This is a genomic window from Psychrobacter sp. KH172YL61 (genome assembly GCF_007182895.1).
In the GTDB taxonomy this organism is placed as follows: Bacteria; Pseudomonadota; Gammaproteobacteria; order Pseudomonadales; family Moraxellaceae; genus Psychrobacter; species Psychrobacter pacificensis.
On sequence record NZ_AP019516.1, the window covers coordinates 2479879 to 2941251 of the forward strand.

A 461373-nucleotide genomic window follows, 5' to 3' on the forward strand; every position below is an offset into this window, starting at 1 on the left:
CGTATCAGAAAGCTCAACCGCTGCACCTGTAACTGTTTTTAAATCCACGTTAATCCCCTTGCTTAGGCTTTGACTGACGGACGTACGATAACATCGCCACCGGTGGCACCTGGGATAGCACCCTTGATGACAAGTAACCCTTTTTCGGCATCAACCGAAATCACTTCTAGGCCTTGAACAGTAACACGCTTGTTACCCATCTGACCCGCCATCTTTTTGCCTTTGAATACTCTACCTGGTGACTGGTTTTGACCAGTTGAACCATGTGCACGATGAGACACTGAGTTACCATGAGTAGCATCTTGCATACTAAAGTTGTGACGTTTGATTGGACCTTGGAAGCCTTTACCTTTGCTTTGTCCTGTCACATCAACCATCTGACCTTGTTCAAACAAGTCAGCTAGAATCTCACCGCCAACCTCACGACCTTCAAGATCGCTATCGTTGACACGAAATTCCCAAACACCACGACCAGCTTTAACGCCAGCTTTCGCGAAGTGACCTTTTGTGCAGCAGTTACGCGGCTGTCACGACGGGTACCTGTGGTGACTTGGATGGCTTGGTAACCATCTACATCAGTATTTTTTACTTGAGTAATGCGGTTTGCATCGACCTCAACCACTGTTACAGGAATAGATGCGCCTGTTTCAGTGAAGACACGGGTCATGCCGCATTTTTTACCGACTAAACCGATCGCCATTTTAGACCTCTTTATATCTTATATTAATGGGTTGGGTGTGTAATGTGCATTAACCCAAAGCAATTTGGACGTCAACACCCGCCGCTAAATCTAATTTCATTAGCGCATCCACAGTTTTGTCAGTAGGCTGAACGATATCAACCATACGCTTGTGAGTACGGATTTCGTACTGGTCACGCGCGTCTTTGTTAACGTGTGGTGAGGTTAGAACGTTGAAGCGCTCAATGCGAGTCGGCAACGGTACAGGACCACAAACTTGCGCACCGGTGCGCTTTGCAGTATCAACAATCTCTTGTGCAGATTGATCAATCAGACGATGATCAAAAGACTTAAGACGGATACGGATTCTCTGGTTAGCCATGCCAGCAAGCTCCTAATATGTGCTTTCGTCATTCTTGGTTTGCAAGACTATGATCAAAAGCAGTTTGGTTAAATATTCACTTAAAGCGGCCTTCTGTTCTTAACCAGAATGAGTTCTTTATCCGAACTTATAGCGTGCCAAAAGCAAAATAGTTTAAAGCCCCGCCAACTCTCCTATAATGGATGTCAGCAAAGGCATAATGAAATAGTGCCAGAAACGATGCTCCAGCTGTCATAGCGCCAGCTTTTTTAGTCAGCTGCGCATATATAATTCAGTGGTGTGTATTATACAGAGTATTTTAGGTATTGCAAGGGCAATATCTGACGTAATTAAAGACCTCAATTTTCAGAAAACTGTTTTGTTGGTCAAGATACTTGTAACAAGTCTCTGGCAGTAGGCTCAGTAATCTCAGTCCAAAACAATATCATACTGCTCTTGGGTATATAGATTTTCTACGTCAAATGTAATCACTCGACCCAGTAGATACTCTAAATCTGCTACTGTATCTGACTCTGATGTCAGCAATAAATCAATGACGGCAGCATGAGCCACTACTGTGAATTTCTTAGGAGAATTATAAGTACGGGCGCAGCGCATGATCTCACGGAAAATCTCAAAGCAAACGGTCTCTGCGGTTTTAACGAACCCACGACCTTGGCAAGTTGAGCACGGCTCACAAAGCTGCTGACCCAAGGATTCACGCGTGCGCTTGCGCGTCATCTCCACTAAGCCAAGTTCACTAACCTGCGTAATTTTGGTTTTGGCATAGTCTTGGGTTAGCTGCGCCTGTAAGCTCTCTAGTACATCATCCTTATGCTGCTGCTCTAGCATATCGATAAAATCTAGAATAATAATGCCGCCTAGATTACGCAGGCGCAGCTGACGTGCGATGGCATGTGTGGCTTCTAGATTAGTCTTATAAACGGTGTCTTCTAATGAGCGACCGCCTACAAAAGAGCCTGTATTAACATCAATCGTCGTCATTGCTTCTGTTTGGTCAATAATCAGATAGCCACCAGACTTCAAGTCAACACGACGTTTCAATGCGTCACGTAAATCATCTTCAACCCGATGCACGTCAAACAGTGACTGCTCTGCCGTATAATGCACGATTTTATCGTAAATGAACGGTACAAACTCTTGGCAAAGTATCTGACTTGTTCATAAACTTGCGTATTATCGATGATGACTTTTTCGGTATCAGCATGTACCAAGTCACGAATAGAGCGCAGTGGTAGCGATAGTTCTTGATAAATCAGCTCTGAGCTTTGGTGATGATTGATCTCTTGGCGACGAGCACAGATGGTACGCCACAGCTGCAACAGGTAATAAATATCCTCTTCTAGCTTGTTTACAGGAACACGCTCGGCGGCAGTACGAGCGATGAGTCCACCTTTTAGATTGACCGTTTGCATTAAGCTACTAAGCTCAGTTTTCAGACGCGTGCGCTCTTCTTCACCATCAATACGCTGTGATATACCGATATGATCGCTTGATGGTAGATAAACCAGATAGCGAGATGGCAACGATATATTGGTCGTTAAGCGAGCACCCTTACTGCCTAATTGGTCTTTGGTGACTTGTACCAAGATACGCTGGCTTTCGTGTAATCGATGCTGAATCAAGGTCTTAGAAACAGGCACGACCTCCGTACTTTGAGCACTGACAACAGGTGGCGTGACTGCTAAGCCATCCGTGGATGTTTCTAAGATGGCGCTATTGTCACTATTATCTTTTTTGTCATTTGTAGCGGCTTTGCTTTTGTCTTCTGCAACTGGGCGAGGCTCACGCTGCATATCATTGACATGTAAAAACGCTGTCCGCGATTGACCGATATCAACGAAGGCTGCCTGCATGCCTGGAAGGACACGTACGACTGTGCCCAGATAAATATTGCCGACCAAACCCAGTTTGTGATGTCGCTCAATATAAATCTCACCCAAGATGCCATTATCTAAAACCGCAACACGGGATTCCATTGGACTAATATTAATCAGCAGCTCTTCGGACATAGTTTTTTCTCTTATCTCTCAGCTTTCTTATCAGACGGTCATCGTCTATTAGATTGACAGTGTAACAAATGCGCCTTGCTCTTGCCCATTGCCCTACCGTGTCATTATGTGCATATATAATTATAACGGGTCAACGATATCCTCACTGCCTTCTGTCATGTCTTTGATTAAGGCCAGCGTTTGCGCCAGTGGCAATCCAACGACATTGGTGTAACTGCCGTTAATACGGCTGACCCAAGCAGCACCTAAACCTTGAATACCATAGCCACCCGCTTTATCAGCAGGCTCTCCACTGTCCCAATAATTGCTCATCATCTCTGTAGTCAATGGTATAAAGGTTACTGCTGTACGCTCAGTAATTTGCTGCTGGTCGATAATTTGAAATGCCTGAGTGCGCTTTGATGCATTGTGTTCTGTTCCTTTAGGTAGCCGCTGTATTTTGGTGGCTTGTACGGCAGTCCATACTTCATGGATATTATCTGACATCTGCTGCCACATGCTATAAGCATGCTCACGATCGGTCGGTTTGACCAGTACTGTCTTGCCATCTGGTAACACTCCGATGGTATCAGAGGTCAAAATGATAATTAATTCGTTGGTACCGTTCTCATCGATTTCTAATGTGCCGTTTAGTTGCTCTATGGCAGCCATGGCTTTGGTAGCGACCATACGCTCAATATAGTCTTTGGGTAATTCATCATCTTGCGGCGTTTCGTCAATATCTACACTCAATACTCTAAAATCTAACTGTGCTCTTGCTAGTAGCTCTCGACGGCGCGGCGAACCAGACGCTAAAATGATATCCATCGCTCTTCTCTTTATTTACAGATTTATGAGGTATGTATTTTTTAGATATTTTGCATATAAGTTAATAAATACCATTAACGCGCAAACTTGCGTAGAGCCAGTAAGACAAGTGGCCAGCTGATGATACTCATCATAAGCGACAAAGCAGATTTTGCGATAAAGGTATTTTGGATAAACATCTGCAGCATCCATAAATTTAGCTGAAAAACAATTAATCCTAAACTGGCTATCAACCATGCGCTGATGGTATTTAGTTGTCTAACATAGATACTAGTAATTTTGATCACTAGTGCCACCACGACAGCGGCAAAGGCTTGCTGTCCTAGATGGGTGTCCATCAGCAAATCTGTAATAAGCCCAATAGTAAATGCGGTAAAGATACCCACATAGCGCGGCTGGAACAGTAGCCAATATATCAGCACCATAATCATAATCATGGGCCGTAATGTTGCCATACTTGGGCTTAACGGATAGACATTGAGCGATGAAGCAATGATAAAGCTTAGAACAATGACCACAATCAACAGTGCCGTTGAATTCTCAGAATCAGGATACGACATGAGTATTTACCTTCGATTGTGTAGCGACCGCTGTTATAGGATGCATTGGGTAATAATGAGATAGTACGATAGGCAAAATTTTGATAAAAAAGGCAGCTGGCATTATTGGTTAAAACGTTATGACATCAGAATTCATTGACTACTGCTCTTACTCTTAGTGAGTATCTTGTCTTGTAATATCAAGACATAAGCGTTGTCAATAAAGTTTGCAGAAGGCGTGACCTCAATGATTCTAAAGTTATCCGCTTGCCCATCTTTGATGTGAGCAATACGGCCAACACGATAGCCCGCTGGAATTCGCCCACCCAAACCAGATGATACCAACTCATCACCCACGCGCACGTCTGAAGTCTTAAAAACATAGTTTAGGCTCAGTGCAGATGGGATACCTTGGCCTGTCACAATAGCCCGCTGACCAGTACGTTTGACAGTGACAGCCACTGACTGCTGGTCATCTGTAATCAATAACAAACGGCTCGTATTAGGATAGACGTTAATGATCTGTCCTAAAATACCATCTTCATCGATAACCGTTTGTCCGACTTGTACACCATCTTGCTTGCCTTTATTGAGCACAACAATCTGTCTGAGTAAGTTGGTATCTGTACCAATGACTTGAGCTAAGTTGAGATCAAACTGCTCAGGCTTCGTGGTGGATAAAATCCCCCTGCAAGCGTGCGTTTTGCGCCAAGATATAATCTTGTTGCTGCAGTTTGGCATGTGCATGAATGAGTTGCGATTTTAGCTGCATGTTTTCGCGGCGCAGCGCTTCTTTTGACTGCAAACTACCACTCGCCCAATGCTTGGCATAGCTCGGTAATAAAGACATCTCATAAATAGGCTGCATGGCAGCATGACTGGTACTACGTACTGGATTGAACCATTCCGAATTTTTGCTATCAAACCACATCAGAATTAAGGCTGCTATCAATACAATGGCAGTCTTACGAAGTGATAACGCTTGGCGCGCAAAGATACTTGTAGTCATAAGTCGTCTGATTTAAGAATTCTAAAATGAGCAATAGCACTTATTTAGAGCATAAATGTTTATCGGTGATATTGGGTTCTAGCATGGATTAATGCAATTAAAGGCAGCGCAGTCGGCTACCTTTAATGTTATTTACTTATCATCGCATCGGCTACATCAATGATTGATGCATAAACCATGAGGCATTATAGGTATCCTAACAAGGAAATCATGCTCATGAGCAAAAGCTGTTTAGACAAAAATCATATTCAAGCTTTTGTTATTGATGAAATCAAGGGCGATACCACCACCACGGCTAACGCAGGTTAATGGGTCTTCTGCTACCGTCACTGGTAAGCCCGTCTCTTGTGAGATAAGCTTATCTAAATCGCGTAGCAATGCGCCACCACCCGTCAATACGATACCGCGCTCTGCGATGTCTGATGACAACTCTGGCGGTGTCTGCTCAAGAGCGACTTTGACTGCACTGACAATACCGCTTAGTGGGTCAGTCAATGCTTTTTGTACTTCTTCTGAATTGACGATAAAGGTTTTTGGTACGCCTTCTGCCATACTACGACCACGAACCTCTACTTCTAGCTGGCTATTTTCATTCAATGCAGAGCCAACTTCTTTTTTGATGCGCTCAGCGGTCGTCTCACCGATCACACAACCATGCGTACGGCGCACATGTGTAATAATCGCCTCATCAAACATATCGCCACCGATACGGATAGACTCAGCATAGACGCAGCCAGATAGCGCGATAACAGCAATCTCAGTGGTGCCACCACCGATATCGACGACCATAGAACCACTGGCTTCATGAACAGGCATGCCAGCACCGATAGCCGCAGCCATTGGCTCCTCTAGCAATAATACTTTGCTCGCGCCTGCTGATGATACTGCCTCACGAATCGCCTTACGCTCAACCAAGGTGGACTTACATGGTACACAAACCACCACGTTAGGCTGTGCCATAAAACGCTTGGCTTTTACCTTAGTGATGAAGTGTTTTAGCATTTTTGCGTCACTTCAAAATCAGCAATCACACCGTCTTTTAGCGGGCGAATCGCTGTGATATTGGCAGGCGTACGACCCAGCATTTGCTTGGCATCGATACCCACAGCAGCGACGGTCGGGTTTTGAGTACGATTGCTTCGTAATGCGACCACCGTAGGCTCGTCAAGTACGACGCCTTTATTAGGAATAAAAATAAGGGTGTTCGCAGTACCGAGGTCGATAGCGATATTATTTGATAAAAATCCAAACAGGTTCATGACTAATATATCCAGCGTCTTACGAATGAGGCGAATGAGATTGACTGAGGTGTTACTCGTCAGTGTTGAGCAGGTCGTCGTTAGACATTAACGGGAGCGAAAGTAAATCATCGCAACCAGTCAAACCTAAGCAATAATGATGAAATGAAAAACTGAGCTAAATTATACCGATTTAGCTCCAAAAAAAACATAGGTATTTGCATCAGTAAGCAAGGATTTTTGTCTGAGACGCTAAAAGTTGTTACAAAGTTTGAAATAGTAGTGACTATCATTCAACTCAATGAAACTGCTTTTAATGTGATAACTAACAAGGTTCTACAGGCACATAATTGTTTTGCTTAGTAGTAGGTGCATACTGTAACGTATTTTAGAACCTAATTGGGAAGCAATTGAAAATCAATCATGAATTATGCGGTCAGTTTTGCAAGTATTTGCGTATTGCTATGCCGGCACTCTGCCCTGATTGATACGGATGTTGATTGATATTGTGCATCAATCAAGCCTCATACTCTGTAAACTTGGGTCAGATGCTTTATAATAAGCCAACTTTATAGCCAATTACATTTGAGCGCTTATATATTTGCCTTATCCCTACTCTAACAAAAACTGTCCTTAACTGGAGAAACTATGTCTCAGCAATCAGCAACGTCTGACAACACTGTCAGCCGTGAAGAAATCCTAGAAGTTGCCAACCTTGCACGCTTGGGTGTCGATGAAAGCACGGCCGATAGCTATGCCGCCGATATCAGTAAAGTATTAAAATTGATGCATACCTTATCTAACGTTGATACAACAGACATCAAACCACTAGCCAATATCCATGAGGCTTGCCAAGAGTTACGTGCTGACGTAGCCAAACACGATATCAATCGCGAGCGCAATCAGTCAGTCGCGCCTGCCGTTGAAGATGGCTTATACCTTGTACCTCAGGTGATTGAATAATAGTGGCTGAATAATACAACCACGCATTTGCCATTATCCTATTTTATTTTATGCTATTCACATTTTGACGGAAGACACCTTATGTCTGAACTTCATTTATTAAGTACCGAGCAGCTAATTACTGGCTTGCAAGACAAACAATTTAGCAGCGCAGAATTAACCGAGCATTACATCAAGCGTATCGATGCGCTAGATGGCAAAATCAATAGTTTTATCACGCATACTTCTGAGACAGCACGTGCACAAGCAAAAGCCGCTGACGAGATGCGTGCACAAGGCGATCAGCGTCCACTACTTGGCGTACCGATGGCGCACAAAGATATCTTTTGTACCCAAGGCGTATTAACGACTTGTGGCTCTAAGATGCTGCATAACTTTGTCTCACCATATGACGCGACTATCGTCTCTAACATCGACAAAGCTGGCATGATTAGCTTAGGTAAGCTCAATATGGATGAGTTTGCGATGGGCTCAGACAACAGTAGCTCATACTACGGCACCGTACACAATCCTTGGAACCTAGAGCGCGTCCCTGGTGGCTCATCAGGTGGTAGTGCCGCTGCCGTTGCCGCAGGTTTTGTCCCTGTTGCTACCGGTAGTGACACGGGTGGCTCTATTCGTCAGCCAGCTTCATTCTGTGGCCTAACCGGTATCAAACCGACTTATGGCCGTGTGTCACGCTTTGGTATGATTGCCTATGCCTCAAGCTTGGATCAAGCTGGTAGCATGGGACGCAGCGCTAAAGATTGTGCTTATTTGCTACAGCCAATGATTGGGCACGATCCGCGCGATGCCACTTCTATCAAATACGACATACCTAACTACGTACAAGACATCAATGATGCAGAGGCTGCGGCTGGTGATAAGCCATTTGACGGTTTGCGTATTGGTGTGGCTAAAGAATATTTCAGTACAGGGCTTAATAGCGAAGTCGAACAAGCAGCACGTGCCGCTTTAAAGAAATACGAAGAGCTGGGCGCAACGATTGTAGAAGTAAACATCACTGACCCTGAGATCACGCTCGCCACCTATTATATGCTAGCACCTGCCGAAGCGTCTTCGAACCTATCACGCTTCGATGGCGTACGTTTTGGCTATCGCTGTGAAAACCCAACGGATCTGATCGATCTATACACGCGCTCACGTTCTGAAGGCTTTGGCCCTGAAGTACAGCGCCGTATTTTGACGGGGACTTATGCGCTATCTGCTGGCTACTTCGATGCTTACTATACTAAAGCACAAAAATCCGCCGCTTAATTGTCAAAGACTTTGATGATGCTTTTGCCAATTGTGACGTCATCGCCAGTCCCACCGCGCCGACCGCAGCTTATAAGCTGGCAGAAGACCTCGACCCTGCGACCATGTACTTAGGTGATGTCTATACCATCGCGGTCAACCTAGCGGGTCTACCTGCGCTCAGTCAGCCAGTAGGTTTGACGACAGAAGGCCTACCTATTGGCTTGCAATTAATCGGTAAGCACTGGCAAGAGAGTCAATTGCTTACGACTGCGCATTTGTTCCAGCAGCATACCGACCATCATCTACAACACTCTACCATCGCAAAGGGAGACGGTATAATGAGTACAGCTACTACTGATAACAGTGCCGTCCGCGAGCACGCCGTGCGTAAAGAGCTACTTGTCGATGGCTATGAAGTGGTCATCGGTATCGAGATTCACTGCCAGTTGAATACAGAAAGTAAAATATTCTCAAGTGCGCCAACTGACTTCGGTCATGAGCCAAACAGCCAAGCAAGTATCGTTGACTTAGGCTTACCTGGTGTATTGCCAGTATTAAATGCTGGCGTGGTCGATCGCGCGCTAAAATTTGGTATCGGTGTCAATGCTGAGCTGGGTCTGTTTAATACATTTGATCGTAAAAACTACTTCTACCCTGACTTGCCTAAAGGCTATCAAATCACTCAGATGGCCAATCCTATCGTAGGTGAAGGATACATCGATGTTGTGGTCAACGAAGGCGAGAAAAACGAATATCCAAAACGTATGGGTATTACCCGCGCCCATCTAGAAGAAGATGCGGGTAAATCTGTCCATGATGCCGTCGATGGTATGACGGGTGTGGATTTGAACCGTGCGGGCACGCCACTAATCGAAATCGTCTCTGAGCCAGACATGCGCTCTGCTCACGAAGCGCTTGCCTACATCAAAGCCATCCATCAGCTAGTCACTTGGCTAGGTATTTCAGACGCAGTAATGGCTGAAGGCTCATTCCGCTGTGACTGCAACGTCTCTGTACGCAAGCCAGGCGCTGAGCTTGGTACACGTACTGAGCTTAAAAACCTAAACTCGTTCCGCTTTATCGAACGTGCTATCAATCGTGAAATCGAGCGTCAAATCGACATCCTAGAAGATGGCGGCAAAGTCGTACAAGCAACCATGCTATATGATCCAGAGCGTGACGAAACGCGTACCATGCGTACCAAAGAAGACGCCAACGACTATCGCTACTTCCCTGATCCTGACTTGCTACCTGTCCGAATTGAGCAGCATACCGTTGACGCGATCAAAGCAGCCATGCCAGAGCTACCCGTCGCTCGCCGTGCACGCTTTGAAGAAGCGCTTGGTCTGTCAGAATATGATGCTCGTATCTTGACTGGTAGTCGTCAGATTGCTGATTACTTTGAAGCTGTGGTCGCAGAAGTTGGGCAAGCAGATGCCAAAATGGCTGGCAACTGGGTCATGGGCGACTTACTCGGCGCACTGAACAAAGACGATAAAGACATCACCCACTCCCCCTATCAGCGCCAAGCAGTTGGCTGGTATGCTTAAGCGTATCAAAGATGACACGCTATCTGGCAAATTGGCTAAGAAAGTCTTTAGTGCGCTATACGAGCGCGAAGGCGGCGACGGCGATGACGCCGCAGACAAAATCATCAAAGACAAAGGCCTCAAGCAAGAGACTGACACGGGCGCTATCAAAGCCATGGTCGAAGACGTCATTGCAAAAAAATGAAGCGATGGTCGAAGAATATCGCGGCGGTAAAGAAAAAAGCCTTTAACGGTTTGGTCGGTCAAGTCATGAAAGCCAGTCGCGGTAGTGCGAACCCGCAGCAAGTGAACCAAATTCTAAAAGAATTGTTAGGTTAACACGAGCAGCGTAGCAATTAGACTGACTATGCTAGGCAGAATGGTATTGTAGATTTTGACTAATATAAATAGCCCTTGCAATATACATAATTTTGCGTAAAATAGTCAGTCATTCGGGGCGTAGCGCAGTCTGGTAGCGCACCACACTGGGGGTGTGGTGGTCGCAGGTTCAAATCCTGCCGTTCCGACCAAACACAATATTAGGGCATACCGTCATAGACCGTATGCCCTTTATTTTGGGCGTTTTTTGGGTTTTCACTGTCTTATAGGTGTATGGCGTTCCATATAGAATGTTGGTATTATTGTTGGTATTGAGCAGTACCAACATGGACAATACCAACAAAGGATAAACCCATGCCCCTAACCCATACCAGTATCAACAAGCTATCACCTAGCCCCACCTCGATTGATACAAAACGACCTGATAAACACAGTGACGGTAACGGGCTGCAATTATGGGTTCGTTATACGGGTGTGAAGTCATGGATCAGCGCGTACCGCTGGCAAGGTAAGCAACAAACCCTCACTATTGGTACTTACCCAGTCATGAGCCTACAAGATGCACGCAAGCGCAATATTGAGATCAAAAGACTCATAGCTGATGGTATCAACCCAAAAGACGATAAGAAAAAGACACAAGCCGACAATGACGGATCAAGGGCGTTCGATACCATAGCCCAGCGTTGGCATGATGACCGCAAAGCACACATAGCCCCTACCACCTATAGCCGTGATTACTCACAGTACCAGCGCGATATTAAGCCCGTCATTGGTCACATGAACATAGAGGACATAACCGCGCCTGATGTTTTGGCTATCGGTAAAGCTATCGAAGCGAGGGGCGCTAGTGACATGGCAAGGCGTGCAATGCGTCAAACAGGGCAGATATTCAAACAAGCCATACGTGAGGGCTTAACCAACCTCAACCCAGCCACCGACCTAACCGAAGCATTAAAACCGCATAAGGTGAAGCACCACAGCCGTGTGACCAGCCAGCAATTACCAAAGCTACTACAAGATATTAACGCCTACGAGGGTGACCTACTGGTGAAGCTAGGCTTGTGGTTTATGTGCTATACGTTTGTACGTACTCAAGAATTGCGTCTTATGGAGTGGTCAGAAATAGACTACCAAGCCAAAATATGGCGCATACCAGCCGACAAGATGAAAATGGATAGACCACACCTAGTACCACTAGCACCGCAAGTCATGACGATACTGGAGCAGATCAAGGCGCTAGGTTTTTCGGATCAGTACGTTTTCTTTAATCCATCAACCCGTAAGCCATACAGTACAAACGCTTTTATCACTGCCCTATGGCGCATGGGTTATAAAGGACGTATGACGGGGCACGGCTTCCGTGGACTTGCCAGCACTACCCTACATGAACAGGAATACATGCACGAAGCAATAGAGCTACAGCTAGCACATGAAAAAGAAAACAAGATCAGCAAGGCATACAACGGAGCACAGCACCTACCGTACAGAATAGACATGATGAACCAGTGGGCAAACTTCATTGATGATGCCTATGCTGGCAAACTAGATAATGTGATCCGTGCAGACTTTAAAGGACAGAAACAAAAGCTAGGCTAAATAACCGTTGTTAGTATCACTATATGATACTATAATGACCGTAGAGCTAAGGACATAACATGCAGCGCAAGCACCTAAAAACACTTAATATCATCTTTACTAAGCCTATATCAGCAAATATAAAGTGGGCAGACATTGAAGCCTTATTTATAGCATTAGGTGCAGAGGTCAACGAACGGGCAGGATCAAGAATAGCTGTAGTGTTAGATGGTGAGGTACAAGTTTATCACCGACCACACCCCCAACCGACAACAGATAAGGGCGCAGTCGCTAGCGTTCGTAAATGGCTAGATAGTTTAGGGTATAGCCCTATTGATGAAGCCAAAGACACCGCCCCGTAACTAATAATGAGGAATAATCATGCAAAACATTATGATGATTAATGACCATAAAGCACTTATTCAATATGACCCTGAACTAGGGTTATTCCGTGGAGAATTTGTAGGGCTAAATGGTGGGGCAGACTTTTATGGTGACAGCATTGCCGATTTAGAAAATGAGGGTAAGCAGTCATTGCAAACCTTTTTGGACGTTTGCCAAGAACAAGGCATTGAGCCTTACAAATCCTTTTCAGGTAAGTTTGTAACCCGTGTGCCAAGTGAGCTACACGAGCAAGTAACAACTATTGCCACCAGCCACGGTATGAGCCTTAACCAATGGGTCACTAATACACTTGCCAATGCCATCAAAACCGAAGGCATGGCATAACGACTATGCAAGGCTAGGACTAATTACCCGAACGACAGCTATTTACACACCCTTATGCTGTCACTGCCTTGCACCTACTTTAATTTAAGGGGTGTAGGGGTGTGAAATATGGACACAAGCACGGCTATCAGCGTTTACGAGCATTTTTTATATATTGATGAAAGTCTTCAGCTTTCAGTTAATGACTATCCCGATATAGCTACAATATGGCGTAGCGCAGACGATCAAACTGAGTTTACATACTATGACTTTGTGTTTAGAGACCATCTAAATATTAGAACAATTTTAGCTGAAAGCAATATTACTAATCTTGATGCTCACTATATATTAAAAAAGTTTATTGAAACGTTGATTAATTCTAAAAGTGAACGATCAAAAAGTAGGCTCTCAAAACCTTTCACTTACGATGATTATTTATTTCTTGCAGATGAAGAAGAAGATATAGACGGTCATTCTTCATACTTAATTGATATTATTATTAATATTATCGAAGAACCTCAATATTTATTTGAGTTCATAGCTGAGTTTGGCACTTTTAATATTACTCCAAAGTATGCGCCATACCCCTATAAGCATATAGAAAATCATGGAAAGATACCTTATGTACTCGCCGCATATATAAGCCATTTACCATTTAAGATATGGTCGCATAAAATTGATTACGACATTAGACCTCTTGCAAAAGTAGCAGAGGGAATTAAAATAAGAAGAACATTCATCGTTGTCTAAGAACCATGCCAAACATAGATAAGCTACTCAAACAAAGTGACGCTGGTTTTAAACGCTACACTGGCATTCATAAAGCCACCTTTTATGACATGCTTGAGGCCATGCAAGAGCATGAAGCATCTAAGACCAAATCAGGCAGACCAAGTGTGCTCAGTCTTAAGGAGCAGATACTACTAGCCCTGACTTATTGGCGTGAATACCGCACGCTTTATCATATCAGTATGGACTTTGGTATTCATGAGTCTTCTGCTAGCCGTATCATTCGTAAAGTAGAAGACACACTGATTGACTCTGGCAAGTTTGAATTGCCTAAAAAGCTGCCTAGTCGTGTCGATGAGGACATCAATTGGAGCGTCGTCATTGTCGATGCCACCGAAACCCCAATTGAGCGTCCAAAAAAACCAAAGAGACTACTACAGCGGTAAGAAAAAACAACACACCTTAAAAGCGCAGGTTATCGTTCATTGGCAAACCGGTTTGATACTTGATGTGCAAACCTGTAAAGGGTCAATCCACGATTTTAAGCTGTATAAAGATACTTGTCCTGATTGGTTACCTGAGAACACTAACTATCTAGCAGACAGTGGTTATCAAGGGTTAGCAAAGCTACATAACCAAACTTTCACACCATTTAAGAAACCTCGTGGTGGTCAGTTATTGGAGATATGCAAACAGGCCAATCACTATCTGGCAAAGTTCCGTATTGTGGTTGAGCACAAAATAGGCTTAATCAAGTTGTTTAAAATCGTGGCTCATAAATATCGCAACCGTCGTCAGCGCTATGATCTTAGAATGAAGCTGTTTGCTGGTATCATTAATTCCGAGCTTAAATTATGACTTTTGCAAGAGGTCTAATAAGTAGAAACGAAAATATAACTATATTTCATATTGATAACAGTAAGCAGGTTTTTTCATCTATTGACAGATTTCAAGGATATGACAAAAGCAGTACTTCCCCTGTAGAAAACATTGTTATTACTTTCAATGTGCTTCTGGGTCTTTCTAATGTTGAGAAACCTCAGCCTTATAAAATTTTAATAAATATAACTTCTAAAATTGCTGCTAAACATAAAGCCAAATCGAATAATTCCACAAGGTTGTTATATCGATTATTTAAAGGACAAATCATAACTATTCAAATTGAGCATATAGATTCTATAGTTGCTAAAAACATGCTACTTACAGTAGATAGTTGGATATCCGAGATTGAGCTCAATAAGAAAAATAAATTTATAGTGCTGCTACAAAGTAAATCACACTGGTTTCCAATATTTACAAGCATAGCGATGTTTCTTATATCGGCTTACACTTGCTATTATCTAATTGAAGTAATCAATTTAGATTTCACTGTTAATGTGAACAACCTGAAATACTTGGTATCAACCATTGGTATTATTGGTATGTTCTATTTTTCAGGAGGAATTCTGGGGAAATTTTTAGAAAATTCGATTGATAGAATAGATGAATTAAGTTATATACATTTAAACAATGGTGATAAAAAATTCTAGCTAAAGCTAAGTCTAAACTAAATTGGAACTACGCTAAATCTATAGCTTGGTTTGCAATACTTACTCTTCAAGCTATTTTCGCATCTACTATTGCGACTTGGATTTTATCTTAGAATCACTCTTAACAAGATTTTTCCCTAAATCCTTATATTACGATATTATCTTATAGGTTGGTTAGCTCGCAGATTAGGTTAACCAGAGAAACCCAACTGTCTCATATTCATCAAAACCATCTCGTTGGGTCTCATCCTTCGACACCAACCTACAATCTAAATACGAAATCACCTACAATCCGTAGGTTGGCGTGGAGCTTGCGACCCCCAACATCATAACTTAAGATAAATCATCAACCCTAACTTGCAGACCGATATTCAATATCGAAGACACTACTAGCAAGGATTGCACTAAATTTTAATCATTTTTCGTTTCTGTTTTTAAATAGTAATGTCCATTAATCATTATTAGTACATTGCCCAATACCATGACAGCATGACTGCCTACCCACAGCCAATATCCTAGAGCATATCTTGTAGTCATACTGCTATGTCCCGCCTCAGTAACAACTACCTCATCAAACATTAAGAATGACACTGCAATTAAAGTAGATAATAAGCTCAATAAAAAAGATGTTTTACGATACTTAATAAGTAACCATGCCAGAATTAATAACGGATTAGCAAACCAAGTAAGTGTTTCATTACCCCCAATGAACATCCCAAATATGCCAAAAATAAAAGCCATCATTGAATGCATGCAACCTTCGGCGGTACAGTATGCTTCTTGAGTTAACGCCAAAAGCATAAGACCAATAGATACACCTAGAGTGATTTTTATCAAAGTTAGAACTTTCATTAAATATTCCGTTAAACACCCTAAGAAAAATCAGACCACACTTAAGCTATAACTTACGATAATAGAAAATATAATAAAATCGCTTTGATTAAATAAACTCTCTCTCAACATTCATCACCCGCGCATCTACCGTCCGTTCTATCTTTTCCTCAATCTGACTACATTGCGACTCCACCTCACGTTTAGACAGCCCAACGATCACAAACGTCCATTCGCTGGCGTTATGCTGATCACGCGCGCCGCTCTCACAGACCGCAACGCTTGGCGTATTGCCAAAACGCGCGTGCAGGCCGCCCATACGTTGGCGCTTTTCTTTGAGTGAGCTACAGCCAGGTAGCGCAAAAGTCAGCGTTAAGATAGCGATATGCATTTTATTCTCCCTTGTGACAGTGGTTTACGCTTTATAATAGTAGCAAATAAGCAAGGCAAGTTATGCTATCTTTACCTCTATCCATATCGATATCGCAGCCAATATGCATATTCCTCCAATGACTTCTATCAGCTACGTACAGCAGCAACGCATCACTCGATTATGCGTGCGCTGCGGCTTACTCCTTATGCAGTATGGCGCTGAGTCTGCCGTGGTAGTGGACTTATCGAAGCGTTTGGGGTTTGCATTGGGAATGAGTAGCGTCGAGTGTTCGCTAAATTTCAATGCGATCACTTTGACGACTATCTGTAATGAGCGCTGTATCACCACCACCCGAGACACCATCAACCAAAGCATCAATGTCAATTTATTGGTGCAAATCCAGCAAATCGTCAATAAAACCGAAGCCACTATCAATAATAATGATTTGATTGACCGCACAACCCTTGCGTTTGATGAGTTGGATAAAACCGTGTATCCGACATGGCTAGTCAGTATATTTGTCGGCGCTTCTTGTGCGGCGTTTGCTTATTTGAATGGCGGCAGCTGGTCGATTACGGCGGTGACCTTCATCGCGGGTATGGTAGCGATGTTTACCCGTATTTATCTATCCAAGCACCACTTTAACCCTTTTATCACCGTCATTGCTACCGCTTTTATCGCCTCCTTGATCGGGGCGACGACCTATTACTTTGATATTGGCAATAACGCCGATATCGCCGTTGCCTCTAGCGTGCTGCTGCTGATTCCAAGCTTTCCGCTGATCAACTCCTTATCCGATATCTTAAAGGGCTATGTCAATATCGGCGTTGGGCGGGCGGTGTTTACTTATATGCTCACTTTGTCCGCCTGTGTGGGCATCGTGATGGCGCTGGTGTTACTACGCATACAGCACTGGGGGTTTTAGATGTGGTTTATTGAGACCGTTGTGCTGTCTTGCATCATTACCCTTGGCTGGACGCTGATGTTTAGCGTGCCCAAACGCTATATTTTGCCGTGTTTGCTGATGACCGCTCTGGGATTCGGACTTAAAACAGCGCTTGTCTATCAGCATATACATCTGGTGGTGGCCAGCTTTTTGGCGCGATGCTCGCCAGCTTTTTGGGGGTGTATTTTTCTAAAAATACACCCTACCTAAAGCGTTAATCTCCCCAAGTGTCATCTGTATGATGCCAGGTATCGCCGCTTATAAGGCAATGGTCAGTATGGTGCAGATTGGTTACTTTGGCTTTTCAGACGAGTTATTTAGCCAAATGATGGTGTATTTATTCGAAGCCTTGTTTGTGACCTCAGGATTGGTACTGGGCTTGTCCATTCCTGGGCTGTTATTTTATAGACGGCGTGCCATAGTCTAGGCAGGTTTAAGTGGGTTTAAATGAGATTATTATGTGTTAGGCTATTTTTGTTTAAATACTTTTATAAACTGATGCTAGCTGGCACACCCTTATGATAAAAAACTTGTAAGATGGATTATCCATACCCATTACAATAGAGTTCAAAACTGTACCGAAACTTAATGAAGAGACATAACAATGACAAAGCATTATGATTATATTTCCATTGGCGGCGGTAGCGGCGGTATTGCCTCCATTAACCGTGCAGCAAGCTATGGCAAAAGTGCGCGATTATCGAAGCGGAGCAATTAGGCGGCACTTGCGTCAATTGGGGCTGCGTACCCAAAAAGGTGATGTGGTACGGCGCGCAAGTCGCTGAGGCGATTGAGAAGTACGCGCCAGACTACGGATTCGAGGTTGAGTTAAAGAATTTCGATTTTCAAAAACTCATTCAAAGCCGTCAGCAGTACATCGAGAATATTCATCGCGCTTATGACAATAACTTAGCCAAAAATGGCGTGGAAGTGATTAAAGGCTTTGCTAAATTCATCGATACCAATACGGTTGAGGGTCAATGGCGAGCAAATCACTGCTGACCATATTTTGATTGCGACGGGCGGTCATCCTATCAAGCCTAATATCAAAGGCGCAGAGCACGGCATCGATTCTGATGGTTTTTTTAAATTGACTCATTTGCCCAAACGCGTCGCTATCGCAGGCGCAGGCTATATTGCTGTTGAAATCGCAGGCGTGCTGAACAGCTTAGGCGCTGAGGTGCATCTATACGTGCGTCAGCATTCGCCGCTACGCTCGTTTGATCACACTATCGTTGAGACCTTGCTCATAGAGATGGAGCAAGACGGTATTCATCTGCATACCAACACCACCCTTACCGAAGTCAATAAAAACGAAGATGGCTGTTTAGAGCTATGTACTAAAGATGGCACGCTTGATACGGTCGATTGCTTGATTTGGGCAATTGGGCGCGCGCCGTCTACTGACAACATCAACCTACAAGTAACAGGCGTAGAAACCACCGAGTTTGGCAAAATCAAAGTCGATAAATTCCAAAATACCAATGTCGATGGTATTTACGCGGTCGGTGATATTATCGAAAACAGCATTGATCTGACACCAGTTGCCATCGCCGCTGGTAGGCGTCTGTCTGAGCGCTTGTTTAACAACAAGACCGATGAGCATTTGATTTATGATTTGATACCAACGGTTATATTTACTCATCCCGCTATCGGTACTATTGGTTTATCTGAGATTGACGCGGGTGAAGCTACATGGCAAAGACAACATTAAGTGCTACACCTCGACCTTTACCTCGATGTATAGCGCGGTGACGCAGCATCGCCAAAAATGCGTGATGAAGCTGGTGTGCTTAGGTGAGGAAGAAAAAATCATCGGCTTACATGGCATCGGTTACGGTGTCGATGAGATGCTGCAAGGGTTTGCCGTAGCAGTGAAGATGGGCGCGACCAAAGCAGACTTTGATAATACCGTTGCTATTCATCCAACCGGTGCAGAAGAGTTTGTGACGATGCGTTAGACAGACTGAATCAGAAGAAAGGCTATTTTTAACAAATGGCCTTTTTTATTGTCTATTTTGCTTTAGTGTAAAACCACATACAGACAGCACAATCCCGATACTGCTATGATGCGTTTAATAATGACCGTTGCGAGATGACTGTGTGGCAGATTTACCTTTTTATATTACCCGTGGGCTTAGGCATCATGACCTTGGCAGGAAGTTTGCTATTTTTATTCGCTTTTCTCATGTCTGATGATAATGCCACGCGCGTGCCCGCTTTTAACTGGTTCAAGCGCTTAATTATCGTGGCATTTATCTTGCTCAGCATTGGGCTGTTTATGACTTTTGGTCACTTTTGGGGCGCATAAAGTCCGCTATTATGCGTTAACGATTTTCTCAAGCTCCAATAGCACTAAGTCATCGCGCTTAGGCTCGCCATTATTGCCATCATTTGGGAACGGTATTTTATTACCATTTAACTGATAGCCACGGCGCTGATAGTAAGCCAAAAGCTCAGGGCGGTGGCTCAAGATTGACATGGTTAAGCGTGCAGGCTGTTTATCAGTGCCATTTTCAGTTGATAACAGATGTCGTGTGGCAAACGTCTCTGCCGCTTGTAATATCTCATTGCCAACGCCCTGCCCTTGCAGTTCAGGATGCACGGCAAACATACCGATATAGGCTTTTTTGTTTGAGTTGGCATCAGTTTTTATATCGACAGCGATACAACCAAGTATTTCACCTGTCTCTTTTGCATCACGCTCACCTGTCGTGGTTTTTGGATAGACAAACAGATAGTGTGCGGGATTATTAATCGTACTCGCCAGCTCCTCTGGCGTGATACGGATACCGCCGACTAAGTCAGCCTCATTGGTCCAGCCCGCTGTCTCTCGATAGCAGCAGTTCAATAACCGCTCAAGTGCGTCAATATCACTCGCGTCAGCCTGACGTAAAAATACGGCATCTTTGCTCAAATTACTTTTATTCATATTATAGTGTTCCTTTTTTATTTATAAAAAAACTGGCCTAGTTTCCTAAGCCAGCTTAAATACTAATACTTATCTGTCTATAGTACTAGCGCGATAATGCATGCGCCTGATCAACCATATCAAACCCTGCGTTAAGCTGTGCGCGCGTTGGTGCATGACCTCGGCGTAATAGTTCAGAGAAAGCAACCAGCTCTTTATCACGTCCAAGCGTACTTGCCGCACTCGCACGTGTATCCGCGCCTTCGTCATCAAAATAATATTCGATATAGTCGAGCGTATCTGGTGTTCCAAATAGGATATTGTGATCGGGCGTTGGCGCATGACCGCTATAGCGTAGGCTTTTGCCATATTGCATGGTCCAAAAGAAGGGAATGCGCGCCTCTAGCGAATCGACATTGTCATCGTTTAGGATTGCAGCGGCTGTGACCATGCCATGCTGCAACGCCACGCGCCAATGTTCGATACGCATACGACCCATTTGGTTAGTAGGTTTAGCAATATCACCGAGCGCATAGATACCATCGCGCAGTTGTAGATGAGCGTCAACTTGCACACCATCTGGATCATTGACCTCATGCAATATCTCTGTACGTGGTGACACACCTGTACCTAAGACTACAATATCAGCATCAATATGCTCGCCATTCGCCAACGTCACACCGCCTACATTTGAGAAAGCCTGATTATTGCTATCTCCATCCTTGTCCACTTGACGCTCAATCTTAGTGATTTCACTGACGGTTGCATCGAACACAAAGTTAATACCCTTCTCTTCATGTAGCTTAATTAAGGCGTTACTCACCGTTTCTGAGACGATATTGCTCATCACACGGCTGCCTTGTCCAATCACGGTAATAGAAGCAGTCGTGCCTGCTTGTGCCAATGCCGAAGCGGTCTCCATACCGATAAAACCTGTACCAATAATTACCACGCGCTGGTCATGACTAGCCGCTTTGATCAATTTGGCATCTGCCATGCTACGCAAGGTATAGACGCCGTCTATATCTGCTCCTTTGATAGGCGGAGTGATCGGCAACGCCCCCTGTTGCCACCACTAAGAAGTCCGCTGTTTGCCGCGTGCTGTCGCCGTTTTCATTTTTTATGACAATGGTCGCCTCATTGGGCAATACTTCGCTGACCGTTTGATTCAGGTGCAGATCAATATCGTTGCTACTCGCCCAATCTGATTCGCCCAATAATAGCTTATCTTCATCCATGCTCCCTGCCAAAAATGCTTTCGATAATAATGGACGGTTATAAGGAGCTTTGTCATCTTTGCTAATCATGGTGATTTTGCCGCCATAGCCACCTTGGCGCAACTGATGCGCGGTCATAAACCCAGCACCGCCGCCACCTACGATAATGGTGTGAGTGTCCGTCAATTTGTCGTTTTCTATCGGCTTGTTTATCGTGGCTGAGGTATCAACCATCACATTGTCACCGTCATTGATAAGCTCATACTGCTTCAAACCTTCTGTCGCTATCGGCTCTAGAAGCGACCCATCGCGGCTATCAAAACTTGCATGGTGCCAAGGACAAACCACTCGATGACCACACCGTAACCCATCGCCCAAATCTGCACCAGCATGCGGGCATTTACCATCGAATGCATGGAACTCATCATCATCACGAGTGATTAAAATGATACTATCGTCGTCTTGCTTGTACGATTTCATACCGCCATTTGGAATATCCGATTTTGTTATCGTGACTGTGTTGATCATCGCCTTGGTCATAATGCTTCCTTAACAGTTATAATGATTTCCTGATGATAGCGTGTTGAAAATAGCCCTAACCATTCAGAGCGACTCAACCTACCTTATTATTTTTGATGTTTTATGCATTGATAGTAGCAAGCGCGCAGCATATACGATGTTTTTTTGTATGCTTGCTGCGTTGCAAAACGTAATTGCGCCGTTTTTATCAGCGTCTTTGCTATCTCCATTTATTATAAATAAACACAATAAAAGACTATTTTATGACTCCTCAAAACACCTCTAACGATATTGAAAACAACTCTGCTCCTCAGTCCGTCTTAGATAGCGACTCAGATAGTGACTCAGATAGCGATACAAATAATCAGGCTGCCGACAGTTTTGATCTCAGTGTTATTGATATTGGCGCTGTCACTGACACCGCAAACTTGCCGCAGCCAAAGCCTCAACCGATAAAGCGAGCCACTTATAAAGCGGATGCTACCGACTTTGTGGTCAACGAAATACTCCCGCTGGAGTTGACAGGTGATGGTGAGCATCTATGGCTGCATATTAAAAAACTAGGCATGAACACCGCGTATCTGGCAAAACTGTTGTCAGAGTGGGCAGACATACCGCTACGTGATGTCGGTTACTCAGGACTGAAGGATCGTCATGCGGTGACGACCCAGTGGTTTAGCCTGCGTATACCCAAAAAGCAGTTGCCGCCTACAGAGTTTGCGCCGATAGATATTGGCGAGCATGAATCTGTCGTTATTCTGGCTCAGCACTGGCATAATAAAAAACTCAATCGCGGTACCCACCGTGCCAATCAATTTATCATTACCTTGCGTGATATTAAGTTTACGAATGATGATGAAAACACTGAATCAACTGAGCAATCGTTATCTACTCAGCAGACGGCTAAGCAACGCGTCGAGGAGCATTTAGCACGCATCGATGAAACAGGTGTGCCTAACTACTTTGGCCCACAGCGTTTTGGTCGTCAGGGTAATAATGTTAGAGAAGCGTTGGCGCTATTTGCCCGTCCAGCGCGCGAGCCAAAGCCGCAACCCAAAAAGAGCAAACGCAAACGTGCGCCGCGCGAGCAAAATACGATGGAGCTATCGGCAGCCCGTAGCTTGATATTCAATGAGATATTGGCAGCGCGAGTTCGTAATGGCAGCTGGGACGCTGGCCTAGCAGGGGAAGTATTTAATCTGGATGGTTCGGGGTCGATATTTACCAGTGAGGAGATAGACGATACGTTACGCGCTCGTATGAGTAGCGGCGATATTCATCCAACTGCCGTATTGTGGGGTACAGGTAACGATAAAGTCAGTGGCAGTGCAGCCGCGTTAGAAAACGAAGTTGTACAACACAGCCCATTACTCATGCAGCTAGCAACGGGATTGGAGCAGCGTGATATCAAAGCACAAAGACGCCCGTTAAGACTGCCTATTGAGCAATTAAGCTGGGAGTGGCGGGATGAGCAGATATTGGTATTGAGCTTTACGTTGACCACTGGTAGCTTTGCCACTAGCGTGCTAGCAAGTTTGGTGCAGCAGATGGATTCATGATTGAGTTATTGATAGCGCAGAGGGGCAGCTAGCGGTTTTTGTAGAGTGAATGGATACTACCATTTTTTTCAGCAAACATATGGTTGGCACTGACGACTTGATTGCGTCCACGGTGCTTGGCTTCATAAAGAGCCTTATCTGCTGCGCTAATCAAACGTTGGCAGATGTCGCTAGGCAGTTTTTGCATGAATGCCATTTGGCTCTCAGCGCGCTGAGTGGCAATCGGCTTGATAAGAGGTGATGCATTTGATTGAGACTGGGCTTTTTTTGCCAAAATAGATTTATAGTTTTTGGCAATGCAAGCTCTTTCTTGATGGGTCAAGGTATACAGCCCAAAACTCGCTGTCACGCTAAAATCAAACACATCACCGACATTGATGATATGCTCAGCAATACTAAGCCGTAATTGCTCCGCAATCACCATTGCACTATCGTGCGACGTATCTGGTAGCACAACCAGAAACTCCTCACCACCGTAACGGCTAATGATGGTTTCATCTGATAACGACTGCAATAGCGTCTGCGATATTTCGATCAACACTTGATCCCCCACATCGTGGCCATAGTTATCGTTGATGCGTTTAAACCAATCCAAATCAAAGAGCATCACGCTCAAATCCTGATTGTCTTGTACCGTTGACAACGCATACTTCATTTTCTTCAGGCCGTAGCGACGGTTTTTTAGCTTCGTGAGCTCATCTTGATTGGCATACTGCAAGGTTTCTTGCCTACTATCATCTAAAACCAATAGCAAAGCACGAAATATATAAACGATAAAAATCGCTTTCGGGAGTGCTAAATATAAATGGGTTGAGCGCCAAAAAAAAGCTGATGAACGCTGTATCTCAGTGATACTATCCCAACTTAATACATTATTTTCAAACGCTGAAGCAGCAACGGCATTTTCAACCGCCATAATCTCGTTGTAAGTCAAATAATTATGAATTTCTAGTAACGGGTGGATAACGGTCAACTGACGCAGATTGGGTAAAGTGATACCAAAATAAGGCGAGGTAATGGCCAATAACATAAGTATGATTTGTAGCCAAAACATGCGCCAAGCATAGCGGCGTTTGATGAGCATCATGCCAAGCATCGCACCGCCAACTAGCGATACTCCAGCAAACAAGCTGCTATAACCTATCACCACGATGACGGTAGCAATATAGAACGTATAAGTCAGCACTAATGCGATTTGCCATCTGTCTAAAATATCCCGCCTACTTCCAGAGTGCGGCAAATATTTGACCATACATAAGAAAAATAAACCCATTACGCTGATTCCCAGCCATAGCGGGTACAGATAGTGCATATTGACATAGGCATGGAGCGCATCTTGTAGCCACCAAACAAACAGACACCACAGCCAATGCAAGGATACTTCCATGACAATAAATAACGCCATCAATGACGTTCTATCAGCCGCTTGCCACTCAAAAATCATTTGAGAGAGCTTTTTGTATCCAAGATGAGAGACCGACACAGCCATAGATGGGCTACCGCAGAAAATATAAATGCACTGACTTTACAGGCATTGTGATCGAGTTAATCGAGTTAAAGGGCGTCATACCTTTTATAAACTTTTCTAGATATCCCTTTAAGTGTTACAAGTTCTGTCTGTATTATCAATCTGTTTTGTACATTTATTTATCAATCAGCAGTTTTTGAATATACAGTTTTGAGCGTCATGATATTCACATAAAAGACTCAGTCATCTTGGCGACGAAACACAAAAGTGACTAACCGCTAAAATGTCCATAAAACATGATAAAACCATCAGACTAAGCAGGCGTGTTAAACAACTCCCAAATACCGCGTTGGTCTTCATTTAAGATAGGCACATCCCCTAAGCAGCGCCACGGCATATTGCTACCATGAAAGTCACTGCCAATCGAGGTGACAAGATTGTGCTCGGCAATACTACGATCAACCATTCTGCGCGTGCTGATTGGTTCACTTGTGGCTGGTAGCTCACAAGCGTCACCGCCAAGCTGAGCAAACTCCCCAATCAGCTTGCGCACTCGTGTGGCCGATAGATGATAACGCGTGGGATGCGCGAGCACCGCTCGACCACCACAAGCATGAATCAGCTCGATACCATGCTGCATCGTCAACGCCTCGATCGCCACATAGGCAGGCTTATTATCTGCCAAATATTTATCAAAGGCTTTTTGGACCGTTTTGACCTCGCCCCGCTCAAACAACACTTGCCCAATATGTGCGCGTCCAACGGCTTGCGGATTACCCCCTGCCTTATCCAGAATGGCTTGCCACAATTCATCAAAATCTATGCTTAGCAGCTCACTGAGCTTTTCGGTGATGCGCTGACCACGTGTGGCCCGACTGTCTTGTAGTTGCTGCAGAGTGGCATGCATCTTTTCGCGATCAGTAAAGTCCAGTCCCAGCACATGAATGATCTTATTAGTAGATTTGTTTTTGCCATAGCCGCCGCTCAACGTATGCTCACAGCTGACTTCCACCCCATTGATCAGCTGTATATCATAAGCATTAGCGGCTTCTCTTGCCTCATCAATGCCCACTAGCGTGTCGTGATCAGTCAATGCCAGTACATTGATGCCCGCTGCGTGCGCGCGCTTTACTACTTCAGTTGGTGCGTAAGTACCATCCGAACAGGTACTGTGACAATGTAAGTCATATTTCATAAGATAAACCTTAATATTTTAAAAAATAAGCGTATAAACAATTTAGTAGTAGATAGTCACTATTCATATTGGTTGCTATTGATTGCTATTATTAATGATAATGTCTGAGCCAACTCTCTGGATTTAGCGACTATTGCTGCTGTATTTGATGGTTATATTTGGTTAGCGCTATGGTCATTGCTCGCAATAAGACCGTATTACTCTGTAGGTGACGTATATCGCAGGATTATCGTGTTGATTGCTTTTTTTTGCGGCGGTAGACGTGTAAACTACCTCATACGTTTTTGTTGGACACAACCTTTGCTATGAAAGCATTATTAGACTTTATCCCTTTGATTGCCTTTTTTATCGCGGCGCGTTATAACGGTATTTTGGCAGCGGCAGGGGCTTTGCTCGTCGCTACTATCATTGTTTATGCCATTCACTTTATTCGCCAAAAAGGCAAGTTTGATAAGCAACAATGGGTCGTCTTACTATTAACCATTTTGTTTTGCGGTGGCACATTGCTGCTGCGTGATGATATCTATCTGCGCTGGAAATCGCCCATTATCAATGGTATTTTTGCGTTGACCTTGTTTGTCAGTGCCGCTATCAATAAGCCATTAATGCAGCTAGCAATGAAAGAAGTATTTACTTTAACACTTAGTGGTTGGAAAAAACTGACCGTTGCTTGGGCACTTTTCTTCGCCCTCATGGCTGTACTCCATTATATTACAGCATTCACCATGTCAGATGAAGCGTGGATTAACTTCAAGACTTATGGCTGGATTCCGATTATGCTGGTATTCGTCGTGGCTCAGTTTGCTGTACTCAAAAAGCATCTCAACCCTGCGCTGACGGACAAAACCACTAAATAACAGTTATGCGCTGATTGCAGCTACTGTCTTATAATTGATAAAACTGCTTTTAGAGCTCAAAGTAATCAGCCGTTAGCGTTATACGATGTATTTCAAATCAATCATTACGTTTTATTATCAACTAAGGAAGTTCCATGTCTTTATTTGTCATTATTGGTCATGATGTGGCTAATAGCAGCGCACAGCGTCTGATTACTCGCGCTGAACATATTGAGCGATTACAGGCGCTAAGTCGTGAAGATCGTCTGGTGATTGCAGGCCCAACGCCGATCGAACATGGCAAGAGCGATATGTCAGGCAGCTTAATCATTGCTGAGTTTGACTCTATCGAGGCGGCACAAGCGTGGGCAAACGATGAGCCTTATTTACGTGATGGCGTTTATAGCCACGTGGATATCAAGCCATTTATCCAAGCATTGCCTGCGCCCACTGATAAAGTAGCTGCATCGTGAGTCAGAAAGTCCTTTATTTGAATACTCGATTCTATAAAAGTAGCTTGGCTAGCCTGCTACTGATGGCAGCAGTATCAGTGCAAGCCGCGCCAACGGCACCAACGCAGAGGCAGCGAATCCTACAGTAGCCTCTATAAATCAACCTGCTGTAGGCGATGCAGCAACAAGTTCAGCACTAGATATCAATGATACTCTGGCAGCACAGTTGCAACCGTCTACTAAAGCACTGTCCGAGGCCAATCAAGAACTACTCAGCCGTAATGCACAATTGCAACGCCAAGTGAACGACTTGCAGACCCAAGCAAACGTCTTAGTCTATGAGAGCAAAGGTCAGCTGTTTTTGTATGGTGCATTTACCGTTTTGATCAGTTTATTGGTGGGTATTTTTATCTCGTGGCTGGTGTTCGTTCGCCGTGATCGCTGGTAAGCGATGCGCTCTTTATAGATTTAGCCTTTGACCTGCTCTATTCTACGACGTCTCATTGTATTTTGATGAACTTGATTCTGTCATCAACAACATTTTTATTATAGTAAATCATCCTACTAAGAAGTTTCCATGTCTATCGCTCATCACACAAACGCTGAACCATTAAACATTATCACACCTGCCAAGGTTGAGTGGCAAATGGATGATACTGGAAATATGGTGCCAGTGTCTGGTGAGTTCGGCGATGTGTATTTTTCGCATGCGGATGGTCTGGCAGAGACACGTCATGTATTTTTAGCGCACAATCAGCTGCCTGATCGCTTGGTACGTCTCGCACCAAAGCAGTGCTTTACGATTGCTGAATTGGGTTTTGGTACTGGGCTTAACTTCTTAGCGACTTGGCAGTTATGGCGACAGCTGCGCGATACCTACCCACAACTGGCAGATGCCCGCCTACATTTCATTACCACTGAAAAATTCCCGATACCGCTTGCAGATCTGACGCACATACTTGCCCTATGGGGTGAGCGTGCACCCGAGCTTGGTCCATTGATTGAGCCACTTTTGGCGGCATACCCGCCCTCTTATCGCAGGCTGTCACCGTTTGGACTTTTCTTATGATAATCTGACGGTCGATATATGGCTTGGGGATGCAGCCCAGAGCCTTAGCAAACTGGCAATAGAGCGCTCTCAGCAGTCTGCGCCTCAGCCTCATATCGATGCGTGGTTTTTGGATGGCTTTGCGCCTTCTTGCAACAGTACCTTGTGGGCTGACAGTATCTTTACACAGATGCAGCGCCTATCGCGTCCGCATACCACCGCCGCTACTTATAGCTGCGCAGGCATCGTAAAGCGCGGGCTCAAGGAACATGGCTTTGCCATCAAAAAGGTAAAAGGTTTTGGTCGAAAGCGAGAAATGCTCACCGCCATCATGACCGATACAAACCATATTGACGTTACTAGTGATAATAAAAGTTGTGATAACGAAAGCCACGATGCGGAGCAGATAACAACAGATAGCACCTTTAATCACACTGCCATCATTGGTGCAGGCGTTTCAGGGTTGCTAACGGCTTGGTCGCTTGCCAATCGCGGCATTGCGGTCACTTTATTAGACAAAACGGCGCCTCTGGCTGGCGCTTCAGGCAACCCTCGAGCATTGCTTGCCCCAAAAATGACGCCAATTCACCACGTTGATGAACATTTGCATACCATCGGTTATCTTTATAGCAGCAGGCTATATCGAGACCTTAATCAGAAAGCCACACAGCTCAATACAGCGCCAGTACTGGAGCCGACTGGAGCGCTTGATTTACTGGTGAAAGCCAATATTGGCACCGAGCAAATCGCAGATTATCCTGATGAGATGGCAACCACCCTACCCCATGAGCAAGCACAGAATATTAGTGGAATAAAAGAGCAAGACTTATCAGAGAACTTATACTTACCACAGTCTGGTTTGGTCAATCCGCAAGCATTGAAAACTATTATATTGACACATCCGCTCATTCGCTTTCAGCAATTAGAAGTGAGTGAGATTAACGAAACTGAACAGCAAGTGTGTATTGAAGGCAGTGATCAAAATCAGGAGACTGTCTCTATTCTTGCTGATCATGTCGTTATTTGCGCCGCCTTTGAGAGTCATCAATTAGATAAGCGTATTTTTGATTGCCGTAAAATTCGTGGTCAGCTGTCTTGGTTTCATCCTAGCCTAGAGCAACTGATAAATTTGCCAAAAATCCCGCTTAAATATAGTGGTTACTGTGCGCTGTTCAATGCACAGACTGGCGATGATAACCTAAACACTGTCACCGCTGGCAAGCCATATCTATTACTAGGGGCAAGTTTTATCCGCAATGATATAGGTACTGACATTCGAGATGAAGAACATCAGATTAGCCGGGACAAGCTCGTTGCTGCCATTCCTGAGATGGAATCTATCATGCCAGCCGATACTAGCCTGTGGCAAGGGCGCGCTGGCATTCGCACTCAGACACCTGATTATCATCCAATCGTTGGGCAACTAACCAACAGTCAGCGAATTTGGACGATGAGTGCAATGGGTGCAAAAGGTTATGCGTTGGCACCCATCTGCGCTGAAGCGTTAGCGGGTATGCTGCTAGGGTCATTTGCGCCACTATCTAATGCAATGCTCGCACGTCTATCGCCCAATCGTACCCGTTTGCAAACACCGCTCACTTAATATCATTTAGGATGATATTCATGTACATCAAAACAACGCTTTCGACGATTCATATTATCTTGTGATATCTTTATTTAATGTTCATTCCGACAATGAGATAAGCATCATGAGCTATCACCAAACCACCATTACTCTACCTGCCTACGCGCGTGGCATCCATGTCATCACGCCTATCATCGAGGAAGCCATTGCTCAGCTCATACCGTCCAGCGCCAAAGCAGGGCTGGTTCATTTGTTTTTGCAACACACGTCAGCCAGTCTCGCCATTAATGAAAATGCTGACCCAGACGTAAGATTGGACACAGAGGATTGGCTCAATAAAATCGCCCCAGCCGATCAGCCAGAGTACCGCCATACCTTAGAAGGTTCGGATGATCTACCAGCGCATCTTAAAAGCATGATGCTTGGGGTAAGTTTGACCATTCCTCTGATAGATGGTGTCTTGGGTCTAGGTATGTGGCAAGGGGTTTACTTATGTGAGCATAGAGACGTGACTGGATATAGCGGACAGCGCAAGCTGGTTATTACGGTCAATACGTAATAATATAGATTCAACCTGCCACATTGATATAGCGCGCTATTAACGGATAAACCTGATTATGACCACTTTTGTCTTAAAATTACTAAGCTCAACAAACGCTAAGGTTCACTGTCTCAAAGCTTCTGCTCTTTTTTTGAGTTTATTTCTGCTGACTGCCTGTCAAGAAACGCCAGAACCTGAAGCACCTACCGAAACACCATCTGAAACGTCAACGCAGACAACGCCTGTCACCACAAATATCAATGTCAATGAAGCGGCGGATGACAGTATAGAGAATGCTCAGAACCCATCACAGACTGAAGCTAATTCAGAGCGCGATGTGAGCTTGACTGAGTTAGAGCAAGACCTTGGAGGCACTGTCGCTGCACCAAGTAATACTGCTACATCGCCCAATCCAGAACAGGCCATTAAAGGCGCACAAATCACTGATGTCCGTTACAAAAGTGAAGCAGGCGACACCTTATCGGTCGTTTTTGAAACGTCAGCTTCAGGGTTGCTCAATGCCATCGTCACTCGCCCCAACCAGCCAAAAATGACGCTCAGCGCGCCAGAAGGACAAGGTAACAATCCCACTTATCGCTCAGTCGATGGTAGCATCCAACTGGTGAGTCATGCAGGTGGCGGCACCATTGATCTTATCCAAAACAATACCGTCACTAGCTTTGATGCAGTCAGTGCTGAAGCAGAAGTCGTCACTGAATAAGTGCTAATTGCATCCTTTTGAAAGTCTTATCTTAAATAATTAAAAAGCGGCAAACGTTACTATCGTTGCCGCTTTTTTATCTCTATTACTGGTCTCTACTCACTCGTATTTACTTAACTTTCTGGTAGATGATTTTATTTATCCAAACCCAGTCGATTGCCCAAAAGTCCGACCAACCAGCTTATCGCCGTCCAAATTCCCCAGCCAACAAATACAATCACGATGAGTCCCAACATGTCAGGGATATGCAAGTATAGCCAAGCTACTATTGGATTTCGCCAAAATGCACCAAAGCGGCCTTGCTGCTTGTCTTCTAATGACTGATGTAAAAAGGCCGATCCATATGCATGGTTTCAGTGATGCCATACTCCTGATGTAAATGCTCGTGTACGATACCCAATGTCTTGCGGCTAGGGCGAATAAAAATATCTAGCAATGTCCCAATGCCGGGCACAATACCGACCACCATATCAATCAGCGCCAGTCTGACCGCAGGTGTCATTTTATCGGCAGGAACACCCAGCTGACGACCCAGTATAAAAGCATAGCTGGTCAGTATCAGTCCTGCGACATCCCCCTGCGAGAGGAATGGTAGAGAGCGCCGCATCCGCACCTATGCCTTGCTTGGTAAAAGGCACGCGGACAAGAGAATCCATTGTATTAGCAAACTTTGCCAGTTTACGCTCGGTGGCAATGACTTGCTCGCGTGTCAGTCCCTGCTCAGCAAGTTTTGCCTGATAATCGACGACTGAGCCATTTGTATTAGAGGATTTCTTTGCTTTAAATCTCGACAACTTCTTAAATTTATCCATTTAGAGTCGTCCATATACAAGCAATTGCAACGAGGGCAAAAACATAGCGTCCCACCCAGATATTGGCTAAGAATGCCTGAAAGCAAGCCTGCGCATTGCGACTGGCACAAACGCTGTTTTGTTTGGCAAACATCATCGCCACCAATGCTAATCCGAATACGGGTGTCACGCCTAGCGTTGTTGGGGCAAAGTAATGCCACATAGCCGCGCCCATCATCAGCAAAAATAGCATTTGCAGGATTGAGATAATAATCACATCATAGCGGCCAAATAATATCGCCGTTGATTTGACCCCAATCTTGAGATCATCCTCGCGGTCAGCCATTGCGTACTGCGTGTCATAGGCCACCGTCCAGCACATATAAGCAAAGAATAATAGCCAGCACCAAATATCGGGAGCGCCCTGCACCGCCACATAAGACATCGGTATGGCCCACCCAAACGCCGCCGCCAAAAATACTTGTGGCAGATGGGTATAGCGTTTCATAAAGGGGTAAATAAACGCCAATACAACAGCACCCAGCGACCAATAAAAAACGGCAACGGGTAAGAAAAACAGCAAAATGCCGCTGAGTAATACCAGTACCAAAAATGCAGCAATGGCTTCTTTGCCAGATAGACGTCCATCTGCTAATGGACGACCTTTGGTGCGAGTCACATGACCATCTACTTTACGATCCGCAAAATCATTAATCGCACAACCAGCGGCGCGCATAAATATCGCACCGAGGGCAAATATTACAAATATCTTGAGCGTTGGCAGACCTGCTGTAACTCCTTGCTGCTGGGCTTGGCCCATGGCAGCTAACAGTACGCCCCATAATGTCGGCCATAGTAGCAGCTCAATACCCACTGGTTTATCAAAACGCGTGAGCTGGATATAGGCTTGTAGTTTGTCTTTGAATGTCATGGCTTCTTATTATCGTCAATAAAGAGTGTTATATGCTTTTTTTGCTAGGGCGTGTCGCTATTTTAAAAATGGTGATAAACATTTGAATTAGGGACACGCCCTAATCGTTAGATTTGTTTCCATAAGTTATTCGCCTCAATTAGAGAAAATTCAGGATACTGTTTACGTAACGCTTTAATCGCAGGGATTTTATCTTTATGTGCTGCTTGTTCGCAAAAATGCCAATTGCTCTTGTGGACTGCTCAATTCCTTTAAACGTGCTTCAAGCCGAAGAATCTGAGTGCGCAGCATGATATTGACCAACAATAACAATAAGCCTGCACCCATGACCCAAATGATTAGCGTTGACATTTCCTGCTCCTGAATACATGTATTCTAAATACTCAAGCTAATGAATGACGTATGTTTATGCTGATACACTTATTTATCACAAACAGTGGCTATGAAATAATCCTCGAAAAACCGATGTCAGGCAAAATACCCATCAAAGCGCACGGCTTCATTATGCCAGCTTTCACTAACCGGCTCATCGGCAAATAATGGCGCAAATTGTGGCCGCTTGACGATCACGCGACCTTGTCCTTGCGCGCTTCGACTCACAATTGCCTTAGCACTATTTAGCAGTTGGCGCTCTTCCTCTAGCGTTGGTGGACGCGCCAATTGATGCAGCGCTTGCATGTGCTTGCCGACTTTGGCACCTTTACCTGTCTTACTGTCTTGGTAGCTATCCTCTGGAAACATGGGATCTAAATACACCACATCGACTGCATTGCCGTCATTCGATATATCGTCAGCTTTTAGGCTCGCAAAATAACTCAGTGCATCAGTATTGATAATATGTAGACGGCTCATGAGCTTTTGCCAATTAGGCTGCGCGCTCATACGCTCTTGTTCTACAAGTAACAGCAACGCCATTAGCGGCTGCTGCTCAAGCATAATGACGTGTGCGCCAGTACTGGCCAATATCAAACTATCATGGCCAAAGCCGGCCGTGGCATCGATAACATGGCTATCTGCGGTAATCTTTGCTGCTTGCAGTAATAGCTCCGACTTACGACCAGCACTCACCACGCGGCGTTGCAATTTATCCCACTCTGGTGACACGCTCAGTCCATCACTAAGCCACGATAGCTTATCTTTTCATCAAGCAGCAAAATAAGTTGAGAGGATGTTTGGCTCAGTTGCTGGCGACGTTTTTGTGTTAATTTCTCCGTGGAGAGCTTAGTCTTTAGGACGATTGGTAATTTGTGCTCAGCTATCAATGCCTGTAAGCGCTCAATCTGTGCTTGTTGACTGTCATTCACATAGAACAATTGGCACTGTACAAGGTCACCTGACTTATTATCTGTGTGATGCAGCGCTGTCATAACCATCATCCTTTTTACTTATAACTGCTTACTTTTTACCCATAGCATTACAAGCCATCGTACAAATCTAGCCCGCCATTTGGTAACCAAAGCCCCAAGCCGCAACCAACACGATAACACCCGTGATAATGCGTAACCAAGCAAAAATAGTAAAGTCACGGCGACTCACCCATGCTACAAGCAAGCGAATACAGAGTAGCGCCACGACAAACGACACGATGGTTCCAACACCTAATACCAACCAGTCTTCACGATTGCTCAGTACATCGCCGTGTTTGAGCAGATCTAATAATGCCGCGCCTACAATGACAGGAATACCCAAAAGAAAGAAAACTCAGCGGAGGCTTTACGCGAGACTCCAAGCCATAGCGACCCAATGATCGTCGATCCTGAGCGTGACGTGCCTGGTATCAGAGCCAGACACTGAAATAGGCCAATCATCAGCGCCGTTTTTATACTGACATCTTCTGCCTCTTTTGCAATGATGGTTTTAGGGCGCTTTTCCACATAGAATATGAGCAGACCACCGATGATGAGCATAATGGCAACGACAATAGGATTAAACAAATAAGCTTTGATTTCATCAGCAAAGGTAAAGCCAACAATCATCACAGGAATGGTCGCGACAATGAGACTGAGTCCCAGTTGCCTAGGATTGGTCATGCCTTCTGCTTTACCTGTTATGAGACCCATCAATGCTTGCCACAGTCTGCCCCAATAGTCATATATCACTGCCAAGATAGCACCAAGCTGTACCACGACCACAAACAAATCAACTTTTTCTTTGGTCCAAAATCCCATCACATCGGCTGATAAAATCAAATACCCCGTGCTGGAGATGGGCAAAAACTCTGTGATACCTTCCACGATACCCATGATGACAGCTTGAACGAATAACAGTATATCCACAATGACTTTCCTAAAAACAGGCCGATTGGCTGTCCTATGTTGACGTTGGTTTTATATTGATTAATGCTTAAAAAATACTCAAAAGCTACGCTTTGCCTTGCTCTTTAAGTGTTTTCCAAGCTTGGTTACGTAGATATTTTGGTAGTGCTTGCGCTGCCTCCGTACCACCATCGTTTGCAAACTGAGCAACACCAAGCTGCCCGATGATAACAGCGTCTGGCCAGACGTCTTCATGGCACACTTGCTGATCATGCAATGCTAATAGCATCGCGCCATTCCCCGCGATAGGGAGATTCAGTGCTGTTTGGCTATCATAATCTAATAGCTGCTCAGTGCTATCACTGCCATAAGCCCGTACTGGCTGCATGATGCTATAAACTAACTCGTCGTCAACTACCAACTCATACTGTCCGAAATAGACTTGCTGCATACGAGCATCAAGGGCGCTGTATAGGTGTGTCAGCCCGTACTGCTGATACGCAGATTGTGCAATCGCTTGTAGGCTAGAGACACCAACACAAGGCAAGTCATGCGCGACAGACAACGCTTGCACCACTGCCGTGTTGATACGAATACCGCTAAACGCACCCGGCCCGCGATTAAATATTAAAGCCTGTATATCAGCAAGACGTAGCTGCGCCTCAGATAGTGCAGCATCAATCATCGGTAAGATCTGCTGAGTTTGCTGACGCTTGCCTGTTTCGGTATGGTTCGACAGTACCTGTCCGCTCGAATCTAAAATCGCGATCGAACACTGATCGAACACGGTATCCATTGCTAAAAACATCACAACCTCGGCTTTTACTTTTGGCGTTCTAAATGGGTTTGTCAGATTTTAATAATTTTTAATAGCCATTTATTATTTATGTACTATCAAAATTTAGACAGAATGAAACAGCGCCTATCATAGCATTTAGGCTAAATGAATTTTATCAATTTCTACGCTTTTCCACACTTTATTCATCTGTACTTATTCATAGCTAACCATAAAAAACCCTAAAGCTTAGGTAGCTTTAGGGCATATATAAAATACTTTCAGTATGCATCACGATGGCTTAGAAGCGCGTTTTAAACTTCTTTGGCGCTTGGTTTTGCATTTCTTGCATTTGCTTTTGCATCTCTTCGGTGCTTGGCATATTGTTCGGATCCAGTCCCATTTGCTTGGCCATTTGTTCTGGATTCACGTTTTTAGTGCCTTGCTGACCGCCGCCAAACAATGGGCCACCACCGCCTGCGCTACCACCACCCATGAGGCCTTGCATAGACTTCATCATTTTACTGATGCCTTCAGGCTTTGAGATCATTTTCATCATTTTTGCCATTTGCTTGTGCTGCTTGAGCAAACGGTTAACATCTTGAATCTCACGGCCTGAGCCTGCAGCGATACGGCGCTTACGACTTGGATTAATCTTATCAGGGTTTTTGCGCTCAAACGGCGTCATTGAATTAATCAACGCCTCCATCTCACGTACTTTTTCTTCTGGCTTGGCATCTTCGACGGCTTTTTGCATATCTGAGCCGCTCATACCTGGCATCTTATCTAAGAAGCCCGCCATACCGCCCATACTTTTCATCTGCTGGAACTGGGTTAATAGATCCTCAAGGTCGAAATCACCGCCTTTTTGCATCTTTTTCGCCATTTTCTCGGCTTTATCACGGTCGATTTTTTGCTCAACCTCTTCGACCAAACTCAGTACGTCGCCCATACCAAGGATACGCTGGGCAATACGCTCAGGGTGGAATAGCTCTAACTCGCCTAGTTTCTCACCGCGGCCCAAGAACTTAATTGGCTTGCCGGTGATAGCACGTACAGACAGCGCCGCACCGCCTCGTGCATCGCCGTCAGTCTTAGTTAAGATAACACCCGTCAATGGCAACGCATCATTAAAAGCTTTTGCGGTATTGGCGGCATCTTGACCCGTCATTGCATCGACGACGAATAGTGTCTCAGATGGGTTAACCGCCGCCGTTAGCGCCTTAATCTCATCCATCATGGTATCGTCGATATGTAGACGACCTGCCGTATCAATGATAAGGATATCTTGATACTGGATTTTGGCCTCTTCAATCGCACGCTTTGCGATATCGATTGGATTTTCATCCGTGCTTGAGTTGACAAACTTGGCATTTACCTTACCGGCAACTTGCTCAAGCTGTTTGATCGCCGCTGGACGGTAAACGTCGGCCGATACCAGCATGACTTTTTTTCTTTTGACGCTCTTGTAGATATTTGGCCAATTTACCAGCTGTGGTCGTTTTACCCGCACCTTGCAAACCTGCTAGCAAATAAACCACAGGCGGTTTGCCTGTCATCTCTAACTGCTGATTGGCACTGCCCATCATTTCGGTCAGCTCGTCGTGTACGATTTTGACAAAGGCTTGACCTGGCGCTAGCTCTTTTAGCACTTCAGCACCAAGCGCTTGCTCTTTGACGCGTTTGACGAAATCACGAGTGACAGGCAGTGCTACGTCAGCTTCTAACAATGCCATACGTACTTCACGCAGGGTGTCTTTGATATTGTCTTCAGTCAGTTGTCCAGATCCTACGATATTACGTAGGCTGGACGATAAGCGTTCTGTTAAGGTATCAAACATAAATAACTCTCAATTAAAATGGTTTTCAATTAAATAATACGCAATTAAAATAACTTTCAATAAAATGGTGGCGAATCAAACGATTCAAATGGTTCATCAATACTATTAGGATGGACTATCAAATACTGGGACATTCTCTTATAAAAAATCATATTATCAATACTATAGCATCAACACGGCTCAAAACTTATAGTCGTTTTGCAAAACTTGGCTCTGATATTTATAAGTGACTTACGATATATTTTGCGGATTGCTGCTTTGTCAATCATATTTATAAGCAATAAGTAAGATGATGCTCAACTGGCACCCATTTTATGATAAATTGGACGATTATTCTAATCATTCTGATAATACCACTTTAGCGACACATTGAGCGGCAGTTTATGCTCAGTATAAGATGAGGCTTTTTATCTGTGCACCTTGCATTCTTACTTGCTAGCATGGCTTATGTCTTAGTCAGCCTCCATATTGGTTGGGCGCTGATTCAGGACAAACCTATTCATAAAGGCGTCAGTTTGGGGCTTTTATTGGTAGGGATGGCCGCACATGCGACCTTACTTTATCCATATGTAGTGACGCTTTATGGTCTGAATTTCAATTTGTTCAATATCATTAGCCTGACCAGTTTATTCTTCTTATTCTTTTACCTGCTGTTTTGTTTGTACCGCCCTATTCTGAGCCTTGGTATTTTGGCTGCGCCTACTGCACTAATAGGTATGACCGTCGGCTATATTGGCCGCGCACCCTATCAACCGCTTACTGACGTCAGTGTCGGTCTTGAAGCTCATATCCTATTATCGTTAGCGGCCTACTGTGTGCTGTTGATGGCGGCAGTACAAGCGCTATTTTTGCGTCTACAAATTCGCGAGCTCAAGCATCATACCATTCACCGATTTTGGGTCAATAAATTACCCTCATTACAAAGTATGGAGAGTCTATTATTCGATATGCTCTTGGTAGGCTTTGTGCTGCTTAGTATCGCACTGGGGATTGGGTTTATCTATGTCGAAGATTTGATGGCACAGCATATCGTGCACAAAACAGTATTTAGTCTGCTCTCGTGGTTATTATTTGGTACGTTGCTGCTTGGCAATTGGCGCGCAGGATGGCGAGGCAAACGTGCGGCGAATATCACTATTTATGCCTTTATTCTGTTAGCGATTGGCTTTGTGGGTAGTAAGTTTGTTTTGGAAATGCTGATATAAAATATCACATTATAAAAAAGGCGATCAGTAACTGTTGCTACTGACCGCCTTTCTTACTCAATTTTCTACTGATTTTTTAGTTAAAAACTACGGTCTTGTTGCCTGCCACAATCACACGGTTTTGCACATGCCAATTGACAGCACGTGCCAATACATTACGCTCGATATCGCGCCCAATCGCCCGCAACTCTGTTACCCCTTGGCGATGGGTCACACGGTGTACGTCTTGCTCAATAATAGGCCCTTGATCCAGCTCAGCAGTCACATAGTGCGCTGTTGCGCCAATCAGCTTGACGCCTTTATCATAAGCCTGACGATAAGGATCTGCACCCATAAACGCAGGCAAGAACGAATGATGGATATTAATCACTTGCATCGGCCAACGCTTCACGAAATCAGCTGACAATATCTGCATATAACGCGCCAACACTAGTAAGTCATTACCCGCCATCAGCTTATGGATTTGCTCCTCCGCTTCTACCTTATTTTCTTTGGTCACGGGCACATGGTGAAAGGTAATGCCGAAGTTTTCTACCGCTTGGCGCAGGTCAGGATGGTTACTCACCACGCAAGTAATCTCGCAATCCAGCAAGCCACGCTGGTGACGCCATAATAAGTCCAATAATGCATGATCAAACTTTGAGACCAAAATACCCACTTTGGTCTTCGTGGCATTGTTATGCAGACGCCAGTCCATGTTATGGCGTTTAGCCACAGTATGTGCAAAGCTGGCTTCAAAGTTCTCAATGATATCGCTCAAGCCTGCCAACGCAAATTCCAAACGCATGAAGTACTGCCCGCCCTCATGCGCGGTGGAGTACTGATCTAGGGTAATGATATTCGCGCCATAGCGATGAATAAATTCAGAGACTGCCTGTACGATACCCGCCTGATCTTTGCATTTGATGAGCAATGTCGCTGTATCGATGGTGCTAGGTATCTGTTTACTCTGAGAAGCGATGTTTGTTGTACGTGATGATGAAGCCGTTTTGGTATTGTCTGACATAATACGCCCAATATAAAAAATGATGACTGATCGCTGAAGTGACTGACAGCGGAGTAAACCGGTTATTTTAATCTTTTTTGCGATGCTTTGCTGAGCGAGTTGGTTGTTTTTGGTTATTTAGCTATTTGAAGATGCAATGCAAAAACCCCTGACATGTGGTCAAGGGTTTTGAAATATCAACTTTCAATGTTTACCAATATTATTCAACCTTTATAGTTCTAGTAAAACCTGCTCCGTTGCTAACGATTCCTAACGTGGCCCCTAATTCAAAGGCTTGATTGAAGTCTACAATATAACTGTTATAACCTTGCGATTGTGTATTTGGTCCGACACCATTAATCGATACTGCATAGCTTGGCTGATATGGTGATAGTCTAACTGTTGTATTACCACGTGGATAAGCATTAGTAGAGTTAGCATCAACACTAACACTCATATTATTTACACAAGTAGCTCCACCCGTACCGAATGGGCTTGCATTATCTATCCAAGGCGTGACTAAACTGGTTTCGCTTATTGACGAATCATTTACCTCACTAAGCAGTTGATAGTTAATACTCTGTGTATTTTCACTACCATTAACGAAGGTTGATGCATCAAAGCGTACTTTTACCCAGTTAGAATAACGTAGTGGATAACGGATTTCGAAATCAGCACGCCCTTCGTCATCAGTAATAAACGTATAACCATCCTCTGAAACAGTACCACCAATAATTGCAACTGGATTAATTGGATCTAGCTGTTTATTACCAATAATAATATTACCATTAGCATCAACATTTTTGTCAATATCTTCGTCTTGATCTAACGTATAGTTATAGTTTAGATCTTCTGTGTTGATCCATTCAGACTGCAAGAAAATAGGCGATTTTTCAGAGAACACTTTAGGCTCAGGTGTCGTAGTAATATCCTGACCATTCTCATCCTTTTCTTTAATATCAGCCGCTTGATAGGTCACTGTGCTGTCTAACAAACAGACTCTACCTTGAGCATACTGTGTAGCATAAGACTTAATTGACACTTTTTGATTCGGGACAGCGCGTCCTGAGCCATCCATAACCGATATCGAGCCACGAACTGTGTAGTAGATGTCGTCAGAAGATATTTTATTAGCAAACGTCAATGTCGTATAAACAGCATCTTTTGACACGGTAATAGTAGTGGACTTGCTACCAATATTGTTAGGGTCATTCAATAGTCGAGCGTTGAGAGTCACACCATTGATCGGTGAGCTAGCATTTGCCAAATACACTACACGTGCTTGACCTTTACTATCAGTGATAGCAGTTGCAGCAGACAATCGTCCTGCTGAAGAATCAGAAGCACGGCTAAAGACGACTGTCTGGCCTTCGACTGGTACATCATTTTTATCTTTGACAGTTGCTACAAGCTCGGTACTGCTACCTGGCGTAATCACTGATCTTACCGCCTGGAACAGTATCTTAGCTGGTGTAGTGGCTCTAAAACGCGTATCCACGGTTGTTTGATACTTGAGCTGACCGTTATTCATCTCACCAAGTACCGTCGCCTGCAATACTGCTGTGCCAGCAAGTGCAGAGTTCAGTACGACTGGAACTGTAATAATATTACCTTGAATATTGGCAGCCGTTATCGCTTGGGTCGAGATGACATCATTGTTCGCAAACGTTCCAATCGTTGTTTGTACTTCTAAGAGCTTACCAATAAGTGCATTCGCCTCAGCTACAGAGTTAGTGCGAATCTGTATATTAATATTCTGAGCCATATTAACATCGTAAACATCTTCAATATCGATGAAGCTAATACCCGCTTGCGACACCTTAACCAAATCAATGCTACTGGTACTACGCTGCGTGGTCAGCTCTCGCTCACCCACTGCTCTCACAAAAACACGTAAGTTACCATTGCTATCAAAGCTCAAATCACTTTCGTTAACTGTAAAGCTAGCTTTACCCTCTGAATCGGTGGTCGCGGTTGCATCACTAGCGATAAGGTTGCCGTCAGTATCAATAAGCTCTACTTTAGCATTTGCAATCGCAAGTCCCGTCCCATCAGTTAAAGTAGAAGACAGGGAGGTTGTACTATTATCTTTGAGATTTTTTTCAGATGCTGTAAGGGTGAGTGTTGTGCCAATTGCAGATAAGCTCAGAGACTTTTGTTCACGCACCTGCATATTGACAGTACCATCTATATCATATTGCGGCGTGACGATTTTGGCATTAATCACTACACTATGATTAAGGCGAGCATTGATACTATTAGCTGCTAACAATACACCCACATCAACCCGACCACTACTATCGCTTACAACTGTGCTCGATGTGGTCAATGCTGCTCCGCTTGACTCTAGGTTTTCGATGCTTAACTGTACTGGCACACCTGTGAGAATCCCACCGTTATTATCTGTTACGATGAATGAAGCTTGGGTCTGGTCGCCACCTGTAGTCAATGTTGGCTTATCAGATGACGCGATTAGCTGGTAGCTCTCAATTGTAGACGTATCCACTGCTACAATGTAGTTTTGCTCCAATTTAACATTTTCAGCTGTAGTAGTAGTCGCAGTTAATCGAATACCTGACTCTAGCGTCGCTTGGTTAACATTGGCACCATTTTCAAGAGTCAAATCAAAAGTCGCTACACCATCGCTGTTAGTGACGGCTGTGCCTTGGCTGACTGTCACGCCTGTACCAATAGGGTCGTTGACATTTAGAGTGACGGAACGACCTGCAATACTCTTGTCGTCTTTAGCAACGCGTACGAATACTTTGAAGGTATCCCCTTTGGTGTCAACAACTTTATTTGCGCCAACAGTGAGACTTTCAGTTGTACCTGTTGGTATATTGGTACGGACAGTACTCGTCTGCGTCACAATATTCCCACTACTATCAGCTGCAGATAATGCCACAATAAAACTTGTACCTAATGCAGTCTTTTGGTCTTCGGTTAAGTTGTTTGGTACTGCTAGAGTAAATACAGCCTTACCTGAATCATCAGTAGTCTGACTGCCACCTGTAGCCAGTGTAACGCCCTTACTTGCAATAGAGGCTGGCAGTGCGAGGAATACTTTTGTCCGCTAATCACATTGCCTTTGTTATCTTTTGCTATCACTTCAACCTGTGTTTCACCACCATTTAGGTTTAAAGCACTTACTGAATTACCCAGTAAAGAGATGGCTGCTGTCATAGACTGAACTTTGACATTGACTTGTTGTTGCTTGCCAGTCAATGTCTCTGTCAAAGTGGCGGTCAATACTTGCTTGCTAAGCGCTTCTTTTGCTCATCATTCAAGTTATTTGGAACTACAACATTGAAGCTAACCAAACCATTAGCATTTGTACTAGCAGTGATATTTGATGACCCAAGCTGACCATTTACTGTGAGCAGGCTTGCTAATTGTGGATTATCAAATACCAACTTCACTGTCTGATTAGCGACTTGCTCGCCAGATGACTGATTATTTAGCTGTGCTTGGATAATGGCAGTACTACCCACATTGTTTAGGATATATCCTGCTTGATTATCAATATTATTGGTGGCGTTCAAGATATTTAAACTAACGCTAGGCGTAGTGATTTTTACTTTCTGTATTTCTGAATTATAAGAAACGTTGTTTTCAGCATACGTTAGCTGATAGTTGATACCAGTGTTCTTTAAATCCGCTCGCTGTACAGCTGTTAAACCTTTAGGTACGTTAACAGCAAAAATCGCCTCACCATTAAAATCTGTAGTCGCTGTAGTTTGAGTGACTGTAACACCGTACTCTAGTGCTTTTGCACCTAGCTGGATAGTGACTGTTTTGTCTCTGACCGGCTGAGCAGTATTCTCTTTAGAGGTCAATCTCACACCAATATTACCGCTACCGCCCAACTCACTAATTTCTGGCGTTGTGATAGAAGCGAACTGTATACTGGTTGCTGGCTGCTCAACGTTTACTTTCTGAATAATTTTGGACTGAGTACCATCTTCATCAGTCAGTACTGCAGTGTAGGCAATACCTGTTTTAATTAATTGATCACGCTGTGCTTGGGTTAGGTTTTGACTAATACGAACGGTAAACTCTGCCACGCCATTGCTATTTGTGGTTTGTTCGTTACCTTGAATGGTAATACCTGTCGTAAAGCCTTCGTTAATAACAAGCTTGACTGTGCGTCCTACAGCAGCGCTGCCATCTTTACGCTTACCTAGAATTTGCAACTTAAACTGCTCATCTAGTATATTCGCAATTGCAGGTACGCTTTGCGCAGTCAATGTAATATCGCTTTGTCCGATATCTGCCCCTATACGGATACTTTCACTGCTGGCGGTACTTGGTACTCCCGACGCTTCTGTTATATTTGCAGACAATACAAAACTACCTGCCTTTTCAAGCTGGGCTTTTTTGTGACACAGTCAAGTTATTAGGCACCCGTACCGTATAGCTAACTTCACCTTTAGCATTGGTTGTCTGTTCTGAGTTGTTCTCTAGAGTTAGTAGACCTGCATCAGCTAGGATTTTTGGTAAACTTGCTATTACTTTTTGCCCTTCAACTACACCACCGCGGCTATCATTGACACGGAAGCTGATCACTGCACTGCCACCTGAACTCGATAGCTCTTTTTTGCTGCTTTCGTTAAAGTTAATTTTGTATTTCGCAGTTGGAACAATAACTACGCTAGAAGAGCTTACTGTTGCTGTCGAACGGTTTGGTTCTGTGAGCACGACAGTGTAGCTAATACCCTTTTCTGCAAGCTCTTGACGTTCATCGGCACTCAACGCCGATGATATGGTTAATGCTACTGTCGCTTGACCATTGGCATCTAATACTAACTGTTCATTTGCTAGGCTGACACCTTCAAAGGCATCATTTAGCTTGATTGTTGCCTTTGCACCATTAATTTGAGTCGACACATTTGTATTTTTAGGTGAGGGCAGTGATAGTAAGCTGCTGTGTATCACCATAAGCGCTAAGCTGCGTTGAATTTCCTGAAACTTTTAAATCATAGTCTGAAACAGGTAATGCAACAGGGAGCTTGCCAGATATGAGCTTAGTGGCCCCACTATTTTCTTTGATATTGATAGCATATACGATACCTTGAAGCAGTTTATTACGAGTCGCTGCAGGCAAATTGCTATCGATCTTAAGATTAAAAGTAGCAACACCTTTGGCATCAGTCATTTGGCTAGCAGTATCGACAGAGACACCCTCTATCTGAGCGAGTCCGAGACCAACCTCAACATCAGGAGCCAGCGCTCCTTTTTCATTTTTCAGCTGCACACTGATTACTGCTGTGTCGCCATAAGGGTTCAGCTTATTATTAGAGACAGAGCTGGTATCAAGACTTTGAGTAACACTCAGTTTACTTTCAGTGACCTGAGTACCATCTCCACTTCCCTCTCTACTAACAGAAACTTTTAACTCCTGCGGTGCAACAGCTGTGCCATCGGCTTTATTAGCAGTAGCTATTAATGTAAAGCCGTTTGCAATTAACATCTCTTTATCTAAGACTGCCTGCGGATTCAGCTTTAGTGTATATACAGCATTACCATTGCTATCAGTCACTTGAGTACTTTGACCTTCAATAGTGATACCATTAGTTTCAGAATTCACTACTTTCAATGTAACTGCTTTGCCGATCATTGCACCACCTGAGCCCACCTCAGCAGCTTTTACTGTTACATTAAAAATAGCCTGCTCATCAGATAGCTCGATGATAGTAGGCGATGTGCTAAGCTTCTGTAAAAAGAAATCAGGTTCAACTTCTGGTGTCTGCTCACCGCCACTATCACTACCATTATTTTCGTCAGGCTGCTCAGGGCCCAAATCAGGCTCTGGCGCAACCGTATCCGTGCCCCCACCACCACAACCCGCCAAGGCCAATGATAAGGTTAGCGCTGTCAGTTGAAACAATTTAGAAGTAGGTAGCAAATGATATGACATGTTTTTGACTCCGCATGAGCAGTAATTTATTCGAGCAAAAAGGCAGAAAACCATTACACAGAATTAAATAAGATTGGTAATGATACTTAGATTTACAGTGATACCGATGTATTAACAGATTGTATTAAATATATAACAGCAACTTTACTGACTTTTGTTATAACTTACAACTAAAAATTAATCTTTACTATTAAACAATCAACAACATAGCACGCTCATTTCAGGGTATAATATCTCTCCTTTAAACCAACAACTATCATAAAAATATTTGAGTATTCGTCTGTTTTATGGTATAAATGTCGGCTTTAAAATTTTCTGAATTGGTCAGCCTGTTATTTGCCTTTAGATAACAGTAAAACCAGCTCAACCTTCATATAGTTTTGTTTGGTGCAAAGCTGCCGCTTGCTGTGTCCATGCCGCATAAACGTGCAACTTGCCCAGACTGGTATGAGAAAAACTCATGCCTCATAGATTAGGAGTTCGCCATGTCTCGAGTTTGCCAAGTGACTGGAAAGCGCCCTATGGTGGGTAATAATGTTTCGCATGCAAACAACAAAACCCGTCGTCGCTTTCTACCAAACCTTCACAACCATCGTTTTTGGGTAGAGTCTGAAAACCGCTTTGTACGTCTACGTGTGTCTACTAAAGGTATGCGCATCATTGACAAACTTGGTATCGATAAAGTGTTAGCGGATCTACGCGCACAAGGTCAAAAAGTTTAAGTTAAAAATAGCAGCTGAGTGATGACTCTCATTATTTAGCTGCTGTTTTGCTACATTAGCTGTGGCAACTTGCTCTTTGAGACACGTACCTATCGTTTGAAGACCCCTCATTTACAGGAAAGCTATCATGAGAGATAAAATTAAATTAGTATCAACAGCTGGTACTGGGTATTACTACACCACTACTAAAAACAAGCGCACTATGCCTGGCAAAATGGAAATCAAAAAGTTTGATCCAAAAGTACGCCAGCACGTGATCTTTAAAGAAGCTAAAATCAAATAATCTTCATTTTATCAATGGTATTATTTGAACAAAAAAGGGTTTATCAATGGATAAACCCTTTTTTTATGTTTGTATATTTAGCTATCTTCAGCTCACTAATAACTAGATCAACTGTAGTGCGTTGGTTCTTTATCATATACATGCGCATGCCACTTACTCATTTGCTTTTGCATAATGACCTGAATCGCAGCATGAATCATGTGTTGACCAATCACTTGAGTGTCACTACCAAGTAGCTCTTTTAGCTTGTCAGAAAAGTCGATAGTCATCAGCGGCGCTTCATCTTGCTCGGCATCACGCAACAACAATCTACCATCATCTGCTTCCACTAACTCTAAGGTGGTTTCTTTGGCAAACCCTGCAAACTGATCGCTACTTTCGTTGTCTACTTCTATATCATTATCGATATCATATGGCATTAATATGTTCCTTATTATCCCGTTTAGTACTGGTAGAGAAACTAGTGATTGCAAAGCCGTTATTTATTGAAAACAAACGCATTCGGCAAATCTATCATCTTACAGTAACGCGGGTAAATCTGTCTTACTCATACAATGGACGCTTTAACACTAGAATTCAAGGGCTATCACATCAGTCTTCACTATAAAAAACTTGGATGCCTTGCAATAAGGACACATTAGCGCCAATAGCGCAGTTTCGCTAACGTAAATAAGAAAGCAACGAACATCCCAAGGTAATAGACCAGTTTTAGCTCAAGGGTGGGATCGCGGTATTTAAAAGGCAGAGCAACAGTCGCCGTTGCAGTCGGAAGTATCAATAGCATCAGCAGCCAGTTCTCAATCACATTGAGCCAACCCTGTAAATCCGTCCCGTTACGCAGTGAAGCGAGCCCCATCAAAAGACAAGCTATGATTAAGCTGGTAAATAAGCCATTTGGTAAATCTTTTGGATAGATAATTTTGGCAATACTGGCCGGTACAATTCGCATATAAAATTCCAGCCATGCACATAGAACATGGCTTAATGATTAAAAAGTATAAAATAGCACGTCACAATGCAAGCATAAAAAAGCACTATATTTATAGCAAAACCCTTTAACTATAAGTGCCCATCAGCCATAACATCGATACACAAGAAGTCAAATAGCCCAAACTAATGGCATTCCAGCTCTCGATATGCAGTCCTTTAACCTTGTTGACTATACGAGAACCTACCCAAAAAAACAGCGGAATACCTAACATGAACGCAGGCACAATGACCGCAGCATGGCGCAACACTGTTCCGACATCATCACCCACCATCAAACGAAAGCCATAACCTGCCAAGCTCAGTACCAGCGCAAATATAGCCATGCCAATGGTAATACCTTTGGGCACCAAGCTACGTTGTGTCTCACTTTTCGGTGTCTGATCAGTATGTTTCATCGTCTCAGAAGGTTTCCAATGAGTTGGTAGAATGTTTGTTGTCCATGATTCACCTTTACATGACTGGCCACTGCGCACAATTGCAAATGATATGGCCTACTTCAATACTGTTTTTTGGTCGCCAACACCGTTTATCGATCATGTCACAATATGCAGATTAGCTATTATTGGCTAAAGCCAACTCTGCGCGCATCTCATCAATAGCCGCTTTATAGTCTTTTTTGGTTGAATATCGCAGACCCAGCGACAAACATGTCAGCCCTGCTTCAGCAATCGCACGAATGTTGCTGGCTTTGACACCGCCATCTACTTCTAATCTGATATCTCGACCACTGGTGATGATACGCTGACGTACCTGACGTATTTTGTCTAATGTGTTATCGATAAACGACTGACCGCCAAAACCAGGGTTAACACTCATCAATAAAATTTGATCCACTTTATCCATCACACAATCTAGATGGTGTAACGATGTGGCAGGATTGAGTACCAAACCGCACTCTGCCCCACCATCTTTGATAAGCTGAAGAGAGCGATCAACGTGATGACTGGCTTCTGGATGAAAGGTGATGATACTTGCCCCCGCTTCCAAAAACTGCTCAATCATACTATCGACAGGTGATACCATCAAATGGACATCAATTGGCGCCTCCACACCATAGTCACGCAGCGCCTTACAAATCATGCTACCAAACGTCAAATTGGGTACGTAATGGTTGTCCATGACATCAAAATGAATCACATCAGCACCCGACTCTATTACCTTCTCCACTTCTTCGCCCAACCGCGCAAAGTCAGCTGAGAGTATCGATGGGGCAATAAGATAAGGTCTAGCAGGACTGTTCATAATTGGGCTACCTAATTCATGTTTATATAAGATATGGATAGATTAAAAGAAAATTCTAATTGGCTCACATATGCTGCGAGCCTTTGACATATTGATACTAAATACTTAGTTGTTTAGCGCTGCTTGTATTGGGTCTTACAATAAGCACGACCAACTTCGAAAGAGCGCTTTGCCTCATGCTTGGTAGCACGATTACTCACGCGCTTGCGGCATAAACGAAAAGATGATGGCTTTAGCTCTTGGCGCATGAGCTTGATAACCGCAGTCTCATCGAGACCATAGCTATGCTCTATCGCACCGAATGGCGTTCTGTCTTCCCATGCCATCTCTATCACGCGAGATATTTGCGTCTCATCAAGTACTCTCTCACCTGCATCGTTGACGGTTTTTGCGATATACTCTTTTGCTTTCGCTTCGGATACGTGGTCACTATCGACATCATGTTGCTTTTTTTGCCAAAGCAGCGTCCATATCCGCTTGCATCGTTGCCCTTGTAGAGCGTGCATCTACTGATTTATCTTTCACGTTGGAAGCTGTCAAAACTTGATAACCTGCCATAAAAATCACCTTTTGAGCAGGAATGAGATAGCGAAAAACATATCACGGTCATCTGAATGACCTCTTAGCTCATTTGAGCCATATGCCAATGATGTTCGATATGATCATTAATCACCGTTTGGATAAAATAATAGCTGTGGTCATGCCCCGCTTGATAGCGTAATGTTAAGGGCTGTTCGGCTTTTGCACAAGCGTCTTGTAGTTTAGAAGTCTGTAGCTGACCTTCTGCTAAGAAATTATCAGCCGCGCCTTGATCAACCAAAATGCTCGCATACTGCTGACCCACTTTTTCGATCATCTGCGCCGCATCGGCTTGTACCCATAGAGACTTATCATCACCGAAGTACTCTGTATAGGCAGCTTGTCCCCAAGCAGACTCACTGGCGGCACACACTGGCGATAACGCCGATACGCTGACAAACTTACTTGGGAACTTAAATCCTAGCAATAACGCGCCGTGCCCACCCATCGAGTGCCCTGTAATACCGATGCTATCGATAGGAAACTCTGAGCGTAATAAGTCATATAGCTCATCAACGATGTAACTTTGCATATTGAAGTTGTCTGACCACGGTGCTTGAGTGGCATCAACATAATAGCTTGCACCTTGACCAACAAAATAGCGCTCATCATTTGGTACATCGCTGTCTTCACTACTTCTAGGCGAAGTATCAGGTGCGATAAGTATCATACCAAGCTCGCTACATTTTTGTTGAAAATGACCTTTATGCGTCACATTGTCCGCGTTACACGTCAGACCCGATAGATATAATATCGCAGGACAACGTCGTCCAGCCAAGGCCTCATCAGGTAGATAAATACTAAACGTCATAGAGGTTTTGGTAGACGTCGATTCGTGACTATAATAATGCTGCTCACCATTAAAACAGCGATTTACACTTTTTTGGGTAAGCTGTTTATGGTTAGACAAACTATGACTATAAGAATTCTGCATGAGTGATATCCTTTTTATTCAAAAAACCAACGATGGCGTTTAATAAGTACTCGTTATTTGATACTAGCATTTGCCAGTTACTAGATCATTTCTCATATTTATTCGGCAGCTGCATCTACTTCGCCTACCGATAGATTAGCAGTAGTTTCAGGTAAAGCATTGACGGTCGTAGAAGCAGTATTATTCGTAAGACTTGCAACTGAAGGTCGCGCTTTATCAAACAGCACTTGCTCAAATGCAGGTAAGGCGGTTTCCATCAAACTGCCGATTACCATCTGCGGCTCTGATGGCTCAAACCCCATTGCGCTCTCACGCTCATTGACACGTATACGAGCATCCTTAAAAGCCGACTCAAAACTGGTATTTCCTCTCAAGCTTTCAGCAAAAATGCTTGACCAAAATACGTCATCTCAGCCGTATTGGTACAACCAAAAGATGCTTTGTCAGCGGCTGATGCCGTTATCACCACTGTAGTCGGAGACGCTAGTTCATCGATGAATGAACCCGAATAACAAGAAGATACCACAATCACACGCCAGCGAATACCCGAGGCATCCAGTGCTTCACGAAGCCATGCAGCATCTAGATTGTCCATCGCGATTGGCGGATTCGCTAACTGAACGATATCCTCGTTACCATGTGAAGATAGCGTCAAAAACAACACATCTTCGTCAGCATTCATCTGCTGACCGATTTTTTCAAGCCGCGTAGGATGCTGGTTTTGGTCGCAATTGGCTCGTCCATCCAACTATACGTATTATTAATCAAAGACAACGAGTGCCCGCTGGTCCCAAAACGCACATCAAACAGCTCACGCACTTTATTGATCTCAGAACGAAAGACGTTTTGACCAGAGAACCCTGCCACACCCATAAAGTACCAGTCGGTTTTGCCATCGATACTTGGGTCTATACTATTTAATGCTTGCTGTAATAAACGGGGCTGCTCATATAGTGCCGCCTCTTCCAACACAGGCTCTACTGGAATTTGCTTAAATATAGGCTGATCAGCGACATTGCGCTGCCAGATCGTCAACAATGCCACCGCCCCAACCAATATGATGATTCGCTCCCACCATGGTATACGCAGGCGACGAGAAAAAATCCATAGCAAAGAAAGCGTCTGCCATAAAAACAATACCAAAAATAGTATGGGTAAAAACGAGTAACTCCACTCAGGTAACCAGCCATAGCTACCAAAAAACTGTACCAAGCTCTGCAATAATGCAGATAAGGTATCAGCAACCAACCAAAGAACGACGGGCACAAAAACCAGTGTCTGATTGCTGGCTCGCCGTGCCAAAATAATACCGCTTAATAAAATAATCATCGGCCAGATCAAATAACTGACCAGCCCCTGCTCATTGAATATACTACCACTTTCAGCCGCCAACCACGAAAATAGGACGTTACTACCAAGTGCCAATAAGGCAAATACAGCAAACTGCATAAAGGTGGGCTTTACCCAAGAAAACGCCCGAGTTGAACCCACCAACATCCACAAAGTTGCGATAATATTGGCAGCGAAATTAAGCGAAAAACGCTGGAGCGATACGGTTTTTAACGACGTAAGTGACAAAGACTTAGACCTCTAGCCAGTCGAGAAAAATAAAATGACCCAATGATAACTATCATGATGTCGTCGCCGCTTGATGTAATCGACTTACGATTTTTTCACGGCTGTAGACATCTATTTATATTGAATTCACGATGGAATGTTTATCGAAGATGACTAGCATTAACCAATAGTTTAGCTCGCTAATCTATCGCGATTGTAACGGATTGTCGGTCAAGAGGATAAGGATGATTTGTAAAATTCATTCAAATATGACCATAAACCTCAATAAAAAAGGAGGCCTTGCAGACAAGACCTCCTTTTACATCAATTACCAGACATTATCTCATCAATAGCTCATTAACGCGCTTTAGATAAGCGGCTGGATCCTCTAACTGCCCGCCATCTGCTAACAACGCTTGATCAAAAATGACTTGCGCCAAATCATCAAACTGCTCGCTGCTCTCAAGCTTCTTAATGAGTGGATGATCAGGATTGACCTCTAGCGTTGGCTTACTTGCTGGTACATCCTGACCCATTTGCTGTAGCATCTGAATCATTTGCGGTGATAGCTCACCTTCACCAACGACTAAGCAAGCAGGGCTATCAACCAAACGTGTTGAAACCTTAACATCTTTAGCACGCTCGCCTAACGCAGTTTTAAGCTTATCAACGACAGGCTTTAGGGTTTCTTCGGCTTTCTCGGCTTCGGCTTTTTCTGCTTCATCCTGCAAATCGCCTAGATCTACGGCACCTTTGGCAATGTTTTGCAGCGGTGTGTCATCGAATGAGGTTAAGAAGTTCATTGCCCATTCGTCAACACGGCTGGTCATCAAAATAACTTCGATGCCTTTTTTCTTAAACAGCTCAAGTTGCGGACTGTTTTTTGCTGCAGCTAGATTATCAGCCGTTAAATAATAGATGGCTTTTTGCCCATCTTTCATACGGCCTTTATAGTCTTCAAAGCTGGTCTCAAGGCCATCTTGGGTGCTGGTGGCATAACGCAATAGCTTAGCAATACGTTCTTTATTACCGGCGTCTTCACCCAAGCCCTCTTTGATGACATCGCCGAACTCTGCATAGAACTGGGCAAATTTTTCTTGCTTGTCACTGTCTTCGCTATTGGCAAGGCTGGCCAGCAAAGTCAAGATACGGCGGGCGTTACCATCACGAATAGATTTTACATCGCGCGACTCTTGTAATAGCTCACGGCTCACGTTCAGTGGCAAGTCTGCTGAATCGATCACCCCTTTCACAAAACGCAAATACATCGGTAATAGCTGCTCAGCATCATCCATAATAAAGACGCGCTTCACATAAAGCTTTAGACCGTGCTGCTGCTCGCGAGTGTATAGATCCATCGGGGCTTTTTTAGGGATATATAAAAGCTGCGTGTACTGTACGCGGCCCTCGACACGGTTGTGCGTCCACGTAAGCGGCGCGTCCATGTCATAAGTGATGTTTTTGTAAAAATCAACATACTCATCATCGTCGATTTCAGAGCTTGAGCGTGTCCATAGCGCACTGGCTTTATTGATGGTTTCCCACTCATCCGTCAGTACCATCTCGCCACCAGTAGGCGTGTCATCATTTTCGTCATCGACGACATCTTCTTGCCAGATCTCTTTACGCATCTGAATGGGCAGACTGATATGGTCAGAGTATTTATTGACCAAGCGCTTGATCTTGCTGCGGTCTAGGTAGTTATCTTCGCCCTCGCTATATTCTTCTTTTAGGTGCAAAGTGATCGCGGTACCGCGCGTGTCTTTGGTAATAGGCTCAACCGTAAAGCTACCAGTACCATCTGATACCCAGCGCACGCCTTTATCAGCAGGCTCACCCGCTTTACGTGATTCAACACTGATGGTGTCAGCCACGATAAAACCTGAGTAAAAACCAACACCGAATTGACCAATTAATTGTCCGTCTTGTTTTTGTGATTCAGACAATTTGTCTAAAAACGCTTTGGTGCCTGATTTGGCGATGGTACCTAAGTTTTCGATGGCATCGGTTTCATTCATCCCAATACCGTTATCAGTAAAGGTAATAGTTTTGGCGTCTTCATCGACGGCGATACGGATTTTTAATTCGCCATCGTCTTCATAAAGGCTATCATCATTGGTGGCTTCAAAGCGCAGCTTATCGCAAGCATCCGACGCGTTAGAGACGAGCTCACGGACAAAAATATCAGCGTTAGAATATAGTGAATGCGTGACCAAGTGCAGTAGCTGGGCGACTTCTGCTTCAAACGTATGTTTTTTTAATTCTGGATTCAGACCTTCAGCTTGAGTTGCTTCACTCATAAAAACTCCTTTAAATTCTATGAAAGACCTATTATCAGATAACGATATACTCACTAAGACCGCTCTCATAATGTTAGAGACCCTGCCGTATGTGATACCGTTAAACTGTCTATACTAATAGGGTCATTGAGAAAAAATTCAAGCTCAAAAGCCCTATTCAATAAAAAACACCGCGCTTGTTTATCAAGGCGGCGTTCTGGTATCAGTCATTTTTTAGCGCAAGAACAAAAGCTAACCACTATTCTGAATAAGCCTCTATTAATAACTCCCAAATAGTCGTCAGTTTTTTGGAAAATTGAGTATATGCTTTCATAGTCACCTCTATGTCGATTGATATCGTCTGGTTGGTAATATCGTCTTATTAGCTACTATTAAAACCATTTCTCCAATATTTGTATAATTAATTGATTACAACATATCGTTTCGTTTTCCAAAATTACTAGACAGTTGATTCTTTCTCTTTTAACGTGGCATCGGGCGGATGGTCAGTATTTGCTCGCTACGACCAAAGGGACCATGCACATCGTGGAGCACAGCACTGGTCAGCCCGATACCATCAGCGCCATACTGCTGTACCGCCTCGATACCGAGCCAGCGACCTTTAGGGACACGGTGCATATGGATTTGCAGGTCTGTATTGGGAAACATCCACTCTAGTTTTGACAGACCTAAACCCAGTCTTGGTACCACGCCATTGGCCGTATCGACCATGCCCAGCAGATGCACCATATCATCAGTGGGTACGCCCTCTACCATCTCGACATCGTTGGTTATCCAAACCATGCCGCGACCTTCTCGGCGATCTGGAGCGGCCACCAAGCGCACACTTTCGATAAAGCCGCCCGGCCAGCCTTTCATGTCTTCCCAAACGGGCAACTCTTCAGGTTTGTATTTTGCTGGTTGATCTTCAAGTCCAGCAATCTCACTAGTATCTTGCGTAATCAGTCGCCATGCTCTTGCAATAATGGCATCTCGACCACGGCTACTCATAACCGCTTCAATCAATTCAATGGTTTTACCTGGTCGGATGCAGCGAGTAGTAATGGTAAAGTCATCGAGCGGTATCAGGCCTAAAATATCAAGACTGACACGAGCAATACGGGTATTGGCTTGCGGCGCAAAGTTATTAATCTCAGCTGTCAGAAGACCTGTCGCTGGTGCCATATGCTGCTCATGCTCATTCCAAGCGCCTTGTGCATGCTTGGTTGGCTGGTAATGCGCCAGACTAACTCCGTCTTCTGGCTGTTCGCGTTTAATAAATTTGTAATAAGCAGTCATAACTATTCTCTATTTCCTATATTTGGCATTTTCACCTATATTTTTTTATTTATGCTTGTATTTTCTATTTATGGGTAAGCTCTTGTTTTCTTAGTATGAGAATACCGCGAGCTTTTTGTATGAAGAACAGTAAGCAAATCATTATGACTGCGAGAACAGCGTAAAGAACGCTTTTTTCTGCCATAAACTTCATGATATTCATAAACAGTACAAAGACCACTGCCACCATGACAAGCATATTGAGTTTCAGTTGCTTATTCACTTCAGCGAGCGTGGCTTCTGCCAATACAAATCTGGCTTTTGGTTCTTTCATGCGAGCTTATCCATATAAATGATGATTCATACAAATACGAGGGCGTGTCCTAATTACTTACCAACTTGGGTGACAGGAATCCGCAAGGCTTTCGGCAGACTAAACGTTACGTTTTCTTCAATACCAGATAGCTCACTAGGCAGATCGCCCCCCAGTCCTGCAACTGTTGTAACACTTCTTGGATCAGCACTTCAGGCGCGGATGCGCCAGCGGTCACGCCGATACTCTGCACACCATCCAACCAACGCTTATCCATCTCACTAGCGTTATCAATTAAATATGCACGGCAATTCATACGCTCAGCAAGCTCGCGCAGACGATTAGAGTTTGAAGAGTTTGGCGAGCCGACGACTAAAACGACTTCGCAGCGACTGGCCAAATCTTTTACCGCATCTTGGCGGTTTTGGGTGGCATAACAGATGTCGTCTTTACGGGGACCTTGAATACTAGGGAACTTTTCACGCAGTGCATCGATAACACGAGCCGTATCATCCATCGACAGGGTTGTTTGAGTCACAAAAGCCAAGCGTTCGGCATTTTCCACAGTGAGAGCAGCAACATCAGCTTCGTCTTCCACTAAATGGATTTGCCCACCGTTTTTTGCATTGAATCGACCCATCGTGCCTTCTACTTCTGGATGTCCGGCATGTCCTATCAACACGGCATCCATACCGTCTTGTGCAAATTTTGCCACTTCAATGTGTACTTTAGTGACCAAAGGGCAAGTGGCATCAAATACGGTAATATCACGGCGACCAGCTTCATCTTCGACTGCTTTAGAGACGCCGTGAGCAGAGAAAATCACCACAGACCCATCCGGTACTTCGTGAAGCTCTTCGACGAATACCGCGCCCCGATTGGCCAAATCCGACACCACAAATTTATTATGTACAACTTCATGACGGACATAGATGGGTGGCTCAAAACGTATTAGTGCTTCATTAACAATCGCAATCGCACGGTCCACACCAGCACAAAACCCACGGGGATTGGCAAGATAAATTTGCATAAAAAGGCCTATCGTCGGATAATTTATATCTAAAGCTTATGTATAAAAGCTTTGATTCAAAAGTTGGGGCAAAATCAATGCTCTACTTTAGCATAATTTGATTTTATTGCCCTCAAAAATAGCAGCGCACTCATTGCAATATGTCAGGTGCAAACATCAACATGCTAGCTACATATTGCAAAACCCACTTTATCTCATATAAAAGCAGTTTATAATGACGCAACTACGATGATTTCTATCGCCATACATGATGGCGTTTTTTCTTTTCCAGTCTCTACCACTGACTGAATCGTCTTTTAGTCTGTTACTAAGACGCATTTTACTAGCACATATTCCATTAGGATAAATTGTATGACAGGTTCATTATTTATTGTTACTGCCGCCTCAGGTACGGGCAAGACCTCACTGGTTAAGCAATTACTTGCTACGACCAACGACTTAACGGTCAGTATCTCACATACGACTCGCACCCCGCGCCCAGGCGAGATTGATGGTCAGCACTATCATTTCACAGATACTGATAGTTTTACCAATGGTATCAATGCGGGTCTATTTTTAGAGCATGCAGAAGTATTTGGTAACTATTATGGCACGTCAGAGAAAAGCGTACGCACCCAACTAGCAGCGGGGATTGACGTTATCTTGGAGATTGACTGGCAAGGGGCGACGCAAATCAGAGAAATCTTTGCCGATGCCATTATGATTTTTATTCTACCACCCAGCATTGCTACATTGCGCCAACGTCTCTCAACCCGTGCGCAGGATTCTGTAGAAGTGATAGAGCGCCGTCTAGCTGGCGCGGTCACCGAAATGGCACAATACGTAAATGCTGACTATGTCGTGATCAATGATAATTTTGATGTAGCCTTAGCTGAGCTAGAAAGCGATTATCGTGGCGGATAGACAAACCCTTAGCCGTCAGCAGCAGCGTTATCATCGCACGATTAGCAACTTGCTAAATAAGCAAGTAGAAGAGTAAACTAGGCTACAATGCTCGTCAGGTGCTTATCTAACAAGTAGATATAAAAAGCAACTACGCGACTTGGCAAAAAATGCTATAATATTTAGCTATCCCCTTTTATGTATTTGATATTATTTTTTATTGAGGTGGCGGGCAAGGTCCGTGGCTAATAAAAACAACCGAGGTAGCTATTTATGGCACGAGTAACGATTGAAGATTGTTTGGATAATGTTGATAATCGCTTTGAGCTAATTTTGGCCGCAAGCAAACGCGCCCGTCAATTGGCCAAAGGTATTGCCGAGCCGTTGGTTGATGTCGATAATGACAAGCCTACAGTATTGGCGTTACGTGAAATTGCCGCTGGAAAAATCACCCGCGACATTCTAAATCAACCAGAGCATAACTTTGCAACGAGCTCATTAGATTTAGCATTGTCAGGCGATCATAGCTTCTAAAAAGCTATTTTTGATAAGGTTTGTTTTGCCAAGTCTTTGAAGCTGATAATGGCTTTATAAGATAAACATAACTTTATTGATAACAAAAACCACAGCATAGGCTGTGGTTTTTTGGTTGTAACTGTATTGTATTTGCTGTTTTGATAGCCATTTATCTATCAAAATAGCCCACTGAGTCAAATTTTTTCATCGCCTACTCGCTTATCAGTTGACATTGAATGCGATTTGCGATTAATTAGAGAATGGCCTATCCCTACTTAAGTTTCGTATGGTTGGTCAATATTCAGTCACCATTCACTGCTTACTTCAATCCATAATCAAGTCAGTCATGGACAATAGGATCGTCATTTATGAGTCAAACCCTACCCAAACTCAGTCATCATCTCGTCGATGACGCTCAATATAACTTGCTGCGTTCAGTCGGTTATCTCACTGCTGCTGAGCGCCGTGACATTGTTGATGCCTGTGAGTTCGGTGATATTGCGCACATTAAAGACAAGCGTAAATCAGGGGGAACCTTATATCACTCACCCTATCGCAGTGGCTGAGATACTGGCGGGCTTTCGCTTAGATCGAGATACCATTATTGCAGCGATTTTGCATGATACGGTCGAAGACACCGACGTGAGTGACGAGCAGCTCGAGCAGCGTTACGGCAAGATAGTGGCTAGGCTGGTCGATGGTGTGACAAAACTAAAATCCTCCCTCTCACAATAAGCAGCAAAACAAAGCCGCGACCTTTCACAAAATTTTAACAGCCACACTCGCAGATCCACGGGTACTTATTATTAAGCTTGCGGACCGCCTGCATAATATGTCCACGCTTGATGCCGTGCGCCCTGAAAAACAACGTACGACAGCACAAGAAACGTTAGATTTTTATGTGCCATTTGCACGCTTGATGGGTCTTAATGATATCGCCGATTATATTGAGGTGCTGTGTTATCGTAACCTTGATTCTGATATGTACAACAAGATATCTGATAAGCTGCTACAGCATGGACTTGGGCGTAATTTCCAAAGAGAAGCCATTCATCGTTATCTGAGTATCGTGCTTAATAATTTGGGGCTCAACGGACTGGTCAAAGTGTTAGACAATCGTGTGGTCATTTACCGTCAGTTTTTCCGCAATCGCGGAGAAATTAACACGCTGCTACGTCACTATGCATTTGAGATTGTCCTCGATAATATCGAAGCTTGTGACAAGTTGGCGTATTATCTTATTAAAAAGTATCAAATTGATGATACGCACATTGCTGATAATATTCGCAGGCCGTTACCAGGTGGCAATCAATCACTCACGCTCATTTATGAGCGCGACAACGATGTCGTAAAAGTGACTATTTTGACCAAGCAAATGCAAAGTGCTGCAAGGCTCGGCGTTATCGGTGCAGAGCACGCCTCTGAAGTCAGTCAATCAGTTATCCAAGCGTCACTGCGTAACATGAAAGACTTGGTCGATGAAGACAACTTAAATGAGAATAGTCCTAACTTTTCAGCAGCGGTCTCGACTATTAATGAGCTGATGGATTATTTGCATTCGAGTAAGATTATTTGTTATAGCCCGCAAGGTCGTGCCTATGAGCTACCACAAGGGGCAACAGCATTAGACTTTGCTTACGCAGTCGGGCCTATGGTTGGTAACGTCGCTGTCGGTGCCAATATCGATGATAAAGCAGCAAAACTCGGTACCGTGGTAAAAAACGGACAGTCCGTTGAAATTGAGATAAACAGTCACTCAGAACCAAAAGCAGAATGGTTAGGATTTGTGGTGACCAACAAAGCGCGTGAAGAGATATTACGTTGGTTCAAAGACTTATCTACCGCTGACAAGCAGCATCATGGTCGTCAAGCGTTAGATCGTGCCCTTAAAACCTATCAAAAAACGCTCGATGACCTAACAGAGGGATGATTGGAAAGATCTGACTGAATGGCGCGGTGTGACTGAAAAAACGCCCTATTCGAACAAATAAGCTCCGGTACACTACTGCCACAGCTTGTAGTCACTCGTTTGTTTAACGATGAAGTCAGTGACGTACAAGCCAAAGCGCACAACGAAGACATGACACAGCCACAGCAGCTGATCGCCAATGCCTCTGGGGTTGAGCTCGATTTTGCTAACTGCTGTCATCCAATCTATGGTGACCCTATCGTTGGGCACTTATCTCGGCACGGCTTGGTCGTTCATCGACACAAATGCTTTTCGCTTGACGACATTCGTAAAGACAATCCCTATCAGGTGATTCAACTGCGTTGGCGCAGTGATAACGCTGTAAAACAAGGTGAAACAGACGAGCATGATATAAAAAATAGTGGCAAAATACGTTTTCCTGCTTACTTAAAGCTGTCTATTGCGCTTAGCGATGAGCAAATCAGTAAAGTGATTTATCATCTGCGCCAGCTGCATATGGGGGTTGAAACCGTTGACGTGCGTAATAGTGATACTATCATCCATATCATCGTACGCAGTCGCAATCACTTGGCTCAAGGCATTCGTGAGCTGCGTTCATTACTCGGCTTCCCCTAACATCATACGGCTATATCAATTATAATAACCCTGCCTGTCTAGCAAACTCTTTGTCTAGTCAGATTTGAACGCATCGCGCTGAGGTTTTGACAATCTCTAAAACAATAATAGGCACTGTTGCTTGTCAGTGAGCAACAGACCAACCAATAAAATACGAAAAGGACATAATATGACTCGTCAAACAATCCAAACAGATAAAGCTCCCGCAGCTGTAGGCACTTACTCACAAGCCGTAAAAGTTGGCAACACCGTTTATATTTCAGGTCAGCTTGGTTTTGACCCTGAAACCATGGAATTAAGAGAAGGTTTTAAAGCACAGGCTGAGCAAGTGTTCGAAAACATTAAAGCGATCTGTGAAGCGGCTGGTGGTAGCATCAACGACGTGGTTAAATTTAATGTATCTTTGACTGATTTAAGTGACTTTGCGGTTTTAAACGAAGTATTTGTGGCGAACCTAAGCGAGCCATATCCTGCTCGTGCTGCCGTACAAGTCGCAGCCCTACCTAAAGGTGGCGTGGTCGAAATCGAATCTATCTTATATATTGACTAAACTGATAGTAATTTTTTAGATACTCCTATAACAGTCAATCTATCATAAGCTTAGCATCATGCTAAGCTTATTGGTCTCTACCTCTTTTTCTTCATTTCACATCAATATTAATCTGATAAGACTGCGAAGCCGTTTATGTTGGTACAAGTTGCGCTGCCCGTACCCCCTTTATCGGGTGTTTGACTATAGCTTACCGGCGGATATGCTTGCTTCGCCAGACCGTCTGATGCCGTCAATTGGAAGTCGCGTTGAGGTTTCATTTGGCCGCCAAACCTTAATTGGTATCGTGATTGCTCATGTTTCTGAAGATGAAAGCAGTGTACCCGTCAATAAAATCAAACCGATTAATAAATGTTTGGACGCTGACCCTATTTTGGATCCCAGCATGCTCAAGCTGGCTTATTGGCTGGCGCGTTACTATCATTATCCACTTGGTGATGTCTTAGCCGTCATCCTGCCAAGCCTTGTCCGCCAAGGTAAGCCACTAGATCTGCTAATTACTCATTGGCGAATATTGCCGCATATCACTGATGAAGATTTTCGTGCCAATGCAAAAAAGCAAAAGCAGCAGTTTGACATGCTAAAGCTACATGGTGAGCGCGGTGCTAGTGAAGATGTTTTGCTATTAGAAGGGGATGCAGCGAGCATTTTTAAAAACGCTCGAAGACAAAGGTCTAATCGAGCGCTATATCCAAACCAAGCAATCCCCCTTCTCCCGTGAAATTGGCAAAATGCCGCTTGTTCTCAATGATGAGCAGAAACTTGCCGTTGATGCCATCGTTGCTGCGCATAAATCTGAAATCTATACTGGCTTTTTATTAAATGGTATTACTGGTAGCGGCAAAACTGAAGTCTACTTACAAGCGATGCAGGCGGTACTAGAAGCAGGCAAGCAAGTGCTGATCTTGGTGCCAGAAATTGGTCTCACACCGCAAACACGTGCACGCTTTGCTAGTAGATTTGCCGCTCATATTGTTTTGCTGCATTCCGGCTTGACTGATACCCATCGTTTGCAAGGCTGGCAAGACTGCCGCACCGGTCATGCACAAATTATCATCGGTACGCGCTCAGCAGTGCTCTATCCATTTGCAGCATTGGGATTGATAGTCGTTGATGAGGCGCATGATGGCTCGTACAAACAGCAGGATACTCTACGTTATCATGCGGCTGATGTCGCACTCTATCGCGGCCTACAGCACAACATACCAGTCATATTAGGTACGGCAACGCCTTCTCTTGAGCATCTGAAACTGGTCGAAGACGGCAAGCTGATAGAGTATCAACTACTGACTCGTCCCGGCAATGCCAAGCCTGCAACCATGCAACTGATTGATGCGCGCCTGCAAAGCACTCACCAGCAAGCGCAACATGATGGTGCTCGCTATGACACGGGGCTGACAGACTCAATGATTGGGGCAATTAAGCAAACGTTAGAAGCCGGCGATCAAGTCCTGGTATTTTTGAATCGTCGTGGCTATGCGCCTGTTTTATTGTGTGAGGCTTGCGGTTGGCAGGCAGATTGTCCCCGCTGTGATGCTCATTTGACCGTTCACTATAACAGTCTGGCGCAGCGCAGCGGCTATTCAGGTAGCTCTTATTTAAAATGCCACCATTGCGATTGGCAGGCTTATATTCCTACAGTATGCCCTGATTGTGGCAGTCAAAACCTAGATGCCAAAGGTATGGGTACGACAAGGCTCAGCGAAAACCTGCATGCAATCTTTGCCAATCCCCAAACCAGCAAAGTGATTTATCCAATTATCCAAATCGATCGTGATACCACAAGACGAAAAGACAGCTGGGAAAATATCTATCAGCAAATCAATCAAGGCGATCCTGCGATATTAGTTGGTACACAAATGGTGGCTAAAGGTCATCACTTTCCTAATGTCACGCTGGTCTGCTTACCCAATGCCGATCGCGGATTTTTATCAGCAGACTTTCGCTCACCTGAGCATACAGCGCAGCTCATGATACAAGTAGCTGGCCGTGCGGGTCGAGGTGACAAAGTGGGTCGCGTCTTGATCCAGACCCTACAGCCTGACAATGAATTACTGTTAAAACTGGTCAAAGATGGTTATTTATCGTTTGCCCGCGAGCTACTGCAAGAGCGTAAAATGATGGGCTTACCGCCTCACAGTCATGCCGCACTGATACGCTGTGAGGGCAAGACGCTGGCAGCTACCACACAAGCGCTCAAGGATGCTATTGCTCACTTACCCAGTGCGCACCATCTTGCGGTTCTTGGTCCTATTGATGCCCCAATGAGTAAAAAGAACAGCCGCTATCATGCGCAGCTACTACTCTTAGCCAAAGATCGTGCGCACTTACATCATGTATTGAACCAATGGTGGCAGCCCGTACTTGCCTTACCAAGTGCTAAATACCTCAAGCTTACCTTAGACATTGACCCCGTTGGTTGGTAAAACCGACACTTATCATTCGTCGGTGTTCTATATAGTGTTGTAATTTTTGTGATTTGTGCCTCCTAATGATTTTTACTTTGTCGTTACAGCTTCTCAGGCGTGGCTATGTTAGATTTATAACCACTATCAGGTGGTATGTATCCAAAAACCTCCTGCTACCTGAACCACAATGGATATTGTTTACTAAACCTCGCTATTAGCTGACTTGAGTGTTGTTATGAATCAAAATAATCTTAGCACTGACGAGCACGATCATAATCACCATAGCCATGAGTACAGTCATGACCATGACGACCAGTTAGAATCGTCATCATCGCAAGACACCAAAGGTTATCAGCGCACCTTGCTGTTTAGCTTTATTATTATCACTGGTTATATGTTTATAGAGGCTATTGGCGGCTGGCTTACTGGTAGCTTGGCGCTATTGTCCGACGCAGGTCACATGCTGAGCGATGCGGTTGCTTTAGGCGCGACCTTGATGGCATTCAAAATTGGTGAAAAAGCAGCCACGCATCAAAAAACATTTGGCTATAAGCGTTTTGAGATACTGGTCGCGACCCTGAATGGCGCTACGCTCGTTTTTATCGCCTTGATGATTTTTTTATGAAGCGATCAAACGCTTTAACTCTCCACCAGAAATCGCAACCCAAGGTATGCTGATTGTGGCGACGGTCGGTATGCTGGTCAATATCTTAGTTGCATGGCTCATGCACCGCGGCAGTCAAGGTGGAGAGTCACACGGGCACAATCATGGTAGTAACGATGCCGCATTAACAAAAACACCCGATAATAAAGAACCTGTCAATCTCAATATGCAAAGTGCTTATTTGCACGTGCTGAGCGATCTGCTGGGCTCTGTTGCTGCTATTATCGCTGCGCTGTTGATGATGGGGTTTGGCTGGGTATGGGCAGATGCTGTGGCATCCGTGATTGTCGCCATTCTTATATTAGTCAGTGGATACCGTGTCGTACGTGATTCTGTGCATATATTAATGGAAGGCACCCCTGCCAACATATCGCTAGTCAACGTTGAGCAAAAATTACTCGCACACCCTCAAGTACAAAAAGTCCATGACCTACACGTTTGGAGTATTACCAGTGGCCTACACGCCCTATCTTGCCATGTCGTAGTCGATGGAGACATGAGTATTCATGAGTCGAGTAGCCTCATTGCCAATCTTGAACAAAGCCTATCAGCGCTCGGTATTCATCATGCGACTATTCAAGTTGAAAGTTTGTCACATCCACAAAACGGCTCACATAGTGAGGCTCTTGTTTGCGATATTTCGGGACAAGCACCTGCTGGCAACAGTCATATTGGTCATAATCATTAAGAGCAAATACCAGTATAGAAACTTGGCCAATTATTGGTTATGTTTTATCAAATGATATAAATAAAGCAATATGTGCCAAATAATCCAAGCAGCCATCAACACCCAAAGGCTGATACCAACCACGAGTAACATCATTCTGACCCATATATCGAGGGCAGCCATTGCAGATATTTGGCAAATAAGTAGGCCCCATATTTGACATCATCAGCAACCAAAACGCAAGTGCGAGTATGACACTGGTACAAATGACGATAAAGGCTATTTGCCAATCATCTTCAATGAGGCTCGCCACTTAGGACAAGCTGTCAGTTCTGATGAGTAGTTACTCATAAAGGTCATTCTCAATAATCTGATTGGCTATAAATCATTGTTGTCTTACATAGTATTAAAAGTGAAAACCTATGAGCCAATAAAAGAAGAAGGTTTCACCTAAGTTTGCCTAAAACTTGTTTCTACGATTGTAATAGCATGTTAAAACTGATGAAAAACCCTATCTCTCGACCATATTTTTGATATAAATTCTGTATACTTAAGACTGACTACCCCTTTTCACGATCTATTGATGATATAACATTATGTCTAGACGTTCAGCACCCTTTGTCGCCCCAGACTATATCGATGATCCTACGTCAAAAGACGGCAAAAAACACGCCAAAGTTTTGCTATCGACGCTGCAAGAGGACATTGCAAACTTTCGTCATGAGCAGTTTCCGCCTGATATTTTGCGCCAGATTCGCGATATGCCTATCTATGAAGGCAACTTAGCAGAGGTACAGGCTTATCAGCAACGTTGGCAAAATCTACTTGAGCGCGCCAAGGATTTTTTATCCAGCGGCCAATATGCCACCTGATTATCTGCCACTGCCTGCCAGTCTTGAGATACCGCAGTTTATCTACCATGTTCAGCGCCTACATTTAACCAAAACGCGAGCCAAGGAATCTAAAAGCTTTGGCTCAGTTGGGGCACTAACTGATAAATGTGGTGACTATACTGATGATGAAGTCGCTCGCATGACAGCGGTACTGGATAATGATGACGACGCGCGTTTGGTCGCTCATCGTGAGTTTATCGATCTGCGCGCTTATGTGTTTTGCCGCGATAGCAAAGGGTGAGATGCTAGAGCCTGAACGGGTACGTTTTTATCGTACTGGCCTTATTGTCCATGCTTTGCCTGATTTTAAGATTGTCGACAGCAGGCAAACACCGCGCAAGCGCCGCAATGACGCTTATAACAATCCGCTTGCAGATAATGGTGTTTGGAAGATTTATCGCAAAAAATAATGTATGTTGATGCTATATTTTTTCGCGAGTCTAATTTTAGTTATACCCGTTTTAAATTGCTTATTTTGTCCTAATTTCTGAGGGATTCCAGATGTTCGCTGCCGCCGCCGGCTCACCAAATTTAATGTTACAGGCCACTATCTTTTTTGGGAGCAGCGCTGCTCTTTGTTCCCCCTTGGTAAACGCTTCGGTATTGCAACGGTCCTAGGCTACCTCATCACAGGGCTTATATTGGGTCCAAGCGGTTTGGATGTGGCGGGTGATGCTGAAAGTCTACTGCACTTTTCAGAGTTTGGCGTGGTCATGCTGCTATTTATCATCGGGCTTGAGCTGCAGCCATCGCGGCTTTGGGCGCTGCGCCGCTCTATATTCGTTCTTGGCGGTCTACAGGTTGGGCTGACTGGTACACTATTGATGGGGCTATTGCACCATTTTTTCGCCTTACAGCTAGATACTGCTTTTATCGTTGGCTTTGGTTTAGCACTCTCCTCGACCGCTTTTGTGCTACAGATATTGACAGAAAAACAGCAACTTTCGAGCACACATGGCCGCGAAGCTTTTACTATCTTACTATTCCAAGATATCGCGGTTATTCCTTTATTAGCAGTCATTCCGTTCCTATCAGGGGTTCGTGAGCAAAGCTACGATTTACTGTACTTTGGGAAAGTATTCGCAGTCTTTGCTGGTCTCATTTTTGCCAGTCGTTATGTGGTTCGACCATTCTTTAAGTTTGTGGCCTCAAGCGGTGCTTCAGAATTACTGACAGCAGTCGCGTTATTTATTGTTATGGGCGTGTCTATTTTGATGGGTCAAATTGGTCTATCAATGGCACTAGGTGCATTTTTGACAGGCGTGTTGTTAGCTGACTCTGAGTATCGTCACGAGTTAGAGGCCAGTATCGAACCGTTTAAAGGATTGCTATTGGGTCTATTTTTCATGTCGGTCGGTATGCTCACTGACGTCAAACTCATTTTGGCCAAGCCGATATTTATCATTGGCTGTGCCCTCGCTTTAATGTTTATCAAATTTGCAGTGATTGCAGCCATTGCCAAAGTATCTGGCAACCGCTGGCCAACCAGTATCAGATTGGGTGTGACCTTGGCACAAGGCGGTGAGTTTGCCTTTGTTCTGTTCAGTGTCGCCACCGCCCAAAGTGTCTTACGTCCTGATCTTGCCAATACGCTAAACCTTGTCGTTACGATCTCAATGGCACTGACACCATTAGCCTTTTTGTTGTTAGAAAAATAGGCGAACCATTATTTGCCAAACGCAAACCAAGTCGAGAATACGACACCATTCCCGATCATGAGCATCAGGTAATTATCGCAGGCTTTGGCCGAGTCGGTCAGATCATTGGTCGTGTGCTTCGTATGCATAACATTGAATTCACAGCCATTGAACGTTCTGCCAACCGAGTAGATTTCGTGCGTAAATTTGGTAACCAAGTCTATTACGGCGATCCAAAAAACCCTGAGATTCTACGAGCTGCCGGTATTCAAAAGGCGCGTGTCTTTATTTTGGCCATTGATGACCTAGAGCGCTCCATCACTACCGCTCAGTATTTACGCAAAAACTATCCTGAGCTGATTGTATTAGCCAGGGCGCGGGATCGTCAGCATTACTACCGCTTACGCGAAGTTGGTGTGCGTCACATTTGGCGTGAGACTTACTTGTCATCTTTAGACATGTCGCGTGAATCGCTACAGCTACTCGGTATCTCTCCGGAAAAGCTCGAGAGACAGTAAAAACATTCCGTGATTATGATGATGACTTAATTGAGCGTCAGCAAGCCATTTACGATGATGAAGCCAGCATGATTGAGTCTGCACAATCAGCGATGGCAGAGCTTGAAAGCCTATTTGATGAAGATATCGGCAAAGCGCGCAAGATGGATTTGACCGATTTCTACGAAGCCTTAAAGAGCCAAGCGACGCCAGTTGACGAACCACACGATACCGCAACAGACTCTAAACACTAGCAAAAACTAGATAGGTATAGCCCCTAGTCAGATAGACAGTTTTTAGGGGCTTGTTTTTTATTTAGTGAGCTTGTGCAATCCCAGTTATCACTGTCTGGTATATGATAAAAAACCAATGTCTGCTCGTTCAGATAGCGGATTGGAAATGTCACGTTCTGGATCGTAGCAATCACCGCGCAATCCGTCTCTAGCACACCAGCCGCTTGACTATCGACATGCATACGTACCTGCTGCTGCTCGGTACTGAGTGGCAAATCTACAGGACATCGCCCAGTCTGCTGATAAATCAATGCCACTCGGTTTTGGGCGTTTTTGGCAATGTCATAAGCATCAAACAACACTTCATTTTCTTTTGGTTTGGCGATAATAGGTAAAAACTGCACCTTAATGACCAATAATGCAAAGGCGAAAAAACCAAACCCCAATGCTAAGCCAAATAAACTGACGCCGCCTTCTTTTTTCAAATGCGCTTGTTGTGCCGCCTCATCTCGCGGATAATCGTTAATCGCATCCGCGATCTCACGTCGCGCCATCCGGTAATAATATGCATCTGTCCAGCGTGCCACCATAGCAGACCAAAACAACCAAATAATCGCAGCAATACCGATCCGCGTCGCCATTTGATAAACGTCTGGCACATAAGACATCGCCACAAACTCAAAGGCAACAAGCACAATGGCGACATTAAGCTGAATAAATGACCATCCTGCCACGCTATACACAATGGCATCCATATAGCGTTTACGGTATAACAGCCAAGGAAACGTCATAAAAAATGCAGCCCAATGCCATTTTGGCGACAGATAGCCTTGCTGATCAAACTCCTCAAAGCGCTTGAGATAATAGCGCTGGGTACGATCACCGATAAACCATTGATCCAGTTGCTTGCGTTTAGCAGGTGTTAATGACTCTTGATAAAACGGTGGCGGTGAATCCGTCTCAATAAATAGCATGGCAATACGCTCTACTGACTCTAAAAAACATCCTTAACAATGACACTATGATAACGCTAAAACCCATATCTAGGATAGAGAAACGACAGAACTGAGCAGCAAACGCGCTAAAATAAGATTGTACGTTCACAGTTGTATGGATTTGACTTATAATGAGTCAACATCACCCACTTAATTAAGCCTTACAAATCCTATGAGTCAACATTCTGATATCAATGACACCATCAACAGCCTTGACACTACTGATGAGCAAACCTCTAATAATACTAGTGCGCCTATCGATACGGATACAAACGCTAGACATGAGATAGAACCTGGCTCTGACAAACATATCCGCATCGTTAATACTTTTATGAAGCGGCGTACGCACATGAACAAAAACGCCGAGCTAGCACTTACCGCGCCAGAGTTTTCTGAGTATCTGGTCAATAACAGTTTCGGCGATGGCGATCTTTCAGGTATTGATGATTTGCGAGCATTGTTCGCTGATAGTCCAAATGGTTCTGACGCACCGCTGACCTTGGAGATTGGTTTTGGTTTGGGTGATTCATTTATCGAGATGGCAGCCGCAGAGCCCGCGCGCAATTTTGTTGGTGTCGAAGTGCATGAACCAGGTATTGGTAAATGCGCTTATATGGCAGGAACGCAGAACTTGAGCAATGTCAAAATCATCAATGGCGATGCTATTCAATTGCTGAAGCAACTACCAGAAAATCATATTGACCGTATCCAGCTTTACTTCCCTGATCCATGGCAAAGAAGCGTCATTACAAACGCCGTTTTGTCAGTCCTGAGCGTATGGCTATCGTTACGCGCAGTCTAAAACAAGGCGGCTGGTTTCATACAGCCACGGATTGGGAGCACTATGCATTTTGGATGGTTGAAGTTTTGGATGGGTTTGCTGGATTGACCAACAAAGCAGGCGCAGGCAACTTTACTGACCGTCCTGACTTTCGTCCAATGACCAAATTTGAGCGCCGCGGTCTTGAGCGTGGTCACGGGGTCTGGGATTTGATCTATATCAAAGACTAACAAATACAATCTTGCTATCGATAATTTTGACAAAGCGGCTATTCTATTTAGCCGCTTTTTTATGCCCGTTTATAAGCTTGCTATCACAGCAATAAACGTGCTTGGCGGGTCGTTGGTTGCTTTTATCTCGTCATACTCTTGACTTCAAAGCCCTATAGTATGGTAATACGTGGAAGAATCACAAATTGTAATTATGTGAAACATAGCGCTTAGAGCACAGGTTGTCGACGAAAAATCATCTTCAACGCTTGATACTGGAAGCTTGCAATATATAACCTATACACGCAAGCATAGATACCATAAGGGCTTCAAGAGTTCTCCCCATAAGCTGTGGATAACCCTGTGTATAAGTGGCCACTTGACAACCATGTGCCTAGGTAACTTAAAGGTTAAGATAAAATCGTTCATTTTTTGTACAATTTAAAAATCATTTAAAAACAATAACTTATATTAAATATAAAGCCATAAAAAATTATTTTAAATATTTTTAAAAATAATTTAGCCGTTTATAATGTTTCACAACCAATAAAAATGAGTACATTATTTGCTGTGGACAACTCATAATTCTATTGACAAACATAGCTGTTATCAGGTTCAAAAACACATTTGAACAGATTGCTATCTTCGTGAATCCTCACTCTTATATCGTACGACATTCAGTGTCGTTTAGCGTCGTCCAAGACTCAATATCGCGCTTGGATTTTGTTATAATTACTCTATCGAATCAATAGCACTACAGAGATTCAGATAGCTATTAGTCGTTAATATCCGACTCAAAAGCTATTGTAACTGTGATTGATTATGAACTTATTTTTACTTCTCTCGTTATTTAATTTTACTGTATAGTAGAGCGATATCTCGATATTACTACTGATAGCAGTCATATGACAACCTGTGTATTTAAGCCAGTTGTCAGAGCGCGAATAGCTATATGATTTATCTTATTAGCGCTGCTCAGTATGCACCAGTTATCACTCTTAGACGTATAAATCTTTTATCTATAGCGCCAAATCAATTATCAAAAAGGAATCCAGTATGGACGACAATAAAGCCAAAGCCCTCAAAGCGGCATTAGGTCAAATTGAAAAGCAATTTGGTAAAAATACCATCATGCATCTGGGTGATGATTCAGCCATTCTTGATGCCGATGTGGTCTCAACAGGTTCTCTTGGTCTAGATATCGCACTTGGTATTGGTGGATTGCCGAAGGGTCGTATCATCGAGATCTACGGCCCTGAGAGCTCAGGTAAAACCACAATGACCTTGCAAGCAATCGCGGAGTGTCAAAAACAAGGCGGCACCTGTGCATTTATCGATGCTGAGCATGCGCTTGACCCTGTGTATGCACGCAAGCTAGGCGTCAATACCGACGACTTATTACTGTCACAGCCTGATAACGGTGAGCAAGCGCTTGAAATTACTGACATGCTCGTGCGTTCAGGCGCAATCGATATGATCGTTGTTGACTCGGTTGCTGCCTTGACTCCGCGTGCAGAAATTGAAGGCGAGATGGGCGACTCACATATGGGCCTACAAGCGCGTCTGATGAGCCAAGCGCTACGTAAGATTACTGGTAATGCTAAACGCTCTAATTGTATGGTTGTGTTTATTAACCAAATCCGTATGAAAATTGGTGTTATGTTTGGTAGCCCAGAGACTACAACTGGTGGTAATGCCCTTAAATTCTACGCCTCTGTACGTATGGACATTCGCCGCATTGGTGCGGTCAAAAATGGCGATGACATCATCGGTAACCAAACTCGTGTTAAAGTCATCAAGAACAAAATGGCACCGCCGTTCCGCCAAGCTGAGTTTGAGATTACTTATGGCGAAGGTACCAACCACTTGGCCGAAGTGATTGACTTGGGTGTCGAGATTGGTGCCGTTGGCAAGGCAGGTTCTTGGTACAGCTATGGCGATGAAAAAATCGGTCAAGGTAAAGCCAACTCTGTGCTTTTCTTAAAGAAAACCCTGCTATCGCCAAAGAGATCGAAGATAAAATTCGTGATGAAAAGCTTGGTAAGAAAAAAGATAGCAAAGCGCCTGAAACTGACGATGTAGAACTGGCACCTGACTCTGTACAATAATGGTTCACTAGTAACCATTATCAGTAGCTGCTATAAATAATCATGACTTATTATGAAAATTAAAACATTGGCTGAAATCTTAGCTGAGTCGGAAACCGGCTCAGCTAGTTCTGTTGATAGCAAACGAAAAAAACCTACTAAACGCTCCCTATCAAAACACATCTAACAAATCAGGTAAATCTAGCAAGCTTTCTAAAGTCCCAGATCAAGTTCATTCAAGCACTAGTGAGCCTACTGTTGACACATCATATTTTGAAGAATCTTCTGCTAAGATAAAAAAAACTCTAAATCCAAAAAACGTAAAAAACGCTTTCATCCAGCTGCTAACTTCACCGCTGAGCCAAGCGATACACCTGCTTATCAGCCACCTGAAGCACAAACCATCAAAGAGATGCTGGCCGAGGTCAAGAACAGCGTACATAGTGGTGATGCAGAGAATGACATAGCTGAAAACGACAACTATGCCCCCTCGTTTGAGCAATCAGAATGCGGAAGTGAACGTCCATCATTTGATGATAGTGCAGTAGAAAACCAAAACGATAATATACCAGCCGCGCTTAAAGCTTACCTGCGTACCCCAGAGCAAAAACAAGCAGAGATTGATGCTATCAAAGCTGAGAGCCGGCTACGTTGGCTTGCCTTCTATTACTTGTCACGACGCGAATACGGCAAAGCTGAGCTCAAGCAAAAGCTAATCGACAAAGAACAAGACCCAGAAAAAATAGATGCCCTACTTGATGAGTTTGAGGAAAAAGGCTATCAAAGTGACTACCGCACCACTCTTATGCTGATACGTGAGAATATCCGTAAAGGTCGGGGACGCGGGCGTATCAAGCAAGAGTTCTATCGCAAAAAAATCGCGATGCCAGGTAACATCGATGAATTGATTGATATGGCAAATAGTGAGTCTGAAGAGTTTCGCGAGTTCGTTGATCCTGATGACAGCTTAGTTGAGGGGGTTGATTGGCTAAAACTGGCTGTGGTAGCCCGTACCAAAAAATACGGTGATGACCTACCTACTGAGCAAAAAGAAAAAAGCTAAGCAGTTGCGATTTTTGCAGTACCGAGGGTTTAATACAGATATCTGCTTTGCAGCACTCAACTACACCGTAGAGACGTTAGATGAGCGCTTTTGAAATCTTCATAGCACTGCCAAACGATCTCTGAACATCAATACCATTGTCATTGTAATGAACACAAAGAAGAGCACGTTATTAAACGCGCTCTCATGATATAAATCTAGGCGGTATTCAAACTATTTGTTATTTTAATGTTCCAAGACGACTAGATAACTGATTGATAATTTGATCAATCTCTTCATTAGCTTCTACTTCATTATCTAGATTGCCGTTAGGCGTTAGCTGGTTCATTACCTCAGGTAGTAATTCAGCCAAACCTTGACGTACTTCTGTTTCGTTTGCACCCGTACGCGCTGCTACTTGCTGAATCTCACGCTCATCAAACAGCTGATTTATCTCACTTGGGTCTAGATTGTCATTGATTTCATTGGTACTCATCCAAGAGCGTACCTGGTCGCCATGACCCATACCAGTAATTTTCGATAGTGCACCGCCGATACCGCCATTACGCTTGATCCAGCTCAGCACCATTGGCATAAGGACAGCGATAAGCATCCCCTTACCACCAAAGCCACTGCTGTTACGCTGACCCCCTAGTACACTGCCTAAAATATCGCCCAGTCCACCAGCGCCTGAGCTGACGCTACCACGCTGATTACCACCAGCCAGACCACCAATGATATCATCTAAACCAAAACCATTATCTGGCTTACGATCGTATTGCTGCGGATTGTAGCCACCTGCTTGACTACCGCTGCCCAATACGCTGCCTAGTATATCGCCCAAGCCACCTGTACGACGTGGATTGATACGTTGATTCACTGGATGGCGTTGAGCATCCTCTGGATTCATTGCACTACGGGCCACTTGGCTCACTAAATTCCCTAATAAACTCATGATCTCTTCCTCTTATCGTCATATTATTTATGATACAAGCCGACTGCCTACCGTTGTCCATACTGGTTTTTCATGGCATAAACTGGAAGTACAATGCAGTTGGTTCATATACTTTATTTATGAGTTTCAATATAACAAAACTCTTTGGAGACCAAGATAGGTATTTTGTTATGACATGTAGGCATTCGTAAGCCTATAACAGATGAGTAAGACTAAATAGAAACGTGAAGATCAATCAGTATATTTTACCCTGTTTAATCCTTATTAATATTGGCTAAAACACTAAGCGTTCGCCATTCCTCTGGGCTTACTTGATCACAAAATATGGTGATAGATAGAGGGCGCTGATAAGGCTCTACTATGTTGAACTCAAGATTTATCGCCCATTGATAGTAATGTGTAGAGAGTAGCTGTGCTTGCCACAGCTCATCGCCTCGACTTGTCTGAATCAACAACTGCCACTGTTTATCCATACGTTGATCAAGTGGCGGCTGACTCAGATGTCGTAGTGTCAAACGTGTCAGAAATAAATAGCCAACAATGGCTAGCGAGACAGTCAAAATCAGCAAATATTGCCACCATGCCAAAGCCGCAAGCCACGCTAAGACAATCATGATCGCACTTAAACCCACATAGAGCAGCCGGCGTAGCCGACTGGTAGAATGAATAGCTGTATCAATGCGCAGCGCCGTTGCTAGGGTCATATGGGCGCGCCATGAGAAATCATCAGTATTGTGCCTATCAAATACAGAGCCTCTAAACCAAGTCTTTGGTGTGTCGCCATGTTTTTATTTTATTAACGAGTGCCCATATATCATCCTCTGCTGGACGATTTTGATTGGTAAAATAATCCAATAGATCCGGGTCCTCATGGGTGAGCATTTGGGCAAAGGTCTCTTGCTCAGCAGAATCTGCTGTCAGATACAGCTCTTTGACATAAGGATCGATATAAAAATCTAACTCTTTCAAGCCGCGACGAGCTTGATAAATAATACGGCGCTGCTCATTGGTCGGTTCTGGCTGAGTGATACTGGTCATAAAGATACTCTCTTTCATTTCAATAGTTTTTGATGTGGTATTCAATCATAGTGGAAAATTAGATTGTAGATATTGTATTTATCACGGTGTGGCTTTATCGAGTATTTGTATTAATAATACAATGCTCATGATGGTACGCTGATAATTGACTCCATAGTGCCACTGCTTGCTGCATCATGCTTACATTATGCGTGCGAATGATGCTGGCACCTTGTTGTAGCGCAAATATCCCAGCAGCAGTCCCTACTGCGTCTCGTTCTATGGCTTGAGTGGTCTGTACTGTTTTGACACCACTATTGGTCAATACCTCTCCTAAAAAGCGCTTACGTGAAATACCAAACATCATTGGCAAACCCAATGCCTGTAAGCTGTCTAACTGACTTAATAAAGCACAATGATGCTCATAGTTTTTGGCAAAACCAAAACCTGGATCAATAATAATATTTTCCTGCTTAACCCCAAGGCGCGTTACCTCTTTGATACGTGTGGTCAGTTCTGTGCTCACTTCATCAATCACATTATCATACTGTGCCAGATTGTTCATCGTCGTTGGCTCACCGCGCATATGCATCAGCATGACAGGAATATCAAGGCTAGCGGCCAGTTCTGCAGCGTCAGTACGTTTTAACGCCCTGACATCGTTCCAAATATCAGCACCAGCATCAAACGCTGCCTGCATGACCTCTGGGTTGCTGGTATCAATAGATAACCAAATATCATCTCCACAATGCTGGCGTATAGCTTGTACCACTGGCACAACCCGTTGTAGCTCTTCAGTAGTCGATACAGTATCTGCATTGGGGCGAGTAGATTCACCGCCAATATCAATAATAGTAGCACCGTTATCCATCATCTGCTGACAATGAGCAACGGCATTCTCTACCGCATTAAACCGCCCACCATCCGAGAATGAATCTGGCGTTACATTCAAGATACCCATGATATGCGGCTCAGACAAATTCAAGGTTTTATTACGGCTCGATATTTTATAGTTGGGTAAAGGCTGAAATAATGACATGAGCGATCCATCATAAATAAGTTGTATAAAATAGCTCGAGAGTTCGTTATCTGTGCTTATGATACCAGTAAATCTTATGACGTCCTAAGCCCTTAAAAGAATGATGACAATAAAAAGGCCCTTTATGATAAAGGGCCTTTTATTAAACTTCAATCAGAACTGCCTTACATCGCCGGTAATGGTGGCGGTGTAGAAGTAGTCGTCTTAATGTCATTTTTGACAAGTTGACTTCGTTATGTTGATAGACTCTTGGTGGACGCGGTTCTTCACCTGCTAGAATATCTTGCAGCTGGTCACGGTCGATGGTTTCCCAATTCATGAGCGCTTCAACCATTGCATGCATTTTATCTTGATTGGCTTCAATCAATTCGCGAGCGATATCGTACTGCTCTTCTAGCATACGGCGCACTTCTTCATCAACCTTTTGCTGCGTGGCTTCTGAAATCGTACGACCACCACCGCCAAAGTATCCTTGCGAGCTGTCATCATCTTCATACACCATGATACCTAGTGCATCAGACATACCATACTTAGTGACCATCGCTCGTGCCATTTTGGTTGCACGTTCAAAATCATTTGAAGCACCTGTTGACATCTGATTAATAAAGACTTCTTCAGCAATACGACCACCGAACAAAATCGCAATGTCGTTTAACATCTTAGATTTATACATGCTGGTTTGATCGTGCTCAGGCAGCTGCCAAGTAACACCAAGCGCAAAACCACGAGGCATGATAGTGACCTTATGCACCGGATCTGTACCTGGCAGTAGTTCAGCTACTAGCGCATGACCCGCTTCGTGATACGCGGTCGCACGGCGCTCTTCTTCGCGTATCACCATAGATTTGCGCTCAGGACCCATGTATAGCTTGTCTTTTGCATCTTCAAAATCATTCATGTCGACACTGGTCTTGTTACGACGCGCGGCAAACAAGGCTGCTTCGTTTACAAGGTTAGCAAGCTGTGCACCACTGAACCCTGGCGTACCACGAGCAAGAGAACCTGCATCGACACTGATGGTGTTCGGCAACTTTCTTAAGTGTACTTTTAAGATTTGCTCACGGCCTTTGATATCTGGCAAGCCCACTTGAACCTGACGGTCAAAACGACCTGGACGCAACAATGCTTTATCAAGCACGTCAGCACGGTTGGTTGCAGCAATAACGATAACACCTTCATTGCCTTCAAAACCATCCATCTCAACCAATAATTGGTTCAATGTCTGCTCACGCTCGTCGTTACCGCCGCCCATGCCAGAGCCACGATGACGACCGACTGCATCAATCTCATCAATAAAGATAATACAAGGGGCGCTCTTTTCGCCTGCTCAAACATGTCGCGTACACGTGATGCACCAACACCAACAAACATCTCAACAAAATCAGAACCTGAAATTGAGAAGAATGGCACTTTAGCTTCACCAGCAATGGCTCTTGCTAGCAATGTCTTACCCGTACCCGGTGGACCTACCATCAAGATACCACGAGGAATCGTGGCACCAAGTTTGGTAAATTTATCCGGATCACGTAAAAAGTCAACCACTTCAACGACTTCTTCTTTGGCTTCTTCACAACCAGCCACATCTTCGAAGTTCACCTTGATTTGGTCTTCCGTCAGCATTTTGGCTTTTGACTTACCAAAGCTCATTGGGCCGCCGCCTTTACCGCCTGCACCGCCCTGCATATTACGCATAAAGAATAAAAACAGACCAATAATCAGTAAAATTGGGAAACTGGCTATCAGTAGTTGCATCAATACGCTTTGGCGCTTTGGTGCGGTCCCTTGGACTTCGACTTGGTTCTCACGTAGCATTGGCATCAACTGGTCATCTGACACAGCCGGTCTAATGGTCTCAAAAGATGAGCCATTTTTCTTTTCGCCGGTGATCTGTTCGCCGTCAATTTCGACACTGGCTACTTGGTTTTCTGACACAGCGGTCACAAACTCAGAGTAGTTAAGGTTATCTGGCTCAGATGATTGATCAAAGCCGCTAAACACCAGCACTAAAACGCCGATTACCACCAGCCACAATAAGGTATTTTTTACCATGTCGCTCACTAGTTATTCCCATCCCTTACTTATTGGTGTGTTTACTAAACACGTGACGTCTATAAACGTATTGCTCATTTTTAACGAGTATCCCGATAATAAAAAGCTGCTAAATTAAATTTATATGATTTACAGGTAGCATAAAATTGCTTTTATAAATAATCAGTATGAGATAAACATAGATATACGATCATTGAGCTTGTAAAACGCTTATTATCAGACGACTTTGTCTAAAACGTATGCTAAAAACAAAGGTAATATACCATGATATATGGCGCTAACCTGCATAATTCAAGCAGGTTTCACGATTATTCAGTTAATGAATGTAGCGCTTTTTATACGACCATAATGATAGTTTATGGTGACTGATTAACTCGCTTACAATAGTAGCAACTCATTGATGTTAAAACTATTTAATCGCCACCCAAAACATCTCTTTTGAGCGCGGACGTGACGCACTTGGTTTTATACTACGAATCTTACTAAAATCCTGCTGCATCTGCTTGCGTAATTCTTGTGTGCCTTCGCCCTGAAACACTTTCATAATAAGTGCGCCACCTTTTGGTAAGGTTGATAAAGCAAAGTCCACTGCCAGCTCGCATAAGTACATCATACGCGGCTGATCGATAGCGCTATTCCCCGCCGTATTGGGTGCCATATCAGACAATACCACGTCGACTTGCTTATCGCCTACTTCTGCCATAATGGCGTCAAACACTTCAGCTTCACGAAAATCACCTTGAATAAAGGTAACATTAGGCAAAGCATCCATCGCCAGAATATCAGAGGCAATCAAGATACCGTCGTCACCAACCAACTGTCCCGCTACTTGAGACCAACTGCCAGGCGCACTACCCAAATCTACCACCGTCATGCCTTTTTTAATCAGGTTGGTTTTTTCGTTAATCTCTAATAATTTATAAGCGGCACGGGCACGGTAGCCATCTTTTGAGCCTTTTGTACATAATGATCGTCAATGTGCTCTTTCATCCAAGCACTGCTGCTCTTTGATAGTTTTTTGTTTTCGATACGCGTGGCCAAAATACCTGCTCCTATTGCTTTACTAAATCTAGCTGCTTTAATTGCGCTATCGCTTACAAACTGATACTAATCCGTTGCGGATTATTCTAAATACGGTGTTAATCAGATTTTTATTCATGGTTGGTCGCAAACTGACCAAATTCTATTGGTTAAATGACTGTTTTATAAGGCAGTAGCGTTTATAATGTACCAAACATTCAGTTTAACATTTTCGTCACGTAAAATCGTGCAAAATCCTGCTGATCTCATGCAAGATGGTCACAGATTATCTATAATGATCCATAACTGTTTTGACAGTACCATTTTTATTTTTACCAACACCTAGGAATTCTATGCAACTCGATAACGCTACCATCAAACGTCTAAAAGGCATCGGTCACGAGCTAAAGCCTATCGTTATGATCGGCAACAAAGGTATTACCCCAACCATTACCGAAGAGATTGATCGCGCGCTAACAGATCATGAGCTTATCAAAGTAAAACTGCCTGCTGGCACCAAAGAAGAGCGCGACATCGTTGGCGCTGAACTTGCTAAAGCAGCTAATGCGTCTTTGGTCCATTCTATTGGACGTATGGCATTATTGCTACGCCAAAATCCAAATGCCAACCCTAAACTGTCTAACCTAGCACGTCACGCGCAGTAATATGTCATGACAAGCTTTGCTTGAATAACAGTAGGCCGCATCAGCTTAAATAATGACGGTAACTATAAAAGCCGCGATGCATCTTGCTCGCGGCTTTTGTCTTGTCTGCTGGTTTTGGATCTGCTTAGTGTAACGTATCAGCCTAGGGCATATCCCTATTTAAAAATGGTGATAAACGTTTGAATTCGAGGTGCGCCCTAGTTATTCGGTTTAATCTTTTACCATTAATTTTTAAAAGTATTATAGAGTTTGATAAATAATGAACCAATTTTTTAATCTTGTTATAGCCGCCGAGACGCTAGAAAAGACGCACAGCAACTGGACGTGACGGTAGAAGCATTACAGCGTATTTGTGTCAAGGTGAACGCTAAGATCGTTCGACAGCCAATATTACAATTACAGTTAACCTATCAAATTACTTTACCCAGTCAAATATTAGCCAATCAATTGGTTTGGCCAACTTGGCAGCAAGCCCGAGTAGGATTTGCTGATTATCTGTGGGAAGAGACTTGCCTTGAATGCTTTATCATGGGTGACACTCTAAGTGATGAGGCTGCTACTGAGACTCAAGACGCTGAATCTTACATTGAGATTAATGCCAACCCTGATGGCCGCTATGCACTCTATGAGTTTAAAAGCTATCGTCAACCTGCCACATTGCCACCAGCACCTTTATACGAGACTGATGGACACACACGTGCCTCTATTGAGTGGACGGATAATATAAATACACAGGACATAATACAGAAATCGTTGTTTGACAAATCACCAGCAGCGTATTCCATTCATCGCTACGAGCGAGGCTTTAACGTTCCTCTGGTCGAACTTCCTAATCAAAAATACGCCATTGCAAATACGATTATTGAGCAGATACATCCTTGTGTTATTTTACAGCTCGGTAAGACCGCTTTATATTTTGCCTCTCAGCACGCCTCCCCGCCTGATTTTCATAATCAAGACTATTGGCCAAAATTTGCACTTTGATTTACTTTTATGATCTGCACTCACTTAGATACAGTTATTATTAGATATCATTATTTAAAGCACAAAAAAAACCCAGCAATGTCATAAAGAGCATTACTGAGTTTGGAGAAAACTTTTAATTCGTTTAACTGATACTTATTTGTCAGCCATCGCAAGGTAGATACCACGGTCTGATGCATCATCAACATACTGCGAATCACGCCATGTGGTATAGCTGTAAGTACCGCTATATGGGCTGATGCTATTTTGACGGAAATCAGATACCCAGTCATTGCCATCAAAAATCTGGATATGACCATGTGGACGGCTTGAGGTGCGGTTATAGACAACGACGTCACCAACTTGAGGTTCCATATCGTTACTAATTTTGGTAAAGCCTGCTTGGGCTAGTGTGCCACGAGAGGCATATTGATAAGCTGAAGGATTAGGCGTAAATTTGTAACCTGCTGACTGTAGCGCTTTACGTACATAGCGAGCACAGTAGCCAGAACTTCTAGATAGTGCAACTCGTGAGGCATTTGCCGCTGCGATAGCAGGAGCAGAGTTGCGATCAGGAACACGACTTGCTTGCTGTTGATGCTGCTCATATGACAAACGGCTAGTGAGTGACGCAAGCTGATATTCTTTTGCTTAGCATGAGCGCTTAGATTGTCAATGGCTTGACTGATCTCATCGTTGCTATATACATGAGCACCACTGTTAGTGCTATAGATGTTGCGACTAGAACCATAGTTCGCAGAAGTAGAGATATTTGTGATGGTATGACTCAAGGTATTATTTGGTTGAAAGGTTATTTCGGCAGCACCACTCGTCTGTGCGATACCCATTCCCAATACTGACAAAATTAATAAAGCTTGTTTCATAAATTTACTACCTATTGTTAATACAAGTCTGCTCGTCATCCGTGACGAAACATCAATTAATTTAGAGGATATAATCATTAAAAAACATGATAAAATCCTTATCACAACAGCTCGTTCTTTTATAGTGACTAACACCAGTATCACCACCCGTTTAGTCAACTACCTCATAAAATTTTGCTATATATCGCTTTTAGCATGTCTATTCTACATATCGAGTTTGTCACCTAATAGATGAGTCATCACGATGTCAAAAAAACAGCCTAATCGGCTTGCCCAGCTTATAGATCATCAAGCCTTTGCTGGTAGCGCGCTACCTCAACCTCTGCTAATAACATGCGGCTATATATAGAAGCGACCAATGAGGTAAAAGAGCTGCTGGTAGACTGTCTACCTGAGGAAATCCTCAATACTTGTTGGGTCGTAGGTTTAACCTCTGAGCAGTTAATACTCAGTGTGGGTTCGACGACAGCTGCTAATCATATTCGTTATTTACAGAATGCGTATTTGCAAGTATTAACAGAGCAGTCAATTACATTTAAACAACTCAAGCAAATTCGCGTTGTAGTAGCTAAAACATTTGCTGATAATTATTCATCTAGACAATCATCAGCGTTATTAGCAGCCTTGCCCAAACCTAGTAAAGCCAATGAAAATCAGGCTCTTAGCCAAAACACAAAACGGACTATATCACAGGCTGCAGAGCATGTCACCACTGATGAAAATCTAAAAAAGCCCTCCTACGCTTAGCAAATCATTAAAAATACAGATATTACAATGTAAAGTTATGTAAATAAAACCATAAAGTGAGATTGATAACGCTGCTTTTTGTAATGTCTTAAACAAAAAATCATCTACAGCTTTTACGCACTCTGCCTTAGAATAAAATTCACAAAATGCTATAAACTTTATATTTAAAATATTGCATATTATATAAATGTAATTATAGCGTTGCTATGTAATATTGCGTAAATGTTTCGATACTTCGTGTATATTCCTGTATTTATCCTTCAACTGCTAAACCATTTAGCGGTGAATATTCGATCGGGCATGTTACATTGTCATCAAAAGTTACAATTTCAAAGTTATTTTTATCAGAGAGTATTTCACGCACTAACAAATTATTTAATGCATGACCAGATTTGTAGGCATTGAAACGACCGACGATAGGATAACCAATCAGATATAAATCCCCGAGCGCATCTAAAATTTTATGGCGAACAAATTCATCATTAAAGCGTAGGCCTTCTTCGTTAAGAATATTGGCATCATCGATGACGATGGCATTTTCCATACTGCCGCCCAAGGCCAGATTATTCTGACGCAATTGTTCTATGTCACGCAAAAAGCCAAAAGTACGTGCTTCGCTTAGCTGCTCAATAAAGTTTTGGGTAGAGAATTGCAGTTGAGCATGTTGAAAATTTCTGTCGATGGCAGGGTGATCAAAGTCAATCTCAAAATTCAATTCAAATCCATCGTAAGGGCGTAGCTCTGCCCATTTATCATCTACTTTGACGCGTACTGGTCGTACAATCTTAATGAACTTCTTTAAAGCATCTTGTTCACAGAATCCTGCATCAAGTAGCAAAGCAACAAAAGGAGCGGCACTACCATCCATAATCGGTATTTCTGAAGCAGAAACACGAATCAATAGATTATCTACCCCAAGCCCAGCGATCGCACTTAGCAAATGCTCAACCGTACCTACACGCGTACCACCAAATACTAAGTTTGATGACATCATGGTGTCTTGCACCAAAAAAGCACTTGCTGGAATAGGCTCGCTGCCTACAATATCAGAGCGCTCGAAAACAATACCAGTATCAACCGGCTGTGGGTGAAACTCCAAGTCAACAGGCTGACCACTATGGAGACCAGTACCTGTAACGGCTATCGCTGTCTTTATGGTTCTTTGGTTCATGGCTGTCTTCTCACATATTTTGTTACAATTGACATAGTGTACCACTACCTTCCCCATATCCGCTACAAATAAAAAGGGTTAATTTCCTTATCTCTTTGATTGATAACACTTATCGTCATTATCTCATCATATATTTTCACAGTTTTATGCCCTGTTGAAGGCTTCGAAACACTAGATTCTGGATATATTTTTCGATCAGAAACATTTTGCGATACTCCTGATTGTGTTACTCTCCTTTTATAGGCCAGTCTTTTCTATGTAGACACAAAAAAGCCAGCGTTTGAGCGCTGGCTTTTTTTAATTTAATACTAAAAACTATTTGTTCTGTTGACGCTTCAGATAGTCTTGGATGCTATTGGTTTTAGTTTTTGTCTGCTCTTGAGGCGCGCTTGGACGTGCAGTATTAACGTTATCTTGATGCAGTTGAGCTTGTGATTTCTTCTGACTATTTAATGCACTGGTATGTACATTAGGATCAACAGGTTGTGTACTATTGACAGAAGGAATCGGCTGCTCCACTACTTCTGGCTCTTGCCCTGCGTTTTCATCTAAGGTCAGACCTGTTGCAATAACCGTTACATGCAAGTCATCACCCATTTTTTCATCGATTACAGAGCCGTAGAAAATATGAGCATCGTCGATATCCGTAATCTCTTCAACGATAATGCTGATTTTGCTCATCTCGTCCAGTGATAATGACTCAGAAGAAATCACGTTGACCAATAGACCTTTCGCATTTTCTAGACGTAAATCATCAAGTAGTGGTGATCTGATGGCTTTTTCGGTGGCTTGACGTGCACGATCATCGCCACTTGCACGGCCAATACCCATCATTGCATGACCTTTAGCCGTCATTGCCGTACGGATATCGTTAAAGTCAATATTGATCATACCTTCGCTAGCGATAGTCTCTGCAATACCTTGAACCGCATGTAGCAAAACATCGTCCGCTTTTTTGAAAGCGTCTTGCATAGAGATGTTACCGTATACGCTCATAAGCTTGTCGTTTGGAATCGTGATAATCGAGTCCACGAAATTAGTCAACTGCTCGATACCTGCTTTCGCAGCTTTAATACGTTTGCCACCTTCAAATTTAAATGGTGTGGTCACAACCGCAACCGTCAACACCTCCATTTCTTTGGCAATACGTGCAACCACGGGTGCTGCACCTGTACCTGTACCACCACCCATACCAGCAGTGATAAATACCATATCTGAGTTTTCAAGCAATGCACGGATAGCTTCTTCTTCGCTTTCTGCTGCTTCACGACCAACTTCTGGATTTGCACCTGCACCTAGACCACGGTTCGTTTTTGCACCAAGTTGTAGTTTGTGCGGTGCAGTCAGACGATCTAGCGCTTGCTTATCTGTATTAGCACAGACGAACGTTACACCTCTAATCCCTTGTTGTACCATATGTTCAACCGCATTACCGCCGCCGCCGCCAACACCGAATACAGTGAAGCTCGCTTGGCCGTTATTTTGAAGCTGGTTATCATCTGGCATGGTGTATTTTGACATAAAAAAGATTCTCCAGTTGCAGATAGCGTGTAGGTCGATACGTAGTAACGCACTCATATGGCGCGCTATCGACATACTATATATAAATGTATTTAAATAAAACAGGGCTATGGATCAAATAGTTCAGCGCGGACCATAATAGGTCATCATCGCTTAAGGTATTACTGTTACTGCTTAGCGTATTACTTTCAATATGACTTCAATTTTTACTTACTTTATTTAAGAGCATCCTACAAAAGCGCTTATGCTCTACATGTTTGGTAAGTATGTCTATAGTATTTTTTCAACACATCAGCAAAACGTTTGCCTGCGCTTTGAAAGACCCCTGTGACTCGATTTTTTTGAATCGTATCAGGTTCGCTTTTTTCACTGCGGCGAAACTGCTCACTTTGACTATATAATAGTGTGCCAAAAGCTGTTTGGTAAGCCCGGTCATTGACCTGACTATTAAGCTGTTTAAATGACTCATCGTTATCAAAATGATTGTAAGCACTAATAGCAGGATGCGTATTGGTCAATACCACTGGCATTTTGAGCAGCCGTTTAGCAAACGGTATCATTCCTTTAATCGTACTACCGCCGCCTGTCAGCACGATACCTTTGTCAATATAGCCTATTAAACCTGCTTCATGCAGTTGACGAGCGACTTCAGTGAATATCTGCACATAACGCGCTTCAATGATACGTGCTAAATTATAGATACCGATGTTGATTTCATCGCTCGATCCTTGCGGTTTAAAACAAAAAGAATGAGCTTGGGTCGACACTATTGGCATCAGCCGTACCATGAGACTTTTTCAGTTTCTCAGCTTCAATCATCGATATACCAAAATCAGCTGAAATATCCATTGTTACTTCATGGCTGCCAGTAGCAATACAATGCGTAAAAATCAATTTATTTTCTTTGTAAACACAAATACTGGTCGTACTGGCACCGATATCTACCAAGCAAACCCCTTGCTGACGCTCTTCGGTCATTAAACTGTATTCAGCACTGGTCACTGCATCAAATACGATATGGTCAATACCGACATCGCAGCTTTGTAGTAGTTTTTGAATATTTTGGCGGCTAGCGACAGGCATCATCATCATGTGATACATCACAGTGATATTATGTGCCATCATCTCAATTACATCGTCGACCATGAAGTCTTGATCATCAACATAGATACCTTGCTGGCAGCAATGCATGAGATAGTAATCGGATGGCAGATCGCGCGACTTGGCATTAGACAAGGCCTGTACCATATCTTTGGCACGTACGAACTCGTCCTCAACCCTCACCTCTCCAGCACTGTTTTTACTAGATAGCTCAGGTGTTGCGAGCGTCAACCACACGCTATGCACGCGGCAATTGGCAGTATCCTCTGCTTCTTGGATGGCTTGCTTGATAGCACCTTGTAGGCGTTCACGATGCTTAATTTGGCCTTGATAAAAATCGCTATTTTTAACTTGCCCTACGCCTAAGATACGAATGTCTTTTGCAGAGACAACATTGCCAATTACGACATACACTGCCGTGGCACTTAGATGGACAACAACCAAATTTTCGTTATATTTCATGGTAGCAGACAAATTATTACTAAATAGGAGCGCAAATAATGCCATCCTATTGAATCATTAAAAAAAGCGCTGTTAATACGCTATGATGTTGTACATATATTATTCATTTTGGGCAAACAGTTTCGACTCAAGTAACCACTCATCAGTATTACTTCAATTATTTGGGCTCATCAACTGGCGGCGCTGACATATCCCAGGCAATCGTAAAACCATTCTTGTAGCGTAAGTCTACAGATTGCATCTCATCTCGGCGTCCGCTTAACTGATTACCAAGTAACTGGCTTAGATTCAGTAATTTTTGTGCGGTGTTCTCATTATCGACGATGACGCGCAAGCCATTATCAAAACGAATGAGCCAAGTCATTCTTGGTGACAAAATAATGTCTTCAACCTGCATATCAAGTGGCGCATACCAATCATTGACTTGCTGCATTTGCTGCATAATGACTGGCGCTTGAGCCATTTCACCTTGCAGAGTAGCAAAGCGCTCTTGCGTCAAGTCGCTACTATCAGCAGGAACGAACACAGATCCTTTGGCATCAACCAAGCGCTCTGTCCCAAAATTAGCGACTGCTTGCTTAGGTAGTGCAGTAACTACAATGCCGCGTTGCCAGTCTCGAGAGATACTCACTTGATCAACCCATGCAAGGCTTGTCGTAATATCTCTTAATGCTTGCAAATCAGAAGTAAAAACTGCTGACCTTTTGCTGATCCATCACTGTCTGCAATGAGTTGTATTGAGCGGTAGAGAGCCCTTGATTGCTGATATGAATCTCAGCAGGCGGTGCATCACGTAACGCTTTACCACCCATTATCAATATTAGTACCAATAATCCTAATACCAATATCATAAAAAGATATCGGGCCGAGGTTGGTAATTGGAGTTTGGATGCTGGGCGACCGGCTTTATCACTCATCAAGTCAGTTACCTCGTTGACAGTTTGAGCCATAACGACCTTTGTCCCTATATTTGCATAAAACTGATCATGCTAATTATCGATGTAAATCTGCAAGTTTTTGCAGAAGCTTATTAAAGCAATATATTATCAAAGACTGTCAATAAAAAGACTGATAGTCAGCGATTATTCTTATTTAAACGTAACATTTTTCTTAGGTTATGAATAACTTATAGGTTATCCCTACAAAAACGTAAATATTACTAAAACAAAGCTATTCTTACAATATTAACGTATTTTATAGGCAAACAATAGCGTAACGCTCGCTAGTAGCCTTGAATTTACACAAGTTTACATGAAGCTATGTTATAGCAGCTCTAGTGATACATTGACGGCTTTTTTGACTAAAATCGCCATGCTACAAAAGTGATAAAGCTGAGAAATTATAAACCTCTATATAATTTATCATTGCCCATGCTTTAACATAGCTCATTTATTCAATATGGTTGTCATCAGACTCATTGCTAAAAAATCGTGATAAATATGATGAGCGCCACATCAAAAAATTAGACTGTCTGCGATAATATGTGCCAGCACAATGTGTCAAAATCCATGCCTCTAGCTTTGGCTGCCATTGGTACCAAACTATGACTGGTCATACCGGGCACGGTATTGATCTCAAGCAACCAAAAATTCCCTGCTTCATCCTGCATGGCGTCAATACGTCCCCAACCTTTTGCATCTACAGCACGGAATGCCGCCAGACTTAATTCTTGCAGATGCTTCTCATCAGCAGCGCTCAATCCGCAAGGAATATAGTAGCTGGTATCGTTACGATTATACTTGGCTTCAAAGTCATAGAAATTGGTGATATCAGCAGGCTCAAGTCGAATGACAGGATAAGCTTCGTCATCGATAATCACAATCGTAAACTCACGACCTGTGATCCAGCGCTCAGCCATCACGGCATCACCACACTGTACTGCTGTGGCATAGGCAGCAGGTAACTCATCGAGATGATTGACCTTGGTCATGCCAATACTTGAGCCTTCGTGAACGGGTTTAATGATAAGCGGCAGTCCTAGCATATTGACCACTTGCTGCCAGTCGGTATCAGCCGTCAATAATGAAAACGGTGCTGTGGATAAGCCGCAACCTTGCCAGAGCTGTTTGGTACGCACTTTGTCCATACCTAATGCTGATGCCAAAACGCCAGATCCCGTTTGCGGTATATCAAACCACTGTAATACACCTTGCAGTAGACCGTCTTCGCCGCCACGACCGTGCAAGACATTAAACACGCGATCGTAATCACGTAATTCTGTGATGTCTTGATGCTTAGGATCAAAATGAGTGGCGTCGACACCTTGGTTTTGCAGTGCCTGCAATACAGCCGCACCGCTATCCAAAGACACGCTGCGCTCATTGCTGCTACCACCATAGATCACAGCGACTTTACCAAACTGAGCGGCATCTTTACATGACCAGTCATCGTACTGATAGATTTTTTATTCTCTTCCTCATTTGGCGAAATGCTCGCGTCGCTTTGTCCTGCTTGTGCAGCCGCCGCCAATGCTGGTTCTGGAGTGGTGATGGCTGATCTATCTTCGGTATCATCGATAGCGAGGTTCTGAGTACTCATGTTTTCTTTATTATTAGTCGTCATGAAGATAGTTCCTAAATTTTAGCTTACTTGATGTAAAGATTATTGGCAGCCAAATCAATAGCGATATGCCCCACATTACCCGCGCCTTGCGTGATAAGCATGTCATTGGCTTTTAATAAACGCTGCATCACAGGGCAAGATTGTCTTTATCAATAATCGTCGGTTCAACTTCACCACGCAGACGGATACTGCGTGCCAACGATTTGGTATCAGCCCCTGCAATCGGGCTCTCCCCTGCTGAATATACATCCAATAGTAGCAGCTCATCAACACTTGATAGTACGTCGACAAAATCGTCATAACAATCACGGGTACGGCTATAACGATGCGGTTGAAATAACATCACTAAACGGCGATCAGGAAAGCTTTGGCGAGCCGCTTTGATCGTAGCGTCAACTTCTTTGGATGATGACCGTAATCATCAATCAATAGGACATTGCCATCATCGATATCGACTGAGGCATGCTGCTCAAATCGGCGGCCTACCCCTTCAAACTTCTGTAGGGCACGCTCAATCGCGGCATCATCAACACCTTCATCCGTGGCCATGGTGATAGCAGCCAGTGCATTATAGACATTATGTGTACCAGGTATGTTTAATGTCAGACGCAATGGCTCACGGTCACGGCGCAATACGGTAAAGTGCGTCTTGGTACCTTCTGCCACCAGATCGACAGCTTGTACGTCATTAAAAGGCTCAAGGCCAAAGGTCAATACTGGGCGACCAATGTCATCAATCATCGCATACAGTTCAGGGTCATCACCGCATACCACGGCCAACCCGTAAAACGGCATGTTTTGCAAAAACTGAATATAAGCAGCTTTTAACTTATCGAAGCTGTTCTCATAGGTTTCCATGTGATCTTGATCGATATTGGTCACAATTGCTGCCATTGGTCGCAGTGATAAAAAGACGCATCGGACTCATCCGCTTCTGCTACCAAGAAACGGCTGTTGCCTAGTGCTGCATTTTTACCTGAGGCATTTAGCTTACCACCAATCACATAGGTAGGATCTAGCTGTCCTTCTGCCATCATGGTGGTGAGCAAACTGGTCGTCGTCGCGCTTACCATGACGATAGCGCATCAACTCGCCAAGCATATCGGCGCGGCGTACGACTGAGAGCTTCAAGCGCAGCTTTTACCTCAGGATTGCTACGATCAATCGCTGATGACACGACGATCACGTCAGCGTTGGCAATATTTTTGGAATCATGACCAATCGATATTTTGATGCCAATCTGCTGTAGACGCTTCGTCACCAAGCTTTCTGCAATGTCAGAACCACTGACTTGATAACCTTGATTGTTCATTACCTCAGCGATGCCGCACATGCCTGAGCCACCAATACCAATAAAATGCAAATGCTGAATACGGCGCATTTCTGGTATTTCAATCAAACGCTTAGGAAGGGCTTTGGCAGAGGTAGACATAAAATTTTCTCTTTATTAAGGGATAATAAAAATTGAAGGACAGTAAAATATGCTCAGTAAAAAATAACGAGTGGCAAAAGCCGAAACTATAAGGCTTGCCAAATAATATCAGCCACTTGTTTACTCGCACTACGATTGGCAAGCGCATGACCTTTTTTGGCCATTTCAAGGCATTTCTCTCGATTGAGTACGCTAAGCTCATCGCTTAAACGTTTGGCCGTTAGCTCTGACTGTGGCAATAAAACCGCAGCAGCATGTGAGGTCAATGTGCGCGCATTGGCGGTTTGATGGTCATCAACCGCATGTGGTAGCGGCACAAAAATAGCAGCAATACCGACATTTTGGATTTCAGTCACTGTCAATGCACCAGCGCGGCAAACGATAATATCTGCCCAGTTGTAGGCCGCCGCCATATCATCGATAAAGGGCTGCACTGTGAACTGATGCTTGCTTAAATCTTGCTCACTATAAGCCGCCTGAGTGGCTGCTTCGTTATTGCGTCCGCATTGATGGAGGACTTCAAACGGTTGGTCTAGCAAAGCCAGTGCTTTTGGCACGGTCTCATTCAATACCTGAGCACCAAGCGAACCACCCACGACCAGTAGTTTAAGCGGTGAGCTATCATTGATATCATAACGCACCTTTGGCTCTGCGACACCAGTGATGGCGTTACGCACAGGATTGCCAACTGTTTCAAGCTTGGCATCTTGTTCACTATTGGCAAAAGTGTTCTCGAATGCTTGTAATACTTTGGTAGACAGCTTAGACAGATAACGATTGCTCATGCCAGCGATGGCATTTTGTTCATGGATAACCAGCGGTGTATTGGTCAGACGTGCAGCAAGTCCACCAGGCGCACTCACATAGCCACCAAAACCAACGACCACGTCAATCTGATTGCTGCGAATCACTTTCACCGCAGCCATCGTCGCTGACAATAACGTTACTGGCAGCTTGACTAAACGACCCACGCCCTTACCGCGCAGCCCCTGCATATTGATGGCATGAAAAGGATAACCCGTCGGTTCAACCAAAACATTTTCCATACCATTTGGCGTTCCAAGCCAATGAATAACCGCACCGCGACCGGTCAGCTCGTCGCTCACTGCAAGCGCGGGAAAAACATGTCCGCCCGTCCCAGCTGCCATCATCAATATGTGCGGTGTTTTCATGGAGATCTGCCTATCTTTACTTTACTGATATGAAGGATTTGTCCTACTACTATGATGCCATTTACTAAAAAAATGACACGGTAAAAGCCCGCATAGTATAGAGGAAATCATTGTCTTATATACAGTACTTTATGCAGTAGAAATAACAAAAAACCAAGCCATGAGCTGGCATGACTTGGCGTCATTTACTACTGACATACGACCATACAAGGCAATGATAAACGAGGTATTAAGACGTACTTTCTTTAATGGACATCTGTCTTAGACTGTCTAAAACTATACCGTAAATTTATTTTCGATTGCCATGATAAAGTCGGTCGCGATATCGGTACCGCACTGATCATCAATCTCACGTACGCACGTTGGGCTGGTGACATTAATCTCAGTAATACGCCCACCGATCAAGTCCAAACCCACGAACATCAGACCTTTTTCTTTGACAATCGGCGCCACAACTTCTGCCACTTGACGCTCAATATCGGTTAATGGCATCGCCACACCGCGACCACCTGCGGCAAGATTGCCACGGGTCTCGCCTTTGCTTGGGATACGCGCCAAGCTATAGTCGACCACAACGCCATCTACAATAAGTACGCGTTTATCACCTGCTTTAATCTCTGGCAAATAACGCTGCGCCATGATTGGTAAAGTCTCAAGCTCAGTCAGCACCTCAATCGTCACGCCAATATTTGGACTATCAGCAGTCAGACGGAAGATACCTGTACCGCCCATACCATCTAGCGGCTTAACGATGACATCTTGATGCTCAGCGATAAACTTGCGAATGTGAGCCTGTTTGCTGGTCACAATCGTTGGGCTCATATACTCACTAAACCACGTCGCAAATAATTTCTCATTACAATCACGGATGGCTTGCGGATCATTGACCACGAGCACGCCTGCTGCTTTGGCATGATCAAGCATATAAGTGGCATAAATAAAGCGCATATCAAACGGTGGGTCTTTGCGCATCAAAATCACGTCATAGTCAGCAACTGAGCCTGTCGTTTTATCACCTAGTGTATAAAAATCTGCAGGATCACGCTTCACCGTAAGCGGCTGAGTATCGACCATTAATTGTCCACGATCCAACCACAAGTCATGAATCTGACAGTAGCCAAGCTGATGACCACGGTCTTGAGCGGCCCACATCATAGCGAGACTGGTGTCTTTTTTATAATTGACCCGCTCGATAGGATCCATAATGACGAGTATTTTTAGCGATTTTTCTTGGTTTTGTTGGCTCATTGTTTGACTCATGGTAGGGCTCACTTACGTTATATTATTAGTATAAAACAGTCTCAGTGCCTAACTATACACCGTACTGCTCACGGTAATGTTGCATTTTGGCTAACTGGGTCGCGTCTTTATGTTGGCCGTTTTGTGCACCATGGTCATCTGCCAAATAGCTGATCAAATCATCGATATCGACCAATGCCCGTACTGGTACTGCTAGTGTTGCTGCAAGCTCTTGAATAGCAGAGTGCTCAGCTTGGCCTTTTTCTTTGCGATCAAGCGCGACGATAATACCCGCAACGCTTGCTCCTGCTTGCTCTAAAATCTCGACCACTTCACGCATCGCTGTGCCTGCTGTGATAACATCGTCAAGCACCCAAACAGCCTTGCCACTTACGTCAGCACCGACCAAATTGCCCCCCTTCACCGTGGGTTTTGGCTTCTTTACGATTGTAACCCCATTTTGCATTGATGCCATGATGTAGCCATAACGCTTGGGCGGTCGCTGCGACAAAAGGAATACCTTTATAAGCCGCACCAAAGATGACTAGCTCTTGCTCATTACCGTCATTATTTGCCGCAATTATCTGTTCAGCTAAGGCATCTGCATAACCACGTGCTAGCAGTGATAACATCTCACCCGTTGCAAGCAGACCTGCATTAAAAAAATATGGACTGATACGACCAGACTTGAGGACAAACTCGCCGAATTTAAGTACTTGGTTATCTAAAGCCAGTTGAATAAATTGATGAGATGAAAACGTTGGGTCTTGCAGGCGCGATACGTGAGACATGATGACATTCCTATGGGCAAAAGAGGGGCGAAAAAATTTGCATTATTGTACGCATTATTGATCAGCTTGACCAACCGTTGATCTCGTAATCCTGCATATTGGCATAGCGAGTCAACAAACCACTACGCGACGAGATATTAAAATAACTCTGTCCATCTGCCCGCACTTGTATCTCCCAGCCTAAATGATACGCAGCAACAATGATGTGACCAGCAAATATCCGGATCTGACGATATGCGTGGCGCTGCGTAGGCTCACAGACAATCTGACTGAGCAAATAACTACGTACGTGCTGGCAAATTTGCGCGGCACTATAGCTATGATTGATACTTTTACGAGTACTACATTGCTTTAGCGCATGGACAGCAGCGCTACAGGCCATAATATCTGTCGCCAAACTGCCCTCGCCTGTCTCAAATTGCTGCGGTTGCAAAATCACTTGCCAATCATCGGCATACAGGCTACTCAGCAGTTCATCAGGATTATAGCGTTTGATCAATGCGCGCAGAGAGGCTAAAGACTCGTTAACTTTGTCATTGTTATTTGGCTCAGCCATCTCGTCGCTATCAGCAGAGCCAAACCCATAACGATTGAGTTTTGGATAGGTACGAATCGCCTGCTGGATATCTGACATATCTAATAATGTCATCTTTGATAATGGCGATAATAAGGGCTGATCACTGTGATTTTGATAAAAGCTATCAGGCAATTCGACAAGCTGTGCCGCCTTGAGTAACGATAGATGCTCCGCCAAGGCTTCTGACGCAATCAGCGACCATTTTGATAAGCTATCTGCATTAGGCTGATAGAACCGCGTCGAATTACCATAAAGCCGGCGCAGCTGACCATCTAGGAGACGAGCAGGCTCAGGAATATCACTCAATGGTCTGGCGGGATCAAGGGGGGATCGTTTGGGATCAAAGTTCGGATGTACGATCGCAGGTTGCTGTGAATCAGCTAGCATAAAAGACTGCCCAGCATCGCCTTTTGTGAGCTTGCTACCTTCTGCTGCCAGACTGGCATGAGACAAATGGTCATCAGAAGTAAACGGCTGAGTCATGAAATCTCCATAAACTATCACATATAAAACGAACAAAAACGTTCAAACCGAACAATGATCTTAACGCTAAAAACTACGCTTGATGGTCTAAAATATCACGATAGCCTGTCTGCCAATCAGCGTACTCAAGCCAAGCTAAAGGAATGTTGCTATGTAAACGCTTTCCTGTCACTGATGTCTTTTTTTCATCGATAGTAGGCGCGGCTTCGCCGATTTGTTCACTCAACCAAACACCAAGCTCAAAAGTGGTCACAGGTCTGTAGTCTGTCGCAAGATAGAGTGGCTTTGGTGCGGCTGTCGTCAACACATTGGCAATGATAGTGACCAAGTCGCGATCCATAATACGATTGCTCCAATGCTCGGCGGCTACTGGCTCTTTTTGTGGCTCGCGCGCTTTACGCACGCGCATAAGGCGCTCACGTCCATAAATGCCGCTAGGTCGAATGATGATGGCTTTATCACCAAAGCTTTGCTGCAGTGCTTGTTCGGCTTGCAATATAACCTTTGATGCGTCACGCTCAGGCGTCATAGGTTCAGTATGCTCATCGATCCATTCGCCATTGTCTTGACCGTAAACACCAGTAGAAGAAATAAACACGACGCGCTGCAGGTTCGCCAGATTAGCAGAAAGCGTTGCCAAATGCTGGCTGATCGCTAAGTAACTGTCATGATAACCGCTGGTCGAATACTCATCAGGGGTGACGATAATCGCAATATAGGTAAATGATTGCAGCTGCTCGCTCGTCAGAGTCAGCGCATCAGCCTGCAAAAAATGGGCGCTATCCACTAATGCATAATGATGACGCTCACTACGAGCCAGCCCTGTCACCGAAAAGCCGTCTTGTGCCAGCTTATTGGTAACAGGCAAGCCGATATCACCTTGCCCGATAATAAGTATATTTGGTGTACTCATAAAGCATCTTTCCTTTTATACCACTTATACAACGATTACAGCGCTAAAAGATAACTCTACTTAAAAATACCGTCTGTATGACAGCTGTATATCCTCATTCGCATCGACGCGCTCTTGCCAGTCGTAGCTGGCATTGATACGTAGTGCTTGTTTTTTATCAATATCGTATTGTAAACCGAGGCTTGAGATCGGTTGCCAATAATGACCACGAACGTTGGACTCATCGCTGCTGCCATGATACCAATATGGCAATTGCAATTCAGCTTGCGCGCGTAACTGATTGTTAATCTGATAACGACAGCCGGCATTAACGCCTGCCCCTACCCGAAAGCCTTTATTGATAGCGCGCCCTGCTTGCGCGGTCCCGGCCAAAAACGTATAGCATAGTTGCGGCGGCATCTGACCCGTACCACTGCTTGGCGTACCAAATGCCCACGACCAGCCCGTCTCATAACCCACACTACCCACCAGATGATCTCGCCCGCCCTCTTGTGAGCCATCATTCACTCGCGTCGCCTCAATGCTTGTACCCCACGTTTTGCCTTTTTTGCCAGCATTGATAGGGATTAAAAGAGCGTCCACGAATCAAAGTCGCATTTTGCAAGACCACGCTGTCTGGTTGATTGGGCTTATCATCATCTGTGTCATATAGACGTAAGGTCGCAGCTACCCCTTCTAAATTAAAAAACTGTGAATACCCTGACGCGTGGTCAAGCGTATCATGAAACCCTGCTCTAAACCCAATATCGATATAGTCATTGTCACCGCGCTGACCGATAGCTATCACTCCCAACTGTAGTGGATGCCTATCTATTGGATTATTATCCGATACCTCGATTTGACGTTTGCGTAACCGTTGTCCATCATCTGATAGGCTTGATACAGGATTGATCTGTGCCGATTTTATCTCATTTAAGGTTTGTTTGGCGCTGTTATAATAGCCCAACTGCGCGCGTTGTTGCTTAACGTCATTAAGCTGAGCTTGACGCAACGTATTGTCGGCCGGTGTATAAGTGGCATTTGCCAAAAGATTTTGACTGTTTAATAACTGAATGACATCAGAGGGCACGACCACATAAGCCAGTTGCTTCAATAAATTCTGCTGCGGACGAATAACGTCAATCAGGCGCAGAATCTCAGAAGCACAATTATCCGTGGTAAAGTAATATGGCATTTTTAGCGACTTGGTCTCCCAAACATGGCGCATAACCTGCTGTACTTCACTAGATGTCAGATTCAACTGATACGTCCACGTATCACGCTCGTCATCTTGTAGATACTTTGCGAGCTTTTTGGGGATAAGGATCAATCTCGATGGCGCTGTCATAACTGCCAATCATGGATTTGGTCGCATAGATTGGAAAGCTATCGTTTGGATCACCATCCACCGTATAATTGAGCGCATACGCCTGACTGATTTGATTGGGATCTGCTACGCTCGATTTTTGAATCAATGCGCAATAACGTATGACCAAAGGCAGAGAGTGGGTTGTCCAAATACTCCTCAGCAAACACAATAGATAACTGCTCAGGCGCCAATGTCGACATCCAGTCATCCAGCTCTGGACACTCAGCCGATAGACTCGCATCATCGATAGACAGCGTCTCTTTTAGCCATGCCACTCGTGCTGGGAAACGGCACAGAACGGAATTATTATTGGCTTGAGTTTTTATATGAATGTTTGCTTGGTTATTACCAGTTGTCTGCGATGTGAATTCTTTTGCCAGTGCGACTAGTGTCGCGTCTAATTCTGCGGCTGAATCCTGCTGACCGTTATCACTCAAAAAAAAGCGTGGATCATCGACCAGACTCTCCGTTTTCTTTTTAGATAAAATGCTGCTTTGATTATCGTAAAAATACAATAAGCGTCGCCATGTTGTATGCTGTGCTAGATTATCAGTTTTTGCCTGTCGACGCCATGTTGCCAGTAATTGTTCTGTCGCCATATCTGACCCAGACGCAGTATTATTTTTGAGTATTGTTTCCAGTATTACTGAGAGTAGATGTCTCAATGCGAACAGCATCTTCAGCGTCACTAGGTGACGTACTATCTGATAATTCAGATGAGAGCGCTCCTTCGGTGACCAATAAAGGCGTCGGTAAAAATGCCTGCGTGTTTGCAGAAAACAATAGCGCCGCTATCGCCAATGGCAGTCGCGCTCGCTGACCAATGGTTATTAGAGTATAAGTTCCAGACGAAGACATCGGTTTTATAGACATGAGGCGGGCTCTCACACGTTATTATTTATACGCTATTCGCGCTGTGAAGGTTTATTCTGCTAGAGACTCAAATGATATAAGCAAGCTGCGACCATCTAACTACTTTGATAAACTTTCTATCACAACATCACCAATACTGTTATAAAAGAGAGCTTTATGCCCGATTCATCATTATCTACATTGCCAATGACAATCACAGATGGTTTGCTGTCAGCCGCTACTTGGCTGGCCTCACCAAACTATAATATCAGGCCAGAAGGTCTAAGTATTGATGCCATCATTATTCATAATATTAGCCTACCACCCAATGAGTTTGGTGCGTGCGACTCTAGCGGCACGCATTATGTAAAAGCATTATTCACTAATCAATTAGATTGGGATGCGCACCCTTATTTTCAGACAATCAAAGGTGCAGAAGTGTCAGCGCACCTGTTTATTGAGCGTGACGGGGCTATCACTCAGTTTGTCAATTTTAACGAACGCGCTTGGCACGCTGGACGCTCTAGCTACTTAGGCCGACCTGAATGTAATGATTATAGCATTGGCATTGAGCTTGAAGGGTCAGATTTTGTGTCCTTCACTTCCGCTCAATATGAGAAGCTCGCAGCGGTAATCGCGGCTATTTATGAAGCGTACCCGAAAACGCAGCGACATTTGACAGGGCACAGTGATATTGCGCCAGGGCGTAAGACGGATCCTGGTGATTATTTTGAATGGGCAAGGTTGCGGGAGCTAGTTGCAGGGTTATTACGAAATAACTCTTTATCACTGCAAAAATGATTTCCACATCCAATCCATTTATCTCCGTGATGAAAGTGCTATAATTCGTCAGTTTTTTTGCAACAGCAAATCAGCACACTAGCTCTTACACAACCCTGTACACAACTTAGCAAGATAGGTTCTCATGGCAAAAAGTCGGTTATTTCGTTCAACCATGGTGGTCAGCAGTATGACCATGTTATCGCGTATTTTAGGTTTGGTACGCGATGTCGTATTGCTAGGGGTTTTTGGGGCTGGCGGTTTGATGGACGCCTTTTGGTCGCCTTCAAAATCCCAAACTTTTTGCGACGACTGTTTGCTGAAGGGGCGTTTAGCCAAGCATTCGTTCCTGTGCTGTCCGAGTACAAGGAAAAGTACAGCTTACAGCAAGTACAGATTTTAGTCAGTCGCACCTCGGGCGCACTCTTGCTGGTATTGTCGATGCTGACAGTTGTTGTTATCTTAATCGCGCCTTGGGTAGTGACGTTGTTTGCCCCCGGGTTTGCCGATCAACCTGACAAATTTGCCATTACCGCTGAATTACTCCGCCTTACCTTCCCTTATTTGCTGTTTATTTCTATGACGGCTTTTGCCAGTGGTATTTTGCAAAGTTATGGCCGTTTTGCTGCGCCCGCCTTTGCCCCAGTCCTATTGAATTTATGTATGATTGGTGGTGCGCTGATTTTGGCGCCGATGTTTGATACGCCTATTATGGCGCTTGGCTATGCCGTGGCGATCGCAGGACTATTGCAATTCTTAATACAACTGCCTCAGCTATGGCAACAAAAACTACTGGTCGCGCCCAAGATTGACTTTCAGCACGAGGGCGTTCGCCGCATTCTAAAATTAATGCTGCCGGCTATCTTTGGTGTGTCTGTCACTCAGATTAACTTATTGCTGAACACCGTTTTTGCCTCATTGATGATTGGTGGTTCGGTGTCTTGGCTCTACGCGGCTGAGCGTATGAGCGAGCTACCACTAGGGCTAATTGGTGTGGCGATTGGTACGGTCATATTACCAAGTCTGTCAAAAAGTGAAGCGCAAAAAGACGATGTTAGTTTCAAAAAGACCATCGACTGGGCCGCGCGCCTTATCATTTTGGTCGGTGTGCCTGCCTCGGCTGCGCTCTTTGTACTCGCAGATGTGCTGATGCAAGCCCTGTTCTTACGTGGTGAGTTCACCCTTCGTGATGCCCAGATGAGTGCACTGGCATTGCGTAGTATGGCAGGTGGTATCTTAGGATTCATGCTGATCAAGATCTTTGCCCCTGCATTTTTTGCGCGTCAAGACACCAGAACACCTGTCAAAATCGGCATCATTTCTGTTATTGCCAACATGGTATTTAGTGTCATTTTTATCGGGATATTTTATTTCTTAGAAATGCCATTACATGGTGGCCTAGCCTTGGCAACGACGGGCGCAGCGTTCGTAAACGCAGGCTTGCTCTATTACTTCTTACACAAGCGCGATATTTTCCGTTTTGGCCCCCATTGGAACAAACTATTCACACAGTTTGCCATTTCAACTGGCTCCATGATCGGCGTACTTTATCTCATGTTACCCTACTTTCCTACTGATGAAGCCCAGTGGCAACGCATCATCGCACTCATGATTATGTGTGTCGCCGGAGCGCTCGTTTATGGCGTGGTATTGCTAGCGACAGGTGTCCGTCCTCGCCAGCTCAAACACGGTTAAGCCAACGTAGATATAGGCATGAGCTTGGCTTACGAAACCAAAACAAGCCTATCATCAGAATTGACAATGCTTGCCACCAATCGTTGTCATAATGACCTATTAATGAATAACTGACATTTGAGGTTCGATATGACAACGAAACAGCCACTCTTCCAGCGCTTACCGCTTCTCCTTGCAACAGGTGTACTCGGTACTGGACTACTGCTGAGCGGTTGCAGCAACAATGAGTCTGCAGTCACTGAAACTGCTACCAACAATGAAGAAGTTGCAGCTGTCGTTGATACTTCAGATACAGACACAGCTGAGCAAAAGACACAGCAGATAGCACAAGTGAAACGACTCAGGTCACAGATGATACTGAGAATACAACGACCGTTGATAATGACAATATCAATCCAGTCACTGCTCCGATTAACCAAAAAAGCCTAGTGACCAATCCGACCGAAGCGGGTACGCCAGAGGATACGGTCAAAAAAGCACTAAATACCTTGTATTATGGTGATGTGAAGGATGCGGCAGGCTACTATCAAGTAGATATGGCAAACTTTGAGCAAGAGCTTGCCAACACTCAATCGGCGTTTCAACAAACGGTCGATGGCGTGACGATTACTGATACAACGTACAATGATGACAAAACGCGTGCCACCATCACTGGCGAGTTGATGCTCAAAGGACAAAGCGACCCTGCACCATTGACCTATCAACTACAGAAAATAGATGGTCAATGGAAAATTTTGGGTTAAGGCATTTTGCTCTAATCATCTGCAATGTTGTCCGATGCCACGGCTTTACCAAGCATCACAACATCAGCGATAAACCCGTCCATATCACAAACTTCTGGCATATACCCCCACTGCTCAAAGCCAAGTTTACGGAACAGTCCCAAACTTGGCTGATTGTGGGCAAAGATAAGGGCAACGATATTTCTGATTCCTAAACTGGGCGCTTGCGTCAACATCCAGCGTGTCAACAGACTGCCCAACCCTTTACTCTGATAATCTTGGTTCAGATAGATGCTGATTTCAGTGCTGATATGATAAGCGGTACGCGCATATAAATCACTGAAACTGCCCCATGCAACAATTGGTAGTTTTGTACTCTGTCTATCGGCATCACCTTCTAGTAATGCTTTGACTACATAAATAGGTCTCGTTGGACTGTCTAAATGCTCATCGAACCAAGCTGTACGTTCTTCGAGCGTTACTAATGCCAAATTTGCCGTTGCTTGTTTGCCAGGAATACTTTGGTTATAAATCGCCAAGACTTCTGCCAAGTCTTCTTTACTGGCACGTTGTACCATAAACTGCTGGGTCAGCTGATGTGTCAACGGGGCAGTTGCTATGACATCTAAGGCAACATCGGACATAGAGTCTCCATATTAATTGGCATTATTATTGGTATTCATGATGATAGTAAAAAATCGTCATACTGATAATAGACGTATGTACAAACCATGAAATTCATAGAGCGTCATTCATACTTGCATTATCCGTAGACTATAGGATGTTAGTGTGGCTATTTTACTTTATAATGGCTAATTTTCGACACATCAATTTTGACCATAGATGTGTTTTTTCGTTTTTTATCTGGTCTCATCATAGCTGAAAACTTATGAAAACCTATTTTCTTGAGCAACTGATTGCATCATCAAATGCCGCGTCTACTACTAATGACCCAGTAGAGTTAGCGCCTTGTGTGCTCACTATTGGCAATTTTGATGGCGTACACCTTGGTCATCAGGCAATGCTGGCACAAGTTCGTGATATTGCGCATACCCAAAACTTGGACGCTGCGGTCATGATATTTGAGCCACAACCACGTGAGTTTTTTGAGCCAGCTAAAGCCCCTGCGCGTTTGACCAATCTAGCAGAAAAGCAGGCACTCCTAGCACAACATGGGGTTAAAACCTTAGTGGTGGCAGGTTTTGATGAGGACTTTCGCTCATTATCAGCACAAGCCTTTGCCGATATATTAGCCAAGCGCTTAAATGTAAAAGCGCTGGTACTAGGTGACGACTTCCGCTTCGGTCATGATCGTACTGGCGATAGTCAGTTTTTGCGCGATTATGGTTTGGATGTGACTAACCTACATACCATCACTGATAGCAATATTGACAACGACCACTTGAATGATGTCAATAATGAGGCTGCACGTATTAGCTCTACTCGCATCCGTGACTTGCTATTGGCAGGTGATATTCATGCTGCCAATATACTGCTGGACCGCGACTACGCCATTACGGGGTCGGTCGTCCGTGGCGATCAAATTGGTCGCACTATGGACTTTCCTACTGCCAATATTGATTTGCAGCGAATAAAACCCGCTTTGCACGGTATTTTTGCCGTTGATGTCGTCAGCTTAGATGAGAATGGAGAGGTCATACCTGATGGTTTAATAAAGCTGGCTACTGATAATAATATAGGCGTCGCAGGTTTGCGTCCACATAGTTTGTTCGGTACCGCTAACATTGGCAAAAGACCCTCTGTTGATAAAGGTGATGACTGGCGATTGGAAGTACACTTTCCCAAACTAAAAGCAGATTTGTACGGGTTGAATCTAGAAGTGCGCTTCTTGCACTTTTTGCATGGTGAGCGTCGCTACGATGGTTTGGACGCCTTGAAAGCGGGTATTCATCAAGATGTCACTGACCTACTAGAATGGCGTGATAATCAAGTTTAGCAGTCAGACGTATCTTACATTTTATCAAGTCCAAACTTTTTTGCTGTTGCGATTCCGGTATGTCCTTGACGATAGTATGCGATGACTTGAAGCTTAAAGTCTAGATCGTAACGCATAAAATACCCCATAAGTTGTGTCCAACTTATGGGGGTCAGTTCAATATATTAGGTTTTTTATATCAGCTTTTAGGCATCAGGATGCATTCGTACATTTAACTCATCAATCGTCTCTACCCATGCTGCATCGTTTTGCCATTCTTCTTGCAAGAACATACGCTGGCTATCGGTCCAGAAATTAGCTTCTATCAATTTCTCTTCACTTGATAACTGGTTGTCTGCGATAAACTTATCAATTGCTTCATCAGAGCTATCTAGACCTAACTGAGCAAATAGCTCATTCATATTATATTCTGGCTCACCCAACATACTTTTCTCCTTAAATGGTGTAGTGGTAATTGTGCTTATTATTCAAATTAACCCATTTATTGTAGCAAGCTTTGTGCTAATAGCTGTTAATCAACGTTTATCTAACGTTATCAATTGTATAGGCAGCAAACAGATATTGCCATTTCAAGAGATGCGATAGATTACTTTTTATTTCATCATATCTTTTGGATAAAGAAACTTATAGACATAAAAAAGCCCTCCTATATTAAGATTAAGAGGGCTTTTTTTCACTCAATACTTAAGTTAAGACAGCTATATAACTGCTTAGCTTATTAGCTTATGGTAGTAGGTGTGCTACTGCATCACGCTCTTCGCTCAGCTCTTGCTCAGTGGCGGCCATTTTCTCTTTTGAGAATTCTGATGACACATCAACGCCGTCTACGATAGACCAGTCGCCGTTTTTGCATGTGCATGGGAATGAGTAGATAAGGCCTTCAGCGATACCATATTCCCCATTTGAATAAACACCCATAGAGACCCAGTCGTTCTCGTCAGTACCGAGTGCCCACGTGCGCATATGGGCGATAGCAGCGTTGGCAGCAGAAGCTGCAGATGAGGCGCCGCGAGCTTTAATGATGGCCGCGCCGCGCTGCTGTACTTCTGGGATATACGTGTTTTCGTACCAATCACGATCAACCAACTCTAGCGCTGGTTTGCCATTGACAGTCGCAGCCGTTAGGTCTGGATACTGGGTCGATGAGTGGTTGCCCCAGATGGTCATGTTTTTGATGTCATTGACAGTGCTGTCAGTTTTTTCGGCTAGCTGTGCCATCGCACGGTTATGATCTAGGCGAGTCATGGCGGTAAAGTTACGTGGATCTAGGTCTGGTGCGTTACGCTGAGCGATTAGCGCGTTGGTGTTGGCAGGGTTACCGACGACCAATACTTTTACATCACGGCTAGCGACTTCGTTTAATGCTTTGCCTTGTGCTGAGAAAATCGCAGCGTTGGCTTCTAGTAAGTCCTTACGCTCCATACCTGGACCACGTGGACGGGCACCGACGAGTAACGCGTAGTCAGCATCTTTGAATGCCACATTTGCATCATCAGTTTGGACAATACCAGCAAGCAATGGGAATGCGCAGTCTTCTAGTTCCATGACCACACCCTTTAGGGCATCAAGCGCTGGTGTGATTTCAAGCAATTGCAAAATAACTGGCTGATCTTTACCTAGCATCTCGCCAGATGCAATACGAAATAGCATCGCGTAGCTGATATTACCAGCGGCACCAGTGACGGCAACACGTAAAGGCTGTTTCATTGACATTGAATACTCCCCTAATTGATGATTAGATCATTCATGATTGTAATAGATGATTATCTTTTTAGATATCGACTTGTTTGCTGCACAAAGGCAGCGCTAAACCGAGAGCTAGTGTAGCACTTCGTTTGGCAAATCGTCTAGAGACAATCAGAGGCTTGCCGCGGATTCTCACGGATTATATTGTTACATTTTATACGAAAAGAATATCTATAAGCTCAGAGCCTATAAATAAAGGGGCTGTATAATTTTTAGATACGGCCCATAGTATGTTTTATCGCTATGAGACGAGTAAATAAGAGCATAAAAATGACAATGTAATACGGGCAAGTTTACTCAGATTTTATTAAAAACAGTACCGAAAAGGATGTAGAAAAGAACGGTAGACTATCTAAAAAATAGTTAAATAAAAGCTATCTACCACCTGAAATGATGAATTGGCTGCCGCAGTTATCTACAACATTGTGACAAGTGCCAAAACTGCTACCCTCATAGCACACATGGATATCCGTCAGTATCGATTGACGACGACTGCCTTCTTGGCAAATGAGATCGACACTATTTGATGACATACCACTATTTAGGCGCGTCATTTGACTAATAAATCGAGATTTAGAGACTGTATAACTGTTGCCCGTATTCAGCTCGTTAGGAAGCTTTAGTTCACCAGCGTAGTTAGTGATTTGTCGGAAGTAGCGACTGGCACTCAGTGGGCTACAAGCACCATAGCGCTGCCACGTTTGGCTACGTACTGTCGTATCAGGCATGATGCGATTGACAACCTTTAGTTGTAGTGGTGTCAAACGTGGCTCGCTACCACGACCACAGCGTTCGCCGTAGCCCATGTCTAAGCCTGAAACTGTTAACGAATAGCCTTCTAGACATTGACGCATGCGGGCTCTTGTCGGCTGCATGCTACATAGCGCGGGGGTCATCTCGACCATCAATACGCGCTGGCCAGCTTTGACCGTGCTCGCCGCATATGCTGGCGTAAGTATAAGACCTTGTATGATTAACAAAGCACCAAAACTCGTCGTTTTATTAACTTTACCCATATGATGCCTATTTATCAAACTTCCACTTATCAAACTTCCACGGAACTGCACCAAGAAACTGGATGTCTTAAATTTTGAGCTTGTTTCTGCTTTCGTATTAGATGACCGGGGCACCTGAATCAGTAACGGTTGCCGAGTTTTCGATAATACAGGCAGTTTGAAGTATTTTTTGATCATAGGGCTGGGAGCAATTAGCAATGATAAAACATGGGCTATCACTTAAATCATTGTGCCAACAGCATTAAACACATAGCGATCTAAGAACAAGACTGAAGAACATAAACGTCAATTAAAGCAATGGTAACAAAATGTCTTTTTTAATCTATAGCAAAAACGTAAACGTTGTCGTGCTCGTCAACAATTGCAAAATTAAGTTCAGTATTTATTGTATAAAGTACTAAGACTTGCTGCCATTTAGCCCATAAAAAATAGACCATTAACTATAAAAGCTAGTGGTCTATTAAATACGAATTCACTGATTAAAAAGCAGCAGGTATTGTACCCATACGTTGACTGATTGGCTGGCTACGACCCAGCAGACTGCTATAGATAGTAGCGTTTTCCATCACGTGTTTGACATAGTTACGCGTTTCAGGAAAGGCAATCGATTCGACATATTGATCTGCGGCGATTGCGCCATAGGTTGGTTGCCAGCGTTTGGCATTATTAGGACCCGCGTTATAGCCTGCGGTTGCCAATACTGGCTGATAGTTCAGTTTACTTAAGATATCACCCATATACCATGTACCATAACGGATATTGGTATCACCACTATTGGCACGGCTCGCACTATAAGTCTCACCTAAGTTACGCGCGATATATTTTGCCGTATCAGGCATGACTTGCATCAATCCGCTGGCGCCTACATTTGAGCGTGCAGAAGACACAAAACGGCTCTCTTGACGCATGATGCCATAAGCCCACGCTGGATCAATGCCTGCTGATTGACTATAACGCACCACTGACTCTTGGTGCGGCATAGGGGTGCGAAAGTGCCAAGCTATTGACTCTATCGGTATTATCGACGGCATAAATCGCCCGATCAAGCCAGCCCATGTCATACGCTTGACGCGCCGCCGCGATAATGAGATTGTCATCACGATTATCACGAGCCTGCTTCACCGCCCAGTTCCACTCGCGGTTGGCATAGGCGCGATTGGCATCAGAATTATATAGCGCGAAAGCGCGAGCAAAGTTAGCGTCTTGCATCACGCGCGCGCGGTCAGCGGTACTGACATTAGGCAAATTGCTACCACCTAAGCGGCTGGCATCAAAGCGCTGACCGATCCTGTCTTTTGCCATCAAGCCATAGTAGTCATTATTTTTCGCTAGGTTTTGATACATTTTTTTGGCGGTATTGCGCTTACTGCTATTGCTTGATTGCTCATAAGCACGAGCCAGCCAGTATTGCCACTGTTCATCCTTTTGAATTTCACCATCCATTTTTGAAATAGCTTCAACCACATCATCCCAGCGGCCAAAGCGGATTGCCGCCATGGCATAGTCTTCAGCTTCTTCAAAGTTAAAGTCATCATCTAAACTATGGCGGAACCAGTCTACTGCTTCAGCATTAAAACCGTCATCGGTATTGTGGTTCATGCGCTTAACGCCAAGCGTACGATAGGCGTAACGACGCGTTTCGTCATTCAATAACTTTATAGCGCGCTGATTGTCTTGCTTGATATCAAAGTCTAATTGCAGGGCCGCTTCTCGATAGGATTTATCTGCGACACGGCCAATAGCATATAGGTATAGGTATTGATTGGTTTGACTGGCGGGCTCGCGGCCAAAGCGGCTAAAAAACGACGAGGGATTGAGCTGAATTTCACTAAGCGCCGAATAGGCAATCGGTGTCCCTAAGCGCGATGATAATGCCATGATGTCGCCTGTCTTACCGACACGCAGCATCCGCTTGAGACGAGCAGCGCGATCCTGATTGCTAATGAGCGCGTTGTTATTCATCTCCATCGCTAGCTGCTCACACAAGGCAGGCTGCTTTTTGGTGGTTAGCCAAACATCAGATTTGGCTGCCATGGCGCGCATGGTATCACCGCCATTATTGAACCCAAGGGCGATAGCGCAGCGCTCACTGGCATCAGCATTGGTAATCAGATTTGCCACTTGTCTGACAGAGGCGTAGTCATTCGACCCCGCTTTGCTCTCCGCAAAATCAGCCACCAACTTCTCAGCCATGACCGTATCTGGATACTGACGCACAAACTGTGATACGGCCGCTGAACTTTGTGAATTGAGATCTAAATTCATCCGCCAATAGGTTGGATACATGGCAAATAGACCGCCGCTCATGATTTGCTCATAATTATAGAGCGCACCCACATCGCCGCGATCCGCTGCGATAGCCGCTGCCATAAATGAGTCAATACTACGGTCTTGCTGATAATTGCTCTCTTGTTGGTAGCTTTCCTCATCGCCCCACGTCAACTCTGCACAAGCTACTTGTGACATACCAAGCGCGCTTATAGCGGTTGCCACACTCAATGCGCTTATCCACAACGAGCCTACTGTGAGTCGTTTCGACGTCTGCTTTTGACTGGTAAATTCTTCATCCTTGATGCTATGAGCAACACGCAACTTTGTCATACTGACTCTCTTTATGATGTCTCTACAAATATTTGAATAACGGTTCGCTAAGTACCGCCAAGGGTATCGCAATCATCATACTATACTCATTGTGCTTTCAACTATCTCCTTTACCTTTTGTTAATAAATAGGAGAGCACGGTGTAACATAGAAATGATAACGAGCCTCAGTTTTTATAAATGGTAATATTAATCACAGTAAATAATTGATACTGCTATGAATTATTTATCATATTGACAACCCATCGCCTATGCTAATTTTTCACATTAGTACAGGGTTGTGATAAAATACGCCACCTGTTAATCGGCTACTTCGTTATATTTTTGGTCAATCATGGACTTCCCCTTATGAGTGTTACTGTATTCAATCCCCGCATCGATGACGATGCTGCTGCTGAGACGACTGTCACCGCACGTGCTGTCACTGCACTCAAGGAGCAAAGTTCAGCCCAAGCGCCCGTCGAAAAAGCCGCAACCAAGAAGGTATTCATCACCACCCAAGGCTGTCAGATGAATGTCTATGATTCAGACAAAATGCTCGATGTGCTCGGTGACTCGCACGGCATGCAAGTGACGCACAACATTGATGAAGCCGACGTGCTGTTGATGAATACCTGCTCTATCCGCGAAAAAGCGCAAGAAAAGGTGTTTTCAGAGCTTGGGCGCTGGCGCAAACTCAAAGAAAAACGTCCTGATCTCGTGATTGGCGTTGGCGGCTGCGTGGCCTCACAAGAAGGCGACAATATCCAAAAACGCGCACCTTATGTGGATATGGTGTTTGGCCCGCAAACCTTGCACCGTCTGCCTGAGCTGTATGACCAATCACATGAGCAGCGTGATATCGCGCCTAAAAACCGTATCGGTACGATTGACGTATCCTTCCCCAGTATTGAAAAGTTTGACTTTTGCCTGAGCCAAGAGTAGAAGGCTACAAAGCCTTTGTCTCAATCATGGAAGGCTGCTCAAAATATTGCTCATTCTGCGTCGTTCCTTATACACGCGGTGAAGAATTGTCGCGTCCACTTGACGATGTGCTGGCCGAGATTGATAGCCTTGCCGCGCAAGGTATCCGCGAAATCAACCTACTTGGTCAAAACGTCAACGGCTATCGCGGCGAAAAAGACGATGGCAGTATTTGCCGTTTCGCTGAGCTGCTGCATTATGTCTCGCACGTCGATGGTGTGGAACGTATTCGTTATACCACCAGCCATCCGCTTGAGTTTACCGATGATATCATTGACGCTTATGCACAATTGCCAGAGCTGGTATCGCATCTGCATCTACCTGTACAAAGTGGCTCAAACGCGATTTTGGCGGCGATGAAACGCAACCATACCATCGATGTGTATATCGATCAGATCAATAAGCTCAAAGCCATCCGCCCAGACATTCACTTGTCGAGCGACTTTATCATTGGCTTTCCTGGTGAGACTGATGAGGATTTCCAAGACACGCTAAACTTAGCAAAAGAATTGAACTTCGATCACTCGTACAGCTTTATCTACTCCAAGCGTCCGGGCACGCCAGCTGCTGAGTTACCAGATGATGTCAGCTTCACCACCAAAAAAGCGCGTTTGGCTGAGTTCCAAAAAGTGATCGTTGACTCGACATTGGCCAAAACGCATGAGATGGTCGGTACAACGACTCGCGTCTTGGTTGAACAAGTCGCGAATCGCCATCCAGATTGCCTAATCGGTACAGCGGACAACACCCGTACGGTGATGTTCCCTTACGATCCTGAGCGCAGTGATGAGCTGCTTGGTAAAATTGTCAGCGTACGTGTCACCGATTTTGTCAGCCCGCATATGGTGAAAGGCGAGCTAATCGAAGTATTAGCATAGTGGTTAAGGTAACAATGGTTAAATTATAAGTTTGAATAAGAATAAAAAAGCCGTTCACTATAATAGCGAACGGCTTTTTTGCGGGTGAATGTTAACCATCACTATTCTGATAACCAATCTGTCTTCCGTAGCTGCTGCTTGGTCTCACGGCGACGTTTCTTGCGGACAATATCGATATCTTCTTTTCATGAATACCGCCTTTTCTTAACAGGGGGATCAAGCGCCAAATAATTACGCGGTTTCACTGCGCCTAGCGAGTGCTGTGCACCTGATTCAGTCTGCTTGTCTAACTGTCTCTCAATTTGTTTAGCCTTTTTTAACGTTTGTTTTAAGCTCATATAGTTACCTATTCTTTAATCCTTTTTAGATACCAACGCCGAAAATCATCTTAGCGAGGAAAACGAGCGCAAATTGTATATCCAGTACATTAAGCAAGTTTGACGACGCTAAGAGGATTTGCAGGTTTGGTATTAGCCCTTAATACACATGACCTGCTTCAGCGTATGCACCACTTCAACCAAGTCTTTTTGATTGGCCATCACTTCATCAATGTCTTTATATGCGCCAGGGATTTCATCGATAACGCCTTTGTCTTTACGACATTCAACACCATCGGTTTGCGCTTTTAGATCATCAATGGTGAACGCGCGTATCGCTTTACCACGGCTCATCTGTCGCCCTGCCCCATGTGAGCAAGAACAAAACGACTCTGTCGCACCCAGACCACGGACGATAAAGGATTTTGTACCCATCGAGCCGGGGATAATGCCAAGCTCACCGGCATAAGCACTGATTGCGCCTTTACGCGTCACGTAAACCTGCTCGCCGAAATGCACCTCTTCATTGACATAGTTGTGATGGCAATTGATGGCTTCTTTGGTCAGGGCAAATCGTGGCAATCCTGCTTGCGGCGATTGCAGCGCCTTAATCACCAAACGCATCATCTCGCGGCGATTCTCTAGCGCGTAATCCTGCGCCCAACCAACTGCCCTCAACATAATCGGCAAAGCTGTCAGACCCTTCGGCAAAGTAAGACAAATCACGATCAGGCACATGACCAAAGCGTGATTGACGCTCTTTTGGCCAGATTGATAAAATAGCGCCCGATACAATTACCAATACCGCGACTACCAGAATGCAGCATCACCCAGACATCTTGGTTTTCATCCAAGCACAGCTCGATGAAATGATTGCCACCGCCAAGTGTGCCCAGCTGTTTGGCCCACGTACGCTCAAAACCTTTAAGCATTTTGAGTAAGCCTGGGTGCTTATCGGTAATCGGTTTTAGGCGTTTGCCGAGCGGATCAAGCGTGGAGCTTTTTGCTTGGATTTGCTTGTGCATATTAAAACCCACCGGCACTTGCTGCTCGACCACCAAGCGCAGCGCTTTAAGCTATCAGGCAGATCACTTGCGGTTAGGGATAAGCGCACGGCGTTCATACCGCAGCCGATATCTACGCCGACCGCCGCAGGAATGATGGCAGACTTGGTCGGAATCACGCTGCCAACGGTCGCGCCTTTGCCAACGTGTACATCAGGCATAACCGCAATGTGCGAATGTACAAACTCTAGCTGAGCCAAGTTGCGTAGCTGCTGCATCGCGCCTTGCTCGATATCAGAGGTGTAAATCTTGACAGGCACGCCATGTTTGCCACTTTTATTTAACGTTAATTGAATGCTCATTATTTAATTTTCCGTTTTTTTATTCTTAAAGCCATGCATTTTTTCAATTCGCTTATTTATATTTTTTAGACATTACTTATCTTTCTCAATTAAACATAATGGTTTAATAAGAAAAAAATTATTATCTAAGAAATTATAGGCAATAAAAATCCGTATTTTTATTAATTAAAAATCAATAAAAATTCATGGCTGCTTTATTATGGACGTTTTAAAGAAGAATCTTTCATACCAAAAATAAGGGCGTAAATATTATGCGCGCAGGTAGACAATTGCTAAGTGTTAGCGTGAATGATTTTTGGTAATAAAGATACAGCAGAATGTTGGATAAACAGATAACAGCAAGCACAAAACTACTTAGCACTATCGCATCGCTATTTTAACAAAGTAGATTTAGAGGAAGGATGGAGCGAGTACATATATAGTCGAACCACTATTAAAGTGTTACAGCGTTAGACTCGTTTAGCCTGCTACTGTAGTACTTGCACTCGTCTGCCTTGTACCACTTTTAATATTGATTGACTATAGGAGGCTATTCATTGATATGAATAGATAGAATATCACTCAATAGCTATATAGTCAGTTCAAAATAAAATTGTTATGGCTAGGACAAACATCATAAAACAATTTGGATAAGTCGTTTTCCATCCAGCCTTGGCGTAGAAACTTCACTTGAGCCCATTTCTTTTCGATAGGGTTTAGGTCTGGGCTGTACGGCGGCAACCAAAGAATACGATGCCCGTGCCTGTTTAGTAGCTTTTGAATGCGTTTGCTTTTATGAAATTTGGCGTTATCCATCACAATCACGCATTTTGTTTTAAGACTTGGGATTAGTTTGTGTTTGCACCAGTGATAGAAGACAATGCTGTTGATGTTTGTCTCAAAGTAATCAAGCGCAAACAGCATCTTTTCATACAGAGCACCAATAACGTTGGTTCGCCTTTTACCTTGCCAGTTGTAGCTATCGATACAAGGCTTACCAATCGGTGCATAACCATGAGAGCGAATGGTTTCAGACTCAAAGCCACTTTCATCCATATAAACGATGGGATAGCCTTGCTGCGTAAAGCTATTAAGCTTTCCCTGATACACCGCTCTTTTTATTGGGCAAGCTTTTGGATGCTCTAATGTCTTTTTTTTTGACTGATGCCTAGGCGCTTTAGGGCATGATAAATGCCTGTTTTACTACAGTTTAGACGACGGGCTCGCTCATACTGGTAATCATCAGGATGTTCTTTAACATCATTAAGTAGCACGTCATCTGGTATTTTATAGGGTTTGGTTTGCCTGGTTGTTTTGCTATGAACACGCCGCTTCCAGTTTTGTATCGTGGTTGGGCTGAGGTTATAGAATTCAGCTGCCTCGGCAAAGGTCATACCCTCGTCTAAGCTTTTTAGCACTTGTTTGCGAAAATCTAGTGAGTAAGTCATGGTCTTTATAATAACAATTGGGTTTGATAATTAGTTTATAACATTTTTAAGTGGGATTGACTATATATAAATTTAGCCAAACCTTTTCGAAGTCTTCATTGTTGTCATGCTTTTCATACATTCAATCTTTAAAAACGTCTTAACAGTTATATAGGACACGATGATTCCTCCATAGGTTGTGGCTAATGTCAGGGCGACAATAGCAAGTTTATTAAAAGCATTTATAGCAAGACTATAAATCAGTGAGATAATAATAACGATTTAAAAAATATTGTCAACTATTAATTTTTGAATAACAAAAACGCAATACTATAGCGATTCATTTAATAAAGTGATTATTTCAAATAATAACTAATAACTTTTTATAGCATAAAACTATTAATTACTTCAGCAAACAAAGCCGCTGCAATGATGATAAAGATAATGCCGCAACCACGATTAAGCCATGCTAAACGATTACCAACATCGAGCCAACTTGCCAGCTTTTTTCCGCCTAGCGTATAGACAATCTGCCAAATGGTTTCGCTCATGAATAGCCCAATGGTCAATAAGATATATTGCGGCCATAGTGGCACACTAAAATTAATAAACTTAGGAAAGAACGCTGCGAAAAATAATATCGCTTTTGGATTAGATAAAGATACCCAAACCCCTGTACGGAATAAAGTGAGATTGCTCGGACTTGTCTTGACCGCAGCACTCGACAGCGAGCGCGGCTGCGGTGTAATAGCTTGACCTTCAAAAGCCCCATAGTCGGCCTCAACCTCAGCACTTAACTCCTTGGCATCGCTCATCAAGCTACCATCACCCGCATCACGCCATGAGCTGATGCCCAAATATACCAAGTATGCCGCGCCCACGGCTTTGATAATTGTGAGCAGCCATGGCGACTGGCGACTGATCACATCCAGCCCAAGCAAAGTCGATAGCAGCAAGATAAATAGCCCAAGGCTCAAACCTGCCAGCGTCCATAATGTGCGCTTCACACCATAGTTCATGCCATACTGGAATGCCAACAACATGTTGGGACCTGGTGTTGCGGAAATCAAAAACGTACTTGCGAAAAATACTGCAAACAGATGCCAAGACATCAGCTAACCCCTACTTTGTTATATATAAATGCTTCTTATACGAACAGCCACATCGCCAAAAGAAATACCGCCATTCAGGCGGTATTATTGATACTTCTCACATTATATACATATGTTTGCCACTTTTATAGCGTATCGACACCTCTATAAGCTACTTGGCAGTACAACTGTCTAATAGTTTTTGCAAAAAGCCGTCACAACGTTCGATTTCGATCAGTTCTACATATTCATCCGCTTTGTGTGCCTGCTCAATACTACCAGGGCCACAGATGATCGTAGGGATGCCTGCATTGGTAAACTGACCACCTTCCGTTGCGTAAGCGACTTTATGACGCTCATCATCCCCCTGTCAGAGCTGCTATTAATGATTGTAGCTCAGCGCTGTTATTATCCGTCATGGCAGGAACACTCTCTTCCTGCATCAGCTCGATACCCGTCTCAGGCGCACGCGCTTGCATTTGCGCATTTAACTCAGCAACTTTTGCTTGAATAGGCGCTAGTATATCGTCTTGGGTCATGTGCGGCAGGTTGCGATAGTCAAAAGTGAACTCACACAGATTGGGCACGATATTGGTGGCTGTACCGCCGTGTATAGTCCCTACTGACAATGTCGAATAAGGCACAGTAAACAATGCATCATTGTCATCACGAGTGCTCAGTTCTTCAGCAAGCGTGTCGACATAGCCCACCAATTTGCTTGCATAGCTGATCGCATTGACCCCTTGTCCAATCAATGAAGAATGCGCCGATTTACCATGGACACGGCAACGATACACCGCAATACCTTTATGCGCAACCACCATCGCCATATTGGTTGGCTCACCGACGATGCAATAATCAGGGGTGATACCGCGCGCTTTTAAATCCGCCAAAATCAATGGCGCACCCAAACAGCCCACCTCTTCATCGAACGACAGCGCGAGGTGCAATGGGCGACGCAGCTGACCGCTATTAGATAGCTGTACAGCTTGTGGCAATATTGTCAGCGCACACGCGATAAAACCCTTCATATCGCACGCACCGCGTCCGTATAGCTTGTCACCACGTATCGTCGCGGTGAACGGCTCTGATGTCCAGTCTTGACCATCGACAGGCACGACATCAGTATGACCTGAGAGCACCAAACCGTTATTAATTTGGTCAGCGTTTTCGCCAGCGGGTACGGTCACAAACAAGTTGGCCTTGGTCTTTGCCTCGTTAAAGGTCAAATCTACCGTCAGACCAAGCTGCTCACAATACGCTCTCACATCATGAATCAATGCTAGATTGGAGTGTCGACTGACCGTATCGAAAGCGATAAGCCTAGACAGCCAATCAAGGCTATTACTCGGATGCGTAGCAGGGTTTAACTGTTGGTCATTGCTAGCATTGTCATTAGTATCTTGGATCATAAAATATCCCTATTATGATTTTTAAGAATTATGTCTTAAAAGTCATTTCTTAAAAGCCATTTCTTAAAAACTATGAGGTATCAGATTTGTCTTATGATGGATTATTCTGATTCATCACGTCAAGCACGGGTGGCATCGGTTTTGGCAACTTGCCTTCTGCTTGTAGCTCTTTGGTGGTTTTGGCATTGATAGATAGTCCAGCAATCAGGGCGATGTCTTTTACAGGCTTGCGCTTACGCGTCGCAAAACTCACAGGCACCATACGAGCAAACTCGTAGATATAAAGATAAGACTCCTCTCCCCCCTCAAAATCCTCTTCTTCTTCTAACCGAATGCCACCAATTTTAGCCAAATCTGAGAGCATCTCATTCTCTTCGCTACTCAAATTACAATCAGTAATACCAAAACCCGTCATAAAGCCGTTTGACCACTGTTTCAATGCCATCACGCGCTCGTATAAATCATGTTCATCATCAGGGATCAGCGGCATATAAGCGTAGGCATCATCTTTATCTTTTAACTGAAACACCGTGTCTTCTGCTTCTTCTGTCAGCAACGTCAATGCCGCCTCTGGTAGCGGTGCAAAGCTCAGCTCTTCAAACACCTTTGCCCATGTGGCCTCATCAGGCGCGTTACACGCCGTCATCAGCCCTGTCATCAGGCCGTGCACCTCACTGATAGACACGTCCGTCCAATCATCAAACGCAGTCAGCCAAGTATTCCAGCCAGAGATATTATCATTCATAATAGAGGTCCTAGTAGTTGATTACTGTTCAAAAATAAAAATAGTCACGACAAAATGTCTGGGACTTAGATTAACACACCAAGTGCAACGCTAATTAATATTATAGAACGCCTGCATAGGCGTTTTAAACCCTAATCGTTTTCTTGGTCTGTTGTTTAGTTTGTTCTCAATGTCCTGTATTTCATTATCAGAGACTTGTCTAAAGTCACAACCCTTAGGCAAGTACTCTCTGATAAGGCCATTGGTATTCTCGTTGGTTCCTCGCTGCCATGACGCATAAGCATCGGCAAAGAAGAAAGGGCTAAAGAGCTTTTGTTTCACCTTCTTATGCTGAGCAAACTCTTTACCATTGTCAGAGGTAATGGTCTTAACCTGCAACCTCACTGGCGCTAAGAGTTCTATCATTGCCTCTGATACTTGCTGTGCTGTTTTATGACCCACACGCTTCATCTTCAGCAGCCCCGTTTTACGTTCAACGAGCGTGACAATCGCTTGCTTGTGATGCTGACCGATAACGGTATCCGCTTCCCAATCTCCAATACGTGAGCGTTCTTCAACAATACAAGGGCGCTCATGAATCGAGACTCTGTCATTGATACGGCCTCGAGTCTCAGCGGTTAGACGCTGCCGGTATGGTTTTCCTTTACGTCTGAGACACTGCCACAATGTACCGCCCTGCCTCTTATCACGCCAAATATAGCGATAAATGCTCATATGACTGATACCAGCATGAACGCCAGATATTTGCTCAGGACTCCAGTTCTCTTTAAGCTTGTCTGTCACCCATGCCCAGAGGTCAGTCACAATAGTTGTGGCGTTGTTAGCCCGTCTGTCACAAGCCTTGTTATTAGCATGCTTTGCTCGGTAACCTCGTAGGCTTTTATTACGCCTAAGCTCTCTTGATATGGTACTGGGACTTCTGTTTAACACCCTCGCTATAAAATTAATACTATGTTTTGCCCCTTTAAGGGCATAAATCTGGTATCGTTCACCTAGGCTTAGATGTGTATAGCTCATGGTTGCAATCTCACTTTGGTCGGTGGATAAAAACTTTGATGCTAGCGCATCTAGGTCTTTTTTCACCCTTGCATTTGGTATTGCACTTCATGTGTTAATCTAAGGGACAAATCATCGATAGATAAAAGTAAAAAGACAAAGCCTCGTACTTGTAATTACTTTGTTGATATAGATATTATGCGGTCACCTATGGCATTATTAAATGCAGCGAACAAAATTCATTCACGCTTACTTGTTAAGGATAAAAACTGACTATGTATGATCAACTTAGAATATTAGAAAAATGGTACTCGACATCAAAAACAGTATCAGCTTGTCAGTGCTGAACTTAGCAGCCTAAAACAACACCCTGTTAGCGATGCAAAAGAAGTCTCTGCTCTAAAAAACAAGCTTGATGCCAGCCACAGCGAGCGTGATGGCGCAAAAAAACAATTAAATGACCTCGACAAGCGCTATCAAAGCCTTGCTGAAGCGCACCATATGATTGGTGAAGAACAAGACAAACTACAAAAACAAATCAGCCAATTACAACAACAAAATAGCGAGTTGCAAAGAAGAATCAGTTGGCAGCAGAGCGTACGCAAGTCGTCTTGCAACGCTTAACCCGCATCGATCAAGCAGAAAGCTAACGCATTCCTGTAATAGATAGCAAAATATGCTACTTATTAAACCGCCCAACGCTATTTGTAAAACCTGATATCACTCATTCCACTGACCAGACATTGTAGGATGTATCATGACCGACAACCAAAGCAACGCTATAGAAAAACAGCCAAAAAATAACCCATCACAAAATACTCAAGTACCGAATAAAGACGTAGCCGTACAAAAATCCACTCAATCGGGGCGAGCACATCCAGCACATCGTCTCAAGCCAATGGCAAAGCGGCTGAGCCCCAGATCAAAAAAGTCGATATCGCGATTGCTGGCGTGACTTATCCAATTTTTGTCCCGTTCATGAGCAAGAAGAGCTACTATCGGCGGTCTCTTATATCAATAACTATGCGCTTGATCTAAAGCGAGATGCACCAAGCCTCAGTCAAGAAAGCATACTGGTGCTGTGCTGCTTGAATTTATACGAAAAAATCCATGCCAACCAAAGAAGTGATGAAGACCGCTTGCAAAAGATAAGCAATCACAGGCATTGCTAAATAAAATCATGAAAGACGCCCACTCTATTTTGTAATAGTGCGGTGTTGTCTCAGCAGACAGATCGTTCAAAACATGCATGATCTAATAGTGTGCGATATGATGAAAAAGCATCAAATCTATTAGCGCTTAGCCTACTAAAGCTAAGCGCTTTTTTATGGTCAATCGTTTTTATCTACCTGCTTACGCATAAGGTTTGTAAGTCTTGCCTGCGTGAAAGTCTGCCTGATGCTCATAATTGCAAAAGAATAATTCTTGGGCTGATTCAGTATTACCATCCCTGGTTGTCGCTAAGCTAGGCTTAGTTTCAAGGACACCGCGATATTCCGCCAAACTGTTACCACAAAAATTGCACTGACGCGGTGTGGTGACATCACCCTCTTTGGCATCATGCTTTTGGGTGGACGTGGGTACATAAACTTGTAAAAAGCCCACATGGAAGCCCAGATAATAAGAATGACAATAATAACGGCAAACACGGCAGCGCTCCTTCAACGACAAATAAACGTAATGAATAACAAGAGTGATGACACTTACCATGATCCAAGACGCTCGAATGCCTAAATTTTACCGTCAATAATGGTAATGGCACAATGCCTTTACGGTTAATTGTCGATGATGCTGGTTGTCATTCATAGCACTGACGAATAGCCAAGTGCTATAGCAACAAAAAACTGGCCACAGTGAGCCAGTTTTTGTATCAAAACCTAAGATTAAAGGCTAGCAGTTATAGCTGTAGCTCGCTGATATCAGCCACAGACAAGAACAAGGCGCGTACCTGCTTGAGCAAGGCTAAGCGGTTATTTTTGAGCGCTGCATCGTCGCTGTTGACCATCACATTATCAAAGAACTGCGTCAACGGCTCATCTAAGCTCGCCAGCGTTTGCAATACTTGCGTATAGTCCGCTTGCTCAAGCAATGGCTGTACCACTGTCTGTGCTTGCTGCACATTTGCATATAAATTTTGCTCAGCAGTCTCAGATAGTAGCGCTTCATCGACCGTATCAGCAACATCGACTTCTGACTTGGCCAATATATTGGCAACACGTTTGTTTGAATCCGCGAGCATTGACGCTTGTGACAGCTCGCTAAATGCTTGTACGGCGCGAATACGCTGATCAAAAATCAAGCGGCATATGCGGGTTAATCGCTTGTACGGCCTGAATCGTATCGACGCTGACACCCTGCTCGGTATACATCGCACGATAGCGCGAGTTTAAGAACGCCATCACTTGGGTAAAGGTGTCACCCATTTTGGCAATCTTGGTACCTTCAGCATCGCTATAGCCTTTAATCGCTTGCTCAACGAGCGCTACCAGATTAATAGGTAACTGCTTTTCAATCAAAATGCGCAAAATACCAATGGCAGAACGACGTAGGCTAAACGGGTCTTTTGAACCCGTCGGTGCTTGGTCAATCGCAAAGATACCAACGAGCGTATCTAGGCGATCAGCCAACGCTAAGCAAATACCAACTGGTGTTTGCGGTAATACATCACCACTGAACTTGGGCAGGTATTGCTCTTCCAAGCTTGCTGCAACTGCCTCAGGTTCCTCATTCAAACGTGCATAATACGTGCCCGCGATACCTTGCAATTCAGGATACTCACCGACAAGCGAGCTGGCCAAATCTGCTTTGGATAAAATACCCGCACGTACAGTGTCATCGACGTTGATATCGTGGCCTTGCTGCTGCATTAGGGTAGCAATAAACGCGGCAAGCTTAGCAATACGCTCAGACTTCTCCCAAATCGTACCCAATTTGTCTTGGAATACACGAGTTTTTAGGCTCTCTGTGAGTGCAAATAACGGCTGCTTTTGATCTTGTAAGAAGAAAAACTCGGCATCAGCCAAACGTGGACGCACCACTTTTTCATTACCTTCAATAATCTGATTGGGGTCTTTAGACTCAATATTGGTGATAAAGATAAAGTACGGCTGCAATTTGCCCGTTTTATCCGTCAAGCAAAAATACTTTTGATCCGCTTGCATGGTCGAGATAAGCGCTTCTTGTGGCACTTGTAAAAAGCGTGCTTCAAAGCTTGCTCGTAGCGCAATGGGGAAATCAACCAATGCGGTAACTTCGTCCAACAAATCCTGCGGTACGATAGCATCAGAATTAACTTCATCTGCCAATGCTTTGACTTGGTTTTTGATCAGCATTTGGCGCTTATCAAAATCTGCCACGACTTTTAAACCATCTAACAGTTGCTCATAGTCATTGGCATGAGCAATATCATGGTAGTCAGGGCTGTGGAAACGGTGCCCACGAGTTTGCGAGCCTGTCTCATGCCCTTGGATAGTGGCATCGATAACAGTGTCATCCTGCATCAATACTACCCACTGGACGGGACGAACAAACTCGTTGCGACTGGCACCTGAGCGCATACGTTTGGCAATCGGTAGGCTATCTAACGCTGTTTGAAAAATAGCTGGCAGTAGCTCGGTAGTCGCTTGACCACTGATCGTTTGCTCAAAGCCGACATAGTCACCTTTATCGGTGTTAATGGTCGTAAGCTCGCTCGCTTCGATACCTAAGCCTTTAGCAAAACCTATCGCCGCGCGGGTTGGATTGCCATCGCTATCAAATGCCGCTTTGATAGCTGGTCCGCGTTTTTGCTCAGTGCGGTCAGGCTGCTTATCGCTAATGCCTTCAATTTGAATCGCCAAACGGCGCGGTGTGGCAAAGGCTTTGATGCTATCAAAGGTGATCTCAGCTGCAGATAATTGCTCAGTGACACTAGTTTGCAGCGCATCACGCAATGGTTTTAGGCTTTTTGGAGGTAGCTCTTCACACCCCAGTTCAAATAGAATAGTACTCATGGGATGCTCCTATTGCTTGTTCGTCGGTTGATTGTTGTCAGTGGTTTCTTTTGCTAAGCTGTCTGTTGATGAGCCTTCTGTTGCCGCGTCTTCTTTTGGCAAATACTTCTCAAGAGCTTCGGCACGGTGCGCCTCATCAGCCAATGGGAAGCCTAACTTGGCACGAGCTTCGACATAACCAAACGCAACCTTACGCGCAAGCGTACGTACACGCAGAATAAAGCGTTGACGCTCAGTGACCGAAATCGCACCGCGGGCATCAAGCAAGTTAAACGCATGAGAGGCTTTTAATACCATCTCATAGGCTGGCAATGGCAGGCCTGCTTCAACCAACTTTATCTGCTTGCTGCTCATAAAAATCAAACATCTCACCCATCATTGGCACATCAGCGTGCTCAAAGTTGTAGGTCGATTGCTCAACTTCGTTTTGATGGAACACATCGCCATAGGTGACGCGGCCAAACTCGCCATCTGCCCAGACTAAGTCATAGACGCTATCAACGCCCTGCACATACATCGCCAAGCGCTCAAGACCGTAAGTGATCTCGCCAGTGACTGGGAAGCACTCAATACCGCCGACTTGCTGGAAATAGGTAAACTGGGTCACTTCCATACCGTTAAGCCAAATCTCCCAGCCAAGTCCCCACGCGCCAAGCGTTGGTGATTCCCAGTTGTCTTCCACAAAACGTACATCATGCACCAATGGATCGATACCAATAGCGCGTAGCGAGTCCAGATATAGCTCTTGAATGTTAGGTGGGTTCGGCTTTAGTACGACTTGGAACTGATAGTAGTGTTGTAAACGGTTTGGATTGTCACCGTAGCGACCATCAGTCGGGCGACGCGATGGCTGTACATACGCAGCGTTCCAACGCTCAGGACCTAACGAGCGCAAAAACGTGGCGGTATGAAACGTGCCCGCGCCGACTTCCATATCGTAAGGTTGCAATACCACGCAGCCTTTGTCAGCCCAATAATTCTGTAAGGTTAGGATTAAGTCCTGAAAAGTCATCGGTTGAGGAGTTTGGTCTTGTGTCATCGGGGTTGTCGCTTCGGATGTCATAGTTTGGGTTTTCATAGTAAGTCACTGTGAAATGGGTATGATTAAATAAATCTCTGATAGTACTCATCACCTATTTGGCAACGACGCTATTTGCCTGCTCACCTTACTAAAAATTGACTATTTTATCCATATTTACGTTAACTAAATTTGCGTTGTCGATAAAAACACGCGACTATATCCCTGATTTACGACCGAACTAACATAAAAGAAGCCTGACCGGCGACTGATCTTGAAAACAAAAAATACCCAAATGCGTGAGCATTCGGGCAGGAGGAAAATTGTATCTTGGGCATCCTGATGATTCAGGCTTTTTATTTTTGGAGACTACTTGTTGGACAACTGCTTGTGGTACAGATTTATTTCTTTTAACGGGTATTAATGCCTAAATATCAAGCTTGGTTACTGATAGGAATCGCTATTGGCTTTTGGCATGACTATCCATAATACGATATAGATCAAAATACCCGGTACAGCAGCGCTTAGCGACGAGACAATTACAAATAGTAATCTGACCCACGTAGGTGACCAGCCGACATATTCTGCAATACCGCCCATCACGCCCGCTATCATGCGATTATTTTGTGAGCGATGTAATTTTGCTAACTTAGCCAAACTAAATACCTCTCTGTTATCTATTTTTATAATGTATTTTTTATTTTTTCTTGCTTTTTTTAGTCTCAAGGCTACCTTGCCTTGCCAACTTATAAATAAGTATATCAATTCTTGAGAATTTATCTGTTGAAGGTATAGACGTACTTTGTGAGTTTATGATACGTAAGCTTGCCCTAACCTGTCATATCACCACGCAAGCCCCTGATTTTTAAATAATTATTTCAAAATGTTTCAGAATTTACTTTGTTGCTAAAACCTTGCTTTAGCTATTTACACAGTTCATTATTTTTTAAATGAATCAAAGAGATAAGTGGTGTTTTGATAGCAACTTGATAGTGGTAATAAATGCTCAAATCTTCAATTGTCAAAAATCATCACTCGCTTTTTATTTTTAGATTCACACAAAAACCGCTGATGAAAAACATAATAATCTGCGTAAGAGTCAAATATAAGTCAGATTTACAATAACCTACCTGTAAATCCTCCAAAACCTTTATACCATGCTCATAAGTAACTCAGGTTTTAGAGAATTTATCCTTAAATCTGAAACAAATATAAGCCCAAAACAGAATAAGGATGGCTATGTACGACAACGGATTGATGATTGGACACTTTGAGCCCCTTACATTTGGGGCAAATGCGCAGCATATTAGAAGCAGCAGGACAAGCAAAGACCCTGCATATCGTCATTATGACGCATCCATCACCGCATCCAGATTTTACGATCACCTTACAAGACAAAGCGCGTTGGCTACAGATGGCCTGTGCGGATTTGCCATTTATTCATATTCATACTACTGATGAGATCGAGTTACCGCTTCATGAGCATCTTTATGATAGTAATGATAGTAGCGAAAATGTCAGGATCGATGTGGCGACTAGTAATGTCAAATTGCAGCGCTTGATAAAGGCATTAGCACTCCCTGCAGAGACAGCATTGTTTATGGCGGAGAACCACCCACTGACGCAGAGTGATTTACAAGAGCAACTTATCTTACAAGTGGTCACTACTACGCTACAGCCTGAGTTCGACTCGTACGCCATTGCTCGCGAACCAGTCGCCCATTGGTCAGCAATCCATCCAGAGGCACGCGCTAACTATACAAAAACCGTTGCGATTGTCGGCGGCGAAAGCTCTGGCAAGACAACACTGGTGCATAAGCTGGCTAATTACTATGGTGCCAGCTTTGCGCTGGAGATGGGCCGTCTGTATGTGGGCACAGATTTGGGCGGTAGCGAAGTTGGGCTGCAGTACAGCGATTACGGCCCTATTTGTCTGGATCATGCGCAAGCGATACGCGATGCTAAAGCCAATGCAACAGCTCCGGTTACGATCGTTGATACGGATTTTGTCACCACACAAGCGTTTTGTGAAGAGTACGAAGGTCGCACGCATCCTTTTGTCGCTGCTTGCGTTGATGAGTTTCGCTTAGACCACACCATCATGCTCGATAATAATACGCCATGGGTTGATGACGGCATGCGCTCTTTAGGTACGCCTGAAGCACGTGGACGGTTCGAGCAGCGCTTGCTAGATATTTTTGCGCGTCACGATATCGCGCCGCATATGATTGACCAGCCCGATTACGATGCTCGTTATCAGCAAGCACTGCAATTTATCGATCAGCATATCTATGGCAAAACATTATAAGAGGCATCAAAGAGTGCCCTATTTATCATCATTTATTCAGCTAGCGCGTTGCAGTTAACATTATGTTGTCGTTAGCACTATATTGAAATCAGTATCAATTTTAGAGGAAAAATTTATGCGTATTCAGCTACTGGATAACATCACCGGAGAATGGTCAATGCAATGGATCATCGTTTGGTTTATTTGCGGGGTCATTGCTCTGTCCGCAGGTTTTTGGCTCACAACCGACCATACCACGCTTGATTGGTTTTACTTGGCTGTCTCGTTTATTGGTCTGATTTGTGTGGTGTCACTATCTTTTCGAAAAAACGTCATGGGCAATGGCTTTGGTATGGGCGCAACCGCAGGAGAAGTCATTGTACAGGCCACATCTGGCGCCGTAGGTCTGATGCTCGCGCCTCTATTTAACTTTTTTACCCATGTCTATGGCATTTTTTATTGGTCAAAACACACCGACCCTGATGGCGACATGATCCCAAAATCAGCGAGCAAAGCGGTGTGGTTGATCACTGCCGCATTTATCATCATCGGTCTTGCCCTTTTCCCAACCGTCAATGATCTACTGGCGAGCTACGGTTATGCGGTCGTCGAGGATGATAATAGTCTGTTTTTGGGATTTATCTCTTTCTTTTGGATCAACGTCATTGCCTTTGTGCTGTCTATTACCGCTCAGGCAGCCATGATTCTGCGTTATTCCTTTAACTGGTGGTTATGGATCATCGTCAACTTTGTCTGGCTGATCGTCAATCTCATGTCTGGCAACTATATTTTTGCGATTCAAACCATGGTGTATCAGGTAAACGCCTTTGTCGGTCTCTATGAGTGGCATCGCAGCGAACGAGGTTAATAGCAACATCTGTAGAAAAAAGCGTTTGAGATATTGAGATAAGTCTTACCAATATCGCATTGGCAATACGAGCGAAATTGACTGTGCCGTCTAACAGATAACATGGTGGACACGCGCAATTAGTGCTACAACTGGTACTAATTGCACATGTTAATATTTAAATTGATAGCGCATGTCGGCGTCTTATTTCATTTACTAACAAGGAGGTTAGTATGTCTCGTCAACCCAAAATGTCCAAACGCACGCTTGAGCAGTGGCTCAGTGAGTATGCGGTCAGTCACCAAAACCTGATTAATAAGAAAATCCATTGGCTATGTGTGCCGACGATTTTTGTGAGTTTGTTGGGGATGGGAATGTCGCTGTCTGTATGGTTTACTCTCGTACTGAGCGCATTAGTCTTATTATTTTATATACGCTTATCGACCCCGCTATTTTTGGCAATGGGGCTGTTTATTCTGATTTGTCTGTCGGTTATGGCGGCTATGCCATGGGGATTCAAAGCGTGGGCGGCAGTATTTGTTGTTGCTTGGATTGGTCAGTTTATTGGTCATAAAATCGAAGGCAAAAAACCCTCGTTTTTTGAAGATTTACAGTTTTTATTAATCGGTCCAGCATGGGTCGCCAACAGTTTGATGCAACGTAAATAATCATTAAATTGTCGCATCAGTTCTGCAAATATCCAATGTAGCTTTGCTGTCTTTACCCTTTATTCATAAAAAAACGCCACCCGATGCTTGGGTGGCGTTTTTTACGTGCTCTGTAGTTTATTTAGCAAACTTCCTAAGCAAGGCCATAGGTTGTCTATTCTCAAACAACAACATTAAGCACCAAACACTTTCATACGCTCATCAAGTGGCTTGAATTCTTTGTCGCCTGCTGGCTGCTCAATCTTACCAAATACCAGCTGTGCTTTTAGCTCCCAATCTGCATCAACATTCCAAGTGCTCGCGACTTTCTGATCGATCACTGGATTGTAATGCTGCAAGTTTGCACCGACATCAATGCTTGCTAGTGCCGTCCAGATGACGTATTGATGCATTGCGTTGGTTTGAGTTGACCAAATTGGGAAATTTTCAGCGTATAAAGGCGCTGCTTCTTGCATGCCTCTTACCACTGCTTGGTCTTCAAAGAATAGTACGGTGCCAGCACCCGATCTAAAGCCAGCAATTTTATCTTTGGTAGATTTAAACGCTTCTTCGTCACCGACGATAGCGCGTAAGGTCTCTTCAGTCATATCCCATAGTTTGTGATGATCATCGCCGAATAACACAACGACACGCGTTGATTGCGAGTTAAATGATGATGGTGTATGCAAGACAGCATGCTCAACTACTTTTACGACTTCATCGTTAGATACTGGCAGCTGGTCGCTGAGTGCGTATATAGAACGGCGCTTTTCTGCTAATTGTTGTAAGTCTTTTAGTTCTGACATCGTACTTCTCCATATTGTTGTAGGAATGATTTGCTCTGGGTTGATAGACCTTGTCGATCTTGTGATCAACAAGTCGTTATAAAACAGTTTATTTATGTGGGCTATTATCGGAACAATTTACCTAAAACCCCATGTATTTTTTGTAAAAAAAACTTAACAATGATGATTACCTTTGAAAAATAGGTTAATAAATTTTGCGTATTAGTGGTTAACCTTTGAAGCCTTTGGGTAGTTCTGGTGCCACCAGACGCTGCATATCAGAATCCACTTCACCAAAACGCTCATGACCATTGTTCCAATCAATGACCTATTGCTTGAGCTCCTCTTTGTTGTCAGCGACAAAATTCCACCACAGTAATACTTGGTTGCTTAGAGGCTCCCCACCAATGAACATCAAACGTGTGCCCTTGTTTGCGACCAGCGTTATCGTTGTATCGTTAGAAACGTCTGTACGATGAAAACGTAATAACTGGTCTTTCTTGTATACTTGACCTTCAGACTCTAGCGCACCGACAACCACTAAAATACCGTACTCAAAGCTCGCCTCCAAATTCAGCGTGACGTCTCCATCTTCTAAAAAATGTACATCGATACCAACTATCTTTGAGTACTGCAGCGTTGGCGCTTGATGGTGCTCACCAGATGCTGATTGATAACTACCCGTGGTCAGAATCAGCTCGACGTTGCCCTCAGTCCATGCTGGCAGCTCTGGGTAATGATGAAAACTGCGTTCAATCTGCTGGTCAGTGGGTAAAGCTATCCATAGCTGTATCATATTGATGTGGCGATGAGCAGCGCTTGAGTCAGCATTGTCCAAAAAAACGCTTTGCTCTGTATGGCTAATACCTTGATTCAATCCTGTACCAGCTGTCATGAGGTTGACTTGGTTTTTGGCAATGACTTGCTCGCTACCCAAGCTGTCCTTATGTAAAATCTCACCATCAATCATCCTGCTAAAAGTTTGTAGATTGGTATGGGGGTGGCGACCAACTTGAACCCCTAAATCATCTTGAGCAAACTCAGCTGGCCCTGCGTGATCCAAAAAGCACCATGCGCCAATCGGTTGTTTGCCTTTATTGGGTAATAACCGTGCGATAGGAACACCACCAACCTCCGTTGATCGTGGCTCTAGAGTTCTAATCGTCATGTGGCACCTCTTGATCTGTATGCGGTTAGTCGAGCGAGCGAACGATGCTACGGCGCTCACCCGTGATCTACATAGAAAGCGGCACTTCCATCACTAATACTGTTGCCGCCTCTTTCACTTCCATAGTGAAGTGCTTAGTATCCCAAACCCCAAGGCCGTCTCGAGTAGACAAAATGTTACCGTCTATCACGACTGTTCCTGCAATCACAAAAATATAAACACCATTATTAGGATTGTTTAGTTGGTAGGTCTGCGTCACGCCTTCATCAAACTCTCCCATACTGAACCAAGCATCTTGATGAATCCAAACCCCTGCATCATCTGCATTTGGTGATAGCACCTGATTGAATTCATTGGGCGTCATGATGGTCCCCATGTGCACTTGCTGATAGCAAGGAGCAACACTCATTTTATTTGGCACGACCCAGATCTGTAAAAAATCTCACAGCTTCTTCACGACTGCCATTCATTTCACTATGAGTGATGCCTGTGCCCGCTGACATGACTTGGATCTCACCCGTCTCAATCATGCCCTCATTACCGATGCTATCGCCATGCGCAAGTTTGCCAGCTAGAGGAATGCTGATAATTTCCATATCACGGTGTGAGTGCTTGCCAAACCCTTGACCACCAATGACAAAATCATCATTGATGACACGTAAAACACCAAAGCCCATACGCTCAGGATTATAGTAATTGGCAAAACTAAAGGTATGACGGCTTTTTAGCCAGCCGTGATTGGCATCGCCGCGTGAGTCTGCTGCATGATAGATCGTTTTCATTATTTATCCTTAACTGTCCATACGTTTATTATCTATATATTTGTTATTAATTCACGTGATTGAACAATGTATCTATTATAATTGTTGACTATATAGAGATAAACAGACATAAGTGCAAATAACTATTCTTTTATTAGAACAATAATGAGGCATCGATAATGGGACAGTTAGAAGACATGGCGATGTTTGTACGCATTGTCGAGGCAGGCAGCATCACTAAAGCCGCCGAACAATTAAATATTGCAAAGTCAGCCGTTAGCCGCCGCCTAAAAGACTTGGAGGCGCGCCTAGGCACTCAGTTGATTAGCCGTACGACGCGCCACTCTCACTTGACACAAGCAGGTGAGCAGTATTATCAGCAGGTCAACAGTATCTTAAACGCGGTTGATGCCTTGAACGAGACTACCAATGATACGCCAACGCGCATTGGGGGTACGCTAAAGATGACCGCGCCATTATCGTTTGGTCTTATGCATCTGACTGATGTGATTGATGAATATGCCAATCAGCACCCAAACCTGAAGTTTGAATTGGATTTTTCTGATCGGCATGTTGATCTGATTGAAGAAGGATATGAGCTGGCTATTCGAATCAGAGAGCTACGAGATTCTAGTTATCAAGCAAAGCCGCTGGCACGGATTCGTTGCGTCATCTGCGCCAGTCCCGACTATTTAAAAAAAATGGGCACACCTCATACATTAGAAGATTTGGAGGGCATGAGTTTTTGCAATACAGTCTTGGTCAAACAAACAATATAGAGCTGATTGACGCACAAGGAAAAAAGCATTATCACGCGATGAACGCCAAAATTAAAGCCACCAATGGTGAGTTTTTAACGGATTTGGCAGTAAAAGGACATGGCATTACCGTCATTCCAACTTTCATCGCTTATAAAAAGCTGGCACGTGGCGAGCTTGTACCGATTTTGCAGCAGTATCAATTGCCAATACTAAACGCTTATGCCGTCTATCCAAAAAATCGGTTTTTATCGCAGCGTTGTCGTTATTTGATTGACTTCATTGCTGAGCGCTTTGGTGATCATCCGTATTGGGATGATTTTTGATAAGATTTGATTAAGCAAGGTTAATCTTTTACAAAGTATAGCGTTGCAGCTACTCTAATCTAAGAAGCGATCTACTAGCAATAATTTCACGTTACTCGGTAATAGATGAGATTTCACCAATCAGCTTCTTAGTCTTATATCTTGCTTCTGCTAATGCCATCTTGTCTTGTGCCACAACGGTCAATACACATGGTTTGCCGATATAGTCTGTTTTGACAAATAGCATATTGCCAGACGTGGCTTCAACGATTGTGATATCGCACTTACCTTGTTTCATCTGGGCAGCTGATGAGTCGCTGAGCGCTGATAGCGTACTGCTCATCGCCGCAAACTTGTCAGATTGGTTGCTCAACTCTTTGATCGAGAAGCAGCTAATAGGAAAACCATCTGTGGTGCATAAGCTGACCAATACGATTTCTCTATTGGCCTCACACAACGCTTTCATGTGACCCAAAAGTGCTATTTTTGCAGGTGATTTTTCGTTTTGTGTAGTCATATCTAACATCAACCTTGATTGTTCAGGGTATTAAATAATGATAATAGAGACACAGCGGACTCTTTGTTTCTTGGATCTACATTGATCACAGGCGCGACTATATCGTGTTCCATCAGCATGACTCTGATCTCTTGTCCGAGCACAGCCACGCTTTGTTTATCGGCATCTTCGCAGTGAGTAATACCAACGATACAGGTCGTCTGCTTTTTTGCTGGTGCAAAAAAGTGTAGCAGTTTATCTAAATTTGCATAATCAGGCGTCTCGCCATGCTTGATTAAGATGAGCAAACCCCACAAAGAGTGGTTGACAAATTCCCACAAAAAGAAAAAACGCTCTTGACCTGGAACTCCATAGATACCTAGTGCCATATCATCAGATAAAGTAATTCTGCCATAATCAATACCGACAGTCGTGTACTCTTTACCAATATCGATACTCGATCTTGCCTCTGTTTCAAAAGGGCTGATTTCACTCAACGTCTTAACCATTCGAGTTTTTCCAGCACCTACTTCACCAATGATAGCTAACTTCTGATAATTCAATTTTTTACCTCATTCCTAAGAATTTCTTGATCGCGCCATAAAACTTATTAGGCTTTTTTTCATTAACCTTTGGCTCGTCTAACGGCTGTGTCTCTGTCACGCTCAGTATACCTGATTGATCAAACCCATTGATTATTTCTGTGACTTGAGGAGACGAACCAAACTCACCACTAGCGACCAATGTATCAAACGGATAAGGTTTTTTTGTCAGTTTGACACATAAATCCATAATCATTTGAGGATTACTGACATGATTTAGGTCAGGCCAAGCCAATAATTTAAGACTTTTACCTTTATAATCCTTTTGGGAGGCGGTATTAGACTTGTGTATATCAAAAATGGCTGAATACGTTTTGTTTGCTGCTCATCGAAACTGTTTAAGACAACGCTATTTTTTCAATAAAATCATCAAAAAAAGCGCCTTGATCCACAAAATCGAACACGCTGATGCCCCAATTACGAAAGCTACGTTCAGTTACACTTTTATTCAGAAAAACCCAGATATTTTCATGCCTAGTATCAGATGATATCTTAGCCATCAGTCTATCTACTTCAATATCAGGACCTTCCAGCACCTGAAGATACTGCCCTTCACGATAGGATATGATGCCTGTGATGTGTGACTGTGGATTATGCTTACTAGAGACGCTAATGATGTCTGATAACCCACTAGGCATACGAATACTGCGATCTTTAAGAGGCACTCTGCTGACGTATGCAATACATTTCATTTTGCCACCATTTGATAGAACATCTAAAACTTAATTAAGTTCTTATAATTATATATAAATTAATAATTCGTTATATACATACTGTATATAACGAATTTGACCTTATTGTGTATCCTAGGTAATACATCAGATGTAATAAGGCAGAATCAATAAACTATAGTAGAACCTCAATAAAATTGATACAGCATAGGAAACCCGCTCGATTAAACGCTACTTTTCTTGCTTGCTGTGACTGCGTCTCCAGAGGCTGCGAAAAATAGCGTTTAATCTTGCTATACCATTTTATAATGGTTTCACTATAGTGACTGGCTCAATTGATTTTGGCCAAATTATATTTCTAGTTTGCTTTCGATTGACTGTACTTTACGGCGTGCCAATGCAAGGTTCGCTTTTGATTTATCAAGTACTAAGTAGATAAATAAATCTTCATGACTGGCTGTCGGACGAATGATGTGTAGCTGAGACTCTAGTGTGATCAACATATCTTCGATTTCACCTTTGATGTCGAGTGATTTCATCGTTGCTACTTTTGCCTTTACAACTTGTGAGTTACCGGCAGCAGCTAGCTCAAGATCGACACCGCCACCAATCGTGCCTAACACCATACCTGACATATAATCCACAATGCAGGCACCCATCGCACCATCAAGATCCATTAACTCTTGTAAAGACTCATTGATATTTGACATACTTTTTCCTATTTTTTTTGTGTTGAGATAATTCTCGATTAGAGACACTTGCACAATCGAGCAATATCAAATTATGTTAAGCTGAATTGACTATATAAACATTAGTATAACTTAAATATGCTTACTTACACTTAAGGAATTATGATAATTGAATACGAATAATTAAATGTATTTTTAGGTACAGGAACTATAGCGTAATCGTAAACAAATTTCCGTAGTGACTGTTATTATATTCTATATACGGGGTCAGATCACGTTTCTACTCGACCATTCAAGGAGAAATAACGACCACTGGGTAGGAAAAATCATACTAATTAATAATGATTATATTTTAGAGCCTAGAAACTACTTTTTGACGTTAAATGGTAATCACCCCAAAAATAATAACACTTAAAAGTAGAAACTAACTGCTAAAATACCAGCAGGAGTTTTGATATGAGCAAACGAATGACTGAGACCCAAATCGTATCGATATTAAAAGAAGCAGACGCTGGGATACCTGCTAAAAAGCTGTGCCGTAAATACGGGGTAGCTAGCTCGACTTTTATAATGAGGGAACGTTAAGAAACAGTCTGGGAGACTGTTTTAGTGACGCAAGACGAAGCGATAGCGAAGTTAGATCCAAGTATGGCGGTATGGAAGCCTCTGATGTCAAACGACTAAAAGAGCTTGAAGAAGAAAACCGTAGGCTTAAACAGATGTATGCTGATTTAAGCCTTAAAGCGCAAATGCAGAAAGAGATCATAAAAAGCTATAGCGCCTGTACCCGAGCGCAAAGTCTGGGCGCAAGAATTACAGGCGCAGTATGATGTCAGCATTGCAGTGAGTTGTCAGGTTGTCTGCATGAGTCGAACTGCTTACTACTATAAGCCTAAGCTATCTGATGATAGTGAGATTATTGATGTCTTAAATAAGCTTACTGACAAGCACAATCGTTGGGGTTTCCCAAAGTGCTTTAAACGCATACGTAAGCTTGGCTATCAATGGAATCATAAGCGAGTACACCGTGTTTATACCGCGTTAAACTTAAACCTACGCCGTAAGTCTAAAAGACGGCTACCAACACGTCATCCTCAGCCGTTAAGTGTGCCAAACGTATTGGGTCATACATGGTCAATGGACTTTATGAGCGACAGACTACACAACAATATTCGCTTTCGAACCTTTAATGTGATTGATGATTACAACCGTGAAGTATTAGGCATTGATATTGGTACCAGTATGCCTTCACTCCGAGTAATTCGTTACCTTGACCAGCTAGCCGAGTGGTATGGCTATCCTAAGCAAATTCGTGTGGATAACGGCAGTGAGTTTACATCTAGCGTATTCACTGATTGGGCATCAGCTCATGGCATCTATATTGATTATATCGAGCCTGGCTGTCCTTATCAGAATGCTTATATTGAACGGTTTAATCGCAGTTACCGCAATGAGGTTTTAGACTGTTATTTATTCAATGATTTAATGGAGTTACTCAACTGACTGAAGACTGGATCAAGGTTTATAACACCGAAAGACCCCATGATTCACTTAATGATATGACACCTACCGAGTACAGGCAGGTGGCTTAATTATTCTACGATGATGTTGTGTTAAGAATGGGGTATTTACAAAAGTACTCAAGTATTTAAGTTGATACGTCTAGTGCATAGCACCCATGACAGCTATTGCTATATTCTCTTCTTTCCATAGAGCGTCGATCTGTTCTTTGTCTTCGGTTATTTATCTAAAAAGTAGCGCTAAGTCGGATTTTACGCATAAAAAAAAGCCTCACTATAAAGTGAGGCTTTTTGTGCTTTTTCAAGCCATATTTGGAGCGGGAAAAGAGATTCGAACTCTCGACCCCAACCTTGGCAAGGTTATGCTCTACCACTGAGCTATTCCCGCTTATTATCGAATCATCGTGTTGTTAACAACTACTCCGTCTCGATAGGCTGGCTATTTTAGCAAATATTCTGTGGGTGTCAACACCTTTTTTAAAAATTATGGCTGATATTTCCAGTCCAGACCTTCGTTTTTGAGAAAATACCACATAAGCAATTGATTTAAAAACGGAATTGCTTTTAGAAAAATATAAATTATTTCATATTAATAATAGCACTTTAAGGTTTATCCTCTGACATTGATACCTACTACTTCAGTTAAACCCTATCAGTCCACAGTTTACCTTACGTCAAGTTTGTAAAAGATTATAAATTTTTTGCTATCACTAAAAGCAAAACGTTACTTCATTATGAACAATGTCTATTTCACTTACAATCATACGCTCTATTGTTACTTTTACTATCTTGGTTTTACTTGGTTAACATTATTATACTTATTTACAATGATAGCTTGAACAGGCTTTTACTGTCTTAGTAGGTGATTGGGCGTCGATAAATAGCCATAAAAAATAGCGCCATTACTTGCTGCAACGAGATTTACTTTGTTTGATTTTTTCTTTTTACCATTTATCGAGAGGATGCTTTTTATGAAAAAACTATTGACCACTGGTGTGATGGCGGCTTCATTGTCCGCGCTAACATTGACTGGTTGTACCAGTACGACCAATACTGGTGCCGTCGGCGTCGATCGTCAGCAGTTATTGTTGGTTTCTAGCGAGCAAGTACTGCAGTTATCTGCACAGAGCTATGCGAAAACACTGCAAGATGCAAGATCAAAAGGTGTATTAGATACCAATACCGCCCAATTAAATCGCTTGAAAAAAATTGCTAATCGTTTGGTTGGTCAAGTGGGTGTTTATCGTGCAGATGCAGCAAAATGGAAATGGGAAGTACACACGATCAAATCTGATCAGTTGAATGCTTTTGTTATGCCAGGTGGTAAGGTTATGTTTTACTCAGGCATTATTGACCGTCTGAACTTAACTGATGATGAGATTGCTGCGATCATGGGTCATGAAATCTCTCACGCATTACGTGAGCACTCACGTGAACGCATCTCACGCGAATACGCGACCCAAACAGGTATCGGTGTTGCTGCTAGTATCTTTGGTCTATCACAAGGTCAAGCGCAGCTAGCAAGCGTTGCTGGCGATCTAGGCTTGAGCCGTCCGCACAGTCGTACCCAAGAGAGCGAAGCCGATCAAATTGGTCTTGAGTTAATGGCGCGCGCAGGTTATAACCCGCAGGCCGCTATTACTTTATGGCGAAAAATGCAGCGTGCGAGCCAAGGCGAGCCGCCTCAATTCCTAAGCACTCACCCAACGAGCAGCAGCCGTATCGCGGAGCTACAATCATTGATGCCAAAAGTAATGCCACTGTATCAAAAGGCGCGTCGTTAACACGTGACTTAGCGTATTAAGCTACGACTCATGAAGTGCGCAAATACCAAAAAAGCAAAGTACAGACTCTGAGCTGCGCTTTGCTTTTTTACTTTTATTATTTATGGTTGTCACAATTTAAGAGGTCTTAAAACGCGCGCTATACTGGTTTCTATGTCTGCTATAATGCCGATAGATATCATTTGCAGATTGCCTAATAGAATTGCGCAATATACATTGAAGGATTGTTATGAGCACTACACCTACCGCCGATGCACTTCATGCCAAGCTACAGGCTCTAGAGCCGCAGCACATTGAACTAATCAATGAGTCGATGGTCCATGCTGGCTATTTCGAAGGTAAAGAAAGCCACTTTAAGCTCACTATTGTCAGTGAGGCATTCGAGGGCAAGCGACTGGTCGGGCGTCATCAGCTAATATATGGATTGGTCACGCCTTTATTGACGTCACAAGGCGGTCAAGTACATGCCTTAGCCATTCATGCTTATACACCGACAGAGTGGCAAGGTCAAAGCCCTGACAGTCCATTATGCGCGGGTCAAAATAAATAGCTGACAATAAAATGTTTTAAATAAGCCCATATAATGCAGTTCTAGCAGGAGCAATATTCGATGAAACATCTACACATGCTGATGGCAGTACTGACCATTGTGCTGTTCTTATATCAGAGCTACTTAGTGCTCAGCGCAAATAGACGCGCGCCACGCGTGGTCAAAATCGCCACTCATATTATATATGCATTACTGATCGTATCAGGTGCGATCATGCTCATGCAACTGATGAGTGTTAATGCGCCTGTACAGTGGGTATTTGCCAAAATCATCTTACTTATCGCAGCGATTAGCTCAAGCATCAAAGCCTTTAATGCCCTTGCGACACCCACTCAGAGCAAAACAGGTATCCTAATTGCAGCTATCGCATATGTTGGCATTGTAATACTCGCCTTTGTCAAACCCGCCAACCTATTTTGATAAGGAATTGTCGTTGTAGCAGCGCTTTAATATTTTGAGTAAATATCGTATTGCTATCGCATAAGCAGGCGTATTGATAAGACCGTAAAATATTTAATCATTTATATTTTTTCAATATCTTAAACATGCTATTTTTGCTATCTTAAATAGATATAAATACAATTACTTAGCTTAATGGAGCCACTATGAAAACGTTTACCAAAGCGACACTACTGGCAACAGTTGGCGTTTTTGCGCTCTCAGGCTGTGCCTCTACGGGCAATGTCACGCCGCAATATGTGCCGCCCAGCACTTATCAAAACTATGATTGCCAAGCATTGAGCCAAGAATACAATCGCGTCAACCGTTATGTCGAAGCGGCGCGCAATGAGCAATCTACTTTTGCAGCGTCCGGCGTGGGCGTGGGGATTTCTGCAGGACGCTGGGGTATCTCTCCCAATATTAGCTTTGGGGTTGGCAAAAGCAATAATACCAAAGCGCGTGACGCAAAGTTATCGCGGCTCTATGGTGAGCGCGATGCGATTGTCCAATCTGCCCGTATTCAACGTTGTAGTTTTGCCAATGGCATCAAGATTTATGGTGAATAAGATTTAGCGATCTGCACTCTCGTTAAGATAGAATCGTGGCATAACAAAAAAGCCAATACGCGCTCAGCATATTGGCTTTTTTATGGCTATAACTTTGATGAGTCATAATCTAATCTGAGTAATACTACTTTACTAAGCCCTACACCTGCAGGCTTTGCACCCACTGGATGATTTGATTGCTTGGTAGTGCGCCTGACTGACGCGCGACTTCCTTACCATTTCTAAAAGCAACCATCGTCGGTAAGCTTCGGATATTATAAGGGGCTGCCGCTTGCTCGTATTTATCCGTCTGTACTTTGGCAAACACTACCTGCGGCAATTGACCAGCAGCCGTCTTGAACTCTGGCGCCATCATAATGCACGGCTGGCACCAGCTCGCCCAAAAATCTACGATGGTCAATACGTCGTTTTTTTGGATAACCTTATTGGCCGTTTGTGCATCAAGCTCATGCGGGCTTGCGGTCAATAATGATTGACTACATTTACCGCATTTCGGTGCAGCGCTTAGCCGTGCAGCCGGAACACGGTTGGTGGCCTGGCAATGCAGGCATACTAAATGAAAACTTTGCTCACTCATTATCTGTGTCCTATTTTAATTGTTCTGGAGTGTCTCGATCGGTTTGTATCAATAATTTTAGCATAGTCATTTATAGATAAGTGCCTACCCTACAGCGCGATGCGATATATCACATTTTTAGTCATGACACGCTTTGATTTATTCACCAAGGACATTGATAGGTACTTTTAGATAGCGCGTACCGTTGTCCTCTGGCGCGGGAAGGTTCCCCGCATCAATATTCACTTGTACCGCTGGTATAATCAGACGCGGCATGTCCAAGGTCGCATCGCGGCGCTCACGCATTTGCACAAACTCTGCTTCGTTGATACTGTCTTTGACATGGATATTTTCTAATTTTTGGGCAGCAACGGTAGTCGTTGGGCAGTGCTGGCGACTCTCACGCGGATAGTCATGACACAAGTACATCACAGTATCTTCAGGGAGTGCGAGCAGTTTTTGAATAGAGCGATAAAGCGTCTTTGCGTCACCACCTGGGAAATCACAGCGAGCGGTACCCACGTCAGGCGCAAACAATGTATCGCCGACGAACACCACTGTTTTCTCATTATCAGCCGCCACATAAGCCATATCAGCACGAGTATGACCTGGCACATACATGGCTGTGATTGTAATACTGCCGAGCGCTAACGTCTGACCGTCGTCTGTCAAAATATCAAACTGACTGGCATCGGTGCGGAAACTGGTATCAAAGTTAAAGATTTGCTTAAATATTTTTTGTACTTCAGTGATGTGCTGACCGATGACCAATTGTCCACCAAGGCTTTCTTTGACGTGGATCGCCGCCGATAAATGATCCGCATGAGCGTGCGTCTCAATAATGTATTTCAGCGCCCAACCGCGCTCACGTACGAACTCAATGACCTCGTCAACGCTGCTTGTGCTCGTCCTACCTGATTTTGCATCAAAATTTAATACTGGATCAATCATGGCACATAGCTGCTGCTCGACATCAGCCAGTACATGTGTGTAGGTTTCTGTGTCTCTGTCTAAGAAAGAATGAACTTGCATGGCTGCCTCTTTGTCTATTTATGAGTGTTGTGGCAATGTGGTTTTTATATTCAATTAACGCTTAAGTATGATATTGAGTCGTATATAATGATTGCTTATCATTACGACTTATTTGTTATTACTAATATAGCAACTGCAATACATTTTATCAATTTATATAATGTAAATAATGATATCTTGCTATGTGGCGCAATATCATTGATAATCAACATATATTATTAAAAATAATATGGCAGTGACTGCCCTATTATATAAGGAGCTTATTCTGGCTACTTCTACTTCACCAATGAGTACATCTACTCACAGCGCTAACCATGATACCTCCTCTGATAGCGCCGACTTTTCATCTATTGATCTTGCCAAACAAATGCAACAAGCATCGATGCAGGCCAGCCAATTACTAAAGTCGCTCTCTCACCCTGATCGCCTACTTTTACTTTGTCAGTTGACACAAGGTGAGTACTGCGTCGGTGAGCTTGAGGGGTTGGTTGGTGTTGGACAGCCAAGCTTGTCGCAGCAACTGGGTATCTTGCGTAAGGATGAGCTGGTTGCCACTCGCCGTGAGGGCAAGCAAATTTACTATCGTATCGCAAGTGATGATGCTTTAGCCGTATTAGATCTGCTTTATCAGAGATTTTGTGCCAAAACCGAATAATGCCGTACTCGCCTGACTGTTTTATACTGCTTTCTATCTTGGTGATGTATTGATATGTCTTCTATCGCTGCACGTCTGATTCCTACTTGGCTGCGCCAATACCAGCTCACAGTATTACCGACTGATCTGGTCGCAGGACTGGTGGTGGGCGTACTGGTGATACCACAAAGCCTAGGTTATGCGGTACTTGCTGGTCTGCCGCCCGTGTATGGTCTGTATTCTGCGATCGTGCCTGTACTCGTCTATGCTTGGCTTGGTTCTAGCAACGTACAAGCTGTTGGGCCCGTCGCGATCACTGCCATCATGACGGCCAGTGGTCTACTGCCTTATGCTGAGCAAGGCACAGAGCAGTATGCCCTGATGGCGAGTTTATTGGCATTAATGGTAGGGGCATTGCTGTGGATTGCAGGGCGGCTAAAGCTTGGCTGGATTATGCAGTTTATCAGTCGCGGCGTCTCAGCAGGGTTTGTGAGCGGCGCGGCAGTGCTTATCTTTGTCAGTCAGCTGAAGTATCTGATGGCGATACCTATCGCTGGTAGCAGCTTGGTTGGCTATTTATCTACCATGCAGCGCTATGCCAGTCAGGTGCATCCGCTGACCTTAGTGATTGGTATTATCGCGTTTGTACTTTTGGTCGCTAACCGCTATGCGAGTCAATGGGTATGGCGAACGTGGCTGTCATCATCGTATGCCAAATGGGCCGAACGTTTATTTCCATTGGTTTTACTGGGTATTGCTATCGTTCTAAGTATGCTATTGCACTGGAATTCGTTAGGGGTTGCGACCATTGGTAGTATTCCACAAGGTTTACCCAGCTTTACACTACCGCATATGACCGACCTACAAGAAGCGCTCAAACTCTTGCCGACCGCAGGATTGATGGCACTAATTGTTTTTGTCTCTAGCAGTTCCGTTGCCAGTACTTACGCACGCTTGCGCGGTGAGAGCTTCGATGCCAACCATGAGCTGACGGGTCTTGGTCTTGCCAATCTATCTGGCGGACTGTTCCAGAGCTTTGCGGTCGCAGGTGGCTTTTCACGCACGGCGATCAATGCAGATTCTGGAGCAAACACACCCCTTGCCAGCCTTGTGACGGTGCTGGTAATGATTGCCGCGCTGATTGCCTTTAGTAATGCACTTGCACCCTTGCCTTATGCGTTACTAGGTGCAACCATCATGGCCTCTATCATTGGTCTGATAGATATTGCGACTTTAAAGTCTGCTTGGCAACGCGATCGCTTGGATGGAGCTAGCTTTTTGGCAGCGTTCGTCGGTGTGCTCATATTTGGGCTAAATACGGGTTTGGTTATTGGGCTAATGGTGTCATTCGCCAGTCTCATCTGGCAATCAAGTAAGCCACATGTCGCCATCGTGGGACAGCTGGGTGGTACCGGACACTTTCGCAATATCAATCGTCACGATGTGGTGACTTTTGACAATTTATTGATGCTGCGTATCGATGAGAGTCTGTTTTTTGGCAATAGTGAATCGGTACACCGCCGTATTCTAAATGCCATGCAGCAATATCCAGCAGCGCAGGAAATTATTTTGATCATGGCCGCGGTCAATCATATTGATCTGACAGCACAAGAGATGCTCAGTACCTTAAATAAAGAGCTTGCGCTGCAAAACAAGCGCTTACATTTTAGTTTTATTAAGGGCCCTGTCATGGATATCATCGGGCAGACCCCGCTCATTAGTGAGCTGTCAGGGCAGGTATATCTCAGTACGTTAGATGCCGTCGATGCCTTGAAAGACATTTAGCTGCGTCATTATTTTTGTACCGCGCTTTTAATCGCTACTGTCGTCTATCGTACAATATCGCTATGATAGAGCCTGTGTTATGCTAGATTGACTGAACATAGGCTAATGGTACATAAACACATATCACCCGTCGTTTCAGTCTCAACAATGCATGACCTTATTTTTATCATCTCTGCCACGAGCTCAATAATAAATATATATTAATAACGATAACTGAAGCTATTTATGACCGATGACCTAACGATTTATAAGCAAATTTATCCAAGCCAATGTATCAAAATTGCCGAGCTTGGCTATCGCTCAGTACTCAATATACGTCCAGACGCTGAGATCGAAACACAGCCTAACAGCTGTGATTTGGCAACTGCTACAAAAGAAGCAAACTTAACCTATCATCATCTACCATTCGATGATGAGCGCTTGAGTATGCTGACCGTAGAGCAGTTTGCTGAGTTTTATCATGCGATGCCAAAGCCCATATTGATGTTTTGCGGTACGGGCGCACGCGCCAAACTGCTGTATCAAAGCGCATTGATGCAGGGCTTGCTATAGTCATATTGCTCGCTTTGGCTCAATCATAAATGTATTTTACACCACCAACTCAACCAATAAAAAAGGAGCTCCTATGAGCCATGAAGTTAGCTTTACGGGACAGATCACCCCTGACCAAGTCCCTATGATTGCCGAAAATGGCTTTAAAACCATTATCAACAACCGTCCTGACGGTGAAGAACCAAATCAGCCAACCAGTGCAGAGATTGAAGCTGCTGCTAAAGAAGCAGGACTTGCTTATAAAGAGATTTCATTCTCAGGTAATGGCTTGACGCAGCAGCATGTCGAAGCATTTGCAGATTTCTTTAACCAAGCTGAGCAGCCAATGCTTATCTTTTGCCGTACGGGTAACCGCTCAAACGGTATCTATGAAGCCGCCAAGCAAATGGATTTGTTAGACGACTAGCCTATTATTAAGCTAATAAAACTTGCTAACGCTAAAAATAAAAATGCCCATCCAGATTTTGGATGGGCATTTTTGGGATATCATTTGAATGATAGAGATATCACGCAAGTTATAGACTGGTTAATTTTTGACATTGAGTACACAATCAAAAGTCACTGTGATCGTTGAATAGGATTTAAAAATGCAAAAACCACTACTGATCATCGGCAATAAAAACTACTCCTCTTGGTCGCTACGGGCATGGTTACTCTTAAAAGCGTTCAATGTTGACTTTGACGAGCAGCTGATTGAATTGTTTGATCCCTCAGCACGCCCAATACTTGAGGCGCATTCACCAACAGGAAAAGTCCCTGTATTGGTCTACGGTGAAGGCAATGAAAAAGTCACTGTTTGGGATACGTTAGCCATTGCGATACATATTGATGAGTACTTTACGGATATCAATATTTGGACAGGCATCAATAAGCCTGACACTAACGCTCAAACTGACCATCAAAATAGAATCAACAGCGCCTATTGCCAAAGCATCATTGCTGAGATGCATTCAGGATTATCAGGTATTCGTAATGAGATGCCGATGAATATCAGAGCAACTGCTAAAATACAACCGAGCAGTGCGTGCTTATCTGATATTGCTCGTATTGAGGCTATCTTTGCCGATTGCTTAAAAGGACGTTCGACGAACAGTTATTTGTTTGGACATTTCACAGCAGCTGATGTCTTTTTTGCCCCAGTGGTGTTGCGATTACAGACATATGCCAACGCCTCTGGTTTAACACTACAACCAACAACCCAGCAGTATTGCCAGGCCATGCTGAACAACCCGCATATCAAGGCTTGGATTCAAGCAGCACTGCAAGAGACACGGATGATCGAAGAAGATGAAGCGGGTGAGGTTGTCTCGTTATCGGGTATATTGTCGGCTAAATAACACTTTCCACAAAAAACCACTTTAGCTTGGCTAAAGTGGTTTTTTATTGATAAGACTTCAAGCATAACGTTTTACTGTTTTTGCTCTAATGCCTCTTTTACTGCTTTTTTGCCCCATGCACTCAGATCGAGATCTAATTTCTCATACTCTTGCGCATCGAATAACGGCTCTTTGACGCCTGATTTTAATTGACGGGCAAAGTCGTCAAGTAAGCGCTTGGCACGTGGGAACAGCATAATCAAGGCCAATAAGTTGGCAAGTGCCAGTACGCCCATCAATGGATCGGCGAAGAAGAACACGGTGGTAGCTGCTGGAGCGACTGCGCCCAAGAACAAGATCGCAATCACCACAACACGCAACACCAAGGTTGCCGTTTTAGTATTCTTCTTAACCAAGAAGTTAATCGCATTTTCGCCCATGTAGTAGTTATACATGATCGAGCTTAATGCAAACAATAGTAGCGAGATGGTTAACACGTACTGTGACCAATCACCAAGCTGCGCGGTGAGCGCTTGCTGCGCGAGTACGATACCATCAACTTCGGCACCTGGCTGATAAACGCCGCTGAGCAAAATCATAAATGCCGTGGCACTACAGACAACGATGGTATCGATAAATACTGATAGTGACTGCGAGATACCTTGACTGACTGGATGCGTGGCATAAGCAGTGGCGGCAATGTTAGGCGCAGAACCCAAACCTGCCTCATTAGAGAACAGGCCGCGCTTCATGCCTTGCTCAATCGCCACACCGATACCGCCACCAACGACGGATTCAATACCAAATGCATTTTTGACAATCATTGCCATCAGTGCAGGCAGATCGGCGATATTCAACACGATGATAATTAGTGCCATCCCAATGTAAATCAACGCCATCACAGGAATCACAACGTCAGCGACTTTTGCAATACGCTGGATACCACCAAAGACGATAAATCCACCCGCAACCACCAGTACCGTACCTGATATCCAGCGATCAATCCCGAAACTCTCAAGCGCAGAACCTGCTACCGTATTACCTTGGAATGCGATAAATCCAATGGAAAAGACAGTAGTAAAGCAATAGCATAAATGACAGCGAGCCAACGATAATCTTTACCTAAACCGTGTAAAATATAAGTTGCAGGGCCACCGCGAAAGTTACCATCAATGTCTCTGCGCTTGTAAAGCTGAGCCAAGCTACATTCAACAATACTGGTCATCATGCCGATGAGTGCCACAACCCACATCCAAAAAACTGCACCGGGACCACCTAAAGAGATTGCAACGGCAACACCAGCAATGTTACCACCGCCAACACGTCCGCCGATCGAAACAAGCAACGCCTGACGGGCAGAAATGCCGTCGTCTCCTACTTCGTCCGTCTTAAATACACGGAACATACGTTTAAAATATGTAAACTGAGCGAACCTGCCCACAATGGTAAATAATAAACCAAAAATAATTAACATAGGCACGAGTGCCCAGCCCCATGTTAGATCCCCCGACTAGGGCAAAAAAAGATTCTATATATTCCATGCCTATTTTCCTTATAGTTCGTGACGCTATGATAGGTTTTATTGGGCTTATTATCGCATCTAAGACCCATATTTGTAACGAAAATGGCGCATTTGTAACGTAGATGATGACATTTTTCAAGAGAAATTGCTTTGTTCACTCATCAAAATGACTGGTTTTTAAACTTTAGGCGCTATTCTATAGAAAAATTCCTATAAAAACGCAAAAAAAAGCCACCTCAATTAAGGTGGCTTTTTCTTCTAATATTAATTCTGATATTAAAACTTACTGCATAACCAAATATTCAAATGCTGCCAATGCTGCTTTACTACCCTCACCCATTGCAATATTAATCTGCTTAAATGGTACGGTGGTCACATCACCGCAAGCAAAAATACCTTTGCGATCGGTGCGGCAGCGCTCATCAATCTCAATCTCACCAAAGCGGTTTAAATCGACAAAGCCTTTGACAAATTCAGTGTTTGGTACGAGACCGATTTGTACAAACACGCCTGATAAGTCACGCTCATGCGTCTCGCCTGTGCTGCGATCTTGGTAGACGATAGATGATACCTTTCCATCAGTCGCCTTAATTTCTTGCGTCGCCGCACCAGTAATGAATTCAATATTGGATTTTTCTTTGGCTTTATTGATCAATACTTGGTCTGCTTTTAACTCATCAGCGAACTCTAATACAGTGACGTGCTTAACAATACCTGCCAGATCTAACGCAGCCTCAACGCCTGAGTTACCACCGCCGATCACTGAGATGTCTTTACCTTTGAAGAATGGACCGTCACAGTGGGCACAAAAAGCCACGCCTTGACCGATATTTTCTTCTTCGCCCGGTACGCCAAGCTTACGCCATTGGGCACCTGTCGCCAAGATAATACTACGAGTTTCAAACGTCTCGCCGGTATTTAGATTGATGCTGTAGTTTTCTTCTTCTGTCTCGCCGATATCTTTCACACTGACATGCTCTCTTAGCGTGATATTGTACTCAGCTAAGTGCTTAACGAAATTAGTCGACAAATCAGTACCATTGGTTAAAGGTACAGAGATTAAGTTTTCGATATCTTGCGTGTCTTTGACTTGTCCACCGATACGATCAGCGACCATGGTGACTTTTAAGCCTTTACGCGCGGTATAAATAGCTGCTGCAACGCCTGCAGGACCTGCACCAATGACAGTGACATCTTGCTGCTCTAATTGCTCAGCATCATCTTCCACATCTGACAACAGATCAGGAAACTGCTCTTGTAATTTTCCAATCAGTTTGGCAGTGTCAATCAGACCATTGGCAAATGGTTTACCGTTCAAGAATACGGCCGGTACACCTTGGATTTTGTTTGCTTCTACTTGCTCTTGGAAGAGCGCACCATCGATCATCTCATTGCTGATACCATCGTTTAGTAGCGCAAATTGATTCAACGCCTGAACCACTTCTGGGCAGTTATGGCATGATAGTGACACGTAGGTCTGAAACTGTAGCGGCTTGTTGAAGCGTTTGATTAGCTTTTGGATACCTTCATCCAATTTCAGCGTATGACCACCCGCTTGCAAAATGGCTAGGATCAATGAGGTAAACTCATGACCACCAGGAATACCACTAAATACGATACCTGTATCAGCAGTCTCTCCATCAACATGACTGACTACTTTAAAACTAATCGCGCTTGGCAAACTGTCATCGATAACCTGCTCATCGAAATTGATTTTTGTCAGTCGTACCCGCAATCTTGCTCAAAAAGTCGATCAATTCAGCGCGCTTATCGTGCTCACCGCTGCCCAATACAAAAGTAATCGGGCGCGTCATGTTTTCGCTATATGTCTTAACTGCGTCTAATAAATTTTGATCTATCATGTTAGTTCCTCATTATGACTGAATATGTAACGGCAACTATCGAACTGCCTGTTTAAATATGAAATTCTCACACTTAATAATTTTATAAAAAACCTTGTATATATCGAGCTTTCGCTCTTGAATGACCCTATTATCAGGTGTTCGCAGTATTTGGGCAAGCTGAGAAACTCAAACTTTACGTTTTATAAAACCAATCGTTAATAGGTTTAATTAATTAAATACAAATATACTGGTAGATAATAGCCATAGTATCTAGGCTATTTTTTCGCTACAATCGAGAATAGTTCTTAAGTTAAGCCGTCTTTTTTAACACCATACGCGATTGCTTATGAGAAGCTTGCGTTTCATGACAAGGATGAACACATGAGAAAAACAGATACTTTCCACGATAACAGAGATATTATTGCCGAACTGAAGCTCAAAGACAGTCATTTCGCGAGTATTTTTGATGAGCATACCGAGCTTGATCAAAAAATCAATTATCTCGAAAAAGATCTAGTCAAGCATGCCAGCCGTGAAGAAGAAATAGAACAAATGAAACGGCGTAAATTACATCTCAAAGACGAGATTTATAAGATTATTGATAAAAATAAAGAACAATCTCGCGCCTGATATAGTCAATCCTAAATAAAACAAATACATTATATATCAAAGTGGAACTGGTCTAAATCTTCCTTGCGTGCTGTGGCTATGCTGCTCGATGCTGCGAAAAATTTATCCCAGTCCCACTGTATCGTTTTTATACTGAATTCACTATATAGTCAATCAATATTAAAAGTGGTACAAGGCAGACGAGTGCAAGTACTACAGTAGTAGGCTAAACGAGTCTAACGCTGTAACACTTTAATAGTGGTTCGAATATACTACGCCTACTACGCTTATGATCAATAAATAAGACTCATAAGATTGTAGCTAGCGCCATAAAAAAACCCCATCAACATCAGTTAATGGGGTCTTTATTTGTAGAACTGATTCACACTAAAAGTATAAAAGTCAGCGCTACTTTATCTAAGGGATGAAATAGCTATTTAGATTTTACCGACTAGGTCAAGACTTGGCTTAAGTGTATCGCCGCCTTGCTCCCCAAGCTGCTGGGCAAACTTCGCCATCGTTCTCACGAACGTACTGAGCGGCTTTTACTTTACGTAGCATATCTTTTGCGCTACGGCCGATACCGCCAGCATGAATTTCTGCTACTTGGATCAGACCATCAGGATCTACTAGGAACGTACCACGCTCTGCTAGACCTGCTTCTTCAATCATAACATTGAAGCCGCGAGTGATTTTACCAGTAGGATCCCCGATCATTGGATACTGTACTTTGCCGATCGCTTCTGAAGAATCATGCCATGCTTTGTGCGTGAAATGCGTATCAGTTGATACTGAGTATACTTCAACACCCAAACCTTTTAGCTCGTCGTAGTGAGCGGCCATGTCTTCTAGCTCAGTTGGGCAAACAAAGGTAAAATCAGCTGGGTAAAATAGAAAGATCGCCCAGTTGCCTTTTACGTCTTCTGAGGTGATGGTTTTGAACTCACCGTTTACATAGGCATCGGCTGAAAATTCTGGGATTGCTTGATTGATAATAGACGCCATGATTGGCTCCTCTCTTGTTAAGTAAATTAAAATTATTTATAGGGATTTTTTAACTAGCCCTTTAGCTTTCTGGGCTACCCGACAAACTATACGCGAATTCTACGGTTAATCCAGTTAAAAGTTTTTAATGTGATGTTTTGTTTTATTAAACTTGTTAAACTATGCTTTCTATATCCTATCATTGGTACATCCTATCATTGGTACATAACTGGTAATTTGCTGCCTTATAGAGGCTTACTGACAGGATAAATTACATTAAAAACCCATTAAAAGAGAGGTTTTATGATTACTTTACGACAACTTGAGTTTGCCTTAGCCGTCGCCAAACATCGTCACTTCAAACGTGCTGCCGAAGATTGTAATATTTCGCAGTCTGCCCTGAGCTTGGGTATCGCAGAATTAGAAAAACAGCTAGATACACAGATTTTTGAGCGCAATAACAAGCAAGTACTGATTACGCCTATCGGTCAAGAAATCCTCACAAGGGCACAGCGCGTGTTCTCTGAAGTGAGCGATTTGACCACACGCGCCCATAGCCATCAGACACCGCTGGCGTATCCGATGACCGTTGGTATCATTCCCACGATTGCGCCTTACTTGCTACCAAAGGTTCTACCAGCCCTGCGTGCTCAGTATCCAGAGTTTCGCATGACGATCGTTGAGCAGCAAACCGAGCGGTTGCTTGAGCAAGTGCGCTACGGTCATATCGATACGGCTATCATTGCGCTGCCATATGCTGTAGATGGCCTGCACAGTTTTGAGTTTTGGAGTGAAGACTTCTTTGCCGTCTTCCCAAAAGACGATGTACATGCCAAGCTTGATACCATCAGCGCTGACGAGCTAGCTACTGCCAATCTTATGCTCCTTGGTGAAGGCCACTGCCTAACCGATCAGACGCTATCTGTCTGTCATTTTGACCGTGCACAGATGAAATCAAGCTTCTCGGATGCCAGTCTAAACACGCTGATTCAAATGGCGCTTGCCAACATGGGCACGACCCTAGTGCCTGAAATGGCACTCGATCAGTTGCACTTGCAAAATCAAAATGCTGTCGCTGTACCTCTAGCTGAAGAAGGACCACACCGCCATATTGCTTTTGTCACCCGCTTAAATTATGCCCGTGTCGATGATATCAGCTTGCTCGGAGAAGTATTTAATAAGGCATTTAAAGATGCGGCTAATACAAAATAAATGGCAAGTGACAAAGGTTAATTATGAATGAATTGCCACCTATAAATATGGAGCTGGGCAATCATTTTTACTTATGCTTGTCTGCTCTCAATAGTGATGTGACACCAGACGACGCACAAACCCTCTGGCAAGATATCTCTGTGCGCTACGGTGAACCACAACGAGCTTATCATACCCTGAGTCATATTGAGCAGTTATTGGTACAGTTTGAAAGCATTAAACACCATCTAACTGCTCCGTATATCGTGGTGTTGGCACTGTATTATCATGATGTGATATACGACCCAACACGCGTAGATAATGAGCAAAAAAGCGCTGAATATGCCGTAGGCGCGTTGAGTTCTTATCTACGCCCAGAGCAGTGCCAAGACATCTACGCATTCATCATGATGACGGCCAATCATCAGGTAGATGAGTCGATAGATAGTGTTAAATACAGTGATGCGGCATATCTGCTAGATATGGATTTGAGTATTTTGGGTGCGCCTTGGCCTACCTATCAGCAGTATGCACAAGCGATACGTCAAGAATATGCACACGTCGCAGATGACAACTACCGTGATGGGCGCACTGCGGTATTACAAGGATTACTAGCGCATCCCAAACTCTATTTGACTGATTATTACTATAGCCAATTAGAAGCGCAAGCTCGGGACAATATCAAGCGCGAGCTTATTTCGCTCGCAGCTTTATAAATAACTCACTACTTTGCCGTGCTGGATGTGAATTATAGCTAGGTTCCATAATATCAAGATCAAAATGGCTTTGAAAACGCTGCTGGTACTCTTCTTTAGTGCCACCAAATGGTGGTTCCTCTCGTCCAAAGTCAGTATCAAATAACAAACCAACCAGTTTGCCTTGTGGTTTTAGTAACCTTGCCATCTGCTGCACATACTCATCACGGCGCACTGGATTAATCGCACAAAAAAACGTCTGCTCAAGTATCCAATCAAATTGGTACTGCTCAGCTGATAAGTTAAAAAAGTCCGCACAAATTAACTGCTCAGATGGGAAGTCGGGATAACGCGCCGCAAAGGCTTCAATCGGGACTGGCGCAAAATCGACCAACGTGACATTGGTAAATCCTTGCTCATATAGATAGCCTACCTCGTAAGCATTACCAGCACCTGGTACGAGTATTGCCTCATCCTTAGCATTTTCAGGCAGCTGGTCAATATAAGCTTTGAGCGGTGGTGATACTTGTCCCATATCCCAGCCAGTACTTTTTTTCTCATAGCGCTGCTGCCAAAACTCAGCTTGATTGACGTTTTCCATCTGACATCCTTGTATATAAAATTGGATTTAAACGACACGATTTGTATCGTTATTTCTTATCATATCAGTCTTATCAACATGTGTCGCCGTTTTAAATAGGGATGAAAAAGGGGAGACAAATTACTCTCACACAGTGAAATTCATTTAGATGGGAAAGTCGCTCAAAGAATTAATGGACTCAATGTATGGATCTCTCAATCCAACTGCCCTGTCTTGCCTGCCAGTATATTATGCCATTGCCGATAATCTGGCATCGCACTCGCCACCGTTTGCCAAAATGCAAGGCTATGATTGGCATGATGCAAATGGCACAGTTCATGGACGATGACGTATTCGGTGCATTCGATAGGATAGGCAGGAAGATAAACGGACAACCAAATTCGCTTTGCGCGCGTGTTGCAGCTGCCCCAGCGTGTGTGCATTTTTTTTACTCGTATCTCATCGGCGTGAACACCAACAATTGGCTGCCATTTCTCAAATAGCGACGGCATGACATCGGAGAGCTGCTGGCGATAGTATGCTATTTTTCATCATGGCTTAACATAAAGGTCTGCTCAGTGCCCCATAGATAGACAGGGTTCTTAGAAGTTGTAAGACCTGATGGCGCGCTTTTTTTACGCTGGTGTTGCTTTAGCACTTGTAGATGGTGGTTAATCGCCCAAGACACTCGCCGCGCCACCGCGTCAGCAGCTTTTGAATTACTAATATGCAGTGGTACAGAAACCATCAAGACATGCGGCTTTAAACGAAAATTGATGTTTTTGACACGCTTTTTGCTGATATGTAGCTCAATATCTGCCTGTGCGAGCTGCTGTCTAATAGTATCTAAACGGATTTCCAAGCTAATGTTTTATCTCCTCAATGGCCGTAACTGTGCCAATGGCTACGTATTATAACGCTTGCAAATGGTTATCAAAGGACATTCTATGCAATTGGCTGTCTGTACTAATATGCTTATCATCTTTACCATTCAATTTTGAATCTGGCAAAACACTTACTCTTAACGCTGTCAATTGCCCTTGCCCATCACTGATGATAAATCCTGACGGTTTAATATCATCTACGTTATTGGTGATTGCACTATTACTGGATAGGACGGATGCCCCTGCACAATCAGGCAAGCTCACATCATCAATCAACTCTCGAGTATGTAAGTCATAAATTGCCGCACAGCCACTAATCGGAGTGGTCACACAAAGCAAATTACGGTCACTATCAACGGCGACGCTCGCAATATATTGATGAAAGCGTTGCCATTGATTGTTTGGCATAGTCAGTGGCGCAAAGCTAACATCACCGCGCTGGTGAGTCAGTACTAACGGTACATTGATATGCTTTTCGCCTTGGAACTGGATACCGATCATGACAGTGCCATCATTGTGCATCGCTAAATGACGTATGCTCATCTGATTATGCTCGGGCGTCACTTGCTCAAGCAATGCCCCGTCATGACGATTCAGGTAGACCAGCGATGGTCGCATAGTGTCTAAATTTAGCTCTTCACGTGAGGCCTGCTCAGTCTTAATGCCACCGTTTGCAATGACTAGTGTTTCGCTATCAGGATGCATAATCAGTTCATGCGGGCCGATGCCATAAGAGTTAAATTCTGCTACTTTTTTATAAGCGTTGTTAGCATCATAAACACCGATTTTACCTGCCAGACTGACTGTGTCATTCTCAGTTACGTAAAGCAATTTTCCATCTAAGCTATAACAAGCATGGCCGTAGAAATGACGATGTAAATCCGCTTTGATCGCATGTTGTACTTGTCCATTTGAGGTATCAAGCACCCAGAATTTTTCACTTGGACGCCGACCCATGACGACGACGTCGCGCCTTTGGTCGACATTGCTATCCTGAACTTGAGATTCAGATACATTTGTAGGCTGAACAACGATGTCATGGACACGCTCAGGCATGGTCGTCTGCCAAACGATTTGTCTATCGGCATCAATACCTACCACGCCAAAGTCATGCTCATTTTGATTCAATGACGCGTTATTTTTTTGGCATAGAGGCAACGCCGCTGACCCAGCGAACAGGCCGTGCGAGCATGGTCGTCGTATGCACAGCAGTAAGATCAAGCACGTTACTCTCATCATCTATCGCTTGATGATAAGCCTGCTGCCATGTCACCGCTGCTTGCTGACAAGCATAGCGAAAGCTTTTAAGGTTTGGCGTTGACCCAACGCCCGACTGTAATGCTTGTAACTGCGCTCGCATACCCGCCACATAATCTTGTAAACTGGCATCAGGATGCTGCTGCTTACGATAATGATGGTGAATACCGACCAGAGCCGCGGTGCCGACTGCCGTGAGCATTGACGTCGTCAAAAGCTCACGGCTTATTGAACTGGCTTTTGGCTCATCTGATCTGTCATGACGCTCATCTTCTGACATCGTATTGCCTTTAGTAATAAACATCCCTTAATCGCCATCGGTGCTATTAAAGCCTACGCGGATACCGAGTGTTGGAATCAGCTCGCGTTTAATCAAGCGAGTGACGGTAGTGAGATGGTCATATAACGCTTGTTGATCGTCTTTGTCTGCGGCTGATAAATCTTCTGGCATTTGTGCCAATAAAGTGGTCGTTTCAGCCAATGCCGTCGATAGATTATTAGCGACTGTGCTCTCATCATTGCTATTAAGTATCGCCGTCAATACGGGATCTGTCATGGCTTTATTGATGGCATCTAGTTTTGCATTGATAATAGCGCGGCTTTGACCAGCCGTAGCCGCTGGCAAATGACCTTTGCTTTACCCGTCAGACCGAGCGGCTGGTCAATAGCATTAGACTTCATGGTCTCAACTAATGACAATAGCGAGTTAAACCATTGGTTCAAGCCTTGATCGCTCTCAGCAGACTTGTCTATCGCCAATAACTCAGTCGCGTTTTGCTGCCAGTTTTTCTCGATGTCTTTTAGACGCGTGCTCAAAGCACCACTGGCGCTAATGACGTAGGCGCATTGACCAGCATTTAAGCTCTCATTGGCAAACAAGGCTTCTTCTAGTCCTGGTACACCTTGTACGATAGCGCTTTCGCCCGCGAACTGCTCTGGCGTGAGTGTTGGATTGGCAGCAATCAAATCAGACACACCGCTATGTACCAAGCCGCGCTCATCAGGATAATAGTTGATGTACAGATTGCTCATGCTGGCAGTCGCAGGACCGAAATTAATCATCTCAGCACTCGACCACGCTTGTGCCAATACTAACCACTGCGCGCGTAATGCCTGTAGCTCAGCGCCGCTGACGGGTGCTTGCTGACAATGTCTCTGCGCCAATTCATTTAATAGATCACTTTGCTTTGCGGCATTAGCATACGCAGGAAGGACAATGTCCTCTGCCACATGCGTCAAATACGTTTTTTGAGTCTCAGGGCTGATATCTACCGCAACGATCTGCTCAGTGCTTTCCTTGCTGCTTTCTGCTGAGCTGTCAGTAGCTGTATTGTCTTTTGCAACTTCTTGACTATCCACTTCTGCAGATTTGTTGTCGTCGGCAGGTTTAACACAGCTAATCAGCAGACCGGCACTCAATGCAGATAGCGCCATCGCCAAAGCGTGATTTATTTTCATAGATTTCTCGGTAATGTTATAGGTAATAATTTATAGCGTTTTTGTGCTGATTTTATAATAGTGACTGTATTACAGTGACCTTATTATAGCGACTTTAAGAACGCATTTAGCTCGGCGCGACCTTGCTTGTCTAATTTCAATACTTGTTGCTGTTGCTTTTCGGCTTCTCCGCCGTGCCAAAGAACCGCTTCCATCAGCGTACGAGCGCGTCCATCATGCAAAAACGTCGCTTGTGGATCAACCGTTTGCGCAAGTCCCACGCCCCAAAGTGCGGGCGTGCGCCATTCATAAGAATTGGCTAAAAACTCAACTTGAGCGTCTTTGGATGGTAGCTTACCCGCGATAGTACGATCAGCAAGGTCATCTCCCATGTCATGTAGCAATAAATCGGTGTAAGGATAAATCACTTGTCTATGCTGCTCAAGATGATCGTCGTCAGTTTTTGGCAGCTGATATCTTGGTGTATGGCAGCTTTGACAGCCCATGTCATAAAAACGCTTTTTACCCGCCAGCACAAGCTTATCATCCGCATTACGGCGGTGCGGCACTGCCAAATTACGGGTATAAAACTCCACAAACTTGGCAACATCGTCGTTCACTTCAACGGGCGGTTTGCCATTGCCTTGCTCATCAACACCTGTTGTCGCATTTAAGCAGACGGTCTGGGTCGGCATGCAGGACTCATGAGGACGAATATTTGATGTCAAACCCATGTCTTCGTTAAAAGCACTTTGATTTTGGGTAATCAGTTTGGTTTGACCGGCTTTCCAGCCAAAACGTCCAAGCGCACGTTTGCCAGTCTGTGGATCCATCACCCAATTGAACTTACCACTGATGTCGCTATTACCCTTATGGCTTGCTTGTTTTTTAATATCATCCTCAGGTATTTGCTCTAGCAGCCCAAGCCCAATCATAGGCAGTGCCACTCGTGGTGATACCATCATCGCCTCATCAAAAGCGCCATAACCGGGGTTGGTCAGATTAAAGGTTGGCGCACGTAGCGTCTCAATATGCCCATCAGCGAAAGTGACTGGCTTATCTGTCCACTGTACTGCAATTCTGGCCTCAGCAGGGACACCTTGGATACCCCGATCTTGCAATTGTCCACCATACATAGGGTGAACGACCTTTTCAATCAGCGAGTCCTGTAACTGCTGACGCTGCTCATCCGTCGTTGCTGGCATAGAGAGACGAAGCAATAAACTGTCCGCATCATCATCGGCAGTCATGGGCGCATGACCACGGCCGTCTTTGATATGGCAAGATTGACAAGCCGCCACATTGAATAGCGCACCAAGCCCATCTCGACTGTCGGTACTGGCAGGAGCGACGACCCAAGGCTGCTTAAAGAATGCATTACCGATAAAAAACGAACCCTTACACGCGACGCTGTCAGGTTCGATGAAGGCTTAGAGTAGCTTTCAGCACTGGTAATACTGATACCAGAGTCCCCACCCTGCTTGATCTCTTGCGGATCAAAACTGACCAGTTGCTGCATCGGCACGCCAGCCAGTGCTTCGATGTTATCCACACGCTCAGAGGTGAGCGGATGCTCGTCTTCACTGGCATTTGCGGCATGCTCACTATTTGAGGCGTCGTTAGACACGCTATCGGCTGGCTGACAAGCGCTTAGCGCCGCTGCACCCATCATAAGCAGTGCAAGCTTGGATGGCAAATTTTGTATTATGGCAGAAGGAAGAAGAAAAACAGAATACTTTGGATAGATGGCTTTCATAAACATCAAGCGCCTTAGTTTTGAGAGTAGAATCATCAAGTCGATATCGATCACGTTGTCATTGGTATCGATAGTCTGGTTCAGAATATAGCCTTATTGGCCTATTTTGAAACGGATAAATAGACGTTGCCAACCATCGTTGATAACGTCTATTTACCCAACTGATCATTTTATCAAGGTACGTCTTATACAGATAATAAGCACCTTTTAGCTACTTGGTGTCTACTTAAAACTGCGACCCTGCATCTGCATCAAGATTATCAATACCAACGGCTTTTGCGGCATTTTCGATACCAGCGGTCAGCTCTTGCAAGCTATTAATACCCGCTTCTACCCAGCCGCGACGGATATTCTGCTCTTCAGCAGAAACGCCTTCTTGACTTGCTTGACCAACCGTTGCAATCATTTGGTCAATTTTGATGCCTTCTTTCTCGCCCTTTTCAACCATGACGTTGAATGCACCTTCGACTTTACTAAAGTCAGCGGCCAGTTTATCAGCTTCCTCTACATGACTGCTGTCAACGAGATAGTCTTTAACACCATAGCCACCGACTGTTTTACCAGCGACTGTCTGGTAGCTACCATTAAAGACATTTTGGATACCGCGGGCATTATTGGCATAGCTCAGATGCGTCAAGTCACTAAAGCACTCATGCTCATCTTCGGTAGACCCTGTGACAAAAGCGACCTGCATACGCTCAGAAGCCAACTCACCCAGTGCTAAACTACCCATTTGGTACATAATCTGACGCAGGCCATTGTCGTATTTACGCGCCATCAAATCACTGCGTAAGGTATTTTCGGTATCAGGCTGCCACTGAGCTTCCATCGCCGTCAAATCATCCACCAGTAGTTGAGTAGCGGCTTTTAAAAACTCACCGCGACGCTCACAAATACTGGCATCTTCATTGACCGTATCACCGCTGGTACATTGTCCAGCTTCCGTCACATAATCAGTGACCGGGCGATTACCCGCGCCCTCTTTTACGCCATTGGTATCTTGACCCCATAACATAAACTCAATCGCATGATAGCCCGTTGTGACATTAGCCTCACTACCGCCAATCTCGTTCATGTCGGCAAGCAGCTCAGGTGTAATTGTACTGGTATCTTGCTTGGTACTACCGACCGTAATGCTATCGCTATTGATGATATTTTCTTGACTGTTATATTCGCCTTCATAGTCATCACTGACATAATCGATCAGCGCTTCATCTAGCGGCCAAGCGTTGATTTGACCTTCCCAGCTATCAATGCTATTGATCGCGCGCTTATCATTTGCCGTCACAAATCCTTCATCAAAACGGAAAATTTCCGTCTGCGAATACGGCTGACGAGCCGCTTTATAGGCAGCTTTGGCAGCATCAAGGTTGGCTTGTGTCGGTGTTGCCACAAACGTATTTACCGCTGTCTGGAGTTTTTTGGCTGTCTCTAGTGAATCCTTGTAGGCTGCATGGGCCATATTTGCGTAACTGATGACTAACCTATCAATATGTGCTTTTTCGGCAGCTGATATCTCTGTGTTATCGCCTGTTTCTGTGCTTACAACCTCTGTCTGCGTCTCAGTAGCAGCAGTGTCTTCTTCGGTTTTTTTGGTACAGCCCGATACCATTAACAATCCTGCAAGTGCAACAGCTAAAGTAGTTGGTAAAATCTTACGGCGTGTTTCTGTGGTAATCGTCATACAAATCCTCAAAGAGATAGCAAAATTCGTTTTGGTTAAATGGCTTCCATCATATCGATTATCAAATCACGCCTTAATCAGCTGATTTGATCTCGTATATTTATGCTTATCGCATATTATCAAGCTTGTAACTATTCAGTAATAAAACACTAATAAATTATAGTGTTATTGATAATCATTATCAATACTTAATTCTATATTAATAATCATTAATCTTTATGATCCTTTTATAAAATGTTATCAAATACTAAACGAGCACTATTCTATTTTGGACAGCAGATATTATACCTTCGCTATCCCTAACTATCGAGTTTGTTCAATCAAAATTTAGCGCATAAAAAAGAGCCAACATATCGCTGACTCTTTTTGCTAGATAAGTGCGTGAAAATCATTTGCACCTATCAAATAGCTATATAGAACTGTCGATTAGTTGACGCTTTGTGGTGCATTAACCGTTAGCTCAACACGGCGGTTTTGCTGACGACCAGATTCAGTGTTGTTGGTAGCAATTGGACGTGACTCGCCATAAGCAACTACATTGATACGGTTAGAAGCAACACCGCGAGCAGTTAGGTAGTTGGCAACTGAGTAAGCACGGTCGCGTGACAGACCCATGTTGTAAGATGCTGAACCTTGGCTATCAGTGTGACCAGCAATCGTGATGGTGTTCTGGTTATACTGGTTCATGGTTGAAGCAAGCTTGTCTAGCGTTGGCTTGAATGATGAGTTAAGTGTTGCACTATCAAACGAGAAAGTGATGCTACCTGGCATAACAAGATCAATGTTACCGGTGGTTGGGTCTTGGTTAACAGTCACGCCTGTACCAGCCATTTGCTGCTCAAGCTGACGAGCCTGACGCTCCATGTAATAACCAACGCCAGCACCCAATGCAGCACCGATAGCAGCATCACGACCAGTCTTGTCGCCGCCTGTTGCTTTTGAGATAGTTGCGCCACCTGCTGCACCAACTAGGCCGCCCAATGCAGCTTTATTCAAACGTTGCTGCCCAGTGTTTGGATCAGTCGTACAACCGCTAAGTGCTAGACCTGATGCTACTGCTGCAATTAATAATGTATTACGCATGATATTTCCTCTATAAGTTTAAAGTATTATAAATCGTGCTTTATCAAGATTGTCCGTTAATCTTATTAAGTACTTATTTACTTTAATCATTATTATGGCAATTACAATCTAACACTGTGTAATATTTTGTCACACCTATGTATGAGAAGTGCAGATTAACTTTACGGTATTTCTTAGCATCTAAACTATCCAATACCTGTTCCTTGTTATCACTAGTCACGTTTACACTCGTACACTGCGAAACGTTTCTGCTAAAATTATGTGGCCAAATTTCTCATCGTCAAATGACCGCTGTATCAGGAATTAATCAGCAACGCTTCTATGATTAGCGCTTAGTCCACTGGATTATTGGTCATCAATCATATGAGCAGTTTTGGCAATATTTAAAACATCGACTTGTGAAATATATGGTGTACTTATTAATTAAACTGAACCAAGAGGGATTAAGCATGCGACTGACATCTACCATTCGAAAACTGCACAAACGCACGCCCAAACTGGGTAAGGCGGTTTCATTAGCGACAGCAGCAAGCGTTATCACTGCCAATAGCTTTGGTGGTAGTATTCCTTTGTGGTTGATGGGTGTCGGCAAAGTCATCACCGGTGCACCTATTGCAGATAAAGCGGTCATCAAAATCGCGACTTACTGGATCAGCAGCAACAGTGCACTAATCGATGATATGCTGCCTCGCAAAGATTGGCGTATCAGCCTACCAGATGATATTCGCATCGATGGTAAATACCTTCTGGTCAGCAACCACCAATCTTGGGTCGATACCAGCATCGTGCAATACATTGGCGAAAAGCGCCTGCCATTGACGCGTTTCTTTACTAAATTTGAGCTGATCTATATTCCCATCGTTGGGCAAGCTTTTTACTTTTTAGATTTCCCCATGATGCGCAGACACTCTAAAGAAGCCATCGCCAAAAACCCTGCACTCAAAGGTAAAGATATCGAAGAGGCCAAGCGTGCCTGTGCCCTTTTAAAAGACAAGCCGTTCACCTTGCTAAACTATCTAGAAGGTACGCGCTTTACCAAGGCCAAACATACCAAACAGCAGTCTCCTTATACGCACTTGCTAAAACCACGAGCAGGCGGCTTATCCCTTGCGATTAACGCCCTAGGCGAGGATATCGATGGCATACTGGATATGACCATCGTCTATCCTGATGGCGTACCAAGCTATAGCGATCTGTGGAAAGGCAATATCAAACGTTTGGGCGTGGATCTAAGATATATCGATATACCAGATGCGCTGTTTGAAGGTATTAAGCAAGGCGGCTATGAAAATGATGAAGAAATAAAGGCGCAGATGTTTGATTGGGTTGAACACATCTGGCGTCAAAAAGATCAGCGCATCACCGACATGCTGGCCGATTTTGAGACAGCCCCTAAAACTCAAGCGGCTCAATAAATGACTCACTTACGCCGTAAGTCATCACATAACTTTTAAAAGACGCAGCACTCATAGTCCGATAACGGACAAAATCTAGTCATACTGCCATAAGCGCTTGAGTAATCAATAACGCAGAGGTTAATGATGATACGTGAGCACTGTACTGATGATAGTCGCGTTGCAAATGATCATTATTACTTTATAAGTAGCTATGCATGATTTTTAATCATAGATGGGTTGTTTTTTGGCCTTATTCATTGATAATGTGATTAATCATGTACGCATCGATTTTTGATGGTTATTTTTAATAGCCGTCAAAAATTTACTCATTTCTTTGTGCCATTTATCATTTATAAGGTATGACTGTGCCCGCCTCTCCTACTACCAGCCCGCCTATTGCAACTGCACCGGTGTCGCCTCATCTTGCAAATAGTGAGCCACCAAGGCCAAACCGTCCAAAACCCAGTCGTTTAAAGCTCACTTATGATATCGTGATGCTTATCGCTATCAGTATTGATCTTCTGCTGATCAGTCTGGATGCTGTATTGATGAGCGACTTTAGTGTCAATGCTGCACAATGGCTGTCAGTCAGCGAAGGACTAAGTTGGTATCAGGCGACGTTGCATAAGCCGTTGCGTACCGCTGGTGGGTTTTTTACCATATTTTTGGTTGCTGAATTATTATTACGCTGGGCAATCGCAATCAAAGAAAAAGTCTATTATCGCTGGTTTTTCTTCCCTTTTGTCCACTGGTACGAAGTCTTAGGCTGTTTTCCGCAGCTACGTTTGTTACGGTTATTTAGAGCCGTTGTTATCGGACGCCGATTGTACCAGCTTGGCTACCAAGTACTCCCGCAGCCATGGATCAATCGTATTAAGTTCTATATTGACCTATTATTAGAAGAGCTCTCTGATCGTGTCATCCTGACGACCATCCAAAATTTTAGGCAGGAATTGACCAACCCTGAAACGCACAAATCTTTTATCGAGTCAGCCATCACGCGCAACCGTGCTGAGATTGAAGCGGCTGTATTATCTATTCTGCGCTCAGAGCTTGCACCAAAACTACAGGAGCTGACTGCCTCATCAGGTGGTGGCAGTCTATTAGCCAGCGAAATGGGCAACGCTATTGAAGAAGGTCTAGCCAATACTCCTGAGCTGCGACGCTATTTGCGCATGATTCCTATCGCGGGTAGCCTGATCGAATCACAACTGCAGCATGTCGGACACAACATCGGTGAAAACGTTGTTTATGCCTTAAATAAGCGCCTGCTTGATCCAGCGCGGCTTGACGCATTGATGGTGGCGATTGCCAGTGGTATTGCGCAAATAGACACCGATAATAGTGCACTTGATACTCTGATTTCGAGTATCATTGATGACAGTTTGACTGCATTTGAAGCACAAGTAAAAGTACAACAATGGAAACACCAAGACATGCTCAATCTATAGTATGCCTACTAACATGACACGATAATAAAAATGACACCGTGAATACAGCGACAGAATTATTTTTAAGGGTTTATATATGACAGTTTCAGACAATAATAATCAGACTGCAAGCGCAGCACCAGCCTTAGCCCTATATGGCAAGATGCTGACCTTTTCGCGTTTACAGTTTAGTACCAGCGATCTGGGCGCTATTGAAGCCCAGCTTACTGAGACACTGAGCAATAAATCAAGTTAACATTCTATCTTGCTCGATAGCGACGTCGAGCAAGATTTATCTGCCTTAGTAGAGCTATTATGGTCATGGGGACTACAGCCGATCGGTGTGGTGACAGGCCTACTTGATGATCAAGCGCGTGAGCAGCGCTTGGCCATCTTCCTGCAGATGGTAAACGCATTGAACGTATCGTACCTAGCAAAACAGCCCCTACACCGTCCAATAAACCTAAAGAAGATAATCGCACAGAATCAGTCAACGCTACTAGCACCGAGAGTGCGGCAAATATATCTGCCACTGAAACCACCATCTCCAGTCTTCCAGATGAGACATTGTTAAGTGCTCAGCATATTACCAGCCTCATCTACGACCAGATGCTACGCTCAGGCCAAAGCTTAAACCATGTCGGCGGCGATTTGATTTTTGACAAACAGTGTGAATAGCGGTGCTGAAGCCATCACTGACAACAGCTTACATGTCTATGGACGTGCGCAAGGTCGCTTGGTGGCAGGCGCAACGGGTGACAAAGATGCCCGCATTTTTGCCAAGTCTTTAACCCCTCCCTCGTGTCTGTAGCTGGAACTTACTGTTTACGGGACAACCTACCTGAGCACGTGATAGACAAACCTGTGCAAGTAAAGTTTGTGGAAGGTGAAGGCCTAGTATTTATCGTAATGGATGAAGCTTAATTATTGCTCAGTTAAAAATAATAAACGGTTAGGTGATTGTCTAGTAAAGTAAACTGGGTAAGGTAAGCTGTAATTATATAAGCTGCTGTGTCAGATAAATAAAACAAGATATATTAAATTAATCGTTACAATTGGGCTATTATTAAGTGTTGGTTCTAACGTTATTTGCCGTATATTTAAATAGCTATCAAACGGCTAAAAATTATCGCCATTAACTGTAAAATTTATAAGCAAAAGCCCTTTATAGCTCATATCTCAGTTGTTTTTCTGCTTTAATATAGACTTGCTATAAATCCTTGTATATTTATGCTAGGCTATCTTCGCAGATAGTACATATATAGTTAGTAGATAAATACCATGCAATTGTGCTATTTATATAAAAGATATCCCATTGATTCATAGGAGTGTGCCATTGTGGCGAAGATAGTTGTAATCACTTCAGGTAAAGGCGGTGTAGGCAAAACCACGACTAGCGCCTCTTTGCCGCTGGTTTAGCATTGCGTGGCTATAAAACGGTTGTAATTGATTTTGATGTAGGTCTACGTAATCTAGACTTGATCATGGGTTGTGAAAACCGAATTGTTTATGATTTCGTTGATGTCATTACCGGTAGCGCACGCTTGTCGCAAGCACTTGTCAAAGACAAACAGCTTGAAAACCTGTATATCCTTCCTGCTAGTCAGACGCGTGACAAAGACGCATTGACGGACGAAGGTGTCGCAGAGGTCATGAATGAGCTGTCTAAACAGTTTGACTATATCATCTGTGACTCACCTGCTGGTATCGAGCGCGGTGCACAGTTGGCCATGTATCACGCTGACGAAGCCATCATTGTTACCAACCCTGAGATCTCTTCAGTACGTGACTCGGATCGCATCATCGGTATTTTGCAAAGTCAAACGAAAAGGTTGAAGAAAACCTAGGCTCTGTACGTGAGCACTTGGTTATCACTCGTTACAATGCAGAACGTGCTGCTGCGAACGAGATGATGGACATCGACACTATCTCAAATGACATCTTAAAAGTACCATTGCTCGGCGTTGTGCCTGAGAGCCATTCTGTGCTCGAAGCATCGAACCACGGTGAGCCTGTTATTCATTATACCGACTCTGTTGCTGGTCAATGTTATGATGATATCGTCGCCCGTTTCTTAGGCGAAGAGCGTCCACTACGTCATATTGATGTGAAGAAAAAGAGTTTACTACAGCGCTGGTTTGGGGGTTAATGATGACTAAGAAAAAGGATTTTGGAGTAGCCTATTCGGTACTGACGATGGCAGTAGTGCAGGCAGTGCCAATCTAGCTACCGAACGCCTCAAGGTTATCGTTGCTAGCGAAAATCGTCTAAATAACCGCCTAACGGTTGATCGTATCGAAAAAATGAAACGTGAAATCTTAGAAGTGGTCAACAAATATGTGAATGGCGTGCAGATTGATGATGTCAATATCAATCATCGCTCAGAAGACAGCTTAGATGTGTTAGAGATGAACATTAATTTACCGGAACACAAAAAATAAATTTGTAACCAGACCTTTAGACCGTAAGCACTTTCATTTATCACTTAAAAAGCCTTAAGTAATGCACTTAGGGCTTTTTTTGCATCTTTAAGTTTATTGGTACGGCATGCTGTATACAGCATTCGAGCATTGATCAATAGCAGATCATTTCATACGTGATATTAAATTGTCTTTTTTAATAAACTGATGATACAAGGCAGCACCAATATGCAGCGCTGTAAAACCGATGATCATTGGCCAAATAATATCGGTATGTAAATCATTATAAAAGCGGGCCAAACTCCTATCAGGAGTCACAAACACGGGTATTTGGAATAAACCAAAGATATCGACAGGACGACCACCATATACAGTCATCAATAAACCAGCAAGCGGCATAGCGATCAGAATGGCATAGAGCGCAAAATGCGATAGCTTAGAGACCATCGATTGCCATTTTGGCATTGGTATAGACGGTGGCGCTTTGGTAAAGATGCGGTTGATAACTCGCGCAATCATCCAAAACAACAAGCTTATCCCAAACGCTTTGTGAAATCCGATATATAGATTGCTATCGAGATTTTCATGCAGCAGTATCATCACCCATGTGATCAATAATAAAACTGCGCTGATCCAATGAAATATACGACTGCTGAGCGACCATTTTGATACGTTAGAATTATTCATGAGCGGCTCTATAGTTTTTATTAAACGTTATTTATAATTGATATTATATATAGGGCAGCAACTCATTCAATAACAAAAAGTAATCAGCATTGCTCGGGTACTACCTATGAGGTGAAGCATAACTGAAACTTAGACGAGAATCTAGTCATCTAAATTCACCAAATGATGCGCAATTTTGTCCAAGTCTGGTACCAAATAAACATTATCGTCAATCATAACGGTTTGATACAGATAAGAGAGCACAACGTTTTCGTCAGACTGCCCTTCTATTTTATCAACGCTAGTATCCGCAAACTGCTCGGGAAGCTCTGTATCTTTGACGTCAGAAATACGGGCTTGTAATTGGCGCAACTCACCTGCCGTTTGCAAAGCAAATCGATGCTCGGTGGTATTACCCTCTAGTATGATGACTTTCTCTGGTGTTCTATCTTGCGGTAACAAGTGAAAGACAGCAAGATTTTGCTCTTGCCACTGATACTTGGATATACGCTCTTGATAATCGTCGACGCTCAAAAATCAAACTGCTCGGAATAATCCAATCGGGTTGGTTAGATGCTGGCACGATAGTCACATCGAGCATACCATTGTTCGTGGTCAGTAAACTTACCGCTTCAAATGAGTGTTTCAAAATTTGTTTCATACGTCGCTCACAATCAGTTAGCGTGAATGGCTTGCTGCCCTTTCACCAATATAATCAGTCAGTTTTTTGCCAAATCTGTCGGACTACCAACGAAACCACAATACCCTGAGTCAATAATAGCCTGAGGTTGACTCGGACATGCACTCAGACTAGGGTCTTGCGCCCACAACTGGCTGTTGTTGTCTTGAACCATATCCAAATACTGAGAGCCATCATTGCCCATACCCGAAAATATAATATTGATTAGATCGCTACCATAGACATCACTGGTGTTTTTTAGAATCTGACCAATAGCAGGCTTATATTCACCGCTCCATGCTTGATCTAACAAGATGACCCTACCAGCTGAATCACAGACTATTTGCTTATCAATAGGGGCTATGAGGCAATGCCCTGCTCGCAAACGCTGCGAGGACGCGATAACCTCACAGCGCCAATCATTATGGCGATTGAGTATCCGTGGTAACGTACCAATCATGGTCTGATTGAAATGATGCGCCAATAAAATACACACTGGCAGTGTCGCTGGCACATTGTCTAAAAATTCTTTTACCGCACTAGGGCCGCCCATAGACGCGCCCAGAAACACGACATACTGCCAGCTTCTTTCAGTGTCATCGCCCTTGTATTCGGGAGTATCGATCAGGGCTGGTAGTGCTAAAAGCTTTGCAAGTTTACGTTTTAACTTACGCTGCCATTTACCATATTGCTGTGCCTCATTGAGATACGGTGCTTGGCTAAAGCCCACCAAGACAGCCGCTGATTTTGACGCGATTGTTGCGGTTGCTACACTGTCGTCGTAATCACTGTCTATCAGCCAAATATCAATATCTGCATTAGACAGCTCACTTTTTTCTTGCCACTGTGCTCTTGACACACAACCTACAAGGGTAAAGCCGCAACTACGTACGGTATCTGAAAAAGCCAAGCGCTGGCGATGATCCTCTGCCATCACCAGCACTTTGATATCATGATTGCTTTTTTGCCGCAGTGCTAAAACACGTGCATTATCCGTCATTAGTTAGGCTAACCTCTTCACCTAGTAGTCTTTGAATTTTTTCAAGAAGCTCTTTTTCTTGGAATGGTTTACCCATATAGTCGTTCACCCCAATCTCTAGAGCACGCTCACGATGTTTTTCTCCAGTACGTGAGGTAATCATAATAATTGGGATATGCTGTAATCGACTATTGAATCTGACCTGAGTCGCCACCTCGAATCCATCCATACGCGGCATTTCGATATCTAACAAGATCATATCTGGTGTTGTATCTTGTAGTATCTCGATTGCATCGATGCCATCTTTGCAACCGCCACATTGAATCCTTGACGCTCCAAGAAGCGAGACGTTACCTTACGTACAGTTACTGAGTCGTCGACTACCAGTATCGTTGATTTGGTGGCGATACGTCCTCGCTTGGTACTCGCAGATTTTGAGAGGTTTTTGACCAGCTGTGCGTTACGCATTAATGCAATTAAGTCTAGGATGAGCATTACCGAGCCATCACCCATGATAGTAGCCGCTGAAATACCTGGTATGTTTGATAGTTGCTGTCCTAGAGGCTTAACAACAACTTCGATACGTGATCCTGCAATCTGATCAACTTGCAGTGCAATATTTTGCCCTGTGCGGTTTTTAATAATAATCAGCGGCAGACTGGTGTTGGTATTAACCACCAGCTCGTTCAGTTTATTACCAGATAAGATCTCGTTGAGATAGCGTACACGATATTCCGTGTCTTCAAAGTTCAATGTAGCATCATCTGAATGATAATAGTCATAGAGCTTTTCTGGGTTAACCCGTACCACGCGCTCAATCTGTACCAATGGTATTGCATAGTAACGATCTGCGGCGCGCACAACCAGCGCATCAGAAACAGCAACAGTCAATGGCAAGCGCATCGTAAATTTAGAGCCTTTGCCAAGCTCGGAGACAACAGAGACCGCACCGCCTAACTGACGAATTTCACTAATAACAACGTCCATGCCAACGCCGCGTCCAGAGATCTGTGTCACCTGCTTACTAGTACTCAGCCCAGCATTAAAGATATATTGCATAATATCAAGATCAGAGAGACTGTCATCGTCTGCATCAATAAGACCTTGAGAGATCGCTTTATTTCTTACCGCTTCTACATCGATACCACGGCCATCATCTGATAGTTGGATGACAATCTCACTACCTTCACGATGTACCTCAAGCGTAATATTACCACTGCGCTCTTTACCTGCTTTTAGACGTGCTGATGTGGTTTCGATACCGTGATCGACAGCATTTCGTAGCATATGCTCAAGCGGTGAGGTAATCCGCTCTAGGATGGTTCTGTCCATCTCATCATCAGCGTTGATGATGGTCAGCTCAACCGATTTATTCAACTCATTAGCCGTCTGCCGAACAATACGCTCAAGACGCGGTGTCAGACGCGTGAATGGTACCATACGCGAATTCATCAGCCCATCTTGCAACTCAGTCTGTGTCCGCGATAGCTGTAGCAACAGGCTTTCACTATCACGAGTCTTTTCTAATAGAGTATGGTTAATATCCACCAAATCCGAGGCAGATTCTGTCAATGATTTTGATAATTGATTCAGTGAAGAATACTGATCCATCTCGAGAGGATCGAAATCCTCATTATCAATCAGCTCATCATCTATTTGTGACAAAATCTGAGCTTCAAGCTCAATCTCCATACGGCGTAACTGATCTGCCAGTCGCTGTACCGTTGTACCCATCTCTTCGATACTGTTGGTCAAGCTACTAATACCCATATCAATACGGGCGCGGTTAATCGCTGACTCACCAGATAGATTAATCATATGCTCAATCAGACCACCTGAGATACGAATCATTTCATTACTACTAGTGCTGTCGTCCTCCTTATTGGTATTACTGAACATAGATGGCATCTCGCTAATATCTTTTGCAAGATAGTGAGGGTCTTGGTTTTCTTTGGCAATCAAAATTGCTTCGCGCTGAGACTGTAGGGATTCTTTAGGAACTTGTTTGAGACTATCAGGATTTCTCCCAAACTGCTCTAACGCCTCGATCAATAGTGCAGGCGTTGGCGGATTGACATGATGCTGAAGTATAAATACGGCATCAGCAAGCCAATCATGACTGGCAACTAGCAACTCTAATACTTTCTGAGTAGGGGGACGACGGTTACTCACAAAATCCGTATAAACCGACTCCATCTCATGAGCCAAATCAGCGATACCGGACGCAGTCACCATTCGGGCACCGCCCTTAATCGTATGCAGATCTCGCTGAAGTGCTTGTAATGCTGTGGTATTATTTGTGTCGTTCAAGAACAAATGCAGGTATTTATTACGATTGGTAAGCTCCTCCGCCTCTTCTAAGAACACCGATAATATGTCTGGATCAGGCAACCCATTAGCCCATGATTGCTTAATCATAGTGTCTAGGCTGAGCAATTCTGATGTTTCGGTATTGCTAATGGCCTCATCCGCCACTACGTTTTGAATGTCTGGTTCAAAATAGTTTTTCGGTACTGGTATGATCAGCTCTACCGTTTCTGGTAAGGTTTTTTCTTTTCAAACGTTCTTAGTTGCTCAATCAGCTCTGAGGGTGAAAAAGGATTTTTTATGATTCACGATATGCATCACTTGTTGCGACATCGTGTCTTGCACCATTTGCATAATCTCAAGCCACTGTGTCGTCGGCTCTCGTCTGTTTTCTACAAAAGACTCATAAACACTTTCTGCTTCATGAGTTAGATCACCAATACTACGAATGCCAGCCATCCGTGCGCCACCTTTAATGGTGTGCAAATGACGCTGTAATACTTTTAGCGAGTTGATATTAGTAATATCGTCACGCCATTTATTGAAACTCTCATCTAGGGCGTTATCAAGTTCTTGAGCTTCTTCTAAGAAAATCTCTAATAGCTCAATATCCGTATCAATCGTTTCAAATTGGATTTTAGGTGCTGAAATAGCTCGAACGACAAAGCCTTCGTCGTTATCGTCAAGGTTATCATTTTGATAGATACCTTGTAGCTCACTCATTACCTGCTGGTCTATTTTCAATGACGTACTACCAGCTAGGGCATCGAATAGCCCAATCAACTGGGCATGACCTGATAGCAGAATAGATTGAATATCTCTATCTCTCGCTTTATCAATATTATCACTCAGGTAACTATAGGCATTACCTAGCTCATTCAGAACGGTAATGAATTTTGGAAATGCTTGAGCTTTATCTATTAAACAGGTGATTTGTGAAATTTGCTGCGCGATATAGTCTTGACTGTGTTCTTTTCAGCATGACCGAGCGCCTCCTCTAACCCCCACTCAGCATCTAACAACGTGTCGATATTATTATCTAATAGCTCTTCTATCGTTGGTTTGCTATTAGTAACAACGGTCGCATCAGCATCACTAATGACATACTGCTCAGCCAGCATTGCTTGCAATGACGCTATGTCTTGCTCTTGCTGACTGTGTGAATCTTCTACTATGACACTACGCTGCTGAATATTTTGTTTGTAGCTACTTAAATAACCATTTATCAGCTTGGCAGATTGCGCTAAAGCCTCTAGATGTTGGGCACTCATCGCTATATCTTGCTGATGCAATAGCTCCAAACTGTGCTCTATCGCTGCGCTAACTTCGCTGATAGCAGCCAAAGCACTGGAGCCAGATGCGGCTCGTAATGTGTGAAATGCACGTACTATTTCATCCGTTATCTCAATCAGTTGCTGATCTTGATTGTCGCTGACAAATTGATCAATGTGATGAAGTAACTCTTCTGCTTCATCAATAAATATCTTACAAAATGCTTTTTTCTTCTTCGCTTTGAGGCGCTAAAACAACAGTTGCCTCTGCCATTTTTTCGTTGACAGAATGGAAGGTCTGTAGCGTCATGTCTATCGCTTCATTAGTCTCATCATAGGTAGGATTGTCTTCGTCTATGCTAGTCATCAATACAGGCTCTTGCGCGGCGTCAGCTTCAGCTTCAGCTTCAGAATGGCTTGTTGCTTGCTCATATAAGCGAGAGTAACTAAACGCATCACCCTGTTGCTTACTATAGGCATTGGCGCAGGCAATCCATAAGGGCACTAAAGCTGGGTAATCTTGGCTGTTATTTTCAAATGCTACTAACATTTCAGGATAAGCGGCCAATACATCTGACATCAGCTGACACATATCATTTGAGACAATAACACTATGATCCAATACGCGATTAAGCATATTCTCTATCGCCCATGCTAGCTCGGCGGTGTAATTAGCGCCCACCATGCGACCAGAGCCTTTTAGAGTATGAAAACCGCGACGGATATCTTTTAGAGCGGCAAGGTCAGTCGATGCTAGCTGCCAACCTTCATATAAAGGTACGATTTCGGCAAGTACTTCCTCGGCCTCTTCTATAAATATCTCTTTAATATCAGGATCTGAATCATTCGCATCGGCTGCTAATTGCTCGGTTTCTTGCATAAACGGGATAAGTACTGCTGGAATCTCTAAACCAGATAGCGATTCTGGTATATTTGTATTATTGCTTTCAGAATCTGCTCCTTCAGCACCATCAACGCTCGAAAGTAATGTTTCTAACGATACATCATCCATTGAATCAGAGTCATCGATACCTAACGCTACTTCAGCTGATGTTTCAGTGATTCCAGTCTCAAACGTATCTAAACCAGCATTGACAGGCTGCTGCGTCATTAGGTTACGACTTTTCAGAATAGTAATAGCAGGATCAGAGCTCGGTAATTGTTGTGCGGCAAAATCTGTCAGTAGCACTGGCAAACGTTCCGCCGTCTCTATTACCAGACGTACGACATCGTCTGTTACAGGGAGTGTCTTATCCAACAGACGGTTAAGTAGGTTTTCTATTGACCACGCCATCTCACTGATGCTAAAGGCACCAACCATGCGGCCTGAGCCTTTTAAGGTATGAAAGCTTCTACGGACTTCGGTCAAGGGTGTTAGATTTTGTGAATCCTGCTGCCAAATAGGAAGAAAATCTTCTAAATCAGTAATGACGTCGTTCACTTCTTCGATAAAAATATCACGAATCTCTTCATCAACTTCAAAGTTGTCAGGCTTGAGTTGTTCACGAGCACGCAGCAATGCATCACTCTCTACATTAGGATTAGTATCAGTGGTATCTTGCGTTGCTATCACCGTTTCATTATCTGAGCTGGTCACAGGTGCGATCTCACCACTATCATCATAACGAAGCACATTCATCGCGACTGGCTTTTGCGTCAGCCATGTATCGTTAGTTGTTTCTGGTGATTTCGCATACGCATTAAGAAGCTGTGATGCTTTCGCTGCATACTCATTTGCCTGCGTCAATAAGTTTTGATCAAAGACTTGCTGCGCAAGATAGTCGAGTAACAATTCAATCGAGGTCAGACTCTCCGCCAAGGCTTGGGTCACATCCCAGCTAAGTACAGCAACCTCATGAGTGAGCAGTTGTGTGAATATACTGCCTATATTTTCTATCGTCTCACTAATGACTGGCAGTCCCATATCATCAAAAGCATGGGCAATCTTGTCAAAGTCAGCAATGACTGGTAAAGACTGGATATCTTGACGTTGTATATACTCGTTAAAGCTTTCCTTGATCTCTTCAACGGCAATACGTAGCTCACGTAAGTCACTGTCAGTAGAAACTGACTCATGTCTACCTTCATCCTTTACATCACTGCTATCAAACGCTTCAGGTATAATAGCAAAAGAAGAAGAAGAAGCGCCAATTTTGAGTGATATTGCCTGCTCGGTATCGTAAATAGCACTATATAGCTCTTGTAACTTGCGCTCTATGTGCCATTGCTGCTGCGTAAACTCTGTCTCTGATAAGCGTGCTTGCTCTAAATCTGTAAGGATCGATTCAACTTGCGACGCATATTGCACCCAACCTCGACTCTCAAGCTGGCTCTTTATATATCGTAGAGGATTTATTAGCGTATCTGGCTTATCTAGATTGAAGATAAGAGTCTCAATCTCACTGAGCAATCGCGTTAAAAAACGTAAGGTCGCAGGCTCACGCTGTGATATCTCATTAAGGGTAGATTGAGTTCGCTCGCTACTATTCTCTAGGTAGATGAGCTGAATATAGACACTGTTGATCAAGCCTTTAACAAGGCTCGAAGATAAGTGCGTGGGCTGAGTAGCAGATTCTATGACGCGATCAAGCTGACCTAATAGTGGCGCATAATATTCAGGTGATGGCGCTTCATTATGGGCAAGATCACTCAGCCACAACTCGCTCAAATACCATAGACGCTGTAAATCATTGTCTTGAGTATTCTGCCATAGATATTGACTAACTTTTTCTAAAATTTGTAGAACAGGTGCCTGATTCATATTGGCAACCAGCAATTTTTGTACTTGCTGTCGCCACACCAGTAACATCTGCTGATAGTGTTGATCTTCTAAATTGGTCGTAACATTACTCGTGGGTACTGCGATCTGAATGCTATTGACAATATCTTCATGAACCATATCTTCATGAGTATCATCATTGTTTAGATGCGCATGCTGGGTATCAGTAGCATCTATAAATGCATCTGCTTCCACACCTCGTTGCGATAGTATCTGAGCAAGCTCATTAGTAGCCTTATTTATTAGAGCACGGTTGTATTTGCCTAGATGCGTATATTGATTGAGCGCATGTTGCAATAACTTATGAGAAAACTTGCCTATTTGACAGTCTCTAGCAGACAGATTGTGACTAGCCCCCAAGCTCGCCATAAAACTCAACTTATTGGCAAGATCTGCTAGTAGAGGCAAGCGAATCATAGTCAGCGCACCACTAACTTGATAGTAGTGCGATGTCATCTGTTGATAACTGTCGATATCAGCACCTGATTGCCAGCCATCAGATATCTGTGATAATTGCTGATTGAGCAGTGGCGACAACCACTCAAGCGTCACTATGTCATTGGGCTGCTTTTTCATAGGTTTATCCTAACTCGTCTAGGCACTAATTTAGGCACTAATTTTTTGCCACACATTCACTTGTGGGTGCGCAATACGGCGCATATTCGAAGGGCGCCAAAACAACGCCCTCACCTGGAGCCAATATAATATATCCCTCTACCGCACACTGCTCTGATAGCCATGCCAAAATATCACGCTGATCAAACTTGCGAAAATACAGCAGCATGTTTTGGCAGATAATCACATTTTGAAGATGCGAAGTGGGTGATTTTTGTTCAATAACATTGTGTAGAGCAAAGCTAACATAAGGTCGTAAAGCTGGCGCTACTTGCCAGTCAAACTGAGTATTGATAGACCTTTCTACTTTACTAGAAGTATCAGCCATACTCAGCTCATTACCTGCATTTTTGGTGATCAAAGGGTAAACAAACTGCTGACAATTTTGAGGAATTAATGAATACTGCCGTTGATCATATTGTCCTAATCGCGCGTTTGTAATCGCTTGCTCGCTCACATCTGTTCCCAGTATCACATGATTGGATAACTGCGCTGCTGTCAGACTCATGGCCAGTGACCAAGTCTCGTGCCCACTTGCACAACCAACGCTCCAAATGCGAAAGGGCTTACTCCTGTCATCTGCACACTTGTCTATTGCATATCGTGTGATGAAATCGATAGAAGGTTTATGACGAAAAAGCGACTCTCATGAATGAGCACTTTGTCTAATAGCTGCTGACGAATCTCATTATTCTTTGGTAATTGATACCAGAGCTGCTGAGTAGTGAGTCCATTTAATGTTGCTGTGTGGTCAATGGCATTGGTCAACCACTGCAGCTGCGTATTTGGCAATATAAAGCCAATCTCTTGTTCTATATATCTCTGCCATTGCTGTAAATTAGCACTATCGCCCTGTATCATCTCATCACCCCATACAGGTTCAAATGTATTAGATAGAGCCTTTTCTGCTTGTATATGATTGTTCACGTCGCCTGCTATTATTAATGCTGCACGGCGTCAGAACCTATACAGCATTTTAATTAAAATCTTATACAAAAAGACGTATCAATACCGATTCAATATTCAAGCTAAAAGGTTAGACAATTTCTGATAAGGTTTGTTCAGAGTTAATCATTTCATCATCTAACAATTCATCATCGTTCGATACTTTAAAGCCAGTAACCGACTCTTGTAGTGCGGCAGCCATTTCACTCAACTCACCAATAGAACGTGCTGTGGCCAACGTACCAGATGAGGTTTGTGAAGTAATATCTTGAATGATATTCATAGTATGAGAAATATGGCCAGCAGATTCAGCCTGCTGTAATGCAGCATTTGAGATGTTCTGAATCAAGTCAGCCAACGTGTTAGAAACGCTCTGTACCTCTTCTAGTGCTTCACCAGCATCTTTTGCCAAACGAGCACCACGTACTACTTCAGATGTCGTCGATTCCATCGACATAACAGCCTCATTAGTATCCGCCTGAATGGTTTTTACCAACGTTTCAATCTGTTTGGTCGCATTCGCTGAACGCTCAGCCAGACGCTGAACCTCATCAGCAACAACTGCAAAGCCTCGACCAGCCCTCACCTGCCATCGATGCCTGAATGGCGGCGTTCAATGCCAGAACGTTGGTTTGGTCTGCAATATCGTTAATCAAGCCAACGATATCACCAATCTCTTGAGAAGACTCACCAAGGCGCTTGATACGTTTCGATGTCTCTTGAATCTGATCACGAATAACGTTCATACCTTCAATCGAACGCTGTACAACTTCTGCCCCATTATAGGCAATGGCAACTGAACGCTGAGCAACCGTCGCAGACTCTGACGCATTATTCGAAACTTGGTCAATTGACACGGTCATCTCATTAATAGCGGCTGATACACCAGCAATTTCTTGCGCTTGATGTTCAGAAGCTTCAGCAAGCTCAACAGCGTTCATCTGCGTTTGATCTGAAGACTGTGCAACTCGGTCGGCAGTACTGTTAATAACCAAGACCAATTGACGTAATTGGTCAATTGCGAAGTTGACTGAATCAGCAATTGCCCCTGTAAAGTCTTCTGACACGGTAGCATTGACCGTCAAATCACCTTCTGCCAAATCCCCCTAACTCATCAAGTAGGCGTAGAATAGCGATCTGGTTACGTTCATTTTCTTCTTGAATTTGACGAGCTCGTTCAGACTCTGCTTCTGCTTCTTGACGGCGGCGTAAGGTTTCTTTTTCAATCAGCAAACGCTCCGATCCCCCACGTTGCTTAAGCAATTGATACGAGGCAAACATAATACCCAAAGCACCAATAGCAAAGACAAGTGCTGGTAAAACAATTGTTTGATTAAAGTTAGTAAAGTCTTGACTCACCGATAACACCGCGTTAGCCAACCAAACGACACAGACCACACTCAGCAGAATAAAAAATCCTAATAATAGATTCCACGTATTATTGGTCTCTTTGCCTTCTACAGTTGTGTTGCCTGTACCAGCTACAGGTTTTCTTTTAACATCACTCATCTTGCGTATCCCTTTCAAACAATCGTCAAAGTCTTATCGTGACTGACTTTGACAATCTTGTTGTTATCAAAACAATGATTAGCAAAGCCTGTATAAATACTGACATTCCACTGTATCGTGTCAGCCGCTATTAATCTGTCGTTACCGAATAAATAGATGTTTTATTGTCGATTACTATATCGCAGCATCTGAATACTGCAGATCTTGTGCCAGCAAGCTTGGCATGAAAACGTACCACTCCTGCTCGTCTTTCAAAAACTTACCATGGTTATAAGGTGCAAATGGTGAATTGGAATCAATCGCTTCTGGGCGGTAATGTTCCTGAGTGAACTGTTCGATACCAAGCACTTGATCGACCAGTAGCCCTGAAAAGTTATTATCGTGATCGATCACAATAACTTTGCGCTGGCTTAGCTGTGGCAAGCGGCTTGGCACTTGTAAAAAGCGTGACAAATCCGTCAAAGGTAGTAGTCGTCCGCGAATATTGGCAATACCTAGCATCCAAGGCTTTACTAGAGGTAAGCTAGTGTATTCTGGCATGGATAACACCTCTGATACCTGACCCATAGGAGCAACTAAGCGCTGACCACCAATCTCAAATACCACCCCTTGCCAATCAAACTCTTGACCACCGCGGCGACCGCTTTTGCGCGCACGTGCCAAATCTGCTAGACGCAGAAGCTCAATGAATCCTCTAGAGGCCACAAGTTACTCCATCACTTTGCGAATCATATTGACCAATACGTTTTCATCGACTGGCTTATTCATATACTCTTTGGCACCTTGACGCTTGCCCCACACTCTATCGGTTTCTTGATTTTTGGTACTGATCATAATGACAGGTATATGAGCGGTGGTTTTGCCGCGAGTGATTTTTCGCGTAGCCTGAAAACCGTTCATTTCTGGCATTACTACATCCATTAAAATGACATCTGGCAGATGATCAGCTGCCATCTGACAGCCCTGCTCGCCATTTGATGCTTCTAATACTTGAAAGTTATTTTTAGAAAGCATGTCGCGAAATTTCGCCATTTCTGATGGTGAGTCGTCAATGACTAAAACGGTAGCCATAGGATTTTCCTTTATTTTCTAAAATATCTATGAGGATATATTGTTGATAAAACGACTGAAAATAATGGCCAACATCTTATTCGTGATTTATTTTTATGCTAGTCACTTAGTATGTTAGTCACTTAAATAGTGAGTCATTATTTTTAATCTTAGCAATCACTATATTTGAGTCTATAGAGCTGATTAACGGTACTGGTTAATCGCATCAAAAAGCTCATCTTTACTAAATGGTTTGGTCAAATACTCATCAGATCCGACGATGCGGCCACGGGCTTTATCAAATAAGCCATCTTTAGATGACAACATAATCACGGGTTTATTAGCATAATCAGGGTTATTTTTTATGAGTGCACAAGTCTGATAGCCATCTAAGCGCGGCATCATGATGTCGACAAAAATAATATCTGGGTTGTTATCAACAATTTTTGCTAAGGCATCGAAGCCATCTATAGCGGTTACGACTTCACAACCCGCTTTTTGTAGCAAGGTTTCTGCGGTACGGCGAATGGTTTTTGAATCATCAATCACCATTACTTTCAAACCTTCAAAATTATTTTCCATTATCATTATCCTATGAACGACTATTTATTCGTAACGCTCTCTGTCTATATAAAGCTCTAACAATCATCTTAAGTCATGATATCAGTCAATATGAGACCAATACAAAAGACTGAGACTTCATTAGACCTTTTATGACAGTGAATACCTTTTATCAGTGTCTGCCCATCAAACACAGCGTCAACATGAGTTACTATACGCACTTTGCTCGTAATAAGCTCATAAAATTGAGTGCGATTCTTAGCTTTTTAGGCCTGATATTTTACTTCTATAACCATCAAGCAAAGTCGTATTATCTCTTAAAACACTCAAAAGTTTTTGAACTCACTTACTTTCAGTGACAACGTCATTTAAACAACGAGGCAACCAACTTTATGATATCCCTGCATTATATAGAATCAATAACCACATTGCTGAATAATTTTCTTTTGTGATAAAAATGTATCACAGTATTTCGTTATGTTTGTTTTAGCACAGTTATTGATGCTTTTCCAGTCATTAGCGAATTAATGTTCTAACTAATGAGTATCATAAACCGCTGTTCTTATTTAATAAGTCGGCAACCTCATCTATTTTCTTATGACAAACGCTTACGCATCTAAGATTAGTAAGTGTGGCGCAATTGTTCCACCGCGTATCTATTCACTATATAATGAAACGACGACTATAACGGTGACTGCTATGACAGCCTTTAAACATTCCAAAAAAAGCCTCTACTTGCTCAGCGTTTTATTGCTTGCTGCTTGTCAACCCTCACCATCTGAGAATGAATCAGTCGCTCCTGAAAACACGGCAACGGCAGACTCCCCCGTTGTCATTACCAGTGATAGTGTCACGATCACACCAGAACACATACTCAGTATAAAGTCTTCCCGTTATCAGCCAAGTCTAGGGCTGCAAGGTAGCATCGAGCCTATCAAACAAACCAAATTTTTTGCAGTACATCCCGTCAATATAGAAAAAACGTTCGTTAGCGAAGGTCAATGGGTAGAAAAAGGTACGCCTTTACTAGTTGTCAGGCGTTTGGCGGCGGTGAGTGATCCTACCGTAAAATCAGACACATCTACAGAAGCCAACTCTTCTAAAGAAGAGATAGTGACAAGCACTACCAATAATAAGAAACCAGAGAATACACCAAGTATTGACGACAATTCTGACTCTAGCTCTACTAAGGCTTTATCTGTTGATAATGATGCTAATGTAAATAATACTAACAATGATAAAAAAGAGTCGTCAGCAGCAAACCTTGTGACAGATAATAGTGATAACGCCGATAGTAATGGTATAAAAACTGCTACTAAAAAACCGAACCCACAATATAATTTGGTGACGATAACTGCTAGCTTTTCAGGTCGTGTAGAAAACCTATATGCCACAACTGGTGAAAAATGGCGGCGCGCACGCCCCTATTAGAAATTAGTGACGAGACCAAATTGCACTTTGCGGCGACACTACCCATTCAAGCGGAGCCTCAGCTTTCAGTTGGTCAGACTGTCAATTTTACGACCGAAGGTATCACTGACAAGTTTACAGGTCAGGTCAGTAAGCTTGTGCCTACCAGCCAGCCAAAAAAACTGTTGGTGTATGTTAACGTCATTGACAATGAAGCCAGCCGTGACAAGCTACAACCAGAAATAAAGGTCACGGGGCGAGTCAATTATGGACAAATAGACGTAGGTACTATCGTGCCCAAGCGCGCCTTACATGATGTTGACTTAACAGAGTTACAAAAACCGCCTTATATGCCGCTTAAACCGTTGACCGCCAATGTCTGGATTATTGGCCAAGACCAGCGTTTGACACGCCAGCCTATTGAGGTTGTTGAGTATGATCCGACCACGCAACAATATTTGATTGCTGGTGTGAGTAACGATAGTTTAATTTGCTTGGCTGACTTACCTATTGACTCTGAAGGCAAAAAAGTCATCGTGTCATAGCCATTCACGCTGACAGTTACATTTGGTAGAAACATTAACAAAGCCTATCTTGTTTTGTAACAGCATCATTAGGCAATATAGTCGTACTATATATAGCACTATCCGAGTATTTAGGACTATCTTTATCACTACGTATTTTTATCATCATGATAGTTCAGTACTCTAAAACACCTGAAAACTTAGAGGCTCAGAGGTTTAATGGCATAGAATGTAAAAACTATTGATACTTCTATCATAGTTATCATAGTTAAGCGACTAGCACACATTAGACCTTTGGCAAATTATAAGAACAATTAGAGGATATCCCATGAGCAAGCAGATTTTATTGATTGAAGATGATCCAGATTTAGCAGAGCTGATCAGTGATTATTTGACCATGAATTACTATGACGTCCATCATGCAGGTTTGGGTCAAGAAGGCCTTGATCTGTTAGATACCAAAGAGCGTGATATCGATTTGGTCGTACTTGATTTGATGCTACCTGACATGGATGGCATGCAAGTATGTCAAAAAATTCGTGGCAACAAGAATAATATGACCAATAAAGTACCTATTATTATGCTGACCGCAAAGGGGATACAACTGATCGCGTGTTAGGTTTGGAGATGGGTGCTGATGACTATATCGCAAAGCCTTTCGAGCCGCGTGAGCTTCTCCGCCCGTATCCGTGCTGTTATCCGCCGTCATGAGCAGCCAAACCAAGCAGATAGCCAGTCAGATAGCTTAACCTTTGGTCGTTTGAGTGTGTTCCCTGACAGTCACGAAGTTACTATCGATGATGAGCCTGTACGTTTAACGACACATCAGTTCCAATTACTACACTATTTTGCTACCCATTCTGGCAAAGTGCTAAATCGCGAGCAGCTTTGGCAGGCAATGCCAAACGACGACAGCTCAGACAACATCGATCGTGCCATTGACGTGCATATTTCACGTTTGCGTGCTTTGATCGAAGACAACCCACGTCAACCAAAACGCATTATCACGGTGCGCGGTGTTGGTTATCAATTTGCCACTGATCAGGTTTGATCATAAAAGACGGATTAATCGATAGAGAGCATATTAAGCTCAGTCGATATTAGTGTCCAATAACAGAGATTGTTTAATGCAGCAATTGGGTTTTCGTTCCGTATTTGCCAAACTATTTGCCAGCGTTATGCTGGCACTTATTTTATTTGCAGTTGCTATGGTGCTATTGACCCAATTGGTGCATGACAAGGACGCAGGAATCCGATCAGAGATATTGGCCACGCAGATTTTGGGTCAGATTGATCCCTTTCTGCATGAGCTAAATATCTCTATCAGCAAGGACAATCACCTACAATCACGATTTATGCTAGCTGTTGTCAAAAAAAGCTTTGATATTTTTGATGAGTCTTTGCAGGCGAAAATGGGGTTGTACGACAGCGAAGGTCGGTTGTTGATGCAAACTGACAATAGCGACTTGCCACTAGAGCTACCACCTACGCCTTCATTGTTTTCACGTGTATTCCCCCTCTCTTGCCGATACGTCTCCGACCAAGCAAGCTCAAGTGTATAGCAGCACAGGCTATACCTTGCTGTATGAGTCACGCCTACCACCCAAAAAACCGGTTCTCTCTGCCGCCCTTAATCTGTTTACAGGTACGTTGCTGCTGCTCATTATTATGGCAGGAGTGTTGTGGCTGATTGCCCGTACAATGACGTGGCGTATTGATCAATTAAGCCAGCAAATGGCGCAGTTGGGTGATGGTGATTTTACGGTACGAGTGAACGCTCGTGGTAACGATGAAATTGCCTCGCTGGCCAAAGGGTTCAACCAAGCAGCACAAAAATTGAACATCTTGTCGATGCCAATAATCTACTACTGGCGCACGCCTCTCATGAACTACGCACGCCGATTACTCGTATTCGCTTGCAGATTGAGATGATGGATATGTTGGCAAGCGGGCTGCCAGCAGATACCAAGTCCAAGTTTGATAAACGCGCTCATGCCATCACTCGCGATCTGTCAGGTCTCAATGATTTGGTCGAAAGTATATTGTTGGTCAGCCGTCTAGACGCAGGTCATGCCTTGCAGCAAATTGAAAACTTGGATTTATACGATTTGGTCAATCAAGAACGTCAGCACTATCCTGAAGCCACGTTGATTGGTGAGCACATCATGATTGATGGTCAATCATCAATGTTGACTCATCTCATTCGCAATCTACTGACCAATGCCATGCTTCATGGCAAGCCGCCCGTTACCGTGTTACTGTACGGCGTTCAGACTATCGAAGATGCTGGCACTGTTCCTGATTACCTATTGCAGACCGTGCTCTCTAGCAGTTTCACCGATTATAATAGCTTGTTGGATTTTGACTCTTATGAAGGGTCGCTTGATACCAATAGTGATGAGCAGGAGTCTGCTTCACCCGAAAATGCCGACTCTACTCTGAGCAATAAAGACAAAATTGATTCAGTCGAGCCAATAGCTGTCTTGCCAGCACCGCCAATCTACAAGAATGGCGAAAATCTAACAGTCGATGAAGATGTAAATGCTGATCTTAACTTTATTAAAAACACCCCAAGCTCTGTAAAACCTAATGCTCATATTGCTAGCACCGATTTAGATAAAGTGATTTGGAAGGCCGTTCCTGATTCTAAAGACACTCTAGACTCTAATAAAGGCGTACATGATAATCTTATCGAATCTACAGATGGAACAATCGACAATCGTGCGCATGCTCTTGAAAACGATAGCAATAGAAAAACTGACAAAGTAGCAACTGATACAACTATCCACAAAAATGGCAGCAAAGATAAAGCGAAAAACAGTGCTAAAGCCAACACCCAAAATAATAACGAAGCCGCAGCCACACCGCGTAAAGAAGGCTTATTTGCTAAGCATCTCAAAAAGGCAAAAACTGAGCCGGTACGTCCCCTACCAAAATATGCAGTACTAGCGGTGATTGATGAAGGCACAGGTATTCCTGAAGAAAAACGCGAAGAAGTGTTTAGCCCATTTGTACGGTTACAGCAAAAGAATAAAGGGTCAGGGTTGGGGCTTTCTTTGGTTTCTCAGATTGTCACCGCGCATCAAGGGCGGATCACTACTGATACGCTAAACGGTCATACTCGCTTTTTAGTCGCCATACCCGTTGAACATGACCCTCATTACAATCAGCATGAGTAGTCAGCTATATTTGAAAATACGTTACTTTGTTGATATTACTTCCACTGATACCCCTCAAACATTCCTTCCTTAATAGCTATTCATCATAAGTCAGTCACGGATGTGCATATCCAAAGTGACTGATAATATGCTATATTACCGCCCCTTATTATACGGTTATTGACTATTGTCGTTTTGATGGGCTTCTTATCTAGTAATAGAAGCATAACAACACACGATGACCATTAAAAAATTTATTGAATTTTGAGCCCTCCATGAATGACATGATTGTCTTAAACGATGTGACCAAAAGGTTTTTAAGCGACCGATCAATCAAAGACAAAGACGGCAAACCACATTGGTTTACTGCTGTTGAGCCGACATCTCTGACTATCAAACAAGGCGAGATTTTTGGTCTAATGGGCTATTCAGGCGCAGGTAAATCGACCTTGTTGCGCTTGATTAACATGCTTGAGCGTCCAGATTCAGGCCAAGTGGTGATAGACGGTACTGACTTGACCACGCTATCTGCCAGTGAACTGCGTATTGCTCGTCATAATATCGGTATGATTTTTCAGCAGTTCAATCTCATGTCTAATCAAACGGTTTTTGACAACGTAGCATTTAATTTAAAAGTGTCAGGCTATCCTAGCCGCGATATTCATAAACGCGTTATGGAATGTCTTGAGATTGTCGATTTAACTAATCGCGCTGGACATTATCCTGCGCAGCTATCCGGTGGGCAAAAGCAACGTGTCGGTATTGCCCGCGCGATTGCCCCGAGTCCAAAAGTATTGCTGGCCGATGAGCCAACCAGTGCGCTTGACCCTGCAACGACTCGCAGTTTGCTGACTTGTTTGCGCGATATCAATGAGCAACTTGGTGTGACCATCGTCATCGTAACCCATGAGATGAGCGTCATTCGCAGACTCTGTGATCGCGCAGCATTATTACATCAAGGTCAGCTATTAGAAGTGGCCGATGTACGAGATGGTCTGATTCAGGCAACTACCCCGATTGGCAAAGGCTTAGTCGTTGAGGACTAATGAGGCAGGAGAAATAGATATGTTAACTGGTACTGAATTATCCGCCTCTATAGACAAGCTGCTTGCCCTACGCAAAGAGATTGTGAGTGCGTTTGTTGATACGTTTATCATGCTTGGTATTTCAACCACGGTCGCCATCCTTATCGGTGGGCTCTTTGGCGTATTCTTGTTTTTGTCCAGTGACCGACAATTTTTGCAAAACAAGACACTCTATGGCGTACTTGGCGCCATTACCAACTTTATGCGCGCCTTCCCTTTTGTGATTTTGATGATTGCGATGAGTCCGTTTACCAAAGCTATCGTCGGTACTGGTATCGGTCCGATTGCCGCCTCTCGTCCCTTGCGATTGCAGGTTCGTTTTATTTTGCGCGTTTGGTTGAGCAAAATTTGCGTGAAGTACCGCGCGGTATTATTGAAGCAACTGAATCGATGGGCGCCAGACCTTTTACAATCATCAAAGTACTGCTCAATGAAGCGCGCTCAGGATTGGTACTCTCGGTCACTATTCTTTGTATCAGCTTACTCTCTTACTCAGCAGCGGCTGGTATGATCGGCGGTGGTGGTTTGGGTGATTTGGCCATTCGTTATGGCTATTATCGCTATCAGACCGAGGTGATGATTTTTATCGTGCTGGTGTTGTCAGTGATGGTGATATCGATTCAAGCGTCTGGCAACTGGCTCGCCAATCGTTTAGACAAACGTTAAACCGCTTTAGAGAATACTTGACATTACGAGCGACTAGGTTTATTTTTGGCAACACTCAACCCTTATCTCAGCTCTCACAAAAAAGCAGCATTACTATTTATAATGTTGCTTTTTTAATGTTTCGACGATAAACGCTTTACTCAATTTTATTCATTATTAAGGACGTATTATGAAATTAACAGATATCAGCCGTCAGTTAGCCACCGCATTTGCCGCTGTTGGCGTATCAGGTTTGGTCTTAGTCGGTTGCAGCAACTCATCAGCGCCAGAAGCGAACCAAGAGCCTGTCACTGAAGGTACCACTGCAGAAACGACTGCGAGCACTAGTGACATCGATCCTGAACACACCAAAATTGTTATCGGTACGACTGAAGGTGATTTTGCTGATATGGTTCGTAACCAAGTAAAAGGCACACTTGAAGCTCAGGGTTATGAGGTTGAGTTAGTTGCATTTACTGATTATGTTCGTCCCAACCTTGCCTTGGCAGAAGGCGACTTGGACATCAACATTTTCCAGCACAAGCCATATCTTGATACCTTCAAAAAGAGAACAACCTTGATCTCGTTGAAGTATTCCAAGTACCAACCGCCCCGCTTGGTATCTACTCAGGCAAAAAGTCTAGCCTAGATGAAGCATTCAAAGGCATGAGTGTTTCTGCACCGAACGATCCAAGTAACTTTGCTCGTGCGTTGGTCATGATGGACGATCTTGGCTGGATTAAACTAAAAGACGGTATCGACCCATTGACTGCATCAAAAGCTGACATCGCTGACAACAGCAAATACGATATCGATATCGTTGAGCTAGAAGCGGCTCAATTACCACGCGCGCGTGATGAAGTTGACTTTGCCGTGATCAACGGTAACTATGCAACTGACTCTGGCATCAAGCTGACCGAAGCATTGTTCCAAGAGCCAAGCTTTGCTTATGTGAACTGGTCAGCGATCAAATCTGCTGATACTGGTAAGAAATGGGTTGAAGATGTCACCAATGCCTATAACTCAGAGGCTTTCAAAAGTACGCGCATGAAACGTTCCCTGGCTACAAGTACCCAAAAATCTGGGGTTCTGACACTAGTGCAAGCACTGATACCGCAGCTAAAACTGACAGTACTGAAACGGTAGAAACAGAAGCCGCGGCTCAATAAGACACTAAAATCATCAGTGCCCAGCCATACGGGTACCTCAATGATTATAGGCGCTCACCACTTAACCGTGGTGGGCGTTTTTTAATGTCTTCGTTTTGCTGATCTTACCTCTTTTTAAGCTTCCTATCATCCCTAACAGGTTATCGAGTTCACGTTACAGCCTGTTTGTCCTTTGTAGGGATGCGTCACACGCTCTTTCACTTTGCTCTAGTTTTTCTTATAGTAGACAAACTTGATTATTAGATTAGCTAAACAACTGCTAAGTTTTCCTACTAGTATTAAATGTTTTGTTTAAAACCATTTTTAACTCAAGACATACTATAAATTATAAATAAAATAAGGATAAAAATATGAGGACTAAAAACTATAATATTCGTACCGCAGGACAAGCAAATATTCCCGTTCTAGGACTGGGTACTTGGCAATCAACTGGTCAAGACTGCGTAGACGTGGTTAAAAAGCTTTAGAAATGGGCTACGAGCACATTGATACCGCTCAAGCGTATGAAAATGAAAAGAAGTGGGCGAAGGTATCAAGCAATCCGGCGTGGCGCGCGATAAATTCTTTTGACGACCAAAATTTTTCCAGATGACATGAAATTTGAGCCAGAAAAGCTCAAAGCTGCAGCTAAAAAGTCTCTAGAAAATTTGGGCGTGGACTATGTCGATCTATTGCTACTACATTGGCCAGATGATCGTGTACCATTATCTGAGACCATCCCTGCCTTGTGTGAGCTGCAAAAGCAAGGGTTGACCCGCCATATCGGTGTGTCTAATTTTAATATTGATCACATCATCGAAGCCAAAAAATATGCGGATGTACCAATCGTTGTGAACCAAGTAGAATTCCATCCGTTCATCAAGCAAGATACCTTGCAGGCATTTTTGAATAACCATCATATTTTGCTAGAAGCTTACTCACCACTCGCTCGTGGCGATGTATTTGATAACGATATCATCAAAGAGATTGCAGATAAGCACAACGTCACGCCAGCACAAATCTCATTGGCATGGATCTTATCAGACAAACACCGCGTTGCCATCCCAAAAACGTCTAACCCTGATCACTTAAAAGGCAATTTAGACGCCATCAAAGTAGAGTTGAGTGCAGATGAATTAGAAAAAATCGGCAAGCTAGCCAGTTCTGATGGTCGTAAGATTGAGCATCCTGATTATAGCCCTGAATGGGATGACTAATCATTAGCTGAATAGCTAAATACAATGTATTAAAAAGGCCACCGACTATCGGTGGCCTTTTTATATGTCATCAATACTTATCATCATTACTGTTGCAGGGTTTCAGTCTCATGAATTCTTTCGGCAGGATTATATTGTTCAGAAGAAGGCACTGCCCCGCTACGATTGTTTTCTTTCATTGATTTAGCGACTTCTGGTGGCATATAGTTTTCGTCATGCTTTGCCAATACTTCACCAGCGACAAAGGTATCGCCTTGCATCTTGCCTGTAGCCACCACACCTGAGTTTTCGGCAAATAAGTCTGGCAAAATACCTTGATAAGTCACAGGTACGGTTGATTGAAAGTCAGTAATCGCAAACTCAACATTCAATGGATTGTCTGCTGCACGCTGCACACTACCAGCCACCACCATACCACCAGCACGAATACGCTTGTCTTGAGGCGCCTCACCTTGAGCGATAGCGGTCGCATCAAAATAATAGTCGGTTTGCTGCCCGATAGCATAAATAACCAATATGACTGCTACAGCTGCACCTGCCAGCGTAAACATCACCCACGTCAGTTTTTTCCGACGAACTGCATTCATACCTCTACCTCGTTGATGAGTCTCTGTTTTAAATACAATTAGCCCATAAAACAGAAAATATTAAAGAAACGACGATTAGAAAAACGCTTGCAAGAAATATTGTCAAAAAATCTTTCTAATCGTAATCTTCTAATGATCATATGATAGCATTTTTCGGACAAATCAATAAGCCCTATAGCTACTCGCGAGGTCATATTTTTGTCAATAAAAGCATATAGTTTCTTATGCTAAAACCCTGATATTAATATATTTTCTCAGTCAGACTGCTTGGTGATCGGTGTGGATTTTTTGGTCGTGCGCTGTGCCTGACGTACTTGTTGAATCGTCAGCTGCTTGATAAGCGCTTGTCTTTGTCTGCGACTATAAATAATAAAGGCCAGCATCACACCGATGGTAATCGCCCAACATGACCATACAAAGACCCCATGCTTACCCATGGCGACAAACTCAGATATGCTATAAAAGTAAGGCTGCATAGTAGGTTCCTAGCCGTTATTTGTGTTGAGCACGAATGTATTCTTTGACCCACGCTTTGCCTTGGTCACGATGTAAGATCAGTGTATTGGTACGATAAATCGCCATGGTCGCAACCAACAAATAACTACCGATAATCATGAGCAACAGTGGCATCCACATGTCAGCTGACATCTTCGGTGCTTCGGTCAGACTAAAAGTGGCACCTTGATGTAAGGTATTCCACCATTCTACGGAGTACTTGATAATCGGTAGATTCACCGCACCAACAATAGATAAAATAGCAGCCGCTTTGCCACGATTGGCCGTGTGCTCAAAAGCAGCAAACAGCGCCATCACCCCTGCATACAGAAACGCTAATATCAGCATTGAAGTAAGACGCGCATCCCATACCCAGTAGGTCCCCCATGTTGGCTTGGCCCAAATAGACCCTGTGAGCAAACTGATCACACAAAGCAAAAACCCCATCGGAGCCAATGCCTGCGCGACCAGACTGGCCGTCTTAATCTTCCACACCAAATAAATCACCCCCAAAACGGCAAGGGAGAAATAGATAGAGATAGCAAGACTGGCTGCTGGAACATGGATAAAAATAATACGGTAGCTATTGCCCTGCAAATAATCAGGCGGCGCAAAAGCAAGACCCCATACGCTACCAATGAGCAAACAGAGACTGGCTAATATCGCGAGCCACTTGACCCAAGGACTAAAAATCTGAAAGAACTGCTTGGTGCCTACGGTGGTCAAGAAGCCCTGCCAAATGCGCTGCCATAGGCTAGGAGACGAGACGTTATTCAGGTTGGGCATGGGAATAAACCTATTACACAGCTTACTGGTCATGACCGACGTGGCCTACAAAAGCACACGATCAGCTCACCTGCTGGCGTTAAACACTGGATAGAATCTACAAAGCGTATTTACGTATTCAATTGACTATTATAGCAAAATTGCCCGTTTTCAACACAATGTTAATACATGGCGTTTAGATGACTGGATTTAGACGACTGGGTTTTTAGTCTTTCGCAAATGTACTTAATTGAGCCATGTCATTTTTAGGGTCAGCGCAATGACCCACGGCATGACCAAAACGGATATAATACTTCCTGCCAGCAATAGCGCCAAGATAGGTAAGCCATTCAGTCCAGTGGCAAATAAATCAACCGCGCCTGTGGCAAAGATCAATACAGGCAGCTGCATTGGCAATGCAATCAATGGTACCAGTACCGCACCATTCTTCAATGACAGCGTTAAGCTACTGGCGACTGCGGATAGCATCAAAAGCATCGGACTGCCTGTCACGATAGACGCCATCAATATCCCCGCCTCAAACCAACTAAGCTGAAATAGTGGCACAGCAAGCAGACTAAGCAATGCCACAATACCACTACTAAAAAATCCAGTGAATGACCAACCTAATAAGCACCCATAGCGGCAATGACGCTTTGGCGACGACCAATTGCGCAAGCGTACCGTTATCAAGTGCAGGCTTGAACAAGCCATCAACACCCATCACCAAGGACAGCAATGCAGCAATCCACACGGCTGATACGCCAAGACGCTGCAAAGCGCAGGCTCACTACCGACCGCTAGTGGAAACAAGGTGATAATCACTAAAAACAGTACCAATGGGTACAACCATTGTACCGCCCCTTGCTGCTTGACTTGCCATTCACGGCGCCACAACTGCATAAACCCAATACTGCGCGGCGTTGTGACAATAACATTTGATTTTTTATTCGCGGTTATGGTTGTGCTCACTTGCATTGGACTGTCTGTCATTATTCATCCTTTTACCGATACTGATGGTACTGATAGCAGTCACATTTAGACCATGTAATCTGACAAATCGAGCATTTGATTGGCGACACCTACTGCCTGATGACTGGTCATGAGTATCGAGCCGCCAGCCTGCGCAAAGTCGCATAACCGTGCTTCCATACGTGCCACCATATCGACATCGAGCGCGGTAAATGGCTCATCAAGTAACCACAGCGGTGTGACAGCTGGCGTCAATAAATACAATCTTGCCAGTGTGATGCGCCGTGTCTGACCAGCGGATAGATGACTCGAGCTGATCGTTTCAAACCCTTGTAGCCCAACCCAAGTGAGTGCATCGTCAATATCAGTCGTGCTTGGCGTGATACCATATAAGTTTAATAAAAATGTCAGGTTTTGTGCCACGGTTAGATTTGGATGAATACCCAGCTGGTGCGAAACATATAACGGTTGAATAGGTAGACCTGATAGACCTTGATAAGAAATCTCACCTGTTAAAACCGGTAATAATCCTGCCAGCTGCATGAGTAACGTGGTCTTTCCGGTTCCATTTGCGCCAATCAGATGACAAATACTACCCGCTGACAAGTGCAGCGTCACCCCCTTCACAGAGCGGTATCTCGCCGCGCTGAACCGTCATCTCATCAAGCGTTAGTACAGGCGTATCCAAAACCGTCATCAAAACCTCTGGTTATTTATCAAGCAGCAATCAATATTCATCACAAACAAAGCTAATGTTCGTGGCATAATACCCTATGCTCACCACAAACACACAGTATAACAAATTGTCGATTACTCTTACTTCCAAAAAATACGACCTCAAAATATGACTTCAAAACCTATGCAGACTTCACAAGATAGCCAAAATCAAATGCCAGATGCGGAGACTAACAGTGTCAATGTAGACACCAACTTGTCAAAAGCACCATTAACCAGCCGCTTGACGATAGACAGCTTGATTGACGCGCAAGTTGATTTTATGCAGCAGTGGTTGCACAAGCAGGCCGAGCCTTTATCGATGGAAGCTTGGCGCTGGTTTGGTGCTCAGCCCTTAAGCAACTACATCACCTGTGACCATTTACAGCATTTAATGAAAGACTGGCTGTTAAATCAGCCAATGACTGAGGTGATGCGTACAGATATCCGTGATATTTTGCATACTATTATCTATCATCCAGTCAATGACAACGTGCCTTTGTCTGAGCTGGTCGATGACACCCAAATTCAGACCCTTGCTAACTATATTGGTAGCCATGAGCAGCAGCGTAACGTCCTCATTCATACACTGGTGGGTAACGAAACCTTTGCGGATCTATTGACCCAAACGCTCTATCACGCTATCAATGATTTTATGGAGACCACGCTTGATAAAGCGGGCGGTGTTGGTAAACTGATGAAGCTTGGGCGCAGCTCGTTTGAGAAAGCGACCAATAGAAACCTCGATGAAAAACTACAAACGTACTTGCATCGCAATATCAAAGACTTGACGCGCAGAGCTGAGGCCAATGCACAAGCGCATTTGTCAAATCAAGAAGTGGCGCGTCTGATGGTCATGGGCTGGGATCGTATCAAAGACCAACCAATCAGTGAGCTACAAACTTACTTAAGCGATGAACCTGATAATAGCAGCATCGATCATATTGAAGCCAGCATCCAGCAAAGCTACAACCGCCTGCGACTGTCACCCCTATCTACACAGTTTGGTATCAGCGAGTATTGATACTTGGTATGCCAATCATCAATCCGACACGATAGCGACCATTGCGGCGAGTTTGCATATCAATGAAGAGGCTATGGCGCAATGTAGCAGCGCTCTATTACCTATCGTATACGACGCCATTGAAACGCCTTGGTTAACGGCTCATATTCGTGACATGCTAGAAGCATTCTATGCACAGCCTTCTATTAAAGAAGGTTTGGCTCTCAATCACGATTAATTTATAACTTTTATTTGTTAGCATACTATTATGAGTCAACCCAATAAACTCAGCTTATGGCAAAAAATCAAACGATTATTGACGGCTTCTGCCCCGCAGCCAGTAACTGATGCTGCGAGCAAGAAAAATAGGATGGCTTCTGCTAATACCAGTACTCAAGCAGCGGACAGCATCAGCCCTGTAGACGGTTCTCATTCGGGCAATGATCAATTGCCAACGCCTGATGCCACGCTCAAAACCGATGAAAAAACACAGCCCCACCACATCATAACGAGACGCCCATCGTTGATTGCTTAAAACAGTACTTCAATGATAAGCAATGGCACTATACGCACTATCGTCCCAAAACCGGCGACAGCCAGCAATCGCATCATTTATCCCTAAGAATGCGTCATAAAAAAATAGACTGTGGTTACCTGTTTCGTGTTCAGGAAAAAAATAAACTGTTAGCAATCTATGGCATTTTGCCGTTTTTGATACCAGAGAGTCATCAGAGCGCTGCCCTACTACTCATCACTCAAATTAACTATGACATGCTGATTGGCAACCTAGAGATGGATGTCAATGATGGGGAAATACGCTACAAAAATGCGATCGATGTCGAAGCGGTTGGTATCGATACTGAGATCATTGAGCACTCACTACAAAGCGTCGTTGCGATGACCACGGTTGCAAGCGAGCTATTTGGCGACTTGATTAATAATCAGGACCCTGCTGAAGATATGCAGACATTACTGACAGAGCTGCGCCAGCAATCAGATGCACGCACATTCTTTTTACCGACGCAGTTTGTTCAGTAATGCGTCAGTTTATTCACTCATATAGTTTACGCAATGAGGCCGCACTTAGCGGTCGCTCATCTATCTATTTGCATATCCAAAAAACCATCAATATTAAGCTAGAATTCTTATGCTAAAAATTGCCTACTCTGACGTCTTTCGCTACTCTGTGCCCGAAAAGCACCGCTTCCCCATGCAAAAATACATCTTGATTCCGGAGCGCTTATTGAGTGAGGGCACGATCAGTCAAGATAACTTCTTTGCCCCTGCCTACTTAAGCGAAGAGGAGATTTTGACCACTCATACAGCAGAGTACTGGTATCAGCTCAAAACCCAAACCCTGCCGCGAAAGGCGGCACGAGCAATTGGGTTTGAGATGACACCGCAGTTGGTGGAGCGCGGTCGCTATATCGCCCATGCAACTTATGAGTGCGCGCTATATGCTCAGCAATATGGCGTGGCGATGAATGTCGCGGGCGGCACCCATCATGCATTTGCCGATCATGGCGAGGGGTTTTGCGTGTTTAACGATGTCTGTATCGCCAGCAATCTACTGCTTAATCGCAGGCAGGCGCAAAAGATTTTAATCGTGGATTTGGATGTCCATCAAGGCAATGGCAACGCCAGCATCATGGCGGATGAGCCACGCGTTTTTGTCTTTAGCATGCATGGCGCCAAGAACTATCCGTTTCGCAAACAAGTCTCTGACCTAGACATTGAGCTCGATAATGATACAGACGATGCGACCTATCTTAGGTTATTAAAAGACACCCTGCCACGCTTGATTACTGAGGTTGCACCAGATATGATTTTTTATCAGTCCGCAGTTGATGTGCTGGCGACCGATAAACTGGGTAAACTTGGCTTAACGCAAGCAGGCTGTAAGGCGCGTGACGAGTACGTATTGCAGCAAGCAAAAGCCGCTAGCATTCCAGTTGCTATCGTCATGGGTGGGGGTTATTCTGAAAATATTGAAGATGTGGTCGAGGCGCACTGCAATACCTTTCGAGTGGCACAGCAGCTGTATTTTGGTGAAATAGCTGGTTAAGGTTCAGCGCATGTATGGTGGAGACAAAAGAGTAAAATAAGATTAGCGAGGCTTATATGGCAAAAATACTGATTGTAATTGGCATCGTGTTAGTGGTTGTCGGGGTCATTTGGCTGGTTTTTCCCAATGCCTTTTCGTGGTTCGGCAATCTGCCAGGCGATATTAAGCACACCTCAGGCAATACACGGGTTTATTTTCCAGTGGTCACTATGGTAGTTATCAGTGTTATCGCGACCATCGTGTTAAATTTATTCAATCGTTAACCTGAAAAACACTCCCTATAGTCAACTTACTTTAAACCGAGTCAGTGCTACTGGGGAGGTTGTTTGTGCCGCATCGAACGATAGCAGCACGTAAGCAAGATTTATACCAGTAGCCTGTAATAGTTGATGGTTTGATTCTGTTTATTACTGACCATACTACAAAAACGCCATCACGCCTTGCCAGCCCACGCGTATTCCAAGCACGACTAGAATCAATAAAATAAGCTGACGAAAACGCGCTTGTGGCAAATAACGACGTAGACGAATTCCGACTAAAAGCGTAACAATAGATATCACACTGAGCAAGGCAATCAGCTGCCACTCATCGCTACTCAATGCCATGATAGGCTCACGCAACACGATAATTTGTGCCACTTTGCCTAAGAAATAACACATGTTGCCGACTTTGGCGATGGTGTTTTTATCATCACTGGCAGAGAGCAGATACATCATCAGTATGGTCGACATCGCATTGGTCGAGCCGCCAATGACGCCTGCACCAAAACCAACAGCAATCAACATGGGCTTCGTATCTGCTAAGCGGATTTGTTTGCCCAGCACGCTACTGGTGACATAAAAACCAATGACCGCCGCCAGCATCAATAGGGATATAGGCACTGTTTATCCACAGCAGCAACTGAGCACCCAAGATGCTGCCAAGCAAGCTTGTGAGCGCCAGCAGCCAATAGCGTCTGCCATAGTAGATAAAGTTTTGCCAAACACTGCGCTCACCACCTGCTAGCCAAGTCATGATATTAACCACTAGCGAGGGGAAAATCACCAATACAATGGCATATGGCAATGGGTACATGCTAGCAAGCGCGGTAGTCGTGACGAGCGTCGCACCAAGTCCGCTAATACCGTGTAGCAGCGATGCCAGCGCAAAAATGAGCGTCAGCACTAGCATCTGAGTGCTATCGTCACCAGCTATATTAGTCATATTGTTTATACCATTTGAGGCTCAGCGCCTATATTTATACCACTAGCTGTTTTGACATTGAGCGATTGTTTCACCAATAATACTGGCTAACTGCTCAGCGATCTTGTCTTTGCTGGCTTTGTCTAACGTTATCGCATCATGCTCATAGCGCTCAGAGAAAAATACCTGCATGGCATTATCGTCACTAGCAAAACCAATATCTGCCCGTGAGACATCGTTACAGGCAATCATATCTAGCGCTTTTGCAGCTAGCTTACCACGCGCATAACGCTCGACATCCTGTGTTTCTGCGGCAAAACCAACGACAAACAGTTCTGGATGAGCAAGAGAAATCGTCGCTAAAATATCAGGGTTTTTAACCAAGCTGAGATTCATAGCATCTTGTGTCTTTTTAATTTTTTGCGGTGCGGCTTCTTCAGTACGATAATCTGCTACTGCGGCGGTCGCGATAAAGATATCTGCCTTTACGAATTGGTGTTCAGTATAAGCCTGCGGTAGTTCATGCTCATCACCGCAACCACAATCGCCATGATGGTCATGGGTGTGAGAATGATTATGTTCATGTGCGTGCTCATGAGAATGGTCATACTCATCTTCAAGATCCAATTGAAGCTCGCTATGCGTACCATCCACACATTGCTGGGCAGCGATCAGCATATCTTTGGCAGACAGCACATCAATTCGTGTGACATTAAGCGGCGTGGGCAATGCCACTTTACCACCAGCGATTAGGATCACCTCTGCGCCAGCCGCCACGCAAGCGCGCGCTAAAGCAAAGCCCATTTTTCCTGAAGAATGATTGGACAAATAGCGCACAGGATCGATTGCTTCTACTGTAGGTCCTGCGGTAATGACCACTCTTTTGCCTGCTAATAATTGCGGCGTCGTGTTCATTGCTTTGAACAAGAGTACCTCAGCCAACAACTGCTCAGGCTCAGGCAGCCGCCCTGCACCCACGTCACCACACGCTTGCTCACCGCTGGCTGGCTGGATAATCTGATAGTTCATATCACGCAGGGTTTGTACATTCAGATTTACCGCAGGATGCGCCCACATCTGCTGATTCATCGCAGGAGCGATAATAACTGGTGCGGTTGTGGCAAGGCACACTGTGGTCAACAAATCATCAGCCATTCCCATAGCCAGACGTGCGAGCGTATTGGCGGACGCAGGGGCAATGACAATTAAGTCCGCCCATTTAGCCAGCTCAATGTGCCCCATCCCCGCTTCTGCCTGCTCATCGAGTAATGAGACATGCACCTCGTTACCCGTCAACGCTTGCAGAGTCAGCGGTGTGATAAATGCTTGTGCGCCTGTCGTCATAATGACGCGCACATCAAAGCCTGCTTTAATCAACAAGCGGGCAAATATAGCAGATTTATAAGCGGCGATACCGCCAGTAATAGCAAGCACAATATTGGACATAAGCGTGGCTTCAATCAAAAAGTGAAAAGATAAAATTGCGCTTATAGTAACAACTATGAGATAAATTGGGTAAAATTTTCCGTATTTACCTCAGATAACAATTAGCAATTTATTCTTAAGGAGTGGCAATGGCGATTAAAGACTGGCATGAGGATGACAGACCACGCGAAAAATTATTGAAATTCGGTGCCGCTCACTTATCTGATGCGGAGATACTGGCCATATTTTTACGTACGGGTACGCAGTCACAGTCAGCGATTGAGCTCGCGCGTCATTTGATCGATCAGTTTGGCAGCCTAGCTGAGCTGCTTGCCGCACCGCAAAAAACCGTTCTTGCTTGTCATGGGATCGGTCCCGCCAAGTACGCTCAGATATTGGCATCGCTTGAGATGGGCACACGTTATCTGGATAGTAAGCTAAAAACGGGGCAAGCACTTGGGCGCTCGCAAATGGTCAAAGATTATATTAGCACCCAGTTACGCGGTGAGCATCGTGAAGTATTTGCTGTCCTCTGTCTGGACAATGCGTTGAACCTGTTAAACTTTGAAATACTGTTCACAGGCGGCATCTCATCGTGTTCCGTCTGTATCAAGCATGTACTCCGGCACGCACTAAGCCATGCGGCTAGCCAGCTCATTATTGCGCATAACCATCCTCATACCGATGCCAAGCCCTCAGCTGCTGACAATCTACTGACCTATGAGCTAAAAAAAAGCGTGTGACCTACTAGATATCTCACTGGTCGATCACATCATCGTTGGACGTAACGATACCTTATCTTATGCCGAAAGCTGCCTTGCACCTTTTGGTTAGTTCATGACACTGACCACTCAACTGGTCAGCAAATTTGAGCTACTTGGCAAACCCTACTCATTAGAATCTATTGGGTATGATACCTGATACATATTATCGACACAGCGTAGCACTTTGGCTATTGATAGTCATCAACATCTGTTTCATATTAGTAGCTTGTTCTATAGCAGCTGACGCATTACGCTTTTGTTTTAGCCGTATACAGTACAAGAGTCTGCTAGCAGCACCAAGGTTACTTATGCTGCCAACTATTATATGGTTAGAATTGTTTGTTATAAAACACAATAATAATCGTAACGGTTCATATCTTTTTACTTTCTTATATTTCACACTTTTTATTTAGTATCCCACAGGAGATAGTCATGGCAATTGGCTTGTTTATTTTGGCAGTCATCATTCAATTAGCTGTAGTCTTGGCCATCTTTTTGCTGTCCTTATCACGAGTCACGGGCAGTATTGTTGCCTTGATCACCGTTATTGTTACTGCCATTATCAGTCCATGGTCGCTCCTCTTAGGGGTGCCCATCGCGCTGCTTTGCTTGGTTTTACTCATTACTCCACTGCGCCAATCACTCATTACCAAACCGGTCTATAAGGCTTTGGGTGGTGCAATGCCGAGTATGAGTGATACGGAGCGCGAAGCACTGGATGCTGGTACCAGTTGGTGGGAAAAAGAGCTGTTTATGGGAGCGCCAAATTGGGAGGCTTTTGCCAATTACCCTTATCCAAAGCTCTCAGAAGAAGAGCAAAGCTTCATTGATAACGAAGTAGAAACGCTATGCGCTATGCTCGATGAATGGCAAATACAGCACAAAGATAAAGAGCTGTCACCTGAAGCGTGGCAATTTATCAAAAGTAATGGCTTTTTAGGGTTAATTATTCCAAAAGAGTTTGGTGGTCTAGAATTTAGCTCTTATGCGCAAAGCCGCGTGATGAGTAAAATCGCGTCGCGCTCACCGACTGCGGCAGTGACCTGTATGGTACCCAATTCGCTCGGTCCTGGTGAGCTACTAATGCACTATGGCACGGACGAGCAAAAACAGCGCTGGCTACCGGGTCTCGCCAAAGGTGATGAAGTACCTTGTTTCGGTTTGACTGGACCTGAGGCAGGCTCTGATGCAGGTGCGATCCCTGATACAGGCGTCGTCTGTTATGGCACGCATGAGGGCGAGCAGGTACTTGGTCTGCGTATGAACTTCTCCAAACGCTGGATTACATTAGCACCTATCGCTACTGTCGTGGGTTTGGCTTTTAAGATGCATGATCCTGAAGGGCTGCTTGGAGATCCCAATAAAACTGATTATGGTATAACCTGTGCACTGATCCCTGCCAATCATGAGAAGGGTGGTCACGGGTCCACGTCACAACCCAATCGGCTCACCATTTATGAATGGTACGGTCGATGGCAAAGATGTCTTTATCCCCTTAGATTACATCATTGGCGGTGTCGAAAACGCTGGTCGCGGCTGGCGTATGCTGATGGAGTGCTTGGGCGTGGGTCGTGGTATCTCCTTGCCTGCTCTATCGACCTCAGCCAGTGAAATGACCTATCTGTCTGTCGGTGCATTTGCAAAAGTTCGCGAACAGTTCAAAATATCAGTCGGTAAATTTGAAGGTGTACAGGACGCCACCAGTCGCATGGCAAGTAACACTTATATGTTAGAAGCGTTCCGTCATTTGGTAACTTGCGGGTTAAACCAAGGCGGTACGCCATCAGTCATGACTGCAATGGCAAAATATTATGCGACCGAAACCATGCGTAGTGTGGTCAATGATGGTATGGATGTCGTTGGTGGTCGTGCCGTACAGATGGGCCCACGTAACTTCTTAGCGATACCTTATCAAGCAATTCCTGTATCTATCACTGTTGAGGGTGCCAATATTTTGACCCGCTCGCTGATGATTTTTGGTCAAGGCGCGATGCGTTGTCATCCTTATCTATTCGATGAGCTGCAACTGCTACAGAGTGAGGGATAAAAAAGCAGCGACTGAAAAATTCGACACGCTTTTCTTCAAACATTTAGGCTATACCTTCAACCGCGGGGCAAAAGCGTTTATCGCAGGTTACGTCGGTGGTAGTGATAATGCGCCACGTTTTGCTGATGCCTTTACTCGTCCTTATTACAAGCATATCAACCGCCTAAGCGCAAGCTTTGCATTGACTGCAGATATGGCGTTAGGACTGTTAGCAGGGGATCTAAAACGTAAAGAGATGCTGTCTGGTCGCTTAGCGGATATTCATAGCCACTTATTTATCGCGACGGCTATTTTGCAATTTTATGAGCATGGTAGTAAATCCGAAGCTGAGCGTTTACATGCCAAAGTTGCACTCCAAAACAGCTTATATACGATTCAAGAAGCTTTTGTGTCTTTCTTTGCCAACTTCCCTAATCGTATGGCCGCCAATGTAGTGAGCTTTGTGACTTTTCCAAGTGGCCGTATCTTTACGCCAGCAAGCGATGAGCTAAAACGTCAGCTGGGTGATACCTTTATGGATGATTTTGCTACCAACCCATTCCGCGATTATCTCAAAACCATGGTGTACTACAATACCGACCCAGATGATGTGACAGGCCGTATGGAGCATGCTTATCAGACCTTGGTTGAGATCGAACCACTGTGGCAGAAGTTTAAAAAGGCAGAACATCAGGACAGCTTTGAAGGCCTAACCTTCGAAGACCATGTGGTACATGCGAGCCAAAACGATAGCATCACTGAAGAAGAGGCTGAGGTCTTGATTCAATATAATGCCATGCGCTTTGATTCATTATTGACCGATGTATTTGATAAGCATCTATCAGAAGCTCAAGAGCGCGATAATCCACATACGCTCGAAAATGCTGTCAATCAACTAACAAATTATGCAGCGCTAAAAAAAGAAGTAAAAAACAAAAGTAGCGTATCGACTGACAGTGAGATGCCAGTCACGCATGAGTTAAATGATACGACAAATACAGAACCACAGACTGGTGATGCCAATCCTAATCACGGCTATGAGAGCGATGGTGATGTAGAAATGGTCAGTGAGCAAGATACTGTGAAAGAAATCAAGTCACAGGCGAATTTTGAGAAATCAAATCCTGAAGCCGAAGCGCTTGATCATCGCTACCGTGATGCAGAGTCTCACCTCAATGAGCGTATGAGTAACAACCACAGTCGCCATATTGCTCCACCTGATGAGGTCGACGAAAGCGCAAGTGACAAACACCTCCAAACCTTAGATGATCAGACGCATCTGCCGCGCGAACGTGAAGAAGATGATAAGGTATAACTAAAAGGTCAATTCAAACGCGTAAACTCATGAGTATCGTGATTATTCATGACGATAAATATAAAACTTCAAAAGCCAGACTGTCTACACGCGACAGTTTGGTTTTTTTTGGAGTTGCCAAAATGTAAACGTATTTTATGACATCAAAGTGATAACACTGGCTTAATATCAATAGTTTGATATATCCATTTACCCTAAAAACTCTTTCATGAATATATTGTTTCATATCAGAAACAAACCGTTTACAATAAATCATCGCTATTTTATGGGCACATAGTTGTGACAGGGATTGTTCTCTTGGAATAAAATGATAAAAAAAATCTTGCAGTGCCCTTACCTATTCTTTTATATTGTCCTCGAAAATGTGACATCAAGCGACAATCACAAGAACTTAATAGTCATAACACGCATTATAGTTAGATTGGCAAACACGGTCACATAGATTTGGGTGACGCTGACTATAGCGCTGTTATGCACACAAAGGGATATGGATATGTGGAAAAATATGGGACTGACAGGCAAGATTATCGTTGCCATGGTGCTCGGTATCATACTGGGTCTATTTTTAAACTACTCAGGATTGAATGGCGAAGGCAGCTTCGTTAATACTTACATCACAAATGGTGCCTTTGCTATTATCGGCAAGCTATTTGTTAACTCGCTAAAAATGTTGGTCGTACCTTTAGTACTTATCTCACTGATTTGCGGTGTGTGTGGCATTGGTGATATCCGTCTGCTAGGACGTATTGGTACCAAAACATTTATGATCTATATGATGACAACCGCGCTTGCTATTGCAACGGCGATTGGATTGGGTGTGCTATTTGGTATCGGTAAAGGCATGAATATCGAATCTGAAGCCACGTTTGAAGCCGCATCAGCGCCGCCACTGCTTGATGTGTTCTCAAACATTATCCCATCAAATCCCATCAGTGCGATGGCAAATGGCGACATGCTATCGATTATTTTCTTTGCCATTCTAATCGGTATCAGTATTTTGATGGTGGGTAAACCTGCCAAAGGCTTGGTTCAAAGTCTAGAGCTTATCAATGAAGTCATCTTGAAGATGGTGACCATCATTATGAACCTAGCCCCTTATGGTGTATTTGCACTGTTAGCCAAGGCGATGTCTGAGCTAGGCTTTGAGTTAATTTTGTCACTGCTAAGCTATATGGCAGTATTGGTTGGTTCTTTGGCCTTCCATTTCTTCGTTACTATGATGATTGTACTAAAAGTCTCTTCAGGTCTATCTATCAAGACCTTTTTGGCAAAAATGCGCGAAGTACAAATCTTTGCGTTTAGTACGTCGAGCTCAAACGCGACCATTCCGATTACCTTGCGTACCGTTACTAAGCGTATGGGTGTGAATAACTCAGTGGCTTCGTTTACCGTTCCTTTTGGTGCCACCATCAACATGGATGGTACAGCCATCATGCAAGGGACAGCGACCATCTTCATTGCCAATATTTATGGTATTGATTTGGGCGTGACCGAATATCTAACCGTTATCTTGATGTCAGTACTGGCCTCTGTCGGTACGGCTGGTGTCCCTGGTGTCGGCTTGATCATGCTGTCTATGGTATTTGCTCAGGTCGGTCTGCCTATCGAAGGTATTGGTCTGATCTTGGGTGTAGATCGTATCCTAGATATGCTGCGTACTGCTGTCAACGTTGGTGGTGATGCGGCAGTGACTGCTATCGTAGCAAAATCAGAAGGTAAAATGGATCTGGCGCTATACAACGATCCTAACGCTGGTGCTAAAGACGTGTTCGATGGTCATATCGATGAAGACAACGAGCGTGAGTTCTCTAAAGTCATGAATGATGGCATCATGGGTAGTGAGTACGATGACGTTGATCGTCGCCACTAATCATCTCTGCTAGATAGACATTCGTAAAATAAAAAACCTCAGTCACCTATGCACACGGACTGAGGTTTTTTGTGGGAGATAGTAATGGGTTTCTTTAGCCAAAAACGTATTTGGTCAACATTGCCAAACACACCAGCACAATCATCGGACGAATCAGCTTACTACCGCCTTTGACGACCATATGTGAACCAAAATAGGCACCGATGGTTTGTCCCACCATCATTGCCAATCCCACTTTCCACAACACATTGCCACCCAAGATAAAAAAATATCAGTGAGCCGATATTGGTAGATAAGTTCAGCACCTTTGCGGTCCCTGTCGCTTCAATAATCTGACGACCACGCAGTGCCACATTGCCCAGCGCAAAAAACATCCCTGTGCCGGGTCCAATATACCCATCATAAAAACCAATCAAAGGTGCCACCCCTTTTTGCCATTTACCCTCTGATATGCGGGGAGCCGCCTCTACCCTCACCAAGCCTAGGGAGCAAATAAGGTATAAATACCGATAGCGGCAATCAAAAAGGAATCAGTTTTTCGAGCAAATCAGGTGGTGACATCTGCACCGCAATGGTACCCAAGACTGAACCGATAAACGCGGCAATAATAGCCACTTTAATACGCTGCGGTTTGACGACGCCCTTTTTATCATGGTAATGGATGCGGCCAATGCGCCAGAAGCAGCTTGTAGCTTATTGGTGCCAAGCGTGAGCACTGGCGGGATATTGGCCAGTAGCATGGCAGGTATGGTCAACAGACCGCCGCCGCCAGCAATCGCATCAATAAATCCTGCCAATGCTGCGACAGCCGCAAGCATCAAAATAATCTCTAGTGAGAAGGTTAAGTCCATAATACTGACCTACAAAATATGGTGATAAAAGAAAAGAAAGCCTCAGATACTAGGCTAAAAACTTACTAATGACACTACTATCGTTGGTAATAGCTGTTATTGATAATAGTAGTGATAAGACGATAAATTCTCTGAAAACTTCTTAAGACATGAGATAACGTCATAATGCGTCGATCATTATAGATATAAAACCGCAAAAAAAGCCAAAAACGTCACAAAGTCTGCTAGATTTAGCCAATAGTGTTCTAAATCTCTCATATAACGGACAGTTTGTTAAAAAGATTTAACGACTTACAACTATTTTGCTCGTCGCATCGCCTTTATAATGTCACTGTCATTGGAGACGATATAATGGGCTAATGGCGTTATTTCAGCGTATTTTGTTGTCTATATTAATAAGAGTGTGAGAAACTGTTTTTATCTGCTTGCTATATCGTCATGAATAGTAACGTGGATATTTGAGATTATTTAGTAAATTGTACTTAGGAGGTGAGGATAATATGGCAATACGAAGGATTAAGGCATTTTTTGAATTTGAGGCAGCGGGCGGTATCGTCTTAGCATTGGCTGCCGTTGCTGCAATGATCATTGCCAACTCCCCCCTCAATGTTTGGTACGAAGGTTTTATTCACGCACCAGTTGCCATTCAAATTGGTGAGTTTGCCATTGCCAAAGATGCTCACCACTGGATCAATGATGGTCTAATGGCCGTTTTCTTTTTCTTGGTCGGGCTTGAGCTCAAGCGTGAAGTATTGATTGGTGAGTTGTCTAACGTCAAGCAGATTATCCTACCAGCTGGTGCAGCACTGGGTGGTATGATCATGCCTGCGATTGTTTATCTACTCTTTAACTACAATGAGCCTGAGTTTTGGAAAGGTTGGGCCATTCCTGCGGCAACAGATATTGCTTTTGCGCTTGGTATTTTGAGCCTTCTTGGCAACCGTGTACCCAACTCTCTAAAAAGTCTTTTTGGTCTCTATTGCTATTTTTGATGATATCGGTGCGATTTTGATTATCGCTCTGTTTTATACCAGTGAGTTGTCACTAGAGTCGTTAGCTTTGGCTGGCCTATGTCTGCCATTCTTGTACCTTCTTAATCGTCGTAACGTCACTAGCATCACGCCTTATCTACTTATTGGTATTATCATGTGGATTGCAGTGCTCAAATCGGGTATCCATGCAACATTGGCCGGTGTGGTCTTAGCACTATTTATTCCTATGTTTGACCGCACTGATCCTGAGCACTCTCCGCTTGAAGAGCTAGAGCATGACCTACATAACACCGTCGCCTTTGGTATTTTGCCAATATTCGCTTTTGCCAACTCGGGTATCTCACTCGAAGGCGCAGGTCTTGCTGAATTATTCCATTCAGTACCACTAGGTATTGCCGCAGGTCTGTTTATCGGTAAGCAGTTGGGCGTCATGATTATGTGCTGGTTAATCTTTAAGCTTGGTATCTCAACCATGCCAAAAGGTATGAACTATAAGCAAATCTACGGCGCAGCGCTATTGTGCGGTGTTGGTTTTACCATGAGCTTATTCATTGGTAGCTTGGCGTTCGCTGGCGACACCACTATGTTTGATGAGCGCTTGGGTATCATCATGGGTTCTATCGTTTCTGGTATCGCAGGTTACATCATGCTCAAAGTGAGCTTGAAAGATAATGTCAGCGGCACATCAGTCGATTTGACTCGCTCTCATTAATAGCAAAACGAGTGACTTATGAGCCTATTAGCTTATAAGTCGCTTTTTATTATCTGCAAAAACTTTTAATGAAAAATGTGTATTCAGCCAAGGTTGATTATTGTTAATGAACCCGCTGTAGCATTAGCAATAATTGTCATGTCGGCAGACGAGAATATCCAATACATCGTGCCTGCCGTATCGTTAGGGCGAAAGACGCGCGTGTAAGACTGCCGTTCTTATCTGATGAAATATGTGACCTAAAATCTCGTATCAGTACGATACAAAGACAACGAGAGTCATTGAGTCCATCAATTAACGCTTATAAGTGATGGTTATGGATCGCTCTTACGATACGAATGTTGTTTTATAGCTGACTTATAAAGGTGTTTGATCATATGGATAAGAAAATCAGCAATACTGCAAATATTCCCACCAATAAGACGCAGCATCCATCAACAGCGTTGTATTTGCGTCATGGGCGTACGACTGCTATCGATGACCATAGTGATTTGCAAGTGTTAAAGCGGATTAAGCGATATCTACTACCAAAAGACTTTGCTATCTCGCCTGCGCTACTAGAGGAGATAGTCGCCGGCTACGATATTGGCGATCCACTCGCAGATGATTTGGCCGCTAACAATATCCGCTTTGCAAAGCCCCTACAACAGATTATCAGCGGCGGCGATGGTCTAGACCTAAATAGCGATCTCGCAACCAACGCCTCATTTAATGCACTAACCGAGCAATTTAGCAGTCATCCTGATTGGTTCGATCCCAAACTCGCTCAAATCGGTGCGGTCGCCTATCGACGCTATCCACTGATGCTCATTTGGCTACTGCGTAATGTCGCGCTGATGGCAGGTTATAGCATCCCAGCCCTATCACTACCACTCATTCAGACGGGCGCGTTGATGCACGATGCGCTACCACGGCTCATGCGTACCTATGCCTATATCTTGGCGGTGTCTGAGCATCCACAATCAGATATGGGCATGCGCAATCACTCTCAACCTATCGATCAAGTATTGGCGATTGGCTCTGAGGGCTGGCGACAATCCATCAAAGTACGTCAGATTCATACATTGGTACGGCAAAACTTGCTCAAAGGTAAGGGCAATGCTGCTACAGGCGTGATACCAAACGCCGAGCAACATCATAACCCTGATGGTAGCTGGAATACCGATTATTGGGGCGTGCCGATTAACCAAACCGATATGATTGCCACCCATTTACAGTTCTCGTTGTTAATTATGCGTGGCCTACGCCTGCTCGGCGCCCGTATTAGCCCTGAGGAAGCGGAAGGTATTTTGCACTTATGGAATCTTGCCAGCTACTGGATGGGCGTTGATTTAGAGCGTCTGCCAAAAGATGAAGCGGCTAGCTGGGAATGGCTGTATACCTACTTATCAATACAGCAGCTAGACTTTAAGACGGGGCAGCCACTGGCAAAAGCCTTGCATGATCTACCGCGTCAGTTGATGGGCGAAGACAATCGACGTGGACGCTTTGTGGAGATGGTCAATGCCAGTGTGACACGCACCTTAGTCGGTGATGACATTGGTGACGGCTTAGCTTTACCAAAATCAAAGATACGCTTTGGCGTATTGTCTTCAGTGCCGATTCTTTTGCGCTTGATACTGCGCGGCAGCACAATGCAACGGTTGCCCAAAAATTAGAAGCATTTCGTGCCAAGCGCCAAGACAATATGAATTGGTGGCTTAAAAAGAACGATGATTATTATAAGTAGATGATATCTATCAGCGTTTGTTTTCTACGCGGTAATACCATTCTAGCTGACGATCAAACCCAGTTTCTAGCAAACTGGCAATGACGCGCCCTGTCAGTCCCCACACCGTCTCACCATCCACTTGCCAACTCGGCGTCAGTATGGTCGCGGTTTGTTCTTGCATTTTATATTCTACCGCATACTCCACCGTTGGCTGGTTGACTAACGACTCTAAATCCGCCCAAAAGATACGCGATATCTCTCCCACTTCAGGAACTAATACCAGACCTGGGGCGATGAGCGCGACAATGGGACGTACACTCATACCGCTTTTGGACGTTTGGATCGGTAGTTGTCCCAGTAATTGCACTTTATTAGGTGGCAGCGCCGTCTCTTCACAAGCTTCACGTAATGCGGTCACGACGTTGTTGCCATCACCTATCTCATGTTTGCCGCCTGCACAGGAGACCTCTCCTGCATGGCTGTTCATATGAGCGGCTCGGCGCGTCAATAAAAGCTTGGGTCGACGCTCATTGGTAATTGCCACCAATATTGAGGCATCGGCAATCGGTGTCTGATACAAGCTGTCCAAAATACGCGTACTTTGTGAGGTGTTGCCACTCTCGTACATCGCTGGACTCGTGAGCGCATTCAATGTCTCGTGTTGTACTCGCTCGGCCAGTTTTCTGAGTGTGGGATGACGAATAAAGCTTGGGACAGCGACGCTAAACTTATTAAAAAAATCAATATTTTCGGGTACGGTCATTATCAAATCCTATGAGTGGTCATTTTCATATTACTCATGAAAATACCGGTGCCAGCATAACAGTATAACCTGTCGCTAGTATGGCAGCCTTTTTATTAATCAGATTATCGCTTTTGTAGATGTATCTCATATTTACGTTATTTTCGACAAAGTGCGATTTATTGATGCATCGGCTGACTGCTATACATACAGTAGAACCTCAATAAAATTGATGCAGCATAGGAAACGCGCTCGATTAAATGCTACTTTTCTTGCTTGCTGTGACTGCGTCTCCAGAGGCTGCGAAAAATAGCGTTTAATCTTGCTATACCATTTTTATAATGGTTTCACTATATATGTGGTCACTATGATAAATATAAAACGGCTTACCGCTTGTGTATAAGCTTTGTTATATAGACTGAGCCTCTATCCAAGTGAGCCTTTCAACTAAATGTCTATTTTTTTGCCGCGTCTTTACACCTTTCTAAATCACTCAATATCTCATACCGTCTGTCTCAGACGGTGATCGTTTTATTAATTAAGATTTTCTCAATATCCTTTTGCCTGGTACTTATCAATGATAATAAATATCATAACTGCAGCTTTAAATTACCAAACATTAACCGAGTAATATTTCAAAAAATGCATTTGGGTATTATGATAACTGCTAGCAAGACTATGAGGCGGACATCCTAAAATAGCATTATAAAAATACTGACACCAACGTCATAGGATTGCTGTAATAACAATAAACAATACCTCAAAAGAACAAAGGATACAGATTATGACAGACCAAATCGACAACATGATGCCACCTGCTGAATATATCAATGATAACTATAAAGGCTCAGGAAAACTGGCTGATAAGCGCGTTTTAATCACTGGCGGAGACAGTGGTATCGGTCGCGCAGTGGCTTTTCATATGGCACGTGAAGGCGCCAAAGTTGCCATCCTTTATCACTCTGATGAAGAGAGCGCCAATGAGACGCGTAAAGGTATTGAAGCAGAAGGCACAGACGCGGTGGTACTGCAGGGTGATACAGCAAATAGTAGTAGTTGCAAAGAGGCAGTCGAAGCGGTCGTGGCACAATGGGGCGGCATTGATGTGCTAGTCAATAACGCTGGTATGCAAAAGCCGTATCATGATTTGTCTGAAGTCAGTGATAAAGACTGGCAACAGCATTTCGATGTCAATATGGCAGGAATGTTTTATGCAACCCGCGCCGCCCTTGAGCATATGAAAGAAGGTGATAGCATCATCAATACGACATCTGTTAATGCGTATGTCGGCAATGATGTATTGGTGCCGTACACCGCAACCAAAGGCGCTATCGTTGGCTACACCCGCGCGTTATCGCAACAACTACTTAGTCGCGGTATTCGCGTCAATCAGGTAGCACCAGGTCCTGTAGTGAGCGAGATTCAACTGGTATTTAAAGACTTTGATAAAGATATTTTAGAATCGATGTCCTCACCAATGGGGCGTATGGGTCAGCCACGCGAGATGGGCGCTGCCTATGTATTTCTTGCTTGCCAAGACAGTAGCTTTGTGACTGGGCAGACCTTACACATAAACGGAGGCATGATTACCAATGGCTGATATCATGGATTCTCCTGACTCTTCTGACCTGCTATCTGTCTGTTGGGCAGATAGCAGTAGTCATCGCCGCTGGTTGCTCGCTGAAGGACAACGTTTGCTCGAACATTATGCCAAAGCGCGCGTGCCATCAGGGTTTGCTACTTTGGGTCACGATGGCAACATGGTAGATGACACAGCAAAGAGCATCATCACTACGAGGATGGTGCATTGCTATGCGCTAGCGGCACTAATGGGTATACCAGGTGCAGCAACACTTGCTGACCATGGCCTAGATGCGTTGCTCGATGGTCCATTGCGCGACTCGGTACATGGCGGTTGGTTCAGTGATGCTTACTCAACTCATGAAAACCCATCACGCAAAAACGCCTATCTGCATGCGTTTGTCGCGCTTGCTGGCGCGTCTGCTAGCATTGCTGGTCGCCCGCGCGGTACAGAGTTGATGGAGGCTGCAATAACAATCATTGATCAGCATTTTTGGTTAGAAGATGAGCAATCAATGCTACCTTCTTTGCCGCTGATTGGGCTGATCCCGAAGATTATCGCGGCGCCAATTGCAACATGCATACGACCGAAGCCTGCTTAGCACTGACAGATGCCACCGGTGAAACGCGCTGGCTAGACCGCGCACTACACTTAGCCAAGCGTTTTGGTCATGATATTCCTGAGGCTTATGGTGGACGTTTGCCCGAGCATTTTGATAGTGGGTGGAATCTGTTGCCCGACTACGATGCGAATGAACCTTCTGATGACCTGCGTCCCTGGGGACTCACACCTGGTCACTTTGCAGAATGGGCAGGACTGCTGCTCAAGGTTGAGTCTGCTTGTATCGCGCATGATTATGACATACCTGATTGGCTGCTACCTGATGCCATCGCATTATTTGATAGCGCTATCGATCGTGGCTGGGCACCTGACGGTCAGCCCGGCATGGTTTATACCATTGGCTGGGATGATGAGATTTCAATACCAAACCGTCCTTACTGGGTACAGGCGGAAATGGCTAATACCGCACTGATGCTATCGCGCCGTACGGGTGATCCGCGCTTTGAGTATTACTACCGCTTAGCTTGGGATTATATTGCCAGTACTTTGATTGATCTTGAGCACGGCGGCTGGCGTCATGAGGTAGATGCAGATGGCAACTTAAGTACGGTCATATATCCGACGCGCGAAGATCTTTATCATGACTTTCAAGCCACATTGACGCCATTGATTCCTATCTCTGCGTCGGTAGCTGGTGGACTACGCACACAAATGCTCAAAATAAAAACCTAATTCCTATGTAGGATATACTCGATAATATAAGAACGCTTTGATGGCAATTAAAATGCGCTGTCAGAGCGTTTTCGTTGTAATCATAAAAATTAAATAAAATAACTTTTTCGTTAAAAGTAAAGGATATCCTCAAAAGTATTTGTCACTATCGCTGCTGTATACAAAAGCAAACATCAGAACGGCAAAAAAACTTTTTAAGATAAGTGGACATACAATATTTACTAATAAAGGTAGTTGGTATGAGCTATTGTCTCCAATGCGGTCATAAAGCAGAACGAAAAATCCCACCTACAGATAATATGCCGCGCTTGGTGTGCCCCAATTGTCACTATATCCACTACGAAAACCCAAAGGTTATCTGTGGTTCGCTAGTCGTACACGAAGACAGAGTCCTACTGTGCCGCCGAGCGATCGAGCCGCAATATGGGCTATGGACGATACCTGCAGGTTTTATGGAAAACGGCGAAACCATGGCTGAAGGCGCCGCACGCGAGAGCTACGAAGAAGCTGATGCCATCGTACTGAATCCGCATCTATACTGCATTTATGACCTACCAGATATTGGGCAGATCTACTCTATTTATCTCGCCGATCTAAAAAGATGGTGCGTACGGTATTGGCTCAGAAAGCCTTGATTGTGCGCTATTTAGTGAAGAAGATATTCCATGGGATACGCTCGCCTTTGAGGCCATTCGCCTTACCTTAAAAAACTATTTTTCTGATCGTAAGCAGTATAACGAGTTGTCAGAATTCCCGATCCATCAAGACAAAATCGGCAAAGATTTGAGTATCAAACGGTACTAAGCAAATACTACATACAAAAAAAGCCAAGCATGACGCTTGGCTTTTTCTTGGTGATAGATTTTGCTACCTTAGCTCTTTATTTTACAAACCTCAAAGCCCAGTCCTTTGACTGTCTCTTCTTTATTATAAGGCGCTAATACGGCACGCACATGCTTTTGACCTTGCAGATATTGCTTGGCAACACGCTGTAAATCATCAATGGTCACTGCCAAGATCGCAGCACGCATTTTGCGCTGCCAATCAGCACCGCGATGATGCAAGTTGGCGAAGCACGCTTTGATCGCCTCCCTGCAGGAGAGCCTGGCTTATCCATACCGGAGATAATACCTAAAATCGCCTCTTCTAATTGCTCATCGTTTTGTGGCTCGTTTAAGATCCACTCAATACTGGCCTCAAAATGCTCAAAGGTTTCAGCGCACTGCGGATCGCGGTAACTAAAGAACTTAAAGGCGCAAGCATTGGCGTCATAGCCAGCACCGCCGCCATAGGCACCGCCGCGTTCACGAATGGCGCTGTGCAGATAGCCATTACGTAGGTAAGGCGCTAACACCATGAGTGCGGCAGTATCAGGATGGTCAGCCGCTGGTACCGTATAAGCACTGGCATTATGATAAACGTTGGTTGGCACTAACCACGCTAAATCTGCAACATCGAGCACATTGTTTTTAACATCGTCGCCACTCTCTAATGCCTTGACTGAATTAGTCTCACCATTTAACGCAGTATCTAGATGCAGATTTGCAAATTCGCTAGGGATATTTGCTTCAGTATTGTCTGCTTTTTCAGCAGATGTGACTGCTTTGCTCTCTGTCCAGCTATCGACGATGAGGCCACTCAAGCGTTCCGTTTGCTCGGCTTCACAGATAATAACGGCATGCTTAGGTAAGCTGATCAAACGTTGATGCAAATCCATCAAACTCGTTGCCAATGTATCCCACTGAGTATCATCGCTACTGGCATGTCCCAAGAACGCTTTTAGTGCATTTAGTGCTGGTAAACCACTACGCACATATTCTAGCTGCGCTTGACGACTCATACCGCGACTGGCGGTTTGCATTGCATATGAGTGACCAGAACCTGCCAAATTGGATTGCCAGCTGGCTTGACGCTGCTGCAAGATTTCTTTGATGCGATCATGCTCAGTAAAGATGCTGTGTTCCATTACTTCTTTGAGCAAATCAATCGCTTCAGGTTTGCGGTTGAGCGCGCGCGTTGCCACGACAAAATAGCTGCTAATCGATTGACTATCATCCACGTGGGTACGCTGGCTGATACGCGCGGTCACACCCGAAGAATGCGCGGCTTGCTTGGCCTGCATCTCATGAGCACTCATCGAGTCAGTACCCAGCTCTGATAGTAGGCTTAAATAAATCGGTAGCAATGGATGATTGATCACCTCGTTCACAGGCAAACTGCTGGTGTCCTGATTGCCAATGGCTTCAGTGAGCGGTACGATCACCTGATAGTAATAGATACCATTGGTGCCCGCTTCATATTCAAATAGCGTACTATCTTGCCCGCTCAGACGCACCTGCTTTTGGGTGCCTTCTTTAAAGCTAATGTCTGTTGGTACGTCTTCTAGACCTACCTTTGGCAGTAAGCTCAAATCATCTGGCGCTGCTTGGCGTGCGGCCAGATCTAATGCTTGCTTGTGCAAGATGTCTTTGTCATCAGCGCTCAAGTCCATCGCGATGGTATCTAAACGCACTTGCTCTGCTGCAGCAAGGCGCGCTGATTTTTCGCTATCTGGCGTCATGGTCACGCGCACACGGTGCTGATTGTCCAGCAGATGCGTTTTGATTAAGTTCGGTAGCCACTGCGGATCGACCACTTGCTCGCGCAACCACTGTAGATGCTCATCCACTTCCCACACATCGATAGGGTTACCATCATGAATGGCAGTACTAAAGCCCTCTAACATCAGGTTTAGACCATAAGGAATGCTATCACCGCCGATATGGCGCTGATCAATTTCAATCTGATGCAGAATGGTTTCGATCGTTTCGTCATCAACTGGCGAGTTTGCCACCTCAGTCAGCAAGTCAATAATGCCTTGCTCGACCGCTTCGGCATGCTCTGGGTTAGAGCCGCGCAGTCCCGTATAAAAGACCATTTCATAATGGCTGTCATCCAGCCCTAATAGCGGACTTGGCGCTTTGCCCAGTGGATGGCTGTCCAAATAAGCACGTAGTGGCGAGCCTGAATGCTCAATCAGTACGCCTTCGAGCAAACGCAGCGCCAAACGCTGCTTAGGATCAGTGATCGACGGCAACAACCAAGCGACCACGTGATGGGTCTGATCTGGACCGGCTTCATCAGCAGTGTACGTGTCAACTGCACTAATAGGTGCAGACAAACGCTGCTCTGGACGCGATACGTGTTTTTTACCTGCTTCGAATTGAATCAAAGCATCTTCGTGTATTTTCGCTTGCGTCTCAGCAACAGGAATATTACCAAAACTCATGATGACACTATTCGATGGGTGATAGTGACTCTCATGAAAAGCTGTCAGCTCAGTATGCGTTAAGTCAGGGAATCTGAGCAGGATCGCCACCTGAATTGTAGTGATAAGTCGTCGTTGGGAATAGATGATGCGCAACCGTATGATAAAGCTGATCAATCTCGCCACTCATCGCGCCCTTCATCTCGTTAAAGACGATACCTTTAAACTGGGGCTTGTCGTTTTCGTCCAGCTCTACGCGGATGCCTTCTTGCGCAAAAATCGAGCGGGTGGATATTGGGAAAAACGACGCATCAAGGTACACAGCAAGCAAATTAAAATAGTCGTTTTTGTTTTGCGTGGCATACGGATACGCCGTCCAATCGGCTGCGGTCATCGCATTCATAAACGTGTTTAATGAGCGTTTGATCATTGAAAAGAATGGGTCACGTACTGGGAATTTCTTAGAGCCACACAATGCGACGTGCTCCAAAATATGCGCCTCGCCTTTTGAGTCCATCGGCTGAGTACGAAAACCTACTAAAAACGCATTTTCATCGCTTGGGTGCGCTAAATGATAGTGCATCGCGCCTGTCTTCACATGCTGACTGATCAGCACATCCATCGATAGCGCCTCAATATGGCGATGCTCAATCAGCTCAAATGCTGGATGCAACGTGAGATCAGCAGTAAATGGGGTATCAGTCATAGTTATCCTTATCGCTTACAATGCGTATCGTGTGCCCTGACTATCAGGGTAAATAGAGTGGTAAAAATTATTGAACTATCAGTCGTAAAAATGGCTATTAAAACATTTTGACTTACAATTTCTGAAAAAACTGAATGCTAAACCCAATACTGGCTTTTGAACTCAATTATGCAGGTATTTATAGTGACTATATTGGCTATATTGGCTAAAAAAGAATTGGCTTAGCGCTATTAGTGGGGTTTGGTCGTTGATAAGTCAAGTCAGCACATGGGCAATAATATATCGTGAAATGCTCGCCACTCTTTCAAACAGCCCAATATAATTCCAACAAAAGCCACATTCAAATGATGGTCATATCGCTTAACAGAGACCGTTTGCACTGTTATAGTCAATCAATATTAAAAGTGGTACAAGGCAGACGAGTGCAAGTACTACAGTAGTAGGCTAGCAGTCAACTCTGAGGTGACAGCTGCCATTTCTAACAGTAAAGGTATTGTTGACTACTGTCATGAAAAAGGTCGACTTACTCATCATTGGGCGTCATGAACGTCACGGTATCGCCGCTTGGTTAGTCGGGTGCAACAGCCGATAATATCTTGCCAAACATCCCTTGCAACAGCCTAGTCGTCAAGCTTGATGAGCCAGTATCAGAATAAGGGGGCCGGCTCATCATTCGAGTTAACCTGTTATTTGTTAGCATTGCACTCGGGTGTTGTTCCATATCAAAATCTATGTCACAAAGATAGACAAGCATTACTTAACAGCGCTCTATAGTAGTGCTATAGTAAATACTATCTGACATGAGGAAGACGTTATGAGTTACGAACATATTTTACTGGTCACCGACTTACTCTCTGATGCGGATATCGTCGCGCAAAAGGCCAAGCGCATCGTTGAAAACCGTCCCGGTTCTAAGTTGTCTGTGCTGCATATTGTCAAAGATACCATGGTGGGCTTCGGCTATGAGCTGGTACCTGCGTCAAGTCTTTATGATGAGATTGATGACGAACGCTGCCAAGAAGCACGGGCAAAACTGGCGCAATTCCTTGAACGCAACCAGCTCAATGCGGCAACGTCAGAAGTCACTACCGCTATCTCTAGCAGTGAAGGTATTGTCAGCTACTGTCATAAACACGACGTCGATCTGTTGGTCATCGGTCGCCATAAGCGCACTGGTATTGCCGCATGGATCAGTGGCGCGACAGCAGATAATATCTTGCCTAACGTACCTTGCGACAGCTTGGTCGTAAGACTCGACAAACCGGTTTCGACGTAGCAATTTGCTTTGGCTATATGGAATTATCAGTTAACAAAAAGCGCCCTATCATGATTAATACGGCGCTTTTTTACTCCCTCACATTTTGACATTATCTCAGTTAATCTTGTTGGATAATATCTATAAACGTCTGCCAAATGGGGCTTTGATGACGGGCTTTGTGCCAGACCAGCCACCATGTCCGCGATAGATCGATTCCTGCAACGCTTACTTGCACCAGCTCACCTGTTGCCAATTCTGTCTCAATCACATGCTGCGATAGGCAGCCAAGACCAATATCTGCACTCACCATATGTTTGATGGCTTCTGATTGGTGTATGGCCTTTACCACTTCTGCATTGGGTAGATACTTTAGCAACTGCTCATCGATAATCTGCCGTGTGCCCGACCCTGCCTCACGTACGAGTAGCGGCAACTGTGCTAGCTGATTAATAGTCAGCTGATAGCAGCCCTTATCTTGGCTATAGATAGCGACGTTCTTTAACCATTTACTATCACGTTTGGCAAATATCATCAGCGTATCCGTTCGCCATTCGCGCTGCTCAATGGCTTTCATGTCTATCGGACGCGGCATCCCTTCTACTAAAGCAATATCGATATTGAGCTGCTCAACCTCACTCACCACCTCCTGAGTATTGGCAATATACATATCGACATTGGCATCTGGTAGCGCCTCATATAACTTACCAAGCAATGATGGCAGCACGTAATTGCCAATCGTGGTACTCGCCCCGATATGTATCTGCCTCGCTTGATATTGGTGATAATGTTCAAGCGTGAGCGATTGACCCAAGATAGCCTGTGCCTGTATATAAATAGGATGGGCATTGGGATGCTGATTAAGCCTGCGACCGACGCGCTCAAACAATGGCATCTGTAATCTAGACTCAAGCTCTGTCAGCGCACTGCTGACCGCCGACTGTGATAAATGCATCTCTTCACTGGCACGGCTGGTGCTACCTGTCTGGTAAATACTGACAAAAACAGCGAGCTGCTTAAGTGTAATCTTTGGCAATGTCTGTACAGATTTTTTCATGTTATTGATGATGCCTTATGTCATTTTTTAGCCTGTCTTATTCGCTATACATGTCTTTTTTTGCTACTCATGCGCGGTATATCTATTTCTACCGTAAACACTAACCTAAAATATCGATAGTTTATATCTTATTAATCTGTTTTTATTATAAATATAGTCAGCTTATACTGTCTACTCATAAGCTTATGCTTATTTTAATATCAGTAATAGGATATGCCTCTTATGCATACACTAGCCAAATCAGTCAGTCGTTCAGTGAGTAACTACATTCCAAGCCAACGCCACTTGGCTGGTTTGGCTGTGGTACTGATCGGTAGTGCATTCTGTCTATGGTTAGATACGCGTTTGGATGCGTGGTCGAACGGACGTATCGTTGGCTTATCCTCTTTAACGCTCGCGATTTTGCTGGGTATGGTCTTGGGCAACACCGTCTATCCAAATTTTGCTGAACGCTTAGGTAGTGGAGTCGCTTTTGCAAAAGGTCAAATTTTACGACTTGCGATCATGTTTTATGGGTTCAAGCTGACCATGACGCAAGTGGCGAGCGTTGGTATGCCAGCGATTATGACCGATGCTCTCGTCCTGACGTCAACCTTTATACTGACCTATTGGATCGGCACCAGATGGCTAAAAGTCGATAAAGAAACCGTTATACTCATCGGCTCAGGCGCGAGTATCTGCGGGGCGGCGGCTGTCATTGCTGCAGAGCCAGTGGTCAAAGCTCAAGCACATAAAGTGACTATTGCTGTGGCGACGGTCGTGGTCTTTGGCACCATGTCCATGCTGCTCTATCCTTTTCTCTATCAGCTTGGTTGGTTGCAGCCTTGGCTTAGTGCCCAGCAGTACGGCATGTACACGGGCTCAACCGTACATGAAGTGGCGCAAGTCGTGGTCGCAGGCAATGCCATCAATACTGAGATTGGCGACACTGCTGTCGTGACCAAAATGATACGGGTGATGATGCTCGCACCTTTCTTACTTGTGCTCTCATTTGCGCTAACCAAAGATCGCTCCGTAGATAATGCCGCTATAGAACATGAAGGTAGTAAAAGCGAGACAGCATCATTTATGAGCCGCGTCAAGCAAGTCAAAGTGCCATGGTTTGCGTTTATTTTTATCGGTATCGTCTTATTACATACTTGGGTGCCAATGTCTGCAAGCATTGAGCGTAGTATGGTGAGACTAGATGACGTACTGCTTACGATGGCGATGTTTGCGCTAGGTCTAACCACGCATCTAAGCGCGATCAAGCAAGCTGGCGTCAAACCTCTGGTATTGGGTGCGGTGATGTTTGGCTGGTTGATATTGGGCGGTGGTCTGATCAATATCGGTATTAGCTTTATATAATAAGTCAATTGCTCATGCTTATTGACTTACCTCAGTACCAGTACAAAAATGCCTCTAACTATCCATATAGTCGGAGGCATTTTTATATCTGTCGTTTCATTTAATACCAAATCACAGACGAAAAAAAAAACGAACCCTAAGGTTCGCTTTTTTTATCTTTTATCTATCTGTCTATAAAGACAAATTAGATAGCAACGATGTTATGTGCTTGTGGGCCTTTTTGGCCTTGAGTTACAGTGAACTCAACTTCTTGGCCTTCAGCCAAAGTTTTGAAACCTGAGCCTGAGATTTCGCTGTAATGAGCGAAAACGTCTGCGCCGTTTTCTGGAGCGATGAAACCAAAACCTTTAGCTTCGTTGAACCACTTAACTGTACCTTTTTGAACGTCTGACATAGTCATAACCCTGATATTTAATTTATTTGTGGTCTAATAGACCGATAACGCTTGCAAATAGCTACTGAACGATAAATATTAAAACGAAGGATTATAACTAATACTACGAGGTAATGATTTGGTGCAGAACTGCTCTTAAGCTTGGATGTATTATAGGGGGAACATCCTAGTATCGCAAGCCTTATCTCAGGTTTTATGTAACTGGACTTAACTATTGCCCTATATTGGCGACTTTATTTGGCATTTGGCAGACGAAACAAATAGACGGCAACCCCGCTACAGACCAGTGCTACCAGCCATGCCGCCCATGTCATATCAGCGGGCAGACGATAAAACAACATGGCAGTCGATATCGCCATCATGATGGTCGCAAGCCACTTAGCATAGAGCGGTACTGCATGATTTTCTTCCCAATCACGGACGTATTTGCCGAAGTATTTGTGATTGATCAGCCAAAAATGAAAGCGCTTAGAGCTACGCGCCCAGCAGCCTGCTGCAAGTAGTATAAAAGGCGCAGTCGGCATCACAGGCAATAAAATACCGATAATCCCTAAGACAAAAAACACCCAGCCAAGCGTCACAAAGGTCCAGCGTATCATTGGACTTCTAGATTGGTTGGTCTTAGGCCTATGATAAAACGCTTTTTTATTATGGGTCATATAAGTGATGTCGATGGACGGTGCGGTGAATGATTTTGGTAGCCATCAAAAGTATTTACATAGCTACTTGTATGAATAACCAAGCATGCAATATCACCAAAAATTGTACAAGCCCATTTATACAAGCTTTTTGCTATCGATCAGTATCGTTGGTTAGTGATTGGGTAAGTACCAATGACAAATACTGCGCTCTTCTATTAACACGTCGATTGCAAGCGCTTATAAGATTGAAAGCGCTTATAAAAAGCCAACACAAATGTGAACTGTTATAAAGGGCGGTTAACGAGCGTCAGTCATCACCTTTCATTGTCATTCCTTGTACGCTTGCATCGCCGCTTACAAGTCGTCTATAGTAGAACCTCAATAAAATTGATGCAGCATAGGAAACGCGCTCGATTAAATGCTACTTTTCTTGCTTGCTGTGACTGCGTCTCCAGAGGCTGCGAAAAATAGCGTTTAATCTTGCTATACCATTTTTATAATGGTTTCACTATATGATGATGCAGTAGCTATCGATAATAGCCATTAGCAGTACTGATCAAAAATAATGCAGCACCACTTAACCTTGTCGGGGTGCTTTGCTTTTAACCTTGTAACGATTGTTAAAACCATCGCTGAGACACACCCGTGAACCTGAAGCAGTTAGCACTGACGTAGGAAACAAGCATGACAGACCCTAAGCAGTCTATAAATAAGAGAAATCTCTACCTGACGCGCTGATCTGATAGCGCCTTACATGTTGAGATTTTGCCTTTCTTGTTTTGCCTTTTTGTTTTGTTTAAACAGCATCAGTCTGATTGTTTTCTATCATTAATAAGGAAACAACCATGCAGCCGACCACCAAATTGACCCTTACCCTCGAATGGTTCTTAAACCCTGATCACCTACCTTTTATCGCGGGTATGACCACAGGCGCATATGAGCAGGCAGGGCTAGATATCACTATTATCGAGCCTGATGACCACTATGATGGCTTTGCTGAATTGCAAAACCAAAGTATCGATCTGCATGTGAATGAGCCGATTCATCTGTTTGAGCATTACGCGCCGAATCTGCGTGCGCTTGGCTGTTTTTTTGAGACCGATGGCGGCATATTGATGCAGCAGTCCAGTATGGATAAGCTCAAAAACAATCAACCGATTCGCATTTGCACCCCTGCTGCTGAAGAAAAAACCAATCGTATTGGCTTTGAGATATTAGCGCGCTATGCCAAAAAAAATGGCTTCACTATCAGCCGTGACAATGTGAGCTTTGTACAAAAAGACTTTTACCATATAAAAAACCTGCAAGAAGACCCAAGTCTCGATGGTGCATGGCTGTGCTTTTATAACTTTGAAGGGGTTGAGGCGACTCATGAAGGGCTAGACTTTACGTTTATCGATCAGCATCTGTCACCTTATCCGAACTTTTCGGCGTTAGAAATCCTCACAACTGATGAGATCTATAGCGCGAAAAAAGACGCGATAGATACTTTTATCCAAGTGACAAATCAGATGACAGAGCTGTGTAAAAATGAGCCTGAGTCTGCGCGCCGCATGTATTATGACTATAGTAAAACTGAGGCGGATACGCTGATGGATGCGATTATTGATAATACGTTAGGCAGATTGATTACACCGATCACACCTGATGCGAGTAAGTGGCAAGAGCTACGCGAGATGCTGGCCGAGATCGATATTGTGACGTTGACTGATGAGCAGTACCAGTCGCTGTGGGCATTGTAGATACTTTAGAGTTTAAGATATTTTAGTGATAAAAAACCGCCATAGTGTTTGGTGTGGCGGTTTTTGTTATCAGCTTAAATTTTCATATAGTTTTAATTATGTTAATCCTTAAATGACTCTTCTTGTATGTCTGGTATGTTCAAAATATATTTCATAATTATTTTGTGTCTACCTCTTCTTTCCTTGAGATTATTAACTCCCTCTTTAGCCCAAACCATATATTCATGATCATATACATCCAAACTGTCAAATTGGTTCAATATTTCACTAAATTTCGATATATCCAAGCTATCTAATTCACTATAATTAGCAAGAGCAATGAACAATGAGAACATATTAGCTTTGTTAAACCACATTGATTTATCATCTAACTCAAGTCTTAGATAGAACTCAGCTACTTTTTCAAATCTATTTACAATCTCATCTTTCATATTGAAGTCTTCCAAGTAAAGCAACAGGTATTCATCTACTTTATCATTTCTAGTATAAAAACCTGCTAAATATGTAGAGACAATATTCAAGGTGTACTGAAGATTAACTTTTCTAGAAATTTCTCTTATAGAAAATATTCTTTCATCAGTAAGTAATTTTTGTATGTTCTCACAGCTATTTGTTTTATCTCTAGCCCAGTTCAAAAAGCTTTCTGGTATATTAGGGTCAAGTTTGAAATCTTCATTATCTTTATCAGCTAAATTTACATCTATTTGATTACATAGCATTTGACACACTAGCATGAAATAAGATGCACCGTATTCAGAAGCTTTTTCTCTATACCAGTAAGAGAGTCTGAAGTTCTATTAATTCTTTGGAATATATCCAATAGTCTAGGGTCAGTATTTTTAATATCTAGCTCACATACTGGTATCTCATATTTGAAGAAATTAGCTTTTTCATCTTCGCTAAAATCTTTGAAATATCTACCATCTATATGATATTCGTTATTTACAAAAGAAACAATCGCATTAGACCTTTGTTGACCATCAACAATACAGGAGGTCGATATCATTCTTTCCACGTCAATCTCCCCCTTAGAAATAAATATCAATGGAAAGGGATAACCATCTAGAACTGTTTTAATTAACTCTTTTTATTAACCTCTCCAAACGAGATTTCTTTGAAAATAAGCATTAGTAATTAGGTTTCCATTTTTTATATCTCTAACAAGATTAATTAGCTGAACTGACCTGATTTGATAGGCTATCACGATTACTCCCTAATAAAATTATCTGTTTTCCAACTGTGCAAACCGTTTATTTGCTTTTGCTTAAAATTACTTTCCGACATATAGAAACAACAAGAAATACTTGAGAAAAGATCTCTATAATTGATTGATAAACTATCAAAAAACTAGTTAACTCACTTTTTAACTCAATATTAGGTAAGAAGTTATAATTAATCATACCTAACTTAATACCATACTGATACCTTTCTAAACACTCCTTACTCTGAAACAGATCTCTTCTAGAATAATTTCTAGTTTCAGTCAACACTTTATTAAAGATTCTACAATACATCTCATTGTTGATAATGGCTAAATCAAGATCTGACTCTCCTGGCTTATACGGTTGCCCGCTTTTTAAGCTAAACCCTATCTTTGCCGATCCACAAACTAAAATATCATTTATAGGAACATCAAACTCAAGACTAACCTTGTTAAGTATATCGTCAGCTTTAACTAAGTCATTAAAAGCAAATGTAGGGTGTACTATAAAAAATCTTCTAACTATGTCATCTAAATCCATATCGTTTTGAATGCATTCAGTCAGCTGCTCTTTGTATTGCATAAATAATCTTCTTGTTCAAATAAATATGTCGTGGTCAAGAGTATCTAAAGAAATTATAGCTTCAAAAACGATTTGTTAATAGAAAAAACATACTATTGTTTATCTTTGTAATCTCTGAGCCAGACCAGTTGATAATATCGCCTCATACATCGTATACCTACCTTTTATTTAGGTGGTATGAGAAGCATTAGATTGTCTTATCAAGTATAAAATAACAAATTTCTATAATTATGTTGTTTACTAGTGTAGCTTGTCATTCATCACAAATAAACTACTTCTTACCTATTCGTATCATATCTTCCAATCAAAAACGCCTCCATTACAGAGGCGTTTTTTATCATTAATAGATTATTACAACCGTTTCATTACAACGCCTTCAACTGCTCCATCTGCGCCGTCATCGCGGTCAACTGCCCCTCTAACTCAGCCAGTTTCGCCTTCTCGCTTTCGACCACTTGCGCTGGTGCTTTACTGACAAAGCCTTCATTGCTCAGCTTACGCGAGATACCTTCGGCTTGCTTTTGTAGCTTATCAAAAGATTTACCCAGACGTTTTAACTCAGCGGTTGGGTCAATCAGCCCTTTCATGGGTACAAGGACGCGTAGCTGGCCAACCATGCTCGATGACGACAGTGGCACTTCATTGCCTTCTTTGACGATATCCAAACTCTCAACTTTGGCAAGCGCTTTGAACTGGTTTTTGATACGTGATAGACGCGCTTCTTCATCGGCAGAGACGTTTTGTAAGAGTACTGGCAGACGTACGGCGTTACCCAGTTTCATCTCACCACGGATGTTACGGACGCTAGCAATCAGCTCTTGTAACCATGCCATATCCGCTTCGGTCTGCTCACTGATTTGGCTGGCTTCAGTTTGTGGATAGTCAGCGACCACGATGCTGTCGGTGTTTTTGCGACCCAGTAGCGGCGCGATGGTCTGCCAGATTTGCTCAGTCAGATACGGCATGATTGGATGGCTAAAGCGTAGCGCCGTCTCTAATACGTGCAGTAGTACATAGCGGATTTGCGCTTTACGCGCATCCGTCACCGAGTCATCATTTAGGCTGGCTTTGGCAAGCTCCACGTACCAATCACAGTACTCGTTCCAGATAAACTCATAGATATCTTGGCTGACCATATCGAGACGATACTGGGCGAAATGCTGATGAATGTCTTTGATACTAGAGTTCAGACGACTCATGATCCATTTTTCTGGTAGTTCCCATACGTCAGGGTTCGCCGTTTGGTCGATAGGCTTGGCATTGCTGTCACCATCGACACAGTTCATTAGGACAAAACGGCTGGCGTTCCAGATTTTATTACAGAAGTTACGATAGCCCTCAACGCGTTTCAGATCAAAGTTGATATCGCGACCGGTACTGGCTAATGAGGGTAAAGGTAAAGCGCAGCGCATCGGTACCGTAGGCTGGGATACCCTCTGGGAACTCTTTACGTGTTTGTTTTTCAATCTTAGCCGCGTCTTTTGGATTCATCATATTGCTGGTGCGTTTTTCGACCAGCGCTTCTAAATCGATACCGTCGATTAGATCGATCGGATCTAAGACGTTACCTTTTGATTTTGACATTTTTTGACCGTTGCCATCACGGACGAGACCATGCACATAGACGGTCTTAAACGGCACTTGCGGCGTGCCGTCTTCGTTTTTGACAAAATGCATGGTCAGCATAATCATGCGCGCGACCCAGAAGAAAATAATATCAAAGCCCGTGACCAAGACGCTAGTTGGGTGGAAAGTCTCCATCACGCGTGGATCGGCGTTGACGTCTGCCCAGTCAAGCGTACTGAACGTCCATAGACCCGAGCTGAACCACGTATCGAGCACGTCATCATCTTGGCGCAATACCACATCATCGCTTAGGTTGTATTTAGTGCGTACTTCCGCCTCATCACGCGCGACATACACCTCACCTGTCGCATCGTCATACCATGCAGGGATACGATGACCCCACCACAGCTGACGGCTGATACACCAGTCTTGCAGATCGGTCATCCATGCCATATACATGTTTTTGTACTGGGCAGGGACAAACTCGATGCTGCCGTCTTCTACCGCGTCAATCGCAGGCTTGGCAAGCTCTTTGACCGCGACATACCACTGATCGGTCAACCATGGCTCAACGATCGTACCGCCACGCTCAGCGCGCGGGGCTTTAAGTGCGTAGTCCTCAATGTCTTCTAGCCAGCCCTGATCGCCTGCTTGCTCAACAAGGAACTTACGCGCGGCAAAACGCTCAAGTCCGGCGTACTCGCTAGGCGTAGTCTCTAGCTCTGGCTCACGTGTCTGCAAATCAGGATAGACTTCCATCGCTGGCAAAATGTTGGCGCGCTCATCGAGAATATTGATGAGTGGCAAGCTATGACGACGACCCAATTCATAATCGTTAAAGTCATGCGCTGGGGTAATTTTGACACAGCCTGTACCGAAGTCGCTCTCGACATAGTCATCAGCGACGATAGGCACGACGCGACCCGTGATTGGTAAAGTAATGGTTTTGCCGACCAAGTGTGCATAACGCTCATCGCTCGGATTGACGGCAACAGCAGTATCACCAAGGAGTGTCTCAGGACGGGTGGTGGCGACAACCAGATAGTTTTTGCCATCTTGAGTGGTTAGGTCTTTATCGGTGAAATGGTAGCGAAAATGCCACAAGCTGCCTTTTTCATCGTGGTTTTCGACTTCAAGATCTGACAGCGCAGTTTGGAATTTTGGATCCCAGTTGACCAAACGCTTACCACGATAGATAAGACCATCGTCAAACAGGCGTACGAATACTTCTTTTACCGCGTTAGACAGACCATCATCCATGGTAAAGCGCTCACGCGACCAGTCAACCGAGCTACCCAAACGACGAATTTGGCTAGTGATACTGCCGCCCGACTCTTCTTTCCATTCCCACACTTTATCGATGAAATCTTCACGTGTCATATCACGGCGGCGGATGCCTTGCGCCTCCAAGCGACGCTCAACGACCATTTGGGTTGCAATACCGGCATGATCCGTACCTGGTTGCCACAGCGTGTTGTCGCCATTCATACGGTGATAACGTGTGAGCGCATCCATGATTGCATTGTTAAACCCATGACCCATATGCAGCGAGCCCGTGACATTTGGCGGTGGCAGCGCGATAGAGAACGACTCATCTTTATCAAATGTTGGGGCAAAATAGCCGCTTTCTTCCCAACCTTGATACATACCTGCCTCGACTTGTGCAGGGTTATAGGCGTTTTCTAATTGATTGAGTGCCGCTTGAATAGAGGCAGTTAGGTTGTGGTTACTCATAATGGCATTATCTTTTATTGATTGAATGTGATCAAAGTTAATTGAATTAAAGAGAATATAAAAATTAGGAAAATAATGAATAGAGTGATTTTAACGCAGATAGGCAGATTTTGTTAGATGGTAAGGCAATTTATAAAGCCTGAAGGTCATTTTTCATGCCGTTATCGAACAATTAATAACCGCAATTGGTTAAACACTCAACAGAACCTACCACAGTCATGCGCTAAAATAGCATCGATAGCGTTGTATCAGCTCTATCCATATACCAGCCGACCAACAGTGAATCACCCTTGTCCCAAAATAACAGACCTAACCAAAGCCGTCGTCAGGGATGCTCAGGATATCCTACCAGATAGCGCGCGCGTGAGTACCACCAGTCATTCATCTCAGGATGATGATGCAAGCGATCCTCATAAAAAAGACAATATGGCGCACAGTCACACGCTACAGCACAGTCACACTCCTGAAAACAACGATATAGATATTCATACGCATAGCCACGCAGATGATCATATAAAAGCCACCGAAGATTTAGACAATGATGACCTGCCAGAAGAAATCAGCGACGAAGACAAAGAAACCATTAAAAAGTTGCCAGTGACGATAATTTAAGCCAAGCGAAAAGCTATGCCAGTATTTTGGTGGAGCAAGTCATCCATGCCAAAGAAACCTTTGAGCGCTCGCTTGGCTCGCTGTTTACCAGCGCCTTTACAGCTGGGCTTGAGATTGGTATCAGCTTTTTGTGATTTTATCGGCGTTTGCCTTACTTAATGATGTGCTGCCGAGTCGCTATGCGATGGTACTGTCCTCCCTGCTCTATCCGATCGGCTTTATTATCGTGGTGATTGGTCAGTCGTTATTATTCACTGAGCAGACCTCCCTACTCAGTCTACCTGTGCTAAACAAGATTGAACCACTGCATAAGCTGCTGCGTCTATGGGGCATCGTTATCGCTGGTAACATCGTCGGTGGCTGTTTGTTTGCCGCTTTAATAATTGGTTTGGGGCTGCATATGCATCTGTTTACCGACCATGCTATCGATGCTTACGCTGAGCATATCTTAGGGTTTGAGTGGTGGGTCATCTTTGGTAGTGCGGTACTGGCAGGTTGGATGATGGGCGTGGCGGCATGGCTAGTCACATCTGCACGCGATACCCTTAGCCGTATTGTTTTGGTTTCCATTATCACTAGTAGTATCGGGTTTTTGGGTCTGCATCACAGTATCGTTGGCAATATTGAAGTGTTTTCAGCATTGCTGTATGGCAATACGGTCAGCCTATGGCACTATTTGATATTTTTAGTCGTGGTCTTGGTGGGCAATACGGTCGGCGGCGTGGTATTTGTCGCGGTACTCAAAAACCGCACATTCTTGTTTGAAATTGAAAGGGTCAAAGAGCAGGCCGCTGAGGCACGAGCAGAAGTAGATAGGCGCAGATTTTAGCGTTGAGCGATGCTATCCGTATTGAATCAACCCACACACTTTAAGAAACCATGATAAATATAACAGCCCACAATAACTCTCATCATAAAAAAGTATATTGTGGGCTTATTTTATTGGGTCGTGCACTGCGTACTTAGCAATGCACTGCGGCTTACATTCTGATTAAACTACATTCTTCTTGCAGCCAATACGCTATTTTCTCTGTCTACTCTATTCGCTTTATTGTGTTGCGCGGTAAATACTCTGACCATGATACCTGCGGTTAAGAACATGATTAGCGTATAAATAGCTGGAGTCAACGACATCTTATAGTTAGCGAGCAGCGTCAATGCCATAAACATCGACAGCGTACTGTTTTGTAGACCCACTTCCATGGTGATTGATCTTCTCTGCGCAGGATTTAGACCGAACCATTTACTGGTGTAATAACCAAGCGCCATCGTCGATACGTTCAATATAAGCGATACAGGGCCAGTGGCAACTAAGGCCTCGACCAAAATATCTCTTTGCACATATCCTAAAAAAATTACCAAGAAGCTCAAAAATATCACACCAAAACGAGACACCATCACCTGTGCCTTATCGGCGAAGCTTGCCGCATAGCGTTTGATGAGCATACCAATACTAACTGGCAGTATGGTCAGAGTAATCAAGCTGATCATGGTCTTGGCGACTGGCAACTGAAACTCACTACCAGCACCCATGAAGTACACGAGCGAAAAACTCAGCACGATAGGAATGGTAAAGACGGTGATAATACTGGCGATCGCCGTCATTGTGACCGAAAGCGCGACATCCCCTTTGCCAAATAAGTAAATAAGTTAGATGTCGTGCCACCAGGACACAGTACTAGCAGCATAACGCCAACGGCATACTCAGGCTCGAGTGACATGAAAGTTGCCAAGGCAAAACCGACCAATGGCAAAAATAGTAGCTGATTGGTCAGTCCGATTGCGACTGCTTTGGGATATTTGACGACTCTTTTAAAGTCATTGGTAACTAAGGACAACCCCATTCCCATCATAATCAAAAAAATACTAATGGGAATGACTTTTGAATTGACAAACGTGACTAACTCCACACCTTCCATAACTACATCCTTGTAGATATAACCCTTACACGGGCAGGTTTATGACAACGTTATGATGCTCAATCAGCCAATCCTGCTGATATCTTGGGTAAAAGCCACCGACATTGTCAGCGTTTTTATACGACACTTTGTACACAACACTTTTTGGAATCATCACTACTGACATACACCCAAAAAATGTCGAAACATTGAAAGTCAGTATATCGTTGTAAAAGTGTATGTATTTGATTTTTCTGACTACTGGTCAGTCAGCGTTGGGTTTTGTGCTGCGACAACCACAGAGGAGAATCTAAATAGCAGTGCTACGAGGTATTAAGAGATGCTAGGAAGTGCAGAAGGTACACGTGCAGGCGATGTGTGTAGCAGAAACGATAGGTGTGTGATCAGTACTGATGACCGCCGTGCCATAAGCAATGGCTTCTACCATACTGCCCAATTGGTTTATGTTAGTGACTTCTAGACGTACACCATAAATATGAGTGTAGCCTTTGGCTTTCGCTTGTGTACGCATACGGACGATTGCCTCACGGCGCGCGCGATCAAGTAGGGTCTCATAGGTGGTTAGGTTTTTGCCAAAGAGACTAAGCACGCGAGCAATAATCATCTTAAAGTAATCTTGAGCAATAACGACGCTGCCAAGAACTAGCGCGCCCTCACCACCGACAGCCAGCTCAGGACGGTAGAAACGCTCGCTTGAAACCGTAATATCCCCTAGCGCCTGCTCTGCTACCGTTAGCTGTGCCAAATGCTGACGCTCGTGACGCGACCCAAAAAACCAACCAGCGGCGAATAAAAGATAAACGGCCCATAATTGATAAGCACTTGCGTGAGTGAGTCATTCATGGGACGTTTCTCATTATAAAAATCATTACGGTTTTTAGCATTGTGGTTTTCAGTGCTACAGCTTTTAAAGCGCTAAGATCAACCAAAAGGATTAAAACGCGGTAAATCCTCTGGCGCAGTCTGGACTTGAGGGTTGGGTGTTTGACCGGACGGATAGTGATTATCGCTTGGTGGGTTCTGGAGCTGCTGCGATACTGGTACCGCTTTGACCGCTGTTCCATAAACAAACAGCTCAGAAGCCCCTTGGGCGATACTAGAGGTAGAGAAACGCAAGCCGACGATAGCATCAGCGCCCAACGCCTCGGCTTTCACCACCATACGATCGATCGCTTCTTGGCGTGACTCTTCTAACAGCTCGGTGTAAGCGGTCAGCTCGCCACCAACGATGTTTTTTAGCCCAGCAAACAAGTCTTTGCCCACATGCTTTGAGCGCACCGTACTGCCATACACCACATCTAAGCGCTCGGTAATTTGATAATTAGGTAGGTGTTCAAGATTGGAGAGTTGCACAGCCATAGTAAGACCTTATCGGTAACTTATTAAAGTATCTAAAAGAATGACCAGAGCGACTTAACGCAGCACCAATAAAAGACAGTACGATTATTCATACTGTCTTTTAGAATGACTAGTCATTGGTATGAAACAACAAAAACAGCTCGGTCAAATTGCCTTCGATGCTGTTGGCCATTTGAACCATCTTATCTTCATCGCGACGCATTGCTTCTAGCTCTGGATCTTCATCATCAATGCCGCTTAATACAATCATTGGTAAGGTCAACACAGCCACGTCTTCTGCTGTCTCTTCGTCTTCAAACCAATCACTTGCTTCATCGCCATACATGGCATCAACAAAACCAATCGACCAAGCCACAATATCTGATTCATCTGAAAAATCAACTGCCACTTCTTCGTCACCAGCATCTTCGCCAAATGGCAATTCAATCGGAGTCTCGTTTTTTAGCTCAGCCATGATCGAGTCGCGCCAGCGTTGATACCATCGATGACGTTTTCTGGAATCTCACTCACATGACCTTCAAAAAGTGCATCCATCCAGTTAGGGGAGTGGGCGACCAATGACCGTCGCTGTCAAAAACCATGCGCCGCGACACTATCGAGCACAAACTCGCTCTCTTGGTTATCCAAATAATCTAGTAATTCATCAAAACTTAGTTGGTTATTCATGGCTTAACAGTCCTTGAGAGATAGCTATCGTCAATCGCAGTGATTGATTGGTTAATGGCAAAGGGTTTTAAAACAAAGGCTGCTTGAATAACCGTAACCAAGCAGCCCTTATAAAGTAAGTATTATTGAATAGAGCAGATGGCGAGCCATTGTCAAAAATAACAAACAGCGAGCAATCGGTATAACTGAGTAGATAATTATCACTCATTAAAGCACTTTAGTCAGCTTAGACAATGGTGCCAATGAATTAAAAATCGTCGTCATCCCAATCATCACCATCTTCATCAAAATTGTCTATATCATCTAGATCATCTTTTAATTCTTTAGCCAAACGCTTTTCTTCTAGCAAATTATCGATCAGTCGACGCTTCTCAAGACTACTTAAACGCGTACGTACACTTGTCTCAGCTTCTTCAACCATCTTTGCATCGTCATCGTCGACAAAATCATCATCAAAATCGTCGTCAATATCAGCGTCACTCATGACAAACTCCCTATCATTTTTAGGCAAGGGTATTAAATATACATCAATATATATATGCCTTATAAAGTCTCTATTGAAAGTTGTCAATCCTTTTTCTTAATATGTCACATTTCAGCCTGAGTACCAAGACTATGACACCAGTTATATAATGGACAATTGTAGTATAAATGACCCATGTTAATACTGCTATGTCGCTGACTCATCTTCGTCTTCAATCATGAGCACGGCATTACGAACATCTGCCAAACGCTGAATCATCGAGTCGTTCCCGCCATCGAATATCGCACACTCGCGCTCGTAGACAGTGGTTGGACGCATGATGCTGTGTACTTGTACATGGTTACTGATTTGTTTAAGACCAGCAGCTGGCAGCAATATCAGCAGTTGCTCTTTTTTGCCGATGCTCTGTAGTAGATGGGTCATGGGCTCTGATTGCGCCTCATCACTCACCCCTGCTTTGGCTGGTAGTGCAAAGCGCGACAGCTCGATATGCTTGTCATGAATGATTTTGTTGAGCATCAAGTACAGCTTGGCAAGCATGACCCCAGCCAGTGCTACTTTGGCATGGCTGTTGTCCGCTTTAGCACCACGCTTGCACCATCGTCCTCAAAGTGTGCCTCATTGGTCGCACTGACACCCAGTAGTAATGGCTGTTTGAGTAGTTCGGTCACGGCTTGATTGAGCAGTTGCGTACATAGGGCTAGATAAGGCAGGCGCTGCGCCGGTGCAAGGCGCTCAAGCATATTGAATTCATCATGAAAGACGATTTGCACTCTCACGCTATCGACTGCGCGCGTGGCAGACAATTTAGAAGTCTGACCACCAGATTGCGAACTATGACGCTTTACAGTGCCGACAACCTTGTCTTCAATATCGCCTTCAGACGTAGCCGTTAGACTGCCAGTTTCGTCGCTGCTGCTTTGGTTTTGCTGTGTTCTTAGGTACTCATTGACTTCGTTATGTACATTGAACGGACGCGCCTGTGCTGCATTGCCAGCTGTCTCGCTCTTGGCAGCCAAACCAGCCATTTGACTATCGCTTGGAGTACCATCAGCTAGACTGCCAGTCGTGCCGCGCTCAAGGTCACGGCTGTAGCCGCGCTGATCGCCCTGACTGTACTGCTCGCGATACAAGTCCTGAATATTACGGCTCAGCGCACTGATTTGCTCTTTGGTCGGACGAGCAAGATAACCGTAGATTAACCACAGTAATAAATGCAGCAACATAGTGCCAATCACAAACGGCCACTGCATCGCGATGATTTCACCTTTACTAACGTCTTTTAACGTCAGTGCAACGCTACCAATCACCGCATCACCATTGGTGGCGATTTGGCGAATCGTATCGCCTTGCTGCATCGGCGCGTTGCCCACAGGCACCAAAATATCGTCTTTATTGTCTTTAATCAGTATTCTTGTTACGTCCTGCTCGCTGGTATAGCGGTTAGCAATCACACTGAGACTGACACGGTCTTTGTTTTCTAAAGACAACCTTGCTTCATCAATCAGCTGGGCGACCATTTGCTCGCCTTTTAACGCACGACTTTTGCTCAGCTGTTGATCGGTACTGATGACCAATAACAACGTCTGCAAACAAAAACTAACCAGAAGAATAATGGCAAACAACCCTTGCCGCGGCGCTAAATACGTCATGATATGTTAAACTTTTTTGGAGAAAAGAAATTAAAAAACGAGTCTATTGCTCATTTTTTGGCTAATTTTTGAACAATTGTAATGCGCGAATATTGATCGATATTCATGGAAAATCGATAGTATTTCATTGAAATCAGTCATCATATAAAATGCTACTATGTAAAATGACACTTATTTATTGAGCTAAATTTGAACGATGATACTATCGCGCGCTGCCTCATGATTATCGCTGCTATTTTTGCCACAGCATCGTTACCAAGGGGTCAGTTTAAGTCATCTACTATATCACCATAATAAGTCTTATAGCGTTAGTCGATTTATAAATTTATCATAATAACTTTGTTGCATTTCAGCAGATTTTAGGCGCTGATAAGCATTTTTGAACACCCATGATACTTTGCATGTCATCTATAGGCGCTGCTCAGTAAAACTGTTATTATTCCCAATCTTATATGAGCATACAAGGGACAATTGAGCCATGCCAAAAAATACATCTTATTCGTTACCAAAAGACAGCAAAGCATGGCAACAAGCCGTCGACTCTATTGCAGAATTATTACCTGATGATACCAATCTGCGAGATTTTGATGCGCTACAGTCGCTGCCTGTTTTTGCGCTCATTGTCGTGCTGCCTACTCAAGTATCAGCGATGGACATTCATCAATATGTTCAGTCTTGGGTCGATGAGCAGCCAAGTTGGCATTTGGTGACGGTCGCTGAGGATACTGAGGCGAGCTTTGTTAATATTACGGTCTCTGATACAGAGCCAACGGCAGCCGATGCACAGCGTCTACCCTTTACCAATGCTCAAGTATACCGCTATTTGTTGGTACCTGTGACCGATACGCTGATGCACCCTGGCAAAAGACCGCCGCCGCTCACATCATTGACGATCAGCTGACCACTCGTCTGCGCCATGACTTGTCTGAAGAATACAACCGCACACGCAGTGCGGATAGTACAGGCAATCTAGACATCGTCGATTGTCACATCCTATCGGTCGGTCATATGCTACGTACTCACAAGCTTGCCTGTTTTGACATGGATTCGACGTTGATTGAACAAGAGGTCATTGTAGAGCTGGCAAAAACGGCTGGTATTGGTGAGCAAGTTGAAGCCATTACTGAGGCGGCGATGCGTGGTGAAATTGACTTTGATGAATCATTTGCTCAGCGCGTGGCCTTATTAAAAGGTATCTCTACCGATGTGCTTGATGATATTTGCAACCGCTTGACGTTATCGGTCGGTGCCCGTACCACCATCAGTGCGTTAAAAGCCTTGGGCTACCATACGGTACTGGTGTCTGGTGGCTTTACTTACTTTGCCCGCTATATCGCTGAGCAATTAGGGGATTGATGAGGTCCATGCCAATGTCTTAGACATCGACGAGGGAGAAGTTACCGGCCAGGTGCAGCTTCCTATTGTCAATGGTGCCAAAAAAGCCGCTATAGTCGAACATACGGCTGAGCGCTTAGGTATGGAGATGTCGCAAGTGGTCTGTGTCGGTGATGGGGCTAATGACTTGCCGATGATGGCGCTTGCCGATTTAGGAGTGGCTTATCATGCCAAGCCCATCGTGCAAGCACGTGCTGATGCCGCGATCAATGTGACAGGACTTGAGGGGACATTATATGCGCTTGGTTATCCAGCATTTGCCTCTACTAAATAAGCGCATCATCCCTTAGATTTCCGATAAACGGGATTGATGTCTGTCTCATTAAGCCAGCTTTAAATGATGTTGCTTTAATTTTTAAATACGTTTCGTTGTAATAACGCCAGATATTTATTTTTAGATAACATTTATTCTCAGATAATAAAGGACTGTTCATGACGGCACCACAATCCCCACGGCCAAACCAGCCGTCAGTAGCAGAGCCATTAGACGCAAGCACGGTCCCTGTCTCTGTCCCTGTGCATACGAATAACCCAAAAGAGCTGCTAGGGGTTTATGTCAAAGGCATGGCGATGGGTGCTGCTGATATCGTTCCTGGTGTCTCTGGTGGCACTATTGCATTGATTGCAGGGATTTATGAGCGCCTGATTAATGCACTCGGTAGCATTGGCCCCAACCTTTGGCAGATATTTCGACAAAACGGCGGAATCAAAGGACTGATTGCGATTTGGCGACAGGTTGATGCGACATTCTTATTGTGTTTGATACTTGGTATTGCGACGAGTTTTGTTACCTTGGCTGGTATCATCAAATATTTGCTAGACAATCAACCACTGCTTATTTGGTCATTCTTTTTTGGATTGGTGGTCGCAACGGTATTTATCTTATTAAGTGAGATTAAGCGCTGGAATATAGGACGTGTGGCACTGTTTGCTGCCGGACTCATTGCTGCTGTGGTCATTAGTAGTCTGCCATTACTCGCGGCGACACCTAGCTTACCATACTTATTTTTTGCAGGCGCGATTGCGATTTGCGCCATGATATTGCCTGGGGTCTCAGGGTCTTTTATATTGTTGTTGCTAGGGGCTTATGACACGGTATTGGAAGCCGTGCATACTCTTAACTTTACGGTACTATTAACTGTGATGGCGGGCATGGCAACTGGATTGTTATTATTTACCCGTGCTCTAAAATGGTTATTAGCCCGCTACTATCAAGCCACCTTGGCATTGCTGACCGGTTTTATTGCCGGCTCTTTGGTCAAGGTATGGCCATGGAAAGTAGATGTATTAGGCGCTCTTAACAGCGAGGCGATCAATAACGTTATGCCATGGCAGTATCCTACTGGTCCCCACTGGCTGACCACAGTTGGTCTTATGCTACTTGGTGCTATTTTGGTGTCGTTACTATCTTGGTGGGGCAGACGAACCAATAAGGCTTAACTGTTGATCCTCTGTGTGTAAATATTTGATTAAAAAGCCTCTGTTTGAACCATTACAACGGCTCCTACCCTCCCAATATAAGCGCCCTTTTTTGCGGCGCTTAGCCTACCAGCTAACGATTAAAAATCGTACAAGCTATCCAAAAAAAAGCAACCTTAATCTAAAAAATCAAACGTCAACGGTTGTCGCAAAGTCGCCTAGCGCCTCTTTAGCTTTGCTCAGCAACCTTCCATAATAGTCTCATTGGAGTTCACCTTATGAATAGCGAGATGAATGATGGCAATGACTATTTTTTCTTTTATTGGCGTAGAGATGTGGAGCAGCTCAGCATGGCTAGGCTATAGCTTACTGGCAGGTATGATCGTGGCGCTCGCTCTATCATCGCAGCGTTGGCTGTTGCTATATCTATTTGGTGGTATGGTCTACTGGTTGGCTGTTGAGATGATACAGAATATCTTGGTAGGTCGTCCGATGCTGTCTGCGCTTTCGGAATGGCACCGTTACGTCATCGCGATGGGAATCAGCTGGTTACCTTTGGCCGGCTGGGTACTATACCGAGCACTACGCTACGAGGATGTGAGTCATGCAGTCAGTCGGCAGCGCAAGTTAGAAGCGGCTCGCTATGTCGAACATACGCCTGTTTACGATGATGATTATAAGCCACGCTTTCATTGATACTGCCATACTGATATGAATACCCTACCCATAACAGTGATATTTAATGTTACAAGATACTTAACGCTTTCTACTTAACTCCTAAAGAGTTGAAATCACTCAGTAGGTTATAATCTAATGATGTATTTATCATAGAAACTGGTATAAAGTACGATTTATTTTTATGCCCCATTCTTTAGGAGTTCCACTATGTTTACTATTCCTGTATTAGATATCAAATCTGACCCATTAGATGCGCTGCTAGCCGTGGTTGGCTATCGTCTGTCCATGCTCGCTGATAGCGACAACGAAGACGTCAAAGCACTCTTTGCCGATCGCAATGTCACGATTGAGTTTGCCAGCACCGAATCTGATATCGCGCGTTCTTTTCGCTTTGATAATGGACAATTTAGTCAACAAAGTGGTCATGCAAAAGCAGCAGATTTGACCATTACTTTCAAAGATTCTATGACGGGCGTCAAGCTATTGACCAAAGGTAGCTTGCCTGCATTTATGACTGCCGTGCAAGAAGGCAATCTAAGCATCGAGGGTGACTATAGCCTAATGATGTGGTTCAACAAACTTGCTAAGCATATCGTGCCAGCTGTTCCAGAAGAGTGTAAACCCTACCTCCAAAAAGCCAAGCCTTATGCGTATAAAGCACAGAAGTTTGCTGAGCACTGGGTGGGTTTTGCTAAGCATAAATTGGGCAAGTAAATAGCTGATCCTTTCCTATAAATGAGTAATGCATTGCATGATATTCACTGGTAAAATGGCTGAAATAGGATCAACTAGATAGTTGCTATTTATGTGCGCTATTGTGACAATTATACATGCTCTCTAGCAGTGTTCTGATTTTCTAAAAAGGTTGCGGTATACTATACGGCAACCTTTTTTATTACCCTATAAATGACAATAGACACATACATTGATACTACCTGATACCATTTAATTTTATAAAAGGATTTACCTTATGGCAGGACTGCTTAGCATCTCTGAACCAAACGCCGATAGCACAACTGACCTACTCAGCCAACCTGATACTCACAAAGCCGCTCACACATACAGTCGTGACGACATCGCTCAGTTGTTTGATTTGCCTTTGATGGACTTGTTGTTAAAAGCCCAGACCATTCATAGAGAGCACTTTGTCGCTAACGAAATACAAATCAGTACGCTACTGTCTATTAAGACGGGTAACTGTCCTGAGGATTGTGGCTATTGCTCACAATCAGGTCATCATCGCGATACGACGAAACTGCAGGCAGAAAAACGCATAGAAGTGGATAAAGTCATCGCCGCGGCCAAACGCGCCAAGGCAACCGGTTCATCTCGCTTCTGTATGGGTGCTGCATGGAAACACCCAAGCGCCAAAGACATGCCTTATGTGGTCGAGCTCATCAAAGAAGTGAAAGCGTTAGGACTTGAGACTTGCATGACGTTAGGTATGCTCGATACCAATCAAGCGGCGCAACTCGCGGATGCAGGACTGGATTATTACAATCATAACCTAGATACCTCGCGCAGCTATTACGAGCAAGTCGTCAGCACGCGTAGCTATGATGAGCGCTTAGATACCATCGAAAACGTACGCAACTCTGGTATCAATGTTTGTAGTGGTAACATTGTTGGTATGGGTGAGAGCCGGGATGACCGTATTGATTGGGTGCATGAGCTCCTAAAAATGCCGAAAGCCCCTGAGTCGATTCCTGTTAACCTGCTAGTCCCGATTAAAGGCACACCGATTGGCGATAAAGTATTGGCAGAAGGCCAGTTATCAGTGCTAGAGTGGATTCGTACCATTGCCGTGGCACGTATTTGCTGCCCGACTAGTTATGTGCGTTTGTCTGCTGGCCGTGAAAGCTTATCAGATTCAGAGCAAGCCTTGGCATTTATGGCGGGTGCTAACTCCTTCTTTTATGGCGACAAGTTATTGACGACGGGTAATGCCAGTCAATCAGGCGACGACAGACTCATGCGTGAGCTTGGCCTCACCAAGCAGTTTGCCGCACCAAGAGCGCCCAAAGTATTGCCTGTGATGGATGCGATGAGCGGTCATCAATCGCAGATGGTATTGGCCGATTAGTTTGGCTGTGTGCGGCTAACAACAATGTATGAAAACAAGCCTGATATTACACGGCTGATAATAAGAGATTAAGTAATGGCAGATTATTTTAACTGGATTAAAGCTGCACACATCATCTCGGTGGTCTGCTGGTTTGCGGCGATATTTTATTTGCCGCGTCTGTTTGTCTATCATGCGATGAGTGACGATAGCATCAGCCAAGAGCGCTTTGCCATTATGGAGCGCAAGCTGTATCGCGGTATTATGACGCCATCGATGATAGCGACATGGATCTTCGGTCTATGGATGTTAGGACTGGGCTGGGATGTTTATAAAACCCAAGGCTGGCTACACGTCAAGCTATTATTGGTCGTACTGCTATCAGGTTATCATGGCGCTTGCGGTTTTTATCGCAAAAAACTGATTGATAACCCTCATTATAAATCCCATAAGTTTTGGCGCTGGTTTAATGAGGTACCTGTTTTTGCCTTGGTGATTATCGTCATTTTAGTGGTCGTTAAACCATTCTAAAATCCAGTCGAAATGCTTGTAACTGATGACCTACCAATAAAAAGCGTCCGCCACTTCCATAAGTGACGGACGCTTTTTTATTTGTTTTTGGACTGTCTACCAAATATTATAGATCAAACACTAGGGCGCATGATTTGATAGACATTGCTCAAATCATAAACACGATAACGCGCCGGCTCACGGCGGTTTTCACCAGCATAGCTTAATATCAATGCTTGCTTAGCACGCTCATCGACCCAACCGACGAACAGTCCACTGTGCTCAATGCCATTGTAGCCATGATTAATATAGTAAAGCCAGTCACCTGTCTCAATGTCGCTACTATTGGCATAAGGGCCTTGCGCATACGTGCCTTTATGAATGGTATTACGCGAAACTCCCGCTCGATTAAACACCGCATTCAAATAATCCCAGCAGCCGCCTTTGATAATCGTCCGCTCATTCAGTGCCATTTTACGTGCCGTGCTGACCACTTCGCGGGCAGCCATACTGCTTTGCGTCTCCGCACTACTCAATAGCGGTAAATACTCGCTATCGACATTGTCATAACTCCCTGATAAAAATGCTGGCAACACGGTGGGTGACTGACGCTGAATTTCAGGGTAATGATAGGTGCTGTTCATCGTTGACTGATTGCCATAACTGCTCATGCTATCATTGCTATATGATGGTGAGCGCGCGCGTTGAATGGTAGAGTGTGTACTGACTTTGACGGAGGGAACTGCTGGATAAGAAGACATATAGCGCGCACTAGAGTCAGACTGGATGGACTTTTGAGCGATAAGGGCGCTCATACTATCTGCATGGGCTTGTATGCTACAAGTGAATAATAACAAACTGCACGACGCTGCAACTGACGACATAGGCAAACGCGACATGACTAACTCCCTGATCAAAAAAGTATCAATGACAGTATGGATAATAGTGAAGATTGAATTTTGTAATCTTACTTATAAACCATTTAGACAGGCATCTGCAAGAATTATTCACCTTAGATATGCGATAGACGGTATAAAAATCATGACGCATGGTCATAACAAAGAAGAGCGTTCAGAAGGGTCAAAGAAGACAAAGCACGGTGGTGTTAGATAGGGATAGAGACTGGAGTGACTTTTGATGAATCAAGCGACTGAGGCGTAAAAATACTAATCACTACTCATTTTAATATTTACGTGGCGTTTTGTCAGTGCTTGCCCTTCTAATATGGCTTTAGTCACTTTCGCCTCTTGGGCACTCTCAAAACCAGTAATATGATACTTGCGTGCCTCACTGCTATCGACAATCTGCAGCCCATCACCGATAAGCACAACTTTATCGTCGTCAGTCAAATGAATGTGTTCACGTTTGCCTAGATTGTCATGTACCAACTCATCCGCTCGCACCCATAATGTACCGCTACTAATCATGCCACTCATGGCTTTTTTTATGCTGCTGACGTTTTTGTTAAAAATAAAACTACCGACGATAAGCAGTGCCAGCGCACCGATAGCCAATCGCTCAGACAATAAGCTCATTGCCATAGCGACTGCCACCGCCCCTATCAGTAATGCAGATCCAAACCAAAACATACCGTTGTCAGCATTATTCGGCTGACCCTGTAAGGTGATTTTGGCGCCATCATCAGTCAGCTTGAGCATGCATTGTTACCTATTGCGAAATGTAAAAAGTGTTTTTTATGAAAAAACTGCCTATCAGAAACCAACAGGCAGTTATCAAAACTAAAAATAAAGACAGCAAGTTTTATCTAAATACCAGACTACCAACCAAGTGCAGTCTGCTGCATTTTAATCAATTCAGCAATGCCTGTTTCAGCCAATGACAGCATAGCGTCTGCTTGAGCGCGAGTGAACGGCTTTTCTTCAGCCGTACCTTGAAGCTCAATAAACTCACCTTTTGAGTCATAACAACGTTTAGGTCGGTATCACAGCTAGAGTCTTCTTCGTAGTTCAGATCCAGATAAGCTTCACCACCTTTCATACCAACAGAAACCGCAGCAACCAATCCAATCAGCGGATCAGCTTTGAGTTTTTTGCTCTTTTGGATAGTTTCTAACGCATCGATCAGTGCAACTGCCGCACCAGTGATACTGGCCGTACGAGTACCGCCATCCGCTTGCAATACATCACAATCAAGATAGATGGTGTTTTCACCAAGCTTACTTAAATCAATCATGGCGCGCAAGCTACGACCGATCAGACGCTGGATTTCCTGCGTACGGCCTGACTGCTTGCCGCGAGCCGCTTCGCGTTGATTGCGAGTATTGGTTGCGCGTGGCAGCATACCGTATTCGGCGGTTATCCAACCTTTACCTTTACCTTTGAGCCAGCGCGGTACACCAGATTCGACACTGGCCGTACATAGCACTTTGGTATCGCCAAAACTGACCAATACTGACCCTTCAGCATGCTTAGTATAGTGGCGCTCAAAGCTGATAGAACGAAGTTGGTCAAGTTCACGATTGTCAATACGCATAAAAATTCCTAGTACAATATTATAAAAGCAGTGTCATAAAAGTACGCTATCAGTGGCTAATAAGCAGACCGACAGGTATCTGGTAGACTAAAATCTTAAGATATCCTAACGTGACAGCGGCGCAATGGCAAGATTCACGCCCGCCATTGCGCCGTCAGTTAGGCAATAATGGACGATAGAGGCTATTCTAAGCCTTCCATCTTACGCAATTCTTTACGTAGGATTTTGCCAACGTTCGACTTTGGTAATTCGTCAACGAACTGTATGTGACGCGGACGCTTGTAGCCAGTCAGTTGTTTTTTGCCGTACTCAAGCAGCTCTTTTTCGGTGACATCGCCTTTTTGACCACAAATAGTTTTGGCTCTTCACCGCGCTCATCATTAGGAACGCCAATGGCACCGCACTCTACCACAGCTGGATGCTCACTCATGGCTTCTTCGATTTCATTTGGATACACGTTAAAACCAGATACCAAGATCATGTCTTTTTTGCGATCAACAATTTTGATAAAGCCTTTTTCGTCCATAATGCCAATGTCACCGGTTTTTAGGTAACCACTAGCGGTAAAGGACTCGGTTGTTTCTTTTGGACGGTTTTGATAACCAATCATCACCTGTGGACCTTTGACGCATATCTCACCGCGATCACCCAGCGCGACGACGTTTTCTTCTTCATCGATGAGCACGACATCGGTGCTAGGTGCAGGAATACCAATCTTGCCAGTAAACTCTGCGATGGTCATTGGGTTAAAAGCAACGACTGGTGACGTCTCAGATAATCCATAGCCTTCAACGATAGGTAGACCTGTGATTTTATGCCACTCTTTGGCAACGCTCGGCAATACGGACATACCACCGCCGATAGAGGCTTTTAGATTAGAGAAATCTAGGTCTGCAAAGCTGTCTTTGTGCACTAAGCCATTAAATAGCGTATTCACAGCTGGGATAAAAGAAGGTTTGTATTTACCCATCTCTTTGATAAGCCCATCGAGATCGCGCGGGTTAGGAATAAGCAAGCCTGTATAACCCTGGTACATGCTACACATACCGCATACCATAAATGAGAACACATGATACAACGGCAGTGCTGTCAAGATGACATCTCTGCTGTCTATATCATCTTCGAATGCACTATTCATCAGTGCACTAACCTGTAGCATATTGGCGACTAAGTTGCCATGAGATAGCATTGCCCCTTTCGCCACGCCTGTCGTCCCGCCTGTATATTGTAGTAATGCCACATCACTCAAGTTCAACTCAGGACGCTCATAATGACTGGCAGAGACTGCGCCCAATGCTTCCTTAAAGCTCACGCTATTTGGGATTCGATAAGGAGGAATCATTTTTTTGATATGACGAGCGACGAGGTTGACCACGACCCCTTTGACCGTACCCAGCATATCCCCAATCTTACAGACGACAACATGCTCAATCTGCCCTTTATCTTCGGCATCTTGATAGGTTTTCGCAAAATTCTCAACGATGAATAAGGCTTTGGCACCACTGTCATGGAGCTGATGGGACAATTCGCGACTGGTATATAAAGGGTTTACATTGACGAGTATCATACCAGCGCGAATGACACCTAACGCGATGATCGGATACTGCAAGAGGTTGGGCATCATAACCCCAACCTTATCGCCTTTAACCAACCCTAGCGATTGCAAATAACTGGCAATCTGGCGGCTATATAGGTCCAATTGCTTAAAACTAATCGAGGCGCCCATGCAGATATAGGCCGTTTTTTGGCCATAACGGTTAAAATTACGCTCAAACACATCAAGTAAAGAGGTACTGTCCTCTGGCATCTCAATCGTAGCATCAATGCTATAACGCTCATAAGCGCTCAACCATGGACTGTCACTGGCGATAGTCGGCATAGTAGGGAATGCATTGTCTTGATAAATATACTCAGATGCATTGCCTTTATCACTGGTGCCAGCGTTATTATCTGTTGTCTCTTTATTGATATTGTCCGTCATAATTTTCCTTAAATATTACTGTTAAAAACATAGAATACTTTATATAAAAACTCTGTTTTTTTGATGGTGTAATGTTTGATGCAGCATGGTGAAATCGTATTAAATGAGCTCACAGGTCAGCGTAGCTATATCATTTTTATAGTAATCGCTTTGCAAGTCATATTGAGTAAAATCATCACTCTATTATAAATAAATGCAAAAATCTCTTGGCTGGCACTATAGCATTTTTACTAAAAATTCTCTATCTATACTCCTTATGCCCCACTATTCACAACAGGCACAAAGACAAAAAATGATAAGGCAGCACGAGACAACCTTATCATTTTGGTTATAACAATAACTAAATCTGGTTACTCAGCATATTACAAGTACCAATCAATCATAGAGGTACTTATAAATCGCCAGTGATAAAACCCCATCTAAACATAAGCCTTCGTAGATTAACCGTGGTTTTTCTCTTCGAGTGCTCGTAAGTCTTTACGTAAGATTTTACCGACGTTCGATTTTGGTAGCTCGTCAATAAACTCAACATGGCGAGGACGTTTGTAGCCAGTTAAGTTTTCTTTGCCATACTCAATGACTTCCTCTGCGGTCAGACTGGCGTCACTACGTACCACATAAATTTTGGGCACTTCACCACTCTTCTCATCATCAATGCCAATAACCCCGCATTCCAAAATTTTTGGATGGGTGGACATGGCGTCTTCTACTTCATTTGGATACACGTTGAAGCCTGAGACCAAAATCATGTCTTTTTTGCGATCGACAATTCTAAAGTAGCCGTTTTCATCCATGATACCGATATCGCCTGTGCGGAAATAACCGTCAGACGTCATAACCTCAGCAGTCGCGTCATCACGCTTCCAGTAGCCTTTCATTACCTGCGGACCACGAATACTAATCTCACCACGCTCACCCAAGGCCACTTCATTGCCTTCTTCATCCAAGATCGCAACATCGGTGCCAGGTACTGGTAGACCAATCGTACCATCAAAAACGGTGCTACCCATGGGGTGGCAGTGGCCACAGGTGCTGTCTCAGATAAGCCGTAGCCTTGCGAGATGACGTTGCCCGTCACTTGCTGCCATTGCTCAGCCGTTGAGCCAAGTACTGCCATACCACCGCCCATTGAAGAGACCAGCTTACTATGATCCAAAGACTTAAACTCTGCGTTATTGGCTAAGGCGGTGAACAACGTATTCACTGCTGGGAAAAATGCGGGTGGATAGTCTTTATATGCTTTGATCAAACTTGGTAGATCACGTGGGTTTGGTACTAGCAGCCCGATGCAACCACGGTATAGGCCAAACATACCACAAACAGTAAATGAGAAAATATGATATAGCGGCAGTGCCGTCATGATAACGGGTTGCTCATTTTTTCTTTCAAACTCATCGAACTCATCGCCCAATAGCATGTTGCACTGGATCAGGTTCGCTATCAGGTTACCGTGCGTCAGCATGGCACCTTTCGCCACCCCCGTCGTACCGCCCGTATATTGAAGTACAGCGACATCATCGAGGCTGATATTGTTAGGACGTTTATAGCTTTTAGCAGAAAAAGGTTCATTGCTTTTTTGAACTTGACGCTGCCTTTGATATGATAAGCAGGCACCATTTTTTTGACGTGACGTACCACGGCATTGACAATAAAGCCCTTGAGCGGACTCATCATATCACCCATTGAGGCAACTACGACATGATCGACGAGGTCTTGGCCGATATCTTCATAAGTTTTGGCAAAGTTCTCAAGCAAAATCAAAACTTTGGTATCTGAATCTGTTAACTGATGTGACAGCTCTTTGCTGGTATAAAGTGGGTTGACGTTGACCAATGTCATACCAGCACGTAGCACCCCTAGCACCGCAACTGGTAGCTGCAAAATATTAGGCATCATTACTGCCACTTTATCGCCTTTTGTAGTCCTAATGACTGAAGGTAAGCGGCAACTTGTTTACTATAGAGATCCAACTCTTCGTAAGACAGCTTAACATCCATACAGACAAACGCCGTTTTGCCTGCATGATTGATAAAGTTTTGCTCAATGATATCAATCAATGAGGGTGTTGGCTGGCGGCATATCAATATCATACTGAATGCCAAGTTTTTCGTATGTTTTGAGCCATACTTTGTCGTTGCGACGAATCAGGTTACCTTGATCTTCCATAATCTTTTCTCTCCTAGTAATAATACATTACCGTCAGCTCATGCAAATCACAGTGTGATAAACAGACGAAAAACCAGAGCGCAGTCTCACCATCATGATGACAAGCGAGGCTGCGATATAGTCGTAAGGTGATGAGCAAACAATGTAGTGGTAAATAGCCCTTTGTTCATTAACATACACACTTTATATAGACTACTCAATACAAAAGATTGTTATACGAGTTCTCAAACTGGCTTGACGGCTGATATTTTCATTAATATCAATTATTTATACCAACAAAAACTGGTCATGTCACTGAATTTTACCCACAGTATCTCTTTTATTTTAGACACAATATTTACATAATAAAACTGCCTTCGCCTGTGCTCTCGAGGGCATCAGCTGGCCCAGTGAGCGGCGTAAAGTTACAGTAAGCTCCCTCTTCTCTTTGTCGCTGCTCGGTTTAGCTGCGCTGGTTCTGTCACTAATTCGGCACTGTCACTCTAAGATATTTATTAAAAACAAATGTTAGTTTTACTATACTTAACTTTATCTATAAAAGCCACGTACGGGGACATGGTAAGTAAAGTCTATAAAAGCCAGTATAAGCACGTCATGAGCTGTCGTATATTCTGATACATGTCTTTTTAATTGGATCAATATCCTTTACGATAGCACTATCTTATTTTTGCATAAGTATCGCGCCCAACCTAAATGAGCATACGGTGCAGTTCACATTCATACTATGCCTGACTATATAAACCATACTAATTAAAAACTCATAAGCGAAGTCTATTTTATGTCTGATGTTATTGATCCTACTGTTGCCCCAATCATTCCTAATGAGCCGATGGATACTCGCTCAGTGGCAGAGTTCACTGAGCAGGCCTACCTCAATTATGCCATGTACGTCATCATGGATCGGGCGCTACCAAATATCGCTGACGGCCTAAAACCTGTTCAGCGCCGTATTGTCTACGCCATGAGCGAGCTTGGGCTAAAATCCTCTGCTAAGGCAAAAAAATCTGCACGTACGGTCGGTGATGTGCTCGGTAAATACCATCCACATGGTGACAGCGCGTGTTATGAAGCCATGGTATTAATGGCACAGCCGTTCAGCTATCGCTATCCGCTTATCACGGGTCAAGGTAACTGGGGTAGCCCTGATGATCCTAAGTCCTTTGCGGCCATGCGTTATACCGAAGCCAAAATGTCTGCTTATGCCAACACCCTACTTGCAGAGTTGGGACAAGGCACGGTCGATTGGCAAGATAACTTTGACGGCACGATACAAGAGCCAACCACTCTACCCGCTCGCCTGCCCAATATTTTATTAAACGGCACTACAGGAATCGCGGTTGGCATGGCAACTGACATTCCGCCGCATAACCTTAACGAAGTGGTACGTGCTGCTATTCGTTTATTAAAAAATCCTGAGCTGTCTGTTAAGCAGCTTACCCAGTCAATACCAGCACCAGATTTGCCAACGCCAGCTGAAATCATCACTAGCAAAAAAGACTTGCAGGCGATGTATGAAACAGGGCGTGGAAGTTACAAAATGCGCGCGACTTTTCATATCGACCCCAAAGAGAAGAATTTAGTCATTATTGACGCGCTGCCCTACCAAGTCTCAGGCAACAAAATCCAAGAGCAAATCGCCAAGCTCATGACGGATAAAAAACTGCCTTGGATTACCGATATTCATGATGAATCAGATCATGAGAACGCTTGTCGTATCGTATTAGAATTGCGCTCAACGCGCGTCGATGTCGATCGCGTTATGAGCCATCTGTTTGCTAGCACCGATCTTGAGAGCAACTACCGCGTCAATATGAACATGATTGGCCTCAATGGTAAGCCACAGGTCAAAAATCTAAAAGAAATCTTAGAAGAATGGCTCATTTGTCGCCGCTCAGTCGTCACACGCCGTCTGCAATATCGTCTTGATAAAATCGATAAGCGCTTGCACGTCCTTGCAGGTTTGCTAATTGCGTATCTCAATATCGATGAAGTCATACGTATCATTCGTGAAGAAGACGATCCAAAAGCAACATTGATGCAGGACTATAACCTGACTGATATTCAGGCCAATGCTATCTTGGATATTCGTTTGCGTCAGTTGGCAAAGTTAGAGGAAATTGAGCTACGCCGCGAGCAAGATGAACTCGCTGCCGAACGCGCCACCATCCAAGAGTACTTGGACAATCCAGACAGTCTCACCAATCTGATGATTGAAGAGCTCACCGCCGATATGAAAGAACACGGCAATGAGCGTGTGTCGCCATTAGCAGAACGCGAAGAAGCACAAGCATTAAAAGAGTCAGAACTCGTACCGAGCGAGCCGGTCACCGCTATCCCTATCGAAAGCGGGCTGGATTCGCGCGGCCAAAGGCCATGATGTTGATGCCGCTGGTATGAGTTATCGCTCAGGGGACAGTTATCAAGCGCACGTGCGCGGCAAGTCCAATGAGAAAATTTACGTCCTCGATAGTACAGGACGTAGCTATAGTATTGATACGCACAACCTTGCCTCTGCGCGTGGTCAAGGCGATCCCCCTGACCAGTGTGTTAAAACCACCAGCAGGTGCCAGCTTTGAGCAGCTATTGACTGGTGCTGACGATCAACGCATCATTCTTGCCAGCTCGCAAGGTTATGGCTTTATCAACACCCTTGTTAATTTAGACAGCAATCAAAAGGCAGGCAAGAATGTCATTAACCTCGCTGCCGATAGTCGCCTGCTGTCTGTCGCTCGTATCGACGCGCCAGTAAAAACGGCGGATAACACTGACGACGAGACCACCAAGTTAGAGATAACGCCTGACCATGTCGCAGTGGTAACCAATGCCGGATATCTACTAATATTTGCCCTCGATGATTTGCCCGAACAGGCTCGCGGTAAAGGAAACAAACTGATTAAGCTGAAAGATGATGAAGAAGTGCTGGCTATTACGCCACTTAGTTTACAAAACAGCCTCGTCATTACTGCTGGCAAACGCCACGTGACACTCAAGCCAAATGACTTGGCTAACTATACGGGCACTCGCGGTAATCGCGGCGGACAGTTACCACGAGGCTTTCAGAATGTAACGAGTGTTGAGGTTGGGTAGTTTTGGTCTCTCAAGTTTGATCAAGCTAGATTAAAACCCAGCTATCACGCATCAAAAAGCCGCCCATACACAATGTATGGGCAGCTTTTTGTACTAATAAAGGTTTGTATTACCAAGAACAAAAATTTGTACTACAGCAGAAAAATGTCTGGCCATATTTGAATATTAAAACTAAGAGCCACCAAAACTAGAAACGATTAAAAGTAGAGTGAAAAAACACAGTTGTAGCGAACAGATACGCTCCATTTACATATCGTTAAGCAGTTCATCTGTGAACAGCGCATCCATAAAACTTGTGATTCGATCTTTCGGCATTAGGTAGGGATTAAAGTCAGTACCTGCCGAAAAATGTCTGAGGGTATGTGCTTCATATTCAGGAGTTGATGCTAAGTATCTGATCAAAAATCCATCCCATTTACGTGTCTCTACCTCTTTAATATCTACAACATGGATAAAAGATGTGGACGTTCCGTGATAATCCTCGTTATCAGCTCGTTGACATCAAGTCTTGAACCTTCAATATTTTGAATAATATAGTTGTCGTTGATGGCCAGTGCTGAGGTTATACCGCTTTTCTCGTTGTTTCGTCTTGCTATCTCAAAAGTACGGGCCATTTTCACGCCATTATCTTTTTCGCGGTTTTTGCCAATATACGTTAGACTGGTGAGAATGTGAGCACCGTTTTTATTTCTCCTCGTCTGAAATCATTCCCTTCTCTTCTAAATTAGAATTCAATAAATCTACGCATAAGGTATCTAATTAAAAATCCATTTAACTTAAGATACTATTTAAGAATTACCCTAATCAATAGCCCCTTATTTTTTTGTTATATAGTTACTAATTAATAACCTTAAGTTATTAATTCTCGAAGACCCATCTTGTATTTTTATTCTAATTCCACTCAAAAAAATCTAAAAACAGCATCTATAATATCTTTCTCTGAGAGTTCTGTAGCGAGAACAACTCATCAACTCTTTCTTCACAAACCTTTTCAGTCATTATGTCGTTATAATTTTTTTTGATCTGCAAAAATCTCATGTAAAAAGTTCTCAATCTGACTACTTCTCATAAGGTAAGGGTTATAGTCAGCACCTGTCGAGAAGTTTTTCAAAGCATACAATTCATCTTCATTACTTGACGTTAAATGTTTGATTAAAAACCATCCCATTGGCGTGATTCTATTTCTTCTATGTTGATAATGTTAGGAAAAATAGTTGGATGCTCGTCGAATATCTTGTGCAAGGCAGTATAGTCAATCAATATTAAAAGTGGTACAAGGCAGACGAGTGCAAGTACTACAGTAGTAGGCTAAACGAGTCTAACGCTGTAACACTTTAATAGTGGTTCGACTATACTGATAGCAGGTCTTGTTCCCTGAAAGCTTTGGACAAAATAGCCTTCACTGATAACTAAAGCTGAAACGATGCCGTTTTCTTCGAAATACCTTCTCCAATACTCAAGTGCACGAGTCAACTCGATGCCTGAGTCTAGATCGACATTTCTGGCGATATATGTCATGTTGATAAGAATGTGCTCGCCATTTCTTTTTTTTGTTCTCTGAAGCATGGCTTGTCGTTGTATGCATAAGAAACCCTATTTGCAAAATACTTATCTAAATTAAGATACACTTTATTATAAAATATAATCAATGAAATTGTTACGTTTTGACCGAATTTTTACCATCTATTATTATTTTTTAAATTGTGACATGACCTTTTTGATGAGATAGGACACCAGTATTTACTGCCGCGAATTTTACCACAAATGTTGGTGAAAACTGTGTGATTGTATTATTCTAATAGCTCAAAAGCCTAATCTATATCTGACTATAATTACTATTTTTTAATCCCAAAATAGCAATAACCAAGCTTTCATTGATCGAAAATCTCGAGTTTTCAATGTTTTGAATAAAATAATGATCCTTAATGACAAGCGCTGAAGTGATATTGCTTTTTTCGGTATTTTTCGTGCCGTCTCAAAGGTACGAGTCAGCTTTATGCCATTATCTTTCTCACGATTTTTACCGATATATGTGAGGCTAACCAGAATATCTACACCGTCTTTATCTCCCTCCTCCAAAACTTCAGTACCAGATTCTGAGATGTAATCAATAACTTTATGCATAAAAGATTCCAATGATCAAAAGCCACTTTAAATTAAGATATCCTTTACTCTAAAGTACAATCAACAACATTTTGTATTTTTTAGTAGGTTTTTACCCGTTATTACTATTTTCTAGAGAGGCAACGTTGCAGTTTCAATAAGATAGCGTACTCATACTCCCTATCGCTACATCGTAGTACTATAGTCAATCAATACTAAAAGTGGTACAAGGCAGACGAGTGCAAGTACTACAGTAGTAGGCTAAACGAGTCTAACGCTGTAACACTTTAATAGTGGTTCGACTATACAGATTTTGATACATTCAGTGCGGTAGTCTTGTCTGATAAAAATGAAGCTGAACTATTTTTCGCTATAACACTAATTCAGCCCCAAAATAGGAATCACCAAATCTTCTTCATCAGTGAGGTGTTGCGACAGTAACTCACTTGCATCCATTAAGCGCTGATGCAATTGCTCAACCAGCGCTTTATCTTCAGTATTGCTTGATGCTAGCCTGCTATTTAGCACTTGCAGCTCATTAAGTAGTGTATCTAAATGCACATGATCACGATCTAATATCTCAAACCCTGCTTTTAGTTGAGGGTACATGCGCATGAACTGCGGAAAGTAGCCTGTATCTTCAATATTATGGTGCTGATGTAATTTAAAAATATATTGATTAATCCGTGGTGAGATTTGTGAGCGGTATTCTAACCATTCAATATCACCAGCATGATAGGCATCACTGATTTGGATAAGAACGTGTTGGCGTTTACGTATGTCAGCGTGAATACTTAGCCAAAAGATGTCTTATAAACATAGTCGTTACTGAACCATTGATCTGGTGGCAGTTTGTCATACAAAAATAGCCATTCTGATTGTAATCGGCTCTCAGGGTGACGTGGCATAGACGCATCGAGCGTGTTATCTGCTATGGCATCATGATTTGATTTTGGGGTAGAAGCAGTCATAATCTTGTCCCTATAAATTATTTTGCTTATTCAATTTTCTCTATAAGTGCTTGAGTCGTTATCAATAAACCCTCTTTAAAGAACTTAGCTCAGAAAACGACATAGTAATTTATTAGATAAAATTCATTAGATGAACTAAAAAATATTTAATTTAAGTGTAGTCTATATATAGTCTAAACATAGAATATCAACGGTATCTTCGGTAATACGTTAGCAATTTTATGAATCATCAAAGTGAATAGCGTAAGACCCATGCGTTACACAACCTAGTCAAAACCATCCTCATTTTTGGCTAATGAGCCTGTAGGATAAGACGAATAATAAAGTCGCTCAGGCATTAGTAATCAGCTACTATTACCTTTAGTAGCAGCGCTTAAAATGTAGAGGATCATCATGTTTATCGAAGATAAAATTGCTCAAGAAAGTATGAATACCAAAGTTTCTACACCTAAAATCATCTTTTCGATATCGATGATACCTTGAGTCGCAGCGGCGTCATTGCCGAACATAATAAAGCAACCCTTGAGCAACTGGCAGACACTGATATCAAGCTGGTGATTTCAACTGGGCGCTCCAAGGCCATATTGCCTGAGGATATCTTAGCATTGCTTGATGCAGATATATTGGATGCCATTATTTGTATGAATGGACAGTATAGCTTTGATAAAAGGGCCGAATCAGCCACTATCCATTGTCAGATGAGCAAACAGATAAAATCGTGCGTCTTTGCCAGCAGAGCGACTTGATTCATAAGTTTGACTCTGCTACTCATATCGCATGGTCAGATGAAAACGACCGTTTGCGTGAATTCAACGCTGTCACACCCAACTCTATTCTTGACCCTGAGTATTACAAGTCAAATATCGTCTATCAATGCTCAGTATTTTTTAATAATCAATTCGATAAAATGCAGGACATCGATTTTGCGCAGTATGATTTAAAGCTGGTACATTGGCATCAAATCGGTGCAGATATTTTGCCAGTAGATGCTTCAAAAGCGCGCGGCATCAAAGATGTCTGCGAATACTATGCGGTCGATGTCAGCGAGTGTATGGCGTTTGGCGATGGTATGAATGATTTAGAAATGTTTGATTTGGTGGGGTTTGCGGTTGCGATGGGGATGCTCAGCCCGCTCTGATAGAACGAGCTGATTTTGTCACTGGTACGATTGAAGAGTATGGTATCCAAGCCGTGCTTGAGCAGTTCTACACTGCCGCGTCCACCAAATAAAACCTTGCTTGAGCCTATATCAAGTACCCGTTAGCTTTTGCTAAGGCATCGTCAAACCACCATCAACCGCGATGGACTGACCGGTGATAGCCACGCTCAAATCAGACGCCATGAGTAGTACAGAGTTAGCAAAGTCGGCAACTGAGGGTGGCTTGACGCAGCGGCGTGGTGGTAGCGATATAGTCAAAGACTTCCTCAGTCGTGAGGCTGCTAGCATCGGTAGTCTTTAACAGGCCGCCTGCTAATAGGTTTACGCGAATGCCGTGCGGACCAAGCTCGCTAGCTAGATTGCGCGTGAGCCCCAGCAGCGCCGATTTGGCGGTCGTATAGTCATAATAAGTCACGACAGGATTGTAGACAAGGTTGGTTGAGATATTAATGATTTTACCCATCTGCTGCGCTTTCATCTGTGGCAATACCGCTTGTACAGTGTTGACCGCGCCTTTGACGATACCGTCGATTTGCTGAGAAAAATGCGCCCACTGCACGGTCTCGATGCTAGTATTGTCAGCACTAGGGTCAAATTGATAGTGTGGCAATGCATTATTGACCACAATATCGATACGACCATGACGGCTAATAACTTCAGCCGCCATGGCCTTTACCTGCTCAAGCTTGGTGACATCCGCCTGATATACGAACGCCTGCCCGCCTGCTGCCATGATATCAGCCACTACCGTCTCAGCCGCCTCTTTACTGTTGAGGTAATTGACACAAACGATTGCGCCAGCTGTTGCCATTTGCTGAGCAATTTGTGCACCAAGTCCACGACTGGCGCCAGTGACGATGGCGACTTTGTCCGTAAGTAATGCTGGTATAGCGACAGGTCTGTTAGTAGAGGTACTTTGAGTCATCACGCGGTATCCTTTATTATTGTGGTATGGTTCATTGAGAGCCAAGTGCTTTTTGCGATTTTGCGCTTGAGCCTACGTTTATAGTAGCATGGTTATATCACCTCATTGCCCAGCACCTTGTGAGCAGTTTTTAGAAATTCGACTGATTATCATCTGTGTTCAAATCAGCTGTTATGACAAATTTGATTTGTCTCATGAGCGCTATGTATGCGCATTACGACATATTGTCTTAGTAATAGCCCTTTAAATTGTGCAAAGTGATAACCATAATAGTGTTATTAGCGACATTAGGCATTAATTGCCTTATCATTTTTATCCGCATCTTTGATTTGAATTGTCTTTATTTAGGAGAGGTATTTTGACCCATTTATCATCGTTCCATTCAAGCAGCCCGGCACGCTTTGGACGTATGCTGCCAAAAGCATTACTAGCAGCCACTGTTGGCTTGGCATTATCCAGCTGTAGCAATTCTGACAATGCGGCAGATGCTAGCTGCTGCGAGCAATGAGACGCTTAATCTGTATAACTGGTCAGAGTACATGCCACAAGAGATTTTGGATGGTTTTGAGGAAGAAACTGGTATCACGGTCAATTACACAACGTTTGATTCCAACGAAGCCATGTACGCCAAACTCAAATTGCTTGATGATTCTAGCCAGTATGATTTGGCCATTCCATCGACTTATTATGTCGAAAAAATGGCCAAAGAAGGGTTACTGCAAGAGTTAGATAAGTCTAAATTAAGTAACTTTAAAAACCTCGATACGTCATTTACCAACACCAAAGTCGATCCTGACAATAAATACTCTATACCGTACATGTGGGGTAGCACCGGTCTTGCGATCAATGGCGATAGTGTCGATCCTGCAACTGTGAATAGCTGGAACGACCTATGGGATCCTAAGTACAAAGGTCAGGTGATGCTTACCAACGATGTGCGTGAAGTGTTCGGTATGGCGTTACTGACGCTAGGCTACTCGGGCAACAGTAGCAATCCTGATGAAATCAAAGCGGCTTACGACAAGCTTACAACGTTAATGCCAAACGTCAAAACGTTTAACTCTGATGCGACACGTATGCCGTACATCGAAGGTGAGACGTCTCTTGGCATGACGTGGAATGGCGAAGCAGTCATGGCGAATGACGAAGGTCTAACGAGCCTGGCTTATAAATACCCAACTGAAGGCGCTATCTTGTGGATGGACAACTTTGTCATTCCAAAAAATGCCAAACAGGTTGATGCAGCACATAAATTTATTGATTACTTATTGCGTCCTGAAAACGCCAAAATCGTGAGTGAAGAAATTGGTTATGCCTCACCAAACCAGGCAGCACGAGAGCTGATGGATGAAAGCGTTCGCAACAATCCAACGATTTACCCATCTAAAGACGTGTTAGCCAAAGCGGAATTCCAAGAAGATGTGGGCGATGAAGCACTACAAGTGTATCAACAATACTGGGATAAGCTAAAAACGGGGCGCTAATAGCCATGGTTTAATACCTTTAAAATAAAGTAAATCTTTAAGAAAAAACGCTGATCCTAAATGGTCAGCGTTTTTTTGTGCGTTATAAATGCAAATCTGTCTCGCCGCCCTGCTCTTTCATCCGGCGCTGCTCACGGCGCTGATAACCCAGCCCAGATGCAGCAAAACCAGTGTGGCTTAGAGGTTTGTAACAGATCACTCAATTGCTGCAACTGGGTTTGCAACGTCTGTGTTAACCAAAAATACCCCTGCCACTCAAATGCTAAGTGCTGCACACTTGGATATTCTGACACAGCAATACGAGTAATCGGGCGAAACACTTCATCGCTTGGACTTCGGAGTACCGCCGCCATATGCTGCATGGCTTGCGTCAATTCGTGCTGATAATGCATCAGTAACACATGGTTTTCTTCATCAATTTCGATATTCGCCAAACGCGGAGCAGCACTTAATAATAAATCAATCGTTCCGATAATATTACGATGGGTACGCTGAATGGTCTCTAGCGTCTCTTTTTCGATTCCTGACTCACTTGCTGTCGCAGCGATATGTGGACGCACAGCCAGCAGGCGTTTGTTGATCTGCTGTAGCGCTGTTACCAACTTCCCTATCAACGGGTACTTCTTTAATAGGAAAGGCGATTGGGTTTGATTTTTGAGTAGCATTGTCCATTACCCCATCCGCTGCATCAATATGATGACCCACGCCAGCATAGAGACTGCTACAAGCGTCAAGATTACTACTCAATAAAAACCGCCACATCAACGTTGATTTGAGCGGTAAAATCAGCGTCACTGCTACCGAAACACCTGTACCCAGTAAGATATTTAGCGCGCGGTAGATGCCATCTTGACCGATGCTGTTGTGACCCAAGTCAGAGACAATCATCAACATAGTGATACCCGTTAGCAGCCCTGTATATCCGAGCTTTCTGACGGCTAAATAGCCAATGATGCCGCTTAATATACCGATAAGTGCATAATCGATCCATAGCCATGCACCTGCATTTTGAATGAACCACAGCACCCCAAGGGCCGTACCTATGCCTAATAGAGTACCCAAGACACGCTCTTTGGCTTTGGTATAGATAGCGCCTTGATACTGCAATAATCCCAAGATAATAAAAACCGTAATGGTGGTCCACTCACCATGCGGCAGGTTGGTGAGTTTATTGGCCAGTAGCGCCAGTATGACAGCCGTTCCTAAGCGAATGGCGTGCAAGACGTCGGCATGTTGATAGCGAACATAAGGCTCAGTAAATGGAGCAGTAATAAGCTGGTAAAGGGTTGATTTCACGCAAGGCTACTCTTTTTAGTGAATAAACGAGTTTTAGTGGATAAATAAGGTAAACGATAAAGCATATAGGGTACGCAAAAACATGCTAGCAGTCGAGCCTCGATTTACCAAGCATCACTCGAAAAAAACGCCTTTTGTCTGATAAAAGACAAAAGACGTTTACATCACAAACCACTAATAAATCGTGGAATCTAAATCGAGGTAATTATACTTCTAAAAAGTCTAGTATACCTTCTGCTGCTTCGCGGCCTTCCCAAATAGCCGTCACGACCAAATCAGAGCCACGTACCATATCACCACCTGCAAAAATTTTGGGATTCTGCGTTTGGAATTTAAAGGTTTGTTTTTCTGCAGCCAACACTCGACCAGAGCTGTCCATTGCCACTTGCTGCGACTCGAACCAATCAGCAGGACTTGGTCTAAAGCCAAATGCCATAATCACGGCATCACATGGGATAATCTCTTCAGAATTAGGGAATCGGCTCAGGACGCTGACGTCCGCGGTTATCTGGCGCACCCAAGTGCGTCGTGACTACTTTTACCCCATTGACCTTACCGTTTAAGCCAATGATTTCAGTAGGCTGGCGGTTGAATAAAAACTCAACCCCTTCCTCACGAGCATTGACTACTTCGCGGCGTGAGCCAGGCATATTTTCTTCATCACGGCGATAAGCACAGACGACTTTTTCAGCACCTTGACGAATACTGGTACGGTTACAGTCCATCGCTGTGTCACCACCTCCTAGTACGACAACTCTTTTGCCTTTAAGGTCGATGTACTCTTCGGCATCTTTTTCCCAGTCATTACAACGGTTGACGTTGGCAATCAGGTAATCTAGCGCATCGTAGACGCCTGTCAACTCTTCACCAGCGAAGCCGCCACGCATATAGGTGTATGTACCCATACCCATAAAGACCGCGTCATACTCAGCCAATAGCTCATCAATGGTGACGTCTGTACCGATCTCTGTCTCTAAGCGAAATTCCATACCCATGTCTTCAAAGATGACACGGCGGTTACGCATGACGTCTTTTCCATTTTGAACTCAGGAATACCAAAAGTTAATAAGCCACCAATTTCAGGACGTTTGTCAAAGACGACAGGCTTGACACCATTTCTGACCAAGATATCTGCGCAACCAAGACCTGCTGGTCCTGCGCCAATGATAGCAACTTTTTGTCTGTCCAAACAACTTCAGACATATCTGGGCGCCAGCCAAGTGCAAACGCGGTATCGTTGATATATTTCTCGACATTACCAATGGTCACTGCCCCAAAGCCATCGTTCAATGTACAAGCGCCTTCACACAAACGGTCTTGCGGGCAAACTCGTCCGCATACTTCAGGCAAGGTATTGGTGCGGTGGCATAGTTCAGCCGCTTGGAATATCTGTCCTTCTGTCGCCAACTTTAGCCAGTTAGGAATATAGTTGTGTACTGGGCATTTCCACTCGCAGTACGGGTTACCACACTCAAGACAACGATGCGCTTGCTGAGCAACAGCTTCGTTTTCAAAAGGTTTATAAATCTCAACAAACTCTGTTGAGCGCGTTGCAATGTCTTTTTTGGTTGGATCAAATCTCGGTACATCTAAAAACTGGAAGTTATTTTCTAAGCGTGTTGCCATGGTGCTATCTCTTTTATATAAGGCTCTTTTGCAGTGGTGGCGACAGTCATGCGATGTGTTGTTTGTCTAAAATCAAAGACATATATCACTGCTGTCACGTACCTGCTGAAAACCTGTGAGTTAAAACGTCTCTAAAAACGGAACGCTGGCTACCCTAATTAAAGTCATTGTCGATTTCTCAATACGATCTCTTAAGAAAATCGATTGACACGACCGACAATGACAAATCGGCTATTGTGGGTCGGCCATGGTAGTTTTAAGAAGACTTGCAATGTTCGCCGCTTTTGGCTTCACCAAATAGAATTTACGAACATAGTGCTCAAAGTCGTCCAATATCGTCTGACCCCACGCACTGCCTGTTTTATCTACATGAGCTTCAATCACTTGTTGTAAGTGAATGCGATGCTCTTCTGTTTGCTCGCTTGAGATACGGTTGAGATCGATCAGTTCATGATTGCAACGATCAAAGAAGTCACCTTCCATGTCGAGTACATAAGCAAAACCACCCGTCATACCAGCGCCGAAGTTGAGCCCAGTACGGCCAAGAATCGTGACGATACCGCCCGTCATATATTCACAGCAATGGTCACCTGTACCCTCAATGACTGCATGCGCACCAGAGTTACGGACGCCAAAACGCTCACCTGCGGTCCCAGCAGCATATAACTTACCGCCCGTTGCACCATATAGACAAGTATTACCGATGATGGCGGTTTCTTGTGCCGTAAAGTTTGAGTCTTTAGGTGGATAAATGACAATCTCACCGCCAGCCATGCCTTTACCCACATAGTCATTGGCATCGCCTTCAAGCTCGATATTTAAGCCGCCAGCATTCCACACGCCTAAACTTTGCCCTGCAGTACCTGTCAGGCGAAGCTTGATCGGCATATCGCTCATGCCAAGGTTGCCCCATACTTGTGCAATCTCACCAGAGATACGAGCACCAATAGAGCGGTCACAGTTGCCAACGAAATAGCTATAATCGCCGCCTGAGCCTTGGCGAATATTAACGAGCATATCGCGAATCATCTGCTCAGCGAGCAAGCCTTTATCAAACGGCTCGTTACGCTCCACCTGACACGTTTGGGCTTTGCCCACACTGGCTGGGTGACTAAATAGCAATGGCGTTAAATCAAGATGACGCTGCTTGTCCGTATTACCTTCTAAGATATCTAGCAAGTCAGTACGACCGACCAGCTCTTCCATACTACGAACTCCCTAGCGCTGCTAACCATTCACGTGTTTCAGTCGCCACAAATTTAAAGAAATTAATCAGCATTTCTGCTTCACCAATGAAATGCTCATCGCGTAGCTTGGCTTTTTGGGTAGCAACCCCTGTTGGACAATTATTTAAATGACAGATACGAAGGTACTTACAACCAACCGCAATCATCGGCGTAGTACCAAAGCCAAAGCTCTCTGCACCAAGAATGGCAGCCTTGACGACATCCAATCCTGTTTTTAAACCACCATCGGTCTGAACACGTACCTTATCACGTAATCCATTCACTCGTAGAGACTGATGGGTTTCAGCCAGACCTAGCTCCCATGGCGAGCCTGCATGATGGATAGACGATAGCGGAGATGCTGCTGTACCACCATCATAACCTGAGATCGTAATCAAATCGGCATAGGCTTTTGCAACGCCTGTCGCGATCGTACCAACACCCGGACGCGACACCAATTTAACCGATACCAATGCATCTGGATTGACTTGCTTCAAATCAAAAATCAGCTGCGCCAAATCTTCGATAGAGTAAATATCGTGATGCGGCGGCGGTGAAATCAAGGTCACGCCTGGCACCGAATAACGCAAGCGCGCAATCAGCGCATTCACTTTACCACCAGGTAGCTGACCACCCTCGCCCGGTTTTTGCGCCTTGAGCGACCTTAATCTGCATGACTTCTGCTGAGCGCAGATATGCAGGTGTCACGCCGAAACGACCAGAGGCCACTTGCTTGATCTTTGAGTTACGCAACGTGCCATAACGCGCAGGATCTTCACCGCCCTCACCAGAGTTTGAACGTCCACCGATAGTATTCATCGCCATCGCAATTGACTCATGCGCCTCAGGAGACAGCGCACCTAGTGACATGCCTGCTGAGTCAAAACGCGTCAAAATCTCAGAGATATCCTCAACATCATCGACATCGATACTGTTGTCAGTCTTTAATTGCAACAAGTCACGTAAGGTCGCCACTGGGCGGCTATTGACTAGATTGGCATAATTCTGATAATTCTCATAATCGCCCGTACGTACTGCCGTATGCAGGCTGTTGATCACGTCAGGGTTAAAGGCATGGTACTCTTTATTGAAGACAAATTTGAGCAAACCGCCCTGATCTAGTGGCGCACGACGCTTAAATGCGTTGGCAGCCAGTTGCGCTTGGTCAGCGGCAAGATCTGCAAAGGTAGCGCCTTTGATACGGCTTTGTACGCCTTTAAAACATAGGCTCACGACCTCTTCAGACAGACCAACTGCTTCAAACAGCTGCGCACCGCGATACGACACAATGGTAGAGATACCCATTTTTGATAAGATTTTTAGCAAACCTTTATCCAAGCCTTTGCGGAAATTAACGCGAGCTTGAATCGGATCACCAAGCAACTCACCAGTCGCCACCAAGTCATCGATGACATCATATGCCAGATATGGATACACACAAGTTGCACCAAACCCGATCAATACCGCGACTTGATGCGAATCGCGTGCAAGACCTGTCTCAATCACCAAGTTAGCATCGGTACGGATACCTTCTGCAATCAGATAATGATGTACGGCTCCTGTGACCATGATGGCATTGGCAGGTACTTTTTCTGCATCGATCTCTTTATCAGACAGTACGATCAAGGTATTGCCCGAACGGATTTTATCTGCCACTTCTTCGCAAATAGCAACGATAGCATCAGATAACTCTAAAGTACGGTCATAGTTCAGATCGATACGAGCCATCTTGAATGCTGGATCATCCAAGGTTTCAAGCTGCTGCATCTTGCTGGCTGACAAGACTGGTGATGACAAAATAATACGGTGAGCATCTCTTGCTGATGGCGCAAACACATTAGTCTCAGCACCTAGGCAAGTTTGTAGTGACATCACGATTGATTCACGTAATGGATCAATTGGCGGGTTGGTCACCTGTGCAAATTGCTGACGGAAAAAATCACCGACATGGCGGATTTGCTGCGATAGTACTGCCATTGGCGTGTCATCACCCATCGAACCTACTGGCTCTTGGCCGTTTTCAGCATTAGGACGGATGATCTCTGTACGCTCTTCATTGGTGATGTGATACATCTTTTGTAAAGCTTTTAGCTTGTCGCCACGGCACGCTTGCGCTGCTAAGGTTTCTTCTAAGCGCTCATCATCACGGACACGTGTCGCTTCTTCACGCAGCCACTTTCGATACGGATGCGCATTTTTTAGCAACGTTGCAACAGCAGTCGTATCCATCACTTGACCTGTCAACGTATCAATAACCAGCATTTGACCTGGGCCGACACGACCTTTTGCCAACACATCTTGTGGTGAGTAGTCCCAAACACCAACCTCTGATGCAACCGTGATATAACCGTTCTTGGTGGTCACCCAACGTGACGGACGCAGACCGTTTCTATCGAGCATACAGACGGCATAGCGTCCATCTTGGATCACAAGCCCTGCAGGACCATCCCACGCTTCCATATGCTGCGAATAAAACTCATAAAACGCTCGCAAATCCATATCCATGCTATCGACGTTCTGCCACGCTGGTGGCACCAAAATCGACATCGCATGGAACAAATTCATACCACCAGACATTAGCACTTCAAGCATGTTATCTAGGCTTGATGAATCAGAACCTGTACTGTTTACAAGCGGCGTCAATTCATTCAAGTTCGGCAGTTTGTCTGATTTAAGCTTTGGCGTGCGTGCTTTAGACCAGTTGCGATTACCTGTAATGGTATTCAATTCACCATTATGAGCCAGATAACGGAACGGCTGTGCCAAAGGCCAACGCGGCAAAGTATTGGTGGAGAAACGCTGATGGAAAACCACGATATGTGACGCCAAGCGCTCGTCTTGAAGATCCAAGAAAAATGCTGGCAGGTCTGATGGCATGACCAAACCTTTATAAATAATGGTCTGGCAGCTTAATGAACATACATAAAACAGCTCGTCATCTGTCAGGCGCTGCTCTGCTTTTTTGCGTGCAACAAATAGCTTACGGTTGAAATCTTCAGCAGCCAAGTCATCTGGCGCATTGACAAATACCTGCTTAAAACCTGGTAATGTCTCACGGCCGATCTCACCCACAATACTCAAATCAAGTGGCACATCACGCCAGCCAGCGACTTCTAATCCTTGAGCGGTAATCTCATCGCTCAATACTTGCTGGCTATGCTTGGCTTTATCATCATCCAAATTGACGAACACCATACCAACAGCAAAGTTGTCTGTGATTGCGAATTGCTGCTCATCAGCGATCTGTTTAAAGAAGTCGGTAGGCGTCGCTAATAGTAGACCGCAACCATCACCAGTTCTACCATCTGCCGCCACACCACCACGATGTGTCATGCAACTTAAACTATGAATGGCGGTTTTTACCAAATTATGGCTGGCTTCACCCTTAATATGAGCAATTAGACCAAAACCGCAATTATCAGAAAAATCATCTGGCGTGGCCAGGTGTGTTTGCGAGGAAATCATTGACATAGCTTGTCCTTTTAAGTAGACGGGCAACTTACATCTCCAATGCGGAGCATAAGCTGGTACCCGTAAGCAGAACGGGCTGATAGTGGATATTCGGATAGTTGAATTAGTAAATGGTGCGAGGCTCAATCAACATCATGCTCTAAAAGCAAGTAACCCTTTGACCCTCTTGGTCATTAGGTAATGTCGTGACATATGCGTCGTATATTAAAGACAGTGAATGACAGCCCTTTGAAACAGAGTAATTTATACCCCTAAATGCCAATTGCCCAATCAGTAATACGTTATGTCGTTCGTTTAAGCATCGTGTGTTATGTCGTTATATCTAGCAATGAGAGCTGGACATCCAACCATTTAATAACCGTGCATGTGGTTCGTCTTGAATATCTGACGCTCTGTATTCAAGCGCCTTATTCACTCTAAAAAGAGTGACAATAAGAGAGGTTGCGTCACTTACAATGATCTTGATGTCGGTTGTAAGTAGCCGCGCTTGAGACAACAAATTTCAGTAATAAACTCTATAAATGATAGATCTATCACTAAATGCTTGTTTAATAATAGTTTTTTACGATAACTATACAGAACGTCGCCCACAGTTATATTAGTTAATGATTCACAAAAAATCTAGTCTTTTCTATCGATTCATCAGCCATAATTTGTATAAGGTCTCATTACTATTGGTTATAGGACGATTAAAAACCTATTAGAAATATAATATAAAGCGCCTATGTTAGGGTTACCTGAGGCAATGGATGATATCTGTCTACCTTGAATACTTTGCCCCAAAATAGCGACAGTAGCCACTAATATATTAAAAAAACGAAGTATAAAAAAACCCACTAACCAATTAGCTAGTGGGGTTTTCAATAACAGAAAATGCGTATCAGTTGCTTTTGTCCTCTATTAACGACTTGATACTGTCACTATTATTTTTAGGCGCATTATTATTTTTAGGTGCATTTGCATTACTATTTGCCCCATTGTTGCCCGTATTGGGCGGTTTTGGCGCAGGTATAGCGGGTGGTTTTTTAGCGGTGCTATTATCTGCACCTGCTGTTGACGGCTTTTTATTTTCCTGCTTGGAGTTGTTGGTATTACTTTGCGTTTGACTTGATGCCTCATCAGTTGATTGTGGCTCATTACCAACTGTGCGCTCTTCTGTGACAGATAATGTTTCAGAGGTATCTGCAGATTGACGGATGCTTTCTACTGGGGCGCTATCGTTAGAGGAACGTTGACTATCGCGACTCGTATTAGTGTTAGCGGCTTCTTGCTCATTAGCCGTATTGTTGACTGCTTGCGCTTGCTGACGTACTGGTATTTCACGCTTAGTCGGTTTTAGATTGACAGCGCGCGTGCGCTTCGTACTTAAGTCTTTTACTGGATCAGGACGCTCGTAGTTATCGATAATACTTACGTATCGATTGATCTCCTCCGGTAGTACACGTACATTGGCAGGCAGTTTAAAATCTGTGAGCTTTGCTGCCCCAACGGCCTCCTGTGGACTACTCATGATTCCGTAAGTCAGTATATAACGGACTTGATTTTCACTATCAAGATAGCGGAAATAAGCGAACTTATCACGATCTTCACGGCCTTCTAAATAACTGACAATCACGTCATTTTCAGCGACATTCATCACCTGCACGGTCCACTTACCCTTGTTGGCAAGTAGATAGCGCTTGTCTTTAAACTCGTCAGGATAATTACGCAAGTCACGGACAGTCGTATCAAAACTAATCGGCTGTACATCGGTATCCAGCTCGTGAAGCGACTCGATTTTTAATGGTTGCTCAAACTCATCAGCCAACATTTGCGGTGCTGATACTGGTTCGTTTTCAATTTTGGCACCCATCGCTGGCGTTTGGCTTAGCATCCAGACTAACGCTGTCACAACACCTAATAGTAACGTCGCGACCAGCCAGATCAGGGCTTGACGACTGTATGATTGGCCAGCGGTACGCGTCTTCGATTTTGATGCTGCCATAGGAATATCCTTGGTAAAAACATATTTAAGAGCATTACATCAATGCTCATTCAAATAGAAGTGCAGTTAGTGCAGCCTATGAATCTGCTGTACATATCAAGTTTTAGTACGAATACTCACTAAAATTTTGATACATTATGCGCTGTGTTGTGACAATACTTCGAGCAACAGATCGTTATCGAAGTCATTGGTCACTACTGCACTCCCCTATTGATTTTAACAAAATCAGCCGGATTTGTCCTTGTTTCACTTTTTTATCGTGTCCCATCAAGTCCAGAGCAGTTTGTACATCAATGGCAGGCGGTTTGGTTGGCAGGTTACCTAGCATCAAAACACGCTCAATGCGCTCAACCTCATCAAGGGTCAACCAACCAATTTTTTGGGACAGTTCAGCTGCTTGCATCATGCCCGCCGCTACCGCCCTCACCATGCAACCAATTGCCGTAACCTTGATGGGTCTCGATCACATGACCAAACGTATGCCCAAAGTTCAGCAGGGCACGCACACCTGACTCTCTTTCATCTTGAGCGACCACATCTGCTTTGTATTGACAGCAGCGCTTCACGGCTTCGCCAAGTACTGCCAGATCCAACGCCATCATTGCAGTTAAATTCTCTTCAAGCCATGTCAGGAATGCTTCATCCATGATAAGCGCATACTTGATAATTTCAGCGACTCCTGCTGACAGCTCACGTGCAGGCAACGTTTTGAGCGTACTCATATCAGCGAGCACCATTTGTGGCTGCCAGAATGCGCCAATCATATTTTTGCCTTGCGCATGATTGATGCCCGTTTTGCCGCCAACGCTAGAATCGACTTGCGATAATAAGGTCGTTGGAATTTGGATAAAGTTGACCCCGCGCATAAAACTTGCCGCAGCAAAACCTGTCATATCACCTACCACGCCGCCACCAAGTGCGATAAGCGTGACATCACGATTGAAATGCTCTGCCATTAGTGCATCATATATTTGGTCAATGCTTGTCTGGTTCTTATATTGCTCACCATCTGGTAACACGCAAACTTTTACCTTAAACTGCTCTGCTAGCTCGTCTTCTAAAGCTTGCAAATATAGAGGTGCCACGGTATCGTTAGTCACAATCAATACTTGGCAGCCCTTAATATAAGGTGCGACTTGCTTTGCCATACTGCTGTCTTTTGACGTCGCATCTTCAGTAATAATGATTGGATAATCATGACTTTGCGTACGAACTGTTAAGCTATCATGAAACAGTGACGTTGCCATGAGACACTCCTTAAGCATTTATAATTGGGTAAAAGTAGCTGAGTATACCTACCTATCATATCAATAGATAATATCGGTCTACTCTTTATTGTCTTTTGATGTTGTGTCAGTACAATCAAAAATGCGTTCAGCTGCTGCATTAATTGGCTGACCATATGACGCGGATAAGTGTGACCAGTGGGCATAATAATATGCGCGACCTGACGATATAATGGATCGCGAATACTATATAGATCTTGCAGTATTTTTCTAGGATTAGGCTGTTGTAAAAGAGGCCGTGACTTGTCTTTAGAAGTGCGGGCCATTTGCACATCGACTGGGGCATTGAGATAAACCACGATGCCACGCTGTCTTAAGAACTCTCGGTTTTCAGCAGCCAATACTGCGCCACCGCCAGTTGCCAATACAATTTGGGGGCTTGAGTCAGCTCATCAATGGCACGTGTTTCACGCTCACGAAAACCCGCTTCACCTTCTTTGGCGAATATCCAAGCAATGTCAGCACCGGTTTGCGATTCGATATACCAATCACTATCTACAAAAGTGCGACCTAACTGCTTGGCCAGTAACTTACCGATCGTCGTCTTCCCCGCTCCCATCGGACCCACTAAAAACACCGACGGCAATTCCTGCACCATAATACTCACTCAGCTAAATTAGCTATCATACAACGTCATTGATATTCTGGCTAGTAATGCGCTGTGATTATTGTTAGTAATATTTAGAGCTTATCGTCCATTAATCCATGCATATAGCTCGCAATATTAAAGAGGCTAAGTTTACGCACAAAAAAAAGTAAGCACTAAGGCTTACTTTTTTAGTGAATAATCAACAAATTTATGATTAATTCAAGCGACTTGTGCCATCATTGATCAATTTTGGTGTGACAAATATCAACAGCTCTTCCTTATTGTTATTGCGCACATCTCTGCGGAATGCACGGCCAATGTATGGTAAATCGCCTAAAAACGGCACTTTTTCCACCTCGTTGCTGTTACGGTTTCTAAAGACACCACCCAATACGACGGTTTGACCGTCTTCTATAGTCACATTGGTGGAAATAGAGTCTTCAGCAATAGCAACTTGACCATCAAGAGACCTAATTGGTGTGCCGTTGGTAATCAGCAATTGCAATCCAATCTTACCATCAGGGGTGATATTTGGTGTCGCCTCTAAACTCAGTGCCGCTTCTCTAAAACTGGTTGTAGTTGCGCCGCTCGCTGAGGCTTCCTGATAAGGAATCTGGGTACCAGAAGAAACTTTTGCGGTTTGCTTGTCGGCCGTCAAAACTTTCGGGGTTGAGATGACTTCACCGCGATTGTCCGCTTGTAATGCTGATAGTTCAAGATCAAGCATCACATCAGATAAACTTAATAGGCCAAAAGCGATACTACCGGCTGGATTATCCACCCCTAAATCAACGTTTAAGTTATCAGGACGGCTGATGTCATATGAAGGATAAGAAACCGTTTGTCCATTGACAGTCGTGGTTTCTACGTCAAAATCTTTTAAGTCCCACAAAGTTTGATCACTACCACCAACCAACAAGCTACGATTATTGGCTGCACCATTTGATAAGATTCCCCAGCGAACCCCAATCTCTTTACTAAAGCTGTCAGTGGCACTAACGATACGCGCTTCAATCATAACCTGACGCACAGGGATGTCAATCTTGCTAATTAAGGTACGAATATTTTCAATGCTATTTGCCACATCTTTGACAATCAAGGTATTGGTACGCTCATCAACTGTTACCGTACCACGATCCGACAACAACGTATTATTGTCATTTCCACGATTTGTAAGTCCGCTCGTGCCCCCTATACCGCTACTACCAGATGAGCCACTTCCTTGAGAAATCAAAGTCAGGACATCTTGTGCTTTTGCATAGCTCAAACGAATATATTCAGTACGTAATGGCGCATAAGATTGAACAGCTTGCTGCGCTTCAAGCTCACGTGCTTCTTGTTCAGCGAGTTCAGTAGAAGGCGCAACCAAAATCACATTACCATTTTCGCGCTTGCCTAGATTTTTTACTTTTTAGGATAATATCGAGTGCTTGATCCCAAGGCACGTTGATCAAACGCAAGGTGATGTTACCAGCGACTGAATCACTCGCAACGATATTCATCTCGGTAAACTGCGCTAAAATATCTAACACACTGCGAATTTCAACGTCTTGGAATTCCATAGACAGTGGCTCGCCGCTGTATACTCTCTCCCTCAAGTGTCGGCTCACGTAGCAGCTCAGGCTTGCTAATACTAATATTTAACTGATTGCCCGATTGGTAAGCTTGATACTCGTAATCATCAAACATATTAATAGTGATGACACCATTTTGTCCTTGGTTTTTAGTATCGATGCTACTCACCAAACCACTATTAATATTTAATCGACGTAGCAAGTTTCTTGGGACCGTACTGCCTGTTAAACGTACGACAAGCTTATTACCTTGGCGTTGTACATCTACCGGAATGGCTTCGTTGGCAAGTACCATGCTGACGTTACCGCCACCATCATTACCTGCCGAAAAATTGACCGCGCTGAGACCATCATAGCTGTATTGCTTACTCACTTGTGCCGAAGCAAGTTGCGGGTTCAACAGTGGATTAACTCTGACTACCATCGTATCGGCTGGTACTTCGTTTTCTACCACGACGGTATTATTTGTACTGACAGCTGCAACGGGAACCGTGCTGGTCTCAACGATTGGCGTGACGACTGCAGTGGTGGTGATGCCGCTAGAGTTATTAAGGACATCTTGTACAGGGTCACTAGTAATCACTGGACGATCAGGATCTGTAATGGTCAGTAGTAGCTCGTTACCCTCAATCGCTGTTGTATAATTGCCTGATTGCTTGAGGCCAACGATAAGACGCGTCGTACTGTCGCTACTCAACGTGGTGACATCATTGACCATACCGATATTGTATTCGTTGAAACGACTGGCAAGACCGTTTTGTACTTGTTCAAAGTCTAATACCAAGCGGCTAGGATCATCAAGCTCGTAGGCTGCAGGCAATACTGGTAAACCTGTGAACCCCAAACGCATTTGTGTCACTGCTGGTGCAGTTTGCACTACAGACACATTATTGATGCGCTGTGCAGCGTGGGCGCTACTACTGACTGCCACCATGCTGACTGCCAGTGCTGAAATGGCAAAAGCAGAAGAAACGCGGTTGCTCATCATCATTACCTTGTTATTGCGTACTGTCATTATTTATTCCTCAAAAAATCTGCCGACTTAGCTTATAGGGGATACCAGCGACTGGGGTTTTTCAATAAACCCAGCGCGGCTGTCTGGCACAATTTCAATCAAATTGATCTGGGTCGGCGTGATTTCAACAATACGGCCGTCATTCAATCCAAGATAATCACCTACCTTCACACTAGCAACTGAACCATCAGGACGTTGTACCAATGCGTATCGCTGACCTTCAGGCGACACTACTACGCCTCGAAAAACCAGTTGCGATAACTCGTATTGTTCAAGTGGTTCTTTTACACGTGTAATATCTGGGCGCACGCCATCAATAGAAGTGGTAGGACCCTCTACATTCACCAAGCTCGGTGGTAAAAACGGGCTGCGCTGTGAGCTTGCACTATAGACGAAGTCTTCTACTAGTTCAGCTTTGGGTGGTGGTTCGATAGGCTGCGCTGGCTGGTTACGGATGTCAGTCATCGCTTGCTCTGCCATACCGATACGATCCGTACAGCCAGTCATCGCTAGCACTGAGATACTTAAAGTCAACAGCATGGGTAGTTTTTGCATACTCATTAGTTACCTCCTGCATTTGCATCAGTAGCGGCGGCATCACCTGCAGGAGCCGTTTCATCTTCAGGAGTCGCTTCTTTTGAACGATAGGTTTTGGTTTGCAAGACTAGATTAAGCTCAGGTAAAACATCTAAGCTCGGTTGTGGGTTACTCACCTCAAAATCGTGCATGGTGATGATACGAGGCAGTGCTGCAAGGCCACTAATAAAACTACCAAACTGATGATATTCACCTAAAGCAGCAATGCGAATCGGTTGCTCAATGAAAAATTCATTTTCAATCTCAGGTTCGACAGAGATGTCTTGAAAACGAATATTACTACCGACACCTGTCATATTGATACCTTCTACCAGCTCTGACACACGCGTGTCTTTTGGCAACTGGTCTAATAAGGTATTAAACTCCGTTTCCATCTGAACGACCTGTGCTTGATAGGCTTGTAGGTGACGCGCGCGCGATTCTTTTCACGATAGCTTTCAAGCAAGGTCTGTTGCTGACTTTCAGCAGCATTGATCTCATCGATTTTACTACTAATCGGTAGCGCCCATGATAGGGCCGCTATAAAGGTAATAATAAGACCGATCACCGTCACCTTCACTGGTAACGGCCAGCTGCCATAGTTTTCAGAGTCTAGTGACTCAAAACTGCGACGAAATTCATTAAGATCAAACTGCTTCTTTGGTTTTGAAGCAATTTTTTTGGTCTTGATCAGGCTTTTTTTACGGACAAGTTTCATAACTCCCCCTCCCACACCATCTTCCGCAGGGACAGGCGTTTCTGATTGTACTTTAGTCGTCACTACGAACTGTACATAACTGTCTTCAGGATAGACTGGACGCGGTGTCTCACCAGCCGTAGTGACGGTATTATTTAGTACAGGGGCCGCTTCATAAGCGCTAATGTTCTGTTGAATATTGCTAACTGCTGAGTTACCCATCCATTTACTGCTGTCCAAATTACGTATCAGGCTAGATACAATGTTTGGGTTATCAGCCAGACCAGTCAATGTTAATACATCGCCTTCGCGTTTGAGATTGGTTAGATAAAGCGCTGGTGGAATCGCTCTTGCCAGATCATCCCACAAACGTACTGGTACAGGACGCCGACCTTGCAAGTCTTGAATGACCTGCATACGTGAGATAATATCTTCACGGCGCTGCTCTAAACTGTCAATCTCAGTCAATGCGGTGTCTAAGCGTGCATTTTCTTGTTCAATCAAAGCATTAGCATCAAGCTGTTCATCAAGCTCATTGTTAAAATAGCTCCATGAAGCAAAGGCCGCCAATAAGGTGAGCAAAGTCACCGCAACGATCAGAGTCATAAACTCTTTGTTACGACGCTCGCGCTCCTCTTGTCGCCAAGGTAAAAGGTTAATACGAGCCATTAGTCAAAGCTCCTTAACGCAAGACCGCATGCAGCCATTAATCCTGGCGCGTCAATGGTCAATTGCTCATTATCGATATTAGGCGCAATGGTCATATTGGTAAACGGATTGGCAACACTAACGCTTACACCGAGTTTTTGTTGTGCCATCCCAGCAAGACCTGCAATGGAGCTACTACCACCCGCAAGTACCACGTGGTCAATACTACTATACTGACTTGAGGAGAAGTAAAATTGTAAGGAACGAGTGATTTGCTGAATGGTATTTTCTATAAAAGGGGTCAAAACTTCAGGATAGTAGTCATCAGGCAATGTGCGCTCACGTTTGCTCAGCGTTGCCTCTTCAGCTGACAACCCATACCGGTTTTGAATCGCTTCTGTTAACTGAACACCGCCAAACAATTGCTCGCGACTATAAATAAACTCACCATTCTTTGCGATATATAAAGTGGTTTGATTATGGCCGATATCAACCAAAGCGACCAGTTCTGGCATATTTGGCAGATTGTCTGCCATCAGTCCAAAAGCGCGCTCTATTGCATGTGACTCGATATCCATAACCTTGGTTTGCATACCACCAAAGGCCAACGCATCAACACGCTGATCAACGTTTTCTGAGCGAGAGGCCGCAAGCAGTACTTGTACCATATCCTCACTCACTAAAGATGGACCTAGCACCTCAAAATCTAAATTGACATCTTCTAATGGATAAGGCACATATTGATCAGCATCCAAACGTATTTGTGCTTCACGCTCAACATCGCTTAGCATCATATCCATATCAATAATTTTGGTGATGACGGCAGATCCTGATACGGCGGTTGCAGCATTACTGCCCGCAACTTGGCAACGTCTTGCTAGACTCGCTATAATGTTGCCAACCGCCTCTGTATCAACTAGGAGTTTGTCGACGACTACACCTTCTGGTAGTCTCTCAATACCGTAAGATTTTAGGTGGAACATGCCTTGTTGACGCTGTATGTCCACTATTTTTACTGAAGTGGCACAAATATCCACACCAATCAAATGTCGACTTTTTGGAAGTAAATAGCCTCACAAACTCTATACCTTATATTAAGTGTACAATCTGATAGTTATTTGTAATAATTGAATACAATACTTTACTTAATTGGTAGATTCAAGCGTTTAAAAATATATTAAGGCCTACTTACACATTTATTATGACCTGTTGATTTTGTTCAAGGTATAATACCTTATCCGCTACAAATTCTAATGAATAAGTCTTATTATGGCCAAAAAAATGCTACCGCTCGTCTCATTCATTTCTTGGTGGGACTTTTCGTCGCTTGCCTAGCATTGGCAGTTATCTTAGCGCTTGCTGTACCTATTGGTTTTTATGGGATGGCGATGTATTTATCGCCAACTTTGCCAAGTATTCAAGAGATAAAAACTGCCAATTTAGAAATGCCATTGCAGATTTATAGTAGCGATGACAAATTAATCGGCCAATACGGCAATCGTTTATCGTTACCAGTCACATTTGATGAAATTCCTGAAGATTTGACTCACGCTTTTTTAGCGGCAGAAGATGCTTCTTTCTTTCAGCATAGTGGCATCAGTATCAAAGGTCTTGGGCGTGCGGTCACTGAAGTGGTGACTGATGATGACAGTCAGACTGGTGGCTCAACTATTACAATGCAGGTCGCCAAAAATTATTTTTTAAGTCCTGAGCGTACTCTAAACCGCAAACTGACGGAATTATTTTTAGCACGTAAAATCGAAGACGAGCTGAGTAAAAACGATATTTTGACTTTATATGTCAATAAGATTTATTTGGGCGAAGGCGCTTATGGTATCCCGCGCCGCTGCCAAAAAATACTACAGTAAATCACTAGATAATCTTACTATTGCTGAAATGGCAATGCTTGCCGGTTTACCAAAAGCCCCTTCTAAATATAATCCTGTTGCCAATCCTAGCCGCGCGTTGACTCGGCGTAACTGGATTATTGGCCGTATGCATGAGCTTGGTTATATCACCAAAGCTCAGCATGATGAGGCCGTTAACTCCCCCGTTGGCATTAAGCTATATCAAGAAAAACTCGACGTTAATATGCCCTATTTGGCAGAAATGACACGTGCAACCTTAGTTGAACGCTATGGTGAGCAAGTCATGCACAGTGGTTGGCGCGTTCGTCTCACGGTCGATAGCAAGGCACAAACGGCGGCAGAGGCTGCCATATTAACTGGGCTGATTGCTTACGAGCATCGTCATGGCTGGCGCGGTGCAGAGGCAAATGACGAGCCTCTCGAAAACTTTCAGCGCTATAGCAATATGTCTCCTGCCAAAGTTACCAAGGTCAACTCTCGTAGTTTTGAAGCGATATTACAGTCTGGTGAAAGTGTAACGGTCAATTGGTCTGGCATGAGCTGGGCACGCAAATACATCTCTGCCAATCGTATCGGTTACTATCCTAATAATGCTGGCCAAATAGTGAGCAAAAACGATATTGTCCGCGTGATACCTACCGCAAATGGTAATTGGCAACTAGGGCAGATACCCAAAATACAAGGTAGTCTGGTTTCATTAAATCCAGAAACCGGCGCGGTTAATGCATTAGTAGGCGGTTTTGATTTCAAACACAGTAAGTTCAACCGAGCCTTACAAGGATGGCGCCAACCTGGTTCAACCATCAAACCATTGGTCTATACCGCCGCTTTGGAAAAAGGCTATCGCCCAGACAGTATTGTTTCAGATCGCCCTATTCAAGTAGGCGACTGGAAACCTAAAAACTCTGATGAACGCTTCTTAGGTGACATTACCTTACGTCGCGGTTTGTATTTATCGCGCAACTTGGTTTCTATCCGTCTCCTACAAGCCATTGGTATCTCTGATGCGCGCAACCTCTTAGATGAGTTCGGCCTAGACAAAGAAAAACTACCAACAACTTTATCGTTGGCTCTAGGGGCAGGACAAGCAACCCCATTGCAAATGGCAACGGCGTATTCAACCTTTGCTAATGGTGGTCACCGCGTACAACCTTACTTTATTGAGCAAATTTATAATTATAAAAACGAGTTATTATTTCAGGCCAATCCACTTCAGGCTTGCGCCTTATGCTTTAATGAGCAACTTGAAGCGGTTAATAAAAACCTGATAGAAGAATATAACAAATCATTAGAAGATAAAAACAGTACTACTGAAGAATTGGCTACCGAGAGCACAGAGCTAGAAAATAGTGAAAATGTAGAAGAAACGGATGAAGCAATCGATCTTACTGTCTATGACGCTGGTCCACAATCAGATCGCCTAAAAGCACCTGTCGTACAATACATAGCAGCCAAACAAGCACCAAGGATATTAAAGCCTAGAGTAGCATTTGAAATGGCAGATATTTTACGTGATGTGGTGCAACGTGGTACTGCAGTACGAGCAAAAGCCTTAGGCCGTGATGATATTGGCGGCAAAACCGGTACAACCAACGAAGCCAAAGACGCTTGGTTTGCAGGGTTTCATCCTACCAATGCAACGGTTGTATGGATGGGGTTTGATCAGCCAACATCTATGGGTCGCCGAGAGTATGGTGGTGTGGCTGCCCTGCCCATCTGGATGGACTTTATGAAAGCTCAGCTCAAAGACACGCCAAACCAATGGGTGTCTATCAATAACCGCTCAAAATCTAAAAAGCAGCAACAGCAAATTATAGAAATGACCGATGATGGTATTATAACTGATGATGACGACATCTCTGATAATAGCGCACCAGCAAAACCGGTCAAGACTCAAATTCAGCAGCGCAAACCGACAGTCGCCGAGCCCACTGCAGATACTAACAACTCAGCAGCTCAAGCAAACAATAGCCGTAGTAACGATAGCGTGCCGCAAAACCCTTTATCGGTTACGCCGGTCCAGCGTATGCCCCCGATGCCAGAATAATCTACTGGTATCTCTAGCTACCGATATAAAAAAAAGGCTTGTTCAGTCATCACTGAATAAGCCTTTTTTGTAGATATTATATTTCGAATAGACTCATCCTGCTAAAAATCAACCATCCCTGCACGTAGTTGCTCGATCAGCTCTAAAAGCTGATTACGCCATTCTCTTATCGTTGCCTCATCAGGTAACCATTGATTTGACAAAGTAACGACATTCACAATAAGGTCGGGCGCGGCTAAATCGCTACTTGGTTTTTCATCCACAACCGTATCTGGTGGTACCGCATAGAGACAACGCTCATAAGCGCGCTCTATATTTGCAATAAAGCCTTGCTGCTGCAATTGCTGCAAACGCTGAATCTCAGGAGATACCTGCGTGCGCTCGCTTAGTGCTTGCTCAATATCTGACAAAGTTGGTGCGGTCATATTTAAGCTATAAAAATGACCCAGTTCTTGAGTGAATGCCAGCAGCGCACCATACAAATGAAAAATAGCCGTTTCACAATGAGCTTGATATAGCTGCTTATCATTGGTGCTGCCTGCTGCTTGACAAGAGAGACGGCAGAAATACAGTTTTTGATTGGTACGATCTGCTTGATATTTGGCAACGCGAGTTTTACCTGCCATGTGCGACTTATCCCTTCTATAGATAGTAAATTGAGGCTTATTTTCCAGTGTACTATTTTTTTTAGATAATAGCACCATGCCTTTCTCAGTTTTTATACACACAAAAAAGCCAGCGACTTAGGCTGGCTTTTTTCTTAAATTGGGAATGTAACAAAATACTCAATACGATTAATTATTTTGATTTAGCTCTTGAGCAAAGGCCTCATCAAAGCTTGCAAAGTCTTTGCTGTCAGTGCTTGCAGTCATATCAAACGCTGCATTTAGATCACTGTCTTGTAGCTTCTGATCCGCTGTCTCTTTGCGTGCCTTGTGATAAGCAAGACCCGTACCTGCAGGAATCAAGCGACCAACGACCACGTTTTCTTTCAGACCACGTAGCTCATCCACTTTACCAGTCACAGCCGCCGCCGTTAGTACACGGGTTGTTTCTTGGAAAGACGCCGCTGAGATAAAGCTTTCAGTTGCAAGACTTGCCTTAGTGATACCTAATAATTGACGTTCAAACTGTACTGGGAATTTGTCTTCCGCTTCTAGTTTCGCATTCAACGCTTTAATATCTGCATACTCGACCTGATCACCTTTGAAGTGGCTTGAATCGCCGCCGTCAGTGACTTCAACTTTACGCAGCATCTGACGAATAATAACTTCGATGTGCTTATCGTTGATTTTTACACCCTGCAAGCGATAGACGTCCTGTACTTCGTTGACGATATAATCAGCAAGTGCCGTCTGGCCTTTCAAACGCAAGATATCATGCGGGTTTTGTGGACCATCTGCAATAATCTCACCACGTGCTACCGTCTCGTTTTCAAAGACGTTGATTTGACGCCATTTTGGAATCAGCTCTTCATGTACTTCGCCATCTTCATTGGTAATAATGAAGCGGTTCTTACCTTTGGTCTCTTTACCAAAGCTCACGACACCCGTCATTTCTGCCATGATGGCGTGATCTTTTGGACGACGTGCTTCAAATAGATCAGCAACACGTGGTAGACCACCGGTAATATCTTTTGTACCAGAAGAGGCTTGTGGGACACGGCCTAGAATCGAACCTGCTGCTACTTTTTTCACCATCGCTCACGCGAATGATCGTTTCAGCTGGTAAGAAGTAAACCACTTCTTTGCCTTCGTCAGTGTTCAAGATAATGGCAGGACGTAAGTCTTTTGCTGAACTTGAACGGTCACGAGTCGCTAGAATCTCAAACGAGCTCATACCAGTGGCATCATCAACCTTAACGGTCGCCGTTGAACCATCAACGATATCACTGAAACGTGCTGTACCAGCAAATTCTGTGATAATTGGATGGGTATGCGGATCCCATTTAGCGATGGTTTGACCGCTTTCAACCTGCTCTTCGTCTTTCACAAGAACGCTTGAACCGTACGGTACTTTATAGCGCTCACGCTCACGGCCAAGCTCATCGGTCAATGCGATTTCAGCTGAACGCGATACGATGACTAAGTGACCATCAGTATGCTGTACCGTTTTCATGTTTTCAAAGTGCGCTTGACCAGCATTACGTACAGAGATGCTGTTGTCCACAGATGCTGAACTCGCGGCCCCGCCCACATGGAAGGTACGCATGGTCAACTGGGTACCAGGCTCACCAATTGACTGCGCTGCCATGACACCGACTGACTCACCGATATTGACTTTGTGACCACGAGCCAGATCACGACCATAACACTGTGAACACACACCATGTTCGATATCACAAGTAATCACCGAACGTACCCAGATATCATCGATTGCGTTGTTATCAAGGACATTAACCCAATACTCATCAATCAAGGTACCCGCTGGAATCAATACTTTTCACTGTCATCATTGTAAGTAACGTCACGGGCAGTCACACGACCAAGTACGAGATCACCTAGCTTCTCAATGATTTCACCACCTTGGATATGTGGCTTCATGAGTAGGCCTTCTTCAGTACCACAGTCATCACTGGTGATCACCAAATCTTGCGCCACATCAACTAGGCGACGAGTTAGGTAACCTGAGTTAGCTGTTTTTAGTGCTGTATCCGCTAGACCTTTACGTGCACCATGCGTTGAGATGAAGTACTGTAGTACGGTCAAACCTTCACGGAAGTTCGCTTTAATTGGTGTCTCAATGATTGAGCCATCTGGTTTCGCCATCAAACCACGCATACCGGCCAACTGACGAATCTGTGCCGCACTACCACGAGCGCCAGAATCCGACATGATAAAGATCGAGTTGAATGACTTCTGCTCGTCTTCTTCGCCTTGCGCATTGATAACTTTATCTGTTGCCAAATTATCCATCATCGCCTTAGCGACTTTGTCATTGGTACGTGACCAGATATCAACGACTTTGTTATAGCGCTCACCTGCGGTCACAAAGCCTTGCTCAAATTGATCTTCGATTTCACGAACTTCGCCTTCTGCCACTTCGATGATTTGCTTTTTCAGTGGTGGAATGACCATATCATCAATACCGATAGACACACCAGATAGCGTTGCTTGAGCAAAACCAAGATACATCAATTGGTCAGCAAACATAACGCTTTCTTTGACGCCCACTTTACGGTAGCAAGAGTTGATCAAACGAGAAATATTTTTCTTCGTCATCTCTTGGTTACACTCATCAAACGTCATACCTTTAGGCATGATGTTCCAGATAAGTAGACGACCAGCAACTGTATCTTTGATACTGGTTTCTTTGGTCTCGTTACCGTCTTCGTCAATTTGTGTTTCAGTGACACGCACTTTGATCTTCGCGTTTACATGTAAATCGTTTGAACCAATTGCACGCAAAGCTTCGTTGACGGTCGAAAATATCATGCCTTCGCCTTTGGCATTGATCGACGAGCGACTGATGTAATATAGACCAAGTACAACATCCTGTGATGGTACGATGATTGGATCACCGTTCGCAGGTGACAAGATGTTGTTAGTAGACATCATCAAGGCGCGTGATTCAAGCTGTGCTTCTAGGGTCAATGGCACGTGAACGGCCATTTGGTCACCATCGAAATCGGCGTTGAATGCAGTACAAACAAGCGGATGCAACTGGATGGCTTTACCTTCGATCAATACTGGCTCAAATGCTTGTAAACCCAAACGGTGAAGTGTTGGCGCACGGTTGAGAAGTACTGGATGCTCACGGATAACCATGGCCAGCATATCCCACACCTGTGGCTCTTCACGCTCTACCATCTTTTTGGCAGCTTTGATCGTAGTCGCTAAACCATGAGACAATAGTTTGTTATAAGTAAATGGCTTGAATAATTCTAGAGCCATTTTCTTCGGTAGACCACACTGATGTAAACGTAGTGTTGGGCCTACAACGATAACCGAACGACCAGAGTAATCGACACGCTTACCAAGCAAGTTCTGACGGAAACGACCTTGCTTACCTTTGATCATATCAGCCAAAGATTTCAATGGACGCTTGTTACTACCAGTGATGGCACGACCGCGACGACCGTTATCAAGCAACGCATCCACTGACTCTTGCAACATACGTTTTTCGTTACGTACGATGATATCAGGTGCACTCAGCTCAAGCAGACGCTTAAGACGGTTGTTACGGTTGATCACACGGCGATATAGATCGTTTAGATCTGACGTCGCAAAACGACCACCTTCTAGCGGTACTAACGGGCGCAAATCTGGTGGTAGTACTGGCAAGATATTCATTACCATCCACTCAGGCTTGTTATTAGAGTCACGGAATGCTTCTAATAATTTAAGACGCTTAGACATCTTCTTAAGCTTGGTCTCAGAACCTGTTTGTGGAATCGCTTCACGCAGCTCATCAATCTCAAGATCCATATCGATATCTTTCAATAGGTCTTGGACAGCTTCCGCACCCATCTTGGCAGTGAACTCGTCGCCAAACTCTTCAAGTGCTTTGTAATAATCTTCATCATCAAGCAACTGATACTTTTCTAAAGAAGTCAGACCAGGATCAGTCACGATGTAGCTTTCAAAATACAGGACGCGCTCAATATCGCGCAATGTCATGTCTAGCAATAGACCGATGCGGCTTGGTAGTGATTTTAGGAACCAAATGTGCGCCACAGGACTGGCTAGGTCAATATGACCCATGCGGTCACGACGAACTTTCGCAGTGGTGACTTCAACACCACATTTTTCGCAGATAACGCCTTGGAACTTACGGCGCTTATATTTACCACATAGACATTCAAAATCTTTTACTGGGCCAAATATTTTGGCACAAAAGACCATCACGCTCAGGTTTGAACGTGCGATAGTTGATGGTTTCAGGTTTTTTTACTTCGCCGTGCGACCATGACTTGATGACGTCAGGTGAGGCTAGAGTAATTTGAATGCTATCAAACTCTGTATTACCGTTGCCGGTAGGGCTTTGCATGATATCGAGTAAATCTTTCAAGTTGCTTCTCCGTTATCTTTATAATCATCTGACAGCGTACCATTGACGCAGATAAGATGAATGAAGGCAATGAATAGGGTTGAGACAAATCACTAAAAGCAGCAGCAATAAAGCAGACTGCCTTTAGTGGACAACTAAGTTAAACAACGGGCTAGTTGCTTTGTTTTAACTCAATATTAATACCCAATGATTTGATTTCTTTGGTCAGTACGTTGAACGACTCAGGCATGCCTGGATCCATATACTGCTCACCATCAACGATGTTTTTGTACATACGAGTACGGCCTTCAACGTCATCCGACTTCACCGTTAGCATTTCTTGCAACGTGTAAGTCGCGCCGTATGCTTCTAATGCCCACACTTCCATCTCACCGAAGCGCTGACCACCAAACTGCGCTTTACCGCCGAGTGGCTGCTGCGTGACTAGAGAGTAAGAACCCGTTGAACGCGCATGCATTTTGTCATCAACCAAATGGTTAAGCTTGAGCATGTACATGTAACCCACGGTCACTTTACGGTCAAATTTCTGACCTGTACGACCATCATATAATGTCTGCTGACCATCGCGATCCATACCAGCAAGCTCAAGCAGGTCTTTGACTTGGCTTTCTTTTGCGCCGTCAAATACTGCTGTGCCCATTGGTACACCGCCACGTAAGTTGTCTGCTAGCGCCATGATGTCATCATCACTTAAGCTATCAAGATCAACTTGCTCACCGCCTACTTGGTTATAGATTTTGTCCAAGAAGTCACGTAGCTCTTTGATCGCTGCTTGAGATTTGAGCATACCATCAATCTTCTCCGCCCAATCCTTTCGCTGCCATACCCAAATGCGTCTCTAGAACCTGACCAATGTTCATACGAGATGGTACACCAAGTGGGTTCAATACGATGTCAACTGTATTACCATTTTCATCATAAGGCATGTCTTCAACTGGCATGATGCGCGATACCACACCTTTGTTACCATGACGACCAGCCATCTTATCACCAGGCTGAATACGACGCTTAACCGCTAGATATACTTTAACGATTTTTTTGTACGCCATGTTGTAAGTCATCACCAGCAGTCAATTTGCGTTTTTTCTCGGCAAACTTCACATCGATGTCTTTTTGCTTATCAACCAAGTAATCAGAGATTTGCGTCAGACGCTCAGAGATTTCTTCTTCTACTGGCTGGATATCAAGCAATGTTTCAAGGCTCATATCTTTCATATCAGCCAATGCCATAACCGTACCGGCTTTTAGACCAGCACCGCCGCTGACTTTTTGGCCATCTAGTAGAGTACTAATACGACCGCGAGCCGCTTCTTCAAAGATACGTAGCTCTTCTTTCAAATCTTTGCGATAGCTATCAAGCTGCGATTTTTCAATCGCTCTTGCGCGTGCGTCTTTTCAACGCCATCACGGGTGAAAACCTGTACGTCAATAACCGTACCTTTACTTGAAGTTGGTACGCGTAGTGAAGTGTCTTTCACATCCGCCGCTTTTTCACCAAAGATAGCGCGTAGTAGTTTCTCTTCTGGCGTTAGCTGCGTTTCACCTTTGGCGTCACTTTACCAACGAGAATATCACCAGCATCAACTTCAGCACCGATATAGACGATACCTGCTTCATCAAGACTTGATAGTGCGGCTTCACCAACGTTTGGAATATCAGCCGTGATCTCTTCTGTACCTAGCTTGGTATCACGAGCCACACAAGTCAATTCTTGGATATGAATCGTAGTGAAACGATCTTCTTTTACGACTTTTTCAGATAGTAAGATTGAATCTTCAAAGTTGTAACCATTCCACGGCATAAATGCGATGCGGATGTTCTGACCAAGTGCTAGCTCACCAAGATCCGTTGATGGACCATCAGCCAAGATATCACCCAAAGCAATCTCGTCACCTTGGTTAACGATGATACGTTGGTTGATACAAGTGTTTTGGTTAGAGCGCGTGTATTTGATCAAGTTATAGATATCAATACCCGCTTCACCAGCAACCATCTCGTCTTCGTTGACACGAACCACGATACGTGATGCATCAACATCTTCAATCACACCGCCACGCTTAGCGATGACACAAACACCTGAGTCACGAGCAACGTGACGCTCCATACCGGTACCTACCAATGGCTTATCAGCACGCAGGGTAGGAACCGCCTGACGCTGCATGTTCGAGCCCATCAAGGCACGGTTAGCATCATCATGCTCTAGGAACGGAATCAGACCTGCTGCAACCGATACTACCTGACTTGGTGATACATCCATATGCGTCACTTTTTCTGGCGGCATACGAACAAATTCACCATAGCTACGTACACTGACCATCTCGTCAGATAACGCGCCATCCTCAGTCATCGGAGAGTCAGCCTGTGCAATAACAGTACCGACTTCTTCGATTGCTGATAGATATTCAATATCATCAGTCACTTTACCATCAACCACACGGCGATATGGCGTTTCTAAGAAGCCAAAGCTGTTGGTTTTAGCAAATGTCGCTAGTGAGTTGATCAGACCAATGTTTGGACCTTCAGGAGTCTCAATAGGACATACACGGCCATAATGGGTATCATGTACGTCACGTACTTCAAAGCCTGCGCGTTCACGAGTTAGACCACCAGGTCCTAACGCTGATACACGGCGCTTATGGGTAACTTCAGACAATGGGTTGTTCTGATCCATAAACTGTGACAACTGGCTTGAACCAAAGAATTCTTTAACCGCAGCCGCTACTGGCTTAGAGTTAATCAAATCTTGTGGTGACAAGTTGTCTGACTCTGCTGAGCTCAAACGCTCTTTTACGGCACGCTCAACACGTACTAGACCAACACGGAATTGGTTTTCTGCCATCTCGCCCACTGAACGAATACGGCGGTTACCTAGATGGTCAATATCATCGACATCGCCGCGACCGTTACGAATTTCGATAAGTTCTTTTAGAACATTAACGATATCATCGTTGGTCAATACACTGCGTTCGCGTTGTACGTCTGGGTCATCGGTGTTTTCAAATGGCAGACCAAGACGACGGTTGAACTTCATACGACCGACGTTAGATAGGTCATAACGATCGGCGTTGAAGAACATGCTCTCAAACAGTTTCTCAGCCGTTTCAACCGTTGGCGGCTCACCTGGACGCATAACTTTGTAGATTTCGATCAATGCTTCTTCGCGGGTTGAGGTGCTATCAGCACGTAGCGTATCAGCAATATAGCTGCCTTGGTCGATATCGTTAGTGAACAAAATGCTGAACTCTTTGATGGCACCACTGGCTTCAAATGAGTTCAATTTCACCAATAACTCGTGGTCGATTGGCGTGTTCGCTTTAGCGATGATTTCATCATTAACAACGATGTCTTCAGCTAAAATACGCTCATATAGGTATTCATCAGGCACAGCAATTTTCGTCATACCTGCTTCTTCAAGCTGACGGATACGGCGTGCGTTAATACGTTTGCCCTGCTCTACAATAACGTCACCTTCAGGTGATACGATATCAAACTGCGCCATTTCGCCACGTAGACGATCAGCAACTAGATCAATTTCAAACGTCTCTTCAGCTTTATAAACAGCAACTTTATCAAAGAACAAATCTAGAATTTCAGATGTAGTCAGGCCAAGTGCACGTAGAATGATAGACGCCAATAGCTTACGGCGACGGTCAATACGAGCAAAGACTAAGTCCTTTGCATCAAATTCAAAGTCTAACCATGAACCACGGTAAGGGATAATACGCGCGTTATAAAGCACTTTACCACTTGAATGCGACTTACCTTTATCATGGTCAAAGAACACACCAGGTGAACGATGTAGCTGAGATACGATAACACGCTCAGTACCATTAATAATGAAAGTACCGTTCGCCGTCATCAAAGGTATCTCGCCCATGTAAACGCTTTGCTCACGGATATCTTTGATAGCGGCTTTGCTATCTTTATCTTTGCTATCTTTATCTTTGATGATCAAACGAATTTTGACACGCATCGGCGCCGCGAACGTTGAACCACGTAAGATACACTCACGCTCATCAAATTCAGGCGTACCTAAATAGTACTCAACAAATTGCAACTCCGCGTTACCAGAGTGACTCTCAATTGGGAAAATAGAGGAATACGCAGCTTGCAAACCAGTATTCTCACGAGCTTTTGGCTTTTTATGCTCTTGCAAAAATTGCTCATAAGAATCTACTTGAATAGACAGTAAATAGGGAACGTCCATTACAGTGGGCAATTCAGCAAAACTTTTGCGAATACGCTTTTTTCAGTATAAGAATATGCCATCGAGAGTCCTTACAGTAAACGTGGAAACAAATTAAAAGCGTGGCCAATATGCATAAATACGATGCACACTTAGCGACGTAAACGATAATATAAAACGGGTTTTCGTGTTCAGTTCATGTCTTTTCTGTCAATTACTACTTTACTCATCAGTGCTTACCTAGCACACTTCACTTAATCTCGTCGTTGCTTGCTAAATTCATGGTAAGTGAATCAATCTATATGACTGTTGCAACCAAAAAATTCAATATTATATAATCTATAATGCATTGCCTATGAGGCTTAATTTACAAATACATTGCTGGAAAATAACGTCTATTAAGATTGCATATAAGCCACTTGCCATCTAGACTGCTTATTACCGAACTATGTTCCCTACACATGCAAACTGTCTATAAGACTTAATATCGACAGTCATGCCACACCAAGTAGGCAACTTATGATCACCAGCTTTTTCAGAATACCGCTTTTTTCAGGATTAATAATTGGGGTAACTATAACTTTAAGAATCAGTATAAACTATAGTGTTGATAGGAAAGCATGCAGACACAAAAAATGCCAAACATCTACAGACGTTTAGCTGATATTAACTGATTTTAAAAACTGGTATGTGTACTTGCATGTATATCGTCTGTCCTTTTGATGGGTATCCACCGTTAATGCATACGTATGTTGGCAGACACAAAAGGTCAAGCTACGAATTATAATAAAAAAAGCCGGCAATGCAAGGCATTACCAGCTTTTTTTCTGTACAGTGTTAAACTTATTTTAGTTCAACAGTTGCACCAGCTTCTTCAAGTTTCTTTTTCAACTCTTCAGCTTCAGCTTTAGATGCGCCTTCTTTGATTGGAGCTGGAGCGCCTTCAACCAAATCTTTCGCTTCTTTTAGGCCAAGACCAGTTGCTTCACGTACGGCTTTAATTACGCCAACTTTCTTGTCGCCGAAGCTAGCAAGAACAACGTCAAACTCGTCTTTTTCTTCAGCAGCAGCAGCGCCACCAGCAGCAGCAGCAACAGGTGCAGCAGCAGCAACAGCAGCAGTTACGCCGAATTTTTTCTTCCATATCGCTGATTAGCTCAACGATGTCCATTACTGACATTTCAGCGATTGCGTTTAACACATCTTCTTTAGATAGTGCCATGAGAACTCTCCGTTATCTGATAAAAATTAATTGATTTTAATATCGCTTTGATTGATTGCCGAATGTGGCAATAAAATTCAACCAAAATTAGCAATGTTAAAGTTACGTTAAAACAAGCAATTAAGCAGCTTCTTTTGCGTCTTTGATTGCCGCTACAGTGCGAACGAACTTGCCAGGAACAGCGTTCATAGTCTGGACAAGCTTGGTCACTGGTGCGTTCATAGTAGCCATCAAGATAGAGATTGCTTCGTCGCGAGTTGGTAGCTTCGATACGCGCTCTAGCTCTTCTGGACCATAAACTTCACCACCGACTGATACTAATTTGGTCTCTAAAGCTTTGTTGTCTTTGCTAAAGTCGAAAACGACTCGAGCGGCAGATCCCAAGTCTTCCATAGAGAAAGCCAAAAGTAGTGGACCAGTCATACGGTCTGACATGCTCTCAAACTTAGTGCCTTCAAAAGCGCGTTTTGCCAGGGTATTTTTTACCACTTTCAAAACGACGCCTTTTTCACGGGCTTGTACGCGAAGCTGAGTAAGCTGTGCAACACCAATACCGTGATATTCGGCAGCTACTGCTGAGTAAGCATTAGCAGCAACTTCAGACACTTCAGCCACAACTTGTTGTTTTTGCTCTAGCGTTAATGCCATAAGTTGACTCCTTTAATCTTATCAATCTGCTTATCATAAAAGCGCTAAAAATCGAAATTTCTGCAAGCTTAAATTTCAAGCTAGGACTGACTTGATACGACACATTACCAGCGGATTCAATTAATAAAAAAAGCATCTACTGGTAACGACTGATTACGGCACCGTTATCAGAATGACGTTGAGTAATAGTTTGAAGATTATATAAATAACCTTACCGCCCTATTCGCTCGTGTCTTAAACTGTGTGGGCCACCGTCTGCGTAGGACAACTAAGATTTTCATCTGTCGTCGATTAACAAAAGTGACTCAGTGTCATATTTAACCATTCGAAAATTGTCACTTATGACGCTAAACCACTCTCTACCTACGGTCTTAGACAGCGTAGCAAATACTACGCTGACCTAATTTTTGAATATAGTATGTGCTCGACATTCAAAATACTTGAAGTTCAAGTACTCAAAAATAGAGACTTTAATTATTTTGCAGTACGATAAGGAACAGCGTCAATCGTTAGACCAGGGCCCATCGTGCTAGACAAGGTGATTTTCTTGATGAAAGTACCTTTAGAAGTAGCAGGCTTAGCACGCTTTAAATCAGAAAGAATCGCTTGCGCGTTTTGCTCGATTTGCTCAGCAGTGAAACCAACTTGACCGATAGTTGCATGGATAATACCAGCTTTATCAACACGGTACTGAGCCTGACCCGCTTTCGCATTAGTCACAGCTTCAGCAACGTTTGGCGTTACCGTACCAACTTTAGGGTTAGGCATTAGACCACGTGGACCTAGGATCGTACCCAATTGACCAACAACACGCATAGCATCAGGAGCTGCGATCACAACATCAAAGTCCATGTTACCGGCTTTGATTTCTTCTGCTAGGTCTTCAAAACCAACGATGTCCGCACCAGCTTCTTTAGCGGCTTCAGCAGCAGCGCCTTGAGCAAATACAGCAACGCGTTTAGTTTTACCAGTACCAGCAGGTAGATTGGTTGCACCGCGAACGACTTGGTCAGATTTACGTGGGTCAACGCCCAAGTTTACTGCAATATCGATAGACTCTTTGAATTTTAGCGCTGGCAAATCGTTTAGGATTTGAACAGCTTCTTCTAGCGTGTATTGTTTTTCGTTATCAACACGGCTTTGAATTTCTTTTTGACGTTTGGTTAGCTTAGACATTATACACCCTCCACGGTAATACCCATTGAACGTGCAGTACCAGCGATGGTACGGACAGCAGCGTCAAGATCAGCAGCCGTTAAATCTGCATTCTTAGTCTTAACGATTTCTTCTAGTTGTGCACGGTCCACTTTGCCGACTTTAGCAGTGTTCGGTGTACCTGAACCTTTAGCGATGCCAGCAGCTTTACGTAGTAAGTACGCAGCTGGTGGTGACTTCATGATGAAGGTAAAAGATTTATCGTTATATACTGTGATCTCAGTTGGGATCGGTAGACCTGGCTCCTGGCCTGAGGTCGCAGCGTTAAATTCTTTACAGAACGCCATGATGTTCACGCCTTTTTGACCCAAAGCTGGACCAATCGGTGGTGAAGGATTTGCTTTGCCTGCAGGCACTTGCAGTTTGATGTAACCATCAATCTTCTTAGCCATGATACTCTCCTAAATGGGTGATAGCGCCAAATCAACGTGATATGACATATACCTAGTTGACTAACAGCTCCCCGGTTGATTAACTTTTTGCTGATTTAGTCTAGTTTTTCAACTTTACTAAACTCAAGCTCAACCTGCGTAGGTCGATTAAATACGTTTACCGTTAAATGTAGTTTAGACTTCTCATAATCCACTTTTTCTACTAACCCTTTAAAGTCAGTGAATGGACCATCGATAACCAATAACTCTTCGCCTGGCTCAAATAGCGTCTTAGGACGTGGGTCAGTTTCAGTCTGGTTCAAACGGTTCAAAATACGGTCCGCTTCTACTTGCGTAATTGGTGCAGGCATCTCAGGCGTGCCACCAACGAAGCCCATAATACGAGGGCAATCTTTTACGATGTGCCAAGTATTATCGTTCATCTCCATCTGGATCAATACATAACCTGGAAAGAATTTACGCTCACTCTTACGCTTTTTGCCGTCTTTCATTTCGACGACTTCTTCAGTAGGAACCAGTACATCACCGAATGACTCAGCAAAGTCACTACGGTTAATACGATCAGTTAACGAACGTTGTACTTGTTTTTCATATCCTGAAAACGCTTGGACAATATACCAACGCATATCACGCTCCTGATCATTATGAATAAGTCGTTATAAGTAAATCTCTCGTTAATAGTCACTAATACGTGCTATTAACCGATAAAGATACCAACGAACCAATTAAAGAAATTATCTAATAACCAAATAAAAAACCCAACAATTCCGATTACGACAATGACTTGCCATGTGTATTGAAAGGTTTCGTCTTTACCTGGCCATGTCACTCGGCGAAGCTCAACACCTGCGTCTCTTAATAATATTTTAAAAGCACGACCTTGATGCGTCAGCGCCAAGCAAATTAATGCAAATAAAACAAGTGCAACAATAATACCAATACGTACCCAGACATCGTTGGCAGGTTGCCAATAGCCTGGTAGATATTGATTAACGAGAGTCGCACCGATCAAAACAATTGCGGTAAGTAGCCACAAAATCAAATCTTTGATTGAGCCAGTCTTAGCAACTTCAACAGCAGAAGTACCGCTCGCTGAGATGTGCTTATCTTTAGACAGCATTCCACCAGCAACCGCCTTGGCATCAGATAACTTAGTCTCGAGGTTATCTTGATTATTGCTCATAAAGAACTCGCTTCGGAGATGATGGGGTACAACAAAGATGAGATAAGAAGATGGCAGGCGATGTAGGACTCGAACCTACAACCCTCGGTTTTGGAGACCGATGCTCTACCAATTGAGCCAATCGCCTATGGATGTAAAGGACAGCATTATACAATATCCAGCATAGAATGCAAGCCTTTGGCGGTAAAATTGTTAATTTTTACCTGATATTACATCTATCAAAAGTCACTATATTAATTATAGGCTTTCTCGTTATGGTTTAGATTAACCATACACGTTAAATGCAGCGCTAATATAGCAAGCTATGTGGCAAATTACAATACAGTGCATTATAAATAAATAGCCAGTATCAAAAGTCACTCCATCAAAAGAACCATTTTACCAAAACTTAGATCTAATGCTGCAAATACCCCTATTTACCTCCAAAAAAAAGCCACCCTAGATAGGGTGGCTTTTTTATGACTAATTCATAATCTCATTACTGAGACTTAAGTCTTAGTTCAATACGTTAGCAACAACACCAGCGCCTACAGTACGGCCACCTTCACGAATAGCGAAGCGTAGACCTTTGTCCATAGCAATTGGGTGGATAAGCTCTACGCCCATCTCAACGTTATCACCAGGCATGACCATTTCAGTACCGTCTTGTAATTGGATTGCGCCAGTTACGTCAGTGGTACGGAAGTAGAACTGTGGACGATAGCCGTTTAGGAATGGTGTGTGACGACCACCCTCTTCTTTTGACAGTACATATACTTCAGCGTCAAATTTGGTGTGAGGCGTGATTGAACCTGGCTTCGCTAGTACTTGGCCACGTTGTACGTCTTCACGCTTAGTACCACGTAGTAGTACGCCACAGTTTTCGCCAGCACGACCTTCGTCAAGCATTTTACGGAACATCTCTACACCAGTACAGGTGGTTTTTTGAGTGTCACGGATACCAACGATTTCGATTTCGTCACCAACTTTTACGATACCAGATTCAACACGGCCAGTTACTACGGTACCACGACCTGAGATTGAGAATACGTCTTCGATTGGCATTAGAATGCTTTGTCAACGTCACGCTCTGGCTCTGGGATGTAGGTGTCTAGTACGTTTAGTAGTTCTACAACGGCTGGTTGGCCGTATTTTTCTTGTGAGCCTTTTAGGGCTTCAGTAGCAGAACCGTGGATGATTGGGGTGTCATCACCTGGGAAGTCATAGTCGTTCAATAGTTCACGAACTTCCATTTCTACTAGTTCTAGTAGTTCTTCGTCATCTACCATGTCACATTTGTTCATGAATACGATGATGTATGGTACGCCAACCTGACGTGATAGCAAGATGTGTTCACGAGTCTGTGGCATTGGGCCGTCAGTTGCTGATACAACTAAGATTGCGCCGTCCATCTGAGCGGCACCTGTGATCATGTTTTTAACATAATCGGCGTGACCTGGGCAGTCTACGTGTGCGTAGTGACGTGTGTCTGTGTCATATTCTACGTGTGAGGTGTTGATGGTGATACCACGTGCTTTTTCTTCTGGTGCTGAGTCAATAGACGCGTAGTCTTTTGCTTCGCCACCAGAGGTGATTGCAGCTACGGTTGCGATTGCAGCGGTAAGGGTGGTTTTACCATGGTCAACGTGTCCGATGGTACCGACGTTGACGTGTGGCTTGCTACGTTCAAACTTGGCCTTTGCCATGGGTATTTCCTCTTTTTTTGGTTCCAAAGCTTAATTCATATAAATATGACAATTAAGAAAATCTTGGTCACCTTAAGATAATTGTTAAAAGGTTACACATACTAATGTGCAGATATTATAGAAAATTGCGACCAATAACAAGTCTTTTAACAAGTTATTGGCCGATTCTTTAGTGACAATACACAGAGATACTCTATATTGTCACCTTTAGTAAGTTTTATTTACTCGTCATCATCTTTAGAGTTGTACTTAGAGATGATTTCAGCAGCAACTGATTTTGGAATTTCAACGTACTTTTGGAATTCCATTGAATAAGTTGCACGGCCTTGTGACATAGAGCGCATTTGAGTGGCATAACCAAACATTTCCGCTAATGGTACTTCAGCACGAATCTGTTTAGTGCCACCAGGTAGGTCTTCCATACCCTGTACCAAACCACGACGACGGTTAAGATCGCCCATGATGTCGCCCATGTAGTCTTCAGGTGTTTCAACTTCTACTTTCATCACTGGCTCAAGTAGCGCTGGATCAGCTGCTAAGAAACCTTTTTGAAGGCCATAGAACCTGCCATCTTAAATGACAATTCATCAGAGTCAACGTCATGATAAGAACCATCATACAAAGTCGCTTTTACGCCAACAACTGGGTAGCCTGCAAGTACGCCGTTTTTCATGCGCTCTTGGATACCTTTATCAACAGCACCGTGGAATTCTTTTGGTACCACACCGCCAACAACTTCTTCAGCGAATTCATATTCAGTGTCGCCAGCTGGATCAAGTGGTTCAAGACGTAACCATACGTGACCAAACTTACCACGACCACCTGTTTGACGTACGAATTTGCCTTCTTGTTCAACAGTGTTACGAATCGTCTCACGATAAGCAACCTGAGGTGCGCCGATGTTTGCTTCAACGTTGAATTCACGCTTCATACGGTCAACAAGAATCTCTAGATGCAGCTCACCCATACCACTGATAATCGTCTGACCAGATTCTTCGTCAGTGTGTACACGGAACGATGGATCTTCTTTTGCCAAACGGCCAAGCGCGATTGACATTTTTTCTTGGTCAGCTTTGGTCTTTGGCTCAACCGCTAGAGAGATAACTGGTTCTGGGAATTCCATACGCTCAAGCGTGATCACGTTGTCTTCGTCACATAGCGTATCACCAGTCGTTACATCTTTCATGCCGACTAGGGCTGCGATATCACCTGTACGAATCTCTGCAAGCTCTTCTTGAGAGTTTGCCATCATCTGTACAATACGGCCAACACGCTCACGCTTCATTTTAACTGGGTTATAAACACTGCTACCCTGCTTCATGACACCAGAATAAACACGTACGAAGGTTAAGTTACCAACGAACTTGTCGTTCATGATTTTGAACGCTAGTGCTGAGAAAGGTGCTTCATCTGATGCTTCACGGCTGCCTTCGCTTTCGTCTTTGTCATCAAGAATACCTTTAATAGCAGGTACGTCAATTGGTGCTGGTAGATACTGGATAACCGCATCTAGCATCTTTTGTACGCCTTTGTTTTTAAAGGCAGTACCACAAAGAAGTGGGATGATTTCGTTATCAATAGTCAACTGACGAATAGCACTGTGGATCTGCTCTTCAGTCAACTCACCGTTTTCTAGATATTCGTTCATCAACTCTTCATTGGCTTCAGCAGCACTTTCTACAAGGTACTCGCGATACTCGTCCGCTTTGTCTTGTAGTTCAGTTGGGATATCACGCTCATCATACTGCATACCTTGAGACGCTTCGTCCCAATAGATAGCTTTCATAGTCACTAGATCAACAACGCCTTCGAAGTCATCTTCTTTGCCAATTGGAATAACCAATGGTACTGGCTTGCCGCCAAGACGGGTTTTGATCTGTTCGATAACACGATAGAAATCAGCACCAACACGGTCCATTTTGTTTACAAATGCAAGACGTGGTACTTTGTATTTATTCGCTTGACGCCATACGGTCTCAGACTGTGGCTGAACGCCGCCTACTGCACAGTAAACCATGCAAGCGCCATCAAGTACGCGCATAGAACGTTCAACTTCGATTGTGAAGTCAACGTGACCTGGGGTATCGATGATGTTGATACGGTGTTCGGCAAACTGTTTAGCCATACCTGACCAAAAACAAGTTGTTGCTGCTGAGGTAATAGTAATACCACGCTCTTGTTCTTGCTCCATCCAGTCCATAGTGGCTGCGCCATCATGTACTTCGCCAATTTTGTGGCTAACACCGGTATAGAATAAAACACGCTCAGTAGTGGTCGTTTTACCAGCATCGATGTGCGCTGAAATACCAATATTGCGATAGCGTTTTAGGGGAGTTTTACGAGCCATAGTGTTTTCCTAGGAAAAGTCGTGTATATAATAATGTATTGTGTCTCTACCTCATACTCTATGACAAAGCGTTCAGCTTCGTAATATTACTTACTGATTATTGAGCCTAATACGGACAAAAAAAGAGCAAATACTAAGAATAGTGTGGCATCAAATTTGGGATGTTCTCTAATGAAAGGATGAAAGTCATACTTGTTAAGAGAGACATCTTGATAGATGTCCGCCACCCCAGTCATTAATAAATAACATTTATATATGACCGAATGATGATGGCGGCAATCAATAGAATAAACAACAATGTAAGATTAATGAGTATGAGCTATTAATCTCAAGCTACTGTTAAAAAGTAGCTTAGAAACGGTAATGAGAGAATGCTTTGTTAGCATCTGCCATGCGGTGAACTTCGTCACGCTTTTTTCATAGCAGCGCCTTTGCCATCAGCAGCATCATTCAATTCACCAGCTAAACGCAAAGCCATTGATTTTTCAGAACGCTTAGCAGCAGCTTCAGCTAACCAACGCATAGCCAAGGCAGTACGACGGGAGGGGCGTACTTCCATTGGTACTTGATAGGTTGCACCGCCAACGCGGCGAGCTTTTACTTCTACCATTGGGCGTACATTTTCAAGCACTTCTTCGAAGAAAGATACTGGATCTTCAACTTTACGCTTCTCACTTACTGTCTCAAGTGCACCGTAAACGATACGCTCAGCAGTAGATTTTTTACCATCACTCATTACATGGTTGATGAATTTTGCAACAGTTTGGCTACCAAACTTAGGATCCGGTAGGATCTCACGGGCAGCAACGACGCGACGTCTTGGCATAATAAATTTCCTTATCTTCAGGAGTGTCTAACATTCACAACATCGACTACTCATCATTAGGGTATAGCAGCGAGTTATCAGTTAGCCTTACTGCATGGTGGTATGTTTTAAGAGCAAATCACTTATATAAAAGTAATATGACTACTGACACCAAACCCATGCACAGTTATTGGGTAGTACAAAAGCTTTGTTAATAACGTTTAGTTATTAAACTTTAGGCTTCTTAGCACCGTACTTAGAGCGACCTTGCTTACGGTCTTTAACGCCTGCACAATCTAATGCACCGCGAACAGTGTGATAACGTACACCTGGTAGATCTTTCACACGACCACCACGGATTAGAACAACACTGTGCTCTTGTAGGTTATGACCTTCGCCGCCGATATAGCTTGATACTTCATAGCCTGAAGTCAAACGTACACGACATACTTTACGCATGGCAGAGTTAGGTTTTTTTGGCGTGGTAGTATATACACGAGTACATACACCGCGACGCTGTGGGCACGCTTCCAACGCAGGAACTTTTGACTTTTCCTTGATGGTTTTGCGACCTTTACGAATCAATTGGTTAGTTGTTGCCATAAGGCATCCTTCTCCCGTTTGGTATAAAACAAAAAATGGGCCAATGCACCATCTATCTGACAATAATTGCAGATTTCTGGGCACCCATTTTTAGGACAGTGTATTATAAAGAGTTGTTGCTGCTATTTCAACCACTTATGAATGGTTTCGCTTTACAACATTTGATAGATATGCATTCATCCTCGCATTATATCACTTTATCGTTTTTTCGCCGAAAAACAGCGTCATAAATAAAGTAAACAAGGCAACCTCAAGCATCATTAAGAAAAGATATTCGAATATAAATGCTACTTGATAGTAACTAAGTGGTGGTATTTATCCTGATTTCAAGTCACCCTATTCAACCGAACCAAAATAAATACCATTTTGCTTATTAATATACAACCTAACTAGCAAATAATATGTCTATTACTTGGCTTTTTTTATCAGACGTTTGCTTGTCTGAGTCTTTTTTGCTACTGGTTTCTTCTGTATCGCTATTTTCTTCTGTCTTTTCTGTGTCTTTCTGCGCATCGTTATTACTGGCTTTTTACTTCAGCCTCGCTACTACTGTCATCAGTAATGGCACGATTGGCAAGTTTTGCCTCTGGCGCAAAAGTCGCTTTAGCAACGCCAATCACTTCATCAATCAACTGACTGTTATAATGTACGCCGATGGCTACTGCTGTAACGGGAATAAAACGGCGAACCCATAATAGGTTTATTTTGTCCAAATCAATTCCTACTTGTCTAGCAATACTGTCTATTTGCTCAGCATAGTAGTTTACGTTTTGATTTTTTAGACCCAAGTTCTTCAGCTCGCTATGCAACCCGTGGCTCTGAGCATTATCCAGCAAACCTTTACCGATACCCATACCTGCTAGCAATGCTTGTTTTTCTTGCATTTTGCTTAGATCGGCACTTGAGAGCAATTCGTATGCCATTTTCACACCTTGTTTACCTGTGAGCGGCTTATTGTATATAGCTGCAATTTGGTAGACAGTACGTAGAGATACCAATAATAGCCATAAGGTATCAGCAGAGTAGACCTGGCAGCCCTGCTAGACCCGTAAGGCCGCCCATTGCTGCAAGTGCACGATTTTGGTTAGCGATGTCAGTTGCAAGTGCATAACGCTCTTCATCATCTAAAGTAGCAATATTGGCAAAGCGATGCTCGTTCGGTAAGTCTAATTGACTCCAGTTTGATGCAAGTTTCGCAACTTGAGCAAACGCGCTATCTACTGTCGATTGAAAAAAGCTGTTTGGTACGACTTTTTGGCATATTTGCCATAAGTAGCAAAACGTGGACCTAATAATTGCTGCGTAGCCTTTAAGGTTTGCTCACGAAATAAGTCTTGTTGATAATCCTCATCGCCTAAATCTACCGCTTTATATTGGCGCGGTTTGCCTGTTTTGGCATTCATGCTATCAATCATGGAGCCCACGCGCTCTAGGTTGTTGCGTGTGAAAGAGCCAATAGTATTGATACTTTTTGAAAGAGTGCTAGGCTTTGCCATTGTGATGTCCTTAATATGATGAATAATAATGTGATGAATAATTTTTTAGTAATAGTGATATGAATGTGTTTAATCTTCAAGCTATCAGTGTAATAAGTCAAGGCCGTTCCTGTCAGTGCGAACAATGTTATCGCAATCACAAATTTTGTATCTAAAAGTACAACTTAATTTTTGTCCGACTTAACCATAGCATTTAGCTTGCCCACATTGTTTTTCATAAACAATAAAGCGATTGCTCAAACAACAAGGTTTCATAGCCACTCAATTTCTCATTACCTTGTAGCGATAGAGGCTATTTCGCCATTATTTTACACTTGTCCAAAGATTTTCACTGCTTGATACGTTATCATGTGCCGTAAGTGAGAGCATAATTGTACACTGAAATGACATTGTCTTTAATAGTCTGGCGTTATCGTCTTTAATAGTCTGGCGTTAGCTAAATTCATGCTATCGTTATCTACATAGGCTGTTTTTTCATTATAATGCTCAAATTCATTCATCGTTAAACATTACATATAGATTTACAACGATTATTGCAACCAATTGCTAGCAAGTCGTTACTCATAAGGAATAGCATATGCGCCGCGTCGTCATCACTGGAGCAGGGATTGTCTCTTGTATCGGACATGATCTAGACACTGTCACTACCGCTCTCAAAGAAGGGCAATCTGGTATCACATATAATGATTCTTACGCTGAGCACGAGTTTAAATCACACGTGAGCGGTAGTATCAATCAATCAGAACTAGATACTAGTGGTATCGATCGTAAACTCAAACGCTTTTTTAGTGATGCCAGTCTGTACGCTTATGTCAGTGCACTAAACGCCATTGAACATTCAGGACTGTCACTTGACACCATTAATAACAATCCACGTGTGGGTGTGGTCGCAAGCTCAGGCGGTGCGTCAACAGAAAACATCGTGAACGCTGTGGATGCCATGCGTGAAAAAGGTCTACGCGGTGTCGGTGCGATGGCTGTACCTAAAACCATGGGCAGCTCAGTATCAGCAGCCCTAGCCACTGGTCTAAAAATCCAAGGTGTCTCCTACTCGCTTTCCTCTGCTTGCGCAACCTCGACTCATTGTATCGGTCATGCCGCTGAGCTTATCCAACTGGGTAAAGCTGATGTAATATTGGCTGGTGGTAGTGAAGCTGAGCATTGGACACAGTCTTGTATGTTCGATGCGATGGGTGCAGTGAGCACTCAATATAACGACACGCCAACACTCGCTTCAAGAGCTTATGATAAAGATCGCGACGGGTTTGTGATTGCTGCTGGTAGCGCGATGGTTGTGGTAGAAAGTTTAGAGCATGCTCAAGCACGTGGCGCCAATATCTTGGCTGAAATCGTGGGTTACGGTGCTACCTCTGATGGTGCCGAGATGGTTGCGCCAAGTGGCGAAGGCGCTGTACGCTGTATGCAACAAGCCTTAGCTGAAGCTGGCCTAGAAAGCGTTGATTATATCAATAGCCACGGCACCAGCACACCGCTGGGCGATATCACTGAACTCAAGGCGATTGCCAAAGTCTTTGATAATGATGTCAGTAAAGTACCGGCTATCAGCTCAACCAAATCCATGACTGGTCATAGCTTAGGTGCTGTCGGTGCGCAAGAGCTGATTTACTGCCTACTTATGCTACAAGACGGCTTTATCGCACCGAGCATCAACGTTGACAACCTAGATCCTGCAGCTGAAGGTTTCGATATTGTTACCCAGATGCGTGAATCAAACCTTGAAACCTTGATGAGCAATAGCTTCGGCTTTGGTGGTACTAACGCCACGCTCATCATCAAAAAATTCGACGCTTAAACCATGCTCGCACCAAATCAAACGATAACTAAGCAGACAGATTCTGCGCCATCGCCAGCTAGTAAATCTAGCTGGCGTTTTGGTGATTTGTCAGCGGCTGAATTAATGCCACAGCTAAGACGCCATTTACTTAACCAAGATGATGCAGCAAATTGGCAATTGGCTTGGTTAAATAATGATGGACGACCAGTAATTGGTTTGCTGCCTAAAGTCAGCTGGTCGGTTTATCCAACTGATCAAAAACCTTCTAAAGATTCAGTCAATACTTATAGAGTGGTTAAAAACTGCCGTGATAACTGCTCTACTCATAGCGAAAATACCATGACAGCCTATATGAGTTATCTAGAATGGCAAAATGAGCTTATTGCTTATAGCAAAGCTTATGATACCGATAATAATAGCTCAAATAACGTAAACCCGAAAAGCACAAAACCCTGTTATCATCATGGTCTGATTGGTTTTATCGGTTACGATATCGCTGCTTATGAGTTAAGTCCTGCAGACAGAATCGAATTGGCAAATCAGCCTTGTGCCTCATTAGGGCATTACGATATCTATCTAACACCTGCTGCCAATACTGATACCGGTTGGGAGCTAAAAAGCATTCAAACCAATAGCAGCTCTAATGAAGCTGTCGGCAACAAGTCAAAAGATGAGTTCATAGTTGCTCTGACATCCTACCTAGATGAACTGGATAAAAAGCTGTCCGACAAATATCTCAATCAAGCACAATCTAAGCACACATCACATACTATACCTGTCGTCCTAACGGCACGATGGAGTAAGCGTGATTATCAGCAAGCATTTGATCGTACTCAAGACTATCTACAGCAAGGCGATTGCTATCAAATCAACCTGACGCAAAAGTGGTCGGGCTATCTGCCATATAAAAACGATGCGACTCAACCAACTTCAGCGCTTATCGATTATCTGCCTGCGCTACATCATAATACTAAAGCACCTTTTGCAGGCTATTTAAGCGTTGATGGTGCGAGCGTTGAGCACGTTGATACCTTTAACCACAGTTTTGAGTTATTAAGCTGCTCGCCTGAGCTGTTCTTTACATTTACCAAAAACAAAGTGACTGATAAGCACCATATCCTGACCAAGCCAATCAAAGGCACTATGCCTCGTGGCTCCACTGACAAGCAAGATGAATCGTATAAGCAACAACTGGTCGATAGCGAAAAGACCGTGCCGAAAATGTCATGATTGTGGATCTACTGCGTAATGATTTGGGTAAATATGCCAAAATCGGTAGCGTAAAAGTACCGCAACTGTTTGCGATTGAGAGCTTTAGTAACGTGCATCATATGGTCAGTACCATCACTGCTGAGCTAAAAACTGACACTCACCCGTTGACTGTACTGTTTGGTAGTCTGCCTGCTGGCTCCATCACAGGCACGCCCAAAAAACGCGCGGTCGAAATCATCGCTGAATTAGAGTCTACACCACGCGGTGCTTATTGCGGCACCATGGGTTATATGAATTTTGATGGCAGTGGTCAATGGAATGTACTCATTCGTACATTGCAAGCTGGTGCTTCATTAACTGATGAATTTAATAAAGAAAAACACATAAATCTATGGGCGGGTGGCGGTATTACGGTCGCGTCTGATTGTAATGCTGAATATCAAGAGTGCTTAGATAAGGTAGGCAATCTACTGGCGGTGTTGGCGAAAAAAGTATAAACGACTGAAATACTATTTTGCGCTGGCCTCTAAAGAAAAAAAGCCTGCTTAACATTGCGCTAGCAGGCTTTTTTGGTACTTATCGATAGCATTTACTACACAAGCAGGTAAACCATTAATCAGCCGTCATGCTAGTCTCTGTATGCAGCTCTTTTAGCGTATCAATCAAGCGCTCATGCTGCTCGGCGGTACCAACAGTAATACGCAAATACTCACTAATGCGCGGCTTATCAAAATGGCGAACGATAATCCCTTGATCACGCAATGCACTCGCCACAGCACTTGCATTACCATCTTTTGGACGGGCAAAGATAAAGTTGGCATGCGAGGGCAATACTTTATAGCCTAGCGCCGTCAACTCTTCGGTCAATGACGTACGCAAATCGATAACCTGTTGGCGCGTTTGCTCAAAATAATCCACATCTAGCACACTTGCCGTCGCACCAGCTTGCGCTAGCTTATCCAGTGGATAGCTATTAAAGCTATTTTTCATACGCGTCAATGCTTCAATCAACGAAGCACTACCAAAGGCCATCCCAACACGTAAACCAGCAAGTGACCGTGATTTTGAAAAGGTCTGCGTCACGATAACGTTGTCACACTCATTGATTAAACTGACCGCTGAGACTTGCGAGCCTGTACTGTCTGCATCAGCCTGCGCAAAATCAATGTATGCCTCGTCAATTACAATCACGGCATTAGAATGCTCGCTGGCTAGCTTACGGATATCAGCAAGTGATAGGAGTAAACCTGTTGGCGCATTTGGGTTGGCAATGATGATACCGCTACAAGGCTGGCGATAAGCATCAGGATCAATACTAAAATCGTCTTCTAATGGGATTTTGACAAGATGCACACCAAAAGTCTGTGCATAGACAGGATAAAAGCTGTAGCCAATATCAGGTGATAAAAGCGGACGCTCTTTTAGGAAGAAACTGGCAAATATAAGCGCCAATACTTCATCTGAGCCATTACCGACAAACACTTGGCTGACATCAAGGTCATATGCTTGTGCCAATGCAGCACGCAGGTCATTGGACTCAGGTGCCGGATATAAACGCAGCTCTTGCGCTTGCTGGGTGAGTACTTTAGCGATTGCCTCTCCTACTTTTGGTGAGGGCGGAAATGGGTTTTCATTGGTGTTCAGTTTGCACAAGTTATTATGCTGTGGCTGTTCACCCGGTACATAGGGTGATAAGTTGCGTGCTTTAGACGACCACAGCCTATTATCTATCTTTGTCTCACTCATAAATTATCCTACTAATTAGCCATACAGACTATTAAAAATATCTATCAAAAGTAAAAATGAAGACGCTCAAAATATCTTACTGATAACGATAACGGGCTGAGCGCGCATGGGCTTCTAAGTCCTCTCGCTGCGCTAAAATATCAGCCGTCTCAGCCAATGGCTTGCTGCCGGATTCACTGCAATAAATAATTGATGATTTCTTCTGAAAGTCATAGACACCTAAAGGTGAAGAAAAGCGCGCAGTACCAGAGGTTGGCAATACATGGTTCGGTCCTGCACAGTAATCGCCAATCGCTTCAGGCGTGTGACGACCCATAAAGATAGCACCCGCATGACGAATATCATCTAACAATGCATCAGGGTTATCAACGGATAACTCCAAATGCTCAGGAGCAATACGATTAATCAGTGCCATACCCTCGCTACGATCTTTTACCAAAATAAGTGCACCACGATTTTGCAGCGAGTCACGCGCGATATCTGCTTTTGGCAGCTCAGCGAGTGCTCTTTCTATCTCTAACTCGACTTCTTTTAACTGCGCCTCACTGGTCGTCACAAAGATAGCTTGAGCGATACGGTCGTGCTCTGCTTGCGACAACAAATCCATCGCGAGCCAATCAGCTCGATCTTGCGCTTCACCCTCTGCATATACCAACACTTCTGAGGGGCCTGCAATCATATCAATGCCGACTTGTCCAAATACTGCGCGTTTGGCTGCCGCGACATACTTATTACCCGGCCCTGTGATTTTATCCACCGCTGGAATGGTTTCGGTACCGTAGGCTAAAGCTGCTACCGCCTGTGCGCCGCCAATGGTAAAGACACGGTCAACTTGAGCCAAATGAGCGGCTGCTAATACCAATGGATTAAGCACGCCTTTAGGTGCTGGCACGACCATGATAACTTCAGTAACCCCAGCTACTTTGGCAGGAATAGCATTCATCAATACTGATGATGGATAAGATGCCAAACCACCCGGCACATAAATACCAACGCGATCAAGTGGCGTGACTTTTGACCTAAGCGATTGCCTAGCTCATCTTCATATTGCCACGTTTCTTGTACTTGGCGCTCATGAAAAGTCTGTACCCGAGTAGCTGCTGTGGTCAATGCCGTTTTTACATTCTCATCCAGATTGGTAAATGCGTCGGCAAGTGCTTCTTTAGACAGCTCTAATTCTTGCATCGTTGTCGCTGGATGCTGATCGAATTGCTGAGTTAATGCCAATACGACGCTATCACCATCCGCACGTACTTGTGCGATGATATCGTCAACGGCATGCAATAATTCAGCATCATTGACGGTTTCAAAGGCAAGCAGTTGTGTCAATTGATTGTCAAAATCGGCATCTTGGGTACTTAACTGGCGCATGACCTAATCCTATATCTGAGCATAAAATACTGCTGAAAATAAACGGCGTGAATATAACTAAAGTATGCTTATTATTCACAAATATGGCGACTTACTGGCTGTCTTCTTGTCTAAATTTTACGGTGATTTTATTTTTTCGCAAGCTAATACAACAAAACCAGTGTAGCACGCTATGACAGACATAGAGCGCTAAACTGGTTTAAAAATTCGTATCACCATGCTTTATATTACCAATGATTGACACCGGTTTACTAGGCATTGGCAATACTGTTTTTAAAGCTATCTAAAATGGGTTCTAGTAACGCAAATTTGCGCTTATAGCTGACTTGATTGACGATAAGACGTGATGACACATCACAAATATGATCGCGCGCTTCAAGTCCATTCGCGCGTAGGGTATTACCCGTATCAACCACATCGACAATCAAATCGCCCAAGCTCACCAATGGTGCCAGCTCCATTGAACCGTAAAGCTTGATAACATCAACTTGCTGACCTTGGCTCGCAAAATAAGCGCGCGCTACATTGACATATTTGGTCGCGATACGCAGACGACGATTGGGCAGTGGTGCGTCTTTTACGCCAGCGGTCATCAATTTGCACTGAGCGATTTTTAAATCAAGCAGTTCATACACGTGGTTCGCGCCATGCTCAAGCAGCACATCTTTACCTGCTACACCAAAATCAGCCGCACCGTGCTCGACATAGGTTGGTACGTCGCTTGCACGCAAAATTAATACACGTACATTTGGGTTTGAGGTTGGAAAATAAGTTTGCGCGAGGCTTCAGGGTCTTCTAAAAGATCAACACCCGCTGCACGTAGCAGTGGCATCGTCTCTTCTAAAATACGGCCTTTTGATAACGCCAACGTTAGACCTGAAAACGCATCGTTTACTTCGTTTAGTAGACCATCGGCTGGTGCAGGTTTGCTTGTCTCAGTCATAATGACATCGTGTCCATATGCAGTTAGTTTCCCCATTCAAGGGAAGTTTTAATGTATAACGTAATTCATGTATAAACTACGGTTGACCTATCAGTATTAGCCGTTGGTATTGACACGCTGGATATTCACACCAAGGCTACGCAGCTTGTCTTCGACATGCTCATAACCACGGTCAATATGATAAATGCGGTCAATCAAGCTCTCGCCTTCTGCCGTTGCAGCCGCCATCACCAGTGACATAGAAGCGCGTAAATCTGTTGCCATAACTGGTGCCGCCGTAAAGTTCTCGACACCTCTGATCACCGCAGTATGTCCATCCACTTGGATAGATGCACCCAAGCGGTTTAGTTCAGGTACGTGCATATAGCGGTTTTCAAAGATGTTTTCGATAATGGTACTGGTCCCATCAGCCAGACAGCAAATCGCCATCAACTGAGCTTGCATGTCTGTTGGAAAACCTGGATGTGGCTGAGTCCGAATATCCACTGGCTTTGGACGACCTTTCATCTGCGCGCGAATCCAGTCATCACCTGTGGTGATCACTGCACCCATCGCTTCAAACTTCTCAAGCACTGGGTACAATAAAGAGGCTGTAGTTTTTTTGGTCAACACATCCCCTTGAGTCATCAAGGCACCAGCAAGATATGAGCCTGTCTCAATACGATCCGGTACCACTGAATACTCACAACCGTGTAGACGTTCGACCCCTTCAATGGTCATCGTCGAAGTACCGATGCCGCTGATTTTGGCGCCCATCGCAACCAGCATATTGGCTAAATCGACTACTTCTGGCTCTAATGCACAGTTAGCCAAAACGGTCGTGCCTTTAGCTAATGCCGCTGCCATGATGACGTTTTCCGTACCGCCAACTGTCACCATATCAAATGAGAAGTGGCAACCAATCAGCTTACCACCTTTAGGCGCTTGCGCTTTCACGTAACCGTTCTCTACGCTGATTACCGCACCCATCGCTTCAAACGCTTTTAGATGCTGATCAACAGGACGTGAACCAATCGCACAGCCACCTGGTAACGACACTTCAGCTTCGCCAAAACGCGCCAGTAATGGACCTAATACCAAAATTGACGCGCGCATGGTTTTTACCAAATCATACGGCGCATAAAAGTTATCAATAGTTTTGGTATCACAAGTGACCGTATCGCCCTGCTTTTGGATATCAATCCCCATGCCACTGATCAATTCAATCAATGTTCGTACGTCTTTTAATGACGGCACATTATGCAATGTCGTTGGCGTCTCAGCCAATATCATCGCAGCAAGCAATGGCAAGGCGGCATTTTTGGCACCTGAAATAGTAACTTCCCCTGCGATACGACTACTACCAGTGATTAAAAATTGATCCATAAAGGTGACAACCTAGCGATGAGTATAGAAAATGGTGAAAACGAGCAGTAAAGAATCCTTATGTCTGTTAAACGAACTCTTCGATTGCCAGTTAGATAGATAGCTATATAATTAGCCTTTTGATTGAGCGTCCCACTCAGCAGGCGTTAGCGCTTGAATATTGAGGGCGTGAATATCGCCACTCGCAATCTTATCATTAACCAGCGCATAAATGGCTTGCTGACGTTGAACGGCGCGTTTGCCTTCAAAGCTTGCATCAACCACGCGCACGTCAAATTTATTGCCTTGATTGGCAGCTTGGATAAAAGCGTCTGGGAAGTGAGTCTGTAAAAATGCGATCAAATCGTCAGCGTTCATGCTCATAAAATAGTCTGCCTTAACGTTTAGAATAGGGTATAGATTTAAAGTGATGACATTATAACAAGAGTTTGCCTATCTTACAGTACTGTCTTGCTCAAGTATATTTGAGGACTGAAACCGTATCGAAAAATAAGCAGTCAAAAGCCCATGATATGAATAACAACAAGCTATTTGAGCATTGTGTCTAGATACGTCACTACTTGCGCGCGTACATCATTGACCCAGCGTAACGGCGGTGCCATTGCTCCAATGATAGTTGCGTGGCTCGCGCCTTCGATTTCACCCGTCTGCACCGTTACCCCTGCCTCTTTCAATGCTTGCGTCATTTTGAGTGCATTGGTTGGATGCACCACTTTATCTTTTCTGCGGTTAATAACAAATATGGTGGCTGTGCCCCTTTGATCTGACGATCAGGCATGACTTGATCAGGTGTGGCATCCGAGGGAAAAGCTGACGCACTACTAAACTTACGGAAGTCATAACTGTAAGGCCCTGCAATACCGATAACCGTCGCAATGTCTGTTGGCTTAATACCATAGGGCGCTAAAAAGTCTTCGTTGGCGACGGCTGCGACTGCATTAAACGCGCCAGCAGAGTGGCCCATGACAGCGACACGCGATGGATTAGCATGCAAGCTGGCCGCATTCTCGATACTCCAAGCAATCGCTTGGGCCGTATCATTGACATAATCAGGGTAGACATGCTCGGGCACCTTACGATAATTAATCACTGCGGTGACATAGCCTGCCTGCGCTAAGCTTTGACCGACAAAGGCATATTGATCTTTATTACCACTCTCCCAAGAACCGCCATGCACGAATACCACCATAGGGTAGTCATTATTGATAGCGCTTTGGGCTTTCATTGCCTGTGCCAAGGGCTTTGGATAGTAAATATCTAAATCTTGCAAAGGCTCATCGCCGTATAAGATATCTTTACTTACCCCTACGCCGCCACTAGAAGTAATGCCATTGACAAAGCCTAGCGGTGATAATGCCTGTGCACTTTGGGTGGCAAGCGCGATGCTGCCTAGCGCCAATACTGCCGCTCCTACAACCCTTAGTCTGCGCGGGTGTTTACCAAAAGAATTATGATCAAAGTTCTTGCAGTTGTTCGCACCTGTCTTTTGTTTTATGTGATTTACCGAATCCTTCATTGCCAATACCTTGTTACAGTTATGGATCTTAAGATATGTATCTTATAGTTATGAATCATGCCTAACATCGTGAGCGCTCTATGGTCTCATTAGAACCTCTGATTCTGCTACTTTTCACTATTGATATAGTACTCACTGGCTGAGGATTTCTCGTGCTTTTACTGTTATATCTATTTAGGCTTATTGTGATTAATATCAAAAAAAGCTACTAGCATCCTATGGTGTGACTGGGTATCACATATAGCTAAGTAGCTATTATATAAGCTCTTATTTATCGTCTATACACGCTCTTATTTATCGTCAATCATTGCTTGGTAGACTCAGCTTGGCAAACTCAGTAGTTTTACTGATTTTGATAAAGATCGATATATGGGCTTGATGATGGTTGCGCCGTAGTAGCCTCTTCTTCCGTTATTACTATCGGCGTTGCGGTACTGACAGCAGTATCTTGGACAGCTGGTGCGACTGCCGGATTGGCTAGGTTATTCTCGTACATAATATCATCATCGTTTATCTTTACACCTCTATCATCGACAACGGTCGTCAGCAGTACCAGCTCGGTCACCCCAACAGTGCTGTTCGCAACATCAATTAAGTTACTTTGTTGGGTGGGTGTCATGCGACCCATAATATAGACCACGCCATTGTTGGTGACTGCTTTGATTTGTGAGGGTTTTGACGCCATCGCTGGCGGCTATTTTTGCCAGTAGTTTTGAGGTGATATAACCATCATGAACCGTTGAGCTATAGCCTTTTGAAGCACTTACTTCCATCTCGTTGTAGACGCGGCGTACATCTGGCATGGAGCTGACGACCTTTTCTACTTCTGCTTTGAGCGCTTCAGACGGTACTTCCCCTGTGAGCAGCACTTCGCTATTGAAGCTATCGATACCCATACGACTGGTCTGCTGCAAGTCTTCTTTTAGCCCATACACATTGATTTTGGCAGTATGCTCGATACTACGATCTAGTAGACGCTGCGGAATGGTGCGCTCAGTCATTGGCACACCGTAAGTTCCTTCTGTACTGTTGGTCAGATAGTTGGTGGCACAGCCTGTACTGGCCACACAAGCAGCAAGCATAATGCCCGTCGTAATACAGCGTGATGAACCAAAAATAGCAGTGCGCAAATGCATCCGTGTCATTGTTTACCTCTTAGAGCATGGTGGTGACGGTGTTATAAATTCAATGAGTTGAGTCAATTTTTATCTAGCAGTGATAAGACAAATTTTGTTAACAGCTACTTTACTTAATTTTGGCCAGCAGCGGTTAGGTTTTTGGTAACGAGTATTGCGCGCTAGATTCAGTCAGGCGCGCGAGTCATCCCGTATTTGCGTTATATATTTACTACCATGCACTGGCTACAAAGGCACCTTTAAGCCATTGCAGCTCATCACTCAACGGATTCTCTTTTGAGCTGAGCTTACCCGCCGTATTATAAGCAATGACATCAAAGCGGCAGTCATAATGAGCGTACTCAGGATGCTGCTGCAAAAAACATTGCGCCGCTTTAATCACTTTACGCTGCTTGCTTGTCGTCACGCTGAGTGCTGCATCGCCATAGACTGACCGCTTGCGTTGACGAACTTCGATAAATACTAGCGTTGACCATGCAGGTCCTACTTCCGTCATAATCAGATCTAGCTCGCCTATTTTTGGCTGTTGCCAGTTTTGCGCCACCAACCGTAACCCTTGTGCTTGTAAATACTCACACGCCTGCTGTTCAAACAGGCTGCCTTGGCGTTGTTTCGGTGAGGTTAAAATCAAAGGTTTGTGATTCGCCATAAGGTTAATTCGTCTGCTTAACATTTGAGAATTATCATAGCACAACATGCTAAACTAGCCACTTCTGCGCGTTATGCTCTCAAAATCTATCGATTTATTCACTCACTATTTGACTGAAAAATCATAGATAACGACTGGATATAATGGCGCACTATTATTGTTAATAACCCGAGGTTTTCATGTCTACCCCTACTGCGATGCCAGCTTGTCTCTATATCGTTGCCACGCCGATTGGCAACTTGACCGACATGACGCCACACGCGATTGCTGTTTTAAAGCAGGTCGCGATCATTGCCTGTGAAGATACTCGCACTTCAGGTAAGCTGTTGTCGCATTTTGGTATTGATACCAAAGGAAGCAAAACGGATGAGGCAAAAGCTCAGAGACCCATCATGCCACAAGTAGTGTAGAAGATGATGAGGCCACAACGAAGCAAAAAGGTCATAACAAGCTATGGGCTTATCACGAACACAATAGCGCTATTCAAACGCCTAAAATCATTCAAATGATTGAGCAAGGTCATTCGATTGCCTTGATTAGTGACGCTGGTACGCCACTGGTTAGTGACCCAGGTTATCAATTGGTACAGGCTGCACATGAAGCTGGCGTGACCGTATCTCCTATCGTTGGGGCTTCTGCTGCTATTGGCGCATTGTCAGTGGCAGGGTTGCCATCAGATCGATTTAGCTTTATTGGGTTTTTACCAGCCAAAACTCACGGCCGTCAAAAACAACTGAACGATTTGATCGCACGTACCGAAACTCTGATATTTTATGAAGCGCCGCATCGTATCGTATCTAGCCTGGAAGATATGGCGACGATATTTGGTGCAGGCCGTGCAGTGACTTTTTGTCGTGAATTGACCAAAACGTTTGAAACCGTACATAAGAGCACCCTTGGCGATTTAGTCGAGTTTGTCAAAGCAGATGACAATCAGCAACGCGGTGAGATCGTCGTGGTCGTCGCTGGCGCCGGTGTGGCAAAGGATACTGACGACATCAGTACTCATGATAAATTGCTACAGCGTTTGCTAGAGGATCTATCGGTCAAAAAAGCAGCCGCGCTGGCCTCTGATATCACTGGTGTAAAAAAGAATGCACTTTATCAGCGTCTACTAGAGCTGCAAGCTGACTAGTTTTTAACAATAAGAAAGATAACTGTTTATAAATTAATTGAAGAGAGGTAAGCAATGTACGATGTAATGGCGATAGGTAATGCGTTGGTTGATCACGAGTATGTGCTGTCAGATGCGGCACTAGAAGAGACCGAGCTGACCAAAGGTAATATGACACTAGCAGAGTTTGAGGAGCAGCAGCAACTACTGGCTTACTTTAAGTTGGCTGAGATTGAGCCATCAAAACAAGCCGGCGGTGGCTCAGCAGCCAACACGATGTTCACCTTTGCTAGCCTCGGTGGCAAGCCGTTCTATGCATGCCGCGTCGGTGATGACGATCAAGGGGCATTTTACCTCAGAGACTTGCACGAAGCAGGCGTTGCCACATCAGATAAATCTATCCATGAAGGCGGTGTGACCGGCTCATGCGTGGTCGCTGTCACCGAAGATGGCGAGCGTACCATGCAGACCTATCTTGGCACCTCAAGCGAAATCGCAGCTGACAATGTTGATTTTGATGCGTTGACGCAAGCAGACTGGCTATATTTAGAAGGCTATTTGGCCATGTCTGAAAGCATTCAACCAGCAATGACGCAACTGCGCCAACAAGCCGGTATTCATAATGCAAAAATTGCCGTGAGTTTTGCGGATCCTGCGGTAGTGAAATTTGCCAAAGACGGCCTGCTTAACATGCTCGGCAATAAAGTTGCCGTGATATTCTGTAATAGCGAAGAAGCCAAGCTATTCACCGATAAAAAACAAGTCAAAGCCGCTGCCCGTGCTTTGCTTGAACATTGCCAAACAGCGGTCGTCACTGATGGTGCCAACGGTGCGGTCATTGCCCACAAGCCTGATGACGAATCGGAGATTGAAGTTTACGACGTAGCAACGCCAGCAGTAACGAGTGTCATCGATACCAATGGCGCAGGTGATAACTACGCGGGTGCCTTCTTGTATGCGCTATCACAGCATTATAGCTTGCCAGAGTGTGGACGTCTTGCTAGCGAAATATCGTCACAAGTCATCCAGCAGTTTGGACCACGTCTTGCCTCGCAGGATTACCGAGATATCGCTCAGCGTGTCCTATCTGCTTAAATGCTGAATATGTATATTTAACGCAAATAAAAAGTCCATATCAAGTCGATATGGGCTTTTTTGTTTATAGATTATAATCACTCAAATAATTTTCCTAAATGAGCACGCTTTTATATTAGGGCGTGTTGAACATTCGCAAATAGGCACTGCTGATCGCTAAAATTGTTCCAGACAAGGCACAAAGCGACGATAATGCAGATGCCTTAGCGAGATTTGTAACGCAGTATGGGGCAATTTTAGCATCAGCCCCAACGATAAAAGCAGGGGACAGGACTCTTTTTGCCGCTTCATCGTTAAAAATAAGCGCTTAGAATGACTAAGCTTATTATTTTTAACATCGAGTCGCCTAAAAATAGTCGCTGTCAGTGCCATGGTCGAGTGTTCAACACGCCCTAAGCAGTAGCTAATGCTTGCGCAAGATCGGCTTTGATGTCTTCAATATGCTCGATACCAATAGACAAACGTACCATATCTTCACTAACGCCAGCTTGCTCAAGCTCCTGCCCATTTAACTGGCGATGCGTCGTCGAGGCAGGATGACAGGCCAATGACTTGGCATCACCGATATTCACCAAGCGCGTAATCAGCTGTAGCGCATCGATAAAGCGCGACCCTGCTTCCAAACCGCCTTTTACGCCAAAGGTCAAAATAGCAGAAGGTGTGCCTTTCATATATTTTTGGCAAGCTCATGCTCAGGATGGTCAGACAGGCCAGCATATTTTACCCAAGCGACCTTGTCATGGTCACGTAAGTATTCTGCAACCGCTTGTGCGTTCTGTACATGACGCTCCATCCGTAGGCTCAGCGTCTGCATCCCTTGCAAGATACTAAACGCATTAAGCGGACTAAGCGCCGCGCCCGTATTGCGTAGCGGTGCGACACGAGCACGCGCGATAAAGGCAGGCGCGCCCACGTCTTTGACAAAATTCACCCCATGATAACTGGCATCTGGTGTGTTCAGTAATGGGAAACGCTCAGGATAATCGCCCCACGCAAACGTACCACTATCGATAATCGCACCACCAATCGACGTCCCCGTACCGCTCATATACTTAGTCAATGAATGCACCACAATGTCCGCACCAAACTCAAACGGACGGCATAGCGCAGGGGTCGCAACGGTATTGTCAATCACGACAGGCACACCGTACTCGTGAGCAATATCACTGAGCGCCTGAATATCTACGATATTACCTAGTGGGTTACCGATACTCTCGGCAAAGACCATTTTCGTCTTATCATCGATTAAATCACGAATGGCTTCTGGATTTTTGTGGTCAAAAAGCGCACCTCGATACCTTGACGCGGCAATGCATGCGCAAACAAATTGTAAGTCCCGCCATATAGCGTCGATACGGCGACGATATTGTCACCTGCTTCACAAATGGTCTGGATCACATAAGTGATAGCAGCCATACCAGAGGCGACCGCAAGCGCACCGATACCACCTTCAAGCGCAGCAACGCGCTCTTCTAGCACCGCATTGGTCGGATTCATAATACGCGTATAGATATTGCCCGCGACCTTTAGATCAAACAGATCAGCACCATGCTGAGTGTTATCAAACGCATAGGAGCTGGTATGGTAGATAGGTACGGCGACAGATTTGGTGGTCGGCTCCACGCTATAGCCAGCATGAATCGCCAAGGTCTCAAGACGCTGGTTGTTCTTTAGTTCTTGGGCTGCTTGTTCATCACTCATCGTACATTCCTTTGTATGGATCAAATGTATTGATCAAGATTTACTGATTCAAGAGTTCGCGTTTAAAAACTATTTTAAAAAGCTGTCTGCTAAATCATAGCAATAAAAAAAGCTGAGTTCATCATAACTCAGCTTCTTTATTAAAAGAATAGCAAAATACTAATTGTTTAATGACAAACATGCATAAGCGTTTTTATAACCGCTATGCTGCTTTTATTGGTTTTTTGCATTTATTTATAATAAGCATTTTCTGTGCGCGTATGGTCGGTATCATCAACCACTTGCGTCAGTTCTGGTATTTGCTGCTTAAGCTGTACTTCAACGCCTTGACGCAGTGTCATATCAACAGCTGAACAGCCTTGGCAACCACCGCCAAACTTCAAGACCGCGGTCAGGCCAATACCTTCTTCTTCAATCAATTCAAGCAACTGTACGTCACCGCCATGCGCTGCCAAGCCAGGGTTAATCTCTGACTGCAAGACATAGTTAATACGCTCTTCGACACTGGCATCAGCACCTACTTTCGGTACTTTAGAGTTTGGCGCGCGGAAGGTCAGCTGACCACCAAAACGATCTTTATTGTAATCGATGACCGCATCTTCCAAATAAGGCACCGAGGCCGCTTCGATAAAGGCTGAAAAATCATCATAGGTCAAGCACAAATCAGCGCTGTCTTCTTCGCCTGGTTGGTTGTAAGCCATGCAGCACTCTGCGCGCGGCGTACCAGGATGCTCAACGAAGATACGCACACCGATACCATCAGTGTCTTGCTTGGCTAACAAGTCTGCCAAATAGCCTTGAGCAGACTCAGTGATGGTGATATTGCTTTTTGCTTCAACTTGCTCAGTATCTAATGCTGACTCATAGTCAGCGGCTTGATTTTGCTCACTCATAATGTTTCCTATGCGTTATGACACAAGCGCAATATCTATTATGGCGACCGTGTCGTGAATTTGAATTTTTCAAAATTTTTATGGCTTATATCAGTTTGCAAGCCATCAGTGCTTGAGGTTTATTATTGTAATGCACTGGCAGCAATAGTCATAAAATTTAATCCGTCTATAATGGCCATTATACCTGAATCAAGGAGTAATTCCGACCGCGCTACTGTGAATTGAACCGTGACCGCTGCAAATGGTTGTCATTGGTTTTTCAATGGCACTACAAGTCAGTAGATTAGGCATTGTTTATATAATGACTGATAAGCTACCCTCTATATAAAGACAGCTGCATTATTTATCAAGTATCCTAGGTAGCTTTAAAATCATAAGAGATTTATGCTAATTAACGCCATGCACTTATCAAACCGTATACGTTCTATCACTAATCGGATTAAACACAAATGAAAACACTAGCTGTTTTCATTAATGACACTAGATTTACAATAACGGATTGTGATGATTAGGATTTTCGTAAGAAATTTAGCAATAGCTTTTCTGTATAAGACTGTTGTTACTGAAAGTTCTATTCATAAATAATAAATAAACAAAAGTAGATATTTATAAATGGAATATACAATGGCAACGTTAATATTGAGCATCTTTGTTATTCTAATAATCACTATGATAATCGCTAGTAATTATTACTTCACCTTAACCAAAAAAATAATGAAACGTTACGACAAAGCACCTTATCTACTCATCCTGTTTTACAATCCCTCATACCATATAACCTTTTACGCAGATTATAAAAATGATTTAAATCCTAAAGAAATAAATGCGTTTAAGTACTATTTTATACTAGACCTCTTGCAAAAGTAGCAGAGGGAATTAAAATAAGAAGAACATTCATCGTTGTCTAAGAACCATGCCAAACATAGATAAGCTACTCAAACAAAGTGACGCTGGTTTTAAACGCTACACTGGCATTCATAAAGCCACCTTTTATGACATGCTTGAGGCCATGCAAGAGCATGAAGCATCTAAGACCAAATCAGGCAGACCAAGTGTGCTCAGTCTTAAGGAGCAGATACTACTAGCCCTGACTTATTGGCGTGAATACCGCACGCTTTATCATATCAGTATGGACTTTGGTATTCATGAGTCTTCTGCTAGCCGTATCATTCGTAAAGTAGAAGACACACTGATTGACTCTGGCAAGTTTGAATTGCCTAAAAAGCTGCCTAGTCGTGTCGATGAGGACATCAATTGGAGCGTCGTCATTGTCGATGCCACCGAAACCCCAATTGAGCGTCCAAAAAAACCAAAGAGACTACTACAGCGGTAAGAAAAAACAACACACCTTAAAAGCGCAGGTTATCGTTCATTGGCAAACCGGTTTGATACTTGATGTGCAAACCTGTAAAGGGTCAATCCACGATTTTAAGCTGTATAAAGATACTTGTCCTGATTGGTTACCTGAGAACACTAACTATCTAGCAGACAGTGGTTATCAAGGGTTAGCAAAGCTACATAACCAAACTTTCACACCATTTAAGAAACCTCGTGGTGGTCAGTTATTGGAGATATGCAAACAGGCCAATCACTATCTGGCAAAGTTCCGTATTGTGGTTGAGCACAAAATAGGCTTAATCAAGTTGTTTAAAATCGTGGCTCATAAATATCGCAACCGTCGTCAGCGCTATGATCTTAGAATGAAGCTGTTTGCTGGTATCATTAATTCCGAGCTTAAATTATGACTTTTGCAAGAGGTCTACTTTACATAGTTACCATTGTTTTGTTTATAGCGCTGTTAATCATAGGCAATACCCTTATATATCTGAATAAAAACTAAGTGTCGCCTTTGACAAAACATCTTTCTACTTGTCAGAAAGTCACAGGCTGTGTCAGTATTAGCGTCATTAATTTTTTATCAGTAAAAAATAAATTGTAGGAAATTGGCGTCTATGAGTGAATTATCAGAGCAAGCTTCAGATAAGCAAAACCCCGAGCAAAAAAACAGTACACACTACCGTTATTTGGTTTTTATCGGGCGTTTCCAGCCGTTTCATTGTGGGCACAAGGCAGTCATTGACGAAGCGCTCAAACGCTCTGATGAAGTGATTATGCTGATTGGTTCGGCCAATCTACCACGCAGCTTACGTAATCCATTTAGCGTCGCTGAACGCGCTGCAATGATCAAGGGCGCTTACTCAGCAGAAGACGCCGCTCGTATCCATTGCGTCGGTCTAGACGATGCGCTCTACAATGACACGCGCTGGCTACAATACGTCCAAGCAGGCGTGAAATCGGTCACGGGTGATTTGCAAACGGATATTGGCTTGATTGGTCACTCAAAAGACAGCTCATCATATTACTTATCGCTGTTCCCTAACTGGGCATCGGTGTCAGTACCCAATTATCATAATCTATCAGCCACGCCTATTCGCGACAGCTATCTGATGGGCGCTACGCCAACGCCTGAGCGCACGCCTGAGTCAACGCGCAGCGTCCTCGATGCATTCAAAAAAACGGACGACTATCATCAACTGCATGAAGAAGCGGACTTTATTGATAAATACAAAAGACAGTGGCAATCTGCCCCCTATCCACCAACCTTCATGACGGCTGATGCGTTGATTGTACAATCTGGGCACATCTTACTAGTCGAGCGACGTAGTATGCCAGGACGCGGATTGTGGGCACTACCGGGTGGTTTTTTAAACCCAAAAGAGACGCTATTTGACGCTTGTATTCGCGAGCTGCGTGAAGAGACACGCCTGAAAGTGCCTGAGCCCGTATTGCGCGGTTCTTGCCACAGTCAGCATACCTTTGATGACCCGTATCGTTCAGCACGCGGACGCACCATTACCCAAGCCTTTTACTTCCAGCTAAAAAACGACCCAAAAGGGGTTGCCAAAAGTAAAAGGCGGTGATGATGCGACCAAAGCATTTTGGCTACCATTGGCAGAGCTTGATGCCAAAATGATGTTTGAAGATCATTATGCGATTATTACCAAAATGGTTGGGTTGTAGTTTTTCGTTATTAAACGGATGATCAGGTCATGGTCAAATCAACCCTCACTGATATCTACACAATGTATTTTTTAACTTTTTATACCAGTGCCGATAGACGGCAATGGTTAACCGCCGCCACTGTTCTTTCAAAGCAGCTGCGGCAGCTCAAAGCAGAGGAGTTCTGTGATGTACACCAGTAATTTAAATAATTTAATCTTAAATAGTGACAGCTATAAAACCTCACATTGGGTGCAATATCCAAGTGGTAGTGAGTATCTGTCCAGCTACATTGAAGCGCGCAAAGGCGACTATGATGTGGTGTTCTTTGGTCTGCAGGCCTTTATCAAAGAGTACCTAAGCACCCCTATCACGCATCAAGATATCGACGAAGCCGAAAAAGTGGTTAAAGCGCATGGCTTAACCTTTAATCGTGCGGGCTGGGAGCACTTGATTGAAAAACACAACGGCTATTTGCCACTGCGTATTCAAGCCGTTCCTGAGGGCAGCATCGCTCCGGCATCAAATGTAGTCTGCCAAGTTATCAACACTGATCCTGAGTTTTATTGGCTACCAAGTTATATCGAAACAGCGCTATTACGCGCGATTTGGTATCCGTCAACGGTCGCTAGTGTCTCTCGCTATTGCAAAGAGATTATCCGTCAAGCGCTAGAAAAGTCAGCGGACAATACAGAGTCGCTACCTTTTCGCTTACATGACTTTGGCGCGCGGTGCGTCGAGTCAGGGAGACGGTTGCCCTTGGCAGCTTGGCGCATTTGGTCAACTTTGCTGGTACCGATTCAATGACAGCACTTATTGCAGCCAGTCGCTGGTATCAGATGGGTGATGACATGCCTGCGTTCTCTATCCCAGCGGCCGAACACAGCACAATGACGGCTTGGGGACGTGATGGAGAAACCGCTGCTTTTCACAATATGATTGAGCAGTTCGGCGGCACAGACAAAGCGTTTTCGGTGGTATCAGACAGTTACGACCTATGGAATGCGATCGATAATATCTGGGGCGATGCCTTAAAAGATGAGGTCGAAAATATGGGTGGCACTTTGGTTATTCGCCCAGACAGTGGCGAGCCGACTAAAGTCGTCCGTGAAGCGCTAGAGCGCTTGGCGCTGAAGTTTGGCACGACGGTAAACAGCAAAGGCTATAAAGTCTTGCCTGACTACGTGCGAATCATCCAAGGCGATGGCATTAGCTCACAAAGCTTAAGCAAAATCATTGACGTGATAATCAAAGCAGGCTTTAGCATAGAAAACGTGACATTTGGTATGGGCGGTGGTCTATTGCAGCAAGTCAACCGTGACACCATGAGCTGGGCGATGAAATCGAGCGCTATCTGTATCGATGGCACATGGAAAGATATTTATAAAGACCCTATCACCAGCCGCTCAAAACGATCGAAAAAAGGGACGATTGGCACTGGTACAAGATGGCAATGGCCAGATCAAAACCATAAAAGAGCAAGCATTGGGTAGACCATCAGACAACCTATTACGCGATGTCTATGTTGATGGTCAATTATTGATTGAGGACAGTCTCACGATTATTAGGGAACGTGCAGGATGGTAGATACTAATAAACTAACATCTATCGCAAAAGATGTATTATTTGCGCCTGTATATCTTTATCAGGGTCGTAAAATCAAGCGTGAAACCGTTCGTTTGCCGGAGCCAAACGGCGACAGACATGGTATGGTTGAGCTATCAAAAGCAGATGATGGACTGTCATCTAAAAGCCAAGAGACGCTCAATTTGATGGTCGTGGGCGACTCAGCAGCAGCAGGTGTTGGCAGTCAGACTCAGCAAGAAGCGCTGGTTGGTAAGCTGATTCCGATATTGGAACAGAATGCCGTTATTCGATCGAACTTTGCACAGCTCAATTGGTCATTACAAGCGACAACTGGTCATACTAGCTTTGATATTTTGCGCAGATTATATGTCCTCCCTACTCCCTGACCAACCTATCGATGTGATGCTGCTGAGCGTTGGGGTCAACGATACGACGTCCAATGTCTCTGTGCATCAATGGCAGCAGCAAATTGAAGATACCATTGATATTGCGCAGCGTAAATTTGGCGTACGCGAGTTGATTTTTTTGAGCTTACCACCGATGGCGCAGATGCCTGCGATTCCCTCCCCACTCAATAATTTTGTTGGGGCAAAGGCCTCAATACTTGATGAGATATTGCAAAAAGTCTGCGCTGCTCATGACGGTGTCAACTATATGGCAACTGACTTTGCACGCATGATATCAGAGCATGGCAATGGTCAGCCTATTGATATTGCCGTGATGTTCGCCAGTGATGGCTTCCATCCTAGCAGCCTAATGTACGGTTATTGGGCACAGCAGATCGTAGAGAACATGACCCAACTGTTAGACTCACCCACCGCTCAGACGGATTGCTAAAAACACGCAAGTATTGATCTATCGACACAAAAAAACCGCTGAATCATCAGCGGTTTTTTATTACTTAGCAAAACACATTTACACCATAGGTATAAATTATTCAGCAGCGTCAGCAGCTTTCTTGCTACGGCCACCAAATGCACCAAAGCGTTTGTTGAAGCTTGCAACACGGCCTTCAGTAGAGGTTTTACGTTGCTCACCAGTATAGAATGGATGCGACGCACTTGAGATATCAAGTGGGTAGTATGGGTATTCTTTACCTTCGTATTCGCGAGTCGCTTTAGTCTTAGCCGTTGAACGAGTCAAAAAGAACACGTCAGCGTTCGTATCATGGAACAAAACTTCTTGGTAATCAGGATGGATATCTTTACGCATAATAAACTCTCTAGGTCCGATGTATGTATGGCAATTTGCGTCAACATCATGAGCGATGTCTCAAGCAAACGAAAACATACGTAACTGAGGCACTAAGGACATTATAAGTATGGCAACTGCGTCACTGGCTTATTCCAGCACAAAGCACCACTCTTCTGCTCACTTAGCCTTTCCCCAGCGGGAAAATTAAACCGCGATTTTAACGGTTTTTGTCACCCAACGCAAGCCGCAGTTGTGATAGAGATATGTGATAAGTTGTCACCAATACACAAATAGTGTTGAGATGTACGAGTTAACCCAATACAATACTTTGGTTAGTTTAATTAATCAATTATATAGATATCTGTAGTTAAGCTAACGAGCTTTAGCTTTTCTTTGCCATTTATCTATTATCTATCGAACATTTATGCGATATGGCTAGTCAGTTTTCTTCAAAAAATATCGCACTCTTTGTTCATCGGTAAGCACAACTTCCCTAACACTAAATAAGGACTATTCAATGATAAACACTACCATCAAAACCACTACTAAGGCACTATTAATCAGCTCAGCACTTGCTATCACGACTATGGCAAGCGCTGCTCTACCAACTCAGTGGCAACTAGATAATTCACATACTCGTGTCGGTTTCTCTGTTGAGCATATGGGATTTTCTACGGTTATGGGGCACTTTAGTGATGTCGACGGCACTGTACAGTTCGATCTAAAAAACCCAAATCAAACTCAATTTAACTTTGTTGTAGATACAGACAGTATTGATACTGGTTGGGAAGCCCGTGACAAGCATCTGAAAACCGATGAGTTTTTCAATGTTGAGAAGTACCCTACCATGAGCTTTAAATCCACTCAGGTTAACTTTATCAATCCACAACAAGCAAAAGTCACTGGCGACTTTACTTTACTTGGTCAAACCAAACCATTAACACTTAACCTAACGCTAAAGAAAATCGATAACAGTCCTTTGACCAAAGAGCCTGTGATTGGCTTCCGTGCCACAGGTAACATCGATCGTACAGCGTATGGCATGGATGCATACTCACAAGGCATCACCACCAACGTCCCTATTCAGATAGATGGCGAATTGGTAGAGAAAAAGTCAAAATAGACGTCATTCGCTATTAATCGCTTTTACTAGCAACAATAAAAAAGCAGCCCTTTTATAGAGGCTGCTTTTTTTGTCCAACAATAGCGTTATAAGATACTATTTGGTTGGAATAACATGCCAAACGTCAAATTTGTCATCACCATCTTTATCGCCCATTTTTGTATCATTAGCATAGAAGTATAATGGTTTACCATTCATCGCCCATTGATACTTACCATCTTCACGCTTGAACGCCGCAAACTGGCCAGAAGCTTTAGCATTGCTTGGTGCTTGGAAAATTGGCCACACAACTTGACACGCTGTGCCGCAATCTGACTTGTTCATTGAATCTTTGTCATAGGTATAAAGCGTCATGTAATTGGTTGCATCAACCAACACGCCATTTTGCTAGCGACAGGGCAGTGTTTTTATTGGTTGCTTGGACTTCGTGCGTGCCTGACATGTCATTTCCAACAACACTTTTTAGGGTCGTACAACCGGTCAATGCTAATACGCCAGTTAGTGCAGATAACATCATGATATTTTTCATAGCAACTTCCTTGTCATTTTGATAATTGTCATTTTGATAATTGTAATAGTAAATTTTATGAGCCGTTTTTATTTTTTGATGTGAAAGCGATAAAAACAAAGCTTTGATCTCACTTGAGCGAAATAAATATAGCACACAGTTTTTAGCGATGATGGCCATCAATATACAAACTTACAAAAGTGGCTGAATTTTACAAAATGCTTAAACACAAGCCTTTTTTGGCTACAGAAAACTGACCTTATCCCCATTCTCCAGATGCTGCACTCAACCTCGCCTATTAGAAACTGCCCAAGGCCACCTCACCTCGTTGACAAAACTCATGCATCTACTTACGTATTTGTCATCATATTGTCTGTAGTTCTTCGTAAAATGAACTTATAGAAATGAAGTATTACTACACAATGGACAATCCCTCTGTTGTGGCTTATAAATAAATATTGAACTTAGCGACCTTCGCACGCATATCAATAGTTACAAGACATTTAACGATTACACCGAGCATGGCCTGATGCAAATGCTACTAAGGATATAATGACGACAATGACTCAGTCTTCTAATAAAAATCACGCTCATTCTGTCAAACAAGATGATTCTTCTAAGGTGCTGTCTTATGGAGATCATCAAAACTCGCCAATCAAACGTCCTACTAAACGCGTCGGCATTTTGGGCGGCGGTACTGCAGGCTCAACGATTGCCATTCGCCTTGCGACACTAGGGCTTGAGACTTATTTGTTTGAGAAGAAAAAATCACTCATTGATGGCCCACCAATGTGTCATTTGCATGCTGGCGGCAACTTGTACCGCGAGATACCTGATGAAGATTGCGTGGCACTTCTCAAACAATGTATTGATATATTACGTCTCTATCCTTATACCATCGATGTTCGTCCTACTGTATTTGCGGTGCCGACACGCGATGAAGGACTGCCTGAAGACTTGCTGCCGCGTTTGGATATTTTGACAGAAGCTTATCAAGAGCTTATCGAGCAGGATGTCAACAATAAAGTACTTGGCGAACCTGAAGACTACTATCAACTCTATAGCCATGAGCAGTTGCTTGAGTTGTCTGAGCGTGAGCAAGTTGAAGTACCAAGTACGGTTGATGAGTGGATGATACCCGTTGCCAAATACTTAGACTTAAATAAGGTAAAATTTCCACTGATTGTCGTACAAGAATATGGCTGGAATATCTTTCGCTTGGCGGCTTCTGCGCAGTTGGCGCTTGAAGAATATGATCATGCCCATGTCTTTACTGACACCACAGTACAAAAAGTAGTCCCTGTGGATTGTGAAAACTGCACCAATGCCGATCACCATGTTACCAAATGGCGCATTGACTATCAGCAAGCAAACGACTCTCAAGCTGACTCTATCGAAGTCGATTATTTGGTCAATGCTTGCGGTTTTCGCACTGGTGTCATCGATGACATGGTCGGTGTTGAAGTCACGCGCATGGTCGAGTTTAAATCCTCTTATGTCACCCATTGGGGCGATGCAGGTGGACAGATACCTGAGATTATTGTTTATGGTCAACGAGGTACGCCCGAAGGCATGGCGCAGTTAACCCCCTATCCGGGTGGGTATTTTCAGATACATGGCATGAGTAAAGCCATTACCTTATTTGATGACGGTCTGGTCGCATCTAGCTCAGACAGCGCTCAGCCTAAACTACCACAGCAATACGTACACTATATCGAGGGATGGCTGGGACAAAGCGCCGCTACAAGCGCGTAGCCAGCAGGCGATTGAATATGTGGCTGAGTTTGTACCGACGTTCAATAGTGCACGCACTGTTGGCAATGCGCTATATGGTGGGCAGCAAATTCCTGGAGAAGATGATACGTTGCGAGTGGCTGACGTAAGCTTGTATTCTAATATACGTTACGCTCGTGCAGAAAATGTCAAAGCATCTTCGACTTTGATCGCCTCTGATCAGATAGTCACTGAGCTGACGACGCTGGGATTGATACAAAACGATACGCCAATGAATCGTAGCCGCTACGCACACGAATGGTCGTACTTGATACATAACGATGGTCTGGCTGTTGATAAGGTTGCACGTGTACTCGCTGAGCAGCGTGGATTTCCAATAGCAATGGCAGATGTCAATCACAGTATTCGTGAAGCAGCACTGGATGATCTCTCACCCGCTGGTGTATAGCAGGTATTAGTCATTTCTAGCGTTTACGGTTAGCTTTATGAATATAAAACTGACTATACAAAAGGAGCGGACAACCAATAATCGGTTATCTGCTCCTTTTTTACGTGACTGCTTTTTGCTCGATTTTATAAAGCTTAGCTGTTGCTACCAGCCATTTTTTCTGTATCTACATGATCATTGATAGTCACGACGGTCTGTAGCATCTCGATTGCCTCGCCAATCGTATTGCACACCACCAAACGATCTAAATCTTGCTGCTTCATAAACCCTTGCTCGGTGGTATATTTTAGATGCTCAATCATACGGTCATAAAAACCATTGATATTGAGAATAATCATTGGCTTTTCATGTTGATACAGCTGACGCCATGTGGCGATTTCCATAATTTCTTCTAGTGTGCCCAGTCCGCCCGGCAAGGTAATAAAGGCATCAGCATACTCTGCCATAACGGTCTTACGCGTGTGCATGGTATCGGTCAAATGCAAGCGAGTCAGCTGCTCATGAGCGATTTCGTGCTTGAGCATAAAGGTTGGAATGACGCCTACCGCCTCAGCACCGCCTTTGATGACCTCATCTGCGACCGCGCCCATGAGACCAATGCTAGCACCGCCATATACCAGTCCCATACCATTATCTGCCAACGCACTGCCAAGCTCGCGTGCTGCCTGCTCATACACATCATTGTTGCCCAAGCGTGAACCGCAATATACGGCCACTAGCGGCATGGACAAGGCAGACTTATCGACTGCTTTTTCAATATTGGTAATGTCTTTGCTCGTGATTACATCATAAGTATCATCGTTGATTTTCATTTGCATATGGTTTCCTTAATTTATCGATCATTTTTTATTGAGTGTTTGTTATTAGTAAAGGTCAAATACCACACGTTTCATTTATAGTGTTATGCACGCCATTTATAGAATGAGTTCAACCAAGTCATACAAAACTTGAAAGTCATATTTGAGTACCTGTCTCGCTAGTATTTATCTTAACATAAGCAATGCTACCACATAGTCACAACGATTTATCACTACGCAACAACTACATTTTAAAGATGGGAATTGACGACTCATCGCAGTTTAATAATCACTATCTACTCATAAAAAACATGAAGGTATCACGATGGATAATCACAACGCTGTTTCTGCCGCAAAGTATGCAGAAAGTATTATTAACAATCCTTTGATTAGTCCTAATATTGCTGATGGCACAACCAATATCGACACGTACTCGTTGAGCATCATGACTGATCGCAATCAGGCATTGGCAGCCACTGTCTATCGCCCTAAAGAGGGAATGACAAAAGCGATTATGATCGCGCCCGCCACCGGTATCAAACGCCATTTTTATCATAGCTTTGCTATCTATTTAGCAGAGAGCGGCTTTGGCGTACTGACTTTTGATAATGAAGGGATTGGTGAGTCGCTTTCGACCAATCTGGCAAAGTGTGATGCTTCGCTCATAAGTTGGGGGCGACACGATATGCCTGCCGTACTTGATGCGCTGCAAGATGAGTTTCCTGAAGCGTCTTATCACCTTATCGGTCATAGCGCAGGAGGGCAGCTTATCGGTTTGATGCCAAATTATCAGGGAGATTACGTCCGTATTCAATGTCGCGTGCTCTTCAGGCCGTATCAAAAACATGGGCATGCCTTATAAGCTCAAAGCCATGGGATTTATGGACGCCTTTATCCCATTATCAAACTTAACCTTAGGGTACACACCATCAGACAAAATCGGCATGGGCGAGCCACTACCGCGCGGCGTGGCTCGTCAATGGCGTGAATGGTGTAATGGCGCAGGCTATATCAAGACTGCTTTTGGTAAAAGTATACACACCCATTTTTACGATGCACTCAGCATGCCAGCATTGTGGCTTGGCTTTAGTGATGATGATATTGCCAATAGCGAAAACATGGATGACATGATACGCGTATTTACGAACATGCCCGTCGAAAAGCGGTTTTTAAATCCTGAAGATTTCGGATTAAATCATATCGGTCACATGCGCTACTTTAGCAGTAAAACCAATGCTAAAGCGCCTGAGCTGTGGCAAATGGCAGTAGATTGGTTTAGTAAAGGTGAATAGCGTTGTTCATCCATCAGTATAAGAGGCCGTCGCGACTGATATCATTTATTTGTATCAATACACAAAGTCGATAAATGCGCTTTTATTACTTAGCATTGTTTGTTTTTTCTGCTTCTATCCGCTTCTTTAGGGCAGAATACAGTGACGGCTGCATATTATGAATATTGCCTATCATCCATTTAACATAGCTGATAGGCACCTCTTTGATTGGCTTGCCTTTGTGTTTGCCAAATGGCATCTTGCTCACAGGCGTCGCTTTATTTGAGATAGCATGTGCCGCTGCAAAATCGGTCGGTGCAATCTCTAAACGCTCGCAGCAGGCTTGGTAAAGTAGATAACACATCCGCGCATCCCCTAGCGCATCATGAGCGGCAATCGTCATCATGCTCGCCTCGCCCTTACCCAATAATTGCTCGATACACTTAGACTGACCATAAGCGCGCCACTCTGGAAAGGCAGCACGCGCGAGTCTCACAGTACAAATCAGCTTAGCAGAAGGGCTGCCAATCACTCGCCAATCAAAGCGTACATTATGACCAATCAAATACTCTGGCAGCTCAAACTGATCCAACTCAAAACGCTCAAGACCAGCCACGTCAGCATCAGTAATACCATGCACCTTGATGACGGCAGGGGGATATAGAGCGGCCGCTATTGAAGTACTTCATCCATTCAAATCCAGTTGCCACGTTGATCGTCGCCACTTGAATGGGTCTCGGATCACGGCCTTGATCGGTTTCAGTATCGATGACAAGCGCTGTTTCAGCCATAGTAGCCGTATCTGTCATGTCAGCGGTGTTCAAAGCATCATTCATAAAAAATTAACCATTCGTAGCACCATCATCGCTCAACCGAAGCGTTAAGTAGATAAAGTTATATTTGCTGTGCTTGTATTTAACCACACCTGTATTTATGGGGATAAAAGCCATAGATAACAATGCGATACATACCTTAGCAGATAGGGCTTTTATAATATTAGCTCATATAATATAAAACAGATAAGAGACATCAATGCTAGCAGATGGAAAAAACCAACCACCGAAGCCTTCTTTTGTCAGTCGTGTACTCGGCGTACTGATTAAGGCGGTTGTATTGCTAGGGTTTTTATTTGTCTTTGATAAGCTGCTACCCAGCATTAGCGAGCAGACCCAATCGTTTGTGGTCGCCAAATGGCAGCAGATGAGCCTATTACAACAAGAACTGCCAACAGAGAACAGCTTGCCAAATCCGCTACCAGACAAGCGTCTGACCGATACGTGGGGTGCGGCACGCAGTCAAGGGCGCTCACATGAAGGCATCGATATCTTTGCAGAACGTGGCACGCCGATACAGTCAACCACGCAGGGAATTGTGAGTAAGGTTGGTGAGAATAACTTGGGTGGGCGCGTGGTCGTCGTGGTAGGGGCCTGGCGGTGCTGGTCATTATTACGCGCATCTAGAAGACTATGCCGATATTGCGCCCAATGATTGGGTCAATCAAGGCGATATTATCGGTTATGTGGGTGACAGCGGTAACGCAAAGGGACACCGCCACATGTACATTACGGTATTTATATCAATGGCAGTGCCGTCAACCCTTACCCGCTGTTGCAAAAAGACTAGGTATACTAAATTAGGCATGCTAAATAAATCCGCATGACGAGTCTAAACAATATGGGCAAGGCCTGTACTAATTTGTCGCAGCCGATCTCACATACGCGGCTGGAAATACCACACTAAATGTCGACCCCTCTCCCTCTATTGAGTCAATCTGCAACTGCGCCTCGTGCTGATGCAAAACGTGCTTCACGATAGCCAGCCCTAATCCTGTACCGCCTGTGGCACGACTACGCCCTTTATCAATACGATAAAAGCGCTCCGTCAAACGCGCAATATGCTCTGGTGCGATACCAAGTCCATCGTCCTCAACGGCAAATCGGCACCCATCCGATGTCTGCGTCCAACTGATGGTAATATTACCGCCTTTTGGCGTATATTTAATCGCATTAATGACTAAGTTGGACAAGGCGCTGATCAAGTACACCTCCGACCCATATAACCCGTCATAGGTATCTATGTGCAAATGAATGGTGTGCTTGTACGCTTGGTTATATGCCTGTGCATCATCATAGATATTGGTGAGGAGTTTGGTCATATCGACATCATTAAACTCATGCGTCTCTTCGATTTCAATCTTGGAGAGCAGTAATAAGTCATTTACGATTCGATTCATACGGGCTGTTTGCTGGGTCATCAGCTCAAAACCGCGACGCCACTGTGGCGGCATGTCTGGTTGGTGAGAGAAGTTCTCCAAATAGCCCATCATTACTGTCAGCGGCGTGCGTAGCTCATGAGAGACATTCGCCACAAAGTCTTGGCGCATTTGCTCTAAATGCTGTACGCGGGTCACATCATAAATAAACAATAGCTTCTCGTCACCAAAAGGCGTGAGCTCACACTTTAGATAACGACTGGGATCGCGCCACGATTCTATATGAATACCATCATTGGGCAGGGTGGTGTTTTGATAGTACTGGCGAAACTCGGGCACAATGATAAAGTCAAACACACTTTGGCCTTTGTCAGCTGGCTGCAGTGACAAGAGATCCTGCGCCGCCTGATTCCACCACTCTAACCCATCATCTTCATTCAGTAAGATGACCGCATCTCGCAATGCTCGCAGCGCACTTCTGATTTTCTCTAATTGCTCCGCCGCATTTTGGCTAGCGATTTGTGCTGGCGCATCTTGCTGGTCATTATTATAGTTATGGTCTTTTTTCTTTTTTGCTGGCGCTATCTTGTTCATTTCTTATCCTTACCACTATCCGCTATTTTATTTATTGTTATGGTGGCATTGTTCATACAAGATCAAGTTATCAAAAATCAACTTATATAAGATTAGCTTGGCTCAATAAGACTAGAGAACCGATAGCCTGTACCGCGCACCGTTTGTATCAATGTATCACAATCATAAGGACGCAGTAGTTTACGTAGACGCTTGATATGTACATCAATGGTTCGATCTTCGATATAAACGTTACCGCCCCAAACCTGATCGAGCAGCTGCGTTCTTGTGTAAGCGCGCTCTGGGTGACTCATAAAAAATGCCAGTAGACGATATTCTGTCGGGCCGACCTCGATGACTTTTCCTGCGGCTGTCACGCGCTGGCTTTTGGTATCGAGACTCAGCTGACCAATTTCGATAGGCTTGTCGCTACTCATCGCGCTACTACGGCGCAAGACGGCTTTGATTCTGGAAATCAGCTCGCGCGTCGAAAAAGGCTTGGTCATGTAATCATCTGCACCTGCATCTAGGCCGTGAACCTTGCTGTCTTCTTCGCTTTTGGCCGTTAGCATAATGACGGGTATCTCAGAGAGCATCTCATCGCTTTTGAGCATACGACAAAAATCAACACCGCTCTTGTCTCCGGGCAACATCCAATCTAATAATATTAATGACGGTCTATGATCGACCACTTGCTGATGCGCTTCTGATACGTCAGCCGCTTGTAGGCTATCAAACCCAGCCATTTCTAGCGTCATCACAACCATTTCACGAATCGCAGGTTCATCTTCAACAATCAAAATTTTCTCATTATACATAGGACATTCTCGGTGTTAGCGGACAAAATCTGGCATATAAAAAGGCGATAAATACTCACCAGTCTCTATCTATTAAACGGATTAATTATGACAGCCTGATGACACTCTGATGTCAGATCTCCAATAGAAAATTAAGTGGTCCATCATTGATGCTTTCAACTTGCATATCAGCGCCAAACTGACCAGTGGCTACATTCGGATACTGGGTTTTGGCATAGTCGATGAGTTGCTCGAACAGCACTTGGGCCGCATCAGGTGCCATCGCGCCATCAAAGTCAGGGCGGCGACCTTTATCCGTTTTTGCCATCAGCGTAAATTGTGACACTAATAACAATCCGCCGCCGACTTGCTGGACGTTTTTATCCAGTTTACCAAATTTGGCAGGATCGTCATCATTTTCAAAAAATGCGATAGGTCAATATTTTGTCAATCATTCGCTTGGCGGCGGCGAAATCATCATCATGACCCAACCCAATATAGGCCAATATCCCATGATCAATTTTGCCAACACAATGCTCATCGATAGTGACGCTAGCACGGCTCACTCGTTGTATCAGTGCTTTCATTTACGACCTTCTTTATTTATAAATGGCTTACAGTTTATGGTCAGACAATAATACGCTGTCCATGATAAAATATGGCCATTAACTTGCCTATGCAATAATGACATCACATCCTATTTTGGTAGCCTTATTATGAATGTATTTACCACCTTACAACAGCTGGTACCGCAGCAAAAGCTCAGTAAAGTCGCTGGACGTTTGGCCGCCAGTCGTCATCCTTATGTCAAACGCACCTTTATCCGTGGTTTTGCCAAAGCTTATAATATCAGCCTAGATGAGTATGAGCGCCAGAGCCTTAATGCTTACGAGAGTTTTAATGACTTTTTTACTCGTGAACTAAAAGAAGATGCTCGCACCATCGATACCACCGCAAACGGCATCGTTAGTCCTGCTGACGGTATCATCTCTCAGCTTGGGCAAATTAAAGATCATAAAATGCTACAAGCCAAAGGGCGTCACTATGACGTTGGCCAATTGCTGGCTGATAGCGAAGATGGCCGTTATTTTGCCGATGGTAGTTTTGCGACAATCTATCTAGCTCCTAGCAATTACCACCGTGTTCATATGCCATTTGCCGGTACGCTGACCAAGACTCGCTATGTCCCTGGTACGCTGTTTTCGGTCAACAATACCACGGCAGCTAATGTGCCGGACTTGTTTGCACGTAATGAGCGTTTGGTCTGCATGTTTGATACCAAGTATGGCAAAGCGGCCGTTGTCATGGTAGGCGCTATGATTGTCGCTGGTATCGAAACCGTCGCCACTGGCAAAATTACCCGCACGGATGATATACAAGAAGCGGATCACGATATGCAGTTTGCGGCAGGTGATGAGCTTGGTCGTTTTTATTTAGGATCAACGGCTATCGTAGTGTTGCCAAAAGCAGCAAAAGCCGATTGGCAAGAGACCATGAAAGCCAATAGTTTTGTAAAAATGGGTCAATTACTGGGTGTCACGAAACCGTAATTTATTTCTAATATAATAAGAAATAAAAGCCCAGTGAAGCGTATATCACAATGCTCAACTGGGCTTTTTTTATACCTAGCGTTTTTATAGATTTACGCGTCGATCAACCATCCTTGCTGGGTCGCATAGTCAATATTGTGTGATAGCCATTTATGAATAGGAGCAAAGCTGTCTTGAATAAACGCATGTGCACCTGCGACTTGACTACGTGTCACTCCAAGCTCACGCCACGTTTTGCCTTCAGTATTTAAGTTGAGCAAAAATGGCAGTAAGCGATCGACCACTTTAAGTAGCGCAGTCTCTTTACTACTGCCTGTCTCTTGCGCCTCCCAAATCTCACTCAAATTGCCAATCCCATTGCCGCGTTCGCCTTGCAATCTGGCGATACCCGCTCGCTCCTCAACATGTGCATCATGACGCGAGTCGGCGTACAAAAACGTATCGCCCGCATCAATCTCGCCCAAATCATGTACCAGTGCCATCTTTAGCAATTGTTCATGATTGACATCCAGCTCAAACAACTCAGCGATCGACCAGCATGCCATTGCTAAGTGCCAAGAATGTTCGGCAGAGTTTTCTCTGCGATCAGTCTCAGTCACGTAACTACGGCGATTCACGCGTTTGAGCGCATCTAGCTCTAGTAAGAAATGAGTGACGTCCTCTATATCGATAGTTGCAACGGATTTTTGATCGGTCAATGACGTCAGTGTGTTTGAAGACATATTTCTCTCTGATTTTTTGATAATTTTACACATTACGGTGTGGCTAACAACAAAATAGCGCTGATGTTATCAAGCGCTATCTCTTATAAGTCATTGGGTCAAATGACTGAGCACCCTATTATATAACCATCTACTTAATCAAATTCAGAATGGTTTTGAAAGCAGGGTCTTCACTGCTACGGCACAACTCAAACAAAATGGTTTCTACTGTCGAGATTATCCCACCTGCACGGCGAATACGGCGAATGGCTTGTTTTTTGTCGTATGGAAAACGCGAGCCAACGGCATCGCCAATAATGACCGGTTGCATACCATTGTCTAGCAAATCAAGCGCGGTCTGTAGCACACAGACGTGTGCCTCAACTCCGATAAGCAATACGGTACTACGGTTTTGCTGCGCTAAATGATGCCATGTGTCATTGTTATCGCAGGCACTAAATGTGACTTTTTCAAAGCTCTTTGCATTGTCGCCCTCTAGCACATCACGAAGCTCTGGCAAGCTATCGCCCAATCCTTTTTTATACTGCTCGTTGAGCATGATGGGAATACCAAGCGCTTGCAGTCCTTTGATTATGGTCACTGTTTTTTTGACGATATTTTCGTGATCATAAATGTACGGCGTGAGGCGTTCTTGTACATCGATAATCATCGCTTGGGTGTTTTCACGAGCAATTCGGTAAGTACGATCAGTAATCATGGTAGACATAGTACACTCCTTGTACGACTGATATTTATTATAAAAAGCTATTTTAGAATGGTCATTATTAGAGTTGTCATCAATAACATCTTAGCTCAGCTCACCCTTATTTAGTCACAGTTTCTTGAATGCGTCAATGGAGATAATTTTCATACGTACCTGTGTGCTCTTTACTACGCCAAGCATTAACTCGCTCATTATATTCACAAAAAACCCCCAGCCATCACGGCTAGGGGTCATTATTAGAATATTTTTAATCAACAAATGTTACAAACTGGTTGCCGATTTTAAAATTAAACACGCTCGATAATAGTGGCGATACCTTGACCAAGACCGATACACATGGTTGCAAGGCCAAGCTCGGTATCTGACTGCTCCATTGCATTGAGCAATGTCACTGTGATACGAGCACCTGAACATCCTAGTGGATGACCTAGAGCAATCGCGCCACCGTTGATGTTGACGATATCTTGCTTGTCCGTCAAGTTCAACGCTTTTAAGACTGATAGGCCTTGTGCGGCAAAGGCTTCGTTTAACTCGATGGTTTGCATGTCATCGATGCTCATGCCAGCACGCTTCAAGGCTTTGTTGGTGGCTGGTACAGGACCATAACCCATAATCGCTGCGTCACAACCAGCGACAGCCATGCTACGAATACGAGCGCGAGGCTTTAGACCAAGATCTTTGGCTTTTTGCGCGCTCATGACTAGCATCGCTGACGCACCGTCAGAGAGTGCAGAGGACGTCGCAGCAGTCACTGTACCGCCTTTTGGATCAAACGCTGGACGTAGCTTTTGCATTTGCTCCATCGTCGCATCTGGGCGAATCACTTCATCGACGGTACATAGCTGCAGGCGGCCATCTGCATCATGACCTTCGATGCCGATGATTTCATTATCAAAACGGCCTTCAGTGGTCGCAGCCCATGCACGGCGATGCGATTCAAGACCAAACGCATCTTGCTCTTCACGCGTAATGCCATTCATACGGCCTAGCATCTCAGCGGTCAACCCCATCATATTTGAGGCTTTTGCATAGTGCTTAGAAGCGGCAGGGTTTAGATCAATACCATGCATCATGCCGACGTGACCCATGTGCTCAACACCGCCAATGATAAACACATCACCTTGGTTGGTCATGATTTGTGCAGCTGCGGTATGTAGTGCCTGCATAGATGAGCCGCACAGACGGTTAACCGTTTGTCCACCAGCAGTCTTTGGAATACCTGCCAATAGGCCAATGTTACGACCGATGTTCATGCCCTGCTCTAGTGTTTGGTTGACACAGCCCCAGATAATATCTTCGATGTCATTGGTGTCGAAGTCGTTACGTTCTACTAGCGCGCGTACCAGTTCAGCGGATATGGTATCCGCACGTACATGGCGGAACATACCATTTTTAGATCTGCCCATCGCTGAGCGCACGCCATCTACGATGACCACATCTTTTGGACTTAAAGTTGTCATACTATCTTCCTTTTCAATTTTTATTGTCAGTGTTGTCGATTTAATCGGGCTCTATAGCCATCTATCACGCGATCCGTACATCAGTACGATAACTATCTAGATGTTTTCGCGCTGGATATTATCGCGGCAGGCCAGACCTGATAAAACCGACCAAAACGGTGCGTCTGCTATTTTTTTATCACCGATAGCGACGTCAGCAAACGCACCCCACTTATCCTAATACGGTATGCTCGTTACGCTGTGGCGTAAAAAGTCTCGCCAGCGGCTGCCATGTCGCGAATCTTTTGCGGCGCTTCATAGGCTTTGCCAAGGTGTGCGTATTTTTCGCATAGTGCCAAGTAATTATCGAGACCCATTTGGTCGATATAACGACAAGGACCACCGCGGAATGGCGGGAAACCGACACCCATAATCATTGCCATGTCAGCCTCGGCAGGCGTGCTCACGATGTTGTCTTCTAGGCAGCGAACCGTTTCGTTGCAGAAAGCCAGCATAGTGCGGTCGATGATGGTTTGATCATCAAACTCTTTTTGTCGCTATCTGTCGTGGTTTTAAGTAGCTCATAAGTGGCGTCGTCAGCGACTTTCTTTGGCTTACCGCGCTTGTCAGTTTCATACTTATAGAAACCTACGCCGTTTTTCTGACCCAGACGCTCGTTTTCGTATAGATGCTGGATGGCACCTTTGTAGTCAGGTTTCATGCGATCTGGGAAACCATCTGCCATCACTTCTGCGCCATGTACACCTGTATCTAGACCGACCACGTCGATTAGGTATGCAGGGCCCATTGGCCAGCCGAATTTTTCCATGACTTTATCAACATGGGTAAAGTCAGCACCTTGCTTGAGCAATAAATCAAACGCGCCAAAGTATGGGAACAATACGCGGTTGACCAAGAAACCTGGGCAGTCGTTGACCACAACTGGCACTTTGCCCATTTTTGAGGCGAGTGCTACGGTAGTCGCGATGGCTTCTTCAGAAGATTTTTCACCGCGAATCACTTCAACGAGTGGCATGCGATGTACTGGGTTAAAGAAATGCATACCGACGAAGTTCTCTGGGCGATCAAGCGCCTCAGCAAGATAGGTGATAGAGATAGTCGAGGTGTTTGACGCTAGGATGCAATCGTCTTTTACTAGCCCTTCTACTTCTTTTAGAACTGCACGCTTCACATTTGGATTTTCTACGACCGCTTCGATAACGATATCAGTCTCGCTAAAGTCACCATAGTTCAAAGTAGGACGGATGCGGCTTAAGGTTTCACCCATTTTCGCTGGGGTCATCTTCTTACGTTCAACCATTTTACCAAGCAGTTTGCTGGCTTCGCCCATACCAAGATCTAATTGCTCAGACTTGATATCTTTCATGATAATTGGCAAGCCTTTGCTGGCCGCTTGATACGCGATACCGCCACCCATGATACCAGCGCCTAGTACAGCGGCCTCATTGATATCGTGTGCAAGCTTGCTGTGTTTTTTGGCCAGTTTTTGACTAGCTGATCGTTTAAGAATAGACCAACCAAGCTCTCTGCTTGCGGGGTTTTGGCCGCTTTGGCAAAGCCAGCAGCTTCAACTTCAATCGCTTTGTCACGTGGTAGGTTGACGTGCTTTTCAATCGCTTCAATAGCAAGAGCTGGTGCTGGGTACTGCTTAGGATTGGCTTTAGCAAAATAGCACCTTTGGCACTATTAAATGCCATAGCTTGCTCAAGCTGGTTTAGCTTAACAGGAGCCAGTTTTTCTTCACGTTTTGCTTGCCAATCAAGCTCACCTGAGATACATTTTTGACCAAATCAATGGCTGCATCTTGCAAGTCGTCAGCTGGTACGGTTGCATCAACCAAGCCGAGTTTTAGCGCATCAAGTGGTTTTTTTGGTGTGCCAGTGGCGATAAGCTCAAGCGCGTTATCGATACCAATGATACGCGTACTACGAACCGTACCACCGAAGCCTGGGAAGATACCTAGCTGAGTTTCTGGTAGACCGATAATCGCTTTGTCACTCATGACGCGGTATTCACAAACCAAGGTCATCTCACAGCCGCCGCCCATTGCCGCGCCATTGATGGCCGCCACTTTCGGGAATGGCAAATCTTCAAAACGATTGAAAGCGTCATTGATATGAACGACCCAATCTTTGATATCGCTTTCTGATTTTTTGAAAGAAGCCACAAACTCTGTGATATCAGCACCAGCGATAAACACGCCTTTGCCTGAAGTGACGATAAGACCTTTGACGTCGTCCGCTTTTTCTAAAGCAGTAACGGCTTCACCAAACTGTTTGTTGGTTTCGGCATCAAATTTGTTCACGCTCTCATTTTCGGCGTTGTAGTGCATGTTGGCGATGCCATCTTCTAGCATTGTCACCGTGATGCGATTTCCTTGGTATACCATTTGAAACTCCTTTCTATATAACGAAAGCTACGTTTTGAATTAAAATAAATAGCCAGTTACTGTTAGTAAAATGGGTAATAGCACTGTGCGCCGCCTTCAAGACAAACATCGTCATAAAGACAAACACATAGAGGGCGCATCAGTGAAGGTGTCTTTATTATCCAGCGCTCATGATTTGATACTTATTTTGACGTCTCTTGTACCCCATCACACGGCGCTTCATTTATATGTTGCAAATACCGCTATTAAAATACTGACTGAGACATGGTCTAACACTGATAATTGCTGAAGTAATACGCTCAGTAAAAACCCATTACGGTCAACATCAGACCATTTTCACGTCAATTAGTGTAGGGGATTATGCCCCCAACTGTCACAAGCTAATGCCATACTCGCAAGTCACTCTTAAATCACCTGTAGGCATTTACCTTATGCGCAAAGTGTTTTAGTGAATACTTGTATACTGAGTTACTATTTTGAATGTATTCGGTCTTGCTCGTCTTTACGGTCTACCACCTCAAGGGTGATAAACCGTTGGTGTAGCCCAATTAATATAATTTACTTAGCTTGCGCTTTTATCAAAACATATTCAACCGGCAAGTGACATCAGCGATGCGTAACCAAGACTTGTTGTAAGATTACGATTGTACTGCCTCGTTTTTGGATAAATCAGAGCTATAAAATGCAAAAAACAAACGATTGATACCGTGTCTCACACGAGCAATATGGCCTATCATGCTACACTAATACCGTTTTTACCTTGTCCTTAATAAGTTTTCATTGTATCCCTGATAAATGGTTGGATTATGACGGTTTCCCTTACTTCTAGCGCTACCTCTTCTGGCTTTGCCCCTTTTAACGCTGTCTCTTTTCAAAGCACTGAGCAATTTCATAGTGCTGTGCGCGCGCAACTGACGCAAGATATTGAGGTCTTGTTTGCTTATGCCAAGCTGCCTAGTCCACTGGTAGATGCCTGTCGTTATGTCATGACGGGACAAGGTAAATTGGTGCGCCCATTGATGGTTGCCAGTGCTTTTGCCAGTATTAATAGCGGTAATAGTGAACGTACAGGCGAGCGCAATGACGACATCGACATGCTCAATGCTGATCTGGACTCATTGCTAGAAAACGACTCAGACTATGATATGTCGCGCCGTGCTGCATTGGCCGTAGAGCTACTACATACCTATTCGTTGGTGCATGATGATTTGCCATGTATGGATGATGACGAGCTGCGACGTGGGCAACCGACTGCTCATATTGCCTTTGATGAAGCGACGGCACTGCTAGCAGGAGATGTATTGCAGACGCTCGCGTTTGAAGTATTGACCGCGGAAATGCCAACCTTTGCGCCATTCGATGCCAATATCGCAAGTCAGCTATTGGCCATATTTGCCCCGCGCGCTAGACGCATGGTATCTGGGCAAATGCTGGATCTGAATGCCGAAGCCAGTACTGATATTGTGCAAAACGATTTAGAAGCCATCCATCGTGACAAGACAGGTGCACTGATTGAAGCGGCCATGCTTATGGGCGGCGTCTGTGCTGGCGCAACGGCTCCACAGCGTATGGCATTGCAAGAGTGCGCCCAATATATCGGTCTTGCCTTTCAAGTTCAAGACGATGTATTGGACGTCACGATGACGACAGATACGCTTGGTAAGCCTGCGGGTAGCGATGAAAAATTGGACAAATCTACCTATGTAAAACTGATGGGCGTCGATGACGCGACCAGCTATGCGCAATCGCTATTTGATGGTGGGCGCGCGGCTATCAGCCGTGAACTTAGCAATAATCAAGACAACACTGTCAAAAACAATGATGCGCTACTGGCATTGATTGAATGGCTGTGGTCACGTAAGAAATAGCTAGTGAATAGCCGCTGAATAAAAACAGCTCAGAAAGTTTTATCACCTCAAACGGCAGTGAGTGGTCAACATGGACAGTAACCCTACCCCGCGCATTTACCTCGGCACTGGTGGCTATAGCGACACGGATTTGCTCGGCACGCTGTACCCACAAGGCACCAAAAAAGCGGACTTTTTACGTGAATACGCCAAACAATACGGTGCAGTCGAAATAAACAGCACATTCTATGCGCCCATCGGGCAAAAAAGCCTTGCGGGGATGATTGATAAAGCTTACACACAAGCTAATAGCCAGTTAAAATTTGCCGTTAAACTACACCAAGACTTTACTCATGCACGTAAAGGCACTGCCGCACACGCACAGGCTTTTCTTAACGCCTTGTCGCCACTTGTTGAAGCGGATGCGTTAGCGCCGTTACTGCTCCAGTTCCCACATGGCTTTGACCGTACTCGCGAGCATCGTCTGTACTTGGCAGAACTTGTCAGCTGGTTTAAGGACTATCCGCTTGCCATCGAGTTTCGTCATAACGGCTGGCACACGCCGCAAGTAATCGATAGCTTTAAACAGCAGGGGCTGATTTGGTGCAGTGTCGATTATCCTAAAGTCAGCGGGCTGCCGCCCTCGCGCCTGATATTTACCGAACGTACGGGCTATCTGCGAATGCATGGCAATAATCTGAACTGGTGGGATGCGATGAGCGCGGCTGATCGTCATGATTATCGCTACTCTGAGGCTGAGATGAACGACTGGGCGCAAGCGATTACCAATCAGCGTCAGCATTTTGATACGCTCTATATCTTTTTCAAAATACGGTGAAGGCGCATGCTTATTATAATATTGCGATGCTGCGAGAAGCGTTGGGTAATTTTGGGTTTGAGGTTTTGTAGGATTAAGTTTAAATAATAATCTTAACTATATTTGTAGGCTGGGTTTTTAACCCAGCATTTTATCTTGCAAAGTTTCAAAGCTAGGTTAAAAAACCAAATTACGTCTACTAAATATTATCAACTGGTATCAATTATGAAACATCGTTTTGTACTTACCCTAGTCTTATTATCTTGCTTTCAATTGGGTTGTGTCAGTACAACAAAAAGTATAGATATAAATAAAAATAATATGGAACAAAAAGACGTTATTGTAGAGCCAGCCAAAGTTGTTATAGAAGAAAAAAAAGCTCGTAAAAGACCGACTGATCTTTTTACTCATTATCCATCTGAGTCACAGATGGTGGCTATTATCTATGGCGAGTTTGTACTTAAAAATAATTGTCTATTGCTTGAGCTTACTGGACAAGATGCTTTTATAACCCCTGTCTTTCCTCAAGGCAAAGCCACTTTTTTAATAGAGGAAAATGCTGTTATGCTAGGAGATATTAAAGTGCCATTGGATGTACAAGTAGGCACAGGCGGCGGCGCTTTACCTAAAAATAACGTGGTTTATGCTACTAAAGGTGATGCGTCATGCCTAACAGATAGAGTGTTTATAACAGATGCTGATGTGATTGCTATTGAAGAGGACACAACAATTAAATAAGGTCTATATTCATTAGCGGCTCCCAAACTGTCCATTAAAACCAAAAAAGGACGCCTCTCAGCGTCCTTTTTTATTAATCGAAACTTAAGCGTTAAGATTACTCTTCAACGCCTGCGTCTTGACCTTTATATTTTGCGTTTGCGTAGTCCCAGTTTACGAGCTTGTCTAGGAAGGTATCTACGTAGTCAGGGACGACGGTTACGGTAGTCGATGTAGTATGCGTGTTCCCATACATCACAAGTCAATACAGCGACTTGGTCGTGCGCTAGTGGGGTGTCTGCGTTGCCAGTTTTGGCGATAGACAGTTTGCCACCCACTTTATCAGCGACTAGCCATGCCCAGCCTGAACCGAACTGTGAAGTTGCCGCATTTTTGAACTCTTCGCGGAACTTGTCATAGCTGCCAAAATCTTCTTCGATTTTTGCTTTTAGATCGCCAGTAGGTTCGCCGCCGCCGTTGGTTGGCGTCATGCAGTTCCAGTAGAACGTGTGGTTCCATACTTGAGCGGCTTGGTTGAACATACCTTGCTTGCTGTCATCTTTAGCAGTCGCTTTGATGATTTCTGGTAAGGTTTTGTCTTCTAAACCAGAACCTGGTAGTAGCTCATTTAACTTGTTTACGTAAGCAGCATGATGCTTGTCATGATGATATTCTAGCGTCTCGGCACTGATATGTGGCTCTAGCGCGTCTTTTGCATATGGGAGATCTGGTAAAGTAATATTTGACATAATTATTTTATCCTTGCTTATTTGTCCACTCATACTACTGTCTCTCTAAATACAGACATACCTAAAATAGATACGCCTTAAGAATAGAAACACTTGGTATCGAGCTAAATTGGCTGAGTTGATTGTTTGAAGTGAATGTTATCGCTTAATACACGTGATTGCTTAACACTGTATCACGTATTATTATGAATCCAAAATTAACCTAGCTGTTATTGTTCGTCCAAAAGCCAAGTGTTTGACTCTATAGACTTATATTAACTTAATATTCACAAGCTATAAGATATATTTCACTGTAGCTTGGTCACTATTATAACAACAGCCCCTAATAATATCAGTTACCAAATGTTATAGCTCGTATATTCTGCATCGTCACTGGTTATTTATTCAACGATGACCTTTTACCTCGTCAAACCCTATGCCATCAGTACTAACATCGTTATCGAGGTCGATCTTATAGCATCTATAAAAATGCCAAAAGTTAAAGCTCGGCTAATTCATTCATATTTTTTATATAACGGAACGACCCTATGAGCACTACCGATACCGTACAACTTGCTCCCCAATCAACCTCTAATAACCAGTGGGTGCTGGCCAGCAATAACAAAGGCAAACTGGCTGAGTTTAAACGGCTATTTGCCGAAGCGAACTTGGACGTGACGATTGTCCCGCAAGGTCAGCTCAATATCGACGATGCGATAGAAGATGGGCTCAGCTTTGTCGAAAACGCCATTATCAAAGCCCGTCATGCCAGCCGTCTGAGCGGCTTGCCTGCGATTGCTGATGACTCAGGACTGTGCGTGCCTGTACTCGGTAATGCCCCCGGCATCTACTCGGCGCGCTATGCTGGCGAGCACGGTAACGATGACAAAAACAACGCCAAGCTCATTGCTGACTTGCAGCCGCTACGCAACGCCCAGCCTGACACACCGATTGAGGGTATGTTCGTTTGCGTATTAGCGATGGTGCGTCATGCAGATGACCCATTACCGATTATCGCTCAAGGCTTATGGCACGGTGAGATCTTAGACGCACCGCATGGCGACGGCGGTTTTGGCTATGATCCATTGTTTTGGTTACCTAATCTACAAGCCAGTGCGGCAAGCCTAAGCGCGGCTGATAAAAATCGTCTCAGTCATCGGGGGCAGGCTATTCAGCAATTATTGGCACAACTGCCTTTATAGGTTCTCTTATAAAAACTTTATAGGTTCTCTTGTAAAATAAGTGCGCTTGTCATCGCAAAAAACCTTAGAAACCCTGCCGTCAAAGAGATAATTTTTACTTTAATAAGCAGATAGATTATACTGTTCTACTTTTAAAATTTTGTTGAAGGCCGTTATTTGCCTGTATAATTCACCAAAAAGCGTTATTATGCGGTGCATTAACGGTTTATAACTGATATTTGGTAACCCTGACAACTTCGACAGTGTCACCCTTTGGTATCAGCGGCGATTGCTACTGGTGCTGATTTTGAAGTGGCGGGCTTATCATTATCCCCTATTTATTCCAGCGACAACCGTCGTACACGCCCGTAATTTGAGGCACGGTTTGTCTATTACCATTTAACCCAAGTACTATCTCATTAATCAAACGTACTACTTAATCCTAAAGGTGTAATGAACATGGCTACAGATTTGCAAGTCACAACCAACAAGCTATCTAATAAAGAGACTCAGCTCACGGTTAAAGTACCCGTTGAAAAATTCAAAACAAAGTAGAAGGCCGCATCAGTTAAGTGGCGAAAACCGCCAAAATCGACGGTTTCCGTAAAGGCAAAGTGCCAATGTCGCACATCCGCTCACAGTACGGTGCAGGCATCCAGCAAGAAGTGATCAACGATGTGATCCGTGATACGGTCTTTGAAGCGATCAAATCTGAAGACATCCGCGCGGTTGGCATGCCAAACATCGACGACGTCAAACTTGAAGACGATTTCTTGGTGTATCAAGCCACCGTTGAAATCTTCCCAGAAATCGACGTACAAGGTATCGATGAAATCGAAGTTGAGCGTCACACGGCAACCGTCAGCGACGAAGACGTCGACACCATGATCGAAAACCTGCAAAAGCAGCGTCAAGAGTACGTTGAGAAAAAGGTAAAGCGACTAAAGATACTCAGGTCACTTTCGACTTTGAAGGTTCAATCGACGGCGAGAAGTTTGAAGGCGGTAGCGCTGAAGACTTCAAACTAGTCATCGGTAGCGGCCAGATGATTCCAGGCTTTGAAGACGGTATCAAAGGCATGAAAGCTGGCGAAGAAAAAATTATCGATGTGACTTTCCCAGAAGATTATCAAGCTGAGAACCTAGCTGGTAAAGAAGCTCAGTTCAAAATCAACGTAAAATTGGTTGAAAAACCTAAGTTACCTGAGATCGATGATGCTTTCCTTGAGCTATTTGGCGTGACTGAGGGCGGCGTAGATAAACTAAAAGAAGACGTACGCAAAAACATGGAACGCGAAATCAAGAACGCCGCGCGTAGCCAAGTGAAGCAAGCGACTTTTGATGCATTGCTAGAAAAGAACGAGTTTGACGTACCAAGCGCCATGCTAGAGCAAGAAATCGAGCGTCAGCGCAACATGATGATGCAACGTTTTTCTCAGCAGTTTGGTGCGAGCGCTGATAGCTTCGATAAAGACATGCTGCCAAATGAGCTGTTTGAAGAGCAAGCGCTACGTGCAGCCCGTCTTGGTATCATCGTTGCCCGTGTTATCGACACCGAAGGTCTAGAAGTGGATCAAGAGCGTGTTGAAACCTTCATCAAAGAAGCGGCTGAAAACTACGAAGATCCAGCGGAAGTAATCGAGTACTACACCAATGACAAGCAGCAACGCGCTAACATTGAGTCTGTGGTACTAGAAGACCAAGTAGTAGATTACTTGATCAGCCAAGGCAAAGTGACTGACAAAGAAGTCAGCTACCAAGATTTGCTAGCGGCTCAGCAACAACAGCAGCAAGGTATGTAATCTAGACTGAGCGCTGTATGGTGTTAAACCATAACACCATACAGCACGCTTGTTCTACATATCAAAAATACGGCCCCGATCATCGATCGGGGCCGTATTTTTGTGCACGCTCAATGGCTTTTTTGATTAACCAATCGCTAGCATGGTCGTTACGCAAGACGCATCAGCTAAGACTACGCTCAAAGTCTTGCAATAATACACCCTATACTAGAGCAGGTACAAACACCGCACCCAGTCCAAGTACGACCAGACCACGCTGTAACCATAAGTTATTGCCTAGGCGCTGCTGTAGCTGCTGGCTGACCAACGTACCAACTGCATATAGCGCCAGCATCGTCACTAGCATCCCTGCATAAAAACCCAACTGACCACTTACGCCAGCATTCGCTGGTACTTCAAGGGCATGTGCCAATCCGTGAAAGACTGCCAAACCACCAAAACCAAACAACGATAGTTGCTGGATGCTTGGCGTATGCGCTGGCTGCGTACGCGCTGAAAAAAGCTTCTTGTCGACTCTTATCACTCATCAAAATCAGAGCCAATACGACCACTGATAGCGATATGGCAATCTCAATCCATCCAGATGATGCCGCAAACCCAACACCGCCAACCAACACCCCAATAGTGCCCAAAACGGCCCCTAGTGATAATCCAGCTGCCAATGACATCATACCTAGGCGCTGCTTTTGTAGTCCATAAAACAACATACCCATCCCTACCGCCAAAAACAGATGATCAAGACCCGTCACTGGATGCATCAGTCCCGCTTGCAATGTGCCCAAAAACGAGGGCGCTTGCATAGTAGCCGAGTGAAGATGACCCGAATGTGCCTGCGCCAACGACGGTACCATCGTAAAGGTTGCAAGCGTCATTGAAGCCGCTGCTATTTTTCGAGAAGATAAAGCCTGTGAAAAACGGGCTTTATGACTGTGATGCTCTTTTGTATGTTCTGTCATGGGGTTGACTCCTTATGATGAATATTTTAATGATTGATGAGGGGCTATTAGTTAAGCGAGCATACCGTGCTCTTTGATAAAGGCAATAATTTCATCCAGACCATCACCGGTTTTCATATTGCTAAAGACAAAAGGCTTATCGCCACGCATTTTTTTGGCATCGCGCTCCATCACCTCAAGCGATGCGCCAACCATTGGGGCAAGATCGGTTTTATTGATGATTAATAAATCCGACTTGGTGATACCAGGGCCCCCTTTACGAGGTATTTTGTCACCCGCTGAGACGTCAATGACATATAAGGTCAGATCAGACAGCTCTGGGCTAAAGGTCGCGGCAAGATTGTCACCACCCGATTCAATGATAATCAATTCTAGGCCCTCAAAGGTTTCTTGCAACTCGGCAATGGTCGTCAGGTTGATAGAGGCATCTTCACGAATCGCGGTATGCGGACAGCCGCCCGTCTCTACGCCGCGAATACGTTCAGCTGGCATCGCATTATTGCGTGTCAAAAACTGCGAATCTTCTTTGGTATAAATATCATTGGTGACAACTGCCATATTGATCGTATCACGCAAGTTTTGACACAATTTTAGGGTCAAAGCGGTCTTACCACTGCCGACTGGCCCGCCGATGCCGAGGCGTAAGCAGGATAAAGAAGCAGGCGGATTTGACTGGTCATTATCAATATGTGAGTCAGGTGTAGATTGGATGCTTTTTGTTTTGATCGGGGTTAGAGACATGGTAAGCTCCTTAAATGTTTCATATAGGAATAGTGATAAATAGAGATAAAGGTACAGTTATGAGAGATAAAGGTACAGTTATGAGCGGAACAACCGGCTGTATTGCTCCTCATGCATACTTGAGAGAATCGCCAAATTGGGCAAGCTATTAGAAATATTGAGCCTGTCATAGAGGTCTTCGCACAGCTTTTGATAACCCTGATGTTCACTCATATTGAGCGTGTCGATCGCTTTTGATGACCTAATTACATTCTCAAAGGCTTGCTGTATGCTATCGCTCAGCGCTTCAACTTCAGAGCCAAGATCACTTTGCAGCTGCCACAAGATACGCTGACCTGCCATTTGCCCGAGTGGTACAGTCTTGACAGCAGCGAGCACCATATTTTCCAATTGAGCAAATCCATAGGTGGTCATCGACTGCATGAGTGGCAGCTGCCAATGCTGGGCAATGTGAGCAAAAAGTGGTAAATAACCATCATCAGGTATCTCAGCAGGTATACCAAGATTCAGTACCTCGTTGAGCCAAGATACCATCGCTTGTGCCAACTGCTGCGACTCTAGTATAAACTCTTTACTCTCAAGGCCTGCATGATAATCATGTGCCAGATTTGCCGCTAGCGCTTCATGACCTTGATCAAGCGCACACATGATCAGTGCCAATATAGGTAGCTCGTAGCCAATAACAGCCAGCGCTAGATAGTCCTGCATAAAGGTAAGCGTACTGGTTTCATCAAAGACAACCCCTGACTCAATCGCTGACTCTACACCTTGCGAGGTAGGTATAGCTACCAATCGGCAAATTGCTCGATGCCAGCATCAACATCTGTCCAAGTTGGACAGACTGAGTAGGCTGAGTACTGCCATCAACCCTCATTTGAATGACCTATAGACGCATTATGATGGCTGTGGCTGTCATCATGGTTATGACTGTGATTGTGGTTGTGGTTGTTGTCATGGTCATCATGGCTATGCGCGTCATTATGCGAATGCGTATGAGCGTGAGAATGGCTATGCGAATGCCCGTGTCCTGTCTGATAAGCGCCTGTTTCAGGCTCAAACGGCACTGATGCAGACTCAGTATGCAGCCCAAGATTTTCTAGCATTTGTGCCAGTACATGATCGTTTTCAAAATACAGCGCGTATCCTGCTGCACTGTGCTCAAACATTAACGGCACATGGCGATTGCCCAAATGATACGCGCCTTTCATTAATAAAAAATCATCGGCTGCCGTCACTTTGGTCACCGCTTGGGGCTTGGCGATGACTTGCATCAACTCCCCCTGCGGCATTGGTGAGGACGTCATCTCCTTTTAAGACACCAGTACGCGGCAAATCGATACCGACCGCCTCCCTGAAACAGTAATGGCCCTAAAGCGAGAATGCTGACGAGTATCAAAGTCCAAAAGCAGATAGTCATCCGCTTGGCGCTGGGCAGTCAATTGCGCTTGTTGGATATCACTTAAGGTAGGGAAGACGGGTATTAAATATTTTCATAAATATAATGCTCTGTTTACTGTGGCTCAAACGATTGAATAATAGTATTGATAATAAAAGTGCCCAAAATGGCAGTCAGCAATCAATGAGAAGATCACCCAAAACCAGCTCTCTATAAGCCTGTGACACGCTTTTTAAGACAGCCTTTAGCCGTGTGTCTTTAAATCTTAAAATAAAAATCAGAATAAGAAATAACGCTGTGCCATGGGCAGTACCTCAGCAGGCTCACAGGTAAGTGTCTTACCATCGGCACGTACTTCGTAGGTCTCAGGATTGATGTCCATATCTGGGCAGTAGCTGTTGAGGCGCATATCGCTTTTGCGAATCTCACGTATCCCATGGACAGGCTGAATCACTTTTGTCAGTCCAAGCTGTTTATCGACTTGTTTGTCTATCGCGGCTTGCGACATAAAGGTGATACTGGTTTGAGCAACCGATTTGGGATACGACGCAAACATAGGACGATAATGCACAGGCTGAGGGGTGGGAATAGAGGCGTTAATATCGCCCATCGGTACCGCAGCGATCAGGCCACCTTTGATGATGCATTCAGGTTTTACCCCAAAAAACTTGGGCGACCACAGCACCATATCCGCCCATTTACCCACTTCAATGGAGCCGACCATATCGCTAATACCATGCGTAATCGCAGGATTTATCGTATATTTTGCAATATAGCGTTTGATGCGAAAGTTATCATTGTCCGCGCTTTGATCGTAGTCGGTCAGAGTAATATGCTGCGCTTGATGCTCTGTTTGTGCTGTCGCATCTGGAGCCAGATGACCACGCTGAACTTTCATTTTGTGCGCCGTCTGCCATGTGCGAATGACCACTTCACCCACGCGCCCCATCGCTTGTGAGTCACTACTCATCATCGAGATAGCACCCAAATCGTGCAAGATGTCTTCAGCCGCGATGGTTTCTTGACGAATACGGCTTTCGGCAAATGCTACGTCCTCTGCGATAGCAGGGCTTAAATGATGACAAACCATGAGCATATCGAGATGCTCATCAATGGTATTGACGGTATAAGGCCTAGTAGGATTGGTGGAAGATGGAAGCACATGCGACTTGCCAATGGCCTTTAGAATATCAGGCGCATGGCCACCGCCTGCGCCTTCGGTATGAAAAGTATGAATACAGCGGTTTTTAAATGCGCCAAGCGTACTCTCAAGATAGCCACTTTCATTTAACGTGTCAGTATGAATCGCAACTTGCACATCATAGTCGTCAGCAACGCTCAGACAATTATCAATAGCTTGCGGCGTCGTACCCCAATCTTCATGTAGCTTGAGTCCGACGGCACCCGCTTCGATTTGCTCAGCAATTGGAGTGGGCACACTCACATTGCCTTTACCCAATAGCCCAATATTCATAGGGGATACTATCGGTAGATTGTAGCATTGAGGCAATATGATATGCCCCCGGCGTACAAGTAGTCGCGAGCGTACCTTGGGCAGGGCCTGTGCCACCGCCTAGCATCGTGGTCACCCCCGACATCAGCGCCGTCTCACACTGCTGAGGCGCGATAAAGTGAATATGACTATCGACGCCGCCTGCGGTGAGGATTTTGCCTTCACCAGCGATGATTTCGGTCTCGCCGCCAATCGGAATATCGATGGCAGGCTGGATATCAGGATTACCCGCTTTACCAATCGCGCTGATACGGCCATTTTTGATACCGATATCGGCTTTGTAGATACCCGTATAATCTACAACCAGTGCATTGGTAATCACGGTATCTGCAACTTCCGCGCCCAGCAGTTGCCCTTGACCCATACCATCACGGATGACTTTGCCGCCGCCAAATTTGACTTCTTCACCCTTAATCTCGGTAGTATGGCTAGTACCTTCATCACTTTGTGACGTATTCGCTTGGTCAATAGCAGTATCTTTATGGCTGGTCAAATCCGCCTCAACCTGTAGCCAAAGCTCAGTATCAGCGAGACGCACTTTATCGCCGGTAGTCGGACCAAAATGCTCTGCATAAATCTGCCGACTTACCCGCTTTTGCGAAGTAGCCAGTTGCTTTTCATCGGTCTTATCTGGTTGAACCGCGCCCATGACACGACCTGCAAAGCCATATACTTCCTGCTTGCCAGCATAAGCCACCAATTCTACCTCTCGCGACTGCCCCGGCTCAAAACGAACTGCCGTGCCAGAGATGATATTTAGGCGATACCCACGGGTCTGCTCTCTATTAAAGCTCAGCGCATCATTGACTTCATAAAAGTGATAATGCGAGCCGATTTGGATCGGTCTATCGCCAGTATTACTCACACTGATGGTCTGTACTTGTCTTCCTTGGTTTAGGATAATGTCACCATCTTGGATGTTATATTCGCCTGCTTGCATGGGAGCCGCCTTATGTTGGAGTGATCATTTAGTGATAGACAGAACTATACGATGGGATTGTGTACCGTGACCAATTTGGTACCATCAGGGAAGGTCGCCTCGATTTGCACTTCATCGACCATCTCTGCCACCCCTTCCATGACATCATCGGCAGACAGGTAAGTAGCCCCTTCACTCATTAATTCAGCCACTCTTTTGCCATCTCTAGCCCCTTCCATCAGCAGCATACTGATATAAGCGATGGCTTCGGGGTAATTGAGCTTAACGCCGCGGTTTTTGCGGCGCTCAGCCACCATGCCAGCGGTAAATAGCATGAGCTTGTCTTTTTCTGTTGGCGTCAGATGCATGGCAAATCCTTATTTTATTTATTATAAAAGTTATAGCAGATTATCAGGTCGTGTGGCTTAGCTATGAAAAACCGTAGACTTAGGTGTCCCAAATACGCGGACGGCAAGGCTCAAGCTGCCACCAATGATGTCGCAAGCCTTCTCTGATTTGATAAAAAGCTTCAAAACAGCCGCGCACATCTGAACCGATATACCGAATATTAATGGCTTGACCGTTATGAGTACAATAAACCGGTAATCTAGCCTCAGCAATCATATGGCGTAATGCAACGATGGTATTGTCTAAATAGCGAGCTAGGGCCTGCTTCATCGTTGCTAAGGCTGTCTCGTCTGATTGTGCGGCAGAGGCAGGCAGTGCAGCGTTGTCATGTACATCGCTCAAACTTGGCACTGCCCAAAATGACCCATAAATATGCTGATCTGCTAGTCCTAGACTCGATGTAAACCAGCGACTTTGGGCCGCCTGTTTGACCCGATCAGCAACGATAACCTTACCTTCTCGGTAGATATTTAATCCAGTATGATAACGCCCTTGCAGGAACTGCTCATCATATGCTTGCCGCCCAAATACGCTAATCTCCCAAGTCAGCAAGCTAGATGAGTCAGCTAAATCAAAACGGCTCACTGCATGCATATTGGCTTCGTTATAAATAATACTCTCTTGTGGTAGCCATTCTAAGCGAACATGTGCGGCGAGTTTGGCTTGCAGATGTTGGCTTGCATAGGCAGCTATCTTGTCTTGGCTCATACTTTGGTGCGTGTCGTTGTCGTCCGACCGAGCTTTATGTTTTTGGCTGACACCGTCATTACCATACCACTTGCCCGCCCCTGGTGTGGTGATAACAGCATGGCTGCCATTGTCTAAATGCAACTCTATCGTCGGCGTATCACCGCCTGCGATACCTGCTGGCGGATATAACATCAATATATGGCAAATGCCTTGTTGCACACGTGGCTCAGGATATAGGGCACGCTGTATCATAAGCGCGCCCGTGTGCTTACGATGAGATAGCCGCGTCTTAGCGGTAGCAGCCATACTTTTGACAGTATCTTTGCGCTTAACAGTGTCAAAACTCAATGTTAAAGAAGAAGCCCAACTCATTTTATATACTCATTTGCTCATTTTACTCATTAAATACAATCTAGTAATCTGGTTCCTGACCAAAAAGTCAGTTAATTTCACTGTCCATACAAGCATTATGCCAACTCATATGCAAATACTCTTACATACAGTCCACCATCACACCCAACATAATGATTTTACTTTGGTTTTGACTGTATATTTTTTCTTACTAACATGACAAAGCTGGTTTAGCTATTTTTTTAACAGCCTTTTAACGCTGATAACCATTAGATAAATAACGGTTTGCACCAAATTGTGGCGTTTTTCGTTAATATGCACCATTTTTTAGCATTCAAACTTGGACTATTAACGCACTATGTCAGGCCGCACTTTCTACTTATAAGAATAACTATGAGTAAATGCGCTTAAGGATTCTTTTGACAACCCACATTTGCACAATTGAATAGTAAGATAGGTAGATTGCAAGGCAGTTAATCAGGTATTCTATGTTAAAAGTATGGTGAGACACTGCTCTATGATATCCATATCGGGGTAAGTTTCTGTGGGATACGCCTGATTTGCAGATAGAATCTGCCTTTTTGGATATTCTTTCAACTTATATATAAAAATATAGCGGACTCACTTTTTCACCTATTTTATGTACAAACGGGTTTTATAGGCTTGAATAGTGGGCGTAGTCCCCCTATAAACTACCCATTAGCACAAAACATACCAGACAATAAAACCATTTTAACTGTTTTTTATTTTATCCCTTTATCGATAGGACTTTTCTATGACAGATTATGAACGCATCACTGCTAACCCACATTTTGATATGCTAATGAGCGCTCACAAAGAAGTACAAACCACCCAAGCGGCGCTAGTACCAATGGTGGTTGAGCAGTCTTCACGCGGTGAACGCTCGTTTGATATTTTTCACGCCTATTGCGTGAGCGTGTGATCTTTTGACAGGCCAAGTCGAAGACCATATGGCCAATCTAATCGTCGCACAGCTGCTATTTCTAGAAGCTGAAAACCCTGACAAAGACATTCATTTGTATATCAATTCACCAGGTGGCTCAGTAAGTGCAGGCTTGGCAATCTTTGATACCATGAACTTTATCAAACCTGAAGTATCCACCATCTGTATGGGCGGTGCTTATAGCATGGGCTCATTCTTGTTGGCCGCGGGTCAAAAAGGTAAGCGCTACTCACTCGCCAATGCTCGCGTGATGATTCACCAGCCATCAGGCGGCGCGCAAGGCCAAGCGACTGATATCGAGATTAATGCTCGTGAAATCCTCAAAATCCGTGATCGCCTAAACCGCATTTTGGCTGAGCGCACCGGCCAGCCACTCGAAAAAATCGAAAAAGACGTCGAGCGCGATTTTTGGTTAGATGCTGAGGAAGCCAAAGAGTACGGTTTGGTTGATGAAGTATTAGAGCGCCGTCCTGAATCTTTGTAATCTCAAATAAGCGCTACGCCTCTCAAACGAGTGCGCCATCATAAGAATAGTTATAGTCTGTTTGTATGGTAAATCAATATGCCGCTCATACCTGATAGATCGTAAGCAGGTATGAGCGTTCAACCAATACAACCATCGATATGTCGCAAATAGACTAACCAGTTTTAAACTTTAGGAGCGCCTTTTATGGCAGAAGATAACACCCGCATTGTTCGTTTTGTGGTAAAGCCAAAAGTGATGTACAGCAGCTGATTGCTGCTGATGACGCCAATATCTGCAATGAATGTATCGAGCTATGTACTGATCTAATCGCAGACAGTGCAGAACACAGCGATGACGACAGCGACGTAGATACCTCATGGGTCAACAAAAGCTACCTACCCCAAAAGAGCTGCGTGCCAAGCTTGATGAGTATGTCATCGGTCAGGACGCTGCCAAAAAAGCGTTATCGGTCGCGGTATATAACCATTACAAACGTCTAAAAGTCAGCCAGACACTTGCCAATAACAGCAAAAAGCCAAAATCGGTGCTGATGACGCGATGGTAGAATTGGCAAAAGTAACATTTTGCTGATTGGCCCAACGGGTTCTGGTAAGACCTTGCTGGCGCAAACCTTGGCTCGTCTGCTTGATGTGCCATTTGCAATGGCCGATGCCACCACCTTGACCGAAGCAGGGTATGTCGGTGAAGACGTTGAGAACATCGTGCAAAAGCTACTACAAGCGTCTGACTACGATGTGGCCAAAGCGGAACAAGGCATCATCTATATTGATGAAATCGACAAAATTAGCAAAAAGGTGATAACCCATCGATTACCCGTGATGTATCGGGCGAAGGCGTGCAGCAAGCGCTGCTAAAGCTGATCGAAGGCACCGTTGCTGCGATTCCGCCGCACGGTGGTCGTAAGCATCCACAGCAAGAGCTGATCCAAGTCGATACCAGTAACATCCTAATCATCGTCGGCGGCGCGTTTGCAGGACTTGATAAAGTCATTCAGCAACGTACCGAAAAAGGTGGTATCGGCTTTAACGCAGATGTTAGCTCAAAAGACGACAGCCGTCGTAGCTCAGACTTGCTACAAGAAGTTGAGCCAGAAGATTTGATCAAGTTTGGTTTGATTCCTGAGCTCATCGGTCGTCTGCCTGTGCTTGCAGCGCTCAAAGAGCTTGATGAAGAAGCCTTAGTCCAAATCCTTACCGAACCTAAGAACGCACTGGTCAAACAGTACAAGTACTTGTTCGATATGGAAGGTGCTGAGATCAGCTTTACAGATGAAGCACTTGATGCCATCGCCAAAAAAAGCAATGGAGCGTAAAACTGGCGCGCGCGGTCTACGTTCTATCGTAGAAAACGCCCTGCTTGAGACCATGTATGAGCTACCTTCTATGGAAAATGCCAAGACCGTGATGGTTGATGCAGAAGTCATCAATGAAGGTAAAATACCTAAAATTGCTTAATGCATAATGCGACTTAGATGGCTCATTATTAGTAATGAGGGTATTCAAAAAAAGCGTCTGGCCTTATAAGCCACGGCGCTTTTTTATGTCTATCGATCGCCTAAATTATTTATCAAAAATTTGATTAACCTTTATATTCCAAGAACACTTAACAGTATAGTGCTTTAGAGATAATTGACGCTCCTCATTACAAAATGATAGCAGTATTTATCAATCGCAAGTAGACCTCATGATTAATCATGCTAATGTAGATAGTCTATTGCGACTTTTATTCTACTGCTGTTTTCCAACGTCTATGGCACCTATGAATACTCACTCTTAATAATACAAAGGACTGTTTATTATGCTTAACAATATAACCACGATGGCGTCCTCATTACGCCAGCACCTGCCCTTTATACACCCAGCGAACAAGATAATGATATTGCACCTTATTACCAAAATCATGTCGCCGCCATTACTGGCGCAGGTTCTGGGATGGGACGCGAGCTTGCGCTTCACTTAGCAAAAATGGGCTGTCATGTGGCGCTATCAGACATCAATGTAGAACAACTGACACGAACCAAAGAGATGCTGGTTGGTTATGATGTTAAGGTCACCATGACTGTACTTGATGTATCAGACAATGACGCTATGCAAGCGTGGGCGGATAGCGTGATGCGCGACCATGGCAAAGTCAATTTCATCTTTAACAATGCAGGCGTGGCCTTCTCTTCGACGATAGAGGGCGCTAGTATTGAGGAGCTTGAATGGGTGATGGATATCAATTTTTGGGGCGTGGTTTATGGCACCAAAGCGTTTTTGCCACTCATCAAAAACAGTGTCAAACAAAGCGAGGTGACGAGTGATAATCAAAACGATCAACCCCGCCAGTTTAAAGAACATGGTCATGTGATCAATATCTCCAGCTTGTTTGGTTTGACCGCTCAGCCTTCATATTCTGCTTATAATGCCAGTAGAGTTTGCGGTACGCGGCTTTACAGAAAGCCTGCGTCAAGAGCTTAACATTCAGAATTGCGGTGTATCAGCGACCTGTATCCATCCAGGCGGTATCAAAACCAATATTGCCAATAGCGCACGTGGCAATGATAGTACCAGTACGGTCGGTATGCCTACTGGTGATAAAGCCATTAAAAGCTTTAATAAACTGTTGAAATTTGATGCCAGCGAAGCAGCTTGGATTATTTTACATGCCGCTGCGACCAATCAGCAGCGCTGCTTAATTGGGAATGATGCCAAAATGGTTGATGCCATTCAGCGGGTATTCCCATCACATTATAGTGAAGTTATAAACGACATCACTCAGTTATCGCGTAAACTAAAACCAAGACGCAATAACAAGCGTAGTGATAAAACAAGTACCGCACCATAACTAACTGACGCTCCTTAAATAAAAAAGCCCTACTGTTTTTGAACAGCAGGGCTTTTTTGTTGTATGGTCACGAATACAAATTTTTAACCGTTTTTAGGGCAGCTTCATATCACCAGCGACTAGCCAGCCCATACGGCGCATGATGTAAGCGACCAAACCTGCAATCACTGCAGGCAATACAAACATCAGAAGGACAATCGCTGTCCATAATTGGGTCGTACTCATGATTTCTTGTGATGCTTCAATAACGCCGAACACACCAACCAGACCAGCGGTACCCATGCCCGCCCCTGTCGCCGTACAAGCCAAGCCAAATCCGACAGTCGCGATAGGGCCAACGATCGCGCTCGCAATAACGGCAGGCAGCAAAACGATAGGTTTTTTTAGCACATTAGGGATTTGCAGCATGCTGGTTCCCAATCCTTGAGATATCACGCCACTAAATCCATTATCCTTAAAACTGGCCACGGCAAAACCAATCATATGCGCGGCACAGCCAACAACTGCGGCACCGCCCGCCAAACCCCCAAGGCCAATCGCAATACAAATGGCAGCGCTCGATGTCGGTAGCGTCAATAAGATACCAACGACGACTGCAATCACGATACCATCAGCAATGGCTGTAGCTCAGTTGCCGCGTGAATCCCTTGCCCAATCGCATTAACTGCCGCAACAACAGGCGGATTGAGCAGCGCACAGACCAATAGCGCGATACCACACACTGCTAAGGGCACTAATAAAATATCGAGCTTGGTCTTGCCTGCGATCCACGTACCAGCGCGATAAGCGAATACAGACGTCAGATAAGCGCCGATTGGGTTGCCTGGCAGTGCTACAAAGGTCGCAGGGCCACCCTCTTGTGGTATGAATAGCGTTCCTGCCATTAGTGCTTCAGAATGCGCACCCAACATACCTGCTACAAGGCAGCTAAGCATCACGAGTGTTGGCGCTTTTAAATAATAAGCGATACCTACCCCAATGCCCGCCCCCATCAATATTGACGCAAGCTTACCCACGGCGATTAATGCGGGCAAATTCAACCAGCCACCGATTTGCGAGATAATCAAGCCAGCAATTAGTGTGACAAATAGCCCTAACGCCATGCCCGTAAAGGCATTGATAAAGTACTTTTGAAAGAATGCTTTGATAACGCCTGCTTGCGGTACTGCTGAGGGAGATGCTGTCATAACCATACTCTTTATGAATATTTTGATTAAGGAGAAAAGATAATAGAGTGCTTAATAAATTAAAGAGATAAAAAAAGCGTCATGACGACGCTTTTTTATGATCACAAATACTTCTTATATATACCGATTATTATATATAGCGCTTGGACTAACGACGCTGTTCAACGATAATAGAGTCAATACCGTTATTTTGTAGGCGCTGCTGTGCTGTTGTCACTGCCTGACGGTTACTTAACGGACGCGAGATTACCTGATAGATAGGTAAGCCATTACCTGTCGTATTTTTGACTACTCTGGCATCCACGCCTGCCATCAATACTTGGGCGCGGCGACGATCTGCTTCATCTGCATCACTAAAGCTATTGATCTGCAAAATATAGGTCGCAGCAGGTTTGGCCGCTTGAATACTTGCCGTACCTGCTCCTGCATTGTTGTTACGGGTCGCAGAGTTGCTGGTGTTAGCAGGTGGCGTGCCATCATAAGTTGCGTCCTCTTCAACAACAACAATATCGTCGCCCGCAGCAGTATTACTACCGCCACTGGTCTCGCCTGCAGGACTTTCCACATTACCAAAGCTACCAGCATTATCTATACCATTAGCTGCCGTACTATCCGGCTGGGTCACGACGACATCCGGCTCAAACGCGCCAATATCTCCCTATCTGATCGTTATCAATCTCAGCGATATCTTCATCAGGAATGGTTGCCATCTCTTGATTGGGCAAAATATCGTAGAATTCATAATCGCCATTATCGGTATCAGTATCTACGCGCGGCTGCACCTGCCTGTCAGGATCGTTCTCGGCGCTACCATCAGCGGGACTAAAGTTGAATAATGGTGAAAGGTAGATAAATACCCCGATCATAAGGGTCAATACCGCCCCAACAAACATCCACAATAAGCCCGATACGCTACTTGATTTGCGCTTTTCTGTTGCGCCTTTCGGTTTTTTTGGCTAGCATGGATCTCGTTCTCCCTACTGAATTTAACGGTCATCATCGAATTAATGCTATTGGCTGTCTATACTCATGTCACATGTTAGAAAATGACTACATAGCAGAAGGTGCTGACAAACCAAGCAGACCAAGGCCGTTCGCCAAGACCTGTCTAACTGCTTTGGACAAGCGCAAACGTGCTTGCATCAATGCCATCTCATCTGAGCTTGGTGTTTCACCTGTCGTGAGACTGACAGGCAAAATGCGATTGGTGTCATACCAACCATGGAACAATGCAGCAAGCTCTTTTAAGTAGTTAGTCAAGACATGCGGCTCGTAGCCAGTCGCTGCACGTAATAGTGTCGCTGGATAACCAGCTAACAGTTTAATCAACTCGTCTTCATTGGGCGCATTAAGCAAATCTTGATGTGCCAAACCAACAGCATCATCTACTGCCAAATCGTAGGTTGCCAGTTTTTCTAATACACGGCAAACGCGCGCATGCGCATACTGAATATAATACACTTGATTGTCTTTGCTTTGTGATTTGGCAAGCTCTAAATCAAAGTCAATGTGTACTTCAGGCTTACGCGCGACATAGTAAAAACGCGCCGCATCATTGCCGACTTCTGCACGTAAATCACGCAAAGTAACGAACTGACCTGAGCGTGAAGACATTTGTACTTTTTCACTGCCGCGCCACAATGCCACAAACTGTACGAGCACGACATCAAGACGTTCAGCATCAATCCCCAACGCGAGCAGCGCCGCTTTTACGCGTGGCACATAACCATGGTGGTCGGCGCCCCAAACGTTAATCACTTTGTCAAAACCGCGATCAAACTTGTTTTTATGATAAGCAATATCCGAGGCAAAATACGTCGACTGACCATTAGCACGGCGAACCACGCGGTCTTTTTCATCACCAAAATCGGTCGATTTGAACCAGATGTTGCCGTCTTTTTCGTACAAGTAACCTTTGTCATCGAGTATTTGTAGGACAGGCTCAATCTCGCTATCAATCGATCTTTCACTGAACCAGCACTCGTAGCTCACACCAAAGTCATTCAAATCGTCTTTGATATCGGCCAAAATACTGCTCAAGGCGGCATTTAAAAACAGCGCATAGCTGTCACCAAGCAAGGCTTTGCTACCCGCAATCAAGCCATCAATATGCGCTTCTTTGTCACCTGAAATGAGCGTTTTTCGCCATCCGCATTGATCTCAAACTTTGCGTCTTCTGGTACGTCTTTGGCAACATCGGCAAAACGATGAACGTAGCTGTCACCATGCTGCGTTTTTAATGTCTGTGCGATATCACTGACATAATCGCCTTGGTAGCCGTTGATTGGGAACGTGATTTGCTCACCATTTAGCGCCAAATAACGCAAATAGGTACTGGTCGCCAAAATATCCATCTGACGACCCGCATCATTGACATAATACTCGCGAGTGACGTCGTAACCGATGGCTTCTAGTAAGTTTGATACGCTCATACCAAACGCTGCACCGCGTCCGTGACCGACATGCAGGCTTGAGGTCGGATTGGCAGAGACAAACTCGACTTGTACCTTTTGACCATCAAACTGATTACTCAGACCAAAACGATCTTGCTGAGTAAAAATATCGTCCAATACCGCAAACTTAGCCTCTGAGTTTAAAAATACGTTGATAAACCCAGGACCGGCGATTTCTACTTGGCGAATGTCTTGATTCTCAGGGAGTGCATTGACGATTTTTTCGGCAAGTTGGCGTGGATTGGCCTTGGCCGCTTTGGCCGCCGTCAGTGCGATATTGCTGGCAAAATCACCGTGGCTTAAATCTTTCGTACGCGTGATTTGGCTGTTGTTCTGCCAGTCGCTTGGTAGCGTACCATCTGCTTGTAGGGTTTGAATGGCATCATTGAATAGGGATGCAAGCGTATCAATTTGGGCTTGTGACATAGGGATTTGAACTCAATTAAATAAACAACAAAAACGGTGCGAATGCGAGCAGTCGATAACTGCTTATTATAGTGCCGACCGACATTGCAGGGATAAAATAATGCAAAAGATAAGTAATCTGTAAATATAACAATCTTTGCGCTTTATTGCACCATTTGCGCCAAAATTAGCCCTAAAATCTTACCGTTATGACAACTAATATTGATAATTGGGATTAATATAAATTTTGTTCGCTCGTTTGCTGATGCTTAGTAAAATAAATCTGGTATAAATAATATAAAATCAATGAGCGAATGACTTTGTCAATTGTAGCGTTCCTGTTGCCCGATACTGGGCAGTCGTTTATACCAACCGCTTACACGTTATAATGATGGTTTATATTGCGCTTCTATGACGCTTTTACGCCATAGAAGACGCGTTATTACCCTATAGGATTACGCTATGTTTGCTATTGCTGCCAGTACGGTCACCAGTTGGGGCTTGTACGTCTTACTGCCGATATTCATCGCTTTCTTATTCTTTATCATGTGGGATATCTCTAAAACTTCTGATGCTGGGCGCGCAGGTACCTTTTGGATCTTTTTGGCCCTTGGCGCAGGCTCTGTTGGTTTCATCCTTAAAATAGTCATGGAAGTCGCTTTCAAAAAATGGCTGATATAATCAGTCATTTTTCGTCATTAAATCCCAAATATTTCTTATCGAGCCTTATCGATAATTGCTTGTGTTTGCTTAGCAGATAGATCATATAATGCAGCGTCACTTCCAGCGGGCTGCAATGTCCCATAGTTTTTATTATTTAACCACAGCTCAGCCTTATCTTTGGATACTTTTGATGCCAACTGAATTTGTGCCTTTGGCAGCGCTACTTTTGGCGATACGGTGAATAGCACTGAAACAGGCTTATCTATTGAGGCGTCACTTGAGTAGCCTGCCACTCGGCAAGTACGCGTATTATCACAAACCACTTGCCAGTCGTCTTGTACAAAACCTGAATCTTTGGATGGTGTCCCGTATCCTGCGAGAGCAGGTAGCGATAGCAAGCTGATGGTAGCTACAATAAAAGTCTTGCTACTTTTTCGCAATCAAAGTCGCACGCATGGGTGCAGGATATCCTTCGATGGTCTTAGTTGAGTCATTAGGATCTAAGAAGTCTGCTAACGAATGATAGGTCATCCATTCGGTTTTTCGTTGTTCCTTCATTGAGGTGACAGCCACATCGACACAACGCACTTCTGAGAAACCTGCTTTTTCTAGCCAACCTATCAATGCGGCGACCGATGGTAAAAAAATACACGTTATTCATCTGCGCGTAGCGGTCGTGCGGTACTAGGACTGTATTGGCATCGCCTTCGATAACTAACGTCTCAAGCACTAGCTCACCGCCTTTGACCAACTGCCCTTTCAACTGTTGTAAATGCTCGAACGGTGACTGGCGATGATAGAGCACACCCATGCTAAATACGGTGTCAAACAGTTGGCTATGCTCTGGCAAGGCCTCGAGCGGCACAGGAATATAATGCGTACGGTAACGGCCTGTATTATGAGTATGGGCATCCGCGCTACCGACAAAATGACGAATCGCCATAAACTGATGGTAAAACAAGCATGACGGATCAATAATAATGACCGTGTCCGCGCCAGCCCCTGCCATACGCCAACCGTGATAGCCAGAACCTCCGCCCACATCCAATACACGCCGACCATCAAGCCTACTTAAATGCGGCGCAACACGTTGCCATTTCCAATCACTATGCCACTCGGTATCGATCTTAATACCTGACTCATCATCGCCGATTTGACCGCCAATCTGAAATGGGCCTTTACGCCACGGCATCAACTGCTTTAATAACGCCGTTGTTTGTTTGCGCTGAGACTCATTTAGACTTGCCTCAATCGTCAATATATCGCTGTTGAGATCGACGTGATTGACAGCCAATTGTGGTAAACGAGCGACTGACGCTTGATAAGCAGGCGCATGTGCGTAGTTAGCTTTGTCCTTGATGTCATTTAACCATGTTGGCAGTCGCGTCAGCCACTCATAAGCGCTCGGCTGCTGCTGAGCCAGCTCTAATAGGGTTAAATATAGTTCGCGTTCGGCGTGCGTAATTGTGTCGTTTAGCATAGAAGCAGATTACCGTAATGATGAAGAAATAACTGTGTTAAAAGTAAGGGATTATTTAAACGCCACAATAGAGACAAAATTTAAAAACTGAAACCACGTCAGATGACGTTTAAAGCCAACCTGATCTAACCGTGCATGATGCTCATCTAGCGTATCGGTAATCAGCACGTTTTCTAATGCATTACGCTTGCCACTGATTTCCATTTCGGTATAGCCATTGGCACGCTTAAAGTCATAATAACGCTCAACCAACCACGCATCATACTGCTCATCAAAGGCATGAGTTTTTTCGGTTAATACCAGTATGCCGCCTTCGCTCAAGGCCGCATAGATTTTTTCTAATACTGCGACTCTATCGGCTGCTGGTAAAAACTGTAGCGTTAGGTTTAAAATCACCATGTCGCATGGCTCAAGCTCAACGTCGCGAATGTCTGCAGTAATGACTTCGATATCGTGCTCAGGATAATTGTCACTCAATAACGTCGTGGCTTCGGTCGTCATCGCAGGGGGAGATATCAATCGCCTTAATCTGCAAGTCTTGCGGATCAAACTCACCAGCCAGCGTCATACTGGCGGCACCAAGCGAGCAGCCCAAATCATACACGCGGCTCACGCGCTGACCGCTGCCCTTTTTCTGACGATACTTGCAGTGACGACGGGCAAATATGGGCAGCATGGCCAATACCTGACCATAACCGGGTACGCTACGGCGAATCATATCGGGGAAACAAGCCACCACTTGCTCATCAAAGAAAAACGCGCCGCTTTGTCCAGCGGTGTGGTAAATAGCGTATCATGCTGGATGGCTGGGGCAGTATCGGGCGTTGGCTGGCTCATGGTCACACTCATTATTCAAATAAAATGATGGGCAAACCGCACCGTTTTTATCAGCGCTGCGGTCATACCACACGTAGCAAAAGCCCATTATAACATTACTGTTTGTTACTTATCGCCACCAGATGCCCTGCTAAGCTAAACGACATTGTTTGATAGATCACACCTAGGCAAACAACGATGATTTTATATTTATAAAAATAGGAAAAAATTATGCAAACAATCGTATTAGGCGGTGGCTGCTTTTGGTGCACCGAGGCTGTCTTTTTATCCGTAAAAGGCGTGCAGTCTGTCGTTTCAGGCTATATGGGCGGCGATGCAGTATCAGCCAATTATGAAGCCGTATGCGGTGGTGACACTGGACATGTCGAAGTCATTAAAGTCGAATTTGATGAGACGACCGTCCCGTTGGAAGTCATCCTCGACGTATTTTTTGCCACGCATGATCCCACAACGATGGATCGTCAAGGCAATGACGTTGGCAGTCAGTATCGCAGCGTGGTCTTTTATACCGAGGAAGATCAGAAACCAACGGTCGACCGCACCATTAATAAGCTGCGTGACATGGGCATCAATGTCGTCACAGAAGTACATCCTGCCGTTGAATTTTACCGCGCAGAAGAGGCGCATCAAGACTTCTTTAACAGAAATCCAGGACAGGCTTATTGCAATTTTGCCATACCACCAAAGCTTGCTAAATTGCGTAAAGAATTTAGTCAATATATGACGAGCTAAACGATTGATTAACAAATCCTGCTTGCTAACAGCCAAATGCTTATAAAATAGGTGTTTGGCTTTTTATTGTGTTCAGCATTTTCAAATAAGACGTTATTATAAAGTTATCAACAAATACCTATAGATAGGCGTAAATTATGAATCCCGAATTTTGGCACAAACGCTGGCAAGAAAAGCGTATCGGATTTAATCAGTCAGATGTTAATCCGTTATTAGTCAATTACTTTGACCAATTAGACTTATCCACGGGTAGTCGCATCTTTGTGCCTCTTTGCGGCAAATCTATCGATATGGTTTGGCTCGCGGCACAAGGGTATGATGTGGTGGGCGTTGAGTTGGTTGAGACAGCCGTACAAGCATTCTTTGCTGAACAAAATATCCAACCTATTGTCTCTCAGCATGTAGAAAATCCAGATATTAAATGCTACCAAGGTCAGCTGGTAGATGGTGATGAGCAGCGAACTATTACACTCTGGGCTGCTGATATCTTTGCCTTGACCTCTACAGATCTAGGTACTATCGATGCGATATATGATAAAGCAGCTTTGATCGCTCTGCCAGCTGATATGCGTCCCGACTATAGCGAACAGATACGTAAAGTTAGCGACAATGCGCCACAATTGCTAATAACGCTTAATTACGATCAAAGTAAAAAAGATGGGCCGCCGTTCTCTATCAATCATGAGCAAGTGCAGCAGTATTATGGCAGTCACTATCAGATCTGTAAGCTAGCAAGCGAGCCTTCTTCTATAGGGTCTGCACCTAATCTAAAAGTCACAGAGCATATTTGGCTATTGAAATAAGCAACAAAGAATTGGTTTGCGCAGCAAACTTGGGTAAAAATGCGGCGCGGATTCATGGCTTTATTAAAGAGTTGGATAATTTGCTAGCTAAGTAGATAGGTTCTATTTGCTAAAAAATCTCTGAAATTTAAATGCTGTCTGACACTTTGAACTTTTAGCTCAACAAAATACTCTCCCAACCTCACGCCATCGTCAATTTATCGTAACCATTCATAATCTTAGTACTTCGACAGCTTTTCTTTACTGTTTAGATTGGTTACTCTACCTTGATACCACTTTTAGCCTTTTGATTTTTGTCTCTTAGCAACCAACTTAACGTTTATAGGATGTTTTCATGCGTTTGACTCCTTTTTCTACCTTTTCATTGCTTAGTGTTGCAGTTGGCATTAGCCTTGCGAGCACTGCCCAAGCAGCTCAGCCGCCCGCTCCAGATCTGTCCAATAGTGAATTTCAGCAATGCTTGGATGGCCTAAAAAATTCGAGCAAGTTTCGCGGTGTCAGTAGCTATACCTTTAACAACTATCGTCCAAGCCAGCCTGATCCTAGTGTCATTCAGTCACTCAACTATCAGCCAGAGTTTCAAAAAGATGTCTGGGATTATCTCTCAGCGCTAGTAGACAAAGAGCGTGTCGAAGATGGTATCCGTGCCAAGCGCCAGTGGCGTGACACGCTGCGCCAAATCGAATCGCGCTATGGCGTAAAAGCGGAGCATGTGCTTGGCGTATGGGGCGTAGAATCTAACTTTGGTCAGACGCTGGGCAAAAAGCCATTGTTTGAATCGTTAGCGACATTGTCTTGTTTTGATCGTCGTCAAAGCTACTTTCAAGGTGAGTATGCCAATGCCCTAAAAATCGTACAAAATGGTGATATCGCGCCCAATGATATGACAGGCTCATGGGCAGGTGCGTTTGGGCAAACGCAGTTTATGCCTAGTACCTTCTTAGAGCTAGCAGTAGACGGTGATGGTGATGGACGTCGTGACCTTGTTAATAGTGTGCCTGATGCGCTCGCCTCTACTGCAAATTTTTTAGACAAACGTGGTTATCGTACGGGCGAGCCTTGGGGTTATGAAGTCAAACTACCTGATGGATTTTGGGCGGCTTCCAACCGTAAAGACAAAAAATCTATCAGCCATTGGCGCAATCAAGGTCTAACGCTGGCTAACGGTAGTCCGCTGCCTTATGACTTGAGTAGTGCGGGTTTATTGCTACCAGCTGGTGTCGATGGTCCTGCGTTTTTGGTTGGTAAAAACTTTGATACGTTCTACTCGTATAATGCTTCAGAAAACTATGCTTTGGCTATCGCCCATTTATCAGATTTGATTACTCGCGAAGACAGTAGCAAAACAGACTTTATCACTGCTTGGCCAACAGACGATCCTGGTATCAGTCGTCAACAAGCAAAAGATATTCAGCAAGCCTTATTAAATGCAGGCTATGATATTGGTGGTGTTGATGGCATCATTGGGGACAATACCCGTACCGCTATCCAGCAATATCAGACCAGTCGTGGCATTTTCCCAGCAGATGGACGCGCAGGCCAAAAGTTCTATCGGGCCATCATTGGTAACGCATCGCCAACTCAAGGGCAGTACGGTCAGCCAGCAAATAGCCGACCTTTGAGCCCTGCGCCTGCTGATCGTATGGGGCAGCTAATTGAGCAGCAGACCACTACGCCTAATAGCTATTCTTCTAAACCATTGATAAGTCCTTCAACTTCTACTAATACGCGCTATCGCCGTGTTGCTAGTGCCGATGGGACGATCAAGCTAGTTCGCATTGACGAAGGGTCATAATAATGTAACGAATAGTCCTACCGTAAATCATTAAAAAAGCCATGCTATGATTAGCGTGGCTTTTTTATGTTTGATGCCTAGTGAAGACCTTCACCTATCACATCGATATTTAAAGAAAGATTTAGACAATGGGTGGCGGGTTTGGCTTACCGTTGTCACCGTCCCAGTTTTCACGAGCGTTATCGTCTAGATCAGCAGCCGTTTTTGGCTCCCACTTGCCATTTTCTTTCCAAGTCGCATCACCCCAGTCTTCATCTTCTGCTTTTCTATCCAAATCTTTGTAGGCTTGGCTAGGGTCGATACCGCGACGTTTCATATCTGCCACTTGTTCTTCTAGTGTATGAAATTGATCAGCGTCATGCATGTTTTTCTCTAGACCATCAAGCTCTCTTAATAACTCGTCATTTTTAGCGTTGCTCATTGTATGCTCTCCTTAATCGGTCAATAGTGTAATACGTTTTATGCATTTTTAATTTTAATACCAGTTTTAATATAAATAAGATTAGTATCTGATGGTTCTTATTATCACGAGTCTTGAATCGATTCACAACCATTGCCGCGTATGCTTTGTATTACAAAACGTAGTCATGGTCACCGTGAGCATTTCTGCAGAGAATTTTTGATGATATTAAAGGGTAGCAGTCATGAGGATGGATCTTATTCAGACGTTTGAGAATCTTCATTTTCTAGTAGGCTTCTGGCATGAAAAGTAAGCTTCCAAAGCTCTTGTGACAAACGTGTACCGTAGGTCGTCAATTGTATCCAGTTGGCGCTTACTAGCTGACGTTGTAGGTTATTGAGATCATCTTGAGAGATTTGGCAGCGTGAGACAGCGTGAACGTTTGGCATATCGTTTTTGATATCTATCTCAGCTTTTGGCGCGATCAGACGATTAATGGCATTTTGTAGCCCGTAGCTCGAAAATGTAGACGGTATTTTCATTAAGGTGATTAATACTTCTTGCCAAGATAATATTACTTCTCTGGTAACATCCTTCAAGTTACCACCTTCATAAGCTTGAGCACTATATTGCACATCAAACGTTTGTGTCAATACAATTGGTTTGCTAACATTGTCAGCCGCAAAACTCTCATCAACAGAACGTTCTTTCTTGGTATTAGTATTAGTATTCTTAGATAAGAGATCAGCAAGTCTTTCGGCGACCGTTTGTCGACTAAATTTAATCATCTCCTCAGTCGCTCTCACCCAGCCACCTCTCACTTTATGACTGGCTACTGCGCTGTAGTAGGCTTGTACGAGTAACGCTTCGATATCGTCCTCTGTATCATAGTAATAAATCTGATTTTCTTGCCTAGAGACGAGTTTAATCAGTTCTTGTAATTGGCGACTGACACCCGTTTCTTGGTAGTGATTTTTGATGAAAATCAGTAGGGGCTTGGCTTTAGCTTTGGCATTCAGGTAACTCAAATGCATTTGGCTCACGCCTGTCTTTTGTACGGCTCCGTAACTGTCTCCAATGATCATCAATGCATAATCACAAGAATCAATACATTGTCGACCATATAGCGAAGCTTTTGGCAACTTACTAGACACGTCATAAGTCAAAAACGCCCGTACTTGAAAAAATATCGCTACGCTGTCCAAGACCAATAATTGATCATTATCAGCACATATAACATGAATGTGATAGCGGCGATGTGGCACGATTACCTCTGAGCTTAGGTTGCGGCATAAAAGGGAATAAAACGAAATAGAGCAAAAATATCTTGTTTTGTATCAACTCGCACAGTCTTGCGAAAATACATTCGACGTATTTTAACCACATCCATGCTGCAATAAAGGTTTTTGCATAAATATCTTTGCTCACCATTACTCAGAATAGTATTGCAGTATAGTCTCTTGACCAAGTAAGCGTTCAATCAAAGCGCTTAGTCTATCACTATATTTAGTCGCATGGAAAGTTAATGGCTGTCTGATATCAACATTTGTCTTATTAATCGCACTCAAATCCTGAGTACTTGTCTCATTATAAAGAGTGGCTGACATCTGATTTGCGACCAATAGCTGCTTGACTCGTTCAGCGATGGCTTGCCCAGAGTCAACCACCTGTATGGCCAACTGCTGCTGCGCAATTTCGTCTAATAAAAACGATTTAAAAAATGGATAATGTGTACAGCCTAGCACGAGATGATCAATTCCTTCATTTGCAAATACTTGTATTTGTTGGCGCAAACGCTGCGCGGTCTCATCTTGTAATGGCATGCCAGCCTCAACCCAAGGTACCAGCTGTGGATCAAAATATTTTGTCACCACCGTACCATTTGGATTGGCAAAATTGGTAATAACGTCATTAAGCAGCCGGCCATTGAGCGTCGCTTTCGTGGCCAATACCGCGACATGACCGCTGTTGCTTGCCAATATCGCAGGCTTTAACGCTGGTACTAGACCTACAATAGGCATATTCGGATAAGAGCGTCTCGCTGTATCTAGGGCATAAGCTGATGCGCTATTACAAGCGATCACAATCAGCTTACAGCCTTGCTTATGCAGCCATTCAACGGCTTTTAGCGTGAGCGACTCGATATCATCGCTCTCGCGGTTGCCATAAGGGACATTTAAGGTATCAGCGTAATATATATAGCGCTCATTAGGTAGTTGCTGGGCTAAATGCAAATAAACCGATAAGCCGCCAATCCCCGAATCGAATAGTCCTATCGGAGCACGTTGGGCATCATCAGTGCTGGTTGCATCGATAACCATTGCATTCATGCCAGCATTGTTAATAGAAGTGTTTGACAGCACATGACTATCCAAAATATTTGTGTGCTCTATATTTGCTTGACTTGTTGTCATCTGATTTGCAGCACTCGCCATCGTTACTTCACCGCCACTTTTAGATACATATCATCATCTCTATATTATCTCTGATTTCTACTCAATCAGAGATATCTGCGTTCTTGTATTATGACATCTCCACTGATGAAATGGATTTTATTGTCATAATCTATAAATACTGCTGTTGATGTATTAACGTTTAACGGTCTGGCATAGTTATAGAGTAAGACTTCCCACCGCTTTGTAACGTCAACATCGTCTTACCATCATGCTCTGTTAGTTCACCAATCTCCGTCAAATGATAAAAGGTATTTCGTCCAATCAGCGCGTTCAGACCATTTCTTACTGGCATATAAGGGCGTACTTGCGACTCATCTATACGGTCTGCGGCATTATCAGGCTGATATGCTTGTAAGCTAATGGGATGCTCATCGTCCAAGCGCACCACGTCACCGGTGGTGGTCACAAACTCCAACCAGCTCACCTCATTTTCTTTTACGATACCGACATCATTGATCAGCAATGGCACATCTTCTACTTGAATACGAATTTTTTGCACAGGAGTTTTCAAAAATATTCGGTTACACCGTCGTTCTCTTCTTTCCACAAGATGGTTGCAAAGAGATTGACGAGTGACTGTCTGGTCATTTTCCCACCCTCATGCCACCACTCGCCATTTGCTTTTATCACCAGATCCATATCGGCAATATTTTCTGGATGCCATTTATCAAGCGGCGGTATTGCCCTCCCTTCACGAGTGGCAGCGGTTGATTTGAGATATTGGCTGAGGGCATTCATATTATTTAGACTGGAGGTCTTATTGACTGGGGCTTCCAAATTATTTCCGTTATTCCCATCAGTATAATTGTTATCATTATTCATCGCACAATCCTTTATCTAGTATTCAAAGTTTGGCAAATCTATTATTACTATAAATTTTCGTTTCGGGTATGATGAAGCTTTATCATCTAAACACCCTTATTGTTTCAATATAACCTTAACACCGTTGCTCATAAATGCGTATCGTGTTTGTAGGACTTTTCTTTTATAATGAGTAACGATTTTTTTATTGAAATGGTCAAGTGGATTTTGTATTGATGACACATTTTTATCGGGCAGCCATATGTCTGAGTGACGTTAGCGCCGCAAATCTATTATTCGGTTGTTACGCTAATGATGCCCTGAGATAAGCCACTAAAGTTTAGGAGTAGGTATGCAAGAGCAAGACAATCAAGCGCCAGTTGTAGACAGCACTACTGTAGACGCTGACGCACCAGTAGTAACAGAGACGGCAGCGCCAGTCGTAGAGCCGGAACCTGAGATCGAGCGTGAGTCCATGGAGTTCGATGTCATCATCGTTGGTGGTGGACCTGCAGGTCTCTCTGCGGCTATTCGTTTACGTCAGCTCGCTATTGAAGCCGGTAACGATGAATTTATGGTGTGTGGTCGAAAAAGGCTCTGAGTTTGGTGCCCATACGTTGTCTGGTGCAGTCATCGAGCCACGCGCTCTAAACGAGCTGATTCCAGACTGGAAAGAAAAAGGCGCACCGCTTAACGTACCAGCGACGGAAGATCGGTTTTATTATCTAAACTCTGCCACACGTTCAACTCAAGTACCGCACTCATTGATTCCAGGCCCAATGCATAATGACGGTAACTACATTGTCTCATTAGGCAATGTGGTTCGTTGGTTGGCTGTACAGGCAGAAGAGCTTGAAGTGATGATGTTCCCAGGATTCCCTGCCGATGACATCTTATACAATGACGATGGTTCGGTAAAGGGATTTTGACTGGTGATATGGGTGTGGCTGCCAATGGCGAAGCCAAGCCAAGCTTCGAGCCTGGCTATGAGCTGCTGGCCAAATACACTATTTTTGCCGAAGGCAGCCGTGGACACTTGGGCAAACGCTTAATCAGTCGTTTTGATCTAGATAAAGACTCCGATCCTCAGCATTATGGTATCGGTCTAAAAGAGCTGTGGGAAGTCGAGCCTGACAAGCATGAGCAAGGCGTGGTCATGCACGGTCTTGGCTGGCCATTAACTGAAACCGGCTCAACTGGCGGATGGTGGTTGTACTTCGATGAAAACAACCAAGTGAGCTTTGGCTTAGTAGCGGATCTGTCTTATCACAACCCTTACATGTCGCCATTTGATGAGATGCAGCGCTTGAAGACCCATCCTGTTATCAAGCGTGTTTTAGAAGGTGGTAAGCGTATTTCTTATGGCGCACGTGCTTTGACTAAAGGCGGGCTTAACTCATTACCAAAATTCACATTCCCAGGCGGTGTGTTGGTGGGTGATGATGCTGGTTTCTTGAACCCCGCAAAAATCAAAGGCACCCATACCTCGATGAAGTCAGGCATGCTCGCCGCCGAAGCGATCTTTGAGGCGCTACAGGCAGAGCGTCAGCATGACGAAGTAGTGGCTTATAGCACCATGTACAAAGAATCATGGCTCTATCAAGACAACTATGAGGCACGCAACTTCTCTCCTGCAATCCACCGCATGGGTCTGTTTATGGGCGGTGCTTTCACCTTTATCGAGCACAACTTATTAAAAGGCAAAATGCCACTGACCTTGCATGATAATGTACCAGATTACGATCAGTTAGAGCGCGCCAACCATGCTTATCAGCCGACTTATCTCAAGCCTGATGGCAAGCTGGTGTTTGATAAATTGTCATCGGTATTCATCTCAAATACCAACCATGCAGAGGATCAACCAACGCATCTGAAGCTGACTGATCCAACCGTGCCTATCTCTATCAACTTACCGCTCTATGCTGAGCCTGCACGCTTGTATTGTCCAGCGGGTGTATATGAAGTGGTCAAAGATGCTGAAGGCGCCAAATTCGTCATCAATGCGCAGAACTGCGTGCATTGTAAAACATGTGACATCAAGGACCCATCACAGAACATCACGTGGGTAACCCCAGAAGGTGGCGGTGGCCCTAACTATCCAAACATGTAAAAGATGATGTAACATCATAAAGATCAATAAAAACCGCTCTTCTCTGTATAAAGAGAAGAGCGGTTTTTTCGTTTAAGCAGACTATAGTCAATCAATATTGAAAGTGGTACAAGGCAGACGAGTGCAAGTACTACAGTAGTAGGCTAAACGAGTCTAACGCTGTAACGCTTTAATAGTGGTTCGACTATATGTTGACCTACTACTTATAACTCTAAACTCTCTGAGAGTAGAATTTAATCCATCCAAACATGACGATTGGCCTCGTCTTTCGGCTTCACACAGCTGTCAGGATTAAAGATGGTTTTCCGTTCTATAAGCTGATTTTATAATCAGTACAATCGCTGCTGAGAGTTGGCTACAGTGAGCCATGTCTTAAAAACATCATGATGGCTGCTTGATGGTTATTGTTCGCTGCACAAAGACGAAGGCCATCGCTGAAGTACAGTCTAGCGATAAGTGGCGGTATTTTGACTAAAGCGCGGCTATTTCGTTCAGCTTATATCTTTTTTTACCTATTCTATGAACCATAAAATCTATACATTCAATTTATTGCTGCCATTTTATAACCGTATTCATTTGTATCCATACGCAATAATTAACTTTTGTTTTACTAAATAGTGGATATCACCTTTATTTCAATTAAAAATACGATATTAGTAATAATTTGCCTACAATGTCCGATTACCGTTATACTCGAATCCATATGAGGACAAAATCATTATTGAGATAAAAAATATTAGCAATCAGCCATATTTTTTAGCATTTTAAATCCCCATGAAGGTTGTGGATTTAACAAAATTGACGTATAACTGTCCATATATCCGATATTTACTGTGAGTAAAACATTACCTGTTTGATACTGAGTAGTTGTATTCATATATATTTTGTTACAAAAAGCTTGTGAAATATACTTATTGTGAATTACTGAGATTTTGTATATATTCCCAATAGGGTTTAGATGATTGATGCTTATAGTATCGATATAACCCTATTATGGCGTACACATTTGGATCATTACCCAATGACGTTCTACCATAACCATCATGGTGATATAACCACCATGTGAACGAGCCATACTCTCTTTTGTCAAGAAGACAAGAGTTAAAAAAGACAGCGGATTGTCTCTCTTCGGCACCACTCCCTCTTTTTTTCATGATGATGGCAATAGCGTTAAGCACTGACTGGCCAATCACCGCATGCTTACGCGTAATAATGACCATGTACGACCTGTAATCGTTTGTCTATCTACTGTTTTTAGTCACCACAAGTGTGCTAAAAATATAACAACCGTTATCCACCTGTTGGTTTGATCAGCCATTTGATCGCTTGGTTTGTATCTAATCTATATACCGTTAATAGCTTCTACAATCAGATTGGGTGTTATTAACAAAGTATTGGTACACATCATCATTGAATGGCTATCGCCAACCACTCACCCTGTTTTATGTAAGACAAAAGGAGTTGTCCTATGAAAACCATGATGATCCCTCTGGATATTGGCGTGCCAATGTGCGGCTGATTTTAGGTTGCCTAGTCGTTTGGGCGCTGTGTTCCTATGGTTTTGCTATTTTGCTACGGCCTTTATTGGCGGGCATCGCCATTGGCGGTACTGATCTGGGCTTTTGGTTTGCGCAGCAAGGCTCTATTGCGATCTTTATTATCATCATCTTTTTTTACGCGTGGCGTATGAATAAGTTGGATAAACAATATGGCCTAGACGAGGAATAGCCTTATGAGTCAATTTGTAATTAATATTATCTTTGTGGGGCTGTCTTTCGCGCTATATTTTGGGATTGCGATTTGGGCGCGTGCAGGGTCGACCAGCGATTTTTATGTGGCAGGTGGCGGTGTACACCCCGTACTCAATGGTATGGCAACAGGCGCAGACTGGATGAGTGCAGCGTCATTTATTTCTATGGCAGGTCTACTCGCGGCAGGCGGCTACGGTGCGTCTTCTTATTTGATGGGCTGGACAGGTGGCTATGTGCTACTGGCCATGCTACTGGCACCTTACTTGCGCAAGTTTGGTAAATTTACGGTTCCTGATTTTATTGGGGACCGTTTTTACTCTAAGACCGCAGCCATGGTGGCAGTTGCTTGTTTGATTATTGCGTCAACCACCTATGTTATCGGTCAGATGACGGGTGCAGGCGTGGCATTTTCGCGCTTTTTGGAAGTCGATAACAACACAGGTTTGATTATTGCAGCATTTGTGGTGTTCTTTTACGCGGTACTTGGCGGTATGAAAGGGATTACCTATACGCAGGTGGCGCAGTATGTGGTGTTAATTATCGCCTATACCATTCCTGCGGTCTTTATCTCGCTTGAATTGACGGGCAACCCGATCCCTGGGTTTGGTATGTTCTCAACTCATACAGAATCAGGCTTACCGCTATTGACCAAACTTGATCAAGTGGTGACAGATTTAGGCTTTGCCTCGTATACCGCTGATGTGCCCAATAAGCTAAATATGGTGCTGTTTACGTTGTCATTGATGATTGGTACAGCAGGCTTGCCGCACGTCATCATTCGCTTTTTTACCGTACCCAAAGTGGCCGATGCGCGCTGGTCAGCGGGTTGGGCATTGGTCTTTATTGCCCTGCTCTACTTCACTGCGCCTGCGGTAGGCTCTATGGCACGTTTGAACTTACTTGATACCATCTACCCACAAGGCGTGAATGAGCCTGCGCTCGAGTATGACCAACGTCCAGATTGGATGCGTACATGGGAGCAAACAGGTCTAATCAAATATAACGATCTAAACGGCGATGGCCGCATTCAGATGTATAACGATAGTGGCCTTGGCGCAGCGGAGCTGGCTTTAACCAATGCCGAAACCGAAGGTGGTGATGTTGGCGCAGCTACCACGGCGGTTGACGCCGCTCGCGTCTTACACGATCTTGAAGCTGAAGGCCGCTTTGCTGATGCAGGCTGGGCAGGTAACGAGCTAGATGTCAATAACGATATCTTAGTATTGGCAAACCCAGAGATTGCGCAGCTACCACCATGGGTGGTTGGTCTGATCGCAGCAGGTGGTCTGGCCGCGGCACTATCAACCGCCGCAGGTCTACTGCTCGCCATCTCATCAGCCATTAGTCATGATTTGATCAAAGGTCACTTTAACCCCAATATCACGGATAAAGGCGAGCTGATGGCGGCGCGTATCTCGATGGTGTCGCGATTTTGATCGCCACATGGTTGGGTATGAACCCACCAGGCTTTGCCGCTCAGGTGGTAGCACTGGCCTTTGGTATCGCAGGGGCGTCGCTCTTCCCTGCCTTGATGATGGGTATTTTCTCAAAACGCATCAATAATGTCGGCGCGATTGCCGGTATGCTCACAGGCCTATTTACCACCTTGGTCTATATCTTTATGTACAAAGGCTGGTTCTTTATCGCTGGTACGGCCAACCTACCTGACACGGCTGAATACTGGATTCTTGGTGTCTCGCCACTGTCATTCGGCGCGATTGGCGCGCTATTGAACTTTGCGGTTGCCTTTGCAGTCTCTTACGCTACCAAAGCGCCTCCAAGAGAGATTCAAGAGTTGGTCGAAGGTGTCCGTTACCCACGCGGTGCAGGTGGTGCGATTGATCATTAAGCCGACTTTCGCTTTTATCTGTTAAGATGACCATCACTCATGAGCCATAGCTGCTTGTGGGTGATTTTTTATGGTATCACTGCTTGATTGATGAATTAACCAACTGACACACTGACCCACCGCTTTGAGGATTTATTTTATGATTTATGAGTTTATTGCGACCATCGCTGCTGGGTTTGGTATGGCTGGGTTGGCACTGATTATCACACATTTGAGCAAACTGGCAGGAAAGCGTGCGCCCAAGTGGCTGATTCCATTGTTTGCTGCCATCGGTATTTTTGCGTTTCAGATTCATCAAGAATACAACTGGTACGATCAGCAAGTGGTTCAGCTGCCAGAGGGTGTCACCGTCGTCAAAAAAATCGAGGATACCGCTTGGTTTCGACCTTGGTCTTACCTAAAGCCTCAGACCGTGCGCTTTATGGCTGTTGACAACGAACGTGCGCGCAGTGCCGATCAGGGTCTATATTTGGTCAATTTATATTTGTTTGAGCGGCGTATGAGTGTACAGCAAATGCCACAAGTGATTGATTGCCGTGCGCCTGCACGTGCCGATTATAGGATACCTGTAGCCAAAGACCGTGAGCTTGGCTTGAGAGAATATGTGGCAAATACCACCCAATGGCGACCGCTAACTACTGACGATCCTTTGTTTTTGAGTGTTTGTCAGTAAAACCACACCATGACAAGATGGTTAAATCAGCAGCCTTAAGCATTTATTGATGGCGACTGACACTGGTATAGTGATGCTTGGAAGTTGCTCCCAGCAGTAACCCTGCGCACAATCCCCCAAAATGTGCGGCAAAAGAAACTCCCGGCTGCGGCATCAGACCTTGCTTGATGATTAGCCAGTAACCTGTTCCCATGATAATACAGGCCAATAAATATCCCCAACGCCGTGCAAAAACAGCGCCGCCTATCATATAGCCAAGCATCGCAAAACATAACCCCGACGCTCCAATATGAATGGTCAAGGGTGATGCTATCACCCAAGTGGCCACTCCTGAGGCGACAATAAGCTTCAATGTTGTACGATACGCATTGTTTTCAAACAGCCCAAACAAAAACAATATCTGCAATAATATAAAAGTATTGCCCATCAAATGAGCAAAATTACCGTGCATCGTCCATGATGCTATCACGCCTATCATACTACCCAAATCTAGGGTGCGCGGCACAATACCGAAGATATTCCATAAGCCAAATAGCACGCTTTCATTAAGAAAAACATGCCCCACATCGGTACCAATACAAAAGCGTATAGCCCTATGACCTGCTTTAGGCGTGTTATAACCAAAGATAGTATCGCTTGCCAATTCATCGATTGCCTCTTAACATTAACTGATAACCCTTCAAAATAGTGTTAGCATCAGTGAGAATACTTTATATTGTATCCAGCTGAAATGACTCATACCTTAAGTGCAAAAAGTGGTTGCACAGTTGGCTTGAAGGTCAAAGTCGACGCCACCTCACTGGAGTCTAAATAGCTATTATCATGCAGTAGCGAGGGTAGAACGATAAGGGACTAAAGCGGTCGGCATAAAGCGCCGAGCCGCATCTATGTGCTTTATAGAGTCGTCAAAGAAGATATGCGGAGCAAAGGTTTTGAGCACCGATGTTTTCTCAAGCCCTCCCAAGAAGAAAGCCATATCCACATCTACGCCCCAAGCTCGCAAGGTTTTTATCGCTCGCAGGTCTGCAGGAGCATTGCGGGCCGTCACTAAAGCAATCTTTATCGGACAGTGATGCACTTTGGCAGGTAAGCGCTGCTGCAATTTTGATAGCTTAATTAATAGCTCGGCATAAGGGCCCTTTTCGATCGGTAAGTCGATCATCTCAGCTTCCCTATCATGAAAAGCTTGTAGGCCTTTTTGTTTATACAATAGCTCCCTGAGTCGTCAAATAAGACCGCATCCCCATCGAAGGCAATGCGTAGCTGATCGGTATCAAGCTCGTAAGTGTTGACTGGAGTGGCGTCCAATATCGCACAAGCGCAAATGTTGGCATCGGCGACTTGCTGGGCGTCCTCACGGTTAGTCGTCAAAAACAGATCGACATTAAAATCTTTGATATATGGAGCGACAGGACTTCCGGATACAAAGGCGGAACGTGAAATATTCAAACCGTTGTCACGAATGGCATTGAGCACTTGAATGCCAGTATCAGGACTGCTCTTTGAGACGATGACGACTTCCACAAGTGGCGACTCGGTCGTTAAATCCGCTGATAGACAGTCGTTACAGTAATTATTTAGATTCAGCAGCGCTTTGATTAATGGATATCCTGCACCACTATCTAATGGCTGATCTTCACGCTTCGCCATATAATCGCGAAACTCCTTTACTGCCTCGTCAGGGCGCTGCTGTAGTAGCTGTAAAGGTGGTTCTCAGACTCCGTTAAATCAAACAATGCTGTCGCTGATATAGCCACTATTAAAGTATTGGTTAAATCGACTGCCATATTATCCGTTCTCTATTCTAAGCATGGTATTGGTTAATGCTCATCAGTTTAGCAATTAAACCTCAGTAGGTAAGTAAGATTTTTATTATTGGCTACTCTTTAATAGTAATCCCTTTTGTACTGATAATTGATTAAATAATACTTAATTATCATTATTATTTATTAATATAAACTATATAATAATATTGAAATATATCCCCTTGGCCTCAAATAAATAGCTAAGAGTAATAAATCAATGCTCACCAACAGATATTAAAAATATCAGGAGAGAATAATGAATAATACTGCAGCGAATAGCAAAAAGATACTGTGACCCAATCGCGTCAAATCGAGCAGCTTTTTGCTGGGGTCGATACCCAAGACGGCGCTGGCGTTAAATTGACTCGCGTACTGACGCAGCAGCTGCAACAGCGCCTCGATCCGTACTTGATGCTCGATAACTTTAAAAGTGACAATCCAGATGATTATGTCGCAGGGTTCCCCAATCACCCGCATCGCGGCTTTGAAACCATTACTTATATGATTACGGGGCGTATGCGTCATCGTGATAGCGTGGGTAACGAAGGGCTATTACAGAACGGCGGCGTGCAGTGGATGACAGCGGCGAGCGGTGTGATCCATTCAGAGCTACCGGAACAAGAAGACGGCGCGATGGAAGGCTTCCAGCTGTGGCTTAATCTACCTGCTAAAGATAAAATGAATGACCCTTGGTATAAAGATTTCCAAAGTGAGGACTTGCCTAAATACACAACTGAAGATGGCGTAGACGTTACGGTAATCGCAGGTACATCGCATGGCGTAGAAGGTGCAGTCACCCGCGACATTACTGAGCCGACGTATTTGGATATCCATTTACCAGCAGGAAAGAGCTTTAGCCAAGCGATTCCAGCCGATCATAATGCGTTTGCCTTTGTATATCGTGGTAAAGTAGATATTGAAGGTAGAGAAGTACCAACTAAGACTATGGCTATTCTTGAAAACAATGATAGTGCTGATGGCGTCACTATTACCGCCAATAGTAGTGAGGATACCAAAGTGATCTTAATCACTGGTCGCCCACTACGCGAGCCGATTGTGCAATATGGTCCGTTTGTCATGAACAGCCAGCAAGAAATCATGCAAGCGGTCACTGATTTCCAAAGTGGTAAGTTTGGTGAAGGGGCTTAATGATTAGCCTAGTTTGTTAAATACTCTATTGAATGTTAAAGCCCGTATTATTTGTTAATATGGGCTTTTTTGTGGGAAAATTGCTGCTTTGGCTGTTTGTGGAGTCCTCATATACTCTAACTATAACATTATGACTGAGCAGCTCCGTAGGGTATTTAGACCAGTAGGCGAGCAATTTTGGTTTGATTTTAAGAGATTGCGGTTATGAGCTAGATAATAAATTTAAGTTATGAGTCTTTAATCTATCCGGTTATAGTTTGCTTGATTCACCCGAAGTTCATTTTCTTTAGGTTCTACACCATTCTCAATAATATTAATTTTGATAATATATTTTGGTAAACCAAATTTATCTAAGAAACCTGTAGCAACTTTTTTAGATGTTTCATCAAACTCTAAATCCAAACCATTAAAGTAACGCTTCGCAAGCTGTAATGAAAATGGTGTACCATAGCGATAAAGCAATGTATCTTTACCACCTGTTTCTAGAGCTAAGTTAAGAGGTACACATACAGCTCTAGTTACCGCAGAAAATGAGATTTGAGAACCTCTATGATAAGGGTATTGCCTTAACGCTTCTTGATACGAAGAACCTAACACAAAGTTTGTAATTTCTTCATAATCATAAAGCAAGTACTGAGAACGAGGAGCGTTCTTCAATATTTTTTAGCTTGGGGTATTTTCATTGCACTGAAGGATGCTTTTCTCCAGTCACGCTTTTTTGCTTCAAGAAATGCAGCTCCATGAAGATCAGTGCCGTCTTTATAATTAATATTTATAACTAGAGCAATGTCGCCAAAATTATTCTCAAAGTTCCCCTTTAATTTATATATTTGCCAGTCTATTTTGTTCTTTCTATCGTTACTAGTAAAATACATGCCATCTAGTTCACGTCTCAAGTCAGAAAGTAATTTTAGAGTAATGAAGTCTTCATTCCATTCGTGACCTGTTATTTCGCTAATAGAGTTTCGAATAGTGTTCTCTATTCGGCCTGTAAATTCATCTAAACTGGATTCCATTTGATGTCTCTACTTAAAGTATGATACAGAGTAAACTGTATTTTAATTAGTATTTAATTCTGTATTATATGAATAAACTATACGCAAAGCAGATTAGTATCTGATTAATTAGCTATCACACGCAGTTGGTCTTAGATCAATTTGTTCATATCAATGCTGTAGCCAGACTGTTTCATTTCTTTAGCTAGTTGCAACTGCCATGCAGAGGATTCATCTAACGAAATATAAACTACACCACTAATGTCATTTGGCAGTTCTAGCTTACCATCTACTAAAGCACAAACATTTTCTCGTCCAAGTTTACCAATAAGTAAACCGTGCTCAAAAACTACATTTTGTCGTGCTCGAACATTTAAGTTTCCAGCATCTGTTTTTACATTACCAACATCATCAGGTGTATATAAAACTATCGCGAATCCAGTATCGGAATAATGCTCTATTTTCTCAATAATTGTTCTTCCTGAGCTTGCCTTTTCGTGAAGAATAATTGCTTCGAATCCTAATCTTTCTACGAATCTAGCAGCTTTGTTTTGCGCGCCCTCATCATGACCATGGACTATAAACACTCTATTTGGTTTGGCATCTCTAGACTCTTGCCTGACAGATCGTGTAGCTACAAGCTCTTTCTTATAGCCTACTGCACCTTCAATAAAATCATCAGTGACGTTTGTTGCCCGTCCAATAGCCTGATAGGTATCAGATGGACCACCGATTATAACCATTGATGAGTTTTGATTCTCTGCTCTGATTTGAGGAATAAAAGATTCAATTGTTTTTTCACTTTTAGCAATAGTTATCCTCTCAAGATCATCAGGCTGAACAGTCTTTCCATTAATGACAATTGGTTTTCCTTGCTCATAAGGTTCAACAAACCTTGAAATTAATTGTTCTTTAGTAAGATCTGTTTTGTACTCACCGTAATGTGTATCTGATTTTGGTTTTACTTTTACATGGTAATACATTTTGATTCCTTATAAAGACTAACAATTTACTATCCTGTAAATCTAGCATTAATACGACAGACCAACAATCTAAATATAATAATAGAAAATGAAGAAAGAAATTGATTAAATCATCTATAAATATAGTCCTAAAACATTAAAGAACTATAAACAAAAATCCCGACCATAAAAAGCCCCCTTCTACTTTCGCAGAAGGGGGCTTTTGGAATAGAGAGCTGACGATGACCTACTCTCACATGGGCGAACCACACTACCATTGGCGCAACGATGTTTCACTTCTGAGTTCGGGAAGGGATCAGGTGGTGCCATCGCGCTATTGTCGTCAGCAAAGGGGGTTAGATATGAGTCTGTTTGTGTGACTTTTGATAAGTACCACTTACCCTAACTGAATCAAGGTTAACGGTGATATCGAAATATTCTGTCTGTTTCTATAGCCTGAGCTATACAAGATAGATTAATTAGACTTGATACAAACCACTTGGTGTTGTATGGTCAAGCCAAACGAGCAATTAGTACAGGTTAGCTACACACATCACTGTGCTTCCACACCCTGCCTATCAACGTCCTAGTCTTGAACGGCTCTTTAGGGAAATCTAATCTTGAGGTGGGCTTCCCGCTTAGATGCTTTCAGCGGTTATCCCATCCGAACGTAGCTACCGGGCAATGCCATTGGCATGACAACCCGAACACCAGTGGTTCGTCCACTCTGGTCCTCTCGTACTAGGAGCAGATCCTCTCAAATTTCCAACGCCCACGGTAGATAGGGGACCGAACTGTCTCACGACGTTCTAAACCCAGCTCGCGTACCTCTTTAAATGGCGAACAGCCATACCCTTAGGACCTGCTTCAGCCCTAGGATGAGATGAGCCGACATCGAGGTGCCAAACACCGCCGTCGATATGAACTCTTGGGCGGTATCAGCCTGTTATCCCCAGAGTACCTTTTATCCGTTGAGCGATGGCCCTTCCATACAGAACCACCGGATCACTAAGACCTACTTTCGTACCTGCTCGACTTGTGGGTCTCGCAGTTAAGCGCGCTTTTGCCTTTATACTCTTCGACCGATTTCCGACCGGTCTGAGCGCACCTTCGTACTCCTCCGTTACTCTTTAGGAGGAGACCGCCCCAGTCAAACTACCCACCATACATTGTCCTCGGTATTGTGATACCTGAGTTAGAACCCCAACATGACCAGGGTGGTATTTCAAGGATGGCTCCACCAAGACTGGCGTCTCGGTTTCAAAGCCTCCCACCTATCCTGCACAAGTCAGGTCAAAGTTCAATGTAAAGCTGTAGTAAAGGTTCACGGGGTCTTTCCGTCTAGCCGCGGGTACACAGCATCTTCACTGCGATTTCGATTTCACTGAGTCTCTGCTGGAGACAGCGCTGCCATCATTATGTCATTCGTGCAGGTCGGAACTTACCCGACAAGGAATTTCGCTACCTTAGGACCGTTATAGTTACGGCCGCCGTTTACTGGGGCTTCGATCAAGACCTTCGCTTACGCTAAGCCCATCAATTAACCTTCCAGCACCGGGCAGACATCACACCCTATACGTCCACTTTCGTGTTTGCAGAGTGCTGTGTTTTTAATAAACAGTTGCAGCAGCCTGGTATCTGCGACTGCCAGCAGCTCAAGGAGCAAGTCCTATCACCACCAACAGCGTACCTTCTCCCGAAGTTACGGTACCATTTTGCCTAGTTCCTTCAGCAGAGTTCTCTCAAGCGCCTTGGTATTCTCTACCTGATCACCTGTGTCGGTTTAGGGTACGATTCGTTTATAACTATTGCTTAGAAGCTTTTCCTGGAAGCATGGTATTTGCCACTTCGCTGTACATGTACAGCTTGCTATCAGATCTCGGTATAGAATAGCCCGGATTTACCTAAGCTATAAACCTACATCCTTTCACCTGGACAACCAACGCCAGGCTGACATAACCTTCTCCGTCCCTCCATCGCATTATAAACAAGTATCGGAATATTAACCGATTTCCCATCGACTACGCCTTTCGGCCCTCGCCTTAGGGTCGACTCACCCAGCCCCGATTAACGTTGGACTGGAACCCTTGATCTTCCGGCGTGGATGCTTTTCACACCCATTATCGTTACTCACGTCAGCATTCGCTCTTGTGATACCTCCAGCATGCTTTACAACACACCTTCACAGGCTTACACAACGCTCCCCTACCACTTGAAAACAAATTCAAATCCGCAGCTTCGGCTCCTAGTTTGAGCCCCGTTACATCTTCCGCGCGGGCCGACTCGACTAGTGAGCTATTACGCTTTCTTTAAAGGATGGCTGCTTCTAAGCCAACCTCCTAGCTGTCTATGCCTTCCCACCTCGTTTCCCACTTAACTAGGGAATTTGGGGCCTTAGCTGGCGGTCTGGGTTGTTTCCCTCTCCACGATGGACGTTAGCACCCACCGTGTGTCTCCCGGATATCACTCATCGGTATTCGGAGTTTGCATCGGTTTGGTAAGTCGGTATGACCCCCTAGCCGAAACAGTGCTCTACCCCCAATGGTGTTCGTCCGAGGCGCTACCTAAATAGCTTTCGGGGAGAACCAGCTATCACCGAGTTTGATTAGCCTTTCACCCCTATCCACAAGTCATCCCCTGGCTTTTCAACGACAGTGGGTTCGGTCCTCCGGTGCCTGTTACGGCACTTTCAACCTGCTCATGGATAGATCACTCGGTTTCGGGTCTATACCCTGCAACTAGTCGCCCTATTAAGACTCGGTTTCCCTACGGCTCCCCTAAACGGTTAACCTTGCTACAGAATATAAGTCGCTGACCCATTATACAAAGGTACGCGGTCACCCAACAAGTGGGCTCCCACTGCTTGTACGCACACGGTTTCAGGTTCTATTTCACTCCCCCTCACAGGGGTTCTTTTCGCCTTTCCCTCACGGTACTGGTTCACTATCGGTCAGTCAGGAGTATTTAGCCTTGGAGGATGGTCCCCCATCTTCAAACAGGATTTCTCGTGCCCCGCTCTACTTAATATGTTAACGCTAATGTTTCGAATACAGGACTATCACCTACTATGGTCAGCTTTCCCACGCTGTTCTTCTACATTAGCTTTAATCGGCTTCTCCCCGTTCGCTCGCCGCTACTAGGGGGAATCTCAATTGATGTCTATTCCTAAGGGTACTGAGATGTTTCACTTCCCCTCGTTTGCTTCCCTAATAAATTAGGATACCTACCTTATGGTAAGTGGGTTTCCCCATTCAGAAATCTCCGGATCACAGGATATTGCCGCCTCCCCGAAGCTTATCGCAGGCTGTCACGTCTTTCATCGCCTCTGACTGCCAAGGCATCCACCATGTGCGCTTCATTACTTGACCATACAACCCCAAGTAGTCTTTCGACTTCTAAGTGTCATACAATCTAATTATGATAACGATATCACCTATGTTTATACGCTTGATTCAGTTCTCTTTACTTTTTTAATAACTCACCCCTGGGATAACAAATAATGTCGTTAAGAGGTGAGTTATTAAGGTTAAGATGGGCGCGTGAATACGCTCATCCTAACCCAGACTCATATCTATGTTTTTAAATAGTTCCTATGCTCTCGTCGAGTCATAGTTTTCTGTATAAAACAGAAAGAAGTAATCGTGTCTTTATTCAAGATGAATCACTTGTTTCTATTTGATACCTATTTTATTTAGCACGCTAAGCTTAGCCGTATGTAGTGGTGGAGCCAAGGAGAGTCGAACTCCTGACCTCCTGCGTGCAAGGCAGGCGCTCTACCAACTGAGCTATGGCCCCTGAGCGAGGATACAATCGAAGCACTGCTTCGATCCGAGCGCAAGAGGAAATCCCTTAAAGGAGATTTACTTAGGGCTCTTTCACCTACATTAATAATGGTGGGTCTAAGTGGACTCGAACCACTGACCCCCGCGTTATCAACACGGTGCTCTAACCAGCTGAGCTACAGACCCTGATACGTCCTAAAACGTAAGCTTAAACTAAAGAACAACTTGTTGTGAATTCTTGCTGAGCGAATGCTGTCTATAAGGAGGTGATCCAGCCGCAGGTTCCCCTACGGCTACCTTGTTACGACTTCACCCCAGTCATCAACCACACCGTGGTGATCGCCCTCACTAAGTTAGGCTAACCACTTCTGGTGCAATCAACTCCCATGGTGTGACGGGCGGTGTGTACAAGGCCCGGGAACGTATTCACCGCGGCATTCTGATCCGCGATTACTAGCGATTCCTACTTCATGGAGTCGAGTTGCAGACTCCAATCTGGACTACGATAGGCTTTTTGAGATTCGCATCACATCGCTGTGTAGCTGCCCTCTGTACCTACCATTGTAGCACGTGTAGCCCTGGTCGTAAGGGCCATGATGACTTGACGTCGTCCCCGCCTTCCTCCAGTTTGTCACTGGCAGTATCCTTAGAGTTCCCACCCGAAGTGCTGGTAACTAAGGACAAGGGTTGCGCTCGTTGCGGGACTTAACCCAACATCTCACGACACGAGCTGACGACAGCCATGCAGCACCTGTATCACAATTCCCGAAGGCACTCTCGTATCTCTACAAGATTCTGTGTATGTCAAGACCAGGTAAGGTTCTTCGCGTTGCATCGAATTAAACCACATGCTCCACCGCTTGTGCGGGCCCCCGTCAATTCATTTGAGTTTTAACCTTGCGGCCGTACTCCCCAGGCGGTCTACTTATTGCGTTAGCTGCGTCACTAAGTCCTCAAGGGACCCAACGACTAGTAGACATCGTTTACGGCGTGGACTACCAGGGTATCTAATCCTGTTTGCTACCCACGCTTTCGAGCCTCAGTGTCAGTATGATGCCAGGAAGCTGCCTTCGCCATCGGTATTCCTTCAGATCTCTACGCATTTCACCGCTACACCTGAAATTCTACTTCCCTCTCACCTACTCTAGCCTAACAGTTTCAGATGCAGTTCCCAGGTTAAGCCCGGGGATTTCACATCTGACTTATCAAGCCACCTACGCTCGCTTTACGCCCAGTAATTCCGATTAACGCTTGCACCCTCTGTATTACCGCGGCTGCTGGCACAGAGTTAGCCGGTGCTTATTCTGCAGCTAATGTCATCGTCCCCGGGTATTAACCGAAGAGTCTTCTTCACTGCTTAAAGTGCTTTACAACCAAAAGGCCTTCTTCACACACGCGGCATGGCTGGATCAGGGTTCCCCCCATTGTCCAATATTCCCCACTGCTGCCTCCCGTAGGAGTCCGGGCCGTGTCTCAGTCCCGGTGTGGCTGATCATCCTCTCAGACCAGCTACAGATCGTCGCCATGGTAGGCCTTTACCCCACCATCTAGCTAATCCGACTTAGGCTCATCTAATAGCGAGAGCAACAAGTTGCCCCCTTTCTCCCGTAGGACGTATGCGGTATTAATTCGAGTTTCCCCGAGCTATCCCCCCACTACTAGGTAGATTCCTAAGTATTACTCACCCGTCCGCCGCTCGACGCCTGATAGCAAGCTATCATCGTTTCCGCTCGACTTGCATGTGTTAAGCCTGCCGCCAGCGTTCAATCTGAGCCATGATCAAACTCTTCAGTTTAATCTATCTGAAGCCTTTACCTATAAATAGGAAGACGACTTCTAATCTTGGCTCATTTAATCTGGCAAAATCGCTCGTAATTATGTTCGTAATGAATTAACTTTGAGTTTTTCTGCTGTCTTAAATGATAATTTTTATAGTTGGTGTTCTACCGAAAAGATAGTCGACCAACTTTATTTTTTAGCATTCTGAATCAGCAAAAATCCACACAAGTTGTTCTTTAGTTATGCTTTTAAATAGTCTCAATCACTGTCGTCCAGTCATCGATATATAGGGTATTACTAACGCTATCTGCCTTTTCCGTCTCCGGTTAAGCTATCTAGCGAGCCGACTATCTTATCATAATGATTTGAATTGTCAAGACTTTTTATAATTTGTTTCGCCAGGTTAACTGGGTTATTAATGTGTAATCTACACATCTCTTACCGCCAGTCCGTCTGATGAGGGCGTATTATAGAGGGTTTAACTTTTGTGTCAACCAATTTATACATGTTTTTAAAATTATTTTACAGCCATTTGAAATTTTAAGTATTTTCAATAGGTTATGAATTGGTCGATTGGTGAGCATAGTAGAGAGATGAGGACGGATTTCCCTTGCAGTAAGAATATTCTGCTTTAACAGCTATAGACCTTTTACTATTTTTCAGATTTTTCCGTCTATTAACACAATTCTATTCACCTTATAACTTACCCATCCCTCTCAAAAAACGCCTTATACGCCGCGACTTTCTTATCCAACGATAAGGGATAGGCGCGTGAGGTCGATGGTAATCTATATAAGGTTAAGTCATTAACATCCATTTTTTTATTATCTGCATCCTGCCATTGATAAGGGTAATCCATACTTTGATTGGTTTTTGGATGTTTTGATTTGGCAATTGGCTTATCTAATAACCCAAGTAGCACTTCGGTCGCCTTGCCTCCTGTCGTGAATAATGTCGCTACCTTTGGCACTTGCGGCAAGATACTATCCAAATCAACTGGCGTCACCACGGTTAGGTTTTTATCCGAAGCATTGCCAGTCTCTCGAATAGCCTGCTTGACTGTCGGGCAAGAAGCGATGCCACGCTCGAACATAAAATTGCGTATGCGCTCAGGGTCAAAGCGCTTCTCATCGCCGACTCTAAAATAGTTAGCGTCATCAAAAAACACTCGGCCATAGATACGCCACATATCATTATAAAAATTGGGATAATGAAAGCTCATTGCCCATTTATCGCTAGTCGGCGGAAACGTACCCATCATCATGATAGTCGCATTTGGTGGTAAAACAGGCGCAAAAGGATGATTTTCAATTTCTCCTGATGAGCTCTCGGTTGCTACTATCTCGTTATTAGCCTTGTTATTAGCGTCTTCTTGGGTGTTTGATGGTGTTATAGTCATGATATTCTTCATCAGAAAAGCGGTTTTTTTGGTATCATAGCAAGCCTAGACACTACTGCACTTATGATAATTTTATACAGTCAAACTTAGTCGATTCAAATAGTGCGACAATATGACAATAATATAGTCGCTTAGCCTGAGCGGTTTAGGCTTGGCTGCCAATTGTGAGTGTCTAACTGATCACTTTTGGTGACATTACACTCTTATACAAGTAGCACGTTTATTTGATTTGCATGGTCATTGAGGTTTTTATTTTACTATCAATGAGACCAAACAGAGTTAAAGTGGGGTAAGTGTTTGTATCTTTTTATATTAATAGCAACCGCAATGACTGCGCACGCATCAGACAAAAAACCAAGAGAATACTTATGAGTGATTTAAACAACGATTTAAACATTACGGTCATTGATCATCCATTGGTCCGTCATAAACTCAGCCTCATGCGCGAAAAAAGACTGTAGTACTTATAAATTTCGTACATTGACTAAAGAGCTTGCACGCTTGATGGCTTATGAAGCAAGCCGTGATTTTGAAATTGAGACCTTCCCAATGCAAGGCTGGTGCGGCGAAATCACGGGTGAGCAAATCATCGGTAAGACTGCGACTATCGTGCCGATTTTGCGTGCAGGTATTGGCATGCTTGATGGGGTACTCGATCTGATCCCTACTGCCAAGATTTCTGTGGTCGGTTTACAGCGTGATGAAGAAACGCTGCAGCCAGTACCATTCTTTGAAAAATTTGTCAGTCACATGGACAAGCGTCCTGCGCTAATCATTGATCCAATGCTAGCTACGGGTGGCTCAATGGTTGCGACCATCGAGATGCTAAAGAAAAATGGCTGTACTAATATCAAAGCATTGGTATTGGTAGCTGCACCTGAAGGCGTCCGCTTAGTTAATGAAGCACATCCTGACGTGACTATCTATACCGCTGCGTTAGACAGCCATTTGGATGAGCACGGTTACATCATCCCAGGTCTTGGCGATGCGGGCGATAAAATCTTTGGTAAGCAGTTATCAAATAGATAAGTCTCATTAGGGTAAATAAAGCCGTCATCAAGTTTATGGCAACAGCAGACAACATCAATAATAGGGACAGACAATGAACGTATTGATTACAGGAGCGAGCGCGGGTTTTGGTAAAGCGTTGGCAGAGCGTTTGGTGGCTAATGGTCATCGCGTGATTGGTTGCGCTAGACGTATCGATAAGCTGAATGCTTTAGCAGAGATTTTAGGTGAGAATTTTTTACCTGTGGTGATGGATGTGAGTGATACGGATTCTATTCCGCAAATCATTGCTGACTTGCCTGATGACTTTAAACACATTGATGTCTTGGTTAATAATGCAGGATTGGCGCTGGGTACAGAGCCTGCACACAAAGCCAGTCTCGATGATTGGATGCAAATGGTCGATACCAATGTTAAAGGTCTAATGTCATTGACTCATGCAGTCTTGCCAGCGATGGTCGAGCGCGATAGCGGATATATCATCAATGTCGGCTCGATTGCTGGTAGCTGGCCATACTTTGGTGGCAATGTATACGGCGCAACTAAAGCCTTTGTCAAACAATTTAGCCTAAATCTACGTGCTGACCTTGTCGGTACGCAAGTACGCGTGACCAATATTGAACCGGGCGTAGTCGCGGGTACTGAGTTTTCAAACGTGCGCTACCATGGTGATGACGATAAAGCAGCTAAAGTCTACGATGGCTTTAAGACCATGACAGGTGAAGATATCGGCGATATATTACTGTGGTTGATTGAGTCGCCTGCGCATATCAATGTCAATCGTTTGGAAGTGATGCCAGTCGCGCAAACCTATAACGGTCTAACGGTGGCTAAAAAAGACCGTTAAAAGCGCATCTATTTAACAATCAACGTAACTCGTAGAGACCGAAGCAATATAGATGACTCTATATTGCTTTTTTTTATGTCCTCAATTGTTACCTCATTTACCAAGCGTAAGTCCTGAAAGTCCATAATCAATACTTCATTACGCAGGCGCTCGCTAGTGCGTTTATTATGGCGTATCGGAAACCCTAATACTTGCTTACCGACGATGGTGATTTGATTAACGATTATCTTTGAATAAGAAACCTGATGAGTTGCCATTTTTTGTGCGTTAATGATTGCCGTGGCTGGATTGACGGTGGTGGTGAGTAGTTTTGTTTGTCGTACCACTTTTGGCACCTCTCCTGCAAAAAATACCACCTGATCTAATGGCATATACTGCGCATGGCGGGTCAGCTCTTGACGAAACAAAGCGGGCATTTCTACATTAAAACTGTCTTCTGTTTGTTGATAAAACGCGGTAAAGTTGCGATGCAAATACCGTCCAAATACTGTGGCATTGATCCATTCTTGATAAATATCGTTCGCCAGTAGTCGCTTGGAAAAGCTATTGGCATCTATCGTGACCTCATTATTCAACATCGACAATAAAAGCGCTTGTGGACTGGTAAATGTCTGCTGCTCCCAAACTTGTGGATACAAGCTACTATCCAATGACGACAATATCGATTTGCTCATACCCTTCTACCCTTATCAGTTATCGCTACTGCTTTTACCGTTAGCTAAATTCTATGCTATGGTCAGATGACTGCTTCAATATAACAGTCTTTTATTCGCGGTATGAATACGTTTGTAAAAATACATCTTGACCACTCAACCAAGATGGCTTGATAACCAAAAGTGATGTCATTCTATGAAAAACCTCCTTTTTCTCTACCCGCATCATATCGATTACGAACAATCGATATAAAGACAGCTGATGGTACGGCGCTACCCATATCTGTCATTGGGAATGGTAAACCCATCATGATGATGCATGCTTATGGCATGGATGCGCGTGAGTTTTTACCTTTTATACTGCCACTAATGGGTAAATATGAATTTTACTTGCCGCATTTCCGAGGTTTTGGTGCTGCAAAAGATATTGAGTTGACGCAGTTTGATTTCGTGCATCAGTACGCTGAGGATATTGATACAGTGATTGAGCACATCTGCCTGAGGCGTCACGTAGAGTCATTACCTGTGGCCGCGATTTCAATGGGTGCGCTCGTCATGTGGTCTTATTTTGAGCGTTTTGGTACAGCCAGAGTCAGTCGCTATCTAAATATTGATCAAAGCCCTGTGATTCACAATCAACCAGATTGGCAAGGCGGGTTGTTTGGGGATCGGCAAAAAGAGAGGTTTGCCGTGTTTCAAGAAATTGTCGATAGGACACTACCGTATGCGCACGTTGAACACTTTACGCACTTGCCGTTTTCTCTCAAACGCCATGTGACAGATGTCGAAAGATTGTTTTCTTTACTCTCTGTCAGCCGTCCACGTTCAAAAGCTGTCGTACAAGCACTTACTCATCAAAACGATCATAAGCTGGCATTTTATAATCACCAAACCTGGCAACACAAAATGCGCTGCCTGCAGGCGTATCTCGCCATACCTTATGATTTTCGGGCAGTTATAGAAAACGTCACCATCCCAGTGGTCAGTCTCATTGGTGGTCAATCAAAACTCTATGATCCCAATTGGCAGCAAGAAATCACATGTATGCTACCCAATGCTCGTGACGTCATCCTACCGCGCTCAGGACATGCCGTCCCTATGGATGAGCCGATTGGTTTTCATAAGGTGTTAAAGAAGTTTTGTGAGAATGATTTACGAGTCGCAACCAAAAAGCGACTTAGTAAAGTCGCTTTTTTAGGAGATGCTGCCAAGTTCAAGAGTTAATCCACTAGGGGTTTTATCAGCTCAAATCTAGGCACTTCTGTGCCACTACGCATCACAGTTTCAGCAAACATCGACAGCGGTCGTACCCATACGCCGTACTCACCATAAAGACAACGATAAACGACTAAGGCTTCTTCGGTTTCTGAGTGCTGCGCGGTATGCAATACTTGGTAAAGATTGCCTTTATAGTGTCGGTAAATGCCTTGGGGTACCGAATTTTGATTTTTTTGAGACATAAACCACTCATTTATATTGATAATTAAAAGATGCTTTGTACTTTTGCTGCAAGCTTGGGTTTTATACCCGCCCATTCAGAATAGACCATACTATACATCACGGTATCTGAAATAACGCCGTCACGGCGTACTCGATTGCCACGAATCACACCATCCCTTTTTGGCACCTAAGCGCTCGATGGCTTGTTGTGAGCGATGATTATCGACATCTGTACGCCAGCCTACGGTTTGATATTGTAGCGTTTCAAATATATAAGTGAGCAGTATGAGCTTGCAGGTGGTGTTGACATGCGTGCGCCAGTAAGATTTGGCATACCAAGTATAACCAATCTCTAATCTTTTGGTAGTCGGCAAAATGTCATGGAAGCTGGTTGAGCCAATCGCTTTACCAGTACGCTCATCAATGACGGCAAAAGCTTGCCTATCCGTCATTGAATCTGCAACATTAATATAATCCATGACCTTGTCTGGCTCAGGTATAGACGTCTCGTTTATCTGCCACAGCGCACCATCTTGGCAAGCTTCAATCAAGTCAGTGGCATGAGCGAGCGTTAATGGCTCAAGGGTAATGTCATTGCTCGATAAGGTAACCCGTTCTAGCATTTATCTCTCCTCAAGCCATTATTGATGTGAGCAAGCGCTTAAGCAATCGTCACTTTTGCATAAGCCTTTTTACCAGCTTGAATCACAACTGTTTGACCTGAGGTTAAGCTAAAGCCAGCATTGACCACCCTCACCATCGACTTTGACTGCATTGCGCTTGATCATGTCTTTTGCCGCTGCACTATTCTTAGTCAAACCTGCTTGGTTTAATACCTGTGTGATAAACAAGGCTTCTTGACCCTCTTCAAGCGTCAATGTCACTTCTGGCAAATCAACGGGCAACTCACCATCTGCTAGGACATTGCCTGCTGATTTATGCGCGTTGGCAGCGGCATCCGCATCATGGAAACGCTCAATCAATTCTTCGGCTAGGATACGTTTGATTTCTTGTGGATTACGACCAGCTTCCATTTCCGCCATCAAGGCTTCGATTTCGTCCATTGGCTTAAAGCTCAAAAACTCAAAATAGCGTTGGATTAAAGTATCTGGCATCGATAGAATTTTTTGGTACATGGTGCCTGGTGCATCATAGATAGCAACATAGTTGCCGAGCGACTTAGACATTTTATTGACACCGTCCAAACCTTCTAAGATCGGCACCGTAATACACACTTGCGGCTCTTGACCATAACGGCCTTGCAACGTACGACCCATCAATAAGTTAAAGGTCTGATCTGTACCACCTAACTCAACATCCGCTTTTAGGGCGATAGAATCATAGCCTTGTACCAATGGGTAGAGGAACTCATGAATTGAGATAGGCGTTTGCGATGCGTAACGTTTCGAGAAGTCATCGCGCTCAAGCATACGCGAGACCGTCTGCTGGCTCGCAAGCTGAATCATATCAGCGGCGCTCATGTCACTGAACCACTCAGAGTTGAAGACCACGCGGGTTTTTTCTTTGTCCAAGATTTTGAATACTTGCTCAGCGTAGGTCGTAGCATTGGCTTTGATTTGCTCATCAGTCAATGGCGGACGCGTGCTATTTTTACCAGAAGGGTCACCAATTTTAGCGGTGTAGTCACCGATTAGAAAATAAATCTCATGACCCAAATCTTGAAAATGCTTGAGTTTATTGATCAGTACCGTATGACCTAAATGCAGGTCAGGTGCGGTCGGGTCAAAGCCTGCCTTGATACGTAGCGGACGGTTGAGCTTTAGCTTAGCCACTAAGTCGTCTTCAGATAATATCTCTTGCGTACCGCGCTGAATTAGGGCCAGTTGTTCTTCTAGGGTGTAGGTTTGATCGGTCATGATGCTCTCTATATATCGCTTGAATTGGGATTTTTAGGAATATTGGTTACTGGCGCAACCCCTTATGACGTTTAGCAGCTCAAAGGGTTAGAAAAAATGCTAGAATTTGACGGATATACTAGCGTTTTTTAAGGTAAATTGCCATGACCAACCCCGCATCCATTGCTGACACTGAACACAATGCTATCGCCGACTTACTTATGAATAATGGTTTGGGTAATGGCTCAGACGATATTGATGATTTGACCGATGATAATTCGAACTATGCCACACTGACCGACGCGCTTGGAGCAAACGGTGTTTGAAAGCTTCGATGATGGTTTATATATCGGCATGATGTCAGGCACCAGTTTGGACGGGATGGATGCGGTTATTTGTCAGTTCAGTAACGACATGGCTGATAAAGAGACTACCAACAAAGAAAGCATCAGTAATAAAGACAGCACCCAACCGCCAATGCAGCTGCTGGCGACGTATAGTCAAGATTTTCCACCGCGATTGCGTGAGGTCCTATTGGCATTATGTCAGCCCAATGGTGTGAATCAACTCGTACCAGAGGCCGATGAGCCAACTAGCGAGCTTGACTGGTTTGGTTGGGCAAGCCGCGAATATGCGGAATTTGCCAGCGAAGTAGTCAATACCTTATTACAGCAAGCAGATATCGATGCTGAATCAGTACTGGCGATTGGCTGTCATGGGCAAACGGTACGCCATCGTCCACAGATGGGTTTTAGCTTGCAATTGGTCGATGCCAATATCATCGCTGAGCGTACAGGCATTAGCGTCGTCAGTGACTTTCGTCGCCGTGACATGGCCGTCGGTGGTCAAGGTGCGCCTTTGGTACCTGCCTTCCACCAAGCACTGTTTGGCGCATCTGATGACACACGCGTGATATTAAATTTGGGCGGTATTGCTAATATAACCGTCTTGCCTGCTGATGGAAAATATCAGGTTGTTGGCTACGATACGGGACCTGCCAATTTATTGTTGGATGCGTGGACAGCATTGCATAATGATAATAGCTATGATGCGAGCGGTGCTTGGGCGCAGTCTGGGAAAATTATCGAGCCACTACTCGAGCAGCTGTTGGCACATCCGTTCTTTACTCAGCCTCATCCAAAAAGCACGGGTCGCGAAGTTTTCAACTTAGCTTGGCTACAAGATGAGCTACAAACATTCGATCAAACTTCTGTCTATACCCACTACTCATCTGCAGATGTACAAGCCACTTTGACTGAGCTAACTGCCATGAGTGCAAGCGCGCAGATCAATAATTTTATAACTACTGATAAAAATAGCTCGGTGTCTGTCTGCGGTGGCGGTGCTTTGAACGATTATCTGATGACGCGTCTGCAAGCCCATCTACCCCACTCTACAGTGATGACCACAGATCATTTAGGGCTGGCACCAACATGGGTAGAGGCAGTCGCTTTTGCTTGGTTAGCCAGACAAACATTGATGGGTGAAACTGGTAATCTACCCGCTGTAACTGGTGCCAATAAAGGCGTGGTATTGGGGCAAGTTTGCTTTGCCTGACCAGTTAGATTTTAGTTTACATACGTGCACCAATGTGTTTTATAATAACTTTAAAAACGCCATCCTCTTAGGACCCGTAAGTATAGGACATATCGCATGAGCCAACACAGCACTTCACCTATCGACCAAGCCACCAATGATGACACAAATAATATGACCGCAGCTCCTGTATACAAATCGCGTCAAAAACCGCCTCATTATGAGCGCTCTGATGATACGCGTGTGGTGGTGACTGGTATGGGTGCCATCACCCCACTTGGTCTAGACGTGGATAGCTCATGGACCAAATTGCTCAATGGCGACAGCGGTATCTCACCGATCACCCATTTTGACGCGACTGGCTACCGCGCACAAATCGCAGGTGTGATCAAAGATTTCGATGCCAAGCAGTACATGAGCGCCAAAGATGCGCGCCGCTATGATGAGTTTATACATTACGGGATTGCAGCGTCTTCTATGGCATTGAAGAATGCAGGGTTTATCGATGAAGTCAGTGCCACTGATGCACCTGTACAAGGGGTTGACCAAGATCGCTTTGGTATTATCTTGGGTTCAGGTATTGGTGGTATCCAAACCATCGAAAACAGCCGAGATACCCTACGTGAAAAAGGGGCTGCCAAAGTCTCACCCTTTATCATTCCAGGCTCTATTGTCAATATGGCAGCGGGGTTGGTCGCGATTAAACACAATTTAAAAGGTCCAAATCTTGCGACATCAACGGCTTGTACCACTGCCACTCATGCCATGGGTTTAGCAGCACGCTTGATTGCTTATGGTGATGCTGATGTCATGTTGGCTGGCGGTAGTGAAAAAGGCTCAAGCCCACTTGGTATAGCAGGCTTTAGTGCCATGCATGCCCTCTCCACACGTAACGATGAGCCAACCAAAGCATCACGTCCGTTTGATAAAGGCCGTGACGGTTTTGTACTGGGTGACGGTGCTGGTATGATCGTCTTAGAAAGCCTTGCTCACGCCAAAGCGCGCGGTGCCACCATACTGGCAGAGCTGGTCGGGTTTGGCATGAGCGATGACGCGAGCCATATTACCGCACCACCAGAAGATGGTAGCGGCGCTGCAAAAGCCATGCGCAATGCCCTCAATGATGCTGGGATTGAACCCGCAAGCGTCGGTTACGTCAATGCGCACGGTACCAGTACCCCTGCAGGTGATGTCGCTGAATCAATTGCTATCGAAACCGTATTTTCGCCAGTGAAAGACAGCATTTTGGTGAGCTCAACCAAATCTATGACAGGACACCTACTTGGTGCAGCGGGCGGCGTAGAAGCCATATTTACGGTGCTTGCCCTACAGCATCAGCACGTACCACCAACGATTAACCTAGAAGAGGTAGAAGACAACTGCAATCTCGACTATGTGGCCAACCAATCACGTAAAGTCGATAACCTGCAATATGCTGTATCCAACAGCTTCGGCTTTGGTGGTACCAATGGATCCTTGATATTTGCACGCTGGCCTACCAACCACTAATAGCCAAAAGCCTATCGTGCGATGCGATACCGCTTTATCGTATGCTCACTTTGTCGCTTCGCTACTTTGCCACGTTGTAACGTTGGTGTCAGTTTGGCTACGTTTGTCCACTTGCAGCCCCTTATCGTACTTGCGTATGATAAGGGGTAATTTTGGAACATTTATGGAAGATACCATGTCAAGCTACTCATTTTCCCATCAGTTTTATCAGCGCTGGACGTGTGCACCTGAGACCGTACGCGCAGCCATTACCCAAGAGCTAAAAGACATCACGACCCTACTACAAGCAGAGACTGTATTTGAGAGCTTTGAGTTCAATACACATGATTTGGATGCGTATGTGGATGAGCTGTATGACAACTATAATGCCGAGCAAGCCATTGCCAAAGCGATCATAGACAAACAAGAACAAGAACGCGCGGCGGCTGAAAAGCAGCAGTTGGAAGAAGCCCAGAAGAAAGAGGCCGAAGAGACGGCGCGCAAAGCAGAAGCAGCTCAAAAAGAACAAGAAAAAAATGAGGAGCTGGCTGCAAATAAAACCCATAATAAAAAAGACAATCTAACCGAACAAGAGGCTATAGACGATGCGGTGGATCACCTAAAAACTGAGAAAGTCAGCACGGGCGCAGCAAGTGGTGAGAATAACAACAGCACTGACAGTCAGACGATTAGCAAACAGGATGCTACCCTGAGTGATAAGCCCATCAAAAATATACCAGACAACGCCAATACCACGATCAACTTGGTACTAGAAGACAGTGAGCTGGATGCGACGGATCATACACTGATTCGTGAGCTTGAGAGTCAAATCGACGACTACTTGAGTGAGCAAATGATGCTGATGTCGGAAAACCTAAAATCTTGGCTACGTGCCGAGATGACACAGCATTTCAGTGAGCAAAACGCGCCTGCTCCTACTAAAAACGCCTCTACAAAAAACATTCACTAACGGTAATGCACTATCTGTCCTGAAAAATCAGGCAGCATAAACCGCGAAAAGCTCCGTAAATTATTTACGGGGCTTTTTAATGTTTGCTTGAAAATTATTGACCTTGTTTTATACCACTTTCAAAAACGTAAGTAACAAGGCAAACAAGCGTAGGTACTAGATCCAGTAGACTAAGCGAATTTGACACCACTCATTATATTACTTGAGCTAGGTACTAGATGGCTTTGGTACGTTCAGTCAACCACTCAAGGGCAGCGCCTTCCACTCGATCATTCAGCTCAGCATACACTTGGCTATGATAGCTATTTAACCAATCAATTTCGACTTGATCCAGTAGTGATGGCTCAATCAGACGCGTGTCGATTGGGCAATAAGTGATGGTTTCGAAGTGTAAGAATTGACCAAACTCTGTCTCAGTAGGGCTAGGAACTGGTGTATTCACAACCAAGTTTTCGATACGGATACCCCATTTGCCCTCGCGATACAAACCTGGCTCATTACTTGAAATCATACCGACTTTCATCGCACGCTCTTTTGATGTGCTGGCGCTATAAGCAATGACTTGCGGGCCTTCATGCACATTTAAGAAATAACCAACACCGTGACCAGTACCATGACCATAGTCCATCTGAGCTTGCCACAATGGGGCGCGGCAAATCGCATCAATCAATGGGGAGGCAATACCATCAGGGAAGTGAGCACGAGCGAGCGCAATATGGGCTTTGAGTACGGTCGTAAAGTCACGTTTGTGCTCAGCGGTAACTTGGCCAATACCGACCACGCGAGTGATATCTGTCGTACCGTTTTGGTACTGAGCACCTGAGTCAATGAGTAGTAAACCACCTTCACCCTCAGCCACATCAAGATAGCTAAACTGCTCTGGCGTTGCGCGGTAATGCGGTAATGCCCCATTTTCATTGAAACCCGCGATGGTTGGAAAGCTTGGCGATACATAATGCGGCTGACGGCTACGCACCTCTATCAGCATACTATCTACATCCAGCTCACTCAGGCGCTCGCCTGCTGCTAGACGCTGCTCAAACTCAGAAAAGAATTCAGCTAAAGCCGCACCGTCTTGACGCATTGCCTCACGCACATGATCGATATCTGAGTCAGACTTGACAGATTTGAGCAGTGTACTCGGTGCCATTTGCTCAACAAAGCCAATATCGTCTGCCATTTTGGAGAGTGTCCCAACAGCAACTTTATTTGGGTCTAACAGTAATAAATCTTCTGGTGTTAATGAGCTTAATGCATCCTGTACAGCAGAGTAATCAGCCAATGTGATACCGCTATCTTTTAGACTTTGTGCAATATCTTCGCTCACTTTATCGGTATCAACAAATAACGTTGCGCTGTCTGTATCAATGAGCATATGTGCTAAGAACACTGGGTTATAATCAACGTCAGCACCGCGTAAGTTCGTCAACCAAGCGATGTCATCTAAGCTTGAAAGTAAATGATGGGTCGCACCTACTTTTGCCATGCCTGCGCGTACTGCCGCAAGTTTTGCAGTCGCAGACTGCGCAACAAACGGCTCATCATGTGCATACAATTTGGCATCTGGCAGTGCTGGACGATCTGTCCAAACGCTCGTCAATACATCACGTTCAGTGATCAAGGTAATATCATTGGCATCAAATGCCTTCAATAGTCGATCTTGCTCAGCGATAGAGAGCACATTACCATCAACTGCCACGCTATTTCCTTCTTGCAAATGATCGGCCAGCCAGTCGATATGATTTGGTTGACCAGGTGCCAGCTTCTCCAACGTGATACCCGTACCCTCTAGCTGCTCAGCGGCATGTACCCAATAACGGCTATCCGTCCATAGACCAGCAAAATCAGCCGTCACGACAAGCGTCCCTACTGAACCCGTAAATCCTGATAGCCACTGACGGGTTTGCCAATACTCTGGCAAATACTCAGACAGATGTGGATCGGCAGAGGGTATGATGATCGCAGTGAGGTCTTGAGCCACTAGTGTTTTGCGTAGCGTATCGATACGCGCTTGGATGATTTGTTTGTTCATTGAATGTGTCCTTATTTATTTTAGATAAATTATTTAGAAATCGAGAGGTGAGTAGCAACTATGAATAGTCGTCTTATTAGATGCTGCTTGATAGTATTGCAGTAGAACATAACTAGATGTTTGGGCAGAATGTAGGCTTTCAATAGCCTAAAAAATATCTCACTGATTGAAATAATAAAACGTGCTGCCAGTTATGGTAACACGTCTTATCATGAGTTATGGACTGATTCTACGGGCATGATAGAGGATTTGCATACACCAGTTATCTGTCTTTATTGGCTTACCTCGTCAGCATGCTCGCTTTTTTGCAGCATATTATTGATAGGCTTGGCCAATACCAACAGTATCACAGCAGAGACTACCAAGAAGATCGTCATGGTAGTAAACAAGGTCGGCAAACCTTCGATTTTGTCCGCTGAGACATGACCACCAAAGAAGGCCGCAACCAAGTTACCCATCGCAATAGAAGCAAAGAACAACCCCATCATCTGACCTTGCATGCCTTTTGGTGCAAGCTTGGTCATTGATGACAGACCTACCGGGCTAAGCGCAAGCTCGCCAAGGGTCAATAACAGCAGACTTCCCACCAACCATAAAGGCGATGCTAAGCCAGCACCAGGCGCTAAGATGCTTTTTGAGGCAAAAATCATCAAGGCAAAACCAGCGGCGGCAAGTAGCATACCGAGTGCAAATTTCGCCATGCTGCTCGGCTCAAGACCTCGGTTACCCAGCTTGACCCAGATAATACTAACGATAGGCGCCAATATTAAAATAAATAGTGGGTTCAGCGACTGAAACCAAATGCTTGGTATTTCAAACCCCATAACATTTAGATCCGTATAACGATCGGCAAATAGGTTAAAAGAGGTTGGCTGCTGCTCAAAACTTGACCAAAATAGCGTCGAGCCAATGATTAAAATAAAGCAGATCAGCAAGCGCAGTTTGTCCGTCTTATCCAACCGCGGTGAAATAAACATAATGGCAAAGTAAAGGATGACGACGGCTGCAATGATATAGGTCATATACTCCGCCACCATCTCAGGATTGAATGACACCATACCCGTAGAGATTAACAGCACCGCAGCGACCAACAATGCAACAAAACCACCTACCCAACGGCCAATGTTTTTGTAGCGATCATTGGATTGCTCCCACTCGGCATCGACACCTTTGGCCTGCGCATAACGCGTCAAGTTCTTGCGGGCGATAAAGCGGTAGGTAAGCAAGGATACGAGCATCCCTAAACCACCAACGCCAAAACCGACGTGCCACATGCCTTTTTTCTTTGAATACGCCAACGATGAGCGCCGCCAAGAGTGCGCCAATATTGATACCCATATAAAATAAGGTAAAACCGCCATCACGGCGAGAGTCACCCTTAGGATACAAAGCCCCTACCATTACCGAGATACAGGTCTTAAATAGCCCTGACCCCAAAACGATACAGATCAAACCGACGAAAAACAGCGTCATACCAAACATGGCAGAAAGCGCAATACATAAGTGACCAAGGGCAATCACAATACTACCCCACCACAGGGCACGCTCTTGACCCAGCCAGTTATCTGCTAGCCAACCGCCCGGTACGGCTGCCAAATATAATGAACCAGCAAAAATACCATAGATAGCAGAAGCCGTGACTTCATCAAACCCAAAACCACCACTACTTACTGTTGCTACCATAAATAGCACGAGTAGCGGACGGATACTATAGTAAGAGAAACGTTCCCACATCTCAGTAAAAAACAACGAGCGTAATGGCGCAGGATGACCCATAAAGCCATTGTCTAGTGCTTGCAGCTCAGCCGCACTAGCTTCTGATTTTGATTGTGTACTCACAACTTTATTCCTTTAAAGGTTATTTTGGTAATGACCAAATGCCTAATTATTCCGATAAGCGGTCATATAGGCGGAACATTGTTTCACTTGGTTATACCCAAGTAAAGAAAAAGTTGGCTAAAACTTACACAAACACCACAAAAAAGCTCGCTCTCAATCCCAGAGAACGAGCTTTTTTGTGGTCTTCAATGCAGTCCTATCGTATTGATATTACTGCTAGTAGAGACTTTAATAACCACTCACTTAAGAGTCGTTTTTTGCTATATAAACAATAAATTGCAATGTCAAAATTACTGCGCTACTGCTGTGTCATCAGCGGCGGTGCCAGCATCCCCAGCATCTAAGTCACCATCCGCTTGCTCAGCAGTTAAATCAGCATCGGCAACAGCCGCTTGGCTTACTGTACCAGAAGCGGTCGCTGTACCTGCTTCTGCAGTGACGACTGCACTATCTGCATCTGTCGCTGGGGTGACGGTTGCATCTGCAGCCGTATCAGGTGCTGCTGCATCTACTGGTGCTGTTTCAGCATTTGCTTCAGCTGGGGCAGCAGCGTCTTCGGTAGCAATGGCTTCTGCCTCATCAGCCGCTTCTGATGCTTCCGTTGGCGTCGCCGTGATGTGCTCGCCTGCTGGACGCAAAAACGCAGAAATACCAATAAGTAAGACAATACCTAAAAACAAGGCAATGCCACCTAGAGTGTATAACAGCTCTTTTTTTGGATTGTTATTGACGATACCTTCTGACATACCTTATCCACCTTGCACAAAATATTTGAAATATTGACCTATTATATCGCAATTTATACTGATTTGTGAAAACCCTTAAGTATTTAAAGGGTTTATTATCATCAATTTTACTATTCGCTTTTAGCGTTGATGACAGTTATTTACCCAAACGTACTAACTTCTTAGGACGCTTACCCAAGTAACTCAGTATCAGCAGTAGCGCCATAATAAACAAAATAGGATATTGGCCAAAACGCATAAACGGCGTATTACCAACGCGCGCCTGTATATTACCGCGTAGTACGGTGCGCTCAAACTGCGGAGCACGCGCTACGATGCGACCTTTATGGTCGATGATAGCTGTCACCCCGTGTTGGTCGCACGCATAAACCAGCGACCATTTTCGAGCGCGCGCATCTGTACCATCTGTAGATGCTGTAGCGGGCCTGCCGACGTACCGAACCACGCATCGTTTGAGATGGTCAATAAAAGTCTGTGCCAATCGCGTTTTTGCGCGTGGTATCTGGATACGCCACTTCATAGCAGATAGCAGCGCCCAAATTATGACCGCGCACTCGTAGCGGTGACTGTTGGTCACTACCGCGGCTATAACTCATGATGTCTTGGCTACCTGCCAGATTTGGCAGGATATCAAGCACCCTTCAAACGGAATATATTCACCAAAGGGCACGAGGCGCTGCTTTTGTACAGACCCTCTGCTTGAGCGCCTAACGCTACCACACTATTATAAAACGGCGCATATTTATCTTTACTGGCATCAAACGCGGCTTCGTCCTTATAAGGGATGCCCGTCACCCATGCCGTGTCCGTCTCTTTGGCCATTTTGACCATTTCATTGATAAAACCGACCGCTTCTGTCTGAAACATCGGAATCGATGACTCAGGCCACAGCACAAGGTCACGCCCCACTCATCGCGAGTCAAGGTTGCGTAGATTTTTAGGGTTTCTATTTGATACTCAGTAAGCCATTTTAGATCTTGCGGGATATTGCCTTGAATCAAAGACACTGATAAATCAGGCGTGCCTTTTGGTTTGGTCCACTGCGGATTGATCAACCATAGCGAGCAGCTAACAACCAGCAAAGCTAACGACGGAATCATATAGCCTGCGCGGCGACGCAATAGCTCAACGACGCTGGCTCCCAATAATACCGCCACAAAGAAACCGCAAACACCCCTGCAACAGGCGCCAAGGATGACAACCAATATTGCTCCGTAAATGCATAACCGACAAACAACCAAGGAAAGCCTGTGAATAGCCACGTTTTCATCCACTCTTGAAGTATCCAGAGCGCAGCAAAGACAAAGGCTGTTTGCCAACCACTCGATTAAAAATCAGCGCCAAAAGCCATGGAACAACCCCATGCCAAGGCCCATCAGCGCAATCATAATCAGCGCAAGCCATACGGGCGTCGAACCATAGACATGGATAGATGTGTACAGCCAAAACGCACCCACACACCAAAGCCCCGTCCCATAGGCTTGACCGATTAGAAAGGCGCGGCGACCTGTCATCTCCGGCATCAATAGCGCATACAAAATAGCGGGCGATACCAAAGCGATGGGCCAAATACCATAAGGCGCGAGCGCAAGTGTGAAAGCGCCTCCTGCCAGCAAAGCAATCAGTACCGTCAGTCCCAGATGTAAGCCTTTTGGCTGTTCAGGGTTCAGGCGTTTTTGTAAATCAACAGTAGACAGACGCATAGCAGTTATCCAAAACCATATTTTTCAAAATTTTACAGCTCAGCACTGAGACAAAACCCAAGCAAAAACTGACTGCATAATGCTCTATGCAGGACCACAAATAAAATCCACCCATGATACCAGTCAAAACCCATCAATGGGTAAATTTACGTCGCGAAAGTCTCATACCAAAATGCAAAGGCAGAAAGCAAAAAACACGATGGTTCATCGTGTTTTTTATTGGATATGCTAAGAATGTTTTATCACTAACTATTGATTATGGGAATACAAACAAATTAATGGCTGCCTATCAATATCTGCTGATCCCCATTGGTTTTGGTCAGCTCTAGATTTTGGATAAAGCGCCCTTCCACATCAGTGATGGTGATTTGCCAATCATCTATCACCACGCTTTCACCCTCTAAATCACCAACGAAACCGAGCGCTTGCATGACCAGACCGCCCATCGTGTCGACATCGGTATCATCAAAACGACTGCCAAGCTCCTCATTACAGTCTTCAATCACCGTGGATGCTTGCACGCGCCATGTGTTTGGCTTTTCAGGATCAGGGACGATATTATTAATATCGCTGTCTTCATCGAAGTCATCATGCTCATCGACGATGTCACCAACGATCTCCTCTAACAAGTCTTCCATGGTAACGACACCACCAAAGTTGCCAAACTCATCAACGACGATCGCCATATGCACTTGCGTGCGCTGCAATGAGCGCAGCAGGGTATCTGAACGAGCTGTTTCACTGATATATAATGGCTGGCGCACCAAGTCTTTTAGACGTTTGCTATCGATTTTGTCTTCTTGATTGCGTACCATGTGCACCAGAATAGGAATCAAATCTTTTGCCAATAAGATACCAATGACCGCATCATCATCTTGACTATCAAAAACAGGATAGCGCGAGTGCGTCGTATCAAGAATGATGTCCATCACTTCGTCAAGGCTAGTGCTTTCGTGCAGACCAATCACTTGCGGCCTTGGCGTCATGATTTCGCGCACTTGTGTCGCCGGCAGATCGAGCACGCCTTCTAACATATCGACCGTATCGGGCTCTAAAAACTGGCGCGAGTCTTGTACCAGACGAATCAATTCATCACGGGTTTCGGGGGCGGTCGATAGCCAGCGTTTTAAGCCGCGCATCGACCAACTACTCGGGCTGGGAGTGTCGTCAGACATGGTGGTGTGATTTAACCTCTTTAGTTAATGGCAATTAGAATAACCGTTCATAAAATAAGTAGAGCCTAGATGGGGACAAAAGCGCCAAATAAAACAGCGAGCTTATCATTATCTGTGTAGCAAACAACAGACATACCAGCACAATTTAGCTTCACTTTATCGCAAGCCTCACCGACATTCAACGACAAATTCACTCAAATTGTATTGTCAGTGTGTTATAAACTTTGCTATGGTCAAAGCCATTATTTATCAAAACAAACCTTATGTCGCTACGCTCCGTTTTTTACCGCTTATTATCGTCGCGTTCACGCAGCCAGCTTGCAGATAGCCATTCTGTCAGTCGCGATTTGGACAACATATCAGCAGATAACAAACCACCAAGACCGACATGGCGACATCGTCTTGTTATTTTTTTGATTGCTATCACAATATTGCTATCAGCAATATGGTTGCTATTAGCGATTTGGTATCAGTACGGGATAAGCTCTGTACTCACTTGGCTTGCAACACTCATCATCGTGGGTATATTAGCTGCGCTGCTAAGTATGCGTTATTGGCATACAGTCACAAAGATACTGCTCAGTGACTCATTGTCTAATAAAAAATCAATTCATAAAAACACAGCGACTAGATACCTCATTGGCTTATATGGAGCAACTTGGCTCATAGGTCTAGGCTGGTTTTTTTCTATCGAACCCCAGCAAGATCGCGACTGGATGGCTGAGGTCGACCAGCAAGTGGCTTATGAGCGCGATGCAACCAACCCTGATTTGATTACCTTAACCAATGTCCGTAATTTTGATTGGCGCACAGACGAGGACGCCACAGAGCATTGGGAGACGCGCACGATTGATTTATCTAAACTCTCTGGCGTTGATGTAACCAACTCTTATTGGATGGGGCCACTGATTGCTCATACTTTGGTCAGTTTTCGCTTTGAAGACGATAGACCACTTGCCTTCTCATTTGAGATTCGTAAAGAAAATGGCGAATCGTTTTCGGCACTGGCGGGATTTTTTAGACGGTATGAGCTGAGCCTGATTGCCGCCGAAGAGCGCGATATTATCTATACGCGCAGCAACGCGCGTGGTGAGCAAGTCTATCTGTTTCCTATCAGCAATTTGCAGCAACATGAGGGTGAGATCGTTGTTTGTATCTTACCTAACGGCAATGGATGAGCTCAATACCAAACCCGCTTGGTACAACACATTGACGAGTAACTGTACTAATATTATCTTTTATATGGCGCGTATCGTCAGTGGCGAGCGTTTGCCATGGGATTATCGGATTTGGGTCTCTGGGTGGCTGCCAAACTATCTATACGATGTCGGTATGCTCGACGCCAAGCCCAACAGCGGCGCGCAGAATTGGTCGATGGATACTTGGTACGAGCGCACTCATATCGATCCAAAAGTGCGTGGTTTTGATAATTTAGCAGGCAGCAGCGTAGTCAATAGCCGCGAGTTCTCCAAGCAGATTCGTCAGGATATTCCTATCCCGCCATTGGCTGACTCAAAAGCGGCAGCTGAAGCCAAAGCACAATTTGCGGCGCAGGCCGCCGCGCCATAAACTCACTACTCGCCATAAACTAATGATAAGAGTCTAAATGGATACCGCTAGGGCTGTACCCATGTCACCACCCGCTCCTCCATCTCTTCATTAGACATACCAACCTCAGAGACACAGCGCCCTGCCACCCCGACATTGGCCGCGCGCATCTGCTGCTCGGTGCGCGCCGCATCGCCAGTCAATAACAAATGCCAACTTGGGAGCTTCTGCCCTTTATACAAGCGTTTATAGGCGCAGTGTGATGGTAGCCACATCATGTTGGGCAGGTTTTCCATCGTGAGCTGAATACAGTCAGGCACATACTCTTGACGCGTGGCATAGTGCTGACAATGACCCGTCGCACAGTCCATCAGCTGACAGGTCACATCGGTATACTCAACCAACGCTTCGGCGTCATCATCATCGATATATTTGATCAGGCAGCAGCTACCGCAGCCATCACACAAAGCCTCCCATTCATGATGCGTCAGCTCTGATAAGGCAAATCGTGACCAAAACTGCGGGCGTAGTGGCTCAGACCTAGAACCAGTGTCAGCATTATTAGGAAATAAACTTACCGACTGCTCAAGCTTAGCATCCGGATTGACGCCTGAATGCAAGCCTGATTGTTCATCATTTTTGTTTAAGAAATTTATAGTCATAGGGTCGCAGTAGCGTTTTGATAAAGAGCGTTACACTATTATAGCTGTTTTTGCTAGAGATGGGCGTTAAGGTAGTACGAGTTAGAAAACGAACCATCACAATGACAAATAATCAAAACGACGAATAATCAAAACTCATAACATAAAAAAGGACAATCCTATGTCAGTTAAGACTTTCGAGTTAATCAGTACCACCGAAAATGGTGTTGAACTTATCAGCTATGTGGCGCTACCAGAAGACGCATCGGAAGAAAACCAGCGGCTGGCATCTTGGTCGCACCAGAATGGTGGGGCGTGGTCGATCATCCAAAATCAGTAGTAGAGCGTTTGGCAGAAGCAGGCTACGCAGCAGTTGCAATGGACGTTTATGGCGAAGGCAAACTCACCACCGATGCGGCGCAAGCTAACATGTGGATGGAGCAAGTGCTTGATGATCAAGACATGCTGATGGCACGCTGCCGCTTGATTTTGAACGACTTTAGCGATCAGTTATCAGTTGACGGTGACAATCTAGGCGCAATCGGTTACTGCTTTGGTGGTAAAGTTGTCCTAGACATGGCTCGCGAAGGCATGCCGCTAAAAGCGGTTGCTACCTTCCATGGTAACCCAACGCCAAAACAACCAGCAGACAAAAACTTTAAAGCAAAAGTATTGGTCGCGCACGGCCGTGATGATTCAATGGTATCAATGGACGCCATCGAGGGCCTAAAATCTGAGCTGGATGCGGCCGATGTCGACTACACTATCGATGTGTATGACAATGCCAAGCACGGCTTTACCAACCCCCATGCCGATGAGCGTGCAGCCAAAAACGACGTCGATCTCGGCTACAACGAAGCTGCCGCCAAGCAAAGCTGGGATAATATGCTTGAGTTTATGAAAGCCAATTTGGCATAAGAACCATTTGATATAAAACTCATAAAGAAGGGCAGCTTAACTATTAAGCTGCCTTTTATTTTCAGTCTTGTTTTATTGATGAGCTTTTGGGTAAGTAATCAGAGCGGTCTTGTGCTTCTTAGCAAATCACGTCATTATCACATTACTATCAATTGGATTGAGCGACGAAGATGTTATATCTATTGGTAACCCAGTTGGGTTGGCTGGCCTTTACAATTTTATTGATCGTGGTAGTCGCGCTATACACCAAGATAAAGCGAGAAATCACGTATTTGCGCCGCGATGTGACAAATCTACAGGCTGAACTTGAGCAGCAAAAAATCGCAGTATGAACGCTTCATCTACCCATTTGGCTGATGAGCGTGTTTATACGCGCGCGAGCGCTAGTGAAGGCAATACTACTAAAAATGATGCTGCTAAGCATGCAATTTTTGATTCACAACAGCGGTCTATAGATAATCTTTCAACGCTGTCATTTACATCATTGCCACCACCACTGCCTGTTACTACGCCAACTCCGACCAAAAATAAAATAGCAAATGCGCCGATTGAGCCTGATGAACGCTCACTACCTATTGTGACGTCGCTCATTCATTCAATCAAAAACTGGTTTTTCGGTGGCAATCTCGTCGTTCGGGTCGGCGTATTGGTGCTGCTAGTAGGCGTGGTGCTACTGCTGCGGTTACTCAGCGAATATATCGAAATTTCAATTACCACAAAGCTTGTAGCAATTGGCATCGCGGGGCTTGCGTTGGCAGCACTTGGGTTAAAGCTCACGGCAAAACGCTTTTCGTATGGGATTACGCTACAGGGCGCAGGCTTAGCGATTACATATTTGAGCACCTTTTTTGCTTATAGTGTTTATGAAATCATACCAAGTATTCCAAGCTTTATTGGGCTTGGATTATTGTCTGCTGTGACCATTGCCCTTGCTGTACGCCAAAACGCTTTTCCGCTCGCGTTGTTAGCGTTGTCTGGTGGATTTTTGCGCCGATTTTGACCAGTGAAGATACTGGTAGCTTAGTCGCCTTATTCAGCTACTACCTATTATTGAATGTCACGATTGCTGTGATTGCTCATTATCGTCCATGGAAGATACTGAATCTATTTGGCGTAATTGTCACGTTTGGATTGGCCTACTATTGGGGCAGCACGCAGAATCTTGATCCAATTATTGAGACGCAGCTTTGGCCATTGGTTTTGCTTATTACATTGCATTGGTTGCTTTACTTGTTTGTCGTCATTCGTTACGCGCAGCAAGTTATTGCCTACAACGCACTTAGCGAAAAAGCCCTTAGCCATATCGATAGTACAAATAATATCAAGCGTTTAGATAAAGCTACCGTAGGCAACAATGCCTATTTATTTCCCATCGATACTGGCTTACTGTTTTCAGTACCGCTTCTGTCTTTCGGCTTACTTTCTGCTTTACTTGATAAGATTCCTAATGCCTTGACCATCACTAGCGCGATTTTGGCGACTGTCTACCTTGGGCTGGGCTGGTTGTTTATCCAGCGCAGTGAGCGCTATGCTTTAATCACTGAAGGCATGCTGGCTTTAGGATTTGGGTTTTTGGCGCTGGTGATTCCGCTGGCGCTAGATGCGGAATGGATTGCCTTTGGTTGGTCAGTACAGGGACTTGCTCTGGTTTGGTTTGGCAGGCGTTCATTGCGGTCGTGGTCGGTGTTATTCGGCTTACTATTACAGCTCGTCAGTATCGGCATGCTCGTGACCACAGCGATATTCTCTAGCAACGACTATCCGGTTTTAGCCTTTAGTATTTCAGCAATTGCTTATCTGGCGACCGTTTTTATCTTACGCGCTAGCAACTCTCCTACGATATTAATGAATAAGCTAGATAACAGTAATAGTCAGAATCATGACGCTGTAATGCCTTCTACCATAAAGGCACAAAAGCGTGGCAACCCATCAGATACGATGACCAATTATACTCATGCACTGGGTATCAATGATCAAGCGGCGCAGCAATGGCTGAACGCTATCAGTCATCAAAGCCATGCGTTCAAACTCGTTTGGCACAGTCCTGAATTAATAAAGTTTTTAACATTGACAGCGATAGCGTGGATGCTACAAGTGCTGATACTTGATTTGCATCATTGGTTTGATAGTTGGCAATCAGATACGACAGTCATTGCGCTGTCAGCACTCATCAGCCTGGCCGCCTATTGGGTCATCAACCGTTATCGTCCGTGGGCGGAGATTAGACAGCTGAGTCGTGGATTATTGTTATTGTTTTATTTCATGCTAATACTGCAACTGCCACAAAAATTCGAGCGAAATCTAACATGGGCAACAGCGGAATGGCTGGTATTCATAGGCTTGATAATTGGCTGGTTACTGATAGGCCAGCTATGGCTAAAAACATGGTCTGATACTAAAAACACGGCACGTTATACTGAGGTAAGCTGGCTCGGTACAGGGCTGTTACTGATTGTTGCGGCTGCGCATTATAGCCTACCAGACTCTGATGGCGTGATGGCTATCTTGTTTTCAGCGGTACTCATATTATTGGGGTTATGGCTCAATCATCGTGATCTTAGTCAAAATGAAGAAAGCACCTCGACTAATAAAGTTTCAGAACACGGTCTGCTGTATTGGTTTAACTGGCAACAGGCCCTATTAGGTTGCGCTGCCATTTTTGCTCCCATTGCCCTACTTTGGGTTGTTCTTACCAATTGGTATTATGACGGTATGATTTGGGGACTGCCCTATTTTCCATTATTTAACCTATACGACATCACCTCATGGCTGACGCTATCGGTTGGTTTTAGTCTGTACTATATAAGCCAAAAAAACCGCGATGAGACACTTATCGGAGCAAGTACAACTGCCAAATCTAAGCGCATATTTACCGCTGAGAATCTGCTAATCATATTGGGACTGATCAGTTTTTGGTTAATCTCCAGCATGTTGGTCAGAACGCTACACGCCTTTATCGGCACGCCACTTTGGGACGGTGCTCAGGGCGGTGCATGGAGTAGCGAGCAAGTACAAACAGGACTGACAATTTTATGGACGCTCTTAGCCTTGGTCGCCACCATCCTTGCCAGCCGCTATTGGCAGCGCGCGCTTTGGTTTATGGGGATTGGTCTACTTGGCATTGTCGTACTCAAGCTGGTCTTGGTCGATTTGTCACAGACCGAGGCGATTTGGCGAGTCATATCTTTCCTTGGCGCAGGTAGTTTGATTCTGCTCATTGGTTATTTGGCACCCTTACCACCAGCGTACGAGGAAACAGAAAACCATACTAAAGAATAGTGATAGATTTGGTCGAGTGAAATTGTCCCGTGAGCAAGGTGGTTCTGTAGTAAACTGGACACCATTAGAAAGTAAACATTGATTGTTTTACTTTTAGCATTTTTTATAAAAGGTTATGAAAGCAGATGGATAAGAGAGCAAGTATTCAGTGGTTCCCTGGGCATATGAACAAAGCCCGTAACGAAATCAAAGAAATCATGCCGCAGATGGATGTGGTCATCGAGGTCATCGATGCGCGTATTCCCTATAGTAGTGAAAACCCAATGGTTGCTGCACTGCGCGGTGAAAAGCCTGTTATCAAAATCCTGAACAAAGCTGACCTTGCCGATCCTGAATTGACCCAAATCTGGATGGATCATCTTGAGCAGCAAGATGGGGTTAAAGCTCATTGCTTGCGACACTGAAAAAGCCAATGACGTAAAACGCATCATCGCCATCTGCAAACACCTCGTCCCCAATAAAGTCGGGACTGGTCGTCAAATCAAAGCGATGATTATGGGTATTCCAAATGTGGGCAAATCAACGCTGATCAATACGTTAGCAGGTCGCGCCGTGGCAAAAACAGGCGATGAGCCAGCGGTAACCAAGTCGCAACAACTGATTAAGCTTGACGATGACATCATGCTCTATGACACACCCGGTATGCTCTGGCCAAAGGTCGAAAACGAAAACTCTGGCTATCGTCTGGCGGCGACGGGCGGTATCCGTGATACCGCTTTTGATTTTGCTGATGTCGCCAGCTATACCGCTGAGTATTTGATGCACGCCTATCCTGAGTTGCTAAAAACCCGCTATAAAATTGACGAGTTACCCAAGACCGATTGGGAGTTCTTTGAAGTGGCAGGTCGTAATCGCGGCTGTGTGCGTTCGGGCAATCAGGTCGACACCTACCGTATGTCTGAGATTCTCATCAATGAGCTACGTAGCGCAAAAATTGGTCGTATCACGCTAGAAACACCAGCGATGATAGAAGCAGAAGAAATCGTCGTCGCCGAACAACGCATCGCTGCTGAAGAAAAGAAAAAAAGCCCGCGAGGAAGAAAAACGCTTACGTCGTCTAAAAACGCGGAAGAATCGGAAGTAGGTTTGGTTCAAGGCTCATTACTCAAAAAATAATTGCCTATATAAAAGCCCTTGTGGGCTTTTTTTATGTCTTTATTCTCTGTATAACATAAGTATCGTATGTCAAAAATACAAATATAGAGAATAAGTAATGACAGATTACAATTTAATGAAAGATTTCACTTTTCATGAAAGAGATGAGTTTACACGTGAGCCTATCGCTGAGAAAATCATTAAGCTATTAGATTCAGATATTGAAGTATCACCACTTATCATTGACGGTAAATGGGGTACAGGAAAGACAGAGTTTTGTTTTAAACTAAAAAATCTGATTGAGGAGAATAATCCGAATGATTATAAGGTTGGTTATGTAAATGCTTTTCAAGCTGATCATGCCAATGAGCCGCTCTTAACACTTATAGCTGAGGTGGCTAGTTTTTACGATGAAAAGACGACAAGCGAAAGAATTTTATAAAAAATGCAGTCCCTTGCCTAAGGCTTATTTCTGGTATAGGTCTCAAAGCAGGATTAGGATTTGCATTCGGTAGATATGCGGCAGATATTCCTGATGCACTAGCAGACGGAGTGGAAGAAATAAAGGATGGGTCAAAATCTCTTATCGACCAGTCACTTGAGTCTATGATTAAAGATCAAGTAGAAGCGGAAAAGAATTTATCGACATTGCGCGATGCTCTATCAGATATTGCTTCCACAAACCCTATCATTTTACTCATTGACGAGCTTGACCGATGTCGTCCAGATTTTGCAGTGATGATGTTAGAGACCATCAAGCATGTGTTTGATGTAGATAATGTACAAATTATATTAATTACCAATGCTGAGCAGCTTAAAGCCACTATAAAACATAGCTATGGTAGCGAAACGGACTCGCATAGTTATCTTTATAAATTTTTTAAGTATCAAATCAACCTACCAACGACCAATAAAGATGAAGAAAACCGTTCAGTTAGTAATAATGTGACTTATTTTAGAAGAGTTATACAGGACAGTAATGTAATTTCACAAGAATTTAAAGAAAACAAACTTATCTACCAAATCCCATTGTTTATTGATATTAGCACGCTATCGCTTCGGAATATTGAACAGGTTATACGTTGTATAGAGACGTTGATAGTTTTTGAAGATAAAGAAAAAAGTCAATCTTATGTAATCGAGCAAGTTTTAATGGTCTTCCTATCTTTTTTATACACTTAGATTAACACACCAAGTGCAACGCTAATTAATATTATAGAACGCCTGCATAGGCGTTTTAAACCCTAATCGTTTTCTTGGTCTGTTGTTTAGTTTGTTCTCAATGTCCTGTATTTCATTATCAGAGACTTGTCTAAAGTCACAACCCTTAGGCAAGTACTCTCTGATAAGGCCATTGGTATTCTCGTTGGTTCCTCGCTGCCATGACGCATAAGCATCGGCAAAGAAGAAAGGGCTAAAGAGCTTTTGTTTCACCTTCTTATGCTGAGCAAACTCTTTACCATTGTCAGAGGTAATGGTCTTAACCTGCAACCTCACTGGCGCTAAGAGTTCTATCATTGCCTCTGATACTTGCTGTGCTGTTTTATGACCCACACGCTTCATCTTCAGCAGCCCCGTTTTACGTTCAACGAGCGTGACAATCGCTTGCTTGTGATGCTGACCGATAACGGTATCCGCTTCCCAATCTCCAATACGTGAGCGTTCTTCAACAATACAAGGGCGCTCATGAATCGAGACTCTGTCATTGATACGGCCTCGAGTCTCAGCGGTTAGACGCTGCCGGTATGGTTTTCCTTTACGTCTGAGACACTGCCACAATGTACCGCCCTGCCTCTTATCACGCCAAATATAGCGATAAATGCTCATATGACTGATACCAGCATGAACGCCAGATATTTGCTCAGGACTCCAGTTCTCTTTAAGCTTGTCTGTCACCCATGCCCAGAGGTCAGTCACAATAGTTGTGGCGTTGTTAGCCCGTCTGTCACAAGCCTTGTTATTAGCATGCTTTGCTCGGTAACCTCGTAGGCTTTTATTACGCCTAAGCTCTCTTGATATGGTACTGGGACTTCTGTTTAACACCCTCGCTATAAAATTAATACTATGTTTTGCCCCTTTAAGGGCATAAATCTGGTATCGTTCACCTAGGCTTAGATGTGTATAGCTCATGGTTGCAATCTCACTTTGGTCGGTGGATAAAAACTTTGATGCTAGCGCATCTAGGTCTTTTTTCACCCTTGCATTTGGTATTGCACTTCATGTGTTAATCTAAGACAGATTAAATAATAATGTTTTAGAAGAAATAATATATAGAAGATTGGACTCTTCAAATTTTTATAGTTTGATATCAACTCGTAGTTTTAAACTTCCTCAATACTTTCGTGAACAAAGCGTTATCACATTACAAGAGTTGATAACTATAATATTCGATAGGTATTTTACTAGTAGTCGTATAAAGCTTCCAAATGACCATTGGGAACAAAGAGATACAATTATGACGCTAAGAAAGAATTTAGATCTTTATGAGCTAAAAGATAGCGTTGACAACCTGATTCAACATAATAGTAAAAATTCATCAATTCATCATTATATTGATCATACTATAAATAACCTTTTACTTTTCGATATCGTTAAGTAGTTATTTTTATTATATTATTTAATAGCATTGCGCCAAAGTTGGGTCGTAGCAAATACGTATATCAGGTATAATTGTTTACCTTCAAAAAATCAAATATAAGAGCCTATGACCCAGCCAACTGCTAACTCTATACCTTCTGAAACCAACTTTAATCACTCTAAAACATCTCTAAACTCCTTCGCCCCGCGCCTACTCGATTGGTTTGCCGAAAACGGTCGCCATGATTTGCCGTGGCAACAGCACCAGACCGATACGCCCAATCCTTATGTCGTTTGGTTATCCGAAGTGATGCTTCAGCAAACACAAGTGACCACAGTACTGCCCTACTTTGCGCGCTTTATGGACACCTTTCCGACCGTGCAAGACTTAGCCGCTGCTGACTGGGATGTGGTCGCCGAGCATTGGGCGGGGCTTGGCTACTATGCACGCGCGCGTAATTTGCATAAAGGCGCAAAGCAACTGGCCGAGATAATTGACGAGACCGGTGATTTTCCGCAGACGCTAGCGGACTGGGAGGCGATTTCGGGCGTTGGGCCATCGACCGCAGGCGCGATTATGGCGATGGGATTGCATCATTATGGCGTTATCTGCGATGGCAATGTCAAACGGGTGCTGACACGTTGGGCCGCTATCGACGGCGACATTACCAAATCTGCTACGACGAAAGAGTTATGGGCATTAGCGGAGCGTTTAACACCGACAGAGAACTCAGGACTGTTCGCACAAGCCATGATGGATATGGGCGCAACGTTATGTATGCGTAGCAAACCTGCTTGCCGATTATGTCCGCTACAAGAAGATTGCTTGGCACATGCTGAGGGACGCGAGACTGATTATCCTGTCAAAGCGAAAAACAGCCCAAACCGAGTAAGTTTAGCGATGCATTGCTGATAGAAAATATAGACTGTGAAATATTGTGGCTACAACGCCCTGATAACGGCATTTGGGGCGGATTATGGAGCTTGCCATTACAGTTCGTAGAAAAAATTGATGGTAAAGCAAATAGCAAGATAACTGGCAAAAATACTGCTAAAAAACCAGTCACGAGCGACGATAAGTCATCAAGCTTGGCAAGTGGCGTGCGTAGTAATGAAAAAGTCTATGAGACAGAGTTCACCACTGCTGAGCAAATCATTAATGAATGGCTAATAAAGAATGAACTGGTAACCGAATCAGTTAGCAATACCTTATTAGATGACGCCCCTATCAAGCACTCATTGACGCATTTTCATTGGTATTTAACACCGCGCAAACTCACTGTCGATGCTGCGCAAACGATAGAACTCAACGAGAAACTAGCAGCAGCTGAGATTGATTTTAAATGGCTCACCGAACAAACAGCACAAGACAGTCTAGGATTGCCTCGTGCGATGATTAAAATCTTAGAATAAAAATTAGTGTAAAAAACTGGCATAAAAAAAAGCGACTCATTAACTATAGTGAGTCGCTTTTTTATGATGACAAGATGACAGTAGCTAACAATAAATAGCGCTAAGGCTAGGGTTAGGACTTTGGCACACGCAAGCGCATTAGGCCTTCTTGTTGCACGGTGGCAACCAGTTTGCCATCTTGCCAGAACTGCCCATGGTTCAGCCCTTTGCATTGGACGTGGTATCACTCCACATGTCATAGAGCAGCCAATCATTCAAATCAAACTCACGGTGGAAGTGCATAGAGTGGTCAATACTAGCAGCTTGCAATCCGCTGGTCATAAAGCTTACGCCATGTGACATCAGCCCCGTGCCCACCAAGTAAAAAATCAGACGAAAACGCCAAAAGCGCTTGCTGAATCGCCACCGGCTGATTGCCTAGCTCGCGAATACGTAGCCAGTTGGCTTGCTTAGGTTTCATTGGTTCTGGATTGATCGGATTGCGCGGTTTGACAGGCTTTATCTCGACATGACGGCGGCGCATAAACCGTGCCTTGAGCGCATCTGGTACTTTGCCCACGTACTCTTCTTTTAAATCTTGCTCGGTCAATAGATCTTCTGGCGGTGGATAAACAGGCATGTCTTCTTGATACGCAAGGCCATCCTCCATGGGAGAAAACGACGCAATCATCGAAAATATCACTTGCTCAATAGGCGCTTTACCGCGTACTTCTTTGTACTGAATAGCCGTCACTTCACGGGCAGATAGACTGCGACCATCACGTAGACGGCGCACTTGATAGATCACTGGTTGATTGATATCACCGCCACGCAAAAAATACCCATGCAAAGAGTGACAAGGCTTGTCTTGATCTAATGTATGCGCTGCTGCCATGATCGCTTGGGCCAGTACTTGCCCGCCAAATATACGACTGCCCACATAATCATGGCTCTTACCCTCAAAGACATCGGGGTAACCTCAATAAGCGCGATTGTAGCCAGCAGCTCATCAATCAGTTGTGAATTATCGGACATGACAATATGTTTCCTTATTTTTATCAAACACGCTCAGCATCCAAAAGTAAGCATCTAACAATCTCGATGCCATATAGCCGCTGCGCTTGAATTTAAAATAATATGAGATCGCTTGCGGAAATACACAAGAGAGACTTTAGAACAAACACACAGCCATAGCTCATCAGGCCATGGCTATCTGTTCATTTTCGATAGAAAAGGTAAATATCTTACCCAATATTGTTGGCTTTGACTAGTTACTGTCAGCTTACTCATAAGTATTGCTTAACGATTTGCGATAAAAAATCGCATCTACTTTACTCGTCCAAGCAATCTCATTCATAAAAAAACGAGATGTCTAACAACATCTCGTTTTTGACAATCATCTAAAAGTTTATGGCTTCACTGCTATCAGTACGCGAATAGAGTCCGGCACTAGCGATAAATTACCAAGCGCTTGCTCTCCTTGAGCCTTGAGCTGCTCTAGGCGCTCAATCTCTTCGGGGCGTACATTTGGATTAATGGTCTGCAAGTGCTTGAGACGTTTGATCTCACGTGACCACTGCTGACTAAAGCGCGCACTTGCTTGTTCACCAATCTCCGCGATTTGCTCACGTGCGATGTCTTCAGCCTCGTAATACCGCTGCTCGATCACATCGCCGCGCACTTTGATCACTTGACGAGCACGGTTTTTGTCCAAGCGTTCCACATGCGGCATGATCATATCAGCACTGATACGAGCGGACAAGTCACTACCCTGCTCACTGATAAAGACACGGATATTTTGCGTGGTCAATGTCGCTGGCAGATTGAGCACTTTTGGTGCGATGGCTTCGATACGGAAGTTTACTTCTAGCAGTACCATCCCTTGCGGCACAGCGGCGCTTTTTAGCATAGCCACTGTCGTATTACCAAAAGTGCTGGTACTGGCAAGCTCATAAATAGCGCGCATCAATGGATGCTCATGCGTAATAAAATCGATATCTTCACGCTGAAGCGCTTGCTCACGCTCAAAAGTCAACGTCATACCATCTTCATCACCAAGCGGCAAGCCATCGATATAGTCGCTGATCTCAGTGCTATCAATCGGTGCGATGACCCACGAGCCATCACGCTGGATATTATGGTCGATATTGGCAGAGGCAAAGAAGCGCTCAATGAAATGCGGCAACAAATTATTGCCATCAAAGTCACGCATGGCATCCGCAATACGTCCAGCGACACGCGGACGACACGAGTTGTACTCTAGCAGACGATCACGGCCCGCTTGTAGCTGCGCCTCTAAGCCCAAACGCGTCTGTAGCGCCTCATCAATGATGTCTTGTAAGATAGCATTGTTATCCGCAGTATCCGCGCCTTCAAGTACAGGCTTGAGCTCTTGGATATACTGCTCTTGCACGCTTTGTGCCGTTGGTGATATTTGGTTAAACATATTCAGCGCATCGTTATACCAATGATACAGACGCTCTTGCGCCGTGCCCTGTACATAAGGCACATGCAGCATGATCTGCTGTGTCTGACCGATACGATCTAGACGACCGATACGCTGCTCCAAAGTATCTGGGTTTGCCGGTAAATCCCAGAGTATCAGTTGGCTTGCAAACTGGAAGTTACGACCTTCAGAGCCAATCTCTGAGCATAATAATATTTGTGCGCCTTCACTATCCGCGAAAAATGCTGCTGCTTGGTCACGCTCAAGCAGGGTCATCTGCTCAGTAAATATAGCGGTTTTGATGCCGGCATGCAGACGCAATACAGCTTCTAAGCTCTCTACTGTCGCGCCACTGCGAGCGATTAGCAGTACTTTTTGCTGCTTAAGCTCACCGCGTAAGATATCAACCAACCAAGAGACGCGTGGATCATCTTCTAGCCAACCACCGTCGGGCTGGTTTTCGCCCCACAGCTGCTCACGCAGTTTGCCCGTGGTTTGGTAGCTATCAACCCATGCGTCAGGCAGGTGCAGTGGATATGGCTGATGGCTTCGTCCATAAAACCCTTTGACACTCTCACGAGTATTGCGAAATAAGATACGGCCGGTACCATGACGGTCCAGTAGCTCGTTAAGGGCATAAGTACGCAAGCGCTCATCGTCATTGATTGCGCCCAGCTCATCCATACTAATGTCTAATAAATGGCTCAAAGCTGCAATTTGCCCATCACTCAGTGGCTTGTCTTCTATCAAGACGCCAGCGACGGCAGCGGTTTCGGCAAAGGCTTCTTGCCCATCAATAAACTCATCCAAATCATCAAAGCGATCAGGATCTATCAGGCGCAAACGGGCAAAGTGACTCTGCGCGCCAAGTTGCTCTGGCGTTGCTGTCAGTAGCATCACCCCAGGCGTCTCTTCAGCAAAGTCAGCAATCAAATCGTATTTGTCATTGCCGCCCTGCTCTTCATCCCAGTGCAAATGGTGCGCTTCGTCGACGACCAATAGATCAAAGCCCGCTTCCATCGCCTGATCGTACAAATCAGGATGATCAAGCAACAAATCCATGCCCGCGATGATGCACTGCTCAGTGGCAAAGACGTTTTGCTCAGGATCATGTTCTTTGATCGCAGCTGTGCGCACCAAATCAAACAATGCAAAATTCAGATTAAAACGACGACGCAGCTCAATCATCCATTGATACTGTAAGCTGTCTGGCACCAAAATCAAAACACGCTCAGCTTTACCCGTTAGTAGCTGCTGATGGATAATCATGCCCGCTTCGATGGTTTTACCAAGACCTACTTCATCAGCGAGCAGGACACGCGGCGCGATACGCTTACCGACTTCGTGTGCGATATAGAGCTGATGCTCGATGATATCGACACGCGCGCCCATCAACCCTTTGAGTGGATGGCCTGCCAATGCTGATTGCATACGCAAGATATCTTGGCGCAGCTCGTACCAATCGCCGCGTTCGATACGACCAGCGAGCAGACGCTCAAGCGGCTTGGCTAGCGTGATATTGGCCGCAAGGCGCGTCTCCATTATTCCTTTAGAAGCAGTGCCGCCCTCGTGCTCATCGACGCTATATTTGAGCACACCCATGACTTCATCGACAGCATTGACTGTATAGCTTTTGCCATCTTGGTCATAGATCGTATCGCCAACCTTAAACACCACGCGCGATAGTGGCGCAGAGTTTTTTGCGTAGACGCGCGTCTCTTCACTTTGTGGAAATAAAATATGCACACATCGATCATCGACATCGATAACCACACCTAAGCCAAGCTCAGACTCCGTATCAGATAAATAACGTTGGCCAACGGCGAATTCAGTACTGTGCAATGAAGCAATAGAGATAGTCATAAGGCGATGTCTTTTGTACTCAGATAATTAAAAATTAGATAGCAATGGTGGCTTGCGATAGCAGTCAGGTTAAAAATGAGGCAAATCGTTAATAGATGCAAACGCAGTGTCATAATGTTAGTGAAACCAATAGCCAAGCCTTACCATTATATAACGTTAGCGGCTAGATGAGTGCGTTAAGTTCAATTTTCAAGAGGCGGCTTATGATACCCATGACTTTATAAGGTCTTTGGGCCCAATCAGGCTCAGTAAATCCGCCCATGATATAAATTACTTTGTTTTTAAACGCTTATCACCACTTAGCCAATATTTAATGGATTCGTTTTTGACTAAAAATGCCAACGTGCTACATTAAGCCGATAACGATTCATTTGACAACTATTTCTATCTATAGGACAACAATAAATAAGGAATCATGATGCAAGCCGTTTTTTTGGATAAAGGCACTTTTTCTGATGGCATTGATTTGCCCGCACCAGCAGGCATAAGCGATTACGTCACTTATAACGATACGCCAAAAGACACGGACCTCATTATTGAGCGCTGTAAAGATGCCGATATTATCATCACTAATAAAGTGCAAATTGGCGCGGAGGTGATCGCTGACCTACCTAAGCTAAAATTGATTCAACTGACCGCCACTGGCATGAATAACGTCGATCAAGCCGCTTGCGATAAACATGGCGTAGCACTTTATAATGTGGCGGGATATGCGGTAAAAAGCGTGCCTGAGCATACCTTTATGCTCATGCTGACTGCGATGCGTGCCGGTATTCATTACCATCAAAAAGTCGCTGATGGCACATGGCTAGCAAACGGGAATTTTTGTCTGCTGGATATTCCGCTGATAGATTTGGAAGACAAGACGCTAGGCATCATTGGTATTGGCACCATTGGCAAGCGCGTGACCGAAATCGCGCGTGCATTTGGTATGACAGTTCTATGGGCGGAGCATCAAGGACGCACGCCGCGCAACGACGATTATACGGCATTTGATGAGGTATTAGCTCGTGCAGATGTCCTCAGTTTGCATTGCCCATTGACTGAAAAAACCGAGCACCTCATTAATAAAGATACCTTGGCAAAATGAGCAAACAACCGCTCATCGTCAATGTCGCTCGTGGCGGCGTCGTTGATAGCCAAGCATTGACTGATGCGATTAACAACGAGCAAATCATCGGTTATGCCAGTGATGTATTTGAACAAGAGCCCATCGCGAACGATGACCCATTACTCAGTCTCAGCGACCATCCACGCGTCATATTTAGCCCGCACAATGCTTGGGGCAGCAAAAGCGCCCAAGAGACCTTGTGGCAGATATTAAGCAAGCAAGTTGCTGACTTTATCAATAATCAGCATCAATAACGACTATCGATCAATTAAAACCTAACGACTGAACCGCAACCAGTCGTCTTTTATTTTGCGGTATTTGAGCATCACACGGTCGCTAAGATAGTTGTTGGTCACGTACCACGGGTAGCGATCGCCTTGCTTCGGCAGTCTATCTTGGGCACGTCTGACATATCCAGACGATAGCGAGCCCATCACCGTATTTGCTTGGGCGTAGGCGGTAGCATTCGCCGCCTGTGCCTGTGGCAGCGCGACTTGGTAGCGGTTTTTGTGCATATAACTCAACAGCCGCACCAAATACTGACACGCCAGATCAATCTTTAGCGTCCATGAGGCGTTAGTGTAGCCAAATAAGGCCGCCAGATTGGGCACGCCTTCGATCATGACTGCCTTATACGTCATGCGCGTGCCGATATCAATGGCCTGCCCGTCGATATATACCGCTGCTCCGCCTAGCATTTGCAGCTTCAATCCGGTTGCTGTGACGATGATATCAGCCTCAAGATGCTCGCCTGATTGCAACATAATACCGGTTTCGGTGAAGTGGTCGATCTGATCGGTGACCACTGCTGCACGCTCACCGTGCAAAGACTTAAATAAGTCACTGTCTGGCACAGCGCATACGCGTTGATCCCACGGATTGTAGTCGGGCATAAAGTGCTCGACATCAACGCCGCTACCTTTTAACTCTTTTGTCACGCCGCCTTTTAGCACAGCTTTCATCAGCTTGGGCGCGTGAGTGGCTAATTTATACAGCCCTTGCTGCCGCAACACGTTGCGCGCTCGCAGTACCGTATAGGCCTGCTCTTTTGATAAAGGTGAAAACTTGCCTGATAGCCAGTCGATAGCATGATCATCGCCCGGTACGCTTGCCACATAAGTGGGTGTCCGCTGTAGCATCGTGACATGACGCGCACACTGCTCGCTGCTGTCATCTACCAATGCCGGCAATAGCGTCATTGCAGTGGCACCGCTGCCAATAATGACCACTTTTTGTCATTATAGTCTAAATCATCCCAATGCTGCGGATGGACAATACGACCGCGGAAATCTTCTTCTCCCGCAAAATGAGGTCGATAGCCTTGCTCATAGTCGTAGTAGCCCGTAGCACCGACGATAAACTTTGCCGTCTTAACGAACACTTCTCCGCTGGTATGGTTTTTTATGGTTGCTGTCCATAACTGATCCATACTCGACCATGATATTTGCTGAACTTCATGCTCATAGCGAATATGCTCAGTAATACCAAACTCGCGCGCCGTATCAGCGATATAACGCTTGATATCGCCACCTGCTGCCAGCATTCTATAATCTAGCCACGGTCTAAAATTATAGCCAAAGGTTAAGGCATCAGAGTCCGAGCGGATACCAGGATAGGTAAATAAATCCCACGTCCCGCCCAAATCAGCCCGCTTTTTCTAATACGACAAAACGCTGCGTTTTTGTCTGTTTTTGTTTTTTGCACCTTTATGACCAAATAAATTTTTATGCGCTAGTTGCTGTAAGCGGCAGGCCATACCGATACCCGCAATGCCCGCACCAATAATCAGCACTTCATAATCAGCAGGCTTACCCCTTTGCGACTGTCTACGTGCGAGGCGACTTTTAATCGCCTGTTTGGTAGTAGCGATATCAAGCATATTCTCATCCTTGTGTTTACATGATCAGCGATAGCCTTAGTGCTTCTATTAATCGCGCGCTTCGACTTCATATTCAGGCAGCTAATGCATCAAAATGGGCATGGACTTTCCCAGTCCATCCAAGCACCCAATACTGGATGCTTTAAGCGCAATTGCTGCGCATGTAGATTTAGCCTTGGCGCAATCTTGAGTGCCGCGCCTTCAGCATATATCGGGTCGCCAATCATCACATGACCTGCATGCACCATATGCACGCGTAGTTGATGGCTGCGACCCGTAACGGGTTTAAGCATCACTCGGGTAACTGGTTGACCATCACACATTTCGTGCGCTATGACTTCATACAGTGTTAAAGCATGCTTTGACCAGTCATGATCAACGATATGACGCGGCTTGGTCGTCGGCTCATAGCGTACTGGCACCGATATCTCACCCGCTGCGCCCACCTGCTCCCATTCCCCAAAAACTCGTGCTTGGTATTTTTTCTGCGGTAAGCGTTCAATAAACTGTTTACTGATATTGGTTTGGGCGTCGGCATTTTTTGCGAAAATAATCAGACCTGACGTGTCCATATCCAATCGATGAATCAGTTTTACCGCTGGATTAGCACGCTCAAGCCGGGCAAGCAGGCTTACCTTGAGGGTCTTGCCATCGACGCTTAACAGCCCTGCCGGTTTATCCACTACCCAAATATCATCGTCTTCGTAGACCGTAATTTTTTGCGCAAATTGTTTGAAAAACTCAAGTGGATAGGCATTTTCTTGCGCGTTGAGAGCGTCGACTTCTTCATCAGTAAAAGGCATAAACTTAACTACTTATATAAATTAAACGTAATATGGGGCTTTGGCGGCTGTTATTTTGGCACAGTAGCGCCCTATTTATTGAGAGTAAAAGTGGGATGATTCAATGTAAAAACAGACGGCTAAAAGTGCTCAAAAGTATGTTTTAGCAAAGCAATGATCACACGTAACAGAGAAAACCCAACCTGTGTCATTCTGTTTTGATTTATTGTGCTAATCGTAATTGTTGAACAATTTAACCAGCCTGAATCTGTCAAGACTGAGCAAACATGTTAATATAATGGCACATTTTCACCACTTCTAAACGATTCTTTGACCACTGACCCACTTATTATTAGATAAATATGACAGCTGGTGTGTGGTGACAGAATAAATAAAACAAGAGAGATAAAATTATGTCAGACCTTATTGTTAATACTACCGACACAAACTTTGACCAAGACGTTCTAGAATCAGATCTTCCTGTATTGGTAGATTTTTGGGCAACTTGGTGTGGTCCTTGTAAAGCGATTGCGCCTATTTTAGAAGATTTAGCGACTGAGTACCAAGGTAAAGTTAAGATCGTTAAAGTTGACGTGGATAACAACCCACAAGCAGCGAGCCGTTTTGGTATCCGCAACATCCCAACTTTATTTGTCTTCAAAGACGGCGAAAAAGTAGATTCAGTGATGGGTCTACAGCCAAAAGCTGAATTGGCCAAAGTATTGGACAAGCATTTATAAGTTGAATGTTATCATTTCAAAGTTTTTTGAATCAATGAGCTAAATCGATAAAGAAGGCCATTATCTGATAACGATAATGGCTTTTTTGCTTTGTTTTTGTGCAAAAACTTGATTATACGAATTTTTGGCAAAATTTATTGACAACGCTATTGTGAAGACCGTATAGTCTGCTGACAAGAGAAAACCATCTGTTTTCCTAGTATCTTGTCGCTATTCTCCTCGTGTTTATCAACAAAAACACAATCGTCATTATAAACACCATTGCTAAACGAAATGACTAAACGCAATGACTGATATTGAGTTTTTGACGCAGACTCTTATGTAGCCTTTTTATTCCTAATTCTTATGACCTTGCATCCAGCGATAGCAATGCGTCTATAAGCAGACATGCAATACCAACACTACATAAGCCATTGCGCTGTACAAATACCTTCTATCATCATATTACTGTCGTTTTACTCATTGTCGTGACTTGTGCTGCTAATGGCATCTCTCATCTGATCAATTGCTAATGACCTATCTATGAATCTAACTGAATTAAAGAAAAAATCAATCTCTGAGCTGTTGGCTATTGCCAAGGAAATGGGTCTTGATAACATGGCGCGTAGCCGTAAACAAGACATTATCTTTGCTATCTTAAAAACCCATGCCCGCAACGGTGAGGCCATCTATGGTGACGGTGTGCTTGAGGTTCTTCCTGATGGTTTTGGCTTTTTACGCTCATCAGAAGGCTCTTATCTAGCAGGTCCTGATGACATCTATGTCAGCCCTAGTCAAATTCGCCGCTTCAGCTTAAAAACGGGCGACAGTATCGCTGGTACGATTCGCCCACCAAAAGATTCTGAGCGTTATTTTGCGCTACTAAAAGTTGGTGAAATCAACTTTGATACGCCAGATCGCTCACGTCATAAGCTGATTTTTGAGAACCTAACACCGCTATTCCCTACTGAGCAGCTAAAGCTTGAGCTTGGTAATGGTACTACTGAAGATCTGACAGGGCGTATCATTGATTTGATCGCACCAATTGGTAAAGGTCAGCGCTCTATTATTGTCGCACCGCCAAAAGCGGGTAAAACGATGTTATTGCAATCTATTGCTCAGTCCATCACTCGCAATAATCCTGAATGCTACTTAATCGTCCTGTTGATTGATGAGCGTCCAGAGGAAGTCACCGAGATGGAGCGTACCGTGCGCGGTGAAGTCGTTGCCTCTACCTTTGATGAGCCACCTCAGCGTCACGTACAGGTGGCTGAGATGGTCATCGAAAAAGCCAAACGTCTGGTCGAGCATAAGCAAGATGTGGTGATTTTATTAGACTCGATCACTCGTCTGGCACGTGCCTATAACACCGTTATACCATCATCAGGCAAAGTATTGACCGGTGGTTTGGATGCCAATGCGCTTGAGCGTCCAAAGCGTTTCTTTGGCGCTGCGCGTAATGTCGAAGAAGGTGGCAGCTTGACGATTATTGCCAGTGCGCTGATTGATACTGGTAGTAAGATGGACAGCGTGATCTTTGAGGAATTCAAAGGAACGGGCAACCAAGAAATCACCCTTGAGCGCGACTTGGCCGAAAAACGTGTCTTCCCTGCAATCAATATCAAAAATCAGGCACACGCCGCGAAGAGCGCTTGTTGGACGAAGATAAACTACGTAAAGTCTGGATTTTACGTAAACTGCTGCAGCCGATGGATGGCGTCCAAGCTACTGAATTCTTGTTAGATCGTCTCAAAGAAGCGAAAACCAATGACGAGTTCTTTGAGCAAATGAAACGCAAATCACAGAACTAATTTACGCATATTTTTCCAAGCATGCCATTGTTTGCTTGATATAAAGACTGCCGTTCGGTGGTCTTTTTTATTTCCGATTGCCAAAATACTCGCCTACCTATTTTTGCGCTAAGTACCTCATATAAGCAAGTACCCGTTTTATGATACAGTGCGGCAACATCAATTACATGTCGTTTGCAAAGTTTAGCGTTTTTACTACGACTAACTATCTGCTAACCCACTATTATGGCAGACAGCAGGAATATATTTGAAAATATCATGGACATTGTTTTTTTAAAGGTATTATATTTCAAACTTGACGAATAAATAGGTGATAATATGAAATTTGCTAAAACGATCGCAATGACAGCAATTACGAGCTCAGCACTCATCATGACTGGTTGTAATTCATATGGTGGTATGAGCAATACCGCTAAAGGCGCAACAGCAGGTGCCGCAGCTGGTGCACTTATCAGAAGTAAAGGCGACAGCAAAGACATCGCTCGTGGCGCATTGGCTGGTGCAGCTATTGGCGGCGCTGGTGGTTATGTGCTTGATAACAACTAAAAACTTCTACACTGATATTTCTTAATAATGCGTTGAGTCATATCAGATAGAAGATAATAAAAAAGCCTGCAATTGATTGCAGGCTTTTTTATATCAACTTTTGCATGGCTATTATTGTACTGACAACCCGTTATTGTTGTACTGATAACCCGTAGGCGGATTTGCAAAAAATAATCTTACTTTTAAAGCGCACCACTAAAGGTATCGCAAGATTGTACATTACCGCTCTCTAAGCCCCGAGTGAACCACTCAACACGCTGTTGACTGGTACCATGCGTAAAGTTATCAGGCGCAACCGCTCTACCACTCGCCTGTGCCAATCGATCATCGCCGATCTGACCGGCAGCATTAATAGCCTCATCAATATCACCCGCTTCTAAAAACTGTACACGCTCTTGGTTACGCTGCGCCCAAACGCCAGCAAAGCAATCTGCCTGCAGCTCTTGTAACACTGACAACTTATTGGATTGTGCTTGGGTCACTTGCCGACGGGCTTCATTGACCTGCTGACTAATACCTAGTAGCGTCTGAACATGATGACCCACCTCATGTGCGATAACATAAGCCTGCGCAAAATCCCCCGCTTTACCTTGGTTTTCCTGAGTCCCAGAGCCTTGCTGATCCCCTGCGATACCCAGATTTTGACGCATCTCCACAAAAAATGATGTGTCTAAATAGACCGTTTGATCACCTGGACAATAAAAGGCCCTGTCGCCGCGCTGGCACTACCGCACGCCGAATTTACTTGACCATTGAACAGAATTAGCGAGGGCTCTTTATAAGTACTACCCGCTTCGTTAAATATCTGATGCCAGACCTCTTCAGTATCCGCCAGCACAACTTTGACAAACTGGGTATCTCGATCTTCACTTATCGCAGGTTCGCTGGAAGTTCCATTACTACCACCACCAGCGATTACCTGACCTGTTTGCAGCGCAGTCATAGGATTTACCCCAAATACCAGCCATAAAATACCTGCGATAATGATACCGCCAATACCACCACCTATCATTTTGCCGCCGCCCGTACTAGAGCGAACATTAGAACTGCCTCGTCTGCCTTGCCATTTCATAGTTTATTCCTCAAATATACGAGATATAATCACTCGTATTGTTCATTATTCATGTTGTACAGTAAGCCGCTCAATACGTTGATTTGATTTTTGGTTTGCTCACTCACAAGCAATTTTTCTTAATATAAATAGCGCTAATTATCATGGCTTATTTGTCCCATATTTACTTGTCCCATATTAATGGCGTACTTGTGCCTCATTAGACGAGACAATCGACTCTAATTTTACTTAACCAAACACCATAAATACGTTAAATTACAACCAAAAGTAGGACTGCATATTGTGCCGTAACAGTCTGATGTCATTGATTATACGTCGATTAATCAGGTTTGTTGTATTAAAAATACTATCGAACAGATGAAGTAAAATATTATTTTAAATATTATTGTTACTTAATTGTACAACCCTATTTCCATTTTCATATAAAACATATAGAATGCGTGGAAGCTGAGTAGCTGTAACTAAGACTAATTGAATTCTGAGAAACCTCGGAATTCGTCCTTTGTTGCTGCTACTGCTCATTTCATTTTTCCGGAGAAAATCTTATGAAACTTAAATTACTTGCTCTAGCTGGTATCATGACTGCAACTATGGGCCTAACTGCCTGTGACAGCAACAAAGAAAACGCTGCTGAAGATCTATCTGACGCGCAAGAAGAAGTGCAAGACGCACAAGAAGAGCTAGCTGAAGGCGCTGCTGACGGTGAAGCTATCCCTGCTGATGCTGACGCTGCTGTTGCTGACGCTGAAGCTGACATCGCTGACGCTCAAGTTGCAACTGCTACTGACGAAATGGACGCTGAAGTTCCTGTAGACGGTACTACTACTAGCGTTGACGTAGCTAGCGAAACTGATACTGCTGCTGTTGACGCTTCTGACGAAGTTGTTGTTGAAGAGCCAGCTCAGTAATTTATTGTTCATACAATAAATAAACGGTAATAAAAAAAGAGAGCCTATGCTCTCTTTTTTTATGCCTGCAATTTATGACAGTTAGTTACTTATAACCATACTTGGTATTTATTGGCTATACAAGCCAATAGTTTTACAAGGCTATAGCGAAAACAAGCAAGCTGTCATACTCAATAACGCATTAAGTATCGAATAAACGCTCATCAACTTTCTGACGAAATTTTTGTCCTGTCTTGAACGTCACCACGCGGCGCGTGGATACGGCGACAGGCTCTCCTGTCTTTGGATTGCGGCCTGGACGGCTGTTTTTGTCTTTAAGCTCAAAGTTGCCAAAGCCTGAAAGCTTGACCTCTTTGCCATCAATCAAACTATCTGACAGCTCATCAAAAAGTTCTCCACCAGACAGCGACCTTCTTGGCGTGTCAGATTTAGATGACTCATTAAGTGCTCAATCATGTCAGATTTGGTTAAGGTGCTCACAGTACGACTCCTATACTATGTCGTGATGTCGAATATCATGGTTTAGCGGTATGAGGGTTAAGTCTAATTATTATAAAGGTTTTTTGAGTAGTTTTTAATAAACTATACATTAAAATCCTTTATTAATAATGACTTAACTTATTTTACAAATAAAAGGGTTATAAATAATAGTTTTTACGAATAGCAATGCTCCATAGCCTCATAACTGAAGAGGCTATAGAGCATTGGGTCTTTAAAAGACTAAATATTAGCTGTCACGTAACTGGACTGCGTGTTGATCCGTTAATGCCTGTACAACCTTATCAGTGGCAGTTTTTACAGCTTCATCCGATAGGGTTTGTGTAGCATCTTGCCATACAAGTGCAAACGCCAATGAGCGCTGACCAGTCGGTACTTTATCGCCTTGATACACATCAAATAGCCACAGATCAGTCAACAAATCACCTGCCGCAGCTCGTACCGTTGACTCTAAAGTCTGCAAACTGATATCGCTGTCTACTAAAATAGCAATATCACGGCGCACTTGTGGGAACTTGCTAGGCGTCGTAATCGAATGCTGCTCACGAGCAAGCGTCAATAGCGGTGCCAGTGACAATTGGGCAACCCATGTCGTTGGCAGATCCAACTGCTTAGCAGTATTTGGATGTAGCTGACCCAACCAACCAACATAGATATCATCGATATATAACTCAGCGCTTTGTCCTGGATGCAGGAAGCTCAGCGCACTACGCTCATAGCGAATACGGGCGCTATCGATCTGCGCTGGTAATAACTGTTCAATATCATGTTTGAGATCATAAAAATCTAAGACGCTGTTTTGATAAGCCTGCTCACTCCATACATCACCCACTGCGACCAATGCAATGCTTGGGGTTTGCACCAAATCACTGATACTTTGTCCAACAAAGCTAAGACCCGTCTCAAAGAAACGTACGCGTGGCTGCTGACGATTCAAGTTATATTGCACGCAAGGCAGTAAACTTGACAGCAAGGTACGACGCATGACCGCCAAATCACTAGAGATAGGGTTTGCCAGTGCCAACACCTCCCCTAGCGCTTCATCATCAAGCAATGCTTCTAATTTTGCACCACTAAAGCTAAAGCTGATGGCTTCCATATAACCGTTATCAACCAGTGCTAGCTTCATCCCATGAGTCAAATCTGCAGTATCGTCATAATCCATGCTGACTTGCAAATATGGCAATACGCTTGGAATATTGTCATAGCCATAGATACGGGCAATTTCTTCGATGAGATCCTCGCGGATACTCATATCAAAACGGTAAGACGGCGGCTTACAAATCAATGCGTCGTTTTGCTGCTCTACCTCAAAACCTAATTGAGTTAAGATACGCACCATCTCTGATGGCTCGATATCAATACCAATAACATCACGTACTTTCGCGATTGGCAATGTGATCGGTTCGCGTGCTGGCAGATGCTCAAGGTTTTCGGCCGTGACTATTTGTCCTGCTTCGCCGCCCGTGATGCTTGTGATCAAGTCACAAGCTCGTGCCAAGGCAAGTTTCGGCAATTCAAAATCGACCCCACGCTCAAAACGCTGTGATGCATCCGTATGCAATCCAAAACGGCGTGCGCGCGCAGCGATAGCCAGTTGATTAAAGAAAGCGCTTTCTACCACGATATTGGTCGTACTATCGGTGACACTGCTACGCTGACCACCCATAATGCCAGCCAGTGCCAAGGCACCTTTGTCATCAGCAATCACAAGCTCATCACCGGTTAGCGTAACCGTTTGCTCGTTGAGCAAAGTAATGAGTTTCATCAGGCTGTGCCAAACGCACAACAATATCACCTTCGATGGTATCGGCATCAAAAGCGTGTAGCGGTTGACCCAGCTCCAAGAGCACATAGTTGGTCACATCGACCAAGAAGTTGTGTGAACGTAGTCCTGACTGTACCAATGCATCTTGCATCCATTTTGGTGTCTCAATGCTACGATCAATATTGCTAATCGATTGCAACAGATAGCGAGGGCACGCCTCTACCGCATCAACAGTGACAGCGGGCGTTGCACCATTATCAGAAGCGACGACATTGTCAGGAATCTCTGGCAACTGTAAAGGCAAGTCATTGATGACTGAAATCTCGCGAGCGATACCGCGAACGCTAAAGCAATCACCACGGTTTGGGGTGATAGAGATATCTAATATCTGATTATCTAGACCTAAATACTCACGGATATCGGTACCAACTGGTGCATCTTCAGGCAACTCAAGCAGTCCATCTATATCATCTACCAAGTCAATTTCAGAGGCGCCGCATAGCATGCCGTTTGAGGCAACACCGCGTAGCTTGCTTTTCTTAATCTTAAAACCTTTTGCGTCATCGCTTGGTAGTATCGCACCAACGGTAGCAACCGGTGCTTTCATACCGACGGTCACATTAGGTGCGCCGCAGACAATTTGCAGCGGCTCAGCGTCGCCAATATTTACCTGCGTGACACGCAGTTTGTCTGCATCTGGATGCGGCTCAACGCTGATAACTTCACCGATGACCACACCGCTAAATGCACGGGCAACTGCGTAACGGTCATCAATTTCAAGCCCTGCCATGGTCAGCTGTTCAGCCAACTGTTCGCTGGTATTTTTGGGGTTTACCCATTGACGTAGCCACTGTTCGCTAATTTTCATAAATATCTCGGATCAGAATTTTATAATAAAGATGTTGGAGTAAAGCTTGGCAAATTAACTTGTTGTATTAACAAGGAGCACTTTTATATCAACAAAAGCACGTTAGCCAAATTGCTTTAAGAAGCGCACGTCATTTTGGAAAAACAAACGTAAGTCATCAATACCGTAATACAACATCGCAAAGCGCTCGATACCCATACCAAATGCAAAGCCTGTGTATTTATCGCTGTCAATACCGCAATTGGTCAATACTTGTGGATGTACCATACCGCAGCCCATCACTTCAAAGCCACTTGCCGTTATCATCTAAGATATCTACTTCTGCAGACGGCTCAGTGAATGGGAAAAATGAAGGACGGAAACGCACGGTCAGCTCTTTGGCAAAAAATGCTTCTAGAAACTCACTAATCAGACCTTTTAGCTCAGCAAAAGTGCTCGACTCTGTGACCATAAGGCCTTCTAGCTGATGGAACATCGGAGAGTGGGTTTGGTCTGAGTCGTTACGATAAACACGGCCTGGGCAAATGATGCGAATCGGTGGCTCGTTCTTTTCCATGGTACGAATCTGCACTGGGCTGGTATGCGTACGCAGTAGATAATGCGCATCGAAATAGAATGTATCATGCATCGCGCGCGCAGGATGGTGCGACGGGATATTCAACGCTTCAAAGTTATAGTAATCGCTCTCAACTTCAGGGCCGGTGGCAACATTGAAGCCCGCTTGAATAAAGTACTGCTGCATACGCTGAGTAATCATCGTCACGGGATGCAGATGGCCTTTTGACCACCGCGAGCAGGAAGAGTAATATCAATGCTCTCTGCTTCTAGCTTAGCGTTGAGCGCGGCGACTTCTAACTGCTGCTGTTGATCGCTCAGCGCTTGCTGAATGCGGCTACGCACCTCGTGCAACCAGCCACCGTAGGTTTTTTTATCATCAGCATCGAGTTTGCCCATCTGCTTTGACCAGCCAGTCAATGGGCTTTTTTTGCCAGTCAATTGCACACGCAAGTCTTGCAAGGTACGCGCATCAGTTACTTGTAGAATCAAAGCTTCAGCAGCACTCGCAAAGTCGGTAAGCTGAGCTTCATTGAGCTCGTTTAGCTCTGAAGACAAGGTCGGTAGCGCCGACAAGTCGTTGGTAGCAGCAGGGTTAGTCATAAGACGCATTATTCCTGATTTGAACGGACTATTAATTGTAGGGATTTGACCAAATATTGCAAACCATTTATCCCGTTATCTTCATAAAGATAAGTGGTCTAAAAGGCTTGAATATTTAGACAGATAAAGAGCAGGTGCTGGTATCCACTCAGACTAAGTAAATACACCATAATTTAAAATAAAAAAAGCCACCGACCAGCGGTAGCTTTTATTAATATCGTACTATTAATCAATATTAGTTCTATTCGTTTAGACGCTTACTTAGATAAATTTTATATCTACTTAATCTCTAAAGAGTAGTTAATATTTATGCTAGTTCCGCTTTTGCTTTTTCGACCAATGCTGTGAAAGTCGCTGCATCATGCATAGCGATGTCTGCTAGAACGCGACGATCGATTGCGATGTTTGCTTTTTTCAAGCCATTGATAAAGCGGCTATAGCTCAAACCATTTAAGCGTGCACCAGCATTGATACGTGCAATCCAAAGACGACGGAAAGTACGTTTTTTGTTGCGACGGTCACGATAAGCATATTGACCAGCTTTGGTCACTGCCTGTACCGCTACGCGGTAAACACGTGAACGGGCACCGTAGTAGCCTTTGCGCGTTTTAAGATTTTTTTGTGACGGCGATTTGCCTGTACACCACGTTTTACACGGGCCATAATTTACTCCAAGATTTTGTAATCACTGTTAAGCGAGTGATGATGCTGTCAAATAACAAACATCATTGTCAGATTGCAAAGTCAACTATCATTTCATCAGATAGTTTTCAATCAAAGATAGATGACAGTAGGCTATTAGATGTATGGGCACATACGACGAATGGCTGCTTCGTCAGATTTATGTACCAACTTAAGACCACGCAACTGGCGAATACGCTTAGGTGATTTCTTGGTCAAAATATGGCTTTTGAATGCTTGCTTACGTTTAAAGCCATTTGCTGTTTTTTTGAAGCGTTTAGCGGCACCGCTTCTGGTTTTCATCTTAACTTTCATGATGATTTGCCTCTTTTTCTGTTTTAGAACCTGGTCGTCAAATAGTCATACCGAATAATCGCTATATAAATAACCACTAAACCTCTATTTGCCTCGAGGTGGGAGGCGGTATTTTAGCAGATAGTGCCTTGTTTTGCCAAGTAAAGTTTTGGTTAACCTTTACTTGGAAATAAAGACTCGTTAGCCAGCATGAGTAGCGCTACAGCGCATCTCTTAAAAACCCTCATAAAAATGGTCAATTTTCATCCAAATAGATTGAATGTCAGCTGAAGCTGTGCTTAAGTAGATACTTAAGTTACATCATAATATGAGTGTCATGAAAGCACACTCATTTATCAAGTGTATACAGCCTTTTATTTGTTCATCGTTATTATGATTCTGCCAACCTATCGCATGATAAGTAGCATAATTGTTTGCCACCACTTTAGGAGATAGTGTGTCAAAGCAAGAGTTGGTATTTGAGGATTATTTATTTGTTTTTGAGACAGTGATGTGCGTGCGTCATACCGAAATCGACTTGGGACAGCATGTGACCATCGAATCTCTGACTGCCCTTCTGTCCGAAGCGCGACTAAGATTTCTACACGCTAAAGGTATTAAAGGAATCAATTCAGATAACCAGGGCTTAATTATTGATACATTGCAGTTGGTTATTTTGAGTCGTATACGAGTATGCGAAGAGCTTTTGTTTGAAGTCGGTGTTGAGCCAATATATGATAATGGCGGTAGCATCGTGATAAAGATCACACGTATGCACACAGGTGAAGTGGTCGCCAAAGCAAGACAACATTTTAGAAATTATGATTTTAATCTCAATAAAGTGATTAAGCACGATAACACGACCAAAGAGGCTCTATATCCTCATTTATTTAGGCTGTAAAATAGCGAGTCAATATCACCTTTCTCATTTTAATGCTCGCGCAGCTTTCATATGACATCATATTTCAGAGCATTTTAGACAATCTCCTCGCTCTAATCATAACTCGCTCCAATCATAAGTAGTATAATTACTTATTGATATTTTTACTCTTTCTAACTATAAGACGATACATACATTATGACTCTACCTGCTTGGCTGACTGCCATAACTTTTAATGCTGATGGTTTGATTCCTGCAATTGCTCAAGATCACAAGTCAGGCCGTATTTTGATGATGGCTTGGATGAATGCAGACGCATTACAGCTCACCGTACAAACGCAGACCGCGGTTTATTTTTCGCGTTCACGTGGCAAATTGTGGCACAAAGGCGAATCATCAGGTCATACGCAAACCGTCCACGATATTCGTCTAGACTGTGACGCAGACGTGATTGTGCTAAGCGTGACTCAAGCGGGCGGTATTGCTTGTCATACAGGCCGTGAGTCTTGTTTTTATCAGCGTTTAGATCTATCAGGCCAAACACCTGAATGGCAGACAGTCGATAAAGTATTGAAAGACCCTGCGGAGATTTATCATTCTGACAAATCTGCTAGCACCAATGCTGAAAACGAAAATGCTAGCGCGACCATCGACTCTAATAACACTCAAGCGCAAGTCGATAAAGGCTCTGTGCTACAACAGCTCGATCAGGTATTGGCAGAGCGCAAACAAGCCGATGCCAACAGCTCTTATGTCGCCAGCCTATACGCCAAAGGCTTGAATAAAATATTAGAAAAAGTCGGTGAAGAGAGTACAGAGAGCATCATTGCTGCCAAAGATTTTGCTCACTGTGATGAAAATAAAGACAAAGCTGCTTTTGAGGCGGCGCGCCACGAGCTGATCTATGAAGTGGCAGATGTCTGGTTCCATACTTTAGTCGGACTGGCATGGTTTGACATAGAATCAGACGCTGTACTAAATGAGCTAGGTAGACGGTTTGGCTTATCAGGTATCGACGAAAAAGCGGCTAGATAGTTATTAAGATACAAAAAAAAGCATCGACCCTGTTTGATTATTGTTGATTTCACCTATTTGTAATAACTGCGGGTTATAATATAGCTCTGTTTTATCTCGCATTATATGTGATGCTTTTTTTGATACATAACTCTTTTATCAATTCAAAGCAGACATATGAAGACTGAAAATCAAATCACAAAACCAGGTCACAAGGATACCATTATGGGTAGTTTTTCTATTACGCATTGGCTGATACTATTGGTCGTCGTCGTTGTCGTGTTTGGCACTGCAAAACTAAAAAACGCTGGCAAAGATTTGGGCAGTGCGGTTAAAGGCTTTAAAGAAGCGGTCAAAGATGAAAATACAGAGCATGCCAAAAAACGCGTGGTGCTTGACCATGATGGCACGGCCCATACCGACGAGCGCCCAACAACCACTAAGGTTGATGACAAGCATAATGTATAGCATCTAGACAGTGACATCGGACCATTATGTTTGATATCGGGTTTTCTGAACTACTTCTCTTTGGCGTAATCGCCCTAATCGTCTTGGGCCCAGAAAAACTGCCACAGGCAGCGCGTACGGCTGGGCAATGGTATGCCAAAATTCGCCGCACCGTCTCCACATTACAGTCTGAAATAGAGGCCGAGCTAGACTTGGCTGAGACACGCCAACAAATGCAAAAAGAGCTGGCCAAAATTCGTCAAACCGAAGCCGATATGAGGGCGTGAGATGGCGGAGATGCGCGGCAATATGAAGGCTTTTGAAAGCTCACAAAACCATTCTATAAAAACCTCGAATGAAGCGGTAGCGAGTGATAGAGATAACAAAGCTGACGGCACAAAAAACCATCAGCAATCACCCACACCAAAAGCATTCGACTACTCTTACGCAACTGACGAGCCCCAAGATACTTTAGAGAAGGGTCAGTTATCAAAGCACGGTAACAGCAATGATGATAGTGATATGGCCGCGCCCGTTACTCAAATCCTTAATACCCGACCGTGGGAAAATATGTGGTTCCGTTTGGGTGCTTACGATAAAGCTCGTCGCCTCCCAATGCCACCTTATCTACCGAACTATAAAGCCGATACCTTACTAAATAGCTCGGTAAGTACGCAGACTTCTGATAATAAGCAGGGGGACTGACTGATGCAACTACTCAAACGCAAGAAAAGCCGCCAAGAAAAACTCACTGATTCAGATATTCCTGCTTTAAATGGCATTAATCAAGACGGTAAAGCAACAACTGATAGCACTCAAAATGAATCATCAGAGGATGTTTTAAGCGCATTGGGCGATATGCCTATCACTGAGCATTTGATTGAGCTACGCCGCCATTTAATTAAAATATGCGTGGCTGTTTTGATCATATTTTTGGGATTGGTCGGTTACTCACGTGAGCTGTATAACTTTTTATCAGATCCGTTGGTGGCACAGTTGCCTGCCAATTCGACCATGATTGCCACAGATATCACCTCGAACTTTATGGCACCGATACGTTTGACGGTTTTTGTTGCTGCCTTTTTGGCGATGCCTTATATCCTTTATCAAATTTGGTCATTTGTTGCGCCAGGTTTATATAAAAAAGAAAAAAGAATCGCTATCCCAGTGCTGCTGTCTTCTATATTTTTGTTTTATGCAGGTGTGGCGTTTTCTTATTTTATTGTGCTCAAAGGCGTCTTAAAGTTTTTTATTCTATTTGCCCCACAAAACGTACTACCGATGACCGATATCGACAGTTATCTGAGTTTTGCTTTAAAGCTATTTATGGTGTTTGGCTTGACCTTTGAGATTCCAGTTGTGACCTTGCTATTGATATTGGCAGGGATTGTCTCCATTCAGAGTCTAGAGGAAAAGCGTCGTTATATCATTGTGGGCTGTTTTGCTGTGGCTGCCGTGGTCACGCCGCCTGACGGGGTATCGATGCTGATGCTAGCAATCCCGATGTGGTTACTGTTTGAGCTTGGGTTATTTTTGGCTAAAATCTTGATCAAAGAAGAACCTAGCACTGACCTGATATCAACAGTCAAAGAATAAAGCATTTACCCGTCTGACTTATCTTGTTTTCTTCTTGCCCCACGCGTAAGCTTAGTGCTTATTGTCACGATTGAGTACCACCATCTATGAGCCATTGTTTATCCAGTGGCTTTTTTTGCCCCCTGTGTTTTTAATCACTTCTTGTATTTAGGTAGCTTTATTATGTCCGCATCGATGCCAGCTTATATGAGCGATCCCACTGATGAGCAGCTCGCCGCGCTGAATATGGCGATGGACCAAAAATCATTTAAAGTGGTGGCGTACGCAGGCGCTGGTAAGACCACGACACTCAAGCTAATCGGTGAGCGCTTGCGAGGTCGCGGACTGTATCTGGCCTTTAACAAAGCGATTGCCAATGATGCTCGTTCCAAGTTTCCACCGCATGTAGAATGCCGCACTTTTCACTCGCTGGCCTACCGTCATGTCGCGCGTGATATTACCGCCAAGCTATCTCTACCGCGATTTTCACCTAAGCGTCTGGGTGATGATTTGGGCTTGCAACCTGTGCAAGTCCGTCGGCAAATGGATGGGGTTAATAAATACATTACGCTGACACCAGCACGGTTGTCTCGATTCGTCAGTGACGCAGTGAGTAATTTTTGTAGTACACATGCCAGCTACCCTGCGCCAAGGCACATACTGTTTCCAAGCTGGCTCGATGATTCAGACGCCGAGCAATTACGCGAGATTCTCTACCCTGCCGTTGAGCAGCGCTGGCTACAGTCGATCGATGCGCGTCATCCTGCGGGCATAGGGCATGATATTTATCTCAAACTGTGGGCATTGTCCAAGCCGAGCATCCCTGCGGACTTTATTTTGTTTGACGAGGCGCAAGATGCTGATCCATTAATGATGGGTATCTTGACCCAGCAATCAAGACAAGTCATCTATGTGGGCGATGCGCACCAGCAGATTTATGAATGGCGCGGCGCTGTGAATGCAATGAAAAAACTGCCATTGCCACAGACGTTATTAACGCAATCCTTTCGCTTTGGTGAGCCGATTGCAGAAGTGGCCAATACTTTACTAAAAGCGCTGCAAGAAGATGTACCGCTAAAGGGCAATCCAAACAAACAGTCTTCTACTGATAAAGGTATGGTACACAGTAAAAAGACGCCATTTTATGCCGGACCAATGCTGCGGCGATGTCGCAATTGTTGACAGGGTTAAAGCACGGGCACCGTGTAGCGCTACAAGCAGATACTGATCGCATGCTCAAATTCTGTCAAGCAGCAGAAAACTTAAAAAATGGTAAATCGGCTTATGGTGTACCCGAGCTGGCTTATTTTTATAATTGGGGCGATGTACAAGAGTATGCTGAAACCAACGAGGGTAGCGATCTCAAAACACTAGTCAAACTGGTCGATGATCATGGGACTAATGTATTAAGCCAAGCGGTCAATAGTCTCACTAGTATCGAAAATGCGGATTACGTCATCTCTACCGCGCACAAAGCCAAAGGGCTTGAATGGGGAAAGTACAACTAGATGATGATTTTTACTACGATGTGACGACCAATGCGGTCAAGATAACTCCAGAAGAGCTGCGCTTGCTTTATGTCGCTTGTACGCGGGCGCAGAGTAATCTAGATATTCATAATATCAAAGACTTGATCTCTGGATTACAGACAGGGAAGAAGGTGATTTTTGGGTCTTAACGTCGTTTTGGTTTTTAGATATTCTGTTGCCATACATCTAATTTACCTTTTGTATATAAGTCAGAGTCATCAGCATAGATTCCGTTCACCAGTTCATTTAAAGTCACTTGATTTAGCTCGCATCTAAAAGGCAGTTTTTTGTGCGACTGGCTAACGGCAGAAATTCTGATTTATCCTGCTTGCTCATCGAACCATGCATAAAATAGCATTTCTGAAACACCACTTTTTCTATGATATAAATTAGCGCATTCACCAATAAACTCTATGACAGAATCTTCGCTCCACTCTACAAGTAGATCTTGGTTAACGCCAAAGCTAACTATGTTTTGCGCTGCTTCCTGATGAATATCTTCAGCACATATCACTACCATCTCTTCTAGCTCTACTAACCACCTTCTAAACGTATTGTGCATATCTTATCCCAAGTAGCTAATATATTTTTAAAGTAGAGTATTTACTGTAGTAATTTTTGGTGTACTAGAGGATAGTATGCTAATACAGTCGTCTGTTCCGATTACTAGATACTCTGTTAATAGGTCTTTTCAACATAACCTGTTACAAATCCTTCTCGCTGTTTTTCTAAGTCGAACCAACCTCCATCGCTAACCTCCCATAGCCAACCGTTCGGACAATCATCATTCCAAAATTCAACAAGGTTTCCATTATCTAATACTCTAAATCCAATAATATCAGTGAAATCGACGTACACCATTTGCCGTATTTCTTCAGTTGAAAAGAATAAAGACACTCTTAATAACCATGAATCATAACTTATATGATTAATTAACGGTACAACACTATAAAGCGGAATACTTTTGACTGACTCTACTCGTATTTCAGACATAATAAAGTCCTGTTTTAATTTATTAAGGACTATAATACTAGAATGAAATTATTTTACATTTATTAAAAACAGTCCTTTGAATATATGCCTCTATCAGAAAACCTATTTGCCAATCCCGTCCGCCTCCTCGCCCCCATGGAGGGCTTGACTGACCCACTAATGCGCCAAATCTTAACGCAAATTGCAGCAGACTTAGGTCGTCCCTATGATTGGTCAGTCAGTGAGTTTATTCGTATCACCCAGCATGTCTTGCCGGCCCATGTGTTTTATAAATACGTGCCTGAGCTGCATCACGATGCCAAAACGGCTTCTGGTACGCCCATTCATGTGCAGCTTTTGGGTAGCGACGCGCAGCTGATGGCAGAAAATGCTGCTTATGCTGTCGAGCTTGGTGCGCCTGCCATTGATATCAACTTTGGCTGTCCTGCAAAAACGGTCAATAGCCATCGTGGTGGTTCTGTATTGTTAGATGAACCTGAAACCATGTATCAGATTATCAGTGCCGTACGTCAAGCCGTTCCCACTGACATACCAGTATCAGCTAAGATTCGTCTAGGCTATACCGATACTAGCCGAATGGATGACATTCGCGGCGCGATTGCTGCTAGTGGCGCTGATTGGCTCACTATCCATGCACGCACCAAAACCCAAGGTTATAAGCCGCCTGCCTATTGGGACAAAAATCCAAAGTTTTAATGCACTTGATATTCCTGTGATTGCCAATGGCGAGATATGGAGCGCAGCGCAAGCAAATGACTGTATGATGCAAGCAGGCACGTCACATCTCATGTTAGGTCGCGGCGCAGTCACACGACCTGATTTGGTTGCGCAAGTCGATAACTATACTGAAAATCATGATGACAGCGGAAAAACACGGCAACCTTGCTATGGCAAGATTTGATCGCCCATCAAGTTAAGTTTTTGGAAGGTGAGGCAAAGAATGATGTGGTATTGGTTGGGCGTTATAAACAGTGGTTAGGGATGCTCACCAAAGGCTATGCTGAGGCGCAAACAGTGTGGGAAAGTATCAAGCGAGAGAAAAACAAAGCGGTGATTATCAATGCACTACAAGCAAGCGTACAATAATAATCACCTGATCATATGTGGTCTACTTGGTAAATATAGACGGGTAACGCTATACACTGACTCGTATCGCCAGATAAAACAGCATCAGATAGCATGCCATGGATAGCACCCAGAGAATAGAGCGAAACGTCGATAAGTTGGTGATATAAGCGGTGCAATAACCAATTCGAATGATCACATACAGCCATGCCAACACATTAATGATCGATTGTGGTACAAAGAACAGCATGGCCACCAACACGGCCGCCAAAAACACTGGCAGAGTTTCATAGCTATTTTGCTGCGCAGCATTGGCACGTGCAGCCATTCCAGTTGTGTGCTGAAAAAAATCGCGAGGATGTGCATTATTTCTGACCCTAAAGCCGCCAGATACTTTTGCCACTATTGATACCGCCCATGGCAGTAAGCTCGCTACCACCATTGCCCAGATGGCAGACGCCACTTTATCAGAAACCAAGTCAAAAAATGCACTGATCATCGTATAAATCCTTAGCCTGCAATCACTTCAAAATCATGGGTAATATTGACCCCACCTGCGACCAGCATGCGACTGGCTGAGCAGTACTTCTCTGCTGATAGATGAATGGCCTTTTCGACCTGTTTGTCTTTGATGTCTTGACCTGTGACTACAAAATGCAGATGAATATCGGTATAAACAGCTGGTACGGTTTCGGCGCGCTTGGCGGTCAGCTCACAGCGTACATCCGTGACATCTTGACGCGACTTTTGGAGGATTGACACCACATCGTAGCTCGCACAACCGCCCAGCCCTAGTAAGACTAGCTCCATTGGGCTTGAGCCTTTTTCTTTGTCCGCATCGATTTGTACGTTATGTCCTGATGGTGACACGCCCATAAAGGCTTTGTTCTCTTGCCATGTAACGCTTGCTTTTGATTCTGACATTGTAAATGTTCCTTACTGTAATTGGCATAAGCCTATTTTTATTGTTTGAAATATATGCAGCTTGGCTAGTGTAGCATAAGCCAAAGCAAGATTTGATAAAGCCATTGTTTGGCTATCGTGTCATGAGAAAACAATTTCTTGGTCTTATTCTCTTCTTCAATAAATGATTTGAGTACTATGAAGCTATCGTTACTCGCATCGATATTTATCAAATTTTTATTTGAAAAACCTACAAAAGTCTGTTTATAAACAATTGATTTTAAAAGGTAAAACTCGTGAAACATTTTATAGCAAAATACTGTTACACATTCTGCTTGTTTCTTGGTTTAATGACGGTAATGAATCTTGTTTTTAGCTGATATTGATAACCATCACCTTATAATAATTATGATTGCTATCGCAGTATCAAATGAAAACAGGCTATTTTTAAACAAATTAAAAAGGTTTAGTCATGATAGATGCAGACGGCTTTCGCGCCAATGTCGGCATCATCTTGGCAAATACACAAGGGCAGGTTCTGTGGGCAAAACGTATTGGTCACAACGCTTGGCAATTTCCGCAGGGTGGTATCGACCGCGGGGAGACGCCGATGGATGCAATGTATCGCGAGCTCTGGGAAGAGGTCGGTTTACACCCGCGTCATGTGGACTTATTGGCAGTCACTCAAGACTGGCTGCGCTATCGTCTGCCAAAAACGTTACGTACGCCATGGACAGCACCCCTTATGTATTGGGCAAAAACAAAAATGGTTTTTGCTACGCTTAGATGAGCCGAATACCCAACACATCCGCTTTGATGAAGGGGAAACCTGAATTTGACCATTGGCAATGGGTCAGCTACTGGTATCCACTCGGACAAGTGATTCACTTCAAACGAGGCGTGTATCGTCGCGCCCTACAAGAGCTGGTACGTGAGCTACCCTTAAAGCAAGAGCTGATCTTGCCTGAGCAAAGCAATCATTTGATTCAGTCTTAATCAGTAAAACGTACTTTTATTGTTTGTCATATTACAAAAAGCCTGTATCCAGTGATGCAGGCTTTTTTTGTGTGAATGGTTTTAATAATGATGTATAGGTTCTCGTGAAATCAGTAGAAGTTATCACTGACATTGAATAATAAGTTTTTACTCACTAGCCACTGAATGTGGATACTCTCGACTGACAATGTGAGCGGTGATCTCTGAATCTACCCCGCCATTTTTGCTCAAGGTCAAAATACTCTGGGTTCGTGTTCCATAAGTAGGCTTGCTGATGTCAGCATTGCCAAAGCTCACAGGCTCAATATAGACAGAGGATAAGGTCTGTTCAAGCTCAGTGCTCATCCCTGTATCTGGCAACTGATCATCCGGTGCCTTGGTATTATCTGACAGCACATTGAATGCAGCTGCTTGCCAGTAGCTAGCCGCGCTGTCCTCGGCAATTAGCGGTAGCACTTCTTGGCGTAAACGCCCACGCAACCGCTCGGTCTTAAACCAGCTGTCCTCTGGCTGACCGTTTGAAATCACATGTAATCCTGCATGTAGCGGCGTGGGGGCATGACCGCGGTTATTAACAATGACTGCTTGCCTAGCGTCACCAATAATCAGATTGAAACCCGCATAAGCTTGTAATTCAATCTGCCGTGCAAACGCCATCGGACTGAGCGTACCGGTCAAAAAACGCGTGACCAATTCACCACGAGAACGCTCATTAATACCTGCCTGCACGCCATCACGAAAGTTCAATACGGCGGCCCAGCGTCCATTTTGTTCATAATATTCCGAACTTTGCGTTTGTAACGCTTGCTGATGGATACCCAACCACGTACCGCCACTTTGCTTATCACGCCCTGCATAGATATCCTGATCGGCCCATTGGTGCAGAGGCTCCGTCGGACGCTGCAAAAACTCATCGCGATTGGACAAGAGTACTAATGGCAGCTCGTCAAATAACTGCCAAGCAATGGCGACAATACACATAATATTCCTTTGATAAACGTTTATGGGGCGCGAGATTTTTGGTAAAAATAAACATCATCGCTTAAAACTGATTTGCTGAGCAAGTATCATTTATCGATCACCACTCAATATCTTATTGGCAGGGTAACTGATTTGCGAGGGTTGAGCGTATCGCCTGTGACTGTTTACTCGGCACGTTAAACTCCCACGCTACCATGCCTTGATTGTCATTCCAATTACGCTCGGTGACAGGCGGCGTGTGGGTAACGTCGACTTTAAGACTGTCATCACGGCTGATAGGCTCGCTCCCCAACACTTGCAGGCGCACAGGGCGGTTATGCTGATTGGTAAATTCATAGGCTTGGGTCGTTGTTAGAGTTTGGGTGCGGTTGAGCACGCCTTTTTCCCCCTTGTCTTCATTGATTAGCGCTTTGACCATCATGCTTGGATCACGACCAAAACCAATCCCCCTGCTCTTTTAGCATTTGATAGTTATAGCGCGATTGTCCAACATAGTTGTCATCACGGTACAGCTGTAGTGAGCCATCTACCCACTCTGGCGTCAGGAACGGCGCTGATGCGTACCAATAGGCGGCCGTCTCAACGCTCGGGGTACTACGAACCCACAGCTTACTGCTGCCAGACTGCTCGCCAATGACAGTACGTACTCGCCTGCCACCACTGGGTATCGTCACTCGCTGCGGCAAGCGATATTCAATAATACCGTTTTATTTTGGCTACTGACCGTAAAGTTCGGCAGTGGTGCCATATTTGGTGCTCTAGAATCGTCGCTATAACCTTCTCTGGCAGATACTACGACAGGCGTGTTATCCGACATAGGTATTGCATACTCAACATTTTGGTTTTCTTCATAAAGTGATAGGCGCGGCACATGAGGCAGTCGTCCTGTCGCGCGCTGGTTGGGGTTGGCTGTACTGAGAGTGACAGGAACGTTGGTCCAATTCTCGCCCGTTTGTTGGGCGATAATCGCAGAAGCGGTGATATTTAGGTGCTCGCTATTGGTGTTGAGACGCGCCTGATACGTAGGCTCCCAGCCTGCGCCTTGTACTCTGATAATGCAATTTAATGCTACTTGGCGCGCGACTGGCAGTGCGTACACTCACTTGGGTCACATTACTCGCCGTTGACGTGACACTGCTTGCCATCATCTGATTCAGTGTATCTTGGGCGCTTGCTTGTCGCCGCTCCATCTCAATAATACTTTGGTTAATACGGGTCGCCTGCGCCTCTATATCGCGTGCGTTACTAGCAATCGTACTCGCCGTGTTGACTTGCGTGGCCTTAGTCAAATTTTGCAAATAGGCTTTTGCTAAGCGCGCCGCTTCTAATTCCGCATTAATACTAGCTAAAGTATTTTGCTGTGTTTGTACCTCGGCATCGCCTTGATATTGGCACTGGATTGCTTGCTCTCCTGTTAACTCTTCAATGCTGATTTCACCAATATTGACACCACCTATTGCCTGCACGCTGAGACTGTCTTTATCCATATAAGGTGATAGGCACGAAAATACCACGGTTTGCTCACCGCTACCAGTAATGGGCAATGAGCGTGTCACACTCGCCAGCCCTTGATAGACAGTCACTTGCTCGATACTACTCGTTGCCGCTTGGGCGACGGGTAAACCTAATACCGTACTGCCACCAAGCACAAGTGGCAAAACCATAAGGCGCGATCGTTGCGAGCGCCGTGATGAGGTGCGAGCATGAGCCGTTAGGCCAGACCACTGTGTTCGGTATGCGTTCATATATCTTTCCTTGGGGGTGTGATTAATCATGGCGTCAGCGTAATCTGTTCATGAGATACGTATGTGAAATAATGTCTATTCTATAGGCATTACCGTAGCCGTTTTGCCAGTCTTTGGCAATAAATGCTTTTGTTCGTTGTGCTATTTTGATAATAACGGCTCTTTTTTTGCTACCAGTCTGTCAATTGCACCAATTTTTTATCTCCTTCCCCGTTATGGTGCGCTCTATTAACAATCGTGCACTAAATTAACGAAAATCATAGAAAATATTTAATTATTGCTCAAATATTATACGATTATTGGCATTTTTGACTTGGCACGGAACTTGAACGCTTAATAACTGTTCAGGAGCCATACTTTATCTTTTGTGTCTATTTAGGAGATGTCCATGTTTTCGTTACCCACTTTAGCCAATCCTCAGTTTGTTAATGCTCACCTACATGGCAAAAATCAAATCACGTTTTTCATTATTAGCGATTGCCGTCGTTGGTAGCCTGAGTCTAGCTGGCTGTCAAAAGCCTGCCGAAACTGCGACATCGACAGAGACAACAACCGAAACCACGACAGAAACAACAACCACTCCTGCCGCTGATGGCGACACGATCAAAGTAGGCATCTTGCACTCGCTATCTGGCACCATGGCCATTTCTGAAACTTCCCTAAAAGATACCGCACTGATGACCATTGACGAAATCAATGCCAATGGCGGTGTGCTCGGTAAGCAGCTAGAGCCTGTCGTTGTTGACCCTGCCTCTGACTGGCCCTTGTTTGCCGAAAAAGCGCGTCAGCTGCTTACTCAAGACAAAGTCGATGTGATTTTTGGTGGTTGGACCTCGGTCTCGCGCAAGTCTGTCTTGCCCGTGGTTGAAGAGCTGAACGGCTTGATGTTTTATCCCGTGCAGTATGAAGGACAAGAGCAATCAGAAAACATCTTTTATACTGGCGCGGCGCCCAACCAGCAGGCCATTCCAGCAGTTGAGTATTTGATGAGTGAAGAAGGCGGCGGTGCAGAGCGCTTTGTATTATTGGGTACCGATTACGTCTATCCACGAACTACCAACCAGATTCTAAAGGCATTTTTGAAATCAAAAGGCGTGGCTGATGAAGACATCATGGAAGAGTACACGCCATTTGGTTTTAGCAACTATCAAACCATCGTCTCGAATATTAAAAAATTCTCAACAGGCAAAAAGACGGCGGTGATCTCTACCATCAATGGCGACTCAAACGTGCCATTCTATCGTGAGCTTGCCAACCAAGGTATCAAAGCCTCGGATATTCCCGTCATGGCATTCTCAGTTGGCGAAGAAGAGCTGCGCGGTATCGATACCAGCTTGCTACAAGGACACTTGGCGGCATGGAATTACTTTATGTCGATCAAAAATCCCGTCAATAACGATTTTACCAAACGCTATAAGCAGTACGCCTTGGACAAAAACCTACCGAATGCCGATAAGGTTGTGACCAACGATCCTATGGAAGCCACTTATGTGGGTATCAATATGTGGAAACAAGCCGTGGAAGATGCTGGCACCACCGATGTTGATAAAGTCCGTATTAGCATGGCTGGACAGACATTCGATGCGCCCTCTGGCTACACCCTCAAGATGGATGAAGAAAACCATCACTTATGGAAGCCTGTCATGATTGGTCAAATTCGCGCCGATGGTCAGTTTGATACGATTTTTAAAACGCCAGAGGTCATCCGAGCGCAGCCATGGAGCGAGTATATCCCGAAATAAATGGCTCCCTCAATAAATAGGTGCTGAAAAGCGCATGGTGGTAGCAAGTATGAATAGTCGACCAATATACTATATCAATGAACGAGCCAACGCCTACCCGCTATCTTGAAGTTCAGCACTTATTCTCAAAATTTTAAGTACCTCCAAACCTTATCACGGCTTCTATGACTTACTGCGTTAAGTAATAGAGGACAAGGATTTGTTGTCTGTAAAAACAGGGAGCCGCACATGCAGCACCATACTTTACGCCCATTGTTGGGGCAGATATTATCCAAAAGCAACAATGATCAGCAAGCATTAGCAAAGACATACGCGTCTAGTATCTCAATGGTTGTGCCGCGACGGCTGCTGGTATTAATCGCCTTACTGTTAGCGGCCTTCACCACCATCGTTCATGCAGATGACGGTGCTCAATCGGCAAATATCGCCACTGTGACCTCAGAGTCGATGACCGATGGTAGTGACACGCTGCGCACCAATAATGAGCAGTCATTGACTACCCCGACACAGCCTACGACGGCAGTATCAGGCGATGCTATTCAACAATTTGTGGCGGGCGATTTTAGTCAGCGCCAAGCCATGCTAAGTGCTTGGCCAGGATCGGTTGAGAGTTTGGACAATCTAGTCGAGTTGATTGCTAATGATGAGCTGTATCAAGGCAACCGTGGGCAAACGTATTTGCTCAATGCAGAGGATCAGCTCTTCACATATCCCGACAAAACCGAAACGTCTGATTGGCCAAGCGATTTGTCCCAAGTCACCTTGACCAATACCTTACGCTCGGCGCTTATCTTTGGACAGGCCAAGGTAAAGCTCGAATCTGACAAGCCAGCACAGCGCTTGCAGGCTGTGGAGATTTTGGCAGATAACATTGACCAAGTCGATCCAGCCATTATCACAGCCGCTGCCGCAAATGAGGACAATGCCAACGTTCAAAAAGCACTAACGGCGTTACAGGCTCGTATTGATTTCAAAAATGGCGATTTACCCACTCAGATTGAGGCTGTGAACCTACTCGCTGATAGCGATAATCCGCAGGTATTGGTTGATCTTGAATCTGCCCTTGCATCTGACAACTTGGATCCGACGCTTGAGGCGGCGCTCAGTGATGCCAGAGATAGCGTGGCACGCCGTATTGAGATAAGCACATGGACAGGTCATATTTTCACTGGCATGAGTACCGCCAGCATTTTATTGCTCGCGGCACTTGGCCTTGATTACTTTTGGTTTGCTTGGCGTGATTAATATGGCGCATGGTGAGCTGATTATGATTGGCGCGTATACCACTTATGTGGTGCAAAACTTATTTCAAGCTTATCTGCCAGATATGGTTGGCTGGTATTTGCTTGCGGCGGTTCCCGCTGCATTTTTGGTCAGTGCCATCATCGGTATGATTATTGAGCGCATTGTGATTCGTCCGCTATATGGTCGTGAACTAGAGACCCTATTGGCAACCTTTGGTGTGAGTCTAATCTTAATGCAATTGGTGCGGATGATTTTTGGCGCGCAAAACGTTGAAGTCAGCAATGTGGCGTGGCTCAGCGGTGCCTATCAAGTGTCATCAAGTTTGGTACTGCCTTACAACCGTATTGCCATCATCGTGTTTACCGTCATTGTCGTGGCGCTACTGGTGTACTTGCTCAATAAGACTCGCTTCGGATTATTTATACGCGCCGTCACTCAAAACCGTCAAATGGCACGTGCCGTTGGTATCCCCTTCTGCGCGCATCGATATGATGGCATTTGGTTTGGGCTCTGGACTGGCTGGCATGGCTGGTTGCGCGCTTGCTCAAGTGGGCAACGTGGGTCCTGATCTGGGTCAGACGTATATTATCGATACCTTTTTGGTCGTCGTCGTTGGCGGGGTCGGACAAGTATGGGGCGCGGTTTTGGCCGCCTTGGGATTGGGTGTCAGTGGCACGGTGCTTGAGATTGGCATTGGCGCGGTTTTGGCCAAGATTGTGTTGTTGGTTCTTGTGATTCTGTTCATTCAGAAGCGGCCACAAGGTTTATTTGCGCTCAAAGGCCGCTTTGTCGAATAAGGAGACTCTTATGATACTGACCAAATTACTGTCTGATACAAGGCGTAGCGCCATTTTAATCGGTTTGTGCTTTGCCGTGCTATTGATACTCCCTTGGCTACACTTAATGCCAGAGACGTCACCCTTTCACCTATCCGCCTACTGGATTACCCTGATTGGCAAAATCATGGCATTGGCAATGGTGGCCTTGGCACTAGATCTGGTCTGGGGCTACGCTGGTATTTTTGAGCTTGGGGCATGGTTTATATTTTGCACTGGGTGGTTATGCGTTTGGCATGTACTTAACGCGTGAGACTGCTGGCGATGGCCTGCCTGATTTTATGCGCTTTTTGAGCTGGACTGAGATGCCATGGTATTGGGCCGGCACGCAGCATTTTTGGTGGGCGATGGCATTGGTGGTTTTGGTGCCAGGTGTGATTGCCTTTATCTTTGGTTTTTTGCTTTCCGCTCAAAAATCAAAGGTGTTTATTTTTCTATCATCACTCAGGCCATGGTCTATGCCGCCGCCCTGCTATTCTTCCGTAACGAAACAGGATTTGGTGGCAATAACGGCTTCACGGGCTTTACTACCCTCTTAGGTTATGACATTACTGCTGCCTCAACCCGTTCTATGCTGTGTTTTGTTACCGCCTTGGCATTACTCCTCTCTTACATGGGTCTGCGTTATTTAATGAACCAGCCTTATGGACGCGTATTGGGTGCGATTCGCGATAGCGAAAACCGCTTACAGTATTTAGGCTATCGCACGCTGTGGTACAAGCTCTCCGCTTGGGTATTGTCCGCCGTCATTGCTGGTATCGCAGGTGCGCTCTATGTGCCGCAAGTCGGTATTATCAATCCAAGTGAGATGAACCCTGTGAACTCAATCGAGATGGCCGTTTGGGTAGCCACTGGTGGTCGAGGCAGCTTGGTAGGTGCGATTTTGGGAACAGGTGTGGTGAATGCAGTAAAAACCTATTTTACGGTTGCCTATCCTGAGTTTTGGCTATTGATATTGGGCGGGCTGTTCGTTGTAGTCACCTTATTTTTGCCCAATGGCATCATGGGCTTGTTCGATCGCTTCAAAAAGGAGAAACAGTAATGCTAACTGATAAATCAACACCATCTGAGCAGTCAATCCATGAGTATGGGCGTACTCATGGTGGTACGGGTCGCAGCCACCCAAAGCCAGCAGGCGTCGATTTTAGCCATGGCATTGCGCTATATCTAGAAGAGGTGAGCGTTTGGTTTGACTCGTTTCGCGCACTCAACAATCTGTCGCTCTATATTGAGGGAAGGCGAGCTACGCTGTATCATCGGCCCCAATGGTGCGGGTAAAACCACCCTGATGGATGTCATCACTGGTAAAACCCGCCCTACCGAAGGCAGTGTGTTTTTTGGTCAAACGCATAATCTTGCCAGCCTATCTACCGAAGAAATCGCTGAAGCGGGTATCGGGCGTAAGTTTCAAAAACCCACCGTGTTCGAAAATTTTACGGTAATGGATAATTTGCTACTTGCTGCGCCAAAAGACAAGCGCGTGGTCAAAAGCTTATTCAACAAACTCGATGCCGATACGCGCGATACCCTCAATTCGACCCTTGAGCAAATCCGCTTGACGGACAAAATCAATAAGCCAGCAGGCTTACTCTCTCATGGTCAAAAGCAATGGCTAGAGATCGGTATGCTGTTGATGCAAAGCCCCAAGCTCATTCTGCTCGATGAGCCTGTGGCTGGTATGACGGACGCCGAAACTGAGCATACTGCCGAGCTGTGCCTGCGCCTCAAACAGAACCATACCTTAGTGGTGGTCGAGCATGACATGACTTTTATTGATGCGATTAGTGAAAAAGTCACGGTATTGGCACAAGGGGCGATATTGGCCGAAGGTACCTTGGCGGAAGTGCAAGCCAATGAAGCGGTGATTGAGTCCTATCTGGGTCGATAGTTGGACAATGATTCAATACATCATTAGCCCATAAACCGCGAAACTATGCAAATACCAAGCTATACAAATGCCAAGCTATGCAAATGCGAAACCCTGCAAATATTAAAAATCATTGAAAGATTAGGAGACCGTCATGTTACAAGTCAATGGTATCAATCAATATTACGGCGGCAGTCATATTTTACGAGATGTCTCGTTTACAGCGCCTGTAGGCGCGTGCAGTGTGGTACTTGGACGTAATGGCGTGGGCAAAACCACCTTACTCAAATGCCTGATGGGGATATTACCGATCAAATCAGGACAAATTTTGCTCAATGACCAAGACATCAGCAAACTCTCCCCCGAGCAGCGCGTGCGAGCAGGTTTGGCTTATGTGCCGCAAGGACGTGATATCTTTTCGACACTAACGGTAGAAGAAAATATCTTAATTGGTATGGCAAAGTTTTCACGCGCTAAAGCCAAGCAAGTACCCAAGCATTTATATGATATTTTCCCAGTGCTTGATGAGATGAAACATCGCCGCGGTGGTGATTTGTCTGGCGGTCAGCAGCAGCAGCTTGCCATTGCTCGTGCGCTCGCCTCCGAGCCGACTGTCCTTATTTTGGATGAGCCAACCGAAGGTATTCAGCCGTCTATTATTAAAGATATCGGCCGTGTGCTTCGCGACTTGGCTGACAAAGGGGACATGGCGATTGTACTGGTTGAGCAGTTTTATGAGTTTGCCGAAGAGCTTGCTGACAATTACACCGTGCTCTCGCGTGGCAAGGTCATCTCTCAAGGTGCAGGCGATACGATGGTCGACAACAAGGTACAAGATTTGGTCGCCATTTGATGACTCTTTCTCATACTTAGATAGTCATGCTCGCTCTTTGCCACTGATAATTGTGTCTCTATCTTACGCTGTGCATCATAAGAAACTCTTTATGATCGGTCTAAACCGCTCGCATCACGCCTATAACCCATATCTGCGGCAGTGTATTCATCATATCTCATTACTACCTACCCAAAAACAGGGCATCAAATCAATGCCCTAAATCATCAATACCGCGTGCTTGCCTTGATAGCAATTGTGTATGACCAGCGCTTGAAATTTGCTATTATAGTCAGCACTTTATTATCGATATTATGACACTCTTATGATGATTCATCCTCAGTACGATCCTGTCGCCTTGGCACTTGGGCCCGTCCAAGTCCACTGGTATGGCCTCATGTATTTATTGGCGTTTGCTGCCGCTTACGGTCTGGCATGGTATCGCAGCACCAAGCGTGAGGGCTGGACAACAGATATGGTCTCAGATCTTGTGTTCTTTGGCGCACTGGGTGTCATCTTAGGTGGCCGTGTCGGTTACGTGTTGTTTTATCAATTTGGCGAGTTGCTACAAAACCCAGCCTACCTCTTCAAGGTTTGGGAAGGCGGCATGTCATTCCATGGTGGCCTGATTGGTGTCATGCTGGGGATGCTGTACTTTGCTCGCAAATATAAAAAGACTCCGTTTCAAGTGCTCGATTTTATCGTGCCTTGCGTCCCGACAGGCTTGTTATTTGGTCGCATCGGTAACTATATCAATGGCGAGTTATGGGGCCGTGTCTCTGATGGTGGCTATAACTGGCTCACCTACTTTCCCCAAGCGGCTGGCTTTGATATGCAGCAGCTACAAGCCAATCCTGCGCTACAAGAGGTGATGACCGAGGTCAATGGTCAGTATTTATTGCCTCGTCATCCGTCACAGCTGTATGAAGCCTTTGCCGAAGGTCTGCTGTTATTTTTATTCCTTTGGTGGTACTCATCAAAACCTCGTCCGCGCATGGCAGTGACTGGTGTCTTTATGCTCGGCTATGGCTTGAGCCGCTTTATCATTGAGTTCTTCCGTCAGCCAGACGTTGACCAAGGGTTTATTTTGTTAGGTTGGGTGACCAAAGGGCAAATATTGAGCACGCCGATGATTATTATTGGTCTGTTTTTAATCGGTTACGCTTACAAGCGTGGCATCTACGATTGGGGTAAGCATGCCGCTTATTAAGGTGTCAAGCAATGATTGAACCCATAGAACATTATGCTGTGTTAACACGATACATGCCTTTTATTAAGCTAGTTTCTATGTTGGAAGAAGGCTTCTTTATTCCTAAAGCGAATCTTTTCAGTGACAAATGGGAAGGCGGTTTACACTTATTTAATGGTAAAGAAGATCCGTTTTTAACCAAAGAAGAACTTAAAACTGCCAAAGATTGGATTTACGTAAGTTGCTGGTATGCAAATGAACCAGAGACACACGCCATGTGGAACTCTTACGGAAACTCAGATAACGCTGTAGCAATACAGACAACACAATATGATTTCAAAGCCGCTTATCATGGCTCAAAAATAGATCCAATGTGTTCTTATGTTGGTAAAGTTAAATATCATATGCCAGCGAGCGCCCCAGAGCTTTATGACAATCAAAGTATTCGACCTTGGCTTGGAAACAATAATAATGATTCGAAAGATCCAAAAACTACGTATCCTCGTTTCTATTTATTTCACAAGCATCATGCTTTTTCTTTTGAAAAGAAGCAAGATTTTTATTGATTGACAATGATGCTACAGTGGCAAAAAGCAATGACAAGCTTGGCATTCATCTTTCGGCTAAGCATAGTAGAGAAATGATTAAGAAAATTATATTACATCCTAACTGTTCGGACTGGTTCGAAAATACCATTCGTAAGCTTGTTAAAGACACATACAAACTAGATATTCCAATTTACAAATCATCGTTAGTTGGTCATAAAAGCCTATCTAACTGAACGTTAAAACCTTTTAAATATTATTGAAGTTAAAAAATATGATGAATAGCAACAACGAGCAAGCGTATCTTGATTTGCTGCGCCACGTCTTAGACAACGGTACTGAAAAAGGCGATCGCACGGGTACGGGTACGCTGAGTCATTTTGGCGCGCAGCTGCGTTTTGACTTAGTGGCAGGTTTTCCATTATTGACGACCAAAAAGTCCACTTTAAGTCCATTGCTTATGAGCTACTATGGTTTTTGAGTGGCAGCACCCATGTTCAATATTTGCAGGACCATGGCGTGCGTATCTGGAATGAGTGGGCGACAGCGGAGCAAACCGCACGTTTCAATCGTCCTGAAGGTGAGCTGGGCCCTGTCTACGGTCATCAATGGCGTAACTATGGTGCAAGTAAAGACGCGGACGGCAGCTACAACGATGATGGTGTCGATCAAATCGCACAGGTCGTTGAGCAAATCAAGACCAACCCCAACTCGCGCCGCTTGATTGTATCAGGCTGGAATCCAGGAGAGGCAGAGCAAGTGGCACTACCCCGTGTCATACACTGTTTCAGTTTTTTGTGGCGGATGGTAAGCTCTCTTGCCAGCTGTATCAACGTTCGGCTGATCTTTTCCTATTATACCCCCATAACAATAATGCACAATACGGAGTAATAGATCGTATATAATGCAATACATAACTTAGTCTATGTATTGAGATAGTGATTATTATGGATGTTAAAGTTTGTTCTGATACAAAGTTAGATTTATCTAAGTCTTGTTTACTCAATGAGATTCCAAACTTATCATTGAACAAAACCGTAAAAGTGAATGGTGTTGGAGTATTTGATGATGATGGCAAGATCCTTCCTCTTGTTTCTGAGTATTTGTCGTATCGAACCAAACATCAAATAATCTCTTATAAATCAGCAGTTACTTATGGTAGAAACCTAAGCTACTTCTTAAGTTATATTCGTAGTCGTCCAGATTATGATGACAGTGAATCTGATGAAGTATTTATTACAGTTCCAAAATACGTAATTCAAGAATACCTGACATTTTTAATTCGTGAAGATCATAAGAACTCATCTACTGTTAGAAGTAGAGATGAGACAATACATGCCTTCATCGAATACCTTTGTAGCCCCACAGAAGACCGTGATAAGCTTAGAGAAGATAACCCATATAGCGATGGCTTGCTATCAAAACCACCAAAGCGCACACCCATTAGCTCTTGCACACTTGATGACCTTTTTATATTGATTGAATTTACTGATTCAGAACGAGAAAGAGCTTTACTCCAATTTTTATACGACTCTGGCTTACGTCGTTCAGAACTACCTAGAGTTACTCTTCAGGACTTTAACGATACTAACAACTTCAATTCTGAAAAGTTTATTTCCTCCGATAATGAACAGCCTATCCATGCTGATTACGTGCCTTTAAAAGTCAAAGGAAGTAAAGGCCGTGGTAATCAAATTAAGCCACGCTGGACTTTGCTTAGCTTAGCAACTATCAAACGTGTGCAGAAATATCATGCATCTCCCCCTGTATAAAAAATATGCCCGTAAATATGTAGACCCGTCTAAAACCCCAGCATTTTTTAATGCTAAAGGTACTCCCTACACGCCTAGTGCAATCAACAAATTGCTTGAACGTATAAGTGAACGTGCAATAAAGAAAGGTCGCCTTGATCGAAGCATCTCTCCCTCACAAGTTAAGGCACGGAAATGCTTATTCAATATTGCAGTCAAATGATTTAGGTTCCGATTACTTAGATCGGCTCGTTATTGTGCAAAAAAACTTAGGGCACAACCATCTCCAGACTACACAGATATATACAAGTATCCCCCAAGATATCTATAACAGTATGTGTGATGAGAACGGTGACTTATTAACTAGGGCCGAGAAGATGAGGCGCTTGTCTGAACAAACGCAATTAAGAATTGGCATTAAGGACATCAAATGAAAAACATTGGAATAACCATTGATGAGTTTCATGAGGATTTTCCTGAGCTAGGGATTTTAGGTGCAGACTGTAAAATCGTTGAAGAAAAACAACCAATTAAAGACGCCGAAGCAGCTGTTATAGAATGGGTATCGAAAACAACTGCGGATACAGAAGCATTATGGGAAATACCAATTAGTAAAGCGGATAATACTTTAGGCTTCAGTGTAGCTGTTAAGCATATTCAGAGTGCTGTAGGCGTCTCATACTCTGTTGCACAAAAATATAGGAGTCTTACTACTCCTTTAATTGAAAGGATGATCGAAGAAGGGATTCTAATAATACCAAGTGAAAGCTACGAAGCGGCTGGCATCGAAAACACTAGAAAACTTTTGAATTGGTACAGAAAGCTAACTGTAGAGGAAAAGCACACTTTACCTATTTTCGGCAACAAAATTTCGATAGGAAAAATGTCTCCAGAACAACTACCTATAAAAAAAGAATCCTTAAGATTTAGTGTTGTTAAAGATGCTTGGGAATTCATTCACAAAGACTTAGAAAAAATTGGAATTATTGATCCAAATTATAGAAGCGTTGCTGAAAGAACAAGCGAAGCGAATGTCAATAGAAGAAATCATAGTGAAAGTCAGATAGAGCGTTTTCATAGACTCGCAGCAAGAGAGCTAAATGCAGCTGATGACTTCTTCCCTCCTTCAAAATTAGAACCGTTTATTCAGGTTGAGCAACTGTTTGCTTGTAGTAGCAAAACTGTCTCTTCAAAATCAGGCAAGAGTAATTATAGAGTTGCGAGTAGTTCATTTATAGAGTTCTTATCTAAACTGTATGGAAATAAACCCTTTAGAATCGTAACAACTTTTGATGAATACCTATTATCTAGATATCGGAAATATTTAGAGGACAAGGTAATAAATAAAGAAATATCAAGTTATCATGCAAATACAGTTTTGAGTTCAGTCCGTATAACATTGAATCGGCTGACTCAAGTACGCGATATAGAATATAGCTTTTTCAATATAAATGGATTTGCTACAACTAGAGAAACAGATGTTAAAAAGCCATTTACAATGAACGAGCGACTTCGAATATTAGAGGCTATTGAAAAGGATTGAGCGAATCTAGAAAAGCCCTCAAACCTTATAAGAAAACGGGTTTAGGCAGCAATCCTTTGGACGAAAAGGGTTCAGTCATTAGAGGCCTTTCGACACTAGAGAATGCGCGATGGCTCTTTGAAAACCGCTTAATGTGTAAGCCAGTTCATTACAATACAGCTAAATCACCTATTGAGAAGTCTTTCTTAAGAATTATTAATGATTCAGATAAGGGTTTGATAGAGGTATACAACGACTGGGGCATTACCCCAATGATAAATATGGATACACTAACGCCTTACGTTTTAAGGCTTGCTCAAATTACTGGTTTAAATGCAAATCCTTTACTTTCTCTTGATATAAACGATTATGTAGATTCCCATCCGGCAACATCGCGGCCTTGTCTTAGATATTGGAAAGAAAGGTCTGATGGTCATAAAGAATACCACCTCGATCTTTTTAATGCAGAACTGACATGGCTTACGTCATCTCAAGCTAAGTCTATAAAAATTATTTTTGAAGAATTAGTCCAATTGACGAGTAGTTTTCGACAAGATATTGAAGATGATGCCTTTAAAGATAGGTTGTTCATCTATCAGTCGAATAGTACAAAAAAGCACGGCAGAGTATCTCCACTATTAGGGAAACAAAGAAAAAAATGCAAAAGCATTGGGAGCTAGTTTGTCCAGGTTTGTTAAGAAATATAATTTAAAAAATGATGCAGGAGATCCCCTAACTCTTACAATAAGTCGGTTTAGACCAACATTTGTTAGTGAGATGCTTAGAAATGGCGTAACTGTACGTGAAATTCAACTCATGTTGGGTCACTCCTCACTCCAAACAACTCTCGGTTATATAGATTCTCTAGATTTTAACTCCATGAGTAGAATGAAGATAAATGATGAATTAGAAGAGATACATCAATCGACTCTGGATAAAAAAGTTGAGAAAGTGCCAGAAGATATAGAGTCCAAAAAAAATGATGAGTTGGTAACAACCTTTCATACTCCCTCTAGCTGAATGCAGAAATATTTTTGACCCACCAGATTTTGTAAAAAATCTTTCATCCTACATACCTGGTACTCCATGCTCACAATATAACAAATGTTTGGGTTGTGACAATGTCATTATTACAGCTAAGAATCTGCCTGAAATTTTTGCAATGAAGCGCGACTATACGCTTTTGAAAGAGCACTCCCGTGTCATGGATACACCCTATGGGCATGTTATTTCAGAGAATTTAGAACTGATAAAAGGCATCACAGAACCAGAACTATCTAATTTTTCCTTAGAAGAATTAGAAAATGGACGGCGTTTAGCAGAATACATTGAAACGACCACACTAGTTGATGGAGTAATCTAATGGACTATGAAAAAAGCTGAATGTATTAACAGGTTTTGCAGAACATCGTTTATATGTTTTAGATGCTCTAGACCATGCGACAGTTCAAAAGAAGAAACAACTTCAAAATAATTACACAGATGACATAGAGTATGTGACGTACCTTATGGACAAACCTGTATCGAAATTATCAAAGTTTTCTGACGACTTTTGGGACTTTAATGACGACTATCCTAATGCTGCACGAAATGTTCAGGGCGCAAAGCTCCGCATTAGTTTTTCAAAGTATACAGATATCCCAAGATTCGTTTTAATAGAAATAAAAATCATATTCGAGTTGGCCTTGCTAAACAATTCGATTTTCAAGCTTCAAAGTAAGGAAGGCCAAAGTCGAACAAAAAAAGTCTTAAAAGCAAACTCTTTAATTACAATTTTTGAAAATGGATTAACGTTTATTAGTGAAATATTTAAGCAGGCATCTCATGAGTTAGGCTATGAGTTTGTTCAGGAAAAAATCAGAACACTGTCCGATATAACACCCGAACTGTATTCCAAAGCCGCTGAAAACTATGATCGTATAAAAGATATAGAGCTAGATAAATTTTTCAAATATCTACGCAGCCCAGCGTCGGTTCAGTATGTATTTGAAAAACCTATCGCTTATGTAGAGTTAAATAGCCTAAAATGGAAGAAACTCGCTAATACTAATAGTTCGAAAAAGAACAAGTACTGCCAGATCTGGTATTTGAATCTCTCTCGAAAATGGCTTCCTTTATCATAGTTGACTTTTTAAGTGCTATAGGAGCTTCAGCAAAGATATCAGATCCTAACTCTTTAGAACGTTTCAATACGAGCGAATATTTATCATGGGCAAACAAAGAAAGAGTAACCCACGAAATTTTCAACGCCTATATTGCTATTAGATTAAGAACCAAAGGTTATCCTCCGAGTTTCGTTACAAATATAGTCAAACCTTATAATTGGATGCTTAACAAAGACTCTAATGTCATGGGTGGAACGACTTTACGTAAAGAATTGAAAAACGTGGTTACAAGTTAGATGATCTTAGAGAATACTTTAACCTCGTAGCGTATGCATGCACATATGTAGTAGGCCAGTATACAGGTATGAGACCATCTGAACTATCAGAAATAAGAGTTCAAGATTGTTCGTGCTTAGTTCAAGATGATGGCGTTTGGCTTATTGAAAGTACTGTTAAGAAACATAAAGATGAAATTAGTACAGGCTTGTTTGACGACAGATGGGTAGCTATACCGATTGTTAAAGATGCAATATTAGCAGCATCGTATATTTCAAAAATTAAAGTTTCACCTTACTTAATTTCTAATGTAGATACTGTTAAACCAGGTAGCTCCCCCTCAGTCGATGGCTAGTAAGGGTATTACACATCAAATGAATAGTTTTATAGGCCAACTGTTAGGCAAAAACATTGCTGATGAACTGAAGTTTAATCCTTACATGCTAAGACACACATTAACATATCAATTGTTTAAGGCTGAAGTTGGATTGCCTCTTATATCGTTTCAATTGAAACATTTTGTAGAGAGCATCTCTAAGTACACATCTACTGGCGCTACCTCGTCAGTTACGTTAGGCTACGGTGATATAGGTGAGATGCTGTCAAAAGACGGTAACCGAAAAGGTGATACGAAATCACTGCGCCGAGCAGCTGAATTAGATGCTATTAAAACTGCCCATAATCCAAATGGTACATATTATGGTGGTAAAGCGAGTGAGCATAAAAAGGTCTGATCAAGACGTTTAGTGGATATATAGCTGAAGGATACACAGAGGATGAGGTTTATGAGGCTATGGTAGATCAAGGGGTTGCCATGGTCTATATGGGACAAGGGCTTTGCTATGGTGGTAGAGCAGAAGAGTATGACTCAAGCCTACCATGTATTGGTTCACTACGTTGTAATCCAGCTCGATGCAAACAAGCCGTTGTAACTACCAAGCATGCTCCCAAATGGCGTGAAGTTTACATGTTAAATAAGAATAACCTCAATAAACCAGAATATTTGGAGTCTCGTGAACAAATTCTAGCAGCAATGAACGAGGCCAAAATGGTATTGGAAAATCTTGGTGAGGCAATCGAACTATGAGTAATGAAGCTTATGATCAAAAAAATAATGATGACTATGAAGCAATTACTTCTGCTCTAAATACTGCCCTAATAGATCTTCAAAATAACAAAAACTAAAACCCACTATAGCGCAACTTTCGAAGATGACTGGTATTCATCGAAATACTATTACAAACCGTGGTTGGCCTGTCCAAAAGCTAAATCAGATCAAAGATATCAGAAAAGCTGAAGAGAAATCGCGTAAAGAAAAAAAAGCTATAGATAACGCTGATGTTAAGAATGCGCTTGAAGCAAAAATGATTCAAGCACAAAATGAGGTTATCTACTGGTTTAATGAATATCAAGATATAAAAAGAGTCGCTCAACACTCAGATAAACGGTTACAAAAAATGAGAGAGTCACGAGATTTTTATAAAACACAATCTGATACAGATAAAAGGTCGTTATTAGAAGCTAGACAGGAGATTAAAAAACTGAGACAAATGTTAGCTTTAAAAGATGCAACACCGAACCAGCTGATGCACTAATCTATCGAAAACTACCTATGCTATAAAAAGTATAAACTTAATTTCCTTGTACTTAAAAGCTAGCAAGAGCTTAGCTAACAAATATATACCTTATAGCATAAATCACATATATTAATACTTTATGCCTAACAGAAATTTATCACTTTTCTCAGCTTTCACTTTATGCTGATATCAAACTGAGAATGGATACGCGATAGACTCATGATACTGATACCCTTCCACTTCAAAATCGTCCAATGTTACCCATGTCTCAATATCTTCGAGAGACTTAATTTCAGGGTTAATGTGAAGTTTAGGGGCTGGATACGGTTCGCGTTTTAATTGCACGTCACGCATTAATTGTAATTGATCTTCATAAATATGTGCATTTACGATCTTATGATAAGCTTTTCCGGCCTCGTGGCCCGTAATTTGAGCCATGAGAGCTAGTAAGGTAAACACTTGAATCTGATTAAAATTTTGACCTAATGGTACATCACATGAACGTTGTGATGAAGTCAAATAAAGCTTGCCACCTAACAACGAAAATGTATGAGTATGCATACAAGGACGTAAACATCCCATATGAAACTCACCTGGATTGTAGAAGGTTAGAATTTCACCTCGGTCATCAATACCGTTTCGCAAGTTATCATAGATCTTATGAAGCTGGTCAAACTCCTCTCCTACTGAATTACGCCACCTGCGCCCCTGTACACCATAAACTCGGCCCATATCATCCTTACCTTTACGATAAGGATTAGCTAACCAAGCTTCATTTTCATTGGCATTAGCGTTCCATGTATTACATCCAATAGCTCGAAACTGAGCTGCGCTATCATAACCACGTAGATACCCTAATAATTCTGCGATAGCTGCTTTCCAATAACTCTTTCGAGTAGTTACTAAGGGAAACTCATTAGCTCCTACATTGTAGTTTAAATCAGCATTAATAACGGTTAAGCAGCGTTTTCCAGTCCGTTCATTCTCGACCCATACACCCTCATCAACTATACGTTGACATAAATCTAGATACTGTTTCATTCAATAACCTTAGTTGGACTACAAACTTATCTCAAAAGGTGATTTTTGTTGAACTGCGTGGACAATACATTTTACCTTTTGATTTCATTGAGCATTATAAAGTTTCAAGGCTCAATTGTACAAACCTGTTCGTAACAACTAATTGTCTTAATAACTTATCAACAGGCTATGCCCCAATGGATCCAATGAAACCGAATCATTCTATCTAAAACCATTTACCATAATGCAGCTTTATGAGAAAGGTCAGGTTTTTAGAGTTTTATAGCTTCTT

The 461373-nt window shown here is 44.1% G+C and carries 330 protein-coding genes, 5 tRNA genes, 3 rRNA genes and 131 pseudogenes (1 of these 469 only partly in view); 198 read left to right on the plus strand and 271 right to left on the minus strand.

Annotation, left to right across the window (positions count from 1 at the left end; all coding sequences use genetic code 11):
• The 10 genes and pseudogenes from rplD to PKHYL_RS13265 form a co-directional block, all read right to left on the minus strand.
• Nucleotides 1-48 carry the 5' end (the start) of a 50S ribosomal protein L4 gene (gene rplD / locus PKHYL_RS13225; RefSeq protein ID WP_058025577.1) on the minus strand. The gene continues 555 nt to the left of window position 1, outside the view, so the window shows 48 of its 603 coding nt (coding positions 1-48); its start codon is at nt 46-48; its stop codon lies off the left edge, out of view.
• Nucleotides 49-62: 14 nt separating this feature from the next.
• Nucleotides 63-700 (minus strand): annotated as a pseudogene (gene rplC, locus PKHYL_RS13230) (50S ribosomal protein L3).
• Nucleotides 701-749: 49 nt separating this feature from the next.
• Complete coding sequence (rpsJ, locus tag PKHYL_RS13235) at nt 750-1061, minus strand: 30S ribosomal protein S10 (protein ID WP_010196670.1); 312 nt, start codon at nt 1059-1061, stop codon at nt 750-752.
• A gap of 408 nt (nt 1062-1469) precedes the next feature.
• Nucleotides 1470-1781, minus strand: a complete 312-nt coding sequence (locus PKHYL_RS19005) for a hypothetical protein (protein WP_442966162.1) — start codon at nt 1779-1781, stop codon at nt 1470-1472.
• A 42-nt stretch (nt 1782-1823) separates the two neighbouring features.
• Nucleotides 1824-2704, minus strand: a pseudogene (locus tag PKHYL_RS19010) (Rne/Rng family ribonuclease); the annotation flags it as partial.
• A gap of 99 nt (nt 2705-2803) precedes the next feature.
• Nucleotides 2804-3073, minus strand: a pseudogene (locus tag PKHYL_RS19015) (Rne/Rng family ribonuclease); the annotation flags it as partial.
• A 120-nt stretch (nt 3074-3193) separates the two neighbouring features.
• Complete coding sequence (locus PKHYL_RS13250) at nt 3194-3880, minus strand: Maf family protein (protein WP_071003143.1); 687 nt, start codon at nt 3878-3880, stop codon at nt 3194-3196.
• A gap of 74 nt (nt 3881-3954) precedes the next feature.
• Entirely contained in the window at nt 3955-4440 is a 486-nt protein-coding gene (gene mreD, locus PKHYL_RS13255; RefSeq protein WP_071003141.1) for a rod shape-determining protein MreD, read from the minus strand.
• A gap of 132 nt (nt 4441-4572) precedes the next feature.
• Nucleotides 4573-5428: pseudogene (mreC, locus tag PKHYL_RS13260) on the minus strand (rod shape-determining protein MreC).
• Between the two features lie 231 nt (nt 5429-5659).
• Nucleotides 5660-6696 (minus strand): annotated as a pseudogene (locus PKHYL_RS13265) (rod shape-determining protein).
• 618 nt (nt 6697-7314) lie between these two features.
• Between PKHYL_RS13265 and gatC the strand changes: the two are divergent.
• The 11 genes and pseudogenes from gatC (at nt 7315) to PKHYL_RS13325 (ending at nt 15277) form a co-directional block, all read left to right on the plus strand.
• Nucleotides 7315-7629 (plus strand): Asp-tRNA(Asn)/Glu-tRNA(Gln) amidotransferase subunit GatC, encoded by a 315-nt coding sequence (gene gatC / locus PKHYL_RS13270; protein ID WP_071003135.1) that lies wholly within the window; start codon nt 7315-7317, stop codon nt 7627-7629.
• A gap of 81 nt (nt 7630-7710) precedes the next feature.
• Nucleotides 7711-9194 (plus strand): annotated as a pseudogene (gene gatA, locus PKHYL_RS13275) (Asp-tRNA(Asn)/Glu-tRNA(Gln) amidotransferase subunit GatA); the annotation flags it as partial.
• A gap of 12 nt (nt 9195-9206) precedes the next feature.
• Nucleotides 9207-10736: pseudogene (gene gatB / locus PKHYL_RS13280) on the plus strand (Asp-tRNA(Asn)/Glu-tRNA(Gln) amidotransferase subunit GatB).
• A gap of 114 nt (nt 10737-10850) precedes the next feature.
• Nucleotides 10851-10927, plus strand: a tRNA-Pro gene (locus PKHYL_RS13290).
• Nucleotides 10928-11090: 163 nt separating this feature from the next.
• The gene (locus PKHYL_RS13295) at nt 11091-12332 is read left to right on the plus strand and encodes a tyrosine-type recombinase/integrase (protein WP_071003131.1); all 1242 of its coding nucleotides are present in this window, start codon (nt 11091-11093) and stop codon (nt 12330-12332) included.
• A gap of 59 nt (nt 12333-12391) precedes the next feature.
• The gene (locus PKHYL_RS13300; RefSeq protein WP_240365371.1) at nt 12392-12673 is read left to right on the plus strand and encodes a type II toxin-antitoxin system HicA family toxin; all 282 of its coding nucleotides are present in this window, start codon (nt 12392-12394) and stop codon (nt 12671-12673) included.
• 19 nt (nt 12674-12692) lie between these two features.
• The gene (locus PKHYL_RS13305; protein WP_071003129.1) at nt 12693-13040 is read left to right on the plus strand and encodes a type II toxin-antitoxin system HicB family antitoxin; all 348 of its coding nucleotides are present in this window, start codon (nt 12693-12695) and stop codon (nt 13038-13040) included.
• A gap of 108 nt (nt 13041-13148) precedes the next feature.
• A complete protein-coding gene (locus tag PKHYL_RS13310) occupies nt 13149-13769 on the plus strand; it encodes a hypothetical protein (RefSeq protein WP_071003128.1) in 621 nt (206 codons plus the stop codon).
• Between the two features lie 5 nt (nt 13770-13774).
• Nucleotides 13775-14194, plus strand: a complete 420-nt coding sequence (locus tag PKHYL_RS13315; protein WP_240365372.1) for a transposase family protein — start codon at nt 13775-13777, stop codon at nt 14192-14194.
• On the plus strand, nt 14154-14606 hold the full coding sequence (locus PKHYL_RS13320; RefSeq protein WP_240365373.1) for a transposase family protein: 453 nt from the start codon (nt 14154-14156) through the stop codon (nt 14604-14606). Before PKHYL_RS13315 ends, PKHYL_RS13320 begins: the two co-directional genes overlap by 41 nt.
• Nucleotides 14603-15277: a hypothetical protein gene (locus PKHYL_RS13325; protein WP_240365374.1), complete on the plus strand. Its 675-nt coding sequence runs from the start codon at nt 14603-14605 to the stop codon at nt 15275-15277. The genes PKHYL_RS13320 and PKHYL_RS13325 overlap by 4 nt, the downstream gene beginning before the upstream one ends.
• Nucleotides 15278-15688: 411 nt before the next feature.
• On the opposite strand, the gene PKHYL_RS13330 is transcribed toward PKHYL_RS13325, so the two are convergent.
• Both PKHYL_RS13330 and PKHYL_RS13335 read right to left on the minus strand, forming a co-directional pair.
• Nucleotides 15689-16129, minus strand: coding sequence for a hypothetical protein (locus PKHYL_RS13330; protein WP_071003125.1), 441 nt, complete (start codon nt 16127-16129; stop codon nt 15689-15691).
• An 88-nt stretch (nt 16130-16217) separates the two neighbouring features.
• Nucleotides 16218-16499, minus strand: a complete 282-nt coding sequence (locus PKHYL_RS13335) for a DUF503 domain-containing protein (protein ID WP_071003121.1) — start codon at nt 16497-16499, stop codon at nt 16218-16220.
• A gap of 118 nt (nt 16500-16617) precedes the next feature.
• On the opposite strand from PKHYL_RS13335, the gene PKHYL_RS13340 reads away from it, so the two are divergent.
• The 4 genes and pseudogenes from PKHYL_RS13340 (at nt 16618) to PKHYL_RS13355 (ending at nt 19738) form a co-directional block, all read left to right on the plus strand.
• Nucleotides 16618-17406, plus strand: a complete 789-nt coding sequence (locus PKHYL_RS13340) for a threonine/serine ThrE exporter family protein (protein ID WP_025645975.1) — start codon at nt 16618-16620, stop codon at nt 17404-17406.
• Nucleotides 17407-17854, plus strand: a pseudogene (locus PKHYL_RS18235) (threonine/serine exporter family protein).
• A 177-nt stretch (nt 17855-18031) separates the two neighbouring features.
• A pseudogene (gene gorA / locus PKHYL_RS13350) lies at nt 18032-19388 on the plus strand (glutathione-disulfide reductase).
• Between the two features lie 134 nt (nt 19389-19522).
• Nucleotides 19523-19738 carry a hypothetical protein gene (locus PKHYL_RS13355; protein WP_071003117.1) on the plus strand — a complete coding sequence of 72 codons (216 nt, stop codon included), beginning with the start codon at nt 19523-19525 and terminating at the stop codon, nt 19736-19738.
• A gap of 9 nt (nt 19739-19747) precedes the next feature.
• Here PKHYL_RS13355 and PKHYL_RS13360 read toward each other — a convergent pair whose 3' ends face one another.
• The 3 genes from PKHYL_RS13360 to PKHYL_RS13370 form a co-directional block, all read right to left on the minus strand.
• Nucleotides 19748-20359: a GNAT family N-acetyltransferase gene (locus PKHYL_RS13360; RefSeq protein WP_071003115.1), complete on the minus strand. Its 612-nt coding sequence runs from the start codon at nt 20357-20359 to the stop codon at nt 19748-19750.
• 85 nt (nt 20360-20444) lie between these two features.
• Complete coding sequence (locus PKHYL_RS13365) at nt 20445-21395, minus strand: NAD(P)/FAD-dependent oxidoreductase (RefSeq protein ID WP_240365375.1); 951 nt, start codon at nt 21393-21395, stop codon at nt 20445-20447.
• Nucleotides 21337-22095 carry an FAD-dependent oxidoreductase gene (locus PKHYL_RS13370; RefSeq protein ID WP_240365376.1) on the minus strand — a complete coding sequence of 253 codons (759 nt, stop codon included), beginning with the start codon at nt 22093-22095 and terminating at the stop codon, nt 21337-21339. Before PKHYL_RS13370 ends, PKHYL_RS13365 begins: the two co-directional genes overlap by 59 nt.
• Before the next feature lie 242 nt (nt 22096-22337).
• Between PKHYL_RS13370 and truD the strand changes: the two genes are divergently transcribed.
• Nucleotides 22338-23633, plus strand: coding sequence for a tRNA pseudouridine(13) synthase TruD (truD, locus tag PKHYL_RS13375; RefSeq protein ID WP_083328937.1), 1296 nt, complete (start codon nt 22338-22340; stop codon nt 23631-23633).
• Nucleotides 23634-23661: 28 nt separating this feature from the next.
• Here the strand turns inward: truD and PKHYL_RS13380 are convergent, their stop codons facing one another.
• Complete coding sequence (locus PKHYL_RS13380) at nt 23662-25077, minus strand: GGDEF domain-containing protein (protein ID WP_240365377.1); 1416 nt, start codon at nt 25075-25077, stop codon at nt 23662-23664.
• A gap of 337 nt (nt 25078-25414) precedes the next feature.
• On the minus strand, nt 25415-26296 hold the full coding sequence (locus PKHYL_RS13385) for a PHP domain-containing protein (RefSeq protein ID WP_071003111.1): 882 nt from the start codon (nt 26294-26296) through the stop codon (nt 25415-25417).
• A 305-nt stretch (nt 26297-26601) separates the two neighbouring features.
• Between PKHYL_RS13385 and ispZ the strand changes: the two genes are divergently transcribed.
• The 7 genes from ispZ to PKHYL_RS13415 all read left to right on the plus strand — a co-directional run bounded on the left by ispZ (nt 26602) and on the right by PKHYL_RS13415 (nt 31479).
• The gene (ispZ, locus tag PKHYL_RS13390; protein ID WP_071003109.1) at nt 26602-27153 is read left to right on the plus strand and encodes a septation protein IspZ; all 552 of its coding nucleotides are present in this window, start codon (nt 26602-26604) and stop codon (nt 27151-27153) included.
• 134 nt (nt 27154-27287) lie between these two features.
• Nucleotides 27288-27605 carry a YciI family protein gene (locus PKHYL_RS13395; RefSeq protein ID WP_071003108.1) on the plus strand — a complete coding sequence of 106 codons (318 nt, stop codon included), beginning with the start codon at nt 27288-27290 and terminating at the stop codon, nt 27603-27605.
• A 205-nt stretch (nt 27606-27810) separates the two neighbouring features.
• Nucleotides 27811-28032 carry a hypothetical protein gene (locus PKHYL_RS13400; RefSeq protein WP_240365378.1) on the plus strand — a complete coding sequence of 74 codons (222 nt, stop codon included), beginning with the start codon at nt 27811-27813 and terminating at the stop codon, nt 28030-28032.
• A gap of 129 nt (nt 28033-28161) precedes the next feature.
• The gene (locus PKHYL_RS18240; protein WP_332835889.1) at nt 28162-28653 is read left to right on the plus strand and encodes a hypothetical protein; all 492 of its coding nucleotides are present in this window, start codon (nt 28162-28164) and stop codon (nt 28651-28653) included.
• Nucleotides 28637-30235, plus strand: coding sequence for an FAD-dependent 5-carboxymethylaminomethyl-2-thiouridine(34) oxidoreductase MnmC (gene mnmC / locus PKHYL_RS13405; RefSeq protein ID WP_332835890.1), 1599 nt, complete (start codon nt 28637-28639; stop codon nt 30233-30235). Before PKHYL_RS18240 ends, mnmC begins: the two co-directional genes overlap by 17 nt.
• A 106-nt stretch (nt 30236-30341) precedes the next feature.
• The gene (locus PKHYL_RS13410; protein ID WP_071003102.1) at nt 30342-30776 is read left to right on the plus strand and encodes a secondary thiamine-phosphate synthase enzyme YjbQ; all 435 of its coding nucleotides are present in this window, start codon (nt 30342-30344) and stop codon (nt 30774-30776) included.
• A 133-nt stretch (nt 30777-30909) separates the two neighbouring features.
• The gene (locus tag PKHYL_RS13415; RefSeq protein WP_197496675.1) at nt 30910-31479 is read left to right on the plus strand and encodes a hypothetical protein; all 570 of its coding nucleotides are present in this window, start codon (nt 30910-30912) and stop codon (nt 31477-31479) included.
• Nucleotides 31480-31613: 134 nt separating this feature from the next.
• Here the strand turns inward: PKHYL_RS13415 and PKHYL_RS13420 are convergent.
• From PKHYL_RS13420 to ffh, 7 genes and pseudogenes are all read right to left on the minus strand, one after another.
• Nucleotides 31614-32192 (minus strand): annotated as a pseudogene (locus PKHYL_RS13420) (DUF4112 domain-containing protein).
• A 91-nt stretch (nt 32193-32283) separates the two neighbouring features.
• A complete protein-coding gene (ubiA, locus tag PKHYL_RS13425) occupies nt 32284-33201 on the minus strand; it encodes a 4-hydroxybenzoate octaprenyltransferase (RefSeq protein ID WP_071003097.1) in 918 nt (305 codons plus the stop codon).
• 195 nt (nt 33202-33396) lie between these two features.
• Nucleotides 33397-33552 carry a hypothetical protein gene (locus PKHYL_RS13430; protein ID WP_227517146.1) on the minus strand — a complete coding sequence of 52 codons (156 nt, stop codon included), beginning with the start codon at nt 33550-33552 and terminating at the stop codon, nt 33397-33399.
• Between the two features lie 117 nt (nt 33553-33669).
• Nucleotides 33670-34568: pseudogene (locus PKHYL_RS13435) on the minus strand (class I SAM-dependent methyltransferase).
• 67 nt (nt 34569-34635) lie between these two features.
• Nucleotides 34636-35477, minus strand: a pseudogene (locus tag PKHYL_RS13440) (undecaprenyl-diphosphate phosphatase).
• Nucleotides 35478-35562: 85 nt separating this feature from the next.
• A complete protein-coding gene (tsaB, locus tag PKHYL_RS13445; protein ID WP_240366539.1) occupies nt 35563-36264 on the minus strand; it encodes a tRNA (adenosine(37)-N6)-threonylcarbamoyltransferase complex dimerization subunit type 1 TsaB in 702 nt (233 codons plus the stop codon).
• Between the two features lie 268 nt (nt 36265-36532).
• Nucleotides 36533-38072 (minus strand): annotated as a pseudogene (gene ffh / locus PKHYL_RS13450) (signal recognition particle protein).
• Nucleotides 38073-38485: 413 nt separating this feature from the next.
• On the opposite strand from ffh, the gene PKHYL_RS13455 reads away from it, so the two are divergent.
• Complete coding sequence (locus PKHYL_RS13455) at nt 38486-39277, plus strand: cytochrome C assembly family protein (protein ID WP_201587478.1); 792 nt, start codon at nt 38486-38488, stop codon at nt 39275-39277.
• Nucleotides 39278-39353: 76 nt separating this feature from the next.
• Here PKHYL_RS13455 and purU read toward each other — a convergent pair whose 3' ends face one another.
• The 6 genes from purU to PKHYL_RS13485 all read right to left on the minus strand — a co-directional run bounded on the left by purU (nt 39354) and on the right by PKHYL_RS13485 (nt 46179).
• Nucleotides 39354-40283 carry a formyltetrahydrofolate deformylase gene (gene purU, locus PKHYL_RS13460; RefSeq protein WP_240365379.1) on the minus strand — a complete coding sequence of 310 codons (930 nt, stop codon included), beginning with the start codon at nt 40281-40283 and terminating at the stop codon, nt 39354-39356.
• 199 nt (nt 40284-40482) lie between these two features.
• A complete protein-coding gene (locus tag PKHYL_RS13465; protein ID WP_240365380.1) occupies nt 40483-43167 on the minus strand; it encodes an Ig-like domain-containing protein in 2685 nt (894 codons plus the stop codon).
• 56 nt (nt 43168-43223) lie between these two features.
• Nucleotides 43224-43511 (minus strand): hypothetical protein, encoded by a 288-nt coding sequence (locus tag PKHYL_RS13470; protein ID WP_240365381.1) that lies wholly within the window; start codon nt 43509-43511, stop codon nt 43224-43226.
• Nucleotides 43508-44605, minus strand: coding sequence for a hypothetical protein (locus tag PKHYL_RS13475; RefSeq protein ID WP_240365382.1), 1098 nt, complete (start codon nt 44603-44605; stop codon nt 43508-43510). The genes PKHYL_RS13470 and PKHYL_RS13475 overlap by 4 nt, the downstream gene beginning before the upstream one ends.
• Before the next feature lie 19 nt (nt 44606-44624).
• Nucleotides 44625-45149 carry a hypothetical protein gene (locus tag PKHYL_RS13480; protein WP_240365383.1) on the minus strand — a complete coding sequence of 175 codons (525 nt, stop codon included), beginning with the start codon at nt 45147-45149 and terminating at the stop codon, nt 44625-44627.
• 10 nt (nt 45150-45159) lie between these two features.
• Complete coding sequence (locus tag PKHYL_RS13485; RefSeq protein WP_240365384.1) at nt 45160-46179, minus strand: hypothetical protein; 1020 nt, start codon at nt 46177-46179, stop codon at nt 45160-45162.
• 485 nt (nt 46180-46664) lie between these two features.
• Between PKHYL_RS13485 and rpmB the strand changes: the two genes are divergently transcribed.
• The gene (gene rpmB / locus PKHYL_RS13490; protein WP_057761372.1) at nt 46665-46901 is read left to right on the plus strand and encodes a 50S ribosomal protein L28; all 237 of its coding nucleotides are present in this window, start codon (nt 46665-46667) and stop codon (nt 46899-46901) included.
• 127 nt (nt 46902-47028) lie between these two features.
• Entirely contained in the window at nt 47029-47184 is a 156-nt protein-coding gene (rpmG, locus tag PKHYL_RS13495; RefSeq protein ID WP_010201403.1) for a 50S ribosomal protein L33, read from the plus strand.
• A 107-nt stretch (nt 47185-47291) separates the two neighbouring features.
• Here rpmG and PKHYL_RS13500 read toward each other — a convergent pair whose 3' ends face one another.
• The 13 genes and pseudogenes from PKHYL_RS13500 to ispH form a co-directional block, all read right to left on the minus strand.
• Entirely contained in the window at nt 47292-47603 is a 312-nt protein-coding gene (locus tag PKHYL_RS13500; protein ID WP_071003085.1) for a hypothetical protein, read from the minus strand.
• A 218-nt stretch (nt 47604-47821) separates the two neighbouring features.
• Nucleotides 47822-48133 carry a hypothetical protein gene (locus PKHYL_RS13505; RefSeq protein ID WP_058024609.1) on the minus strand — a complete coding sequence of 104 codons (312 nt, stop codon included), beginning with the start codon at nt 48131-48133 and terminating at the stop codon, nt 47822-47824.
• A gap of 106 nt (nt 48134-48239) precedes the next feature.
• Nucleotides 48240-48569, minus strand: coding sequence for a hypothetical protein (locus tag PKHYL_RS13510; RefSeq protein WP_071003769.1), 330 nt, complete (start codon nt 48567-48569; stop codon nt 48240-48242).
• A 157-nt stretch (nt 48570-48726) separates the two neighbouring features.
• On the minus strand, nt 48727-49416 hold the full coding sequence (gene rpe / locus PKHYL_RS13515; protein WP_240365385.1) for a ribulose-phosphate 3-epimerase: 690 nt from the start codon (nt 49414-49416) through the stop codon (nt 48727-48729).
• Nucleotides 49417-49529: 113 nt separating this feature from the next.
• On the minus strand, nt 49530-49742 hold the full coding sequence (locus PKHYL_RS18245; protein ID WP_332835971.1) for a TIGR03643 family protein: 213 nt from the start codon (nt 49740-49742) through the stop codon (nt 49530-49532).
• 296 nt (nt 49743-50038) lie between these two features.
• A complete protein-coding gene (gene fghA, locus PKHYL_RS13525) occupies nt 50039-50929 on the minus strand; it encodes an S-formylglutathione hydrolase (protein WP_071003079.1) in 891 nt (296 codons plus the stop codon).
• A gap of 98 nt (nt 50930-51027) precedes the next feature.
• On the minus strand, nt 51028-51303 hold the full coding sequence (locus PKHYL_RS13530; protein ID WP_240365387.1) for a hypothetical protein: 276 nt from the start codon (nt 51301-51303) through the stop codon (nt 51028-51030).
• On the minus strand, nt 51300-51611 hold the full coding sequence (locus PKHYL_RS13535) for a C13 family peptidase (protein WP_240365388.1): 312 nt from the start codon (nt 51609-51611) through the stop codon (nt 51300-51302). Before PKHYL_RS13535 ends, PKHYL_RS13530 begins: the two co-directional genes overlap by 4 nt.
• Entirely contained in the window at nt 51608-52507 is a 900-nt protein-coding gene (locus PKHYL_RS13540) for a hypothetical protein (protein WP_240365389.1), read from the minus strand. Before PKHYL_RS13540 ends, PKHYL_RS13535 begins: the two co-directional genes overlap by 4 nt.
• A 317-nt stretch (nt 52508-52824) precedes the next feature.
• Nucleotides 52825-54786, minus strand: coding sequence for a molecular chaperone HtpG (gene htpG / locus PKHYL_RS13545; RefSeq protein ID WP_071003076.1), 1962 nt, complete (start codon nt 54784-54786; stop codon nt 52825-52827).
• 462 nt (nt 54787-55248) lie between these two features.
• Entirely contained in the window at nt 55249-56064 is an 816-nt protein-coding gene (locus tag PKHYL_RS13550) for a thioesterase family protein (RefSeq protein ID WP_071003074.1), read from the minus strand.
• A 64-nt stretch (nt 56065-56128) separates the two neighbouring features.
• Nucleotides 56129-56377, minus strand: coding sequence for a hypothetical protein (locus PKHYL_RS13555; RefSeq protein ID WP_058024603.1), 249 nt, complete (start codon nt 56375-56377; stop codon nt 56129-56131).
• Nucleotides 56378-56430: 53 nt separating this feature from the next.
• A pseudogene (gene ispH / locus PKHYL_RS13560) lies at nt 56431-57386 on the minus strand (4-hydroxy-3-methylbut-2-enyl diphosphate reductase).
• A gap of 351 nt (nt 57387-57737) precedes the next feature.
• On the opposite strand from ispH, the pseudogene gmk reads away from it, so the two are divergent.
• The 6 genes and pseudogenes from gmk (at nt 57738) to PKHYL_RS19020 (ending at nt 65639) form a co-directional block, all read left to right on the plus strand.
• A pseudogene (gene gmk, locus PKHYL_RS13565) lies at nt 57738-58365 on the plus strand (guanylate kinase).
• Between the two features lie 176 nt (nt 58366-58541).
• Nucleotides 58542-58802: a DNA-directed RNA polymerase subunit omega gene (gene rpoZ, locus PKHYL_RS13570; protein WP_071003070.1), complete on the plus strand. Its 261-nt coding sequence runs from the start codon at nt 58542-58544 to the stop codon at nt 58800-58802.
• Nucleotides 58803-59152: 350 nt separating this feature from the next.
• Nucleotides 59153-61354 (plus strand): annotated as a pseudogene (locus tag PKHYL_RS18250) (RelA/SpoT family protein).
• 144 nt (nt 61355-61498) lie between these two features.
• Nucleotides 61499-61879, plus strand: coding sequence for a RidA family protein (locus PKHYL_RS13595; RefSeq protein ID WP_058024599.1), 381 nt, complete (start codon nt 61499-61501; stop codon nt 61877-61879).
• Between the two features lie 135 nt (nt 61880-62014).
• Nucleotides 62015-64305: pseudogene (locus tag PKHYL_RS13600) on the plus strand (primosomal protein N').
• Nucleotides 64306-64522: 217 nt separating this feature from the next.
• A pseudogene (locus PKHYL_RS19020) lies at nt 64523-65639 on the plus strand (cation diffusion facilitator family transporter).
• A 37-nt stretch (nt 65640-65676) separates the two neighbouring features.
• Here PKHYL_RS19020 and PKHYL_RS13610 read toward each other — a convergent pair.
• Nucleotides 65677-65931 (minus strand): hypothetical protein, encoded by a 255-nt coding sequence (locus PKHYL_RS13610; RefSeq protein ID WP_240365392.1) that lies wholly within the window; start codon nt 65929-65931, stop codon nt 65677-65679.
• A gap of 283 nt (nt 65932-66214) precedes the next feature.
• Here PKHYL_RS13610 and PKHYL_RS18265 point away from each other — a divergent pair.
• Nucleotides 66215-66921 (plus strand): annotated as a pseudogene (locus tag PKHYL_RS18265) (hypothetical protein).
• A gap of 91 nt (nt 66922-67012) precedes the next feature.
• Nucleotides 67013-68899, plus strand: a pseudogene (locus PKHYL_RS19025) (monovalent cation:proton antiporter-2 (CPA2) family protein).
• 23 nt (nt 68900-68922) lie between these two features.
• Here the strand turns inward: PKHYL_RS19025 and PKHYL_RS13645 are convergent.
• On the minus strand, nt 68923-69852 hold the full coding sequence (locus tag PKHYL_RS13645; RefSeq protein ID WP_240365399.1) for a DUF2628 domain-containing protein: 930 nt from the start codon (nt 69850-69852) through the stop codon (nt 68923-68925).
• Between the two features lie 193 nt (nt 69853-70045).
• On the opposite strand from PKHYL_RS13645, the pseudogene trmB reads away from it, so the two are divergent.
• The 3 pseudogenes from trmB (at nt 70046) to PKHYL_RS19030 (ending at nt 74107) form a co-directional block, all read left to right on the plus strand.
• Nucleotides 70046-70884: pseudogene (gene trmB / locus PKHYL_RS13650) on the plus strand (tRNA (guanosine(46)-N7)-methyltransferase TrmB).
• A 1035-nt stretch (nt 70885-71919) separates the two neighbouring features.
• A pseudogene (gene recA / locus PKHYL_RS13655) lies at nt 71920-72971 on the plus strand (recombinase RecA).
• Nucleotides 72972-73023: 52 nt separating this feature from the next.
• A pseudogene (locus PKHYL_RS19030) lies at nt 73024-74107 on the plus strand (regulatory protein RecX).
• 126 nt (nt 74108-74233) lie between these two features.
• On the opposite strand, the gene PKHYL_RS13665 reads toward PKHYL_RS19030, so the two are convergent.
• From PKHYL_RS13665 to PKHYL_RS13690, 6 genes and pseudogenes are all read right to left on the minus strand, one after another.
• A complete protein-coding gene (locus PKHYL_RS13665; protein WP_240365401.1) occupies nt 74234-74947 on the minus strand; it encodes a YidB family protein in 714 nt (237 codons plus the stop codon).
• 254 nt (nt 74948-75201) lie between these two features.
• Nucleotides 75202-75651: a hypothetical protein gene (locus PKHYL_RS13670; protein ID WP_093071180.1), complete on the minus strand. Its 450-nt coding sequence runs from the start codon at nt 75649-75651 to the stop codon at nt 75202-75204.
• Nucleotides 75652-75703: 52 nt separating this feature from the next.
• Complete coding sequence (locus PKHYL_RS13675) at nt 75704-75985, minus strand: FAD assembly factor SdhE (RefSeq protein ID WP_058024586.1); 282 nt, start codon at nt 75983-75985, stop codon at nt 75704-75706.
• A gap of 94 nt (nt 75986-76079) precedes the next feature.
• Nucleotides 76080-77003 carry a dihydropteroate synthase gene (gene folP / locus PKHYL_RS13680; RefSeq protein WP_093071183.1) on the minus strand — a complete coding sequence of 308 codons (924 nt, stop codon included), beginning with the start codon at nt 77001-77003 and terminating at the stop codon, nt 76080-76082.
• 164 nt (nt 77004-77167) lie between these two features.
• Nucleotides 77168-79061, minus strand: a pseudogene (ftsH, locus tag PKHYL_RS13685) (ATP-dependent zinc metalloprotease FtsH).
• A gap of 400 nt (nt 79062-79461) precedes the next feature.
• Nucleotides 79462-80093, minus strand: a pseudogene (locus tag PKHYL_RS13690) (RlmE family RNA methyltransferase).
• Nucleotides 80094-80425: 332 nt separating this feature from the next.
• On the opposite strand from PKHYL_RS13690, the gene PKHYL_RS13695 reads away from it, so the two are divergent.
• Nucleotides 80426-80737: a YhbY family RNA-binding protein gene (locus tag PKHYL_RS13695; protein WP_058024582.1), complete on the plus strand. Its 312-nt coding sequence runs from the start codon at nt 80426-80428 to the stop codon at nt 80735-80737.
• 324 nt (nt 80738-81061) lie between these two features.
• Nucleotides 81062-81721, plus strand: coding sequence for a hypothetical protein (locus tag PKHYL_RS13700; RefSeq protein ID WP_240365402.1), 660 nt, complete (start codon nt 81062-81064; stop codon nt 81719-81721).
• Nucleotides 81722-81856: 135 nt separating this feature from the next.
• On the opposite strand, the pseudogene PKHYL_RS13705 reads toward PKHYL_RS13700, so the two are convergent.
• Nucleotides 81857-82584, minus strand: a pseudogene (locus PKHYL_RS13705) (CHAP domain-containing protein).
• Nucleotides 82585-83037: 453 nt separating this feature from the next.
• Here PKHYL_RS13705 and PKHYL_RS13710 point away from each other — a divergent pair.
• On the plus strand, nt 83038-83331 hold the full coding sequence (locus tag PKHYL_RS13710) for a hypothetical protein (protein ID WP_240365403.1): 294 nt from the start codon (nt 83038-83040) through the stop codon (nt 83329-83331).
• 253 nt (nt 83332-83584) lie between these two features.
• Here the strand turns inward: PKHYL_RS13710 and lpxC are convergent, their stop codons facing one another.
• The 17 genes and pseudogenes from lpxC to PKHYL_RS17775 all read right to left on the minus strand — a co-directional run bounded on the left by lpxC (nt 83585) and on the right by PKHYL_RS17775 (nt 98702).
• On the minus strand, nt 83585-84502 hold the full coding sequence (gene lpxC / locus PKHYL_RS13715; RefSeq protein WP_071003046.1) for a UDP-3-O-acyl-N-acetylglucosamine deacetylase: 918 nt from the start codon (nt 84500-84502) through the stop codon (nt 83585-83587).
• Between the two features lie 315 nt (nt 84503-84817).
• A complete protein-coding gene (gene ftsZ / locus PKHYL_RS13720; protein WP_240366541.1) occupies nt 84818-86023 on the minus strand; it encodes a cell division protein FtsZ in 1206 nt (401 codons plus the stop codon).
• A gap of 242 nt (nt 86024-86265) precedes the next feature.
• Nucleotides 86266-86799 carry a hypothetical protein gene (locus PKHYL_RS13725; RefSeq protein WP_240365404.1) on the minus strand — a complete coding sequence of 178 codons (534 nt, stop codon included), beginning with the start codon at nt 86797-86799 and terminating at the stop codon, nt 86266-86268.
• Nucleotides 86759-87631, minus strand: coding sequence for a cell division protein FtsA (gene ftsA / locus PKHYL_RS13730; RefSeq protein WP_240365405.1), 873 nt, complete (start codon nt 87629-87631; stop codon nt 86759-86761). Before ftsA ends, PKHYL_RS13725 begins: the two co-directional genes overlap by 41 nt.
• A 112-nt stretch (nt 87632-87743) precedes the next feature.
• Nucleotides 87744-88217, minus strand: a complete 474-nt coding sequence (locus PKHYL_RS13735; protein WP_240365406.1) for a cell division protein FtsQ/DivIB — start codon at nt 88215-88217, stop codon at nt 87744-87746.
• A 49-nt stretch (nt 88218-88266) separates the two neighbouring features.
• A complete protein-coding gene (locus PKHYL_RS13740) occupies nt 88267-88536 on the minus strand; it encodes a hypothetical protein (RefSeq protein WP_240365407.1) in 270 nt (89 codons plus the stop codon).
• A 512-nt stretch (nt 88537-89048) separates the two neighbouring features.
• On the minus strand, nt 89049-89987 hold the full coding sequence (locus PKHYL_RS13745; protein ID WP_240366542.1) for a D-alanine--D-alanine ligase: 939 nt from the start codon (nt 89985-89987) through the stop codon (nt 89049-89051).
• Entirely contained in the window at nt 89927-90148 is a 222-nt protein-coding gene (locus PKHYL_RS13750; protein WP_240365408.1) for a hypothetical protein, read from the minus strand. Before PKHYL_RS13750 ends, PKHYL_RS13745 begins: the two co-directional genes overlap by 61 nt.
• Before the next feature lie 23 nt (nt 90149-90171).
• Nucleotides 90172-91580, minus strand: a pseudogene (murC, locus tag PKHYL_RS13755) (UDP-N-acetylmuramate--L-alanine ligase).
• Between the two features lie 86 nt (nt 91581-91666).
• On the minus strand, nt 91667-92752 hold the full coding sequence (gene murG, locus PKHYL_RS13760) for an undecaprenyldiphospho-muramoylpentapeptide beta-N-acetylglucosaminyltransferase (RefSeq protein WP_240365409.1): 1086 nt from the start codon (nt 92750-92752) through the stop codon (nt 91667-91669).
• A gap of 276 nt (nt 92753-93028) precedes the next feature.
• Nucleotides 93029-94000, minus strand: a complete 972-nt coding sequence (gene gshB / locus PKHYL_RS13765) for a glutathione synthase (RefSeq protein WP_071003766.1) — start codon at nt 93998-94000, stop codon at nt 93029-93031.
• Nucleotides 94001-94064: 64 nt separating this feature from the next.
• A pseudogene (gene pyrE, locus PKHYL_RS13770) lies at nt 94065-94782 on the minus strand (orotate phosphoribosyltransferase).
• A 61-nt stretch (nt 94783-94843) separates the two neighbouring features.
• A complete protein-coding gene (locus PKHYL_RS13775) occupies nt 94844-95842 on the minus strand; it encodes a hypothetical protein (RefSeq protein WP_071003041.1) in 999 nt (332 codons plus the stop codon).
• A gap of 73 nt (nt 95843-95915) precedes the next feature.
• Nucleotides 95916-96755, minus strand: coding sequence for an SDR family oxidoreductase (locus tag PKHYL_RS13780; protein ID WP_071003040.1), 840 nt, complete (start codon nt 96753-96755; stop codon nt 95916-95918).
• A 60-nt stretch (nt 96756-96815) separates the two neighbouring features.
• The gene (locus PKHYL_RS13785; RefSeq protein ID WP_240366573.1) at nt 96816-97337 is read right to left on the minus strand and encodes a DUF7840 domain-containing protein; all 522 of its coding nucleotides are present in this window, start codon (nt 97335-97337) and stop codon (nt 96816-96818) included.
• Complete coding sequence (locus tag PKHYL_RS13790) at nt 97273-98082, minus strand: lipoprotein N-acyltransferase Lnb domain-containing protein (RefSeq protein ID WP_269778182.1); 810 nt, start codon at nt 98080-98082, stop codon at nt 97273-97275. Before PKHYL_RS13790 ends, PKHYL_RS13785 begins: the two co-directional genes overlap by 65 nt.
• Before the next feature lie 50 nt (nt 98083-98132).
• Nucleotides 98133-98702, minus strand: a complete 570-nt coding sequence (locus PKHYL_RS17775; protein WP_269778183.1) for a DUF7843 domain-containing protein — start codon at nt 98700-98702, stop codon at nt 98133-98135.
• A gap of 65 nt (nt 98703-98767) precedes the next feature.
• Here PKHYL_RS17775 and PKHYL_RS13795 point away from each other — a divergent pair, with 65 nt between their 5' ends.
• The 5 genes and pseudogenes from PKHYL_RS13795 to PKHYL_RS13815 all read left to right on the plus strand — a co-directional run bounded on the left by PKHYL_RS13795 (nt 98768) and on the right by PKHYL_RS13815 (nt 102173).
• The gene (locus PKHYL_RS13795; protein ID WP_240365410.1) at nt 98768-98923 is read left to right on the plus strand and encodes a hypothetical protein; all 156 of its coding nucleotides are present in this window, start codon (nt 98768-98770) and stop codon (nt 98921-98923) included.
• 209 nt (nt 98924-99132) lie between these two features.
• Complete coding sequence (ampD, locus tag PKHYL_RS13800; protein ID WP_093069401.1) at nt 99133-99756, plus strand: 1,6-anhydro-N-acetylmuramyl-L-alanine amidase AmpD; 624 nt, start codon at nt 99133-99135, stop codon at nt 99754-99756.
• Nucleotides 99757-99880: 124 nt separating this feature from the next.
• Nucleotides 99881-101430: pseudogene (murJ, locus tag PKHYL_RS13805) on the plus strand (murein biosynthesis integral membrane protein MurJ).
• A gap of 129 nt (nt 101431-101559) precedes the next feature.
• Nucleotides 101560-101859: a hypothetical protein gene (locus tag PKHYL_RS13810; RefSeq protein WP_240365411.1), complete on the plus strand. Its 300-nt coding sequence runs from the start codon at nt 101560-101562 to the stop codon at nt 101857-101859.
• Nucleotides 101859-102173, plus strand: a complete 315-nt coding sequence (locus PKHYL_RS13815) for a DUF4878 domain-containing protein (protein ID WP_240365412.1) — start codon at nt 101859-101861, stop codon at nt 102171-102173. Before PKHYL_RS13810 ends, PKHYL_RS13815 begins: the two co-directional genes overlap by 1 nt.
• An 11-nt stretch (nt 102174-102184) precedes the next feature.
• Here the strand turns inward: PKHYL_RS13815 and PKHYL_RS13820 are convergent, their stop codons facing one another.
• A complete protein-coding gene (locus PKHYL_RS13820) occupies nt 102185-102796 on the minus strand; it encodes a GNAT family N-acetyltransferase (protein WP_071003037.1) in 612 nt (203 codons plus the stop codon).
• A gap of 245 nt (nt 102797-103041) precedes the next feature.
• On the opposite strand from PKHYL_RS13820, the gene ribF reads away from it, so the two are divergent.
• Entirely contained in the window at nt 103042-104109 is a 1068-nt protein-coding gene (gene ribF, locus PKHYL_RS13825; protein ID WP_093069396.1) for a riboflavin biosynthesis protein RibF, read from the plus strand.
• A 185-nt stretch (nt 104110-104294) separates the two neighbouring features.
• Here the strand turns inward: ribF and PKHYL_RS13830 are convergent, their stop codons facing one another.
• From PKHYL_RS13830 to PKHYL_RS13845, 4 genes and pseudogenes are all read right to left on the minus strand, one after another.
• Nucleotides 104295-104534: a DUF2789 domain-containing protein gene (locus tag PKHYL_RS13830; RefSeq protein WP_093069393.1), complete on the minus strand. Its 240-nt coding sequence runs from the start codon at nt 104532-104534 to the stop codon at nt 104295-104297.
• Between the two features lie 298 nt (nt 104535-104832).
• A complete protein-coding gene (locus tag PKHYL_RS13835) occupies nt 104833-105822 on the minus strand; it encodes a malate dehydrogenase (RefSeq protein WP_178379285.1) in 990 nt (329 codons plus the stop codon).
• Between the two features lie 407 nt (nt 105823-106229).
• Entirely contained in the window at nt 106230-106871 is a 642-nt protein-coding gene (locus tag PKHYL_RS13840; RefSeq protein WP_240365413.1) for a hypothetical protein, read from the minus strand.
• Nucleotides 106872-107350: 479 nt separating this feature from the next.
• Nucleotides 107351-109472, minus strand: a pseudogene (locus PKHYL_RS13845) (transglycosylase SLT domain-containing protein).
• A gap of 347 nt (nt 109473-109819) precedes the next feature.
• Here PKHYL_RS13845 and miaB point away from each other — a divergent pair.
• Nucleotides 109820-111312 (plus strand): annotated as a pseudogene (miaB, locus tag PKHYL_RS13850) (tRNA (N6-isopentenyl adenosine(37)-C2)-methylthiotransferase MiaB).
• A gap of 185 nt (nt 111313-111497) precedes the next feature.
• Here miaB and PKHYL_RS13855 read toward each other — a convergent pair.
• The 8 genes and pseudogenes from PKHYL_RS13855 to PKHYL_RS13895 form a co-directional block, all read right to left on the minus strand.
• A complete protein-coding gene (locus PKHYL_RS13855; protein ID WP_240365414.1) occupies nt 111498-111650 on the minus strand; it encodes a hypothetical protein in 153 nt (50 codons plus the stop codon).
• A 132-nt stretch (nt 111651-111782) separates the two neighbouring features.
• Nucleotides 111783-112995 (minus strand): annotated as a pseudogene (locus PKHYL_RS17780) (RtcB family protein).
• A gap of 576 nt (nt 112996-113571) precedes the next feature.
• A complete protein-coding gene (locus PKHYL_RS13870; protein WP_227517133.1) occupies nt 113572-114084 on the minus strand; it encodes an IS630 family transposase in 513 nt (170 codons plus the stop codon).
• A 32-nt stretch (nt 114085-114116) separates the two neighbouring features.
• The gene (locus tag PKHYL_RS13875) at nt 114117-114422 is read right to left on the minus strand and encodes an IS630 transposase-related protein (RefSeq protein WP_240365416.1); all 306 of its coding nucleotides are present in this window, start codon (nt 114420-114422) and stop codon (nt 114117-114119) included.
• Between the two features lie 362 nt (nt 114423-114784).
• On the minus strand, nt 114785-115513 hold the full coding sequence (locus PKHYL_RS13880; RefSeq protein WP_093069383.1) for a LysE family translocator: 729 nt from the start codon (nt 115511-115513) through the stop codon (nt 114785-114787).
• Nucleotides 115514-115664: 151 nt separating this feature from the next.
• A pseudogene (gene argE / locus PKHYL_RS13885) lies at nt 115665-116904 on the minus strand (acetylornithine deacetylase).
• Nucleotides 116905-116995: 91 nt separating this feature from the next.
• Complete coding sequence (locus tag PKHYL_RS13890) at nt 116996-117649, minus strand: UPF0149 family protein (RefSeq protein ID WP_071003031.1); 654 nt, start codon at nt 117647-117649, stop codon at nt 116996-116998.
• A gap of 90 nt (nt 117650-117739) precedes the next feature.
• Complete coding sequence (locus tag PKHYL_RS13895; RefSeq protein ID WP_025643743.1) at nt 117740-118666, minus strand: IS30 family transposase; 927 nt, start codon at nt 118664-118666, stop codon at nt 117740-117742.
• A gap of 480 nt (nt 118667-119146) precedes the next feature.
• On the opposite strand from PKHYL_RS13895, the gene PKHYL_RS17785 reads away from it, so the two are divergent.
• The 3 genes from PKHYL_RS17785 to PKHYL_RS13905 all read left to right on the plus strand — a co-directional run bounded on the left by PKHYL_RS17785 (nt 119147) and on the right by PKHYL_RS13905 (nt 119817).
• Nucleotides 119147-119269 carry a hypothetical protein gene (locus PKHYL_RS17785; RefSeq protein WP_269778184.1) on the plus strand — a complete coding sequence of 41 codons (123 nt, stop codon included), beginning with the start codon at nt 119147-119149 and terminating at the stop codon, nt 119267-119269.
• Nucleotides 119270-119402: 133 nt separating this feature from the next.
• Nucleotides 119403-119600 carry a hypothetical protein gene (locus tag PKHYL_RS13900; RefSeq protein ID WP_240365417.1) on the plus strand — a complete coding sequence of 66 codons (198 nt, stop codon included), beginning with the start codon at nt 119403-119405 and terminating at the stop codon, nt 119598-119600.
• A gap of 58 nt (nt 119601-119658) precedes the next feature.
• On the plus strand, nt 119659-119817 hold the full coding sequence (locus tag PKHYL_RS13905; RefSeq protein WP_240366543.1) for a hypothetical protein: 159 nt from the start codon (nt 119659-119661) through the stop codon (nt 119815-119817).
• Nucleotides 119818-119998: 181 nt separating this feature from the next.
• Here the strand turns inward: PKHYL_RS13905 and PKHYL_RS13910 are convergent.
• From PKHYL_RS13910 to PKHYL_RS13925, 4 genes and pseudogenes are all read right to left on the minus strand, one after another.
• Nucleotides 119999-120294, minus strand: a pseudogene (locus tag PKHYL_RS13910) (hypothetical protein).
• A gap of 248 nt (nt 120295-120542) precedes the next feature.
• Nucleotides 120543-122637: pseudogene (glyS, locus tag PKHYL_RS13915) on the minus strand (glycine--tRNA ligase subunit beta).
• 9 nt (nt 122638-122646) lie between these two features.
• A pseudogene (glyQ, locus tag PKHYL_RS13920) lies at nt 122647-123649 on the minus strand (glycine--tRNA ligase subunit alpha).
• A gap of 450 nt (nt 123650-124099) precedes the next feature.
• On the minus strand, nt 124100-124312 hold the full coding sequence (locus PKHYL_RS13925) for a PspC domain-containing protein (protein WP_071003026.1): 213 nt from the start codon (nt 124310-124312) through the stop codon (nt 124100-124102).
• Between the two features lie 604 nt (nt 124313-124916).
• On the opposite strand from PKHYL_RS13925, the gene nadR reads away from it, so the two are divergent.
• From nadR to PKHYL_RS13940, 3 genes are all read left to right on the plus strand, one after another.
• Nucleotides 124917-125963, plus strand: a complete 1047-nt coding sequence (gene nadR, locus PKHYL_RS13930) for a multifunctional transcriptional regulator/nicotinamide-nucleotide adenylyltransferase/ribosylnicotinamide kinase NadR (protein WP_240365418.1) — start codon at nt 124917-124919, stop codon at nt 125961-125963.
• A 115-nt stretch (nt 125964-126078) separates the two neighbouring features.
• Nucleotides 126079-126810 carry a nicotinamide riboside transporter PnuC gene (gene pnuC, locus PKHYL_RS13935; protein WP_071003024.1) on the plus strand — a complete coding sequence of 244 codons (732 nt, stop codon included), beginning with the start codon at nt 126079-126081 and terminating at the stop codon, nt 126808-126810.
• A gap of 212 nt (nt 126811-127022) precedes the next feature.
• Nucleotides 127023-127457: an Mpo1 family 2-hydroxy fatty acid dioxygenase gene (locus tag PKHYL_RS13940; protein ID WP_071003023.1), complete on the plus strand. Its 435-nt coding sequence runs from the start codon at nt 127023-127025 to the stop codon at nt 127455-127457.
• A gap of 173 nt (nt 127458-127630) precedes the next feature.
• Here PKHYL_RS13940 and PKHYL_RS13945 read toward each other — a convergent pair whose 3' ends face one another.
• From PKHYL_RS13945 to PKHYL_RS13955, 3 genes and pseudogenes are all read right to left on the minus strand, one after another.
• Complete coding sequence (locus tag PKHYL_RS13945; RefSeq protein ID WP_071003022.1) at nt 127631-128242, minus strand: nitroreductase family protein; 612 nt, start codon at nt 128240-128242, stop codon at nt 127631-127633.
• Between the two features lie 307 nt (nt 128243-128549).
• Entirely contained in the window at nt 128550-129389 is an 840-nt protein-coding gene (locus PKHYL_RS13950; protein WP_240365419.1) for a pirin family protein, read from the minus strand.
• A gap of 67 nt (nt 129390-129456) precedes the next feature.
• A pseudogene (locus PKHYL_RS13955) lies at nt 129457-130171 on the minus strand (pirin family protein).
• A 182-nt stretch (nt 130172-130353) separates the two neighbouring features.
• Here PKHYL_RS13955 and PKHYL_RS13960 point away from each other — a divergent pair.
• A pseudogene (locus PKHYL_RS13960) lies at nt 130354-131234 on the plus strand (LysR family transcriptional regulator).
• 91 nt (nt 131235-131325) lie between these two features.
• Here the strand turns inward: PKHYL_RS13960 and PKHYL_RS13965 are convergent.
• From PKHYL_RS13965 to PKHYL_RS13985, 5 genes are all read right to left on the minus strand, one after another.
• Nucleotides 131326-131730, minus strand: coding sequence for a roadblock/LC7 domain-containing protein (locus PKHYL_RS13965; protein ID WP_143007412.1), 405 nt, complete (start codon nt 131728-131730; stop codon nt 131326-131328).
• Between the two features lie 8 nt (nt 131731-131738).
• On the minus strand, nt 131739-132272 hold the full coding sequence (locus PKHYL_RS13970; RefSeq protein WP_240365420.1) for a GTP-binding protein: 534 nt from the start codon (nt 132270-132272) through the stop codon (nt 131739-131741).
• A gap of 4 nt (nt 132273-132276) precedes the next feature.
• Complete coding sequence (locus tag PKHYL_RS13975) at nt 132277-132546, minus strand: hypothetical protein (RefSeq protein WP_240365421.1); 270 nt, start codon at nt 132544-132546, stop codon at nt 132277-132279.
• Nucleotides 132547-132649: 103 nt separating this feature from the next.
• Nucleotides 132650-133003, minus strand: a complete 354-nt coding sequence (locus tag PKHYL_RS13980; protein ID WP_240365422.1) for a BLUF domain-containing protein — start codon at nt 133001-133003, stop codon at nt 132650-132652.
• A 329-nt stretch (nt 133004-133332) separates the two neighbouring features.
• Nucleotides 133333-133692 carry a hypothetical protein gene (locus PKHYL_RS13985; protein WP_071003016.1) on the minus strand — a complete coding sequence of 120 codons (360 nt, stop codon included), beginning with the start codon at nt 133690-133692 and terminating at the stop codon, nt 133333-133335.
• A gap of 435 nt (nt 133693-134127) precedes the next feature.
• Here PKHYL_RS13985 and PKHYL_RS13990 point away from each other — a divergent pair.
• Nucleotides 134128-135263, plus strand: a pseudogene (locus PKHYL_RS13990) (IS3 family transposase).
• Nucleotides 135264-135504: 241 nt separating this feature from the next.
• On the opposite strand, the gene PKHYL_RS13995 reads toward PKHYL_RS13990, so the two are convergent.
• Nucleotides 135505-135579 (minus strand) — tRNA-Gly (locus tag PKHYL_RS13995).
• Nucleotides 135580-136162: 583 nt separating this feature from the next.
• Between PKHYL_RS13995 and PKHYL_RS14000 the strand changes: the two genes are divergently transcribed.
• From PKHYL_RS14000 to PKHYL_RS14015, 4 genes are all read left to right on the plus strand, one after another.
• Nucleotides 136163-136975 carry a M48 family metallopeptidase gene (locus PKHYL_RS14000; RefSeq protein WP_212564190.1) on the plus strand — a complete coding sequence of 271 codons (813 nt, stop codon included), beginning with the start codon at nt 136163-136165 and terminating at the stop codon, nt 136973-136975.
• Between the two features lie 229 nt (nt 136976-137204).
• Entirely contained in the window at nt 137205-137525 is a 321-nt protein-coding gene (locus PKHYL_RS14005; RefSeq protein ID WP_212564189.1) for a BolA family protein, read from the plus strand.
• A 60-nt stretch (nt 137526-137585) separates the two neighbouring features.
• A complete protein-coding gene (locus PKHYL_RS14010; protein WP_212564188.1) occupies nt 137586-137945 on the plus strand; it encodes a SirB2 family protein in 360 nt (119 codons plus the stop codon).
• 185 nt (nt 137946-138130) lie between these two features.
• Nucleotides 138131-138532, plus strand: coding sequence for a hypothetical protein (locus tag PKHYL_RS14015; protein ID WP_071003013.1), 402 nt, complete (start codon nt 138131-138133; stop codon nt 138530-138532).
• 139 nt (nt 138533-138671) lie between these two features.
• Here the strand turns inward: PKHYL_RS14015 and trxA (PKHYL_RS14020) are convergent, their stop codons facing one another.
• Nucleotides 138672-139109, minus strand: a complete 438-nt coding sequence (gene trxA / locus PKHYL_RS14020; RefSeq protein WP_240365423.1) for a thioredoxin — start codon at nt 139107-139109, stop codon at nt 138672-138674.
• A gap of 138 nt (nt 139110-139247) precedes the next feature.
• Nucleotides 139248-140120 carry an MBL fold metallo-hydrolase gene (locus PKHYL_RS14025; protein WP_240365424.1) on the minus strand — a complete coding sequence of 291 codons (873 nt, stop codon included), beginning with the start codon at nt 140118-140120 and terminating at the stop codon, nt 139248-139250.
• A 286-nt stretch (nt 140121-140406) separates the two neighbouring features.
• Here PKHYL_RS14025 and PKHYL_RS14030 point away from each other — a divergent pair, with 286 nt between their 5' ends.
• The 5 genes from PKHYL_RS14030 to PKHYL_RS14050 all read left to right on the plus strand — a co-directional run bounded on the left by PKHYL_RS14030 (nt 140407) and on the right by PKHYL_RS14050 (nt 144428).
• Nucleotides 140407-140775 (plus strand): ArsR/SmtB family transcription factor, encoded by a 369-nt coding sequence (locus tag PKHYL_RS14030; RefSeq protein ID WP_240365425.1) that lies wholly within the window; start codon nt 140407-140409, stop codon nt 140773-140775.
• A 54-nt stretch (nt 140776-140829) separates the two neighbouring features.
• Nucleotides 140830-142539, plus strand: a complete 1710-nt coding sequence (locus tag PKHYL_RS14035) for a SulP family inorganic anion transporter (protein WP_071003010.1) — start codon at nt 140830-140832, stop codon at nt 142537-142539.
• Nucleotides 142540-142764: 225 nt separating this feature from the next.
• Nucleotides 142765-143091, plus strand: a complete 327-nt coding sequence (locus tag PKHYL_RS14040; RefSeq protein WP_058025715.1) for a beta-lactamase hydrolase domain-containing protein — start codon at nt 142765-142767, stop codon at nt 143089-143091.
• Nucleotides 143092-143164: 73 nt separating this feature from the next.
• On the plus strand, nt 143165-143497 hold the full coding sequence (locus PKHYL_RS14045) for a TIGR01244 family sulfur transferase (protein WP_071003008.1): 333 nt from the start codon (nt 143165-143167) through the stop codon (nt 143495-143497).
• Nucleotides 143498-143678: 181 nt separating this feature from the next.
• Nucleotides 143679-144428, plus strand: coding sequence for a glutathione S-transferase family protein (locus tag PKHYL_RS14050; protein ID WP_071003007.1), 750 nt, complete (start codon nt 143679-143681; stop codon nt 144426-144428).
• Between the two features lie 71 nt (nt 144429-144499).
• Here PKHYL_RS14050 and PKHYL_RS14055 read toward each other — a convergent pair.
• Both PKHYL_RS14055 and ahpF read right to left on the minus strand, forming a co-directional pair.
• Nucleotides 144500-145881 (minus strand): annotated as a pseudogene (locus tag PKHYL_RS14055) (alanine/glycine:cation symporter family protein).
• A gap of 331 nt (nt 145882-146212) precedes the next feature.
• Nucleotides 146213-147791: pseudogene (gene ahpF / locus PKHYL_RS14065) on the minus strand (alkyl hydroperoxide reductase subunit F).
• A 363-nt stretch (nt 147792-148154) separates the two neighbouring features.
• On the opposite strand from ahpF, the gene PKHYL_RS14070 reads away from it, so the two are divergent.
• Nucleotides 148155-148403 (plus strand): YdcH family protein, encoded by a 249-nt coding sequence (locus PKHYL_RS14070; RefSeq protein ID WP_240365428.1) that lies wholly within the window; start codon nt 148155-148157, stop codon nt 148401-148403.
• Between the two features lie 416 nt (nt 148404-148819).
• Here the strand turns inward: PKHYL_RS14070 and ahpC are convergent.
• A pseudogene (ahpC, locus tag PKHYL_RS14075) lies at nt 148820-149387 on the minus strand (alkyl hydroperoxide reductase subunit C).
• Nucleotides 149388-149669: 282 nt separating this feature from the next.
• On the opposite strand from ahpC, the gene PKHYL_RS14080 reads away from it, so the two are divergent.
• The gene (locus PKHYL_RS14080; protein ID WP_058025493.1) at nt 149670-150578 is read left to right on the plus strand and encodes a hydrogen peroxide-inducible genes activator; all 909 of its coding nucleotides are present in this window, start codon (nt 149670-149672) and stop codon (nt 150576-150578) included.
• 23 nt (nt 150579-150601) lie between these two features.
• Nucleotides 150602-151273: an HD domain-containing protein gene (locus PKHYL_RS14085; protein WP_071003003.1), complete on the plus strand. Its 672-nt coding sequence runs from the start codon at nt 150602-150604 to the stop codon at nt 151271-151273.
• Here the strand turns inward: PKHYL_RS14085 and PKHYL_RS14090 are convergent.
• The 9 genes and pseudogenes from PKHYL_RS14090 to PKHYL_RS14130 form a co-directional block, all read right to left on the minus strand.
• Nucleotides 151251-151853, minus strand: coding sequence for a methyltransferase domain-containing protein (locus PKHYL_RS14090; protein ID WP_071003002.1), 603 nt, complete (start codon nt 151851-151853; stop codon nt 151251-151253). The two genes, PKHYL_RS14085 and PKHYL_RS14090, sit on opposite strands and share 23 nt — an antisense overlap.
• Before the next feature lie 194 nt (nt 151854-152047).
• Nucleotides 152048-152344, minus strand: a complete 297-nt coding sequence (locus tag PKHYL_RS17790) for a M48 metallopeptidase family protein (RefSeq protein WP_269778185.1) — start codon at nt 152342-152344, stop codon at nt 152048-152050.
• A 29-nt stretch (nt 152345-152373) separates the two neighbouring features.
• Nucleotides 152374-152694, minus strand: coding sequence for a DUF45 domain-containing protein (locus PKHYL_RS17795; RefSeq protein ID WP_269778186.1), 321 nt, complete (start codon nt 152692-152694; stop codon nt 152374-152376).
• 49 nt (nt 152695-152743) lie between these two features.
• Entirely contained in the window at nt 152744-153844 is a 1101-nt protein-coding gene (locus PKHYL_RS14100; RefSeq protein ID WP_240365429.1) for a DUF1513 domain-containing protein, read from the minus strand.
• 7 nt (nt 153845-153851) lie between these two features.
• Nucleotides 153852-154277 carry a hypothetical protein gene (locus PKHYL_RS14105; protein ID WP_240365430.1) on the minus strand — a complete coding sequence of 142 codons (426 nt, stop codon included), beginning with the start codon at nt 154275-154277 and terminating at the stop codon, nt 153852-153854.
• 3 nt (nt 154278-154280) lie between these two features.
• Nucleotides 154281-155431 (minus strand): annotated as a pseudogene (locus PKHYL_RS14115) (imelysin family protein).
• A gap of 83 nt (nt 155432-155514) precedes the next feature.
• Nucleotides 155515-157082 (minus strand): annotated as a pseudogene (locus PKHYL_RS14120) (di-heme oxidoreductase family protein).
• A gap of 310 nt (nt 157083-157392) precedes the next feature.
• Entirely contained in the window at nt 157393-158850 is a 1458-nt protein-coding gene (locus PKHYL_RS14125) for an imelysin family protein (RefSeq protein WP_071002998.1), read from the minus strand.
• Nucleotides 158851-159276: 426 nt separating this feature from the next.
• Nucleotides 159277-159933, minus strand: a complete 657-nt coding sequence (locus tag PKHYL_RS14130; protein ID WP_071002997.1) for an OmpA family protein — start codon at nt 159931-159933, stop codon at nt 159277-159279.
• Nucleotides 159934-160382: 449 nt separating this feature from the next.
• Here PKHYL_RS14130 and PKHYL_RS14135 point away from each other — a divergent pair, with 449 nt between their 5' ends.
• The 5 genes and pseudogenes from PKHYL_RS14135 (at nt 160383) to PKHYL_RS14155 (ending at nt 165201) form a co-directional block, all read left to right on the plus strand.
• Nucleotides 160383-161348: an acyltransferase gene (locus tag PKHYL_RS14135; protein WP_071002996.1), complete on the plus strand. Its 966-nt coding sequence runs from the start codon at nt 160383-160385 to the stop codon at nt 161346-161348.
• A 341-nt stretch (nt 161349-161689) separates the two neighbouring features.
• On the plus strand, nt 161690-162781 hold the full coding sequence (locus PKHYL_RS14140; RefSeq protein ID WP_227517143.1) for a hypothetical protein: 1092 nt from the start codon (nt 161690-161692) through the stop codon (nt 162779-162781).
• Nucleotides 162782-162857: 76 nt separating this feature from the next.
• A pseudogene (gene minC / locus PKHYL_RS14145) lies at nt 162858-163684 on the plus strand (septum site-determining protein MinC).
• 414 nt (nt 163685-164098) lie between these two features.
• Nucleotides 164099-164909 (plus strand): annotated as a pseudogene (gene minD / locus PKHYL_RS14150) (septum site-determining protein MinD).
• A gap of 97 nt (nt 164910-165006) precedes the next feature.
• Complete coding sequence (locus PKHYL_RS14155; RefSeq protein WP_240366544.1) at nt 165007-165201, plus strand: cell division topological specificity factor MinE; 195 nt, start codon at nt 165007-165009, stop codon at nt 165199-165201.
• A gap of 144 nt (nt 165202-165345) precedes the next feature.
• Here PKHYL_RS14155 and PKHYL_RS14160 read toward each other — a convergent pair whose 3' ends face one another.
• The 10 genes and pseudogenes from PKHYL_RS14160 to pilG all read right to left on the minus strand — a co-directional run bounded on the left by PKHYL_RS14160 (nt 165346) and on the right by pilG (nt 178562).
• Complete coding sequence (locus PKHYL_RS14160) at nt 165346-165867, minus strand: cytochrome b (protein WP_071002992.1); 522 nt, start codon at nt 165865-165867, stop codon at nt 165346-165348.
• Between the two features lie 141 nt (nt 165868-166008).
• Complete coding sequence (locus PKHYL_RS14165; RefSeq protein WP_240365433.1) at nt 166009-166380, minus strand: hypothetical protein; 372 nt, start codon at nt 166378-166380, stop codon at nt 166009-166011.
• Between the two features lie 185 nt (nt 166381-166565).
• Nucleotides 166566-167525 (minus strand): chemotaxis protein CheB, encoded by a 960-nt coding sequence (locus tag PKHYL_RS14170; protein ID WP_240365434.1) that lies wholly within the window; start codon nt 167523-167525, stop codon nt 166566-166568.
• Nucleotides 167515-174437: pseudogene (locus PKHYL_RS19035) on the minus strand (Hpt domain-containing protein). The gene PKHYL_RS14170 and the pseudogene PKHYL_RS19035 overlap by 11 nt, the downstream one beginning before the upstream one ends.
• A 37-nt stretch (nt 174438-174474) precedes the next feature.
• The gene (locus PKHYL_RS14200; protein WP_332835974.1) at nt 174475-175095 is read right to left on the minus strand and encodes a CheR family methyltransferase; all 621 of its coding nucleotides are present in this window, start codon (nt 175093-175095) and stop codon (nt 174475-174477) included.
• Complete coding sequence (locus PKHYL_RS14205) at nt 175068-175403, minus strand: hypothetical protein (protein WP_240365438.1); 336 nt, start codon at nt 175401-175403, stop codon at nt 175068-175070. Before PKHYL_RS14205 ends, PKHYL_RS14200 begins: the two co-directional genes overlap by 28 nt.
• Nucleotides 175404-175512: 109 nt before the next feature.
• A pseudogene (locus PKHYL_RS14210) lies at nt 175513-176588 on the minus strand (methyl-accepting chemotaxis protein); the annotation flags it as partial.
• Between the two features lie 516 nt (nt 176589-177104).
• A complete protein-coding gene (locus tag PKHYL_RS14215; RefSeq protein ID WP_071002987.1) occupies nt 177105-177635 on the minus strand; it encodes a chemotaxis protein CheW in 531 nt (176 codons plus the stop codon).
• Nucleotides 177636-177638: 3 nt separating this feature from the next.
• Nucleotides 177639-178001, minus strand: a complete 363-nt coding sequence (locus tag PKHYL_RS14220; RefSeq protein ID WP_071002986.1) for a response regulator — start codon at nt 177999-178001, stop codon at nt 177639-177641.
• Nucleotides 178002-178184: 183 nt separating this feature from the next.
• The gene (gene pilG, locus PKHYL_RS14225; RefSeq protein WP_057761576.1) at nt 178185-178562 is read right to left on the minus strand and encodes a twitching motility response regulator PilG; all 378 of its coding nucleotides are present in this window, start codon (nt 178560-178562) and stop codon (nt 178185-178187) included.
• A gap of 678 nt (nt 178563-179240) precedes the next feature.
• Here pilG and PKHYL_RS14230 point away from each other — a divergent pair.
• The 10 genes and pseudogenes from PKHYL_RS14230 to PKHYL_RS14265 all read left to right on the plus strand — a co-directional run bounded on the left by PKHYL_RS14230 (nt 179241) and on the right by PKHYL_RS14265 (nt 187728).
• Nucleotides 179241-179972 carry a hypothetical protein gene (locus tag PKHYL_RS14230; protein ID WP_240365439.1) on the plus strand — a complete coding sequence of 244 codons (732 nt, stop codon included), beginning with the start codon at nt 179241-179243 and terminating at the stop codon, nt 179970-179972.
• On the plus strand, nt 179948-180496 hold the full coding sequence (locus PKHYL_RS14235) for an HlyD family efflux transporter periplasmic adaptor subunit (RefSeq protein WP_240365440.1): 549 nt from the start codon (nt 179948-179950) through the stop codon (nt 180494-180496). The genes PKHYL_RS14230 and PKHYL_RS14235 overlap by 25 nt, the downstream gene beginning before the upstream one ends.
• A 307-nt stretch (nt 180497-180803) precedes the next feature.
• A pseudogene (locus PKHYL_RS14240) lies at nt 180804-181526 on the plus strand (response regulator transcription factor).
• A gap of 76 nt (nt 181527-181602) precedes the next feature.
• Nucleotides 181603-182037 carry a hypothetical protein gene (locus PKHYL_RS18270; RefSeq protein WP_332835894.1) on the plus strand — a complete coding sequence of 145 codons (435 nt, stop codon included), beginning with the start codon at nt 181603-181605 and terminating at the stop codon, nt 182035-182037.
• Nucleotides 182030-182407, plus strand: a complete 378-nt coding sequence (locus tag PKHYL_RS18275) for a HAMP domain-containing protein (protein ID WP_332835895.1) — start codon at nt 182030-182032, stop codon at nt 182405-182407. Before PKHYL_RS18270 ends, PKHYL_RS18275 begins: the two co-directional genes overlap by 8 nt.
• Complete coding sequence (locus tag PKHYL_RS18280) at nt 182392-183654, plus strand: ATP-binding protein (RefSeq protein WP_332835896.1); 1263 nt, start codon at nt 182392-182394, stop codon at nt 183652-183654. The genes PKHYL_RS18275 and PKHYL_RS18280 overlap by 16 nt, the downstream gene beginning before the upstream one ends.
• Before the next feature lie 254 nt (nt 183655-183908).
• Nucleotides 183909-184679, plus strand: a complete 771-nt coding sequence (locus PKHYL_RS14250) for a methionine ABC transporter ATP-binding protein (protein WP_240365441.1) — start codon at nt 183909-183911, stop codon at nt 184677-184679.
• A gap of 387 nt (nt 184680-185066) precedes the next feature.
• Nucleotides 185067-185384, plus strand: coding sequence for an ABC transporter permease subunit (locus PKHYL_RS19040; protein WP_442966163.1), 318 nt, complete (start codon nt 185067-185069; stop codon nt 185382-185384).
• A 169-nt stretch (nt 185385-185553) separates the two neighbouring features.
• Nucleotides 185554-186532: pseudogene (locus PKHYL_RS14260) on the plus strand (MetQ/NlpA family ABC transporter substrate-binding protein).
• A 566-nt stretch (nt 186533-187098) separates the two neighbouring features.
• On the plus strand, nt 187099-187728 hold the full coding sequence (locus tag PKHYL_RS14265) for an aldo/keto reductase (RefSeq protein ID WP_240365442.1): 630 nt from the start codon (nt 187099-187101) through the stop codon (nt 187726-187728).
• A gap of 86 nt (nt 187729-187814) precedes the next feature.
• Here the strand turns inward: PKHYL_RS14265 and ccmE are convergent, their stop codons facing one another.
• The 5 genes and pseudogenes from ccmE to ccmA form a co-directional block, all read right to left on the minus strand.
• A complete protein-coding gene (gene ccmE, locus PKHYL_RS14270) occupies nt 187815-188315 on the minus strand; it encodes a cytochrome c maturation protein CcmE (protein ID WP_186473638.1) in 501 nt (166 codons plus the stop codon).
• 254 nt (nt 188316-188569) lie between these two features.
• The gene (gene ccmD / locus PKHYL_RS14275) at nt 188570-188791 is read right to left on the minus strand and encodes a heme exporter protein CcmD (RefSeq protein WP_186473637.1); all 222 of its coding nucleotides are present in this window, start codon (nt 188789-188791) and stop codon (nt 188570-188572) included.
• Nucleotides 188792-188807: 16 nt separating this feature from the next.
• Nucleotides 188808-189596, minus strand: coding sequence for a heme ABC transporter permease (locus PKHYL_RS14280; protein WP_058025463.1), 789 nt, complete (start codon nt 189594-189596; stop codon nt 188808-188810).
• A gap of 225 nt (nt 189597-189821) precedes the next feature.
• Nucleotides 189822-190478 (minus strand): annotated as a pseudogene (locus PKHYL_RS14285) (heme exporter protein CcmB).
• 135 nt (nt 190479-190613) lie between these two features.
• Nucleotides 190614-191244 (minus strand): annotated as a pseudogene (gene ccmA / locus PKHYL_RS14290) (heme ABC exporter ATP-binding protein CcmA).
• A gap of 147 nt (nt 191245-191391) precedes the next feature.
• On the opposite strand from ccmA, the gene PKHYL_RS14295 reads away from it, so the two are divergent.
• The 6 genes from PKHYL_RS14295 to PKHYL_RS14320 all read left to right on the plus strand — a co-directional run bounded on the left by PKHYL_RS14295 (nt 191392) and on the right by PKHYL_RS14320 (nt 194592).
• Nucleotides 191392-192285 carry a hypothetical protein gene (locus PKHYL_RS14295; RefSeq protein WP_240365444.1) on the plus strand — a complete coding sequence of 298 codons (894 nt, stop codon included), beginning with the start codon at nt 191392-191394 and terminating at the stop codon, nt 192283-192285.
• A complete protein-coding gene (locus tag PKHYL_RS14300; RefSeq protein WP_240365445.1) occupies nt 192266-192502 on the plus strand; it encodes a hypothetical protein in 237 nt (78 codons plus the stop codon). The genes PKHYL_RS14295 and PKHYL_RS14300 overlap by 20 nt, the downstream gene beginning before the upstream one ends.
• 30 nt (nt 192503-192532) lie before the next feature.
• Nucleotides 192533-192799: a hypothetical protein gene (locus PKHYL_RS14305; protein WP_240365446.1), complete on the plus strand. Its 267-nt coding sequence runs from the start codon at nt 192533-192535 to the stop codon at nt 192797-192799.
• A 167-nt stretch (nt 192800-192966) separates the two neighbouring features.
• Nucleotides 192967-193302 carry a hypothetical protein gene (locus PKHYL_RS18285; protein ID WP_332835897.1) on the plus strand — a complete coding sequence of 112 codons (336 nt, stop codon included), beginning with the start codon at nt 192967-192969 and terminating at the stop codon, nt 193300-193302.
• A gap of 109 nt (nt 193303-193411) precedes the next feature.
• Nucleotides 193412-194329: a histone deacetylase family protein gene (locus tag PKHYL_RS14315; protein ID WP_240365447.1), complete on the plus strand. Its 918-nt coding sequence runs from the start codon at nt 193412-193414 to the stop codon at nt 194327-194329.
• A 56-nt stretch (nt 194330-194385) separates the two neighbouring features.
• Nucleotides 194386-194592, plus strand: a complete 207-nt coding sequence (locus PKHYL_RS14320) for a DUF2905 domain-containing protein (protein WP_071002974.1) — start codon at nt 194386-194388, stop codon at nt 194590-194592.
• A gap of 156 nt (nt 194593-194748) precedes the next feature.
• Here the strand turns inward: PKHYL_RS14320 and PKHYL_RS18290 are convergent, their stop codons facing one another.
• Genes PKHYL_RS18290 through coaBC form a run of 3 tightly spaced genes read right to left on the minus strand, consistent with a single transcriptional unit; the run spans nt 194749 to nt 196957 of the window.
• Complete coding sequence (locus PKHYL_RS18290; protein ID WP_332835898.1) at nt 194749-195210, minus strand: TSUP family transporter; 462 nt, start codon at nt 195208-195210, stop codon at nt 194749-194751.
• The gene (locus PKHYL_RS18295; RefSeq protein ID WP_332835899.1) at nt 195155-195532 is read right to left on the minus strand and encodes a hypothetical protein; all 378 of its coding nucleotides are present in this window, start codon (nt 195530-195532) and stop codon (nt 195155-195157) included. The genes PKHYL_RS18290 and PKHYL_RS18295 overlap by 56 nt, the downstream gene beginning before the upstream one ends.
• A 42-nt stretch (nt 195533-195574) precedes the next feature.
• Nucleotides 195575-196957 (minus strand): bifunctional phosphopantothenoylcysteine decarboxylase/phosphopantothenate--cysteine ligase CoaBC, encoded by a 1383-nt coding sequence (gene coaBC / locus PKHYL_RS14330; protein ID WP_240365448.1) that lies wholly within the window; start codon nt 196955-196957, stop codon nt 195575-195577.
• A 128-nt stretch (nt 196958-197085) separates the two neighbouring features.
• On the opposite strand from coaBC, the pseudogene radC reads away from it, so the two are divergent.
• The 3 genes and pseudogenes from radC (at nt 197086) to PKHYL_RS14345 (ending at nt 202911) form a co-directional block, all read left to right on the plus strand.
• Nucleotides 197086-197770, plus strand: a pseudogene (radC, locus tag PKHYL_RS14335) (RadC family protein).
• A 362-nt stretch (nt 197771-198132) separates the two neighbouring features.
• Nucleotides 198133-201041 (plus strand): annotated as a pseudogene (locus PKHYL_RS14340) (acyl-CoA dehydrogenase).
• Between the two features lie 493 nt (nt 201042-201534).
• Complete coding sequence (locus PKHYL_RS14345) at nt 201535-202911, plus strand: dicarboxylate/amino acid:cation symporter (protein ID WP_240365449.1); 1377 nt, start codon at nt 201535-201537, stop codon at nt 202909-202911.
• 94 nt (nt 202912-203005) lie between these two features.
• On the opposite strand, the pseudogene PKHYL_RS14350 reads toward PKHYL_RS14345, so the two are convergent.
• Nucleotides 203006-203762 (minus strand): annotated as a pseudogene (locus PKHYL_RS14350) (TSUP family transporter).
• Nucleotides 203763-204262: 500 nt separating this feature from the next.
• Here PKHYL_RS14350 and nhaA point away from each other — a divergent pair.
• Nucleotides 204263-205466 (plus strand): annotated as a pseudogene (gene nhaA / locus PKHYL_RS14355) (Na+/H+ antiporter NhaA).
• A 377-nt stretch (nt 205467-205843) separates the two neighbouring features.
• Entirely contained in the window at nt 205844-207124 is a 1281-nt protein-coding gene (locus PKHYL_RS14360) for an oxygenase MpaB family protein (RefSeq protein ID WP_240365450.1), read from the plus strand.
• Between the two features lie 81 nt (nt 207125-207205).
• Here the strand turns inward: PKHYL_RS14360 and PKHYL_RS14365 are convergent, their stop codons facing one another.
• Complete coding sequence (locus tag PKHYL_RS14365) at nt 207206-207940, minus strand: NUDIX hydrolase (RefSeq protein ID WP_071002967.1); 735 nt, start codon at nt 207938-207940, stop codon at nt 207206-207208.
• A gap of 763 nt (nt 207941-208703) precedes the next feature.
• Between PKHYL_RS14365 and PKHYL_RS14370 the strand changes: the two genes are divergently transcribed.
• The 4 genes and pseudogenes from PKHYL_RS14370 to PKHYL_RS14380 all read left to right on the plus strand — a co-directional run bounded on the left by PKHYL_RS14370 (nt 208704) and on the right by PKHYL_RS14380 (nt 211598).
• Nucleotides 208704-209519 (plus strand): SDR family oxidoreductase, encoded by an 816-nt coding sequence (locus PKHYL_RS14370; protein WP_071002966.1) that lies wholly within the window; start codon nt 208704-208706, stop codon nt 209517-209519.
• Nucleotides 209512-210102 (plus strand): AGE family epimerase/isomerase, encoded by a 591-nt coding sequence (locus PKHYL_RS17800; RefSeq protein ID WP_269778187.1) that lies wholly within the window; start codon nt 209512-209514, stop codon nt 210100-210102. The genes PKHYL_RS14370 and PKHYL_RS17800 overlap by 8 nt, the downstream gene beginning before the upstream one ends.
• Entirely contained in the window at nt 210078-210794 is a 717-nt protein-coding gene (locus PKHYL_RS17805; protein ID WP_269778188.1) for an AGE family epimerase/isomerase, read from the plus strand. The genes PKHYL_RS17800 and PKHYL_RS17805 overlap by 25 nt, the downstream gene beginning before the upstream one ends.
• Nucleotides 210795-211033: 239 nt before the next feature.
• Nucleotides 211034-211598 (plus strand): annotated as a pseudogene (locus tag PKHYL_RS14380) (NUDIX hydrolase).
• A gap of 68 nt (nt 211599-211666) precedes the next feature.
• On the opposite strand, the pseudogene PKHYL_RS14385 reads toward PKHYL_RS14380, so the two are convergent.
• Nucleotides 211667-214747, minus strand: a pseudogene (locus PKHYL_RS14385) (insulinase family protein).
• 814 nt (nt 214748-215561) lie between these two features.
• Between PKHYL_RS14385 and PKHYL_RS14390 the strand changes: the two are divergent.
• Nucleotides 215562-216023 (plus strand): universal stress protein, encoded by a 462-nt coding sequence (locus PKHYL_RS14390; RefSeq protein WP_071002963.1) that lies wholly within the window; start codon nt 215562-215564, stop codon nt 216021-216023.
• Between the two features lie 100 nt (nt 216024-216123).
• Here the strand turns inward: PKHYL_RS14390 and PKHYL_RS14395 are convergent, their stop codons facing one another.
• On the minus strand, nt 216124-217059 hold the full coding sequence (locus PKHYL_RS14395; protein ID WP_071002962.1) for a LysR substrate-binding domain-containing protein: 936 nt from the start codon (nt 217057-217059) through the stop codon (nt 216124-216126).
• 222 nt (nt 217060-217281) lie between these two features.
• On the opposite strand from PKHYL_RS14395, the gene PKHYL_RS14400 reads away from it, so the two are divergent.
• Entirely contained in the window at nt 217282-218406 is a 1125-nt protein-coding gene (locus PKHYL_RS14400) for a YeiH family protein (protein WP_071002961.1), read from the plus strand.
• 184 nt (nt 218407-218590) lie between these two features.
• Here PKHYL_RS14400 and cspE read toward each other — a convergent pair whose 3' ends face one another.
• Both cspE and PKHYL_RS14410 read right to left on the minus strand, forming a co-directional pair.
• Nucleotides 218591-218800, minus strand: coding sequence for a transcription antiterminator/RNA stability regulator CspE (cspE, locus tag PKHYL_RS14405; protein WP_025644841.1), 210 nt, complete (start codon nt 218798-218800; stop codon nt 218591-218593).
• A 233-nt stretch (nt 218801-219033) separates the two neighbouring features.
• Nucleotides 219034-219459, minus strand: a complete 426-nt coding sequence (locus PKHYL_RS14410; protein WP_071002960.1) for a YbaN family protein — start codon at nt 219457-219459, stop codon at nt 219034-219036.
• An 827-nt stretch (nt 219460-220286) separates the two neighbouring features.
• On the opposite strand from PKHYL_RS14410, the gene PKHYL_RS14415 reads away from it, so the two are divergent.
• The gene (locus PKHYL_RS14415; protein WP_240365451.1) at nt 220287-221183 is read left to right on the plus strand and encodes an ABC transporter substrate-binding protein; all 897 of its coding nucleotides are present in this window, start codon (nt 220287-220289) and stop codon (nt 221181-221183) included.
• 101 nt (nt 221184-221284) lie between these two features.
• Here the strand turns inward: PKHYL_RS14415 and PKHYL_RS14420 are convergent, their stop codons facing one another.
• From PKHYL_RS14420 to PKHYL_RS14435, 4 genes and pseudogenes are all read right to left on the minus strand, one after another.
• Nucleotides 221285-221902, minus strand: a complete 618-nt coding sequence (locus PKHYL_RS14420) for a hypothetical protein (protein WP_240365452.1) — start codon at nt 221900-221902, stop codon at nt 221285-221287.
• 8 nt (nt 221903-221910) lie between these two features.
• Complete coding sequence (locus tag PKHYL_RS14425) at nt 221911-222228, minus strand: hypothetical protein (protein ID WP_332835900.1); 318 nt, start codon at nt 222226-222228, stop codon at nt 221911-221913.
• Nucleotides 222229-222433: 205 nt separating this feature from the next.
• Complete coding sequence (locus PKHYL_RS14430; protein ID WP_240365454.1) at nt 222434-222967, minus strand: hypothetical protein; 534 nt, start codon at nt 222965-222967, stop codon at nt 222434-222436.
• A 365-nt stretch (nt 222968-223332) separates the two neighbouring features.
• Nucleotides 223333-226267, minus strand: a pseudogene (locus PKHYL_RS14435) (valine--tRNA ligase).
• Between the two features lie 117 nt (nt 226268-226384).
• On the opposite strand from PKHYL_RS14435, the gene PKHYL_RS14440 reads away from it, so the two are divergent.
• Complete coding sequence (locus PKHYL_RS14440; protein ID WP_240365455.1) at nt 226385-226879, plus strand: hypothetical protein; 495 nt, start codon at nt 226385-226387, stop codon at nt 226877-226879.
• 130 nt (nt 226880-227009) lie between these two features.
• On the plus strand, nt 227010-227708 hold the full coding sequence (locus PKHYL_RS14445) for a formate/nitrite transporter family protein (RefSeq protein WP_240365456.1): 699 nt from the start codon (nt 227010-227012) through the stop codon (nt 227706-227708).
• Nucleotides 227709-227875: 167 nt separating this feature from the next.
• On the opposite strand, the pseudogene PKHYL_RS14450 reads toward PKHYL_RS14445, so the two are convergent.
• From PKHYL_RS14450 to PKHYL_RS14485, 6 genes and pseudogenes are all read right to left on the minus strand, one after another.
• Nucleotides 227876-228798 (minus strand): annotated as a pseudogene (locus tag PKHYL_RS14450) (bile acid:sodium symporter family protein).
• Nucleotides 228799-229120: 322 nt separating this feature from the next.
• Nucleotides 229121-229543: a YbjQ family protein gene (locus PKHYL_RS14460; RefSeq protein WP_240365459.1), complete on the minus strand. Its 423-nt coding sequence runs from the start codon at nt 229541-229543 to the stop codon at nt 229121-229123.
• 176 nt (nt 229544-229719) lie between these two features.
• Entirely contained in the window at nt 229720-230157 is a 438-nt protein-coding gene (locus PKHYL_RS14465; RefSeq protein ID WP_071002954.1) for a YbjQ family protein, read from the minus strand.
• Nucleotides 230158-230266: 109 nt separating this feature from the next.
• Nucleotides 230267-230823 (minus strand): annotated as a pseudogene (locus tag PKHYL_RS18300) (UPF0149 family protein).
• 247 nt (nt 230824-231070) lie between these two features.
• Nucleotides 231071-231307: a PA3496 family putative envelope integrity protein gene (locus PKHYL_RS14475; RefSeq protein ID WP_057761656.1), complete on the minus strand. Its 237-nt coding sequence runs from the start codon at nt 231305-231307 to the stop codon at nt 231071-231073.
• Nucleotides 231308-231493: 186 nt separating this feature from the next.
• Nucleotides 231494-232959 (minus strand): annotated as a pseudogene (locus tag PKHYL_RS14485) (hypothetical protein).
• Nucleotides 232960-233437: 478 nt separating this feature from the next.
• On the opposite strand from PKHYL_RS14485, the pseudogene serB reads away from it, so the two are divergent.
• The 6 genes and pseudogenes from serB (at nt 233438) to hemJ (ending at nt 239044) form a co-directional block, all read left to right on the plus strand.
• A pseudogene (gene serB / locus PKHYL_RS19045) lies at nt 233438-234628 on the plus strand (phosphoserine phosphatase SerB).
• A 158-nt stretch (nt 234629-234786) separates the two neighbouring features.
• The gene (locus tag PKHYL_RS14500) at nt 234787-235794 is read left to right on the plus strand and encodes a DUF368 domain-containing protein (RefSeq protein WP_093069245.1); all 1008 of its coding nucleotides are present in this window, start codon (nt 234787-234789) and stop codon (nt 235792-235794) included.
• A gap of 282 nt (nt 235795-236076) precedes the next feature.
• On the plus strand, nt 236077-236469 hold the full coding sequence (gene aciT / locus PKHYL_RS14505; RefSeq protein WP_227517140.1) for an AciT family ciprofloxacin tolerance protein: 393 nt from the start codon (nt 236077-236079) through the stop codon (nt 236467-236469).
• Nucleotides 236470-236658: 189 nt separating this feature from the next.
• A complete protein-coding gene (locus PKHYL_RS14510) occupies nt 236659-237165 on the plus strand; it encodes an SCP2 sterol-binding domain-containing protein (protein WP_071002949.1) in 507 nt (168 codons plus the stop codon).
• Nucleotides 237166-237421: 256 nt separating this feature from the next.
• A complete protein-coding gene (gene bioB / locus PKHYL_RS14515) occupies nt 237422-238534 on the plus strand; it encodes a biotin synthase BioB (RefSeq protein WP_075106707.1) in 1113 nt (370 codons plus the stop codon).
• 75 nt (nt 238535-238609) lie between these two features.
• Nucleotides 238610-239044 carry a protoporphyrinogen oxidase HemJ gene (gene hemJ, locus PKHYL_RS14520; protein ID WP_186473602.1) on the plus strand — a complete coding sequence of 145 codons (435 nt, stop codon included), beginning with the start codon at nt 238610-238612 and terminating at the stop codon, nt 239042-239044.
• A gap of 113 nt (nt 239045-239157) precedes the next feature.
• On the opposite strand, the gene PKHYL_RS14525 is transcribed toward hemJ, so the two are convergent.
• Nucleotides 239158-239922, minus strand: coding sequence for a hypothetical protein (locus PKHYL_RS14525; RefSeq protein ID WP_240365464.1), 765 nt, complete (start codon nt 239920-239922; stop codon nt 239158-239160).
• On the opposite strand from PKHYL_RS14525, the gene PKHYL_RS14530 reads away from it, so the two are divergent.
• Nucleotides 239921-240136, plus strand: coding sequence for a hypothetical protein (locus tag PKHYL_RS14530; RefSeq protein WP_240365465.1), 216 nt, complete (start codon nt 239921-239923; stop codon nt 240134-240136). The genes PKHYL_RS14525 and PKHYL_RS14530 overlap by 2 nt on opposite strands.
• Before the next feature lie 53 nt (nt 240137-240189).
• On the opposite strand, the gene PKHYL_RS14535 is transcribed toward PKHYL_RS14530, so the two are convergent.
• The 4 genes and pseudogenes from PKHYL_RS14535 to PKHYL_RS17810 all read right to left on the minus strand — a co-directional run bounded on the left by PKHYL_RS14535 (nt 240190) and on the right by PKHYL_RS17810 (nt 245663).
• The gene (locus tag PKHYL_RS14535) at nt 240190-240681 is read right to left on the minus strand and encodes a hypothetical protein (protein ID WP_240365466.1); all 492 of its coding nucleotides are present in this window, start codon (nt 240679-240681) and stop codon (nt 240190-240192) included.
• Between the two features lie 119 nt (nt 240682-240800).
• A pseudogene (gene rph / locus PKHYL_RS14540) lies at nt 240801-241516 on the minus strand (ribonuclease PH).
• A gap of 182 nt (nt 241517-241698) precedes the next feature.
• Nucleotides 241699-243497: pseudogene (locus PKHYL_RS14545) on the minus strand (AMP-binding protein).
• Nucleotides 243498-243937: 440 nt separating this feature from the next.
• Nucleotides 243938-245663: pseudogene (locus tag PKHYL_RS17810) on the minus strand (AMP-binding protein).
• A gap of 778 nt (nt 245664-246441) precedes the next feature.
• Here PKHYL_RS17810 and parC point away from each other — a divergent pair.
• Nucleotides 246442-248750 (plus strand): annotated as a pseudogene (gene parC / locus PKHYL_RS14565) (DNA topoisomerase IV subunit A).
• A 440-nt stretch (nt 248751-249190) separates the two neighbouring features.
• On the opposite strand, the gene PKHYL_RS19050 reads toward parC, so the two are convergent.
• The 4 genes from PKHYL_RS19050 to PKHYL_RS14580 form a co-directional block, all read right to left on the minus strand.
• Entirely contained in the window at nt 249191-249364 is a 174-nt protein-coding gene (locus PKHYL_RS19050; RefSeq protein WP_442966081.1) for a BLUF domain-containing protein, read from the minus strand.
• Between the two features lie 1228 nt (nt 249365-250592).
• The gene (locus PKHYL_RS14570; protein WP_240365468.1) at nt 250593-250874 is read right to left on the minus strand and encodes a hypothetical protein; all 282 of its coding nucleotides are present in this window, start codon (nt 250872-250874) and stop codon (nt 250593-250595) included.
• 357 nt (nt 250875-251231) lie between these two features.
• On the minus strand, nt 251232-251660 hold the full coding sequence (locus PKHYL_RS14575; protein ID WP_332835975.1) for a hemerythrin domain-containing protein: 429 nt from the start codon (nt 251658-251660) through the stop codon (nt 251232-251234).
• Entirely contained in the window at nt 251648-251824 is a 177-nt protein-coding gene (locus PKHYL_RS14580) for a hypothetical protein (protein ID WP_240365469.1), read from the minus strand. The genes PKHYL_RS14575 and PKHYL_RS14580 overlap by 13 nt, the downstream gene beginning before the upstream one ends.
• 479 nt (nt 251825-252303) lie before the next feature.
• Here PKHYL_RS14580 and PKHYL_RS14585 point away from each other — a divergent pair.
• Nucleotides 252304-252962, plus strand: a pseudogene (locus PKHYL_RS14585) (HAD-IIB family hydrolase).
• Nucleotides 252963-253094: 132 nt separating this feature from the next.
• On the opposite strand, the pseudogene PKHYL_RS14595 reads toward PKHYL_RS14585, so the two are convergent.
• Nucleotides 253095-253908, minus strand: a pseudogene (locus tag PKHYL_RS14595) (3-oxoacyl-ACP reductase).
• 358 nt (nt 253909-254266) lie between these two features.
• Between PKHYL_RS14595 and PKHYL_RS14600 the strand changes: the two are divergent.
• Together PKHYL_RS14600 and PKHYL_RS14605 are read left to right on the plus strand one after the other, a co-directional pair.
• The gene (locus PKHYL_RS14600; protein WP_240365472.1) at nt 254267-254416 is read left to right on the plus strand and encodes a hypothetical protein; all 150 of its coding nucleotides are present in this window, start codon (nt 254267-254269) and stop codon (nt 254414-254416) included.
• Nucleotides 254394-255392 carry an ABC transporter substrate-binding protein gene (locus PKHYL_RS14605; protein WP_240365473.1) on the plus strand — a complete coding sequence of 333 codons (999 nt, stop codon included), beginning with the start codon at nt 254394-254396 and terminating at the stop codon, nt 255390-255392. The genes PKHYL_RS14600 and PKHYL_RS14605 overlap by 23 nt, the downstream gene beginning before the upstream one ends.
• A gap of 131 nt (nt 255393-255523) precedes the next feature.
• On the opposite strand, the gene PKHYL_RS14610 is transcribed toward PKHYL_RS14605, so the two are convergent.
• The 12 genes and pseudogenes from PKHYL_RS14610 to pilM form a co-directional block, all read right to left on the minus strand.
• The gene (locus tag PKHYL_RS14610; protein ID WP_240365474.1) at nt 255524-255952 is read right to left on the minus strand and encodes a hypothetical protein; all 429 of its coding nucleotides are present in this window, start codon (nt 255950-255952) and stop codon (nt 255524-255526) included.
• Entirely contained in the window at nt 255921-256688 is a 768-nt protein-coding gene (locus tag PKHYL_RS14615) for an FUSC family protein (RefSeq protein ID WP_240365475.1), read from the minus strand. Before PKHYL_RS14615 ends, PKHYL_RS14610 begins: the two co-directional genes overlap by 32 nt.
• 205 nt (nt 256689-256893) lie before the next feature.
• A pseudogene (locus PKHYL_RS14620) lies at nt 256894-258314 on the minus strand (glutamate synthase subunit beta).
• Between the two features lie 231 nt (nt 258315-258545).
• A pseudogene (gene gltB, locus PKHYL_RS14625) lies at nt 258546-263011 on the minus strand (glutamate synthase large subunit).
• Nucleotides 263012-263891: 880 nt separating this feature from the next.
• The gene (locus tag PKHYL_RS14630) at nt 263892-264995 is read right to left on the minus strand and encodes a hypothetical protein (RefSeq protein ID WP_240365476.1); all 1104 of its coding nucleotides are present in this window, start codon (nt 264993-264995) and stop codon (nt 263892-263894) included.
• 135 nt (nt 264996-265130) lie between these two features.
• Nucleotides 265131-266242 (minus strand): annotated as a pseudogene (gene aroB / locus PKHYL_RS14635) (3-dehydroquinate synthase).
• A gap of 113 nt (nt 266243-266355) precedes the next feature.
• A pseudogene (gene aroK, locus PKHYL_RS14640) lies at nt 266356-266879 on the minus strand (shikimate kinase AroK); the annotation flags it as partial.
• Between the two features lie 205 nt (nt 266880-267084).
• Nucleotides 267085-269459: pseudogene (pilQ, locus tag PKHYL_RS14645) on the minus strand (type IV pilus secretin PilQ).
• Nucleotides 269460-269486: 27 nt separating this feature from the next.
• A complete protein-coding gene (locus PKHYL_RS14650; protein ID WP_058025948.1) occupies nt 269487-270020 on the minus strand; it encodes a pilus assembly protein PilP in 534 nt (177 codons plus the stop codon).
• Nucleotides 270020-270753, minus strand: a pseudogene (locus PKHYL_RS18305) (type 4a pilus biogenesis protein PilO). The gene PKHYL_RS14650 and the pseudogene PKHYL_RS18305 overlap by 1 nt, the downstream one beginning before the upstream one ends.
• A 222-nt stretch (nt 270754-270975) precedes the next feature.
• Nucleotides 270976-271401, minus strand: a pseudogene (locus PKHYL_RS18310) (PilN domain-containing protein); the annotation flags it as partial.
• Nucleotides 271401-272426, minus strand: coding sequence for a type IV pilus assembly protein PilM (gene pilM, locus PKHYL_RS14665; protein WP_240365479.1), 1026 nt, complete (start codon nt 272424-272426; stop codon nt 271401-271403). The pseudogene PKHYL_RS18310 and the gene pilM, both read right to left, overlap by 1 nt.
• A gap of 207 nt (nt 272427-272633) precedes the next feature.
• Between pilM and PKHYL_RS14670 the strand changes: the two are divergent.
• A pseudogene (locus PKHYL_RS14670) lies at nt 272634-275295 on the plus strand (penicillin-binding protein 1A).
• Between the two features lie 101 nt (nt 275296-275396).
• Here the strand turns inward: PKHYL_RS14670 and PKHYL_RS14675 are convergent.
• From PKHYL_RS14675 to PKHYL_RS14750, 18 genes and pseudogenes are all read right to left on the minus strand, one after another.
• Nucleotides 275397-275921 (minus strand): DUF6586 family protein, encoded by a 525-nt coding sequence (locus tag PKHYL_RS14675; RefSeq protein ID WP_071002926.1) that lies wholly within the window; start codon nt 275919-275921, stop codon nt 275397-275399.
• 168 nt (nt 275922-276089) lie between these two features.
• On the minus strand, nt 276090-276995 hold the full coding sequence (locus PKHYL_RS19055; protein WP_442966082.1) for a hypothetical protein: 906 nt from the start codon (nt 276993-276995) through the stop codon (nt 276090-276092).
• Nucleotides 276898-277731: a hypothetical protein gene (locus tag PKHYL_RS19060; RefSeq protein ID WP_442966083.1), complete on the minus strand. Its 834-nt coding sequence runs from the start codon at nt 277729-277731 to the stop codon at nt 276898-276900. The genes PKHYL_RS19055 and PKHYL_RS19060 overlap by 98 nt, the downstream gene beginning before the upstream one ends.
• Nucleotides 277728-280284, minus strand: a pseudogene (gene rpoC, locus PKHYL_RS19065) (DNA-directed RNA polymerase subunit beta'). The gene PKHYL_RS19060 and the pseudogene rpoC overlap by 4 nt, the downstream one beginning before the upstream one ends.
• A gap of 172 nt (nt 280285-280456) precedes the next feature.
• Nucleotides 280457-284574: pseudogene (gene rpoB / locus PKHYL_RS14685) on the minus strand (DNA-directed RNA polymerase subunit beta).
• A 760-nt stretch (nt 284575-285334) separates the two neighbouring features.
• Nucleotides 285335-285713, minus strand: a pseudogene (gene rplL, locus PKHYL_RS14690) (50S ribosomal protein L7/L12).
• A gap of 120 nt (nt 285714-285833) precedes the next feature.
• Nucleotides 285834-286361, minus strand: coding sequence for a 50S ribosomal protein L10 (gene rplJ / locus PKHYL_RS14695; RefSeq protein ID WP_071002922.1), 528 nt, complete (start codon nt 286359-286361; stop codon nt 285834-285836).
• Between the two features lie 474 nt (nt 286362-286835).
• Nucleotides 286836-287537 carry a 50S ribosomal protein L1 gene (gene rplA, locus PKHYL_RS14700; protein ID WP_071002921.1) on the minus strand — a complete coding sequence of 234 codons (702 nt, stop codon included), beginning with the start codon at nt 287535-287537 and terminating at the stop codon, nt 286836-286838.
• A complete protein-coding gene (rplK, locus tag PKHYL_RS14705; protein WP_071002920.1) occupies nt 287537-287968 on the minus strand; it encodes a 50S ribosomal protein L11 in 432 nt (143 codons plus the stop codon). Before rplK ends, rplA begins: the two co-directional genes overlap by 1 nt.
• Before the next feature lie 95 nt (nt 287969-288063).
• A complete protein-coding gene (gene nusG / locus PKHYL_RS14710) occupies nt 288064-288594 on the minus strand; it encodes a transcription termination/antitermination protein NusG (RefSeq protein WP_071002919.1) in 531 nt (176 codons plus the stop codon).
• Between the two features lie 71 nt (nt 288595-288665).
• Nucleotides 288666-289151 carry a preprotein translocase subunit SecE gene (secE, locus tag PKHYL_RS14715; RefSeq protein ID WP_240365480.1) on the minus strand — a complete coding sequence of 162 codons (486 nt, stop codon included), beginning with the start codon at nt 289149-289151 and terminating at the stop codon, nt 288666-288668.
• A 51-nt stretch (nt 289152-289202) separates the two neighbouring features.
• A tRNA-Trp gene (locus tag PKHYL_RS14720) sits at nt 289203-289278 on the minus strand.
• Between the two features lie 368 nt (nt 289279-289646).
• A pseudogene (gene tuf / locus PKHYL_RS14725) lies at nt 289647-290836 on the minus strand (elongation factor Tu).
• A gap of 221 nt (nt 290837-291057) precedes the next feature.
• Nucleotides 291058-293183 (minus strand): annotated as a pseudogene (gene fusA, locus PKHYL_RS14730) (elongation factor G).
• A 351-nt stretch (nt 293184-293534) separates the two neighbouring features.
• A pseudogene (rpsG, locus tag PKHYL_RS14735) lies at nt 293535-294009 on the minus strand (30S ribosomal protein S7).
• Nucleotides 294010-294216: 207 nt separating this feature from the next.
• Nucleotides 294217-294591 carry a 30S ribosomal protein S12 gene (gene rpsL, locus PKHYL_RS14740; RefSeq protein WP_011281154.1) on the minus strand — a complete coding sequence of 125 codons (375 nt, stop codon included), beginning with the start codon at nt 294589-294591 and terminating at the stop codon, nt 294217-294219.
• Between the two features lie 518 nt (nt 294592-295109).
• Complete coding sequence (locus PKHYL_RS14745) at nt 295110-295514, minus strand: hypothetical protein (protein ID WP_240365481.1); 405 nt, start codon at nt 295512-295514, stop codon at nt 295110-295112.
• A gap of 294 nt (nt 295515-295808) precedes the next feature.
• Nucleotides 295809-296087 carry a hypothetical protein gene (locus PKHYL_RS14750; protein WP_240365482.1) on the minus strand — a complete coding sequence of 93 codons (279 nt, stop codon included), beginning with the start codon at nt 296085-296087 and terminating at the stop codon, nt 295809-295811.
• 577 nt (nt 296088-296664) lie between these two features.
• Here PKHYL_RS14750 and PKHYL_RS14755 point away from each other — a divergent pair.
• On the plus strand, nt 296665-297900 hold the full coding sequence (locus tag PKHYL_RS14755; protein WP_240365483.1) for a beta-ketoacyl-ACP synthase II: 1236 nt from the start codon (nt 296665-296667) through the stop codon (nt 297898-297900).
• A gap of 3 nt (nt 297901-297903) precedes the next feature.
• Nucleotides 297904-299591: pseudogene (locus PKHYL_RS14760) on the plus strand (anthranilate synthase component I family protein).
• A gap of 115 nt (nt 299592-299706) precedes the next feature.
• On the opposite strand, the gene hisC reads toward PKHYL_RS14760, so the two are convergent.
• The 10 genes and pseudogenes from hisC to PKHYL_RS14810 form a co-directional block, all read right to left on the minus strand.
• Complete coding sequence (hisC, locus tag PKHYL_RS14765; RefSeq protein WP_240365484.1) at nt 299707-300840, minus strand: histidinol-phosphate transaminase; 1134 nt, start codon at nt 300838-300840, stop codon at nt 299707-299709.
• 76 nt (nt 300841-300916) lie between these two features.
• A pseudogene (hisD, locus tag PKHYL_RS14770) lies at nt 300917-302211 on the minus strand (histidinol dehydrogenase).
• A gap of 251 nt (nt 302212-302462) precedes the next feature.
• Nucleotides 302463-303154, minus strand: a pseudogene (gene hisG, locus PKHYL_RS14775) (ATP phosphoribosyltransferase).
• Between the two features lie 96 nt (nt 303155-303250).
• Nucleotides 303251-304519 (minus strand): UDP-N-acetylglucosamine 1-carboxyvinyltransferase, encoded by a 1269-nt coding sequence (gene murA, locus PKHYL_RS14780; protein WP_058025508.1) that lies wholly within the window; start codon nt 304517-304519, stop codon nt 303251-303253.
• Nucleotides 304520-304630: 111 nt separating this feature from the next.
• Nucleotides 304631-304876, minus strand: a complete 246-nt coding sequence (locus PKHYL_RS14785; RefSeq protein ID WP_178379289.1) for a BolA/IbaG family iron-sulfur metabolism protein — start codon at nt 304874-304876, stop codon at nt 304631-304633.
• A gap of 170 nt (nt 304877-305046) precedes the next feature.
• Nucleotides 305047-305229, minus strand: coding sequence for a hypothetical protein (locus tag PKHYL_RS14790; protein ID WP_240365485.1), 183 nt, complete (start codon nt 305227-305229; stop codon nt 305047-305049).
• On the minus strand, nt 305202-306035 hold the full coding sequence (locus PKHYL_RS14795; RefSeq protein WP_240365486.1) for an alpha/beta hydrolase: 834 nt from the start codon (nt 306033-306035) through the stop codon (nt 305202-305204). The genes PKHYL_RS14790 and PKHYL_RS14795 overlap by 28 nt, the downstream gene beginning before the upstream one ends.
• 343 nt (nt 306036-306378) lie before the next feature.
• Nucleotides 306379-306663 (minus strand): hypothetical protein, encoded by a 285-nt coding sequence (locus PKHYL_RS14800; protein WP_240365487.1) that lies wholly within the window; start codon nt 306661-306663, stop codon nt 306379-306381.
• The gene (locus PKHYL_RS14805) at nt 306632-307165 is read right to left on the minus strand and encodes a BON domain-containing protein (protein ID WP_240365488.1); all 534 of its coding nucleotides are present in this window, start codon (nt 307163-307165) and stop codon (nt 306632-306634) included. The genes PKHYL_RS14800 and PKHYL_RS14805 overlap by 32 nt, the downstream gene beginning before the upstream one ends.
• 217 nt (nt 307166-307382) lie before the next feature.
• A complete protein-coding gene (locus tag PKHYL_RS14810) occupies nt 307383-307868 on the minus strand; it encodes a YraN family protein (RefSeq protein WP_240365489.1) in 486 nt (161 codons plus the stop codon).
• A 131-nt stretch (nt 307869-307999) separates the two neighbouring features.
• Here PKHYL_RS14810 and rsmI point away from each other — a divergent pair.
• Together rsmI and PKHYL_RS14820 are read left to right on the plus strand one after the other, a co-directional pair.
• A pseudogene (gene rsmI / locus PKHYL_RS14815) lies at nt 308000-308955 on the plus strand (16S rRNA (cytidine(1402)-2'-O)-methyltransferase).
• Between the two features lie 54 nt (nt 308956-309009).
• Nucleotides 309010-310029, plus strand: a complete 1020-nt coding sequence (locus tag PKHYL_RS14820) for an adenosine kinase (RefSeq protein WP_071002907.1) — start codon at nt 309010-309012, stop codon at nt 310027-310029.
• Nucleotides 310030-310421: 392 nt separating this feature from the next.
• Here PKHYL_RS14820 and PKHYL_RS14825 read toward each other — a convergent pair.
• Nucleotides 310422-311730: pseudogene (locus PKHYL_RS14825) on the minus strand (O-acetylhomoserine aminocarboxypropyltransferase/cysteine synthase family protein).
• Between the two features lie 230 nt (nt 311731-311960).
• Nucleotides 311961-312623, minus strand: a complete 663-nt coding sequence (gene nfuA / locus PKHYL_RS14830; RefSeq protein ID WP_058025134.1) for a Fe-S biogenesis protein NfuA — start codon at nt 312621-312623, stop codon at nt 311961-311963.
• Nucleotides 312624-313536: 913 nt separating this feature from the next.
• Between nfuA and PKHYL_RS14835 the strand changes: the two genes are divergently transcribed.
• From PKHYL_RS14835 to PKHYL_RS14865, 7 genes and pseudogenes are all read left to right on the plus strand, one after another.
• Nucleotides 313537-313956, plus strand: a complete 420-nt coding sequence (locus PKHYL_RS14835) for a transposase family protein (protein WP_240365372.1) — start codon at nt 313537-313539, stop codon at nt 313954-313956.
• Nucleotides 313916-314368: a transposase family protein gene (locus tag PKHYL_RS14840; RefSeq protein WP_240365373.1), complete on the plus strand. Its 453-nt coding sequence runs from the start codon at nt 313916-313918 to the stop codon at nt 314366-314368. The genes PKHYL_RS14835 and PKHYL_RS14840 overlap by 41 nt, the downstream gene beginning before the upstream one ends.
• 207 nt (nt 314369-314575) lie before the next feature.
• Nucleotides 314576-315644: pseudogene (locus PKHYL_RS14845) on the plus strand (bifunctional nicotinamide-nucleotide adenylyltransferase/Nudix hydroxylase).
• A gap of 168 nt (nt 315645-315812) precedes the next feature.
• On the plus strand, nt 315813-316430 hold the full coding sequence (locus PKHYL_RS19070; RefSeq protein ID WP_240365490.1) for a nicotinamide phosphoribosyltransferase domain-containing protein: 618 nt from the start codon (nt 315813-315815) through the stop codon (nt 316428-316430).
• Nucleotides 316355-317116 (plus strand): hypothetical protein, encoded by a 762-nt coding sequence (locus PKHYL_RS19075; RefSeq protein ID WP_240365491.1) that lies wholly within the window; start codon nt 316355-316357, stop codon nt 317114-317116. The genes PKHYL_RS19070 and PKHYL_RS19075 overlap by 76 nt, the downstream gene beginning before the upstream one ends.
• Before the next feature lie 87 nt (nt 317117-317203).
• Entirely contained in the window at nt 317204-317596 is a 393-nt protein-coding gene (locus PKHYL_RS14860) for a hypothetical protein (RefSeq protein WP_240365492.1), read from the plus strand.
• Nucleotides 317577-318047 (plus strand): SGNH/GDSL hydrolase family protein, encoded by a 471-nt coding sequence (locus PKHYL_RS14865; RefSeq protein WP_240365493.1) that lies wholly within the window; start codon nt 317577-317579, stop codon nt 318045-318047. Before PKHYL_RS14860 ends, PKHYL_RS14865 begins: the two co-directional genes overlap by 20 nt.
• A 96-nt stretch (nt 318048-318143) precedes the next feature.
• Here PKHYL_RS14865 and PKHYL_RS14870 read toward each other — a convergent pair whose 3' ends face one another.
• Nucleotides 318144-318422: a type B 50S ribosomal protein L31 gene (locus PKHYL_RS14870; protein WP_075107333.1), complete on the minus strand. Its 279-nt coding sequence runs from the start codon at nt 318420-318422 to the stop codon at nt 318144-318146.
• 499 nt (nt 318423-318921) lie between these two features.
• On the opposite strand from PKHYL_RS14870, the gene PKHYL_RS14875 reads away from it, so the two are divergent.
• Nucleotides 318922-319527 (plus strand): YceI family protein, encoded by a 606-nt coding sequence (locus PKHYL_RS14875; protein ID WP_240365494.1) that lies wholly within the window; start codon nt 318922-318924, stop codon nt 319525-319527.
• Between the two features lie 96 nt (nt 319528-319623).
• On the opposite strand, the gene PKHYL_RS14880 is transcribed toward PKHYL_RS14875, so the two are convergent.
• Entirely contained in the window at nt 319624-319905 is a 282-nt protein-coding gene (locus tag PKHYL_RS14880; protein WP_240365495.1) for a COG4315 family predicted lipoprotein, read from the minus strand.
• On the minus strand, nt 319895-320056 hold the full coding sequence (locus PKHYL_RS14885; protein WP_240365496.1) for a hypothetical protein: 162 nt from the start codon (nt 320054-320056) through the stop codon (nt 319895-319897). Before PKHYL_RS14885 ends, PKHYL_RS14880 begins: the two co-directional genes overlap by 11 nt.
• Before the next feature lie 531 nt (nt 320057-320587).
• On the opposite strand from PKHYL_RS14885, the gene PKHYL_RS14890 reads away from it, so the two are divergent.
• Both PKHYL_RS14890 and PKHYL_RS14895 read left to right on the plus strand, forming a co-directional pair.
• Entirely contained in the window at nt 320588-321790 is a 1203-nt protein-coding gene (locus PKHYL_RS14890; protein WP_240365497.1) for a hypothetical protein, read from the plus strand.
• Between the two features lie 19 nt (nt 321791-321809).
• A complete protein-coding gene (locus PKHYL_RS14895; RefSeq protein WP_240365498.1) occupies nt 321810-322217 on the plus strand; it encodes a hypothetical protein in 408 nt (135 codons plus the stop codon).
• A 134-nt stretch (nt 322218-322351) separates the two neighbouring features.
• Here PKHYL_RS14895 and PKHYL_RS14900 read toward each other — a convergent pair whose 3' ends face one another.
• Nucleotides 322352-323035 (minus strand): LOG family protein, encoded by a 684-nt coding sequence (locus PKHYL_RS14900; protein WP_442966084.1) that lies wholly within the window; start codon nt 323033-323035, stop codon nt 322352-322354.
• 304 nt (nt 323036-323339) lie between these two features.
• Here PKHYL_RS14900 and PKHYL_RS14905 point away from each other — a divergent pair, with 304 nt between their 5' ends.
• Nucleotides 323340-323876, plus strand: a complete 537-nt coding sequence (locus PKHYL_RS14905) for an alpha/beta fold hydrolase (RefSeq protein ID WP_240365499.1) — start codon at nt 323340-323342, stop codon at nt 323874-323876.
• Entirely contained in the window at nt 323860-324306 is a 447-nt protein-coding gene (locus PKHYL_RS14910; protein WP_240365500.1) for a hypothetical protein, read from the plus strand. Before PKHYL_RS14905 ends, PKHYL_RS14910 begins: the two co-directional genes overlap by 17 nt.
• 85 nt (nt 324307-324391) lie before the next feature.
• Here the strand turns inward: PKHYL_RS14910 and PKHYL_RS14915 are convergent, their stop codons facing one another.
• Together PKHYL_RS14915 and PKHYL_RS14920 are read right to left on the minus strand one after the other, a co-directional pair.
• Entirely contained in the window at nt 324392-324925 is a 534-nt protein-coding gene (locus tag PKHYL_RS14915) for a putative quorum-sensing-regulated virulence factor (protein ID WP_240365501.1), read from the minus strand.
• A complete protein-coding gene (locus PKHYL_RS14920) occupies nt 324909-325121 on the minus strand; it encodes a hypothetical protein (protein WP_240365502.1) in 213 nt (70 codons plus the stop codon). The genes PKHYL_RS14915 and PKHYL_RS14920 overlap by 17 nt, the downstream gene beginning before the upstream one ends.
• Before the next feature lie 196 nt (nt 325122-325317).
• Here PKHYL_RS14920 and PKHYL_RS14925 point away from each other — a divergent pair.
• A pseudogene (locus tag PKHYL_RS14925) lies at nt 325318-325908 on the plus strand (M23 family metallopeptidase).
• A 67-nt stretch (nt 325909-325975) separates the two neighbouring features.
• On the opposite strand, the gene phoR reads toward PKHYL_RS14925, so the two are convergent.
• From phoR to dtd, 3 genes and pseudogenes are all read right to left on the minus strand, one after another.
• A complete protein-coding gene (gene phoR / locus PKHYL_RS14930) occupies nt 325976-327091 on the minus strand; it encodes a phosphate regulon sensor histidine kinase PhoR (protein WP_093070394.1) in 1116 nt (371 codons plus the stop codon).
• A gap of 92 nt (nt 327092-327183) precedes the next feature.
• Nucleotides 327184-327888 carry a phosphate regulon transcriptional regulator PhoB gene (phoB, locus tag PKHYL_RS14935; protein ID WP_058025125.1) on the minus strand — a complete coding sequence of 235 codons (705 nt, stop codon included), beginning with the start codon at nt 327886-327888 and terminating at the stop codon, nt 327184-327186.
• Nucleotides 327889-328000: 112 nt separating this feature from the next.
• Nucleotides 328001-328454: pseudogene (gene dtd, locus PKHYL_RS14940) on the minus strand (D-aminoacyl-tRNA deacylase).
• Between the two features lie 129 nt (nt 328455-328583).
• Here dtd and asd point away from each other — a divergent pair.
• Nucleotides 328584-329417: an archaetidylserine decarboxylase gene (gene asd, locus PKHYL_RS14945; RefSeq protein WP_071002894.1), complete on the plus strand. Its 834-nt coding sequence runs from the start codon at nt 328584-328586 to the stop codon at nt 329415-329417.
• 92 nt (nt 329418-329509) lie between these two features.
• On the opposite strand, the gene PKHYL_RS14950 is transcribed toward asd, so the two are convergent.
• The 4 genes and pseudogenes from PKHYL_RS14950 to fadB form a co-directional block, all read right to left on the minus strand.
• The gene (locus tag PKHYL_RS14950) at nt 329510-330139 is read right to left on the minus strand and encodes an HD domain-containing protein (protein ID WP_071002893.1); all 630 of its coding nucleotides are present in this window, start codon (nt 330137-330139) and stop codon (nt 329510-329512) included.
• A 130-nt stretch (nt 330140-330269) separates the two neighbouring features.
• Nucleotides 330270-330845 (minus strand): isochorismatase family protein, encoded by a 576-nt coding sequence (locus PKHYL_RS14955; RefSeq protein WP_058025121.1) that lies wholly within the window; start codon nt 330843-330845, stop codon nt 330270-330272.
• Between the two features lie 284 nt (nt 330846-331129).
• The gene (fadA, locus tag PKHYL_RS14960) at nt 331130-332302 is read right to left on the minus strand and encodes an acetyl-CoA C-acyltransferase FadA (protein ID WP_071002892.1); all 1173 of its coding nucleotides are present in this window, start codon (nt 332300-332302) and stop codon (nt 331130-331132) included.
• A gap of 233 nt (nt 332303-332535) precedes the next feature.
• Nucleotides 332536-334691 (minus strand): annotated as a pseudogene (gene fadB, locus PKHYL_RS14965) (fatty acid oxidation complex subunit alpha FadB).
• A gap of 806 nt (nt 334692-335497) precedes the next feature.
• On the opposite strand from fadB, the gene PKHYL_RS14970 reads away from it, so the two are divergent.
• The 3 genes from PKHYL_RS14970 (at nt 335498) to PKHYL_RS14980 (ending at nt 338093) form a co-directional block, all read left to right on the plus strand.
• A complete protein-coding gene (locus PKHYL_RS14970) occupies nt 335498-336559 on the plus strand; it encodes a polyprenyl synthetase family protein (protein WP_093070404.1) in 1062 nt (353 codons plus the stop codon).
• 70 nt (nt 336560-336629) lie between these two features.
• A complete protein-coding gene (locus PKHYL_RS14975) occupies nt 336630-337376 on the plus strand; it encodes a DUF72 domain-containing protein (protein WP_240365503.1) in 747 nt (248 codons plus the stop codon).
• A 135-nt stretch (nt 337377-337511) separates the two neighbouring features.
• A complete protein-coding gene (locus PKHYL_RS14980; protein ID WP_240365504.1) occupies nt 337512-338093 on the plus strand; it encodes a hypothetical protein in 582 nt (193 codons plus the stop codon).
• Between the two features lie 97 nt (nt 338094-338190).
• Here PKHYL_RS14980 and PKHYL_RS14985 read toward each other — a convergent pair.
• Nucleotides 338191-338821: pseudogene (locus tag PKHYL_RS14985) on the minus strand (superoxide dismutase).
• Between the two features lie 527 nt (nt 338822-339348).
• Here PKHYL_RS14985 and rdgB point away from each other — a divergent pair.
• Both rdgB and tig read left to right on the plus strand, forming a co-directional pair.
• On the plus strand, nt 339349-340002 hold the full coding sequence (gene rdgB, locus PKHYL_RS14990; protein ID WP_071002886.1) for an RdgB/HAM1 family non-canonical purine NTP pyrophosphatase: 654 nt from the start codon (nt 339349-339351) through the stop codon (nt 340000-340002).
• 438 nt (nt 340003-340440) lie between these two features.
• Nucleotides 340441-341782, plus strand: a pseudogene (gene tig, locus PKHYL_RS14995) (trigger factor).
• A gap of 202 nt (nt 341783-341984) precedes the next feature.
• On the opposite strand, the gene PKHYL_RS15000 reads toward tig, so the two are convergent.
• From PKHYL_RS15000 to PKHYL_RS15035, 8 genes and pseudogenes are all read right to left on the minus strand, one after another.
• A complete protein-coding gene (locus PKHYL_RS15000; RefSeq protein WP_240365505.1) occupies nt 341985-342212 on the minus strand; it encodes a HupE/UreJ family protein in 228 nt (75 codons plus the stop codon).
• Nucleotides 342178-342738: a HupE/UreJ family protein gene (locus PKHYL_RS15005; protein WP_240365506.1), complete on the minus strand. Its 561-nt coding sequence runs from the start codon at nt 342736-342738 to the stop codon at nt 342178-342180. The genes PKHYL_RS15000 and PKHYL_RS15005 overlap by 35 nt, the downstream gene beginning before the upstream one ends.
• Nucleotides 342739-342789: 51 nt before the next feature.
• Nucleotides 342790-343479, minus strand: coding sequence for an urease accessory protein UreG (gene ureG / locus PKHYL_RS15010; RefSeq protein ID WP_083328925.1), 690 nt, complete (start codon nt 343477-343479; stop codon nt 342790-342792).
• A gap of 78 nt (nt 343480-343557) precedes the next feature.
• Nucleotides 343558-344271, minus strand: coding sequence for an urease accessory protein UreF (locus PKHYL_RS15015; RefSeq protein WP_240365507.1), 714 nt, complete (start codon nt 344269-344271; stop codon nt 343558-343560).
• Nucleotides 344272-344342: 71 nt separating this feature from the next.
• Nucleotides 344343-344933, minus strand: a pseudogene (ureE, locus tag PKHYL_RS15020) (urease accessory protein UreE).
• Between the two features lie 219 nt (nt 344934-345152).
• A pseudogene (ureC, locus tag PKHYL_RS15025) lies at nt 345153-347328 on the minus strand (urease subunit alpha).
• Between the two features lie 44 nt (nt 347329-347372).
• Complete coding sequence (gene ureA / locus PKHYL_RS15030; protein ID WP_057761815.1) at nt 347373-347675, minus strand: urease subunit gamma; 303 nt, start codon at nt 347673-347675, stop codon at nt 347373-347375.
• A 79-nt stretch (nt 347676-347754) separates the two neighbouring features.
• A complete protein-coding gene (locus PKHYL_RS15035) occupies nt 347755-348777 on the minus strand; it encodes an urease accessory protein UreD (protein WP_240365509.1) in 1023 nt (340 codons plus the stop codon).
• 802 nt (nt 348778-349579) lie between these two features.
• Between PKHYL_RS15035 and clpP the strand changes: the two are divergent.
• The 3 pseudogenes from clpP (at nt 349580) to PKHYL_RS15050 (ending at nt 353033) form a co-directional block, all read left to right on the plus strand.
• Nucleotides 349580-350204: pseudogene (clpP, locus tag PKHYL_RS15040) on the plus strand (ATP-dependent Clp endopeptidase proteolytic subunit ClpP).
• A gap of 186 nt (nt 350205-350390) precedes the next feature.
• Nucleotides 350391-351661: pseudogene (clpX, locus tag PKHYL_RS15045) on the plus strand (ATP-dependent protease ATP-binding subunit ClpX).
• 477 nt (nt 351662-352138) lie between these two features.
• Nucleotides 352139-353033: pseudogene (locus PKHYL_RS15050) on the plus strand (SDR family NAD(P)-dependent oxidoreductase).
• Between the two features lie 93 nt (nt 353034-353126).
• Here PKHYL_RS15050 and PKHYL_RS15055 read toward each other — a convergent pair.
• The 3 pseudogenes from PKHYL_RS15055 to argS all read right to left on the minus strand — a co-directional run bounded on the left by PKHYL_RS15055 (nt 353127) and on the right by argS (nt 357099).
• Nucleotides 353127-354226, minus strand: a pseudogene (locus PKHYL_RS15055) (PTS transporter subunit IIC).
• Nucleotides 354227-354368: 142 nt separating this feature from the next.
• Nucleotides 354369-355173 (minus strand): annotated as a pseudogene (locus PKHYL_RS19080) (SPOR domain-containing protein); the annotation flags it as partial.
• 97 nt (nt 355174-355270) lie between these two features.
• Nucleotides 355271-357099, minus strand: a pseudogene (argS, locus tag PKHYL_RS15065) (arginine--tRNA ligase).
• Nucleotides 357100-357540: 441 nt separating this feature from the next.
• Between argS and PKHYL_RS15070 the strand changes: the two are divergent.
• Complete coding sequence (locus tag PKHYL_RS15070; RefSeq protein ID WP_071002875.1) at nt 357541-357759, plus strand: DUF2788 domain-containing protein; 219 nt, start codon at nt 357541-357543, stop codon at nt 357757-357759.
• 35 nt (nt 357760-357794) lie between these two features.
• Here PKHYL_RS15070 and PKHYL_RS15075 read toward each other — a convergent pair whose 3' ends face one another.
• The 3 genes and pseudogenes from PKHYL_RS15075 to cmoA all read right to left on the minus strand — a co-directional run bounded on the left by PKHYL_RS15075 (nt 357795) and on the right by cmoA (nt 360058).
• Nucleotides 357795-358181, minus strand: coding sequence for a DUF1176 domain-containing protein (locus PKHYL_RS15075; RefSeq protein ID WP_071002874.1), 387 nt, complete (start codon nt 358179-358181; stop codon nt 357795-357797).
• Nucleotides 358168-359221: pseudogene (gene cmoB / locus PKHYL_RS15080) on the minus strand (tRNA 5-methoxyuridine(34)/uridine 5-oxyacetic acid(34) synthase CmoB). Before cmoB ends, PKHYL_RS15075 begins: the two are co-directional and overlap by 14 nt.
• 51 nt (nt 359222-359272) lie before the next feature.
• Nucleotides 359273-360058, minus strand: a pseudogene (gene cmoA / locus PKHYL_RS15085) (carboxy-S-adenosyl-L-methionine synthase CmoA).
• 210 nt (nt 360059-360268) lie between these two features.
• Here cmoA and msrA point away from each other — a divergent pair.
• From msrA to PKHYL_RS15100, 3 genes are all read left to right on the plus strand, one after another.
• Nucleotides 360269-360790, plus strand: a complete 522-nt coding sequence (gene msrA / locus PKHYL_RS15090) for a peptide-methionine (S)-S-oxide reductase MsrA (RefSeq protein WP_071002871.1) — start codon at nt 360269-360271, stop codon at nt 360788-360790.
• A gap of 137 nt (nt 360791-360927) precedes the next feature.
• Nucleotides 360928-361593, plus strand: coding sequence for a thiopurine S-methyltransferase (tmpT, locus tag PKHYL_RS15095; RefSeq protein WP_071002870.1), 666 nt, complete (start codon nt 360928-360930; stop codon nt 361591-361593).
• A 334-nt stretch (nt 361594-361927) separates the two neighbouring features.
• Nucleotides 361928-363388, plus strand: coding sequence for a lytic murein transglycosylase (locus PKHYL_RS15100; RefSeq protein ID WP_240365510.1), 1461 nt, complete (start codon nt 361928-361930; stop codon nt 363386-363388).
• A gap of 121 nt (nt 363389-363509) precedes the next feature.
• On the opposite strand, the gene PKHYL_RS15105 is transcribed toward PKHYL_RS15100, so the two are convergent.
• The 4 genes and pseudogenes from PKHYL_RS15105 to PKHYL_RS19085 form a co-directional block, all read right to left on the minus strand.
• Nucleotides 363510-363809, minus strand: coding sequence for a hypothetical protein (locus PKHYL_RS15105; RefSeq protein WP_058024783.1), 300 nt, complete (start codon nt 363807-363809; stop codon nt 363510-363512).
• A gap of 236 nt (nt 363810-364045) precedes the next feature.
• On the minus strand, nt 364046-365053 hold the full coding sequence (locus PKHYL_RS15110; RefSeq protein ID WP_240365511.1) for a DUF4062 domain-containing protein: 1008 nt from the start codon (nt 365051-365053) through the stop codon (nt 364046-364048).
• 165 nt (nt 365054-365218) lie between these two features.
• On the minus strand, nt 365219-366109 hold the full coding sequence (gene murI / locus PKHYL_RS15115; RefSeq protein WP_442966164.1) for a glutamate racemase: 891 nt from the start codon (nt 366107-366109) through the stop codon (nt 365219-365221).
• A gap of 274 nt (nt 366110-366383) precedes the next feature.
• Nucleotides 366384-366982 (minus strand): annotated as a pseudogene (locus PKHYL_RS19085) (DUF1285 domain-containing protein).
• 538 nt (nt 366983-367520) lie between these two features.
• Between PKHYL_RS19085 and PKHYL_RS15130 the strand changes: the two are divergent.
• The 4 genes and pseudogenes from PKHYL_RS15130 to PKHYL_RS15150 all read left to right on the plus strand — a co-directional run bounded on the left by PKHYL_RS15130 (nt 367521) and on the right by PKHYL_RS15150 (nt 373428).
• A pseudogene (locus tag PKHYL_RS15130) lies at nt 367521-369155 on the plus strand (electron transfer flavoprotein-ubiquinone oxidoreductase).
• A 1461-nt stretch (nt 369156-370616) separates the two neighbouring features.
• On the plus strand, nt 370617-370883 hold the full coding sequence (locus PKHYL_RS15135) for a DUF4212 domain-containing protein (protein ID WP_240365514.1): 267 nt from the start codon (nt 370617-370619) through the stop codon (nt 370881-370883).
• 4 nt (nt 370884-370887) lie between these two features.
• A pseudogene (locus PKHYL_RS15140) lies at nt 370888-372755 on the plus strand (sodium:solute symporter family protein).
• A gap of 139 nt (nt 372756-372894) precedes the next feature.
• Entirely contained in the window at nt 372895-373428 is a 534-nt protein-coding gene (locus tag PKHYL_RS15150; protein ID WP_240365517.1) for a hypothetical protein, read from the plus strand.
• Between the two features lie 43 nt (nt 373429-373471).
• On the opposite strand, the gene PKHYL_RS15155 is transcribed toward PKHYL_RS15150, so the two are convergent.
• Both PKHYL_RS15155 and PKHYL_RS18330 read right to left on the minus strand, forming a co-directional pair.
• Nucleotides 373472-374071: a rhomboid family intramembrane serine protease gene (locus tag PKHYL_RS15155; RefSeq protein ID WP_240365518.1), complete on the minus strand. Its 600-nt coding sequence runs from the start codon at nt 374069-374071 to the stop codon at nt 373472-373474.
• 177 nt (nt 374072-374248) lie between these two features.
• Nucleotides 374249-375078: pseudogene (locus PKHYL_RS18330) on the minus strand (5'-nucleotidase).
• Between the two features lie 446 nt (nt 375079-375524).
• Between PKHYL_RS18330 and PKHYL_RS15170 the strand changes: the two are divergent.
• On the plus strand, nt 375525-376382 hold the full coding sequence (locus PKHYL_RS15170) for a pirin family protein (protein ID WP_197496787.1): 858 nt from the start codon (nt 375525-375527) through the stop codon (nt 376380-376382).
• Nucleotides 376383-376619: 237 nt separating this feature from the next.
• Here the strand turns inward: PKHYL_RS15170 and PKHYL_RS15175 are convergent, their stop codons facing one another.
• The 9 genes from PKHYL_RS15175 to PKHYL_RS15215 all read right to left on the minus strand — a co-directional run bounded on the left by PKHYL_RS15175 (nt 376620) and on the right by PKHYL_RS15215 (nt 385299).
• On the minus strand, nt 376620-377039 hold the full coding sequence (locus PKHYL_RS15175; protein ID WP_240365521.1) for a hypothetical protein: 420 nt from the start codon (nt 377037-377039) through the stop codon (nt 376620-376622).
• Complete coding sequence (locus PKHYL_RS15180; RefSeq protein WP_240365522.1) at nt 377036-377398, minus strand: hypothetical protein; 363 nt, start codon at nt 377396-377398, stop codon at nt 377036-377038. The genes PKHYL_RS15175 and PKHYL_RS15180 overlap by 4 nt, the downstream gene beginning before the upstream one ends.
• A 131-nt stretch (nt 377399-377529) precedes the next feature.
• The gene (locus PKHYL_RS15185; protein ID WP_071002858.1) at nt 377530-378360 is read right to left on the minus strand and encodes a TIR domain-containing protein; all 831 of its coding nucleotides are present in this window, start codon (nt 378358-378360) and stop codon (nt 377530-377532) included.
• 213 nt (nt 378361-378573) lie between these two features.
• Nucleotides 378574-378687 (minus strand): 5S ribosomal RNA (gene rrf, locus PKHYL_RS15190).
• 161 nt (nt 378688-378848) lie between these two features.
• Nucleotides 378849-381707 (minus strand): 23S ribosomal RNA (locus tag PKHYL_RS15195).
• A gap of 351 nt (nt 381708-382058) precedes the next feature.
• A tRNA-Ala gene (locus PKHYL_RS15200) sits at nt 382059-382134 on the minus strand.
• Nucleotides 382135-382230: 96 nt separating this feature from the next.
• Nucleotides 382231-382307, minus strand: a tRNA-Ile gene (locus PKHYL_RS15205).
• A gap of 73 nt (nt 382308-382380) precedes the next feature.
• Nucleotides 382381-383916: ribosomal RNA gene (locus PKHYL_RS15210) — 16S ribosomal RNA — on the minus strand.
• Together the 16S, 23S and 5S rRNA genes with 2 tRNA genes alongside form the textbook arrangement of a ribosomal RNA operon.
• A gap of 687 nt (nt 383917-384603) precedes the next feature.
• Complete coding sequence (locus tag PKHYL_RS15215) at nt 384604-385299, minus strand: DNA glycosylase (RefSeq protein ID WP_240365523.1); 696 nt, start codon at nt 385297-385299, stop codon at nt 384604-384606.
• A 368-nt stretch (nt 385300-385667) separates the two neighbouring features.
• Between PKHYL_RS15215 and upp the strand changes: the two are divergent.
• Both upp and PKHYL_RS15225 read left to right on the plus strand, forming a co-directional pair.
• Nucleotides 385668-386328, plus strand: a pseudogene (upp, locus tag PKHYL_RS15220) (uracil phosphoribosyltransferase).
• Between the two features lie 73 nt (nt 386329-386401).
• Nucleotides 386402-387154 carry an SDR family NAD(P)-dependent oxidoreductase gene (locus PKHYL_RS15225; RefSeq protein ID WP_071002857.1) on the plus strand — a complete coding sequence of 251 codons (753 nt, stop codon included), beginning with the start codon at nt 386402-386404 and terminating at the stop codon, nt 387152-387154.
• Nucleotides 387155-387162: 8 nt separating this feature from the next.
• Here the strand turns inward: PKHYL_RS15225 and PKHYL_RS15230 are convergent, their stop codons facing one another.
• Nucleotides 387163-387828: a hypothetical protein gene (locus PKHYL_RS15230; protein ID WP_240365524.1), complete on the minus strand. Its 666-nt coding sequence runs from the start codon at nt 387826-387828 to the stop codon at nt 387163-387165.
• Between the two features lie 288 nt (nt 387829-388116).
• Here PKHYL_RS15230 and PKHYL_RS15235 point away from each other — a divergent pair, with 288 nt between their 5' ends.
• A complete protein-coding gene (locus PKHYL_RS15235; protein ID WP_240365525.1) occupies nt 388117-389031 on the plus strand; it encodes an alpha/beta fold hydrolase in 915 nt (304 codons plus the stop codon).
• On the opposite strand, the gene PKHYL_RS15240 is transcribed toward PKHYL_RS15235, so the two are convergent.
• The 3 genes and pseudogenes from PKHYL_RS15240 to tyrS all read right to left on the minus strand — a co-directional run bounded on the left by PKHYL_RS15240 (nt 389028) and on the right by tyrS (nt 391124).
• Nucleotides 389028-389267 carry a DUF1653 domain-containing protein gene (locus PKHYL_RS15240; RefSeq protein ID WP_071002855.1) on the minus strand — a complete coding sequence of 80 codons (240 nt, stop codon included), beginning with the start codon at nt 389265-389267 and terminating at the stop codon, nt 389028-389030. The two genes, PKHYL_RS15235 and PKHYL_RS15240, sit on opposite strands and share 4 nt — an antisense overlap.
• Before the next feature lie 120 nt (nt 389268-389387).
• Entirely contained in the window at nt 389388-389870 is a 483-nt protein-coding gene (locus PKHYL_RS15245; protein ID WP_332835904.1) for a GNAT family N-acetyltransferase, read from the minus strand.
• Nucleotides 389871-389908: 38 nt separating this feature from the next.
• Nucleotides 389909-391124: pseudogene (tyrS, locus tag PKHYL_RS15250) on the minus strand (tyrosine--tRNA ligase).
• A gap of 143 nt (nt 391125-391267) precedes the next feature.
• On the opposite strand from tyrS, the gene PKHYL_RS15255 reads away from it, so the two are divergent.
• The 4 genes from PKHYL_RS15255 to PKHYL_RS15270 all read left to right on the plus strand — a co-directional run bounded on the left by PKHYL_RS15255 (nt 391268) and on the right by PKHYL_RS15270 (nt 395097).
• Nucleotides 391268-391429 (plus strand): hypothetical protein, encoded by a 162-nt coding sequence (locus PKHYL_RS15255; RefSeq protein ID WP_240365526.1) that lies wholly within the window; start codon nt 391268-391270, stop codon nt 391427-391429.
• The gene (locus tag PKHYL_RS15260) at nt 391422-392660 is read left to right on the plus strand and encodes an anhydro-N-acetylmuramic acid kinase (protein WP_240365527.1); all 1239 of its coding nucleotides are present in this window, start codon (nt 391422-391424) and stop codon (nt 392658-392660) included. The genes PKHYL_RS15255 and PKHYL_RS15260 overlap by 8 nt, the downstream gene beginning before the upstream one ends.
• Before the next feature lie 153 nt (nt 392661-392813).
• The gene (fabF, locus tag PKHYL_RS15265) at nt 392814-394148 is read left to right on the plus strand and encodes a beta-ketoacyl-ACP synthase II (protein WP_071003747.1); all 1335 of its coding nucleotides are present in this window, start codon (nt 392814-392816) and stop codon (nt 394146-394148) included.
• Between the two features lie 163 nt (nt 394149-394311).
• On the plus strand, nt 394312-395097 hold the full coding sequence (locus PKHYL_RS15270; RefSeq protein WP_071002851.1) for a hypothetical protein: 786 nt from the start codon (nt 394312-394314) through the stop codon (nt 395095-395097).
• Nucleotides 395098-395311: 214 nt separating this feature from the next.
• Here PKHYL_RS15270 and PKHYL_RS15275 read toward each other — a convergent pair whose 3' ends face one another.
• The 5 genes and pseudogenes from PKHYL_RS15275 to PKHYL_RS15315 form a co-directional block, all read right to left on the minus strand.
• Nucleotides 395312-397129 (minus strand): aminopeptidase P family protein, encoded by a 1818-nt coding sequence (locus PKHYL_RS15275; protein WP_071002850.1) that lies wholly within the window; start codon nt 397127-397129, stop codon nt 395312-395314.
• A gap of 272 nt (nt 397130-397401) precedes the next feature.
• Nucleotides 397402-398905: pseudogene (locus tag PKHYL_RS15280) on the minus strand (peptide MFS transporter).
• Between the two features lie 353 nt (nt 398906-399258).
• Nucleotides 399259-399714 carry a hypothetical protein gene (locus PKHYL_RS15285; protein ID WP_240365528.1) on the minus strand — a complete coding sequence of 152 codons (456 nt, stop codon included), beginning with the start codon at nt 399712-399714 and terminating at the stop codon, nt 399259-399261.
• Between the two features lie 136 nt (nt 399715-399850).
• Nucleotides 399851-401417 (minus strand): annotated as a pseudogene (lnt, locus tag PKHYL_RS17815) (apolipoprotein N-acyltransferase).
• A 275-nt stretch (nt 401418-401692) separates the two neighbouring features.
• On the minus strand, nt 401693-402592 hold the full coding sequence (locus PKHYL_RS15315) for a CBS domain-containing protein (RefSeq protein ID WP_240365533.1): 900 nt from the start codon (nt 402590-402592) through the stop codon (nt 401693-401695).
• Between the two features lie 263 nt (nt 402593-402855).
• Here PKHYL_RS15315 and PKHYL_RS17820 point away from each other — a divergent pair, with 263 nt between their 5' ends.
• Nucleotides 402856-403770, plus strand: coding sequence for an Lnb N-terminal periplasmic domain-containing protein (locus tag PKHYL_RS17820; protein ID WP_269778189.1), 915 nt, complete (start codon nt 402856-402858; stop codon nt 403768-403770).
• Nucleotides 403739-404161 carry a lipoprotein N-acyltransferase Lnb domain-containing protein gene (locus PKHYL_RS17825; protein WP_269778190.1) on the plus strand — a complete coding sequence of 141 codons (423 nt, stop codon included), beginning with the start codon at nt 403739-403741 and terminating at the stop codon, nt 404159-404161. Before PKHYL_RS17820 ends, PKHYL_RS17825 begins: the two co-directional genes overlap by 32 nt.
• Before the next feature lie 47 nt (nt 404162-404208).
• Here PKHYL_RS17825 and PKHYL_RS15325 read toward each other — a convergent pair whose 3' ends face one another.
• Nucleotides 404209-404802, minus strand: a complete 594-nt coding sequence (locus tag PKHYL_RS15325; protein ID WP_240365534.1) for a YcgN family cysteine cluster protein — start codon at nt 404800-404802, stop codon at nt 404209-404211.
• Between the two features lie 160 nt (nt 404803-404962).
• On the opposite strand from PKHYL_RS15325, the pseudogene PKHYL_RS15330 reads away from it, so the two are divergent.
• The 6 genes and pseudogenes from PKHYL_RS15330 (at nt 404963) to PKHYL_RS18335 (ending at nt 411255) form a co-directional block, all read left to right on the plus strand.
• Nucleotides 404963-405699, plus strand: a pseudogene (locus PKHYL_RS15330) (dienelactone hydrolase family protein).
• A 170-nt stretch (nt 405700-405869) separates the two neighbouring features.
• Nucleotides 405870-406031: a hypothetical protein gene (locus tag PKHYL_RS15335; protein ID WP_240365535.1), complete on the plus strand. Its 162-nt coding sequence runs from the start codon at nt 405870-405872 to the stop codon at nt 406029-406031.
• Nucleotides 406028-408978 (plus strand): annotated as a pseudogene (locus PKHYL_RS15340) (DUF2339 domain-containing protein). The gene PKHYL_RS15335 and the pseudogene PKHYL_RS15340 overlap by 4 nt, the downstream one beginning before the upstream one ends.
• Before the next feature lie 125 nt (nt 408979-409103).
• A complete protein-coding gene (locus PKHYL_RS15345; protein WP_240365536.1) occupies nt 409104-409382 on the plus strand; it encodes a YlqF/YawG family GTPase in 279 nt (92 codons plus the stop codon).
• A complete protein-coding gene (ylqF, locus tag PKHYL_RS15350; protein WP_240365537.1) occupies nt 409339-410094 on the plus strand; it encodes a ribosome biogenesis GTPase YlqF in 756 nt (251 codons plus the stop codon). Before PKHYL_RS15345 ends, ylqF begins: the two co-directional genes overlap by 44 nt.
• A 115-nt stretch (nt 410095-410209) precedes the next feature.
• Nucleotides 410210-411255 (plus strand): annotated as a pseudogene (locus PKHYL_RS18335) (KAP family P-loop NTPase fold protein).
• 21 nt (nt 411256-411276) lie between these two features.
• On the opposite strand, the gene PKHYL_RS15365 reads toward PKHYL_RS18335, so the two are convergent.
• Complete coding sequence (locus PKHYL_RS15365; RefSeq protein WP_025643743.1) at nt 411277-412203, minus strand: IS30 family transposase; 927 nt, start codon at nt 412201-412203, stop codon at nt 411277-411279.
• A 574-nt stretch (nt 412204-412777) separates the two neighbouring features.
• Between PKHYL_RS15365 and mutY the strand changes: the two genes are divergently transcribed.
• Both mutY and PKHYL_RS15375 read left to right on the plus strand, forming a co-directional pair.
• Nucleotides 412778-413563, plus strand: coding sequence for an A/G-specific adenine glycosylase (mutY, locus tag PKHYL_RS15370; protein WP_240365540.1), 786 nt, complete (start codon nt 412778-412780; stop codon nt 413561-413563).
• Nucleotides 413557-414063 carry a hypothetical protein gene (locus PKHYL_RS15375; RefSeq protein ID WP_240365541.1) on the plus strand — a complete coding sequence of 169 codons (507 nt, stop codon included), beginning with the start codon at nt 413557-413559 and terminating at the stop codon, nt 414061-414063. Before mutY ends, PKHYL_RS15375 begins: the two co-directional genes overlap by 7 nt.
• A 112-nt stretch (nt 414064-414175) precedes the next feature.
• On the opposite strand, the pseudogene PKHYL_RS15380 reads toward PKHYL_RS15375, so the two are convergent.
• Together PKHYL_RS15380 and rapA are read right to left on the minus strand one after the other, a co-directional pair.
• Nucleotides 414176-415077, minus strand: a pseudogene (locus PKHYL_RS15380) (acyl-CoA thioesterase).
• A 373-nt stretch (nt 415078-415450) separates the two neighbouring features.
• On the minus strand, nt 415451-418351 hold the full coding sequence (rapA, locus tag PKHYL_RS15385) for an RNA polymerase-associated protein RapA (protein WP_240365542.1): 2901 nt from the start codon (nt 418349-418351) through the stop codon (nt 415451-415453).
• A 418-nt stretch (nt 418352-418769) separates the two neighbouring features.
• On the opposite strand from rapA, the pseudogene PKHYL_RS15390 reads away from it, so the two are divergent.
• Nucleotides 418770-419716 (plus strand): annotated as a pseudogene (locus PKHYL_RS15390) (NAD(P)-dependent oxidoreductase).
• A 21-nt stretch (nt 419717-419737) separates the two neighbouring features.
• Here the strand turns inward: PKHYL_RS15390 and PKHYL_RS15395 are convergent.
• The 4 genes from PKHYL_RS15395 to PKHYL_RS15410 form a co-directional block, all read right to left on the minus strand.
• Complete coding sequence (locus PKHYL_RS15395) at nt 419738-420691, minus strand: NAD(P)/FAD-dependent oxidoreductase (protein WP_240365543.1); 954 nt, start codon at nt 420689-420691, stop codon at nt 419738-419740.
• Nucleotides 420658-421104, minus strand: a complete 447-nt coding sequence (locus PKHYL_RS15400) for an NAD(P)/FAD-dependent oxidoreductase (protein WP_240365544.1) — start codon at nt 421102-421104, stop codon at nt 420658-420660. The genes PKHYL_RS15395 and PKHYL_RS15400 overlap by 34 nt, the downstream gene beginning before the upstream one ends.
• A 15-nt stretch (nt 421105-421119) precedes the next feature.
• A complete protein-coding gene (locus PKHYL_RS15405) occupies nt 421120-421341 on the minus strand; it encodes a hypothetical protein (protein ID WP_240365545.1) in 222 nt (73 codons plus the stop codon).
• Nucleotides 421342-421430: 89 nt separating this feature from the next.
• On the minus strand, nt 421431-422144 hold the full coding sequence (locus PKHYL_RS15410) for an RluA family pseudouridine synthase (protein WP_240365546.1): 714 nt from the start codon (nt 422142-422144) through the stop codon (nt 421431-421433).
• A 392-nt stretch (nt 422145-422536) separates the two neighbouring features.
• On the opposite strand from PKHYL_RS15410, the gene trxA (PKHYL_RS15415) reads away from it, so the two are divergent.
• The 3 genes and pseudogenes from trxA (PKHYL_RS15415) (at nt 422537) to PKHYL_RS15425 (ending at nt 425199) form a co-directional block, all read left to right on the plus strand.
• A complete protein-coding gene (gene trxA, locus PKHYL_RS15415) occupies nt 422537-422863 on the plus strand; it encodes a thioredoxin (protein ID WP_058023544.1) in 327 nt (108 codons plus the stop codon).
• 522 nt (nt 422864-423385) lie between these two features.
• Nucleotides 423386-424653: pseudogene (gene rho / locus PKHYL_RS15420) on the plus strand (transcription termination factor Rho).
• A gap of 318 nt (nt 424654-424971) precedes the next feature.
• Nucleotides 424972-425199, plus strand: coding sequence for a glycine zipper 2TM domain-containing protein (locus PKHYL_RS15425; RefSeq protein ID WP_058023542.1), 228 nt, complete (start codon nt 424972-424974; stop codon nt 425197-425199).
• Nucleotides 425200-425381: 182 nt separating this feature from the next.
• Here PKHYL_RS15425 and ypfJ read toward each other — a convergent pair.
• Nucleotides 425382-426271 (minus strand): annotated as a pseudogene (gene ypfJ, locus PKHYL_RS15430) (KPN_02809 family neutral zinc metallopeptidase).
• A gap of 545 nt (nt 426272-426816) precedes the next feature.
• Here ypfJ and PKHYL_RS15435 point away from each other — a divergent pair.
• A complete protein-coding gene (locus tag PKHYL_RS15435; RefSeq protein WP_071002831.1) occupies nt 426817-427179 on the plus strand; it encodes a hypothetical protein in 363 nt (120 codons plus the stop codon).
• Between the two features lie 181 nt (nt 427180-427360).
• Here PKHYL_RS15435 and PKHYL_RS15440 read toward each other — a convergent pair.
• The 5 genes and pseudogenes from PKHYL_RS15440 to rpmI form a co-directional block, all read right to left on the minus strand.
• Nucleotides 427361-427659, minus strand: a pseudogene (locus PKHYL_RS15440) (integration host factor subunit alpha).
• A gap of 247 nt (nt 427660-427906) precedes the next feature.
• Nucleotides 427907-430313, minus strand: a pseudogene (gene pheT / locus PKHYL_RS15445) (phenylalanine--tRNA ligase subunit beta).
• Between the two features lie 102 nt (nt 430314-430415).
• Nucleotides 430416-431471: pseudogene (pheS, locus tag PKHYL_RS15450) on the minus strand (phenylalanine--tRNA ligase subunit alpha).
• 307 nt (nt 431472-431778) lie between these two features.
• A pseudogene (gene rplT, locus PKHYL_RS15455) lies at nt 431779-432134 on the minus strand (50S ribosomal protein L20).
• Nucleotides 432135-432269: 135 nt separating this feature from the next.
• Nucleotides 432270-432467, minus strand: a complete 198-nt coding sequence (gene rpmI / locus PKHYL_RS15460) for a 50S ribosomal protein L35 (protein WP_058023536.1) — start codon at nt 432465-432467, stop codon at nt 432270-432272.
• A 436-nt stretch (nt 432468-432903) separates the two neighbouring features.
• Here rpmI and PKHYL_RS15465 point away from each other — a divergent pair, with 436 nt between their 5' ends.
• From PKHYL_RS15465 to PKHYL_RS15495, 6 genes and pseudogenes are all read left to right on the plus strand, one after another.
• On the plus strand, nt 432904-433347 hold the full coding sequence (locus PKHYL_RS15465) for a thioesterase family protein (RefSeq protein WP_071002828.1): 444 nt from the start codon (nt 432904-432906) through the stop codon (nt 433345-433347).
• 177 nt (nt 433348-433524) lie between these two features.
• Nucleotides 433525-434361: a bifunctional phosphoribosyl-AMP cyclohydrolase/phosphoribosyl-ATP diphosphatase HisIE gene (hisIE, locus tag PKHYL_RS15470; protein ID WP_071002827.1), complete on the plus strand. Its 837-nt coding sequence runs from the start codon at nt 433525-433527 to the stop codon at nt 434359-434361.
• Nucleotides 434362-434565: 204 nt separating this feature from the next.
• Nucleotides 434566-434808 carry a Sec-independent protein translocase subunit TatA gene (tatA, locus tag PKHYL_RS15475; RefSeq protein WP_058023534.1) on the plus strand — a complete coding sequence of 81 codons (243 nt, stop codon included), beginning with the start codon at nt 434566-434568 and terminating at the stop codon, nt 434806-434808.
• 26 nt (nt 434809-434834) lie between these two features.
• Nucleotides 434835-435492: pseudogene (gene tatB / locus PKHYL_RS18340) on the plus strand (Sec-independent protein translocase protein TatB).
• A gap of 3 nt (nt 435493-435495) precedes the next feature.
• Nucleotides 435496-436383, plus strand: coding sequence for a twin-arginine translocase subunit TatC (tatC, locus tag PKHYL_RS15490; protein ID WP_071002826.1), 888 nt, complete (start codon nt 435496-435498; stop codon nt 436381-436383).
• 162 nt (nt 436384-436545) lie between these two features.
• Nucleotides 436546-438040 (plus strand): annotated as a pseudogene (locus PKHYL_RS15495) (UvrD-helicase domain-containing protein).
• A 170-nt stretch (nt 438041-438210) separates the two neighbouring features.
• On the opposite strand, the gene PKHYL_RS15500 reads toward PKHYL_RS15495, so the two are convergent.
• Complete coding sequence (locus PKHYL_RS15500; RefSeq protein WP_093071238.1) at nt 438211-438453, minus strand: hypothetical protein; 243 nt, start codon at nt 438451-438453, stop codon at nt 438211-438213.
• Nucleotides 438454-438569: 116 nt separating this feature from the next.
• The gene (locus PKHYL_RS15505; protein WP_240365549.1) at nt 438570-438884 is read right to left on the minus strand and encodes a hypothetical protein; all 315 of its coding nucleotides are present in this window, start codon (nt 438882-438884) and stop codon (nt 438570-438572) included.
• Between the two features lie 84 nt (nt 438885-438968).
• On the opposite strand from PKHYL_RS15505, the pseudogene PKHYL_RS15510 reads away from it, so the two are divergent.
• Nucleotides 438969-439970, plus strand: a pseudogene (locus PKHYL_RS15510) (tRNA dihydrouridine synthase).
• A gap of 49 nt (nt 439971-440019) precedes the next feature.
• On the opposite strand, the gene PKHYL_RS15515 reads toward PKHYL_RS15510, so the two are convergent.
• Both PKHYL_RS15515 and PKHYL_RS15520 read right to left on the minus strand, forming a co-directional pair.
• The gene (locus tag PKHYL_RS15515) at nt 440020-440448 is read right to left on the minus strand and encodes an MAPEG family protein (protein ID WP_290127464.1); all 429 of its coding nucleotides are present in this window, start codon (nt 440446-440448) and stop codon (nt 440020-440022) included.
• A gap of 11 nt (nt 440449-440459) precedes the next feature.
• Nucleotides 440460-440873 carry an OsmC family protein gene (locus PKHYL_RS15520; protein WP_058023529.1) on the minus strand — a complete coding sequence of 138 codons (414 nt, stop codon included), beginning with the start codon at nt 440871-440873 and terminating at the stop codon, nt 440460-440462.
• A 451-nt stretch (nt 440874-441324) separates the two neighbouring features.
• Here PKHYL_RS15520 and PKHYL_RS15525 point away from each other — a divergent pair.
• A pseudogene (locus PKHYL_RS15525) lies at nt 441325-441848 on the plus strand (RNA pyrophosphohydrolase).
• Nucleotides 441849-441995: 147 nt separating this feature from the next.
• Here the strand turns inward: PKHYL_RS15525 and PKHYL_RS15530 are convergent.
• The 5 genes from PKHYL_RS15530 to PKHYL_RS15550 form a co-directional block, all read right to left on the minus strand.
• Complete coding sequence (locus tag PKHYL_RS15530; RefSeq protein ID WP_058023526.1) at nt 441996-442829, minus strand: NRDE family protein; 834 nt, start codon at nt 442827-442829, stop codon at nt 441996-441998.
• A gap of 112 nt (nt 442830-442941) precedes the next feature.
• Nucleotides 442942-443250, minus strand: coding sequence for a DUF4139 domain-containing protein (locus PKHYL_RS15535; RefSeq protein ID WP_240365550.1), 309 nt, complete (start codon nt 443248-443250; stop codon nt 442942-442944).
• Between the two features lie 7 nt (nt 443251-443257).
• Nucleotides 443258-443503, minus strand: a complete 246-nt coding sequence (locus PKHYL_RS15540) for a DUF4139 domain-containing protein (RefSeq protein WP_240365551.1) — start codon at nt 443501-443503, stop codon at nt 443258-443260.
• Nucleotides 443500-443928, minus strand: a complete 429-nt coding sequence (locus PKHYL_RS15545; protein WP_240365552.1) for a DUF4139 domain-containing protein — start codon at nt 443926-443928, stop codon at nt 443500-443502. The genes PKHYL_RS15540 and PKHYL_RS15545 overlap by 4 nt, the downstream gene beginning before the upstream one ends.
• Nucleotides 443825-444574: a DUF4140 domain-containing protein gene (locus PKHYL_RS15550; RefSeq protein ID WP_240365553.1), complete on the minus strand. Its 750-nt coding sequence runs from the start codon at nt 444572-444574 to the stop codon at nt 443825-443827. Before PKHYL_RS15550 ends, PKHYL_RS15545 begins: the two co-directional genes overlap by 104 nt.
• 440 nt (nt 444575-445014) lie before the next feature.
• On the opposite strand from PKHYL_RS15550, the gene urtA reads away from it, so the two are divergent.
• From urtA to PKHYL_RS15645, 19 genes and pseudogenes are all read left to right on the plus strand, one after another.
• On the plus strand, nt 445015-446316 hold the full coding sequence (gene urtA / locus PKHYL_RS15555) for an urea ABC transporter substrate-binding protein (protein WP_240365554.1): 1302 nt from the start codon (nt 445015-445017) through the stop codon (nt 446314-446316).
• Nucleotides 446317-446763: 447 nt separating this feature from the next.
• Nucleotides 446764-448358, plus strand: a pseudogene (gene urtB / locus PKHYL_RS15560) (urea ABC transporter permease subunit UrtB).
• Between the two features lie 10 nt (nt 448359-448368).
• Nucleotides 448369-449439, plus strand: a pseudogene (urtC, locus tag PKHYL_RS15565) (urea ABC transporter permease subunit UrtC).
• A 35-nt stretch (nt 449440-449474) separates the two neighbouring features.
• Nucleotides 449475-450285, plus strand: a pseudogene (gene urtD, locus PKHYL_RS15570) (urea ABC transporter ATP-binding protein UrtD).
• Between the two features lie 133 nt (nt 450286-450418).
• A complete protein-coding gene (urtE, locus tag PKHYL_RS15575) occupies nt 450419-451117 on the plus strand; it encodes an urea ABC transporter ATP-binding subunit UrtE (protein WP_071002818.1) in 699 nt (232 codons plus the stop codon).
• A gap of 304 nt (nt 451118-451421) precedes the next feature.
• A complete protein-coding gene (gene lgt / locus PKHYL_RS15580; protein WP_071002817.1) occupies nt 451422-452306 on the plus strand; it encodes a prolipoprotein diacylglyceryl transferase in 885 nt (294 codons plus the stop codon).
• A gap of 11 nt (nt 452307-452317) precedes the next feature.
• A complete protein-coding gene (locus tag PKHYL_RS15585) occupies nt 452318-452851 on the plus strand; it encodes a hypothetical protein (RefSeq protein WP_240365555.1) in 534 nt (177 codons plus the stop codon).
• A gap of 256 nt (nt 452852-453107) precedes the next feature.
• Nucleotides 453108-453565: pseudogene (thyA, locus tag PKHYL_RS15590) on the plus strand (thymidylate synthase); the annotation flags it as partial.
• A 62-nt stretch (nt 453566-453627) separates the two neighbouring features.
• Nucleotides 453628-453735: a thymidylate synthase gene (locus PKHYL_RS15595; protein ID WP_240365556.1), complete on the plus strand. Its 108-nt coding sequence runs from the start codon at nt 453628-453630 to the stop codon at nt 453733-453735.
• A gap of 42 nt (nt 453736-453777) precedes the next feature.
• Nucleotides 453778-454602, plus strand: coding sequence for a hypothetical protein (locus tag PKHYL_RS15600; RefSeq protein ID WP_240365557.1), 825 nt, complete (start codon nt 453778-453780; stop codon nt 454600-454602).
• Between the two features lie 409 nt (nt 454603-455011).
• The gene (locus PKHYL_RS15605) at nt 455012-456124 is read left to right on the plus strand and encodes a hypothetical protein (RefSeq protein ID WP_240365558.1); all 1113 of its coding nucleotides are present in this window, start codon (nt 455012-455014) and stop codon (nt 456122-456124) included.
• Nucleotides 456121-456783 (plus strand): hypothetical protein, encoded by a 663-nt coding sequence (locus PKHYL_RS15610; RefSeq protein ID WP_240365559.1) that lies wholly within the window; start codon nt 456121-456123, stop codon nt 456781-456783. The genes PKHYL_RS15605 and PKHYL_RS15610 overlap by 4 nt, the downstream gene beginning before the upstream one ends.
• Nucleotide 456784: 1 nt before the next feature.
• Entirely contained in the window at nt 456785-457123 is a 339-nt protein-coding gene (locus PKHYL_RS15615; RefSeq protein ID WP_240365560.1) for a site-specific integrase, read from the plus strand.
• Nucleotides 457124-457211: 88 nt separating this feature from the next.
• Entirely contained in the window at nt 457212-457466 is a 255-nt protein-coding gene (locus PKHYL_RS15620; RefSeq protein ID WP_240365561.1) for a hypothetical protein, read from the plus strand.
• A 145-nt stretch (nt 457467-457611) separates the two neighbouring features.
• Complete coding sequence (locus PKHYL_RS15625) at nt 457612-458226, plus strand: hypothetical protein (protein ID WP_240365562.1); 615 nt, start codon at nt 457612-457614, stop codon at nt 458224-458226.
• Between the two features lie 346 nt (nt 458227-458572).
• On the plus strand, nt 458573-458839 hold the full coding sequence (locus PKHYL_RS15630; protein WP_240365563.1) for a hypothetical protein: 267 nt from the start codon (nt 458573-458575) through the stop codon (nt 458837-458839).
• Between the two features lie 19 nt (nt 458840-458858).
• Nucleotides 458859-459218: a hypothetical protein gene (locus PKHYL_RS15635; protein WP_240365564.1), complete on the plus strand. Its 360-nt coding sequence runs from the start codon at nt 458859-458861 to the stop codon at nt 459216-459218.
• Between the two features lie 59 nt (nt 459219-459277).
• Complete coding sequence (locus tag PKHYL_RS15640; RefSeq protein WP_240365565.1) at nt 459278-459571, plus strand: hypothetical protein; 294 nt, start codon at nt 459278-459280, stop codon at nt 459569-459571.
• 124 nt (nt 459572-459695) lie between these two features.
• Complete coding sequence (locus PKHYL_RS15645; protein WP_240365566.1) at nt 459696-460079, plus strand: hypothetical protein; 384 nt, start codon at nt 459696-459698, stop codon at nt 460077-460079.
• A gap of 171 nt (nt 460080-460250) precedes the next feature.
• Here PKHYL_RS15645 and PKHYL_RS15650 read toward each other — a convergent pair whose 3' ends face one another.
• The gene (locus tag PKHYL_RS15650) at nt 460251-461102 is read right to left on the minus strand and encodes a thymidylate synthase (RefSeq protein WP_036600623.1); all 852 of its coding nucleotides are present in this window, start codon (nt 461100-461102) and stop codon (nt 460251-460253) included.
• Between the last annotated feature and the right edge of the window lie 271 nt (nt 461103-461373).

Bases quoted from the DNA above. Each gene is read 5' to 3' on its own strand.
- pnuC (WP_071003024.1), top strand. From the start codon at position 126,079: ATGCGTATTCAGCTACTGGATAACATCACCGGAGAATGGTCAATGCAA.
- PKHYL_RS14005 (WP_212564189.1), top strand. From the start codon at position 137,205: ATGAGCACTACACCTACCGCCGATGCACTTCATGCCAAGCTACAGGCT.
- PKHYL_RS13795 (WP_240365410.1), top strand. From the start codon at position 98,768: ATGCGAACAGCATCTTCAGCGTCACTAGGTGACGTACTATCTGATAAT.
- PKHYL_RS14950 (WP_071002893.1), bottom strand. From the start codon at position 330,139: ATGTCTTCAAACACACTGACGTCATTGACCGATCAAAAATCCGTTGCA.
- PKHYL_RS15405 (WP_240365545.1), bottom strand. From the start codon at position 421,341: ATGCTTGATATCGCTACTACCAAACAGGCGATTAAAAGTCGCCTCGCA.
- htpG (WP_071003076.1), bottom strand. From the start codon at position 54,786: ATGAGTGAAGCAACTCAAGCTGAAGGTCTGAATCCAGAATTAAAAAAA.
- PKHYL_RS14475 (WP_057761656.1), bottom strand. From the start codon at position 231,307: ATGAGTGACGCTGATATTGACGACGATTTTGATGATGATTTTGTCGAC.
- PKHYL_RS14135 (WP_071002996.1), top strand. From the start codon at position 160,383: ATGCGACTGACATCTACCATTCGAAAACTGCACAAACGCACGCCCAAA.
- PKHYL_RS14220 (WP_071002986.1), bottom strand. From the start codon at position 178,001: ATGGCTACCGTTTTAGTCATTGACGACTCACCATCAGAAATGGCGAAA.
- fghA (WP_071003079.1), bottom strand. From the start codon at position 50,929: ATGCAGAATTCTTATAGTCATAGTTTGTCTAACCATAAACAGCTTACC.
- PKHYL_RS15180 (WP_240365522.1), bottom strand. From the start codon at position 377,398: ATGGAATCCAGTTTAGATGAATTTACAGGCCGAATAGAGAACACTATT.
- nusG (WP_071002919.1), bottom strand. From the start codon at position 288,594: ATGCGTTGGTATATTGTCCAAGCGTTTTCAGGATATGAAAAACAAGTA.
- PKHYL_RS14745 (WP_240365481.1), bottom strand. From the start codon at position 295,514: ATGGCATACGAATTGCTCTCAAGTGCCGATCTAAGCAAAATGCAAGAA.
- rpoZ (WP_071003070.1), top strand. From the start codon at position 58,542: ATGGCACGAGTAACGATTGAAGATTGTTTGGATAATGTTGATAATCGC.
- PKHYL_RS13505 (WP_058024609.1), bottom strand. From the start codon at position 48,133: ATGCGAATTGTACCGGCCAGTATTGCCAAAATTATCTATCCAAAAGAT.
- PKHYL_RS14530 (WP_240365465.1), top strand. From the start codon at position 239,921: ATGACTAACTCCCTGATCAAAAAAGTATCAATGACAGTATGGATAATA.
- PKHYL_RS14650 (WP_058025948.1), bottom strand. From the start codon at position 270,020: ATGAGTATGCAAAAACTACCCATGCTGTTGACTTTAAGTATCTCAGTG.
- PKHYL_RS13965 (WP_143007412.1), bottom strand. From the start codon at position 131,730: ATGACTACACAAAACGAAAAATCACCTGCAAAAATAGCACTTTTGGGT.
- PKHYL_RS14370 (WP_071002966.1), top strand. From the start codon at position 208,704: ATGACAGACCAAATCGACAACATGATGCCACCTGCTGAATATATCAAT.
- PKHYL_RS13335 (WP_071003121.1), bottom strand. From the start codon at position 16,499: ATGCATATCGCTATCTTAACGCTGACTTTTGCGCTACCTGGCTGTAGC.
- ccmD (WP_186473637.1), bottom strand. From the start codon at position 188,791: ATGCAGCCTTACTTTTATAGCATATCTGAGTTTGTCGCCATGGGTAAG.
- PKHYL_RS15535 (WP_240365550.1), bottom strand. From the start codon at position 443,250: ATGATGGTCAAAGCGCTAATCAATGAAGACAAGGGGGAAAAAGGCGTG.
- PKHYL_RS13325 (WP_240365374.1), top strand. From the start codon at position 14,603: ATGACTTTTGCAAGAGGTCTAATAAGTAGAAACGAAAATATAACTATA.
- PKHYL_RS15100 (WP_240365510.1), top strand. From the start codon at position 361,928: ATGCGTTTGACTCCTTTTTCTACCTTTTCATTGCTTAGTGTTGCAGTT.
- PKHYL_RS17805 (WP_269778188.1), top strand. From the start codon at position 210,078: ATGCATACGACCGAAGCCTGCTTAGCACTGACAGATGCCACCGGTGAA.
- PKHYL_RS15585 (WP_240365555.1), top strand. From the start codon at position 452,318: ATGATTGAACCCATAGAACATTATGCTGTGTTAACACGATACATGCCT.
- PKHYL_RS18240 (WP_332835889.1), top strand. From the start codon at position 28,162: ATGTCTATCGCTCATCACACAAACGCTGAACCATTAAACATTATCACA.
- ccmE (WP_186473638.1), bottom strand. From the start codon at position 188,315: ATGAATGCAGTTCGTCGGAAAAAACTGACGTGGGTGATGTTTACGCTG.
- PKHYL_RS13675 (WP_058024586.1), bottom strand. From the start codon at position 75,985: ATGACCAGTATCACTCAGCCAGAACCGACCAATGAGCAGCGCCGTATT.
- PKHYL_RS14535 (WP_240365466.1), bottom strand. From the start codon at position 240,681: ATGCTCAAGCTGACTGATGATGGCGCCAAAATCACCTTACAGGGTCAG.
- PKHYL_RS14345 (WP_240365449.1), top strand. From the start codon at position 201,535: ATGTGGAAAAATATGGGACTGACAGGCAAGATTATCGTTGCCATGGTG.
- PKHYL_RS13410 (WP_071003102.1), top strand. From the start codon at position 30,342: ATGAGCTATCACCAAACCACCATTACTCTACCTGCCTACGCGCGTGGC.
- PKHYL_RS13900 (WP_240365417.1), top strand. From the start codon at position 119,403: ATGACCGACAACCAAAGCAACGCTATAGAAAAACAGCCAAAAAATAAC.
- PKHYL_RS13550 (WP_071003074.1), bottom strand. From the start codon at position 56,064: ATGACTGCTTATTACAAATTTATTAAACGCGAACAGCCAGAAGACGGA.
- PKHYL_RS14015 (WP_071003013.1), top strand. From the start codon at position 138,131: ATGAAAACGTTTACCAAAGCGACACTACTGGCAACAGTTGGCGTTTTT.
- trxA (WP_240365423.1), bottom strand. From the start codon at position 139,109: ATGAGTGAGCAAAGTTTTCATTTAGTATGCCTGCATTGCCAGGCCACC.
- rpmB (WP_057761372.1), top strand. From the start codon at position 46,665: ATGTCTCGAGTTTGCCAAGTGACTGGAAAGCGCCCTATGGTGGGTAAT.
- PKHYL_RS14860 (WP_240365492.1), top strand. From the start codon at position 317,204: ATGGTAGATACTAATAAACTAACATCTATCGCAAAAGATGTATTATTT.
- PKHYL_RS13835 (WP_178379285.1), bottom strand. From the start codon at position 105,822: ATGTCAATGAAACAGCCTTTACGTGTTGCCGTCACTGGTGCCGCTGGT.
- murA (WP_058025508.1), bottom strand. From the start codon at position 304,519: ATGGATCAATTTTTAATCACTGGTAGTAGTCGTATCGCAGGGGAAGTT.
- aciT (WP_227517140.1), top strand. From the start codon at position 236,077: ATGACTATTTTTTCTTTTATTGGCGTAGAGATGTGGAGCAGCTCAGCA.
- PKHYL_RS14465 (WP_071002954.1), bottom strand. From the start codon at position 230,157: ATGGCTGTGCAACTCTCCAATCTTGAACACCTACCTAATTATCAAATT.
- PKHYL_RS13380 (WP_240365377.1), bottom strand. From the start codon at position 25,077: ATGATTTTTGAGTGGCAAGCGGCTGATAGAACGTCATTGATGGCGTTA.
- ftsZ (WP_240366541.1), bottom strand. From the start codon at position 86,023: ATGTCAAAATACACCATGCCAGATGATAACCAGCTTCAAAATAACGGC.
- PKHYL_RS13985 (WP_071003016.1), bottom strand. From the start codon at position 133,692: ATGTCAAATATCAATGAGTCTTTACAAGAGTTAATGGATCTTGATGGT.
- PKHYL_RS14130 (WP_071002997.1), bottom strand. From the start codon at position 159,933: ATGCGTAATACATTATTAATTGCAGCAGTAGCATCAGGTCTAGCACTT.
- PKHYL_RS15345 (WP_240365536.1), top strand. From the start codon at position 409,104: ATGGATAAGAGAGCAAGTATTCAGTGGTTCCCTGGGCATATGAACAAA.
- PKHYL_RS13980 (WP_240365422.1), bottom strand. From the start codon at position 133,003: ATGAAATGTATTGCATACGTCAGCAGAGTGCCTCTTAAAGATCGCAGT.
- PKHYL_RS14390 (WP_071002963.1), top strand. From the start codon at position 215,562: ATGAGTTACGAACATATTTTACTGGTCACCGACTTACTCTCTGATGCG.
- PKHYL_RS14040 (WP_058025715.1), top strand. From the start codon at position 142,765: ATGACCGATGACCTAACGATTTATAAGCAAATTTATCCAAGCCAATGT.
- PKHYL_RS14500 (WP_093069245.1), top strand. From the start codon at position 234,787: ATGACGGCACCACAATCCCCACGGCCAAACCAGCCGTCAGTAGCAGAG.
- PKHYL_RS14920 (WP_240365502.1), bottom strand. From the start codon at position 325,121: ATGAATGATGCTTTGAACACCGCTGACATGACAGATACGGCTACTATG.
- purU (WP_240365379.1), bottom strand. From the start codon at position 40,283: ATGTCAGACAATACCAAAACGGCTTCATCATCACGTACAACAAACATC.
- PKHYL_RS14035 (WP_071003010.1), top strand. From the start codon at position 140,830: ATGTCTTCTATCGCTGCACGTCTGATTCCTACTTGGCTGCGCCAATAC.
- PKHYL_RS13875 (WP_240365416.1), bottom strand. From the start codon at position 114,422: ATGACTTACTCACTAGATTTTCGCAAACAAGTGCTAAAAAGCTTAGAC.
- rplJ (WP_071002922.1), bottom strand. From the start codon at position 286,361: ATGGCATTAACGCTAGAGCAAAAACAACAAGTTGTGGCTGAAGTGTCT.
- PKHYL_RS13300 (WP_240365371.1), top strand. From the start codon at position 12,392: ATGCAGCGCAAGCACCTAAAAACACTTAATATCATCTTTACTAAGCCT.
- PKHYL_RS15425 (WP_058023542.1), top strand. From the start codon at position 424,972: ATGAAATTTGCTAAAACGATCGCAATGACAGCAATTACGAGCTCAGCA.
- PKHYL_RS15215 (WP_240365523.1), bottom strand. From the start codon at position 385,299: ATGACTATAACACCATCAAACACCCAAGAAGACGCTAATAACAAGGCT.
- PKHYL_RS15270 (WP_071002851.1), top strand. From the start codon at position 394,312: ATGGAAGATACCATGTCAAGCTACTCATTTTCCCATCAGTTTTATCAG.
- PKHYL_RS13310 (WP_071003128.1), top strand. From the start codon at position 13,149: ATGGACACAAGCACGGCTATCAGCGTTTACGAGCATTTTTTATATATT.
- PKHYL_RS14415 (WP_240365451.1), top strand. From the start codon at position 220,287: ATGCAGCCGACCACCAAATTGACCCTTACCCTCGAATGGTTCTTAAAC.
- PKHYL_RS13355 (WP_071003117.1), top strand. From the start codon at position 19,523: ATGACTGTGTGGCAGATTTACCTTTTTATATTACCCGTGGGCTTAGGC.
- PKHYL_RS15225 (WP_071002857.1), top strand. From the start codon at position 386,402: ATGAACGTATTGATTACAGGAGCGAGCGCGGGTTTTGGTAAAGCGTTG.
- PKHYL_RS15005 (WP_240365506.1), bottom strand. From the start codon at position 342,738: ATGACAGAACATACAAAAGAGCATCACAGTCATAAAGCCCGTTTTTCA.
- ampD (WP_093069401.1), top strand. From the start codon at position 99,133: ATGCCCGATTCATCATTATCTACATTGCCAATGACAATCACAGATGGT.
- rpsL (WP_011281154.1), bottom strand. From the start codon at position 294,591: ATGGCAACAACTAACCAATTGATTCGTAAAGGTCGCAAAACCATCAAG.
- PKHYL_RS14820 (WP_071002907.1), top strand. From the start codon at position 309,010: ATGTACGATGTAATGGCGATAGGTAATGCGTTGGTTGATCACGAGTAT.
- PKHYL_RS14785 (WP_178379289.1), bottom strand. From the start codon at position 304,876: ATGAACGCTGACGATTTGATCGCATTTTTACAGACTCACTTCCCAGAC.
- PKHYL_RS13295 (WP_071003131.1), top strand. From the start codon at position 11,091: ATGCCCCTAACCCATACCAGTATCAACAAGCTATCACCTAGCCCCACC.
- lpxC (WP_071003046.1), bottom strand. From the start codon at position 84,502: ATGAACCAAAGAACCATAAAGACAGCGATAGCCGTTACAGGTACTGGT.
- PKHYL_RS13945 (WP_071003022.1), bottom strand. From the start codon at position 128,242: ATGTCAGAACTAAAAGACTTACAACAATTAGCAGAAAAGCGCCGTTCT.
- rdgB (WP_071002886.1), top strand. From the start codon at position 339,349: ATGAGCACTACCGATACCGTACAACTTGCTCCCCAATCAACCTCTAAT.
- PKHYL_RS15235 (WP_240365525.1), top strand. From the start codon at position 388,117: ATGATGATGCATGCTTATGGCATGGATGCGCGTGAGTTTTTACCTTTT.
- coaBC (WP_240365448.1), bottom strand. From the start codon at position 196,957: ATGTCCAATATTGTGCTTGCTATTACTGGCGGTATCGCCGCTTATAAA.
- PKHYL_RS13830 (WP_093069393.1), bottom strand. From the start codon at position 104,534: ATGTTGGGTGAGCCAGAATATAATATGAATGAGCTATTTGCTCAGTTA.
- asd (WP_071002894.1), top strand. From the start codon at position 328,584: ATGAATGTATTTACCACCTTACAACAGCTGGTACCGCAGCAAAAGCTC.
- PKHYL_RS13840 (WP_240365413.1), bottom strand. From the start codon at position 106,871: ATGGGTAAAGTTAATAAAACGACGAGTTTTGGTGCTTTGTTAATCATA.
- ispZ (WP_071003109.1), top strand. From the start codon at position 26,602: ATGAAAGCATTATTAGACTTTATCCCTTTGATTGCCTTTTTTATCGCG.
- PKHYL_RS15105 (WP_058024783.1), bottom strand. From the start codon at position 363,809: ATGAGCAACGCTAAAAATGACGAGTTATTAAGAGAGCTTGATGGTCTA.
- pilG (WP_057761576.1), bottom strand. From the start codon at position 178,562: ATGGAAAATAATTTTGAAGGTTTGAAAGTAATGGTGATTGATGATTCA.
- rplA (WP_071002921.1), bottom strand. From the start codon at position 287,537: ATGTCTAAGCTAACCAAACGTCAAAAAGAAATTCAAAGCCGTGTTGAT.
- PKHYL_RS14440 (WP_240365455.1), top strand. From the start codon at position 226,385: ATGGTAAGGCAATTTATAAAGCCTGAAGGTCATTTTTCATGCCGTTAT.
- truD (WP_083328937.1), top strand. From the start codon at position 22,338: ATGACTCCTCAAAACACCTCTAACGATATTGAAAACAACTCTGCTCCT.
- PKHYL_RS14955 (WP_058025121.1), bottom strand. From the start codon at position 330,845: ATGTCTACCATGATTACTGATCGTACTTACCGAATTGCTCGTGAAAAC.
- PKHYL_RS15520 (WP_058023529.1), bottom strand. From the start codon at position 440,873: ATGTCAGAATCAAAAGCAAGCGTTACATGGCAAGAGAACAAAGCCTTT.
- PKHYL_RS13430 (WP_227517146.1), bottom strand. From the start codon at position 33,552: ATGTCAACGCTAATCATTTGGGTCATGGGTGCAGGCTTATTGTTATTG.
- PKHYL_RS15600 (WP_240365557.1), top strand. From the start codon at position 453,778: ATGGATGTTAAAGTTTGTTCTGATACAAAGTTAGATTTATCTAAGTCT.
- PKHYL_RS14890 (WP_240365497.1), top strand. From the start codon at position 320,588: ATGACGACAATGACTCAGTCTTCTAATAAAAATCACGCTCATTCTGTC.
- tsaB (WP_240366539.1), bottom strand. From the start codon at position 36,264: ATGTTTTTAGCAATGGATACCGTGTTCGATCAGTGTTCGATCGCGATT.
- PKHYL_RS13395 (WP_071003108.1), top strand. From the start codon at position 27,288: ATGTCTTTATTTGTCATTATTGGTCATGATGTGGCTAATAGCAGCGCA.
- trxA (WP_058023544.1), top strand. From the start codon at position 422,537: ATGTCAGACCTTATTGTTAATACTACCGACACAAACTTTGACCAAGAC.
- PKHYL_RS19055 (WP_442966082.1), bottom strand. From the start codon at position 276,995: ATGGTGAAAAAAGTAGCAGCAGGTTCGATTCTAGGCCGTGTCCCACAA.
- PKHYL_RS14395 (WP_071002962.1), bottom strand. From the start codon at position 217,059: ATGAAAAAATCTGTACAGACATTGCCAAAGATTACACTTAAGCAGCTC.
- PKHYL_RS15275 (WP_071002850.1), bottom strand. From the start codon at position 397,129: ATGAACAAACAAATCATCCAAGCGCGTATCGATACGCTACGCAAAACA.
- PKHYL_RS15625 (WP_240365562.1), top strand. From the start codon at position 457,612: ATGGACAAACCTGTATCGAAATTATCAAAGTTTTCTGACGACTTTTGG.
- PKHYL_RS17790 (WP_269778185.1), bottom strand. From the start codon at position 152,344: ATGCCGTCGCTATTTGAGAAATGGCAGCCAATTGTTGGTGTTCACGCC.
- PKHYL_RS15070 (WP_071002875.1), top strand. From the start codon at position 357,541: ATGTTTGCTATTGCTGCCAGTACGGTCACCAGTTGGGGCTTGTACGTC.
- urtA (WP_240365554.1), top strand. From the start codon at position 445,015: ATGGCAAAAATCAAATCACGTTTTTCATTATTAGCGATTGCCGTCGTT.
- PKHYL_RS15365 (WP_025643743.1), bottom strand. From the start codon at position 412,203: ATGAGCTATACACATCTAAGCCTAGGTGAACGATACCAGATTTATGCC.
- PKHYL_RS17800 (WP_269778187.1), top strand. From the start codon at position 209,512: ATGGCTGATATCATGGATTCTCCTGACTCTTCTGACCTGCTATCTGTC.
- gshB (WP_071003766.1), bottom strand. From the start codon at position 94,000: ATGAGCCAACAAAACCAAGAAAAATCGCTAAAAATACTCGTCATTATG.
- PKHYL_RS19050 (WP_442966081.1), bottom strand. From the start codon at position 249,364: ATGGCCCGTACTTTTGAGATAGCAAGACGAAACAACGAGAAAAGCGGT.
- PKHYL_RS14230 (WP_240365439.1), top strand. From the start codon at position 179,241: ATGACAGCCTTTAAACATTCCAAAAAAAGCCTCTACTTGCTCAGCGTT.
- PKHYL_RS13695 (WP_058024582.1), top strand. From the start codon at position 80,426: ATGCAACTCGATAACGCTACCATCAAACGTCTAAAAGGCATCGGTCAC.
- PKHYL_RS14905 (WP_240365499.1), top strand. From the start codon at position 323,340: ATGGATAATCACAACGCTGTTTCTGCCGCAAAGTATGCAGAAAGTATT.
- PKHYL_RS15315 (WP_240365533.1), bottom strand. From the start codon at position 402,592: ATGTCTGACGACACTCCCAGCCCGAGTAGTTGGTCGATGCGCGGCTTA.
- PKHYL_RS14865 (WP_240365493.1), top strand. From the start codon at position 317,577: ATGTCCTCCCTACTCCCTGACCAACCTATCGATGTGATGCTGCTGAGC.
- tmpT (WP_071002870.1), top strand. From the start codon at position 360,928: ATGAATCCCGAATTTTGGCACAAACGCTGGCAAGAAAAGCGTATCGGA.
- PKHYL_RS14630 (WP_240365476.1), bottom strand. From the start codon at position 264,995: ATGGCAGCATCAAAATCGAAGACGCGTACCGCTGGCCAATCATACAGT.
- PKHYL_RS13315 (WP_240365372.1), top strand. From the start codon at position 13,775: ATGCCAAACATAGATAAGCTACTCAAACAAAGTGACGCTGGTTTTAAA.
- PKHYL_RS14305 (WP_240365446.1), top strand. From the start codon at position 192,533: ATGAGTCAACCCAATAAACTCAGCTTATGGCAAAAAATCAAACGATTA.
- rpmG (WP_010201403.1), top strand. From the start codon at position 47,029: ATGAGAGATAAAATTAAATTAGTATCAACAGCTGGTACTGGGTATTAC.
- PKHYL_RS13510 (WP_071003769.1), bottom strand. From the start codon at position 48,569: ATGAAACATACTGATCAGACACCGAAAAGTGAGACACAACGTAGCTTG.
- PKHYL_RS14580 (WP_240365469.1), bottom strand. From the start codon at position 251,824: ATGACTGCTTCTACCCCAAAATCAAATCATGATGCCATAGCAGATAAC.
- PKHYL_RS14420 (WP_240365452.1), bottom strand. From the start codon at position 221,902: ATGCTATGTAATCAAATAGATGTAAATTTAGCTGATAAAGATAATGAA.
- ftsA (WP_240365405.1), bottom strand. From the start codon at position 87,631: ATGGCATTATTTGCGCTCCTATTTAGTAATAATTTGTCTGCTACCATG.
- hisIE (WP_071002827.1), top strand. From the start codon at position 433,525: ATGACTCTACCTGCTTGGCTGACTGCCATAACTTTTAATGCTGATGGT.
- PKHYL_RS15505 (WP_240365549.1), bottom strand. From the start codon at position 438,884: ATGTCTGAAATACGAGTAGAGTCAGTCAAAAGTATTCCGCTTTATAGT.
- PKHYL_RS14070 (WP_240365428.1), top strand. From the start codon at position 148,155: ATGAGAAAAACAGATACTTTCCACGATAACAGAGATATTATTGCCGAA.
- PKHYL_RS15640 (WP_240365565.1), top strand. From the start codon at position 459,278: ATGGTAGATCAAGGGGTTGCCATGGTCTATATGGGACAAGGGCTTTGC.
- PKHYL_RS15325 (WP_240365534.1), bottom strand. From the start codon at position 404,802: ATGACTATAAATTTCTTAAACAAAAATGATGAACAATCAGGCTTGCAT.
- hisC (WP_240365484.1), bottom strand. From the start codon at position 300,840: ATGAGTGAGACAAAGATAGATAATAGGCTGTGGTCGTCTAAAGCACGC.
- PKHYL_RS15645 (WP_240365566.1), top strand. From the start codon at position 459,696: ATGACTGGTATTCATCGAAATACTATTACAAACCGTGGTTGGCCTGTC.
- PKHYL_RS13725 (WP_240365404.1), bottom strand. From the start codon at position 86,799: ATGCCAATAGTGTCGACCCAAGCTCATTCTTTTTGTTTTAAACCGCAA.
- PKHYL_RS15630 (WP_240365563.1), top strand. From the start codon at position 458,573: ATGAGACCATCTGAACTATCAGAAATAAGAGTTCAAGATTGTTCGTGC.
- PKHYL_RS14000 (WP_212564190.1), top strand. From the start codon at position 136,163: ATGAAAAAACTATTGACCACTGGTGTGATGGCGGCTTCATTGTCCGCG.
- gatC (WP_071003135.1), top strand. From the start codon at position 7,315: ATGTCTCAGCAATCAGCAACGTCTGACAACACTGTCAGCCGTGAAGAA.
- murI (WP_442966164.1), bottom strand. From the start codon at position 366,109: ATGGTTATCGATGCAACCAGCACTGATGATGCCCAACGTGCTCCGATA.
- rpsJ (WP_010196670.1), bottom strand. From the start codon at position 1,061: ATGGCTAACCAGAGAATCCGTATCCGTCTTAAGTCTTTTGATCATCGT.
- PKHYL_RS14365 (WP_071002967.1), bottom strand. From the start codon at position 207,940: ATGACCGTACCCGAAAATATTGATTTTTTTAATAAGTTTAGCGTCGCT.
- PKHYL_RS13500 (WP_071003085.1), bottom strand. From the start codon at position 47,603: ATGCCATATGATATCGATAATGATATAGAAGTAGACAACGAAAGTAGC.
- msrA (WP_071002871.1), top strand. From the start codon at position 360,269: ATGCAAACAATCGTATTAGGCGGTGGCTGCTTTTGGTGCACCGAGGCT.
- phoR (WP_093070394.1), bottom strand. From the start codon at position 327,091: ATGAACAAGATAGCGCCAGCAAAAAAGAAAAAAGACCATAACTATAAT.
- PKHYL_RS15240 (WP_071002855.1), bottom strand. From the start codon at position 389,267: ATGTCTCAAAAAAATCAAAATTCGGTACCCCAAGGCATTTACCGACAC.
- PKHYL_RS13750 (WP_240365408.1), bottom strand. From the start codon at position 90,148: ATGACGACTAATAATAAAGAAAACATGAGTACTCAGAACCTCGCTATC.
- PKHYL_RS15550 (WP_240365553.1), bottom strand. From the start codon at position 444,574: ATGAACGCATACCGAACACAGTGGTCTGGCCTAACGGCTCATGCTCGC.
- ureG (WP_083328925.1), bottom strand. From the start codon at position 343,479: ATGTCTCTAACCCCGATCAAAACAAAAAGCATCCAATCTACACCTGAC.
- PKHYL_RS15185 (WP_071002858.1), bottom strand. From the start codon at position 378,360: ATGTATTACCATGTAAAAGTAAAACCAAAATCAGATACACATTACGGT.
- PKHYL_RS13250 (WP_071003143.1), bottom strand. From the start codon at position 3,880: ATGGATATCATTTTAGCGTCTGGTTCGCCGCGCCGTCGAGAGCTACTA.
- PKHYL_RS18295 (WP_332835899.1), bottom strand. From the start codon at position 195,532: ATGACTAATATAGCTGGTGACGATAGCACTCAGATGCTAGTGCTGACG.
- PKHYL_RS14885 (WP_240365496.1), bottom strand. From the start codon at position 320,056: ATGAAAAATATCATGATGTTATCTGCACTAACTGGCGTATTAGCATTG.
- PKHYL_RS13810 (WP_240365411.1), top strand. From the start codon at position 101,560: ATGACAACGAAACAGCCACTCTTCCAGCGCTTACCGCTTCTCCTTGCA.
- PKHYL_RS14900 (WP_442966084.1), bottom strand. From the start codon at position 323,035: ATGCAAATGAAAATCAACGATGATACTTATGATGTAATCACGAGCAAA.
- PKHYL_RS15245 (WP_332835904.1), bottom strand. From the start codon at position 389,870: ATGCTAGAACGGGTTACCTTATCGAGCAATGACATTACCCTTGAGCCA.
- PKHYL_RS13340 (WP_025645975.1), top strand. From the start codon at position 16,618: ATGACTTCTATCAGCTACGTACAGCAGCAACGCATCACTCGATTATGC.
- PKHYL_RS14025 (WP_240365424.1), bottom strand. From the start codon at position 140,120: ATGCAAGTTCATTCTTTCTTAGACAGAGACACAGAAACCTACACACAT.
- rpmI (WP_058023536.1), bottom strand. From the start codon at position 432,467: ATGAAAGTTAAGATGAAAACCAGAAGCGGTGCCGCTAAACGCTTCAAA.
- PKHYL_RS15500 (WP_093071238.1), bottom strand. From the start codon at position 438,453: ATGCACAATACGTTTAGAAGGTGGTTAGTAGAGCTAGAAGAGATGGTA.
- PKHYL_RS14605 (WP_240365473.1), top strand. From the start codon at position 254,394: ATGCTAGCTGCTGCGAGCAATGAGACGCTTAATCTGTATAACTGGTCA.
- PKHYL_RS14360 (WP_240365450.1), top strand. From the start codon at position 205,844: ATGGATAAGAAAATCAGCAATACTGCAAATATTCCCACCAATAAGACG.
- PKHYL_RS14085 (WP_071003003.1), top strand. From the start codon at position 150,602: ATGAATGAATTGCCACCTATAAATATGGAGCTGGGCAATCATTTTTAC.
- PKHYL_RS14080 (WP_058025493.1), top strand. From the start codon at position 149,670: ATGATTACTTTACGACAACTTGAGTTTGCCTTAGCCGTCGCCAAACAT.
- secE (WP_240365480.1), bottom strand. From the start codon at position 289,151: ATGAGCAATAATCAAGATAACCTCGAGACTAAGTTATCTGATGCCAAG.
- PKHYL_RS14875 (WP_240365494.1), top strand. From the start codon at position 318,922: ATGATAAACACTACCATCAAAACCACTACTAAGGCACTATTAATCAGC.
- PKHYL_RS14315 (WP_240365447.1), top strand. From the start codon at position 193,412: ATGCTAAAAATTGCCTACTCTGACGTCTTTCGCTACTCTGTGCCCGAA.
- PKHYL_RS14090 (WP_071003002.1), bottom strand. From the start codon at position 151,853: ATGGAAAACGTCAATCAAGCTGAGTTTTGGCAGCAGCGCTATGAGAAA.
- cspE (WP_025644841.1), bottom strand. From the start codon at position 218,800: ATGTCAGACGTTCAAAAAGGTACAGTTAAGTGGTTCAACGAAGCTAAA.
- PKHYL_RS14870 (WP_075107333.1), bottom strand. From the start codon at position 318,422: ATGCGTAAAGATATCCATCCTGATTACCAAGAAGTTTTGTTCCATGAT.
- PKHYL_RS14975 (WP_240365503.1), top strand. From the start codon at position 336,630: ATGGACAGTAACCCTACCCCGCGCATTTACCTCGGCACTGGTGGCTAT.
- PKHYL_RS14050 (WP_071003007.1), top strand. From the start codon at position 143,679: ATGCAAAAACCACTACTGATCATCGGCAATAAAAACTACTCCTCTTGG.
- PKHYL_RS14835 (WP_240365372.1), top strand. From the start codon at position 313,537: ATGCCAAACATAGATAAGCTACTCAAACAAAGTGACGCTGGTTTTAAA.
- hemJ (WP_186473602.1), top strand. From the start codon at position 238,610: ATGGCAGATTATTTTAACTGGATTAAAGCTGCACACATCATCTCGGTG.
- PKHYL_RS13370 (WP_240365376.1), bottom strand. From the start codon at position 22,095: ATGACCAAGGCGATGATCAACACAGTCACGATAACAAAATCGGATATT.
- PKHYL_RS14125 (WP_071002998.1), bottom strand. From the start codon at position 158,850: ATGACGATTACCACAGAAACACGCCGTAAGATTTTACCAACTACTTTA.
- PKHYL_RS13780 (WP_071003040.1), bottom strand. From the start codon at position 96,755: ATGAGTACACCAAATATACTTATTATCGGGCAAGGTGATATCGGCTTG.
- PKHYL_RS13305 (WP_071003129.1), top strand. From the start codon at position 12,693: ATGCAAAACATTATGATGATTAATGACCATAAAGCACTTATTCAATAT.
- PKHYL_RS13360 (WP_071003115.1), bottom strand. From the start codon at position 20,359: ATGAATAAAAGTAATTTGAGCAAAGATGCCGTATTTTTACGTCAGGCT.
- PKHYL_RS13790 (WP_269778182.1), bottom strand. From the start codon at position 98,082: ATGACAGCGCCATCGAGATTGATCCTTATCCCCAAAAAGCTCGCAAAG.
- PKHYL_RS13775 (WP_071003041.1), bottom strand. From the start codon at position 95,842: ATGACTCAGCCGTTTACTTCTGATGACCATTTGTCTCATGCCAGTCTG.
- PKHYL_RS18270 (WP_332835894.1), top strand. From the start codon at position 181,603: ATGCAGCAATTGGGTTTTCGTTCCGTATTTGCCAAACTATTTGCCAGC.
- tatC (WP_071002826.1), top strand. From the start codon at position 435,496: ATGCAACTACTCAAACGCAAGAAAAGCCGCCAAGAAAAACTCACTGAT.
- PKHYL_RS15530 (WP_058023526.1), bottom strand. From the start codon at position 442,829: ATGTGTATTGTCGCCATTGCTTGGCAGTTATTTGACGAGCTGCCATTA.
- PKHYL_RS13740 (WP_240365407.1), bottom strand. From the start codon at position 88,536: ATGGCTCAAACTGTCAACGAGGTAACTGACTTGATGAGTGATAAAGCC.
- PKHYL_RS13665 (WP_240365401.1), bottom strand. From the start codon at position 74,947: ATGAGTTTATTAGGGAATTTAGTGAGCCAAGTGGCCCGTAGTGCAATG.
- PKHYL_RS15605 (WP_240365558.1), top strand. From the start codon at position 455,012: ATGAAAAACATTGGAATAACCATTGATGAGTTTCATGAGGATTTTCCT.
- PKHYL_RS15255 (WP_240365526.1), top strand. From the start codon at position 391,268: ATGACCAACCCCGCATCCATTGCTGACACTGAACACAATGCTATCGCC.
- PKHYL_RS14010 (WP_212564188.1), top strand. From the start codon at position 137,586: ATGAAACATCTACACATGCTGATGGCAGTACTGACCATTGTGCTGTTC.
- PKHYL_RS13330 (WP_071003125.1), bottom strand. From the start codon at position 16,129: ATGAAAGTTCTAACTTTGATAAAAATCACTCTAGGTGTATCTATTGGT.
- rplK (WP_071002920.1), bottom strand. From the start codon at position 287,968: ATGGCTAAGAAGATTGATGGTTACATCAAACTGCAAGTGCCTGCAGGC.
- PKHYL_RS17775 (WP_269778183.1), bottom strand. From the start codon at position 98,702: ATGGCGACAGAACAATTACTGGCAACATGGCGTCGACAGGCAAAAACT.
- PKHYL_RS13595 (WP_058024599.1), top strand. From the start codon at position 61,499: ATGACTCGTCAAACAATCCAAACAGATAAAGCTCCCGCAGCTGTAGGC.
- rpe (WP_240365385.1), bottom strand. From the start codon at position 49,416: ATGAACAGTCCTGCTAGACCTTATCTTATTGCCCCATCGATACTCTCA.
- PKHYL_RS15230 (WP_240365524.1), bottom strand. From the start codon at position 387,828: ATGAGCAAATCGATATTGTCGTCATTGGATAGTAGCTTGTATCCACAA.
- PKHYL_RS14800 (WP_240365487.1), bottom strand. From the start codon at position 306,663: ATGGGTCGCATGACACCCACCCAACAAAGTAACTTAATTGATGTTGCG.
- PKHYL_RS15515 (WP_290127464.1), bottom strand. From the start codon at position 440,448: ATGATCAGTGCATTTTTTGACTTGGTTTCTGATAAAGTGGCGTCTGCC.
- PKHYL_RS14525 (WP_240365464.1), bottom strand. From the start codon at position 239,922: ATGTCGCGTTTGCCTATGTCGTCAGTTGCAGCGTCGTGCAGTTTGTTA.
- PKHYL_RS15410 (WP_240365546.1), bottom strand. From the start codon at position 422,144: ATGCCTTTTACTGATGAAGAAGTCGACGCTCTCAACGCGCAAGAAAAT.
- PKHYL_RS14400 (WP_071002961.1), top strand. From the start codon at position 217,282: ATGCATACACTAGCCAAATCAGTCAGTCGTTCAGTGAGTAACTACATT.
- PKHYL_RS14750 (WP_240365482.1), bottom strand. From the start codon at position 296,087: ATGGCAAAGCCTAGCACTCTTTCAAAAAGTATCAATACTATTGGCTCT.
- phoB (WP_058025125.1), bottom strand. From the start codon at position 327,888: ATGTATAATGAGAAAATTTTGATTGTTGAAGATGAACCTGCGATTCGT.
- mreD (WP_071003141.1), bottom strand. From the start codon at position 4,440: ATGTCGTATCCTGATTCTGAGAATTCAACGGCACTGTTGATTGTGGTC.
- ribF (WP_093069396.1), top strand. From the start codon at position 103,042: ATGAAAACCTATTTTCTTGAGCAACTGATTGCATCATCAAATGCCGCG.
- PKHYL_RS14250 (WP_240365441.1), top strand. From the start codon at position 183,909: ATGAATGACATGATTGTCTTAAACGATGTGACCAAAAGGTTTTTAAGC.
- PKHYL_RS14030 (WP_240365425.1), top strand. From the start codon at position 140,407: ATGAGTACATCTACTCACAGCGCTAACCATGATACCTCCTCTGATAGC.
- PKHYL_RS15035 (WP_240365509.1), bottom strand. From the start codon at position 348,777: ATGAGTTGGGCTTCTTCTTTAACATTGAGTTTTGACACTGTTAAGCGC.
- nfuA (WP_058025134.1), bottom strand. From the start codon at position 312,623: ATGAGTGAGCAAAATCAAGCCGCTGACTATGAGTCAGCATTAGATACT.
- murG (WP_240365409.1), bottom strand. From the start codon at position 92,752: ATGAAAACACCGCACATATTGATGATGGCAGCTGGGACGGGCGGACAT.
- PKHYL_RS13535 (WP_240365388.1), bottom strand. From the start codon at position 51,611: ATGAATGCTGACGAAGATGTGTTGTTTTTGACGCTATCTTCACATGGT.
- PKHYL_RS14795 (WP_240365486.1), bottom strand. From the start codon at position 306,035: ATGAAGGATTCGGTAAATCACATAAAACAAAAGACAGGTGCGAACAAC.
- PKHYL_RS13670 (WP_093071180.1), bottom strand. From the start codon at position 75,651: ATGACCCTAGCAACGGCGCTGCGCATTGATACAGCTATTCATTCTACC.
- PKHYL_RS14970 (WP_093070404.1), top strand. From the start codon at position 335,498: ATGACGGTTTCCCTTACTTCTAGCGCTACCTCTTCTGGCTTTGCCCCT.
- folP (WP_093071183.1), bottom strand. From the start codon at position 77,003: ATGTCATTATTTCAGCCTTTACCCAACTATAAAATATCGAGCCGTAAT.
- PKHYL_RS15285 (WP_240365528.1), bottom strand. From the start codon at position 399,714: ATGTCAGAAGGTATCGTCAATAACAATCCAAAAAAAGAGCTGTTATAC.
- PKHYL_RS13645 (WP_240365399.1), bottom strand. From the start codon at position 69,852: ATGCTATTTATTGAGACGGATTCACCGCCACCGTTTTATCAAGAGTCA.
- PKHYL_RS14320 (WP_071002974.1), top strand. From the start codon at position 194,386: ATGGCAAAAATACTGATTGTAATTGGCATCGTGTTAGTGGTTGTCGGG.
- PKHYL_RS13820 (WP_071003037.1), bottom strand. From the start codon at position 102,796: ATGTCCGATGTTGCCTTAGATGTCATAGCAACTGCCCCGTTGACACAT.
- ureA (WP_057761815.1), bottom strand. From the start codon at position 347,675: ATGCATCTGACGCCAACAGAAAAAGACAAGCTCATGCTATTTACCGCT.
- PKHYL_RS13485 (WP_240365384.1), bottom strand. From the start codon at position 46,179: ATGTCATATCATTTGCTACCTACTTCTAAATTGTTTCAACTGACAGCG.
- PKHYL_RS17785 (WP_269778184.1), top strand. From the start codon at position 119,147: ATGATTGGTGAAGAACAAGACAAACTACAAAAACAAATCAGCCAATTA.
- PKHYL_RS14810 (WP_240365489.1), bottom strand. From the start codon at position 307,868: ATGTTGTGCTATGATAATTCTCAAATGTTAAGCAGACGAATTAACCTT.
- PKHYL_RS13940 (WP_071003023.1), top strand. From the start codon at position 127,023: ATGTCTCGTCAACCCAAAATGTCCAAACGCACGCTTGAGCAGTGGCTC.
- urtE (WP_071002818.1), top strand. From the start codon at position 450,419: ATGTTACAAGTCAATGGTATCAATCAATATTACGGCGGCAGTCATATT.
- PKHYL_RS13555 (WP_058024603.1), bottom strand. From the start codon at position 56,377: ATGAAAGAACCAAAAGCCAGATTTGTATTGGCAGAAGCCACGCTCGCT.
- ubiA (WP_071003097.1), bottom strand. From the start codon at position 33,201: ATGACATTCAAAGACAAACTACAAGCCTATATCCAGCTCACGCGTTTT.
- rapA (WP_240365542.1), bottom strand. From the start codon at position 418,351: ATGACTATCTCTATTGCTTCATTGCACAGTACTGAATTCGCCGTTGGC.
- PKHYL_RS14045 (WP_071003008.1), top strand. From the start codon at position 143,165: ATGAGCCATGAAGTTAGCTTTACGGGACAGATCACCCCTGACCAAGTC.
- PKHYL_RS15150 (WP_240365517.1), top strand. From the start codon at position 372,895: ATGATTTATGAGTTTATTGCGACCATCGCTGCTGGGTTTGGTATGGCT.
- PKHYL_RS13855 (WP_240365414.1), bottom strand. From the start codon at position 111,650: ATGAGCTTAAAACAAACGTTAAAAAAGGCTAAACAAATTGAGAGACAG.
- PKHYL_RS17820 (WP_269778189.1), top strand. From the start codon at position 402,856: ATGTCGCTACGCTCCGTTTTTTACCGCTTATTATCGTCGCGTTCACGC.
- PKHYL_RS14235 (WP_240365440.1), top strand. From the start codon at position 179,948: ATGGCGGCGCGCACGCCCCTATTAGAAATTAGTGACGAGACCAAATTG.
- PKHYL_RS14755 (WP_240365483.1), top strand. From the start codon at position 296,665: ATGCGCCGCGTCGTCATCACTGGAGCAGGGATTGTCTCTTGTATCGGA.
- PKHYL_RS15635 (WP_240365564.1), top strand. From the start codon at position 458,859: ATGAATAGTTTTATAGGCCAACTGTTAGGCAAAAACATTGCTGATGAA.
- mutY (WP_240365540.1), top strand. From the start codon at position 412,778: ATGACCCAGCCAACTGCTAACTCTATACCTTCTGAAACCAACTTTAAT.
- PKHYL_RS14170 (WP_240365434.1), bottom strand. From the start codon at position 167,525: ATGACGGATAATGCACGTGTTTTAGCACTGCGGCAAAAAAGCAATCAT.
- lgt (WP_071002817.1), top strand. From the start codon at position 451,422: ATGATGATTCATCCTCAGTACGATCCTGTCGCCTTGGCACTTGGGCCC.
- PKHYL_RS18245 (WP_332835971.1), bottom strand. From the start codon at position 49,742: ATGGCATGGGAAGACAGAACGCCATTCGGTGCGATAGAGCATAGCTAT.
- tatA (WP_058023534.1), top strand. From the start codon at position 434,566: ATGGGTAGTTTTTCTATTACGCATTGGCTGATACTATTGGTCGTCGTC.
- PKHYL_RS14280 (WP_058025463.1), bottom strand. From the start codon at position 189,596: ATGCCCAACCTGAATAACGTCTCGTCTCCTAGCCTATGGCAGCGCATT.
- PKHYL_RS15335 (WP_240365535.1), top strand. From the start codon at position 405,870: ATGTTATATCTATTGGTAACCCAGTTGGGTTGGCTGGCCTTTACAATT.
- PKHYL_RS19070 (WP_240365490.1), top strand. From the start codon at position 315,813: ATGTACACCAGTAATTTAAATAATTTAATCTTAAATAGTGACAGCTAT.
- PKHYL_RS14410 (WP_071002960.1), bottom strand. From the start codon at position 219,459: ATGACCCATAATAAAAAAGCGTTTTATCATAGGCCTAAGACCAACCAA.
- PKHYL_RS14105 (WP_240365430.1), bottom strand. From the start codon at position 154,277: ATGTTTATTACTAAAGGCAATACGATGTCAGAAGATGAGCGTCATGAC.
- PKHYL_RS19005 (WP_442966162.1), bottom strand. From the start codon at position 1,781: ATGACGCGCAAGCGCACGCGTGAATCCTTGGGTCAGCAGCTTTGTGAG.
- PKHYL_RS14430 (WP_240365454.1), bottom strand. From the start codon at position 222,967: ATGCAATACAAAGAGCAGCTGACTGAATGCATTCAAAACGATATGGAT.
- PKHYL_RS13385 (WP_071003111.1), bottom strand. From the start codon at position 26,296: ATGAAATATGACTTACATTGTCACAGTACCTGTTCGGATGGTACTTAC.
- PKHYL_RS14295 (WP_240365444.1), top strand. From the start codon at position 191,392: ATGACTTCAAAACCTATGCAGACTTCACAAGATAGCCAAAATCAAATG.
- PKHYL_RS13880 (WP_093069383.1), bottom strand. From the start codon at position 115,513: ATGTCTTGGCATCTGTTTGCAGTATTTTTCGCAAGTACGTTTTTGATT.
- PKHYL_RS14140 (WP_227517143.1), top strand. From the start codon at position 161,690: ATGACTGTGCCCGCCTCTCCTACTACCAGCCCGCCTATTGCAACTGCA.
- PKHYL_RS13895 (WP_025643743.1), bottom strand. From the start codon at position 118,666: ATGAGCTATACACATCTAAGCCTAGGTGAACGATACCAGATTTATGCC.
- bioB (WP_075106707.1), top strand. From the start codon at position 237,422: ATGGCAGGACTGCTTAGCATCTCTGAACCAAACGCCGATAGCACAACT.
- PKHYL_RS15650 (WP_036600623.1), bottom strand. From the start codon at position 461,102: ATGAAACAGTATCTAGATTTATGTCAACGTATAGTTGATGAGGGTGTA.
- fabF (WP_071003747.1), top strand. From the start codon at position 392,814: ATGACCGCAGCTCCTGTATACAAATCGCGTCAAAAACCGCCTCATTAT.
- PKHYL_RS14675 (WP_071002926.1), bottom strand. From the start codon at position 275,921: ATGGCAGGTAAAACTCGCGTTGCCAAATATCAAGCAGATCGTACCAAT.
- PKHYL_RS14510 (WP_071002949.1), top strand. From the start codon at position 236,659: ATGTTTACTATTCCTGTATTAGATATCAAATCTGACCCATTAGATGCG.
- PKHYL_RS15435 (WP_071002831.1), top strand. From the start codon at position 426,817: ATGAAACTTAAATTACTTGCTCTAGCTGGTATCATGACTGCAACTATG.
- PKHYL_RS13950 (WP_240365419.1), bottom strand. From the start codon at position 129,389: ATGACGATTAGAACTCTAGAGCCACGATCAACGGAGGTTGGTGGTGTT.
- PKHYL_RS14910 (WP_240365500.1), top strand. From the start codon at position 323,860: ATGGGCATGCCTTATAAGCTCAAAGCCATGGGATTTATGGACGCCTTT.
- PKHYL_RS14160 (WP_071002992.1), bottom strand. From the start codon at position 165,867: ATGAATAATTCTAACGTATCAAAATGGTCGCTCAGCAGTCGTATATTT.
- PKHYL_RS13890 (WP_071003031.1), bottom strand. From the start codon at position 117,649: ATGAATGATAATATCTCTGGCTGGAATACTTGGCTGACTGCGTTTGAT.
- PKHYL_RS14570 (WP_240365468.1), bottom strand. From the start codon at position 250,874: ATGCATAAAGTTATTGATTACATCTCAGAATCTGGTACTGAAGTTTTG.
- fadA (WP_071002892.1), bottom strand. From the start codon at position 332,302: ATGACAACTTTAAGTCCAAAAGATGTGGTCATCGTAGATGGCGTGCGC.